The following is a 428,290-nucleotide window of genomic DNA, read 5'->3' on the forward strand; positions in this document are numbered from 1 at the left end:
AAACGTCTTGAGACGAGCTCATGTCACCGACGCCGGCAAACATAAGCCCCGCAGTTCAGCGCGATGTGCCACCAACTGCCAATAATGATCAACTAGCCCAACATCAAATCGCAGGGTTATAGGTTCAAGTCCTATCGGGGGAGCCACCCAGGCCTCTGGCCGGCGGAGACGCCGGTCGGGGGACTTTTTGTTGCCCTGACCGGGCCCGCCCAGGCGCATGGTGTCGGAGCCCGTCCACCGTCGCCGCTGGGCAGCAGCTCATGACGGGCCCCCCGTCCCTGGAACGCCTACGCTCGCGGCATGGCGTCCAACCGCAAGCCGTTGGACGACCTCCGCGAGACCGTCGGTCGGCTGGGCGAGCAGCTCCCGCGGCCCGGTCTCCGCGGCGTGGACGACCTGATGAACGACCTCTTCGGCGGCCGCCCCGGCCCGGCCCGACCCCTGCCGGTGATCCAGGCGGAACTCGACGGGCTCATCGGGCTGGTCGCGGTGAAGGAGCAGGTGCAGGCGCTCGTCGCCTTCCTGCAGGTGCAGGCCCGCCGCAAGGCGCACGGCCTGCCCGAGGCGGCGACGTCCCAGCACCTGGTGTTCCTCGGAAACCCGGGCACAGGCAAGACCACGGTGGCGCGGCTGCTGGCAGAGATGTACCGGGCGGTCGGCTTGCTGCAGAAGGGCCACCTGGTGGAGGTCGACCGGGCCGCTCTGGTCGGGCAGTACGTCGGAGCGACCGCGATCAAGACCGACCGCGTGATCCGCCGGGCACTCGACGGGGTCCTCTTCATCGACGAGGCGTACTCGCTGTCCCCGGAGGGCGACGGCCGGCTGGACTTCGGGCCGGAGGCGATCGAGGTCCTGCTCAAGCGCATGGAGGACCACCGCCACCGCCTGGTGGTGATCGTGGCCGGCTATCCCCGGCTGATGGAGCAGTTCCTGCTCTCGAACCCCGGCCTCCGCTCACGGTTCGCCCGCGAGATCGAGTTCCCCGACTACTCGACGGACGAGCTCGAAGCGATCTTCACCAACGTCCTGGCCCAGCACGAGTACGTGCTGGAGGCTGGCGCCGAGGTGACCCTCCGCCGCACCCTTGGCGGCCTCACCTCGGATCAGGAGTCAGGTAACGCCCGCTTCGCTCGCACGCTGTTCGAGCAGGCGCTCAACCGCCAGGCGCTGCGGCTGACGCGCAACGCGGGCCGGAGTGTGGATGCGCTCGACCGTGCCGACGTGTCGACGCTCACCGCGAGCGACATCACCGAGGCTGCGCACACGCTGGGCGAGTAGTCGACGCGCGAAGCCTGAGCGCATCGGTGCCGGTGCCCCGCGCGCGGCCCCAGCGGGAGCCGGCGTCAGGCTGGTGACCGTGATCGACGAGCCCGGCCCGCCCGCCGCCCTGCCGGTGGACTCCTGCGTCCGGGTCCGCGGCGCACGCGAGCACAACCTGCGCAACGTCGACGTCGAGGTGCCTCGGGACGCGATGGTCGTCTTCACCGGCGTCTCCGGCTCCGGGAAGTCGTCGCTGGCGTTCGGCACGATCTACGCGGAGGCGCAGCGCCGGTACTTCGAGTCCGTCGCCCCGTACGCCCGCCGGCTCATCCAGCAGGTCGGCGCTCCGGCCGTCGACGAGATCACCGGGCTGCCGCCCGCCGTGGCGTTGCAGCAGAGCCGGGGCGCGCCCAGCAGCCGCTCCACCGTCGGCACCGTGACGACGCTGTCCAACTCGCTGCGCATGCTGTTCTCCCGCGCGGGCACGTACCCGCCCGGGACGACCGAGCGGTTGGACTCCGACGCCTTCTCGCCGAACACGTCCGCGGGGGCCTGCCGCGAGTGCTCGGGCCTCGGCCGGGTCCACCTGGTCACCGAGGACTCCCTCGTGCCCGACCCGTCGCTGAGCATCCGGGACGGCGCGATCGCTTCCTGGCCGGGCGCCTGGCACGGCAAGAACCTGCGCGACATCTTGGTCGAGCTCGGGCACGACATCGACCGGCCGTGGCGGGACCTGCCGCAGGCCGAGCGTGACTGGATCCTGTTCACCGACGAGCAGCCCGAGGTCACCGTGCACCCGGTCCGCGGGGTGGGCCAGGTGCAGCGGAACTACCAGGGCAGGTACACCGGTGCGCGGGCCCTGGTGCTGCACACCCTGGCGAACTCCAAGAGCCCCACCTTGCGCCAGCGGGTGCTGCGCTACGTCCGCACCTCGCCCTGCCCCGTGTGCGGCGGCAGCCGGCTCCGGCCCGAGTCGCTGGCCGTCACCTTCGCCGGCAAGAGCATCGCCGAGCTGGCCGGGCTGCCACTGTCCGCGCTGGTCGAGACGTTCCGGGCGGCCGCCCAGGCGCCCGGCACCACCGCTGCATGGGCGGCGGCGGACTCGGGCGAGACCACCGACGTCGCGGTGCGCATCGCCGCCGACCTCGTCGCCCGGATCGAAGTGCTCACCCGTCTGGGCCTGGGCTACCTCAGCCTGGACCGGACCACACCGACGCTCTCCCCGGGCGAGCTGCAGCGGCTGCGTATCGCCACCCAGCTGCGGTCCGGCCTGTTCGGCGTGGTCTACGTGCTGGACGAGCCGTCGGCGGGGCTGCACCCGGCCGACGCCGAACCGCTGCTGGAGGTGCTCGACCAGCTCACCGCGGCCGGCAACTCGTTGTTCGTGATCGAGCACGACATGGGGCTGGCCCGCAGGGCGGACTGGATCGTCGACGTGGGCCCGCATGCCGGTGAGCGGGGCGGCCGGGTGCTGTACGGCGGTCCGGTCGCCGGCCTGGCCGAGGTCGAGGAGTCGGTGACCCGGCGCTTCCTTTTCGATCGGGGACCCGTGCCGAGCCGGCCGCGGCGGCAGCCCTCCGGACAGCTGCGGCTGCGCGGCATCGACCGGCACAACCTGCGCGACGTGGACGCCGACGTCCCGCTGGGCGTCTTCACCGCGGTCACCGGCGTCTCCGGCTCGGGCAAGTCCACCCTCGTCAGCCAGGTGCTCACCGACGTCGTCGCCCGGCGGGTCGGCTCACCTGCGACGTCTCCGGCCGACCCCGACGACCCTGCCGCCGACTCCGACGACGACGTCCAGGACACCGACGGGACGGCGATGCAGGCCGAGGGGCTGGACGCCGTCGACCGGCTGGTACGGGTCGACCAGAAGCCCATCGGGCGCACGCCGCGGTCGAACCTGGCCACCTACACCGGGCTCTTCGACGCGGTGCGCAAGCTGTTCGCCGGCACCGACGAGGCGCGGGCACGCGGCTACAGCGCCGGGCGGTTCTCCTTCAACGTGGCCGAGGGGCGCTGCCCGACCTGCCAGGGCGAGGGGTTCGTCACCGTCGAGCTGCTGTTCCTGCCCAGCACCTACTCGCCCTGCCCGACCTGCTCCGGCGCGCGGTACGACCCGGAGACGCTGCAGGTGACCCACCGCGGCAAGAACATCGCCGAGGTGCTCGACCTGACCGTCGAGGCGGCGGCGGACTTCCTCGCCGACCTGCCCTCGGTGGCCACCAGCCTGCGGGTGCTGCAGGAGGTGGGCCTGGGCTACCTGCGCCTCGGCCAGCCGGCGACGGAGCTGTCCGGTGGTGAGGCGCAGCGGGTGAAGCTGGCCAGCGAGCTGCAGCGGGCCCTCCGCGGGCACACCCTCTACGTCCTGGACGAGCCGACCACCGGGCTGCACCCCGCCGACGTGGAGCTGCTGGTGCGCCACCTGCACCAGCTCGTCGACGCCGGCAACACCGTGGTGGTGGTCGAGCACGACATGGACGTCGTCGCGGGCGCCGACTGGGTCATCGACCTGGGCCCCGGGGCGGGCGACCAGGGCGGTCGCATCGTTGCCGCCGGTCCGCCCGAGCTGGTGGCCGTTGCGGCGGACAGCCGGACGGCCCGCTTCCTGGCTCCCCGGCTGCCGGCGTCCTGACCCCCGCCGTCAGCTCCTCGTCGTGCGGGCCACGACCGTCCTGGCGACTCGCGGGTCAAGATGCTCGCAGCTTGCCCGCACAGGGCCACTCGGATGACGACCAGCGACGCATTGCATCCCCGCGGGCTGCGTGCACTCCATCGTGTCCCGATTAGCATTCACGTGACATGTCGTCAATCCGGCAAATGGCCAATCAGAGCATCTACGCAGGTCACGCGCACGATCGTCATTGTCGAGGCGTGTCGCCGTCGCAGTTCCAAGATTCCCGATAGGGGTCTTTCGGGGCTGATGGGTGCGCTGTTAGCGTCAGCGCACCGGCTGGGTGTTCACCCGCCGATTCCTGGGCACAAAGGAGTGCTGGAATGAAGCGATCAGCTTCCCGGGTTGGCGTACTTCTCACCGGCGCCGTGACCGCCGCCCTGGTCGTCCCGGGCGCCATGGCCTCGCCGCCCGAACCCGAGTCCACCGTGTCGGGTGCCGAAGCGGCTGGTCGAGGCCACCACGGGCCGGGGAGGACGTCGTGGGTGGGCAGTTGGGCCGCCGCGATGACCCCGGCCGGTGCGGCGGACACCGTCTCCGGTCAGGGCTTCACCGACACGACGCTGCGCCAGGTCGCGCACCTGTCCGTGGGTGGCGACAGCGTGCGCATCCGGATCAGCAACGACTACGGCACGACCCCCCTGGTGGTCGGCCAGGTCACCGTCGGTCCCGGTGCGGCGGGCGCTGCGGTCGCCCCGCAGCAGTTGCAGACGGTCACCTTCGAAGGCAGCCCGTCGGTGACCATCCCGGCCGGTGCCGAGTGGGTCTCCGACCCGGTGCCGCTCGACGTGGCCGATGACTCCGATCTGGTGGTCAGCATGTACCTGCCGGGCCCGACCGGGCCGGCGACCGTGCACTCGTTGGGCCAGGCGACGTCCTACCAGGCGAGTGGGGATGCGACGTCCTCGGCCACTGAGGCATTCGCGCCGCTCGACACCTCGCGGTACTTCCTGGAGGGGGTGGACGTCACCACTGTTGCCCGGGGCTCGGTGGTGTTCTTCGGAGACTCCATCACCGACGGTTACGCCTCCAGCATCGATGAGAACCTGCGCTACCCGGACCAGGTCGCCGACCGCCTGCTGGATCGACCGGATCGGCGCGAGTGTGGGGTGCTCAACGCCGGGATCAGCGGCAACCGAGTCCTCACCGATGCCGGTACGGCCGGTGTCTCGGCGTTGGCGAGGTTCGAGGACGACGTGATCGACCAGACGGCGGTCCGCAGCGTGGTGCTGCTGGAGGGCATCAACGACATCGGCAGGACCGCAGGCGCGCTGGAACCCGAGGAGCTCATCGCGGTGTACCAGCAGTTCATCGAGCGGGCGCACGACCACGGGATCCGCGTCATCGGCGCAACCATCACCCCCTACGAAGGTGCTGGTTACTACTCCGAGGACGGGGAGGCCGACCGTCAAGCCGTCAACGAGTGGATCCGCACCTCGGGTGAGTTCGATGACGTCGTGGACTTCGACGCCGCCGTCCGCGACCCCCAGAACCCGAGCCAGATCCGGCCCGACTTCGACCCGGGCGACCACCTGCACCCCAACGACGCGGGTTACGCGGCGATGGCAGCCACCGTCGACCTGAAGGAGATCTGCAGCCGCTGAGCACACACCGGTCCGCTCCCGTCGCGGACCACGGGTCAGCACACCGCCTCATCGCGCCACGGCGCGGTGAGGCGGTGTGCATCCCGCCCCGCACGTCACGGCGGGCGAGGGGCCGGAGTAGTGCCACGGAGACGGGCGTGGCCCCCGGGGCGGACGCAGGAGCCGTACCGGGAGGACGACGGTGCTCGACGGCACATTGTGGTGCGTGACACAGTTCGGCCGAGTCGCTGCGACGAACGACCACGCGGCCGGCTGCCGTCCGCATCAGAGAGGAACTCGATGACCCTGTCGACACCGCAGGCCTCGACCCCTGCTGAGCCCGCCGTCACCACCGACGTCCTGGTCGTCGGCTCCGGCCCGGCCGGGGCGGCCGCGGCGCTGCTCCTCGCGACCTACGGGACGTCGACGCTGCTGGTCACCAAGTACGGCCGGTTGTCCGACACCCCCCGCGCGCACATCACCAACCAGCGCACGATGGAGGTGATGCGGGACATGGGCCTGGAGGAGCGGCTCATGCGCGAGGCGACGCCCTGGGACCACATGGGCAACACGACCTTCTGCACCAGCCTCGCGGGGGAGGAGCTCGGCCGGATCCCCTCCTGGGGCACCGACACGGTGCGGCACGCCGACTACGAGCTGCAGAGCCCGTGCGCGATGGTGGACGCCCCGCAGACGATCACCGAGCCGATCCTGGTCCAGGCCGCGCAGGAGCGCGGGGCGCAGGTCCGGTTCGACACCAGCTACGTCTCGCACGTCCAGGACGACGACGGCGTCACGACGACGCTGCAGGACCGGCTGACCGGCACGCAGTACACGGTCCGCTCCAGGTACCTGATCGGCGCCGACGGTGCGCGCAGCCAGGTGGCCGCGGACCTCGACCTGCCCTTCGAGGGGCCGGGCGCCGTGGGCGGTGCGCTGAGCATCGTCTTCGAGGCGGACCTCTCCCGGTTCGTGGCCCACCGGCCCTCGGTCCTCTACTGGATGCTGCAGCCGGGTGCCGAGCGCGAGGGCGTCGGGCTGGGTGTGCTCCGCATGATCAAGCCCTGGAACGAGTGGATGCTCATGTGGGGCTACGAGGTCGCCGGCGGCCCGCCCGACCTCAGCGACGACGTCGTCCGGGACCTCGCCGTCGCCCTGGTCGGCAGCGACGACTTCGAGATGCGGGTGAAGTCGCGCTCCCCGTGGACGGTGAACCACCACTTCGCCACCACGATCGCCCGCGGGCGGGTCTTCTGCGCCGGCGATGCCATCCACCGGCACCCGCCGACCAACGGCCTGGGCTCCAACACCTCGATCCAGGACGCCTACAACCTGGCGTGGAAGCTCGCCCACGTGGTGGCCGGGGCCGCAGACCCGTCCCTGCTGGACAGCTACGACGCCGAACGGGCGCCGATCGCCCGACAGGTCGTGGAACGGGCCAACCAGAGCATCGCGGACACCGGGAGGATCCTCAGCGCGCTGGACCTGGAGCACACCGAGGCGGAGGCGCTGGAGCGGCAGCTCGCGCTGTGGAAGGCGCCGGGCCCGGAGGGGGAGAAGATCCGCACCGCTCTCCGAGAGGCCATCGCCTACAAGGCACACGAGTTCGACGCCCACGGGGTCGAGCACAACCAGCGCTACGCCAGCTCCGCGGTCGTCGGCGACGGGACGCCGATGCCGGAGTACCGCCGGGACCCGGTGCTCTACGCCCAGTCGACCACCTGGCCCGGCGCCAAGCTCCCGCACACCTGGGTGACGCGGGACGGGCACCGGGTGTCCACCCTCGACCTCGTCGGCCGCGGCCGGTTCAGCGTGGTGACCGGCATCGGCGGGGAGGCGTGGCTGGCGGCGGCCCGGAGCCTCGGCGAGGAGCTCGGCCTGTCGATCACCTCGGTGTCGATCGGACCGGGTCAGCCCGTCGAGGACCCCTACGGCACCTGGGCCGACCTACGGGAGATCGAGGACGGCGGCGTGCTGCTCGTCCGGCCGGACCTGTACGTCGCCGCCCGGCACGCGTCGTCCCCGGCGTCGGAGCAGGACGCGGCCGACTGGCTGTCCGGTGCCCTGCGCGCCGTGCTCGGACGCCAGGAGAGCTGACCGCAGGCACCGGGCCCGCTCGTCCGCAGGTGGAAGAGCCTGCGCACGGCCGGGACCGGTGCACGTGCCGTGTCAGGGTGCGACGGGCACCCGGGCCGGACCCGGGAGTGCGCCGAACAGCGGCGTGCGCCGGAGGTCCGCCGTCCGGGGCGGGAGGTGCACCCCGGCGATCATGCAGCGCACGGACCCGCCCGCCAGCTCGATGGTCGGCACGGCCACCGGCAGGAGCCGGGTCGTCGCCTCGATCCGCCGGCGCTGGTCTGCGGTGAGGCTGGCGGCGGCCCGCGCGGAGAGCGCCAGCACCGGTCCGTCGCGGCCGGTCAGCTCGATGGCGTTGCCGGCGAACTGGCGGACCTGGTGCTCGGAGAGATCGACGACGTCCCGGCCGGTCGCAGCCAGCCGGTCGGTCACCCGGGCTCGATCGGCGGCCGTGCTGATCAGCCCGAGCCCGACCAACGCCACCGCGCTGCCCACCGTCATCAGCACGTTGGTGTGGTAGACCGCCCGGCCCTCGGCGTCGGCCGTGTCGAACAGCACCGCCTCGTAGCCGAACGTCGCGCAGAACCGCTCCAGCGCCTCGGGGTGGGCCCGGTGGGAGCGGGAGACGTAGGCGATCCGCTCCTGGTGGTCGAGCACCATCGCCCCGGTCGACTCGAGGAACAGCCCGTCCCGCTCCATGCTGGAGAAGTCCACGACCTGGTCCACGCGGTACCGCTCCTGGAGCAGCTGGACGACGTCGGCTCGCCGCTCGCTGCGCCGGTTGACGGCGAACATCGGGTAGAGCGCCACCCGGCCGTCGGGGTGGGTCGACAGCCAGTTGTTCGGGAAGACGCTGTCCGGGCGGTCGTGCGCGTGGTCCTCGAAGAGGTGCACGACCACGCCCGCCGACTCCAGCGCCTCGGCCAGCCGGGTCACCTCGTCGCGGGCCTGCGCGGCGACGGCGGCGGGGTCGGGTCCGGTGGGCAGTGACTGGAAGGCGTTGTCGACCCGGGTCAGCTCGTTGGGCCGGAACCGGTGCGGGCGGATGAGCACGACGGCTCCGGGCGCCTGCACGGGCACTGCCATCAGGCTCCGACCGGGTCGACGGTGATCCGACGGGCGGCGGCCCAGCGGTGCGGGACGTCGACGAGCGAGGTCATCCGAGCCTTCCTGTCAGGGTTGATCTCCAGGCTAGGAACGTACGATGTGCACGCGCAACGAACATCCAGTCCGATTCTCGGCGGCCAGCTGAGCAGAAGTTGCGGCCCGATTAGGCTTTCTGCATGACCGCGTTGACCGAGCTCGACCGTCGACTGCTCGCTGTGCTGCGCGAGGACGGCCGTGCACCCGTCGCTGAGATCGCCCGCCGGCTCGGGATCTCCCGGGCGACGGTCACCAGCCGGATGGACCGCCTGGTCGCGCAGGGCGTCATCGTCGGCTTCACCGTGCGGGCGCGGGAGGATGCGGTCGCCGGTGAGGTGCGCGCGGTCACGCTGATCGAGGTGGAGGGTCGCTCGACGGATGCGGTGATCCGCCGGCTGCGGGGCTTCACCGAGATCGACGCGCTGCACTCCACCAACGGGGGCTGGGACCTCGTCGCGGAGGTCCGCACCCGTGACCTGATGGAGTTCGACCGGCTGCTCGGCCGCATCCGCTCGATCGACGGCGTCGTGAACAGCGAGACCAGCCTGCTGCTGTCCTCCGTGCTGCGCTGACCACTGGCCGGCCCCGCCCCGGCGCAGCCGGAACCAGGAGCCGGCTGCGACGGGGCGGGGCCGGTGCATCAGTCCTCGGTGAGCCAGACGGCGGTGTTCGGCGGCAGCGCGATGCTGCCGGCCGAGGCGTGCACCCGCGACGTCGAGGCGAGCAGCACCTCACCGCGGGCACGGACCAGCACCGTGGCCGAGCCCATGTTCACCACGCAGCGCACGGTCTCCTCGTCCCCGACACAGCGGACGGTGAGGACGTCGCCGTCCGTGCGGACCGTGGCGTCCCCGGAGCCCAGGGCCGGGTGCGCCGCGCGGAGGGCGAGTGCCCGCCGGTAGAGGGTCAGCATCGAGCCGCCGTCCCGGGTCTGAGCGGAGACGGCGTAACCGCTCCACTCGGCCGGGATCGGCAGCCACGGCTCGGCCGCGCCGTCCGGGGAGAAGCCGACACCGGCGGAGTCGTTCCACGGCATCGGCACTCGGCAGCCGTCCCGGCCGGCGCGCTCCCCGCCGCTGCGGAAGAAGATCGGGTCGGTCTTCGCCTCGTCCGGCACCACGGCCTGGGGCAGTCCCAGCTCGTCGCCGGCGTACAGGTACGCCGACCCGGGCAGCGCCAGCATCAGCAGGGCGGCGGCCCGGGCGCGGGCGGTGCCGAGGTCGCCGCCGCCGAAGCGGGTGACCTGCCGGTCCTTGTCGTGGTTGCCCAGCACCCAGGACACCGGGGCGCCCACCCGCCCGAAGGCGTCGAGCGCGGTCTGCACGCCGTCGGCGAAGGCGGCGGTGTCCCACGGCGACTTGAGCAGCCGGAAGGAGAAGGACTGGTGCATCTCGTCGGGCCGCGAGTACAGCGCGACCTCCTCGAGGTCGGCCAGGCAGACCTCGCCGACCAGCATGGTGTCGGGGTACTCGTCGCAGACCGACCGCCACCGGCGCCACACGTCGTGCACCTCGGGCTGGTTCCAGGTCATCGCCTGTTCCGGCCCGTGGCCGAAGAGGGTGGGGGAGTAGGCGCCCGGGTTGTCCCGGAGGTCGGCGTCCTTGAACAGGCCGTAGGCGACGTCGACGCGGAAGCCGCTGACCCCGCGGTCCAGCCAGAACCGCAGCGTCTTCTCGAAGTCGGCGGCGACCGCCGGGTCCCGCCAGTTCAGGTCGGGCTGCTCGGGGGCGAACAGGTGCAGGTACCACCGGCCGTCGGGGGTTCGCGACCAGGCCGGGCCGCCGAACAGCGAGCGCCAGTTGTTCGGCGGCTCCTCCGACGGCGGGGCGAAGTGGTAGCGGGCGGCCTCGGGGGAGTCCGGGTCGGCCAGCGCGCCCTGGAACCAGGGGTGCTGGTCGGAGGTGTGGTTGGGGACGACGTCCAGGACGACGCGCAGGCCGAGCTGGCGGGCGTCGGCGACCAGGGCCTCCAGGTCGGCGACGTCGCCGTAGTCCGGGTCGACCGCCCGGTAGTCACAGATGTCGTAGCCGCCGTCGGCCCCGCCGGAGGGGTAGTGCGGGTTGATCCAGAGGGCGTCGACGCCCAGCCAGGACAGGTAGGGCAACCGCGAGCGCAGCCCGGCCAGGTCACCGATCCCGTCGCCGTTGCTGTCGGCGAAGGAGCGCAGGTAGACCTGGTAGACCACGGCTGACCGCCACCAGGGCGACGGGGACCGCTGGGCCGCGACCTGCTGCTCGGTCGAGGTCCGCATCGTTGCGAGCCGACGTGACATGTCGCCATCATCGGCAGCCGACTGGCACGGCATGTGTTGCACGTCTCACGAATGAGTGATTCCGCGTTGGCTGATGTCGCCAAACCGCCCCCGGCGGTGGACGTGAGAAGGCTCGCCCGACGGCCGCCCGGCGGGCATCGCATGATTGGCCGGCTGTGGCGTGGGGCACAGTTGAGGCGTGGACAGCTACGCCGTCGGATTCGCCCGGCCGGATCGCCGATCCTGGGCCCAGCCGGTCGATCAGCCCAAGTCCTGGCACGCCGTCGAGGCGCACCGGCCAGCCGACGAGCTCGACGGGGAGGTGGAGCTCGCCGTGTGCGGGGCGATCGTGCAGATCTGGGGCGCGCAGCGGTGGGGGCGGATGAGCAGTGGCCGCGACACCTGCGCCGAGTGCCGGCGCCGCACCGCGCCCGCTCTCCGCCAGGTGGGCTGAGCCGGCCGGTCAGTCCGCCGGCACCAGGACCACCGCCTCGGCGTCACCGCCACAGTCGGTCTGTCGAGTGCCGACCGGTCGGTACTCCACCAGCAGGCGGTCGTGCAGGAGGACGGCGCCGCCGGTCCGCTCCGTCACCACGACGTCCACCTCGGGTGGGCGGAGCACGGTGGTGATCATCACCGACGAGTCTGCCGAACCCGTCGCCGGACCGTCCAGGAAGCCGCACTCCGCTGTGGCCGGGCAGCTGACGGTGACGAGCATGTCCACGGCGGACGCCGGGACCGGCTGCAGGCTGACGTAGATCGCTGCGGGGAACGTGGTCGAGGGGCACAGCGTCCCGCCGCACCCGCTGCACGCGGCTGCTGTCGCGCAGAGACAGGCAAGGGCGCACGCCCAGCCGGGACGCCGGTGCGCAGTCGTCGGCATGACGCTCTCCGGTCGACGGGGCTCCGAGCATGACGCCGTTGCGGCGTCCGCGGAACCGGGGAGCGCCCCCGGCAGGGGCAGGGCGGGGGCGCTCCCGTGGATCAGCAGGCGCTGACCGGCATCGCACCGGCGCAGGTGTCGTAGAAGTACGGCACGCTCGGCGCCGCCGGGGTGGCGGCGGTCGAGTCGCGGACGACCAGGACGACGGTCAGGACGAGGGCGGCGACGAGGGCCATGGCCACGGCGAGGACCAGCGCGAGGTGGGTGGCTGCCCAGGCGCTGCCCGGGACGTGTGCGATGGCGGACATGGGGGGTCCTTCCGGCCGCCGGGAGCGGCCACGGTGAGTGGGGCGGACGCTCCGGTCCGGAGGGACCGACGCACCACCAGGCTGGCGCCGGCGCCGGCGCAGCGATATGCGTCTTCAGGCGTATGTCGACGGCGCTCTCCCGGGCCTACCGTCGTCCGGACCGGCCCCGGTGCGGCCGCGAGGAGGGCCGATGACGACGAGCGAGCTGTACGCCGCTGATGTCGAGGCGCTGGTGGGCGTGCTGGACGACGCCCGCTCCGACGACCCCGGCCCGGCGATGCCCTGGGCGCTTCTCGAGGACCTGCAGCGGTTGGTCCCCTCCGACCTCGGAGTCAGCTTTCAGCACCACGAGCCGTCGGCGAGCAGGAGCCTGCTCGTCCAGGGCGTGGAGATCGGCGGGCAGCGGGCCGACATCGCGGGGCCGACCCCGGAGGAGCCCGACGACCCGTTCTGGCGCTACTGGTGGCAGGGGCTGTGCTCGTGGCCACAGCGCACCGGCGACCTGCGGCGCGTCATCCAGACCCGGGACTTCCTGCCGACCGAGCGTGACCGGCTGGCCGACCCGGTGTCGGAGCTCCTGCCGGAGCTCCGGGAGACCATGATCATCTCGCTGCCTGCCGCGCCGGGGGAGGCGCGGCGGGTCTGCTTCATGCGGCACGACGGGCCGTCGTTCACCGAGCGGGACCGACAGCTCGCCACGCTCCTCCGGCCACACCTGCAGGAGATCTGGCTCGACGCCGAGCGGCGTCGGGCCGGGGTGCCGAAGCTGACCGCGCGCGAGTGGGAGGTGCTCGCACTCGCTGCGGCCGGGATGCCCTACGCCGTCATCGCCGCCCAGCTGTTCATCTCCGTCGGCACCGTCCGCAAGCACATGGAGCACGTGCGGGAACGGCTGGGCGTGCACAGCATCCCGGCCGCCGCGGCCCGGGCGATGCCGCACGCACCCGGCCGCCTGCGGACTAGATCGACTGCGGGGTGTCCGCCGGCTTCTCCTGGGCGCGGGGGGTCCGGCGGCCGGTGATGGCCGAGATCCCGGTGATGTCCCGGCCCACGATGAGCGCCTGCACGTGGTCGGTGCCCTCGAACGTGTAGATCGCCTCGATGTCGGCGTGGTGACGGGCGATGTGGTGCTCGAGCAGGATGCCGTCACCGCCGAACAGGTCCCGGGCGTCGGCCACGATCGCCCGGGCCTTCTTGCAGTTGTTCATCTTCGCCATGGAGGCCATCGCCGCGGTCATCCGGCCCTCGTCGGCCAGCTTGCTCAACCGCCAGCTCAGCAGCCGCATGCTGGTGATCTCGGCCAGCATCCGGGCCAGCTTCTCCTGCACCAGCTGGTAGCCGGCGATCGGCTGGCCGAACTGCTCCCGCTGCATCGTGTGCTTCAGCGCCAGGTCGTAGGCGGCCTCGGCGATGCCCAGCGCGCGCCAGGCCACGGTGTACCGCGTGCGGTCCAGCACCACCGACACGTCCTTGAACGAGCGGCAGTTGGCCAGCTTGTTCTCTGCCGGCACCCGCACCTCGTCCAGGGTGATCTCGGCCTGCCACACCGCCCGCAGCGCGGTCTTGCCGGTCATCCGGGTCGCGGTCCAGCCGATCGACCCCTTGGGGACGACGTAGCCGCCGACCGCGCCCTCCTCGTCCCGGGCCCAGATGAGCACCAGGTCGGCGATCGTGCCGTTGCCGATCCACTTCTTGGCGCCGTTGAGCACCCACTCGTCGCCGTCCCGGCGGGCGCTGGTCTCCAGGGCGACGGCGTCCGAGCCGTGCGCGGGCTCGGTCAGGCCGAACGCGCCGATCAGCTCCATCTTGGCCATCGCCGGCAGCCAGCGCTCGCGCTGCTCCTCGTCGCCCAGCAGCTCGATCGACTGCATGGCCAGGAAGCTGTGCACCCCGTAGAAGGTGCCCAGGCTGCCGTCGGCGCGGGCCCACTCGGCGGCGACCAGCCCGGCGGCGACGGCGCTCATGCCGGGGGAGCCGTACCCGGCGACGGTGCCGCCGGCGATGCCCAGCTCGGCGATCTTCGGGATCAGCTCGAACGGGAACTCCGCCCGCTCCCAGTAGTCGTTGATGATCGGCGTGACCTCGCGCGTGCAGAAGTCGCGCACCCGGTCGCGCAGCTCGATCTCCTCCGGCTCCAGGAGGTCGTCGAGGGCGTAGAAGTCAGGGGAAGCGTCGTTGCTCACCGTTCCGAAGCTACTCGCGGGTGGCACTCGGTGCCGTGTGCTCAGCGCCGCTCCAGGGAGCCGCGCAGGAGGGCTGCCTGCCCAGCGTGCTGGAGGTCGTCGCCGACGACGCTGAGCAGCCGGACGCCGAGGGTCACCGGCGGGTCCCAGCGCTCGTCGACCACCCGGTCGAGGTCCGCGGCGGAGAGCGTGCGCAGGAACTCGGCGGTCCTGGCGTGTACGTCGGCGTGGTACCCGATCAGCAGCTGCGGGTCGCTGACCTGCGTCCGTCCGACGTCGGTGCTGCTGAAGCCGAAACCGATGGCCGTGGGGTCGAAGGGCAGGCCGAACCGGTCGGCCCAGCCGTTCGCGGTGTAGGCCTGCTCGACCCCGGCGACCTCGGACACGTGGTCGTCCTGCACCCGGGTCAGGTGCCACACCAGCCAGGCGATCGTGTTCGCCTCCGGGTCGACGCGGGCGTTCAGCAGCTCCGGGTCGGTCCCCTCGACCGCCCCGCGGACGGCCTCCTCGACGTTGTCGAACGCGGTCAGCAACAGGTCCCGGCTCTCCATGGTCGCCGGGCTACCCGAGCCCACGCTCGATCACTCGCCGGGCGGCTCGCTGGCCTCTTCGAGCTGTTCGACCTGCTCGGGGGTGGCCTGCTCCAGGGCGATGTCGCGGGGCTCGGGGAGGTCGTCGTCGGTCGGCGTCGTCATGTCGACACCCTGCCTGTCCCGCCCGGGGCCACGCTAGGTTGCCCCGAACACCCGTCCTGGCAGGAGTTCCGTGTTCTTCTTCTTCTCCCGGCTGTCCCGCGTCGTGGGCCCCCGCCTGCGCGGGTGGCGGCTGCCGCTCGTCGTCCTGCTGCTGGTGTTCCTGACCAGCTGGCCGGCGATGGCGCTGGTGGAGGGGACCGAGAGCGACATCGCGGCCCCGGGCAACTACTGGTGGTACTTCGTCGTCACCGCAGCCACCGTCGGCTACGGCGACTTCTTCCCCGCCACCGCTGCCGGCCACGTGGTCGGCAGCTACGTCATCGTCGGTGGCATCGTCACCCTGACGTTGCTGTTCACACGGCTGTCCGACTACCTCGCGTCGGTCCGCAGCAAGCGCCTGAAGGGTGTGGAGGAACTGGAGCTGACCGACCACGTCGTCGTGCTGGGGTACTTCCCGGGCCGAACCGAGCGGATCCTCGCCGAGCTCGCGGCCGAGGGGCGCAACCGGGTCGCGCTGTGCGTCTGGGAGGACGTGCCGGAGGACCCGTTGCCGGAGCGGACCGAGGTCTCCTTCGTCCGCGGCGACCTCAGCCACGTCGACGTCATGACCCGGGCCAACGTGGCGGCCGCCCGCGCGGTGGTGATCGACGGGCGGGACGACAACGAGACGCTGGCCATCGCGGTGGCGGTCCACCACGCCGGCCCGGACGTGCACAAGGTCGCCGCGCTGCGCGACCTGGACCGCCGGGACAACCTGCGCTACGTCGACCCCCGGATCGCCTGCGTGCAGTGGCACATGCCCTTCCTGATCACCGAGGAGGCGTTGGACCCCGGGCTCACCGAGGTCTACGGCGACCTCATGAGCAGCCACGGCCACGGCAACACCTACTCCGTCCAGCTGCCCTCCGGGCACCGGCTGGGCACCTTCGGCGACTGTCAGGTGCGCTTCGGTCAGGCCTTCGGGGCGACGGTGCTGGCGCTGCGCGGGCCCGACGGGCTGACGGTCAGCCCGGCCTGGGACACCCCGGTGGGCGACGGGACGACGCTCTACTACGTCGGTCGCCGACGGATCGAGGCCGGCGAGGTGCTCTCCGCCCGCTGAACCGGCCGTTGCGTCGGCCGACCACCTCGTCGATGCTGGCCGCCGCGGACCCACCACGAGCGAGGAGCGGGCTCGATGCAGCAGTCGGCGACGCAGCGCAGCGGCAGCCGGGCAGGGCAGTGGCAGGCCCGGATGACGGCCGGCGTCGTCGGCTACCTGGTGTTCGTCGAGTTCACCAGCGGGGTCCTGCAGGGGTACTACATCCCGCTGCTCACCGACATCGCCCGGCACCTCGGCATCAACGACGCCGACGTCAACTGGCTCGAGGCCGGCCAGCTGATGCTGTCGGCGATCGCCGTCCCGGTGCTGGCCAAGCTCGGTGACCTGCACGGGCACCGCCGGATGCTGCTCTGGTCGGCGGTCGTCGTCGCGGTGGCCACCATCGTGCTGGCGTTCGCCCAGACCTTCCCGGTCTTCCTGCTCGCCTGGGCCGTGCAGGGCGTCTACGCGGCCTGGCTGCCGCTGCAGGTGGCGCTGATCTACAGCCGGTCCCGCGGGCTGCCGGACACCGCGGCCCGCACCCGGCGGGCCACCGGCCTCATCGTGGCCGCGCTGCAGCTCGGCGCCATCGTGGGCGCGCTCAGTGGCGGGGTGATCGGCGACCTGCTGGGCGACGCGCTCTGGCTGGTGCTGCTGGCCCCCGGCGTGCTGGTCGTCGGGGTGGTCGTCGTCGTCTGGAGGCTCGTGCCCGAGGGGACCGACCGGGTGCAGGGGGTGGTCGACTCCGGCGGTGCCGCGCTGCTGACCGCCGTCCTGCTGGTGGTCACCGGGGGGCTGACGTTCGTCCGGCTCAACGGGGCGGAGCAGGCCTGGCCGTGGCTGGTGGTGGCGGCCGGCCTGCTCCTCGTCTGGCCGTTCGTGCGCTACGAGCTGCGGCAGCCCGACCCGCTGGTCGACTTCCGGGTGCTGCGCAGCTCGGCGATGTGGCCGGTCCAGCTGACCGCGGGGTTGTTCGGGGTCAGCGTGCTGGGCGCACAGGGGCCGCTGTCGACCTTCGCCCGCACCGACCCGGACGTCTACGGCTACGGCCTCGGGCTGTCGACCAGCTCGGTGTCGCTGGTCATCGGGGCCTACGTGGTCTCGATGCTGGTCGGCGCGAGCCAGTTCGCCCGGGTCTCGCGGCTCACCACCCCGCGGCTGACCCTGATCGGGGCCGCGGCCCTGGTCGCCACCGGCTACCTGTTGCTGGTGCCCTTCCACGACCAGCTCGGCCAGGTGCTGGCCGGCATGACGGTCGCCGGGGTCGGTTCCGGTGCGCTGGTCGCGGCCCTGCCCGCCGCGGCGGCCGCCGCCGCTCCGGCCGGCCGCACCGCCGTCGCCACCGGGCTCACCAACACCACCAAGGTCATCGGCGGCATGTTCGCCTCGTCGGTGTTCGCCCTCGCCCTCGCCGCCGGCGCCCCGCTGCTGGCCGGCGGGGTGGAGGGCACGGCCGGATCGCTCACCGGGTACGTGACGGTCTGGACCATCTGCGGCACCACGGCGTTGATCGCCGCCGTCGCGCTGGTGTTCGTCCCGCGGCTGGCCTTCGCCGACCCCGAGCAGACCGAGGACCGCGCCGCCGCGGTCCGGGAGGAGACAGCTGGATGAACCGGACGCTGCTGACCACCGGAGCCGCTGTGGGGGCCGGCGCCGCCCTCACCCGGGTGCGCCGCTTCCGGCCGCCGGCCCGACCGGACGTGCCGCACGCGGACGTCGGGGCGATCGACGCCACCCGGGCAGCCGACCACTTGGCGCAGCTGATCCGCATCCCGACGGTGTCCCGGCGCGACCCCGAGCAGGTCGACCAGTCCGTCTTCAGCGCCTTCCGGGAGCGGCTGGCCGAGCTCTACCCGCGCACGCACCGGGAGCTCGAGCTGGAGCTGCTGGGCACCGGCGCGATGCTGTTCCACTGGCGCAGCGGCAACGGCGCGCAGCCCCTGGTGCTGATGGCGCACTACGACGTCGTGCCGGCCGACGGGCAGGCGTGGACCCGCGACCCGTTCGCGGGCGAGGTCGTCGACGGCGTGGTGCACGGCCGGGGGGCGATCGACGACAAGGGCGCCCTGGTCGCCGTCCTGGAGGCCGTGGAGTCACTGCTGCACGAGGGCTTCCGCCCGGCCCGGGACGTCTACCTCTCCTTCGGCAACGACGAGGAGGTGGCCGGCACCGGGGCGCGGACGGCGGCCCGGACGCTCGCCGCGCGCGGCATCACGCCCTGGGCGGTCGTCGACGAGGGCGGCGCCGTGGTCACCGGCGTCTTCCCCGGCGTCCCCGGGCCGATCGCCGTCGTCGGCATCGCCGAGAAGGGGGTCGTGGACCTGGAGCTGACCACCGAGGACGCCGGCGGGCACGCCTCGTCGCCGGTCCGCGGCGGCGCGACCGCACGGCTGGCCCGCGCGCTGGTCCGGCTGGACGAGCAGCCCTTCCCGCCCCGGGTCAGCGACGTGGTGCTGGCGCTGGTCGACACCGTCGGCCGGCACGCCCCGACCGGGCACCGGGTGCTGTACGCGCACGCCGCGCTGCTGCGGCCGGCGCTCGCCGGCCTGCTGTCCCGCGCCGGCCGGGAGGCCAGCGCCCTGGTGCGGACGACGGTGGCGATCACCCAGCTGGAGGGCAGCCGGGCACCCAACGTGCTCGCGACCCGGGCGCGGGCGATGGCCAACGTGCGGGTGGTGCTCGGGGAGACGGCCGAGTCGGCGATCGAGCGCATCCGCGGGGTGATCGACGACCCGAGCGTGCGGCTGGAGGCGACCCGCGCCGACGACCCGTCGCCGGTGTCCCGGACGGACAACGAGGCCTGGGCGACGCTGACCGCGGCGATCCAGACGGCCCACCCGGCGGCGACGGTGACCCCGTACCTGATGGTGCAGGCCAGCGACGCGCGCCACTTCGCCCAGATCAGCGACAGCGTCTACCGGTTCATGCCCTTCGACCTCAGCTCGGCGCAGCTGGCGTCCCTGCACGCCGCCGACGAGCACCTCACCGTGGCGGCGCTGGCTCGCGGGGTGGCGTTCTACCGGGAGCTGCTGCAGCGGTCGTGAGCTCGGCCGCCACCGCGGCGACCGCGGCAGCGGGGGAGGGCAGCCGGCCCGAGGCCAGCACCGCCCCGTCGACGATCAGCGACTCCACGGCGATCCCGGCCCGCACCGAGCGCCGCAGCGCCGCGCCGCGCAGCCCGCGGCGGCGCCCGTCGGTGACCAGGGCCGGGACCAGCCAGAGCCAGTTCGTCGGCGCGACGACCTCCAGGGCGACGTCGTCGGGGAGTGCTGTGCGCAGCGCCCGATAGACCGCGCCGACCTCGTCGGCCGGGGCGGCGTGCCGGTGGCCGCCGCCCTCGTCGAAGGGGCGGGCGGCCCCGCTGCAGCAGCCGCCCGACCCCGCGGCGGCGCGGGGCCCGCGCACCAGGACGACGCGGTGCCTCACTGCCGGTCGTCGCGGGACGTCTGGCCCAGCTCCGCGTCGTCGGTGGGGGACGTCGGGTTCGCCCGGGCGACCGCCGGGTCGGACGTGCCCCGCGCCTCGGCGCCGGGCTGGGAACGCTCGCGGAACGCCGTCCGCAGCGCCAGGGCGGCCTCCACCATCAGCCAGATCGCCAGGAAGAAGATCAGCGCGTCCAGCGGGGCGAGCACCCAGTTGTCGGCCTCGACGAAGTTCCGCAGGTTGGCGATGAGCGCCCAGGAGGTCATCGCCAGCAGGAACACCAGCGGGATCAGCACGGCCAGCGGGTTGCGGCCCTGGCGGGTCACCCACACCGCGATGACCGAGAGCGCCAGCCCCGCGGTCAGCTGGTTCGTCGTCCCGAACAGCTGCCAGAGGACGCCGAAGGTGTAGCCGGCCTCGCCGCCGCCGGGCAGCAGCGCCATCGCCAGCGGGATGAGCACCGCGACGGTGGTGGCGAGGGTGAGGTTCCGGGCCAGCGCCCGGACCTTGATGATCTCGCCGATCTCCTGCACGACGTAGCGCTGCAGCCGCACGCCGGTGTCCATCGTGGTCGCGGCGAAGCTGATCACCACCACAGCGGCGAAGATGGTGGCGAGGTCCAGCGGGATGCCGATGTTGTTGGCGAACACCGCGACGCCGTCGACGAAGTTGCTGGTGGCGCCCCCGGAGGCGGTGGCGAAGTCGGGGTAGAGCGCCTGCCAGTCCGCCTGCGAGGCGGCCACGCCCGCGGTGGCGGCGAGCACGGCGCCGGTGGCCAGCGAGCCCTCGCCGACCGCGCCCATGTAGCCCACGTAGCGGGCGTCCGGTTCGGTGTCCAGCTGCTTGGACGTCGTCCCCGAGGAGACCAGGGAGTGGAACCCGGAGATGGCGCCGCAGGCGATGGTGATGAACAGGAACGGGAAGAAGCTGGGCGACCCCTCCGGGACGTCGTTGACCACCGGGGCCTGGATGGTGTTCATCCCGACGATGACGCCGACCGCGATGACGGCCAGGGCGATGAACAGCTGGTGGCTGTTGATGTAGTCGCGGGGCTGCAGCAGCACCCACACCGGGATGCGGGAGGCGATCCAGGTGTAGGCGAACAGCAGCACGACCCAGACGTTGCGGGTCTGCTCGACGCCGAGGGCCTCGGCCAGGCCGTCAAGCTCGATCGGGAAGGCGTTGCCGACCAGGATCAGCGCGTACAGCACGATGACGCCGGCGATCGAGGGGATCAGCGCCGAGGAGCGGGTCCGGTAGATGTACTGGCCGATGAGCATGGCCAGCGGGATCTCGACCACGATCGGGATGACCGCGCCCGGGTTGGCCACGAACAGGTTGCCGATGACCACCGCGAAGACGGCGTTCACCAGGGTCAGCAGAAAGAAGATGATCGCCAGGAACAGCATCCGGGCCCGGCCGTTGACCACCTCGCCGGCCAGCGTCCCGATGCTCTTGGCCTTGTGCCGCACCGACACCACCAGCGACCCGAGGTCGTGCACGCCGGCGGCGAAGATGGTGCCGAGCACGATCCAGGCCAGCGCCGGGCCCCAGCCCCAGAACACCGCGATGGCCGGGCCGACGATCGGGGCGGCCCCGGCCACGGAGGTGAAGTGGTGGCCGAACAGCACGTGCTTGTTCGTCGGCACGTAGTCGACGCCGTCGTTGAACTCGTGCGCGGGCGTGCGGAACGCCGGGTCCAGGACGTACACCTTGCGGGCCAGGTAGCTCGAGTAGTACCGGTAGCCGAGGAAGAACAGCACCCCGACCACGGCGGCCACGGCGAATGCGGGCACGGACAACCCCCCACGTCCCGGGCGGCCGAGCGGCCACCGCAGGGCGAAGAGTAGACAGTTGCTGTGACCGGCACCACGACCCTGGGCGCGGCGGTCCGCTCCGCCGGCGTCGCCGAGCTGGTGTGGCGGCGCAACGGCCAGCCACCCGGCGCACTGGGCGTGGTGCCGCTGTGGCTGGGGGACCGGGCGGCGGTGGCCCTGCCCTGGGCCCAGGTCGAGGCGGCGCGCGCGGCCGCTGCGGGTGGTGAGGCGGCGCTGGTGCTCTCCGACCCGCGGCTGACCGGCCCGGGCTGGGAGCCGCTGGTGGCCACCGGAGGGCTCACCCTGGTCGAGGACGGCGACGGCAGCCTGTTCACCGAGCAGCTGCTGGACCAGGAGCTGCGCAAGCACCCGCCGTCCCGGGCGCTGGCGGACTCACCGATGCTGCGCCGGGAGCACTGGTGGTACCTGCCGCGGCTGGTCCTGCTCCTGGACTCGGTCGACATCGTCCCGGGCGGGCGCCGGGACGGCCCGGCCGACGCGGTGCTCGCGGTCGACGACGACGGGCTGCACGTGCGCACCGTCCGGGTCATCGACTGGGACGCCGACCCGCTGTCGTTGACCGGGGCACCGCCCGACGTCCGCGGACCGGCCGTGCTCGTCGGTCAGGAGCTGTCGGTGCCCGACGTCGAGCGGTGGACCGTGCACGTGACCAGCGGCCACGCCGCCGACGGCCGGCTCACCGAGGTGCAGCCGGCCGAGGACCGGGCCCTGGAGCCGGTGCCGGGCCTGCGCGCGCGGGTGCGGCGACAACGGGCGCTGGAACGTGGGTGCGTCCAGGCACTGCGGGCAGCCGGCCACCGCTGAACGGCCCCGGGGTCAGTCGGGCGGGCCCTCGGCTGTGGGGTCGGGCAGCAGGCTGCTGAGCATCCGGGCGGTCATCTCGACCAGGGGCAGGTGCCGGGTCAGCGTGCGGGGCTGGGCGCGGGAGGCCACGCCGCAGAGGGTGCCGAACACCGCGCCCTCGCGGGTGACCAGCGGGACGCCGATGTAGGCGGCCACCCGTTCAGCGTGCCCGGTCATCAGGTCGCGGTAGGCCGGGGTCGCGGCCGCGACCGTGGCGACCCGGGGCCCGACCCCGCTGACCATCGAGTGGCAGAAGCTCTGCTGCCAGGGCACGACCGTGCCCTGCGGGATGACCTCCTGCGGGTGGGCGTACAGCACCACCTGCGAGGGCTCCTGGAGGTGGGTGACCATCCAGACGTCCAGGCCGACGGTGCGGTGCAGGAACGCGAGCGAGGCCCGTGCGGCCGCCCTCCAGTCCTCGAAGGGGACGACGTCGTCCACGACGAGCGGGACCATGCTCCCGATGATCCGCCTCCTCCGGCAGTCGTCAACGTCCGCGGACGGGGTCGATCCGGTACCGGCGGGAACTCACCGTACCGTGGTCTTCCGCTCACCCTCGGCGACGGCTGGGGTGGCCGACCGTCGGTACCGTGCAGGGCATGGCCACGAGCAGGTCCGCGGGACAGGGGCCCACCGGTGAACCGGTCCGGCCCGGCGTCCTGCGCTGGCTCTGGTACGCGATGGGCGGCGGTCTGCCCGAGCGGCACGCCAGCTGGGTGCTGCACGACACCACGACCGCCACGTGGGGCTGGCGGCACGTGCTCCGGGCGGTGGTGCAGATGGCGGTGCCGATCGCGCTGGTCCTGCTGCTCGTCCCGGGCCCGTTCTGGATCCGCGGGATGACCGCGCTCGGCGGCCTGCTGCTCGGGCTGATCTTCTCCTTCGCCTACATGACCGAGACGACCGAGAACCGGGTGAAGAAGGCCGGCTACCCGGTCGGCACCGCCCAGACGGTCCGCGACCGGGCGCAGGCCGGCCGGGACGCCGAGCAGACCGCGAGGCGGCGGGCGGCAGCGGACAAGCGAGCCGCCCGCTACCGGGAGCGTCAGGGGCGCTGAGCCCCCGGGGCGTCGAACCAGGTGACCTGGTCGGGCGCGGCGGTGAACGGGTTGGCCCACTCCGACGGGGCGCCGGTGATCGGCTGGGCGTCGGTGACGACGACGAACGGCGTCCCCGGGTAGACGGCGAGCACCCGGGTGGGGGAGGAGAGCTCCTCGGTGCGCTCGATCAGCTCACCGCGGCGCAGCTGCTGGGTCGTGCGGCGGCCGGACAGCTGCTGGCCCACCTCGGCGACCCACTGGGCGCCGTCCTGCCCGAAGGCGATCGAGTGCACCCGCTGCCCGGGCGCTGCGGGCTCGCAGCCGGCGAACTCGGCCAGGGCCTCGTAGAGCCGTTCGGCCTGCTCGTCGTCGCTGGCTCGCGGGAGGAAGAAGGCCACCATGGCCGCCATCCTCGCCGAGGCGACCGACACTCCTGCCGGAGAGCGGGCTCGGTCAGCTGCCGCCGCTGCCCCGGAGGACGTCGAGGTCCCCGGCCCGGGCCGCTTCGAGCCGCAGCCGCTCGATCTCGGCCTGCACCGCCGACAGGTCCCCGGACGAGCGCAGCAGGTGCGCGAGCGCGCCTGCGCTGTCGGCTCGCGCGGCGCGGGCGAGGGAGTCGATGAGCTCCCGCAGCGAGCCGCTCTGTTCGCCGTGGCTCACCAGGCGCGCGACGCCGTTGACCGTGCTGCGCACGTCCTGGATCAGGAACGGGAGCTGGCGCACCGTGTAGCCGATCAGGACGAGCAGGTCGAAGGGCAGGCGCACCAGCGCGACAACGGCCGGGACCAGGCCGAACGTCGGGGGAGGAGGCGGGCTGGCCGGGCCGAGGTCGTCGCTGGACGTCATGGGCTCACTCTCGCTCTAGAGGTCGTGGTCTGCACCTCTCCGCCGTGCGGGCTACCCCAGTCGGCGGCGGAGCAGCTCGTCCTCCTTGCGCAGCACCACCGCGACCAGCTCCCGCACCGCGCCCTCCGCCTGCCGGCCGATCAGCGGGGCGTCGACGGTGGCGTCGCCGGTGACCGTCGACCGGGTGCCCGTGGGGTCCGGGACCAGCCGCCGCTCACCGGTGACCTGGACGACCCGGCCGAACACCTCGGCCCGCACGTCGAGCTCGCTGCGGTGGCCGCCGGCGCCGTCCGGGCTCCAGTCGCTGCGTTCCACGACCGCCACCGACGAGCCGACGAAGCGGGCGAACACCGGCGGGATGCCGGCGGTGGGGGCGGCGAGCCGGGTGGTGGTGCTGGTGCCGGCCACGGTCACCTCCTGGACCTGCGCGCCCAGCGCCGCGGCGCGGTCGCGCAGGAACTGCTCGTCGGTCAGGAGCGCGAGGACGGCGTCCGGGGTGGCGGGGTAGCTGCTGGTGGAGTCGATGGGCACCACCACATCGTCGGCGGTGCGCGCCGTCCGCGCCGGGTCGACCGCACTGTGACCAGCTCGTGATCGACAACTGGGCAAGCGCACCCTAAGTTGCGTTAGGCAAACCTCAGTTGCTCGTCCCGCCGGCCACGCGTCGTGCCGCACGGGCGCTGTACCACCACCCGGAAGGACCCCATGCGTCGCGCCCCGAGACTGGTCACGGTCTCCACAGCAGCACTGCTCGTCGGCGGCCTCGCCGCCTGCTCGTCGGACTCGTCGGCCGTCGAGACCGACGCCGCCGCGGACTTCACCCCGATCACCGTCGAGCACGCCTTCGGGACGACGACCATCGAGTCCGAGCCCGAGCGGGTGGCCACGGTGAACTGGGCGAACCACGAGGTGCCGCTGGCCCTCGGCGTCGTCCCGGTCGGCATGGCCGCCGCCAACTTCGGTGACGACGACGGCGACGGCATGCTGCCGTGGGTCTCCGAGCGGCTCGAGGAGCTGGGTGGCGAGACCCCGGTGCTGTTCGACGAGACCGACGGCATCGACTTCGAGGCGGTCGCCGACACCGACCCCGACGTCATCCTCGCCGCCTACTCGGGGCTGACCCAGGAGGACTACGACACGCTGAGCGAGATCGCGCCGGTCGTGGCCTACCCGGAGGCGCCGTGGGCGACGCCGTGGCGGGAGATGATCGAGGTCAACGCCGCGGGCATGGGCATGGCAGGGGAGGGCGACGAACTCATCGCCGACATCGAGCAGGACATCGCCGACACCGTCGCCGAGCACCCCGAGCTCGAGGGCAAGTCGACGATGTTCCTCACCCACGTGGACACCAGCGACCTCAGCGAGGTCAGCTACTACACGCCCTACGACACCCGCAGCGCCTTCTTCACCGACCTCGGGCTGTCCACCCCGTCCAGCGTGGCCGCGGCCTCCACCGACAGTGAGCAGTTCTCCGGGACGGTCAGCGCCGAGCAGGTCGACGTGTTCGACGACGTCGACATCATCGTGACGTACGGCGGCCAGGAGCTGGTCGACGCACTGAACGCCGACCCGCTGCTGTCGCAGATCCCGGCGGTCGCCAACGGGTCGATCGTGCTGCTCCCGGACACCCCGCTGGGCACGGCGGCGAACCCGACGCCGCTGGCCATCTCCTGGGTGCTCGACGACTACGTCGACCTGCTCGCCGAGGCCGCCGACAAGGCAGCATGACCTCGGTCCTGGCCACCCCGGCCCCGGACGCCGCCGTCGTGCGGCGCCCGGGGCCTGTCCGGTTCCTCTGGCTGCTGGTCGTGGTCGGGCTGCTGGTCGCCCTGATGGCCCTCTCGGTCGCCGTGGGCTCCCGCGGGGTCGGCTGGTCCGACATCGTCGCCGCGCTCGGTGGGTCGACGGAGAACATCGGGCAGGCGGCGGTGACCAAGCGGATCCCGCGCACGGTCCTGGCGGTCGTCGTCGGCGCTGCGCTGGGCCTGTCCGGTGCGGTCATGCAGGGCGTCACCCGCAACCCGCTGGCCGACCCCGGGGTGCTCGGGATCAACATGGGCGCCTCGCTCGCGGTGGTCGCCGGGATCGCCTGGTTCGGCCTGTTCTCGGCGACCAGCATCGTCTGGACGGCGATCGTCGGCGCCGGTGTCGCGGCGGTCTTCGTCTACGCCGTCGGCTCGCTGGGCCGGGGTGGGGCGACCCCGCTCAAGCTCGCCCTGGCCGGCGCGGCCACCTCGGCCGCGCTCACCTCGTTCATCACCGCGGTGGCCCTGCCCCGCGGCGACATCGTGGAGAACGTCGTGTCCTGGGAGATCGGCGGTGTCGGCGGTGCCACCTTCTCCGGCATCGGCACCGTGGCTCCGTTCCTCCTCCTGGGGCTGGTCATCAGCCTGCTGTGCGCGCGCAGCCTGAACTCCCTGGCGCTGGGCGACGAGCTCGCCGCCGGCCTCGGGGAGCGGGTCGCCCTCGCCCGGGGCGTGGCCGCGCTCGGGTCGGTCCTGCTGTGCGGTGCCGCCACCGCGGTCGCCGGGCCGATCGGGTTCGTGGGGCTCGTCGTCCCGCACCTGTGCCGGCTGCTGGTGGGCATCGACCACCGCTGGCTGCTGCCCTTCTCCGCGATCGCCGGCGCGTGCCTGCTGACCGGCGCCGACGTGCTCGGCCGGATCGTGGCCCGCCCGACCGAACTGGACGTCGGCATCCTCACCGCGATCATCGGCGCCCCGTTCTTCATCGCGATCGTCCGCCGGCAGAAGGTGCGCGAGCTGTGACCGCCGTCGTCACCCCAGCGCCCTCGACCGTCGACACCGTCGCCCGCGGGCGCGTCCGCCGTGCTGCGCGCCGGCGGCTGGTGATCACCCTGCTCGCGCTCGCCGTCCTGGTCGCCTTCGCGGTGACGCTGATGGTGGGGCGCACCTTCTACCCGCCCGGCGACGTGCTCCGCGTCGTCCTGGGCTCCGACGTCCCCGGGGCGTCCTTCACGGTCGGCACGCTGCGGCTGCCGCGCGCCGTCCTCGCGGTCGTGGCCGGCCTCAGCTTCGGCCTGGCCGGCGTCACGTTCCAGACGATGCTGCGCAACCCGCTGGCCAGCCCTGACGTCATCGGCATCACCTCGGGGGCCAGCGCCGCGGCGGCCTTCGCGATCGTGATCCTTGGCTGGTCCGGCACGGCGGTGTCGGTCACCGCGATCGTGTCGGCGCTCGGGGTGGCCCTGCTGATCTACACGCTGGCGTTCAAGGACGGCGTGGCCGGCACCCGGCTGATCCTGATCGGCATCGGCGTCGCCGCCATGGGCAAGAGCGTCACCTCCTACGTGCTGTCGAAGGCCGGGGCGTGGGACTTCGCGGAGGCGCTGCGCTGGCTGACCGGCAGCCTCAACGGCAGTACCTGGGAGGCCACCGTGCCGGCGCTGGTGGCGCTGCTGGTGTTCGGGCCGGTCCTGCTCGGGCAGACGCGGAACCTCTCCGCGCTGCAGCTGGGCGACGACACCGCCTCCGCGCTGGGGGTCCGGGTGGAGCGCACCCGGGTCATCGCGATCGTCGCCGCGGTCGCCCTGCTGGCCTTCGCGACCGCCGCGTGTGGTCCGATCGCGTTCGTGTCGTTCCTGGCAGGCCCCATCGCGGCGCGGCTCGTCGGGCCGAACGGCTCGCTGCTGGTGCCCGCCGCGCTGGTCGGGGCGCTGCTCGTGCTCGTGGCCGACCTGTGCGGCCAGTACGCCTTCGGCACCCGCTACCCGGTTGGCGTGATCACCGGGGTGCTCGGGGCGCCGTACCTCATCTACCTGATCGTCCGCAGCAACCGCACCGGAGGCTCCCTGTGACCGCCACCCACTCGCTGGCAGCCGAGGACCTCACGCTGGCCTACGGCGAGCGCACCGTCATCGAGGGCCTGGACCTGCTGGTGCCGTCGGGGCGGATCACCGCGGTCGTCGGGGCGAACGCGTGCGGGAAGTCGACGCTGCTGCGGTCGATGTCGCGGCTGCTGGTCCCGCGCAGCGGGCGGGTGCTGCTCGACGGCAAGGCGGTGCACCGGCTGCCGGCCAAGGAGCTGGCCCGCACGCTCGGTCTGCTGCCGCAGTCGCCGATCGCGCCGGAGGGGATCACGGTCGCCGACCTCGTCGGCCGGGGGCGGCACCCGCACCAGCGGGTGTTCTCCCGGTGGAGCAAGGAGGACGACGCCGCGGTGGCGGCCGCCCTCGACGCGACCGAGACGACACCGCTGGCCGACCGGGCCGTCGACGAGCTCTCCGGCGGGCAGCGCCAGCGGGTGTGGATCGCGATGGCGCTGGCCCAGCAGACCGACCTGCTGCTGCTGGACGAGCCGACGACGTTCCTGGACGTCGCCCACCAGATCGAGGTTCTCGACCTGCTGACCGACCTGAACCGGACCCGCGGGACGACGATCGTGATGGTGCTGCACGACCTGAACCTGGCCGCCCGCTACTCCGACCACCTGGTCGCGCTGTCCGGCGGACGGATCCACGCCGCCGGCACCCCGGAGGACGTGCTCACCGAGGAGTGCGTGCGCGCAGTCTTCGGCCTGGACAGCCAGGTGATCGTCGACCCGACCTCGGGCAAGCCGCTGATGCTGCCGATGGGCCGCCACCACACCGCCCCGCGCGCCGACGTCCTGCAGGGCACGTCCGGCAGCTGACCGGGCTGGCGCCTGTCCGGGCGGGACGAGATGTGGCGCCGGGGGAGGAGCTAGGCGACGTCGTCGCCATCGCGCAGGGAACGGACCATCTTCTGCAGGACCCGGAACGCGTCGGACTGCTCGCGATCGGTCAGGCCGGTGAGCATCCGGACCTCGACGGACCGGACCGCTGCGGTCGCCTCCTCGAGGCTCCGTCGGCCGCGAGGCGTGAGCCGGGTGGGCAGGGCCTTCCCGACGGGGGGTTCCGCGGGTCTGGTCACGTAGCCCTCTCGTTCCAGGGCTTGGAGCAGCACGTTCATCGACTGCCGGGTCACGAACGCGCCGCGCGCGAGCTCGGAGTTCGACGAGCCCGGTCGTTGGGCCAGCAGTTCGAGGCAGGCGTAGCGCGTCACGTTCATCCCGAGCGGCCGGAGCACGTCCTCCATGGCCACACGGAGAGCACTGGATGCCTCTTTGAGCAGGTAGCCCAGCGACGTCTCCAGGTCGACGCCGACACCGTCTTGACTCATGTCAGCATCCTGACATACGTTGCTCCATGTCAGGAACCTGACATATACGGAGGAGCGACACCATGCCCGTCACCGGCCCCGACTTCATCTCGCTCCAAGCCCGCGACCTCGAGGCGTCGCAGGCGTTCTACGAGCAGTACCTCGGCCTCGTCCGCTCACCGGCCGGACCTCCGCACGCCGTCGTCTTCGAGACGAAGCCGATCGCGTTCGCGCTCCGCGACGTCGTGCCCGGCACCGATCTCGCCGCCGTGGCCCAGCCCGGGATCGGTGCCGCGATCTGGCTGCACGCCACCGACGTCCAGGCCATCCACGACGCGCTCGTCGTCGACGGCCACCCCATCGTCTCCGCGCCGATCGACGGGCCCTTCGGCCGGACGTTCACCTTCGCCGACCCCGACGGCTATCAGGTCACTCTCCACGACCGCGCCTGACCGATGAGTGCTCACCTCGCTCGGCAGCTGCGCTGACCAGCGCCTCACGTACGGCGATGGTCAGCGGTTGGTGGAGAGGACGACGTCGTCGACGTAGGTGATCCCGGTGGCCGCCTGCGGGTCGCGGTACTGGCCGATCTTCAGGTAGGACCCGGAGTCCATCATCGTGCGGCCGTACTGCCAGCCGGCCCGCTGCACTCCGTCGACCCAGGCCTCGGCCCCGCCCGTGGCCGGGTCGTTGGACATCACGAAGTGCACGTTCACGTCGAACCACTCGCCGAGCACGAACTCACCGGCGGGCACCAGGACCTGGCTCTTGCCCTCCATGCCGACGCGGAGCAGCAGGTCGTTGTCGTCGGACAGGCCCAGGGTGATGGCGGGGGAGGAGATCCCGGTGTGCCACTGGGTCAGGATGTAGAACCGGTCGTTCTGCTCCTGCTGCATGGACGGGTCGACCATGAGCCGCTGCTGGAACCAGCCCTCGAAGCCCTCGGTGAGGGCGGTGGCCGACCTGTCGGCGGAGGAGGGGGACAGCTCGGAGCGCTCTCCGCCGGCGGACCGGTCGCCCTGGCGCAGCTCGAAGCGGGCGACCCGGCTCCCGTCGATGGTGGGGAACGTCGTGCGGGTGGGCGAACCCTCCGCCGCCCACCCGGGGCACAGGCTGGACGACGCGGCGGTCTCGTGGTTCTGGACGTGCACCCACACGCTGCAGTCCAGGCCGCTCTCGAAGTCGTCGGACCACAGCACGGTGTTCCCGGCCGGCCCACGGCCGGCGGCGACCGGCTCCGGTTCCGCGGTCGGCTCGGGTGTCGGCTCGGGTGTCGGCTCGGGCGTCGGTGTCGGTGTCGATGTCGGCTCCGGTGCCGCGGTCGGTGCGGCGGTGGGCGCCGGGGCCGTCGTGGCGGGAGGCGGCTCCTCCACGGGTGCGCTGGTGGTGGGGGCGGGCGACTCGGTGGCCTTGGGCTTCTTGTTGGCTTGGCCGCGCGAGGCCGCGGTGGTGACCTGGACGTCGGACTCAGCGCTGGTGACGGCGGTCGAGCGGTCCTCGCGGGCGGCGTTCGCGACGGTGGAGCCGGTGAGGAGGGTGGCCAGTGCGAGCGCGCCGACGGCGGCAGCTCGGCGGGTGGGGGAGAGCAGCATCGGGGTCCTGTTCAGGCATGGGGGTGAGCCACGCCCGGACGGGTGGCGATGTAGGTATCGGCTGGGTCCGGGAGGAAGCGGAGCGCCCGTCAGCCGTCCGGGGGAGACCTCCGGCAACCCGTCCGACGAGTGGGCAGTCGCCGAGTGCACGGGGTGTGCCACGTCGTCCGCGGCTTCTGCAGCGTCGGAGCGCTCGCGGAGGACGGCGAAGCCAGGCCGTCGCGCGTTCGACGGTTCAGCTGGGCGGGCCCCCGACACCACGGACGCGAGGCAAGATGTCAGACCTGTCTTGTATGAGTGGCGACCGGGATCTCAGACCTCTCCGTCGAGGAGGCAGGACGAGTGGCACGAACGGCATGTCGTCCCACACCGGAGGAGCACGCGCCATGAAGCACATCAACTCGATCGAAATCGCCCTGCCGCGGGAGGGCGTGGCCCAGCTGCTCGCCGACCCGGCACATTTCCCGAAGTGGCTGCGGGGCCTGGTGCTGCACGAGCCGCTGAGTGGGACACACGGGCAGCTCGGAACCAGGTCGCGGGTCGTGATGCAGTCGGGGCAGCGGGAGATGGAAGTCACCGAGACGATCACACGCCGGGAGCCGGCAGACCTGCAGAGGATCCCCGAGGGGATCGTCGTCCACTTCGACCGCGAGATCGTCGGCGCGGGCATGTGGAGCGTCGTGCGCGATCGGCTGACCGAAGCCGGTCCAGAGACGACGCTCTGGGAGAGCGAGAGCGAATACCGGTTCAGCGGTCTGCTGATGCGACTGATGGGGCTTCTCATGCCCGGCGTCTTCCGCAAGCAGTCGCAACAGCACATGCAGGACTTCAAGGAGTTCGCCGAACAGGGGAAGGACGTCCGCGAAGGGCAGAGCTGATCTGCCGCGATCAGCACCGACGATCTCTGACGGAGATCGGCAGCTGCTCGGCGCGCCCGGTCACGGGATCCAGTACCTGCGTAATGCCTGGTGGTGGGGCGGGTGGGGCTCGAACCCACGACCCAGGGATTATGAGGGCGCTCAAGCGGCTTGACGACTCATGCCGCTCACCTGCGGACTCGGCCATTCGCGCAGCTCAGGCGGCCAGCTTGACGTTCGGCCAGAGACGGGCTGATCACCCGTGATCGCCGTGGCTCGTTGGCCCAACCGTTGGCTCAGAGCCGTGGGCGACTGCCGTCGGCACCAGGCGCCTTGGCTACGCCTGCTTCCCTGTGGTGGGAGACTGCCGGGGCTCGCCTCGACCCGAAGGAAGGTTCGGCTTGGCTGATTCGGGGGCTCCCAAGCGAGGGCGCCACATTAAAGAGGGCCTCCGCTGGCTCGCGTGGAGCGCTGCCATCAGCCTGCTGCCCTTCGGGTTGACCTATGCCTTCCGCTTCTACGACGCGCAGCGGTTTCCGTCGATCAGCGACGTATTTGGATCGGGCCAGGGGCTCCTGACAGCGCTCGCCATGTTCGCCGTGGCCCTCAAGGAACTACAGGGCCCGCGCCTCCAGCGCACCGGCTGGGCTGACGGGATGGCCCTGCTCTCGGTGCTGAACCTGCTGGCGCTTGCGGCCGGGTATGGCTTCCTGACCAACGACGCGATCAATGGGGTCGCTCAGACGGCAGACCAACGACGTCTGATCGCTGTGGTCACCTTGGTCGTGCTGGTCATCGGCGCGGCGACAGCCTGCGCAGCGACGACGACGGCTTCTAAGCTGAAGGAACAAGTCACCGGAAGGGAGGCTGGTCTTGGAGCTTGACCTCCTCCTCGGTGTGCTGCTTGGCACAGCGGGGTCCACGCTAGCGGCGACGGTAGTGGGCGCTGTTGCGGCTCTCAGGAAGCGTCGAGAGGCGCGCCCGACGCCTGCCGAAACGGGGCCCGCTGCCTTACGAGAGCCTGAGAGCGAGGCCCTCAAGGATGCGCTAAGCCGTGTCCTCGCGGGGACCGTCGGTGACGAGGGAGAGCGGGCGGCACGGCCTCTTCGCACGACGGAGGACTATCAAGGCGTTGCGGACTTGCTAACGGCTCTGGCCGACGAAGTGCGGGCCACTGCTCCCACGAAACGCGAGAGAAATCCTGCGGAAGAGGCGCCCTCAGCCTAGGGATATTCTGTGTCAAGGGCTCACAGCGTCGAGTCGCCGACGCGGATGACTGCCCGCTGCGCCGGAGGGCGGCGTCCTCGATCTCTCGTAGCGAGCTTCCGAAGACTAGGGAGTGAGTCATGGCAATGCTGATACAGAACAGCGATGCGGCCACTTCGCTGCGCCTCCACGTCAGCCTCGGCTTCCCGGGCGACCAAACTCTCGACCTGCGCGTAAGCCCCGGTGCGGCCCGAGAAATCCGAGACATGATGGAGGCCGAAGACGTCTTCGGCGGGGAGATTATTGAGCATTCCGCGGGGACTGACTTGGTTGTCTACGCCGGGTCCCTCGCAGGCGGATTGACTGGCCTTGCTGCCGTGCTTCGCGCCTTCTTTCAGCGAAACCGCGACAAATCGGTCACCTTCTCCTACGGCGACACGTCGCTTGAGATCAGGGGGATGGGAGAAGCGGCATCCAGGAGGCTTGCTGACCAAGCGCTCGCAGAGATGAAGCAGCAACAGCTCGAAAGAGACGCGCAGTGGCGACGGCTCATCGAGGGGAACGACCAGGAACCCGGATGATCTTGTCTTGGTCGGGCCGCCGTGCCGCACAGAGGCGCCACCCGCTCCCGAGTGGTCAGGCCATCCCACATGCCCCAGGGCTCGTCGCAGGCCAGGGCGTGTGCCAGGCAGGCCGCGCGCACCGGGCAGCCCGCACAGACGGCCCTGGCGGCAGCGGTCGGCCGACCAGGTGCGTCGTCCATCCAATTTTCAGCGTCGTAGCCCCGGCAGGCGGCATCGACAGTCCACTTGCCCGGGGCTGGTCGCTTGGGTCGGACGTTGCCGCGCAACCGCTGTAGCGCGGCTGTCACCGCGTCCCGCTTCTGTGGCATCAGAGACCCCGAAGTGCCCGGTGCACAGGCGGCTCAGTCATGTGGATGCCCTGCTGGTCGACCAGGGCCTGCGCGTACCGGCGTCGTGCCTCGGGCGTGGGCGCGCCCGGATCGGCGGCACGGAGTGGTTGTCCGTTCTCGTCCAGCACGGCGCGGACCCACCCACCGCGCGGCCCACGGCGCATTCCCGGTGGCGGGCTCGCCGTCTCGACGGGAGAGGCGGGCCGCCCGCGTCGCGCGCCAGGTGGGCGAGCGAATCCGCGATAGCCACTCATCAGGGCACGACCGGCTCAGGGGTGGGCAGTGCGGCGTTCCAGGTCCCGGGCTGACCGGGTTCGCCGGCTCGGACGCGTCGCACGATCTTCACGGAGTTCGGCATGAAGACGTGCAGCGCCACCGTGTCGTCACCCAGGTCTTCGGTGATGACGGCGACGCGTACGGGCTCCCGCAGTGCACCGAAGTGGAGGAGGTCGGCGTCGGAGAACGTGTAGAAGACGATCTGGCCCAGCATGGCGGGTTCCTTCCGGTCGGCGGCTACTGACCACCGTGCAGAAGGACGCCGCTGATCTGGTGGCGAACTCTGTTCGCGGACAAGCTGTCCCTTATCGGATCCGACCTACGCTCAACGGCATGAGCTTCTGGACCGCCCAGACCGGTCCTCACTGGGATGGGGATGCCAAGGGCGACGGCACCGATCGGTGCATCGGCGAGGTCGTCTGTCCCGACTGCCAGAACGTCATGGCCCGGTTCCTGGAGGGTGCCAACGGTGTCGGGCTGCGGGCGTGGATTCCAGCGCGGGCCGTGGGCGACCCCGGCGGTCGAGATGCGGGGTGGGAGTGCTTTACGCCGATCGCAGACGACCAACCGGCCGACCAAGATGGTTCGGTCCTGAGCTGCTGGCGGGGGCACGGTGGCCTGTGGATCGATGGTGCGGCTTGCCGCGAAGTGGTGCGGCTCTACCGAGAGCGCGGCAAGAAGGTGCGGCACGCGGCCGGGCGAGCGCCTGGCGACGCGGTATGATCATCGGCATCTGATCGCCTGAGGCGGGGCCGCTCGCCAACGTCGGACTTTAGGCAGCCGACACGAATCCTCGCTGGGGGAACCGTGTCCGCTGTCCTTCTCCTTCTCGCACTGCTGCCGGTCGCGCGTTTCGTGCTGGTACTCATCGTGGTGCTGGTCGCGCTAGTGACCAAGGATGACTCTCGGCGGGACGCCGCCGTCTCAATCCTTCCGATGGTGCGTTCGGTGCGTGCCTGTGCCGCGGCAGCCCAGCAGAGCATCGACGGTGGCGCTTCCTCGTCGAAGAGCTAATCGCGACCGCCGAGAGATGGCGCGGATCAAGAGCTGCCCACTTGGCCCGCGCCACCTTCAGTCAATCTCGATAAACCGAGGGAAGCGAAGACCGCATGTGGTCCTGGAATAGCTGATATTGCTGGTTCTGCTGCGCCCTAGCCGCGAGGGTCTCGGCTGAGACCCCTGACCGCAGAAGCAGAAGGCCCATCAGCACCCACCGCAGGGACTGGCTCACTGCATAGAACTCGTCGATCAAGTTCTCTTCCAGGAAGCCTTGCGTCCGATGTGCGAAGGAGTTGCGGGCGTTGTAGACGCTGCTGACCCAGCGATTGTCCTTTCCGCAGACGCCGGGTAGCGCTTCAGTGGTTTCGGAGACCAAGCGCTTAAGCCGTTGCTTGTAGTTGGCTTCCTCAAGGCGACTCACGGACCCATTGACTATCTGCTGTAGGCGGTCGTCCTCTTGGGCGATCGCGGCGGCCACGAGTGCGTGCAGCCGTTCCGCGTCCTCTTCGCCCATGCGGACGTCCTCCGGGAACAGTGTCCGGTGGACGCCTTCGGCAACTGTCGTCAGCTCCGCGACCTGGGTCTCGATGTTGGGATTGCTTCCACGAGGTAATAGACCCGCGACGACGGCGGCAGCGGGGCCGACCTGCTCATAGGTGTCGAGGAACCCACTGAGAACTTCCAGCCCGGCCTCGTGGAGAGGGAGCAAGACGTCGCCCACCTGTACCCGTGGGCCCGGATCGGGACGTAGTCCGCCATGCCGAACCTCAAGCCAATCTTCCCCGGACTGGACCTCAAGGGCCGTCAGGGGCGAGCTCGAACCGAGGGCGAAACTTAGGTAGGTAACGATGGGTGAGGCGAAGGATGTATCGATCCGTCGGAGGGTTAGATCGCCGAGGTTCTCAGCCTGAATCCAGACCGACCTTGTGATGCGGCCTTCGACCAGAGAGCCCCACGAGGCCCCTAGCTGCTCCTTTAGAGAGAGTTTGACCCCTTTGCTCGTCTCTACGGGCGGCAGATTGAGCCGCGCAAGCCGGACGGCGACGCCTTCCTCTTCGGGGTTCTCGCGCTGCACGCGTGGAAGGCTGGCCCAGGCGTCGATGTCGGCTGCCCGCACCCGGACCCCATTGAAGGTTTCTTCGCCGCTCGCGAGATGTGCGCCTCGGACCATCACGCGAGCCTGCAACTTGTGTCGATCCAATGGCGCTCCGATGAAGTGGACCTCGTTCCTCCCGGTGGTCATGCAGTCGATGAGCGTCACGCGGCGCGGAGTGCTCTCCAGGAGGCCATGCACCAACAAATCTGTCGGTTCGTCAGCTGGCCCCATCATCGTCGCGCCGGTTTCTTCGTTATGGCTGATGACCTGCATGGAGGGCGTCAACTGCCCATGAACTTCGAGTATGGGAGTCCCGGTGTCCGAGAAGGTCAGGTGACCCGGCAATGTCTTATCCGGATCGCTCGACAACCAGAACACGCCAGTTTCGGAGGTCATGATCGGACGGTACCGGGCAGGTGAGACGGTCAACACTTCGCGGTGGTGTACGGATGGCGGCACGATCGACTCGGGGTCGAAATCAACCCATCGACGTCGGAGCCGGCGACTACGGGGCGTGGACGTCGATGACGGGCGGTTCGTTGGTCGGCTTCTCAGCTGGAGCGTCGGCTTGCTTTCGCACCGCGCGGGCCAAGGAGACTGCGTGCTCCAAGCTGGCTGGGTCTCCGGTCTGAGTGACGAGCCACCGAGCGAAGCGGAGATAGGCGAGCCACGCAAGCAGAAGACAGATCGGACCGACGACCGGGGCCAGCCACAGCCACTCGCTCATGGATGCTTGCGCTGCCCTTCGGTCGTCGTGGTGGGTGCGCTCAGTCGGTCGGGACGTCGAAGGCAAGCGTCTTGATGAACGCGGCCACACGATCCGCCTCAGCAGGCGTTAGGTCTTCCGGCAGACGCAACTTCGCTCGAAGCCCCGGACGAACGGGGAAGGGGTACTCGATCAGGCCGTCGGCCTCGGCGGTCGACTGCAAGGGCGGGGCCGCCTGGGTCGGAGGCTGTTCAGAGGGCGAGGGCGTCTCGGGCGTCGGATCAGGCGTTTCTGATACAGCCGAGGAGCGCTTACGCGTGCCGTTGCGTGTCGTTCCCGTGCGAGACGCACTCGGGGTACGTCCGTTGCGGGGCCGCCAATCGCCGCCATCCAGCTTGCTTAGATACATCTGAACTGACTTCAAGAAGCGTTGGCCGTATACGGCAAGGCTCTGCTCGCTGTAGTCCGAAGCCGAGCGGATGTTGAACCGGCGAATCAGCTCATCCGTGTCGACGCTCCGCAGGTCCAAGTCCTCCCAGCCATCCTCAACAGACAGAACCTTCGTCGAGGCGGTCCTCATCGCCGAAGCCGTTGCGCGGGGCAGCTCGCTCCGTTCGATCGTCCAGTTCAAGAACGCGACCAGCCCCGCGCCTGTCCCGCTCGACATATCAGCAGCCACGTACAGCCTCCGTAGATGTGGGGCCTAAAGTTCGTCATCTCCGATGATGAGGTCCCGAACGTCATACGTCAAGGCGAAACACGCTGTATGCGTGTCAGCGACCCGTCTTGGCTCCCATACGCCTCGCGCTCGCCGCGTTCGCTCGATTGCCGCGGTGTAGTCTGGGGCCTGGGCGACGTGGGCGTACACCGCGTCCGTGAAGGCGATGGAGCTGTGCCCTAGCCACCGGCTCACGCTGAACATGTCGTGCCCGTCTGCGAGCCACTGGCTGCCGCAGGTGTGCCGCAGGTGTGCCGCAGGTGGTGGGATCGGACTCCAGTGTGTGCGTCGGCGGGCAGGCCCACGGCGGCCACGGCCGGGCGGTAGACGTTGCGTAGAACGCCTGTGCGTTCCACAGGTGGTCAGCGCCTGCCGTGCCGTAGTCGCAGCCGCTACGAGCCCGACCGGGCCACAAGGGCGCGTCCAGTTCATCGCGGCGCGGGTAGGTGGCGAGGTACTGGCCCAGGTCGTGCAGCAGCTCGTCATAAAATATTGGAACCCGTCGCCGGCTCCTGGCGCTCTTGGTTCCTCGAAGGCCCAGCCGGTGCCGGGCACGTTCTTGGCGGTGCGCTCGACCGCCGCGTCTCGGCGGGCCAGTCGCAGATCCCGCAGGCGCAGGCCTGCCAGCTCACTCGTCCGCAGTCCGACCCCAGCCGCGAAACGGACCAGCAGCCCGTAGACCGGGTCCGTTTCTGCCACCTTCGCGGCCAGGGCGTCGACCTGCGCCCGGCTGAGGAAGTGGCCCTCGACCTTCTCACGGCCGGTGGGCAGCGCCTTCGGCACCGCTACTGCCTCGCAGGGGTTGCTCGGGGATGACGTTGTGCCGCCGCGCGTAGCGGAAGGTCGCTTGCAACGGGAAGAACGCCCATCGAACGGTCGCAGGCATCAGCGGTTCGCCGTGGGTGGTGCGCAGGCCGCGCAGCGAAAGCTCGATATCCCGACTCGTGATGCTGTTCAGCTTCCGGGCTCCGAACGCGGGCAGCGCATAGTTCGCGAGGTTCCGCCGGTACTTCTCCACTGTCTGGGATCGGATGCCGCTGGTGGCAGCGCTCGCGAGCCACTGGTCCGCCACGTCGGAGAAGGTCACCCGTCCGGCCTGCGGGTCGACGTAGGGGCCGGTCGCCCGGGCGTGCGTGACGCTGGCTCGGAACTGCCGGGCGGCAGTCTCGGTCGTGAACGTCTTGCTGCGGACGCGGGCCTTGCCGGTGGTCGCGTGCACCTCGCGCCAGCGGGCCACGTAGACGGTGCCCTTGCCCCGCTGGACCTTGTAGACGCCCGGCGTGCGGGTGGGAATGCGCGTGACCATCTCAGGCGACCTCTGCAGCCGTGGGGGAAGGGACGGGGTCAAGGGCAGCGGAAGTGAGAAGGCCGCCGATGCTGCTGGGGTTCCATTTCGCGCGCCCGGTCGGCGTCGGCACGCCTTCGTCAGTCAGAGCGGCAGCGATCTTGCGGTAGCTCGACCCGGCCGCGTTCATCGCGACGATGTGAGCCAGCAGTGCGGGGTCGATTTGGCGTGGGCGGCGCATGCGGATGCCTCTGGCCTTGGCGGCTCCGAGAGAGGTCTTCGTGCGGGCGCTGATCGCGTTCCAGCTCGGCGAAGACGGCGAGCATCTGCGCCATCGCCTTACCGTGCGGAGTGGTCAGGTCCATGCCCAGGTCCAGCACGACTAGGTCCCACTTCTGGCGGCGGGCGGTCTCGAGGACGTCGCTGGCCTGGATGACGCTGCGGCCGAGGCGGTCCATCTTTGCGACGACGAGCGCCTCCGCTTCGCCGGCTTCGAGGCGGGCCAGCGCGCAGTCGAGAGCCGGGCGGTTGCGGAGCTTGCCGCTCACGCCTTCATCGACCTGGTATTGCACCTGCCAGCCACGGCGGGCGGCCTCCTGCTCGACGGCCGCGCGCTGGGCGTCGAGGCCGAGGCCGCTCTGGATCTGCTCGTCAGTGCTGACCCGCAGGTAGGCGACGACCGGCCGTCGGTTTCTGTGCGTCGGCCCGAGCGGCGTTGCCGAGCCGGGCACCGGCCGGGCCTTTCTGGTCGGTCTGGGTCGGGATGGTGCCGCGCGCGTCGGCACGGGTGGGCGTGGGGTGGCGGTGCACGTGGCCTCCTGAGGCTCCTGATGTGCGGACCGACTCAGCCAACAGAAGTCGACGCCGAAGGTTCAGCGTTCGACGCTGCGGGCGGGTGACGCCGAAGTGCTCCGGCGTCGATACGTCCCGTTCGGCGTCAGCGGCGCCGGGGGTTCCGCCGCGAACGCGGTCCGGAGGCCGTGGGCCCGTAGCGCGGTGGGGGAGGGGCGTCGTCCCCGCGCAACACCGGCCGGGCGGGTGCTTGTCGCGCCCGGTGCGGCTCCACCGGGGGCGCGTGCCAGGGCTCGGGGAGACCGGAGCCAACCGCCTCCGAGTGTGCGGGCGGCCCCGCGCACGTACACGGTCGGCAGCTCTTTGGCGGAACGCATCCGCCGGACCGTCACGCGAGAGACGCCGAGGTAGGCGGCCGTTTGTTCGTCGCACCAGAGCGGGCCGTGGTCGCGGGGCTTCGTGGGGGTGCTGGGCATGGGGGAGATTCCTCCGTGAGTGGAGGTTCCTGTCCGAGAACGCAAAGAGCGCCGGGCGAGGAACCCAGGTGTCTGGGATCCGCCCGACGCTCACGCCAGCCGATCAGCGTTTGTCGCATCAGCCCTGGCTCGACAGCGGTGCCTTGTCGCTCAGCAAGGAGATGACGGCGGTAGTGCGACGTCCCGCTTTCAGCGGGCACCCGTACGCGGTGGTGCGCCTGTTGCCTGACCATCCTGACCCACGGAGGAGCGGAGCGGCAAGCACCCGGCGGGGATGGACAGAGCGCGCCTGAGCGGGCTATCCACAGGCCTCGTTGGCCCAGACGTTGGCCTAACGGGTCGAAGCGCCGACGGCGACCTGAGCCGGCGAGCCACTGGCCTGGTGATTCGCGGTGGGGCGGGTGGGGCTCGAACCCACGACCCAGGGATTATGAGTCCCATGCTCTGACCGGCTGAGCTACCGCCCCAGGGCGTTCACGCTAGCGGTCGCCCTCAGGCGATCGGCATGGTGCTGCCCAGCACGCGCCCCTCGGAGTCCAGCGCCTCGACGGCCAGGTACGCCGGGTCGCCGTCCACCGGCAGCCGGGTCTCGAACCCGGACCGGGCGACCGGCTCCCCGGCCTCAGCTGCCACCTCGTCCTCCCCGGCGACCAGTCGCCAGGAGGCGACCTCGGTCGCACCGTTCCAGCTGACGTACACGGCGCCGTCCTCCAGTACCGCGTCCGGCGGGTCCGCCGGCGTCGCGCTCCACTCGGCTCGGTACGCGCGGTAGTTGTCGCCGCTGCCCAGCGCGGCGTCCCAGAGCAGCGTGCCGTCGGCGGCGAACTCCGAGTAGTACGGCCGCGACCCCCACCCGATGAACACGTTGCCGTTCGGCAGCACCTCCAGGCTGCCCTGGCTGCCGGCCAACCGGTCGGGGTCGGGCGGCAGGTACTCGGTCACCAGCGTCGCGGTCCGGGCCTGCTCGTCCACGTCGAGCCGGAGACCCCGCGAGGTGGGGCCGATGTCCGGCTCGGACTGGTTGTCGAACAGCGTCAGCGTGCCGTCGGTCTGCCGCTCCGCGTCGTGCTGCCAGGCGAACTCGACCCCGTCACCGAGCTCGAAGTCGCTCTCCTCACCGCCCAGGGTCCACAGCACCTCGCCGGACTCCCGGTCGACGTCGTAGACCCCCCAGGTGTTCCGCGCCGAGACCAGCAGCGACCCGTCGGCGTCCTCGGCGACCGAGTTGACGTGGAAGTAGTCGAACGGCTGGTCCTCGGTGCCGCCGTCGTCGGAGAACTCGCTCTTGGTCGCCTCCAGCGGCACGTGGTCCAGCGACCGCCAGGAGAACAGCACCTCACCGGTGTCGACGTCGACCTCCTGGACGACGTTGTCCCACACCCAGCCGTCCTCGGGGCCGCCGACCGGGGTGAGGTCGATCTGCTCCTTGACGTAGGCGGCGATCAGCGCGGTGCCGTCGGAGGTGAGCCGCCCCTCGTGGATGTCGGCCTGCCCCGGCTCGACCTCGCCGCCGGTGGTGATCGTGGCGATCTCCCGGTAGGAGTCGTCGACGACGACGAACTCCCCGAGCCCCATCCCGACCACCGGGCTGGTGCCCTGCCACCAGGTCAGCACCGGCTCGCCGTCGAGCTCCTGCACCCGGACGTCGTAGCTGCGGCTCTCGGTCGGGTGGATCCAGATCGGCTCGCCCGTCTCGTCGACGATCAGCACCCCGTTGAGCGGCGCGCCGTCGCTCTTCGGTCCGAGCAGGACGACCGACCCGTCCGCCTCCGGTGCGGCGGCCGCCGGGGTGATCTCGATGTCGGGGGCGGTCAGGTCGGGGCGGCTGACGTACGCCGGCACCGCGGGCCCGACCGTGGCCTCGGCCTCTTCCTCCGCCGCGCCGCCGTCCGTGCCGCAGCCGGCGACGAGCGCCAGTGATGAGATGCTGGCGCACAGCGCGAGGGGCAGGGACCGGGTTCGCGGCATGCGGGGATCCTCGCAGGGGCCAGGGATCTTCGCAGGGGCCGGAGATCCGCGCAGGCGCCGCCGACACCATGGACATTTTCCGTCCAGATCGTCCACGTGTCGCGCCGATCGACCCCCTGACCTGCTGGATCATCCGCCTCGTTGGACCACTCCAGTCCCAGACGTCTCATCTGCGCCGCTCCGCACTGGCGCAGCAAGGTCACGATCAGGCAAACTGTCGACCGGTTGCTCCTGGAGCCGCCGAGGTACGAATGCAGTCATCGCGCGACAGGTCCGTTGGGGAAGACGAACCAGTCGAGTCGATGGAGGTGCGCCGTGCAGCGACGGTCAACCCAGGGTGTCGTCTTCGTGCACGCGTGCCCGAAGGCGCTCTGCCAGCACGTCGGATGGGCGCTCGAGAGCGTTCTGGGCGCGCCGGTGTCTTTGTCATGGGCTGACCAGCCCGTGGCGCACGGGGCCTACCGTGCCGAGATCGCCTGGACAGGCGCACCCGGCACTGGGGCCAAGCTCGTCGCTGCCCTCAAGCAGTGGCCGATGCTGCGCTTCGAGGTCACCGAAGAGGCCAGCCACGGCAACGACGGCGAGCGCATGTCCTACGTGCCCGGGCACGGCGTGCACCGGTCGCCGGTCAGCGCCAACGGCGACCTGGTCATCAGCGAGCAGCAGCTGCGGCACCTGGCCGCGACCGCCACCTCGGTGGAGGCCTTCCGGCACGGCGTCGACGCGCTGCTCGGTTCGGCGTGGGACGCCGACCTGGAGGCCTACCGGTACGCCGGCGACGCCACCCCGGCCACCTGGCTGCACCAGGTCGTCTAGGGCCGCCTTCCGGGCCCCGCCGCGAGCCTGCGAGTGGTGGGGAGAAGGTGGTCCTTCCACTGCTCCTCGGAGCAGGTCGCATGATCGCCGCACTCGCGGTACCGCCGCCGTCCTCACGCTGCAGAGGAGGGTCGGCGACTGCGCGGTGAGGCCGGCGGTCGGCCCGCACACGCACAACGGCCCGGCACCCTCCACGGAGGGTGCCGGGCCGTTGTGCGTCAGGCCCCGTCCGGAGGCTCGCCCCGAGCGCGCGAGGGGTGAGTGGGACGGGGTCCTTCGTCAGAGTGGGATGTTGCCGTGCGCTCCCCGGCCGGAAGGGGCCTCCGCCAGCGCGGCGACCAGCCGGCGCTTGGTCTGCGTCGGCTCCACGACCTCGTCGACGACGCCGATCTCCCGGGCGCGGTTGACCCCGCCGGCGATCCGCTCGTGCTCGGCGGCCAGCTGGGCGTGCAGCGCCTCCCGCTCGCCGGGCGGGGCAGCGGCCAGCTTCTTGCGGTGCAGGATGCCGACGGCGGCCTTCGCGCCCATCACGGCGACCTCGGCGCCCGGCCAGGCGAACACGGCGGTGGCGCCCAGCGAGCGGGCGTTCATGGCGATGTAGGCGCCGCCGTAGGATTTGCGGGTCACCAGCGTCACCCGCGGCACCACGGCCTCGGCGAAGGCGTGCAGCAGCTTCGCGCCGCGGCGCACCACGCCGTCCCACTCCTGGCCGACGCCGGGCAGGTAGCCGGGGACGTCGACCAGCACGACCAACGGCACCCCGAAGGCGTCGCACATCCGCACGAACCGGGCCGCCTTCTCCGCCGACGCGGAGTCCAGGCAGCCACCCAGCCGCAGCGGGTTGTTGGCGATCACGCCCACCGTCCGGCCGGCCAGCCGGCCCAACGTCGTCACCACGTTGGGCGCGAAGCGCGGGTGCAGCTCCAGCCCGGGGGAGTCCAGCAGCGAGGCGACCAGCGGCTTGACGTCGTAGGCCCGGTTGCGCTGCTCGGGGAGGAGGGTCATCAGGTCGACGGCGGGCTCCTCGGCGGCCGGGGCGAAGGTGCCCTGGGCGGCGAGCAGGTCGACGGCCTGGCGCGCGGTCTCCAGCGCCTCGGCCTCGGTGTCGGTGACCACGTGCACGACACCGGAGCGCCGGCCGTGGGTGTCCGGGCCGCCCAGCTGCTCCTGGTCGACGACCTCACCGGTGACCGAGCGGACGACGTCCGGGCCGGTCACGAAGACCCGCCCGGCCGGGCCCATGATCACCAGGTCGGTCAGCGCCGGCCCGTACGCCGCCCCACCCGCGGCCGGGCCGAGGACGACGGAGACCTGCGGCACCCGCCCCGAGGCGCGCACCATCGCGGCGAACACCTCACCGACCGCGTGCAGGGCGGTGACGCCCTCGGCCAGCCGCGCCCCACCCGAGTGCCAGATCCCGACGACCGGCACCCGCTCCCGCAGGGCGGTGTCGATCGCGTCGACGATGTGCCGGCAGCCGTCCAGGCCCATGGCACCGCCCATGATCGTGGCGTCGGTGCAGTAGGCGACGGCGGGGGAGCCGGCCACCGTGCCCCGGGCGGCGAGCGCCCCCGAGGTGTCCCGGGCCGACAGCAACTGCATCGAGCCGGGGTCGAAGAACCGGGCGAGCCGGTCCTCGGGGTCCCGCGGGTCGACGGTGGGAGTGGTCGGCGGTGCGGCGGAGACGGTGGTCATGAGCAACTCCTCGAAGCGCGGGTCGGGAGGGTGCGGCCGCGCTGCAGGGTCCCGCTGCGAGGTCGCGCCTGCTGGAGGGCAGCGGGGTCCTGCGTCACGCCGTCGTGAACACCAGGGCCATGTTGTGGCCGCCGAAGCCGAACGAGTCGTTCAGTGCGGCGGAGAAGGTCGCCTTCCGCGGTTCGCGGCGGACGATGTCGAGGGCCTGGACGGCGGCGTTGTCGTCGGGGTCGTCGAGGTTGGCGGTCGCCGGCACGATCTGTTCGCGCAGCGCCAGGATCGAGAACACCGACTCCAGCGCACCGGCCGCGCCGAGCAGGTGCCCGGTCTGGCTCTTGGTGGCGGTGACCAGCGTGTGGTCACCGATGGCGTCGTGGATCGCGGAGGCCTCGGCGGTGTCGCCGATCGGGGTGGAGGTGGCGTGGGCGTTGACGTGGCCGATGTCGGCCGGGGTCAGCCCGGCGTCCCGGATGGCGGCGGCGATCGCCCGCCCGGCACCCTCACCCTCGGGGTGCGGGGCGACGAGGTCGTAGCCGTCGGCGGTGCCGCCGGCACCGGCCAGCCGGGCGTGGATCCTGGCGCCGCGCGCCTTGGCCGCGTCGGCGCGCTCGAGGACGAGGGCGGCAGCGCCCTCGCCGAGCACGAACCCGTCCCGGCCCTTGTCGAACGGCCGGGAGGCACGCTCGGGCTCATCGTTGCGGGTGCTCATCGCGCGCATGGCGGAGAAGCCGGCCATCGGCAGCGGGTGCACGCAGGCCTCGGTGCCGCCGACGACGACCATGTCGGCGCGGCCCAGGCGGAGCAGGTCCAGCCCCCAGCGGATGGCCTCGGCGCCGGATGCGCAGGCGCTGACCGGGGCGTGCACCCCGGCCTTGGCGCCGACCGCGAGCCCGACCGCAGCGGCGGGGCCGTTGGGCATGAGCATCGGGATGGTGAAGGGGGAGACCCGCTTGGGGCCCTTGGCCTCGAGGATGTCGTCCTGGTCGAGCAGGGTGACCGCGCCGCCGATGCCGGTGCCGAAGACGACGGCGATCCGTTCGGGGGCGACACCGGAGTCGGCGCCGGCAGCGTCGCGCCAAGCCTCCTCGGCGGCGATCACGGCGACCTGCTGGCTGCGGTCCAGCCGCCGGATACGCACGCGGTCGAGCACCTCGGCCGGCTCGGTGGACAGCCGGGCGACGAGCTGGGCCGAGAAGTCCTTGGCCCAGTCGTCGGTGATCCGGCTGACCCCGGACCGGCCGGCCAGCAGCGCCTCCCAGGTGGAGGCCACGTCGCCACCGAGGGGCGTGGTGGCGCCGAGCCCGGTGACGACGACGTCAGCGGTGGGGGTGCTCATGGACGTTCCTCCTGGGAGTAGCTGGGTCTGGCCGGACGGCCGGGTGGTGGAGCTGGTCGGCCACCCTTCAGGCGCCCGCGTGGGGGGAAGGGTGGTCCTTCCTCAGCCCTGGTTCTTCTCGATGAAGGAGATCGCGTCGCCGACGGTCTTGATGTTGGCGAGCTCGTCGTCCGGGATCGCGACGCCGAACTTGTCCTCGACGGCGGTGGCGATCTCCACCATCGACAGCGAGTCGACGTCGAGGTCGTCGGTGAAGGACTTCTCGGGGGTGGCGTCGGCGGGGGCGACCCCGGCCACCTCCTCCAGGATCTCGGCGAGACCGGCCTGGATGTCTGCGGTGCTGGGCACGCGGGGTCCTCTCTCTGGCGTCGGTGGCGGGAGCCCGGAAGGGTCCCCACCTCGTCCGGGACGGGTGTCCCGGGGGTCTGTGGTCGGTCGGGCGGGCGCCTCAGGGGAGGCGCAGCACCTGGCCGGCGAAGGTGAGCCCGGCGCCGTACCCGAGCACCAGGGCCAGGTCGCCGGACTTGGCCTCGCCGGACTCCATCAGCGCGGTGAGCGCCAGCGGGACGGAGGCGGCCGAGGTGTTGCCCGACTGGACGACGTCGCGGGCGATCACGGTGTCCTCGCTGAAGCCGAGCTTCTTGGCCATCGACTCGATGATCCGCAGGTTCGCCTGGTGCGGGGCGAAGACGTCGATGTCGGCGGCGGTGACGCCGGCCTTCTCCATCGCCTCGATCAGCGTCTGGGTCAGCTTCGTGGTGGCCCAGCGGTAGACGGTCTGACCGGCCATCGTCATGGTCGAGCGGCCGGCGGCGATCTCGATGGCGGTGTACTGGTCGCCGTCGCTGCCCCAGGCGACCGGGCCGATGCCGGGCTCGTCGGTCGGGCCCAGGACGGCGGCCCCGGCCCCGTCGGCGAAGATCACCGCGGTGCTGCGGTCGGTCTGGTCGGTGACGTCGCTGAGCCGCTCGACCCCGACCACCAACACGTTGGTGGCCTCGCCGGTGCGGATGGCGTCGGCGGCCACGCTGAGCGCATAGCAGAACCCGGCGCAGCCGGCGTTGAGGTCGAACGCGCCGGGGCGGGGGATGCCCAGCCGGTGCGCGACCTGCGGGCCGATGCCCGGGATCGGGGCGGTCAGGCTGGCGCTGGCCACGATGACCAGGTCGATCTGGTCCGGCGCCAGCCCGCTCGCCGCCAGCGCCTTACCGCCGGCGGCGATGGACATGTCGACCAGCGTCTCGTCCTCGGAGGCCCAGCGGCGCTCGGCGATGCCGACGCGGGACTGGATCCACTCGTCGTTGGTGTCCATCACCTGGGCGAGTTCGTCGTTGGTCACCCGGCGGCGGGGGCGGTAGGAGCCCAGGCCGAGGATGCTCGCGCCGGGGGCTCCTTCCCGCAGCTTGATGGTGGTCACGCGGACACCTCCGGGTAGAGACGGGCGATCGGGTCACCGGCGTCGACGAGGTCGCCGTCGTGCACGAGCCACTCGGCGAGGACGCCGTCGTAGCCGGTGGAGACGTTGACCTCCTCGCGCCGGCTCTGCACGGAGCCCAGCGGGCTCCCGGCAGGGAGGCGGGTGCCCTCGGGGACCTCGGCCGGGCGCACTGTGCCCCGGACGGGGGAGACCACGACGCGCCAGTCGGGGGAGTGCTCGGCCTCGGCCCGACCGCGCTCGGCGTCGATCAGCTCACGGGCGCGGTCCAGGTCGGCGGGGCTGGTCAGCGCCAGCACCTCGATGTCCGAGCCCTTCCACTCGCGCTTGGCCAGGCCGGCCAGTGCGCCGGCGGGCGGCAGCTCCAGCACGGCGGTGACGCCGAGGTCGCGCAGGGTGGCCAGGCAGGCGTCGAAGCGGACCGGGCTGGTGACCTGGCTGACCAGCCGGGAGAGCACCTCGGCGCCGTTGTCGACCGCGGCGCCGTCGGCGTTGGAGAGCAGCAGCCGGCTCGGGTCGGCCGGGCGGAGGCCACCGATCAGCGCCTCGAGCTCCGCGCGGGCGGAGGCCATGTGGTGGGTGTGGAACGCCCCGGCCACCGACAGCGGCATGATCCGCGCCTTGGCCGGCGGGTCGGCCTTGAGCGCGGCCAGCCCGTCGAGCGGGCCGGCGGCGACGATCTGCCCACCACCGTTGCGGTTGGCCGGCACCAGGCCGTGCTGCTCGAGGGCGGCGAGCACCTCGTCGGGGTCACCACCGAGGACGGCGGACATCCCGGTGGGGGTCTGCGCACAGGAGCGGGCCATGGCCCGGCCGCGGACGGCGGTCAGCGCGATCGCCGCCTCGACGGAGAGGACACCGGCCAGTGCAGCGGCGGTCAGCTCGCCGACGCTGTGCCCAGTGATCACGACGTCCCGCCCGGCGTGCGGGGAGTGCACCACCGGACCGGGCATCCCGCCGAGCTCGCGGGCGATGAACAGGCTCATCGCGACGACCAGCGGCTGGGTGACCGCGGTGTCCTTGATGGCCTCGGCGTCACCGGTGGTGCCGAGCTCCAGGAGGTCGGCGTCGGCGATCGCACCGGCCCAGCGGAAGAAGGACTCGGCGCCGGGGAGCTCGAGCCAGTCGGTGAGCATCCCGGGCTTCTGTGCACCCTGTCCGGGGGCGAGAACGGCCAACACGTGTACACCGTGCCAGCCGGGCAGCCTCCGCGGGCTGGCATCGCCCACGAAGATCTGCAGCCTCTTCTTGGAGGATCCCTCCAAACGAGGGCCCGGCAACCCGACTCCGACGCCGCGTGTCGGGCCGAGAGACCACAACGGGCGGCCGCTCAGTGCCAGAGGGAGCGGCCACCCTCGAGCTGCGCGAGGGCCAGTGCCAGCTGCAGCGTCCAGGCTCCCCGGGGGTCGGTGGCCGAGTAACCGGTGAGCTCGGCAGCCCGCTTGAGCCGGTACCGCACGGTGTTGGTGTGCACGAACAGCGCGCGGGCGGTGGCCTCCAGGTTGCCCCCGTTGCCCAGCACGGTGCGCACGGTCTCCAGCACCTCGGTGCCGGCCGCCTGCAACGGCGCCACCACCCGGTCGGCCAGCGCGGAGCGTGCCAGCGGGTCGCCGTCCAGCGCCCGCTCGGGCAGCAGGTCCTCGGCCTCGACCGGCCGGGGCGCGCCGGGCCACGCCGCGGCGGCGCGCAGCCCGGCCAGGGCCACGGTCGCGGACTCCCCGGCGTGGGCCAGCGAGTCGACCCGCGGGCCGAGCACCACCGGGCCGGGCCCGAACTCGCGGCACACCCGGGAGGTGATCTGGGCCAGGTCGGCGGCACCGCCGAGGACGACGACCAGCTCGTCGGCGTGCACCCCGACGAGCACCTCGCAGCCCAGCGACCGGGCCGCCCGGCGGACGGCGGCGCGGGCGTCGTCCTCACCCGGCGGGGCCGAACCGACCAGGACGACGACCGGCTCGGTCTCCGTCCAGCCCAGGGCCGCGGCCCGGCCGGGCAGCTCGTCGGCGCGGTCACCGCGGACCAGGGCGTCGACGACCAGTGCCTCCAGCCGGGCGTCCCAGGCGCCGCGGTTCTCGGCGAAGCTCGCGTAGACGTGGGCCGCGGCGAAGGCGATCTCCCGGCTGAACTGCAGCACGGTCAGCCGCAGCCGGTCGGCGTCGCCGGGCTCGGCCACCTGCTCGACCCGGTCCTCGACCACCTCGACGGTCACCTTGATCAGGTCGACCGAACGCTTCAGCGGCACGGCCTGCATCAGCTCGCGGGGGGCTGCGCCGAAGACCTCTCCGGTCAGCCGCGGCGGCCGGCCGGGGTTGCGGCACCACTCGACCAGTGAGGCGATGCCGGCCTGGGCGACGAGCGTGACCCAGGACCGCTGGCTGGCGGGCATCGCCCGGAACCAGGACAGCTCCTCGTCCATCCGGGCCACCGCCTGGGTGGCCAGGGCGCCCGAGGAGCGCTCGAGCCGGCGCAACGTCGCCTCCGAGGGCTGCGTGCGCACCGGACCTGCTCCCATCCCACCAGCGTGTCACGGCGCACCCAGCATCAGGGATCGTGGAGCGGTGCACACCGCTCCTCCGGGTCATCCCGTCCCCGCCGCCCGTCCGGGGGCCCGCCGATGAGCGGGCTGGAGTCCCGGGTGCTGCTGGCCCCCCAGGACGGGTCGCTGGGCCCGCTGCTGCGGATGGCCGACGACCGGCTCGGCGCCGCCACCGGGTACGGGCGGCACGCCCACGCCGACGTCGACGTGGTGGCGGTCGTGCTCGCCGGCCGGCTGCGGCACGCCTGGGGACGCGAGGCCGTGCTGGGGGCCGGCGACGTCGCCGTCCTGCGCGCGGGCCGGGGGCTGGAGCACGACGAGGTCGCCGGCGTCGGGGGAGCGCACGTCGTCCAGACGTACCTGCGGGCCGCCGACCCCGGGGCGCAGCCGGCGCACGACGTCCTGCTCCGGCCGACCGGGTGGGTCGACCTCGGCCGGGCCGACGCCCGGCTCTGGGTGGGCGAGGCCGGCGCCGAGGTGCCACCCGGGCTGCGGGTGGTCGCCCGCGACGGCGAGGTGACCGTGGAACCGGGGGACGGGCCGGTCGAGGGCCCGGCGACCGTCCTGGTCTGGGAGCTGGACGCCGCCCGGCCGGCCTGGGCCGACTGACCTGGTGCAGGTGCTGAGCCCTGCTACAGACTGGCCGCATGCCTGCCGACGCATCCCTCGCCGCTGACCTGCTCGCCGCCGCCCGCGCCGACGCCGACCGCACCGTGGACCTGCGCCGCCGGCTGCACCGTCAGCCCGAGGTCGGCCTGCAGCTCCCGGCGACCCAGGCGATGGTGCTGGCCGCGCTCGGCGACCTGCCCATCGAGCTGACCACCGGCACCAGCACGACCTCGGTGGTCGGGGTGCTGCGCGGCGGTCGCCCCGGCCCCACGTACCTGCTGCGCGGGGACATGGACGCGCTCCCGCTGACCGAGACCACCGGCCTGCCGTTCGCCTCCGAGGTGCCCGGGGCGATGCACGCCTGCGGGCACGACACCCACGTGGCCATGCTGGCCGGCGCCGCGCGGCTGCTCGCCGAGCGGCGGGACAGCCTGGCCGGGCAGGTGGTGTTCATGTTCCAGCCGGGCGAGGAGGGCCACCACGGCGCCCGCTTCATGCTGGAGGAGGGGCTGCTCGACGTCGTCCCCGATGCCCCGGTCAGCGGCGCGTTCGCGCTGCACATCTCCACGGTGTTCCCGACCGGCACGATCAACGTGCGGGCCGGCGCCATGATGGCCTCGGCCGACCAGTTCCGGATCACCGTGCACGGTCGCGGCGGGCACGCCTCCACCCCGCACCTGGCCGCCGACCCGGTGCCGGTCGCCGCCGAGATCGTGCTGGCGCTGCAGGCGATGGTCACCCGCCGGGTCGACGTCTTCGACCCGGCCGTGGTCACCGTCGGGCACCTGGAGGCGGGCACCAAGGACAACATCATCCCGCCGTTCGCGGTCATGGACGGCACGATCCGCACCCTCTCGCCGGAGCGGCGGGCCGACGTCCTGGCCTCGGTGCAGCGGGTCGCCGAGCACGTCGCCGCCGCCCACGACCTGCGCGCGGAGTTCGTCCGGGTCGAGGGCTACCCGGTGACCGTCAACGACGCCGAGGTGGCCGCCCAGGTGACCGCGGCGGCTGCGCAGCTGCTGGGTGAGCAGGCCAGCGCCGTCATGGCGGCGCCGCTGATGGGCGCCGAGGACTTCTCCTACGTGCTGGAGCAGGTGCCCGGCGCGATGGCCTTCCTGGGCGCCTGCCCGCCGGACCTCGACCCGGCGACCGCACCGGGCAACCACTCCGACCTGGTCGTCTTCGACGAGGACGCCCTCCCGGCCGGGGTGGCCATGTACGCCCTGATGGCGGCCCGGGCCCTCGCCGGCTGACCGGTCACCTCGGGTCCCCGAGCTCCGCCGCGGCCCGGAGTGCCCGGGCCGCGGCGGCCGGGTCGTCGGCGGCGAACCGCACGACCCCCACCGTGGCGGAGCCCCGGCCGAGACCGGTCGTGGTGGGCCCGGTGAGCCGCACCTCCACCCCCGTCGAGCCCGAGATCCCGAGCACCAGTTCCGCGTCGGCCACCGAGATCGTCCGGTCCGGTGCCGGTCGGCGGCGGACGGCGACCGAGGCCACCCGGTCCAGTGGCACCCGGACGTCGGCGAACGTGGCCGAGCGCAGCCGCAGCACCTCCCCGGTCACCACGTGCGGGCGGACGACGTTGGCGGCGGCCACCCCGGCCACGAACAGCAGGGTCCAGACGCCGGCGACCAGGAGCACCCACCGCACGGTGGCCCAGGGCACGGCCAGCTCGACGACGGCCAGCTCGACCACCGCGAGCCCCAGGAACGCGACGGCCATCGGGCGCAGGTCGCGGTCGTAGGGGATCGCGACCGCGCCCGGCGGCACCCCGTGCCGGCGGCGGCGTGCCAGCAGCACCAGCGACGACCACAGCCGCAGCTCGTGGTGCACCGCGGTGGCGATCGGGCCGGGCAGCACCGTGCGGAGGGCCTCGTCGAGCGCCTCCTCCGCCTCGGCTCCGGCCGTCCGGGCCTGCCGGTACCGCCGACGGGCGGCGACCAGCTGCCCGGCCACGGTGAGCGCGAGGAGCGCCTCCACCAGGACGAACAGCAGGGCGGCCCGACCGAGGGAGAGCCGGCCCCCGGCGACCAGCACCACCTCGACCAGCAGCACCGCCGGTGCGGCCCATCTCAGGACGCGCACGTCGGCCACCCCCGACCTGCCAGCTCGACGCACCGGCGCTGGGCCGGGGCGAGCGAGGCGAGGAAGGCCTCCCACGCCGTCCCGTCGTCCTCGGCCGGCGGGCCGGTGGGGCCCGGGAAGAGCTCCGGGCCCAGCGCGTGAAGCTCAGCGGCCACCTCGGCGACCGCCGGGTCGGCCGGTGCCGCACCGGCCAGTGCCTCGAACCGCTCCGACCAGGCACTGATCCGGTCGACCGTGGTGGGGTCGGCGAGGACGGCCCGGTAGCGGTCGGCGATGCCGCTGAACTGCTCCGCGCCCCCGGCGGTCTCCAGCAGTTCGAGCAGGTCCCGTTCCCGGGCGAGCCGGTCGGGCGCCGTGCCGGGCGCTGCGGCGGTCAGGTCACGCAGCAGGGCGGCCACCTGCTCGGAGGTCGTCAGGTCCTCCCGGGCGAGGAGGTCGGCGAGCTGCCGGCGACGGACGTCGATGGCCGCGGCCTGCTGGGCCAGGTCGGCGTCCAGGGCGAGCAGGGCGTCGCGGACGCCGGTCGGCCCGGCCACCGGCTCGCCGGCCAGTGCGGCGGCGACCTCCGGCAACGGCAGGCCGAGCCCGACCAGTCGACGCACACGCAGGAGCCGCGCCGCGTCGTGCGCGTCGTAGTCGCGGTAGCCGTTGGCCCGGCGGCGGGGCTCGGGGAGCAGGCCGACGGAGTGGTAGTGCCGGATCGTCCGCGTCGTCGTCCCCGCCAGCCTGGCCAGCGCACCGATGCTCACCACGGCGTCAGGATGGACCTTGTCGCTACGTCAAGGTCAACACGACGAACGGCCCGCCTCCCCGGATCGGGGAGGCGGGCCGTCCGGTCGGACCGGAGCTCGTCGGCGACTACGCCTCGGGCTGCTGCTCCGGGGCGGTGCTGGTGTCAGCGGGAGCCGCCTGCACCTCGCCGATCTGGTACTTCTCGACCGCCTGCCGGACGACGTCGCGCTCGACCTCACCGCGCTGGGCGAGCGAGGCCAGCGTGCGCACGACGATCGACTCGGCGTCGACCCGGAAGTGCCGGCGCAGCGCCGGGCGGGTGTCGGACAGGCCGAACCCGTCGGTGCCCAGCGACGTCATGCCGCCCGGGACGAACGGGGCGAGCAGGTCCGGCACCGCCTTCATCCAGTCCGACACCGCGACGACCGGGCCGGGGACGTCGGTGAGCTGCTGGGTGACGTAGGGCACCTTGGGCTCCTCCGCCGGGTTCAGCAGGTTCCACTCCTCGGCCTGCACCGCCTCGCGGCGCAGCTCGTTCCAGGAGGTCACCGACCAGACGTCGGCCGAGACGTCCCAGTCCTGCGCCAGCAGCTCCTGCGCCCGCAGCGCCCACGGCACGGCCACGCCGGAGGCGAGCACCTGCGCCTTGGGGCCGTCGACCTGCGGGCCCTCGGCGTAGCGGTACATCCCGGCCAGCAGCCCGGTGACGTCCAGGCCCTCCGGCTCGGCCGGCTGGACGTACGGCTCGTTGTAGACCGTCAGGTAGTACATGACGTCGGGGCTGCGGTGCCCGCCCAGCGGGGCGCCCGGGTCCTCGCCGTACATGCGCCGCAGGGCGTCCTTGATGATGTGCCCGAGCTCGTAGCCGAACGCCGGGTCGTAGGAGACGACCGCCGGGTTCGTCTCCGCGAGCAGCAGCGAGTGCCCGTCCTCGTGCTGCAGGCCCTCCCCGTTCAGCGTGGTGCGCCCGGCGGTGGCGCCCAGCAGGAACCCGCGGGTCATCTGGTCACCGGCGGCCCAGAACGAGTCACCGGTGCGCTGGAACCCGAACATCGAGTAGAAGATGTAGATCGGGATCATCGGCTCGCCGTGCGTGGAGTACGACGTCCCGGCGGCGATGAACGAGGCCGTGGAGCCGGCCTCGTTGATCCCCTCGTGCAGGATCTGCCCGGTCACGGACTCCTTGTAGGCCAGCATCAGCTCGCGGTCGACCGAGGTGTAGTTCTGGCCGTGCGGGTTGTAGATCTTCTTCGTCGGGAACAGCGAGTCCAGCCCGAAGGTGCGGGCCTCGTCGGGGATCACCGGGACGAAGCGGGGGCCGAGCTCCGGGTCCTTGATGAGCTCCTTGAGCAGCCGGACGAACGCCATCGTGGTGGCGACCTCCTGCTTGCCCGAGCCCCGACGGACGACCTCGAAGGCCTTGTCGTCGGGCGCCTTGAGGGGCTTGGCCGCGTAGCTGCGCCGGGGGATCGAGCCGCCCAGCTGGCGACGCCGCTCCATCATGTACTGCATCTCGTCGGAGTCGGCTGCCGGCTTGTAGTAGGGCGGCAGCGTCTTGTCCAGCTCCTCGTCCGGGATCGGCAGGTACAGCCGGTCCCGGAAGTTCGCCAGGTCCTCCGCGGTCAGCTTCTTCATCTGGTGCGTGGAGTTGCGGCCCTCGAAGTGGTTGCCGAGCGTCCAGCCCTTGATGGTCTTGGCCAGGATGACCGTCGGCTGGCCCTTGTGGTCCTGCGCCGCCTTGAACGCCGCGTAGACCTTGCGGTAGTCGTGCCCGCCGCGCTGGAGGTCCCAGACCTCCTTGTCGCTCATGCCCTCGACGAGCTTGCGGGTGCGCGGGTCGCGGCCGAAGAAGTGCTCGCGGACGTAGGCGCCGTCCTCGGCCTTGTAGGTCTGGTAGTCGCCGTCCGGCGTCTGGTTCATCAGGTTGACCAGGGCGCCGTCGCGGTCGGCGGCCAGCAGCTTGTCCCAGCCGCGGCCCCACACCACCTTGATGACGTTCCAGCCGGCGCCGCGGAAGAAGGACTCCAGCTCCTGGATGACCTTGCCGTTGCCGCGGACCGGACCGTCGAGCCGCTGCAGGTTGCAGTTGACGACGAAGGTGAGGTTGTCCAGCTCCTCACGGGCGGCCAGGCCGATCGGGCCCAGCGACTCGGGCTCGTCCATCTCCCCGTCGCCGAGGAACGCCCACACGTGCTGGTCGGAGGTGTCGGCGATGCCGCGGTCGCGCAGGTAGCGGTTGAACCGCGCCTGGTAGATCGCGTTCATCGGGCCGAGGCCCATCGAGACGGTGGGGAACTCCCAGAAGTCGGGCATCAGCCGCGGGTGCGGGTAGGACGACAGCCCGCCGCCGGGGTGGCTGACCTCCTGCCGGAAGCCGTCGAGCTGGTGCTCGTCGAGCCGGCCCTCGAGGTAGGCGCGGGCGTAGATGCCGGGGGAGGCGTGCCCCTGGAAGTAGATCTGGTCGCCGCCGCCGGGGTGGTCCTTGCCGCGGAAGAAGTGGTTGAAGCCGACCTCGTACAGCGACGCGGACGACGCGTAGGAGGAGATGTGGCCGCCCACGGCGACGCCCGGGCGCTGCGCCCGGTGGACCATGATCGCGGCGTTCCAGCGGATGTAGGCGCGGATCCGGCGCTCGGCGTCCTCGTCGCCGGGGAACCAAGGCTCCTGCTCCGGCCCGATCGTGTTGATGTAGTCGGTGCTGCGCAACGCGGGGACGCCGACCTGCTGCTCCCGGCTGCGCTCCAGCATGCGGAGCATCAGGTAGCGGGCTCGGCCGCGGCCGGCATGGTCGACGACCGCGTCGAGGGACTCCAGCCACTCCTGGGTCTCGTCCGGGTCGGTGTCGGGGAGTTGGCTGGCCCGCCCGTCGGTGATGACCGCACGAGGGCTGCCGATGGTGCGGGCGGGGTCTCCGTCCGACTGCTGCGTTGCGCTCATGCCCCCATCGTCTCCTGCCGGGGCGGCGCGCGTCACGTCTGCCCCGTGTCGCGTCCCGAGGGGCGGGACACGGGGCGCGGCCGTGCAGCCCGGTCGAGGCCTTGCGCCTGCCCCCCGATGCCCTACGCTCCGCTGCAACGGTGGCCCGGACAGCGTGGGCCCGCACCCCGGCGACGTCGGGGGACGGGGGCACGCCAGGGGCCGCCCTCCACCCGGGCGGAGGGGGTCGGGTCGAGCTGTTCAGAGGTCCCGACCAGGCAGCGCGGGCCGGGACAGGGCACGATCCCTCCAGGACCACCGCACCGGCGCACCACGCGACGGGGCGCGCCAGACCGCACAGCAGCACACCGCACACGAGACAGCCCGGGAGACCGGGCGGCCGAGCACACGGAGGAACAGCAGGGATGAGCGTCGACTCGGGCAGCACCAGCATGGCTGCCCGGCTGGGGATCAAGCCGGGCATGGTCGTGCAGGAGCTCGGCTGGGACGAGGACGCCGACGAGGACCTGCGCGACTCCGTCGTCGAGCTCTCGGGCGGCGAGATGGTCGACGAGGACTCCGACGAGGTGGCCGACGTCGTCCTGCTGTGGTGGCGCGACGAGGACGGCGACCTGATCGACGCCCTCGTCGACTCGATCGCCTCGCTCGCCGAGGACGGCGTCGTGTGGCTGCTGGTCCCGAAGTCCGGGCGCCCCGGCCACGTCGAGCCCGGTGACGTCACCGAGGCCGCCCCCACCGCCGGGCTCGCACAGACCTCCAGCATCTCCGCGGCCAAGGACTGGTCGGGCATCCGGCTGGTCACCCCGAAGGCAGCCCGCTCCCGCCGTTGAAGAAGGACCCCCTCGCCCCCCACCGCTCGCGGGCTCACGGCGGGCCCCTGCGAGGGGGCCGACGAGCCGGGGGATGACGACCTCAGCCGGGCGCCCGCGCCGGAGGTGGGGCACGATCGCGGGATGACCCTCTCCGTCGGCGACGCCGCCCCCGAGTTCAGCCTGCCCGACCAGGACAAGCAGGTGGTCTCTCTGGCCGGGCTCCGGGGGGCACCGGTGCTCGTCGTCTTCTACCCGTTCGCCTTCTCCGGCATCTGCACCGGCGAGCTGTGCCAGTTGCGCGACGAGCTGGGCACCTACACCGACGCCGGGGTCCAGGTGGTCGCCATCTCCACCGACCCCACCTTCAGCCTCAAGGCGTTCCGGGCCGAGCAGCAGCTGCCCTTCCCGCTGCTCTCGGACTTCTGGCCCCACGGCGCGGCCGCCCAGGCCTACGGGGTGTTCAACGAGCGGGCCGGGATGGCGCTGCGCGGCACGTTCCTGGTGGACGGGGAGGGCACGCTCGTCTTCGCCGAGGTCAACCAGCCCGGTGACGCGCGGGCGCAGTCGGGCTGGAAGGACGCAGTCGGGCAGCTCGTCGCGGCCTGAGCCGCCGTCCCACCGCAGTCCGTCGGGCGGCCAGGGCGCGGGCGACCTCCCGCTACCCTGGCCGCACGGGCGCGTAGCTCAGCGGGAGAGCTCTCGCCTTACAAGCGAGCGGTCGCAGGTTCGATCCCTGCCGCGCCCACTCCTCCCCGCGCCGCCCGGGTGCGGCTGCGGTGCCGCCTCACCCGGACGGGTGCCCGTGGCTCGTCCGCCGTCGGCCGTGGACCGATGCCCATCTGGTGCAACGGAGATCCCGGCCTTCGGGCAGACAGCGACGCCGCGGCGTTCCCTTGTGGGCGTACCTCGTGGCCATCGTGCTGCTGCCCCTGATGGGGGTGGTCGCGCTGACGGCGGCGATCGTGCGATCGGCTGTGTCCGAGGCGGCCACCGCCGAGCGCGCCGAGGCAGCGGTGCAGGCGGTGGCGCAGCTGGACGCGGCCCGCAGCGGGGTGGAGCACGAGATCGTCCCGGTGCTGTCCGCGACGGTCCTGCTCGACCCGGCCCTGAGCGCCATGGCCGGGCTCTCCCCGGAGATGGTGCAGGCCCAGCTGGCGCAGGCCGAGCAGGCCATCGCCCAGGCGCAGCAGGTCACCGACCGGGCGCTGGCCTCGGTGCCCGCCGCCTCCGTGGGCGCCTGGGCCGCCGTACGGGCCACCGCCCGGCTCGTCGACGTCCGGGCCGGCGCGCACTACCGGACGAGCTCGCTGCAGGACACCTACCGGGACTACCTGGACGTCTCCGCTCAGCTCATGGCGGCTCAGCAGGAGGCGGCTACGGAGGCCAGTGCCCAGGAGGTGACGATCGGGACCTATCGGGCCACCCGCGACGTCGAGCTGGTCGCCGAGCTGACCCAGGCCTCCAGTCGCGTGGTCCCGCTGTTCCTCGGCTCCCAGTTCCGTCTCTCCGGCACCCGCGGCAGCGACCTGGACTGGCGCGCCGCCTGGACCGCCTACACCGACGCCCAGCGCCAGCTGGACGACCTGTCCCAGCCGGCTCTGGCCGCCGCCTGGGACGGTGTCCGCGCGTCCGAAGCGGTGACCGCGGTGGACGACGTGCTCGCCGCACAGGCCGATCAGGACACCGCTGCCTCCCTCCCCATCGAGGAGGTCGCGGCCCTGGTCAACGGGAGCACCACGCGTGATGCCACCTTCACCGAGCTGCTGGACATCGCGGTCGCCGGCGCCCAGGCGAGCTCAGCCGCCGACCGGGACGCGGCGGACGGCCGCCGGACGACCACGCTGCTGGCCGGCCTCGGTCTGTTGCTGACCGCGGCGGTCGGTGGCGTCGTCCTGGGCCGCAGCGTGTCCCGCTCGCTCGGCGTGCTGGCCGGGCAGGCCGACCAGGTCAGTCGCGGCGAGCTCGTGGAGGTCGAGGGCGGGGGCCCGCGCGAGGTGCGCACCGTCTCCACCGCGTTGGGCGCCGCGGTCGCCAGTCTCCGCCGCATCCAGGACCAGGCCCAGGCCGTGGCCCGCGGGGACCTCGCCGACAGCGTGCTGGCCGAGCCGCTGCCCGGTCCGCTCGGTGCGGTCGTGCACGCCTCGGTGCGGCAGATCGTCAGCTCGGTGCGCCAGCGCGAGGAGCTGCAGTCCGCGCTCGCCCACCAGGCCGCGCACGACCCGCTGACCGAGCTGCCCAACCGGGCGCAGGCGCTGCTGCTTACCGCGGCGGCCCTGTCCCGCGGCCGACGCGCGGGGACCATGACCGGCCTGCTGTTCGTCGACCTGGACGGCTTCAAGTCGGTCAACGACACCCATGGCCACGCTGCCGGGGACGACGTGCTGCGCGAGGTCGCCGGCCGGCTGTCGGCGGCGGTCCGGGCGGGGGACGTCGTGTGCCGGCTCGGCGGCGACGAGTTCGTCGTGCTGGTCGAGGCGGTGGAGGACGAGCGCGCGCTGGTCGAGCTCGCCGAGCGGCTGATCGCGGCGACCAGCGAGCCGATCCGGCTGGCCCGCCACACGGTGCGGGTCGGTGCCAGTGTGGGCGTGGCGGTCAGCCGGGACGCCGACACCGACGCCGACGTCCTCTTCGTCTCGGCGGACACCGCCGCCTACCGGGCCAAGCGGCACGGGCGGGGCCGGGCCGAGGTCTTCGACGAGGTGCTGCGGGGTCAGCTCGCCGAGCGGGCTGAGCTGGAGGCGGCGATCCGGGTCGGCCTGGCCGGCGGGGAGATGCAGCTGTACTACCAGCCCGTGGTCGACGTGACGTCGGACCGGGTGACCGGTTACGAGGCCCTGGTGCGCTGGCAGCGGCCCGGGCACGGCCTCGTCCCGCCGGACGAGTTCATCCCGGCGGCCGAGGAGTCCCAGCTGATCTGCGAGCTGGACCGCTGGGTGCTGCACGAGGCCACCCGGCAGCTCGCCGAGTGGCGCCGTGACGCCGGCCTGGCCGATGAGGTGCCGGAGCCGACCATCGCGGTCAACGTCTCCGGGCGGCACCTCGCCGACCGCCGCGTCGTGCAGGACGTCACCGACGCGCTGGCCGCCTCAGGGCTCCCGGCCCACCTGCTCGTGCTCGAGGTGACCGAGACGGTGCTGGTGGCCGATCCCTCGGCGATGGAGAACCTGGTCACCCTGCGGGCGCTGGGCGCCGCCGTCGCCATCGACGACTTCGGCACCGGCTACACCTCCATCGGTCAGCTGGGGCACATGCCGGTGGACACGCTGAAGATCGACCGCAGCTTCATCGGCTCCAACGAGCCCGGGCACGGCGAGCTGGTGTCGCTGATGATCCGGGCGGCACACACCTTCGGGCTGACCGTGGTCGCCGAGGGCGTCGAGGAGCCCGCCCAGCTGGCGAGGCTGCGGACCGAGGCATGCGACCAGGCGCAGGGCTACCTGCTCCATCGGCCGCTGCCCGCCGCCGAGGCCGGCGCCCTGCTCCGGTCGGGGGCCTGCGCCTTCCGGTGAGGCGTGCGCGACATCAGTCGTCGGTGCCGCGGACACCGGACCGCCGGCCCGGGGTGGTCGCCCGGATCAGCCGCCGGGCGGCGTCGATCTCCCGGGCGACCGGGGCCAGCACGCCCTCGGCGTGGATCTCGGCGTCGTCGGGGGCGCGGTGCTCGCGCAGGTCCTGCTCCAGCTGCCGGATCGCCTTGCACAGCACCCCGACCTGCGCGGAGTCGGGGGCCGGCTCGCCTGCCCGCATCGCGATGACCGCCTCGGTGACCGCGTCCGACGTCCGCTCCAGCTGCACGATCACCGGCCACCAGGCCGCCGCCCGGGTGCTGATCGGCGGCGGCTCGGCCAGCCGGCGCTGCAGCTGCGTCTGCAGCTCGGTCAGCGCCCGGTAGCTGCCCCGCCGGGCCCGCCGGGTGGCCTCGGGTCCCTGGGTGAACGCGGCGTCGACGAAGCGGTCCAGCGCCAGGGCCGCGCTGCGCAGCGCGTCGTCCAGCGGGGCCCGCCAGGTCTGCGGCCACAGCAGGTAGCCGAACACCAGCACGATCCCGCAGCCGATCAGGGTGTCGACCAGCCGGGCGCCGACCAGCTCGGCGCCACTGGGCGTGGCCAGGTCGAGCAGCAGGATGATCAGCGGGGTCTGGAAGACCGAGAACAGCCCGAAGTTGCCGCTGCGGGCCCACGGCAGCGCACCGGCGGCCAGCGCCAGGGGTAGCAGCACCCAGGCGTCCCGGTGCAGGAAGGTCAGCAGCAGCGAGCCGATCAGGACGCCGAGCAGCGTGCCCGCGCCGCGCTGCACGGCCCGGGTGAACACCGACCCGTAGTCGGGCTTGAGCACGATCGCCACGGTCAGCAGCACCCAGTAGGGCCGCTCGATCGGCAGCAGCTGGCGGGCGATCTCGGCGACCGTCATGCACAGCGTGAGCCGGACGACGAAGGCCCGGGAGTCGGCGTTGCCCACGGTCCGGTCGAACAGGTCGTGCAGCCGCACCCGCCACTCCGGCACGGGCCGCACGACCGCCGCCGAGGCCCGCTCCTCCGGGTCGCCGACGACGTTCCACACCAGCCGCAGACCGTGCCGGACCGCCCGGCGCGGTGCCGGTGCGTCCTCCACCGGTGGCGGCCGTTCGCCGAGCACCGGACGACGGCTGGTGACGGCGGTGGCCAGGGCGTGCGCCGCGCCGATGTCCCGGGAGTCGGCCGGCACCCCGCCCCGGGCGCTGGCCACGGCGCCCTCCACCAGCGGCGCCGCCGCGTTGAGCACCCCGGCCAGCTCGGCGAGCTCCCGGCTGCGGCCGGCCGAGCGGCTGCGCGCGTGGATGACCCGGTCGTAGCCGGCGTTCAGCGCCAGGGTGAGCTCGCGGCGGGCCTCCTCGGTGCGGTCGGTGCCGATCGCCTCGAGCAGCTCGGCGACCCGGGTGAACACCACCCCCACGGCGGACCGGTCGGGGTCCAGCTGCTCGGTGCGCGCCTGCACCAGGACGGCGAGGGCCCCCCACGCCGCCCCGGCCAGGAAGAACCCGAGCTCGACGCCGGCGGACAGCGGGGTCTCCAGCCCGGAGGAGATCGCGGTGTAGATGAGCAGCTGCAGGGCGCCCAGGGAGAAGGCGCCGCTGATCGAGCTCAGCAGGGCGGCGATCGCCGAGACAACGACCATCAGCAGCACCGGCTGCCAGCCGCCGCCGGTGAGGCCGTGCCCGACCAGCAGGCCGACGCCGCCCAGCAGCGAGGCCGCGGCGACCCGGCGCAGCCGCACGCGCAAGGGGCCCGACTGCGGCGCCAGCGTCGCGGCCAGCGAGCCCATGGTGGCGAACACCCCGGCACCCAGCGCCGGGCCCTCGACGCCGCCGACCGCCAGGGCGACGGCCAGCGGAGCCGGGATGACCAGGGCGAAACGGGTTACGTCGCGCCACGGCACGCTCGCCGGGCTGGTGCGCACCAGCTCCTCGAGCCAGGCCGGCGCCCGCAACCCCCGCTCCGCCACGGGGGCAGCCTCCCACCCGGGCGCGGCACGCCGGGCCAGGACGTCGCACACTGGACGCCGTGCCGTGCCCGGGAGCCCACCGCTGTACCGGCCCGGCCCGGCAGTGACGGCCACCGTCCAGGAGACCGCCGCGCCGTCCGCCGACCGGACCGACCCGGTGCCCGAGGGCGGCTGGTTCCGCCGGCTGGTCGGCTACTGCCTGCGCCACCGGGCCGACCTGATCGGCGCGTTCGGCGCGGCCCTGTTCGGCTCGGTGATCGCCGCCGGGGTGCCGCTGCTGACCCGCGAGGTGGTCGACCGGGTCGTGGCCGGCGCGGAGTCCGGGCTCCCGGTCGACGTCACGCCGTTCCTCGTCGCGCTCGTGCTGGCCGGGGTGCTCCGGTTCGCGGCCGGCTTCGTCCGCCGCTACCTGGCCGGGCGGCTGTCGCTGGACGTGCAGCTGGACCTGCGCGACGACGTCGCCGTGGCGCTGTCCCGGCTGGACGGCCCGGCTCAGGACCGGCTGCAGACCGGCCAGACGGTCAGCCGCTCGATCAGCGACATCACCCTCGTGCAGGGGCTGCTGGCGTTCCTGCCCAACCTCACCGGCAGCGCGCTGCTGTTCGTCGTCTCCCTCGGCGTCATGGCCTGGCTCTCCCCGCTGCTCACGCTGGTCGCGCTCGCGGTCGGCCCGGCGCTGTGGTGGCTGGCGCTGCGCTCCCGCCGGGACCTCTTCCCGGCCAACTGGGCCGCCCAGCAGCAGGCCGGGGTGGTGGCCGGGGACGTCGAGGCCGCGGTCACCGGGGTGCGGGTGGTGAAGGGGTTCGGGCAGGAGGACCGCGAGCTCGACCGGCTCGACGGCGGTGCCCGCCGGCTGTTCGGTGCCCGGATGCGGGTGGTCCGGTTCACCGCCCGGTACAACCCGCTGCTGCAGGCGGTCCCGGCGCTGGGCCAGGTGGGGGTGCTGGCGTTCGGTGGGTGGCTGGCGCTGCGCGGCTCCATCACGCTGGGGACCTTCCTGGCGTTCGCCACCTACCTGGCCGTGCTCGTCTCCCCGGTGCGCCAGCTCGCCGCCGTCCTGACCCTCGGGCAGCAGGCCCGGGCCGGGGTGGAGCGGGTGCTGGAGATCATCGACGCCCGGCCGACGCTGGTGTCCGGCACCGCCCCGCTGCCCGCCGGCCCGCTGCCGGTCGAGCTGGCCGGGGTGACCTTCGGGTACGAACCGGGCCGCCCGGTGCTCTCCGGGGTATCACTGCGGGTCGAGCCGGGGGAGACGCTGGCCCTGATCGGCACGTCGGGGTCGGGCAAGTCCAGCGTGGTGAGCCTGCTGCCGCGCTTCTACGACGTCTCCGTCGGGGCGGTGCGGATCGGCGGCCGGGACGTCCGCGACCTGGACCTCGGTGCGCTGCGCGGCGCGCTCGGCGTCGTCTTCGAGGACAGCTTCCTGTTCTCCGACTCGGTGCGCGCCAACATCGCCTTCGGCCGCCCGGACGCCAGCGACGCCGAGGTCCGCGCCGCCGCCCGCGCCGCCCAGGCCGACGGGTTCATCAGCGAGCTGCCCGACGGCTACGACACCGTCGTCGGCGAGCAGGGGCTGACCCTCTCCGGCGGGCAGCGGCAGCGGGTCGCCCTGGCCCGCGCCCTGCTCACCGACCCGCGGGTGCTGGTGCTCGACGACGCCACGTCCGCGGTCGACGCCGCGGTCGAGGCCCGGATCCACGCCGCGCTGCGCACCGCCGTCCAGGGCCGGACGACGCTGCTGGTCGCGCACCGCCGTTCCACCCTGGCGCTGGCCGACCGGGTCGCCGTGCTGGACGCCGGGCGGGTGGTCGACGTCGGCACCGCGGCGGAGCTGGAGGCGCGCTCCCCGCTGTACCGGCTGCTGCTGTCCGGCACCGGCGGCGAGCCGGCCGCGGACGACGCCCCGCCGGTCGGTGCGGTGAGCCGGGCCGCCTGGCCGGAGCCCGAGCCGGTCGCCGACGACGACGGCCCGGCGAAGCCCGCGGCCCCCTCCATCGGCGGGCGGGGCTCGGCGATGGAGGCGGCGGCGCCCACGCCGATGCTGCGGCAGCTGGTCGCCCGGCTGCCCCCGACCGTCGACGACCCCGAGGTGCCGGCCGACCGCGCCCGCGCCGGCGACCAGGAGTTCTCGCTGTGGCGGCTGATCCGGCCGTTCCGGTGGCCACTGGCGGGCGCGCTGGTCCTGGTGGCGCTGGACACCGCGGCGCAGCTGGCGATCCCGGCGCTGGTGCGCAAGGGCGTCGACGACGGGATCACCGCCGGGTCGACGTCCCTGCTGTTCGGTGTCGCCGGCATCGCGTTGGTCGTCGTCGCCCTCGGTCTGCTGGTCGGGCGGGGCGCGGCGTGGCTCACCGGGCGCACCGGCGAGCGGTTGCTCTACACGCTGCGGGTGAAGACCTTCGCCCAGCTCCAGCGGCTCGGGCTGGACTACTACGAGCGCGAGCTCGGCGGCCGGATCATGACCCGGATGACCACCGACGTCGACGCGCTGTCGGCGTTCCTGCAGACCGGGCTGACCACGGCGGTGATCAGCGTGCTGACCCTGGTCGGGGTGCTGGTCGTGGTCTTCCTCTACGACGTGGTGCTGGCACTGGTGCTCGTCGCGTCGCTGCCGGTGCTGGCGGTCACCACCGTGTGGTTCCGGTCCCGGTCGGTGCCGGCCTACACCGAGGCCCGGGAACGGGTCAGCGCGGTCAACGCCCGGTTGCAGGAGGACGTCGCCGGCATCCGGGTGACCCAGGCCTTCGACCGGGCCGAGCACTCGACCGCCACCTTCCGCGGGTACGCACAGGCCTACCGCGACGTGCGGCTGCAGGCCCAGCGGTACATCGCCACCTACTTCCCGTTCGTCGAGTTCCTCTCCGAGGTGGCCGCCGCCGCGGTGCTGGCGGTGGGCGCCGCACGGCTGGCTGCCGGCGACATCACCGCCGGCGTCCTGCTGGCCTTCGTGCTGTACGTGAACACGTTCTTCTCCCCGGTGCAGCAGCTGTCCCAGGTGTTCGACAGCTACCAGCAGGCCGCGGTGGGGCTGCGCCGGCTGCGCGGCCTGCTGCGGACGCCGACCTCCACCCCGGCCGCGGCCGACCCGGCGCCGGTGGGCCGACTGCGGGGGGAGGTGCGGCTGGTCGACGTCACGTTCAGCTACCGCGGCGCCCCGGCCCCGGCGCTGCGGGACGTCTCACTCACCGTCGCGCCGGGGGAGACCCTGGCGCTGGTGGGCGAGACCGGGGCCGGCAAGTCGACGGTGGTGAAGCTGGTCGCCCGCTTCTACGACCCGACGTCCGGGGCGGTCTGCGTCGACGGCGCCGACCTGCGTTCGCTGGACCTGCTCCAGTACCGGGCCCGGCTCGGTGTCGTCCCGCAGGAGGCGTACCTGTTCGCCGGCACGGTGCGCGACGCGATCGCCTACGGCCGGCCGGACGCCTCGGACGCGGAGGTGGAGGCCGCGGCCCGTGCGGTGGGCGCGCACGAGATGGTCGCCGGGCTGCCGCAGGGCTACCGGACGCGGGTGGGGGAGCGCGGGCGGTCGCTGTCGGCCGGGCAGCGGCAGCTGCTGGCGCTGGCCCGCGCCCAGCTGGTCGACCCCGACGTCCTGCTGCTGGACGAGGCGACGGCGTCGCTGGACCTGGCCACCGAGGCGGCGGTCACCCGGGCGGCCGACGTCGTCGCCCGGCGGCGGACCACGCTGGTCGTGGCGCACCGGCTCACCACCGCGGCCCGCGCCGACCGGGTGGCGGTGCTCGACGGCGGGCGGGTCGTCGAGGTCGGCCCGCACGCCGAGCTGCTGGCCGCCGGCGGTGCCTACGCCGCACTGTGGGCGGCCTACACCGCTGACGAGGACGCCGACCCGCTGATGGACTGAGCCCAGTCCTCAGTCCAGTCGCCACGACATGAGCGCTACGCCCATGGGGGAGAAGTAGAACGCCAGCGCGGCGAGGCAGGTCAGGGCCACCAGCGCCAGGCCGGCCGTCACCACCGGGGCGCTCCGCCGACGGCGCGGGGCCAGGCCGGTCAGTGCGGCGATGAGCACGGCCAGCAGGCCGAGCGGAGTCAGGCTGATGGCGAGCAGGCCGGCGAGCTGCGTGGGGCCGGCGAGGGGACCCTGCGGCCAGAGGTCCATGGGGTCGTACGCGCCACTGGACACCTCGGCCAGCGGCAGGGCGTCGAGGTCGTTGACGTAGTAGGGCACCAGCAAGCCGGCCAGGTAGGGCGCCACCGCGAGCACGGTCAGCCCGGCGAGCAGGGCGACCCGGCGGCCACCCACCGGGCGGGGCGGGGCGCTGACCGTCTCCGGCACCACGGTGCTCATGCCGCCGAGGCTGGCAGACGCGGCCACCCCTGGCCAGGGGCGGCCGGCATCCGCCGAGTGAGCAGTTGGTGCTGCCCGCCCCGGCGCGCCCGCGCGTGTCGTCGACCAGTTCTGCGCACTCGGGTCCGACGAGCGGGGCCGCCGCGGTCGACACGTCGACCGGTCGACGTGTCAGGGTGCCGACATGTCGACAGGAGGACCGTCGGTGCGGGTGGCCGACGACGCCGACCTGCCGCAGCTCCCAGCCGTCGAGGCCGCCGCTGACGAGCTGTTCGTCCCGCTGGGCGTCACCGACCTCCCGCTGCCGGCGACCGCCGAGGAGCGCGCCCGGGCCTGGCGGGTACTGGTGGTGGGGCGTCCGGTCACCGGGTTCGCCGTCCTGGAGCTGGTGGACGGCGCCGTCCACCTCGAGCAGCTGTCGGTGCACCCGGCGCACGGCCGGCGGGGGATCGGCACCGCCCTGCTGGCGGCCACCCTGGAGACGGCCCGGCAGCACGGCGCCGACCGGGTCACGCTGCTCACCTACGCCGACGTCCCGTGGAACGCCCCGTTCTACGCCCGGCGCGGCTGGGTGGCGACCACCGAGCTGACCCCTGGGCTGCAGGCGCTGCGCCGTCGGGAGACCGAGCTGGGACTGGACCGGCACGGGCCGCGGGTCGCGATGGTGCAGCTGGTCACCTGACGTTGCAGCGGACGGTGCCCGGGGCACAACGGGGCCATGACCGAGAACGCCGCGGACCTGCAGACCGATCGCCCCACCGGTGAGCTGGAGGTGGTGCATGCCTTCACCGAGGGACCGATGCCCACCGGCGTCTCGGTGTCGCACACCGGCCGGGTCTTCGTGAACTTCCCGAAGTGGGGCGACGACGTGCGCGCCACCGTCGCCGAGATCCGGGACGGGGAGGTCGTCGCCTTCCCCGACGAGGCGTGGAACTCACCCGGAGGGGACGACGACCGCGAGGCGTTCGTCAGCGTGCAGAGCATCGTCGTCGACCCGGCCGACCGGCTCTGGGTGCTCGACACCGGCTCCCCGCTCTTCCAGCCCACCCAGGTCGGTGGCCCGAAGCTGGTCTGCGTCGACCTGAGCACCGACACCGTCGTGCAGACGATCGTCTTCCCGCGGGAGACCGCACTGGAGACGACGTACCTCAACGACGTCCGGTTCGACCTGCGCCGGGGTGAGGCGGGGGTCGCCTACATCACCGACTCCGCCGACTCCGGCCCGAACGGGATCATCGTGGTCGACCTGGCCACCGGTGAGTCCTGGCGCCGGCTGCACGACCACCCCTCGACCAAGGCCGTCACGCCCCCCGAGCTGCTGCTCATGGTGGAGGGCCGGCCGTTCCTGGAGCAGCCCGAGCCCGACGCCGAGCCACAGCCGGTGGCGATGGGCTCCGACGGGATCGCGATCTCCGCCGACGGTGCGCGCCTCTGGTACTGCCCGCTGGCCGCCCGGCACTGGTACAGCGTGGCCACCGACGCGCTGGTCGACCGCGGCCTGGACGACGACGCGGTCGCGGCCACCGTCGTCGACGAGGGCGACAAGGGCAGCGCCGGGGACGGCCTGGAGACCGACGACGCCGGCAACCTCTACGCGACCGCGGGGGAGCAGAACGCGATCGTGCGCCGCCGCCCCGACGGCGCGATCGAGACCGTCGTGCACGACCCCCGGCTGCTGTGGCCGGACACCATGTCGGTGGCCGCCGACGGCCACCTCTACGTCACCGCCAACCAGCTGCACCGGCAGGCCCGGTACGCCGGCGGCGTCGACCAGCGCCGGTACCCCTACCTGCTGCTGCGCACCCCGATCGGGGCCGGGCCGGTCCGCCTCCGGTGACGGCGGTGGCCGGGGAGGGCGCTGCCCTACAGTCCCCTCCCGTGGCAGCCGCGGTGCGAGGTCGGCGATGAGCGGTCCGGTGGCGGGGGAGCGGAGCGGCTCCGGCCGCCCCCTCGGTGCGGTGACCGCCGCGCTGGAGGCCCGTTACGACCCGGCGCTCGCCGAGCCGTGGGACGCCGTCGGGCTGGTGTGCGGCGACCCGGCGGAGGTGGTCCGTTCGGTGCTCTTCGCCGTCGACCCGACCTCCGCCGTGGTGGACGAGGCGATCGATCTGGGCGCCGACCTGGTGGTCACCCACCACCCACTGCTGCTCACCCCGGTGCACGGCGTGCCCGCCGACGACCCCAAGGGCCGCCTGGTGCACCGGCTGGTCCGCGCCGGCATCGGGCTGTTCGTCGCGCACACCAACGCCGACCGGGCCGCCGGCCACGGCGTCAACGACGCGCTGGCCGCGGCCGTGGGGCTGCTCGAAGCGGTGCCGTTGGAGCCGGCGGCCACCCCCGGGGCCGGGCTCGGCCGGGTCGGGGTGCTCCGGGAGACGACCAGCCTGCAGCGGTTCGCCGAGCAGGTGGCCGCTGCGCTGCCGTCCACACCCGGGGGCGTGCGGGTCGTCGGTGACCCCGGGCGGCCCGTGCGCACCGTCGCCGTCTGCGGCGGCAGCGGCGGTTCCCTGCTGGCCGCGGCCACCGACGCCGGCGCCGACGTGTTCCTGACCAGCGACGTCAAGCACCACCCGGCGGTCGACGCGGCCGAGGTCCCCGGTCCGGCCCTCTGCGACGTGGCGCACTACGCGTCGGAGTGGCCGTGGCTGTCGGTCGCCGCCGACCTGCTGCACCGGGACCTGGGCGGGCAGGTGCAGGTCACCGTGTCCGGCCGGCGCACCGACCCGTGGACGTTCCGCGTCGACGGCCCTCCCCACCGCTGACCGCACCGGGCCCGGGCCGCTGCCGAGCGGGCCGGGCCGGGTGGTCCGGCGGCCCCCGCGGCGCGGGTAGGTTGAGCCCGTGCAGGCTGACCACTTCGACCAGCAGAAGCTGCTGGCTCTCGCTGCGGAGGACGTCGCCCTCGCGCAACTCGCCCACCGCAAGCGCACCCTTCCCGAGCTCGCCGCCGTCGAGGCCGCCCAGGAGGCGCAGCGGGCCCTCATGGACGACGTCGTCCGGGCCGAGACCGAGGTGCGGGACCTCGACCGCGAGCAGAAGCGGCTGGAGGGCGACGTCGACACCGTCCGGCAGCGGGCCGCGCGCGACCAGTCGCGGATCGACTCCGGCGGCGCCACCCCCAAGGAGATCACCGGCCTGCAGCACGAGCTCGAGTCGCTGAACCGCCGGCAGGCCGACCTGGAGGACCAGGTGCTCGAGCTGATGGAGCGCCGCGAGGCCGCCGACGCCGCCCTCGCCACGGCGCAGGGCGGACTGGCCGGGGCACAGGCCGACCAGGAGCAGGCCGAACAGCGGCGGGACGCCGCCCTCGCCGACATCGCCGAGGCCACCGGCCAGCACCAGGCCAAGCGCGACGAGATCGCGGGCACCGTCCCGGCCGACCTGCTCAAGGTCTACGACCGGGTCGCCACGCAGACCGGCAGCACCGGCGCCGCCGAGCTGAAGGCCCGCCGCTGCCAGGGCTGCCGGATCGAGTTCTACGGGACCGAGCTGGCCTCCTACCGCAACGCCGACCCGCACACCGTGCTGCGCTGCGAGAACTGCAACCGGGTCCTGGTGCGCACCGCCGAGTCCGGGCTGTGAGCCGCCGACTCATCGTCGAGGCCGACGGCGGGTCGCGGGGCAACCCCGGGCCGGCCGGGTACGGCGCGCTGGTGAAGGACGCCGAGACCGGCCGGCTGCTCGCCGAGCGGGCCGAGTCCGTCGGCCGGGCCACCAACAACGTCGCCGAGTACGGCGGTCTCGTCGCCGGGCTGCAGGCCGCCCTCGACCTCGACCCCAGCTCGAGCGTCGAGGTGCGGATGGACTCCAAGCTCGTCGTGGAGCAGATGTCCGGCCGCTGGCAGATCAAGCACCCGGACATGAAGAAGCTCGCCGTGCAGGCCCGGGACATCGCCCGGCAGCTCGGCTCGGTCCGCTACACCTGGATCCCGCGGGCGCAGAACGGCGCCGCCGACGCGCTGGCCAACAGCGCGATGGACGGCAAGCCGGTGCGCCGCGACCTGGCCACCGAACCGGTGGTGGTCGAGGACGACACCCAGCCGACCACGGAGCCCGCCCCCGTCGTCGTGACCGTGACCCACCTGCTGCGGCACGGGCGCACCGAGCACACCCCGGAGCGTCGGTTCAGTGGCAGCAGCGACCTGCCGCTGTCCGAGCTCGGGCGCGCGGACGCCGAGGCCGCGGCCCGGCACCTGGCCGGGCGGGGCATCGACGTGATCGTCAGCTCCCCGCTGCAGCGCACCCGGCAGACCGCCGAGGCGGCCGCGCAGGTGCTCGGCGTCCCGGTCGAGGTCGACACGGACCTGCGGGAGCTGGACTTCGGCGCCTGGGAGGGGCTGACCGCGGCGGAGGCCCAGGCGAAGAGCCCGCTGGCGTTCCGGCGCTGGTCGGGCGCGGTCGACGTCCGCCCGCCCGGCGGGGAGTCGGTGGCCGACGTCGCCACCCGGGTGGGCCGGGCCCGCAACCGCATCCTGGACCGGCACGCCGGGGAGACCGTGCTGCTGGTCAGCCACATGATGCCGATCAAGCTGCTGCTCGCCGCCGGGCTCGGCGTGGGCGAGGACGTCGTGCACCGGGTGTTCCTGGAGGCGGCATCGCTGTCGTCGGTCACCTGGTCCTCCGACGGCCGCACCTCGGTGCGGCTGGTGAACGACACCTCCCACCTCGGCTGACCGCCCGGGGAAGCCGTGGGCGTCCCCGGCTGTTGGACCTTGGAGTACCGAAGCCCGGCCTGCTGAGGAGTTCTGTGACCGCGACCGTCGCCGCTGATGACCGCACCATGTCCGCCGCCGAGTACGAGACGTGGGCGGCCGAGATCCGCCGGCTGGCCGACGAGCGCGGGGCCGTCGTCCTGGCGCACAACTACCAGGTGCCCGAGATCCAGGACGTCGCCCACTTCACCGGCGACTCGCTGTACCTCTCCCGGGTGGCCGCCGAGACCGACGCCCGCGAGATCGTCTTCTGCGGCGTCCACTTCATGGCCGAGACGGCGAAGATCCTGTCGCCGGACAAGACGGTGCTGCTGCCCGACCACGCCGCCGGCTGCTCACTGGCCGACAGCATCACCGCCGAGCAGCTGCGCGAGTGGAAGGCCGACCACCCCGGCGCCGTCGTGGTCAGCTACGTCAACACCACGGCCGCGGTGAAGGCCGAGACCGACATCTGCTGCACGTCGTCCAACGCCGCCGACGTCGTGCGCTCGATCCCGGCCGACCAGGAGATCCTCTTCTGCCCGGACCAGTTCCTCGGCGCCCACGTCAAGCGGGTCACCGGCCGGGAGAACATCTCGATCTGGGCGGGGGAGTGCCACGTGCACGCCGGCATCAGCCCGGCCGACGTCCGGTCGCAGATCGCCGCCCACCCCGACGCCGAGATCCTGGTGCACCCCGAGTGCGGGTGCACGACCTCGGTGCTGGACCTGGTCAGCCACGGCGACCTGCCGGCCGACCGCACCCGGGTGCTGTCGACCGGGGGCATGGCCGACGCTGCGGCCGCGACCACGGCGGGCCAGGTGCTGGTGGCCACCGAGATCGGCATCCTGCACCAGCTGCGCGCGCTGAACTCGAACACCGAGTTCATCCCGATGAACGCCAAGGCCGCCTGCCGCTACATGAAGATGATCACCCCGGCCAAGCTGCTGCACACGCTGCGCACCGGCGAGGGCGCGATCGACGTCGACCCGGACACCGCCGCCCGCGCCCGCCGCGCGGTCGAGGCGATGATCGCGATCGGCGAGCCCGGCCGCGGCGGCGAGTAGCAGAAGGACCCCCGTGCCCCCCACCCCTCGCAAGCTCGCGGCGGGACCCTGCACGTAGGGCGTCGCTCAGCCGCGGAGGAACAGGTAGATCGACACCCCGACGCCGAAGGCCACGATGAACACGCGCAGCGGGGTGGTCGGGATGCGGGTCGCCACCCTCGCCCCGAGGTACCCGCCGAGCAGGGCGGCCGGCGCGCAGACGGCGACGTAGGCCCACTCCACCGGGCCCCAGATGCCGAAGACCACGACGGTGACCGACGCGGTGACCAGCGAGATCGCGCTCTTCATCGCGTTGGCCAGCTTGAGCCGGCCCAGGCCCAGCCCGAGGACGCCGACCAGGATCACGCCCAGCGCGCCGCCGAAGTAGCCGCCGTAGACGGTGGCCAGGAACAGCGCCACGTACAACCACGCCGGGTCGGCGTGGGCGACGCCCTCCTCCTGCTTCTTGAGCCGCTTGGTGATCATCGTCTGGAAGGCCAGCAGGATGCTGGCGAGGAACACCAGCAGCGGGACGACGGTGTCGAAGGCCTCGGTCGGCGTCGTCAGCAGCAGCACCGATCCCACCGTGCCGCCCAGCACCGCGACCACCGAGAACCGGATCATCCGGGCCCGCTGGCCGCCGTACTCCTTGCGGAAGCCGAGCACCCCGCCGATGTACCCGGGCCACTGGGCCACCGAGTTGGTGACGTTGGCCGCGACCGTCCCCAGCCCCAGGCCGACCAGCACGGGGAAGAGGATCAGCGACCCGCCGCCGGCGATCGAGTTGATGCCGCCGGCCAGGAGGGCGACCCCTGCGGCGATGAGGAGGTCGACAGGGGACACGGCCGCGGAGCCTACTGTCCGGCCCATGAGGGACGACGTGCGCGCACTGGGCATGGCGGCGGGGATGACCGCGAGCGGGGTCTTCCACCTGGTCCGCCCGCAGGCCTACGACTGGATGATCCCGCCGGAGCTGGGCGCGCCGCGTCCGTGGGTGCTCGGCAGCGGGGTGGTCGAGCTGGTCACCGCCGGGTTGCTGGCCGTGCCGGCCACGCGGCGGGCCGGTGGCTGGGCGGCGGTGGGGCTGCTGGTCGGTGTCCTGCCCGCACACGCGCAGACGCTGCGCGCGTTCCGGCGCCAGCCGGGGAAGCTGGCCGTCGCGGTGGGGCGGATCCCCTTCCAGGTCCCGATGCTCACCGCCGCGCTGAAGGTCGCCCGCGGCCGCCGCTGAGCAACGCCGGGATGGCCTCGTGGCCCCGACCCGAGCTGGGGGGCCCCGTCAGCGGCCGCGGACCGGCGGCGGCTCGGGGTCGGTGAGCCGCGGCCCGTCCATCAGGCTGCCGGCCTGCTTGACCCGGCGCAGCACCGTGGAGGTCTCCAGGGTGCGCACCGGCAGCGCGCCGACCCGGTCGGTGAGGAACCGGTAGAGGTGGGCGGTGTCCCGGCAGGTCACCGACACCATCAGGTTCGCCGGGCCGGTGACGACCGCGGTGAAGCCGGTCTCCGGTGCCCGGGCCAGGGACTCGCCGACGTGCGCGAGGTCCTTCGGGGCGACCCCGAGCCACAGCAGCGCGCTGACCGGGTGGCCGAGCAGCTCGGTGGCGATCTCCAGGTCGAAGTAGAGGGCGCCGGCCGACCGCAGGGCCTCCACCCGCCGGGCCACCCGGCTCTCCGACCAGCCGGTGACCCCGGCGAGCTCGGCGTAGCTGAGCCGGCCGTCCGTGGCCAGCGCGGCCAACAGCAGCTCGTCCTCCGGGTCGAGGGCGACGGGGGTCGGGGTGGTCCGGGCCGAGTCGGAGCCGAGCGCGGCGATCTGCTCCTCGCTGAGCGGGTCGTCGAAGTCCGTCCACTCGTAGGCGCCGCCGACGTAGGAGTGCAGCACCGAGAACGCGGCCAGGTCGATGACCTGGACGGTGCGGGGCAGCCGGTCCAGCAGCAGGGCGTCGCGCTGGCGGGTCGTGCGGGGCCGGGTGGAGCAGGTGATCTCGGCGCCGCCGGCGGTCAGGCTCACCCACGAGACGTCGGGACGGCGGGCCAGGGCGTCGGCGACGGCGCCCGCGGCGGCCGGCTGCACCCGCATCCGGATGTGCCAGCTGGGCTCGCTGGCCTCGGGGGTGGTCAGCCCGAGCACCCGCACCACGCCATCGGCCCGCAGCCGCCGCCACCGGCGGGCCACGGTCTGCTCGGAGACGCCCAGGACGGCGCTGATGCGACTGAACGGCGCCCGGCCGTCGACCTGCATGGCGTGCACGATCTGGCGGTCCACGGCGTCGAGCACGGTCGCCATCCTGCACCACGGACCTGTGGATGGAGGATCCCGTCACCGGCGGGCTCCTGGCGTGGGTCCCGTCGGTGGACCGTTGCACAGTGGGAGCATGCGCAAGTGGCTGCCGCTGGTCGCGATCTGCACCGGCACGTTCATGCTCCTCATCGACGTCACGATCGTGAACGTCGCCCTGCCCGACATGGCCACCGACCTGGACACCAGCTTCGGCCAGCTGCAGTGGGTGGTCGACGTCTACGCGCTCGCGTTGGCCGCCCTGGTGCTGGGCGCCGGGTCGCTCGCCGACCTGTACGGCCGGCGCCGGGTCTACCTGGTCGGCCTGGTGCTCTTCGCCGTGGCGTCGCTGGCCTGCGGGCTCGCCCCCAGCGCTGAGCTGCTGATCGGGGCGCGGGCGGTGCAGGGCATCGGGGCGGCGGCCATGCTGGCCACCACCATCGCGCTGATCAACACCAGCTACGAGGGGCGCGACCGCGGGACCGCCTTCGGCATCTGGGGGGCCGTGGTCGGGGCGGCCGCGGCCCTGGGCCCGATCCTGGGCGGCGCGCTCACCGAGCTGGACTGGCGGTGGATCTTCTTCGTCAACCTGCCGATCAGCGTGTTCGGTGTCGTGCTGACCCTCGTCGCGGTACAGGAGACGCGCCAGCCGAACGCCCCGCGGCCCGACGTCCCCGGCATCGTGCTGTTCACCCTCGGCGCCTCGGGGATCGTCTTCGGTCTGGTGCGCGCCGCCGCCGACGGGTGGAGCGCCCCGGTCGCCTGGGGCCCGCTGGCCGCCGGCGTCGTCGTGCTGGCCGCCTGGGTGCGCGTCGAGCGCGGTCGCCCGGCGCCGATGCTCGACGTCCGGCTGTTCGGCAACCGCTCCTTCACCGGGATCATGCTCGGCGCGCTGCTGCTGAACGCCGCGGCGTTCAGCGGCAGCCTCTACATCTCGCTGTGGCTGCAGTCGGTGCTCGGGCTCTCGCCGTTGCAGGCCGGGCTGGTGTTCATCCCGCTCTCGGCGTTCAGCTTCGTCGTGGCCGCCTTCTCCGGTCGCTGGCTCCAGACGCTGCCCCCGCGGTTCGTGGTCGGTGGCGGGCTGGTCGTCATCGGCGTCGCCGCGCTGCTGATGGCGTTCGTGCAGGCCGACTCCTCGTGGCGGGTCCTGGTCCCGGGGCTGGCCGTGCTGGGCATCGGGGTCGGGGTGGCCAACCCGACGCTGGCGTCCTCGGCGCTGGCCGCGGTGCCGCGCGAGCGCAGCGGGATGGCCTCCGGTGCGGTGAACACCGCACGGCAGCTCGGTTTCGCCCTCGGCGTGGCGGTGCTCGGCAGCGTCTTCACCGCGCAGGCGGCCGGCGTGCTGCGGGAGGCCGGTGCAGCCGACCCCGCGGACACCGCCTCGGCGCTGACCGCCGGCCAGGCCGGTCAGCTCGTCGACGCTGCGCCCGCCGCGGACCGGGCCGGGCTCGCCGACCTGCTGGGCAGCGCCTACGCCAGCGGGCTGCGGGAGGTCTTCCTGGTCAGTGGCGGCGCCGGCATCGTGGGCGGGCTGTTGGTGCTGTGGCTGGTGCGCGCCCCGGCCCCGAGCCAGGGCGGGCCGCGGCCGGCGGAGTCGGAGACCGCCCCGGCGCGTTGAGCGGGCAGACTCCGGGCATGGCCACCGCTCCCGCCCCGTTCCCCGACGACTGGCAGCGTGCCCTCGTCGTCGCCGCCCACCCCGACGACATCGAGTACGGCCCGGCGGCGGCGGTCGCGGTGTGGACGGCGGCGGGCAAGGAGGTGCACTACCTGCTGGCCACCCGCGGGGAGGCGGGCATCGCCGGGTTGTCCCCGGCCGAGGCCGGCCCGCTGCGCGAGGAGGAGGAGCGCCGGTCGGCCGCCGTCGTCGGCGTCTCGGAGGTGGAGTTCCTCGACCACTCCGACGGCGTGCTCGTCGCCGACCTGCAGCTGCGCCAGGACCTCGCCGGGGCGCTGCGCAGGCACCGGCCCGACCTGGTCGTGGTCATGCACGGTGGGGACACCTGGACCCCGCCGGAGGTCACCCCCGGCGCGCTGAACTCCGCCGACCACCGGGCGCTGACCCGGTCGCTGCTGGACGCCGTCGCCGACGCGGGCAACGAGTGGATCTTCCCCGACCTGACCGAGACGCCGTGGTCGGGCGTGCAGTACGTCGCCGTGCACGCGGTCGGGTACCCGCCGCCGCACGTGGTCGACGTCAGCGCCGGCGTCGAGACCGCCGTCGCCTCCCTCGTCGAGCACCGCCGCTACCTGGAGGCGCTGTCCGACGACCCGGTCGAGGAGCAGGCCCGCCGCCAGGTCGACATGGCGACCCTGACCGAGGACGGCGGCCGGCAGGTCGGCTTCCGCCTCTACTGGGGCTGAACCGCCGGGGTAGGCTGCCGGCACGACGGACGAGTCGGCTGGGCGGTCGCGTCGGTGGGGGAGACCCTGCCGCCGAGGAACGTCCGGGCTCCACAGGGCAGGGTGGTCGCCAACAGCGACCCGGGGTGACCCGCGGGACAGTGCCACAGAGAACAGACCGCCAGTGCGTGCACTGGTAAGGGTGAAACGGCGGTGTAAGAGACCACCGCACACCGGGTGACCGGTGTGGCTCGGTAAACCCCACCCGGAGCAAGGTCGAAAAGGGACGGCGGTCCGCCGCCGTCCTGCGCAGGCGTTCGAGGGCTGCCCGCCCGAGCCTGCGGGTGGACCGCTCGAGCCTGTCGGCAACGGCAGGCCTAGATGGATGGCCGCTCATCGGGACGCCGTGAGGCGCCCGGGGACAGAACCCGGCGTACAGGTCGACTCGTCCGTCGCCTCACCGCTCGGCGGTACCGCCGACCTCGGCGACGATCGCCCGGAACGTGGTGGTGTCGACCTCGTCGTCCACGGTGACCCGCACGATGTCGGTGATCTGCTGGCTGGACGCCGTCCGGCAGGCGCTCACCCGGGCCGCGGCGATCAACTTCAGCTGCTGGAGGCGGGCGGTGGGCTGGGGGACCGGGGGAAGTCGGTTCGGGCGCATGGACGGACGGTAGGCAGACCGTCCAGCCGATCCCGGCAGGTTGCGGCACCGTGTCGTCTCGCGGCAGTCCCGGGCGTCCCACCGGCCCGCACGACCACCACCAGCACCACGCCGACGGCGTCAGCCGAGCAGCTCGAGGATGCTCTGCGGCGTCTGGTTGGCCTGTGCCAGCATCGCCGTCCCGGCTTGGCTGAGCACCTGGTTGCGGGCGAGCACGGTCATCTCCGCGGCTACCCGAAGGGCGTCCTCAGGCCTGGACGACGGTGGGCAGCTCGCCCCGCACGGCCAGCCAGCGCTCCAGCTCGGCGGCCGGCAGCGGCGGCGAGTGGAGGTACCCCTGGCTCTCGTCGCAGTCCAGTGCGCGCAGGTGGAGCAACGTCGCCGGGTCCTCGACGCCCTCGGCGACCACCCGCAGCCCCAGCTGGTGGGCCAGCCGGACCGTGCTGGCCACGATGGCGGCGGCCCGGGTGTCGGTGAGCAGGTCGGCGGTGAAGGAACGGTCCAGCTTGAGCTCGCCCACCGGGAGCTGGTGCAGGTAGGTGAGCGAGGCGTACCCGGTGCCGAAGTCGTCGATGCTCACCGTGGTGCCCAGGTCGGCGAGCGCACCCACCACCGCCAGGCTGCGGTCGGGGTCGCTGAGCAGCACCGTCTCGGTCACCTCGAGCACCAGCCTCGACGGCGGCAGGTCGTGCATCGCGAGCAGGTCGGCCACCCGCTGCGGGAGCCCGGTGTCGAGCAGGTTGCTCGCGGACAGGTTCACCGAGACCCGCAGGTCCCGGCCCTGCCGTCGCCAGAGGGCGGCCTGCGCCACCGCCTGGCTGAGCACCTCGTCGGTGATCGCGCCCATCAGCCCGTGCACCTCCGCCAGCGGGAGGAACTCCGCCGGCCCCAGCAGACCCCGGACCGGGTGCGCCCAGCGCAGCAGTGCCTCCACCCCGATGGTGCGCCGGGCGGCGATGTCGACCTGCGGCTGGTGGTACAGCACCAGCTCCCCGGCGACCAGCGCCTGGCGCAGCTCCTCCACCATGGCGAGTCGCCCGCTGCTGTCGACGTGTCGGACCGGGTCGTAGAGGACGACGGTCGCGCCCGAACGCTTGGCGTCGTACATCGCAGCGTCGGCCTGCCGGAGCAACGACGCCCGGGTCGCGCTCCCGGTGCCCCGGGTGGGACTGCCTGCGTCCCGGTGGGTGACCCCGATGCTGGCCCCCACGTGCAGGGTCAACCCGCCGACCTCGAAGGGCTCAGCGAACTGGGCGTCCATGTCGGTGCCGAGCCGGACGGCCCGGTCGGCGGGAGAACGGTGGCCGTCGGCCCGCACCACGACGGCGAACTCGTCGCCACCCAGCCGGCCGAGCAGCTCACCGGCGCCCAGGGCCGTCCGCAGCCGCTCGGCCACGAGCCGGAGCAGGTCGTCGCCGGCCGAGTGGCCGAGGCCGTCGTTGACCTCCTTGAACTTGTCCAGGTCCACCAGGGCGAGCACCACCGGCTCGCCGTTGCCGCACAGCTCCTCCACCCGGCGGAGCACCGCCCGGCGGTTCGCCAGCCCGGTCAGCTCGTCGGTGAGCGCCTCGCGGCGGCTCACCGCCAGCTGGGCCAGCTCGCGGACGTTCACCAGCAGCCGGATGCTGGCCCCGGTGGCGGCCGCCGCCGCACACCAGGTGGCGACGGCGGACGAGTCGCTGACCGCACCGGTCACCAGGATCGCGGTGGAGGCGGCGATCACGACGAACGCCCCGACGGTGGAGGCGGCCGGGTCGGTCGGCTGCGGATCCGAGGGGGCCGGTCGCAGGACCGCCGCCAGGACCAGGCACAGCAGGCCGACCACGGGAGCCAGGGCGGGCCAGGCGGTGCTCGAGCTCCCGGCGGTCGTCATGGCCACCCCGGACAACGGCGCGATGAACGCGGCCAGGACCAGCCAGGTCCGGGGATCGCGGCCCATCGCCCCGAGGAAGACCATCGACAGCGCGGTCCCCGCGAGCACGAACAGCGCGGCGTCCTGGGCCAGCAGCGACTGCAGCTGCCACCACGGCAGGGTGCTCAGCCGGCTGCCGGTTCGGTCCAGGACGACGTCCAGCAGCGCGACCACCGCCAGCACCGCCGCCGAGCCGTTGAGCACGTCGTTCGGGTCGGCCAGGCTGGTGCTGTACCGGTTCCAGCGGACCAGTCCCGCATAGGCGACGGGGAAGGCCGCGACGGGCGCCCACGCCGCGGGGAGAGCAGCGACGGCGGCCGGGGACCCGAGCAGGCCGAGCACCCCGGAGGTGATGACCCCCAGGGCCGTAAGCAGGGTCGCCAGCGCCAGCCGGGTCCACAGCTCGCGTTCGTGCCGGACCCGATGGGCACGCCAGACCACGGCCGCACAGACGCCGACGTGCAGCGCGACCGAGCCGACCAGAGCTGGTCCTGCGCTCGCCAGGGACGGTGCGCCGGGGGAGACCATGCCGACGGCCGTCACGGGGCTGGCGGTGGCCACGACGGCCAGGGCCCAGCGCGGGGCTCCCGGCAGGAGCCACGGACGCGGACCGGCGGGCATGTACGGGTGATCGGGTCCGGAGGCCGTGCGGTGAAGCCCTCCGGTGGTAGTTCACCCGTTGGAGCACGGTCCGCAGGACGGGTGCGCCACCATGGGCGCCGTGGACGGGTTCGTGCACGGGGCCGCGATCGCAGTCGGCGGCGTGCTGCTCAGCTGGGTGCTGCTCATCGTGCTGGCCCGCACGCTCCCGCCGGGCACCGCCCGAGAGCTCGCCCGGTTCCTCCCCGCGTGTGCCACCGCTCTCCGGCGACTCCGCAGTCACCCCGCGGTGCCTCGCCGGGCGAAGGTGGCGCTGGTGCTGGCCGGGCTGTGGGTGCTCTCACCGATCGACCTGATCCCGGAGTTCCTGCCGGTGATCGGTCCCCTGGACGACGTCGTGGTGGTGGCGCTGGCCTTGCGCTATGCCGCCCGCCGCGTGCCCCGGCACGTGCTGCTGGAGGCCTGGCCGGGTGACCGCCGCATCATCGAGCGGCTGCTGGGTCCGGCCGCTGCGGCGGACCCGGCCTGATCCCGGGTCGGGCGCTCCTGCGGTCAGGGGAGCGCCCGACCCCTCGGGTCAGCGGGGCTGGGCGGGGTTCGTCGGGACGCCCTGGGACGGCGGGTTGACCGGCGGCCCGGTGGTCGCCTCGGACACCGGTGACCCAGCGGACGGCGCCGGGGCCTGCTCGGGCTGGACGGCGCCCGGGTCGCCCCCGGAGGGCTGGTCGCCGGACTGCAGCTCGCTGAGCCGGTGGTTCATCGCGGAGACGACCTGCACCCGGTTGGCGTGCGACTTCTCGTAGGCCAGCACGGTCTGCAGGCCGTCGGCGTCCAGGGTGCGGATGCGGGAGGTGAGGCTCCCCACGGGCAGGTGGTCGTAGTCGGGCAACGGGAGGCTGTCGCGCTCGGACATCCCGGCTCCTTCCTGTTGTGCTTCTGGGCCCTCCTGCAGGTTCCCGCCGCGAGCCGGCGAGTGGTGGGGGGCAGGAGGGTCCTTCTGCTACCCGGGCGGCGTGGGCTGACACACCGCGTGTGAGACGGCGGGAGCGGTGGGTAGGCCGCGACGACGAACGCATCGGGGTCGAGAGCAGGCCCCGTCGCACACGTCGACCACACGAAGGAGCCCCCGTCCCATGGACGTGACCTTCCTGGAACAGGTGTTCAGCGCGCCCGGCCCGTACGCCACGGTCTGCGCCGATGTCACCCACACCACCGAGAACGCCGACGCCGAGGTCGAACTGCGAGTCCGCGCGGTCTGCGAGGAACTGGCCGCCGACGGCGCACCCGAGGGGGTGGTCGAGTCGGTGCGCAGCCAGCTCCTGCAGGCCAACGACGGTGGTGAGATCGCCACCCTGCGCGGCCGCGCCCTGATCGTGGCCGCCGACGGCTCCGTGGTGCTGGACGAGGCGCTGGCCGACGTCCCGCGCGACCCGGTCGCCCACTGGTCGCCCCACCCGGACCTGCTGCCGGTGCTGCGCCAGCTCGCCGGCCGGGTGCCACACGTCGTCGTGGTCGCCGACCGCGTCGGTGCCGACGTCTCCGTGGCCACCGTCCCCGGTCGCCCCACCGACGAGGACACCATCGAGGGCGACACCTTCCACATGCGCAAGGTGAAGGTGGGCGGCTGGGCGCACAACACCTACATGCACACCGCGGAGAACCAGTGGGAGGAGAACGCCGGCCAGGTGGCCGACCACCTCCACCAGCTGGTCACCCGGACCGGCGCCCGCTTCGTGCTCGTCGCCGGCGACGTGCGGGCGCGTCAGCTGCTCGCCGACAAGGCCAGCAAGGAGGTCGGCGACGTGCTGGTCTCGATGGAGGAGGGTGGCCGCGCCGCCGGGGCCGACCGTGCGCCGGTCCAGCTCCGAGCGCTGGAGCTCGTCGCCGAGCACGAGGCCCACGGGCAGGCGCAGGCGGTCGAGCAGGTCCAGGCGGCGTCGGCCCACGGGCTGGCCGTCACCGGCACCGCGCAGGTCGTCGAGGCCCTGCGGAAGGCCCAGGTCGAGACCCTGGTCATCGCCGACCAGGTCGACGACGAGCAGCTGCTGGTCGGCACCGACCCGTTGCAGATCGGCGTGGACGACGCGGACATGACCGCCCTCGGGGTCTCCGGCGCCGAGCGCATCCCGGCCGACCAGGCGCTGCTGCGTGCCGCCGTCGCCAGCGACGCGGCGGTCGTCGTCGTCCCGCGGACGGCGATGCCCGAGGGCGTCCCGGTGGCCGCCGTCCTCCGCTACACCGACGCCTCCACCCCCAGCTGACCCCAGGGTCACCCGCATCCCCGGCCGCACCGCGGCCGATCGAACACCAGGAGGACCCCATGACCGATCCCCACCAGCCCGGCACCGCCCCCGGCACCGACCCGGCCGACCTCGAGCAGCGGGCCGCGATCGCCGAGGCGCTCGGCAAGGAGGTCTGGCCGGCCGACAAGGACGCGCTCGTGGCCAAGGCCCGGGAGTCCCAGGCCCCCGACAGGGTGCTCGCCTCGCTGAACCGGCTGCCGGCCGGCAAGGAGTTCGGCAACGTCCAGGAGGTCGCTGAGGCCCTCGGGATTCACACCGAGCAACAGCGCTTCTGATCGGCAGGCATCGGCTCGGGGGACGTGGGTAGGGCAGCACCATGCCCTCCATGAAGGACCCGTCCCCCGAGGCGATCGCCAACGTCACCGAGCACAACGTCGAGACCCGGGCGCAGTTGCTGCCCGAGGAGCAGGCCGTCGAGGGCGACACCGACCCCACCAACGAGGGCCTGGACCCCAAGGTGCAGGCCGCAGTCATCCTCGCCGAGTCCGAGGAGCGCACCGTGCACGCCGACCCCGACGACGCACAGGGCGGGCACCGGCAGTCCGCCGAGACCGCCGACCTGCCCTAGGCGGGGGGCCGCTCAGCCCGCGGAACGGGGCGGGGCGGTGCTCTCCCGGACGACGAGCCGGGTCGACAGCTCCAGCCGCGGGGTCTCCAGGTGCTCGCCCCGCACCAACCGCAGGACGGTGCGGGCGGCGAGCGCCCCCATCTCCGACAGCGGCTGGTGCACGGTGGTCAGGGGCGGTGAGGACCACTGCGCCACGGGCAGGTCGTCGAAGCCGATCACGCTGACGTCCTCGGGCACCCGCAGACCCGCGCGACGGACCGCCTCGAACACCCCGAAGGCCATCTGGTCGTTCGCGGCCACGATGGCGGTGGGGGGCTCGGGCAGCTGCAGCAGCTCGGTGGCCGCCCGGAAACCGGCCTCGTGGCTGAAGTCGCCGACGAGGAGCAGGGCGGGATCGACGGTGAGACCGGCCGCCTCGAGCGCGGCGCGGTGACCGTCCTGGCGCGCCCGGCTGCACAGCAGGGTGGGTGTGCCGGCCACGACGCCGATCCGGCGGTGGCCCAGGCCGATCAGGTGCTCGGTGGCGGTGAGCCCGCCGGCCCAGTTGGTCGCACCGATCGTCGGCACGTCCAGTTCCGGGACCCCGGCCGGGTCGATCACCACGGCCGGCACGTGCAGCCGGCGCAGCTCCGCGTGCAGCGACGGGTCGACGTCGCTGGTCACCAGGATCGCGCCGTCGCTGTTGCGCCCGGCGAGGTTGTCCAGCCACGAGCGGGTGTCGCTGGCCCGCCGGTGGATCGCGGTGACGACCGTGCCCACGCCCTCGGCGTGGGCAGCGTCCTCGACGCCACGGATGATCTCGACCGCCCAGGGGCTGTCGAGGTCGTTGAAGACCAGGTCGATCAGCCGGGCGGCGGTGGTGGGCCGGCTCCCGCGACGTCGGTAACCGTGGTCGCGCAGCAGTCGCTCGACCCGCTCCCGGGTGTGCGGGGCGACGTCCGAACGGCCGTTGAGGACGCGGGAGACCGTGGGCACGGACACCCCCGCCTCGGCCGCGATGGCCGCGATGGTGACCGTGCGCGTCTCGGTGTCGGACACGGACCCCTCCTCCTCGTCGAAGGGCTCACCCTACGGCGCCCCGGTGCGCCCGCCGGGCCCGACCGGCTGACGACGGGACACGCCGAGGACCTGTTGTCACGACGCCCGGTCGTTCGTAACGTGCCGCGCAGCAGTTCCGGAAGTTCCCGGTATGGCAATGACGCCGACGAGAGGTTGCGCCATGCGCTCCCAGCAGTCCCTGTCCCGAACGTTCGTCCGGTGCGCGGTGGGGGTGGGCATGCTGCCCGTCCTCCTCGGCGCCACCCTCGCCCCGGCAGCAGCCGGGGAGCGTGGTCGAGCCCCCGACCACGCGGTGGAGCAACGGGTCCACAAGGCCCTGGACCGGCTCGGCCTGCGCGACGTGGCGCCGCCGGACCTGGAGATCGGCACCGCCGTCGCCGGGGGCGGGCACCACCTCGAGCAGGACTACCCCGACCCGTTCACCTACGACGAGGAGTACCGCGAGGCGCTGGCGCGCGAGTTCAGCTCGCTGTCGCCGGAGAACCAGATGAAGTGGGAGTTCATCCACCCCGAGCAGGGCCAGTACAACTTCGGCCCCATGGACGCGATCGTCGAGTTCGCCGAGCGTCACGGGCAGGTCGTGCGCGGCCACACCCTGCTGTGGCACAGCCAGAACCCGGCGTGGCTGCAGGAGGGTGACTTCACCCCCGAGGAGCTGCGCGCGATCCTCAAGGACCACATCCAGACCGTGGTCGGCCGCTACGCGGGCAAGATCCAGCAGTGGGACGTCGCCAACGAGATCTTCACCGACGGCGAGGACCCGACCTTCCGGCCGGAGAACATCTGGATCAGCGAGCTCGGCCCGGGCATCGTCGCCGACGCCTTCCGCTGGGCGCACGAGGCCGACCCGACGGCGGAGCTGTTCCTCAACGACTACGCCGTCGACGACATCGGGCCCAAGAGCGACGCCTACTACGCCCTGTCGCAGGAGCTCCTCGCCCAGGGCGTGCCGCTGCACGGCTTCGCCACCCAGGCGCACCTGAGCTTCGAGTACCCGTTCCCGGCCACCCTGGAGCAGAACCTGCAGCGCTTCGACGACCTCGGGCTGGAGACGGCGATCACCGAGCTCGACGTCCGCATGCCGCTCGGGGAGGACGGCCGACCCACGAAGGAGCAGCTGAGCCAGCAGGCGGACTGGTACCGCTGGGCGCTGGAGGCCTGTGTCGGTGTCGAGGGCTGCAACTCCTTCACCATCTGGGGCTTCAACGACAAGTACTCCTGGGTGCCGGTCTTCTTCGAGGGCACCGGCGCGGCCAACGTGATGTTCGAGGACTACACGCGCAAGCCCGCCTACTGGGCGCTGGCCGTGACCCTCGCCAAGGCCCGCTGGCTGGGCGTGCGGTGACCGACGGGATCGCCTGACCCCGGTGGGGAGCCCGGTGACTGGCCGGGCTCCCCACCGGGTAGCCGTCCGAGGTCGACCGTCCCGACGACCGAGGAGAACGGCCATGCCGAAGACCACGAAGAGCGGCGACGCGAAGCAGGACGAGATCCCCAGCACCCTGCAGCGCTCGGACGAGAAGGCGCAGCGGACCTTCGCCAAGGCGCACGACTCCGCCGCCGACTCCTACGGCGACGAGCAGCGGGCCAACCAGGTCGCCTGGAGCGCGGTGAAGCACACGCACGAGAAGGTGGGCGACCACTGGGAGCCCAAGGACCACAAGGGGCCGAGTGACCCCCAGGCCGAGGGCGGCCGGGACACCGACCGGGAGACCAAGGGCGGGGTGGACGCGAACGCCTCCAAGTCCCACCTCTACGACGTCGCCAAGGAGCTGGACGTGGAGGGCCGGTCGACGATGGACAAGGACGAGCTGGTCGACGCGATCCAGAAGGCGAACGACCGGAAGACCGCCGAGGCACGCCGGAAGTGACCCAGCGACACTGACCGGGTGCACCGGGAGGAGATCAGGGCCCGCTACGAGCGGGCCAGCCAGTGGCCGCTGGTCGTGGTGGCCGTGCTGTTCGTCGTGGCCTACGCCTGGCGGGTGCTGCAACCCGGCTTCCCGGGCTGGGTGCAGACGGTCCTGCTGGTGGTGACCGTCGGGGTCTGGCCGGTGTTCCTGGCCGACTACGTCATCCGGCTGGTGCTGGCCGAGCACCGGTGGCGGTTCGTCCGGCAGAACTGGCTGGACGGCCTGGCGGTGCTCCTGCCGCTGCTGCGCCCACTGCGGATCATCAGCCTCGTCCGCGTCGCCCGGGTGCTCGACCGCTCGCTCACCGTCTCGCTGCACGGACGGGTCGCCTACTACGTCACCTCGATCTCCGCCCTCGTCGTCTTCATGGCCTCCCTGGCCGTCTACGACGCCGAGCGGGACGCCCCCGACGCCGTCATCACCGACTACGGGGACGCCGTCTGGTGGGGGCTGACCACGATCACCACCGTCGGCTACGGCGACGAGTACCCGGTCACCGGTGAGGGGCGGCTGGTGGCGGCCCTGCTGATGGTCGGCGGCATCGCCCTGCTCGGTGTGGTCACCGCCGCGGTCGCCTCCTGGTTCGTCGGCCGGGTCGCCGACGCCGCCCAGGCCCAGGACGAGGCGGACGACGCCGTGTTGCGTGCGCAGCTGGCCGACCTGACCGAGGAGGTCCGCCGGCTGCGCAGCGACCTCGCCGGGCAGCCCCTCGGTGAGCTCAGGCCGACGGGATCAGGATCAGCTCGGTCTGCCGCTGGTCCAGGTACTCCACGCCCGCAGCCGTGAGCGCGATGCCCTGCTCCAGGGCCATCCGCACCAGCTGACCGCCCCACTCCGCGACCGGCACGCGCACACACAGCTCCAGCGCGTAGACGGTGTCCGGGTGCACCGGCGCCGAACCCGCGCCGGGGACGCCGTCCTGCTGGTCCCACATCCCGATGGCCGGGCCGGCGCCGTGACCGTGCACCCCGACCGGGTGGGAGTAGACGTCGCCGTCGATGCCGGCCGCGGCCGCGGCGGCGCGGGCGGCGGCGAGCACCTCGTCGCCGGTCCGGCCCGGCTGCAGTGCGGCGGTCGTCAGGTCCTGCATCCGGTTGCCGACGCCCAGCGCAGCGACCAGCCCGGCCGGGGCGGCGCCCTCCCCGGGGCGCAGCACGTAGGCGTTGCGCTGGGTGTCGGTCATCAGGCCCAGGCTGGAGAGCCCGACGTCGCAGTGCACCAGGTCACCGGGTTCGATGACCGCGTCGTAGCGGACGCCGGGCAGCACGGTGCCGCGCTCGTCGGCGAGCGGGCTGCCGGCCCGCTGCAGCCCCACGGTGGGCTGGAACCAGGCGTCCACCCCGAGGTCGGCGAAGCGCTGGCGGATCCACCAGGCGACGTCGAGCGCCGTCGTCTCGCCCACGGTGATGACGGCCGGTGAGAACGCCTCGTCGATGACCTCGTGGGCCAGCCGGTTCAGGGCGTGCAGCGCGGCGATCTCCTCGGGCAGCCGGGTCTCCAGCCAGCCCACCGCGAGCTGCTCGGCCGAGACCAGCTTCTCCGCGTGCGGGCCCAGCGCCTGCACCAGGAGGTCGTGCTCGGTGTGGGCCAGGCCGTCGGCGTGGGCGAAGGTGGCCGAGACGTCCACGCCGATCGTGCGCGGCGCTGCCTGGTCCACGAAGCGGCGGACGGCGGTCCACTGCGACTCCTCCGCCGTCAGCCCCGGTTGCTCGTCGGCGTCCCAGGAGCTGAGGAACTGACCGACCGGGTACCGGGAGACCGCCGCGGCCGTGACGCCGTCGTCGCTGCGGTGGAACAGCAGGATCGTGCGCCGCCGGGCCGACAGCCAGGTCGCCGGCAGCAGGGTCGGGAGCACCGGGTCCTCGTTGTACTCGCGGCCGACGACCACCCACAGGTCGATCTCCGCGCGGTCCATCAGCCCGGGCAGCACGTCGAGCAGCCGCTGGGTCAGCCAGCGGTCCCGGACGTCGGCCTGCTCGCGCAGCGACAGCGGCACGGTGCGGGTGGGGTCCGGGACGCCCCGGTCTGCGGTCGCGATCATGCTGGCAGGAAAGCAGACCGCCGCCCGGGCCGCCCGGGGACGCTGGGGCGCTGCTCCTGCTCAGGCCATCCCGCCGCCGCCCGGAGCACGCCGTGCGCCACCGGCGACCGGGGGGCGGTGGACGGGCAGGCTGCCGGCCACGACCACCCGGTCCCGGCCGCCCTGCTTGGCCAGGTACATGGCCGCGTCGGCGCGGTCGACCAGCCGCCACAGCGCGTCGGTGGGGTCCTCGCCGTCGACCGGGCCGGCCAGCGCGACCCCGATCGAGGCGGTCACCCCTCGCTGCCGTCCGCACTCGCTGTCCACGACGGCCAACCGGAGCCGCTGCGCCAGCCGCCAGGCCACGTCGGGGTCGGACACCAGCCCGAGCACGACGAGCTCCTCCCCGCCGGTGCGCGCCAACACGTCGGCCGGGCGCACGCTGGCGGCCAGGGCGCCGGACACCTCGCGGAGGACGGCGTCGCCGACCGCGTGGCCGTAGGTGTCGTTCAGCCGCTTGAAGTGGTCCAGGTCCAGGACCAGGGCCGCCACCCGCTGGCCGTCGCGCCGGGCCTGCCGCCAGATGCGTGGCGCCTGGTCGACCAGGGACCGCCGGTTGGCCAGGCCGGTCAGCGGGTCGGTGGAGGACAGCGCCTGGGTCGCCGTCAGGAGGCGCTGCACCCGCCGGCGCAGCACGAAGACGCCGAAGGTGGCGGCGTTGAGCAGCCCGGCGCTGGCCGTCACGGCGACGACGAGGCCGGCGGTGCCCGGGTAGCTGTCGGCCAGGGCGAGCCAGCAGGCCACGACGACGGCGACCATGTGCACCGCGAGCGCGCGGATGCCGAGGAACCAGGCGGCGACGAGGCAGGTGAACAGCAGCATCAGGGGAGGGGCGTAGCGCAGCGGGTCGCCGGTCGCCCAGGCGAACACCACGTAGACCAGGTCCCCGAACAGCACGAGGGCGACGGTCGCGGCCTCACCGGCGCGCCGGTGCACCCCGAGGGCAGCGGCGAGCAGGAGGCAGGCGCCCAGCGTGACGGCGTAGACCGGACGGCTGGCGCCCTCGCGCACCGCTCCGTCGATGAAGAGGTTGATCGAGCCCAGGACCGCGCTCACCGCGAGCAGCACCGCCAGCGCCCCGGCGACCAGGGCGCTCTCCGGCCCCCGGCCGGGACGCAGGGGGTCGAGCGCCGCACGGGTCGACTCCCCGTCGCGCCGTGTGCTGGGCGTGTGGGCCCCCGTCATGGGCAGGAGCATGCCGCAGGTGGCGGCTCAGCAGAACGGGATGGGGCGTGTCATTTCCGGAACCGGTTCTGTTGCTGGGTACAACGACTGACCGACGGCGAGGACGACCAGCGGATGCGAGGCTGGACATGACGAGCCGGACACCACGAGAGGAGCCGACGATGGCGCAGGGACCGTGGTTCTACTGCCTGAAGCACCACGCCGTCGAGACGCGGGACGGCTGTGCCGAGCGGCACCGCCTGGGCCCGTACGACGACCGCGCGGAGGCCGAGGCCGCCCTGGAGAAGGTCGCCGAGCGGAACGAGGCGGCCGACGCCGCCGACCGCGCCTGGGAGGAGGGCCGGGGCTGAGCCGACCCGCGCGGCCGTCCGCGGCCGCGCGGGGCATGATCGTCGGCAGGGGGCGTCCGGAAGGGCGCCCGGAGGATCAGGAGGAGCCGTGACGGACGGACGCGCGATGGAGGACCTCGTCGTCGGCGTGCTCGGTGGCACCGGGCCGCAGGGGCGGGGTCTGGCGGTGCGGCTGGCCGCGGCCGGGCAGCGGGTGCTGCTGGGTTCCCGGGACGCCGCACGCGCCGAGGAGGTCGCCGGCGAGGTGGCCACCCGGGCCGGTGCGGCCGCCGGTGGCGTCGGGGTGTCGGTCCGGGGTGGCTCCAACGCCGACGTCGCGGGGGCCGCGGACCTGGTCATCGTCGCGGTGCCGTACGCCGGGCACGCCGACACCCTCGCCGAGCTGGCGACCCCGCTGGCCGGCAAGGTCGTCGTCGACTGCGTCGTCCCCATGGGCTGGGACGAGCTCGGCGCCTACGTGCTGGACGTGGCGGAGGGCAGCGTGTGCCAGCAGGCCGCCGCCCTGCTGCCGGACAGCTCCGTCGTCGGCGCCTTCCACCACCTCTCGGCCGTGACGCTGGAGGACCTCTCCCAGCCGACGCTCGAGGGCGACGTGATGGTGGTCGGTGATGTCCGGGAGGCCACTGACCTGGTGCAGGCCCTCGCCGGCCGGCTGCCGGGGATGCGCGGGGTCTACGCCGGCCGGCTGCGCAACGCCCGCCAGGTCGAGGCGCTGACGATCAACCTGGTGTCGGTCAACCGCCGCTACAAGGCCCACGCCGGCGTCCGCATCACCGACGTGTGAGGTCGCGCCCCCCGGTGGGGGGCGTGATGTGCAGCGAGGGCGTGTTCCCGGCCGGGAACACGCCCTCGCTGCACATCACCGCTACTCGAAGGAGTGTTCCGGGGCCGGGAACGAGCCGTCGCGGACCTCTTCTGCGTACTCCTGGGCGGCTCGGAGCAGTTCGCCGCGCAGGTCGGCGTACTTCTTCACGAACTTCGGCACCCGCCCGGAGGTCATCCCGGCCATGTCCGGCCAGACGAGCACCTGGGCGTCGCAGTCCGGCCCGGCGCCGATCCCGATCGTCGGGATGGTGAGCTCCTTGGTGACCTGCCCGGCGATCTCGGCCGGCACCATCTCCATGACGACGGCGAACGCGCCGGCGTCCTGCACGGCGTGCGCGTCGGCGAGCAGCTGCTCGGCCCCCGCACCTCGGCCCTGCACCCGGAATCCGCCGAGGGCGTGCTCGCTCTGCGGGGTGAAGCCGATGTGCGCCATCACCGGGATGCCGGCCTCGGTGAGCAGCCGGATCTGCGGCGCCACCCGGACGCCGCCCTCCAGCTTGACCGCCTGCGCCCCGCCCTCCTTCATCATCCGCACCGCGGTGTCGAAGGCCTGCTGCGGGCCGGACTCGTAGCTGCCGAACGGCAGGTCGGCGACGATGAGCGAGCGCTTCGTGGAGCGGGTGACCGCCTTGGTCATCAGCAGCAGGTCATCCACCGTCACCGGCACGGTCGAGGTGTGCCCGAGGACGACGTTGCCCGCGGAGTCACCGACCAGCAGCACCGGGATGCCGGCCTCCTCGAAGACGGCGGCCGCGTAGGTGTCGTAGGCGGTGAGCATCGCCCACTTCTCGCCGCGCTCCTTGGCCTGCTGCAGGTGGTGGACGCGCACCCGGGCGGTGGCGGTGCCGCCGTAGAGGGGGGACTCGGTCATCGGGCCGCTCCTTCGCGGACGCTGGGCAGGCTCTCCCGCCAGCGGTTGGTGATCGGCAGCCGGCGGTCCCGGCCGAACGCCTTGAGCGAGATCTTGGTGCCCGGCGCGGACTGGCGGCGCTTGAACTCGGCCAGGTCGACCAGCCGCAGCACCCGGGCCACCACCTCGGGGTCGTGGCCGCGCTCGAGCAGCTGGGCCAGCCCCAGGTCTCGGTCGACGTAGTCGGCGATGACGGCGTCCAGCTCCTCGTAGGAGGGGAGCGAGTCGCTGTCCTGCTGCCCGGGGGCCAGCTCGGCCGACGGCGGCTTGTCGATGGAGTTCTGCGGGATCGGCTCCACCTGGCCGCGGTCCCGGGCGTGGGCGTTGCGCCACCGCGCGAGGTCCCAGACGAGGGTCTTGGGCACGTCCTTGATCGGGGCGAAGCCACCGGCGGCGTCGCCGTAGAGCGTGGAGTAGCCGACGGCGACCTCGCTCTTGTTGCTGGTGGCCAGGAGCAGGTGGCCGTGCTGGTTGGACAGCCCCATCAGCAGCGTCCCGCGCACCCGGGCCTGGACGTTCTCCGCGGCGACGCCGGACAGCTCCACCGCCTCCTCGAACGCCGTCACGACCGGGGCGATCGGGACGACGGAGTAGTGCATGCCCAGGCGCTCCGCCGAGTCCGCGGCGTCGGCCAGGGAGTGCTCGCTGGACCACCGCGAGGGCAGCCCGACGCCGACCACCCGGTCGGCGCCCAGGGCGTCGACGGCCAGCGCGGCCACCACCGCCGAGTCGATGCCGCCGGACATGCCGAGCACCACCGAGGGCATGCCGTTCTTGTCGATGAAGTCGCGCAGCCCCAGCACCAGGGCCCGCCAGACCTCCTCGCAGTCGCTCAGCGGCTCGGCCACCGTCCCCGGCTGCGCCGGGTAGGCGGCCACCGGCTGCTCGGACACCAGGTGCCGGGTGACCGTCATCGGGCCGATCCGGCCCTCCCGTCGCACCGGGACGGCCGCCGGGTCCACCGTCAGGTCGACGGTGAGCAGGTGCTCGACGAACTGCGGGGCGCGGGCGAGCAGCTCGCCGGCGGCGGAGACGGCCAGCGAGTCGCCGTCGAAGACCAGCTCGTCCTGCCCGCCCACCTGGTTGCAGTAGACGATCGGGGCGTTCGCCTCCGCGGCGCGGCGCTGCACCAGCGGCAGCCGCAGGTCGTCCTTGGCGCGCTCGTAGGGGGAGGCGTTGGGGGAGACGACGAGGTCGACCCCGGCCTGCCCGGCCACCCCGCACGGGCCGCCCTCGACCCAGAGGTCCTCGCAGATCGTCAGCGCGACGTCGACGCCGTGCAGCCGCACGATCGGCAGCTCGGTGCCGGGCACGAAGTAGCGGGCCTCGTCGAAGACGCCGTAGTTGGGCAGGTGGCGCTTGTGGTACCGCGCCACGACCTCCCCGCCGTGCAGCAGCGCCGCGGCGTTGCGCGGGGCACCGCGGCGGGGGTTGGCGTCGCCGGGGGTGTCGTCCGCGTCGGTCGGCATCTCGTCCACCGGGGCGGGGCCGGCTCCCTCGGTGTGCGCCAGGTAGCCGACGACGACGGCGGTGCCGCCCAGGCCCTGCTCGGCCAGCGTGCCGGCCAGCTCGACCAGCGTCTGCTCGCTGGCCCGGGCGAAGGACTCCCGGAGCACCAGGTCCTCGGCCGGGTAGCCGGTCAGCGTCATCTCCGGGAACACCACGAGGTGGGCATCGCGGCCGGCGGCCCGCCGGGTCCACTCGACGACCAGCTCCGCGTTGCCCGCGAGGTCGCCGACCCGGGTGTCGACCTGGGCCAGGGCCACCCGCAACTGCCGCGCCGACTCCGCCGTCCGCTGCTGATCACTCACACCGGAGAGTGTGGTCGCCGCCCCGCCCGGTCGCCCAGGTGGGGACTCCCCGGGTGGCTGTGGTTCACGTCACGTGCGCGGTGGCGTGCGACCGGTCCGGGGCGCCTGTTCCGCCCGGCCCCTCCGAGGGGGCAGGCTGGGGACCACGTAACACCGTTGTCACGACGGGAGTGGAGCATGGCCAGCATGGACCGCCAGCAGGAGTTCGTCCTGCGCACCCTGGAGGAGCGCGACATCCGCTTCGTGCGGCTGTGGTTCACCGACGTCTCCGGCTATCTCAAGGCCGTCGCGGTGGCCCCGGCCGAGATCGAGGCCGCGTTCGCAGAGGGCATCGGCTTCGACGGTTCGGCGATCGAGGGCTTCGCCCGGGTCTACGAGTCCGACATGCTGGCCAAGCCGGACCCGGCCACGTTCCAGGTCATGCCGGGTTCGCGCGGGCAGGCCAGCGAGACCGCGCGGATGTTCTGCGACATCACGCTGCCCGACGGCTCGCCGGCCTGGGCCGACCCGCGGCACGTGCTGCGGCGGGCGCTGGGCAAGGCCGCCGACATGGGGTTCACCTTCTACACCCACCCCGAGATCGAGTTCTTCCTGCTCAAGGACCTGCCCAGCGACGGCACGCCCCCCGAGCCGGCCGACGTCGGCGGCTACTTCGACCTCTCCACGCACAACGTGGCCCACGACTTCCGCCGGGAGGCGGTCTTCGCGCTGGAGGCGATGGGCATCTCGGTGGAGTTCAGCCACCACGAGGTCGCCCCGGGCCAGCAGGAGATCGACCTGCGGTACGCCGACGCGCTGTCGATGGCCGACAACATCATGACGCTGCGGCACGTCGTCCGGGAGGTGGCGCTGGCCCAGGGCGTGCACGCGACCTTCATGCCCAAGCCCTTCACCGAGCTGGCCGGCTCGGCGATGCACACCCACCTGTCGCTGTTCGAGGGCGACCGCAACGCCTTCCACGACCCGGCCGACCCGATGCGGCTGTCGACCACCGGCAAGCAGTTCATCGCCGGGCTGCTCACCCACGCCCGGGAGATGACCGCGGTCACCAACCAGACGGTCAACTCCTACCGGCGGCTGCTGGCCGGCACCGAGGCGCCCACGGCGGCGACCTGGGGCCGGGCGAACCGGTCGGCGCTGGTGCGGCTGCCCTCCTACAAGCCGAACAAGGGCAACTCCGCCCGGGTCGAGGTCCGCTCGCCGGACTCGGCGTGCAACCCGTACCTCACCTTCGCGGTGCTGCTGGCCGCCGGCCTGCGCGGCATCGAGAAGGGCTACGAGCTGCCGCCCGAGGCCGAGGACGACGTCTGGTCGCTGACCGACACCGAGCGGCGGGCGGCCGGGTACGAGGACCTGCCGGTCTCCCTCGGCGAGGCGCTCACCGCGATGCAGGGCAGCGAGCTCGTCGCCGAGACCCTGGGGGAGCACGTCTTCGACTTCTTCCTGCGAAACAAGTGGGAGGAGTTCAACTCCTACCGGCAGAACGTCACCCCCTTCGAGCTCAAGCGCTACCTCCCCGGCCTGTAGAAGGACCCCCTCGCCCCCCAGGCCTCGCGAGCTCGGCCCGGGCCCCTGCGAGGGGGCCGTTCCAGTCCAGACCTGACGGCGCTCACTACGCTGCGAACATGGCCCGTCTGCTCGTCGTCGTCCCCTCCGACACCGACCCGCCGACCCGGCTGGGGGAGTGGTTGCGCGAGGCCGGGCTGGAGCTCGACGAGCGGCGGCTGTCCCGCGGTGAGCCGCTGCCGGCTGACCTGACCGGGTTCGACGGGCTGCTGGTGATGGGCGGCCCGCAGTCGTCGCTGGACGACGAGCAGACCTCACCGGAGCTGGTCGGCGTGCGGCACCTGCTGGCTCAAGCGGTCGCGGCCGACGTCCCGACCCTGGCGATCTGCCTGGGCGCCCAGCTGCTGGCCCAGGTCGGCGGCGGCAGCACCCGGGTCGGCGCCGACGGTCCGGAGGTGGGGGCGACGCTGGTGGCCAAGCGGGACCTCGCCGACGCCGACCCGCTGTTCGCGCCGCTGCCGCTGTCGCCGGACGTGCTCCAGTGGCACCACGACGAGGTCGACCGGCTGCCGGCCGGCGCGACCCTGCTGGCCAGCAACCCGCGGTACCAGCACCAGGCCTACCGGGTCGGGGAGCACGTCTACGGCCTGCAGTTCCACATCGAGACCGACCCGGCGCTGGTGCGGCAGTGGGCCGACGGCGATGCGGTCGGGGTGGCCAGCAGCGGCCTGGACGTCGAGACGATCTGTGCGCGCGCGACCGCCGTGCACCCGGACCTCGCCGAGGTCTGGGCGCCCTTCGCGGCGCGGTTCGCCGACCTGGTGCGCGCTCGCGCCACCACCGGGGGCTGACGGTGGCGGCCGCTCCGCAGCTCGACGACGAGGTGCCCCGCCGCGCCGTCGTCCGGCTGGTGCGCTTCGGCTTCGACGACGGCGCCCGGGTGGCCCGGCTGCTGGCCTCCTCGGCGCTGGGCCTGTGGGACCTGGAGCGCAACGAGCCGGCCGACCCCGAGGCCGCGCCGGTGGTCTCCGCGCTGGCCCGCGCCGGCGACCCGGATCTCGCCGTCCGCTCGCTGGCCCGGCTGGTCGAGGCCCTGGACGCCGCCGACGCCGACGGCGAGCTCGCGGCCGCCCTGCTGGCCCGGCTGCGGGGCTCGTCGACGGTCCGCTCCCGGCTGCTCGCCGTGCTGGGTGCCTCTGCCGGTCTCGCCGACCACCTGGCCGCCCACCCGACGGACTGGGTGGTGCTGGACACCGAGGACCGCACCGCCCGCCCCAGCCCGCAGGAGCTCGAGCAGCAGCTGTTGTTCGCCGTCGGGGCCGACCCGCACGACCCGCCGTGGGGCGTGCGGCTGGGCACCGCCGCGCCCGACGCCGAACCCGCCCGGGTCCGCGACCTCCGGCACGCCCACCTGCGCGCCGTCCTCTCGCTGGCCGGCCGTGACCTCGGCGACGGGCTGCCCGCCGACGAGGTGGCCGCGGAGCTGTCCGACATCGCCGGGGCCGTGCTCACCGCCGGCCTCGCCGTGGCCCTCGCCGAGCAGCCGGCCGACGCCACGCCGTGCCGGCTGGCCGTCATCGCGCTGGGCAAGTGCGGTGGGCGGGAGCTCAACTACGTGAGCGACGTCGACGTGGTCTTCGTGGCCGAGCCCGTCGACGGGGAGGACGACGCCGCGGCGACGGCCAGCGCGGCGCGCGTGGCCAGTGCGCTGATGCGGATCTGCGGGGAGGCCGCCTGGGAGGTGGACGCAGCGCTGCGCCCGGACGGCAAGGCCGGTGCACTGGTGCGCACCGTCGCCGGGCACCGCGCGTACTACGACCAGTGGGCCAGCACCTGGGAGTTCCAGGCCCTGCTCAAGATGCGGCCGGTGGCCGGGGACCCCGGGCTGGGCCGGGAGTACGTGGACGAGATCTGGCCGCTGGTCTGGAAGGCCGGGGACCGCCCCGGCTTCGTCGCGGAGATCCAGGCGATGCGCCGCCGGGTGGAGCAGAACATCCCGGCCGCCCAGGCCGAGCGGCAGCTCAAGCTCGGCCGTGGTGGCCTCCGCGACGTCGAGTTCAGCGTCCAGCTGCTCCAGCTGGTGCACGGGCGGGCCGACGTCTCGCTGCGCGCCGGCGGCACGATCCCCGCGCTGACCGTGCTCGGTGCCGGCGGGTACATCGGGCGGGAGGACGCCGCCACGCTCATCGCCTCCTACCGCTTCCTGCGCACCGTCGAGCACCGGCTGCAGCTGCTGCGGCTGCGGCGCACCCACCTGCTCCCGGTCGCCGGTGACCAGCTGCGCTGGCTGGCCCGCTCGCTGGGCTACAAGCCCGACGACCGCGGTGACTCGGTCGCCGTCCTGCAGGCGGAGCTGGCCCTGCACACCCGGGTGGTGCGCCGGCTGCACGAGAAGCTCTTCTACCGGCCGCTGCTGTCCTCGGTCGCCCGGGTGCCGGGTGAGCAGCTGCAGCTGGGCCCGAAGGCAGCGGGGGAGTGGCTGCGGGCGCTCGGCTTCGCTGACCCCGATGGCGCGCTGCGGCACCTCACCGTGCTCACCGGTGGGCTGAGCCGGTCGGCGTCGATGCAGCGCTACCTGCTGCCGGTGCTGCTGCAGAGCTTCGCCTCCTGCGCCGACCCCGACGCCGGGCTGCTCGCCTACCGCAAGGTCAGCGAGGCGCTGGGCAACGACCAGTGGTTCCTGCGGCTGCTGCGGGACGAGGGGCAGGCCGCCGAGCGGCTGGCCGTGCTGCTGGGCTCCAGCCAGTACGTCGCCGGGCTGCTGACCCGGACGCCGGAGGCGATGCGGATCCTCGCCGACGACGCCCAGCTGGAGCCCCGCAGCGCCGACGCGCTCACCTCGGCGTGGCGGCAGGCGGTGGCCCGGGCCGACAACCCGAGCGCCGGCGTGCAGGTGCTGCGGTCGCTGCGCCGGCAGGAGCTGCTGCGGATCGCCTGCGCCGACCTGCTCGGCCGGCTGGACGTGCTCCGGGTCGGCCAGGCCCTGTATGACGTCGCGGTGGCCACGCTGCGTGCCGGCCTGGACGCCGCTGTGCGCAGCTGGGCGGCCGAGACCGGGCTAGCGGTCGCCGACGTCCCGGTCGACGTCGCGGTCATCGGGATGGGCCGGCTGGGCGGTGCGGAGCTGGGGTACGGCTCGGACGCCGACGTCCTCTTCGTGCACCGGGTCCGCCCGGGTGCGGACGAGGGCCGGGCCACGTCGGCGGCCACCGCCATCGCGCACGCCCTGCGCCGGCTGCTGAGCGAACCCGCCCCCGACCCGGCCTTCGAGGTGGACGCCAACCTGCGTCCCGAGGGCCGGCAGGGCGCGATGTCGCGGAGCCTGAGCGCGTTCGCCGAGTACTACGAGCGCTGGGTCTCCACCTGGGAGGTGCAGGCACTGCTGCGCGCCGAGCCGGTGGCCGGGGACGAGGCGCTGGGCCGGGAGTTCGTGGCGCTGATCGACCGGCTGCGCTACCCGGCCGCCGGGCTCTCGGCCGAGCAGGTGGCCGAGATCCGCCGGGTCAAGGCCCGGGTGGACAGCGAACGGCTGCCCCGCGGCGCCGACCCGGCCACGCACACCAAGCTCGGCCGGGGTGGGCTGGCCGACGTCGAGTGGACCGCGCAGCTGCTCCAGCTCCAGCACGCCGCGACGCACCCGGCGCTGCGGGTCACCGGCACGGTGGCGGCCCTGGAGGCGCTGGGGGAGGCCGGCCTGCTCGACGACGAGCAGCGGGACGCGCTGCGGGCGGCCTGGGAGCTGGCCAGCCGGGCGCGCAACGCGGTCTTCCTGGTCCGCGGCCGGCCGGGTGACCAGCTGCCCCGGCAGGGGCTGGAGCTGAGCGGGGTGGCCCGGGCGTGCGGGTACGGGCCGGAGACCGACGCCGGGCAGTTCCTGGACGAGTACCGGCGGGTCACCCGGCACGCGCGCACGGTCGTGGAGCGCGTCTTCTACGGCCGGACCGAGGACGGCTGAGTCGGTGGACGGCCGCCCGTGCCCGGTCGACGGGGTGGTCGGTTGAGCACGACCGGTCCCGGGCACCATCGACCGGTGCCCACCGATGAGAGCCCGGACCCCGTGTCCGACGACCCCGCCGACGTGACCGACGCCCGGGTGCGCGACGAACCCCCGGTCGACGAGCCGACGGCGACCATCACGCCCTACCGGGACGGTCCGCTGATCGTGCGCGGCAACTTCCAGCTGGTGGACACCGACGGCCAGGAGATCGACCCGGGCCGCAGGACGGTGGCGCTGTGCCGCTGCGGGAAGTCCGGGATCAAGCCGTTCTGCGACGGCACCCACAAGCGCGCCGGGTTCCACTCCGGCAGCGCCCCGTCGCGTCCTCGGCCGGCGGCCCGGCTGTTCCAGGAGGCCGGCCGCGAGGCCGACGACGGGCAGCGTCCGCCGACCTGAGCGGACGTCGGCCCCGGTCCACCGCGTGTTCGCCGGTGGGCCACCTGCCGGCCGTGCGGGCGTACCAGGGTCGGCGACGACCCTGACCCGAACTCCCGAGGTGGCCCGTGCTCCGTCGTCCGCTCCGTCCCGTCACCGCCGTGCTCTCGCTCAGCGCGCTCGCCCTGCTGGCCGCCGCCGGCCCGGCCGCAGCCGCACCGGCACGCACCTTCACGCCCCTGGCCACGTTCCCCGTGGAGGGGGAGGTCGCCGAGATCATCTCGGCCACCCCGGACGGGCGGACGGTCGTCTACACCGACTCCGAGCTCGGCCGGATCGGGCTGGTCGATCTGAGCGACCCGAGCGCGCCGCGGGACCGGGGGGCCATCGACGTGGGTGGCTCGCCGACCTCGGTCACGATCACCTCCAGCGCCCGATATGCCCTGGTCGCGGTCGGCACGACCACCGACCTGGCCTCCCCCTCGGGCCACCTGGCGGTCGTCGACCTGCCGCGGCGCGCGATCGTGCGGACCATCGACCTGGGCGGTCAGCCCGACTCGATCGACATCGGCCCCAGTGGCGTCTTCGCGGCCATCGCCATCGAGAACCAGCGCGACGAGGACATCGAGGTCGGGGACGTGGAGGGTGGCCTCCCGCAGCTGCCGGCCGGCTTCCTCTCGGTGGTCGACCTGCGCGGCCCGGTGAGCGCGTGGACGGTCGGCCGGGTCGAGCTGACCGGGCTGCCGGGCGCCGTGTTCGCCGACGACCCGGAGCCGGAGTTCGTCGACGTCGACGGCCGGGACATCGCCGCCGTCACCCTGCAGGAGAACAACGCGATCGCGCTGGTCGACCTGGCCCGCCGCACGGTGGTCAGCTCCTTCTCGGCCGGCACGGTCACCCGCACCGACGCCGACACCGTCGACGACGACGTCGTCGCCTTCGACGACCTGCTGGTCGCCCCGCGCGAGCCGGACACGGTGCAGTGGACGCTGCGCGGCAACCTGGTCACCGCCGACGAGGGCGACCTGGCCGAGGAGCCGGCCGGCGGCCGCGGCTGGACGGTGTTCAGCCAGACGGGGGAGGTGCTCTACGGCAGCGGCGGCTCCGCCGAGCGGGCGCTGGCCGCCGTCGGTGCGTACCCGGACGGGCGCAGCGACGACAAGGGCGCGGAGTTCGAGGGCGCCGAGGTGGCCCGGATGCGCGGGGTCGACTACACGTTCATCGGCGCCGAGCGCGGGGACGCCGTGCTGGTCTACGACACCGACCGCGACGCCGCGCCGGAGCTGCTCCAGGTGCTGCGGGTCGGCGACGCACCGGAGGGGCTGCTCGCCATCCCGTCCCGCGGCCTGTTCGTCGCCAGCAACGAGGACGACGGCACCCTGTCCGTCTTCGGCCTCCGCTGAGGCCGGGCAGCCGGTCGCCTCAGGCGGCGACCGGCTGCTCCTGCCGCAGGCCGGAACGCCCGGCCTCCCAGGCGCCGAGCAGGTGCTCGGCGGTCAGGCCGTCCAGGGCCAGCGAGCACTGGGCGCCGAACAGGACGTCGGCGGCGAGCGACGGGTCCTCGGCCACCAGCGACCCGCACATGTCGACCGAGGCGATCTGCTCGTGGACGGCGTCGGCTTCCACGTGCTCGTCGTAGAAGACGCTGGTCTGCTCGCCGAACCCCAGGCGGCGAAGCCCGGAGGAGTAGCGGCGGCTGGGCTCCGAGGAGGTCATCTCCACCGCCGTCAGGTGGCCCAGGCACGCGCCCCGGAACCGGCGGTGCAGCCCGAACAGCGACATGGTGTTGACCGACGTGAACGCCACCGCGGGGGCGGCGTCCCAGAGCGCGCCGTAACCGGTGTCCAGGTCGAGGTCGGCCATCATCCCGGCGAACAGCTGGCTGTGCATGCGCTCGGCCGATCCGCCGCCGTACTCGTCGGCCTGGATCTCCACCATCGCCGCCTTGGCCCGCCCGCTGATCCGCGGGATGGCCCAGGTGTGCGGGTCGCCCTCCTTGAGGTGGTAGACCGACCGCAACGTGAGGTACTCCTGCCACTGCTCGCGGGTGCCGTGCTTGGCCAGGTACCTCGACAGCGACGGGCCGTCGTCGGCGGCGATCACGGCGGTGAGCTGCTGGTCGACCGGCTCGTCGGTGACCTGCACCGGGGTGACCAGGGCCCGCAGCGCCGCGAGGTGGCGCTGCTCGAGCAGCGCGCGCAGCCGCAGCAGCTCCGGGTCCCACTCCCAGGCGTCGTCCACCCCGTCGAAGCCCCGGTAGTGCAGCTCGTAGCAGATGGCCAGGGTCAGCTGCAGGTCGTCGTCGGTCAGCGGGTCGGTCGCCGAGGCGGCCAGCCCCTCGGCGGCGGCGAGCGTGCGAGAGCTGAGGGTCGACCCGGCGGTGAGGTCCGCGCTCAGCGCTGCGCTGACGGGGCCCCGTGACTTCGGAAGGCGCATGGGTCCGATCATGCCCAGCCCGCCGCCGTCCGGAACCTCCGCGGGCCGATCGGTCGTGCACCACTCGCTGCTGGACCCCGCACCTCGGGGGAGGGGCGGGGTCCGGCGCGTCGTGGGGTCAGACGTCCCGGTCGAAGGCCGAGGCCATCCGGGCCTGCTCCTCCAGCACCTCACCGATCCGGGCCTGGACGGCGTCCAGCTGGCCGATGATCTCCCCGGTGGTGTGGATGCCGTCGGCCACCGCCTTGCTGCTGGCCTGGATCCCGGCGATCTGGTCGGACACCTTCTGCGTGGCGTTGGCGGTCTCCCGGGCGAGGTCCTTGACCTCGCTGGCCACGACCGCGAAGCCCTTGCCCAGCTCACCGGCGCGCGCCGCCTCGATCGTGGCGTTGAGCGCGAGCAGGTTGGTCTGGTCGGCGATGCCGGAGATGATCCGGATGACCTCGCCGACCGCGGCCGACGCCTCGTCCAGCGCCTCGACCTCGGTGGTCATCGTGGACGCCTGGCTGACCGCGCTCTCCGCCACCCGGCCGGCGTCCCCGGCGGCCTCGCGGAGCCGGGAGACGGTGTCCAGCAGCTCGCGGGCGTTGTCCGCCGACTCCTCCGTGCGGCGCAGCACGTCCAGCCGCTGGGAGACCAGCTGCTGCACGTTGCGCAGCGCCGAGCGGCGGGAGTCCGACAGCTCGATGGTCGCGGTGACGAAGAAGTCCATCGTGCCGACGACCCGACCACCGACCATCAGCGGGAAGCACACACCGGACTTGACCCCGGCGCGCTGGGCCGCGGGGGCACGGACGCAGTCGGTCATCTCGCCGATGTCGCGGACGAAGAACAGGTCCCGGGACCGCCAGGTGCGCCCGGACAGGCCGACCCCCTCGGCGAAGCTCGCCGCCAGGGTGACCTTGCGGAACTCCTCACCGGCCGAACCCGACTCCTGCTGGAAGCGCAGCACGTTCGCGCTCTCGTCGAGTGCCCAGTAGGAGCCGTACGCCCAGCCGAACGCCTCCCGCACGGTGTCCAGCGCGATCCGCAGGGCGGACTGCTGGTCACGGGCCGCGCTCAGCTCGGTGACGACCGTGGTGACGGCGACCCGGTCGTCGAGGGTCTCCTGCAGCTCGGCCCTGCCCAGGGCGGACCGGCGGGCATGGGTGAGCAGGCGGCTCAGGGAGTCCCACTTGCCCTGGCGGGCACCGTAGAAGGGCAGCTCGCCGGCGTTGTAGTACTCGTAGAGCGCGATGACCCGGCCGTTCTCCACCAGCGGCACGACGCACCCGGCGGTGGCGCCGGCGGCGAGGGCCGCCGCCCAGCGCAGGCACTTCCGGGGGTCGCTGCTGGCGTCGGTCACCAGCGTCTTCTTGTTCCGGATCGCCTCACCGCCGTAGCCGTCGGAGGCGGTCATCTGCAGCGCCTGGTTCCCGAAGCCCGCGGCGATGGTCGGTGTCAGGGGGCCGGACTCGTGGGTCAGGTGGAAGGTGCCGCCGTCACCGGCCAGCCACACGGCGCCGTAGGCGATGCCGAGCTCCTGGACGAGCGTCTCGATGATCAGCTGATGGGCGTGGGGCTCGTCGGTGACGCCCTGTTCGAGCCGGGCGATCACGGCCTCCACGGCCTCGACGTCCCGGGGCATCTGCCCCCCCTCGATCGTGTTCGTGGCCGGGGTGCTGGTGCGCCGCCTCATCCGTGTCCTCCATCGCAGGCCGTCGCCGGCCTGCGGGGATCGCAGCCGGCGTGCTGTGCTGCCCGGCCCCCGGCAGCGGTCGGCGCAGTCCACCCAGGTCATCGGCAGGTCGGGGCGCGAGTTGAACCGGGGACGACTCGGTCGTGCGCCGTCGAGTCGGCCGACCGTTCGGCAGCCCGCAGGACCTGCCCGCAGGTGTTTGGGGCCGGTTCCGGTGGCAAGGGTCACAGCGTCAGGAAGACACAACGCGACCGAATCGGGGTCTCCGTGAACACCTTCCTCGCACTCTCCTCGTCCCTGCTGCTGGCGACCACCGGACTGGTGGGCGGTGCCAGCGCCGCGCCGTCGGCCGGGCCACCCGCCCCCGTGCCACTGGCCGGGCCACTGGCTCCGGCGACCGAACCCGTGGGCACGCCGGGCACCGGCCCGGTGCAGGCGGGCGACTTCCCCGCCGTGACCGGGCCGACGGCCCACCTGACCGACGTGCGGACCGCCCGGCACGACGGCTTCGACCGCGTGGTCCTGGAGTTCGCGGGCACGGCGGCGCCCGGGTACCGGGTGGCCTACGTCGAGCCGCCGATCACCGAGGACGGATCCGGCGCCGAGGTCCCGGTGCCCGGTGCGGCGTTCCTCGAGGTGCGGGCTGCGCCGGCCAGCGGCGTGGACCTCTCCGGCGACGAGCCGCGGGAGACCTACACCGGCCCTGACCGGGTCGCCCCGACCGACGGCGGCGTCGTCACCGAGGTCGTCCGGACCGGCGACTTCGAGGGGCAGCTGGCCTGGACGATCGGGCTGCAGCAGCGCGTGCCCTTCGGCGTCGCGGTGCTCGAGGAGCCGACCCGCCTGGTCGTGGACGTGCACCACGAGCCGGCACAGCCGATCGGGGCCGGGGACACCGCTGACTCCGAGGTCGCCGGCGCCGGGGCCCCCGTGGTGGTCACCGACGTCCGGCTGGGTGCCCACCCCGGCTTCGACCGGATCGTCTTCGAGGTCGCCGGCGAGGGGGAGGCCGGCTGGCGGATCGGGTACACCGACGACCCCCGGGCCCAGGGCTCCGGTGCCCCCATCGAGGTGCCGGGGGACGCCGTCCTCGGCATGACGCTGACCAACGTCGCCCTGCCCGGCGACGCCCCGGACGGGGTGCAGCCCTGGGACGGTCCCGACCAGCAGCAGCTGCCCGGGGCCTCCACGCTGCAGGCGCTGGTGGAGGACACCGTGTTCGAGGGGCACCACACGTTCTTCGCCGGGCTCGACGCCGAACGGCCGTTCGCGGTGTCCCGGCTCTCCTCGCCGCAGCGGATCGTGGTCGACGTGCTGGCCCAGGACGGGCGCCCGCCGGTCGACCTGGGCAGCCGGTGCGAGCACCCCGACGGCTTCGCGCTCAGCTACCCCGGGTCGTGGTCGACCAACACCGGTGACGTGCTGCCGCCCTGCTCGCGGTTCGCGCCCGAGCCGTTCACGCTGACCGCGGGGACCGACGTGCGGACGGCCCCGATCGCCGCCTCGGTGGAGCCGGTGCCGTACGACCGGGTGAGCGCACCCCAGGAGGGCGTCGAGGAGAGCCGCAGCGGCACCGTCGTCGACGGGCGGCAGGGCGTCCGCATCCAGCGCACCTGGGACGGCGAGGGCCTGTGGCCGGAGGGCACCCGGACCACCACCTACGCCATCGACCTCGGTGCGGACGGGCCGGACGGCCCGGCCACGCTGGTGGTGAACACGGTGGGGCTGCCGGAGTTCGACTACGAGCGGAACGTCCGGGTCCTCGACCACATGGTGCACACGCTGGACATCACGGCCGGCTGACCGGTCGCGACACGGCCCGCCTCCGCCGGAGGCGGGCCGTGCGCGTGCCCGTGCGCCCCGGGGCCGACCGGAGGTCAGGCCCGCTCGACCAGCCGGAGCACCGCCTCGGCGACCACGTCGGGGCGGTCGGCGGGGACGAAGTGGCTGGCGTCGTCGACCCAGGTGAGCCGCGCACCGGGCAGGTCGTCGGCCAGTCGCTGACCGTGCTCGGGCTGCATCTGGTGGTCCTGCCGCCCCCAGACCACCTCGGCAGGGACGCTGAGCCGCGGGAGGAACGGGGCGACCGTCTGGGTGTAGACGGAGTCGAGCGAGCGGAGGTGCCGGCTCAGCAGGCGGGGGCCGTCCGGCCGTTCCCAGGGCTCGACGAACCGGTCCAGGAAGGGCTTCGCGCGCTCCTGGTGGGCGAACAGCGTGCGCAGCGCCGGCCGCAGCGCCGTGCCGAGGGCCGCGGGGGGCAGGTGCCGGACCAGCGGCCAGCCGGCCTTCATCGCGCGCACCAGCGGCACCGGCCATGCGTCGTAGCAGACGCCGTCGACGACCCCCAGGCCGGCGACCCGTTCGCTCGCCGTCGTCGCGAGGATCTGCGCCACCCCGCCACCGAGGTCGTGCCCCACCACGATGACCCGCTCCAGGTCGAGGGCGTCGAGCAGCCCGAGCAGGCGGGCGGCCTGGGCGGCGAGGTCCACCGGTTGGCCGTCGGGTGCGGGGGAGTCGCCGTAGCCGGCCATGTCCACGGCCAGCACCCGGGCCCGCTCGGCCACGGGCGGGACGACGTCCCACCACAGCCGGTGGTTGGTCGGGATGCCGTGGACGAGCAGGACGGTGGGGCCGTCGTCCCCGGCCGTCCAGACGTTCATCGGGCTGTCGCCCACGGGGACGAGCTGGGTCTCTCCGATCGGCAGGTCCATGGCAGCACCAGTGCCCCCGATAGCCGGGTCGACATGCACGGTGCGACGAATTCGGGTGAGCCGCTTCAGCTCGGGCCGGGACCAGTCGATGGGACCAGCACGGCCACGAGGAGGGAACGTGAAGAAGAGACGGTCGGACGCCGACCAGAAGGTCGCTGAGCTGCTGCGCACCGCGAAGGAGTCGCTGCAGCTGTCCGTGGCGTTCCTCTCCCGGCTGGACGGGACCACCCAGCACCTGGAGGTCGTCGAATCATCGGTGCCGTTCCTCTTCCAGGAGGGGAACCAGCAGCGACAGGAGACGTCCCTCTGCCAGGCGATCCTCGACGGCGAGCTGCCTGCGGTGATCCCCGACCTCCGCCGGCACCCGGCGGCCATGGCGTTGCCGGCCGCCCGTCTGCCGAGGATCCGCAGCTACGTCTCGGTGCCCGTCGTGCTCAGCGACGGCGAGCTCTACGGCACCTTCTGCGCTGCCGGCCTCACCACGGACAAGGGGCTGACCAAGCGGGACCAGTCCTTGATGACCGTCCTCGCCTCGGCCGCGGCCGTGCTCATCGAACCCTCGGTACGCGAGCGGGAGCGCCGAGGGGAACTGCTGGGCCGACTGGTGCCGGTGGTCTCCGCCGGTGGCCCGGTCGTCGTCCTGCAGCCCATCGTCGACCTGGCCACCGGGCTCCGGGTCGGGTACGAGGCGCTCAGCCGGTTCCCGGCTGCGTGGGGCAAGGCGCCGGACGTGTGCTTCGAGGAGGCGCACAGCGTGGGGCTGGGGCACGAGCTGGAACTGCTGGCGCTCCGTCGCGCGGCCGACCACCTGGCGGTCGTCGAGGGGTACGTCGCCATGAACATCTCCCCGGCGACGCTGGTGCAGCCGGAGTTCGCGGCACTGATGGAGACGTTGCCGCTGGACCGGGTGCTGCTCGAGCTCTCCGAACACGACCAGGTTGCCGACTACGCCGCCCTGGCTGCCGTGCTGAGCCCGCTGCGGGCCCGCGGGATGCGGCTGGCCATCGACGACGTCGGCGCCGGGTTCTCCTCGTTGCGGCACATCGTGATCACCGCACCGGACGTCATCAAGCTGGACCGCAGCATCGTCTCCGGGGTCGACGTCGACCCGGTTCTGACCCGGCTGGTCTCGTCCCTGGTCGAGTTCGGACACGGCTGCGGCGCGAGTGTCGTGGCCGAGGGCGTGGAGACGGCCGCGGAGGCGTCGGCGCTGCGCGGCCTCGGGGTGGACCTCGGGCAGGGATGGCACTTCGGCCGACCGGAGCTGCCCAGCGCGACGGTCGCCCCGCCGACCGTGCAGGTGCCTACCGCCCGGACCCCGGTGGCGGCCCCGCCCGTGCCAGCGGTCGCGGGCTGAGCGGTGCCCGCAGCGCGGGCCGACCACGACAGCGCAGCCCCCGCCGGGAGACCGGCGGGGGCTGCGCTGTCGAACGGATCAGGGCCGGTGCGGGCCCCGCCGATCAGATGTCGTAGTACATGGCGAACTCGTGCGGGTGCGGGCGGAGCCGGATCGGGTCGATCTCGTTCTCCCGCTTGTACTCGATCCACGTCTCGATCAGGTCGGAGGTGAACACGCCACCGTCGAGCAGGTAGTCGTGGTCGACCTCGAGCCGGTCGAGCACCGCGTCGAGCGACGCCGGCACCTTCTCGATGCCGAGGGCCTCCTCGGGCGGCAGCTCGTAGAGGTCCTTGTCGATCGGTGCCGGGGGCTCGATCTTGTTCTTGACGCCGTCGAGGCCGGCCATCAGCATCGCCGAGAAGGCGAGGTAGGGGTTGGCCGACGGGTCGGGCACCCGGAACTCGATGCGCTTGGCCTTCGGGCTGTCGCCGGAGATCGGGATGCGCGTGCACGCCGACCGGTTGCGGGCCGAGTAGACCAGGTTGATCGGCGCCTCGTAGCCGGGCACCAGGCGGTGGTAGCTGTTCACCGTCGGGTTGGTGAAGGCCAGCAGCGACGGCGCGTGGGCGAGCAGGCCGCCAATGTAGTGCCGGGCCATGTCGGACAGCCCCGCGTAGCCGGTCTCGGCGTGGAAGAGCGGCTCGCCGTCCTTCCAGAGGCTCTGGTGGCAGTGCATGCCCGAGCCGTTGTCGCCGAACAGCGGCTTCGGCATGAAGGTGGCGCTCTTGCCGTGCGCCCACGCGGTGTTCTTCACGATGTACTTGAAGAGCATCAGGCTGTCGGCCGAGCGCAGCAGGGTGTCGAACTTGTAGTTGATCTCCGCCTGGCCGCCGGTGCCGACCTCGTGGTGACCGCGCTCGAGCTCGAGCCCGGCGTTGGCGAGGTTGACCATCATCGTGGCCCGCAGGTCGCTCTGGTGGTCGTACGGCTCGACCGGGAAGTACCCGCCCTTGGGCCGGGTCTTGTAGCCCAGGTTGGGGCCGCCGTTCTCACCGGTGAGCGACCCGGTGTTCCAGGAGCCCTCGACCGCGTCGATGTGGTAGTAGCCCTCGTTGATCGAGGTGTTGTGCCGCACCGAGTCGAACACGTAGAACTCGGCCTCGGGGCCGAAGTACGCGGTGTCGGCGATGCCGCTGGCCGCGAGGTAGGCCTCGGCCTTCTTCGCCACGTTGCGCGGGTCGCGGCTGTAGGCCTCGCGCGTGATCGGGTCGTGGATGAAGAAGTTGATGTTCAGCGTCTTGTGGATGCGGAACGGGTCGACGTAGGCGCTGCTCGCGTCGGGCAGCAGCAGCATGTCGGACTCGTTGATCGCCTGGAACCCGCGGATGGACGAGCCGTCGAAGCCCAGGCCGTCGGCGAAGGTGTCAGGCCCGAACGTCTCCGCGGGGATGGTGAAGTGCTGCATGACGCCAGGCAGGTCGCAGAACCGGACGTCGACGAACTTCACGTCGTTGTCGCGGATGTAGGCGGTGACCTCGTCGGGACTGTTGAACATCGATCCTCCGGGAGTGGACGGAAAGCCACCCGCAAGTTACGAGCGCGGGGTTGCTCCGGGGTGTCTCTGGTGTTTCGTCGCTGTAACACCGTCCTCCGGCGTGTCGCGGAGGGGGCGGCCGAGCCGCTGTTCACCCCACCGGACTGCTCCCGACCGGAACGGCGTCGGGCAGGACATACGCTGGTGGAGTGGCCAGGGACGACGCTCAACCCTCTCAGGAGCGCGCCCGTGGCGCCGCACTGGGGCTGCCCGGCACCGGACCCGGCTCACTGGCGTCCTTCGGGCAGCGGGTCGTCGCCTTCCTCGTCGACGCGCTGGCCGCGGCGTTCGTCGCCGGCCTGTTCACCGCGCCGGAGCTGCCCCGCAACTGGAGCCTGCTGGCCTTCGTGCTGATCACCGTGGCCTTCCTGGTGCTGGCCGGTCAGACACCCGGCATGCGGCTGCTCGGGCTGCGGCTGGCCCACCCGGAGCCGGAGCAGCGGCTCGCCCTCTGGCGTGCACTCGTGCGCACCGGGCTGCTCGTCCTGCTGGTGCCGGCGCTGGTCGTCGACATCGACGGCCGTGGCCTGCACGACCGGTGGACCAGCACGGCGGTCGTCCGCGACCGCTGAGGCGCCTCACGCCCGGGCAGCCGCCTCGGCGAACCACCGCCGGGTGGTCTCGTCCGCCGGGAGGAACGTCTCGATGGCGAGCTCGCTGGCGGCGACGTCCAGCGGGGTGCCGAAGGTGGCGACGGTGCTGTACGTGCGCAGCACGACGCCCTCCACCTGCAGCTCCAGGGGCAGGGCGAACGTCGGGCCGGGCGGCACCGGGACGGCCGAGGGCCGGCAGGGGTACCCCTCCACCTCGCTCAGCAGGGCCTGCAGGTCCGCCGACGGTGCGGCGGCAGCGTGCCGGCGGACCTGCCGGAGCAGGTGCGCGCGCCAGGCGGCGTGGTCCACGATCCGGTCGGCGAGTCCGCGTGGGTGCAGCATCACCCGGACGACGTTGACCGGCGGGTCGAGCAGCTCCGGGTCGACCAGGGCCATCAGCCGGTCGACGGCGGGGTTGGTGGCGACGACGTCGAAGTGGGCGTCGATGACCAGCGCCGGCCACGGGTCGTGGGCGGCGAGGGCCAGCTCGAGCACCTCGAGCAGGTACCGGGTGGCCCTGGCGTCGCGCCGGGCGTCCGGGAACTCCGGCGCGTGCCCGGCGGCGAGCAGGACCTGGTTCTGGTCGGCCAGTGGCATCTGCAGCGCCTCGCCGAGCTTGAGCACCAACTGGCGGCTCGGCCGGGACCTCCCCGTCTCGACGTAGGACAGGTGCCTGGTGGAGGTCTGCGCCAGGTCGGCCAGGTCGAGCTGGCTCAGCCGCCGGCGCTCGCGCCAGTCCTTCAGCAGGGCGCCGGCGACCGGGGGCCGGAGGGCCGCCGTCACGGCACGACGCCCGCCGCGGTCGTGACCTGCCGGCCAGGAGAGGACGACGTGCGCCCGGGTGCCGGGATCCCGCTGCTGCTCACCGCCGGCCGGCCCGCAGCTGGACGAGGGCGAGCGCGCCGACGGCCAGTCCCTGAGCGGCGACGAGGACCCGACCCGCGGTGCTGAGGTCGGCGAACGCGGCGACCGCCAGGCTCGCCACCTCCCAGCCGAGGTTCCCGATGGCGGCCGCCCGCAGCGCCGCCCGGGCCCAGCGGGTGAGGGAGCTGACGACCAGGCCGACGGCGTAGACCACCAGCGCGATCCCGACGGCGCGGACGACACCGGTCGCGTCGGTGCCGAGGAGCTCGGCGACCGGACCGGCGGCGACTGCCATGACCAGCCCCATCGCGGCGCAGAGCACGCCGTCGAGCTGGAGCAACCGGGCCGGTGCGGTGCGGGCCGGGGGGAGGGTGAGCGCGGTCATCGTGGGGTCCTCTCGACGGAGCCGACGTGGCCGGTCGTCCGGCCAGGACCACCGTCGCCGGTCCGGGGCGCGCCGTCCATGACCTCGCAGGTCATGGCCGGACCGAGGGGCCGACCGACCCGCCTGCCGGGCGACCGGCCCCGACGCACGACGCCCCGGCCGCTGGGCAGCGGCCGGGGCGTCGTGGTGCGGAGCTCGCGAGGTCAGCGGCGGCGGACCTGGCGCTGGCTGACCGACATCTGCCGGCCGCCGGGGAGCGGCCCACCGGGCACCGGCGGGCGTGGGCCGCCCAGCGCCGACATCCGCTTGCCCAGCGCGTTGACCTCGCCGCCGGAGAGGTTGCGCGGCAGCTTCATCACATGGGCGCTGAGCTTCTTCAGCGGCACCTGGCCCTCCCCGTCGCCGACGGTGACGTCGTAGATCGGGGTCTCGCCGACGACCTTGGCGATCCGGCGCTTCTCGGCCGCGATCAGGCTGCGGACCCGCTGCGGGTCGCCCTCGCCCACCAGCACGATGCCCGGCCGCCCGAGCACCCGGTGGACGGAGTCCAGCTCGCGGTTGCCCGCGACGCCGGAGCTGACCCGCCAGTCGCCGCGCATGCCCTCCAGGACCCAGGACGCCGCACCCGGCCGGCCCTCGACCTGCCGGTACGCCGAACCCTGCGCCCGGCGCCCGAAGACGATCAGCGCCGCCAGCAGACCGAGCAGGAGGGCGAAGGGCAGGAAGAGGAACGGTGAGCTGAGCAGGATGCCGACCAGCTCGACCACGCCCGCCACCGCCACGAAGGCGATGAGCATCACCCAGGGCAGCTTCGGGTCGTTCTTGTAGGTCATCGAGTAGGCCTGCCGGATCATCCCGGCCTGGCGCTTCAGCTTGGTCAGCCGCGAGACCTTCGGCTGGCCGTCCTTGCCCAGCTTGGGTGCCTTCGGGGCCTTGTTGCGCCGGCCCTTGCCCGTTGCGGCGGGCGCGCCGACCGCGGTCGAGCCCTTGCTGCCGCGCCCGGGCGGGGCGCCGGCCGGGCCGCGGCCCGCGGCGCCGGCGGGGGCGGAGGTGTCGGTGGACCTGCTGCGTGCCATGCGCCCACGATAGTCGCCAGGACCGGCCGCCCTCCCGCCACACGCGAGCTCGCGGCGGGCCGCCTGCAGCGGGCCGGGGGAGGAGCTCAGCGGGTGACGGTGAGCCCGCGGGCCTCGGCGGCCTGCTGGTAGAGCCGGCCGGCGCGGTAGGAGCTGCGCACCAGCGGACCGGCCAGGACGCCCGGGAACCCGATCCGCTCGGCCTCGGCGGCGAAGCCGACGAACTCGTCGGGCTTGACCCACCGGACCACCGGGTGGTGCCGGACGCTGGGCCGCAGGTACTGGGTGATGGTGAGCAGGTCGCAGCCGGCGTCGTGCAGCGCCTGCATGGTCTCCACGACCTCGTGCGGCTCCTCGCCCATGCCCAGGATCAGGTTGGACTTGGTGACCAGTCCGGCCTCGCGGGCGGCGGTGATCACCGACAGCGAGCGCTCGAACCGGAAGCCGGGGCGGATCCGCTTGAAGATGCGCGGCACCGTCTCGACGTTGTGCGCCAGCACCTCCGGCCGGGAGGAGAACACCTCGGCCAGCTGGTCGGGCTCGGCGTTGAAGTCCGGGATGAGCAGCTCGACGCCGCAGCCGGGGATCTGCTCGTGGATCTGGCGCACCGTCTCGGCGTACAGCCATGCGCCGCCGTCGGGCAGGTCGTCGCGGGCGACGCCGGTGATGGTGGCGTAGCGCAGGCCCATCGTGGCCACGCTCTCGGCGACCCGGCGGGGCTCGTCGGCGTCGAAGTCGGCGGGCTTGCCGGTGTCGATCTGGCAGAAGTCGCAGCGCCGGGTGCACTGGTCGCCGCCGATGAGGAAGGTGGCCTCGCGGTCCTCCCAGCACTCGTAGATGTTGGGACAGCCGGCCTCCTCGCACACCGTGTGCAGGCCCTCGCGCTTCACCAGCGACTTGAGCTCGGTGTACTCCGGCCCCGTCTTGAGCTTGGTCTTGATCCACTCGGGCTTGCGCTCGATCGGCGTCTGGCTGTTGCGGACCTCCAGGCGCAGCAACTTGCGGCCGGCCGGCTCGATCGGCGAGGACGTCGTGGACGTCTCCGGCGCTGCAGTCGTGGCTGCCTCCTCCATGCCCAGGCTCATGTCCAGCACGGTACTCCCGCCGATCGCCGTCGCTCGGGGCCCGGAGACGGCTCGAGGGCCCAGCCGGATCGGCTGGGCCCTCGAGTCGGGGTGGTGCGGGGAGGTCAGTCCTCGCTGGGCATCTTGCCCAGGCTGGACGGCGTGTCGGACGGCCCGGCCGTCTTGGACGGGGTGTCGCCGGCGTCCTTCGTGCCGGTGGCGGAGTCCGGGCGCTCCTGGTTGCTGGACTCGCCGGGACCCGACGCAGGCTGGGCGGTCTGCGCGCCGAGGTCGCTGTCGGGCGGGGTCGCGTCGCCCACGGCGTTCTCGGCCGTGGAGACGGTCTTGCCCTGGGCCTCGGGGCTCTCGGTTCCGCCTGCGGGGGTGCTCGGGGACGTGGGCACGGGGTCCTCTCGGTAACTGGGCACGGGGCCGTCGCCGGTCGGCGCCGGGGTCCAGGGGTCGCTCGCGTTCTTCTTGCGCAACACCACGGCGACCGCGGCCAGGACGGCGAGGACGCCGACCACCCACGGCCAGCGACGGGGCTCCGGCTCCACGCCGACGCGCCGCTTGACCGTCGTGACGGTCTTCGCCGTGCGCTTGCCGGCCTCCTTGCGGGCCCGGCCGGCGGCCTTCTCCAGCTCGACCCGGCGCTTGGCCGCCTTCTTGGACAGCTTGTCGGCCCTCTTGCCGAGCTTGTCGGCCTTCTTGCCGGCGGCCTTGCGGTTGGTCTCCGCCGCAGCACGCACCGCGGCGACCCGCAGCGCAGCCTGCGCACGGGCGGCGTCGGCGGCAGCCGCGGCGTCCTGACGGACCTTGTCGCCCTGCTTCGCGGTGGCCGCACCGAGGGTGGCCGCGGTGGCGGCGAACTCCGCGCTGCGGGCGTCCAGCTGGGCCCGCGCCGCCTCGATGTTGGTGGCCAGTCCGGCGCGGGCGTCGGCCAGCGCGGGGCCGGCTGCGCCGCGAGCGGCCTCGATCCGGGGCGCCGTGGCAGCGATCGCCGCCTCCAGGTTGGCCCGGGCGGACTTGGCGGCGGCGTCGAACGCCGGGCCGCTGGCCTCACGGGCGGCCTCGAGCCGCGGGACGGCGGAGGCCACCGCCAGCTCCAGGTTGGCCCGCGCGGACCGGGTGGCGGCGTCGAGACGCGGGACCAGGTCCTTCTCGTAGGCCTTCTGTGCCGCGTCGATGCGCGGTCCGAGGTTCTTCTGCGCCGCCTCCAGCCGCGGGACCAGCACCTCACGGGCGGCGTCCAGCTGGGGGGCGAGTGCGGCCACGGCCGCCCCGACCCGGGGGGCCACGTCAGCGGCGTAGGCGGTCTGGGCCGCCTTCGTCGCGGCCGCCACCTGAGGGGCGAGCTGCTCCGCCGTCGCCCGACGGGCCTCGGTGACCGCCGCGCCGATGTGGGCGAACCCCTCTTGCAACTCGGTCCCGATGACCTCTGTCGAGCTCTTCTTGCGGAACACTCCAGCACCTCCGAGTTGATCGCTTCAGCGATCATCCTGCCCGCTGGCGTCCCCGGGTACACCCCGAACCCCCACCGCAGTCGGTGAGAGGCCCCAACCGAGCGGCCGCGCCGCTGGCAGACTCGGCCGGGTGCAGCTACGGATCTTCACCGAACCCCAGATGGGCGCCACCTACGACGACCTGCTCGCGGTGGCCCGGCGCACCGAGGAGACCGGCTTCGACGCCTTCTTCCGCTCCGACCACTACCTGACCATGGGCGGTGACGGCCTGCCCGGCCCGACCGACGCCTGGGTGACCCTGGCCGGCCTTGCCCGGGAGACCTCCCGGATCCGGCTCGGCACCCTGATGACGGCGGCGACCTTCCGGCTGCCCGGGCCACTGGCCATCGCGGTGGCGCAGGTCGACCAGATGAGCGGCGGGCGGGTGGAGCTGGGCATCGGCTCGGGGTGGTTCGCCGCGGAGCACCGCGCCTACGGCATCCCGTTCCCCGAGATCGGTGAGCGGTTCGACCGCTACGAGGAGCAGCTCGCGGTCATCAGCGGGTTGTGGGCCACGCCGCTGGGAGAGACCTTCGACTTCGCCGGTGACCACCACCAGCTCACCGGCTCCCCGGCGCTGCCCAAGCCGGTGCAGCCCGGCGGCGTCCCGATCCTGATCGGCGGGACCGGCAAGAAGCGCACCCCGCGGCTGGCGGCGCGGTACGCGGCCGAGTTCAACGTGCCGTTCGCCTCGGCCGAGGACAACGCCCGGCTGTTCGCCGGCGTCCGGGACGCGTGCACCGAGGCCGGCCGCGACCCCGGTGAGCTGGTCTACAGCTCGGCGCTGGTGCTGTGCGTCGGCCGGGACGAGTCCGAGCTGGCCCGCCGGGCCGCCGCCATCGGCCGGGACGTCGACGAGCTGCGCGCCAACGGAGTGGCCGGCACGCCCGCCGAGGCCGTGGACATCCTGGGCCGGTACGCCGAGGCCGGCGCGAGCCGGGTCTACCTGCAGGTCCTCGACCTGGCCGATCTGGACCACCTGGACCTGGTGGCCGCCGAGGTCGCCCCCCAGCTGGGCTGAGCAGCACGGCGCCCCGCCCGCCGGTGGCGGACGGGGCGCAGTGACCTCAGCTCAGTGACCTCAGCTCAGTGACGTCAGCGCAGCTCGGAGGCGAGTGGCTCCAGCGCGGCCCGGGAGCCCAGCCAGGTGTTCGCCCGCTGCAGGTCGTCGTCGAAGTCGATCTCCACCGCGGAGAACCGGGAGATGTCCAGCGGCCGGAAGCGGACGCCCGCCCGCTGGATCGACAGCTCCATGCCGCGCTCGAAGTAGTCCGAGGCACTGCAGGCGCTGAGGTGCTCGATGAGGGCGCCCTTGTCCGCGCCCGAGACGTAGTTGATCCCGACCGCCTCGCCGAGGCCACCGGAGACGGTCTTGGACAGCTCCCGCACGAACCCGTCGGCGTCGAGGGTGTACTTGACCTCCTCGTCGGCGACGGTGGAGGTGTCCACGCAGACGAAGCTCTCGTCGGCCTGCACCAGCGGCGCGGCGTGGTCGAGCACCGCCGGGTCGAACACCACGTCGCCGTTCAGCCAGAGCACGCCGCCGGGCTGCGAGGTGCGCAGCGCGCGGAGGAGGCTCTGCGAGGTGTTGGTGACGGCGAAGTCGGGGTTGAACGCGAACAGCAGGTCGGGCTGGGCGCGCATGACCGCCTTGGCCCGGTAGCCCACCACCGCGGTGATCGGGGTGGCGTCGCCGAAGACGGTGCGGATGCCGTCCAGCTGCTGCTGCATGATGCTGCGGCCGTCCATCAGCGGGGTGAGCGGCTTGGGCAGCTTGCGGCCCAGGCGGGTGCCCATGCCGGCGGCCAGCACGACCACCTGGGGGGCGGTGGTGGCCGCAGCGGGGCGGACGGCGACCCGGGGACGCGACCGCTGATCGCGGCCCCCGGTCAAGATCGGGTCAGCAGTGCGCATGCTCATCTCCTCGGTTCGTCGTTCGTGGGCACGGGGGTGTGGCCCGGCCGGCCGGGGTGGCCGTCCGGAGGGAAGAGCAACTGGAGGACCCGTTCGGTGGCGTGGCCGTCCTCCAGCGAGCAGAAGCGTTCCTGGAACCGGTTGTACCGCGCTGTGGGCACCCATGGACGGTCGCCCAGTCCGGCGATCGCCGTCAACACCTGCTCGCTGGTGGTCAGCAGGGGGCCGGGTGCGATCTCGGCGAGGTCGAAGTAGAAGCCCCGCAGGTCGTCGCGGTAGTGCTCGAGGTCGTAGGTGAAGTGGACGATCGGCTTCCCGGTGACGGCGAAGTCGAACATCGTCGAGGAGTAGTCGGTGACCAGGACGTCGGCGGCCAGGTACAGCTCGCTGATGTCGGGGTACCGGGACACGTCCACGAGCGGCGCCGGGCCCTGGACCACCAGCCGGTCGGACACCATCGCGTGCAGCCGGACCAGGAGCACGGCGTCCGGGCCGAGGCCGCGTGCCAGGTCGCCCAGGTCGACCGGGAAGGAGTGGTGCGGGCCGTCGTCGCCGAGCACCAGGTCGTCGCGCCAGGTGGGGGCGTAGAGCACGGCCCGCACGTGCTCGGGGATCCCCAGCGCGGCGCGCACCCGGGCGCGGCGGTGGTCCCGGTCGGGAGCGCTCAGCACGTCGTTGCGCGGGTAGCCGGTCTCGTGGACCGGCCCGTCGAAACCGAAGGCGCTGCGCAGGTGGGGCGTGCTCGCCGCGTTGGGGGAGAGCAGGTGGTCCCAGCGGGAGATGTCCCGCATCACCAGCTCCAGGCGGCCCTCCGGAGCCCACACCGCGTCCCGGTGCAGTCGCTTGAGCGGCGTCCCGTGCCAGGTCTGCAGGTAGGTCGTCGTCGGCTGCTTGTCCCACTCCCGGGAGATCCCGTCGTTGGAGACGATGACGTCGGCGGACTCCAGCGCTGCCCGGGCGCCCGGGCCCCAGTGCTCCTCGGTGTGCACGCCGGCCGGGAAGTCGCCGCGCAGGTCGGGGCGGGCCAGCCAGACGGCGTCGATCTCGGCGCCACGCGCGACGAGGGCCTCGTAGACGGCCCGCGGGTTGTCGTTGTACCGGCCGCCGAAGCTGTTGAAGACGACCTTCACCGTCGTCGGCCCCGGCCGGAGGAGGGGGCGGTCACCCGGCATCGGGTGCGCCTCGTGGCCCGCTGCGGGCCTGGGCGTTCTGTCATGCACTCACTCCTCTTCCGTCGGTCCGGCTCGACCAGTGCATGTGCGCGGCGACCGGCCGGCCACGGGTGCGATCTCTGCTGGCCGCCAGCGGGGCAGTGCGGTCCGTCCAGGTGCGGTTGCGTCCAGGTGCCTTGCCTCCAGGTGCGCCGCTGCACCGGGTCGGGGCGGCGGTGCACCCGGCCGGCACCGGGGCTGGTCCTCCGGTCGCGCTGCCGCGTGCCGAGCGGCGCTGCTGAGTTCCGGTGGACCTCGACGTCCCGGTGCGTGCGGGCTGCGGTCGTCCCGCTGGGGCCGTCCCCGCTGGAGTTCCTCGCCCGTCCGCAGTCGAGCCAGTGCAGGCTACGGCCTGGAGGGCCCCGCCGTCGAGCCGGGGGGCTGTGGCGGCGCGCTAGGATCGGCTGCGTGACCGGCGGACTCCTGCTTCCCCAGCCGTGCTGATCTGACCTGACGCAGACCAGCACGGCGACCCCTCCTGCGTGAGGGGTCTTTTCATGTCCGCCCCTCGTACCCGGGAGCACCGACCATGAGCCAGACGGCCAGCCAGCACACCGAGCCCTCCGCCGACGGGGTGCCGCCGCACCGGTACACCCCGGCACTGGCGCAGCAGATCGAGCTCGCCTGGCAGGACCGGTGGGAGGCCGAGGGCACGTTCCACACGCCCAACCCGGTCGGCCGGCTGAGCGAGGGCTTCGACCGGGTGGCCGACCGGCCCAAGGCCTTCCTGATGGACATGTTCCCGTACCCCTCCGGGGCCGGGCTGCACGTCGGGCACCCGCTGGGCTACCTGGGCACCGACGTCACCAGCCGCTTCCTGCGGATGGACGGGCACAACGTCCTGCACCCGATGGGGTACGACGCCTTCGGCCTGCCCGCCGAGCAGTTCGCCGTGCAGACCGGCCAGCACCCGCGGGTCACCACCGAGGCCAACATCGCCGCGATCAGTGCCCAGCTGCGCCGGCTGGGCGTCGACCACGACACCCGCCGCACCTTCGCCACGATCGACCCGGGCTACTACAGGTGGACCCAGTGGATCTTCCGGCAGATCTTCGAGGCCTGGTTCGACGAGTCCGCCGACGGCGGCCGGGGCCGGGCCCGGCCGATCCCCGAGCTGGTCGCCGAGCTGGACGCCGGCACCCGGCAGCCCGCTGCGGGCACGCTGCCCGAGGGGCGCGACTGGGCCGAGCTGTCCGACGTGGAGCGCCGGCGGGTCGTCGACGCGCACCGGCTGGCCTACCGGCACCAGGCGCCGGTGAACTGGTGTCCCGGGCTGGGCACGGTGCTGTCCAACGAGGAGGTCACCCCGGACGGCAGGTCCGAGCGGGGCAACTTCCCGGTGTTCCGCCGTCCGCTGACCCAGTGGATGATGCGGATCACCTCCTACGCCGAGCGGCTGCTGACCGACCTGGACCGGCTGGACTGGTCGGACTCCCTGAAGCAGATGCAGCGCAACTGGATCGGTCGGTCGACCGGCGCCCGGGTGCGGTTCGGGGTGGGTGGGGGCGGAGCCACGGGATCCGAGGCAGCCGAGTCCATCGAGGTGTTCACCACCCGGCCGGACACCTTGTTCGGCGCCACCTACCTGGTGCTGGCGCCCGAGCACCCGCTGGTCGGCACGCTGACCGCAGGGCAGTGGCCCGAGGGCACCGACCCCCGGTGGACCGCCGGCGCGGCCACCCCGGCCGAGGCCGTCGCCGCCTACCAGCGGCAGGCCTCCCGCCGCTCGGAGCTGGACCGGCAGGCCGAGGGCCGGGAGAAGACCGGGGTCTGGCTGGGCGCCACCGCCCGCAACCCGCTGACCGGGGCCGACCTGCCGGTGTTCATCGCCGACTACGTGCTCACCGGCTACGGCACCGGCGCGATCATGGCGGTGCCCGGCGAGGACGCCCGGGACTGGGACTTCGCTCAGGAGTTCGGGCTGCCCGTCGTCCGCACCGTGCAGCCGCCGGCTGACTTCGACGGCGGTGCGTACACCGGCACCGGCTCGATGATCAACAGCTCGAACCAGCACCTGTCGCTGGACGGCCTGGACAAGGTCGCCGCGATCGCCCGGGTGACCGAGTGGCTGGTGGCGAACGGCTCCGGCGAGGCGACCACGACCTACAAGCTGCGCGACTGGCTGTTCAGCCGGCAGCGCTACTGGGGCGAGCCGTTCCCGGTCGTCTACGCCGTCGACGGGGACGACGCCGACCTGCCGGTCGCCGTCCCGGAGTCGATGCTGCCGGTGCTGCTGCCCGAGGTCGACGACTACTCGCCCAAGACGTTCGCCGACGACGACGCCGACTCCAAGCCCGAGCCCCCACTGTCCCGGGCCACCGAGTGGACGACGGTCACCCTGGACCTGGGCGACGGCCCTCGCCAGTACCGCCGCGAGACCAACACGATGCCGAACTGGGCCGGCTCGTGCTGGTACTACCTGCGCTACCTGGACCCGGGCAACGACGAGCGCTTCGTCGACCCGGAGCTGGAGGCCTACTGGATGGGCCCGCGGGAGCCCGGCGACGTCGGTGGCGTCGACCTGTACGTCGGTGGGGTCGAGCACGCCGTGCTGCACCTGCTGTACGCCCGGTTCTGGCACAAGGTGCTGTTCGACCTGGGGCACGTCTCCAGCGAGGAGCCGTTCCGCCGGCTGGTCAACCAGGGCTACATCTCTGCCTTCGCCTACACCGACGCCCGCGGGTTCTACGTGCCCGCTGCCGAGGTGGTGGAGAAGGACGGCCAGTTCCTCTACCAGGGGGAGCCGGTCAGCCGGGAGTACGGGAAGATCGGCAAGAGCCTGAAGAACATGGTCACGCCGGACGAGATGATCGGGCAGTACGGGGCCGACACGTTCCGGGTCTACGAGATGTCGACCGGGCCGCTGGACCAGTCCCGGCCGTGGGAGACGAAGGCCGTGGTCGGCTCGCAGCGGCTGCTGCAGCGGGTCTGGCGGGTCGTGGTCGATGAGGAGTCCGGCGCGGTGCGCGCCGGCGACGTCGAGCCGGATGACGACACCTCGCGCGCCCTGCACCGGGCGATCGAGGCCGTGCGCGACGGCATGACGACGCTGCGGTTCAACATCGCCATCGCCCGGATCACCGAGCTGACCAACCACCTGACGTCGGCCTGCCCGCCGGGGACGCCGGTGCCCCGTTCGGTCGCCGAGTCGCTGGTGCTGCTGGTCGCGCCACTGGCCCCGCACCTGGCCGAGGAGCTGTGGGCCCGGCTGGGGCACTCCGGCTCCGTGGCCTGGGCGTTCTTCCCGGTGGCCGACCCGCAGTGGCTGGTCGACGAGACGGTGCAGGTCGCCGTCCAGGTCAACGGCAAGGTGCGGGCCCAGGTGGCCGTGCCGGCCGACGCGGACGCCGCGGCGCTGGAGGCGGCGGCCCGGGCGGACGAGCGGATCGCCGGCTACCTGGACGGCGCGACCGTGCGCCGGGTGGTCGCGGTCCCGGGCCGGCTGGTCAACTTCGTCCTGGGCTGATCGCTGCGGGAGGGGTCAGGCGGCGGGGGTGATGCGGATCATCGTCTGGCGTTCCCGCCCGCGGTGGGTGATCCGCGCCGCGATGCGGGAGGTGCCGTAGGTGATCCGCCACTGCCAGCCGTAGCGCCGGGCGAGGGCAGCTCGCGCGCGGGGCCACTCGGACGGCTCGGGGAACTCGGCGACACCGTCGACCGCCGGACCCTCGAGCCGGCCCCGCATGTCGCAGGGGGCGACGGTGACCCGGCTGGTGTGCCGCAGCCGCTTCACCTTGCCGGAGTCCGCCCGGGTCCAGACCAGCAGGGCCTCGCCGTCCGGCGCCGCCCAGACCGGGGTGGGCACGGGCTCGCCGGTGCGCCGGAAGGTGGTCAGGCTGACGTACCGGGTGGTGGGGAGCCTGGTCATCCGACGGCGGTGCGGGTCAGCGCGCGGCGCATCGCGGCCTCGACCGGGTCGATGACCTCGGCGACGGTCACGTCCCGGTCGAGCTCGACGCTCAGTGAGGTGGCCCCGGCGTCGGGGATCCCGCACGGGACCATGTTCGTGAAGGCGGCCATGTCCGGGTCGCAGTTGAGCGCGAAGCCGTGCATCGTCACGCCCCGGGCGACCCGGACGCCGATCGCGGCGATCTTCCGGTCGGGGCCGCGCTCGTCTGCCCGGACCCACACGCCGCTGCGCCCCTCGACCTGTTCGGTGGCCAGGCCGAAGCTGCCGCAGACCTCCATCAGCGCCCGCTCCAGCCGGCGCACGTGGGCCACCACGTCGACGGGGTCGGGGAGCGCGATGATCGGGTACCCGACCAGCTGGCCGGGCCCGTGCCAGGTGATCTTGCCGCCGCGGTCGACGTCGATGACCGGGGTGCCGTCGAACGGTCGCTCGTGCGGCTCGGTGCGCTTGCCCGCGGTGTAGACCGGCGGGTGCTCGAGCAGCAGCATCGTGTCCGGACCGGTGCCGGCGACGCGCTGCTCGTGCAGGTCGCGCTGCTGCGCCCAGGCCTGCTCGTAGGGGACCAGACCCGCCCGGACGACCACCAGCTCGCTCATGCCGCCGAGCCTATGCCGCCGACGTGCGGAGGCGCTGCTGACCGCCGATCAGGACGGCGGCGCCCCGAGCCACCGGAGCACGGCGCGGGCGGTGCGGGCCCCGCTGGCCATCGCACCCTGGATGGACGGGGTGTCCCGGTGGTCTCCGCAGACGAAGAGCCCACCGCCCAGGTCGACCGGGCGACGGTGCTGCAGCGGGGGAGTGGCCGCCGGCTGCGCTCCGGTCACGGTGACGGTGGTGAGGTGGGTCAGGTCGGTGCTGGGGACACCGTGCAGGCGCGCCACCTCCTCCCGGACGTCGGGCTCCCGGGTCGGCGCCAGGGTCGAGCTGGCGACCAGCGCCCGGCCGTCGGGGCTGTAGGCCGGTTGCGCGTCCGAGACCACCGCGCTGTTCACCAGCCGCCCACCGGGCTGCCCCAGCACGATCAGCGGAGCGGACCAGGGCGACTCCGGCAGCACGTGCAGGTGCGTGGTCACCTGCCGGGGCGCCGCCGCCCCCAGCCCGGGGAGCAGGACCGCAGCGGTGTCGGGGTCGGTCGCCACCACGACGGCGTCGGCGGTCGTGGTCCCGGCGTCGGTGTGCACGGCCCCGCCCTCCACCCCGGTGGCGCGGACGCCGAGGTGTACGCGGTCGGCGGGCAGCCGGCCGGCGAGCTGTTCGCCGATGGCCTGCATCCCGCCGGCGGGGAGGCCCACCCGGCCCCGCACGAAGCTGCGCCAGACCAGGTCGAGGTAGCGGCTGGAGGTCTCCAGGCGGTCCTCCAGCAGGACGCCGGCGAGGAACGGCCGCAGGAAGACCTCGAGCGCCTGCTCGCCGAGCCCCGCGGCGCGGAGGGCCTCGGCGGCGGTGCGTTCGCGCGCCGCCAGCAATCGCGACACCGGTGCGTAGCCGGCCCGCGCCGAGAAGGCGGCGAGCGCAGCCTGCCGGACCGGCCCGCCCAGCGGTGCCCGCAGCGTGTGCACGACGGTGCCCGGGTGCTGGCGGGGGTCGACGACCCGGTGGGCGCGCCCGTCCACACGGACCACCGCGCCGGTCCAGAACCAGCCCAGGTCGAGCGCCGGCAGGTCGAGGTCGGCGGCTCGGGGGTAGCCGGTGTTGAACACCTGGAAGCCGCGGTCGACCAGGAAGCCGTCGATCCGGGCCGTCGACAGCCGGCCACCCGGGTGCTGGGCGGCGTCGAGCAGGTGGACGTCGCGGCCGGCCGCCGCCAGCCGGGTGGCGGCGCTGAGCCCGGCCAGCCCTGCACCCACCACGACGACCTCGGCGCGTGGTGGCGGTGGCATGGTCCGAACCTAGGCGGTCCGAGGTGGCCCGTCCTGCCCACTGCCGCAGCTGTGGACGGACCAGGGGCCTGTGGACGGGCGCAGCGGGGGACCGGCCGTCGGCCCTACCGTCCCGGCATGCCTGCGCAGCCCTCCCCGTCGGCGGCCCCGGTCGTGCCCGGTTACGTGCTCGAAGAGCTCCTGGGCCGGGGTGGCTCCGGGCAGGTGTGGCGAGCCCGGCCACGGTCGGGTGGGTCGCCGGTGGCGGTCAAGGTTTTGCTGCGGGGTGACCCGGAACGGCAGGAGCGCGAGGCGGGGCTGCTCGGTGAGCTCGACCACCCGCACCTGGTGCGGCTGCACCACGTCGTCCGTCGCGAGGTGCGCGACGGCCCGGCCCAGGTGGCGCTGGTGCTCGACCTGCTCGCCGGCGGCAGTCTGGCGGCCCTGCTCGCCCGGCGGGGGCGGTTGCGCCCCGGAGAGGTGGTCACCACGGTGGCCCCGGTGGCGGCTGCACTGGCCCACGCCCACGAACGGGGCGTCGTGCACGGCGACCTGTCGCCGGGCAACGTCGTGTTCACGGAGGAGGGCCGCCCGGTGCTCACCGACCTGGGCACCGCCCGGTTGGTCGGCGACGTCGCGCGGGCCGAGGTGACCCCGGCGTACGTCGACCCGGTGGTGGCCCGCGGCGGTGCGCCGGGACCGGCGTCGGACGTCTTCGGTGTCGCTGCGGCGGCCTTCCACGCGCTGACCGGGGTCGCTCCCTGGAACGCCGCCGACCCCGGGGGCACGTTCGCGGTCGCAGCCGGCGGTGACCTGCCCGATCTGGCCCTCCTCGCCCCCGATGCGCCCGACGAGCTGGTGCGCGTGGTCCTCCGCGGGCTGTCGGCCGAGCCGCACCTGCGCGGGTCCGCCGCGGCGTTCGCCCTCGACCTCCGTCACTCCTGCCGACCGGAGCCGGTCCGGCTCCCGGTGGCTGGCGTGCCCGACGACGAGCTCGGGGCCACCGGGCGGGGCCCACGGACCGAGCTGACCCACCAGGTGCCGGGCCGGCGACCCCGCGCCGCCCATGCCGTGCCCGTCCCGGAGGGGCGGTGGGCGCAGCTCCGGGTGCGACTCGGTGACCGGGTCGCCGCCGCGGGAGGAGGCAGCGAGGTGGGCGTGCGTCCCCTGGTCCGTGGTGCGGTCCGGCGGACGGCGACGGCCGCCGTCGTGCTCGCCGCCCTCGCTGCGGCACTGGCCGGTGCGACCTGGCTCGGAGCGAGCTGGGGTGGGTCCGGTGGTGACCCGGTGCCCGCCGCGGGCCGGACCGCGGCGAGCAGCGTCCCCCCGCCGGCGGCGACACCGACGACCCCGGACGATCCAGTGGACGGCGGGGAGGCATCGCCGGCCGACCGCTCGGCGACGCCGGTGGCGGACGCCGAGTGGGCTGCGGTGCTCACCGACCTCTACGGACGCCGGAGCGCGGCCTTCACCGACGCGGACCCGACGGCGCTGGCGGAGGTGCACGCACCGGGCAGTGCGTCGCTGTCCCGCGACACCGATCAGGTGCAGCAGCTGGTCGCGGCCGGTCAGCGGCTCGACGGCTTCGCGCCCCGGCTGGTCCGCCTCGTCGAGGTGACGGCCTCGGGGCCGGCCCGGTTCGACGTGGCGCTGGTCGACGAGCTGCCGGCCTACCGGGTGGTGCGCGCCGGCGGGCCCGATGCGGCGGTGGTCGCCGAGGTGCCCGCCCGCGGTGCGGCGCCCGTGCAGATGGCCGTGGAGCGCACGGCGTCCGGGTGGCGGATCGCCGATGCCCGACTGGGCCGATGAGGGGTCAGCGGGCGGCGACGGCAGCCCGCAGCGCCGCCCGGAGGTCCTCGTGCGTGAACCGGAACCCGGCCGACCGCAGGACGTCGGGGACGGCACGCTGCCCGGCCAGCACACCCACGTCGGCGAACTCGCCGAGGGCCAGCCGCAGCGCGAACTTCGGCACGGTGAACACGGCGGGCCGGTGCACGACCTCGGCGAGCGCGGCGGTGAACTCCGCGTTGGTGGCCGGACTGGGGGCAGTGAGGTTGACCGGGCCGGACACCGGAGCGGTGAGCAGGAACCGGATCGCGTCGACCTCGTCCTGCAGGCTGATCCAGGGCATGTACTGCTGCCCCGAGGCCAGTTTGCCGCCCAGGCCGAGGCGGAACAGGGGGAGCAGCCGACCCAGCAACCCGCCGTGGCCGAGCACCAGCCCGGTGCGCAGGGTCGCCACCCGGACCCCGGCGGCGGCAGCCGGTGCGGTCGCCGCCTCCCAGGCGACGCAGACCCGGGCCAGGAAGTCCTCGCCGGCCGGCACGGTCTCGTCGACCACCCGCTCGCCGGTGTCGCCGTACCAGCCGACCGCGGACGCCGAGAGCAGCACCCGGTCACGACCGGGCTCGGCTTCGGCTGCCTCGACGAGGGCCTGGCTCACCGTGGTCGTGCTGTCCACCCGGCTGGCCAGCACCTCCTGCTTGTGCTTCTCCGTCCAGCGCCGGTCACCGACCCCGACGCCGGCGAGGTTGACCACGGCGTCCACGTCGTGCAGGAGACCGTCGGGGAGCCTGTGGTGTGCCGGCTCCCAGCGGTGCTCGTCCGCGGTGCGCGGGGTGCGGCGCACCAGGCGCAGCACCTCGTGCCCGTCGGCCACCAGCGACCGGACGAGCGCAGATCCGATCAGCCCGGAGGACCCGGTGACCGCCACCTTCATCGAGTGCTCCTTCGGATCAGTGCGCGGACGTGCACCAGGGAGACGGCGAAGGGCCCCGGCCGAAGCCGGGGCCCTTCATCGGTGGATCAGGAGATGCCCAGGTCGCCCTGGAACTGCCCGCCCTCGAGCCGCTCCCGCACCGTGGTGAGGAACCGGGCGGCGTCGGCGCCGTCGACGATCCGGTGGTCGTAGCTCAGCGCCAGGTAGACCATCGACCGGACGGCGATCACCTCGCCGAGCTCCGGGTCCTGCACCACCACGGGGCGCTTGACCACCGAGCCGACGCCCAGGATGGCGACCTGGGGCTGGTTGATGATCGGGGTGTCGAACAGCGCGCCCCGGCTGCCGGTGTTGGTCAGCGTGAACGTGCCGCCACCCAGCTCGTCCGGCGTGACCTTGTTGGTGCGGGTCCGCTCGGCCAGGTCGGCGATCTTCCGGGCGATGCCGGGCACGTTCAGGTCGCCGGCACCGTGGATGACCGGCACCAGCAGGCCGCGCTCGGTGTCCACGGCGATGCCCAGGTTCTCGGCGTCGTGGTAGGTGACCGTCCCGGCCTCCAGGTCGACCGAGGAGTTGACCACCGGGTGGGCCTTGAGGGCCTCGACCGCCGCCTTGGCGAAGAACGGCAGGAACGACAGCTTGACGCCCTCCCGGGCGGCGAAGTCGTTCTTCACCTGGTTGCGCAGGTTCGCGATCCGGGTGACGTCCGCCTCGACCACGGTGGTGAGCTGCGCACTGATCTGCAGCGACTCGAGCATCCGCTTGGCGATGACGGTGCGCAGCCGGGACAGCTTCTCCGTGTTGCCACGCAGCGAGGAGTCCGGGGTCGCGGCCGGCGAGGGGGTGCGGGCACCGCCCGACGAGGCACCGCCGGAGGAGGCGGAGGCCGGGGCCGCGGCCGGCTTCTTGGACTCCTCGGCGGCGGCGAGGACGTCCTGCTTGCGGATCCGCCCGCCGACGCCGGTGCCGGTGACCGAGGACAGGTCGACGCCCTGCTCGGCAGCCAGCCGGCGCACCAGCGGGGTGACGTAGGCGCCGCCGCCGTCGGGTGCCGGGGCCGACGCGGGCTTCGAGGCCGGCGCGACCGCCTCGGCGGGAGACGGCTGGTCGGTGGGCGACTGGGTCGGCATGGTCCCGCCCGAGCCATAGTCCGCGCCCGGCTGGCCGCTGTCGGTGTTGGCCTCGGCCGGGGTCGGCTGCTCGGCCTTCGGAGCCGCCTTGGCCTTCGGCTCCTCCTTCGGAGCCTGTTCCGGCTCCGGGGCGGGCTCGGCCTTCGGCGCCTCCGCCTCCGGCGCGGCCTTCGCGGCACCGCCACCGGAGCCACCGATGACGGCCAGCTCGGCGCCGACCTCCACGGTCTCGTCCTCGGAGACGACGATCTTGGTGAGCACGCCCGCGACGGGGGAGGGGATCTCGGTGTCGACCTTGTCGGTGGAGACCTCCAGGAGGGGCTCGTCGACCTCGACCTGGTCACCCTCCTGCTTCAGCCAGCGGGTGACGGTGCCCTCGGTGACGCTCTCACCCAGTGCGGGCATGGTCACCGAGGTGCCCTCGCCGTCACCGGAACCGCCGGAGTCGCCGCCCTGCTCGGCTGCTGCGGGGGCTGGCTCCTCGGCGGGCTCCTCCTGAGCGGGCTCCTCCTGGGCGGGCTCTTCCTGAGCGGGCTCCTCGTCGGCCGAGGACTCCTGGGCCGGGGCGTCCTCCGCCGGGGCGCCGGCGTCGCCGCCGTCCTCGCCACCGATGACGGCCAGCTCGGCGCCGACCTCCACGGTCTCGTCCTCGGCGACGACGATCTTGGTGAGCACGCCCGCAGCGGGGGAGGGGATCTCGGTGTCCACCTTGTCGGTGGAGACCTCCAGGAGGGGCTCGTCGACCTCGACCTGGTCACCCTCCTGCTTCAGCCAGCGGGTGACCGTGCCCTCGGTGACGCTCTCGCCCAGGGCGGGCATGGTGACGGACGTCGGCATCGAAGGCAGGTCTCCTCAGGTCGTGGGGTGGTGCTGAGCGGGGGTGCTGATCAGGCGGTCGTGCTGAGCAGGTGGTGCGTCAGTCGTGCGCGTGCAGCGGCTTGCCGGCCAGGACCAGCGCCGCCTCGCCGAGGGCCTCGCTCAGCGTCGGGTGCGGGTGGATCAGCTGGGCGACCTCCTCCGGCAGGGCCTCCCAGTTGTAGACCAGCTGGGCCTCGGCGATCATGTCGCCGACCCGGCTGCCGACCATGTGCACGCCGACGACAGGCCCGTTGCCGGCGACGCGGATCAGCTTGACCGCACCCGCCGTCTTCAGGATCGCGGCCCGGCCGTTGCCGGCCAGGTCGTAGGTGGCGACCTCGACCTCGCCGTGCTTCTCCTTGGCCTGGGCCTCGGTCAGGCCGACGGAGGCGACCTCGGGCTCGGAGTAGGTGACCCGCGGGACACCCGCGTAGTCGATCGGCACGACCGGCAGCCCGGCGAGGCGCTCGGCCACCAGGATCCCTTCGCCGAAGCCCACGTGCGCGAGCTGCAGGGTCGGGATCAGGTCGCCGACGGCGGAGATGGTCGGCACGTTGGTCTGGCAGTACTCGTCGACCAGGACGTAGCCACGGTCCATGGCGACGCCGGCCTCCTCGTAGCCGAGGCCCTCGCTGACCGGCCCACGGCCCACGGCGACGAGCACGAGCTCGGCCTCGTAGTCCTTGCCGTTCTCCAGGGAGACCTTCACGCCGTCGGCGGTGGTCTCGACCTTGGCCACCCGGCTGCCCAGGGAGAAGTCGATCTTGCGGCGGCGGAAGGCGCGCTCCAGCAGCTTGGAGGACGACTCGTCCTCCAGCGGGACGAGGTGGGGCAGGCCCTCGACGATGGTCACGTCGACGCCGAAGGACTTCCAGGCGCTGGCGAACTCGCAGCCGATCACGCCGCCGCCGAGGACGATCGCCGACGTCGGCACCCGGTCGAGCTTCAGCGCGTGGTCGCTGGTGATGACCTTGGTGCCGTCGATCTCGATGCCGGGCAGGGAGCGGGCGTAGGACCCGGTGGCCAGCAGCACGTGCTTGCCCTCGAAGGTCTCGTCGCCGACCTGGACCGCGGTCGGGGAGACCAGCCGGCCCTCGCCGCTCACGTACTTGATGCCGCGGCTCTTGATCAGGCCCTGCAGGCCCTTGTGGTTCTTGGCGATGACGCCGTCCTTGTAGGCGTTCACCCCGTCCATGTCGATGCCCGAGAGGGTCGACTTGACGCCGAACTGCTCGCCCTCGCGGGCGTTGTCGGCGACCTCGGCGGTGTGCAGCAGGGCCTTGGTGGGGATGCAGCCGCGGTGCAGGCAGGTGCCGCCCACCTTGTCCCGCTCGATCAGGACGACGGACATGCCCAGTTCGGCGGCCCGCAGTGCGGCGGCGTAGCCACCCGAGCCACCACCGAGGATGACCAGGTCAGCGGGGGTGGACGGTGCGCTCACGGCTGCTCCTCAGTGCTGGGTGGCCCGGAGCTGCTCCGGGCACGGCGATCCTGCGCGTGCCCATCCTGCCACTCCCGGGAACGGCGCGTTCGGATGCTCCGTTGCTCTCTGCAAGAGCGTCGCGGTGCAGTCCGCGGCCGGCGAGGACGGGGGCAGTGCGATGGGGCTGATCGACCGGCTGCGGAGCCGCGGGACGAGGGGCGCTGCAGGGGGCGGTCGGAGCCGGCGCGGCACGCTCGACCGCGCGTCGGGGTCGGCGGACCTGAGCCATCTGGAGCAGTTCGTCGCCACCCGGCGCGGCGTCGAGGGGTACGTCGAGCCCCGTACCGCGGTGACCGAGACGACGATCCTGCTGGTCGCCGCCGACGGGGAGTGGACGCGGCGACGGATCGACGGACCGGACACCGCCCGCAAGCTGTCCCGCGACCTCGCCGTCCCGGTGTACGACGCGCAGATCACCGGCTACCCGCAGCGGATGCGCGACTGGAGCGCCCGCCAGAAGGCGGACGACAAGCTGTGACGGGCGGCCCCCCACCTCGTCGGAGGCGGGGGGCCGTCGGCTCACTGTGCGGCGATGAGGCCCTCGATCGTGGCGAGCAGCGTGCGGACCGGCACGCCGGTGCCGCCCCTGGGCGTGTAGCCCCAGGGGGCGCCGGTGTTGTAGGCCGGGCCGGCGACGTCGATGTGCGCCCAGGGCAGGCCGGCGGGCACGAACTCGGACAGGAAGTGCCCACCCACGAGCATCCCGCCCATCCGGTCGGCGTTGGCGTTCACCAGGTCCGCGATCGGGGAGTCCAGCCCGCGTCGCAGCTCCGGCGGCAGCGGCATCGCCCACATCGGCTCCCCGCTGCGCCGGCTGGCGGCGACGACGGCGTCCCGCAGGTCGTCACTGCCCATCACGCCGGAGGTGCGGGTGCCCAGCGCGACCAGCTGCGCGCCGGTCAGCGTCGAGGTCTCCAGCAGGTGGGCGGGGGAGTCCTCGACGGCGCGGCAGATGGCGTCGGCGAGCACGACCCGGCCCTCGGCGTCGGTGTTGGTGATCTCCGCCTTCTTGCCGTTGCGGAAGGTGACCACGTCGGCCGGGCGGTAGGCGGTGCCGCTGGGCATGTTCTCGGCGATCGGCACGGTGGCGGTCACGTCGACCGGGAGGCCGAGCTCGGCGACCAGGCAGACGGTGGCGATCACGGCCGCGGCGCCGGCCATGTCGCTCTTCATGTCCTCCATCTTCGCCGCGGGCTTGATCGAGATGCCGCCGCTGTCGAAGGTGATGCCCTTGCCGACCAGCGCGACGCTCGTCTTGGCCTTCTTGCCCTTGTACTCCAGACGCAGCAGCCGCGGGCCGCGGCTCGAGCCGCCGCCGACGGCGAGGATGCCGCCGTACCCGCCGGCCGCCAGGGCCTTCTCGTCGAGCACCTCGACCGACAGCCCGGCCTTCTTGCCCGCGGCGGCCCCCCGGGCGGCGAGCTCCGCCGGGTACAGGTCGTTGGGCGGGCTGTTGACCAGGTCGCGGACCAGGGCGACGGCGGCGGCGACCGCGCGCACGCGGGCCAGCGGCGCCTTCGCAGCGCCGGCGTCGGGGACGACGAGCTCCACCGAGGACGGCGGGGTGGGACGGTCGGCCGGGAGGTCGGACTTGTAGGCGGTGAACTCGTACGCGCCGAGCAGCGACCCCTCGCCGACGGCGTGCAGCCGGTCGGCGTCCGGTGCGCCACCCACGGCGGCGAGGAGGGTGACCAGGGAGCTGCGCCCGGTCAGCGCGCGGCTGGCGGCCCCGGCGGCCCGGCGGACCGCCTCCGCCGAGTAGGAGCCGTCGGCCTGCGGGGCGCCCAGCCCGGCCACGGCCACGACCGGGAACGGACCCTGGCCGAAGGTGGGCAGCTTGGTGACCTCGTCCTCGGCCCCGCGGGCGCCGAGATCGGCCAGAGCGGCGAGGAGCCGACCGCCGAGGAGCCGGTCGATCGCGTCGGCCCCGGGCGTGGACAGCAGGCCTGCCGGTCCCTGGCCGACGCCGACGACGAGGGCGTCGGCGGTCAGCTTCTCGAGCGGGCGGTCGGTGGCGGAGATGGTAGGCGGCACCCGACGATCGTAAGGAGGTGGTGAGGACGGCGTACGACCGGCAGGCCGCCGACCACTAGCGTGCTGGCGGTGAGCCCGCTGACCTCCCCTCTGCACGATCGTCACGTCGCCGCCGGCGCCAAGTTCGCCGACTTCGGTGGCTGGTCCATGCCGATCGAGTACGCCGGTGGTGGCGTGCTGGCCGAGCACACCGCGGTCCGGGAGGGCGTCGGGCTCTTCGACGTCTCGCACCTGGGCACCGCGACGGTGCGTGGCCCGGGGGCCGCCGACTTCGTCAACTCCTGCCTGACCAACGACCTGGGCAAGATCGGGCCCGGCCAGGCCCAGTACACGCTGTGCTGCGTCCCCGACGGTGACCCGCAGGCGGGAGGCGTGGTCGACGACCTGATCGTCTACCTGCACGGCCCGGACGACGTCCTGCTCGTGCCCAACGCGGCCAACGCGGCCGACGTGCTGGCCCGGCTCGCGGCCGAGGCGCCGGCGGGGGTCACGGTCACCGACCGGCACACCGAGGTCGCCGTCCTGGCGCTGCAGGGGCCGCGCTCACCCGAGGTGCTGGCGGCCGTCGGCCTGCCCGGCGAGCTGCCCTACATGTCCTTCGCCGAGACACCCGGCTCCGGCGGGGACGAGGTCACCGTCTGCCGGACCGGCTACACCGGCGAGCACGGCTACGAGCTGCTGGTCGCCGCCGAGCGTGCCGGGCAGCTGTGGGACGCGCTGCTGGCTGCCGGCGAGCCCGAGCAGATCCGGCCGTGCGGCCTGGGGGCCCGGGACACCCTGCGCACGGAGATGGGGTACCCGTTGCACGGCCACGAGCTGTCGCGGGAAATCACCCCCAACCAGGCGCGGTCGGGGTGGGCCGTTGGGTGGGGCAAGGACGCGTTCTGGGGGCGCGAGGCGCTGGTCGCGGAGAAGGCGGCCGGCGCGCCGCGTCAGCTGTGGGGTCTGCAGGCGCCCGGTCGTGGGATCCCCCGGCCCGGCATGCTCGTGCTCGGCGCCGACGGCTCGCGGATCGGCGAGGTCAGCAGCGGCACGTTCTCCCCGACCCTTCGGACCGGGATCGCCCTGGCACTGCTGGACAGCTCCGCCGGTGTCGCCGAGGGGACGGAGGTCGCCGTCGACGTTCGGGGACGGCCCCAGGCGGTCGTCGTCCGGCGTCCGCCGTTCGTGGAGTCCCACGTCCGCTGAGGGCCGGGGCACCGCTCTCGGTGACTACTTGCTCGGCACCGGCGGGTCGGGCACCTCGTCGGCGACGACGGCGTCCCGCTTCCCCATCGGCTCGGGGTCGCCCTGGGTGGTGTCCTGCGCGGTCTGGTGTTCGGTCTCGGCGTTGATCTCCGCGCCCAGCAGCACCAGGTAGCAGGTCAGGTACAGCCACAGCATCAACACGATGACGCCGGCGATCGCGCCGTACGTCTCGTTGTAGGAACCGAAGTTGTTCACGTAGAAGCTGAAGGCGACGCTGACGACCGCCCAGATGACGGTGACCACCAGGGAGCCGAGGCTCACCCAGCGGATCTTCGGCGCATCCCGGTCCGGGGCGACCCGGTAGAGGACGGCCAGCGAGCCGATCACCACGCCCAGCAGGAGCACCCAGCGCAGGACCTGGGCCAGGACCGTGCCGACACCGCCCAGCGGGAGCGCGTCGAGCACCACCGGGACCACGGCGATGAGGGCGAAGGTGAAGAGGATGAACACGATCGCGCCCAGGGTGAGCACCAGGGAGAGCGCGCGCAGCTTCAGGAAGTTGCGGGTCTCGACCTCGTCGTAGGCGATGTTCACCGCCTTCACCATGTTGTTGACACCGCCGGACGCCGTCCACAGCGCACCGAGCACCGAGGCGATCAGACCGAAGGTGAGCGCCCCGCCGGCGTTGCTGGTGATGTCGGTCAGCTGCTCGGTGAGGATGTCCTGGGCGCTCTCCGGGAGCTGGTCGGACAGCGATGCGATCTGCTGGGTGACCTGCTCGGGGGAGGCGACCAGGCCGTAGATCGAGATGGTCGCGATCAGCGCCGGGAAGATCGAGAGGAAGGCGAAGAAGGCCACCCCACCGGCGATGATCGGCATGTTGTCGGCGTTGTTCTCCGCCCAGGACCGCTTGACGATCTGCAGCCAGCCGCGCGCTGGGATGTCCGTGGGCCGGTCGGCGTGGATGCCCGGCATCTCCTCGGGCTCGGGCACGTCCGGAGCCGGGCGGGCGGCTTCCCGCTGCTCACCGCGGACGACGGCCGTGGAGGAGGCTCCGCTGGCCCCGTCGTCGCGTCCGGCAGCACGGGCTTCTGCAGCCCGCATCGCGGCCCGTCGCTCGGCCTTCTCCTGGACCCGCACGCGGATGTTCTCCACGGCGCTGCCCGGCCGCCCGTTGTCGACCATCGGTCTCGTCCCCTTGTCTCGGGTCTGCAGGTGGATCGGTGGAACGGCGGCGTCCGCCGACTCCCGGCCGGCCCCACGCGGGGGCCGGCCGACAGGCGGACCGTGCAGCTCAGGCCGGTGTCACCGGCGAGAGCTCAGCGGCTCAGCCGAGCCAGCGTGCGCCGCCAGCCGGAGCGACGGCGCGGCAGGCGCCGGGCGGCGGCCCGCTGGGTCGCGGCGACCTGCTGCACCGCGACGCGCTCGCCGGCCCGCACGCGGGCAGTGGCAGCCCGCTGCGCGGCCGACAGCTGCTTCGAGGCGGCCCGCTGCTTGGCGGTCAGCTGCCCGGTGGCGGTGCGCTTGTGCGCGCTGAGGCTCGTGACGGCGGCCTTCCGGCGAGCGGCCGCGGCCTTCCGGCGGACCTCGGCGCGCTCGGCCGCCTTCTTCCGTGCCGCCACTCGCTCCTTGCCGGCGCGCTTCGCCCGCTGCTGCGCCGCCTTCCGGGCCGCTGCCTGGCGGCGGGCGGCCTGCTTGGCGGCCGCCCGCTCCTCCGCGGTCCGCCGACGCCTGCGACGCCAGGAGAGCAGCCCGATGACCGCGGTGAGGGCGGCCACGCCGCCACCGATGACGGCCGGCGGGTTCTCCCGGTACGTCTCGACCGCGGTGTCCTTGGTCCGGTTGGCGCTCTCCAGTGCCGAGCTCTTGGCCTGGTCGACGCGCTCCTGGGCCCGGGCCGGGACGTCGAGCCGGTGGCTGAGCTCGTCGACCGTGCGGCCGAGCTGCTCCCGGGTCTGCTCGATGTCGGCGCGGATCGCGTCGGGGTCGTTCGGGCCGGCAGCGTCGTCCGGCCGGGTGTCGTCGGCTCCGGTCATCGGGACGCACTCTCCTTCACGGTCGCGACATCGGTCTTGACGCTCGCGATGGCCTCGGTCGGCACGGGCGGGGCGGCCTGCTGGACGTCCTTCTTGCCGATCAGGGCGAGCACGGCGGCGACCACGAAGAGCACGACGGCGACGATGACGGCGGCCAGCCAGCCGGGGAGGACGAGCGCGAGGGCGAGGACGGCGGCCGCGACGAGCACCTGGAGACCGAGGAAGGCGAACAGCCCCGCGCCGCCGAAGAGGCCGGCCCCCAACCCGAACTTCTTGGCCTTGGTGCTGACCTCGGCCTGGGCCAGGCGCATCTCGTCCCGGACCAGTCGCGTCAACTGGTCGGAGAGCTGCCCGATCAGCTGACCGGTGGAGGCGTTCTCGGGGGCGGGCGGGGGTGTCTCCACCCGGCTGGCACCGGCGCCCGTGGTGGGCTGGCTCATCTGTACTCCGCGTTGTCGGGCGTGGGTGATCCCTGCACCATGCCCGGGTGCTTACCGCGTAAACCAAGATCGCCACTGCGTGCCCGGTCGGCCGGCCACGTTCCGGGGCTGCCCCGAGGGCGGGAGATCGCTAGCCTGCCGCCATGAGCTGGACCTGGCAGCTGGAAGACCCTTCGGGTGCGCCGATCGACCCTGCCACGCTCGGGGTGGAGGTGCCCGAGTGCGACAACCAGGGCGACGCCGAGTCCTGGCTGGGGGAGTCCTGGCGCGACCTGCTGGAACGCGGGGTCGCCACGGTGACGCTGCAGGAGGACGGCGAGCGGGTGTACGGCCCGATGGGCCTGGCGGCGAACTGAGGCGGCCCGCCCTGTCCCACGGCTCGTCGGCCGGCGGCGGGCCTCTGCGGGAGGGGCCCGCCGCCGGCCTGCGGGCGAGGGGTGGAGGGCGGTGCCCTCCTCAGCCGCGCGAGGTCTTGGCGGGGTCGCGCTCCACGACGTCGCCCAGCACCTGGTCGATGCGGGTCAGTACCTCGGCCGGCAGCTGGACCCCGGCGGCCTGCACGTTGTCGTGCACCTGCTCGGGCCGGCTGGCGCCGATGATGGCGGCCGCCACGTTCCGGTTCTGCAGCACCCAGGCGATCGCCAGCTGCGCCATCGACAGGCCGAGCTCGTCGGCGATGGGCCGGAGCTCCTGGACGCGGGTGAGCACGTCGTCGGTCAGGTAGCCCTTCATCGAGCCGCCCACCGTGGCGTGCCCGCCGCGGCTGTCGGCCGGCGGCTGCTGACCGGGCAGGTACTTGCCGGTGAGCACGCCCTGCGCCAGCGGGGACCAGACGATCTGGGAGAGGCCCTCCTGCTCGCTGGTGGGCACCACCTCGGCCTCGATGACCCGCCACAGCATCGAGTACTGCGGCTGGTTGCTGATCAGCTGGACCTTGAGCTCGCGAGCCAGCTCGGCGGCGGCGGCGATCTCCTCGGCGCGCCACTCGGAGACGCCGAGGTAGAGCACCTTGCCCTGGCGCACCAGGTCGGCGAAGGCGGTCATCGTCTCCTCCAGCGGCACCGAGGAGTCGTACCGGTGTGCCTGGTACAGGTCGACGTAGTCGGTCTGCAGCCGCTGCAGTGACGCGTTGCAGCTCTCGGTGATGTGCTTGCGGGACAGGCCGCGGTCGTTGGCCCCCGGGCCGGTGGGCCAGTAGACCTTGGTGAAGATCTCCAGACCCTCCCGGCGCTGGCCGGCCAGCGCTCGGCCCAGGACGGACTCGGCCTTCGTGCCGGCGTAGACGTCGGCGGTGTCGAAGGTGGTGATCCCGACGTCGAGGGCGGCCCGCACGCAGGCGTGGGCGGCGTCCTCCTCGACCTGGCTGCCGTGGGTCAGCCAGTTGCCGTAGGCGATCTCGGAGATGGTCAGGCCAGAGCGGCCGAGGCGTCGTGTCTGCACGGATCAGACGGTACTTAGATCGGGTAATGACCACCGCGGCCCCCTCGCAGGGGCCCGCCACGAGCCTGCGAGTGGTGGGGGGCGAGGGGGTCCTTCGACTTCGTCAGACCTCGGCGCCCAGCGGCACCTGCGGCTTGGGGAAACGCCAACGGCGGATCATCGTGGCCCGGCTGACGCCGTACCAGACCAGGCTGCGCATCTTCTGGTCGGTGTCCGGGAAGCGCTCGGTGACCTTCGCCTTGATCTTGCGGCCGAGGAGGAACGAGTCGCCGATGATCACCAGGAAGAAGGCGAACCACACGAACACGGTGTAGCTCTGCACCGCCGGCACCGGGATGAAGTAGCCGATCAGCACCAGCGCGGCCACCGCCAGGAAGAAGCTGCCGGCGTTGCGGCGGGCGTCGACGACGTCGCGGACCAGTCGGCGCACCGGGCCGCGGTCGCGGGCGGGCAGTGCGCTGTCGTCGCCGCGGGCCCCGGCGGCACGGGTGTTGCCACGGCCCGCGGCCTGCTGCTCGCGCATCCGCTTGTAGGCCTCCTTGCGCGTGGTCGGCGGCGGCGGCACCGGCCCACTGCGCCGTCCCTGCGCCTCGTTGCGGCGCGGGGTGGGGCGGCCCTTGCCCGTCGTGCCGACCGCCGTCGACCCGTGCGGGGTGACGGTGGTGACGGCGTCCGACGCCGTGTCGGAGTCGGGACGGCGGCCGGGCAGGCGGAGCTTCACGTCGGCGAGTCTACGTGGACAGCGCCTCCTGTCAGGGGTGCCACGACAGCGGGGCACCCAGGGCGAGCGGTGCGGGCACCGCCCCGTGCGGCGTTCGCGCCGTACAGTGGGAAGCAGCTCCGCCACGGCGGTGTTGGCCGTTCTGAGAGCCCGCCCTCCGTGGCGGGCCGAGCAGGACACCCTCGAGTCTGGGAGGACCACGACATGACCGTGCAGGACACGCAGGCCCCCGGCGCCACCGGCGTCATCCTCAGCGACCCCGCCGCCCTCAAGGTGAAGACGCTGCTGGAGCAGGAGGGTCGCGACGACCTGCGGCTGCGGATCGCGGTGCAGCCGGGTGGTTGCTCGGGTCTCCGTTACCAGCTGTTCTTCGACGAGCGCTTCCTCGACGGCGACGCGACCTTCGAGTTCGGTGGCGTCGAGGTCATCGTCGACCGGATGAGCATCCCGTACCTCAGCGGCGCGACGATCGACTTCGTCGACACCATCGAGAAGCAGGGCTTCACCATCGACAACCCGAACGCGGGCGGCTCCTGCGCCTGCGGCGACTCGTTCCACTGATCGCCAGCTAGCCCGAACGCACCGAGGCCCGGCACCCCGCAAGGGGGGCCGGGCCTCGGTGCGTCCCGGGGAGGCAGGGCGGCCTCAGTCGGCCGGCTGCGAGGGGATCGGCATCGGGACGCCGGCCGAGGGGGACGGCACCCTCGGGAGAACTGGGCCGGGGTCCGGTGCCGGCGCCGGCTGGGCCGTCGGTGCGGGCGATGTCGTCCCGGGTCGGGGCGTGTCGGCGGACGGGTCCGGGCGGGGGGCGATCGGCGGCGGGGTCCGCGGCGAGGGTGCCGCGGACGTGGGTGCCGTGGTCGTGGGTGCCGTGGTCGTGGGGACCGGATCGCCCGGCTCCTCGCCGTCCGTGCCGGAGCAGCCGGCCAGCAGCAGGCCGGTCAGCAGCAGGCCACCGGCCGCGGCGACCCTCCGGCGTCCGGTCACATCCGGACGGGGTAGACCGGCTCGGGGATCTCCGGGGTGATCCGCTCCTCGACGAAGATCCCGTGCCAGAGCATGAAGACCAGCACCCCCCAGACCTGCCGGGCGATCCGCTTGCTGGGCACCTCGGCCTCGCGAAGTCGGTCGAGCAGCCGGAGCACGTGGTCGCGGTCGAGCCACTCGTCGGTCTGGCTGGCGGTCACGATGTCCCGGGCCCACCCGTGCAACGGGCCGGCCAGGAACTCCGCCGTCGGTACCGGGAAGCCCAGCTTGCGGCGGTTCATGATCTTCGGCGGGACGATCTGCCGCATCGCCTGCCGCAGGGCGTACTTGGTCGCATCGCCGCGGCGGGGCACCCGCATCTCCAGCGGCAGGGTGCTGGCCAGGGCGAAGACCTCGGGGTCCAGGAACGGGACCCGCAGCTCGAGGGAGTTGGCCATCGTCATCTTGTCGGCCTTGACCAGGATGTCGCCACGGAGCCAGGTGAAGAGGTCGACGTACTGCATCGCCGTCACGTCGTCGTAGCCGGCCTCGCGGGTCTGCCGGTAGAGGGACTCGGTGACGGTGACGTGGGAGAGGTCGGGGTCGCGGCCGGGGAGCAGCTGGGCGAGCTCGATGGCGTTGAGGTTCCGGGCGTTCCCGTAGTACCGCTCCGCCAGCGGCTGCGATGCGCGCTCCAGCAGGCTCTGCCCGCGGACGCCCTCCGGCACCAGCCTCGACAGCCGGCCGAGCGCCTGCCGCCCGACCGCCGGCAGCTTCGTGGCCCAGGCCAGGCTCAGCGGCTCCCGGTAGATCGTGTACCCGCCGAACAGCTCGTCGGCGCCCTCACCGGAGAGCACCACCTTGACGTGCTTACGGGCCTCGCGGGCCACGAAGTAGAGCGGTACGAGCGCCGGGTCGGCGACCGGGTCGTCCAGGTACCAGACGACAGCGGGGATCGCGTCGGCGAACTCCTGCGCGGTGATCTCCACCGGTATGTGCCTCACACCCAGGATCGCCGCGGACTCGGCGGCGATGTCGACCTCCGAGGTGGCCTCCCGCTGGAAGCCGACGGTGAAGGTGACCAGGTCGTCGTTGTACTTGTGGGCCAGTGCGGCGATCGCCGTGGAGTCGATGCCGCTGGAGAGGAACGACCCGACCGTGACGTCGGCGCGCATGTGCTTGGCGACCGAGTCGTCGAGCACCTCGGCGATCCGGTCGAACAGTGCCTGCTCGCCACCCGGGGCGACCGGCTGCGACCGGAACGACGGGTGGAACCAGCGCTTCGTCTGCAGCTCGCCGTCCACCACGGTGAAGCTGGTGCCGCTCTCGATCCGCCGGATCCCCCGGTGCAGGGTGGCGGGCTCGGGCACGTACTGCAGGGTCAGGTAGTGCTGCAGGGACGCCGGGTCGACGCCGCCGGCGCCGGGGGTGCCGCCCAGCAGCTCCAGCAGGGCCTTCTTCTCCGAGCTGAAGACCAGGCCACCGTCGGCCAGTCGAGCGGTGAACAGCGGCTTGATGCCGAAGGCGTCCCGGGCGCCGAACGCCGTCCCGGTCCGGGTGTCCCAGATGACGAACGCGAACATGCCGCGCAGTCGCGGGACGATCGCCTCGCCCCACAGGTGGTAGCCCGCGACGATCGCCTCGGTGTCGCCCTCGGTGGCGAAGGTGGCGCCGGCCGCCTTCAGCTCCTCGCGCAGCTCCAGGTAGTTGTAGATCTCACCGTTGAAGACGATCCGGTACCGGCCCTCGGCGTAGGGCATCGGCTGGGGGCTGCCCTCGATGTCGATGAACGCCAGCCGGTTGAAGCCGAGCACCGCGTGCCCGTCCGACCAGACCTCCCGGTCGTCGGGACCCCGGTGCCGCAGGCAGCGCAGCGCGTGTTGCACCCCGGAGACGGTCTGCTCGTCGACCCGCTCGGCGTCGGTGGACAGGTAGGCCAGCAGGCCGCACATGCGGGAGGTCTCCAGGAGGTGGGGGAGGGGGGCGGGAGGCCCCGTGGTCAGACGCGCTCGCCGGCGCGGGTCTTGCGGGTGGCGATCCGCTCGGCGACGAAGGACAGGATCGGGACGGTGCCCGCCAGGAGCACGAGCACCGAGCCCTTGACCGACCACCGGGCGCGCAGCGCGAGGTCGCAGGCGGTCACGAAGAAGATCGCGTAGAGCCAGCCGTGTGCGGTGCCGATGACCTCGACCGGGCCCTCGACACCGGCGGTGTACTTCAACGGCACGGCGACGAGGATCAGGGCGATCAGCAGGACGCCGACGACCCAGGCCATCACCCGGTAGCGGGTCAGCGCGGCCGGCACGTCCTGCCCGACCCGGCGGGCCAGCGCGCGCGGCAGCCGCGACGACGTCGCGGTGCGGTCAGCGGTCACTGTCGCTCCGCGGCCTGAGGGCCTTCTCGTTGAGCTCGGCGAGGTAGGCGTTGTACGCAGCCAGCTCCGGGTCGCCGGTCGTGTCGATCCGCGGCCGCTGGTACAGCACCAGGGAGGCGCCGGGCTCGTCGTCCGCGGGGTCCCGGGCCAGCTCGTCCTTGGCCATCTTGAGGTAGAAGCCCAGGCCCATGAACCCGTAGAGCGGCCACTGCAGCGCATAGCTCCAGTTGACGGCGCCGCCACCGGCCTCGGCCTTGGTCAACTGCCAGTAGCCGAGGAAGAACGTCATCACGAAGAGCGCCACGACCACCAGGTGCATGAAGAGCCACCCGGGGCTGAGCAGGCGTCGGTACACGCCCGCGACTGTAACCGCCGGGGCCGACCGTGGGCCGTCGCCCACGGCGTGGCCCCGAGCACGTCAGCGCCCCTGCTGCGGGCCGGCAGCGGGCTCGCCGGCCCGCCGGTGGTCGGCGCCGGCTGTGTCCGACCAGTGGGCCCGGGGCGACCCGCCGGGGCGGTGCTCCCGCCCCCGGGACGACGGGCGGGGTCGGCTAGTCTCGGCGAGACTGTGGTCGGGGTGGGCAGAGCCTGTCGGGCAACCGAGGAGCACCCGCCGGTGAGACCGCGTGGCGCCGCCACGCGGGGGATGAGGAGGCAGCGGGCAGTGGCTCGACGCAGCAAGCTGGCGAAGGTCGCCGGGCTCGGTCTCCTGGGAGCGCTGACGCTCAGCGGGTGCGACGTCACGGGCAGTTGGCTCAGTTGGGGATGGCCCGAGGGCATCACCGACCAGGCCGAGCGCATGCACGACCTGTGGATCGGTTCGACGATCGCCGCCCTGGTGGTCGGCATCGCGGTGTGGGTGCTCATCGCCTACGCGACCATCCGGTACCGGAAGCGCGGGGACGAGCTGCCCCGGCAGACCGCCTACAACCTCCCGCTCGAGGTCGTCTACACGATCATCCCGTTCCTGATCATCGCGGTGCTCTTCTTCTTCACCGTGAACACCCAGAACGAGGTCCGCGACGTCAGCGACGACCCGGACGTCACGGTGGAGGTCAACGCCTTCAAGTGGAACTGGCAGTTCGTCTACCCCGAGACGGAGACCGCGGGCGGTGAGGCCGTGTCGACGGTCGGCACCAGCACCGAGATCCCGATCCTGGTGGTCCCCACCGACCAGACGATCCGGTTCGAGCTGGCCTCGGCGGACGTCATCCACTCCTTCTGGGTGCCGGAGTTCCTCTTCAAGCTCGACATCCTCCCGGGCAACGAGAACGGGCGGGACAACGTCTTCGAGGTCACCGTCCGCGAGGAGGGTGCCTTCGTCGGCCGCTGCGCCGAGCTGTGCGGCACCTACCACGCGTTCATGAACTTCGAGCTCCGTTCGGTGTCACCTGATGCGTACGAGGACTACCTCGCGGCACGCGAGGAGGGCCTGTCGGTCTACGACGCGCTGGTGCTCATCGGCGAGCCGGGCGAGGCGGTCTCCACGGAGCCGTTCCTGCTCCAGCGCGAACAGGCGGTGGCCTCGGATGACTGACCCGATCACCTCGCACCACCTGGAGGAGCGGCCGTGAAGGTCGAAGCGCTCATCTTCAACTTGATCACGGTGTTCTGCCTCGTGACCGCAGTCGTCTACGGCTTCTGGGCCCGTGAGCCGATCGGGACGACGGCGCTCGCGCTGTCCGGCGGCCTCACCGCCCTGATCGGTGGCTTCTTCTGGTTCGTGAGCCGGCGCATCGACGCCCGTCCCGAGGACCGCAAGGACGCGGAGATCGCCGACGGTGCCGGCGAGCTGGGCTTCTTCAGCCCGGCGAGCTACTGGCCGTTCGGGCTGGCGTTCTCGGCCGGGATCATGGGCCTCGCGCTGGCCTTCTGGTACCCGTGGCTGGTCATCATCGGTGTCGTCGCGCTCATCGTGACCATCGGTGGGCTGCTCTTCGAGTACTACGTCGGGCAGAACGCGCACAGCTGAGCGACACCTGCACGGCACGCTTCAGCGGGGCCCCTTCCCAGTCGGGAAGGGGCCCCGCTCAGCATGTTGTGCCTTTGGGGCAGCGGAGACACGGGGACAGGCGGGCTGGGGCCGTGGTGACGGGGCTGCCGTGCCGTCGAAGGAGCCACACACTGGCTGAGTCGATGCCGGGTGGACACCGGGTGACCACCTGGCCGGGTTCCACCCGGGGAGCACGTCCGGCCTCCTGACGCCTCGTTCGGCATGCGGAGGCTGCACTCCCGTGCCCCCTGCGGCCGCTGGCTGGGCGGGCGGGCTTCAGGACGCTCGTGCAGCGGTCGCGGCGTACCTCGGATCTGGACCCGTTCCGGCGCCTGGCGCTGCAGTCGCTGCACCTCGTTGAGCCTGCCTCCATCAGGCGCTGGGAGGAGGTGGCGACGGGCCCGCGGCGGGCGGTGACGACCTCGTGGTCGAACGGGGGCCGAGATGAGTCGGCTGCGCGTGCGCGACGAACTCGGAGACCATGGCGACGTCCGTCATCTGGCGCCAGAGGAGTGCAGAAGAGCGGTCCAGTGACCGGGCCCGCTACCGAGGTCGAGCACTGCTCCGACGAGCCCGGTCAGCTGCCGCCGCACGGGAGCGGTGTCGTCCTCGGGCTCCTGCCGGCCGCAGCCGAACAGGTCGATGTACCGACCTGACATGGGCGAGGACGTGTCACGCACCGGCTGGCGGCCGCCGCCGGAGGACGGCGGCTGCGCCGCGCGGTCACGAGAGACGCCGGTGATCCGCCGTCTCAGCGTGCGGACGGATCGAGCCCGGGCAGAGCAGCCGAAGATGCAGCAGAGCAGCCGGAGATGCAGCAGGGCCCCGACGAAGGTGTCCGTCGGGGCCCTGCTGCTGGTGCCTTGCGTCAGTCGCGCGGAGCCTGCGGCCGACCACCTTCGGAGGGACGGCCCCCCTCGGAGGGGCGGCCAGAGGTGATGGACTGCCGGTCGGCCTGCTCCGACTCCAGCCCGCGGGCCTCGAGCTCTGCCTGCCGCTGCACCTCGGCCGGCTCTTCGACCGGCTTGAAGAAGCCCTTGATCGCACGGCGTGCGCCGCCGACCTGGTTCATCTTCTTGGGCACCGAGGCGCCGCCGTAGGCCAGCTGGCCGTGGCCGTGCTCGTCCACCGGGCCGAGGGGCTGGTGGACCTCGATGAACTCACCGCTGGGCAGCCGCCGGATGACCCCGGTCTCGATGCCGTGCTCGAGCACCTCGCGGTCGTGCCGCTGGAGCCCGATGCACAGCCGGTAGGTCATCCAGTAGGCGAACGGCGGGAGCACCAGGCACCCGATCCGCCCGAACCAGGTCATCGCGTTGAGGCTGATGTCGAACTTGTCGGCGATCAGGTCGTTGCCACCGGAGATCCACAGGATCACGTAGAACGTGAGGGCCATGGCGCCCACCGACGTCCGGACAGGGACGTCGCGGGGGCGCTGCAGCAGGTGGTGGGATGCGGTGTCCCCGGTCAGCTTGCGCTCGATCATCGGGTAGAGCGCGAGCACGGTGAACATCATGCCGGCGCCGACCACGGTGGGCCAGAACAGCGCCGGGATCGTGTAGTCGCCGGGCAGGTTGATGTCCCAGGCCGGGAAGAGGCGGGTCGACCCGTCGAGGAAGCCGATGTACCAGTCCGGCTGCGAACCGGCCGACACCTGCGCCGGGTTGTACGGACCCCACAGCCAGATCGGGTTGATCTGCACCAGACCGCCCAGGGCGGCACACAGCCCGAAGACGATGAACAACAGCGCAGTCGCCTTCACGGCGAACGCGGGGAAGAGCCGGTTCCCGACGACGTTGTGCTCGGTGCGACCGGCACCGGGGAACTGCGTGTGCTTCTGCTTGACCAGGATCAGCAGGTGCGCCGCGATCAGGGCCAGGATGATCGCCGGGAGGATCAGCACGTGGACGATGTAGAACCGTCCGATGATCTCCGTGCCGACGTAGTCGCCGTTGAAGACCGCCCAGTGCGCCCAGGTGCCGATGACCGGCAGCGACAGGATGATCGCGCTGATGATCCGCAGGCCCGTGCCCGACAGCAGGTCGTCGGGGAGGGAGTAGCCGGTGACGCCCATGAGCAGCGCCAGGACCAGCAGCACGACGCCGATCAGCCAGTTGGTCTCGCGGGGGCGGCGGAACGCACCGGTGAAGAAGATCCGCAGCAGGTGGATCACGATCGAGGCCACGAACAGCAGGGCGGCCCAGTGGTGGATCTGCCGGATCAGCAGACCGCCGCGGACGTCGAAGGAGAGCCCGAGCGTCGACTCGTAGGCCGCCGACATCTCCACGCCCCGCAACGGCGCGTAGGTCCCCTCGTAGACGACCTCCTGCATCGTGGCGTCGTAGAAGAACGTCAGGTACGTGCCGGAGAGCAGCAGGATGACGAAGGAGTAGAGCGCGATCTCCCCGAGCAGGAACGACCAGTGGTCAGGGAAGACCTTGTTCAGGGTCCGGCGCAGCGGGCCGGCGACGATCAGCCGGTCGTCGACCTCGAGGGCCGCTTTCCCGATCTTGCTCGTCGGCGCACCAGGCGCCGCCGTGGTGGTGGCCATCAGATCCGTTCCCGGTTCCAGTAGGTGGGGCCGACTGCCTCAATGTAGTCGCTCCGTGCCACGAAGTAGCCCTCGTCGTCGACCGTGATGGGCAGCTGGGGGAGTGCGCGGGTCGCCGGACCGAAGACCGGCTTTGCCCCTTCGGTCACCTGGAACTGTGACTGGTGGCAAGGGCAGAGGATGCGCCCCGTCTCCTGCTCGTAGAGCGACACCGGGCAGCCGGCGTGCGTGCAGATCTTCGAGTACGCCACGTAGTCGCCGTAGGAGAAGTCGGCCTGGCCCTCCCGAGGCTCATCGCTGAGCTGCTGCTCCGGCCGGAGCCGGATCAGCATGGTGGCTGCGTCGGCCTGCCGGTTGCCACCCTCGACGGCCGGGAAGACCGTCTCGAGCGAACCGGGCTGCTGGTCACCCGGACGGATCGGGGTGCCGTCGTCGCGGAGGAGGCGGACCCCCTCGGCCCACGACGTGGTCCCGAGCGGGTTGCCCGTGTTGGGGTTCTTGATCAGACCGCCCAGCGGGGCGATCAGCATGGCGCCGAAGGCGGCGCCCATCACGCCGAGCGTGCCCAGGAGCAGCTTGCGGCGAGGGAGCCCGGACTTGTCCAGGCCGCTCATCAAGGACGCACCGGTGGTGACCCGGTCGAAGTGCGAGCCGTCGTGCTTGTCCTGTACCGCGGTCTCGTGCGGCAGCAGCTTCTTGACGTACTGGACCAGGCCGATGCCGATGCACAGCAGCGACAGGCCCATCGCCAGCCCGAGGAGCGGGGTGAACAGCGCGCTCCAGGAGTCGGCGCCCACCTCCCACTCCCAGTCGGGGAGGAACCAGCCGGAGCCGGCGTAGACGACCAGGAAGGCGACGGCGAAGAACGCGCCGAGGGCGAACCACATGGTCACCTGGCGGGTGGCCTGCTTCTCCAGTGCCGACCCCGGCACGGGACCGGGCTCGACGTGCAGGATCTCCACGCCGTCGTAGCGGGCGCCGAGCCGGTCCAGCTGCGTGCGGTCCATCGCCGCCAGCTGCGCCGGGGTGTACTCGTCGTCCGGCCCGCCGTGGGTGGGGCCGTCGACGTCGCTGCCGGTCGAACCAGGGTGCTTGTCCGTCGTGCTCACGCCTTCGTCCCCATCCAGAAGATCCCGAACAGCAGGGCACCGACGCCGGCGACCCAGAGCACCAGGCCCTCGGCGACCGGACCGGCGCGACCGATCGGGGCGCCACCGGGGTCGGCCTGGTCCTGGATCGTCTGCACGTAGTCGATGACCGAGCGCTTCTCCTCGGGCGTCAGCTGGTTGTCGCCGAACACCGGCATGTTCTCCGGGCCGGTCAGCATGGCCGCATAGATCTGCGCGTCGGTGAGGCCGTCCAACGAGGGTGCCCGCTTCCCGGAGGAGAGCGCGCCGCCCTCGCCGACGAAGTTGTGGCAGGAGGCGCAGTTCAGGCGGAACAGCTCGCCGCCCTCGGCCAGCTCGCCGTCGCGCAGGTCGCCCGAGGGAACGGTCGGACCGCCACCGTTGGCCTGCACGTAGGCCATCAGCTGCGCGATCTCCGCCTCCGTGAAGATCACCGGGTGCTCCGGCGCCTGGGCCTCCTGGCGGACCAGCGGCATGCGGCCGGTGGAGACCTGGAAGTAGACCGACGCCGAGCCGACCCCGATGAGCGACGGGCCACGGTCCTCCACGCCCTGCAGGTTGGAACCGTGGCAGGTGATGCAGCTCAGGACGTAGAGCTCGCGGCCGGCCTCGACGGCGATGGACTCGCTGTCGGACCGTTCGTCCGCGGCGATGGCCCCGGGGGCGAAGGCCGAGTAGCCCACCCCGGTCAGGACCAGGGCGGCCATCAGCCCGGCCACGTTGGCCAGGCGGCGGCGCTGCTTGGAGCGGCGCCGGTCACGGGCGGCGGCGGCCGGCGTGCCAGCGACCAGCCGGCGACGCAGCAGCCCGCGACGGCCGCCCTCGAGAGGGGCTTCGGACGAGGCCTTCGTGGTGGACACCCGGTTCCCTACTTGATCAGGTAGATCGTGATGAAGAGGCCCACCCACACGACGTCGACGAAGTGCCAGTAGTAGGACACCACGATCGCGGACGTCGCCTGGGCAGGTGTGAAACGGCCCATGGTGGACCGTATGAGCACGAAGACGAAGGCGACGAGGCCGCCGATCACGTGCAGGGCGTGGAAGCCCGTGGTCAGGTAGAAGACCGACCCGTAGGCCGACGACGCGATGGTCGTGCCGTGGTCGACCACGAGGGTGCGGTACTCGAACATCTGGCCCAGCACGAAGACCAGGCCCATCACGAAGGTGATGGTGAACCAGCGCCGCAGGCCGTAGACGTTGCCGATCTCCGCGGCGAAGACGCCGAACTGACAGGTCACCGACGAGGCGACCAGGATCAGTGTGAAGAACAACGCGTACGGCACGTTGAGCTCGGTCGGCTCCGGCGGCCAGCCGTCCTCTGCGCGGGCGCGGGCGGTGAAGTACATGGCGAACAGGCCGGCGAAGAACATCAGCTCACTGGCGAGCCAGACGATCGTGCCGACGCTGACCATGTTCGGTCGGGTCAGGGAGTGCACCCGCGAGGTGTCGAAGGTGCTGCTCGCCACGGGGGCCGTTGTCACGGGTTCATCATGGCATCGGGACAGCCGCCCCACGACGTGGGGTACGTGGGCGTGGCGCGCTCGGTCCGGCCACCTGCGGCGAGCCCGGCACGTCGCCTCCCCACCCCTCGCACCGGGGGCACTAGGCTCGCGCGGGTGAGCCCTGACGCCGCACCGGCCACCGTCCTGGTCTTCAGCCAGCGGGCCGAGGTCCGCACCGCCGTCCGGACGGCCCTGGGCAACGCTCCGGCTGCCGATGTGGGGCCGGTCACGTACCTGGAGTGTGCGACCGCCGACGAGGTGGTCGCCGCCGTCGACCGCGGTGGCGTCGACCTCTGCGTGCTGGACGGTGAGGCGCAGCCGACCGGTGGCATGGGGATCAGCCGCCAGCTGAAGCACGAGATCGCCGACTGTCCGCAGCTGGTGGTGCTCATCGCCCGGCAGGCGGACCGCTGGCTGGCGCACTGGTCGATGGCCGACGCCACGTTGGCCTACCCGGTCGACCCGCTGACCGCGCCCGAGGTCGTCGCCGGACTGCTCCGCGACCGGGCAGCACAGCGCCCGGCCGTCCGTCGCTGACCCGATGACGTCAGCCAGCCCGACCTGGCCCGGCCTCCTCACCCGACTCACCAGGGGTGAGCACCTCGCGGCCGAGGACACCCGCTGGGCGATGCGCCAGGTGATGACCGGGGAGGCGACCCCGGCCCAGGTCGCCGGGTTCGTCGTGGCCCTGCGGGCCAAGGGCGAGTCCCCGGAGGAGGTGGCCGGGCTCGCCGCGACGATGCTGGAACAGGCGACCCCGGTGCAGCTGCCGGTGGACTGCGTCGACATCGTCGGCACCGGGGGCGACGGCGCGCAGACGGTGAACATCTCCACCATGGCCGCGATCGTCACCGCGGCGGCCGGCGTCCCGGTGGCCAAGCACGGCAACCGGGCCGCGTCGTCGGCCTCGGGCACCGCCGACGTCCTCGAGGCGCTCGGGGTGGTCATCGACCTGCCTGCCCCGGCGGTGGCGCACTGCGTGCGGGAGGCGGGGATCGGCTTCTTCTTCGCCCCTGTCTTCCACCCCGGGATGCGGCACGCGGCGGCTCCCCGACGGGAGCTGGGGATCGGCACGGTCTTCAACTTCCTCGGCCCGCTGACCAACCCGGCCCGCCCGGTGGCCGCCGCGATCGGCTGCGCGGACACCCGGATGGCCCCGGTGCTGGCCCAGGTGCTCGCCGACCGGGGTACCCGCGCGCTGGTCTTCCGTGGGGACGACGGCCTCGACGAGCTCACCACCAGCACGACCTCGGCCGTGTGGGTGGTGCGCGACGGTGAGGTGGTGGCCGAGCGGCTGGACCCCACGGCCCTGGGCATCCCGGTGTCCGGGCCAGGGGCCCTGCGCGGTGGCGGCCCCGATGTCAACGCCGAGGTGGTCCGTCGGCTGGTGGCCGGTGAGCCGGGACCGGTCCGGGACGCGGTGCTGCTCAACGCGGCCGGGGCCCTCGCCGCGTTCGACACGCGTGGGGCCCGGCTGCACGACGCGCTGGGCGCCGGGCTGGAGCGCGCAGCGGCCGCTGTGGACGACGGCAGGGCAGCCGCGAAGCTGGCCGACTGGGTGCGGGTCAGCCGCGCCGCCCGCGGGTGACGACCCGGTCGCACTCAGGCCGCGCAGACGTCGGCTGAGCCGGCTACGGGTCGACCCGACGTCCGGGTCGAGCTACTGGTCCGTCGACTCGAAGCCGATCGAGAACGCGGCCTCCAGGTCGTGCCGGGAGTGGGCACGGAAGGCGATGTGCGTGGCGGTGTCGACGACGCCGGGCACCTTGTTGATCCGACCGGCGATGACCTCGGCGATCTCGTCGAACTCGTGCACCCGGACGAGCGCGACCAGGTCGACGTCGCCGGCGACGGAGTAGACCTCGCTGACCCCGGGCAGCGCGGCGACCGCCTCGGCCACCTCGCCGATCGAGTCGGTGGCGGCATCGATCATCACGATGGCGGTGATCACGTCCGGGATGCTAGCCCGGTCGCGACCCGGCCGCGCCGTCCGGCGGTGCGCCCACCGGCTGCCGGGGCACCCGGGGCGACCCGGTCCGGCTGGCTGCGGGTGCTGAGCGACCGGGTGTCGGCGAAGGGGTCCCGCTCGGCGCGGCCGGCCTCCACCTGGGCGAGGAAGCCGCTGTAGTCGCCCGTGCCGGGGGTGCGGCTGGCCAGCGTGCCGGTCAGGTCGACCAGGCGGGTGCCGGGCTTCTCCATCCAGCGCAGCACCAGCTCCGTCTCGTCGACCGAGGCGGCCAGCTCGTCGTCCGGGCCGGTCGGGGTCTCGGCGGTGGTGCGCAGGTCGGCCAGGTGGCCACGGACGGACCGCCCCCGTTCGGCGACGCCGGCAGCGACCAGTCGGCCGCGACGGACCACCGCCAGCTGCCAGCCCCCGGCGCCGTCGGGCCGGGCGAGGACCAGTTCGGGCACGGTGGCCAGCGACTCCAGGCGCTGCCGACGCCGCACCGCCCGGACCAGCACGGCCACCCGGTCGCGCAGCACGGCCGCCTCCTCGTACCGGCCCTCCTCGGCCAGCCGTTCGACCCGGTGCAGCAACGGTGCGACCAGGTCACGGGGGTCGGACTCGACGGCCGCCCGGAACACCGCTGCGATCGAGGCGTACTCCTCGCGGGTCTGGTCGCCCGTGCAGGGCGCCCCGCACCGGCCCATCCCGGCCAGGGCGCAGGCACTGCCCAGCACGGTCAGCGACAGCCGGGAGGTGCACTGCCGCAGCGGCAGGGACTCGTGCACGGCGGCGACGGCGGTGTCGGCTGCGCGCCGGTCCGGGAAGGGGCCGAGGAACGCGCCGCCCCCCGGGCGCACCCGGCGCACCACCGACAGCCGGGGGAACGGCTCGTCGGTCAGCCGGACCCACAGCGCGCGCTCGGGGAACCGGGACCGCCGGTTGTACCGGGGCTTGTGCTCGGCGATCAGCCGGAGCTCCCGGACGGCGGCCTCGAGGTCGTGCGCGCACGGCAGCGCCTCGATCCGTTCGGCGAGGGTGATCATCTCGGTCATCCGGCTGCGCTGCTCCCCGGCGGAGAAGTAGCTGCGCACCCGGCTGCGGAGATCGCCCGACGTGCCGACGTAGAGCGGTTCGTCACGAGGGCCGCGGAAGACGTACACCCCGGGACCGGAGGGGACGTGCTCGGCGAGGTGGCGCTTGCGGCGACGCTGCGGGTCGACCTGGCGGGTCAGCCCGGTCAGCTCCTCCAGGGAGGTGATGCCCAGCGGCCCGAGGCGCTCGAAGAGCCCGTGCAGGACGTCGACGGTCGCGCGGGCGTCGTCCAGCGCGCGGTGACAGGGCTGGGTGGAGGTGGAGAAGTAGGGCGCGAGGGTGGCCAGCTTGCAGTTGGGCACCTCGTCGCGGCTGAGCAGCCGGCGGGCCAGGACCGCGGTGTCGACCGAGGCGGACACCGGCCAGAGCAGCCCGCTCGCCTCGCAGGCCGCCCGCAGGAACCCCAGGTCGAAGGGGGCGTTGTGCGCCACGAGGACGGCGCCGCGGGCGAACTCCAGGAAGGCCGGCAGCACCGCGTCGATCCGCGGTGCCGCGGCCACCATCATCGAGGTGATCCCGGTCAGCACGCTGATGTAGGGCGGGATCTCGTGACCGGGGTCGACCAGGGTCTGGAACTCGCCAAGCACCTGACCGCCGCGGACCTTGACCGCCCCGATCTCGGTGATCGCGCTGTCCTTGGGTGAGCCCCCGGTGGTCTCCAGGTCGACGACCACGAAGGTGACCCCGGCCAGTGGGGTGCCCAGGTCGTCGATCGTCGCCTGCTGGAAGCGTGGCTCGGCCTGCGCCTGGTGGCCGCTCGGCAGCGCCACCTGCCGCCATCGGGAGGGGGTGGGGCCCGTGCTGGGCGGGGGGACCGGAGGGGGTGCTGGTGGCTGCGCGGACGGCGCGGCAGGTACGGACGGCACGGCGCGGACGCTAGGTCGCGGGTCCGACAGTCCCCGGGAAGCCACGCCGCGCGAGCCGTCGGCCCGGGGCCGCGGGGCCGGCTCCTCGACGCGTCGACCGGGCTCCCCGGCCGGGAGCCCGGCAGAACTGTCGGTGGTCGCTCCTACGGTCCGCGGTGTCTGGACCACAGGAGACAAGGAGAGCCGCCGTGCTCATCGACTGCGACACCTGCACCGTCCGCGGTCACGGCTGCGACGACTGCGTCGTGACCGTCCTGCTGGGCGCCCCACCCGACTGGCGGGGGAGCGCCCCCACCGTCGTGCCGCTCACGCGACGCCGGCCAGGGGTGCCCGCCGGCGTCCCGGCCGGTGAGGGCGTGCGGGTGGCCGGCGCCGCACCGGGGGAGGCGTCGGCCGACGGCGCGGGCGGGCCCGACCAGGGTGCGGCCGAGGGGGCGCGCCCGGTCGTCGAGTGGGACGACGTGGAGGAGCAGGCCGTCCGGGCCTTGGCAGACTTCGGGCTGGTTCCGCCCTTGCGTCATCAGGATGCGTCGTCGCACGGGGACCGCCACGTGAGCTGACAAATTGCACCCCTGTGATTTGTCAGGTCCTGGGGTCACTTCGAGGTTTGACGGGGCTAGGTCTCGATCCGGTCACGGACATACGTTCGTCGTGTCCGAACGAGACGAAGTCGCCACAGAGGGTGACCTCGCTCGGGCACCGCCGGACCGCCGCCCCGTTCCTCGGGTGGTGCGCCGCGGTCCGAGTGCGAGAAGTGGAGTCCGGCGCCCGTGGCGAGCCCCCAGTCCCGCGCCCTGCCAGCATGGTCGGCCCCCGCTGCCGACACCCCGGTGCACGCGCGCCCCGGCCGTCTCGCCGGTCGACTGGGCGTCGGGATCGTGGCAGTCGTCGCCGCGAGCCTGACGCTGGCGGTCCTGCCGGGCGATGCCGCCGCGGCCCCGGGCGACCAGGCCACCGAGGCGACCAGCCCGGAGCAGGCCACCCAGCTGGCGGCCGACGCGACCCACGAGCTGGAGGTCGTCACCGAGCAGTTCAACGAGGCGCAGGAGACGCTGGAGCAGCAGCAGGCAGGCGCAGCCGCCGCGGCCCAGACGGTCGCCGAGGCCCAGGCCCGACTGGCCGCCATGGACGAGCAGGTGCGCCGGGTCGCCCGCAGCGCCTTCACCGGGGAGCACCTGTCCCGCTTCAACGCCCTGATGACCAGTGGGTCGCCGGACGAGTTCGTCTCCCAGGTGACCACCCTGGACAGCATCGCCGGGCACACGAACGACGTCCTCGCCCAGGTCACCGCGGCGGCGACTGCCGCTGCGCAGGCACAGGCGGAGGCGGAGGCGGCCGCCGCGGCCGCGGAGCAGACGCTGCAGGACGTCGCCACGCGGCAGCGTGAACTCACCTCCCGGATCGGCGAGTACCAGGAGCAGCACGACGCCCTGACCGTCGTCCAGCAGGAGGAGGTGGCCGAGGAGCACGCCGGGCCGGTGCTCGAGGCGCCGGTCGAGGTGGTGGCCACCAGCTCCTCCGCGCAGGTCGCCGTGGACACCGCCATGGCCCAGCTCGGCGACCCGTACGTGTGGGCCGCCGGTGGCCCGGACGCCTTCGACTGCTCGGGCCTGACGCAGTACGCCTACGCGGCGGCAGGGGTCACCCTGCCGCACTCCAGCCGCCTCCAGTCCACGATGGGGACGGCGGTCTCACGGAGCGAGCTGCAGCCCGGCGACCTGGTCTTCTTCCGCAGCCCGGTGAGCCACGTGGGCATGTACATCGGCGGCGGCCAGATGGTGCACGCCGCCACGTTCGGCGTCCCGGTGCAGGTCACCAGCGTCGACATGGCCGGCTACGCCGGGGCGCGCCGCTTCCTCGGCTGAGCCGTCCGGTCCGGCTGTCCAGCCGGGCCACAGGCAGCCTGCCTAAGCTCGGCGCCGTGCCCCTCCCGCCCGGTCCGCGAGCCCACGGATGAGCCGGGGAGGAGCCGCCGGGTCCCGGCGCGCGGCGCTGCTGGTGGCGGCGGTGCTCGGTGCCGCGCTGGTCGCCGTGATCGCCCTGGCCACGCCGTGGGACGTGCTGCCCGTGCCGCCCGGCGGCCGCACCCCGGTCGATCCGGGCGCCGCGTTCGGTCCGGAGCAGGTGGCCCGGGCGGAGGCCTTCACCGCGGCGCTACGCCCGGCCTCGCTGACCTCGCTGGTGCTGAGCCTGCTCGTCTCGGCGGTCTTCGGGCTCACCCGGGCCGGAGCGGCGGCCGCCCGGGCCGTCGCCCGGCCGCTGGGCGGTGGCTGGGGCTGGCAGGTGCTGCTCGGCTCGCTCGCGATCCTGCTCGTCGGCCGCTTGGTGACCTTGCCGCTGTCGGCATACGGCGAGGTGGTGCGGCGTCGCTACGGCCTGTCCACGCGCGGCTGGGACCTGTGGGCGCGCGACGTCGCGACCTCCTACGGCATCTCCGCCGGGTTGACCGCGCTGGGGCTGCTGGCCCTGGTCGCGCTCGCCCGGCGGGCCCCGCGCACCTGGTGGGCGTGGGCGGGCACGGCGGCCGCGGCCCTCGTCGTCATCGGGTCGTTCCTCTACCCCCTGGTGATCGAGCCGGCCTTCAACCGCTTCGAGTCCATGCCGGCCGGTCCGCTGCGCACGGAGCTGATCGCGCTGGCCGAACGCAGCGGCACACCGGTCGACGACGTGCTGGTCGCCGACGCCAGCCGGCGCACCACCACACTGAACGCCTACGTCTCCGGCTTCGGCTCCACCCGGCGGATCGTCGTCTACGACACGCTGCTGGACCAACGGCCCGACGAGGAGATCGTCTCGATCACCGCCCACGAGCTGGGGCACGTGGCGAACGACGACGTCCTGACCGGCACGCTGATCGGGGCGCTCGGCGCCGGGGCGGGCGTCGCGCTGCTGGGCTGGCTCCTCGGGTCGACCCCACTGCTGCGCCGGGCCGGCGCAGCGGGGCCGGGGGACGGGGCCGTGGTCGGCTTGCTCCTGCTGCTGCTCTCGCTGGGCACGTTGCTGTCCACGCCGGTGCAGAACCTGGTCTCCCGGCACATCGAGGCGCGGGCGGACCTGCACGCGCTCGACCTGACCGAGGACCCGGACTCCTTCGTGGCGGTGCAGCAGGCACTGGGGGGCGCCAACCTCAGCGACCCCGATCCGCCCGCGATCTGGCAGTGGGCCTTCGGGTCGCACCCCACGGTGCCGCAGCGGATCGCCTTCGCCGCCGACTGGGTGGCGGTGCGCGACCGGTGAGCGAGGACCGCACCCTGGTCGTCACCAACGACTTCCCGCCCCGGCAGGGGGGCATCCAGACCTTCGTCGCCGCCCTGCTGGCCACCCGGCCGCCGGAGTCGCTGGTCGTGCTGGCCTCGGACCACCCCGGCTCCGCCGCACACGACGCCGCACTGCCCTATCCGGTGGTGCGTGCTCCCACCGGCATGCTGCTGCCGACGCCGCGCGTCGCCCGGACCGCTGCGCGGCTGGCCCGCGAGCACGGCTGCCGGACGGCGTTCTTCGGCGCGGCGGCACCGCTGGGACTGCTCGCGCCGGCGCTGCGGCGGGCCGGGGTCGAGCGCCTGGTGGGGGCCACGCACGGCCACGAGACCGGCTGGGTGGCGCTGCCGGCGGCCCGGCAGCTCCTGCAGCGCATCGCCGGCGGGCTGGACGTGCTCACGTACATCAGTGAGTACACGCACGGGCGGCTGGCCCCGGCCCTCGGCGACCGCACGGAACTGGCACAGCTCTCGCCCGGGGTCGACGTCGACCGGTTCACCCCGGACGCCGAGGGGGCCCTGGTCCGGGAGCGGTACGGGCTCGGGGACGACCCGGTCGTGGTCTGCGTGTCCCGGCTCGTACCGCGCAAGGGGCAGGACCTGCTGGTCGAGGGCTGGGCGCAGGTGCTGGCCCGGCACCCGCGCGCGAAGCTGCTGCTGGTGGGCGGCGGCCCGCTGGAGCCGGCGCTGCGGCGCGCCGTCTCCGACCGGGGGCTGACCGGCTCCGTCGTCCTGACCGGGGGAGTGGCACCGGCGGACCTGCCGGCGCACTACGCGGCCGGGGACGTGTTCGCCATGCCCTGTCGCACCCGCCGCGGTGGGCTGGACGTCGAGGGGCTGGGCATGGTGTTCCTGGAGGCGGCCGCCTGTGGCCGACCGGTCGTCGCCGGCACCTCGGGCGGGGCGCCGGAGACCGTCCGGGACGGGGTGACGGGGCACGTGGTGGACCCGCGGTCGCCCGCCGCGGTCGCGGGCGTGCTCGCCGACCTGCTGGACGACCCGGCGCGCGCCCGGGCGATGGGCGCGGCCGGCCGGGCGTGGGTCGAGCAGCGGTGGTCCTGGACGACGATCGCGTCGACCTTCGCCGACCTGCTCGACCCCGCGCGCTGAGCGCGGGGCCGAGCAGCTCAGCCGTCTGGCGCTACCGGCTCGACCCCTCAGGCGCTACCGCGCGTAGAGCGCCTCGACCTCGGTGCCGAACTGCTTCATCACCACGGCCCGCTTGAGCTTCAGGCTCGGGGTGAGGGTGCCGTTGTCCTCGGTGAAGTCGTCGCCCAGCACCCGGAACTTCTTGATCGCCTCGGCCTGTGAGACGGCCTTGTTCGCCTCGGCGACGGCGGTGTCCAGCTCGGCCAGCAGCTCCGGGTCGTCGCGCAACTGCTCGGGGGTGAGCGAGGTGTCCTTGCCCTGGGCCTTCAGCCACGTCGGGAGCGCCTCGACGTCCAGGGTGACCAGCGCGGCGATGAAGGGCCGCTGGTCGCCCACGACGAGGCACTGGCTGACCAGCTTGTGCGCCCGCAGCCGGTCCTCGAGCACGGCGGGGGCCACGTTCTTGCCGCCCGCGGTCACCAGGATCTCCTTCTTCCGCCCGGTGATGCGCAGGAAGCCCTGGGCGTCGAGCTCACCGATGTCGCCGCTGTGGAACCAGCCGTCGGCGTCGATGGCCTCGGTGGTCGCCTGCTCGTTCTTCCAGTACCCGCGCATGACGATCCCGCCGCGCAGCAGCACCTCGCCGTCGTCGGCGATCGCCGCGTCCACGCCGGGCAGCGGGCGCCCGACGGTGCCGATGCGCAGCGCCGCGTCGTGGTTGACGGCGGCGGCAGCAGTGGTCTCGGTCAGGCCGTAGCCCTCGAAGATCGTCACGCCGATGCCCCGGAAGAAGTGGCCGAGCCGCTCGCCCAGGGGGGCGCCGCCGGAGATGGCGCCGGCACAGCGCCCGCCGAGGGCGGCGCGCAGCTTGCCGTAGACCAGCTTGTCGAACAGGGCGTGCTGCACCCGCAGCGCCAGCCCGGGACCGCCGGTGTCCTGTGCGCGCGACCAGTCGACGGCCACCTCGGCGGCCCGGCCGAAGATCTTGCCCTTGCCGTCGGCCTCCGCCTTGGCCTTGGCGCCGTTGAACACCTTCTCGAAGACCCGGGGCACGGCCAGCACGAAGGTGGGCTGGAACCGGCCCAGGTCTCCCACCAGGTCCTTGATGTCGGGGGTGTGGCCGATGACCGTGCGGGTGTTGAGCGCCCCCACCTGCAGGACCCGGGCCAGCACGTGGGCCAGCGGGATGAACAGCAGCAGCGAGCCGTCGGGGTTCATGAACCGGCTCAGCAACGTCATGCCGTTGCGGATCTCGAACAGGAAGTTGGCGTGGGTGAGCTCGCAGCCCTTGGGTCGGCCGGTGGTGCCGCTGGTGTAGATCAGCGTGGCCAGGCTGTCGGCGGAGAGGCTGGCCCGCCGGGCGGTCAGCTCGCTGTCGGGCACGTCGGCGCCGGCGGTGGTCAGGGTGTCCAGCCCGCCGTCGTCGATCACCCAGACCGGGCCCAGCTCGGGGGCCTCGGCGCGTACGGACTCCACGGACGCGGCGTGGTCGGCGTTCTCCACCACGACCGCCCGCGCGCCGGAGTCGGAGAGGATCCAGGCCACCTGGTCCACGCTGGAGGTCTCGTACATCGGGACGACGACGGCGCCGGCGGTCCAGATGGCGTAGTCGAGCACCGTCCACTCGTAGCGGGTCCGGGCCATCAGCCCCACCCGGTCGCCGGCCTGCACACCACCGGCGATCAGCCCCTTGGCGACACCGGCGACCTCGGCGGCGAACTCCGCGTAGGTGACGTCGACCCACTGACCGGCCTGTTGGCGCCGCAGCCCGACCTCGTCGGGGTGCTCGGCCGCGTTCCTGGCGACCATGTCCGGCAGGGCGTCTTCTGGCCCCACGCTGGCGGTGGGGGGAACGCTCAGTTCGCGCACGCCGTCCTCTCTGTCCTGCCCGGCCGGGGGCTCCGTCGCCCCGCCGCTCCGGACCAGGGTCCAGGGGCCAATCTAGTCCGCGCGGCCACCGGGCAGTAGCCGAGCGGCCCCCTGCGGGGGAGGAGGCCCGGGAGGAGGCCAGGTCGGGGGTGGGCAGCGACTACCCTCCGCCCCATGGCTGACCAGTCCACCCAGTCGATCGTCATCGACGCGCCTGCGGCCGAGGTCATGGCCGTGATCGCCGACTTCCCGGCCTACCCGTCGTGGGTGTCGGCGGCCAAGCAGGTGGAGGTCCAGGAGACCGGGGCGGACGGGCGGGCCCGCCGGGTGCACTTCGTGCTCGACGCCGGCGCGGTCCAGGACGACTACGTCCTGGCCTACACCTGGGACGACGACCGTCGGGTCGACTGGACGCTGGTGCAGGGCCAGATGCAGAAGCAGCAGGACGGCTCCTACTCCCTGACCGAGTCCGGTGGCCGCACCACCGTCACGTACTCGATCACGATCGACCTGTCGATCCCGATGCTCGGGATGATCAAGCGCAAGGCCGAGAAGGTCATCCTCGACACCGCGCTCAAGGAGCTCAAGAAGCGCGTCGAGGGCTGATGCGCGCCGTGCAGGTCCTCCTCGTGACCGGCCCCGGTGGCGCCGGCAGCTCCACCGTCGCCGCAGCCACCGCCGCGCGGCTGGCCGAAGCCGGTTCCCGGTGCGTGCTGCTCACCGGCCAGCCGGCCGGGATCACCGACCTGACCGACCGGGTGACCGTCGACGTCGTCGCTCCGCAGCCCGCGCTGGAGGAGCTGTGGGACCGGCACGTCGGTCAGCTGGCCGACGCGCTGCCGTTGCTCACCGTGCCGCCGGCCTCCTCGGTCGTCCCGCTGCCCGGCGTCGCCGAGTTCGCGCTGCTCACCGCCCTGGCCGGACACCTCCGCGATCGGGACACCGACGTCGTCGTACTGGACCCCGGTCCGACGGCGACGGCGACGGCGCTGCTCGGCCTCCCCGGGGCGCTGCGGTGGTGGCTGGCGCAGGCCGCGCCGACCCGGCTCCGGGTGCTCGCCACGCTGCGTGCGGCCGCCCCCCCGGGCCGCGGCGGGGTCACCGCCGGGCTGCTCGCCGGCGCCGCGGCGACGGAGGAACTGCTGGACGCGGTGGCGCTGGCCGACCCCGCCCGCACCGCCGTCCACCTGGTGCTGCGCCCCGACGCAGCGGCGGAGCACCTGCGGCACGCGGCCACCGCACTGGGCGTCCACGGTCAGCGGATCGCCTCGGTCACCGTCTCCCGGCTGCTCCCGGGCGGCTCGGGGGAGTGGTGGCAGCAGCGGGCCGCGGTGCAGGAGCAGGCGGTGCGCTCGGTGCGCGCGCTCCTGGACCCGGTACGGGAGGTGGCCGAGGCCGCGGTCCCGCCCGCCAGCGTGGCCGACCTCCTCGCGCTGGGCGCCGCCGTGCCGGAGACGGCGGTGCAGCCGCTCACCCGGGCCATGCCCCGCCGGGTGGGCGGCGAGTGGCTGCTCGACGTGCCGCTGCCCTTCACCCGCCGCGGAGAGGTCGAGCTGACCCGCTGGGCCGACGACCTCGTGGTCACCGCGGGCGGGGTGCGCCGGTCCCTCGCGCTGGACGCACTGCTCCGCCGGTGCACGGTCTCCGGCGGGGCGCTGACCGATCCGGGCACCGCCCGGGCGGTGCTGGAGGTGCGCTTCGTCCCCGACCCGGACCAGTGGCCGGCCGGGCTGCTGGCCGCCGGCGCCACGGCGGGTGCGCCGGCCGCGGGAGGCGGGGCATGACCGGACCCGGCCCCGACTGGGTCGAGCAGGCCCGTCGGCTGGCGGCGGGACTGGCCGCCGAGCACGCGGCGGGAACGCGGCTGACCGACGTCCTGGGCGACCTGCTGGGCGCGCCCGCCGCACGGCCCGACGCCGCCTCCCCGCCCGAGGACGACGGTGCGGCGACGGGGCCGCAGCCGGCGGACGACTGCCGCTGGTGCCCGGTGTGCGTGGGCCTGGCGGCGCTGCGCGGACGCCGTCCGGACCTGGTCGAGGCGCTGGCCGACGTGCTGGCCAGCGCCGCCACCGCACTCCGCGCCCCGGCCGGCGCCCCGGACGGCAACCCGGACGGCGGCACGCAGCCGGCCGACTCGCCCCGCACCGACCCGGACGGCAGCGTCGCCGCGCCCGAGACCCCTGCCCCCGACGTCCGCACCGCGGACGCGCCAGCCCCTCCCGAGGAGACCGTGACCCACCCGGCCCCCGCCCCCGTCCAGCGGATCGACGTGGCATGACCGCCCCCGACCTGCAGGGCCTCGACTCCCAGGGCCACAGCCCGACCGCTACCGGCCGGGCCGCCCAGTTGCCTGCGCTGGGCATCGACATCGGCGGCACCAAGGTCGCCGGCGGCGTCGTCGCCCCCGACGGCACCATCCTGGACACCGCCCGTCGGGCCACCCCGGGCAAGTCGGTCTCCGCCACCGAGGACGCCATCTCGGCCGTGGTCGACGAGCTCGCCCAGCGGCACGGCGGCCCGCTGGTCGGCGTCGGCGTCGGCGCGGCCGGCTGGTTCGACCGCACCGGGGACACCGTGCTCTTCAGCCCGCACCTGGCCTGGCGCCACCAGGCGCTGCGCAAGGACCTCGCCGGCCGGCTGCAGCGTCCGCTCTGGGTGGGCAACGACGCCGACGCGGCCGCCTGGGCGGAGTACCGCTACGGCGCGGCCCGCGGCAGCAGCCTGATGCTGATGATCACCCTGGGCACCGGGATCGGCGGCGGCATCGTCATCGACGGCCGGCTGCAACGGGGCTCGCACGGCGTAGCCGGCGAGTGGGGGCACATGCGCGTGGTGCCCGACGGCCGGCTGTGTGCCTGTGGCAACCGCGGGTGCTGGGAGCAGTACGCCAGCGGGAACGCGCTGGGCCACACCGCCCGCGAGGTCGCCGACCACTCCCCGGCGGCCGCGGCCGACCTGCTCGACCGGGTGGACGGCAACGCCGCGCGGCTCACCGGCGAGGTCGTGGCCCGGGCCGCGGCCGACGGCGACCCGCTGGCCATCGAGCTGCTGTGCGAGGTCGGCACCTGGCTGGGGCAGGGGATCGCCGACCTCTCGGCGATCCTCGACCCGGACGTGGTGGTGATCGGCGGCGGGGTGAGCGTGCTCGGCGAGACGGTGCTGGCGCCGGCCCGGGAACGCCTGGAGCGGGCGCTGCCCGGTCGTGGGTTCCGGCCCGGACCGCGCGTGGTCGCCGCCGAGCTGGGTGCGCAGGCCGGGCTGGTCGGCGCCGCCGACCTGGTGCGCCGTGCGGTGGCCGACGGCGACGGCTGACGAAGGACCTCCCTGCCCCCCACCGCTCGCAGGCTCGCGTCGGGCCCCTGCAGGGAGGCCAGGTGCCTCACTCCGGGGCGAGCTCGCGGGCCAGCTGCTCGAGGAACAGGCCGATGTCGGTGACGATGCCCATCGCCTGGGCGCTGCCCCGGTCGGCCAGCTTGGTCACCGTCGCCGGGTTGATGTCCACGCAGACGAGCGGCACCGAGGCCGGGAGGATGTTCCCGGTGGCGATCGAGTGCAGCATCGTGGCCACCATGATCGCGAAGCCGACGTCGGGCAGCTCGGCGCGCATCGCCCGCTGACCGTCGATCACGTCGGTGATCACGTCGGGCAGCGGACCGTCGTCGCGCACCGAGCCGACCAGCACGAACGGCTTGCCGGCCTGCACCATCGCGTGCATGACCCCGCCGGTGAGGACGCCGGTCTCCACTGCCGCGGCGATCGACCCGGCTGCCCGGATGGTGTTGATCGCCCGGATGTGGTGCTCGTGGCCGTGCGGCACACCCGAGCCCTTGGCCAGGTCGACCCCGAGGGAGGTGCCGAAGAGCGAGGACTCGATGTCGTGGGTCGCGAGGGCGTTCCCGGCGAAGAGCACGTCGACGTAGCCGGCCTGGACCAGCCGGACCATCGCCGGCGCGGCACCGGTGTGGACCACGGCCGGGCCGCCGACCCACAGCACCCGCTTCCCGGTGGCCTTGACCTCCCGCATCCGCTCGGCGATCTGGCGCACCAGGAGCGCCTGGGGCTTCTCGCTGGAGACCGAGGAGGACATGAAGCCGAAGTCGTCCTCGTCGCCGCGAGGTGCCTGCGGGGGGAGCTCCACCCGCACGCCGTGGGCGCCGCAGACCACGGCGTCCCCGGCCCGCACGTCGCTGACCGGGACGGTGCGCACGACCGGACCATCGGTCACCACCAGGCCGCAGTCCATCTCCGGGCGCTGGACCCGCAGCCACTCCCGGTCCAGCCGGACCAGGGTCTCCAGGTTGGTGGTCGAGTAGAAGTCCTCCGGGAAGACGCCGTCGGAGGGCGCGGGCCGGGTCGTCGCCGTCCCGGGGTCGACGGCGTTGGCCCCGTGCACCTGCACCCGCATCAGGATCCGGTCCAGCAGTTCGGGCTCGGTCGCGCTGACCTCGACCAGCGCCCGGGACTCGTCCTGGTGCTGACGGCCCAGGTCCAGGCTGTCGATCCGGTAGTCACCGCCGTACTCGAGGACGTCGTCGAGCACTCGGGCGAGGATGCCGGTGTCCATCAGGTGACCGGTCAGGGTGACGACGGCGGAGTGCGGCGAGGAGCTCATCCTGCGGAGGCTAGCCGCCCCCGTGCGCCACTCGGCCCCGTGCAGGGTCCCGCCCCGAGCCTGCGAGGGGTGGGGGGCACGGGGTGTTTCTTCAGACGACGGCGCCGTTGTCACCGTCGTCCGAGTCGCGGTCCCGCATCCGGGACACCAGCACGCTGACGCCGCCCACCACCGCGGCCACCCCGAGCACCAGGCCGAGGTCGATGGACAGGCCGACCCGGGTCGGGGCGATGAGCAGCACGGCGCCGAGGCCGATGAGCAGCAGCGCGTAGAGGGAGGCCGGGGCCAGCACCGGCAGCGGCGGGGGAGGGGGCGGCTCGTAGTGGTCGTCGAAGGCGTCCAGCACCGTTCGCTCGGCCGGCGGCGGGGGCGGGTCGTCCCGCGGTTCGGCGGCCACCACGTTGCGGCCGTGCTCGGCCTCGAAGGCTGCGACGATCCGGGCGAACTCGGCGTCCTCGTCGGTGACCCGGTCCGACCGCGGCGGCACGGGCCGGGAAGTGGTCGGCTCGTCGGTGTGCCGTTCCACGACGGCGGCGGCCTCGGCGCGCTGGGCGCGGTCGACGAACAACCGGTCCGACGGCGGACTGGGGAAGGAGACGCTGCGGGTGTAGGGCTGCACGTCGGTGGCCGGCTCGAGGTAGGCGGCGATCCCGGCGGTGGCCAGCAGGTCGAGCAGGTGCTCGCCCACCCGCGGGTCGACGTCGCGCAACGGGTGCCACAGCGTGGCGTCCAGCCCGTTGTCGCGGCGGCCGCGGCCGCGGCCCGGACCGCGGGGGAGCGTCACGAGCTGCTCGCCCGGGCCGCGGGGACGCGCTCCTGGATCCACTCCACCGACCGGGCGAAGACCATCGGTGCGTCGTTGTCCAGGGTGGCCACGTGGTAGCTCTCGTGCAGCAGCACCTCGGTGGTGTCGGTGCTGCCGACGCCGGCCAGCAGCACCCGGGTCGAGGCGGGCTCCACGACGTGGTCGGTGACGCTGCGGAAGACCAGCAGCGGGGCCCGTACGGAGCCGAGGTCGGCGCGGACGGCGGCCCACAGCCGGCGGAGGGCCAGCGCGGCCCGGGTGGGCAGCCGCGGGTAGGCCAGCTCCACCGGCCCCGGCTTCTTGATGTCGTTGGCGACCGGCGCCCAGGCCGGGGTGAGCCGCGCCAGCACCGGCAGCAGCCGGGCATCGCGCCGTTCGGTGAGCAGCGAGGGGTTGACCAGCACCAGGGCGGCCACGTCGTCCGGACGTCGCTGGGCCAGCCGCAGTGCCAGGGTGCCGCCCATCGACAGCCCGGCCACCACCACCGAGCTGCACCGGCCACGCAGGTCGTCCAGCGCCGCGGACAGCTCGCGGTACCAGTCCTCCTCGGTGCTGACGTTCGCGTCCTGCCAGCGGGTGCCGTGGCCGGGCAGCAGCGGGCAGCGCACGGTGAGGCCGGCGGCGGCCAGGTGCTCGCCCCAGTCCCGCAGGCTCTGCGGGGTGCTGGTGAACCCGTGGCACAGCAGCACCCCGACCGGCCCGCCCGGCAGGTCGAACGGGGCGGCGCCGGGCATCAGCGACCCGGCCTGCGGTGCGGCCTGCGGCATCGGTCCTCCGGAGCTGTCTGGCCGTGCGGCGTCGGCTGCGATTGTCGGGTTGTTGTGCGCCTCCTTAGTCTGACAGTCGCTGAGGGAGGCGCGTTGTTCTACTGGTTCCTCAAGTTCGTGGCCCTGGGGCCGATCGTCAGGCTCGTGTTCCGGCCCCGAGCCGAGGGCATGGAGCACGTCCCGTCGACCGGTGCGGCGATCATCGCCAGCAACCACCTGTCGGCGGCGGACTGGATCTTCATGCCACTGTCGCTGCGTCGGCGGGTCACCTTCCTGGCCAAGGCGGAGTACTTCACCGGCAGCGGGCCCAAGGGGGCCGCCCAGCGTCTCTTCTTCGGCGGCAGCGGGCAGGTGCCGATCGACCGCACCAACGCCTCCGCGGCCGAGGACGCGATCCGCACCGGCATCCGCATCCTCACCCAGGGCAGGCTGCTGGGCATCTACCCCGAGGGCACCCGGTCGCCCGACGGTCGGCTGTTCCGCGGGAAGACCGGCATCGCCCGGATGACCCTGGAGACCGGCGCGCCCGTCGTCCCGGTCGCGATGGTGTACGAGCCGCGCAAGGTGCCGTTGCCCGGCAAGCTCGGCCGCCGGCTCAGCAAGCACCTGCTGCGGGTGGTCGTCCGGTTCGGGGAGCCGCTGGACTTCGCCCGCTACGACGGGCTCTCCGGCGACCGCTTCGTCGAACGGTCGATCACCGACGAGATCATGTACGAGATCATGGAGCTCTCCGGCCAGGAGTACGTCGACCTCTACGGCGCGAAGGTGAAGAAGTCGATGGACACCACCGGCGTCACCGCGACCGAGGCCGTGTCCCGGCTGCAGCCACCGCCGCACGAGGCCGCCGACCGGTTGCCGAGCTCACTGGCCGGCTGAGCACCTCCGCCCGACGCTCGGGCGAGAGGCGCGCCTGTGGAGCAGTGCTCCGCAGCGCCGGTGGTGTCGCCGCACGTCGACCTGGGCACCCCCGAGAGATGCACTCCCGGAACGGCGCCCCGGCGCGACGGCGCCCGGCCGCCCGCTGATCGGGGATGGACCCCACCGGTCTGGCCTACCTCGTCGCCGGCGCCGCGGCCCTGCTGACCGCTCTGCTGCCCCGGCTGCTCCGTCGGCTGCCCATCTCGATGCCGATGGTGGTGGTGACCATCGGCATCGCCGCCTTCGCCACCGTCGACGGACTGCCCACCCCTGACCCGCTGGCGCACGAGACCATCGCCGTCCACCTGACCGAGGCCTGCGTCATCGTCTCGCTGCTGGGCGCCGGGCTGGCACTGGACCGACCCCTGGGCTGGAAGCGCTGGTCGACCACCTGGCGGCTGCTCGGCATCACCATGCCGCTGACCGTCGTGGCCACGGCACTGCTCGGCGGCTGGCTGCTCGGGTTGGGGGCGGCCGCTGCGGTGCTGTTGGCCGCTGCCCTGGCCCCCACCGACCCGGTGCTGGCCACGGAGGTCCAGGTGGACGAGCCGACCGGTGAGGCGGAGAGCGAGGACGAGGCGCGCTTCGCGCTGACGTCGGAAGCCGGCCTCAACGACGGGCTGGCCTTCCCGTTCACCTACGCCGCGGTCGCCATGGCCACCCTGGGGGCGGCGCCGTCGAACTGGCTGGGGGAGTGGCTCCTGCTCGACGTCGGCTGGCGGATCGCCGCAGGTGTCGCCGTGGGCATCGGAGTGGGCCGGGCACTGTGCGCGCTGTTCTTCTCGGAGCGGCCGCAGCGGGCCGGCCTCGCCGAGCGGGCCGAGGGCTTCGTCGCGCTCGCCACCGTCTTCCTCGCCTACGGGGTCGCCGAGCTCATCGAGGGCTACGGCTTCGTCGCCGTGTTCGTCTGCGCCTGCACGATCCGGTCCGCGGAGCGGGCACACGGGCGGCACCAGGTGCTGCACACCTACGTCGAGCAGCTCGAACGGCTGCTGACCGTCGTCGTCCTCGTGCTCCTGGGCGGCGCGGTCGCCCGGGGTGCGCTGGCCGACCTGAGCGGAGCCGAGGTGGGGCTGGCCGTCGTCCTGGTGCTGCTGGTGCGGCCGCTGGCGGGCTGGGTGGGGCTGCTCCGCGGGCACACCGGCCGGTGGGAGCGCAGCGCCATCTCCTTCTTCGGGGTCCGTGGCATCGGGTCGCTCTACTACCTCGCCTACGGCCTGAGCCAGGCCGAGTTCGCCGGTGCCGAGCAGCTGTGGCGGGTGACCGTCCTCGTCGTCCTGGTGTCGGTGGTCGTGCACGGGGTGGCCGCGACGCCGGTCATGACCTGGCTGGACCGCCGCCGGCAGCGCGCTGCCGTGGCGGTGCGCGGGGACGAGGCCGCGGCCCCGGTCACCCCGGTCTGAGCCGACGCCGTCGCGGCGGCGGGCGGTGAGAATGGCCGGGTGTCCGATGCCATCGAGTTCATCCGACCGGCCGGCCTGACGGCCTCGGCGCCCTACGCCTACGCGGCGGTGGTCGGGCCCGGCCGAACGGTCTTCACCGCCGGCGCCTGCCCGCTCGACGGCGACGGGCGCATCGTCGCAGTCGGCGATGTGGCAGGTCAGGCCGCTCAGGTGGTGCACAACCTGGTCGTCGCGCTCGAAGCCGCCGGTGCCGGCCTCTCCGACGTGGTCAAGACGACGGTCTACGTGGCTGCTGCCGACCAGCGTGACCTGGTCACCGCCTGGGATGTCGTCCGGGCGGGCTTCGGCGCGCACGACGCGCCGAGCACCCTGCTCGGGGTGGCCGTCCTGGGGTACCCCGACCAACTGGTCGAGGTGGAGGCGATCGCGGTGGTGGCCGGCTGATCAGCGGGGGCCGAGCGGGCACACCGGCCCCTCCGCCACGAGGGCGAGGTGTCCGTGATCGGCACCGCCTACGGTGTGCCGGTGAGCGTGCGGCGGTACTTCTACGACACCGAGTTCATCGAGGACGGCACCACCATCGACCTGGTGTCGATCGGCGTGGTCGACGAGACCGGCCGGGAGTTCTACGCCGTCAGCACCGAGTTCGACCCGGACAGGGCGATCCCGTGGGTGCGCCGCAACGTCCTGGACCAGCTGCCCTCGCCGGCGGACAGGGCCTGGCGCAGCCGGGAACGGATCCGGGCGGACCTGCTGTCCTTCCTCACCGCACCCGGGGAGGAGATCGAGCTGTGGGCCTGGTTCGCCGCCTACGACCACGTGGCCCTGGCCCAGCTGTGGGGTGCCATGCCGGCGCTGCCGAGGCCGATCCCGCGCTTCACCCGTGAGCTGCGCCAGCGCTGGGACGACGCCGGGCGGCCCGACCTGCCGCCCAAGCCCGCGGGGACGCACGACGCGCTGGTCGACGCGCGCTACAACCTGACCCGCTGGCAGGTGATCGAGGCGGCCGGAGGTCGTCCGACGCCCCGCTGACCTGCGCGGGGCACGACACTGACCGGGTGGACGCAGCTGCGACGCCGGAGGAGGCGCTGACCCGGATCGCGCGGGCGGCGGCCGGTGAGCACGGTGCACCGGTGGGGCTGCTGGACGGCTATCTGCCGGCGGTGCTGGCCGTGGCGCGCACCGGGCGCCGCCTCGGCCTCGCCGAGGAGGAGTCCTGCCGTCGGCTGGGTGGGGAGGCCGCGCGGGCCGGGGTGTCGTTGCCGGCGCTGGTCGACCTCTACATGACGGCGTCCCGGCGACTGTGGCCCGAACTGCCCGATCTGCTGGGCCGGGTGCGGTCCCGGCCGGTCCGGCCCGCGGAGCTGGTGGGCATCGGCGAGGTCGTCTGGCGGGCTGCGGACACCGCGCTGGCCGCCCTGGCCACCGGCCACCTGGACGCCCAGCACGAGGTGGTGCGCCGAGAGGAGGCCTACCGGCGGGAGTTCGTCGACGACCTGTTCAGCGGCCGGTCCGACGTCGGGTCACTGGTCGAGCGGGCCGAGCCGTTCGGCCTGTCGCTCACCGCGACGCACGTGGTCACCGTGGCCGGGATCGACCGGCCGATCGACTCGGGCATGCACGTGGCCGGTGCGGTCGAGGCGGCGGTCCGCGCCCGCACGGACGGCCGGGGCCTGCTGGTCGCCGCCAAGGACGGGCGGCTGCTGTGCATGCTCTCCTCGCCCGCCGCCGACGGCGGCGGCGGTGGCGGGATCGGCCCGCAGGAGCTGGCCGAGGTGGTGGGGCGGGCCGTCGCCCGGCTGACCCACCGCTCGTCGTGGCGGGTGGGGGTCGGGCGCCCGCACGCCGGGCCGCGCGGGGTGCTCCACTCCTACCGGGAGGCCCTCGACGCCCTGGACCTGGCGGCTCGGCTGGAGCTGCCGCAGCCCGTCGTCCACGCCCGTGACCTGCTGGTCTACCGGGTGCTGCTGCGCGACGAGACGGCGATGGCCGACCTGGTGCAGACCGTGCTCGGCCCGCTGGTGGACGCCCGGGGCGGGGCCGAGCCGCTGGTGCGCACGCTGGCCGCCTACTTCGCCACCGGCGGGAACACCGCGGCGACCGCCCGCGCCCTCCATCTGAGCGTGCGGGCGGTCAGCTACCGGATCGAACGCGTGCACGCCCTCACCGGACACGACGCCACCGACCCGGCCGACCACCTGCCGCTGCTGGTCGCCGTGACCGGGGCCCGGATGCTCGGCTGGCCCCGGTGCCGGCTGGTCGTCGACTGAGGCCCCGCCGGTTGCCGGGACCCGGCAACCGGCGGCGGCGTGACGGTGCCCGGTCATGGCGGTGCGGCCCCCCGCGGGACGGGCCACCGTCAGCGGACGGCGAGTGTCCATGGTCGGCCCCGCCCGTGGCCCCGAGGAGGCGGCCGTGTCCACGTCCACCGGAGGCAACGGCGCCAGCTCGACCGGGGGAATCCGGGCCTTGCGACTGGTGCTCGTCGTCCTGTACGTGGGGATCGCGCTGCCCGGGGCACTGGTGACCCCGGTGCCGCGGATGCTGCTGCTGGCGCCGCTGGTCGGCGCCTTCGCCGCCGTCGTCGCCGGCCTGGCCAATCCCGGCTTCCCGGCGCAGCCGCGCGCGCGGCGGGTCGTGCTGGCGGCCTTCGCCGGCGCGGTGCTGACCGTGCCGTTCGCCAGCGGTGTCGGCCTCCTGGGGCCGTCGGGCGCCTGGCTGGTGATCGGCATGGTCCTGATGGCGGCGACCGTGGTCGCGTCCTGGATCGCCGAGTGCGACTCGGCGCCGCTTCCGCTGTCGGACCCGCGGCGGGTGGCGGCGTTGCGCGACTTCGTCAGCGTGCTGCCCACCGAGGCGCTGATCCGCGAGTGGCGGGCCACCGTGACACCGCTGCAGGTGGCGACCGACCCGCAGGAGCGGGCAGCCCTGGTGCGGGTCCGCGGGCTCATCCTGGACGAGCTGGTCCGCCGGGACCCCGAGGCCGTGGCCCGGTGGCTGGAGGACGGCGGACCGGCCGACCCCGGGACGGACGTGCGCCGGCAGCGGGGCCCGGCCAGCTGAGGTCCGCCGGCAGCAGGTCGCTGCCGGCGGCCCTCCGACTCAGACCGTGAAGACGTTGATCAACCGGGTCAGCTCCCCGGAGAGCTGGTCCAGCTCCCGGGCGGCGCTCCGGGCGGAGTCGACGTCGGCCGCGGTGCGGTCGGCGTCGGTGGTCACGTCGTTCATCGTGTCGGTCACCGACGTGGCTCCGTCGGCCACCGAGCTGACGCTGCGGGAAAGCTCGTTGGTGACCGCCGTCTGCTCCTCCACCGCGCTGGCGATGGTGGTCTGGTGGTCGTTCATCTCCCGGATGACCGCGACGATCTGACTGATCGAACCGACCGCGGCGCTGGTGTCGGCCTGGATCGACTGCACCCGCTTGTGGATCTCCTCGCTGGCCCGCGAGGACTCCTGGGCCAGCTCCTTGACCTCGGTGGCGACGACGGCGAAGCCCTTGCCGGCCTCGCCCGCGCGGGCCGCCTCGATCGTGGCGTTGAGCGCCAGCAGGTTGGTCTGCTCGGCGACCGCCGAGATGACCTTGACCACGTCGCTGATCTCCCGCGAGCTGGTGCCCAGCGCCGCGATCGCCGTCTCGGTACGGGCGGCCAGCTCGACCGCACCCTGCCCGACGTTGCTGGCGTCGCTGGCGCTGCGGGCGATCTCCCGGATCGCCGACCCCATCTGCTCGGCGCCGGCCGCTGCGGAGGTGACCCCGGAGCTGATGTCGGACGCCGCCTGGTGGGCGTGCCGTGCCTGGTCCCGGCTGCGGGCGGCCCGCTCGCTCAGCCCGTCGGCCACCCGGGCCACGCCGGAGGCCGAGGCCGCCAGCGAACCGGCGGCGGAGCCGATGTCGCGGATCGTGCCGGCCACCTTGTCGACGAACCGGTTGAAGGCGCCGGCGAGCTCGCCCACCTCGTCCTGTGCGGAGTCGTCGACCCGCTGGGTCAGGTCGCCCTCGCCGTCGGCGATCTCGGCCATCCGCTGCCGCAGTGCCTCCAACGGTGCGGTCAGCCGCCGGCCCAGCCACCAGGCGAGCGCCAGACCGGCGAGCCCGACCAGCACGGCGGAGACGACCAGCGCACTGAGCATGGACGAGCGGCCGTCCTCCAGGCCCTGGACGGCGGCTGCGAAGTCGCTGTCCTGCGCGTCGACCACCAGCACCCAGTCCCAGGGCGCGTAGTAGCCGACCTGCACCGTGTGCGTCCCGGTCGCGGCGTCGCGGTACCGGACGGTCGCCTGCTCACCCGGCTCCAGGCCGACGGCGGCCGCCACCACCTCCTGGATCCAGGGCTTGCCGTCGGCGTCCTGCGCCTCCAGCAGGGAGGTGCCCTCGGCCTGCCCGTCCTTGCTGATCAGCACCGTGCCGGCCCGGTCGCCGGTGCCACCGAGGGCCCAGACCGTGCCGTTCTCGCCGGCAGCGGTGGTCTGCAGGCTCTCCCGCAGCGCGGGCAGGTTCTCCTGCTTCACACCCACGTAGAGCATGCCGATGACCTGGCCGCCTGCGTCGAACAGCGGCTCGTAGGCGGTGACGTACCAGGAGTCGACGACGAACGCCGTCCCGCGGTAGGTCTGGCCGTTCAGCACGGTAGAGACGACGGGGCTGGGCGCGCCGCCCGCGCCGGTCGCGGGGATGTAGGTGCCGATCGCCCGGGAGCCGGTGGCGCTGACCACGTTCGTCGCGACGCGGAGCATGTCCCCGGCGGGGTTCATCCGCTGGAAGACCGTCGCGGTGCCGCCGACCAGTTCCTGCACCTGGTCCACGACGGGGGTGGGCGCCGCGACGTCGGCGTTCTTGCCCAGCCACGTGCCGCCGACCTCGACGCGGGGAAGCGCGACGGGGACGACCTCGCCGGTCACCTGGTTCTTGGCGTCCCAGGCGACGGTGTTGCGGGTGGCCGAACCGAGCCCGAAGCCGCCGGCCTGCTCCAGCACGTAGCCGGCCACCTCCAGGTCGTTGTCGACGGCCGCGGCGATCGAGTCGCCCTGGCTGGAGACGACGTCGTACACGCCGTCGGCGGTCTGCTCGATGCTGTGCTGGACCATCTGTTGGACGTCGGCCGTGGCGTCGTCGGCGAACTCGCCGCTCTGCCAGGCGCTCACCCCCAGCATGGCCGCTGCGGTCACGGTGACGCTGGCCACAGCCAGTGCCACCACCTTCGTCCTGATTCCCCTGCGCACGTGTGCTCCCTGGCCCGCTTCCCCGGACGGGAGAGATCCCCGCCTCGAACAAGGTCATCGGCAGCCGAGTGGATCTTCGGTACCGGCGGCGTCCGCGGGCGTCCCACCAGCCGGACAGGAGTTCTCGGCAGGGCCGCGGTGCGCCGTACGCTCAAGGGGTGAGCCTCCCTGAACCCGCCGAGCTCCTGCCGGACCTGGACCGGTGGCGGGGGCTGCCCGCCGCCCAGCAGCCGGAGTGGCCCGACCGGGCCGCCGTCGACGCCGTGCTGTCGACCCTGTCCAGCGTGCCGCCCATCGTGGCGCCGGCCGAGGTCGACACCCTGCGCGAGCAGCTTGCCGACGTCGCCCAGGGCAAGGCGTTCCTGCTGCAGGGCGGCGACTGTGCCGAGACCTTCGACCTGAACACCGAGCCGCACCTGCAGGCGACCACCCGCACGCTGCTGCAGATGGCCGTCGTCCTCACCTACGGGGCGAGCGTGCCGGTGGTCAAGGTCGGCCGGGTGGCCGGCCAGTACGCCAAGCCGCGCTCGTCCAACACCGACGCCCTCGGGCTGCCGTCCTACCGCGGCGACATGGTCAACTCGCTGAACCCGGTGCTGGAGGAGCGGATTCCCGACCCCGGCCGGCTGGTGCGCGCCTACGCGAACTCGGCGGCGGCGATGAACATGATCCGCGCCTACGCCCGGGGCGGGCTGGCCGACCTGCACGCCGTGCACGACTGGAACAAGGACTTCGTCGCCAGCTCGCCGGCCGGGGTGCGCTACGAGGTCGTCGCCCAGGAGATCGACCGGGCGCTGGCGTTCATGAAGGCCTGTGGCATCGACGACGCGGCGCTGCGCGGGGTGGAGCTGTACAGCAGCCACGAGGCGCTGATCCTGGACTACGAGCGCGCGCTGACCCGGATGTACGAGGGCCGCCCGTACGCGCTGAGCGCGCACTTCGTCTGGGTGGGGGAGCGCACCCGGCAGATGGACGGCGCGCACATCGAGTTCGTCTCCAAGCTGGCCAACCCGATCGGCGTGAAGATCGGTCCGGGCACCACCCCGGAGCAGGCGACCGAACTGGTCGAGCGGCTGGACCCCGACGGCGTCCCCGGCCGGCTCACGCTGATCAGCCGGATGGGCAACGGCAAGATCCGCGACGTCCTGCCCGGCATCGTGGAGAAGGTCACTGCCAGCGGCCACCAGGTGGTGTGGCAGTGCGACCCGATGCACGGCAACACCCACGAGTCGCCCAGCGGCTACAAGACCCGGCACTTCGACCGGGTGGTCGACGAGGTGCTCGGCTTCTTCGACGTGCACCGCGGGCTGGGCACCTGGCCCGGCGGCATCCACGTCGAGCTCACCGGTGAGGACGTCACCGAGTGCCTGGGCGGGGCCATGGAGATCAGCGACGCCGACCTGAACAGCCGGTACGAGACGGCGTGCGACCCCCGGCTGAACACCGGCCAGTCGCTGGAACTCGCCTTCCTCGTCACCGAGATGCTGCGCGGCTGATGTACGGCATCGACACCGACGGCCCGGCCACCCGCGGCGACGCCGTCGACCTGCGTTCGGACACGCTCACCCGGCCCACCCCGGCGATGCGCCGGGCCATGGCCGAGGCCGAGGTCGGCGACGACGTCTACCGCGAGGACCCCACGGTCAACGCGCTGGAGGAGCGGGTCGCCGCGCTGTTCGGCCACGAGGCCGCGCTCTTCGTGCCGTCCGGGACGATGGGCAACCAGATCGGGCTGCGGCTGGTCTGCGAGCCCGGCCAGGAGGTGCTCGGGGACGCCGACGCGCACGTGCTCACCTATGAGATGGGTGCGGCCGCGGCCCTCTTCGGGCTCTCCTCCCGCACGGTGGTCTCCGCGGGGGGCCGACTGTCGGCCGACCAGCTGATCGCCCAGGTACGGCCGCACGGCGACTGGCACCTCACCGCGACCGCGGCGATCGCCGTGGAGAACACGCACAACCGCGGTGGCGGGCTGGTGCAGCCCCTCGCCGAGCTGGAGCGGCTGTTCGAGTGGTCACGCACCGCCGGGGTGAACGTGCACCTGGACGGCGCCCGCGTGTTCAACGCGTCCGTGGCCTCCGGCGTCCCGCTGGCCACCTACGGGCGGCTGGCCGACACCGCGTCGGTGTGCCTGTCCAAGGGGCTCGGTGCGCCGATCGGTTCGGTGCTCGTCGCGAACGCGGAGCGGATCGCGGCAGCCCGGCTGTGGCGCAAGCGGCTCGGTGGCGGCATGCGCCAGGTCGGGGTGCTCGCCGCCGCCGCCCAGTACGCGCTGGACCACCACCTCGACCGGCTGGCCACCGACCACGAGCACGCGCGGCTGCTCGCCGAGCGCCTCGGCGTCGACCCCGCGACGGTGGAGACGAACATGGTGGTCGTCGACGACGTGCCGGCCCCGGCCGTCGCCGAGGCGGCCAAGGCCCAGGGGGTGCTGGTCGGCCAGGTCAGCGCCCGGCGGGTCCGGCTGGTCACCCACCTGGACGTCGACCGGGACGGCGTGGAGCGGGCGGCCAAGGTGCTCACCCAGGTGATCGGCGACCTCACGGGCCACTGAGGCGGCCACCTCCGGGCGAGACCTGATCGTCACCTGGGGACCTCTCGCGCGCGGGTGATCACCACTGCGAGAGTGGTGCCCTCGTCCGCGCCCGCGGTCGAGACCGCGTCGCCGTCGACTCGAAGAGGTCTCCCGTGCCAGAAGTCGAACCAGCCCTGGGCACCACACCGCTGTTGCTGATCGCAGTGGGCGCCGTCGCCGTGCTGCTCGTCCTGATCATGAAGTTCAAGGTCCACGCCTTCGTGGCGCTGGTGCTGGTCAGCCTGCTGACCGCGCTGGCGACCGGGATCGCCATCGGGGACGTCATCGACACCATGCTGGCCGGGTTCGGCTCGACCCTGGCCGCCGTCGCGCTGCTGGTCGGGCTGGGCGCGATGATCGGCAAGCTGCTGGAGGTCACCGGCGGCGCCACCGTGCTGGCGGACTCGCTGATCAACCGGTTCGGGGAGAAGCGGGCGCCGCTGGCCCTGGGCGTGGCGTCGTTGCTGTTCGGCTTCCCGATCTTCTTCGACGCCGGCTTCGTGGTCTTCCTGCCGATCATCTTCAGCGTCGCCCGCCGATTCGGTGGCTCCGTGCTGCTCTACGCGCTGCCCTCGGCGGGTGCCTTCGCGGTCATGCACGCCTTCGTGCCGCCGCACCCGGGGCCGGTCGGCGCCGGCGACATCCTGGGCGCCGACATCGGGCTCCTCGTCGTCGTCGGCCTGGTCATCGGCCTGCCCACCTGGTTCATCGCCTGCTACCTGTTCAGCCAGTTCACCGGCCGGCGGATCGAGGTCGCGATCCCGGCCACCCTGGCCGGTCGCAAGTCCGAGGCCGACGACCCCCGGGTCGACACCGACGTCGACGACCCGGACGGCCCGGGCGGCGGCGGCACGGGGGCCGGCGCCACCGCGGCGACCGGGACGGCGACCGAGACGGCGACGGGGACGGCCACCCGGACCGGCCCGCCCAAGTTCAGCACCGTGCTGGCCCTGCTGCTCCTGCCGCTGGTGCTCATCCTGCTCAACACCGGCTTCAACACGCTGGTCACGGCCGGAGCGGTCGACGGGGACGCCGGCTGGCTGGACTGGGTGACCCTGCTCGGCCAGACGCCGGTGGCGCTGCTGATCACCTTGCTGGTGGCGGCCGTGGTGCTCAGCCGCGAGCGGTTCTCCCGCTCGGAGACCGAGGACCTGCTGAACTCCTCGATCGGTCCGGTCGCGGCGATCATCCTGATCACGGGCGCCGGCGGCATGTTCGGTGGGGTGCTGCGGTCCAGCGGCATCGGCACCGCGCTGGCCGACAGCCTGGAGTCGATCGGCCTGCCGGTGATCGTCGCGGCCTTCGTGATCGCGACCTGCCTGCGGGTGGCCCAGGGCTCGGCGACGGTCGCGCTGTTGACCACCGCCGCGCTGATCGCCCCGGCGGCGGCAGAGAACGACCTGTCCCGGATGGACACCGCGCTGGTGGTCATCGCGATCGCCTGTGGTGCCACCGTGCTCTCGCACGTCAACGACTCCGGGTTCTGGCTGGTCGGCCGGTTCCTGGAGATGGACGTGAAGACGACCCTGCGCACCTGGACGGTGATGGAGACCCTGATCGGGGTGGTCGGTTTCGCCATCGCCTGGGCGCTGAGCCTGGTCTTCTAGCGGCCGGTCGCGACCGGGGCCGGGCCGTCCGCGCGAGCGGACGACCCGGCCCCGGGTGCGGCGTGCGGACTCACCAGGTGCTGAACAGCAGGTCGTTGTCCGCGGTGCTGGTCGTGGGGACCGCGTCCTTGGTGGTCGCGGCGGTGATCGCGCCGGCCACCGTGGCGGGTGAGGCGGCCGGGTCGCCCTGCAGGTAGAGCGCTGCGACGCCGGCCACGTGCGGGGTGGCCATCGACGTCCCGCTGATCGTCCTGGTGGCCGTGTTCGACGTGTGCCAGGCGCTGGTGATGCCCACGCCGGGTGCGAACAGGTCGACACAGGCGCCGTAGTTGCTGAACGACGCCGGTGCGTCGGCCCGGTCGGTGGCGCCGACGGTGAGGGCGGCGTCCACCCGGGACGGCGAGCCGGCGCACGCGTCCTGCGGGACGCCGGCGGCGTCACCGTTCCCGGCCGCGACGGCGTAGCTGACCCCGTCGGCGATCGAGCGCTGCACGGCCCGGTCCAGCGCGCTGCTGGCGCCGCCGCCTAGGCTCATGTTGGCCACCGCGGGGGCGCCGGCCGGGTGGTGGGCGGTGACCCAGTCGATGCCGGCGATGACCCCGGCGTTGGTGCCACTCCCGGCGCAGTCCAGCACGCGGACGGCGACCAGCCGCACCCCCTTGGCGACCCCGTACCGCGAGCCGCCGACGGTGCCCGCCACGTGCGTGCCGTGCCCGTTGCAGTCGTCGGCCCGTCCGCCGTCCACCGCGTCGTACCCGGAGACCGCGCGGCCGCCGAGGTCACCGTGTCCGAGCCGGATGCCGGTGTCGATGACGTAGGCGGTGACGCCCGCGCCGGTGGCGGTCCAGCTGTAGGAGCCGCTGAGCGGCAGCGCCCGCTGGTCGGTGCGGTCCAGGCCCCAGGGGGCACTGGACTGGGTGGCCTGCAGCTGGACCGGGGCGTCCCGCTCGACGGCCGCGACACCGGGCAACGTGGCGAGCCGGTCGGCCACCTCGGGGCGCAGCGTGACGGCGAACCCGTTCAGCGCCGCGGTGTAGACGTGGTCGACGTGGCCACCCAGCCGGGCGCTGGCCAGGGCGGCGACGGAGGACGGCACCGAGCCGGGGGTGAGGCTCACGATGTAGGTGGCCGGAGCGCTCGGCGCAGCGGCGGCGGTCCCGGTGGTGAGGCCGAGGCCGCTGACGGTGAGGGCGGCCACGGCGGCGGTGGCCAGGGTCCTGCGGATCTGCACGGTGGTTCTCCTCGGTCCAGGGACATCGCAGTCAGCTGCGAGTCCGACACGGAGAGTGAAACCACTGGGTGTCGATTCGGGAAGCTCCCGGGCCGTGGGATCGATTGCGGTCGGCGTTTCCCGCCGCCCGGGCGCGTCGCGGTCAGCTGGAGACGAGGCCGCCGTCGCGCAGTGCGCACAGCAGTGCGATGTCCTTGGCGTGGCCGTCGTCCTCGCTCGGGGTCTCCACGACCACCGGCACCCCGGCCATCGCCGGGTGGGTGAGCAGCTCGGCGAAGGGTGCTGCGCCGATCGAGCCGGCCCCGATGGTGGTGTGCCGGTCGCGGGTGGAGCCGCAGCCGTCCAGCGAGTCGTTGGCGTGGACGAGCCCCAGCCGGCCCGGGCCCACGGTGGCCTCCAGCGCGTCCAGGGTGGCCGCCATGCCGCCCGGGGTGGCCAGGTCGTGCCCGGCGGCCCAGGCGTGGCAGGTGTCGAAGCAGACGCCGACGGCGGGGTGGTGGTCCAGGGCGGCCAGGTAGGGACCCAGGTCCTCGACGGTGGCCGCCAGCGACCTGCCGCCGCCGGCGGTGGGCTCGATCAGCAGCCGGGGTGCGCCCGCGGGCAGCTCGTCGAGCACCGGCAGCAGCCGCTCGTGCAGCTGGGCCAGCGCAGCGTCGTACCGGTCGGCGCTCACCGCCGAACCGGCGTGCACCACCACACCGGCGCACCCGAGCTGGGCACCCCGGGCGAGGTTGTGCCGGATGGTGGCGACCGACTGCTCGACGGTGGCCTCGTTCGGCGACCCGACGTTCACCAGGAACGGCGTGTGGATGAACGACGGGACCCCACGCTCGCTGCACCCGGCGGTGAACGCGGCGTCCTGCGCCGGGTCACCGGCACTGGGTCGCCACCCGCGTGGGTTGCCGACGAACACCTGGACGGCGCGGGCGCCCACGGCGTCGGTGTAGGCCAGCCCGCCCTTGGCGAGGCCGCCCTTGATCTGGATGTGCGCCCCGATCGCGGGCAGCACGGCGGACGAGGAGGTCACGGAGCGCAGGTCACCCCGACGTCGCTCACCCGAACGTGACCAGGATGGTGACCGACGAGCCCAGGTCGACGACCTCGCCGGCCCCGGGGGTCTGCCGCAGCACCTGGTTGCCGAAGAACTGGGTGACCTCGGCCTCCAGGCCGGCCTCCTCGAGGGTGGCGATGGCCTCCTCGCGGTTCTTGCCGGTCACGTCGGGGACCGCCACCTGCGGCAGCCCCTCGGACACGGTGATCGTCACCCGGCTGCCGTAGGGCTGCTCGCCCGCACCGGGGCCGGGGCTGACCGCCATGACCGCGCCGGTGGCGACGTCGGCGCTGCGGCCGGTGGCCCGCTCGACGGTGAAGCCCAGCTGCTCCAGGTTGCTCTCGGCGGCATCCGGGCTCTGGCCGACGACGTTGGGCACCGCGACCGGCGCCCGGCCGGAGGAGACCACGAGGGTGACGGTGTCACCGCGCTTGAGCTCCGTCCCCGGCACGGGGTCGAAGCGGATCACGTCGCCCTCGCCCACCTCGTCGCTGTAGTCCTCCACGGTGCTGAAGGCCAGGTCGGGGAACTGGGTCTGCAGCTGGGTCAGGACGGCGTCGGCGGGCTGGCCGGCCAGCGCCGGGTCGACCGCGAACCGCTCCGGGCCCTTGGAGACGACCAGCTCCACGTCCGAGCCACGGATCGCCTCACCCGCGGCCGGCTCGGCGGTGATCACCGCGCCGAGCGGCACCGTCTCGCTGAACTGCTCCTCGGTGAGGACCGGGTCCAGGCCGGCCTCCTGGAGCAGCCCGACCGCGGTGTCCTGGTCCTTGCTGAGCAGGTCGGGGACCTCGGTCCAGCGCCCGACGCCCAGCCACCAGCCGATCGCACCGATGGTCACCGCGAGCAGCAGCACCACCGCGATGCCCAGCTGGGCGCGGCGACGGCGGATGTGCGGCGGGACCCCGGGGCGGACGACGGGCGGGCGCGGGCCGATGCCCGGGCGGGCGCCGCCCACACCGGTGGTCGGCCCGGCCCCCATGCCCGGCAGCACCGTGGTGCCCCGGCCGCGGTCCACCGGGCCGCCGAGGACCTCGGTGTGCGGCTCACCGCTGCGCCTGCCCGGCGCGCTGGGCTGCCGGGGGCGTGGTGCGGTCGGGCGGTTGGTCGGGCGCAGCGTGGCGGGGTTGTCGGCCGGCAGGCCGGTGGGCACCGGGACGCGGGCCAGGCCCAGGTCGGCGCGCAGGTCGGCCAGCTCGGCCAGGAAGGCGCCGGCGTCCAGCGGCCGGGCGGCCGGGTCGCGCCGGGTGGTGCGGGTGACCAGCTCGTCGACCTGCCAGGGCACCGTCGGCACCTCGACCGACGGAACGGGCACGTCGTGGTGCACGTGCTGGTAGGCGACCGCCAGCGGGGTGTCACCGGCGTACGGCGGGTGACCGGTGAGCAGCTCGTAGAGCATCACGCCGGCGGCGTAGACGTCGCTGCGGGCATCGCTGCGGCCGCGCTCGAGCTGCTCGGGGGAGAGGTAGGCGACCGTGCCGATGAGCACGCCGCCGGTGTGGCTGGTCTGCCCGGTGCCGGCCACCGCGCGGGCCAGCCCGAAGTCGGCGACCTTCACCTGGCCGTCGGTGGAGATGAGCACGTTCTCCGGCTTGATGTCGCGGTGGACGATCCCGGCCCGGTGCGCGGCGGTCAGCCCGGCCAGCACCGGCTCCAGGACGGCGAACGCCTCGGCGACGGTGAGCCGGCCGCGGGCCTGCAGCAGGTCGCGCAGCGTGCGGCCGCGCACCAGTTCCATGACCAGGTAGACCAGGCCCTGGTCGCTGCCCTGGTCGCTGACCGACACCACGTTGACGTGGCTGAGCATCGCGGTGGCCCGGGCCTCCCGGGTGAACCGGTCGACGAAGGCGGGGTCGTGCGCCAGGTGCTCGGCCATCACCTTGACCGCCACGGTGCGGTGCAGGCGGAGGTCGGTGGCGGCGTAGACGGTGGACATGCCGCCACGCGCCAGACGCTCCTCGAGGCGGTAACGCCCCTCGAGGAGGAGGCCGACCACGGGGTCGGTCACGACGGTCTCCACGCCGGCGAGTCTAGGAGCGGATCCGGGCGCACGGCCCGAACGACGCGTGCTGCCAGGTCACGGTCTGGACTACAGGGACCTGGAGTGACCAGGTGGACGCGTGGGGTCGCCGGACCTGGTCGGTCGGGGGCGTCAGTGGCCAGCGGGGTGGGTGGGGCCGGACGGCGCGCCGGCCCGCTGTTCAGCGGCCGGGCCACGGCCGGACGACGGTGTCGCGCGGCACCGCCCGGACGTCGTCGACTCCACACAGGGCCATGGTGTGCGCCAGCTCCTCGCTCAGCCCGTCGATCACCCGGGCCACGCCGTCGGCACCGCCGGTGGCCAGCCCCCACACCGTGGGCCGGCCCAGGAAGACCGCCCGCGCGCCCAGTGCGAGGGCGGTGAGCACGTCGGAGCCGTTGCGGATGCCCCCGTCGACGTAGACCTCGACCTCGTCCCCGACCGCATCGACCACCTCCGGCAGCGCCTCGGCGCTGGCGATCGCCGGGTCGGCCTGCCGCCCGCCGTGGGTGGAGACCCACACCGCGGCCGCACCGGCGGCCACGCAGCGGGCCGCGTCGTCCCCGCGCAGCACGCCCTTGACCACCACCGGCAGCCCGGAGACGTCGGCGAACCGGCCGATGTCGGCGAAGGTCCAGGTGGGCGTCTCGGCGGCGGCCAGCGGCGGCTGCGGCCCGGTCACCGGCGGGTGGTTGGCGAGCCGGAGCCCCGCGGGCAGCGCGAAGTCGTGCCGCAGGTCGCGGTGCCGGCGACCGAGCACCGGCAGGTCGACGGTGAGCACGAGCGCGCCGTACCCGGCCCGACCGGCGCGGCGGGCCAGCTCGTCGGTGTGACCGGGGGAGTGCAGCCGGTAGAGCTGGAACCAGCGGGGCCCGGCCGGCCGGGCTGCGGCGACCTCCTCCAGCGAGGTGGTCGCGCTGGTCGACACGGTCATCAGTGCGCCGGTCGCGGCCGCGCCGCGGGCCGTGGCCAGCTCGCCGTCCGGGTGCGCCATCGCCTGGTACGCCCACGGCGCGACCCCGATCGGGGTGGCCACCTCCGCGCCCAGCAGCGTGGTGCCCAGCTGTGCGGTCGCGATCCCGCGCAGCACCCGGGGGCGCAGTCGCCACGACCGCCAGGCGGCCGGCGCCTCGGCCAGGGTGGTCTCGGTGCCGGCGCCACCGGCGTAGTAGTCGGCGACGTCGGCCGGCAGCAGCTCCCGGGCCTGCGCGGCGAGCGCGTCGAGGTCCAGGTACGGCGGCTCGCGGCCGGGGTCGTCCGGGGTGGCCGCTGCCTCCGTGCCCCGCTGGGGCTGACTCAGCCGGGGACCGTTCGCCGGGGCTCCACTGTGCGCCATAGGCTCGCAGCCTATGGACACGTTCACCCCCGCGGAGGTCGCCGAGCAGCTCGGCGTCTCGACCAACAAGGTCCGTCAGCTGATCGCCGAGCGGAAGCTCATGGCCGTGCCCGGCAGCGGCAACAGCAAGATCCCGGTGGACTTCGTCCAGGACGGGGTGATCCTCAAGCACCTGCCCGGTCTGCTCACCGTGCTCTACGACGGTCGGTTCACCGACGAGGAGGCCTTCGAGTGGCTGTTCCGCGAGGACGACTCGCTGCCGGGCACGCCGGTGCAGGCACTGCGCGACGACCGGCACACCGAGGTCACCCGCCGGGCGCAGGCGCTGGCGCTGTAGCCGGCTGATCGGGCGCCTGCCCTACGGCGTGCTGGTGGTCGCCGTCCGGGGGCTGCCGACCCTGGCCAGCTGGGCGGCGGTCAACCGGCGGGCGAACACGGCCAGCCGCCGCGGCCGGGACACCCGGACCCGGCGGTCCAGCACCCGGTGGTCGGCGCGCTCGATCTCGGTGAGGATGCCGCCGTAGAGGGCGGTGGCCGCGCGCACGCAGTCCCGGGACTCCCGCGCCAGCATCGGGGTGCCGGGTGCCGCGTCGTCGTAGCGGCGGCGGGTGACCGCGACCATCTCCCGCATCAGCGCGGTGAAGCCGGGGGAGTGCCGCTTGGCGGCCAGTTGCTCGCGGGTCACCCCGTGGGCGGCCATCAGGTCCGCCGGCAGGTAGACCCGGCCGCGGTCGACGTCCTCGGCGACGTCCCGCAGGAAGTTGGTCAGCTGGAAGGCCTCGCCCAGGGCGATGGCGTGCGGCGCGGCCTCCTCCCGGGTGACGCCCGGCGCGGTGCCGAGCACCGGGAGCACCTGCAACCCGATGACCGAGGCCGAGCCCCACATGTAGCGGTCCAGGGCCGCGAGGTCGGCGTAGCCGGTGACGTCCAGGTCGCTGGTCATGGCGGCGAGGAAGTCGACCAGGTGCTCCATCGGGATGCCGTACCGGCGGTAGGTGTGCACCAGGGCGAGCCGGACCGGGTCGTCGGACCAGCCGGTCCGGACCTCCTCCAGCGCTGCCGTCGACCAGGCCAGCAGCTCGCCCTCCGGGTCCCGACCGGGCTGGTCGGCGCCGACGTCGACGATGTCGTCGGCGACCCGGGCGGCGGCGTAGAGCGCGTGGATCGCGGCCCGGCGGTCCGGGGTGAGCAGCCGGGTCGCCAGGAAGTAGGACTTGCCGTGCTCGGCGGCGATCCCGCGGCACACCGCGTAGGCCGCGTCCAGCGTCGCCTGCTGCTCCGCGCGGCCGGGCGGTGGGACGGCGGTCACGCCGGCACCGGACCGGTGATCCGCTCGGCGGCGAGCCGGCCGCTGATCACCACCATGGGGACGCCGACGCCCGGCTGGACCGACGAACCGGCCAGGACGACGTTCTCCGGACCACCGCGGGGCAGGGTCGAGGGGCGGAAGGGCCCGGTCTGCCCGAAGGTGTGCGCCAGCGCGAACGGGGTGCCCGCGGCCATGCCCTGGGCAGCCCAGTCGACCGGGGTGAGCAGCTCCTCGACCTCGATCGCGTCGCCGACCCCGGTCCAGCCCCGCGCCTCCAGGGTGGCCAGCAGTTCCTCGCGGTAACGGGGGGCCAGCGCCGGCCAGTCCAGGTCGGGGTTGCCGCCGCTGCGCGGGTCGAGGTTCGGGGTGGGCGCGACCACGCTGATCACCTGGCCCCCCTCGGGGGCGAGCGAGCGGTCGGTCACCGACGGCATGCTGATCAGGAGGCTGGGGTCGCTCATCGGCCGGCCGTCGCGGGTGAGCTCGGCGAACACCTGCTCCCAGGCCGCGCCGAAGCTGATCGTGTGGTGCGCCTGGCCGGGCAGCTCGGCCCGCACGCCCAGGTGCAGCGCGACGCAGGACGGCGAGTAGACCGGGCGCCGCGGCCCACGCAGGCCGGGCACCAGCCGGTGCGGGGCGTCGGCGGTGACCACGACGGCGTCGGCGGGCAGCAGGTCGCCGTCCTCGAGCGCCACCCCGGTGACCCGGCCGCCGGCCAGCTCCAGCTCGGCCACCTCCGTGCCGTAGCGGAACTGCACCCCGGCGTCGGCGGCGGCGGCGGCCATCGCCCGGGGGACGGCGCCGATCCCGCCCTGCGGGTGCCAGACGCCGGCCCCGATGTCGAGCTGGGCGATGACCGCGTAGGCGGCGATCGCCCGGAACGGGGAGACCCCGGCGTAGAGCGCCTGGAAGCTGAACAGCCGGCGCAGCCGGTCGTCGGTGAAGGCGGCCCCGACGTGCTTCGACAGCCGGCGGAACCCGCCGCGGCGGGCCAGGGCGAGCAGCTCGGGGCCCACCAGGTCCAGCGGGGAGTCCAGGTTGCGGTCGATGAAGGTGCGCAGCTGCAGCTCGTAGAGCTCGGCGAGGTCGTCGAGGTAGCGGAGCAGCGCGGCGGCCTCGCCGGCACCGCACAGCCGCTCCACCTCGGCGGCGAAGGCGGTGCGGTCGGCGTGCACGTCCAGGTGCGACCCGTCGGCGAACTGGGCGCGGTAGGTGGTGTCCAGGGGGGTGAGGGTCAGCCGGTCGGCCATCGTCTCGCCGACCGCGGCGAAGGCGTCGGCGATCAGGTCGGGGGCGGTGAACACCGAGGGCCCGGTGTCCAGCGCGTACCCGGCCCGCTCGACCCGGCCGGCCCGCCCGCCCGGGCCGGGGCAGCGGTCGACGACGGTGACCTCCCGCCCGGCACCGCGCAGCCGCAGCGCCGCGGACAACCCGGCCAGGCCCGCCCCGATCACCACGACCCGGTCGGTCCGCCCCGGCACGGTGCGCAACGGACGGTTCAGCAGGGCCCTCGTCATCGCTTCTTCCCCACCGGAATGGCCATCGTGGTGGCTCGTGCGGCGGTCACGCGGTGCGGGTGGTGGCGGCGACGGCGAGCGCGTCGAGCGCGGCGCGGGCCTCGTCGCTGATCGGCGCCGCGGCGATGGCCGCCCGGGCCACCGCGGTGCGGTCGGCGATCCGGTCCTCCACCCGGGCGCGGGCGCCGGTGTCCTCGAGCAGGGTGCGCAGCGCGGCGAACTGCTCCGGGCCGGCGTCCGGGTGGCCGAGGGCATCGGTCAGCAGCCGGCGGCCGGCCTCGTCGGCCCGCTCCTCGGCCAGCGCGATGAGCAGCGTCTGCTTGCCCTCGCGGAGGTCGTCGTCCACGGACTTGCCGGTGACGGCCGGATCACCGAAGACGCCCAGCACGTCGTCGCGGAGCTGGAACGCCTCGCCGAGCGGCAGGCCGATCGCGGTGTAGGCGTCGCCGACGTCGGGGCCAGCGCCGGCGATCGCGGCACCGAGCTGCAGTGGCCGCTGCACGGTGTAGCCGGCGCTCTTGTACCGGGCCACGGTCAGTGCGCCACCGGGACCGGGCAGCCCACCGTCGGCGCGCAGCAGGTCCAGGTACTGCCCGGCGGTCACCTCGGTGCGCATGGTGTCCCAGACCCCGCGGGCGCGGGCCAGGGAGGGCGCGGAGATGCCCGACCGGCGGAGCAGCTCGTCGGACCAGACCAGCGCCAGGTCGCCGACGAGGATCGCGGCGCCGACGCCGAAACCGGCGGCGTCGCCGTGCAGGCCCGCGTCGCCGTGCCGGGTCGCGAAGCCGATGTGGGTCGCCGGGCGGTTGCGGCGGGTCAGCGCGCCGTCCATCACGTCGTCGTGGACGAGCGCGCTGGCGTGCACGAACTCCAGGGCGGCGACGGCGCGCAGCACGTCGGCGTCGGCCTCGGCGACACCGGCCGCGCCGGCCGCGGCCCCGCGCCAGCCCCAGTAGGCGAACAGCGGCCGCAGCCGCTTCCCGCCCTCGGCGAGGGCACAGACCTCGTCGACGACCGGGACCAGGGAGTCGTCCATCGCGGCCAGCGTCTGCCGCTGCTCGGCCAGGAACCCGGCCAGCGCGGCGGCGACGGCCGCCCGGACCCGCTCGACGTCCGCGGCTCCCGGCGGAGCCGGGACCCGGGCGGGTGGCTGGCGGTGCTGCGTCCCGGCGGTCACCGGGCAAGTATCGCCCGCGGTGATCGGACGCTGCCCGTTCACCCTGGCTGGTGCGGCCGTGGTCTCCATGGGGCCTCCTTCTCCACCGGCCGCGCCGGTCCGCCGTCTCGCGGGCCGTCCGCCGGCCGTCCGTTTTCCTTCGTCCGCGACCCCGCGGGTGGATGCACCGCGGCCGGAGGGCTTGTGGCGGTCGCTGCACGGCCCGGGAGCCGCCCGCCCGTAGGCTCGCCAGTCATGACCGGCACCGTGCGCGAGCTGCTCCAGACCGAGCGGCCCACCTGGTCCTTCGAGTTCTTCCCCCCGCGCGACGCCGCGGCCGAGACGCAGCTGTGGACGGCGCTGCGCCAGCTGGAGCAGCTGCGGCCCTCGTTCGTCTCGGTCACCTATGGCGCCGGCGGGTCGACCCGCGAGGGCACCGTGTCGGTGACCGAGCGCATCGCCACCGACACCACGATGCTGCCGATGGCCCACCTGACCGCGGTCGACCACAGCGTCACCGAGCTCCGGCACATGGTGAGCCGGCTCGCGGCAGCGGGGGTGCGGAACCTCCTTGCGCTGCGCGGGGACCCGCCGGGCGCCGACCCGCAGGCGGAGTGGGTGTCCCACCCGCAGGGCCTGCGCTACGCCGCGGAGCTGGTCGAGCTGATCAAGGGCATCGGTGACTTCTCCGTCGGCGTGGCCGCCTTCCCCGAGCGGCACCCGCGCTCGGCGGACTTCGACTCCGACACCGACATGTTCGTCGCCAAGTGCCGGGTCGGTGCCGACTTCGCGATCACCCAGATGTTCTTCCGGGTCGAGGACTACCTGCGGCTGCGGGACCGGGTCACGGCCCGCGGCTGCGACGTGCCGGTCATCGCCGGGGTGATGCCGGTGACCAACGCCCGGCAGATCAGCCGGATCGTGCAGCTGTCCGGGCAGGCGTTCCCGGTCGAGCTGGCCGAGCGGTTCGCCGCCCTGGACGGCGACCGCCCCGAGGACAAGCGCGCGGTGCGGGCGCTCGGCGTCGAGGTGGCCACCCAGATGTGCCGGCAGCTGCTGGACGAGGGCGTCCCCGGCATCCACTTCATCACCATGAACCGGTCCACGGCGACGCGTGAGGTCTACACCAACCTGGCCGGCGCGGACCTGGTCAGCTGAGCAGCTCCTCGGCCTCCAGCGCGGCCCGCCGCAGTCCCTCCCGCTCGGCGGCGTAGCCACCGGCGACCCCGACGACCGGGAACTGGGCCAGCGCCCGGTGCCGCAGCTTCCCCTTCGGTCGGGCGTCCAGGGCGTCGTCGATCCGGCTGAGCAGCCGGGCGGCCCGCCACAGGCTGCGGGCCGCGCCCCGCGCCCCGGACCGGTCCTCGCCCAGCGCCTCGTCGACGTAGAGCCCACGGGTCCGGTCCAGCAGCGGCTGGACCCGGTCGGCGGGCAGGTCCCGGTCCAGCAGCACCCGGGCCAGCAGCGACACCCGGGCGGCCGGCTCTGCTACGCCGTGCTCGCCGGCCACCCCGAGGACGACGAGGGCCTGGACGGCGGAGCCGACGGTGTTCTGCAGCGGCAGCAGGTCGGCCAGCTTGCCGGCGAAGCGCGGCGCGGCCGAGACGCCGGCGGCCACCCGGCTGACCTGTTCAGCCCACCAGGCGGCCCGCTCGGCCGGCGGCAGCTGCGGAGGCCGCCCCAGTCGCCGGGCCAGGGGGCTGAGCCCACGGTCGACGCGGCGGAGCACGTCGACGACGACGGCGTCGCTGATCGGGGCGGCCATGCCAGCGACCCTAGGGGGCCGCCGATCGCCGAGCCGGTCGGGCGGTGTCCAGGCGTGCCCCCGACCCGGGGTGGGGAGGCCGCCGCCCGTACCTCCCCGGATCGTCGCGGGCCCCGATCAGAAGGTGAAGCGGCTGACGCCGGCGCGCAGGCCGGCGGCCATCCGGGCCAGCTCGTCGACCGCGGCCCGGGTCTGGCCGAGTGCCTCGGTCGTCGACTGGGCGGCCGCCGAGACGCCGCTGATGTTGCCGGCGATCTCCGTGGTCCCGCCGGCGGCCTCCTGGACCGACCGGGACATCTCGCTCGTCGTCGCGGTCTGCTCCTCCACCGCACTGGCGATGGTCAGCTGGAAGTCGTTGATCGAGGTGATCACCGCGCTGATCCGGCCGATCGCTGCCACTGCTCCCGCGGTGTCGCCCTGGATCGCCTCCACGCGCCGGGCGATGTCCTCCGTGGCGCGGGCGGTCTCCTGGGCGAGCTCCTTCACCTCGGTGGCCACGACGGCGAAGCCCCGGCCGGCCTCGCCGGCCCGGGCGGCCTCGATCGTGGCGTTGAGGGCCAGCAGGTTGGTCTGCTCGGCGATCGAGGTGATGGTCTTGACCACCGCGCCGATCTCCCGGCTCGAGGTGCCCAGCGCCTCGATCGTCCCGGTGGTCGCCCGGGCCTCGGCCACGGCGCTCGCGGCGACCCGCGCGGCCTCGGCGGCGTTGGAGCTGATCTCCCGGATGGAGGCGCCCATCTGCTCGGCGCCGGCCGCGACGGTCTCGACGTTGCGGGACACCTCGCCGGCCGAGGTGGAGACGACCCCGGACTGGGCGGCCGTCTCCTCGGCGGCGGCGGAGATCTGGGCTGCCGAGGCGCTGAGCTCCTCCGAGGAGGCGGCGACCGCGTCGGCCGACCCCACCACCGACCCCATCACGGTCCGCAGCTCGGCCAGGGCGCCGTCCAGGGCGGCGGCGGTCTGGCCCACCTCGTCGCGGGAGGAGACGTCGGCCGTGCGGGTCAGGTCACCAGCTGCCAGGGCCTGGGCGGTGGCCTGCACCCGGCGCAGGCCGCGGGTGATCGCCCGGGCGACGAGGACACCGGCGGTGAGCGCGGCCAGCGAGCCGAGGACGACGACGACCGCCAGGACCGTCCGGGTGTGCTCGTACTCGTCGGCCGCGGAGGCGGCGGTCGCGGCGGCGTTCGTGGCGCGCTGTTCGGCGAGCTGGCCGAGCTCGCCGATGACCTCCGTGGCGATCGGGGTGACCGTCGACTCGCGAGCCGCGGACCAGCCGGGGAGGTCGCCCCGGTCGGCCAGCGCGTCGAGGCCGACCATCGCCTGCTGGTAGTCACTGATCCCGGCCCGCACGCGCTGGACCAGGGCGCTGCCCTCGGCCGACGGGTGGGTGTCGAGGTACCGGTCGGCTGCGCCGTCGAGCGCGTCGTACGCATCCTGCCGGGCCTGCAGGTACCGGGCGCGGTCGGCCGCGGTGGTGGCCACCGCGTAGTTGGTCCCGGCGAGCCGGACGGCGAAGAACGCCGAGCGCATCTCCTCGACCTGCGCGGTGCCCACCAGCTCCTGCTCGTACATGGACGTGGTCGCGTCCGCGGTGTCGCCGAGGCTGCGCAGGCCCAGGAGGCCGACGAGCACGGCGACGAGCACCGCGGTCCCGACCGCCGCGACGATCTTGGTGGTGATGCCCCAGCGGGGGCGGGACGGGGTGGAGGTGGCGGGCACGTGGAGCCTCCGTGGCTGCGGGTCGAGGGCGGCGCCGTCCTGGCGCCTCGCTCTGGGTAATGACCCCGGCACGAAACGTGATGCCCAATCCGGTTGCGCCTCACCCGATGTGGGTGCGCCGCGCAACCATCATCCGGTGCGGAGCCGGTCGCAGTCGGCCGGGTCCAGCTCCACCGGCGGGCCGGCGGCCAGCTGGGCGAGCACGATCGCCTGCACCAGCGCGTCGGAGGGCAGCTGGCCGTGCGACACCTCGGCGTCGGCGCAGACCGACTGCACGGGCAGGTTCAGCGCCCCGTCCAGCTCGGCCGACTCCGGCGGCGTGACGGTCCCGTCGAGGGTCGTCCACACCGACACCCAGGTCGGCCCGGCAGGCGTCTCGTCCCCGGCGTTCAGCTCGGCGAGCAGCGGGCTGCCGGTGGTCATCTGCTGGCAGGCGTCCGGACACTCCGCCGCCAGGAAGCGCGCGGCCAGGTCGGCGACGGTGGTGCCGTGGTGCGGGGAACCCAGGGTGAGCACCCGCCGGGCCTGGTCGGCGCCGCCGTCCGCCGCCCACAGCCGGGCGACCACCCCGCCGGCGGAGTAGCCGACGACGTCCACGCTCTCGGCGCCGGTGCGCGCGAGCGCCTCGTCGACCGCGGTGCCCAGGACCGCTGCGGAGGCGGCCAGGTCGCCGGTGCCGTCGTCCGGCACCGGGACGACGGTGGCGTCCCGCCCGCTGGCGGCGAGCCGGTCGGCGAGGGGCTGCAGGGAGCTGACCGAGCCGCCGTAGCCGGGCACCAGCAGGACCGGGCCCGGGGTCAGCTCGTCGACGGCGGCCGGCCGGGCTGCGTCGTCCGGGCCGGTCAGCCGGAGGACGGCGACGGCCGCGACGGTCACGACCGCGACCAGGGCCAGCAGCACGAGGGCGAGGCGGCGGCGGGCGGGGGAGAGGCCGGCGAGCACCAGCCCACTGTCCCTGCTCAGGCCGACGGCGCCACCGGCTGCGGCGCATCGTGGTGGACTGCACATCGTGCTGAGCCGCGACGAGTACCTGGAGGCCTGGTCGCGGTGGCACGGGGGCACCGCCCCGGCCGACAGCCGGCTGGTGCGCGGCTGGCTGTCGCTGGCCTACGCCCTGGCAGTGCCGCTGGTCCGGCTCTCCCCGCTGGTGGCCACCGCGCTGGGCCTGCTGGTCGCCGCTGCCGCGATCGCCCCGGCCGCCGCCGGCGGGGCCTGGCTGATCGTGGCCGGGGTGCTCATCGGGCTCTCCGGGCTGCTGGACTCCCTGGACGGCGCCCTGGCCATCGCCGGCGGGCGCGCCTCCCGGCGCGGGTTCGTGCTGGACTCCGCCGTCGACCGGCTGACCGAGGTCGGCTACGCGGTCGCCTTCTGGGTCGCCGGCGCCCCGGGCTGGCTGGCCGCGGCCTTCGGTGCGTTGTGCTGGCTGCCGGACTACCTGCGGGCCCGCGCCGGGCAGGCCGGCGTGCACGAGACCGGGGCCGTGTCGGTGTGGGAGCGGCCCACCCGGGTGGTCATGGCGGCGCTCGGGCTGGTCGGTGCCGGGGTCGTCTCGCTGCTCGACGTGGAGCTGGGCGGTGTCGACGCCGTCGTCCTGGCCGTGACCTGCGCGGCGGCGGTGGGCTGCCTGCTGGGGGCGGTCGGGACGGCGCAGCTCGGCGTCCAGCTGCGCCGGGCGCTCGGCGACTGACGGCGGCTCACCCCCACGGGGGCCACCGCGGGCGGGGACGTGTCGCGGCTCCTACGCTTGTCCCCGCCCCGGTGACCGTTCCCGGTCGGGGTCCGCTGGCCGATGACGGCCGCATCCTCCGGAGAGAGTCGCCCTCATGCCCGTCGTCGTGACCGGTTCGATCGCCACCGACCACCTGATGACCTTCCCCGGCAAGTTCACCGACCAGTTCGTCGAGGGGAAGATGGAGAACGTCTCCCTCTCCTTCCTGGTCGACGACCTGGTGCAGCACCGCGGTGGCGCCGGCGCGAACATGGCCTACGGGCTCGGGCTGCTGGGACAGGGGCCGGTGCTGGTCGGCGCGGTGGGCAACGACTTCGCCGACTACGACGCCTGGCTGAGCCGGCACGGCGTGGACACCGGCAGCGTGCGCTGGTCGGAGCTGAAGCACACGGCCCGCTTCGTCTGCACCACCGACGCGGCGAACAACCAGATCGCGTCCTTCTACTCCGGCGCGATGTCCGAGGCCTCGCTGATCGAGCTGGCCCCGGTGGCGAAGCGCGTCGGTGACCTGGACCTGGTCATCATCGGGCCGAACGACCCGACGGCGATGGTGCAGCACACGCAGGAGTGCCGGCAGCGGGGCTACCCGTTCCTCGCCGACCCCTCGCAGCAGCTGGCCTGGGCCGACGGGGAGATGATCCGCGGGCTCGTCGACGGCGCCGACCTGTTGTTCACCAACGAGTACGAGCACGCCCTGCTGCTGCAGAAGACCGGCTGGGACGACGCCGAGGTGCTCGCCCGGGTGGGCACCTGGGTCACCACCCAGGCCGCCAAGGGGGTGCGGGTCGAGCGGGCCGGCGAGCCGACGATCGAGGTGATCGCCGTCCCGGAGACCAAGCCGGTGGAGCCGACCGGCGGTGGGGACGCGCTGCGCGCCGGCTTCGTGGCGGCCCGCCAGTGGGGGCTCGGCATCGAGCGCGCCACGCAGGTCGGGTCCGCGGTCGCCACCGCCGCGGTCGAGGTGATCGGCACGCAGGAGTACACGCTGCCGCGCGCGCCGTTCCTGGAGCGGTTCGCCGAGGCCTTCGGCGCCGACGCCGCCGACGAGGTCGCCCCGCACCTGCCGCGCTGACGAAGGGCCCCGCTGCCCCCCGCACTCGCGAGCTCGCGCTGGGACCCTGCAGCGGGGCCACCGTCCTGGGCGGACGTCACCCTCCGCGGAGGCGGTCGCCGATGGCCGGGTCCTCGGTCCAGCTGCGGTAGGGGATCCGGCGGATCTCCTTCACCTCGCCGATCGTCGACCACTCGTTGCCGCCGAGCCGGGCCAGCGGCTGGAGCTCCTCGATCCGTGGTCGGCCGTCGCGGACGGCGCTCTCCCACGCCGAGACGTGCACGACCCGGCCGAACACCACCGTGCTGTCGCCCAGCCGCAGCGTCGCGTGCAGCACGCACTCCAGGGTCACCGGCGACTGGGCGACCCGCATCGTCGCGACCCGGTCGCTGGGCTCCAGGGTGACCCCGGTGTGCTCGGCCTCGTTCTGGTCCGGCGGGAAGTCGGTCGCGGTGGCGTTGACCTGCTCGAACAGCGCCTCCGGGGTGAGGCTGATGGTGAACTCGCCGCTGTCCTCCACGTTGCGCAGCGAGTCCTTGCGGCCCACCGAGGTGAACTGGACGACCGGCGGGTCGACGCAGGCCACCGTGTAGAAGGAGTGCGGCGCGAGGTTGTGCACGCCCTCGGCCGAGCGGCTGCACACCCAGGCGATCGGCCGGGGCACCACCACCGAGTTCAGCACCCGGTAGAAGGCGCCCGTCTCCATCTCCGCCGGGTCGAAGGAGACGCGCGGTGGACTGCTCTGCTCGGTCACCGGCCCATCGTCGCCGACCCGGTCGCCGGGCTCAGCCCCGGGCCTGACCGTCCGGCGGGTGCTCGGCGCGCCACGCGTCGAAGGTGCTGAGGAAGGACTCGGCCATCCGCTGCTCGGTGACCAGCAGGTCGCGGTCCCGGTCGTCGACCATCCGCTGGCTCAGCGCCATGGTGTTGAACCGGATGGCGCGGAAGTAGGGGATGAAGGAGCTGGGCTTGAACGCACGCTTCGAGGCCTGGGGGACCACGCCCTCCGGCGCCCAGGGGGTGGGCTCGGGGAGTGCGGGGAGCCCGAGGGCCTCGATCGCGGTGAGCACCGGCTCGTCGTCGGTGCGGTCGGTGAAGTCCCGGGACAGCTCCCGGAACACCTCTCGGCCGTCCGGGGCCACGGCGAGGACGATCGGCCGGAAGATCGACGCCTCGGTGTCCCAGGCGTCCAGCGGCTGGGCGAGCCGGGTGCCGTCGGGGTCGCTGGCCCACCGGAAGGGCAGGTGCCAGGTGTGGTCCATGGCGAGCTGGACCTCGGGCGGGTCGACCGAGGCGAGCACCACCTCGGCGCCGGCTGCGGAGATGCGGGGCAGGGACTGGGCCAGACGGACCGCCTGGGCGCAGCAGTAGGGCTACCAGTCGCCGCGCAAGCCGACGAGGAGGAGCGCGGCGCGCTCGTCGGTGCGCAGGGCGAGGAGGTCGCTGGTGGTCATCACCCCACGCTAGGTGCGCGGGAGGTGGGCCGCCGGTCGACCGCGGCCGAGGGCAGGGTGCGCCCGCGCCACCGGAGCGAGCCCTTCCGGTGACCGGCCACCGAGCGGGCGACCAGCACGTCGAGCAGGACGATCGACACCGGGTGGGCCAGGGCGTCCGGCCAGACCCGGCCACCGGTGCGCGTCGCGACCACGGCCCGGTTCGCCACTCCTGCGGCGTAGCCGACCAGCCCGGCGCGGGAGCCGGTCAGGGCGGCCAGCGGCGGCAGCAGCCAGACGGCGCTGAGCCCGGCCGCCACCCCGGCGGCCGCCGCCGGGTGACCGCCCACCGCCGACCACAGCGACTTCGTGTAGCCGTCCCGGACACCGGTCCAGCCGTCGTACATCCGGCAGGCGGCCAGCGTCGAACCGTCGACGACGACGCCACGGCCCCCGGCGGCCTTGACCGCACGCAGCAGCGCGACGTCCTCGATCACCTCACCGCGCACGGCCGCGTGCCCGCCGGCCCGGTCGTAGGCGGCCCGGCGGACCACCAGGAACTGGCCGTTGGCCGCCGCCAGCGACGGCCGCGGTGACCGCTCGGCCAGCCGCAGCGGCAGCAGGGTGGCCCACAGCCACTGCTGCAGCGGCTGGACCAGGCGCTCGGCCGCGCTGCCGGTGAGCTGCCGCGGCCAAGGGGAGACCAGGTCGAGTGCGGACTCGTCGAGCACGGCGACCGCCGAGGCGATCGCGTCGGGCATCAGCCGGACGTCGGCGTCCAGGAACACCAGCACGTCGTCGGGGGCGGCCCGGTCGAGGGCGTCAGCGCCCTGGGCGCAGGCGTTCGGCTTGCCGAGCCAGCCGGGCCCGGGCGGCGTCGCGGGCAGCACCGTGACCCGGGCGTCGGGCACCCCCGCCACCCGCTCGGCGGTGCCGTCGGTGGAGCCGTCGTCGACGACCACGACCCGCAGGTCGGGCACCCCACGCTGGTCGAGCACGGCGGCCAGGCAGCCCTCGATCTGGTCGGCCTCGTCCCGGGCCGGGACCACCACGGTCACCCGGCGGGGGACCGGTCCAGGCACGGCCGGCGGCCGGCGGAGGAGCCGGCTGTTCAGCGCCGCGTGGAGCGCGGCGACCACCGAGACCCCGGCGCACACCTGCAGGAGCCGGCGCCAGGCCGCAGTCACCGACGGCTCCGCCGCGCCTGGGCGGCGAGGACGGCGAGGACCGGCAGCGCCAGGACCACGCCCCAGACCGCGGACCCCGGGAGGTCGAGCCAGACGGCGTGCGCCAGCGCACCGCCCAGCACCATCCAGCCCACCGTCAGCAGCGGCGCGGTGTCCCCGATCCGTGGGAGCCGGCTGGTGCGCTCGACGAGCACGTCGAGCAGGGTCATCAGCACCAGCCCGGCCAGCAGCCAGCCGGCGAGGTTGGTGAGCGGCACGGTGGGGATGCCCGGCAGGCCCGGTTCGGGGTGCGCCCAGCGCCAGTAGCCGGCCTGCACCAGCTGCGGGTCGAGCACGACGTCCCAGGCGGCGAAGACGTAGGCCGCCACCGCCACCCGGGCGGCCCGGCGTCGGGTGGGGCGCACCCGCGAGGTCAGCCGGGCGGCGAGCACCCAGCTCGGCCACGCCATCATCAGCCAGGCCAGCGGCACCAGGAAGGGCACCCCGAGCAGGGTCGGCCCCAGCGTGTCGCTGTAGAGGTACTCGCCGTAGGGGAAGCCGGTGCTCAGCCCGAGGGCCTCGAACAGCACGGCGACGACGCCGACGAGGACGAGCAGCGCGGCACCGGTGCGGGCGCCGCGGCTGACCGTGGCGTGGCTGACCGAGACCGCCGACCCCAGCAGGACGATCGCCCAGCTGACCGTGTCGCGGGCGGCCCCGCTGCTGAGCGGGTAGGCGATCGCGGTGCTCAGCAGCGCGACGGTGAGCGCGAGGGGCAGCCAGGGGAGCGGGGCCGGGTCGGTGCCCGGCCGGCGCGTGGTGAGCGCACCGGTCACCCTGCCGTCCTCCGGGGCAGCCGGCGGGTGACCTCCGCCCGCAGCCGGGCACGCAGCCGGGCCGCCGGCCGGCGGTCGGCGAGCACCACCCGGGCGGCGGTGCGCCCGGAGTTGCCCGAGACCCCACCGCCGGGGTGCGTGGAGGCGCCGGTGAGGTACAGCCCGCCCAGCCCCGGCACCCGGTGGCCGGACAGCGCCGGTGTCGGCCGGAAACCGAACATGCTGGCCAGGCTCATCTCCACGTGCATGACGTTGCCACGGAGGAGGGACAGTTCCTGCTCCAGCTTCAACGGGGTCTGGACGTACAGCCGCTGTACCGAGTCGGCGAAGCCGGGTGCGTAGCGGTCGACCGCGGCGATCAGCTGCTGGGCGGCCCGGTCGGCGATCTCGTCCCAGTCCGATCCGTCGGCGAGCTCGTACGGGTACCACTGGCCCCAGATTGTGACCACGTGCTGGCCGGCCGGGGCCAGGGTCGGGTCGCTCGCGGAGAACGACATGGCCAGCGGCACCGGCTCCCGGGGCAGCTCCCCGGCCAGCCAGTCGCCGTGCGCCCGGGCCAGCTGGGCCCGGTCGGTGCAGAGCAGCTGCAGCCCCTGCAGCGCCTCCTCACCTGCGCCCGGGTAGTTCGGCAGGGCGTCGGTCTGCGCGCGCAGCACCAGACCGAAGCCGTTGCCCAGCGGCGGGTCGGCCTCGGCCAGCGCGGGCGGAGCGTCGTCGCCGGCCAGCGCCTTGGTCGCCAGCACGTGGCAGGCGGCGACGACCACCGGTGCGGTGATCCGCCGTCCGGAGACCGTCTGCACGCCGGTGACCCGCCGGTCGTCGGGCGGCCCGTCGACGAGCAGCCGGGCCGCGCCGTCCCCGAGGGTGACCCGGCCGCCGTCACTGGCCAGCCGCGCCGCCAGCGCCTGGGTGAGCCCGCCCGACCCGCCGACCGGGTGACCGGGCGGGACGTCGTGCAGCAGCGCCACCCAGCCGACCATCGCCGCCGTGCCGGGCTCGGACATGGGCGGGCCGGACTGGGCGCCGAACCATGCCAGCGCCGCCTTGAGCCGTTCGCTGGTGAACCAGCGGTCGAGCAGGGCATCGCCGGAGCCGAGGAAGTCGGTGGCGATCTCCCCGCCCGGGGTCCGGGGCTGGCCCCGCCGCGGGGCGCCGACCGGCCACAGGTGTCGGACCAGCCGGGTCATCGCCGGCCGGTCGCCGAACGCCTTGACGACGGCGGCGCTGCGCGGGCCCCACACCTCGACGAACCGGCGGTAGGCCGCGGCGTCGGCGTCCCCGCAGGCGGCGGCGATGGAGGCGCAGGTGGCGTCGAGGTCGACGGAGAAGACCAGTGGCCGACCGTCGGGACCGGGGTCGCCGGGCACCGGTGCGGGGGCGAAGCCCCAGGGGTCGCAGTCGACGTAGCGCAGGCCGAAGCGGTCGAGCTCCAGCTCCTCGACCACCCCGCTGTGCCGGATGATCACGTGGGCGCTGGACCCGCGGTCGACCCGGACACCGGGCCAGCGCTCCACGGTGGAGACCGCGCCGCCGAGGACCTCGTCGGACTCCACCACCTCCACCCGCAGCCCTTCCCGGGCCAGGTGGCAGGCGGCGACCAGGCCGTTGTGCCCGGAGCCGATGACGACGACGTCGGCAGTCGTGTCGGCAGTGCGGGTGCCGGAGGTGTGGGTGTCTGAGCTGCGGGTGTCGGGGGCGCTGGCGACGGGGATCAGCTCTTCTCGGCCGGCGGGGCCAGCGGCAGGCGCGCGCCCAGGATGGCGAAGGGGCGGGCGTCGCCGGGGAAGTGGTAGCCGCGGGCCAGGTCGACGAACCCGTCGGCGTGGTACAGCCGGAAGGCCTTGGTGTCGGTGTCCGGGGTGCTCAGCAGGGCGGCCGGCTGGGGGAGGTCGGCCAGCAGCGCGTGCAGCAGCTGCCGGCCCAGGCCCTGGCTCTGCCGGTCGGGGTGCACGTGCAGCTCGCAGACCTCGAACGCACCGGGCAGCCACTGCTTCGCCGTCCGCCGGTCCAGGGCGTTGCGGACCTGGTCGTGCCACCACTGGCCGGGGGCGACGACGTAGCCGTAGCCGAAGCCGACCAGCTGCTCGCCGGCCGTGCCGTCGCCCCGGGGGGCCTCGACGAAGGCGCCCACCGCGCGGAAGCCCTCTCGCTCGGTGTGCTGGACGGCGTAGCCGTAACGCCCGGCGACGACGGAGTCGCCGTAGCCCATCGCCGCTCCGTAGATCGCCAGCGCCTCGTGCAGGTGCTCGCGCATCCAGCCGGCGGGCAGCTCGGTGATCCGGGTGGCGGGGGTGGTGCCGGTCATCAGGGGGTCTCCTCGTCGGCGGCGGCCGGGGAGGGCCCGGGGCCGACCTCCGCGGGGGTGCCGGCGGTGAGCTGCAGCAGCTCGTCGTAAGTGGTGGGGAAGACGGTGTGCGGGTGCCCGGCGGCCGCCCACACCCGGGCGTACCGGGCGAGCTCCACGTCGACGAGGGTGCCGATCGGCTCCGGGTGGCCGACCGGGGCCACCCCGCCGATGGCCTGACCGGTGTGCCGGCGGACGAACTCGGGGGTGGCCCGGGTGATCCGCGGGACGCCGAGCAGGTCGGCGACCAGCGCCTCGTCGACCCGGTGTGCGCCGCTGGTGAGGACGAGCAGCGGGACGCCTCCGGCATCGAACACCAGGCTGCTGGCGATCGCGCCGACCTCGACGCCGAGCTGCGCGGCCGCGGCGGCGGCCGTGCGGGCGCTGTCGGGCAGTACTCGCACCTCACCGGCGACGCCGGCGGCGCGCAGCACCTGCTCGACCTCGGCGACCCGGGGGTGGTGCGGGGTCTCCGCAGCGGTCATGACCGCGATCCTCCCACCGGCCCCGGGGCCGCGCGCCACCCGGGACCTGCGGTCGGCGCCGACCGCAGGCCGCCGTCGCCCGGGCCTCGCGGCGACCCTCGAGTCGGACTCGAGGGTGTGTTGCGGCCCTGGGTGCAGTCGCTGTAACGACACGGATGCCGACACGCCTGTTCGGCTTGACCGCCCCCGGCCGGTCCGGTCTACTCATCGGTGTTCGAACACCTGTTCGAACACCGGCGACCCGTTCGCCGGCCCGGGCCGTCACGTCCTCCCCGACGTGCGCTTCCCCGCCGGGCCGGAGGGCGGGGCAGTCGGGAGGGGCGGAGAGTTGCGGAGTCTGACATGAGCCGAGTGCTCGCCGGGGCCGGTGGCCGGGTCGGTGAAGAGGTGCAGGTCGAGCAGGGGCCGTCGGGGCCGGCCGAGTTCTGGCGAGGGCAGACCCGGTACGTGGTGGGGGAGCTGCTCGACTCGTGGGTGGAGACCGCGCCGTGGTGGCAGACCGATGCCGCCGGCCGGGGTGGGGCGTCGGCCGAGCTGGTCGCCACCCGGCAGGTCTGGCGGGTCGAGGCGGTCCGCGCAGGCCGGTCCCGGATGAGCTTCGCCGGGGTCTTCGACCTGTCCTGGGAGCCGACGGGCAACCAGTGGCTGCTCGTCCGGGTGCACGACTGATGGGCGCCGCCCGGGCCCTCCCGGCCGCCGCCGACGGGCAGCTCCCGTTGCTCCCGCCGCTGCCCGCGGCCGCCGCCCAGCTGCTCGGTCAGGCCCATCGTGGGCTGGCCGAGGCCGCCAGCAGCCCCGACGCGGCCTGGCGGTACGCGACCGCACACCTGGCCGCCCTGCGCGCCGCGGCGGCCGTGCTGGCCGCCCGCACCCAGCCCGAGGCCGGGCGTCGCCGGCCGCGCAGCGCCTGGGTGCTGATCGGCCAGGTCGCCCCCGAGCTGGGGGAGTGGGCGGCGTTCTTCGCCGCCGGGGCGGCCAAGCGCGCCGCCGCCGAGGCGGGGCTCTCGCACGCGGTCACCGAACGGGAGGCCGACGACCTCGTCCGGGACGTCGGCACGTTCCTCGGCGTCGTCGAGACCACGATCAGCCGCCCGGTACCGCCGCCGCCCGCGCGCCTGCGGGCGGTCGACCCCGGCTCGCGCCGGCGTGGCCCGGGCCACCCCGGCTCCGGCTCCGACCGCGTCTCCGACACCGCCTCGTGAGCGACCCCTTCGTCCACCTGCACGTCGCGTCGGGGTACTCGATGCGGCACGGCGCCAACCACCCGGCCGACCTGGTCGCCCGCGCGGCCGAGCACGGCATGGGGGCCCTGGCCCTGACCGACCGCGACGGCCTGTACGGCGCGGTCAAGTTCGCGCTGGCCTGCCGGTCGGCGGGCATCCGGCCGCTGTTCGGCGTCGACCTCGCCGTCGACCCGGTCGCCGGCGGCGAGCCGGGTGACCAGACCCCCGGGCGGATCACCGCCGCGGCCCGGCACCGGGCCGCCCACCCCGCCGGCCGCCGGGCCCCGGCACGCGGCGGGGCCAGCGTCGACCCGCGGCTGCCCCGGGTCACCTTCCTCGCCCGCGACGGCGCGGGCTGGCGCTCGCTGTGCCGGCTGACCAGCGCCACCCACCTCGGCGGCACCCGCGGCGAGCCGGTCAGCTCCCTGACGCTGGCCGGTGCGCACTCGGCCGGGCTGCTGGCGGTGCTGGGGCCGGGGTCCTCGGTCGGCCGGGCGCTGGCCGCCGGCCGGGCCGACCTGGCGCACGCCCGGCTGGCCACCTGGCGATCGGTGTTCGGGCCCGGCCAGCTCGTGCTCGAGATCGTGCACCACCGCGGCCAGGGCGACCGGTCCCGCGCCCAGGCGATGCTGCGGCTGGCCGCCGAGGCCGGGGTGCCAGCGGTGCTGACCAACGCGGTCCGTCACGTCGACGCCCTCGACGCCCCGACCGCCGACGTGCTGGACGCCGCCCGCCGGCTGGTGCCGCTGGGCGAGCGGCACGTCGACCGGCGCACCGCCGAGGGGTACTTGAAGTCGGGCAAGGAGATGGCGCTGCTCGCCGAGGAGCTGGCCGGACCCGACCGGGACGCGGCACTGCACCTGCTGGAGACCACCGCCCGGGTCGCCGAGCAGTGCGCGGTCGACGTCCGGGCCGACCTGGGCATCGGCACCGTGCGCTACCCCGAGCTCGACGTGGTCACCAGCGCGGCCGAGCGCGGGATGGGCCCGTCGGCGGTGCTGCGGGCCCGCTGCGAGGCCGGGTTCGGCCGGCGCGGGATGACGCCGTCGGCCGTGGTGCGCGAGCGGCTGGAGGAGGAGCTGGCGGTCATCGACTCCCTCGGCTACCCCTCCTACTTCCTCACCGTCGCCGACGTGGTCACCCTGATCAAGGAGCTGCGGGTCCGGGCCGCGGCCCGCGGCTCGGGCGCCGGCAGCCTGGTCACCTACCTGCTGGGCATCTCCGACGTCGACCCGATCCGGTACGGGCTGCTGATGGAGCGGTTCCTCTCCCCGTTGCGGCACCAGCTGCCCGACATTGACATCGACGTGGAGTCCGCCCGCCGGATGGAGGTCTACGACGCGGTGATCGAGCGCTTCGGCGCCTCCCGGGTCAGCTGCATCTCGATGATGGACACCTACCGGGTGCGGCACGCGGTCCGTGACGTCGGCGCCGCTCTCGGGCTGCCGCCGGCGGAGATCGACGCGGTGGCCAAGGCGTTCCCGCACATCCGGGCCAACCAGGTGCACGCGGCGCTGCGCGACCTCCCGGAGCTGCGGGCCAGCCGGCTGGGGTCGCGACGGAGCGGTGGCTCGGGCGATCTGGACCTGCTCTTCGACCTGGTCGCCCGGCTCGACGGGCTGCCCCGGCACATCGCACTGCACCCGTGCGGCGTGCTGCTCTCCGACGCCACCCTGCTCGACCGCACGCCGGTGGAGAGCAGCTACCTGGGCTACCCGATGAGCCAGTTCGACAAGGACGACGTCGAGGAGCTGGGGCTGCTCAAGCTGGACCTGCTCGGCATCCGGATGCAGTCGGCGATCGCGCACGCGATGGACGAGGTGGCCCGGGTCGACGGGCAGCAGGTCGAGATCGACGCCGTCCCGCGCGACGACCCGACGACGTTCGAGCTGATCCGCAGCACCCGCACCCTGGGCATGTTCCAGATCGAGTCACCGGGTCAGCGCGAGCTGGTCGGCAAGTTCGGTCCGCAGACGTTCGAGGACCTCATCGTCGACATCTCGCTGTTCCGTCCGGGGCCGGTGAAGAGCGACATGGTCACCCCGTTCCTGATGGCCCGGAACGGCTGGCGCGACCCGGTCTACCTGCACCCGGCGCTGGTCCCGGCGCTGGAGCAGACCGCCGGGGTGGTGGTCTTCCACGAGCAGGTGCTGCAGATCGTGTCGGTGATGACCGGCTGCGACCTGGCCGAGGCCGACGAGGTGCGCCGGGCGCTGGGGGAGAAGGACGCCCACCCGGAGGTGAAGGCCTGGTTCGCGCCGCGGGCACTGGCGGAGGGCTTCGACGTCGCGGTGGTCGAGCAGGTGTGGGAGGTGCTGGTCGCCTTCGGCTCCTTCGGCTTCTGCAAGGCCCACGCCGCGGCGTTCGCGTTGCCGACCTACCAGTCGGCCTGGCTGAAGACCCACCACACCGCGGCCTTCCTGGCCGGGGTGCTCACCCACGACCCCGGGATGTACCCCAAGCGGCTGATCCTCGACGACGCCCGCAACTTCGGGGTGCAGGTGCTCGGCCTGGACGTCAACGCCTCGGCCGGCACCTACCGGGTCGAGCGGGTCGACGGGGGAGCGGATGACGGGGCGGACGACGGTGACCGGCTGCGTCCCCGGCCGGCGTGGATGCCGGCGGCGATGCCCGACCCGGGGCGGTACGGCATCCGGCTGTCGCTGGCCGACGTCAAGGGGATCGACGCCGAGGAGGTCGCCCGGATCCAGGCCGGGCAGCCCTACCGGTCGCTGACCGACTTCTGGAACCGGGCCCGGGTGTCCCGGCCGGTGGTGGAGCGGCTGGTGCTGGCCGGCGGCTTCGACTCCGTCTACGGGTTCGGGGTGCGCGACAGCGAGGGCGGCCGGCCGGCGCGGCGGCGCCAGCAGCTGACCCGCCGCGACCTGCTGCTGCAGATCGGGGAGCTGGACCGTTGGAGCCGCAGCGGCGCGAAGGCGGCCGGCACCGGCCAGCTGGGGCTGGACCTGTTCGGCGCCGAGGCGTCCGGCGAGACCGAGCCCGGGCTGTTCGACGTCGAGACCCCCGCGGAGGACGCCGGCGGTCAGCCGGAGTTCGTCGCCTCCGGGCTGCCGGAGTTCACCGACGCCGAGCGGGTGCGGGCCGAGCTGGAGGTGCTGGGGCTGGACGCCAGCCGGCACGTCATCGAGTTCTACCGGCCGTTCCTGGCTGCCCTCGGTGCAGTGCCCGCGGCGGAGCTGCTGCAGTGCCGTAGTGGGGCGGAGGTGCTGGTGGCCGGGGTGAAGGTGGCCACCCAGACCCCGCCGATCCGGTCCGGCCGCCGGGTGGTGTTCGTGACCCTGGACGACGGCACCGGCTGCGCGGACGCGACCTTCTTCGAGGACGTGCAGGGGCCCTACGCCGCCACGGTCTTCCACTCCTGGCTGCTGGTGGTCCGCGGGGTGATGCGGCGCACCGGGCCGCGCGGGGTCTCGATGCGGGCCACCGGGGCCTGGGAGCTGCCCGCGCTGCACGAGGCCTGGGAGACCGGCGGGCTGGAGGCGGTCGCCGAGCTGATGGCCGCGCCGGGGGAGTACACCGAGCAGGCGATCGCCGGGGCGGCGGCGTCGCGGGCGTCCCGGCCGGTGGTGGTGCGGCCGGTGCTGGTGCACCCGACCGGGTTCCGGATGTCGCCCTACGCCGACATCAAGCCGGCCGGCGAGGACGCCGCGACCGCAGCCCGCCGCGCGGCCGCAGCACCGCCGCGCAAGCTCTGGCACTCCAGCCCCGGCAGCTCGGGCCACTGAGCGGGCCGCGGTCGGACTCGTCGGCGTGCGACCCGTGGTCCCGGGCTGTTCGTCCGATGGACCTCGCCGTGGCGCGTGGCGGCTGCCCGGCCGGGTAGCACAGTCCTCAGGTCGGGTGCAGTGCCCGGCAGGCTCCACCGTCGAGAGGCAGTCCCATGCCCGAGGTCCCGCAGCCCGTCACCGACAACACCATCAAGGTCCGCCAGCTGAGCCACTACCAGTTCAGCTGGACGGCCGGGGAGCCGGGGAAGCCCGGCACGTACACGTTGCAGCTCGTGCTCGACCAGGGCGCCTGGGAAGAGGTCCTCACCCTCGACCCGGACGACGCGGACAACCTGCAGGACCTGCTGACCAACACCGAGACGGTCCACTACGACGTCGAACGGCGCGTGCTCCTGTTCGGCGTCACCGAGACCGGCAGCTGATCTCCGAGGGCGCCCACCCGCGATCCAGCGGGGTGGGCGCCCTCCCCCCGGAGCCAGGCTGCGTCCAGCGGCTGCGCTGATCTGTGCGGGCGCACGGCAGGGGGCGGCGCACCGTGCGCGCTGCGGCGGCACCGGTCCGAGCCGGGTGGTCCGCCACTAGGCTCGGCTGGGTGACGACCTCCCCGGCCACTGCCGCGCAGGCCCCGGCCCGAACCGCGGCGATCTGGGCCGCGCTCGACCCGCTGGTCGCGGCCGGCTCCCCGCTGCAGGTGCTCGACCTCGGCGGCGGCAGCGGGATGTTCGCCGTCCCGCTCGCCGCCCTCGGCCACCAGGTCACCGTCGTCGACCCCAGCGCGGACGCACTGGCCACCCTGCACCGCCGGGCCGCCACCGTCGGTGCGGGCGACCGGGTCCGTGGTGTCCAGGGCGACGGCGACCGGATGCTCACCGCCCTCCCGTCCGGGGCCCTCTTCGACCTGGTGCTGTGCCACTTCGTGCTCGAGGTCGTCGACGAGCCGGCCAGCACGCTGCAGCAGCTCGCCAGTGCGCTCCGCCCCGGCGGGCAGCTCTCCCTCGCCGTGGCCAACCGGGCCGGCGCCGTCCTCGGGCGGGCGATCAGCGGGCACCCGGTCGAGGCGCGCGCCCTGCTCGCCGACCGCGACCCGGCCCCCGCCCGCAGTGCCCCCGCCCACCGGCGGTTCGACCCCGCGGAGCTGCTCGCGCTGCTCACCGGCGCCGGGCTGGAGCCGGGGGAGTGGCACGGCGTCGCCGTCGTCGCCGACCTGCTGGGCGCCTCCTCCGGGGCCGACCCCGATGCGCTGCGCGCCCTGGAGCTGGCGCTGGCCGGCGTCTCGCCCTACCGGGACGTCGCCACCGGCCTGCACGTCCTCGCCACCCGCCCGACCGCCGGCTGACCCGCGGGATGAGCCTGCCCGAGGGCCTCCAGCTCCCGCCCTACGGCAGCGCCACCCTCGCCGACGTGCTGCCCGGCGTCGCCAGCGCCCTCGGGCTCCCGGCCCGCCGCGATGGACCGACCGGACGTCCGCTCGACCTGACCCCCGCCGTGGCCGGCGCCCGCCGGGTCGCCGTCCTGCTGGTCGACGGCCTGGGTGCCGAGCTGGTCGCCGCCCACCCGCGCCAGGCGCCGGTGCTCAACGCACTCGGCACCCCCGTCGGCACGCTGTCCGCACCCTGCCCGAGCACCACCCCGGTCAGCCTCGTCAGCCTGGGCACCGGCCTGCCGCCGGGCAGCCACGGGGTGCTCGGCTTCGTCACCGAGGTGCCCGGCGAGGGCCGCACCCTCAACCACGTCCACTGGGCCGACGACCCCGACCCGCTGCAGTGGCAGGCCCAGCCCACCGTCTTCGAGCAGGCCACCGCCGCCGGCGTCTCGTGCACCGTCGTCGCCCCGCACGCCTTCGCCGGCTCCGGCCTCACCCGCGCCGCCTACCGCGGAGCCGACTACGCCAGCTCCGTCAGCCACGGCGACCTGGTCGCCGAGATGCACGCGGCGCTGCGCACCGGCGAGCGCAGCCTGGTCTACGGCTACACCGCCGAGCTCGACCTCACCGGGCACGTCCGCGGCGTCGACTCGCCCAGCTGGCGCGCCCAGCTCGGCATCGTCGACCGGCTGGTCGAGCAGCTGGTCGAGGGGCTGCCCGAGGACGCCGTGCTGCTGGTGACCGCCGACCACGGCATGGTCGACGTCCCCGGCTCCACCCGGCTCGACATCGGGGCGGAGCCCGCGCTCACCGACGGCGTGCGGCTGCTCGCCGGCGAGCCGCGGGCCCGCTACGTGCACGCCGAGCCCGGGGCCGCCGACGACGTGCTCGCCGCCTGGCGCACGGTGCTCGGGGACCGTGCCTGGGTGGTCAGCCGAGCGGAGGCGGTCGACAGCGGGGTCTTCGGAGAGGTCCAGGAGCAGTTGGCCGACCGGATCGGCGACGTCGTCGCGCTGGCCCGGGGCAGCTGGGCGTTCACCGACGTCCAGCAGGACCCGTTCGGGTCGAGGCTGGCCGCCTACCACGGCTCGCTCACCCCGGCGGAGTTGGCGATCCCGCTGCTGGCCGCCCGCGGCCGCGCGCTGGGCTGAGCGCCGTGGGCTGGGCTGAGCGCTGTGGGCCTCAGGCCGGGTGCAGGGCCAGCGGGTGCCAGGTGCGCCAGTGGCCCGGCTGCGGGGCGGCGCAGGTCAGCCGGTGCGACTCCGCGGACAGCCGGCTCTCCACGCTGACCACGACGTCGCCGTCCGGCCCGGCCAGGGTCACCTCGAACCGCTCGATCCCGGGCGCCGGCGACGGCAGCCCGCGCACCCGCCGCGGCGGCAGGTCGCCCACCCCGAGCAGACCGAGCTCCCCGCGGGCGTGGTGCTGCGCGGCCTGGGCGGCCGGCGCCAGTCCGGCCCGCCCGCGGAGGAAGGGCAGCGCCACCTGGCCGGCGGCGTGCGCGTCGAGCAGCACCCGGCCGTCCCCGGGCACCTGCCCGTAGACCAGGCCCCAGGGCAGGACGACGACGTTGGCGGCGAACCGGTCACCGCCGAGGTGGCTGGTCTCCCAGACGTCGGCGGCCGCCCCGGCGGCGGGCAGCGCCCGGGCCAGCGGGCGGCCGCGGACGGCACAGCAGACGTCGTGCGCGCCGTGCGTGCAGACCAGGTAGGTCGGCACCTGCGTCGGTTCGCCGACCGAGCCGTCCCAGGGCAGCTGGAGCAGCTCGGCGTCGTCCTCCCGGGTCGACCAGCGGACGGTCTCCCGGCCGGGGGTCGTGTCCGCGACCGCCCAGCGGCGACCGCCCTCCGTCGACCTCTCCCCGGGCCGGCGGACCAGTTGGATCCGCATGCCCAGTTCACGGGCCCGGGCCGCCAGCCGGGAGGCGACCCGCCGGTCGAAGCGGGACTCCAGCAGGGCGTCCCGCCCCCACGGGCCGGGCTGTTCGACCAGCAGCCAGCGTCGGGCCGGTGGTGCGGTGGCGACGGGGGAGTCCCCGCGCAGCAGGGCCTGCACCGAGCAGCGGGCCGGGTCCAGCCGGCCGGCCGGGGTCGACCGGGGTGCGGGGGACCCCGGGTCGGGGTGGACCGGGCCGGTCGGCTCAGGCCCCACCGGTGTCGCCACGGCCCCCATCGTGCCCGGCGTCGGCTGCCGGTGCCCCGGCGCGGGCGTCCGGGACGATCGCGATCGCCTCGGTGACCAGCCGGCGGGCCAGGGTGAGCTGGTCGGCAGCGTCGAGCCCGGGCAGGTCACCGACCTTTAGCTCGCCCGCGGCGAGCAGCGCGGCCAGGGCCGGGTGGGTGTCGGCCGGCAGGTCGTGGGTGTGGCGGCCGGCGACCAGCGCCACCCGTCCGCCGTCCGGGTCGCGCAGCTGCAGGCGCAGCAGCGGTCGCACCTGGAGCACGGTGTCGACCGACAGCGCGGCGACCGCACCGGACTGGGCCAGCGGGGACACCGGGGCCGGCCGCACCTGCGCCCAGGTGCGGGCCCGCAGCGCGTCGGCCACGGCCGCGGGGTCGACCTCGCCGAGCCAGCGCTGCAGCCCGGAGAGCACCGCGGCGACGTCCTCGGTGGTGGCCGAGGGGTCGGCCAGGTCGACGCCGAGCGGCAGCGAGCCGCGCAGCGCGGGGTCCTCGGCGGCGAGGGTGCGCACCAGGTCCAGGGCGGACTCCACGGCGCCCCAGCGGGTCACCGAGTGCACGCCGACGGTCAGGTGCGCGCTGATCTCCCCGAGCGCGACCGCCGAGTGCAGGTAGCCGCGGGGGAGGTAGAGGGCATCGCCGGGACGCAGCACCGCGTCGATCACCGGGGGACGCTGCGCGGCGGCGGCGACCTCGGCGGCGCGGTCGGTCCAGGGGTGGGTGCGCAGCGGGTCGGTGAGCACCGGCTCGTGGATCGTCCAGTGCTTCTCGCCGGCGACCTGCAGCACGAACACGTCGTGCACGTCGTAGTGCGGGGAGAACCCGCGCGAGGACGGCGGGGTGATGTAGGCGTTGACCTGCGTGGGGTGCCCGAGGTCGGCGGCGAGCTGACCGGCGAACTCGATCAGCGGCGGCCACAGCCGGTGCAGGCCCTGCAGGACGACGGTGCTGCCGTCGGCGAACAGCCGCAGCACCGCGTCGGAGGAGACCTGGTCGGCCACCTCCGCGCCGGCGCCCTGGGGGCTGGTGAAGCGCTTGGTGTCCACGACGGCGCCGTCCTTGGCGATGCGCAGGAACGGCGTGCGCAGGCCGCGGGTGCTCAGCAGCTCGTCGACGGCTGGCAGGTCGAGCAGGTCGGTGAACGTGCCGCCGAGTTCTGCGGCGGTGGAGAGCAGGGGCCGGCGGGACCAGTGCTCGGCGGCGAACACCTCCGGCTCGACCCGGATGCAGCGGCGCAGTGCGGGGCGGGTGGTGCCCCCGGCCCGGCAGTTCAGGGTCGGACACGGTCAGGCCGAGCCGTCCGCGCCGCCGTCGTGCTGGCCGGGCGTGCCGCCGCCGGCACCCGAGTCGGCCGGGCCCTCGGCGCCACCGTCGGCACCGCCGTCGGCACCACCGTCGGCACCGCCGTCGGCACCACCATCGGCACCGCCGTCAGCACCGCCGTCAGCACCGCCGTCAGCGCCACCATCGGCACCGCCGTCAGCACCACCGTCGTGCTGGCCCGGCGTGCCCTCGGCGCCGCCGTCGGCCGGTCCCTCTGTGCTGGTCATGTCGTCGTCGTCGAGCGCCATGGCTCCTCCGATCGTCGAGGTCGTGGCCACCGGTCGGGGACCACCTGGACCAGTTCTACCGCGATGATCGACTGCCCACACCTGCCCGGACCGGGGTGCCGTCCCGGCTCCCGCATCACCGGATGACGATCCGGTCACGATCCGACGTGCCTGGTGCGGGTGATCGTGAGTGGGCATGTCAGAGCGTGCACGCCACAAGAGACGACGCACGAGAGGACAAAGGCCATGACAGAGAGTCGTGCACGTACGGATGCCACCACCTCCGGGGCCACCACCCCGGGCAGCGACGCGACGCGGGAGACGACCGTCGGCGCGACCCGCGAGGTGCACGCCGAGCCGGTGGTCCGCGAGCCGGCGGTCCGCGAGGTCGATCGGCGCGAGGAGCCGACGCACGTGTCGGTGGCCCCGCCGCGGCGTGACCGGGTCCGCTGGGGCCCGGTGTGGGCGGGCCTGCTCGTGACCATCTCCTCGTTCGTCCTGTTCAACCTGATCACCTTCGCCCTCGGCTGGTGGGACATCGAGGGTGCCGGCGGCTCCAACGCCGACTGGATCAGCACGGCGATCCTGTGGGGCGCCTTCTTCCTCGGTGGGCTGACCGCGGCGGCCTCGGCGATCTGGCGCGGGGTGAGCGACGGCATCCTGCACGGCATCCTGGTGTGGGCGCTCGGCATGGCGACGTTCCTCGTCCTCAGCCTGCTCGGCGGCGGTGCGGTCCTGGGCGCGGTCGGTGACGCCATCGGCCAGCTCGGTGTGCTGCAGCAGAACAGCAACGCCCCCGCAGCACAGCTCGCCCCGGTCGTGGACAACGCCCAGTCGGTCGCGAGCTGGGCCGTCCTGGTGATGGGCGTGGCCATCATCCTGTCGGCGCTCGGTGGCGTCCTCGGGGCCAAGATGTGGCCGGCCAAGAAGGACACCGAGGACGACCGGGTGACCACCACCCGCTGATCCGTCGCGACAGGCGCCGGGACCGACCACGGTCCCGGCGCCTGACCCGCTATCGTCCCCGTGGGTCGAACACCTGTTCGACCCACGGGGACGCAGGGGGCGCAGTGACCAGGGACCGGGCTGCCGGCTGCACGGTGCTGCACGTCGACATGGACGCCTTCTTCGCCAGCGTCGAGGTGCGCCGGCACCCCGAGCTGGCCGGCACGCCGGTCATCGTCGGCGGGGTGGGCAACCGTGGGGTCGTCACCTCGGCCACCTACGAGGCCCGCCGGTACGGGGTGCACAGCGCCATGCCGACCTCCCGGGCGCTGCGCCTGTGCCCGACGGCCACCGTGCTCCCCGGCGACCTCGACCTCTACGCCGAGGTGTCCCGGTCGGTGATGGCGCTTTTCCGCTCCGTCACCCCGCTGGTCGAGCCGCTGAGCCTGGACGAGGCCTTCCTCGACGTCTCCGGCAGCGGGCGCCGGCTGGGCGACCCGGTCGCGATCGGGGAGTACATCCGCGCCCGGGTCTACGACGAGCAGGGGATCACCTGCTCGGTCGGGGTGGCCGGCAGCAAGTTCGTCGCCAAGCTGGCCTCCACCCGGGCCAAGCCCGACGGGCTGCTGGTGGTGCCACCGGCCGAGGTCATGGACTTCCTGCACCCGCTGCCGGTGGGCGCCCTGTGGGGCGTCGGTCCCAAGACCGAGGAGGTGCTGCTCCGGCTGGGCCTGCGGACCGTCGGCGACCTGGCGCACGTGCCGGCCCGGACCCTGCAGCGGGCGGTGGGCCAGGCGGCCGGCAGCCACCTGCACGAGCTCGCCTGGGGGCGGGACCCCCGGCGGGTGGTCCCCGACGAGCCCGACCGGTCCACCGGCGCCGAGGAGACCTTCGGCACCGACGTCGACGACCCGCAGGTGATCCACCGGGAGCTGCTGCACCTGGCCGAGCGGACGGCGGGGCGGCTGCGCTCGACCGGTCACCTGGCCCGCACGGTGACCGTGAAGATCCGCTTCGCCGACTTCACCACGATCACCCGCTCCCGCACGCTGAAGGTCCCCACCGACGTGGGCCAGGAGCTGTACGACACCGCCCGCACGCTCTTCGACGCCCTGGGGCTGGACCGGGCCCGCATCCGGCTGGTCGGGGTGCGGGCCGAGGGGCTGGTGGAGGCCGAGGCGACCGCCCGCCAGCTCGAGCTGGGGGCTCGCGAGCACGGCCGGCGGGACGCCGAGCTGGCCGCCGACCGGGCCGCCCGGCGCTTCGGGGCCGGTGCCGTCCGGCCGGCCACCCTGCTCGGTCGCCGGCAGGTCCCGGGCACCGGTCCGGTTGCGCGCGACCCGTCTCCGAGAACGCCCCGCTGAGCTGGCCGTCTGCCCGTCAGGGGTGCCGCGGGGTGCCGACCGGGGCATCGCCGGGAGTGTCGACGGCGACTCGCCTTTCGCAGGCCGCAAACGGCTCGTATCCTCGGTGTCACCGCGGGCGGACTGCCGCCGGTGGTTTCTTGCACTTGTACCTGGAGGTCGACGTGCCGCTCTCCGAGCACGAGCAGCGTCTGCTGGAGCAGATCGAGCGCGCCCTCGTCGATGACGATCCGAAGTTCGCCTCGACGGTCCGTACCGGCGACCGGCGACAGAAGGCCCGCCGCAAGCTCCAACTGGGCGCCGTCCTGGTGGTCATCGGCCTGGCCGTGGTGGTCGGCGGGGTGGCCCTGCCCAACGTCATCGTCGGCGTGCTGGGCTTCCTGGTGGCCTTCGGGGGTGCCGTCCTCGGGGTCCTGAACTACAAGGCCGCGACCGGCGTCGTGCCGGCCGACTCCGGCTCGGGTCCCGCCGGGCGTCCGGCGGGGGGCGGCCGCGGTGGCAGCAGCAGCGCGAAGCCGCGCCGCCAGCCGCTGAAGGGCCGCCTCGAAGAGCGTTTCCGCCGCCGCTACGACCAGTAGCGCGCGTCGGCCCACCCGCTGAGCCAGCAGCCGCCGTCCCGTCCGGGGACGGCGGCTGCTGGCCTCTCCGGGCGGCTCAGGCGTCGGTGGTCGCCGCGGTGTCGAACAGTGCGCTGACCGACTCCCCGTCGTGGATCCGCTGCACGGCCTGGGCGAGCGCGGGGGCCACCGACAGCACGGTCAGCTTCTCCGACGCCCCGGCCGGCACCGGCACGGTGTTGGTGCAGACGATCTCCACGACGTCGGCCTGGGCGCCGATCCGCTCCAGTGCACCGGCGGTGAACAGGCCGTGCGTGCAGGCCACCCGGATCGTGCGGGCGCCGGCGTCCCGCAGCCGGTCGATGAGCTCCAGCACGGTGCTGCCCTTGGCGATCTCGTCGTCCAGCACGATGACGTCGCGATCGGCGACGTCCCCGATGACGGCGCTGATGCTGACCCGGTCGTCGGCGTACCGCTGCTTGGCGCCCGCCGCGACCGGCACCCCGAGCCGGCGGGCGAAGGCCGCTGCCTCCTTGGCGTTGCCCAGGTCGGGGGAGACGACGGTGGTGCGGGAGAGGTCCAGGGCCCGGAAGTGGTCGGCCAGCTCCCGCAGCGCGTGCAGGTGGTCGACCGGCACGCTGAAGAAGCCGTGCACCTGCGGTGAGTGCAGCGTCATGGCCAGCACCCGGCTGGCCCCGGCGGCCACCATGAGGTCGGCGATCAGCCGGCCGCCGATGGAGATCCGGGGCGCGTCCTTCTTGTCCGACCGCGCGTAGGCGTAGTGCGGCATCACGACGGTGATCCGGGCCGCCGAGGCGCCGCGGGCCGCGTCGATCATCAGCAGCAGCTCGACCAGGTTCTCCTGCACCGGGGTGACCAGCGGTTGCACGAGGAAGACGTCACGCTCGCGACAGTTGGCCTGCAGCTGCACCTCGAGGCAGTCGTTGGCGAACCGGGTCTTCCGGACCGGCTGCAGCGGCACGCCCAGCTGGGCGCACATCTCCGCGGCGAGTTCGGGGTGGGCACTGCCGGCGAAGACGGCGATCTCACGCAAGGGGCACTCCGCAGGTGGGGGGAGCGGTGACGACGCCACCGACTCCGGCCACCGTAACCAGCTCCGGCTCCGCGGTCAGGCCGGGCGGGGTCGGCGGGGGGCCCGGGCGGCCGCCCACCGTGCGGCCGTCGCGAGCGTGGAGGCCGGCCACACCGCCGCCCGGACCCGCTGACCGCGGGAGGAGGACCGCAGCAACGCCCGCCGCACCGTCGTCAGCGCCTGGGTCAGCGTCGGGTCCGGTCCGGGCCGGGCCGCCGGCGGGCCGTACACCGAACGCTCCTGGGCCAGCGCCAGGGTCCGCACCGCCGGGACCGCGGCGGGGTCGGTGGCGGCGAGCCGCTGGGCCAGCTCGAGGGCCAGCTGGCGTGCCGTCGACGTGTCGGGCAGCTCGGTGCCCAGGTCGGCGGTGGTCGCCAGCAGCTCGTCCCACAGGGCGCCCGGCCGTCCGTCGGCCAGCCGGGCGGCGCGCTGACTGCGGCGGACGGCGAACGGCACCGCGGCCAGGGCGAGGACGACCAGGCTGCCCGCTGCCCCGAGCAGCCACGGCGTGAGCTGCTGCTGAGGTGCGGCCTGGGGCGCCAGCGGGGGCACGTACTGGTCGTCGCGGTCCAGCTCGGCGCTCGGCGCTGCCGGCAGCGGGGCGCCGGCGTCCGGCGTGGCCGGGTCCGGGGCGTCGTCGACCCCGTCCGTGCGGGGCGCCCAGGGGAGCTCCACGGCGCGGTCGGCGGCGATCGGGGTCGGGTCGAAGGGGATCCAGCCGATGCCGGCGAACCAGGCCTCGACCCAGGCGTGCGCGTCGTCGGTGGTGACCACCCGGTCGCCGTCCTCGCCGACCTGGCCGGGCGTGTAGCCCAGCACCACCCGGGCCGGCACCCCGGCTGCCCGGACCAGCACGGCCATGGCGCCGGCGTACTGCTCGCAGTAGCCCCGCTTGAGCCGGAGGAAGTCGGCGAGGTCGTCGCCGGTGGTGCCCTGGCTGGTGGACAGGCTGTAGGCGAAGCCGTTGGCCGGGTCGGTGAACAGGCCGAGCACGGCCCGGACCCGCTCGTAGGGCGACTGCGCCGGGTCGGTGAGCTGGTCGGCCAGGGCGGTGACGGTGGGGTCGAGCTCCGGCAGCGCCGTGTAGCGCTCCACCAGGGGGTCGCCCGGGACCAGCGGCGCGGCGGTCAGCTCGGCCGTGCTCGGCTGCGGCTGCTGGGCGGTGAACCGGTAGGCGAGCCCCCCGGTGGTCACGTCCCGGCCGAAGACGGTCCGGGCGGCGGGGTCGAAGCGCCAGTCCTCGTCCTCGGAGCCCAGCACCTGCACCGACAGCGGGGAGTCCAGCAGCGGGAGGAAGCGGTCGTCGTGCTGCAGCACGGTGACCCGAGCCGTCACCGCACGGCTGGACCGCGGGTCGGGGAGCGGCGCCAGGGGTCCGTCGGTCGCGATCGACTCCTGGCCGTCGAGGTTGCTCATCCGCCAGCCGACGTCGCCGCTGTACTCGTCCAGCGACACCGAGCGCAGGTACCCGGGGTCGGCCACCGAGGCGTCGACCTGCAGCAGGTCGATCGGCTCGGGCAGGGTCAGCTGGCCGGCCATCTCCGCCACCGGGTCCAGCGATGTGCCCACCCCGTTGCCGGTGCCCGCCCCGCCCAGCCCCGCCGCGAGCGAGCCCTCGGCCAGCATGGGGACGAACGCCGGCACCAGCAGGCCGGCGACCAGGGCGACCACGCCGGTGCGCAGGGCCGGCAGGGTGCCGGTGCCCATCGGCGACCCACTGCCACCCCGCGCGTCCCCGACCAGCCGCGCCCGCTGGTCGGCCCACAGCAGGACCGCGAACCCGGCCGCCGGGGCGGCGAAGGAGATCAGCGCGACCTCCCCGATCACGGTGCTCACCGGGACGCAGTAGAGGACCAGCAGACCGAGCCCACCCAGCGCCGGCTGGCGGGCGGGGACGGCGAGCAGGTCGACGGCCAGCGCGATCAGGGCGACGAAGACGGTGGTCAGCGCCACCAGCCCGGTCAACGGCAACGCCGGCGTGGCCTGCTCCTGGATCTCCGCGGTGCCGTCCCCGAGCAATCCGGCCAGGTCGGCCAGGCTGCCCAGCGTCGGCAGCACGCCCGCCCAGGCGCGCTCGGGTGTGAAGACGATCGTCAGGACGACGAGCACCAGGGCCACCTGGCCCAGCGGCACCGCCAGTCGGGCCGGGCCGGACCACCACGGGGAGTCGTCCGCGGCGGAGTCGACCAGCCGGTCCAGCAGCGCCCGCAGCGCCACCCCGCCCAGGCCGACGGCGGCCACCACCATCGTCACCGGCAGCAGCCACGTGCGGGCGGCGAAGACCGGGTCCAGCGCCAGCGCGCCCAGTCCGACGGCGACCGCGACCGCGATCCCGGTGCCCGGCCCGCCGCGGGTCGCCCGGGGCAGCTCGTCGACCTGACCGCTCACGCCGGCACCGGCCCTGCGACGCCGGCCCGGCTGCCGACCTGGCTCCACAGCTGCGCCACGCTCTGGTCCGGGCCGATCACGGCCACCTGCCAGCCGGCCGCGCGGAACAGGTCGCCGGCCTGCTGCTGCCGGGTGCACAGCTCCACCCGGGCGGCGGGGCCGAGCGCACGCCGGCCCCGGGTGGCCCCGCCGTCCAGCCAGCCCGCCGCGTCCACCAGCACCGCGACGTCCCGGCCCGGGCCCGACCGGGCACGGACCAGCGCCGCGACGTCCTCGGGGTCGACGAGGCCCAGCAGGCAGATTGCCGGACCGTCGGCCCCCGACCGGCGCAGCGCCTCCACCCCCAGCTGCAGCCCGGGCTGGGGCGCACCGCCCAGTCCGGCGAGTCGCTCGAGCAGCTCGTCCGGGCCCAGCTGCCCGCGGCCGAGGGCCGGGGTGAGCTCCCCGCCGTCGGTCACCACGCGCAGGGCTGCGCCCCGGCGCAGCAGGTGGGTGCCGATGCTGGCCGCGGCCTCCACCACCCACTCCAGGGTGTCCTGCGGCGGGGCCGGGTCACCGGCTGCACCGTCGACGCTTCCCCCCAGCAGGTGGACGGTCGACCGGGTGTCGACGAACACGGTCGCCGCGGCTCGCCACGGGCGCTCCTCCAGCCGGACCATCAGCTCGCCGGTGCGGGCGGTGGCGCGCCAGTGGACCAGGCGCAGGTCGTCGCCGTAGCGGTACTCCCGGGTGCTGACGTCGTCCTCGCCGTGCACGGCGATCGAACGGCGGGCGCCCTCGCCGCCGTCGCCGCCGGCGCCGGTCAGCGCCCCGCCACCGGACAGCGGCACGACCCGGGGGAGCACCAGCAGGGCGGCCGTGTCAGTGCCGGTCGCGGTGCGCAGCACCAGGCCGAAGGGGTCGACCAGCCGCAGGCTCAGCGGCCCGAGTGTGTACCGGCCCCGCCGGGAGCCGTGCAGCCGGTACCGGAGCGGGGCGGTGCTGCCGCTGAGCAGCCGCTCCACGACGAAGCGCGGCCGGGGGCCCAGGTCGACCGGCAGGTGCTCGGTGAGCAACCACAGGCCGCCCGGGCGCCGGTCGGTGTTGGCCACCTCCAGCAGCACGTCGGCGGACCCGCCGCGCGGCAACCGGGCCGGGGTGACGGTGCGCCGGGTGGCGACCCGGAAGCGCTGGCGGGCGACCCCGACGGCCGACACCACCGGCAGGGCGAGCACGAACACGGCCAGCTGCACCAGCGCCCGCTCGCCGAGCAGGGCGCCCAGCGCGGCCAGGGTCAGCCCGGCGGCGACCAGGCAGCGGCCGCGCAGGGTGAGGGAGGACGCGGCGTCGGCGATCCGGGTACGGGCCATGGGCGGGGTGTCCGTCTCTGGGGTGGGCCGGCTCAGCGGCCGCCGTGGACGGGCACGGTGGCGAGCAGGTCGGTGACCACCCGCTGTGCGTCCCGGCGCGCCAGCGCCGCGTCCGGGGTCAGCAGCAGCCGGTGCGCCAGCACCGGCACCGCCATGGCCTGCACGTCGTCGGGGAGCACGTGGTCGCGACCGGCCAGCGCTGCGGTGGCGCGGGCGGCGCGCAGCAGCTGCAGCCCCGCCCGGGGTGAGGCACCCAGTCGCAGGTCGGGGGAGCGGCGGGTGGCCTCGACCAGCGAGACGACGTACTGGCGCAGCGGCTCGGCGACGTGCAGCCGGCCCACCGCAGCCACCAGGGTCCGCACGTGCGCGGCGTCGACGACCGGGGTGAGCGCGGTGAGCGGGTCGACGGTGGCCCGTTCGCCGAGCATCGCCAGCTCGGCGTCGCGGTCCGGGTAGCCCATCGAGACCCGGGCGGTGAACCGGTCGCGCTGCGCCTCCGGGAGGGGATAGGTGCCCTCCATCTCCAGCGGGTTCTGCGTCGCGACCACCATGAACGGCCGGGCCAGCTCGTAGGTGACGCCGTCGACGGTGACCTGCCGCTCCTCCATGCACTCCAGCAGGGCCGACTGGGTCTTCGGCGAGGCCCGGTTGATCTCGTCGGCCACGACCACGTTGGCGAAGACGGCGCCGGGCTTGAACTCGAACGCCCGGGACTCCTGGTCGTAGACGGCCACCCCGGTCACGTCGCTGGGCAGCAGGTCGGGGGTGAACTGGATCCGGCGCACCGTGCCGTCGATGGTGCGGGCCAGCGCCTTGGCCAGGGTGGTCTTCCCGACCCCGGGGACGTCCTCGATCAGCAGGTGGCCCTCGGCCAGCAGCACGACCAGCGCCAGCCGGACGACGTCGGGCTTGCCCTCCACCACGCGGCCGATCGCCTCGGCGAGCTGCGCCCCCTCGGCCGCCACGTCGACGTCGGTCTCCGGCTGCGTCGCTGCGGCGTCCTGGCCGGTGTCGTGCCGGGGTGCGGAGCGCAGCTCCGTCGTCCCCCGGTCCGACCGCAGCTCTGCCGTGCCCTCGGTCACCCCGCTCACGGTACGTGCTGATCAGCGGCGTGCACGGGCGATGCCGTCCCGATGCCGTTCCGCTGCCGCACCGCGCCCCGGAGGTGGCCGGTGGGGCGCGGTGGAGGAGAGGGGGCGACACGGCGAGGAGTGGTGTCCAGTGGGGGCCAGTGGGTTACTGTGTCGCGCAATGGGGAGGCTGGGGCCACGGACGGTGCCCGGCACGACCACAGGAGGACTGATGCAGGGGGTGATCCGGTGTTCGTCGGCAGCTACCCCCTGCGTCTGGACGAGAAGGGCCGGCTCGCCCTCCCGGTCCGGTACCGCGAGCTGGTGGCCGACGGCATGGTGATCAAGAAGGGCCAGGAGCGCTGCGTCTACGGCCTGACCATGGCCCGGGTCGCCGAGCAGAGCGCCGCGCTGAAGTCCATGGCGCCGGCCGACACCAACGCAGGCCGCATGCACGCCCGGATGAGCTTCGGCTCGATGGTCGAGGTCGAGGCGGACAAGACCGGCCGGATCACCATCCCCGCCACCCTGCGGGAGTACGCCGGCCTGGACCGCGACGTCGTCGTCGTCGGGGTCGACACCCGCTTCGAGATCTGGGACTCCGGCACCTGGGACGCCTACGTGGCCGAGCAGGAGGCGGTCTTCGCCGCGATGGAGAGCGAGGGGATGCCGACCCTGTCCTGAGTCGACCTCCACCCACCCCACCACCGACCGCACCACCCCGAACGCCCCACCCCGCCCCACCCCTGGACGAGCCGACTTCCCCGCGGCTCGACCGGACCCGGACCGCGAGCCGACTTCCCCCCGGCTCGACGTCCACCGCACCGACCGCCCCACCCGCCCAGCTGCCCCAGCTCGGCTCCACCTGGTACCGCTTCCCCGGCGCCAGGCGAGCCGGGCGGGGCAGCGGGCCGGGGCAGGGCGCTCCTCCCGCCCCACCGGCACTCCACTGCCCACCACCCACCCCACTGGGCCCCACCCCTCGCCCAGCCCACCCCTGCGCCCGGAGAGGAACTCGTCGATGAGCAGCCCCGAGGCCGCCGGGCCCGCGCTGCACGTCCCCGTCCTCCTCGACCGGGTCACCGAGCTGCTCGCCCCCGCGCTGAGCGCACCGGGCGCCGTCCTGGTCGACTGCACGCTCGGTCTGGCCGGCCACTCCCTGGCCCTGCTGGGGGCCCATCCGGGGCTCCGGCTGATCGGCCTGGACCGGGACCCCGACGCCCGCGCCGAGGCCGCTGCCCGGATCACCGCCGCCGGCCACGCCGAGCGCGCCACCCTGGTGCCCGCCGTCTTCGACGAGCTGCCCGACGTGCTGGCCGAGCTCGGCGTCGACGAGGTGCAGGGCGTGCTGTTCGACCTCGGCGTCTCCTCCCTGCAGCTGGACCGCCCCACCCGCGGGTTCAGCTACTCCACCGACGCGCCGCTGGACATGCGGATGGACCCCACCGGGCCCCGCACCGCGGCCGACGTGGTCAACACCTACTCCCGGGGCGAGCTGACCCGGGTGCTCAAGGTCTACGGCGAGGAGCGCTTCGCCGGCCGGATCGCCGCCGCCATCGAGCGCGAGCGCGCCCGGGAGCCGTTCACCGGCACCGCCCGGCTGGCCGAGCTGGTGCGCTCCTCGATCCCCGCCGCCACCCGCCGCACCGGTGGACACCCGGCCAAGCGGACCTTCCAGGCCCTCCGGATCGAGGTCAACGACGAACTCGGGGTGCTCTCCCGCGCCCTGCCCGCCGCCATCGACGCGCTCGCGATCGGTGGCCGACTGGTCGTGATCAGCTTCCACTCCCTCGAGGACCGCATCGTGAAGCAGACGCTCGCCGCAGAGGCCACCGACCGCACGCCGCCCGGCATGCCGGTCCCGATGCCCGAGCACGCTCCGGTGCTGAAGCTGGTCACCCGGGGCGGTGAGGCGCCCGGTGACGCCGAGCTCGCCGTCAACCCACGGGCCGCCTCGGCGCGGGTCCGGGCCGCCGAACGCCTCCGGCGGGCAGCATGAGCCAGCCGGCGCGCTCCGCCCCGCGGAGCAGCAGCCCCCGCACCTCCACCCCGCGCACCCCGACGCCGCGCACCCCGCACGGCAGCACCGCCCGCACCGGGGCGACCCGCGCGGGCACGGCCCGGACGACGACCGCCCGCACCACGACCGCCCGGACCACGACGGCCCGGACCACCGGCCGCGCGACCACCGGCCCGGTGCACGTGCCCCGGGTCGCCCCGCCCCGGCGCAGCGGACCGGTCCCGAGTGGTCCGCAGCTGCGGCTGGTGCCGCCCAGCCGGCCGACCCCGGCCCGCGCGCCCCGCGGCAGCCGGCGGGCGCTGCTGCGCGGTCGCCGGGCGCCGTTCGTCGTGGTGCTCGTCGCCCTGCTGGTCGGGACGACGCTGGGCCTGCTCCTGCTCAACACCGCGATCGCCGTGGACTCCCTGCGCGCCACCGAGCAGCGGGTCGCGATGGCCGAGCAGGCCAAGGAGGTGGCTCGACTGGAACAGCAGGTGATCGCTGCCGACACTGCTGCCGAACTGGCCCGCGCCGCTGCCGCGGTCGGGCTGGTCCCGCCGGGGGACGCGGCGCACCTGGTGCTGCAGCCCGACGGCAGCTCCGTCCTGCTGGGCAGCGCCACGCCGGCGACGCCCCCCGTCGAGCCGGAGGCCGCCGACCAGGAGGCCACCGACCCGGAGGCCACCGCCACGGAGTCCGGCTCCACCACCGATCCCGCGCCGACCGACCCCCTGCCCGCCGACGCCGCGTCGCCGACCCCCGGGAACTGATCCGTGCCCCCTGCAGGTCCACTGCCGCCGAACCGTCCGGTCGGGGCCCGTCGCACCCCGGCGCGACCCAGCGGCCCGGCCGGGCGCGGTGCGCCGCTGTCCCGTCGCGAGCCCGGGGCGCGGCGGCTCCACCCGCTGGGGCTGGCGGAGCGGGACCAGCGCAACCGCTGGGGGCTGGCGTTCCTGATCACCCTGCTGGTGGTGGTCGTCGGCAAGCTCGTGGTGCTCCAGGGGGTCGACGGGGCCGCCTACGCGCAGGCCGCCGCGAACGACCGGATGCGCACGTACCCGATCGAGGCCGTCCGCGGGGAGATCACCGACCGCAACGGCAAGGTGCTCGCCTACTCGGTGGACGCCAAGCGGGTGACGGCCGACCCGACCCTGGTCTCCGACCCCACCCGCACGGCGCTGGCGCTGACCACGCTGCTCGGTGTCCCGGTCGACGAGCTCGTCGAGAAGCTCTCCCGGGAGGGGCGCTACGTCGTCCTGGCCGATGAGGTCAGCACCGACGTCACCGACCAGATCCGGGAGCTCCCGGCCTCGACGCAGGCCGGCCTGGTCTTCCAGGACGACCCCGTGCGGCTGTACCCGGCGGGCGCGGTCGGCGGGCAGCTGGTCGGCTTCGTCGGCAAGGAGGGCAACGGCCTCGCCGGGATCGAGCAGACCTTCGAGGACGTGCTGGCCGGGATCGACGGTGAGGAGCGGATCGAGGTCGACGGCGTCGGCAACCCGATCCCCTCGGGCATCGACGACACCCAGCCGGCCACCGACGGCAGCACCGTGCAGCTGACGCTGGACCAGGACCTGCAGTTCGTCGTGCAGCAGACGCTGGACGCCGCCTGCGCCGACGAGGCGACGACCACGGCGTCGGCCGTCGTCCAGCACGTGCAGACCGGCGAGGTGGTGGCGATGGCCTCCTGCCCCGGCTACGACCCGGGCAGCTACAACACCACCGACCCGGACCTGCTCGGCAACCCGGTCCTCTCCGAGGTCTACGAGCCCGGCTCGGTGCTGAAGGCGGTGACCCTGGCCGCCGCGATCGAGGAGGGCAAGGCCACCAAGGACACGGTGCTGAACGTCGACGGGCACATCCAGGCCGGGGACGTCGTGGTCACCGACGCCCACGACCACGAGCCGATCGACTTCACCGTCACCGGGATCCTCGCCAAGTCCAGCAACGTCGGGTCGATCATGCTGGCCCGGGAGGTCGGCGACAGCACGTTCGAGGAGTACCTGCGCCGCTTCGGGCTCGGGTCGACCACCGGCATCGAGCTCCCCGGGGAGAGCGCCGGCATCCTGGAGGACTCGGCGGACTGGACCGAGAGCCGCGCGGCCAACGTGCCGATCGGTCAGGGCGTGTCGGTGACCACCCTGCAGATGGCGTCGGTGTACCAGACCCTCGCCAACGACGGGGTGCGGATCGAGCCGCGGGTGGTCTCCTCGGTGACCGCCGAGGACGGCACCGTCACCGACGTGCCGCAGCCCGAGGGCGTGCGGGTGGTCAGCGAGTCCACCGCCGACCAGCTGACCTACATGCTGGAGGCGGTGGTCGGGCCCGGGGGCACTGCGCCACTGGGCGAGATCGACGGCTTCCGGGTCGCCGGGAAGACCGGCACCGCCCAGCGGGCCAACCCGGAGACGGGCAGCTACGCCGGCGGTGGCTACTTCACCACCTTCGTCGGCTACGCCCCGGCCGACGACCCGCAGTACGTGGTCGCCGTCGACCTCGAGCGGCCCACCAGCGACGCCGAGGGCGGCCAGGTCGCCGCCCCCGTCTTCGCCGACGTCATGCGGTACGCGCTGATCTCCGGCGGCGTCGTCCCCTCCGGTGCGCCGCGCCCGGACTTCACCCTCACCGCCCCCTGAACCCGTCGGCGCAGGGAGCTGCCCACCCACCGGCGCGACACGGGGTCAGGAGGTGATCGGGCCGTCGTCCTCCGCGCCGGTAGATTGGACCGTCGTGACCCCGACCGCCCCCGGGGCGGCGTCCCGGCCAGCCGGGAACCGCCCGCTCTCCCTCGCCGATCTCGCCGACCTCATCGGCGACCCGGTGACCGGCGCGACCGCCGTGGCCGTCACCGGCGTCACCCACGCGTCCGGCGACGTCCGCCCCGGTGACCTCTACGCCGCCCTCCCCGGCGCCCGCACCCACGGCGCCCGCTACACCGCCGACGCCGCCGCGCGCGGCGCCCGCGCGGTGCTGACCGACCCGGCGGGGGAGGAGCAGGCCCGGGCCGCAGGCCTGCCGGTCTGCGTGGCCGACGACCCGCGGGCCGTGCTCGGCGCGGTCGCCTCCCGGGTCTACGGGCGCCCCAGCGAGCAGCTGACCGTGCTCGGCATCACCGGCACCAACGGCAAGACGACGACGGCCTACCTGATCGAGGCCGGCCTGGCCGCCGCCGGCTGGGCCAGCGGCCTGATCGGCACCGTGCAGACCCGCACCCGGGGCCGGGACGCCGACGGTGCACCGGTCACCACGGAGCTGCCCAGCGTCCGCACCACCCCGGAGGCGGCCGACCTGCACGCGCTGCTGGCCACCATGGTCGACTCGGGGGTGCGCGCGGTGGTCATGGAGGTGTCCAGCCACGCGCTGGTCCTGGGCCGGGTCGGTGGGGTGCGCTTCGCCGCCGCCGGCTTCACCAACCTCTCCCGCGACCACCTGGACTTCCACGGCGACCCGGAGAGCTACTTCCAGGCCAAGGCGCTGCTGTTCGACGGCCGCGCCGCGGTCGAGGTGGTCGACGTCGACGACCCCGCCGGTCGGCGGCTGGTCCGCCCCGGCACGGTCACCGTCTCCAGCTCCGGGGCCGGTGGGGCGGACTGGTCGGCCACCGACGTGGCCGCCGTCCCCGCCGGTGGCTCGACCTTCACGCTGCACGGTCCCGGCGGCCGCAGCTGGCTGGCGCGGCTGCGGCTGCCGGGCAGCTTCAACGTGGCCAACGCGGTGCTCGCCGTCGCCCTGCTGGACGCCGTCGGGGTGCCGCCGGAGACGTCGCTGACCGGGATCGCCGAGACCGTCGTCCCCGGCCGGATGGAGCCGGTGGACGCCGGCCAGCCGTTCGTCGCCGTCGTCGACTACGCGCACACCCCCGACGCGGTGCAGACCGCGCTGGCCGCGCTCCGTCCGGCGACCCCCGGGCGGCTGCTCACCGTCCTCGGCTGCGGCGGTGACCGCGACCCGGGCAAGCGGCCGGGGATGGGCGCCGCCGCGGCGGCCGGCAGCGACGTCCTGGTGATCACCGACGACAACCCGCGCTCGGAGGACCCCGCGGTCATCCGCGCGGCGATGCGTGCCGGTGCCGACGACGTCCCCGCCGACCGGCGGGCCGAGGTGCTGGAGATCGGTGACCGGCGGGCCGCGCTCGCGGCCGCCGTCGGGCTCGCCGGGCCGGGTGACACGCTGCTCGTGGCCGGCAAGGGCCATGAGACGGGTCAGGAGGTGGGGGGCGAGGTGCTGCCCTTCGACGACCGCGTGGTGCTGCACGAGCTGCTGGCCGCCCACGCCGAGGTGGACGCGTGATCGCTTTGACCCTGGCCGAGGTGGCCGCGGCCGTCGACGGCGAGCTCGTCGGCGACGGCTCGACCGAGGTGACCGGTGCGGTGCTGGTCGACTCCCGTGCCGTGGCCCCCGGTGACCTCTTCGTCGCCCTCCCCGGGGAGCGGGTCGACGGCGCCGACTTCCTCCCCGCCGCTGCGGCGGCCGGCGCGGCCGGTGCGCTCACCGCCCGGGCCGACCCGGCGCTGCCCTGCGTGGTCGTGGCCGACCCGGTGGCGGCCCTGGGCCGGCTGGCCGCGGCCGTGCACGGCCGGCTGGTCGAGGCGGGGCTGGTGACCATCGGCGTCACCGGGTCCTCCGGCAAGACCTCGACCAAGGACCTGCTGGGCCAGGTGCTGGCCGCCGCCGGCCCGACCGTCAGCCCGCAGGGCTCGTTCAACAACGACATCGGCCTGCCGCTGACCGTGCTCTCCGCTGACGCGGACACCCGCTTCCTGGTGTTGGAGATGGGCTCCCGCGGCCCCGGTCACATCGCCCGGCTGTGCGGGATCGCCCGGCCGGCGATCGGCGTCGTGCTCAACGTCGGGTCCGCCCACCTGGGGGAGTTCGGCAGCGCCGAGGTGATCGCCACCAGCAAGGGCGAGCTGGTCGCCGCGCTGCCGGCCACCGGCACCGCCGTGCTCAACGCCGACGACGCGCGGGTGGCCGGCATGGCACCCCGCACGGAGGCCGCCGTGCTGACCACCGGGCTGGCCGAGCACGCCGACGTGCGGGCCACCGGGGTCGAGCTCGACGACGCCGCCCGCGCCCGGTTCACCCTCGTCGCCCGCGGCGAGCAGCACCCGGTCGCCCTGCAGGTCGTCGGGGTGCACCAGGTCGCCAACGCGCTCTCCGCCGCCGGCGCGGCCCTGGCCGCCGGGATGACGCCCGCCGCCGTCGCGCAGGCGCTGTCGGCCGCCGCCCCGCGCAGCCGCTGGCGGATGGAGGTCACCACCCGCGCCGACGGCGTGACCGTCGTCAACGACGCCTACAACGCCAACCCCGAGTCGATGCGGGCTGCGCTGGCCGCGCTCCGCCGGCTGCGCGGCCGCCGCCGGATCGCCGTGCTCGGCGCGATGGGCGAGCTCGGCCCCACCGCCGGGGTGGCGCACGAGGAGCTGGGCCGGGACGCCGTGCGCGCCGGGGTCGACCTCGTCGTCTCCGTCGGGCCCGACGCGGCGGGTGTGCACGCGGGTGCCCGTGCGGAACTGGACGCCCGTGGTCGCGCAGGCGACCGCGGGGGAGAGCAGGAGGAGTCCGTGCACCTGCCGGACCGGGCAGCAGCCCGGCGGTTGCTGAGCGAGGTGGTCGGGCCCGGGGACGTCGTGCTGGTCAAGGCCTCGCGCAGCTACGGCCTCGAGGAGCTCGCCGCCGACCTGATCGCCGACGGCGGCCCGGAGGTGACCGCGTGAGGTCGGTCCTCGTCGCCGCCGCCGTCGGGCTGATCGTCTCGATCCTGCTGACCCCGTTGGCGATCAAGGCCTTCCGGAAGCACGGCTTCGGTCAGGAGATCCGGGACGACGGCCCGGAGAGCCACCTGTCGAAGAAGGGCACGCCCACGATGGGCGGCACCGTGATGGTGCTGGCCACGGTGGTCGGCTACCTGGTGGCGCACCTGTTCGTGATCAACCAGGAGGGCCGTGGCGTCACCGCCACCGGTCTGCTGCTGCTGTTCCTGCTCATCGGCCTGGGCACGGTCGGGTTCCTCGACGACTACCTCAAGATCCGGTACCGGCGCAGCCTCGGCCTGAACAAGACCGCCAAGCTGGTCGGCCAGCTGGTCATCGGGGTCACCTTCGCCGTGCTCGCGCTGATGGCCGACGGCGAGGACGGGACCGCGGTGGCCACCACGACGGTCTCCTTCGTCCGGGACATCGCCCCGCTCACCCTGCCGACGGTCGCGTTCGTCGCGCTGGCCTACCTCTTCATCGCCGGCTTCTCCAACGCGGTCAATCTCACCGACGGCCTCGACGGGCTGGCCGCCGGCGCCTCGGCGATGGTGTTCGGCTCCTACGTGGTCATCTCGTTCTGGCAGTTCGGCAACGACTGCGCCGGCGGCGTCGTCGACGGCTGCTACACCGTCCGCGACCCGCTCGACGTGACCCTGGTGGCCGCCGCGGCGATGGGCGCCTGCCTGGGCTTCCTGTGGTGGAACACCTCACCGGCCCGGATCTTCATGGGCGACACCGGTTCCCTGGCCCTGGGCGGGCTGATGGCCGGGCTGGCCATCGTCACCCGCACCGAGCTGCTGCTGGTCGTGCTCGGTGGGCTGTTCGTGGCGGTCACCCTGTCGGTGGTGATCCAGGTCGGCTTCTTCCGGGCGACCCGGCGGCGGGTCTTCCGGATGGCACCGCTGCACCACCACTTCGAGCTCGCCGGCTGGGCGGAGAACACCGTGATCGTCCGGTTCTGGCTGGTCACCGGGATGGCCGTCGCCTTCGGGCTGGGGCTGTTCTACGCCGACTGGCTCTCCGTCACGGGGCTCTGAGATGGCGCACACGGACGGGACGGCGGAACGCCCGCTGGGCACCGTGCTGGTCGCCGGGCTGGGGGTCTCCGGCGCCGCGGCCGCCCGGGTGCTGCTGGCCCGCGGGGACGACGTCCTGCTCACCGACGCCACCGAGCCCGCCGTGCTGGCCGAGCTGGTCGCAGCGGGGGCCCGCTGGCTCGGCGCGCTCAGCGAACCGCCGGAGGACGTCGACCTGGTCGTCACCTCCCCGGGCTGGCGCCCGGACTCCCCGCTGCTGCGGACCGCCGCCGCCCGCGGGGTGGAGGTCATCGGCGAGCCGGAGCTGGCCTGGCGGCTGCGGATCGCGGCCCCGGGCGCGGAGCCCGCCCCCTGGTTCGCGGTCACCGGCACGAACGGCAAGACGACGACGGTCACGATGCTCGAGGCGGTCCTGCTGGCCGCCGGGCGGCGGGCGGTCGCTGCGGGCAACGTCGGCCGGCCGCTCATCGAGGTGGTCACCGCCCGCGACGCCGACGGCACCCCCGCCCACGACGCGATCGCCGTGGAGCTCTCCAGCTTCCAGCTGCACTGGTCCTCGTCGATCGCCCCCGCCGGCGCCTGCGTGCTCAACGTCGCCGACGACCACGTCGACTGGCACGGCTCGTTCGACGCCTACCGGGACGCCAAGGCCCTGCTGCTGCGGCTGGCACCGGTCGCGGTCGCCGACGCCGGTGACCCGGTGGCGTCCGGGCTCGTCGGCGGCCACCGGCACCCGGTCACCGTGACCCTCGGGGAGCCCGAGCGCGGCCAGCTCGGCGTCCGGGCCGGTGCCCTCGTGGACCGCGCGTTCAGCGCCGAGCCGGCCGGTGAGGTGCTGGTCGAGCTGGACGCCCTGCAGGTGCGGGGGCCGCACAACACGGTGAACGCCCTGGCCGCCGCGGCGCTGGCCCGGGTCGCGGGGGTCGACGCCGCCGCGGTCGGGCGTGGCCTGGCCGGCTTCCGCGGGGGCGCGCACCGCAACGTGCTGGTCGGCACCGTCGACGGCATCGACTTCGTCGACGACAGCAAGGCCACCAACCCGCACGCGGCCGGCGCCTCGCTGGCCGCCTACCCACGGGTGGTGTGGATCGCCGGCGGCCTGCTCAAGGGCGCCGACGTCGATCCGCTGGTCGCCGCGGTCGCCCCGCGGCTGGCCGGGGTGGTGCTGCTGGGCCGGGACCGGGAGGTGCTGGCCCGGTCACTGGCGCGACACGCCCCGTCGGTCCCACGCACGGTCGTCCCCAGCGGCGACGATGGCGGTGTGGTGACCGATGGGGACAGTGTGATGCGTGAGGTGGTCGCGGCCGCCGTCCAGCTGGCCCGCCCCGGGGACACCGTGCTGCTCGCCCCGGCGGCGGCCTCGATGGACGTGTTCACCGACTACGCGCACCGCGGCCGGGCCTTCGCCGACGCGGTCCGCGCGCTGGGATGACCGGCCGGTGACGGCGACCACCGGGCAGCGCTCCTCCCGCCGCGCCGGCCGCGAGGAGCAACCACCGGCCGCACCCCGCGCCGAGGGCCCACGCTTCCGCGCCCCGGCCTGGCTCGACGGTCCAATGACCAGCTCCCACCTGGTGCTGGGCGCGGCCGGCATGCTGCTGGCGATCGGCCTGGTCATGGTCTTCTCCGCCTCCTCGATCGAGGCGGCCAAGGCCGGTCAGCCGGCCTGGCTGCCCGGCGTCCGGCAGATCGCCTTCGCCGTCATCGGGCTGCTCGCCATGCTGGTGGCGATGCACCTGCCGGTCGGCCGCATCCGCCAGTTCTCCGGCTGGGGGCTGCTCGGCGTCGCCGGGCTGCTGCTGCTGGTCCTGGTGCCGGGCATCGGGCTCAAGCTGAACGGCTCCCGGGCCTGGTTCGACCTGGGCTTCACCAACTTCCAGCCCTCCGAGCTGGGCAAGCTGGTCTTCGCCCTCTGGGGCGCCCACGTCATCGCCCTGCGGGAGAAGTACCTGACCGTCCGGTCGCTGCTCGTGCCGGTGCTGCCGGTGTTCGGCGTGCTGTCGGTGCTCCTGCTGCTCGAGCCGGACATGGGCGCGGTGGTGAGCCTGGGGCTGGTGCTGGCCGGGCTGATGTGGGCCGGCGGGCTGTCCCGCCGCTACATCGCCGGTGCCGTCGCGCTCGCCGCCGTGGCCGTCGTCCTGATGGTCACGTTCGCGAGCTACCGGATGGCCCGGATCACCTCGTTCCTGGACCCCTTCGCCGATCCGGAGAACGGCGGCTACCAGGCGATCCGCGGGCTGTACGCGCTGGCCACCGGTGGGGTGTGGGGCGTCGGGCTGGGCAACAGCGCGATGAAGTGGAACATCCTGCCGCACGCGGAGTCCGACTACATCTTCGCGATCATCGGCGAGGAGCTGGGCTTCCTGGGCTGCCTCGTGGTGGTCACCCTGTACGGCATCCTCGCCTGGGCCGGCTTCCGGATCTCCCGCCGGTCCACCGACCGCTTCGTCCAGCTGGCCAGCGTCGCCATCACCGTGTGGCTGGTCGGGCAGGCCGCGATCAACATGGGCTACGTGGTGGGCCTGCTGCCGGTCACCGGCGTGACGCTGCCGCTGATCTCCGCCGGCGGCACCTCGCTGGTCCTCACCCTCTTCGTCGTCGGGCTGCTGGTCCGCTTCGCCCGGGCCGAACCGGCCGCGATCGCCTTCCAGCGGGGCCAGCGCCGCGGTCGGCTGGCCCGGCTGCTGGCGCCGGTCCCCGCGGTGGCCGTCGACCCGGTGCCCTCCCGTCGGCGCCGGGAGACCCGGTCCGCCGGCCGCGCCGGCCCGCCGCCCGCGGCGCCCCGGCGTGGGAACGGCCGGACGGTCGCCCGGGTGACGGGTCACCCGTCGTCGTCCGCCCCGGCCCGGGGACGTCGTCCCGAGGAGCCGGCGCCCACCCCGGACGCGCGCCGCGGCGGCGCGGAACGGCAGACTGTCGACCGCCGGCAGAACCCCGGTGACCGCCCGACGGTCCGCAGCCGGCCCTCGTCTGCTGCGGGGCCCGCCCTGCGCGAGGGGCTCCGCGACCGTCCCTGGTCCGGTGAGCCGCCCGCTGCCCGGCTCCGGCCCGTCCAGCGGTCCCGCCCCCCGAGAACCGAACGGCCAGGACGCCCGCAGTGACCTCTCCCCAGCCCGACCCCGGCGACGACGTCCCGGGCGTGCCCCCGTCCGGTGCCGCACCGGTGCGCGTCGTCCTCGCCGGTGGCGGCACCGGCGGCCACATCGAGCCGATGCTCGCCCTCGCCGACGCCCTCACCCGCCGCACCGGTGCCGGGGAGGCGGCGCGGGTCACCTGCCTGGGCACCGCCCGCGGCATGGAGACCCGGCTGGTGCCGGCCCGCGGCTACGACCTGCGGCTCATCCCGCCGGTGCCGCTGCCGCGCAAGCCGACGCCGGACCTGCTGCGCGTCCCCGGCCGGCTCCGGCGGGCCGTCGCCGAGACGCGGGAGCTGCTCACCGAGCTCGACGCCGACGTGGTCGTCGGCTTCGGCGGGTACGTGGCCCTGCCCGCGTACCTGGCCGCCCGCCGGGCCGGCGTCCCGATCGTGGTGCACGAGCAGAACGCACTGCCGGGGCTGGCCAACCGGATCGGCGCCCGGCTCGCCGCCCGGGTCGCGGTCACCGTGCCGAGCACACGGCTGCGCGGTGCCGAGCACGTCGGGATGCCGCTGCGGACGGCGATCAGCGGACTGGACCGGGCCGCCCGGCGCGCCGAGGCGCGGGCCGAGTTCGGGCTGGACCCCGACCGCCCGACCCTGCTGGTGTTCGGGGGCTCGCAGGGCGCCGCGTCGCTGAACCGGGCCGCGGTCGCCGCGGCCGATGCGCTGACCGCCGCCGGGGTGCAGGTGCTGCACGCCCGGGGGCCGAAGAACACCGAGGTGTCGGTGCCCGCGCGGCCGGCCGGGTCGGCTCCCTACGTCGTCGTCGACTACCTGGAGCGGATGGACCTGGCCTACGCCGCGGCTGACCTGGCGCTGTGCCGCTCCGGTGCGGTCACCGTCGCCGAGCTCTCCGCGGTCGGGTTGCCGGCCGCGTTCGTGCCCCTGCCGATCGGCAACGGCGAGCAGCGGCTCAACGCGCTGCCCGTGGTCGAGGCCGGTGGCGCGGTGCTGGTCGCCGACGCCGACCTGTCGCCGTCCTGGATCGAGAGCGAGCTGGTCCCGTTGCTCACCGACCCGCAGGCGCTGTCGGCGCTCGCCGAGCACGCGGCCGCCGCGGGCACCCCCGACGCCGACGAGCGGCTGGCCGACCTCGTGCTGCAGGTCGCCGGCCGGGAGGTGGGCGACCGATGAGCGCCGACGACGTCGCTGCCTGGCGCGGCCCCATCCCGTCGCTGGCCGAGCTCGGGCCGGTGCACTTCATCGGCATCGGCGGCGCCGGGATGAGCGGCATCGCCCGGATCATGCTCGCCCGCGGCGTGCCGGTGTCCGGCAGTGACCGGCGGGACTCACCGGCGCTGCGTGCGCTGGACGCCCTCGGTGCGCGGATCGAGGTCGGGCACGCCGCCGAGCACCTGGGCGAGGCCGCGACCGTGGTCGTCTCCACCGCGATCCGCGACGAGAACGCCGAGCTGGTGGCCGCGCGGGACCGCGGGCTGCGCGTGCTGCCGCGGGCCGTGGCGCTGGCGGCGGTGATGGCCGGCCGGCGCAGCGTCGCGGTGGCGGGCACCCACGGGAAGACCTCGACGACCTCGATGCTGACCGTCGCCGTCCAGGCCTGTGGCGTCGACCCCTCCTTCGCCATCGGCGGCACGTTGAACGAGTCCGGCTCCAACGCCCACGCCGGTCAGGGCGACGTCTTCCTCGCCGAGGCCGACGAGAGCGACCGGTCCTTCCTGCTGCTGGCCCCGCGCGGGGGCATCGTCACCAACGTCGAGGCCGACCACCTGGACAACTACGGCGACCTGGCCGCCGTCGAGGCGGCGTTCGACACCTTCGCCCGCACCGTGCCCGCCGACGGCTTCCTGGTGCTGTGCGCCGACGACCCGGGGGCCGCCCGGCTGGCCACGGTCGGCGCCGCCGCCCGGGTGCGCACCTACGGCGAGTCGGCCGGTGCGGACCTGCAGCTGCTCGACCTGGAGGTGGGTCCGGACGGCACCCGGTACACCGCCGTCCTCGACGGCCAGGAGCTCGGCGCGGTGCACATCCGGCTGCCCGGCGTGCACATGGCGCTCAACAGCGCGGCCGCGCTGCTCGCCGGCATCGAGCTGGAGCTCCCGGTCGCCGGGCTGGTCAACGGGCTGGGCCGGTTCGGCGGGGTGCACCGGCGCTTCGAGCTCAAGGGCACCGCCGCCGGGGTCCGCGTGTACGACGACTACGCCCACCACCCCACCGAGGTGGCCGCCCAGCTCCGTGCCGCCCGCGCGGTGGTGGGGGAGGGGCGCCTGCTGGTGCTCTTCCAGCCGCACCTCTACAGCCGGACGGCGGAGTTCGCCACCGGCTTCGGCGAGGCCCTGGGCCTGGCCGACGAGGTCGTGGTCATGGAGGTCTACGGCGCCCGAGAGGACCCGGTGCCCGGGGTCACCGGTGCCCTGGTCGCCGACGCGGTGCCGCTGCCCGCCGGGCAGGTCGCCTTCGAGCCGTCCTGGTCGGCGGCCGCCGGTGCGATGGCCGCCCGGGCACGCCCGGGTGACCTGGTGGTGACCATGGGCGCCGGGGACGTGTCGATGGTCGGACCCGAGGTGCTGGTGGCGCTGGCGCCGCCGCCGGAGCTGTCGGACGCGGTGGAGGACGGGTCGGAGCCACCCCGGTGAGCCGTACGGGGTCGACGACCCGCGACCGGTCCCGCAGGCCGCGCCGCGGCGCCACCCCGGCGGCAGCTGCCGCACCGGTCACCTCGCTGCGTGCCCGGCGCGGGCGGTCCCGGCGCACCGGCACGCCCCGCCGCCGGCTGGTCGTGCTGGCGGTCGGGCTGGCCCTCGTGGTGGCGCTGGCGGTCTGGGTGCTGCTGGCCAGCCCGTTGCTGGCGGTGCGCACCGTGCGGGTCGACGGGGCCGTCGCGTTGTCGGACGCCCAGGTCGTCTCCGTCGCCGGGATCGAGGAGGGCACCCCGTTGGTGCGGGTGGACACCGAGGCGGCGACCGCACGGGTGGCGCAGCTGCCGCAGGTCGACTCGGTGGAGGTGACCCGCGGCTGGCCGGGGACGGTCGTGGTCACGCTGGCGGAGCGGGTGCCGGTCGCCGTCGTGCAGCAGGAGGGCACCCGGGGACTGGTCGATGCCGGGGGCGTCGTGTTCGACACGATCACCGGGGACGCCCCGTCCGGGGTCGTCCCGCTCGACGTGCGCGAGCCCGGCCCGGACGACGCGGCCACCACCGCCGCGCTGGGTGCGCTGACCGCGCTGCCGGACACCGTGCGCAGCCAGGTGACCGGGGTGTCCGCGCGCACCGCCGACGACGTCACGCTGACCCTGACCGACGGCCGGTCGGTGCGGTGGGGGAGTGCTGAGCGCACCGACCGCAAGGCCGAGGTGCTGGGTGCGCTGCTGGACCAGATCGACGACGGCACCCTCGACCCGGCCGACACCCTCGACGTCAGCACCCCCGACGCGGTCGTCCTGCGCTGAGGACCGGTGCCGAGGGGTGCCGCGGGGCGCACGACACGCCCGGCCGGGAAAAAGGTCCGCGAGTCCTACGTCTCGGGCGTGCCTACGGGGTCGGGAGATGTCTTGAGGTGAACTGGAGACGCTGACCAGGCGGGTCGTCACGTCTGGTGAGTGCAAAGTGACGGATGGGTCGAGAGATCCTCGTGAGAATCCGCCCGATGGACACGCCGAGCCGAGGAGGGTGCTTGCTGCCCCGGATGGGCACACCTAACTTCGTCCTCACAACGACTCAGTTGACATAACTATAAGGCTTAACCTAAGGATGAGGGTCCAGTTGGGGAGCGCGGCATGACACCTCCGCACAACTACCTAGCGGTCATCAAGGTCGTCGGCATCGGCGGCGGCGGGGTGAACGCGGTCAATCGCATGATCGAGGTCGGCCTCAAGGGGGTCGAGTTCATCGCGATCAACACCGACGCGCAGGCGCTGCTGATGAGCGACGCCGACGTCAAGCTCGACGTCGGTCGTGAGCTCACCCGAGGTCTGGGTGCCGGCGCGCAGCCCGACGTCGGCCGGCAGGCCGCCGAGGACCACCGCGAGGAGATCGAAGAGGTGCTCAAGGGCGCCGACATGGTCTTCGTGACGGCCGGCGAGGGCGGCGGCACCGGCACCGGCGGTGCGCCGGTCGTCGCCTCGATCTCCCGCAAGCTCGGCGCCCTGACGATCGGCGTGGTCACCCGCCCGTTCTCCTTCGAGGGGAAGCGGCGGGCGGTCCAGGCCGAGACGGGCATCGAGGAGCTGCGCAACGAGTGCGACACGCTGATCGTGATCCCGAACGACCGGCTGCTGCAGCTGGGCGACCGGAACGTCAGCGTGATGGACGCCTTCCGGACCGCCGACCAGGTGCTGCTCTCCGGTGTGCAGGGCATCACCGACCTGATCACCACCCCCGGTCTGATCAACCTGGACTTCGCCGACGTCAAGTCGGTCATGTCCGGGGCAGGGTCGGCGCTGATGGGGATCGGCAGCGCCCGCGGCGACAACCGCGCGCTGCTGGCCGCCGAGCAGGCGATCGCCTCACCCCTGCTGGAGGCCTCGATGGAGGGCGCCCACGGCGTCCTGCTGTCGATCTCCGGTGGGTCGGACCTCGGTCTGTTCGAGATCAACGAGGCCGCCTCGCTGGTCTCCGACGCCGCGCACCCCGACGCCAACATCATCTTCGGTGCCGTCATCGACGACGCCCTCGGTGACGAGGTGCGGGTCACCGTGATCGCGGCCGGGTTCGACGGTGGCAAGCCCAGCACCCGCAAGGACGCCGGCAGCACGCCGCTGGCGACCTCGCCCCCGAGCGCCCCGGCTGCTCCGGCCGCACCGGTCAGTGCTCCGCCGGCGGCCCGTCCGTCGGTGCCGGCGCAGACCGGCGAGCGGCCGGCCAGCTCGGCTCCGGCCCAGGCTGCACCGCCGCAGGCCCCGGCGGCACCCGTGACCTCCTCGCCGTCGGCGCCGCGACCGGGTCAGCCCGGCAGTGCGCCGCAGGGCGGCGGGATCACCGTGCCCCCGCTGCCGCCGATCGCCGGGCAGTCCGGCGGCAACCGCCGGCCGCTCGCGACCGACGACTTCGAGGAAGAGCTCGACATCCCCGAGTTCCTGCGCAGCCAGTGACAGACAGTGCGGCCGCTCTGTCGGCGGTGCGGCCCCGACGGGTCGTCACCGACCGGCGGGGCGGCCGTTCTGCTGCGCCGTACGACTCCTTCAACCTGGGTGTCCACGTCGGCGACGACCCCGAGGCCGTGGCCGCCAACCGGGCCCGGCTGGCCGGCGAGCTCGGCGTGCCCGGCGACCGGCTGCTCTGGATGACCCAGGTGCACGGCACCGGCGTCGCGATCGTCGAGGACGCCGAGGAGAACCCGGTGGCCGACGTCGACGCACTGGTGACCGCCACCCCCGGGCTGGTGCTCTGCGTGCTGGTCGCCGACTGCGTGCCGGTGCTGCTGGCCGACCCCGTCGCCGGGGTGGTCGCCGCGGTGCACGCCGGCCGGGAGGGCGTGCGCACCGGTGTCGTCCCGGCCACGCTCGCGGCGATGACCCGGCTGGGCTCCCGCCCCGGCGACGTGGAGGCGCTGCTGGGCCCGGCCGTCTGCGGCCTTGACTACGAGGTCCCGGCGCAGATGCAGGCCGACGTCGCCCGGGTCGCCCCGGCCAGTGCGGTCCGCACCCGGCGCGGCACGCCGGGGCTGGACCTGCGGGCCGGGCTGGCTGAGGTGCTCCGCCGAGCCGGGGTCGGGCAGGTCGTGCACGACCCGCGCTGCACCGTCGAGGACCCCCGGCTGTTCAGCCACCGCCGCGACGGCGTGACCGGTCGCCAGGCGGGCGTCGTCTGGCTCGGCTGAGGCCGACGGACCCCGCTCTCCCGGCAGGCGGGCCGGTCCCTGGACCGGGCCGGACGGCGGGCCCCGGCAGCGGGCCCGGGTCCCGGGGGAGGATCAGGACATGACGTCCCTCGCCGACAACCTGCGGGCCGTCCGCGCCCGGATCGACGCCGCTGCCCGGGCGGCCGGCCGCGACCCGGCGGAGGTGCACCTGCTGGCGGTCAGCAAGACGTGGTCGGCCGAGGACGTCCGGGCCCTCGCCGCACTGGGGCAACGGCACTTCGCCGAGAACCGCGTGCAGGAGCTGGTCGGCAAGGCGGCGGCGCTGGCCGCCGACCCTGCCGTCCCCGAGCTGCACTGGCACCTGGTCGGGCAGCTGCAACGGAACAAGGTCGGCCCGGTGGCCCGGCTCGGTGCCACGGTGCACTCGGTCGACCGGGCCCCGCTCGTGACGGCGCTGGCCCGCGCCGCCGAACGCGAGCAGCGGGTCCTGGACGTCTACGTCCAGGTCGACCTGGGTGGCCCGGAGGGCGAGCTCGGGAGCCGGGGCGGCGCCGCGCCGGCCGACGTCCCCGGCCTCGCCGATGCGATCGCCGCGGCGCCGGAGCTGCGCCTGCGCGGCCTGATGGCGGTGGCCCCGCGGGACGAGGAGCCCGGCCCGGCGTTCGAGCGGTTGGCCGTGTTGTCCAACCGGGTGCGCTCCGATCATCCTGGTGCCACGGAGACATCGGCAGGCATGAGCGGCGACCTGGAGGCTGCTGTGACAGCTGGGGCCACCGTGGTGCGTGTCGGTACCGCGTTGTTCGGCACGCGCCCCCTAACCTCCGACGCAGGGCAGTGACGCACCACCCGTGCGCCCTGCCGAGTCACACCAGCACCACCTGAACCACCCAGCAACCTGTTGCAGCGCGGGGCGTCCAGCGCCGACGAGACCAGAGGGAGACGTCCGATGGCCGGAGCGATGCGGAGGATGGGGGTCTACCTCGGCCTCGTCGAGGACGACGACACCCGCGGTGGGTACGACCGCTACGCCGCACGTCAGAGCGACTACGACCGGGACGACCGGGGCTACGACCACGGGTACGACCGCTACGCCGCCGACGACGCCGACCCCGTGGCCGAGGAGTCCCGCTACGGCTACGGCAGCGGCTACGGCGGTGGCTACGACACCGAGTACGCCGGCGTCCGCCTCGCCGACGAGCCGGTCGAGGAGCGCGCCCCCGAGCCCGAGGTCTCGCTGGGACGGCGTCCGGCCACCCCCCGGACGATCGGACTGGCGGGCACCCCGTCGAGCGGCAGCACTGCAGCACGCCTCGCCGGTGGCGGGCTGTCCGCCGCCGGGAGCATGGGCGCCGGCTCCTCGGGCCGCAGCCGGATCTCCTCCGGCGGCTCCGGAGCCGCAGCCGGCCTGGCCATGAGCGAGCCCGTGGCGTCGGTCCCCGAGCCCGTCCCGGCCCCTGCCCCCGCGCCGGCGCCGTCCCCGCAGAACTACCGCATCACCACGGTGCACCCGGCCTCCTACAACGAGGCCCGCACCATCGGGGAGCGCTTCCGGGACGGCATGCCGGTGATCATGAACCTGACCGACATGGAGCACGCCGACGCGAAGCGGCTCGTCGACTTCGCCATCGGCCTCACGTTCGGGCTGCACGGTAGTATCGAGCGCGTCACGGCCAAGGTCTTCCTGCTCAGTCCGCAGGACGTCGACGTGACGGCTGAGGACAAGGCCCGCATCCGTGAGGGCGGGTTCTTCAGCCAGTCCTGACCCCGCGCACCTCACGCCCCGGCGCGAGCTGCTCCCGAACGAGCGAGGACCGTGGCTCTCCTTCTGCAGATCGTCTCGTCGATCCTGCTCGTCTTCCTGATCCTCCTGTTCGCCCGGTTCGTCGTGGACTGGGTGATGGTGCTCGCCCGCAGCTGGCGCCCGCAGGGTCTGGTCGCCGCGGGGCTCGAGGTCGTCTACGCCGCGACCGACCCGCCGCTCAAGGCGGTCCGCAAGGTCATCCCGCCGTTGAACCTCGGGTCCATCCGGCTGGACCTGGGGTTTATGGTGCTGCTGATCGGCGTGATCCTCCTGCGCAGCATCTTGAGCAGCATGGCCTACTCCATCGCATGATCCGTCGTACCGTGCCCGAGCGGGGTGTGGACCCGATGCGGTTCGCCGCCGATCCGGACCCGTTCCCGTTCCTCCCGCCCGACCTGAGGTGAGCCGCATGCCACTGACTCCCGCCGACGTGCACAACGTCGTCTTCAAGAAGCCGCCGATCGGCAAGCGCGGCTACGACGAGGACGAGGTCGATGCGTTCCTCGACGTGGTCGAGGCCGAGCTGGCCCGGCTCATCGAGGAGAACAACGACCTGCGCGGCTCCGGTGCCGGTGGCTCCGGTGCGCGGGAGGAGCGGCCCGAGCCGGCGCCGATGACCGTCGCGGCCCCGCCGCCCCCGCCGACCCAGGCGCCCGCGGCGCAGGTGCGCGAGGACGACGCGATCCGTGCCTCCCGGATGCTGGCGCTCGCCACGGAGACGGCCGAGCGGCACGTCAACGAGGCCAAGGCCCAGGCCGACCAGATGGTGGGCACCGCCAAGAGCAGCAGCGACCGGATGATGTCCGAGGCGCGGGCGAAGAGCGAGCAGATGGTCGGTGAGGCCAAGAGCCGCGCCGACGCCATGCTGGGCGACGCCCGCACCCGTGCGGACACGATGGAGCGGGAGGCCCGCGCCAAGGCCACCGCCCTCGCCCAGGACGCCGAGCGCAAGCACGTGGAGGCGATGGGCTCCCTGGAGGAGAAGCGGGCCAGCCTCGAGCGCAAGGTCGACGAGCTGCGCACCTTCGAGCGGGAGTACCGCACCCGGCTGCGCTCCTACCTGGAGTCGCACCTGCGCGACCTGGACAGCCGCGGCTCGGCCGAGCCGGCGTTCAACAGCCGGCAGAGCCAGCACGTCAGCGCCTGAGGCGCCGCTCCACAGCACGGCCCCTCAGCACGACCCCTCAGCACGACAGAGCCCCGCCGGACCTGGTCCGGCGGGGCTCTGTGCTGTCCGAGCCGGCCGGGCCCCGGGTCGTGGGGCCCGGCCGGGCGTCAGCTCGCCGGGGTGATCCAGACCCGGGCGCCCGCCGGACCCTCGAGGCCGTCGCCGTCCCCGGTCTGCTGGGCGTGCACGGCGGTGGCCAGCACCTCCGCGGACAGCTGGGCGGAGTGCTCGGTGAGCGCCTGGGCGATCGCACCCTCGCCGGTCCACCGGACCTCGATCCGGTCGCTGACCGCCAGCCCGCTGGACTTGCGGGCGTCCTGCACCAGCCGCACGACCTCGCGCACCAGGCCGGCCCGCTCCAGCTCTGGGGTGAGGGTCAGGTCGAGCGCGACGGTGAGCCCACCGCCCGAGGCCACCGTCCACCCCTCGCGCGGGGTCTCGGTGATCACCAGGTCGCCCTCGACGAGCGGCACCTCCGCACCGTCGACCGGCACGGTGGCCGTCCCGGCCCGGTAGGCGGCGACCAGCTCGGCGGCGTCCGCGGCGGCGACCGCCGCGGCGACGGCCTGCACCTGCTTGCCCATCCGGCGTCCCACCGCACGGAAGTCGACCTTGACCGAGACGTCGACCAGTGAGCCGTCGACGCCGGCGAGCTCGGTCAGCTCTGCGACGTTCAGCTCCTCGGCCACCTCGGCGACCAGGTCACGGGGCAGCTGTGCCCAGCCGGGTGCGGCGACGAGCGCCCGGGCCAGTGGCTGGCGGGTGCGGGCCTTGCCCGCCGTGCGGGCGGACCGGCCGAGCTCGACCAGGCGACGGACCAGCGCCACCTGGGCCACCAGGGCGTCGTCCCGGGCGTCGGTGTCCACGGCCGGCCAGCTCGCCAGGTGCACCGAGTCCACGGCGTCCGCCGCCCCGGGCACCACGGCGCCACGCCACACCCGCTCGGTCACGAAGGGCGTGAACGGGGCCATCAGCCGGGTCAGGCCGTCGAGCACCTCGTGCAGGGTGCCCAGCGCGGCCGGGTCGCCGTCCCAGAACCGGCGCCGGCTGCGCCGGACGTACCAGTTGGACAGGTCGTCGACGAACTCGGCGATCAGCCGCCCGGCGGTCTGCGTGTCGAACTGCTCCAGCGCGTCGGTGACGCCGGCGGTGACCGACGCCAGCTCGGCGAGCGCCCAGCGGTCCAGCAGCGGACGCTCGGCGCGCGGGGGAGCGGGGGCGACCGCCGGGTCCCAGCCGTTGGTCTCGGCGTAGAGGGTGAAGAAGCTGGCGGTGTTCCAGTAGGTCAGCAGGACCTTGCGGACCACCTCGGACAGCGTCTCGTGGCCGACCCGGCGGGCCGACCAGGGCGAGCCACCGGCCAGCATGAACCAGCGGACGGCGTCGGCGCCGTGCCGGTCCATCAGCGGCATGGGCTCGAGGATGTTGCCCAGGTGCTTGCTCATCTTCCGGCCGTCCTCGGCCAGGATGTGGCCCAGGCACAGCACGTTTTCGTACGAGCTCTGCTCGAACACCAGCGTGCCGACCGCCATCAGCGTGTAGAACCAGCCGCGGGTCTGGTCGATCGCCTCGGCGATGAACTGCGCCGGGTAGGCGGCCTCGAACTCCGCCTTGTTCCGGTGCGGCGCACCCCACTGGGCGAACGGCATCGACCCGGAGTCGTACCAGGCGTCGATCACCTGACGCACCCGGCGGTAGGTGCCCTCCTCGCCCGGCACCGTGAAGGTCACCTCGTCGATGAACGGCCGGTGCGGGTCGAGGTCGGACAGGTCGCGGCCGGTCAGCTCCGACAGCTCGGCCAGCGAGCCGACGACGACCATCCGGGACGGGTCGGCGTCGTTGCGCCAGATCGGCAGCGGCGTGCCCCAGTACCGGTCGCGGGACAGCGCCCAGTCGACGTTGTTGTTTAGCCAGTCGCCGAAACGACCCTCCTTGATGTTCTCCGGGTACCAGTTCGTCCGCTCGTTCTGTGCCAGCAGCTGGTCCTTGACCTGGCTGGTGCGGATGTACCAGGACGGCTGGGCGTAGTACATCAGCGGCGTGTGGCAGCGCCAGCAGTGCGGGTAGCTGTGCTCGTACCGCATCTCCCGGTACAGCACGCCCCGGTCCTGCAGGTCCTGCACCAGGGTCGGGTCGGCGGCCTTGAAGAAGTGGCCACCGACCAGCGGCACGTCGGCGGTGAAGTGGCCGGTGGCGTCGATCGGGTTGACCACCGGCAGGCCGTAGGACCGGCAGACGGTGAAGTCATCGGCGCCGAAGGCGGGGGACTGGTGCACCAGCCCGGTGCCGTCCTCGGTGGTGACGTACTCGGCCAGGACGACGAAGTGCGCGTCCCCCTCGGGGAAGTCGACCAGCTCGAACGGCCGCTGGTAGTGCACCCGCTCCCAGTCCCGGCCGGTGGTGCGGGCCAGCACCTTCGCGTTCTCGCCGAGCGCGGCGGTCAGCAGCGGTTCGGCGACGACGAAGGTCCCGTCGTCGGTGCGGGCCACCACGTAGGTGACGTCGGGGTGCACGGCGACCGCGGTGTTGGACGGGAGCGTCCACGGCGTCGTCGTCCAGATGAGCAGGTCGGCCTTCCCCGCCCACTCGCCGCTGGTGACCGGGAGCCGGACGTAGACCGAGGGGTCGGTCAGCGTCTCGTAGCCCTGGGCCACCTCGTGGTCGCTGAGCCCGGTGCCGCAGCGCGGGCAGTACGGGGCGACCCGGTGGTCCTCCACCAGCAGTCCCTTGTCGAACACCTGCTGCAGCGACCACCAGACGCTCTCGATGTAGCTGGCGTCCATGGTCCGGTAGGCGGTCGACATGTCGACCCAGTAGCCCATCCGCTGGGTCAGCTCGGCGAAGGCGCCGACGTGCCGCTCCACCGACTCCCGGCAGCGGGCGTTGAACTCGGCGATGCCGTAGCGCTCGATGTCCGGCTTGCCGGCGAAGCCGAGCTCCTGCTCCACCGCGATCTCCACCGGCAGGCCGTGGCAGTCCCAGCCCGCCCGCCGGGGGACGGAGTACCCCTGCATCGTCTTGAACCGGGGGAAGACGTCCTTGAACGCCCGCGCCTCGATGTGGTGGGTGCCGGGGCGGCCGTTGGCCGTGGGCGGGCCTTCGTAGAAGACCCACTGGGGCCGGTCGGCGGAGCCTTCCAGCGATCGGGCAAAGACCTTGTCGGCCTCCCACTGCTCGAGGACCTCGTGTTCGAGGGCCGGCAGGTCGACCTGCGGGGGGAGGGCCTGGAACGGGCCGGAGGGAGCACTCACGCCGCCCATCATCCCCGACCCCGCCACCCCCTTCGCGCAGCCGCCGGTCCACGGCGCGCAGACCCCCGGGACGGCGGTACGGGAGACTGCCCCCATGGGGGCCCGCGGATGAACACGACGGTCACCATCGCGCTGGCCGTCGGCGCCCTCGTCGTCCTCCTCGCCGCCGTCGCGCTGCGGCTCGCCGACCGGATCGGGCTCCCCTCGCTGCTGCTCTACCTGGCGTTCGGGGTGGCACTGGGGGAGAGCGGCCTCGGCATCGAGTTCTCCGACGTCGGCCTCACCCAGACCCTCGGCGTCGCCGCGCTCGTGGTGATCCTGGCCGAGGGTGGGCTGACGACCCGCTGGTCCGACGTCCGCCGGGCGGTGGGCCCGGGCATCGCGCTCGCCACCGTCGGCGTGGTGGTGAGCATCGCCGTCGTCTCCTCGATCGCCGTCTGGCTGCTGGACTTCGAATGGCTCTTCGCCCTGCTGCTGGGGGCGGTGGTCACCTCCACCGACGCGGCCGCGGTCTTCTCCACCCTGCGCCGGATCCCGCTGCCCCGGCGGATGGTCGCCGCGCTGGAGCTGGAGTCCGGGCTGAACGACGCGCCGGTCATCCTGCTCGTCCTGGTGCTCAGCGAGCAGCTCACCGGCGGGACCGCCGCCGTCTGGTACCTGGTCCTGGCCGAGGTGCTCGGTGAGCTGGCCGGCGGGACGGCGATCGGCCTCGCGATCGGGTTCGGCGGGGCCTGGCTGCTGCGGCGGGCCGCCCTGCCGCTGGTCGGCTTCTACCCGCTGGCCACCGTGGCGCTGTGCGTGCTGGCGTTCGCCACCGCCGACCTGGTGCACACCTCGGGCTTCGTCGCCGTCTACCTCTGCGGCCTGGTGCTGGGCAACGCCGCGCTGCCGCACCGGGCCGGCACCATCGGCTTCGCGGAGGGGCTGGCCAGCCTCGCCCAGATCGGCCTGTTCGTCCTGCTCGGGCTGCTGGTGTCCCCGGCCCGGCTGCCCGACGCCCTGCTGCCGGCGCTGCTCGTGGGCGGCGCGCTGCTGCTGGTCGCCCGCCCGGTCTCGGTCCTGCTGAGCGTCGTCTGGTTCCGCATCCCGATCGCCCAACAGCTGTTCATCTCCTGGGCCGGGCTGCGCGGCGCGGTGCCGATCGTGCTCGCGACGTTCCCCATCGCCGCCCAGGTGCCCGGTGCGACCCGGGTGTTCGACACGGTGTTCGTGCTCGTCGTCGTCTTCACCGTGGTGCAGGGCTGGTCACTGCCTGCCGTCGCCCGGCTGCTGCGGCTGGCCACCCCGGTCACCCCGCAGGACATCGACGTCGAGTCCGCCCCGCTCGACGAGCTGGGCGCGGAGCTGATGCAGCTGCGGGTGCCGGAGACGTCCCGGCTGCACGGCGTCTACCTGCCCGAGCTCCGGCTGCCCGAGGACGCCGCGGTGGTCCTCGTCGTCCGCGACGGCAAGCCGTTCGTCCCCGACCGGTCCACCCGGCTGATGCACGGCGACCAGGCGCTCCTGGTGTCCGCGCGCGGCTCCCGCCAGGAGGCCGAGCGACGGCTGCGCGCCGTCAGCCGGGCCGGCCGGCTCGCCACCTGGCGCGGCGAGAGCGGCCAGCCCAGCGAGACTGATTAGACGGCGACCCTCCGGGCCGCACCGCGGCCAGGTGCCGTGCCCCGGTCACGTTGAGCCGTTGGGAGCGGTGCCGTCGGGAGCCTCCGGCCCCGCGACGGCACAGCTCAGCGGCCCTTCGGGCCGCAGGTACCCGCTTCGGCTTGCGGGTGAGCGCCCCGATCGGGAGCCCTCCGGGCTCCGCGATCGGGGCGCTCAGCCCTGTAGTTCGAGGGTCTTGGTGGTGTCGGCGCGGACCTCGGCCATCAGGGCCGGCTCCTGGGACAGCTTGTGGCCGTAGGAGGGGATGGCCTCCTGCAGCAGCGGACGCCAGGTGTCCATCCGCTCCGGGAAGCAGCGCTCCAGCAGCGTGAGCATCGCCGACGTCGCGGTGGAGGCGCCGGGGGAGGCGCCCAGCAGACCGGCGATCGACCCCTCGGCCCCCACGATCAGCTCGGTGCCGAACTGCAGCACCCCGCGGCCGGTCGTCGGGTCCTGCTTGATGACCTGCACCCGCTGGCCGGCGGTGATGAGCTCCCAGTCGTCCTGCTTGGCGGTCGGCACGAACTCCTCCAGCGCGCGGAACCGGGCGCTGGTCGACTGCAGGACCTGACCGACCAGGTACTTGGTGAGCGGGATGTTGGCGATCCCGGCGCCGAGCATGGAGCCCAGGTTGCCGCTGCGCACCGACTTCGGCAGGTCCCACATCGACCCGGCCTTGAGGAACTTGGGGGAGAAGCCGGCGTAGGGCCCGAACAGCAGCGCCTGCTCGCCGTCGATCAGCCGCAGGTCCAGGTGCGGCACCGACATCGGCGGTGCGCCGACCTTCGCCTGGCCGTAGACCTTGGCCTGGTGCTGACCGACCAGCTCCGGGGAGCGGGTGCGCAGGAACTGGCCGCTGACCGGGAACCCGCCGAAGCCACGGATCTCCGGGATGTCGGAGCCCTGCAGGAGCGGGAGCGCGCCGCCGCCGGCCCCGACGAAGAGGAAACGGGTGCGCACGGTGCGGCTGCGGCCGGAGCCGGAGCGGACGGTGACCGCCCAGCGCCCGTCGGACTCCCGCCGCACCTTGCGGACCCGGGTGGACGTGTGCAGCTCGACGCCGCGGCTGACCGCCGCGTCCAGCAGCAGCCGGGTCAGCGCCCCGAAGTTGACGTCGGTGCCGGCCAGCGACCGGGTCGCGGCGGCGACCTCCCCGGCCGGTCGGCCGGCCATCATCAGCGGCACCCACGAGGCGAGCGCGTCGCGGTCGTCGGTGTACTCCATCTCGGCGAACAGCGGCTCGGCGGCCAGCGCGTCGTACCGGGTGCGCATGTACTGCCGCCCGGCCTCGCCGCTGACGAAGCTGATGTGCGGCACCGAGGTGATGAACCGCTTCGGGGAGTCGGTCAGGCCGGCGCGCACCAGGTGCGACCAGAACTGCCGGGACACCTGGAACTGCTCGTTGATGCCGACGGCCTTGGCGGTGTCGACGTGCCCGTCGGGTGCGGCGGGGGTGTAGTTCAGCTCGCACAGGGCCGAGTGGCCGGTGCCGGCGTTGTTCCACGCGTCGGAGCTCTCGCCGGCGACCTGGTCGGCGGACTCGAAGACCGCGACGGTCCAGTCCGGCGCCACGACGCCCAGGAGCGCGGAGAGCGTCGCGCTCATGATGCCGCCGCCGACGAGGACTACGTCGGGGTTCGAGGAACCATCCGTGGTCAAGATCTGCCTCCGTGACTGAGTGCGTACCGGCCCATCGTCGTCCGCGTCGGCGGGCGACACGTCCGGAACCCGGGCGTCCCCCCGAAGTGAGGGGATGAGATGCATCACAGGCGCATCGCCCCAGGGTCCTCCGCGTCGCCTCCGCGCGCAGCGCCAGCCCCGATGACGCGTCGGGCCGACGGGCACCGATCCTGCCCCTCGGCGCGGGCGTCCGGGACCGGGGGCACCGCCGCGGACTGCCGGAGCGGGCACAGCCGGCCGCTATCGTCGTCGCTGACGTGGTCACCGGGGCCGCCAGCGGGGAGGACGGCGATGTCCGAGCAGCCCGACTCCTCGACCGGCGCGACCCCGGCGGCCGCCACCGGGTCGCGTGGGCGTTCCCGGGCCCGTCTGCTCCTCGCCCTGGCCGCCGCGGTCCTGGCGCTGGACCTGGCCACCAAGCTCGTCGTCGTGGCCACCCTGTCCGACCGGGAGCCGCTGCGGTTGCTCGGTGGGGCGCTGTACCTCACCGAGGCGCGCAACACCGGTGCGGCCTTCTCTTTCGCCGAGGGCGCCACCGTGGTGTTCAGCCTGATCGCGCTGGCCGTGGTCGTGGTGATCGTGCGCAGCGCGCGGCGGATGTACTCGACCGCGTGGGCGGTGACCCTGGGCCTGGTGCTGGGCGGTGCCCTGGGCAACCTGATCGACCGGGTGTTCCGTGACCCGGGTTTCCTGCAGGGCGGCGTCGTCGACTTCATCTCGGTGTTCGACCCCTACGGCCAGGTGTTTCCGATCTTCAACATCGCCGACTCCGCGATCGTCTGCGGCGGCGTGCTCGGTGTGCTGCTCGCCTTCCGGGGCATCGAGTTCGACGGCAGTCGCAGCAGCGACCGGCCGGACGCTGTCGCCGGCTGAGCGCAGGTCGGCCCGGCGGCGGCCGGGCAGGGTGCCCCACCCGTCACAATGGTGCGGTGACCAGCAGTCCCGGCCAGGCCTCCTCCTCCGGCGGGCGACCCGGTGAACACCGGTCGCTGCCCGTGCCCGACGGGCTCGAGGGTCAGCGGGTCGACCAGGCCCTGGTGCGCCTCTTCGGGGTCACCCGCGCCGTGGCCGCCGAGCTGGCCGACGGTGGCGCCGTGGTCGTCGACGGGCGTTCCCAGGGCAAGGGCGACCGGCTGACCGCGGGCAGCTGGCTGGAGGTGGAGCTGCCGCCGCCGCCGGGTGAGCCGGCCGCGCCGGCGCCGGTCTCCGGCCTCCGGGTCGTCCACGACGACGACGACGTCGTGGTCATCGACAAGCCGGTCGGGGTGGCGGCGCACGGCAGCCCCGGCTGGACCGGGCCCACGGTCACCGGCGGACTGGCCGCGGCGGGCTACCGGATCTCCACCAGCGGCGCGGCCGAGCGGCAGGGCATCGTGCACCGGCTGGACGCCGCGACCACCGGCCTCATGGTCGTGGCCAAGAGCGAGCGGGCGTACACCCTGCTCAAGGCGGCGTTCAAGGAGCGGACCGTCGACAAGGGCTACCAGGCCCTGGTGCAGGGGCACCCCGATCCGTCGAAGGGCACGATCGACGCCCCGATCGACCGGCACCCCAAGCACGACTGGCGGTTCGCGGTGGTGACCGGCGGCCGCCCGTCGGTCACCCACTACGAGGTGGCGGAGGCGTTCCCGGCGGCCAGCCTCGTCGACGTCCACCTGGAGACCGGGCGCACCCACCAGATCCGCGTCCACTTCTCCGCCCTCCGCCACCCGTGCGTCGGGGACATGACCTACGGCGCCGACCCGACCCTGGCCGCCCGGCTCGGCGTGGAGCGGCAGTGGCTGCACGCGGTGCGGCTCGGGTTCGCCCACCCGGCCGACGGGCGCTGGGTCGAGTTCAGCAGCGACCACCCGGCCGACCTGGCCGGCGCCCTGGCGATCCTGCGCGCCGAGAACTGAGGCGTTCGACTGGTGTCCGGAGCCCCCGACCTCCCTGCTGCTCTCGCCGACTTCGGCGCCGCGCAGCTGGCGGCGGTGATCATCGCCGTCTACCTGGTCGTGGGGGAGCCGTTCGTCGGGTACGTGCTGCACCGCCGGTTCGAGGGCCGGCTGCGCACCGACCCGGCCGCGCGCCGCTCCTTCTACCGCCGGCTGCTGGTGCTCGAGTGGGGCCTGGCGCTGGTCGCCCTCGTGGTCTGGCTCGCCGCCCCGGAGGTGAGCGCGGCCGAGGTGGGCCTGCGCTGGCCGACGGGCTGGCCCGGGGTGGGCACCTGGCTGGCCGTCGTCGTGCTCGGGCTGCTCGTCCTGCTGACCACCCGGGCACTGCGCAGCGGCGCCGTGGCCGGGCCGCCGCCGGAGACGCTGCGCCGCACCCGCCCCGGCGAGGCCCGGCACGCCGAGCCCCCCGGGCACTCGACGCTGGCGCTGCTGCCCCGCAGCCGCTCCGAGCGCCGGCTGTTCGCCCTGGTCGGCGTCACCGCGGGCATGTGCGAGGAGTGGCTCTACCGCGGCTTCTTCCTCGCCGTGGTGGCCGCGCTGGCCCCCGGGCTGCCAGCGCTGGTGTTGGTCCTGGTGGCCGCGCTCGCGTTCGGGGTGGCGCACGCGTACCAGGGGCTGGCCGGGGTGGTGACCACCGGCGTCCTCGGGGGCGTGCTGGCCGGGGTCTACCTGGACACCGGGTCGCTGCTGGTGCCGGTGCTGCTGCACGCCGCCATCGACCTGCGGTTCCTGTTCGTGCCCTCCTCCGCGTTGCCGTCCGCCGAGACCCCGGAGCGGGCGTGACGGAGTGGTCCGGATCGCCGAGACACGTTCTGTCGGACCCTCGGCGTAGGACTCCGGAGGTGCGAGGATCGACAGCACCGGTCCCCGTTCGACAGCACCACCGAGCGACACCGCTGAACGGCCTTCCCCGCCGGTCATGAGAACGACCACGTCGGTCCTTGCCGCCCCGCCTGGCAGGGCCGACGCGACCCGTGAGGAGCACCCCGCACCGTGAGCAGCACCCCGTCCTCAGAGAACTTCGTGCACCTGCACGTGCACACCGAGTACTCGATGCTCGACGGGGCGGCCAAGCTCGGTGAGGTCACCAAGGCCGCGGCCGACGAGGGCATGCCGGCGCTGGCGATGACCGACCACGGCAACGTCTTCGGCGCCTACGACTTCTACAAGACCGCCAAGGCCGCCGGCGTGAAGCCGATCATCGGCATGGAGGGCTACTACACCCCCGGTTCGCGCTTCGACCGCGCCCCGTTCGACTTCGGCGACAAGCTGATCGACGAGGAGGGCGACGGCGGGAACAACCGCGGTAAGGCCGCCTACACGCACATGACCCTGCTGGCGAAGACCACCGAGGGCATGCACAACCTCTTCCGGATCTCCTCGCTGGCCAGCCTGGAGGGCCAGTACCGCAAGCCGCGCTTCGACCGCGACCTGCTGGAGAAGTACGGCAAGGGCCTGATCGCGACCACCGGGTGCCCCTCCGGCGAGGTCAACATGTGGCTGCGCGCGGGCAAGGTGGACCGGGCTCGGCAGGCGGCGGCGGACTTCCAGGACATCTTCGGCAAGGAGAACTTCTACGCCGAGATCATGGACCACGGGCTGTCCATCGAGAAGAGGACCAAGCCGGCCCTGCTGGAGATCGCCAAGGAGCTCGGCATCCCGCTGCTGGGCACCAACGACCTGCACTACACCCACCGTGAGGACGCCCAGGCGCACGACGCCCTGCTGTGCATCCAGACCGGCTCCCGGCTCAACGAGCCCAACCGCTTCAAGTTCAACGGCGACGGCTACTACCTGAAGTCCGCCGCGGAGATGCGCGCGCTGTTCCGCGAGCACCCCGAGGCCTGCGACAACACCCTGCTGATCGCCGAGCAGTGCGAGGTGCAGTTCACCGAGGGCGCCGACCTGATGCCGCGCTTCCCGCTGCCCGAGGGCGAGGACGAGACCTCCTGGTTCGTCAAGGAGGTCGAGGCCGGGCTGCACAAGCGCTACCCGGCCGGGATCCCCGACCACGTCCGCAAGCAGGCCGACTACGAGGTCGGGATCATCACCCAGATGGGCTTCCCGGGGTACTTCCTCGTGGTCGCCGACTTCATCAACTGGGCCAAGGACAACGGCATCCGGGTCGGCCCGGGCCGCGGCTCGGCCGCCGGCTCGATGGCCGCCTTCGCCATGGGCATCACCGACCTCGACCCGCTGCAGCACGGGCTGATCTTCGAGCGGTTCCTCAACCCCGAGCGCGTCTCCATGCCCGACGTCGACATCGACTTCGACGACCGCCGCCGCGGTGAGGTGATCCGCTACGTCTCGGAGAAGTACGGCGAGGAGCGGGTCAGCCAGATCGTCACCTACGGCACGATCAAGGCCAAGGCCGCGATCAAGGACGCCGCCCGGGTGCTCGACCGGCCGTACTCGGTGGGCGACGAGCTGACCAAGCTGATGCCCCCCGGCGTCATGGGCAAGGACATCCCGCTGTCGGGGATCTTCGACCCCAAGCACGAGCGCTACCGGGAGGCCGGGGAGTTCCGGGCCCGCTACGAGTCCGACCCGGGTGCGGCCGAGGTCGTCGACCAGGCGCGCAAGCTCGAGGGGCTGAAGCGGCAGTGGGGCGTGCACGCCGCCGGGGTCATCATCGGCCGGTACCCGCTGATCGACAGCGTGCCGATCATGCGCCGCGAGGCCGACGGCGCGGTGATCACGCAGTTCGACTACCCGACCTGCGAGACCCTCGGCCTGCTCAAGATGGACTTCCTGGGCCTGCGCAACCTGACCGTCATCGACGACGCGTTGCGCAACATCGTGATCAACGGCAAGGACCCGGTCGACCTCGACGAGATCAGCAAGGACCTCACCGACAAGAAGACCTACGAGCTGCTCGGGCGCGGCGACACCCTCGGGGTCTTCCAGTTCGACGGCGGCCCCATGCGGTCGCTGCTGCGGCTGATGCGCCCGGACAACTTCGAGGACATCTCCGCCGTCGGCGCGCTCTACCGGCCCGGCCCGATGGGCGCGAACTCGCACACCAACTACGCGCTGCGCAAGAACGGCCAGCAGGAGATCACCCCGATCCACCCGGAGCTGGCCGAACCGCTCGAGGAGATCCTCGGTCAGACCTACGGCCTGATCGTGTACCAGGAGCAGGTCATGGCGATCGCGCAGAAGGTCGCCGGGTACTCCCTCGGCAAGGCCGACCTGCTGCGCCGCGCGATGGGCAAGAAGAAGAAGTCGGTGCTGGACGCCGAGTACGTCGGCTTCGAGGCCGGGATGAAGGCCAACGGCTACTCCGCCGCCGCGGTCAAGACGCTCTGGGACATCCTGGTCCCCTTCGCCGACTACGCCTTCAACAAGGCGCACTCGGCGGCCTACGGCCTGGTCTCCTACTGGACCGCCTACCTCAAGGCCAACTACCCGGCCGAGTACATGGCCGGGCTGCTCACCAGCGTCGGCGACGACAAGGACCGCCGGCCGGTGTACCTGGCCGAGTGCCGCCGGATGGGCATCAAGGTCCTCCCGCCGGACGTCAACGAGTCCTCCTGGGACTTCACCGCCGTCGGCAACGACATCCGCTTCGGCATGGCCTCGGTGCGCAACGTCGGGACCAACGTCGTCGACTCGATCGTCCGGGCGCGGGAGGAGAAGGGGGCGTTCAAGGACTTCGCCGACTTCATGCGCAAGATCGACACGGTGGCCTGCAACAAGAAGGTCATCGAGTCCCTGGCCAAGGCCGGGGCCTTCGACTCCATGGGCCACTCCCGGCAGGGCATCGCCGCGATCCACGCCAACGCCGTCGACCAGGCGATGGGCGTGAAGCGCAAGGAGGCCGAGGGGCAGTTCGACCTCTTCGGCAGCTTCGGCGAGACCGCCGACGACCCGTTCGGCTCCTCGCTGGACATCGCGATCCCCACCGCCGACTGGTCCAAGTCGGAGAAGCTCGTGTTCGAGCGGGACATGCTCGGCCTCTACGTCTCCGACCACCCGCTGCACGGCGTGGAGCACGTGCTCACCTCGCACGCCGACACCGCGCTGGCCGAGATCCTCTCCGGCGGGGTCGAGGACGGCGCGAACGTCACGATCGCCGGCATCCTCACCGCCGTCGGGCCGCGCACCAACAAGCAGGGTGCGCCGTGGGCCATGGCCACCATCGAGGACCTCGAGGCCGGGCTGGAGGTGCTGTTCTTCCCCAAGACGTGGGAGCAGGTGCAGGACAAGGTGGTCCGCGACCAGATCGTGGTGGTCAAGGGCCGGATCAGCCGTCGGGACGACACCCCCTCGCTGTTCGCCTCCGAGGTGTACATCCCCGAGGTCACCGACGGTCCCCGAGGGCCGGTGCTGGTCTCGATGCCGGCGGCCCGCTGCACCCCGCCGGTGGTGGAGCGGCTCCGCGAGGTCCTGGGCAGCCACCCGGGCACCACCGAGGTACAGCTCAAGCTGCTCAACGGCGGCCGCGAGACGGTCCTGCGGCTGGACCAGGGGCTGCGGGTCCAGCCCAGCACCGCGCTGATGGGCGACATCAAGGCACTGCTGGGCCCCACCAGCGTCGCCCTCCTGTGACGGAGGACCCCGTCCTCCTCGGGACGGGGCCGGCGGTGGGCCCCCGCAGGGGTGCGCTGGGTCGGGCCGCGGGTGCGCGCACGGCCGGGCCAGCGACACTGGACCGGTGACCGATCCCCGCACCGCCGGGCCGGCGCCGGGTGGACCGGCCGGTCCCGGCGCCCCGCCGGCGTCCCGGCTCGCGCCACCCCCACCGGGCTGGGCGCCCCAGCAGCCGGCGAGCCGGGCCGGGTGGGGGCCCGGCCTGCGCGGCAGTCGCGCCGACCTGCGGGCCGGGCTGGTCACCGTCCTGGCGTTGACGGTCGCCGGCCTGGGCGCCGGTGCCCTGTGGGCCTGGCTCGCCCCGCGGGTCGACTACCGGGTCACCGAGAGCCAGCTCGTGCCGGTGGTCGGGGTGCCGAGCGCTGAGGTGTTCATGGCCGACGACGGCGTGTACGTCCTCCTGCTCGCCGGACTGGGGCTCGTGGCCGGCGTCCTGGTGTGGCTGGTGCGCAGCCGTCGCGGGGTGCCTGCGCTGGTCGGCCTGGCCACCGGGATGGTCGGTGCCGGGGCCGTCGCCTGGCAGCTGGGGGAGTGGCTGGGGGCCGGGCCCACCGAGGCGGAGCTGACCGAGGTCGGGGCGACGGTCACCACCGGCGTCGACCTGGGCGCGACCGCGGCGCTGGCCGTCGGCCCCTTCGTCGCCGTCCTCACCTACCTGGTGGCCACCGCGGTCACGCCGGACGACGACCTCGGCCGCCCCGACGACGGTGCCCCGCGGCCCGAGCACCAGCTGCCGCTCCGCCCGCCGCTCCCGCCGGTGCCACCGGCAGCTCCCCGCCGGCCGTAGCAGGAGGACCCCGTCCCCCTCACCCCTCGCACGCTCGGGGCGAGCCTCCGGACAGGGCCGACGCGCAGTCGCCCTTCCCCTAGTTCGGGGTCAGTGGGGTGGCGAACTGGCGCAGCGGCACCGGGACCGCCCCGAGGGTCCGCAGCAGGGTGAGCTCCCGGCGCAGCATCCGGGACTCCATGCCCAGACGGCGGCGGGTCGCGGACTCGGCCAGCAGCGCCTGCCGGTCCTCGGTGGTCAGCAGGGCCACCGAGGCCACCAGGTAGGACAGCCCCCGGGCGTCGTCGCTGACCTCGCGCAGCAGGGCCGCGGTGTCGGCGATCCCGGCCGGGGCGGCGTCGTCCTCGGGCATCAGGTCGTCGGAGGTCAGTGCGTCCAGCACCTCGTCCGGGAGCCCGTCGCCGCCGCCCTGGCGGATGGCGACGTCGGCCACGTACCGGGCGAACAGGTCGCGGACGTTCCCGGCCAACAGCTCCAGCGAGCCGCGGGCCACCTCGGTCACGACGTCGTCGGGCTCGAGCCCGGGGGCGGTGTCCACGCCGATCAGCCCCTCGGCGTCCCCAGCGGCCTCCTCGGCCGCCTCCTCCTCGTGGAGCCACTCGACGACCGCGCGCAGGTACGTCGGCGGGGCGCCGGCGCCGATGTCGGTCTCCCCGCCGCCGGCGGGCACCGCGTGCTCGTCCAGGTCGGCGGGCGCCAGGACCTCGAGGAGCCGGAATCGCTCATCGCCGACGGCCACCACCTGGTACCCGCCGTCGGACTGGGGTGCGACCACGCGCAGCATCGCGGTGCAGCCCACGTCGAACAGGGCCTCGGCCGGCGCGACGCGCTCCACCTCCCAGCCCTGGCGGATCGCCACGACCCCGAATCGGCGCGGTGTCCCCTCCGGGAGCGCGGAGAGGTCGGCGACGAGCTGGCGGTACCGGGGCTCGAAGATCTGCAGCGGCAGGACGACGCCGGGGAAGAGCGGGGTCTCCAGGGGGAACAGCGGGATGACCTCCCGGTCTCCGGTCCCGTCCTCGCCCACGCCCACGCCGGGAGCCTACGGGCAGCGGGGCCGGTGCACCCGCCGTCTACCGTGGGGTGTTCTCCCGTCGTACCCGGAGGTGCTCCGTGCTGTCCCGCATCGACCTGCGTGGTCCTGCTCTGCCCGGGCCGCGTGAGCTCGCCCAGTTGCTGCCGCGCGCCGGCGTCGACATCGACTCGGTGCTGGACGTCGTCCGGCCCATCTGCGAGGACGTGCGGGCGCGCGGCGCCGAGGCGGTCCGTGAGATCACCGCGCGGCTGGACGGCGTCGACGTCCCGGACATGGCCGTGCCGCAGGCCGCGCTGGACGACGCGCTGGCCACCGTCGACCCCGCGGTGCGCGCTGCCCTGGAGGAGTCGATCCGCCGGGTGCGGATCGTGCACGCCGACCAGCGCCGGACCGACGTCACCACCGACGTGGTGCGCGGGGGCACCGTCACCGAGCGCTGGGTACCGGTGCGCCGGGTCGGGCTGTACGTGCCCGGCGGGCTGGCCCCGCTGCTGAGCTCGGTGGTCATGAACGTCGTCCCGGCGCAGCTGGCCGGGGTCACCTCCATCGCGGTGGCCAGCCCGCCGCAGCGGGACAACGGCGGTCTGCCCGACCCCGGGGTGCTCGCGGCGTGCGCCCTGCTGGGCGTCACCGAGGTGTACGCGGTCGGCGGGGCGCAGGCGATCGCCGTCTTCGGCTACGGCGCCGGCTCCTGCGCGCCGGTCGACCTGGTCACCGGGCCGGGCAACGTCTACACGACCGCGGCCAAGCGGCTGCTGCGTGGCCTCATCGGCATCGACTCCGAGGCCGGCCCGACCGAGGTCGCCGTCCTGGCCGACGACACCGCCGACCCGGTGCACGTCGCCGCCGACCTGATCAGCCAGGCCGAGCACGACCCGCTGGCCGGTGCGGTGCTGGTCACCACCAGCGAGGAGCTCGCCGACGCCGTCGGTGAGCTGCTGCCCGGACAGGTGGCGGCCACCAAGCACAGCGACCGGATCACCACCGCGCTCGGGGGCACCCAGTCGGGCATCGTGCTGGTCGACGACCTGGACGCCGGGCTGGCCGTGGTCGACGCCTACGCCGCCGAGCACCTGGAGATCCAGACCCGCGATGCCCGTGAGGTGGCGATGCGGGTGCGCAACGCCGGCGCCGTCTTCGTCGGCCCGTGGGCCCCGGTCTCCCTCGGTGACTACGCGGCCGGCTCCAACCACGTGCTGCCCACCGGCGGCTGCGCCCGGCACTCCAGCGGGCTCAGCGTCCAGACGTTCCTCCGTGGCATCCACGTGGTCGAGTACGACGAGCAGGCCCTCGCCGAGGTCGCCGGGCACATCGACGCCCTGGCAGGAGCCGAGGACCTGCCGGCGCACGCCGCCGCGGTACGGGCCCGGCAGCAGTCGCCGTCCCGGTCGTGACCGCGATGGAGGCGCTCCCGCTGCGGCCGGAGCTGCGTGGCCGGTCGCCGTACGGCGCGCCGCAGCCACCGGCCGAGCACCGGCTCAACACCAACGAAAACCCACACCCGCTGCCCCCGGCGCTGCTGGCGGACCTCCAGGTGGCCCTGGCCGAGGCGGCCACCGGCCTCAACCGCTACCCCGACCGGGACGCCACGGCGTTGCGGGCCGACCTGGCCGCCTACCTGACCCGGACCAGCGGTGAGCAGGTCGACCCGGCGCAGGTGTGGGCGGCCAACGGCTCCAACGAGGTGCTGCAGCAGGTGCTGCAGACCTTCGGCGGCGCGGGCCGGACGGCGCTGGGCTTCACCCCGTCCTACTCGATGCACCCCATCCTCAGCGCGGGCACCGGCACCGCCTGGGTCGACGGGCACCGCCGCGCCGACTTCACCATCGACCCGGCGGCCGCCGCCGCCCAGGTGCGCGAGGTACGGCCGGACGTCGTCTTCGTGACCAGCCCGAACAACCCGACCGGCACCGCGGTGGAGCTGGACACCATCGCCGCGCTCTACGAGGCCACCAGCTACGACGACGGCGCCGGCGTCCTGGTCGTGGACGAGGCCTACACCGAGTTCGCCCGCACCGGCACGGTCTCCGCGCTCTCGCTGCTGCCCGGGCGCCCACGGCTGATCGTCAGCCGCACGATGAGCAAGGCGTTCGGCATGGCGGGGCTGCGGCTGGGCTACCTGGCCGCCGACCCCACCGTGGTCGACGCGCTGCAGCTCGTCCGGCTGCCGTACCACCTCAGCTCGCTGACCCAGGCCGCGGCGCGGGCCGCGCTGGCGCACACCGAGCAGCTGCTGGCCACGGTCGCCCTGGTCAAGGCCGAGCGCGACCGGATCGTCGCCGCACTGCCCGGCATGGGGCTGACCAGCGTGCCCAGCGACGCCAACTTCGTGCTGTTCGGGCACTTCACCGACTCCGCTGCGGCCTGGCAGGCGCTGCTGGACCGCGGGGTGCTCGTGCGCGACGTCGGCCTGCCCGGCTGGCTGCGGGTCACCGCCGGCACGACCGAGGAGACCGACGCGTTCCTCACCGCGCTGGGTGAGGTCGCACCGGCGCACCGCAGCTCTCTGGGAGGATCGCCGGCATGAACCGCACTGCACGGGTCGAGCGCACGACCAAGGAGACCAAGCTCGTGGTCGAGGTCGACCTCGACGGCACGGGGGCGGCCGACGTCGCCACCGGGGTCGGCTTCTACGACCACATGCTCACCGCGCTGTCCAAGCACAGCGGCATCGACCTGACCGTGCACGCCGACGGCGACCTGCACATCGACGCCCACCACACGGTCGAGGACGTCGCCATCGCACTCGGCCAGGCCTTCGCCGAGGCGCTCGGTGACAAGCGCGGCATCACCCGCTACGGCGACGCCACCATCCCGATGGACGAGGTGCTGGTGCAGGCCGCCGTCGACCTCTCCGGCCGGCCGTACTTCGTGCACGCCGAACCCGAGAACATGACGCCGATGATCGGGCCCGACTACCCGACCAGCCTCACCAAGCACGTGCTGGAGTCCTTCGCGTTCAACGCGCGGATCAGCCTGCACGTGCGGGTGCTCTACGCCGGCCGGGACGCCCACCACATCGTCGAGGGGCAGTTCAAGGCCCTGGCCCGTGCGCTGCGCACCGCCGTCGCCCTCGACCCGCGGGTCACCGACGTGCCCTCGACCAAGGGCGCTCTGTGAGCTCGTGAGCTTCGGCGTCGCGCTCATGGTCGTCGGCGGTTTCCTGCTCGGCGGCGCCTACAGCATCTTCAAGGCCGACTCCGACACCGACGGGCGCACCGGCGTGCAGGTGGCCTTCGCCGTCATCCTGCTGGTCGCCGCCCTGCTGGCGACGGCGGCCGGCGTCCTGCGCCTGGTCTAGGGGCGGTCGCCCCGCAGCCCGGGAATGCCGGCGGGCCGCGGACGGCTGGTGGGTAGCGTGGCAGCTGTGAAGAAGGTCGTCGTCCTCGACTACGGGTCGGGCAACCTGCGCTCGGCAGAGCGCGCACTGACCCGGGTGGGCGCCGACGTGACCGTGTCCGCCGACCCGGAGGTCGCGCTGGAGGCCGACGGTCTCGTCGTCCCCGGGGTGGGCGCCTACGCCGCCTGCATGGACGGGCTGCGGGCCGTCGACGGGCCCAAGGTCATCGGGCGCCGTCTCGCCGGTGGGCGTCCGGTGCTCGGCATCTGCGTGGGCATGCAGATCCTGTTCGAGCGGGGCGTCGAGCACGGCCAGGACACCGAGGGCTGCGGGGAGTGGCCCGGCGTCGTCGAGCAGCTGCACGCGCCGGTGCTCCCGCACATGGGCTGGAACACCGTCTCCTCGCCGGAGGGCTCGAAGCTGTTCGCCGGCCTGGAGGGGCAGCGCTTCTACTTCGTGCACTCCTACGGGGTCCGGGAGTTCCCGCTCGCCGAGCCCGGCGTCACCGGCCGGCTGACCCCGCCGGCGGTCACCTGGGCCGAGCACGGCGACCGGTTCGTCGCCGGGGTGGAGAACGGGCCGCTGTCAGCGACCCAGTTCCACCCGGAGAAGAGCGGTGACGCCGGCGCCGCACTGCTCACCAACTGGCTCGACAGCATCTGACCGCGATCCTCCGGACCGCACCACGGTCAGGTGCGGTGCCCGTCGTGCGCTGAGTCGTTTCGTCGGTCGGCGTCGGGAGCCTCCGGCTCCGGCGACGACGACCGACAGCGGCCTCGCGGCCGCGACCCCTAACTCCGCAGGTAGCTGGCGCCGTTGACGTCGATGATCGTGCCGGTGGAGAACCGGGCGCCGGGGGAGGCCAGCCACAGCACCGCGGAGGCGACCTCGGCGGGGTCGGCGACCCGGCCGTAGGGCGACTGGGCCCGGACGGCGTCCCCACCCGGACCGTCGAGGACCTCGCGGGCCATCTCGGTCTGCACGAACCCGGGGGCCACGGTGCCCACGGAGATGCCGTGCGGGGCCAGCGCGAGCGCCATCGACTGGCCGAAGGCGTTCAGCCCGGCCTTGGACGCGCCGTAGGCGGGGTTGTTCGGCTCGCCCCGGAACGCGCCCCGGCTGGAGACGTTGACCACCGCGCCCCCGCCGGCGGCGATCAGGTGCGGCAGCGCCCGGAACGTCGCGTTGGCCGGGCCGACCAGGTTCACCGCCAGGGTGTGCTGCCAGGCCGCCTGCCACTCGTCGTAGCTGGTCTCCAGCGGCGGGTGCGCGGTGAAGACACCGGCGTTGTTGACCAGCACGTGCAGCCCGCCCAGCGCCTCGGCGGCCTCGTCGACCATCCGGCCCACGGCGTCGGGGTCGGTGAGGTCGGCCTGCACCAGCACGTGCCCGTCGCCGGGCAGCTCGGCGAGCACCTGCTCGGCCCGCTCCCGGGAGCCGCCCCAGTGCACCGCCACCCGGTCGCCCTGGGCGGCGAACGCGAGTGCGATCGCGCGGCCGATGCCGCGGGAGGCGCCGGTCACCAGGACGGCGCGCGAGGTCGGGGTCTGCGGGTCCACGAGGGGAGTCAACCAGTCACCAGCTGCCGCGGTGGACGACCTCGTCCACCCCCCGCCGACCGCGGTCGAGCGACGGCGACCGCTTGTCCTCGGTGCCGGGGTAGCCGACGGAGACGCAGCCGATCGGCGTGTACGCGGCCGGCACCCCGAAGGCCTCGCGGAAGGCGGCGATGCGCTCCGGCGGGACGCCGAAGAAGCACGCGCCCAGCCCCTCGTCGACCGCGGTGAGCAGCATCAGCAGCGACGCCATCCCGGTGTCGACGTCCCAGTAGGGCACCGGCCAGCGGGCCTCGTCGCGGTCGGTCCAGCCCTTGTCGGACTCCGCGTAGCGCTCCAGGTAGGCGGCCTTGTGCGACAGCGGCACGACCAGCAGCGGCGCGCGGCGCATCCGGGTCAACCAGCCGTCGGGCGCACCGGGACCGGTGGTCGCGGCCCAGAAGCGGTCGCGTTCCGCCGGCGTCTCCAACACCAGGAACGCCCAGCCCTGGCTGAACCCGGCCGACGGCGCCCGGATCGCGTGCTCGAGCAGCCGCTCGCGGACCTCGGCGGGCACCGGCCGGTCGGGGTCGTAGTCACGCACCATGCGGCGCCGGCGGACGACGTCCCTGAACTCCATGGGCCCCACCCTGCCGCAGCGGTCCGACAGGTCAGGCCACCCGGCCGAGCCGGGCCAGCAGGCGGGCCTCCCGGTCGGCGTCCGCGGGCACGTCCAGGGCCGGGCGGCAGATGCCCTCCATGTGGAGGGCATCTCCGAAGCCGTCCGCGCCGGCCTCGACCCGGTCCAGCTCCTCGTCGGTGAGGTCGTCGTCGGCGCCGACGGCGCGGGCGACGTCCCAGCGGTGCACGACCATGTCCCACACGTAGAACTGCTCGAAGGCGGCGCCGACCGTGGTGCGCCCGAAGAAGCCGTCGAACTCCCGGGAGGCCACGGCGTCGTCGGACACGGCCTCGGTGACCCGCTCCGCGTGCGCGCGCCACGCGGCGGCCGGGGCGGCGGCCACGTCGGGTGCCTCACCCAGGTCCACGCCGTGCGTGGTGAGGAACTCCCGCTGCGTCCCGATCACGTGCCCGACGACGTCGGCGGCGGTCCAGCCCTCGCACGGGGACGGGCGCGACCAGCCGGTCGGGGGCACGGTGTCCAGCAGCGCGGTGAGGGGACGGTCGGCTGCCGCGTAGCTCGTGGCGGTGGAGGTCATGCCCGGGAACCTAGGAGCGTGCGGCAGGCTCGGTCTTGATGAAAGCCGACAGCGGGCCCCCGGGCAGCGGGACGACCCCGCGGGACGCCGTCGAGCGCGCCCACCTCAAGGAGCCGGACGACGTCTCGCACGTCATGTACCGGTACCCGGTGGAGCCCGGGTTCGACGGGCTGCTGCAGCGGTTCTGGATCCCGGTCTGGTCGGTGCCCGCGGGGCGCGAGGCGCCGCAGCGGGTCCTGCAGTACCCGGTGTCGCTGGTCGTCGTGGCCGCCGACTACGCCCGCTTCTACGGCGTGGTCTCCGGGCTGTCCACCACGACGCTGACCGGCAGCGGGTGGGCGGTCGGGGTGATGTGCGCACCCGCCGCCGGCTCGCTCATCGCCGGCGGGCCGATGAGCGACCACACCGACCGGCACGTCGACGTGGCCGACGTCCTCGGTCCGGCGGGGGAGACCCTGACCGCCCGGGTCCGCGCCGCGATGGCCCCCGACCCGCATGCCCCGGCCGCGCACTCCGCCGCCATGACGGCCTTCGGCGCCGCACTGCGACCGCTGCTGCCGGTCGACGCCGACGGGGAGCTGGTCAACCGCGTGGTGGCGTACGTGGAGGGCGACCGCGAGGTCCTCCGCGTCGGCCAGGTCTGCGCGCAGTTCGGCCTCTCCGAGCGGGCCCTGCAGCGGCTGGTCCACCGCCGACTCGGGCTGACCCCGAAGTGGCTGATCCAGCGACGCCGGCTGCAGGAGGCCGCGGAGCGGCTGCGCGCGGGCCCGGCCGACCTCGCGGGGGTGGCCGCGGCGCTCGGCTACGCCGACCAGGCGCACTTCACCCGCGACTTCGCCCGCGTCACCGGCGTCCCACCGGGGCAGTTCGCCGCCCGCTACGGGCCCGGCGGCTCACGCGGGCCCGGGAGCGGCGTCTCCTAGGCTGTGCCCGTGCCGAAGCTCCAGCTGCTCCCTGCCGTCGACGTCGCCGACGGCCTCGCCGTCCGCCTGGTCCAGGGGGAGGCCGGCAGCGAGACCTCCTACGGCGACCCGCTCGAGGCGGCGCTGGCCTGGCAGCGCGACGGCGCCGAGTGGGTGCACCTGGTCGACCTGGACGCTGCCTTCGGGCGTGGCTCCAACCGCGAGCTGCTGGCCCGCGTGGTCGGTGAGCTGGACGTCGACGTGGAGCTCTCCGGTGGCATCCGGGACGACGAGTCGTTGACGGCCGCGCTGGCCACCGGCTGCCGGCGGGTCAACCTGGGCACCGCCGCGCTGGAGTCCCCGGAGTGGTGCGCGCGGGCGATCGCCGAGCACGGCGACCGGGTCGCCGTCGGCCTGGACGTGCGCGGCACCCGGCTGGCCGCCCGCGGCTGGACCAAGGAGGGCGGCGAGCTGTACGAGACCCTCGCCCGGCTGGACGCCGAGGGGTGCGCCCGCTACGTCGTCACCGACATCACCAAGGACGGCACGCTGCGCGGCCCGAACCTGGACCTGCTGCGCGAGGTCTGCGCGGCCACGCCGCGTCCGGTGGTCGCCTCCGGCGGCGTCAGCTCGCTGGAGGACATCCGCGCGCTGGCCGCACTGACCGAGGTCGGCGTCGAGGGCTCGATCGTCGGCAAGGCGCTCTACGCCGGCCAGTTCACCCTGCCCGAGGCGCTGGCGCTGACCGAAGAACTGGCATGACCGCGCTCCGGCTGGGCTCGGGGGCTCCCTGGGAGGCGGTCGTCGGCTACAGCCGCGTCGTCGTCGCCGGCGACACCGCGTACGTCAGCGGCACCACCGCGACCGTCGACGGGCAGGTGGTGCACCCGGGCGACGCCGGTGCCCAGACCCGGGTGGCGCTGGAGACGATCATGCGCTCGCTGGCCGACGCCGGGTTCGCCCCGGGCGACGTCGTCCGCACCCGGCTGTACGTCACCGACATCAGCCGCTGGGAGGAGGTCGGGCGGGTGCACGGGGAGTTCTTCCGTGACGTCCGGCCGGCCACCGCGATGGTGCAGGTGGCCGCCCTGATCGACCCGGCGATGCTGGTGGAGATCGAGGCCGACGCGGTGCGGGGTGCGGCATGAGCCTGGCCGTGCGGGTGATCCCCTGCCTGGACGTCGACGCCGGCCGGGTGGTGAAGGGCGTCAACTTCGTCGACCTGGTCGACGCCGGTGACCCGGTGGAGATGGCCCGGGTCTACGACGCCGAGGGTGCCGACGAGCTGACCTTCCTGGACATCACCGCCAGTTCCAGTGACCGGGAGACCACCTACGACGTCGTCCGGCGCACGGCGGAGAGCGTGTTCATCCCGCTCACCGTCGGCGGTGGGGTGCGCAGCGTCGCCGACGTCGACCGGCTGCTGCGCAACGGGGCGGACAAGATCGCGGTGAACACCGCGGCGGTCACCCGGCCGGAGCTGATCGCCGAGATCGCCGACCGGTTCGGCAACCAGGTGCTCGTGCTGTCGCTGGACGCGCGCCGCGTCCGGGACGGGGTGCAGACCGACTCCGGCTTCGAGGTCACCACCCACGGTGGCCGGCGCGGCACCGGCCGGGACGCCGTGGAGTGGGTGGTGCAGGCCGCGCAGCTGGGCGTCGGTGAGGTGCTGCTGAACTCGATGGACGCCGACGGCACCCGCGCCGGCTTCGACACCGACCTGATCTCCGCCGTCCGCCGCGAGGTGACCGTGCCGCTGATCGCCAGCGGGGGAGCGGGCGCGGTCGACCACTTCCCGCCGGCGGTGGCCGCCGGCGCCGACGCGGTCCTGGCCGCCAGCGTCTTCCACTTCGGGCAGCTGCGGGTCGGCGACGTCAAGCAGGGGCTCGCCGCCGCCGGGGTGCCGATCCGGCAGGAGGCCGACCGCCCGCTGCGGTGAGTGGGGGGTCAGTCGACGGTGAGGTCCACGCAGGCGACCTCGCGGCGGCCGCTCACCCAGAGCAGCACCTCCAGCGGGGCGCCGGTCACCGTCGTCGTCGGCTCACCGTCGTGCAGCCGGCGCTCGCTGCCCGCCGAGCCGTCGGGCACGTCGCTGCGCCGCACCAGCAGGCCGGCCGTCGGCCGCTGCGACGCCTGGCCGCGGGCCAGGACCGGCACGCTCTTCCACAGCTGGTCCTGCACCTGCCGGGGCAGCTCCCGCGGTGCCCACCCGGGCTGTGCCCGCCGCACGTCCTCGTGGTGGATCACCATCTCGGCGGTGTTCACCAGCCGGTCCACCGCCGGCCAGGAGGTGGGCACCCAGGTCGGCGGGCCCGACCGGACCTCGGCGACCAGCCGGCCGTAGTCCTGCCGCTCCCGGGCCCGGCCGTGGACCTTGTCCGTCCACCGCGCGAACGGCCCGCCCAGCACGAACCCCGGCATGGCATCGGGGCGACGGTCGCGTACGACCAGGTGGGCGGCCATGTCCTGGGTCGCCCAGCCCTCGCAGCAGGTGGGCCGATCGGGCCCCAGCTGCTCCAGCAGGTCGGCCAGCGCGGCCCGCTCCGACTGGGACACGGGCACGGCGGAGGTCGGCACCAGCCGAGGTTATCGCCGTTCCGGCACCGACGGCCCGCCGACGAGACCGGCTCGTGACCGACGCCCCGGGCCCCGGCCTCCGGGCCGCCGCGAGGCTCCCGGCAATTCCGTTAGGGGTCCTAAGGAACGCGAGTACGCTGACCGCACCGACCGCTCGACCCCCTGGAGGACCCCTGTGCCGCGCCGCAGAGACGCCGTCGTCCGGCGCGGGCTCCGTCACGTGCGCCGCGCCGTGCGCGAGCAACCGGGCATCTTCGCGCTGGCGTTCCTGGGCAGCAGCCTCTACGGCGGGATGACCGTCGCCAGCGCCTACGTCATCGGTGGGATCACCACCCGGGTGCTGCTGCCGGCCTTCGACGAGGGGGCGACCACCACGGCCGCGCTGACCCTCGCCGCGCTGGCGATCCTCGTCGTCGCCGTCCTGAAGATCGTCGGGATCATCGGCCGGCGGCTGTTCGCCGGGATGATGGCCTACCGGCTGCAGGCCGACTACCGCCGCCGGGTCACCGGCCAGTACCTCCGGCTGCCGCTGTCCTGGCACCAGCGGCACCCCACCGGGCAGCTGCTGTCCAACGCCAACTCCGACGTCGAGTCGGCCTGGTTCTTCGTCCAGCCGCTGCCCTTCGCCTGTGGCGCGCTGGTCATGGTGGCCATCACCAGCGTCGCGCTGGTGCTCACCGACCCCCTGCTCGCGCTGGTCGGGCTGGTCGTCTTCCCCCTGGTGTTCGTGATGAACGCCGTCTACAGCCAGGTCATGTCGCCCCGGATGGCGCGTGCCCAGCAGCTCCGCGCCGAGGTCAGCGAGATCGCCCACGAGAGCTTCGACGCCGCACTCGTCGTCAAGACGCTGGGCCGGGAGACCACCGAGACCGACCGGTTCGCGGTGAAGGCCGACGAGCTGCGCGACGGGCTGATCTCCGTCGGCCGGGTCCGGGGCCTGTTCGACCCGCTGATGGAGGCGCTGCCGAACCTGGGCACGCTGGCGGTGCTGTTCATCGGGGCCCAGCGGGTCGTCGCCGGTGCCGCCGACGCCGGCGACCTGGTCTCCATCGCCTACCTGTTCACCCTGCTGGCCCTGCCGATCCGCGCCATCGGCTGGGTGCTGGCCGACCTGCCCCGGGCGATGGCCGGGTTCGACCGGGTGACCCCCGTGCTCGAGGCCACCGGGGAGATCCCGCACGGGCCCGACTCGGCGCCCGCCGGCGACCAGGGCGCCGTGCTCGAACTGCAGGACGTCTCCTTCCGCTACGGCGGTGCCGCGCGCCCGACCCTGGACGGCGTCACCTTCGACGTCGCCGCGGGGCGCACGCTCGCCGTCGTCGGCCCGACCGGCGCCGGCAAGTCCACCCTCGCCGGGCTGCTGGTGCGGCTGACCGACCCGGACTCCGGGGCGGTGCTGCTCGACGGGGTCGACCTGCGCACCCTCCGCGAGGGCCAGGTCAGCGACCAGGTGGCGTTCGTCGCCCAGACGACCTTCCTGTTCGACGACACCGTCCGCGACAACGTGACCCTCGGCGGGCCGTACACCGACGAGCAGGTGCACGAGGCGCTGCGCGTCGCGGCCGCCGACGACTTCATCGGCCGGCTCCCCGACGGCCTGGACACCCGGGTCGGCGAGCGCGGCGCCAGCCTCTCCGGCGGCCAGCGGCAGCGGCTTGCGCTGGCCCGTGCCATCGTCCGCCGTCCCCGGCTGCTGGTGATGGACGACGCGACCAGTGCGGTCGACCCGTCGGTGGAGGCCCGGATCCTGGACGCGCTGCGCGCGACCGACCGGCCGGCCACTGTCGTCGTGGTCGCCTACCGGCAGGCCACCATCGCGCTGGCCGACGAGGTGCTCTGGCTGGAGGCCGGCCGGCTCGTCGCCCGCGGCACGCACGCCGAGCTGCTCGCCCAGGTGCCCGGCTACGCCCGCCTGGTGCACGCCTACCAGCCGCCCGAGCCCGGCCCGGCCGAGCGCGCCCCCGCGGAGGTGTCGGCGTGAGCGACCAGCCGATGCTGGCCACCGACCGCCGGTCGGAGAGCGCCACGGCGACCCTGCGCCGGGGTCTGCGGATGATGCCGGAGTTCCGCCAGGGGCTGCCCGCCACGTTCGCGCTGGCCCTGATCGCCACCGCCGGCCGGGTGGTCGTCCCGATCGCGGTGCAGCAGACCCTGGACCGAGGGCTCGGCGCACCCGGCGGCCCGGACATCGACCTGGTCCGCGACCTGGTCGCGGTCTGCGCGGTCGTCGTGCTGATCACCAGCTTCGCCGTCTACCGGATGAACGTCCGGCTGTTCCGCACGACCGAGACGGCGCTGGCCGGGCTCCGGGTGCGGGCGTTCCGGCACGTGCACGACCTGTCGGTGCTGCACCAGCAGGGCCAGCGGCGGGGCTCGCTGGTCTCCCGGGTGACCAGCGACGTCGACCAGCTGTCGGTGTTCATGCAGTGGGGCGGGGTGCTCGGGCTGGTCAGCCTCGGCCAGCTCGTGGTGGCCACCGTCGTCATGGCGGTCTACTCCTGGCAGCTCACCCTGCTGGTGCTGGTCTGCTTCATCCCGCTGGCCGTGGCGATCAAGTTCTTCGCCCGCCGCCTCGCCGAGGTCTACGGCGTCGTGCGCGAACGGGTCGGCGACGTGCTGGCCGCGGTGGGGGAGTCGGTCGTCGGTGCGCCGACCGTGCGGGCCTACGGCGTCCGTGCCCGGACGGCGGCCCGCCTCGACGGCGCCATCGACCGGCACTACCGCGCCTCGGTGCACGCGCAGAAGGTGACCGCCGGCGTCTACGTCAGCGGCGAGTTCATCGCCGCCGTCGCCAACGCGGCGGTCGTCGTGGTCGGCGTGCTGCTCGGCATCGCCGGGGACATCAGCGCCGGCACTCTGGTCGCCTTCCTCTTCCTGGTCACGCTGTTCGTCGCGCCGGTGCAGACCGCCAGTGAGGTGCTGAACGAGGCGCAGAACGCCGTCGCCGGGTTCCGCCGGGTGCTCGACGTGCTGGACACCGAGCCCGACGTCCAGGACCCCGCCGACGGCCGGCCGCTGCCCGACGGGCCGCTGGACGTGCGCTTCGACGCCGTCTCCTTCGCCTACGGGGCGGGGGCCGCCAAGGCCCTGGACGGCGTCGACCTGACCATCGCCGCCCGGACCCGCATCGCGATCGTCGGGGAGACCGGGTCGGGCAAGACGACGTTCGCCAAGCTCGTCACCCGGCTGATGGACCCCACCGGGGGCCGGGTGCTGGTCGGTGGCGTGCCGCTGGACGAGGTGGCCTTCGCCTCGTTGCGCGAACGGGTCGTGATGGTGCCGCAGGACGGGTTCCTGTTCGACGCCTCGGTGGCCGACAACGTGCGCTACGGCCGGCCGGACCTGACCGACGCGGCGATCGTCGCCGCCTTCGACGAGCTGGGCCTGCGGGACTGGCTCGACGGGCTGCCCGACGGCGTCGGCACCCCGGTCGGCCAGCGCGGGGAGTCGCTGTCGGCGGGGGAGCGGCAGCTAGTCGCGGTGGCCCGCGCCTACGTCGCCGACCCGGACCTGCTGGTGCTGGACGAGGCGACCAGTGCGGTCGACCCGGCCACCGAGATGCGGCTGACCCGGGCGCTGGACGCGCTGACGAGCGGGCGCACCACGCTGACCATCGCGCACCGGCTGTCCACCGCGGAGCGGGCCGACGAGGTGTTGGTCGTGGACGCCGGCCGGGTCGTCCAGCGCGGCACGCACGCCCAGCTCGTGGACGCCGACGGGCCCTACGCGCGGCTGCACGCCTCGTGGCGCCGCAGCTCCGGCCGGCAGCCCGAACCCGCCGCCTGACCCGCCCGTCCGGTGCCGGTGGGGCGGGTGGGACGACGATCCCGCCCGCCCGCCGCCCGAGCGGCCCGGGGACCCGCGCCGAGGCCCTACCGTCCGGCCGTGTCCTCCGAGTCCGCCAGCCGCCGTCCGCCGCTGCTCGCCCTGGTCGCCGTGCTGGGGGCGGTGCTCACCGCGTTGCTGACCGGCTTCTTCAGCGTCATCGCCCTGGCCTTCTCCAACGGGCAGTACGACGGCGGCACCTGGCTGGTGATCGCCACGCCCGTGCTGCTCGCGGCCTGGCTGCTGACCGGCGCACTGCTGCTGCTGATCGGCCGCTCCTGGCTGGCGCTGCTCGTGCCGGCCGCCGTCCTGTTCGGCCTGGTCGTCTGGGGGACCATCGCCGCCGGGCTCGGGGCGGACACCGACGGGTTCGTGGTGCTGATGTGGCTGCTGCCGGCCGGCACCGCGGTGCTCGCCGGGCTCCCCGGCGTCCGCCGATGGGTCGCCGCCCGGCGGGGCGCCCGACTGTCCACAGATCGCGGCTGACCACCCCGTGCGCCGGCGGGCGCCCCTAGCGTCCGGAGGGTGCCTGAGACGGACGACGACCCCCCGATGACCGCGCTCCTCGCCGGCCTGGCGGGCGGGGTGAGCGCGGTCCCCCTCCTGTTCATGGCGCTGATCACCTACAGCTACGCACCGGACCTCGACCCGGTCGAGCGGTGGTCCTGGCCGTTGCTGCTCGCGCTCGCGGTCGGGCACCTGGTCGGTGCTGCACGGCTCACCCGGCAGCGGGGCCACCGGCTGCTGGTCGGGGTCGCGGTGGCCACCCTGGTCAGCTACCCGCTGCTGGTGGTCGTGAGCTCGGCGGGACAGCCGGAGCCGGTGGGCGACGTGGTCGCCGCGCTGGCCGTCGTGCTGGCCGGTCCGCTGCTGGCCGCGCTGCTCGGGTCGTCGTCCGGCGCGCGGCGCTGGGCCGACCGGCCCGCCGGGGTCCCTCCCAGCTGACCACGCCCAGCAGGCCCGGCCGGGCTGCGCGCACCCGACCCGCCCGGACGACTCGCACACGCCGGACCGCCCGGCCGGCGCCCCGGGCCAGCTAGCGTCCCCGGGGTGGGCAACGACGCTGACGTGATCGTGGTGGGGGCGGGGCTGGCCGGGCTGGTCGCCACCGCCGAGCTGGCCGATGCCGGGAAGCGGGTGCTGCTGCTGGACCAGGAGCCGGCCGCCTCCCTCGGCGGGCAGGCGCACTGGTCCTTCGGCGGGCTCTTCCTCGTCGACAGCCCCGAGCAGCGCCGGCTGCGGGTGAAGGACTCCCTGGAGCTGGCCCGGCAGGACTGGCTGGGCACCGCCGGCTTCGACCGCGCCGAGGACCACTGGCCCCGCCAGTGGGCCGAGGCCTACCTGCAGTTCGCCGCGGGGGAGAAGCGCGCCTGGCTGCGAGCCCAGGGCGTCCGGTTCTTCCCCGTCGTCGGCTGGGCCGAGCGCGGCGGGTACACCGCGACCGGACACGGCAACTCCGTCCCCCGGTTCCACATCACCTGGGGCACCGGACCCGGCGTGCTGGCCCCGTTCCTGCGCCGGGTCGCCGACGCCGCCGCCCGCGGGCTGGTCGACGTCCGGCACCGGCACCGGGTCGACGGGCTGGTGGTCACCGGTGGCGCGGTCACCGGGGTGCGCGGCGCGGTCCTGGAGCCCAGCGACGTCGAGCGCGGCGTGGCCAGCTCCCGCACCGAGGTCGGCGAGTTCGAGTACTCGGCGCAGGCCGTCGTCGTCACCTCCGGCGGCATCGGCGGCAACCACGAGCTGGTGCGGAAGAACTGGCCGGCGCGGCTGGGCCCGGTGCCGAAGCGACTGCTCTCCGGCGTCCCGGCGCACGTCGACGGCCGGATGTTGGAGATCGCCCAGGGCGCCGGCGGCCGGGTGGTCAACCCCGACCGGATGTGGCACTACACCGAGGGCATCGCCAACCACTCACCGATCTGGGCCCACCACGGCATCCGGATCCTCCCCGGCCCCTCCTCGCTGTGGCTCGACGCCACCGGCACCCGCTTGCCGGTCCCGCTGTTCCCCGGCTTCGACACCCTCGGCACGCTCGCGCACATCGGCACCACCGGGTTCGAGCACACCTGGTTCCTGCTCACCCAGAAGATCGTGGAGAAGGAGTTCACCCTCTCCGGCTCCGAGCAGAACCCCGACCTCACGGACAAGGACCTCAAGCTGCTGCTCACCCGGGTGCGCGCGGGTGCGGCGGCCCCGGTGCAGAAGTTCCTGGACGACGGCGAGGACTTCGTCGTCGAGCGCACCCTGCCGGAGCTGGTGGCCGGGATGAACCGGCTCACCGGCGACTCCCCGCACGTCGACCTGGCCACCGTGGAGCGCGAGGTCGTCGCCCGCGACCGGGAGATCGCCAACACCTTCACCAAGGACCTCCAGGTGACGGCGATGCGTCAGGCCCGCACCTTCCTGGGCGACAAGCTGATCCGGGTCGCCGCACCGCACCGGCTGCTGGACCCCGATGCGGGGCCGCTGATCGCCGTCCGGCTCACCGTGCTCACGCGCAAGTCCCTCGGCGGCCTGGAGACCGACCTGTCCGGCCGCGTGCTGCGGGCCGACGGGGGACCGTTCCCCGGGCTGTACGCGGCCGGGGAGGTCGCCGGCTTCGGCGGCGGGGGGATGCACGGCTACCGCTCGCTGGAGGGCACCTTCCTCGGCGGCTGCCTGTTCTCCGGCCGGGTGACCGGCCGCGCGCTGGCGGCGGCGCTGTGACCACACCCGACTGGGACGCCGTCCCCTACACCGGCCCGCCGTCCTACGGCCCGCCCCCGCAGGAACCGGGTCATGGCGACCCGTCCGGCTACGGGCCGCCGCCGCAGGGATGGGTGGCTCCGCAGGGATGGGCGGCTCCGCAGGAATGGGTGGCTCCGCAGGGATGGGCGGCTCCGCAGGGCTGGCCCCCGCCACCGGGCTGGGTGCCGGCCGGGTGGGGTCCGCCGGGGTGGGGTGCACCGGGAGGGTGGGGCGCTCCGCAGCGCCCGGCCCGGCCCGGGTCGGTCGTCGCCGCCGCCGTGCTGGCCTTCGTCTCCGCGCTGCTGGTGGTGCTCGGCACCATCTACGGCCTGGCGTTCAGCGCGCTGCTCAGCCTCGCCCAGGGGCCCTCGGCCGGGGTCGGCACCGGGACGGCGCTGGCCCAGCTCGCACTGGTGGCCCTGCTGGTCGTGGGCGGGCTGCGGCAGCTGAACGGCGACCGCCGGTTCCTGCTCGCCGCCTGCGGGCTCCAGCTGGCCCTGAGCCTGTACTGGGTGACGGTGCTCGGCGACCTCTCCGCGCGCAGCATCGGTGACGCCCTGGGCTTCGTCCCGGTCCTCTACGTGGTCCTCGCCGGGACGGCGGCCGGCCTGACCTTCCTGCCCGACGCCCGGGCGTGGGCCCGGCAGGCCACACCACCGGCACCGGCGGGGGAGCAGCCGCCCTCAGGGGCGCCCCGGCCCGGGCCCTGACCGGCGCTGCGTCCGGGGCCTGACCGGCCGCAGCGCGCCGGGTGGGACGATCAGCGCATGTCCGCCCCTGCCCCCGACACCGCCCTGGACCCCGCCGTCGCCACGCTGCTGAGCCGCGACCCCGCCGGCCTCGTCGCCGCCGTCGTGCAGCAGCACGACACCGGCGAGGTGCTGATGGTCGCCTGGATGGACGACGAGGCGCTGCACCGCACGCTCACCACCGGCCGGGCCACCTACTGGTCGCGCAGCCGCGGCGAGTACTGGGTGAAGGGGGAGACCTCCGGTCACCGGCAGTGGGTGCGCGACGTACGACTGGACTGCGACGGCGACGCCCTGCTGCTGCTCGTCGACCAGGAGGGCCCGGCCTGCCACACCGGCGAGCGCAGCTGCTTCCACCGCCCGCTGCCGGCCACGCCCGGGGCGCCGGCATGAGCCTGCAGCTGGGGCGCACCAGCCCGACCCGCGCCGAGTTCGCGCACCTGGACGCGCCCGTCGTCCCGGTCACCCGCCGGCTGCTGGCCGACAGCGAGACCGCCGTGGGCATCTACCGCAAGCTGGCCGGCAACCGGCCGGGCACCGTGCTCCTGGAGTCCGCCGAACAGGGCAAGCAGTGGTCCCGGTTCAGCTTCGTCGGCGTGCGCAGCGCCGGGGTGCTCACCGAGGCCGACGGGACGACGGCCTGGCTCGGTGACCCGCTGCCCGGGCTCACCGACGACCTGCCCGCCGACCCGCTGGCCGCCGTCCGCACCCTGGCCCGCCGGCTCCGCTCGCCGCGCACACCCGGCCTGCCGCCGCTGACCGGCGGGCTGGTGGGCTACCTGGGCTACGACGTCGTCCGGCGGCTCGAGCGGCTGCCGCAGACCGCCGTCGACGACCTGGGCATGCCCGAGCTGGCGCTCATGCTCGTCACCGACCTGGCGGTGCTGGACCACACCGACGGCACGGTGCTGCTCATCGCCAACGTGCTGGGCGGTGCGCCGGGTGGCTACGACGACGCGGTCGCCCGGCTGGACGCGATGGCCGCCGACCTGGCCGAGGCGGCGCCCCCCGGCGTGGCGATGGTCGAGACCGCCGACGCGCCGCCGGTGACCAGCAACATGGGGCCGGGGGAGTACGAGGCCGGCGTCGAGCGGGTGCGCGAGCACGTCCGCGCCGGCGACGTCTTCCAGACCGTGCTCGCCCAGCGCTTCGAGCTGGCCACCGACGTCGACGCCCTGGACCTCTACCGGGTGCTGCGGGCCACCAACCCCTCGCCGTACATGTACCTGCTCCGCTTCGCCGGGCGGCAGTCGCCGTTCGACGTGGTCGGCTCCTCCCCGGAGGCGCTGGTCACCGTGACCGGGAGCCGGGCCGTGGTGCACCCGCCGGCCGGCACCCGTCCGCGCGGCGCCACCCCGGAGGACGACGTCCGGCTCACCGAGGAGCTGCTGGCCGACCCCAAGGAACGCGCCGAGCACGTGATGCTGGTCGACCTGGCCCGTAACGACCTGGGCCGGGTGAGTGAGCCGGGCACCGTCGAGGTCGCCGACTTCATGCGGGTCGAGCGGTACAGCCACGTCATGCACCTGGTCTCCACCGTGGCCGGTCAGGTGACCGCGGACCGGGACGCGCTGGACGTGTTCGACGCGACCTTCCCCGCCGGCACCGTCTCCGGGGCGCCCAAGCCGCGGGCGATGGAGGTCATCGAGTCCCTGGAGCCCACCCGCCGGGCGCTCTACGCCGGCACGGTCGGCTATGTCGACGCCAGCGGTGACATGGACATGGCCATCGCCATCCGCACCGCGGTGCTGCACGACGGCCGCGCCTACGTGCAGGCCGGCGCCGGCGTGGTGGCCGACAGCGACCCGGCCACCGAGGAGGCGGAGACCCGGCACAAGGCCCGCGCCGTGCTGTCGGCGATCGCCACCGCGGAGGGGCTGCGGGAGCTCCGGTGAGCCACACCGCGCCCCCGGTCCCGCCTCCGGCCGCCACCCGGGGCCGGCGGGAGCTCACCGTCGCGGTCCTGTTGTCCGCGCTCTCCGGTGGGCTGGCGCTGTCGGCGTCCGGCGAGCCGTGGGCCGACGTCACGGTCGTGCGCGAACCGCCGCTGCCGCCGACGTCGGAGGTGCTGACCGGCAGCCAGGCCGCACCGCTGGTCGCCGCGTGCGGGCTGCTGCTGCTCGCCGCCGCGGTCGCGGTCATCGCCGTCCGCGGCGTCGGCCGGGTGGTGGTCGGCCTGCTGGTCGCGGTGGCCGGTGGCGTGCTCGGCTGGTCGGGGCTGCGTGCGCTCACCGGTTCGCTCGACCTCGGCGGCACCGACGTGACGTCGGGGGTCGGGCTGGGGCAGGCCCAGGTGACCACCGACCCCATGGCCACCTGGCCCGCGGTGGCCCTGGTCGCCGGTGTGCTCGGCGTGCTGGCCGGGGCCCTGGTGGTGCTGCGCGGCCGGGACTGGCCGGGCATGGGCCGTCGCTACGAGCGCACCGGGCAGCCGGCGGGGGCGACGGCAGCACCTGCCCGGCCGGCTCGTCCCGCTCGCCCGGAGACCGACGAGGACCGGCACCAGGCGGCCTGGAAGGCCCTGGACCGCGGCGACGACCCGACCGCATGAGGACGAGGTCCTCCTCCTCGCCGTGCGGCCCTGCGCCGGGCCCGCCCAGCGGGGCGCCCGCTCTTGTACCCGGGCCGTCCGGGCGGCGTGCACCGGCCCCCGGAGGGAACCGGACCTGGGCCGTCTCTAGAGTGATCCGCGCGGTCCGAGTGGTGGGGGCCGGTCCGGTGCCACATCCTGAGAGGTCCGAGGAGGGGTCATGAGCGTCCTCGACGAGATCGTCGCCGGTGTCCGGGAGGACGTCGCTGCCCGTCAGGCCACCACCCCGCTGACCGAGGTGCAGGCCGCGGCCCGCGACGCCCGGCCCGCCCTGGACGCCCTCGCCGCCCTCCGGGCCCCGGGCGTCGGTGTGATCGCCGAGGTCAAGCGGCGCAGCCCGAGCAAGGGTGACCTTGCTGCCATCGCCGACCCGGCCGCGCTCGCCGCGCAGTACGCCGCCGGCGGTGCCCGGGTGATCAGCGTGCTGACCGAGGGCCGCCGGTTCGGCGGGTCGCACGCCGACCTGGCCGCCGTCCGGGCCGCCGTCGACGTCCCGGTGCTGAACAAGGACTTCGTGATCAGCAGCTACCAGGTGCACGAGGCCCGGGCACACGGGGCCGACCTGGTCCTGCTCATCGTGGCCGCGCTCGACCAGCCGGTGCTCATCGGCCTGCTCGAGCGGATCGAGTCCCTCGGCATGACCGCCCTGGTCGAGGTGCACAGCGAGGCCGAGGCCGACCGTGCGCTCGCCGCAGGCGCCTCGGTGATCGGCGTCAACGCCCGCGACCTGACCACGCTGTCGGTCGACCGCTCCACCTTCGAGCGGATCGCCCCGGGGCTGCCCAGCGAGGTCGTCAAGATCGCCGAGTCCGGGGTGCGCGGCCCGCACGACCTGATCAGCTACGCCGGCGCGGGCGCCGACGCGGTGCTGGTGGGGGAGGGCCTGGTCACCGCCGGCGACCCGCGGCAGGCGGTCGCCGACCTGGTCACCGCCGGTTCCCACCCGGCGACCCCGCGCACCACCCGTTAGCCTCCACGCGCCACACTGAGGGCATGACCCTCTCCGCGCACGCCCCGGCCCCTGACGTCCCCGACGCCACGGCGTCGGGGGAGTGGCCGGATGCCACGGGGCACTTCGGTGTCTTCGGCGGCCGGTTCGTCCCGGAGGCGCTGATCGCCGCGCTGGACGAGCTGACCGCGGCCTACGAGGCGATGCGGGTCGACCCCGCCTTCCTCGACGAGTTCGCCCGCCTGCAGCGCGACTACACCGGCCGCCCCAGCCCGATCACCGAGGTGCCGAAGTTCGCCGAGCACTGCGGCGGGGCGCGGGTGCTGCTCAAGCGCGAGGACCTCAACCACACCGGTTCACACAAGATCAACAACGTGCTCGGCCAGGCGCTGCTGACCAAGCGGATCGGCAAGACCCGGGTCATCGCCGAGACCGGCGCCGGCCAGCACGGGGTCGCCACCGCCACCGCCGCGGCCCTGATGGGGCTGTCCTGCACCGTCTACATGGGCGAGGAGGACACCCGCCGCCAGGCGCTGAACGTCGCCCGGATGCGGCTGCTGGGTGCCGAGGTGATCCCGGTGACCACCGGCTCCCGCACGCTGAAGGACGCGATCAACGAGGCGTTCCGCGACTGGGTGACCAACGTCGAGACGACGAACTACGTCTTCGGCACCGTCGCCGGCCCGCACCCGTTCCCGATGATGGTGCGCGACTTCCAGCGGGTCATCGGCGACGAGGCGCGCGCGCAGCTGCTCGAGCGGGAGCAGCGGCTGCCCGACGTCGTCCTGGCCTGTGTCGGTGGCGGGTCCAACGCGATCGGCATCTTCACTGCCTTCGTGCCCGACGAGGCCGTCCGGCTGGTCGGCCTGGAGGCCGGTGGGGACGGCGTGGACACCGGCCGACACGCGGCCACCATCACCGGGGGAGACCCCGGTGTGCTGCACGGCGCGCGCTCCTACCTGCTGCAGGACGACAACGGGCAGACCGTCGAGTCGCACTCCATCTCCGCCGGCCTGGACTACCCGGGCGTCGGCCCCGAGCACGCCTTCCTGCACGACATCGGGCGGGCCGAGTACCGGCCGGTCACCGACGCCGAGGCGATGGAGGCCTTCGCCCTGCTGTGTCGCACCGAGGGGATCATCCCGGCGATCGAGTCGGCGCACGCGCTGGCCGGCGCGATGGTGGTCGGCCGCGAGCTCGGCCCGGACGCGCTGCTGCTGGTGAACCTCTCCGGCCGCGGGGACAAGGACGTCGAGACCGCCAGCGCCTGGTTCGACCTCGCCGACCGGACGGCGCCGACCGACTCCGACGAGCGGGCCGTCGAGGCCGGCCGGGGTGCGGAACCGGGGCCGGGCCTGGACACCGAGCAGCACGCCACCGAGGGCGCGGTCAGCAACGACCGGGCCGTGGCCGGGCAGGACGCGGGGGAGGACTCGTGAGCGCACTGCAGGAGCGCATCGCCGCGGCGCGGTCCGAGGGGCGGGCGGCGCTGATCGCCTACCTCCCGGTCGGCTACCCCGACGTCGACGCCTCGATCGCGGCGATGGTCGCGGCGGTCGAGGGCGGGGCCGACATCGTGGAGATCGGCGTGCCCTACTCCGACCCGGGGATGGACGGGCCGGTGATCCAGGAGGCCGTCGACGTCGCCGTCCGGGCCGGGGTCGGCATGGCCGACGTGCTGCGCGCCGTGACCGCGGTCGCCGCCGCCGGTGCCGTGCCGGTGGTGATGAGCTACTGGAACCCGATCGAGCGCTACGGGGTCGACCGCTTCGCCGACGACCTGGCCGCGGCCGGTGGCGCCGGCGCCATCACCCCCGATCTCATCCCCGACGAGGCCGGCGCATGGCTGGCCGCCAGCGACCGGGTGGGCCTGGACCGGGTCTTCCTGGTCGCGCCGTCGTCCACCGACGCCCGGCTGGCCGCCACCGTCGCCGCCTGCCGCGGCTTCGTCTACGCCGCCTCCACGATGGGCGTCACCGGCAGCCGGGCCACCGTCGGGGACGCCGCGGAACGACTGGTCGCCCGCACCCGTGCCGCCGCCGGCGAGCCGCCGGTGTGCGTCGGCCTGGGGGTCTCCACCGGCGACCAGGCGGCCGAGGTCGCCGGGTTCGCCGACGGGGTGATCGTCGGGTCGGCCTACGTCCGGCGGCTGCTCGACGGGCACGGCGCCGACGGCGTGCGTTCACTGTCCGCCGAGCTCGCCGAGGGCGTCCGGCGTGCGAAGGTGCAGGCATGACCCTGCTGGCGGACGCCTCCGTCCTCGCCGCGATCCCCAGCCCCACCCAGGGGGTGTGGGAGATCGGGCCGTTCCCCCTGCGCGCCTACGCACTGTGCATCATCGCCGGCATCGTGCTGGCCTGCTGGCTGGGTGAGCGCCGCTGGGTGGCCCGCGGCGGCGCCCCCGGCGACGTGCTGGACATCGCCGTCTGGGCGGTGCCCTTCGGCATCGTCGGCGGTCGCATCTACCACGTGATCACCACCCCGCAGCCCTACTTCGGGGAGGGTGGCGACCCGATCCGGGCCTTCGCCATCTGGGAGGGCGGCCTCGGCATCTGGGGCGCGATCGCGCTCGGCGGGGTCGGCGCCTGGATCGGGTGCCGGCGGCGGGGGATCCCGCTGCCCGCCTGGGCCGACGCGATCGCCCCCGGCATCGTGCTCGCCCAGGCGGTGGGGCGACTGGGCAACTGGTTCAACAACGAGCTCTACGGCAGCGCCACCGACCTCCCGTGGGCGCTGACGATCTACCGCTGGAACGCCTCCGCCGGTCAGGCGCTCACCGGTCCCGACGGCGAACCGCAGGTGCTGGGCACCTTCCACCCCACGTTCCTGTACGAGCTGCTGTGGAACCTCGGCGTCGCGGCGTTGGTGATCTGGGCCGACCGCCGCTTCCGGCTCTCCCACGGGCGGGCCTTCGCGCTGTACGTCGCCGCCTACTGCGCCGGCCGGGTGTGGATCGAGATGCTCCGCATCGACACGGCCGAGCAGTTCCTCGGGCTGCGGCTCAACGTCTTCACCTCGATCATCGTCGGCCTGCTGGCCGTCGCGTACATGGTCGTCAACCGTGGCCGGCCGCGGGAGGTCATCACCCGCGGCGCGGAGAAGGCCGGTGACGGCGTCCCCGCTGCGGCGTCGTCTCCCGCCGCGACCACCGGCGCCACGGCCACGGGCGCCGCGGGGGCCACGGCCGGCGGTGGGCCGGCCGGCGGTGGGCCGGTCGGGGGGGAGACGGTCACCGACGAGGCCGGCGACGGCCGGACCGGAGCCCGGACCGACGAGGGCGGTTCGCCCCGGGCCGGCTGACCCGGCACGCTGCCGCGACGGCCGCCTTTCCGCAGCTGGAGGAGACTTTCCCGACACCTGTTCGACATGTCGCGCACGTGTCCCCGCTGTGTACGCTCAACTCTGGCCGACCAGTGATCCTGGGCCGGCCGGCGACGTCGGACCGGGCCAGCGCTGCCCCGCGCACGACCATCCCGCGGCCACCCGCCCCCGCGGGAGCGCGGGTCCCTGAGGCCGGCTCGACGTACCGTGTCCGCCGGCCTCTGATGCCCCACTCGTCGGACCCCCCGGGGTCCTCCGCGCACCACCCCACCCGCTCTGACCACCCGGCGGGGTCTGCGACCCCCCGCACCAGCGCCACCCGCCGACCCGGACCCCCGGGCGGTGGAGCCGGCGCCGCGGCCAGCCGACGACGGGAGTGACATGTCTGACCTCGCCGCCCCCTCCGCGGGATCGCCGTCCCCGGCCGCAGCCCTGCCGGCCGCGCCTTCCTCAGCCGTGCCGGCCGTGCCCTTCTCCGCGCTGCCGGCCGCCTCCGGGCTCTACGACCCGGCCCACGAGCACGACGCCTGTGGCGTCGCCTTCGTCGCCGACGCCCGGGGCCGCCGCTCCCGGACGATCGTCGCCGCCGGGCTCACCGCGCTGCACAACCTCGACCACCGGGGCGCCGCGGGGTCCGAGCCGAACTCCGGTGACGGGGCCGGGATCCTGACCCAGGTCCCCGACGGACTGCTGCGGGAGAGCGTCGACTTCGACCTGCCGCCGTTGGGCGAGTACGCCGTCGGCATCGCCTTCCTGCCCGCCGACGAGACCGAGCGGGCCTCCGTCGTCGACGCCGTCGCCGGGCTCGCCGCCGAGGAGGGCCTGACCGTCCTGGGCTGGCGGGTGCTGCCGGTCGACCCGGACGCCGCCGACCTCGGGCCCACCGCCCGGCGGGTCATGCCGCACTTCGCCCAGCTCTTCGTCGCCGAGACCATCGGTGCCCGGGCCGACGCGCGCGCCTTCGGTGGCACCGCGGCCCCGCACGGGGTCACCCGGCTGGAGCGGCGGGCCTTCGTGCTCCGCAAGCGAGTCGAGCGCGCGGCCCGGGACGCCGGCACCAGCTGCTACATCGCCTCGCTGTCCTCCCGGACGATCACCTACAAGGGCATGCTGACCACCGACCAGCTGCCGGCGTTCTTCCCCGACCTGACCGACGAGCGGTACGAGTCGGCGATCGCGCTGGTGCACAGCCGGTTCTCCACCAACACCTTCCCCAGCTGGCCGCTGGCCCACCCCTTCCGGTTCATCGCCCACAACGGCGAGATCAACACCATCAAGGGCAACCGGAACCGGATGCGGGCCCGCGAGGCCAAGCTGGACACCGGGCTGTTCGACGGTCCGGCCGGCCCGGCCAGCGAGCTCGGGCTGGAGCGCATCTTCCCGGTCACCGCCAGCGACTTCAGCGACTCGGCGACCTTCGACGAGGTGCTCGAGCTGCTGCACCTGTCCGGCCGGTCACTGCCGCACGCGGTGCTGATGATGATCCCGGAGGCGTGGGAGAACCACGACGAGATGGACGCGGCCCGCCGCGCCTTCTACCGGTTCCACTCCTCGATCATGGAGCCCTGGGACGGGCCCGCCTGTGTCGCGTTCACCGACGGCAGCCTGATCGGCGCGGTCCTGGACCGCAACGGCCTGCGCCCGGGCCGCTGGTGGCGCACCAAGGACGACCTGGTCGTGCTGGCCAGCGAGGCCGGCGTGCTCGACATCCCGGCCGGCGACGTGGTGGCCAAGGGCCGGCTGCAGCCGGGCCGGATGTTCCTCGTCGACACCGCCGCCGGGCGGATCGTCTCCGACGAGGAGGTCAAGGGCGCGCTGGCCACCGCCGAGCCCTACGACGACTGGCTGCACGCGGGGCAGGTGCACCTCCCGCAGCTGCCCGAGCGGCGTCGTTCCCGGCCCAGCCACGAGTCCGTCGTCCGTCGGCAGCAGCTCTTCGGCTACACCGAGGAGGAGCTGCGCATCCTGGTGCAGCCGATGGCCGCCAGCGGCGCCGAGCCGATCGGCTCGATGGGCACCGACACCCCGATCGCGTCGCTGTCGGACCGCTCCCGCCAGCTCTACGACTACTTCACCCAGCTCTTCGCCCAGGTCACCAACCCGCCGTTGGACGCCATCCGCGAGGAGCTGGTCACCAGCCTGGGGCGGACCTTCGGCCCCGAGCAGAACCTGCTCGACGCCACCCCGGCCTCCTGCCGGCAGCTGTTCCTGCCCTACCCGGTCATCGACAACGACGAGCTGGCCAAGATCCTGCACATCGACGACGACGGCGACCTGCCCGGTTTCGCCGCCGTCCGGATCACCGGCCACTTCGACGTCGCCGGCGGGGGCGAGGCGCTGGCCCAGGCGGTCAAGGACCTGCGCACCAAGGTCAGCAAGGCGATCGCGGCCGGCGCCCGGGTCATCGTGCTCTCCGACCGGGACTGCGACGAGAAGCGCGCCCCGATCCCGTCGCTGCTGATGACCGCCGCCGTCCACCACCACCTGGTGCGCGAGCGCACCCGCATGCAGGTCGGCCTGGTCGTCGAGTCCGGCGACTGCCGCGAGGTGCACCACGTCGCGCTGCTGTTGGGCTACGGCGCGGCCGCGGTGAACCCCTACCTGGCGTTCGAGAGCGTCGAGGACCTGATCCGCACCGGCACGCTCACCGGCGTCCAGCCCGCGCAGGCCGTCCGCAACGTGGTCAAGGCCATGGGCAAGGGCGTGCTGAAGGTGATGAGCAAGATGGGCATCAGCACCGTCGGCTCCTACACGATGGCCCAGATCTTCGAGACGGTCGGCCTGTCCAAGGCCGTCGTCGACGAGTACTTCACCGGGACGTCGGCCACGCTGGACGGCGTCGGGCTCGACGTGCTCGCCGAAGAGGTGGTGATGCGGCACCGCCGCGCCTACCCGAGCAACCCGACCGAGACGGCGCACCGGCGGCTGGAGACCGGCGGGGAGTACCAGTGGCGCCGCGAGGGCGAGGTGCACCTGTTCAACCCCGAGACGGTGTTCCTGCTCCAGCACGCCACCCGGTCCCGGCAGTACGACGTCTTCCAGCGCTACACCGACACCGTCGACGGGCTGTCCGCCGAGGCGGCGACGCTGCGCGGCCTGTTCACCCTCAAGACCGGTGACCGGCCCGCCGTCCCGCTGGAGGAGGTGGAGCCGATCAGCGAGATCGTCAAGCGGTTCCAGACCGGCGCGATGAGCTACGGCTCCATCTCCGCCGAGGCGCACGAGACCCTGGCGATCGCGATGAACCGGCTGGGGGGCAGGTCCAACACCGGCGAGGGTGGCGAGGACCCCGACCGCTTCACCGCCGACCCCAACGGTGACCTGCGCCGCTCCTCGATCAAGCAGGTCGCCAGCGGACGGTTCGGCGTCACCAGCGAGTACCTGGTCAACGCCGACGACATCCAGATCAAGATGGCCCAGGGCGCCAAGCCCGGTGAGGGCGGTCAGCTGCCGGGCAGCAAGGTCTACCCGTGGGTGGCCCGTACCCGGCACTCCACGCCCGGCGTCGGCCTGATCAGCCCGCCGCCGCACCACGACATCTACTCGATCGAGGACCTCAAGCAGCTCATCCACGACCTCAAGAACGCGAACAACGAGGCGCGGGTGCACGTCAAGCTGGTCGCGGAGTCCGGGATCGGCACGGTCGCGGCCGGGGTCAGCAAGGCCAAGGCCGACGTCGTCCTGGTCTCCGGCTTCGACGGCGGCACCGGTGCGGCGCCGCTGACCTCGCTCAAGCACGCCGGCATCCCCTGGGAGATCGGCCTGGCCGAGACCCAGCAGACGCTGTTGGCCAACGGGCTGCGCGACCGGATCGTGGTGCAGGTCGACGGGCAGATGAAGACCGGCCGGGACGTCATCGTCGCGGCCCTGCTCGGCGCCGAGGAGTTCGGCTTCGCCACCGCACCGCTGGTGGTCGAGGGCTGCGTGATGATGCGGGTCTGCCACCTGGACACCTGCCCGGTCGGCATCGCCACGCAGAACCCGGAGCTGCGCAAGCGGTTCACCGGCAAGCCCGAGTTCGTGGTGACCTACTTCGAGTTCCTGGCCGAGCAGGTGCGCGGGTACCTCGCCGAGCTGGGCTTCCGCTCCATCGACGAGGCCGTCGGCCACGCCGAGCTGCTCGACGTCGCGCCGGCGATCGACCACTGGAAGGCCTCGGGGCTGGACCTGCGGCCGATCCTGGCCGTGCCGGAGCTGCCCGAGGGCACGCCGCGGCGCAAGGTCCGCGACCAGGACCACGGGCTGGACGTCGCGCTGGACCAGACGCTGATCCAGCTGTGCGAGGGCGCGCTGCTCGACGCCCGACCGGTGCACCTCGAGCTGCCGGTGCGCAACGTCAACCGCACCGTCGGCACCATGCTGGGCTCGATGGTCACCCGGCGGTTCGGCGGCGAGGGCCTGCCCGACGGCACGATCGACCTGACCTTCACCGGGTCCGCGGGTCAGTCCTTCGGGGCGTTCCTGCCGCGCGGGATCACCATGACCCTGGTCGGCGACGCCAACGACTACGTCGGCAAGGGGCTGTCCGGTGGTCGGATCGTCGTCCGCCCGGCGCCGGAGGCGAGCTTCCCCGCCGAGGACAACGTCATTGCCGGCAACGTGATCGGCTACGGCGCCACGGCCGGCGAGGTCTTCCTCCGCGGCCGGGTGGGGGAGCGGTTCTGCGTCCGCAACTCCGGGGCGCTGGCCGTCGTCGAGGGCGTCGGTGACCACGCCCTGGAGTACATGACCGGCGGCACCGCGATCATCCTCGGGCCGACCGGGCGCAACATCGCCGCGGGCATGTCCGGCGGGATCGGGTACGTGCTCGACCTGGCCCGGCACCGGGTCAACACCGAGATGGTGGACGTCGAGGCGCTGGACGGGCAGGGCTCCGCCTGGCTGCGCGACGTCCTCGAGCGCTACCGCGAGGCCACCGACTCGGCCGTCGCGACCAGCCTGCTGGCCGACTGGGGTCGTTGGTCGGGGCGTTTCAGCGTGATCATGCCGCGTGACTACCGGCGTGCCATGGAGGCCCGGCGGGCCGCCGAGGCCGCGGGGTACGACGTGGACCGAGCCGTGATGGAGGCAGCTCGTGGTTGACAGCACCGGGTTCCTGAGGTTCGACCGCGAACTGCCGCCGAGGCGGCCGGTCGACCTGCGCCTGCTGGACTGGAAGGAGGTGTACCTGACCCGGGACACGGGTGAGGACGCCGTCTTCCCGGTGCGGGCGGTCCGTGAGCAGGCGGCGCGCTGCATGGACTGCGGCATCCCCTTCTGCCACCACGGCTGCCCGCTGGGCAACCTGATCCCGGAGTGGAACGACCTCGCTCGCCGGGACGACTGGCAGGAGGCGATCGAGCGGCTGCACGCGACGAACAACTTCCCCGAGTTCACCGGGAAGCTGTGCCCCGCGCCGTGCGAGTCGGCCTGCGTGCTCAACCTGGAGAACGCGCCGGTCACGATCAAGCAGATCGAGTGGGAGATCATCGACCAGGCGTTCGTCAACGGCTGGGTCACCCCGCAGCCGCCGGCGGAGCTCAGCGGCAGGAAGGTCGCCGTCATCGGGTCCGGGCCGGCCGGGCTGGCCGCCGCCCAGCAGCTCACCCGCGCCGGGCACCAGGTGACCGTCTACGAGCGGGACGACCGGATCGGCGGGCTGATCCGCTACGGCATCCCCGAGTTCAAGATGGAGAAGCGCCACCTGGACCGGCGGCTGGACCAGATGCGCGCCGAGGGCACCCGGTTCGTCACCGACGTCACCGTCGGCGGCAGTGCGGGCAGCCTGACCACCGAGCAGCTGCGCGCCGAGCACGACGCCGTCGTGCTGGCGATCGGCACCCCGGTGGCGCGTGACCTGCCGCTGCCGGGCCGGGAGCTCGACGGCGTGCACTTCGCCATGGAGTACCTGCCGCACGGCAACCGCCAGGCGCTCGGTGAGCTCGACGACCCGCCGCTGTCGGCCAAGGGCAAGCACGTGGTCATCATCGGCGGCGGCGACACCGGCGCGGACTGCCTGGGTACCGCGCACCGTCAGGGCGCGGCCTCGGTGGCCCAGCTGGACTACAAGCCGGCGCCGTCGGGCACCCGGCCCGAGGACAACCCCTGGCCGACCTACGAGATGATCCTGCGCGTCTCCCCGGCGCACGAGGAGGGCGGCGAGCGGCTGTTCGCCGTCAACACCGAGGCGTTCCTCGGTGACGAGCAGGGCCGGGTCCGGGCGATCGAGGTCGTGGAGATCGAGGTCGTCGACGGCCAGCGCCGGCCCAAGCCCGGAAGCACCCAGGAGCTGCCGGCCGACCTGGTCCTGCTGGCGCTGGGCTACACCGGCCCGGAGACCACGGGCCTGGTCGAGGAGCTGGGCTGCGGCGTCGACGAGCGGGGCCGGGTCGCCCGGGACGACGAGTACATGTCCAGCGTCCCCGGGGTGTTCGTGGCCGGGGACATGGGCCGCGGGCAGTCGCTGATCGTCTGGGCCATCGCCGAGGGGCGCGCCGCGGCCGCCGCCGTCGACACCTGGCTGACCGGCAACTCGATGCTGCCCCGACCGGTCACCCCGGACGCCGTCCCACTGCGCTGAACCGCTGGTCGTCGGCGGGATGAGACGTCCCTGACGACTGCTGCCCCTCGGGGGGACACGACGGACCCGGTCCGCTGTGTCCGCCCGAGGGGCGACTAGTTTTGCCTCATGTCTCGTCGCGCGAAGATCGTCTGCACGCTGGGCCCGGCGACCGGTTCCCTGGACCAGATCACCGCCCTCGTCGAGGCCGGCATGGACGTCGCCCGCCTCAACTTCAGCCACGGGAAGCACGCCGACCACGAGACGGCCTACCGGCTCGTGCGCGAGGCCTCCGACAAGGTCGGTCGCGCCGTCGCCATCCTGGCCGACCTGCAGGGTCCCAAGATCCGCCTCGGCACCTTCGCCGACGGCCCGGTCACCTGGGCGACCGGCAGCCGGGTCTGCGTGACCGTCGAGGACGTGGCGGGCACCGCCGAGCGGGTCTCCACCACCTACAAGGACCTCGCCAACGACGTGCGGGTCGGTGACCGGCTCCTGGTCGACGACGGCAAGCTCGCGCTGACCGTGGTCGAGGTCGACGGCCCCGACGTGTGGTGCCTGGTGCTCGAGGGCGGCCAGGTCTCCAACAACAAGGGCCTGTCCCTGCCCGGCGTCGCCGTCAGCGTCCCGGCGCTGTCGGAGAAGGACGCCGAGGACCTGCGCTTCGCGCTCTCCCTCGGCGTCGACTTCATCGCGCTGTCCTTCGTGCGGCACGCCCGGGACGTCGAGCTGGTGCGCGAGATCATGCGCCAGGAGGACATCGAGGTGCCGGTGATCGCCAAGCTGGAGAAGCCGGAGGCGGTCGAGAACCTCGAGGCGATCGTCGAGGCCTTCGACGGCGTCATGGTGGCCCGCGGCGACCTGGGCGTGGAGCTGCCGCTGGAGCAGGTGCCGCTGGTGCAGAAGCGCGCGGTGCAGGTCGCCCGCGAGCGGAACAAGCCGGTCATCGTCGCCACCCAGATGCTCGAGTCGATGATCAGCGCCTCCCGGCCCACCCGGGCCGAGGCCTCCGACGTCGCCAACGCCGTCCTGGACGGCGCGGACGCGGTCATGCTGTCGGGGGAGACCTCGGTGGGGAAGTTCCCCGTCGTCGCGGTCAAGACGATGGAGCGGATCATCGACGCGGTCGAGTCCGACGCCGTGCGGGTGCCCGAGCTCCTCGTCCCGCCGCGCCAGCGCTCCGGGGCGATCGTGCGGGCCGCCAAGGACATCGGTGAGGCGCTCGACGTCGCCGCGCTGGCCGCCTTCACGCTGACCGGGAAGACCGCACACATCCTCGCCGCGCTGCACACCCGGCTGCCGATCCTCGCCTTCACCACCGACCCGGCGGTGCGCAGCCGGCTGGCGCTGTCCTGGGGCGTGGAGACCTTCCTCGTGCCCGAGGTCACCCACACCGACGACATGGTCGGTCAGGTCGACTTCTCGCTGCTGTCCATCGGCCGGCTGAAGGAGGGCGACAAGGTCGTCATCGTCGCCGGCAGCCCGCCGAACACCGCCGGCTCCACGAACCTGGTGCGGGTGCACGAGGTGGGGACCGAGGCGTGACGGCCGGGGTCGCGCAGCCGGGGGAGACCCCGGCCGCGGAGCTGATGGTCGTCCTGGACCTGGAGGAACGGGGCCCGGACGTCTACGTCGGCCAGACCCCCAGCACCCCGTTGCAGCGGATCTTCGGTGGTCAGGTCGCCGCGCAGGCCCTGACCGCCGCGAACGCGACGGTGGGGCCGGGGCGGGTGGTGCACTCGCTGCACTCGTACTTCCTCCGCCCCGGTGACCCGCACGAGGAGATCCGCTACGAGGTCGACCGCATCCGCGAGGGTCGCTCGTTCAGCACCCGGCGGGTGGTGGCCCGGCAGACGCGCAAGGGCGAGGACGTCGCGATCTTCGCGCTGACCGCGGACTTCACCGCCGGGGAGCGGGCCGTGGTCGAGCACTCCCTGCCGATGCCGGAGGTGCCCGGTCCGGAGGGGCTGCCCGGGCTCGCCGAGGTCACCGCGGCGCACCCCGGGCAGGGGGCGGCGTCCGCGGCGATCGGGCGGGCGGTGGAGCAGCGGTACCTCGCCGACCCGTTCGACCCGCAGCCGCGGCTGCCACCGGACACCGCCTTCCGGGTCTGGTTCCGGGTGGCCGGCCGGCTCCCCGACGACGACGCCGTGCACGCGGCCGCGCTGACCTTCGTCAGCGACCTGACCCTGCTCTCGGCCGGGTTGGCCCGCACCGGTGGTGGCTGGGGCGGGTCGATCGTGGGGGCCAGCCTCGACCACGCCGTCTGGTTCCACCGGCCGGTGCGCGCCGACGAGTGGTTCCTCTACGAGACCGACAGCCCGGCGGCCGCGAGTGGCCGCGCCCTGTGCTTCGGGCAGATCTGGGCCGCCGACGGCACGCACGTGGCCACCGTCGCCCAGGAGGGCCTGATCCGCTCCCTGGGCTGACCCCGCGACCGCAGGCGCGCGGTCGTGCGCTCAGCGGGGTGACCGGTCTCCGATCACCCCGCTGAGCGCACGACGGCTGCCGGGTCAGCGGGCGGGGTGCTCCGGATCCGCCGGGGCCGGGACGTCCAGGCCGGCCTGTGCGCCCGCCTGGGTGGCCGTCTCGTCGCCTGCCGCGGGGGTCTCCACGGTGGGCGTCCCGGCGTCCGGGGTCCCCGCCGTCTCGATCTCCGCGGTCTCCGCGGTCGCGGGCTCGGCGTCCGGGGTGCCGGGCGCGCCCTGTGCCGCGCGCTCGGTGCTCGGCTCGGTCGCCGGGGCCGCCGGGTCTGCTCCGGCAGCCGCGTCCGCCTGCTCAGCTGCGGCCTGCTCAGCCGCGGCCGCCTCCGCTGCCGCGGCTGCCTCGGCTGCTGCCTGCTCCGCCGCGGCCGCCTCGGCGGCGGCGTGCTCGGCGGCGGCCTGGCGCTCGGCCACCTCACGGGCCCGCTGCTCGGCCTGCTGTTCGGCGAAGTCGTTGGCCAGCCAGTCGTGGCCCTCCTGCAGCAGCGTCCACAGCCGCTCGACGTGCGCCCGCGTGGTCGCCGGAGCGCCGATGGCCACCCGCAGCACTGCTCGGCCGGCCACGGTGGTGTGCGTCAGGAAGACCTCACCGCCGTCGTTGAGCCGGTCCAGCAGGGTCATGGTGGCGACGTCGGCGTCCACGCCGCGCGCCCAGCGCGGCTGCAGGCAGACCAGGGACAGCGGGTGGGGGGCGACGACGTCGAACCGGTCGTCGGCCCGGGCCCAGCCGGCCAGCTCCTGCGCCAGCGCGACGTGGTCGCGGATGTGCTCCCGCAGCCCCTCGGCGCCGTACCAGCGGACCACGAACCACAGCTTCATCGCCCGGAAGCGGCGGCCCAGCTCGATCTGCCAATCCCGGTAGTCGACCACGGCACCGGTGTCGGTGGCGGCGTTGCGCAGGTACTCGGGCAGGATCGACAGGGCGCCGGTGAGCGCGGCCCGGTCGGCCACCCAGAACAGCGTCGCGTCGAACCCGGTGAGCAGCCACTTGTGTGCGTCGGTCGTGTAGCTGTCGGCCCACTCGACGCCGGCCTGCAGCGCACGCAGCTCCGGGACGACGGCGCTGACCCCGGCGTAGGCGGCGTCCACGTGCAGCCACACCCCGAAGCGCTGGCAGATCGGGCCCAGCGCGGCCAGCGGGTCGATCGCGGTGGTCGACGTCGTCCCGACCGTGGCGCAGACCAGCACCGGGACGAACCCGCGGGCCACGTCACGCTCCAGCCGCTGCTCGAGCGCCCGAGGGCTCATCGCCAGCTCGGCGTCGACCTCGACCACCCGGATCGAGTCGGTGCCCAGCCCGGCGATCCGGGCGGCCTTCTCCATCGAGCTGTGCGTCTCGGCGGAGACGTAGACGGTGTACTCGTCCGGGCGGACCCCCTGGCGCAGCGTCGCGCCCTTGCTCGCCCGGTGCAGCGCCGCCAGCAGCGCGACCAGGTTGGCGCCGGAGCTGGAGTCCTGCACCACGCCGCCACCGGTGCCGGTGGACAGGAAGGACCCCGGCAGGCCCAGCAGGTCGGCGAACCAGTCCATGACGTGCTGCTCGAGCTCGGTCGCGGCCGGGCTGGTCACCCAGGACATGCCCTGCACGCCGAGGCCGGCGGAGAGCAGGTCGCCGAGCACCGAGGGACCGGAGGTGTTGGCCGGGAAGTAGCCGAAGAAGCCGGGGTGCTGCCAGTGCGTCACCCCGGGCAGCACGACGCGCTCCAGGTCGGCCAGCACGGCGGAGACCGGCTCGCCCTGCTCGGGCGCGCTCGCCGGCAGCATGGCCCGGACGTCGCCGGGGGAGACCCGCGACCGGACCGGGTGCTCGGCGATGCCCGCCCAGTAGTCGGCGATCCAGTCGACGACCTCGTGGCCGTGCTGGCGGAACTCCTCAGGGGTCATGTGGCCGGTCACGGGGCCAACATAGGCGGCGCGACCGAGGACGATCCGGCGGCCTCACCGGTGTTGGTGTCCCGGGCCCGTGCTGCCACCTCGTGGGGTGCCCGTTCGTACTGGTCCTTCGGTGCCCCCGGTGCGACTCGAACGCACACTGCGCGGGTTGTGACTCGCTGCAGTTCGTACTGGTCCTTCGGTGCCCCCGGTGCGACTCGAACGCACACTGCGCGGGTTTTGAATCCGCTCCCTCTGCCGATTGGGGTACGGGGGCCAGCTCAACCGGGTGACCAGCAGCGTATCGGGCGAGGTGTGACCCGCTGCGGCCGATAGGATCACCGGGTGACCAACGCACCGACCCGGGTCCTCATCGCTGAGGACGAGGCCCTCATCCGCCTCGACCTCAAGGAGATGCTGGAGGAGGAGGGCTACGTCGTCGTCGCTGAAGTCGGCGACGGCCAGGCTGCCGTCGAGCAGGCGAAGCTGCTGCGCCCCGACCTCGTCGTCCTCGACGTCCAGATGCCCGTCCTCGACGGCCTGGCCGCGGCCGAGCAGATCGCTGCTGCGCGCATCGCGCCGGTGATCGTGCTGACCGCGTTCAGCCAGCGGGAGCTCGTCGAGCGCGCCCGCGACGCCGGTGCGATGGCCTACCTGGTCAAGCCGTTCTCCAAGAACGACCTGGTGCCCGCGATCGAGGTGGCGGTGGGCCGCTTCCAGGAGATGCACGCGCTGGACGCCGAGGTGAGTGACCTCAAGGAGCGCCTGGAGGCCCGCAAGGTCGTCGAGCAGGCGAAGGGGCGGCTCATGTCCGAACGGGGCATGACCGAGGCCGAGGCGTTCCGCTGGATCCAGCGCACGGCGATGAACGAGCGCACCTCGATGAAGGCCCTGGCCCAGGTGATCCTGGAGACCGACGCCCAGCCGACCGGGGACAGCAGCCCGACCTCTCCCGCCGGCTCCTGACCGGCGGCGCCGGGGCACCCCGTCCCCGGCGCGTTGCGGCGGTGTGTCGCGCCCGCCGAGCGCGTGGCGACTGCGCAACGTGCAGGTCACGACCTCATCACGGTGCAGTCGAGGGTGGTCCGGCGCGTCCGACCGGCAGTTAGGTTCTCCGCACTGATCGGCTCCCCGACAGGCGATGAGGCCTGTCGGGGAGCGTGGAGAACACACCTCACTGGGAGTTCCTTGATGCGCACAGGCACGTTTGCCCGCGCGACCGCCCTCTCCGGTGCTGCCCTCCTCGCGCTGACCGCCTGTGGCGGCAGCGACGAGGGCGGCGGCACCACCGATGACGGCGCGAGCGGCGAGAAGCAGGTCAACGTCTACGGCACCGACGGCAACATGGGCAACGCCCTCGGTGAGGACTTCTCCGACGAGGGTGCGCTCGCCGGGATGCGCGGCACGACGCCGCTGACCGAGCTGTCCGGCGACTTCACGGACCGGCTGCTGGCGGTCGACCCGGACCTGCAGGACTACAACTACGCCGGTGAGACCTATGACGCCGTCATCCTGACCGCGCTCGCGGCCCAGGCCGCCGGCAGCAGCGACGCCACGGTGTTCGCGCCCTACCTCAACGGGCTCACCTTCGGTGGCGAGGCCTGCGACAGCTTCTCCGCCTGCGTGGAGATCATCAACGCCGGCGGCAACGTCGACTACGACGGCGTCAGCGGCCCGCTGAGCTTCGCCGAGGCAGGGGAGCCGGCCCAGGCCAGCTTCGGGATCCTGCAGTTCGGCGAGGACAACGCCCTCGACGACGCGGCGACCGACTTCGTCATCGCCGGCGACGAGGCCAACGCCGCCACCGACGAGGGCCCGGCCTACGCGCCGGCGGGCGCCACGGGTGACCCGCTGGTGATCGGCACCCTGCTGCCGCTGACCGGGAACCTGGCCTTCCTCGGCCCGCCCGAGGTCGCCGGCGCCCAGCTGGCGATCAACGAGGTCAACGAGGCCGGTGGCGTGCTCGGCCAGCCGGTGCAGCTCGTCGAGGGTGACTCCGGTGACGCCTCGACCGACACCGCGACCCAGACCGTCGACCGGCTGCTGCAGTCCAACGTCGACGCCATCGTCGGTGCCGCTTCGTCCGGCGTGAGCCTCACGGTCATCGACACCATCACCGGTGCCGGTGTCCTGCAGATCTCGCCGGCGAACACCTCCGACCAGTTCACCGAGTACGACGACAACGGGCTGTACTTCCGCACCGCACCCCCGGACACGCTGCAGGCCCGCGCGCTGGCCGACCTGATCGCCGAGGACGGCAACAACACCGTCGGCATCCTGGCGATCAACGACCCGTACGGCACCGGTCTGGCCGAGAACACCCGGGACAACCTGATCGCCGGCGGTCTGTCCGAGGACAGCATCAACTACGTCACCTACGACCCGCAGGCTGCGAACTTCGACTCCGAGGTGCAGCAGATGGTCGACTTCAACCCCGACGCCGTCGTCGTCATCGGGTTCGAGGAGTCCTCGCGGATCATCCAGGGCCTCAACGCCCAGGGCATCGGGCCCCAGCGCTGAGCTGAGGCCCCAGGCGCTGTGATCGTGCAGCGCTGATCGGTTCCACCATTCCAGGCTGCGGCCCGGCACCCCCCAGGTGCCGGGCCGCAGTGCTGTGTGCGGGCCGGTGGGGTGTGCCTCAACCGACGAGGAGCGCGGCCACACCGACAGCTGCGGTCGCCAGGCCCGCCCGTAGGGAGTCCACCCGGAGCAGCCGACGGTGCACGACGGCGTCCCAGCCGGCGTCCAGGCGGCGGTGCAGCGGGACGGCCCCCACGGCGGTCACCAGCAGGACGAGGGCGACGAGCGCGGCCGCGGCGAGGGCCAGGCCCAGGGGCGTGCCGTCCGGCCGGTCGACGACCAGCCAGCTGCTGGTCAGCAGCTGTGCGGCGAAGAGGGGGCCGACCACCCTGCTGGCCCGGCGCTGGTGCGCGCGCTCGTAGCCCGGGAAGGCTGCCGCGGGCACCTGGTCGAACTGCGGGTAGACCAGCACCCGGACGGTCCACTGGAAGCCGGCGTACGCGCTGACCGCGATCAGGTGGGCGAGGAGGAGCACCCGGTGAGTCTGCCCGGACCGGCTGCGCCGGGGACGACGACGGCCGGCCTCCCAGGGGAGACCGGCCGTCGTCGTGGTGTCACCGTCGCCGTGGCGTCACTGGGCCTTGGCGAGGGTCCCCAGGTAGAGCTCGATGACCTTCGGGTCGTTCATCAGCGACTTACCCGTGTCGGTGTAGGCGTTGCGGCCCTGGTCGAGCACGTAGCCACGGTGGCAGATCTGCAGGCACCGCCGGGCGTTCTGCTCGACCATGATGATCGAGACGCCGGTGGCGTTGATCCGCCGGCAGCGGATGAACACCTCGTCCTGCAGCACCGGGGAGAGGCCCGCGGAGGGCTCGTCCAGCAGCAGCACGGAGGGGTCCATCATGAGTGCGCGGCCCATGGCCACCATCTGTCGCTCGCCACCGGAGAGGGCGCCGGCCTTGCCCTTCCGCCGGTCACCGAGGAGCGGGAACAGGTCGGCGACGTAGTCGAAGCGCTCCTTGAACGACTTCGGACGCAGGTAGACGCCCATCTGCATGTTCTCCTCGATGGTGAGCGAGGGGAACACGTTGTTGTTCTGCGGTACGTAGCCGACGCCCAGGGAGACCAGCCGGTGGGCCGGGGCCGACGTGATGTCCTCCCCGCGGAGCGTCACCGCGCCGGACCGGACCGGGATCAGCCCGAACAACGCCTTGAGCAGCGTGGACTTGCCGGCGCCGTTGGGGCCGATGATCCCGACGAGCTCGCCGTCGGCGAGGTAGAAGTCGCAGCCGTTGAGGATGTTGACCCCGGGCACGTAGCCCGCCACCAGGTCGTCGGCGCGGACCAGTGCACCCTCGGCGAGCCGCAGGTGCTCCTCCCGGGTGGCTGCCTTCTCCGCGGGCGACATGGCCGCCGCGGTGGCGGGGCCCGGGTCCTCGGCGACCGGCCGGTCCTGCTCGGACTCCGGGACCGAGAACCTGCGGTCCTCCGGCGGACCTGGTACGTCGGCGGTGCTCATCGTCCTGTCCTCCTCTTGCGGCCCCGGTCGGAGCTGATGACGTCCTCGCGCCGGGCACGTTCGGCCGCCTGGTCCTCGGCGAGGAAGCGGTCCTCCTCCTCCTCGGACAGCGGGGCGTCGTGGTGCGCGCCGAGGTAGGCGTCGACGACGGCCTTGTTCTGGCTGATGGAGTCCGGTGCGCCCTCGGCGATGACCTTGCCGGCGGCCATGACGACGACCCAGTCGCTGATGTCCCGCACGACGTCCATGTCGTGCTCGACGAAGATGACCGTCATGCCCTCCTCGCGGAGGTCCTTGACGTGGCCGAGCAGGCTCTGGGTCAGCGCCGGGTTCACCCCGGCCATCGGCTCGTCGAGCATCACCACCTGCGGCTCGCTCATGAGCGCGCGGGCCATCTCCAGCAGCTTGCGCTGGCCGCCGGACAGGCTGCCGGCGAAGTCGTCCTTCTTGGCGTCGAGCTTGAACCGCCGGAGGAGGTCCATCGCCCGCTCGGTGTTGGCCTTCTCCTGCGCCTTCCAGGTGCCGGGCACCAGGGCACGGAGGAAGCTCTCCCCGCGCTGCCCCTGGGCGCCGAGCAGCATGTTCTGCAGCACGGTGAGCCGGGACAGCGCCTTGGTCAGCTGGAAGGTGCGGACGACGCCGAGCCGGGCGACCTGGTGCGGGCTGAGCTTGCCCAGGTCGCGGCCGTTGAACGACCAGGTGCCGGTGTTGGGCTGGTCGAACCCGGTGAGCAGGTTGAACAGCGTCGTCTTCCCGGCACCGTTGGGGCCGATCAGCCCGGTGATCCCGCCGCGCTGGATCTCCAGGTGGTCGACCGACACCGCGGTCAGGCCACCGAACGTGCGGGTGACGTGGTCGACGACGATCGCCGGGTCGGGCTTGGCGACGCCGACCTCCCAGGGGACGTCCCGGAGGGCTGCCTGGGCCACCCGCTGGGGCTGGGCGCGCGTGGCGCCGGCCGGGGCGGCGCCGCTGGCCGGGACCGTGGCCTCCTCGGACCGTGCGGCGTGCGCGCCGTGGGGAGCGGGGTCAGCGGGCATCGAGCATCACCTCTCGTCGGTCACCGAAGATGCCCTGGGGCCGGAACACCAACAACAGCATGAGCCCGACCCCGACCAGCACGTAGCGCAGCTGCGCGACGTCGGTGGAGGAGAGCAGCTCCGCGGGGATGATCCCGTTGGCGATCAGGGAGCGCAGCCCGGTGTCGGCGAACTGCAGGATGAACAGCAGCAGCATGGACCCGATGACAGGGCCGAGCACCCGTGCGGCGCCACCGAGGATCAGCGCCGCGTAGGCCAGGAACGTGTTGGCGTTCTGGTACTGGTCGGGGATGGCCGAACCGGTGCCGACGGCGTAGACCATGCCGCCGAAGGCGCCGAAGATCCCGCCCAGGACCAGGGCCTGCATCTTGTAGGCGTAGACGTTCTTGCCCAGGGAGCGGACGGCGTCCTCGTCCTCCCGGATGGCCTTGACCACGCGGCCCCACGGAGAGCGCATGAGCGCCCAGACCAGCAGCGAGCACAGTGCGACCAGGATCCACCCGATGGTGACGACCCAGAGCTCGCTGCCGCTCCAGGTGGTGCCGATCAGGTCGTACCGGCGGCCGGTGTCCCAGGGGGCCAGCGCGATGAAGTCGCGGTTGAACGCCGACAGGCCCCGGGTGCCACCGGTGACCGGGGTGGCGGAGACCGATCGGAAGACCAGCCTCAGCCCCTCGGCCGTGGCGATGGTGACGATCGCGAGGTAGTCGGCGCGCAGCCGCAGCGTGGGCAGGCCCAGCAGCAGGGCGAGCACGACGGCGGCGAGCACCCCGACGAGGACGCCGACCCAGAAGGGCAGCCCCCACTGGCTCACCGAGATGGCGATGCCGAAACCGCCGAGCATGGCGAAGGCGATCTGACCGAAGTTGAGCAGCCCCGTGTACCCGAAGTGCACGTTGATGCCGATGGCGAGCAGGGCGAAGAAGATCGCCTGGAACCCGAAGAACGCCTTGCCCGCGATCGCGAACGCGTTGAGGAGGTCGGCCATCGGTCAGCCGATCCTGGCGCGGCTGCCCAGGATGCCCTGGGGACGGACGACGAGGATGACGATCAAGAGGAGCAGCCCTCCGACGTACTTCATGTCATTCGGGATGACGAGGGTGGACATCTGCACGAAGACACCGACGATGAGGCTGCCGAGCAGGGCGCCGTAGGCGGTCCCGAGCCCACCGAGGGTGACCCCGGCGAACATCAGCAGCAGCAGTCGGAAGCCCATGTCCCACTGGACCTGGTCGGAGAGGCCGAGGAGCACCCCGCCGAGTGCGGCGAGCGCGCCGCCGAGCACCCACACGAACAGGACCACCCGGTTGACGTCGATCCCGGAGGACGCCGCCAGGTCCCGGTTGTCCGACACCGCCCGCATCGCCTTGCCGATCTTGGTGCGCTGCAGCATGAGCGCCACCAGCACCAGCACGACGACCGCGATGACGATCGAGGCGACGTCCCGGTCCTGCAGGGTGAACGGGCCGTAGCTCTTCGCCCGCTGGCCCTGGTAGTCGGCGTAGGGGTTGGAGAACCCGCCGTAGAAGATCTGGTAGCTGTAGCGCAGCGCCAGGGACAGGCCGATCGAGACGACCAGCGCCGCGATGAGCCCGGTGCCGCGGCGTCGCAGGGGCCGCCAGATGGCCAGCTCGTTGAGAGCGCCGACGACCCCGCCGACCACCATCGCCAGCAACGCGGCGGGGATCAGCGGCACCCCGCCCTGCACGTTGATGTACCAGGCCGCGACGGCGCCGATGGTGACCAGCTCGCCGTGCGCGAAGTTGGTCAGCCCGGTGGTGCCGTAGATCAGCGACAGGCCGACCGCTGCCATGGCGATCAGGAGCCCGAACCGCAGGCCGTCGACGAACAGCTGGACGGCGCGGATGGTGCCGCCCCCGTCGTTGCGACTGCCGTCGTTCAGGCCGATGTTGACCGGCTGGGCGCGCCCGGAGTCGACGGTGACGGTGCGGCTGGGCTCGCCGTTGACCTCCACGCCCTCCGGCAGGTCGTCGGCGTCGACGCTCACGACGTACTGGCCGGGACCCGGCAGGTCGACCTCCCAGCGGCCGTCCTCGCCGGTCTGGACCGTGTCCACGGTCTCGCCGTCCGGCGTGGCCACCTCGACGGTGACGCCCTCGATCGGGCCGCTCAGGCTGGTCTGCAGGGTGCCGCGCACCTGCTCGCCCGCCTCCACCGCGGAGGCGACGCCGGGCACCAGGGTGGCGAAGGCCATCCCGAAGGCGGCGACGAGCAGGGCAAGGACCAGCGGACGGCGGGCGCTGCGCCACCGGCGCGTGCTCCGCCGGGATGCTGACCGGTCCTCCCGGGTGGAGCTGCGTTCCCCGTACCTCGCGGCACGGTGGGGCGCGTGCGTCACTCGACCTCCCAGCCGTTGGATGTGAGGCGGGACAGTAACCCACCCCCGTTACGGGGATCGACCTGCTGGGACACACTGTGACCCTTCTGCGACACGCCGATGTGCTACTCGCCGGTAGTCCGGGGGCGACGTGTCGCCCGTGCGCGCGGCCCAGCGCCGGCTGGACCGGGGGCGGGGCAGGCCCGCTCCGGGTTCACCGCGCGGGGCGGATCAGGCAGGTGAGCCGTGCGCTGGCCGTCGGCCGGCCGGCCTCGTCGCTCACCGAGATCAGGAAGGTGGCCAGCGTGCGGCCACGCCGGACCGGCGTGCAGACCGCGGTGACCAGGCCGGAGGTGGCCGCCCGCAGGTAGCTGGCGTTCAGCTCGATGCCGACCACCGTGCCGCCCGGTCCGGCGTGCAGCATCGCCGCCCACGACCCGATGCTCTCGGCCAGAGCGCAGGTGGCTCCTCCGTGCAGCAGGCCGAAGGGCTGTTCGTTGCCGGCGACCGGCATGGTCGCCACCAGCCGGTCGGGGGTGTAGTCGGTGATCTGGATCCCGAGCTTGTCGTCCAGGGGTCCCTGGGTGTCGGACGGCAGCCAGTCCGGACGCGCGGTGGTCATCCGCGCACCGTAGCCACCGGGAGGTGCCTGGTCGGCTCGTGCACCGGTCCGGACCGTCGGTGGACGCCCCTAGGATCGTCGGCGATGTCCGCACCGGTGAGCACCCCAGCCAGCAGCACAGTGTCCGCCTCCGACCCGGCCCCCGTGGCCCGTCCGCGGCTGCTGCTGCTCGACGGCCACTCGTTGGCGTACCGGGCCTTCTTCGCCCTCCCGGTGGAGAACTTCTCGACCACCACCGGGCAGCCGACGAACGCCGTCTACGGCTTCACGTCGATGCTGATCAACGTGCTGCGCGACGAGCAGCCCAGCCACCTCGCGGTGGCCTTCGACGTGAGCCGGAAGACCTTCCGCAGCGAGATCTACGCCGAGTACAAGGCGAACCGCGCCGAGAGCCCGACCGACTTCCGCGGCCAGGTGAGCCTGGTGCAGGAGGTCCTCGGTGCGCTGCACGTGCCGGTGATCACCGCGGAGAACTACGAGGCCGACGACGTCATCGCCACCCTCACCGTGCAGGCGGTCGAGCAGGGCATGGACGTGCTGATCTGCACCGGCGACCGGGACGCACTGCAGCTGGTCAACGAGCACGTGACGGTGCTGTACCCGCGCAAGGGCGTGTCGGACCTGACCCGGTTCACGCCGGAGGAGGTGGAGGCCAAGTACGGCCTCACGCCCACCCAGTACCCCGACTTCGCCGCACTGCGGGGCGACCCGAGCGACAACCTGCCCAACATCCCGAGCGTGGGGGAGAAGACCGCCGCGAAGTGGGTGCGTGAGTACGGCTCGCTGGACGCACTGGTCGACCAGGTCGACACGGTCAAGGGCAAGGTCGGGGAGAAGCTGCGGGAGCACCTCTCCTCGGTGCTGCAGAACCGCCGGCTCACCGAGCTCGACCGCGCCGTGCCGCTCGAGGTCGGGCCGCAGGACCTGGCCGTCCAGCCCTGGGACCGAAACGAGGTGCACACCCTCTTCGACAACCTGCAGTTCCGGGTGCTGCGCGACCGGCTCTTCGCCACTCTCGCCACCCCGGAGCCGGAGGTCGACGGCGGTTTCGAGGTGACCGCCGACCGGCTGGCCCCGGGTGAGCTGGCCGGGTGGCTGGCCGCGCACGCGCGCACCGGGCACACCGGGGTCGTCTTCCGGGGCACCTGGGGCCGCGGTGTCGGCGAGCTCACCGGCCTCGCGCTGGCCGCCGCCGACGACCACGCCACCTTCGTCGACCTGGGTCCCGACCTCGACACCGCCGACGAGCAGGCACTGGCCGGCTGGCTGGCCGACCCGGCGACCCCCAAGGTCGTGCACGAGGTCAAGGGCCCGCTGCTGGCGATCTGGAGCCGTGGCTGGGACCTGCAGGGCATGGTCAGCGACACCGCGCTCGCGGCCTACCTGGTCAACCCCGGGCAGCGGTCGTTCGACCTCGGCGACCTGGCGGTGCGCTACCTGCGTCGCGAGCTCAAGGACGCCGCGGAGCCGGAGGGCCAGCTGACCCTCGACGGGCTCGGGCCCTCGGAGGAGGACGTCGCCGCGGCCGCCGCACACGCCGACGTCCTCAAGGCGGTGGCGGTCAACGACCTGTCCGACGCCCTGGAGCAGGTGCTCGGGCAGAAGGGCGGTGACCAGCTGCTCGGGGACATCGAGCTGCCGCTGACCCGGGTGCTCGCCGCCATGGAGCACCGGGGCATCGCCGCGGACCTGGACTCCCTGCGCGAACTGCAGCGCGAGTTCGCCGCCGCGGTCACCGAGGCGGCGGACGAGGCCTACGCGGTCATCGGCAAGGAGATCAACCTCGGCTCGCCCAAGCAGCTGCAGGCGGTCCTCTTCGACGAGCTCGGCCTGCCCAAGACGAAGAAGAACAAGACCGGCTACACCACCGACGCCGAGGCCCTGACCTCGCTGCTGGCCTCCACCGGTCACCCGTTCCTCGAGCACCTGCTGCGGCACCGGGACGTCACCCGGCTGCGCACCGTCATCGACGGGTTGATCCCGATGGTCGACGAGGTGGGGCGGGTGCACACCACCTACCAGCAGACGATCGCGGCGACCGGCCGGCTCTCCTCGACCGACCCGAACCTGCAGAACATCCCCATCCGCAGCGCCGAGGGGCGCCGGATCCGGCAGGCCTTCGTCGTCGGCGCCGGCTACGAGTCGCTGATGACCGCCGACTACAGCCAGATCGAGATGCGGATCATGGCCCACCTGTCCGAGGACGCCGGCCTGATCGAGGCGTTCACCTCCGGGGAGGACCTGCACTCCTTCGTCGCCTCGCGGGCGTTCGACATCCCGATCGAGCAGGTCGACCCGGAGATGCGCCGGCGGATCAAGGCGATGAGCTACGGCCTGGCCTACGGGTTGAGCGCCTACGGGCTGTCCCAGCAGCTGCGGATCACCCCGGAGGAGGCACGCGGGCAGATGCACGCCTACTTCGAGCGCTTCGGCGGCATCCGGGACTACCTCGACGGGGTCGTGGACGACGCCCGGCAGACCGGCTACACCGAGACGACCCTGGGCCGCCGCCGCTACCTGCCCGACCTGACCAGCGACAACCGGCAGCGCCGGGAGATGGCCGAGCGGATGGCGCTCAACGCCCCGATCCAGGGGTCGGCCGCCGACGTCATCAAGGTGGCGATGCTGAACGTGGAGCGGGCCATCGCGGCCGAGGGCCTGAGCTCACGGATGTTGCTGCAGGTCCATGACGAGCTCGTGCTCGAGGTGGCGCCGGGGGAGCGGGAGACCCTCGAGGCCCTGGTGCGCCGGGAGATGGCCGGCGCGGCGCAGCTGTCGGTGCCGCTGGAGGTCTCCGTCGGCTTCGGCACCAGCTGGGACGACGCCGCCCACTGACGGAGGACCCCACGTCTCGCAGGCTCGGTGCGGCCCCCCGCATCGGGGCCACGGGCGGGGCCGGTCAGCTGGTGGGGCGGCCCAGGGGGAAGGTGGCGACCTGGTGCCAGGAGCCCGGCTCCCGGGTGCCGGCGTAGAAGGCGGCGGTGTCGATGCGGGTCCGCAGCGGCATCGCCTCGCACAGCACCTTCTGGGCCTGCTCGAGGCCGGCCAGGTCGCCCTGGCGACGTTGCCCGATGCTCAGGTGCGGCACCGGCTCGCCGTGCGCCCCTCGGAACGGCGGGTGGTCGGGGTAGGCCTCGGCCACCCGCCGGGTCAGCCGGCGGAAGGGCTCCTCGGGCTCGGGGACCAGGTAGAGCATCTCCTCGCCGAACCACGCGGTCCTGGTGAACGTGCAGTCGAAGGCGGGCTCGGTGGCGAGGAGCTCGGCCAGACCGGTCAGCAGGGCGTCGTCCACCTGGCGGGGTGTGACGAAGGGGTAGATGACCGCCAGGTGCGCCGGGATCCCCCACGACGCGGAGACGTCGAACTGCTGGCGGTGTGCGTCGACCAGCGGCTCGGCGTCCGGGACGAGCAGCACCACGGCGCTCTCGGTCGCATCGCCCAGGACGGTATGTGCTGTCTGGTCCACCGCGCGGCTCCCTCGTTCCGGTCCGGTGCCCCGGGCGGACCCGGCGTCGCCGGACAGCCTTGCAGGTCCGGACGCCGTCCGGCAGGTCGGCGGCCGGTCCAGCCGCTCAGCCGGGCAGGTCGCAGACCAGGACGAGCGTCCCCGGCATCAGCGCGCCCCGTTCCGGGGACCACTGCCCCCAGGTCTCGGTGCGGCCGGGCGTCCACTCCGGCTCGATGAGGTCGCTGAGCACGAACTCGGCACCGACGACCGCCCGTACCCAGTCGCCGATCGTGCGGTGGTGCTCCACGTAGACGGTGGCCCCGGCCTCATCGGTCTCCACGTACGGCGCGCGGTCGAAGTAGGAGGAGACGACGCGCAGGTCGGCCGGGTCGGGGGAGTCCGGCATCGGCCACCGCATCGGGTGGTTCACCGAGGCGACCAGTCGCCCGCCCGGCCGCAGCACGCGGGCGACCTCGCGCAGCACCGCCGTGGCATCGGCGACGAACGGGAGACCGCCGAAGGCCGAGCAGGCCAGGTCCACGCTCGCGTCGGCGAGGGGGAGCGCCCCGGCGTCGGCCTGCAGCAGGGGGACGGGGATGCCGGTGGACCGGTTCAGCTCCGCCGCGCGGGCGAGCATGCCCCCGGAGACGTCCAGTGCCACCGGTGCGGCACCGGCCGTGCGCAGCCAGCGGGAGCAGGGAGCCGAGCCGCAGCCGATCTCCAGCACCCGTCGCCCGGCGACATCGCCGAGCAGGTGCGCGTCGGCCTCCCGCAGCCCCTCGGGGCACCAGAGGAAGTCGGCGTCGCCGAGATCGCTGCCGTGCTCGGCGAGGTAGGCCGGCGCGGCGGCGTCCCACCAGCCCCGGTTCGCCCTGGCGGACTCGGCCGGTCCGGCCGGCCGGCGCGTCACGCCTCCTGCTGCCGGGTAGCCGTCCTCGGCCAGCGGCAGGAGCGCAGCAGGGGGTCGTGCCGGGGTGCTGTCCATGACGCGCCGATGGTGACACGCCGTCCGGCCGGTGGCCCCGCCGGCCGGGCTCGCCCCCTGGTGGACCGGGCTCTCGCCAGGTCCGTACGATGGGGAGTACGCCAGAGGTCTGTGGTGTTGACCCTCCTGTACGGGGGTCGGCATGGCCGCCTCCCGTGAACCTCCCCGTGGTCCGCCTGGGCCGCGGGTGATCCTGTCCCTACGCATCCCCCGTCCGGAGCACTCGACCACATGACCTCCACCCAGGTCCGTCCCGACAGCACCCCCCAGATCGCGGTCAACGACATCGGCACCGCCGAGGACTTCCTCGCTGCGATCGACCAGACCATCAAGTACTTCAACGACGGCGACATCGTCGAAGGCGTGATCGTCAAGGTCGACCGGGACGAGGTGCTGCTGGACATCGGCTACAAGACCGAGGGCGTCATCCCCTCGCGTGAGCTGTCCATCAAGCACGACGTCGACCCGACCGAGGTCGTCAAGGTCGGCGACGAGGTGGAAGCCCTCGTCCTCCAGAAGGAGGACAAGGAAGGCCGGCTCATCCTGTCCAAGAAGCGGGCTCAGTACGAGCGCGCCTGGGGCACGATCGAGGCCAAGAAGGAAGCCGACGAGGTCGTCACCGGCACCGTCATCGAGGTCGTCAAGGGCGGCCTGATCCTCGACATCGGCCTGCGCGGCTTCCTCCCCGCCTCGCTCGTCGAGATGCGCCGTGTGCGCGACCTGCAGCCCTACGTGGGCCGCGAGCTCGAGGCCAAGATCATCGAGCTCGACAAGAACCGCAACAACGTCGTCCTCTCCCGTCGTCAGTGGCTGGAGCAGACCCAGTCCGAGGTCCGCAGCGAGTTCCTCAACAAGCTCGCCAAGGGCCAGGTCCGCACGGGCGTCGTCTCCTCGATCGTCAACTTCGGTGCGTTCGTCGACCTGGGCGGCGTCGACGGTCTGGTGCACGTCTCCGAGCTGTCCTGGAAGCACATCGACCACCCGTCCGAGGTCGTCGAGGTCGGCCAGGAGGTCACCGTCGAGGTCCTCGACGTCGACCTGGACCGTGAGCGGGTCTCCCTGTCGCTGAAGGCGACGCAGGAGGACCCGTGGCGTCAGTTCGCCCGCACGCACCAGATCGGTCAGGTCGTGCCGGGCAAGGTCACCAAGCTCGTCCCCTTCGGTGCGTTCGTGCGCGTCGACGAGGGCATCGAGGGCCTGGTGCACATCTCCGAGCTGGCCGAGCGTCACGTGGAGATCCCGGAGCAGGTCGTGCAGGTCGGCGACGAGATCCTGGTCAAGGTCATCGACATCGACCTCGACCGTCGGCGCATCTCGCTGTCCCTCAAGCAGGCCAACGAGGGCGTCGTCGGCGACGAGGAGCAGTTCGACCCGGCCGCTTACGGCATGTCGGCCTCGTACGACGAGCAGGGCAACTACGTCTACCCCGAGGGCTTCGACTCCGACACCGGCGAGTGGCTCGAGGGCTACGACGAGGCCCGCGAGACGTGGGAGCGGCAGTACGCCGAGGCCCAGGCCCGCTTCGAGGCGCACCGCAAGCAGATCGCGGCGGCCAAGGAGGCCGACGCCGAGGCTGCGGCCGGTGGCAGCTACTCCAGCGAGCCGGTCGACACGCCGGACGCCCCCTCCACCGGTGGCACCCTGGCCTCCGACGAGGCGCTGGCGGCCCTGCGGGCCAAGCTCGCCGGCGGCGAGTGACCCAGCAGCTCGTCTGAGCAGCACCTGACCGTGCGCCGTCCACCTCCGGGTGGGCGGCGCACGGTCGTCTCTGCACCCGGGTCGCCGCGAGAACCCGGCCGTCGTGGACCCCGGCCATCTCGAGCCCGCTGTCCTCAGCGCGGCCGTCTCCACCCCCGGACGGCGACGACCCCGCCGACCGTAGGGGTCGACGGGGTCGTCGGGTCCTGGGGCTCAGCCGTGAGCCGTCGGACCGTGGGTGCGTGCCGGCTCGTCCATGAGCCGTCGGCGGGCGGCAGCGGGGGTGCGGCGCCGGCGACCTCGCTCGAGCCCTCCTGCTGAGGTCCGGCGCGAGCTCGCGGGCGGTGGGGCCAGGAGGGCCCGCGTCAGAGGCTGAGGATGATCGCGAACGCGGTCCGCGGACGACCGCCGGCGTTGGCCAGGAAGTCCCAGGTGTGTCGACCGGAGCGGACGCTCGGCATCAGGGCGCGGAAGAACGCGGCCCCGCGGCGGCCCTGCGGCAGGCGCTCGCGCACGCCGGGGAGGTCGGAGCACCGCACGCCGGCGGGGTTGTCGATCCGGTGCCGACCACGGCGGGGAGTGCCAGCGGCCGACAGTGCGCCATCGAACGTGGAACGGGACATGGTCGGTTCTGCCTCTCTGCTGTGGCGGGGGAAGTCCACCGGGACGAAAGGTAGGTCCTGTGACTGGTGTGACTGGTGCGACGCGCCGAGGGCACCGGCGCCGTGACCTCGCCGAGACCTGCAGCGCCCCTTCCGGCCGCGCGCGGGTAGTCGACGGGACCTGCAGGACGGCCTGGGGCCTCTAAGGTCGGACCGTGCTGAAGATCGGGCTGACCGGGGGCATCGGTTCGGGCAAGAGCACCGTCGCGGCCCTGCTGGCCGAACGTGGTGCCGTCGTGGTGGACGCCGACCGTCTCGCCCGCGAGGTGGTGGAACCCGGTACGCCGGGGCTGACCGCGATCGCCGAGGAGTTCGGGCCCGGGGTGCTGACCGAGGACGGCGCCCTGGACCGGGCTGCGCTCGCCTCGGTCGTCTTCGCCGATCCCGCGGCCCGGGCCCGGCTGGACGCGATCGTCCACCCCCGGGTGCGCACGCGTGCCGCTGAGCTGGCTGCTGCGGCACCGCCGGGGTCGGTCGTCGTGCAGGACGTGCCCCTGCTGGTGGAGACCGGCCAGGCGGGCTCCTTCGACCTCGTGCTGGTCGTCGAGACCGAGCCGGAGACCCGGGTCGGCCGGCTGGTGGACCGGGGGCTGTCCGCCGCCGACGCGCGCGCCCGGATCGCCAGCCAGGCCACGGACGAGCAGCGGCGGGCGGTCGCCGACGTCGTGCTGCGCAACGACGGTCCCCCCGAGGAGCTGGCGGCGCAGGTGCAGCGCTTCTGGTCCGAGCGCGTGGAGCCCGCAACGCGCTGACGGCGGCGATGAGTTCCGCCGGCCGGTCCGGTCCTGGGTGCAGACCCCGGCGTGGGGTCCCCGCCGTGGAGAGGAACCGAGATGGCGCAGCAGAAGATCGTCCCGAACCTGTGGTTCGACAGCCAGGCCGAGGAGGCGGCGCACTACTACATCGACGTCTTCGGTGAGGGGCGGGTGCTCAGCGTGGCCCGCTACCCGGAGGGCGCACCCGGCCCGGCCGGGTCGGTGATGAGCGTGGAGTTCGAGCTGGCCGGCCAGCGCTTCGTCGGGATCAACGGTGGGCCGCATTTCCCCTTCACCGAGGCCGTCTCGTTCCAGATCGACTGCGCCGACCAGCCAGAGGTCGACCGGTACTGGGACCGGCTCGTCGGCGACGGGGGAGAGGAGGGCGAGTGCGGCTGGCTCAAGGACCGCTACGGGCTGTCCTGGCAGGTCGTCCCGGCCGGCATGGACGAGCTCTTCGCCGACCCGGACCCATCGCGGGCCCAGCGTGCGGTGCAGGCCATGCTCGGGATGCGCAAGCTGGACCTGGCCGCGCTGCGCGCCGCGGCTGACGGGGTGCCGGTCGGCTGAGTGGGGATCATCACAGTTCGCCCAGGCCGCCGATGGGTCTTCCGCTGAGACGACGAAGGCCCCAGGTCCGTGGACCTGGGGCCTTCGCGGCTGGTGGGCGATACTGGGATCGAACCAGTGACCTCTTCCGTGTCAGGGAAGCGCGCTACCGCTGCGCCAATCGCCCCTACCGGTCTGCCGACCGGCCTGCCTCCACACCCGCGCTCCGTGGAGGAGACGAGGTGGAGACGGGATTTGAACCCGTGTAGACGGCTTTGCAGGCCGTTGCCTCGCCTCTCGGCCACTCCACCGCACGCCAGGCGCCGGTCTCGCGACCAGCGCCCGGGGTTCCGAGCGGACGACGGGATTCGAACCCGCGACCCTCACCTTGGCAAGGTGATGCTCTACCACTGAGCCACGTCCGCGCTGCGGATCAAGTCCGCGTTACGTGGAGAACTCTAACCGACCCGATTCGGGGGTCCAAACCCGGGGGGTCCAGGGGGTGTCCGCAGGGGGCTCCCTGCAGGTCAGCGCCGCGTGGGGGTCAGTGCGAGGTCGGGTTGTCGGTGCCACCGCGCAGCAGCGCGGTGAGCTCCTCGTCGACCCGCAGCAGCTCGCTCTCCGTGCCGACCGGCACCAGGGCGTCGGTCTCGCGCAGGAAGTGGCCGACCGCGGCGCCCGACACCTCGAACAGCGCCTCGCCCGAGGGTGCCCGCAGCTGCAGGAAGAGCACGTCCAGCCCGTTGCGCGCCGGCCACAGCCGGACGTCCCCCTCGCCGACCGGCCCGATCAGGCCCGCACGGAGGAGGTCGCGGCTGAGCAGCCACTCCACGCCGCCGTCCTCGTCCGGTGTCGTGTCGTAGGCGTCGTCGTCGGCGCCGGCCGCCTGTACGGCCGTCTCGAACGCGGACCCGCCGTCGTGGGCACGGTCGTCCTCGCCGTCGTCGCCGAACCGGACGCGCACGGCGAACGGGTCGCTGGAGTCGTAGACCAGGGCGGCCGGGACCGCCGTCCAGGACTGGGGGCCGATGAGGTGGAACGTCGTCCGCGCGGTGCAGCCGGACATCGAGTGGCGAGCCATGCCTCCTTAACGACCCAGAACTGCCCTCGGTCACGCATGGTCTCGGCGTGTCGCGCCACACGAGTCACATGCGTCCCAGGAGTCGCCAGGCGGCACGGCTCGCCGCGGTCGCAGTGTCCGTGATCACGGGTCGAACCGATCAGGGCCGACGAGCCGAACGCCGCGTGTGACCATGGGCCTCGTGAGCCGACCAGTGCGCAGTCCCGAGGACGGCGCCGCCGACCTCGAGCTGGTCCGCCGGATGGCGGCCGGTGACCGCACGGCGGTCGATGACCTGTACCTGCGCTTCCGGCGCCCGGCGTTCGCCCTGGCCCGCCGGGTGCTGGCCGACGACACGCTGGCCGAGGACGTGCTCCAGGACGTCTTCCTCGGCATCTGGCGCAACCCGGGCGCCTTCGACGGCAGCCGGGGCAGCGTCGCCTCCTGGGTGCTGACGATGGTCCACCACAAGGCGGTGGACGCCGTCCGGCGCGAGGAGTCGCAGCGCCGCCGCACCGCGCGGGCCGAGGAGGACATGGCGCTCGCGGCACCGACCGAGAACCACGACGTCGAGGACCAGGCCTGGGAGCGGGTGGAGGCCGGCCGCGTGCGGACGGCGCTGCGCTCCCTGCCCGATCCGCAACGGGAGGCGCTGACCTTGGCCTACTACGGCGGGTACACCCAGCGAGAGGTGGCCGCCCTGACCGGCACCCCCCTGGGGACCGTCAAGACGCGGATGCTCGCCGGCATGCGCCGGCTCAAGGACACACTGGGCACCGGGCTGCCCGGGGTCACCCCGGCCGACGGAGCCCCGCGATGACCGCGCCCATGGGCAACCGGGACGACGAGCACCGCAGCTGGGAGGAGCTCGCCGTCGGCTGGGCGCTGCACGCGCTCGAGCCCGAGGACGAGGACCTCTTCGCCGCGCACCTCGCCGGCTGCGACCGCTGTGCCGACACGGTCGCCGAGACGGCCGAGGTGATGGCGGCGATGTCCAGCGACCTGCCACCGGCCGAGCCGTCGGACGCACTGCGGGACCGGCTGCGCGCAGCGGTCGAGGAGACCGAGCAGCTCCCGCAGACGGCCCCACCCGCGCGCCGCCGTGAGCAGCCACCGGCTGCGCCGGCCCGCCCCGTGGGCCCGGCTGCCCCGTGGGGGGCCGGCACGGGCAGCACCTCCGCGCGAGACCTCCAGTTGCCACTCCCCACCCGGGTCGCCGACCCTCGCCCGGCCTGGCGGCGGGTGCTCCCGACCGCGTTGGTCGCGGCTGCGGTGGCGGCGGTGCTGGCGCTGGGTGCCTGGAACGTCGCCCTCACCAGCGCCCGCGACGAGGCCGTGGCCGCGGCGGCCGAGCAGGCCCGGATGCTGGACACGCTGCTGGAGCCGGGGCAGGCCACCATCGCCCCGCTGACCGAGGTGGACGAGGAGGGCGGGGAGGACGTCGCGACCGTCGTCGCCCGGGACGGTCGACTGCAGGTGCTGGCCGACGGCCTGCCGGTCAACGACCCCGGCGACCGCACCTACGTCGTCTGGGGGTTGCCGAACGGTTCCCCCGTGGCCATCGGGACGTTCGACGTGGTGACTTCTGAGATGGACCTGCGGACCGTAGGCTCGTCGGAGACCGGTCTGGACGAGTACCCCGCGTACGCCATCAGCATCGAGCCCGGTCGGCAGGCTCCGTCGGAACCGACGGACATCGTCGCGACCGGGCAGGTGACCAGCTGAGCGGACAGGACACGATGGCAGCGCGGGGTGAGCACGTGCCGGTCCCGCCGGAGCCGGACGTGCCGGAGACCGCCGAGGAACGCCGCGCCCGGTACGACGCCGACGACGTGCACAGCCTGCGCGAGCGGGTCGCCGAGGTGCGCTGGCGGCGCTGGATCGCCACCCGGCGCAGCCTGGACGCGCCCTACCGGTGCGGGGTCGGGCTGGTGGGTGGCCTGGTCGTGGCCTTCGGCATCGTCACGATCCCGCTGCCGGGGCCCGGGTGGCTGACCGTGATCGCCGGGTTGTTCCTGCTCGCCACCGAGTTCACCTGGGCCGAACGGGTGCTGGACTTCACCCGGCGGCACGTCGCCCGGTGGACGGCCTGGCTGAACCGCCAGCCGCTGGTGGTGCGCCTGGCCGTCGCGGCCCTGACCGCGGCTTTCGTCTGCGCTGTGCTCCTCGTGACGCTGCACGTGATGGGCGTGCCGGACTGGGTGCCGGGGTGGGTGCCGCTCTGGCGGTGAGCATCTGGCAAGATGTTCGACGCACCCGGGCGATTGGCTCAGCGGTAGAGCGCTTCGTTCACACCGAAGAGGTCACTGGTTCGATCCCAGTATCGCCCACCGGATGCAGGGCCAGGTGAACCCGGAGACGGGGGAGCCTGGCCCTTCGTCGTCCCGGGGGCACGGATCCGGCGATCGGCGCACCATGGACGCGATGGCACTGGACCGGGCGGCCCGACTGCTGGTCGCCGTCGAGCGGGACGGGCCCACCTGCGTCTGGTGCGGCCGGACCTTCGGCGCGCAGGTGGTGCCGACCACCGAGCACGTGGTGCCGCGGGTCAAGGGCGGGCCGTCCTGGCTGGAGAACGAGGTGGCCGCCTGCCGCCGCTGCAACTCCGAACGGGGGCACACCGCGCCGGTCCCGTGGCTGGAGGAGTGCCAGCGGCGCGGCTGGCTCCCCGACGAGGAACGCCTGGAACGGGTGCTGACCGCCCTGGACGGCGCCATCACCGATCGCGGCGGCCAGCGGCGGGCCCGGCCCTACCTGGAGGCCCAGTTGCGCCGGCTGCGGCGCCGGGGGAGCCCGTCGGCCGACCGGTCCCGGCCCGCGTAGCGTCCCGGTGGTGAGCGACACGGTGGGGCAGGTCGGTCAGATCTCGGTGTACCCGGTGAAGTCCCTGGCCGGGCAGGTGGTCCCCGCCGTGGACGTCCAGGACGCCGGCCTGCGCGGTGACCGGGCGTGGTCGGTGGTCGAGGCCGACACCGGCGAGCGGGTCACCGTGAAGACCACCCCCCGGCTGCGCGAGGTCGTCCCGACCGGGGACACCGAGGCCGACGGCCGCACCCTGACCGAGGTGCTCGGCCGGCCGGTCCGCCTGGCCGCCTCGACCGGGGGCCCGCAGGTCGACGCCGCCGCCGTCCACCTGGTGTCCCGCGGGGCGATCGACCGGGCCGCGGACGGCGACGTCCCCGAGGGCTGCTCGGCCGACGACCCGCGCGCCAACCTGCTGCTCCACCTGGCCGGCGGTGCCGACGAGCGGTCCTGGGTCGGCCGGCGGCTGCGGATCGGGACCGCGGAGCTCGACGTGGTCCGCACCCCCAAGCACTGCCTCGGCGTGTACGCCGAGGTCCGCACCCCGGGCACGGTCGCCGAGGGCGACGAGGTCCACCTGCTCGACTGAGGTGTCCGGATCGGCCTCGGTGCCGGCGGTCGCTAGCCTCGCGACCGTGACCAGGAGAGCTGCGCCGGCCCTGCTCGCGGCGCTGCTCGTGGTCCTGCTGGCCGGCTGCGGCACCGACGAGCCGACCCGTACCCCGGTCGCCGAGCCCGGCACCCCGGCGCCGTCGTCGGCAGCGACGTCCGAGGCTCCACCGGCCCCCGACTCGTTCACCCTGGTCGCCACCGGTGACGTGCTGGTGCACCAGGGCCGCGCGCTCACCTCGGGTGCCCGGCAGCCCGACGGCAGCTGGGACTTCTCGGCGGTCTTCGCCCCCATCGCCCCGGTGCTGCAGGCCGCCGACCTGGCGATCTGCCACCTGGAGACGCCGGTCGCCCCGGTGGGTGGGCCCTACTCGGGCTACCCGTCCTTCGCCGCCCAGCCCGAGATCGTCGACGCCCTCGCCGACGCCGGGTACGACCTGTGCTCCACCGCCTCCAACCACTCGCTGGACGACGGCTTCGACGGGCTGGTCCGCACCCTGGACGCCCTGGACGCCGCCGGGATCGCGCACACCGGCACCTACCGCAGCGCAGCGGAGAGCGAACAGCCGGTGGTCGTCGACGTCGGGGGAGTGCGCGTCGGGCACGTGGCCACGACGTTCTCGCTCAACGGGGTCCCGCTCCCGTCCGACGCACCCTTCGCCGTGGACACCTTCGCGGTCCCCGACGTCAGCGCCGTGCTGGCCGATGCGGCCGCTGCCCGGGCCGCCGGCGCGGAGGTGGTGGTGGCCAGCGTGCACTGCTGCGCCGAGTACGACCACGAGCCGACGGCGGCGCAGGAGCAGGCGGTGCGCACGCTGCTCGCCTCCCCGGACGTCGACCTGGTCCTCGGCCACCACGCCCACGTCGTCCAGCCGTTCGAGCAGGTCGACGGGGAGTGGGCGGCCTACGGCCTGGGCAACCACCTCGCCGAGCACGCCACCCGCGGGTACGACACCGAGGACTCGGTGATCGCCCGGTTCACCTTCACCCGGGGCGAGGACGGCCGGTTCGCCGTGTCGGAGGCCGAGGCGGTGCCGGTCCGGATCGAGGTCGGGGACGACGCCGTCCGGCTGGTGCCCGCCGACCCGGAGAGCGCCGCGCGGATCGGTGCGGTGCTCGATGCGCGGGGCGCGGTCGCCGCGGGGCTCGCGATCGTCCCCGGCTGACCCGGGGCGTCGTCCCGGCGCACTAGTCTCGACAGGCCCGGCCGACCGGCCGGGACCGTGCCTGACCCCCGGGAGCTCTCGTGTCCAGCCCGCCCTCGCCCACCGCCGCCGCTGCGATCCGGGTGCCGGCCGGGACGACGGCCCTGCAGGCGCTCAAGGACGCCGGGGTGCCGCTGAAGGGCCCGGACGGCGCGGTCGTCGTCCGCGAGCTGGCCTCCGGCGACCTCAAGGACCTCGGCTGGGTCCCGGATGCCGAGGCCGAGGTGGAGCCGGTGACCGCCGCCAGCGCCGACGGTCGGGCGGTGATCCGGCACTCGACCGCCCACGTACTGGCCCAGGCCGTGCAGGACCTGTTCCCGGGCACCCGGCTGGGCATCGGCCCGCCGGTGGAGAACGGGTTCTACTACGACTTCGACCCCGAGCGCCCGTTCACCCCCGAGGACCTGCAGGCGCTGGAGAAGCGCATGCAGGCGATCGTGAAGCAGGGGCAGAACTTCAGCCGCCGGGAGATCGGCGACGACGAGGCCCGGGCCGAGCTGGCGCACGAGCCGTACAAGCTCGAGCTCATCGGGCTCAAGGGCGGTGCCGGCCAGGACGGGGCCGGCGAGGAGGTCGCCGAGGGTGCCGACGTCGAGGTGGGCGGCGCGCAGCTGACCATGTACGACAACCTCGACCCGCGCACCGGCGACCGGCTGTGGACCGACCTGTGCCGCGGCCCGCACCTGCCCCGCACCTCGACCATCCCGGCGTTCTCCCTCACCCGCAGCGCCGCCGCGTACTGGCGGGGGAGTGAGAAGAACCCGCAGCTGCAGCGGGTCTACGGCACCGCGTGGGAGAGCAAGGACGCGCACAAGGCGTACCTGGAGCAGGTCGCCGAGGCCGAGCGCCGCGACCACCGCCGGCTGGGCTCGGAGCTGGACCTGTTCAGCTTCCCGGACGAGGTCGGCTCCGGTCTGGCGGTCTTCCACCCCAAGGGCGGGATCATCCGGCGGGAGCTGGAGAAGTACAGCCAGCGTCGCCACGAGGAGGCCGGCTACTCCTTCGTCAACACCCCGCACATCACCAAGGGGCAGCTGTTCGAGACCTCCGGCCACCTGGACTGGTACGCCGAGGGCATGTACCCGGCGATGCAGCTGGACGAGGAGCGGGACAGCGACGGCAACGTCCGGCGGCAGGGGCAGGACTACTACCTCAAGCCGATGAACTGCCCGATGCACAACCTGGTGTTCGACTCGCGCGGCCGCTCCTACCGCGAGCTCCCGCTCCGGCTGTTCGAGTTCGGCACCGTCTACCGCTACGAGAAGTCCGGCGTCGTCCACGGGCTCACCCGCGCCCGCGGGTTCACCCAGGACGACGCGCACATCTACTGCACCCCCGAGCAGATGGCCGGGGAGCTCCGTGGGCTGCTCGACTTCGTGCTGGGGCTGCTGTCGGACTACGGGTTGAGCGACTTCTACCTGGAGCTGTCCACCCGGAACCCGGAGAAGTCGGTGGGCACCGACGAGGGCTGGGAGCGCGCCACCGAGGCGCTCCGGCAGGCCGCGGTGGACTCCGGGCTGGAGCTGTTCCCCGACCCGGGTGGCGCCGCGTTCTACGGCCCGAAGATCTCCGTCCAGGCCAGGGACGCGATCGGGCGCACCTGGCAGATGTCGACCATCCAGGTGGACTTCAACCTGCCGGAGCGCTTCGGCCTGGAGTACACCGCCGCCGACGGGTCCCGGCAGCGGCCGGTGATGCTGCACCGGGCGCTGTTCGGGTCCATCGAGCGGTTCTTCGGCGTGCTGACCGAGCACTACGCCGGCGCCTTCCCGGCCTGGCTGTCCCCGGTCCAGGTGGTCGGCATCCCGATCACCGACGAGCAGGTGCCGTACCTGACCGACGTCGCCCTGCAGCTGCGTCAGCGCGGCATCCGGGTGGAGGTCGACGACTCCGACGACCGGATGCAGAAGAAGATCCGCACCGCCAGCAAGCAGAAGGTGCCCTTCGTGCTGATCGCCGGGGCCACCGACGCCGAGGCCGGGGCGGTCTCCTTCCGCTACCGGGACGGCTCGCAGCGCAACGGCGTCCCGGTCGCCGAGGCGGTGGCCCAGGTCGCCGCCTGGGTCGAGGGGCGGCACAACACCGACCCGACCGCGGAGACCCCGATGGTGGCCGGATGAGCGAGGACATGGGCCCGGACGTGAGCGAGGGGGCGGCTGCCTACCGGGTCCCGGTGCGCAACGACGACGACGGACCGACGTCCGGCTTCGAGCACCTGTGGACGCCCTACCGGATGGCCTACATCCGCGGGGAGAACAAGCCGAGCGGCGACCACGACTGCCCGTTCTGCCTGATCCCGGCGATGTCGGACGAGGACGGGCTGATCGTGGCCCGGGGCGAGACGGTGTTCGCCGTCCTCAACCTCTACCCGTACAACGCCGGCCACCTGATGGTCGTGCCGTACCGGCACGTCCCCGACTACACCGACCTGACCATCGCCGAGGTCGCCGAGCTCGGCGCCTTCACCCAGACGGCGATGCGCGTGGTGCGGTCGGTCAGCGGCGCGCACGGCTTCAACGTCGGCATGAACCAGGGGTCGGTGGCCGGCGCCGGGATCGCCGACCACCTGCACCAGCACGCCGTGCCGCGCTGGGGTGGGGACACCAACTTCATGCCGGTGATCGGGCTGACCCGGGTGCTGCCGCAGGTGCTGGCCGAGACGCGCGCCCTGCTGGCCGGTGCCTGGCCGGACGCGGGTCAGCCGACCGATCCCGCGCCGCACCCGACGGTGGCCTGAGTGCTCGGCGTCAACCTGCGGCCGGCCGTCGCCCGGTTCTGGGCGCCGGTGGTGCGCGGCCTGGTCCGGGCCGGGGTCACCGCCGACGCGGTCACCCTCACCGGCACCCTCGGCGCGGTGGTCTCCGCGGTCTTCCTGATCGGGAACGGCCAGCTCTTCTGGGGCGCGCTGGCCGTCACCGTCTTCGTGCTGCTGGACATGCTCGACGGCGCCCTGGCCCGGGCCCGCGGCGGCGGTTCGGTGTTCGGCGCGGTGCTGGACTCCACCGGCGACCGGGCCGCCGACGCCGCCATCTTCGGCGGGCTGGTCTGGTGGTACTCCGGGGCGGGGGACAACCGGCTGCTGGTGCTGCTCGCCCTGCTGTGCCTGGTGCTCGGGGTGCTCACCTCCTACGTCAAGGCCCGCGCCGAGGGCGTCGGGCTGTCGGCCGACGTCGGCGTCGTCGAGCGCACCGAGCGGCTGATCCTGGTGCTGGTCGGCACCGGGTTCACCGGCCTGGGCATCCCGTACGCGGTCCACGTCGCCCTCTGGGTGCTGCTGGCCGGCAGCGCGGTGACGGTCGCGCAGCGCTTCGCGGCGGTCCGCCGGGAGTCCCGCGGCCTGCAGCTGCCGGCGTCCTCGCCCGACGAGGCGTCCGGGCGCCCCACGCCGTGAGCCGCCGCGCCGACCTGCTCGCCCGGCTCACCGACGCCGGGTACGCAGCCGGCTGGCGGGTCGTCCGGCTGCTGCCCGAGCCGGTGGCCCGGGCCGGCTCCGCCGCGGGGGGTGCGCTCGCGGTGCGCCGCGGCGGGCGGAGCGCACGGCAGCTGCGGGCGAACCTGGACGCCGTCACCGGCGGCAGCCTCGACGACGCCGCGCTCGACGCCCTCACCCGGCGGGCGATGCAGTCCTACGCCCGGTACTGGCAGGAGGCCTTCCGCCTGCCGACGCTCGCCACCGAGCGGATCCTCGCCGGCTCGGCGATGCGCGGCCGGGAGCACCTGGAGCGGGCCCGCGCGGAGGGCCGCGGCATCGTCCTGGCCCTGCCGCACAGCGGGAACTGGGACGCCGCCGGGGTGTGGCTCATCGCCTGGCTCGGCGGCCCCTTCCTGACCGTCGCCGAGCGGCTGCGGCCGGAGTCGCTGTACCGCCGGTTCGTCGCGTTCCGGGAACGGCTGGGCATGCGGGTCGTGCCGCTGACCGGCGGCGAGCGCCCCAGCTCGACGGTGCTGCGGGAGTGGCTGGCCGACGGCGGGACCGCGTGCCTGCTGATGGACCGCGACCTCTCCGGCAGCGGTGTGCCGGTCACCTTCTTCGGCCGCCGGACGACGATGCCCGGGGGCCCGGCGCTGGTCGCGGCCCAGACCGGGGCCACTCTGCTGCCCGCCGTCTGCCAGTTCGACGGCACGGGGTGGCAGTTCGTCGTCCACCCGCCGGTCCCGCTGGACGGGCCGGGTCGGCTGCGGGACCGGGTGACCTGGGCGACCCAGCAGGTCGCCGACGCCTTCGCCACGACCATCGCCGAGCGCCCCGAGGACTGGCACGTGCTCGGCCGGGTCTGGCCCGAGGTGGGCCCCGAGGGGCGCGCGCCCGCCCTCCCGGCCGTGTCCGCGCCGTCGGCGGAGGTGGGGTGATGCGGATCGGGCTGGTCTGCCCCTACTCGTGGGACGTCCCCGGCGGCGTCCAGTACCACGTGCGCGACCTGGCCGAGACGCTGCGCGCCCTCGGCCACTACGTGGAGGTCCTCACCCCCGCCGAGCACGAGGAGAACCTGCCGGCCGAGCACGTCACCTGGGCCGGCCGGGCGGTGCCGGTCCCGTACAACGGCTCGATGGCGAGCGTCTCCTTCGGCCCGGTCGCGGCGTCCCGGGCCCGGCGCTGGTTGCGGGAGGGGGACTTCGACGTCGTCCACGTGCACGAGCCGGCGTCGGTCTCGCTCTCCCTGCTCGTCTGCGTGATCGCCGACGGCCCGATCGTGGCCACCTTCCACGCGGCGACCACCCGGTCCAAGGTGCTGGCCGCGCTGGGCCCGGTGGCCCGCCCGTGGCTGGAGCGGATCAGCGGGCGGATCGCGGTCTCCGACTTCGCCCGTCGCGTCCAGGTGGAGCACCTGGGCGGGGACGCGGTGGTCATCCCGAACGGGGTGCACGTGGCGGCCTTCGCCGACGGGCCGACGCTGCCCGGCCACGCGCGGGGCACCGAGGCCCCGACGATCGGCTTCCTCGGCCGCTACGACGAGCCGCGCAAGGGCCTGCCCGTGTTGCTGGAGGCGATGCGGACGGTGGTCGCCGAGCACCCGCGGGCCCGCCTGCTCATCGCCGGCCGCGGCGATCCCGACGAGCTGGACGAGCTGGTGGCCGACGACCTGCGTCCGCACGTCACGGTGCTCGGGGAGCTGGACGAGTCGGCCAAGGCGGCCTTCCTCCGCTCGGTCGACGTCTACTGCGCCCCGAACCTGCTGGGGGAGTCCTTCGGCGTGATCCTGCTGGAGGCGATGGGGGCCGGCGCACCGGTGGTCGCCAGCGACCTGGACGCCTTCGCCCGGGTCCTGGAGGACGGCACCGCCGGTGTGCTGGTCAAGCGCGGGGACGCCGCCGCGCTGGCCACGGCGCTCGGTGGCCTGCTGGCCGACCCGGCCCGACGGGCCGAGCTGCAGGCGGCCGGCCGGCGGGCCGTGGCCGACTATGACTGGGCAGTGGTCGCCCAGCGGATCCTCGCCGTCTACGAGACCGTCGCCCCGCCGGGTGGCACCGGGGTCACCGCCTCCGCCGCCGACGACGACGCGCTGCTGGGGAACGTGCCGGACGCCACCGGCGGACTCGGGCCGTCGGGGCCCTTCCGCAGGCGGGCGCGCCGCTAGCCTCGGACCCCATGACCACCGCGACCTGGCTGCTCCTCGCCGCCGGTCTCCTGGTGGTCCTGGTGCTCGGCTGGGCCGGCTGGACGCTCACCCGGTTGCGCCGGCTGGCCGGGCGGGTCCGCCGCGCGCGGGAGGTGCTCGACGCCGGTCTGCTGCGGCGGGCCGAGCTGGCCGCGGCGCTGGCCCGGGAGCACGCCGAGGACCTCGGTCCCGAGCTCGCCGCCGCCCTGGCCACCGCAGCCGCCGGGGCCCGGGCGCCGTCGGCCGGGGACCGGGAGGCCGCCGAGAACCTGCTGGGCCGGCGGCTCCGCCGGGTCCCCGCCGGGGTGCTGACCCCGGAGCTGCAGGACGCCGGCATGCGGGTGGGGCTGGCCCGGCGGTTCTACAACGACGCCGTCCGGGACACCCGGACGTTGCGCCGGGGGCGGCTGGCCCGGGTGCTGCGGCTGCACGCCGACCGGCCGCTGCCCCGGTACTTCGACATCGACGACGGCCTGGACGCGGTGCTCACCGGCCCGGGTCCCGGCGCCGCGCGGTCCGCGGGCTGACCCGCCGTACGCTGGGACGTCCCCTCCCGCCGGTCCCCGGCCCGACGACCTGCGAGGCAGCAGCATGTCCCTGAACCCCAGCGAGCCCACCGGCACCGGCACCGAGCGCGTCAAGCGCGGGATGGCCGAGCAGCTGAAGGGCGGCGTCATCATGGACGTCGTCACCCCCGAGCAGGCCAAGATCGCCGAGGACGCCGGCGCGGTCGCGGTGATGGCGCTGGAGCGGGTGCCCGCCGACATCCGCGTCGAGGGCGGCATCGCCCGGATGAGCGACCCAGACATGATCGAGGGGATCATCGGCGCGGTCTCCATCCCGGTGATGGCCAAGGCCCGGATCGGCCACTTCGTCGAGGCCCAGGTGCTGCAGGCGCTCGGCGTCGACTACGTCGACGAGTCCGAGGTGCTCACCCCGGCCGACGAGGCCCACCACATCGTCAAGAGCGCGTTCACCGTGCCCTTCGTCTGCGGCGCCACCGACCTGGGGGAGGCGCTGCGCCGGATCTCCGAGGGCGCGGCGATGATCCGCTCCAAGGGCGAGGCCGGCACCGGCAACGTGGTCGAGGCCACCCGGCACATGCGGGCGATCCGGGCCGGCATCAAGCGGCTGGGCACCCTGGACGAGACCGAGCTGTTCGTCGCCGCGAAGGAGCTGCGGGCCCCGTACGACCTGGTGGTCGAGGTCGCCCGCACCGGCGCGCTGCCCGTCGTCCTGTTCACCGCCGGCGGCATCGCCACCCCGGCGGACGCGGCGATGATGATGCAGCTGGGCGCCCAGGGCGTCTTCGTCGGCTCGGGCATCTTCAAGTCCGGCGACCCGGCCCAGCGCGCAGCCGCGATCGTGCAGGCCACCACCTTCTTCGACGACCCGTCCGTGATCGCCAAGGTCTCCCGCGGGCTCGGTGAGGCCATGGTCGGCATCAACGTGAGCACGCTGCCGGAGAGCGAGCAGTACGCCAAGCGCGGCTGGTGACCCCGCCGACGATCGGGGTGCTCGCGCTGCAGGGTGACGTGCGCGAGCACCTGGCCGCGCTCCGGGCCGCCGGTGCCGAGGCCCGGCCGGTCCGCCGGCCCGCCGAGCTGGCCGAGGTCGACGGGCTGGTCGTGCCCGGCGGGGAGTCGACCACGATGGGCAAGCTCGCCGAGCGGTTCGGGATGCTCCAGCCGCTGCGGGACGCCGTCCGCGCCGGGTTGCCCGCCTACGGGTCGTGCGCCGGGATGATCATGCTGGCCGACACGGTGCTCGACGCCCCGGCCGACCAGCTGACCATCGGCGGGCTGGACGTGACGGTGCGCCGCAACGCCTTCGGCCGGCAGGTCGACTCCTTCGAGACCGCGGTGCGCCTCGCTGGGGTCCCGGGGCCGCCGGTGCACGCCGTGTTCATCCGCGCGCCGTGGGTCGAGGCGGCCGGGCCGGACGTCGAGGTGCTCGGCCGCGTGGAGGGCGGACCGGCCGACGGTAAGATCGTCGCCGTCCGTCAGGGCCGGCTGGTGGCCACCAGCTTCCACCCCGAGCTGACCGGCGACAGCCGGGTGCACGCGCTGTTCGTGGAGCTGGTGCGGGAGGCGACGGCGATGAGGGCACGAGACCATGCGAGCAGTGCCAGCGCCGGAGCGGACGCGGGCAGTGAGGGGAGAACGTCGTGAGCGGGCATTCCAAGTGGGCGACGACCAAGCACAAGAAGGCCGGCATCGATGCCAAGCGCGGCAAGCTCTTCGCCAAGCTGATCAAGAACATCGAGGTCGCCGCGCGCACCGGTGGCGCTGACCTGTCGGGCAACCCGACGCTCTACGACGCCGTCCAGAAGGCGAAGAAGAGCTCGGTGCCCAACGACAACATCGACCGCGCGGTCAAGCGCGGCGGTGGCCTCGAGGCCGGTGGGGTCGACTACCAGGGGATCACCTACGAGGGCTATGCCGCCGGCGGCGTCGCCGTGCTGATCGAGTGCCTCACCGACAACAAGAACCGGTCGGCGATGGAGGTGCGCACCGCGATGACCCGCAACGGGGGGAACATGGCCGACCCTGGCTCGGTCTCCTACCTCTTCTCCCGCAAGGGCGTCGTCGTCGTCCCCGCGACCGGCACCACCGAGGACGACGTGCTGATGGCCGTGCTGGACGCCGGCGCGGAGGAGGTCCGCGACCTGGGCGACACCTTCGAGGTGGTCTGCGAGCCCACCGACCTGATCGCCGTGCGCACCGCCCTGCAGGACGCCGGCATCGACTACGACTCCGCCGACATGGGCTTCCTGCCCAGCGTGCAGGTCGAGCTGGACGCCGACGGCGCGGGCAAGGTCTTCCGGCTCATCGACGCCCTCGAGGACCTCGACGACGTGCAGAACGTGTACGCGAACTACGACGTCTCCGACGAGGTCATGGAGTCCATCGACGCTTAGCAGAAGGACCCCGCTGCCCCCCACGCTTCGCGAGCTCAGCGCGGGACCCTGCAGCGGGGCCGCTCCGTGACGTCGCGTGGCGTGTCGGTGGGGGACCAGTGGACCTCGGCGGTTAGCGTGGTTCGAACACGTGTTCGCGTCGGCTGGTGGAGGTCCTCATGCGGGTGCTCGGCATCGACCCGGGGCTCACCCGGTGCGGGTGGGGCGTGGTCGAGGGGCGCCCCGGTGCCCGACCGGTGGCCCTGGGGGTCGGCGTCGTCCGCACCTCGCCCGACCTCGACCTGGAACTGCGTCTGCTGGAGGTGCACACCGCCGTGACCGCACTGCTCCGTGAGCACCGGCCGACCGCGGTCGCGATCGAGCGGGTGTTCACCCAGAACAACAAGGGGACGGCGACCGGCACCGCGCAGGCCGCGGGTGTCGCCGCGCTGGCCGCGGCGCAGGCCGACGTGCCGGTGGCCTGGCACACGCCGAGCGAGGTCAAGGCCGCCATCTCCGGCAACGGCCGGGCGGACAAGGACCAGGTCACCCTGATGGTCACCCGTGTCCTGGGGCTCGCCACCGCCCCCAAGCCCGCCGACGCCGCCGACGCCCTGGCCCTGGCCGTCTGCCACGTGTGGCGCGGGCCGGCGCAGCAGCGACTGCGGGTCGCGGCGCTGGCCGGCGGCATCGGCGCGCCGGTCCGCCCGGCGACCCTGCCCCGCTGGACGGGGGTGTCGGCGCGATGATCGCCTCGGTGAACGGCCGGGTCGCCGCGGTCTCGCCCGATGGCGCCGTCGTCGAGGTCGGCGGCGTGGGCCTGTCCGTGCAGTGCACCCCCGGCACGATCGCCCGGCTGGCGGTGGGGGAGCAGGCCCGGCTGTCGACCAGCCTGGTGGTCCGCGAGGACTCGCTGACCCTCTACGGCTTCGCCGACGACGACGAGCGGCAGCTGTTCGAACTGCTCCAGACCGCCAACGGCGTGGGCCCGCGGCTCGCCCAGGCGGTGCTGGCGATCCACCCACCCCGCGAGGTGCGCCGCGCGGTGTCCATGGGCGACCTCAAGGCGCTGATGCAGGTGCCCGGGATCGGCAAGAAGGGCGCCGAGCGGCTGGTGCTGGAGCTCCGCGACCGGCTGGGCACGACGGCCTCGGACACCTCGCTGGACGGCCCGCCGGCGGCCGGTCTCGGCGCGGTCACCCCGGTGGCCCCCTGGCGCGACCAGCTCACCGCGGCCCTGGTCGGGCTCGGCTGGACGAGCCGGGAGGCGGAGACGGCGCTCACCGCCCTCGAGCCGGTGGCCGAGGAGCAGCAGCTGGCCGGCGGCGTCCAGGTCGCGATCCTCCTCCGCCAGGCGCTGCAGATCCTGGGGCGGTCGTGAGCAGCCCGTTCGACCGCGGGCTGTCCGCCGCCGACGCCGGGCCGGGGCGGTTCCCCGACGACCCCGTCGACCCCAGGGCCGGCGACGAGGAGCGGGTCGTCGAGACCGCGCTGCGCCCGCACTCGCTGACCGACTTCATCGGCCAGCCGAAGGTCGCCCGCCAGCTGGACCTGGTGCTGGAGGGCGCGAAGCGCCGTGGCCGGCCGCCGGACCACGTGCTGCTCTCCGGCCCGCCCGGACTGGGCAAGACCAGCCTGGCCCTGATCATCGGCTCCGAGCTCGGCACCGCGGTGAAGATCACCAGTGGGCCGGCGATCGAACGCTCCGGTGACCTGGCCGCGATGCTGTCCAACCTCGGCCCCGGTGACGTGCTGTTCATCGACGAGATCCACCGCATCGCCCGGCCGGCCGAGGAACTGCTCTACATGGCGATGGAGGACTTCCGGGTCGACGTCGTCGTCGGCAAGGGGCCGGGCGCCACGGCCATCCCGCTGGAGATCCACCCGTTCACCCTGGTCGGGGCCACCACCCGGGCCGGGCTGCTCACCGGCCCGCTGCGCGACCGGTTCGGCTTCGTCGGGCAGATGGAGTTCTACGAGGTCGCCGACCTGCAGCGGGTGCTGGCCCGCAGTGCCGACCTGCTCGGGGTCGAGCTGTCCCCGGATGGGTCGCTGGAGATCGCCGGGCGGTCCCGCGGCACCCCGCGGATCGCCAACCGGTTGCTGCGCCGGGTGCGCGACTTCGCCGAGGTGCGCGCCGACGGGCGGGTCACGCTCGAGGTGGCCCGGGCCGCGCTGGCGCTCTACGACGTCGACGACCTGGGTCTGGACCGGCTGGACCGGTCGGTGCTCGACGCGCTGGTGACCAAGTTCGGTGGCGGCCCGGTCGGGGTGGCCACCCTCGCGGTCGCCGTGGGGGAGGAGCCGCACACCGTCGAGGAGGTCTGCGAGCCCTTCCTGGTGCGCGCCGGGCTGCTCGCGCGCACGCCCCGCGGCCGGGTCGCCACCGAGGCGGCCTTCCGGCACCTGGGCCACCCGGTGCCCCGCGGTGGCGTCTCACTCGGCGGGGGCGCAGCCGACCCGCCGTCGGACGGGGCGTCGTCACAGACCCTGTTCGACGCCTAGACTCCTCCGCGCTGGCGCGCAACCCGGCTGCGGCCGGGGCGCCCCGCCCCGGAGCCACTCCCTGCGCAGGTGGGCGTGCGCCGGCGCCGATGTACCCGAGCGGCCCGATCCCGGGCCGCACCCACCGCGCGACTCGCTGCGGTAGAGAGGCTCACCCGTCGTGGAACAGTTCTTCCCCTTGATCCTGCTCGTCCTGGCGTTCGCCCTGCTGATCGTGCTGCCCGCCCGGCAGCGCAAGAAGATGCAGGCGAAGGCGGAGGCGCTGCAGGCCTCGCTGACCGTGGGCACCCCGGTCATGCTGACCAGCGGGATCCACGGCACCGTCGCCTCGCTCGGTGAGGGCACCGTCGGCCTGGAGGTCGCCCCGGGCGTCGTCATCACCGTGGCCCGCCCAGCGGTCATGGAGGTCCGCCAGCCGGCGTCCGGCGCCGTCCCGCCCCAGGGGGCGACCGGCACCATCGACGGCGACGGCGACCCCACCGACCGCACCCGCTGAGCCGGGTCGACGCATGGCCGCCCGCCAGCTCCCCGCCCGCCGCTACTTCGCGGCGTTCCTCGCGATCGTCGCGGGGCTGTACGCCCTGGTCTTCCTGACCGGCGACCAGCGCACCCCCCAGCTCGGACTCGACCTGCAGGGCGGGACGACGGTGACCCTCGCCGCCCGCACGCCGGACGGCCAGGCCCCGGACCAGGAGGACCTCGAGCTCGCCCGCCAGATCATCGAGCAGCGGGTCAACGGCCTGGGCGTGGCCGAGGCCGAGGTCGTCACCGAGGGCGACAGCAACATCGTCATCTCCGTGCCGGGCGACGACGGCGAGCGGGCCCGGGAGCTGGGCGCCACCGCGCAGCTGCGCTTCCGGCCGGTCCTCGGCGGTCCCGAGCCGGCGGCCGCTGCCGACCCCGAGGCGACCGACCCGGCGGCCACGGACCCCGCGGCCACCGACCCGGCGGCGACCGACCCGGCGACCGACCCCGAGTCGACCGACCCCGAGTCGACCGACCCGGCAGCGACGGACCCGGCGGCCGACCCGGCAGCCACGGACCCCGCCGCCACCGAGCCGGCCGTCGCCGACCCGGACGCACCGGCCGTCACCCAGGAGGAGGCGATCGCCGAGTACGCGACGCTCACCTGTGACACCACGACCACCGAGATCGACCAGCCCGACTCCTTCATCGCCGCCTGTTCCGACGACGGGACCGCCAAGTTCCTGCTCGGTCCGGCCGTCATCGAGGGCACCGACGTCGCCGACGCCACGTCCGGTACCGAGGTGGGCACCGGCGAGTGGGTCGTCAACCTGGACTTCACGTCGGCGGGCTCCGCCGCGTGGGCGGAGTACACGACCGCCAACGTCGGCAACAACGTGGCGATCACGCTGGACGGACGGGTCGTGTCGGCGCCGACGATCAACTCGGCCATCGCCGGGGGCACCACCCAGATCACCGGCAGCTTCGACCAGGCTGCCGCCACCGAGCTGGCCAACCAGCTGCGGTACGGCGCCCTGCCGCTGACGTTCAGCGAGGCGACCGCGCAGTCCATCACCACCGAGCTGGGCAGCGAGCAGTTGCGCGCCGGGCTCATCGCCGGTGCGATCGGCGTCGCGCTGGTGTTCGTCTACGCGCTGCTCTACTACCGACTGCTCGGCCTGGTCATGATCGCCAGCCTGGTGCTGTCGGCCGTCGTGATCTACGCCTGCCTGGTGCTGCTCAGCCGGGAGATCGGCTTGGCGCTGAGCCTCGCCGGGATCGCCGGGTTCATCGTGTCCATCGGCATCACCGCCGACTCGTTCGTCGTCTACTTCGAACGGCTCAAGGACGAGGTGCGCGAGGGGCGCAGCCTGCGCAGTGCCACGCCACGTGCCTGGGTGCGGGCCCGCCGGACGATCCTGTCCGCCGACGCGGTGAGCTTCCTCGCCGCCGCCATCCTCTACTGGCTGGCCATCGGCGACGTGAAGGGCTTCGCGTTCACCCTCGGCCTGTCCACGGTGCTCGACCTGATCGTCGTCTTCCTCTTCACCCATCCGCTCATGGCGGTGCTCAGCCGGGTCAAGGGCTTCGGGAGCAACCGCTTCTCCGGGCTCGGCCAGGTCGACCACAGCCGGCGCCCCGCCGGGCCGCCGCTGGGCGACCGCGAGCTGGTCGGCGCCGCCACCGGCAGCAGCACGAACGGGAGCAACCGATGACCCCCCGCGACCGGGCCGGCGCCGACGGCGCCGTCCCCGACGGTCTCACCCCGGAGGAGGCGCCGATGCCGGCGCACACCGGCGCGACCGCCGCCGGCGTCCCGGCGCAGGGCGCCGACGAGGCGCCGGCCGTCCCGGCCGACGAGCGGGTGGCCGTCCCGGCCGACGAGCGGGTGGGCGTCCCGGCCGACGAGCGGGTGGACGCGACGGCGGACGAGGAGGTCGACGACGCCGAGGTGCGCGACGAGGCGGCCGGGGACAGCACCGGCGACCAGGCGCTCGCCGACGCCGGGCTCCCGGCCGAGGGGACGGCCCCGGTCGCGACCCCGGGACGGTCGCGGGCGTCGCTGGCCCACCGCCTCTACAACGGCGAGGCCGGCCTGGACGTGGTCGGCCGGCGGCGCTTCTGGTTCCGGGTGACCGCCGTCGTGATGCTGCTGTGCGTCGCGGCCATGGTCTTCCGCGGGTTCAACTTCGGCATCGAGTTCGCCGGCGGCAACAGCGTGCGGGTGGCGGCCACCAGCGCGGAGCTCGGTGACGTCCGGCAGGCCGCCGAGGACGCCGGGGCCCAGGTGTCCAGCGCCCAGGTGGTCGGCGGTGACTCCGTGCTGCTGCGCACCAGCGCCCTGGACGAGGAGACCGAGACCGCCGTCGTGGCCGCGGTCGCCGACGCCGCCGGCGTCGACCAGTCCCAGGTCAGCCAGCAGTCGGTGAGCGCGGACTGGGGCGGCGACGTCACCAACCAGGCGCTCATCGCGCTCGCCGTCTTCCTGGTCGCGGTGGTCGCCTTCCTCGCCGTGCGGTTCCGGCCGACGATGGCGATCGCCGCCATCGTCGCGCTGCTGCACGACATCGTCGTCACCGCCGGCATCTACGCGCTGGTCGGGTTCGAGGTCTCGCCGTCGACGGTCATCGGATTGCTCACCATCCTGGGCTTCTCGCTGTACGACACCGTCGTGGTGTTCGACAAGGTCGACGAGAACACCAAGGACCTGGAGAAGAACGCCCGGTCGACCTACGGCGAGGCCGCGAACCTGGCGGTCAACCAGACGCTGATGCGCTCGATCAACACCTCGGTCATCGCGCTGCTGCCGGTGGCCGGGCTGCTGTTCGTCGGCGCCGGGCTGCTCGGGGCGGGCACGCTGAAGGACCTCGCCCTGGTGCTCTTCGTCGGCCTGGCCGCCGGCACGTACAGCTCGATCTTCCTGGCCACCCCGGTCCTCGCCGAGCTGGAGGAGCGCCGGCCCGAGCAGCAGGCGCTGCGCCGGCGGGTGCTCGCCCGCCGATCGGCCGAGGCCCGCCAGGGCGGCGCCCTGGTCGATGCCCCCGTGGCGACGGCCCGGCGGGGGAGCGGGGCCACCCGGCGGTCCGCGGTGGCGCTCGCCGAGCGGGACGAGGCCCTACCCGAACAGCCGACGGCGGACGTGCCGATCGAGTCGCCGGCGTCGGTGCGGCCCGGCGTCCGGGGCGGGACGACCACGCCCCGGCCCGGTCAGCGGCCGACCCGGCCGGGACAGCGTCCGGCCGGCCGGAAGCGGCGATGAGCACCCTCCGGGACGGCGAGCTGCCGATCGAGGAGCTGATCGCCACCTTCTCGGTGGACGTGCCCGACTTCCCCGCGCCCGGGGTGCTGTTCCGCGACCTGACCCCGGTCTTCGCCGATGCCGGGGCGTTCCGGCGGGTCGTCGACGCGCTCACCGAGCCCGCCGACGTCGACCCGCGGGCGGCTGCGCTGGGCCGGGCCGACGGTGGGCCGGGCTTCGACGTCGTCGCCGGCGTCGAGGCGCGCGGGTTCCTGCTCGCGGCGGCCGTCGCTCTGGACGCCGGGACCGGCGTCCTCCCGGTGCGCAAGGCCGGCAAACTGCCCCGCGAGGTCGTCTCGGCCGAGTACGCGCTGGAGTACGGGACGGCGACCCTGGAGCTGCACACCGACTCGATCACGCCCGGTCAGCGGGTGCTGCTCGTCGACGACGTGCTGGCCACCGGGGGCACGCTGCAGGCCGCGATCGCCCTGGTCGAGCAGCTCGGCGGGGTGGTGACCGCGGTCGCCGTCGTCGTGGAGCTCATGGCGCTCGGCGGGCGGGAGCGCATCGCGCCGCACCCGGTGCACGCGCTCTGGCGGGTCTGAGCCCGACAGCACCCCACCCCCGGGTGAGCGCAGGGCGCGAGACCCGGCGGGGCGCGGCTAGCATGGGAGGGGTCCACCTCCTCAACAGTGCAGGAGCACCCGTGGCCTCTGACGTCGTCGCACCGCAGACGTCCGGCGCGCCTGCCGTCGAGGAGGCGCCGCCCCGGGTGGCGCTGCCCGAGCGGCCCGCCGTCCGTCGTCCCGACGACGTGGCCCCCGAGCCGGGCGGGGAGGCCGAGACCGCGCCCCGCCGCCGGGTCCGCGACCGGCTGGCCCGGCGGATCGTCGCCGGGCAGCGCTCCACCGGCATCCGCCCGGTGCTCGAGCCGCTGTCGGTGCTGCACCGCCAGAGCCACCCGAAGGCCGACCTCGCCCTGCTGCAGCGGGCCTACGACGTCGCCGAGGAGGCGCACGCCGAGCAGAAGCGCAAGAGTGGCGACCCCTACATCACCCATCCGCTCGCCGTCGCCACCGTGCTGGCCGGGCTGGGGATGGACACCACGACGCTGGTCGCCGCGCTGCTGCACGACACGGTCGAGGACACCGGCACCACGCTGGAGTCGATCACCGCCGACTTCGGCCCCCAGGTGGCGCACCTGGTCGACGGCGTCACCAAGATCGACAAGGTCAAGTTCGGCGACGGCGCCCAGGCCGAGACGATCCGCAAGATGATCGTGGCGATGTCCCGCGACCCGCGGGTGCTGGTCATCAAGCTCGCCGACCGGCTGCACAACATGCGCACGCTGCGCTTCCTCCCGCCGGAGAAGCAGGAGAAGAAGGCGCGCGAGACGCTGGAGATCCTCGCCCCGCTGGCCCACCGGCTGGGCATGAACACGATCAAGTGGGAGCTCGAGGACCTCGCGTTCGCCACGCTGTACCCCAAGCGGTACGACGAGATCGTGCGCCTGGTGGCCGAGCGTGCGCCGTCCCGGGACACCTACCTGGCCGAGGTCACCTCGGCGGTCACCGAGCAGCTGAAGGCGGCCAAGATCGAGGCCGCCGTCACCGGCCGGCCCAAGCACTACTACTCGATCTACCAGAAGATGATCGTCCGCGGCCGGGACTTCACCGACATCTGGGACCTGGTCGGCATCCGGATCCTGGTCGAGTCCGTCCGCGACGTGTACGCGGCGCTGGGCATCATGCACGCGCACTGGCAGCCGGTGCCGGGCCGCTTCAAGGACTTCGTGGCGATGCCGAAGTTCAACATGTACCAGTCGCTGCACACGACGGTCATCGGTCCGCAGGGCAAGCCGGTCGAGCTGCAGATCCGCACGCACGACATGCACCGCACCGCGGAGTACGGGATCGCGGCGCACTGGAAGTACAAGGACAAGGCCCGCGCCGCCGGCGGCAAGGCCGACCTGGCGCCGGCGCCGGGTGCGCCGGGCGACGACATGCTCTGGCTCCGCCAGTTGCTCGACTGGCAGCGCGAGGCGCAGGAGCCCGGCGAGTTCCTGGAGACACTGCGCTACGACCTCGGTCCGCAGGAGGTCTTCGTCTTCACGCCCAAGGGCGACGTGATCAGCCTGCCGGGGGAGTCGACGCCGGTCGACTTCGCCTACGCGGTGCACACCGAGGTAGGGCACCGGTGCATCGGCGCCCGGGTCAACGGCAACCTGGTCTCCCTGGACAGCCGGCTGTCGAACGGCGACGTCGTGGAGGTCTTCACCTCCCGCTCGCCGAGCGCCGCTCCCTCACAGGACTGGCTGTCCTTCGTCGGCAGCTCGCGGGCCCGCACCAAGATCCGCCAGTGGTTCACCAAGGAGCGTCGCGAGGACGCCGTCGAGGCCGGCAAGGACGCGCTGACCAAGGCGATGCGCAAGGCCGGCCTGCCGCTGCAGCGCCTGCTGGGTGGGGAGTCGCTGGCCACCCTCGCCGCCGACCTGCACTACCCCGACGTCAGCGCGCTGTACGCCGCCGTGGGGGAGAACCAGGTCTCCGCGCACTCGCTGGTCGAGAAGCTGCTCACCGCACTCGGCGGCTCCGAGGGCGCGGCCGAGGACATCGCCGAGACCGCGATCCCGACCAAGCGCACCGTCGCCCGCACCGCCAGCGGCGACCCGGGGATCGTCGTGCACGGCATGACCGACGTGTGGGCCAAGCTCGCCAAGTGCTGCACCCCGGTGCCCGGCGACGACATCCTGGGCTTCGTGACCCGGGGTGGCGGGGTGAGCGTGCACCGCACCGACTGCACCAACGCCGCGGACCTGCAGGCCAAGCCCGAGCGGCTGGTCGAGGTCGACTGGGCCTCCCAGCCCGGGGCGGTGTTCCTGGTCGCGATCCAGGTCGAGGCGCTGGACCGGCACCGGCTGCTCTCCGACGTCACTCGGGCGCTGGCCGACGAGCGGGTCAACATCCTCTCCGCCTCGGTGCAGACCAGCCGGGACCGGGTGGCGATCAGCCGGTTCACCTTCGAGCTGGCCGACCCGGCGCACCTGGGCTCGGTGCTGCAGACGGTCCGCAACGTCGACGGCGTCTTCGACGTGGAGCGCGTCACCGCCTGATGGACGTCCGGGGGGTCGACCCGCGGGACGTGCGCTGGGAGGTCGACCAACCGCGGTACCGCGTCCACTTCTGGACCGACTCGGCCGACCCGATGGGCATGCGGGTCTGCGACGAGTACGAGCTCGCCGGCCCCGACATGGCCGCGGTGTCGGTGTTCGCCTGGGCCGCCGAGCAGGCAGGAGAACGCCGCGCCGACTGGTTCGAGGTGTTCGTCGTCGTCGACCACGTGCCCGGCGACCGCGGGCTCGTGCGGCTCACGCCGTCCCGCTGACGGCCGGGCCGACGGTCGGTCAGCCGCGGCGGGTGGCGACGACGGCGTAGAGGGGGTCGCCGACGCCCAGGGCGGTCCGCAGCTGGATGGTCGGCTCGGTGAAGCGGCCGCTCCGGCGCACCAGCTCGGAGATGACGGCGCCGTGCTGGTCGTCGTCGGTGGCCAGCCACCCGCGGACGGCCTTGGTGGGGAAGCACCGGTTGGAGAAGGTCACCGCCAGCACCCCGCCCGGGCGCAGCACCCGGCCCAGCTCGGCCAGCACCTCGACCGGCCGGGTGAGGTAGTCGATCGACACGCAGCACACCGCCGCGTCGACATCGTCGTCGGGCAGCGGGACGGTCGGGTCGGCGTTCAGGTCGTGCACCAGGCGCGTGGTGGCCGCGGGGTTCGCCGCGAGCTCGTCGGCGTTCATGCCCAGCACGACCAGGTCGGCTGGCGGGGTGCGGAAGTGCGACACCCAGGAGGACATCAGGTCCAGCACGCGGGTCGGCCGGGGCGCCGACCCGTCGATGCCCAGCTCGGCGTAGAGGTCCCCGACCGCGGCGACCGCCGCCTCGTCGATGTGGGTCACCAGCCGGGGCCGGTCGTAGAAGCGCGCGTCCGGGCCGTCGTCGCTGCGGTCGAAGAAGCCCGGGGGGAAGCCCGCGTACGGGTCGGCGTCCATGGCCCCAGTGTGGCCGCGGACGCAGGAGGGCCCGGCCTCCAGGTGGAGACCGGGCCCTCCCGCCGCGTGCGCTACTGCTGGACGGTGGCCGACTCGATCGTCACCGGCTGGGCCGGGGCGCCGTCGGTGGCGCCGCCCTCGATGCCGGCGGCCGCGATCGCGTCCAGCGTCGCCAGCCCGGCCTCGTCGACGGTGCCGACGACGGTGTAGTCCGGCTGCAGCTGGCTGTCGGCGTAGACCAGGAAGAACTGGCTGGCGTCGGTGCCCTGCCCGGCGTTGGCCATCGCGAGCGTGCCGCGCGGGTAGGTCTCCTCGCCGGTCACCTGGGTCGGGAAGTCGTAGGTCGGGCCGCCGGTACCGGTGCCGCTGGGGTCACCGCACTGCAGCACGCTCAGCCCGCCGCTGGTCAGCCGGTGGCAGGGCGACCCCTCGAAGAAGCCCTGCTGCGCCAGGTAGACCATGCTCGCCGCGGCGCAGGGCGCGTTCTCCTGGTCCAGGGTCAGCCCGATGTCCCCGGCGGAGGTGGCCAGCGTCAGGCCCGTGGTACCGGTCGTCGGCACCTCGGCCGGCGGGACGCCGACGTCGGTGAGGGTGTCGCTGCCGGAGGTGTCCGGGACGAAGTCGCAGGTCCCGTCGCTGCCGTCGACCACCGGGGCAGCGGTGGTGGTCTCGGGGGCGGCCGCGGTGTCGGGCTCCTCGTCGTCGCCCAGGCCGGTGATGAGGAACAGCGCGGCGACCACGGCGACGACGGCGAGGACGGTCACCCCGATCAGCGTGTTGCGCCGGCGCTTCTGGGCGAGCTCCTCGCGCCGCTCGAGCTGGCGCTGCAGCCGTCGCTGCGCAGCCTCACGACGCTGCTTGTTGGTCGGCACTCTTCTCGGCTCCTCGGGCTCTGCGCTGCGCCGGGGGCGGCCGCGACCTGGGCCGCGCGCCCACACCACGGCGTGTGTCGAGTGCGGAGTGTAGGTGGGTTCCCTGTCCGGACCCTGGCAGCGCCAGCTGGGCGGATGTCGCCCGCGTAACCTGCACGGGTGCTCATCCGCTCCTTTCCCGCCGGCGCGTTCGGCACCAACTGCTACGCCGTCGCCCCCGGGGCCGGGCAGGAGTGCATCGTCGTCGACCCGGGGATGGACGCCGTCGAGCCGCTGGCCCGGATGCTGGCCGACGACGGGCTCAAGCCGGTCGCGGTCGTGCTCACCCACGGCCACCTCGACCACACCTTCTCCGTGCTGCCGGTCTGCTCCGGCTACGACATCCCCGCCTACCTGCACCCCGAGGACGCCGGCATGCTGTCGGACCCGGCGCGCTGGCACGGCCCGCAGCTCGCCCCGCTGATCACCGGCGTCCGGCTGCCCGATCCCGCCGACGTCCTGCCACTCGCCGACGGGGCGACGATCTCGCTGGCCGGCGTCGACCTCACCGTGCGGCACGCCCCGGGCCACACCCGCGGCTCGGTGGTCTTCTCCCTGGACCTGGGCGAGGCCCCCGGACTGCTCGCCGGTGACGTGCTGTTCGCCGGCTCGGTGGGCCGGGTCGACCTGCCCGGCGGGTCCTGGGAGGACATGCTCGGCTCGCTGCGCGACGTCGTCCTGCCGCTGGACGACGAGACCGTCGTCCTCCCCGGGCACGGGCCGGCCACCACGATCGGGCGCGAGCGCGCCACCAACCCGTACCTCGCGGAAGCCGCGAGTGCACCGAAGGGACGAGGACTCTGATGACCGAGCCCATGCGGGCTCCCAAGGGCACGTTCGACACGCTGCCCCCGGACTCGGCGCAGTTCCTCGCCGTCCGCGACACCCTCACCGCGCCGCTGCGGCGCGCGGGTTACGGCTACATCGAGACGCCGACGTTCGAGGACACCGCCGTCTTCTCCCGCGGGGTCGGGGAGTCCACCGACGTCGTCTCGAAGGAGATGTACACGTTCACCGACCGCGGTGGCCGGTCGCTGACGCTGCGACCCGAGCTCACCGCCGGGCTGATGCGGTCGTTCATCGAGCACCGGCTCTACTCCGGTGCGCTGCCGGTGAAGCTGTGGGCGGTCGGGTCGGCGTTCCGCTACGAGCGCCCCCAGGCCGGCCGCTACCGGCACTTCACCCAGGTCGACTGCGAGGCCCTCGGCGTCGACGACCCGGCGCTGGACGCCGAGGTCGTGGCGCTGGCGGTGCAGGGGTTCCGCGACCTGGGCCTGCGCGACTTCGAGCTGCAGCTGACCTCGCTGGGTGACGCCACCTGCCGCCCGCAGTACCGCGAGCTGCTGGTCGAGTTCCTGGCGAAGCTGGACCTGGACTCCGACACCCGGCGCCGGGCGGAGATCAACCCGCTGCGGGTGCTGGACGACAAGCGCCGCGAGGTGCAGGCCCAGCTGGATGACGCCCCGCTGATGGTCGACCACCTCTCGGACTCCACCAAGGCGCACTACGACGCCGTCCGCGAGCACCTCACCGACCTCGGGGTGGCCTGGACCGAGGCCCCGCGGCTGGTGCGCGGGCTGGACTACTACACGAAGACGACGTTCGAGCTGGTCCACTCCGGGCTCGGCTCGCAGTCGGCGATCGGCGGCGGCGGCCGCTACGACGGGCTGTCGGCCTCCCTCGGCGGGCCGGACCTCTCCGGCATCGGCTACGCCGTCGGGGTGGACCGCACGCTGCTGGCGGTGCAGGCCGAGGGGCTGGACGTCGCCACGTCGGCCGGCGTGCAGGCGTTCGTCGTCCCGCTCGGCGCGGAGGCCAAGCGGCTCGCCGTGAAGCTGGTCGGCCAGCTGCGGGAGGCCGGGGTGTCGGCCGACACCGTCTACGGCGACCGCGGGCTCAAGGGCGCGATGAAGGCCGCCGACCGGTCGGGTGCCTCGCACGCGGTGGTGCTCGGCGACCGGGACCTCGCCGAGGGGGTCGCGCAGCTGCGCGACCTGCGATCGCACGAGCAGGTCGCCGTCCCCCTGGGCGAGCTGTTCGAGCGGGTGCGTGCGACGGTGGGTGCGTGACAGTCACCGACGGCATCGCCGAGTCCGCCAACACCCCGCTCGAGACCCGCCCCCTGGGCCGGACCGGCGCCGACGTCTCCGTCGTCGGCCTCGGCACCTGGCAGCTGGGCGGTGACTGGGGGAACGTGTCCGAGGACGACGCCGCCGCGGTCCTCGACGCCGCGCTGGACGCCGGTGTCACCCTGCTGGACACCGCCGACGTCTACGGCGACGGCCGCTCCGAGGAGCGCATCCGCAAGGCGCTGGCCGCCCGCGGCGAGCGCCCCTTCGTGGCCACCAAGGCCGGCCGTCGCGCCGACCCGTTCGCGGCCGAGACCTACACCCCGGAGAACCTGCGGGCCTGGATCGACCGGAGCCGGCGCAACCTCGGCGTCGACACCCTGGACCTGGTGCAGCTGCACTGCCCGCCCCCGGCCGTCTACTCCGACGAGCGGGTCTACGAGACCCTCGACGCGCTCGTCGAGGAGCAGGCGATCGCCGCCTACGGCGTCTCGGTCGAGACCGTCGCCGAGGGCCTCACCGCCCTGCAGCACCCCGGCGTGCAGTCGATCCAGGTGATCCTCAACGTCTTCCGGCGCAAGCCGCTGGAGCAGCTGCTGCCCGCCGCCCAGCGCGCCGAGGTCGGCATCCTCGCCCGGGTGCCGCTGGCCAGCGGCCTGCTGTCGGGCAAGTACTCCACTGACACCACCTTCGCCGCCGACGACCACCGGAACTTCAACCGCAACGGTGAGGCCTTCGACGTCGGCGAGACCTTCGCCGGGGTGCCCTTCGAGGTCGGTGTCGCCGCTGCCCGCGAGGTCGCCGAGATCGCCGGCCCGGACGTCACCACCGCCGCCTTCGCGCTGCGCTGGGTGATCGACCAGCCCGGTGTCACCACCGTCATCCCGGGCGCGCGCAACGTGCAGCAGGCGCTGGGCAACGTCGCCGCCGCCTCGCTGCCGTCGCTCAGCGCCGGCCAGCTCGCCGACGTCGAGCGCGTGTACGACGAGCGCATCCGCTCCCACGTGCACGACCGCTGGTGACCGCCGCCCCGTCCCGCACCTGTTGAGAGTCCGCACCCCCTGAGAGAGGCACTACCTTGCTCCGCACCCACGACGCCGGCACGCTCCGCGCGACCGACGCCGGTTCCACGGTCACCCTCGCCGGCTGGGTCGCCCGCCGGCGCGACCACGGCGGGGTCGTCTTCCTCGACCTGCGCGACGCCTCGGGTTACGCCCAGGTCGTCGTCCGCGAGGAGGAGGCGCACGCGCTGCGCAACGAGTACTGCGTGCTCGTGACCGGCGACGTCCAGCGGCGTCCGGCCGGCAACGAGAACGCCGACCTGCCCACCGGGGAGATCGAGGTCGTCGCCAGCACGCTGCAGGTGCTCTCGGCGTCCGCGCCGCTGCCGTTCCCGATCGAGACGGCCCAGGCCGCCGGCGACGACGTCCGGTACGCCCACCGCTACCTGGACCTGCGCCGCCAGGGGCCGGCCTCGGTGCTGCGGCTGCGCAGCGAGGTCAACCGGATCGCCCGCGGCGTGATGGCCGGCCACGGGTTCACCGAGGTGGAGACGCCGTCGCTGACCCGGTCCACGCCCGAGGGGGCCCGGGACTTCGTCGTCCCGGTGCGGTTGCAGCCGGGCCACTGGTACGCCCTGCCGCAGTCGCCGCAGCTGTTCAAGCAGCTGCTGATGATCGGTGGGCTGGAGCGGTACTACCAGATCGCGCGCTGCTTCCGGGACGAGGACTTCCGCGCCGACCGGCAGCCGGAGTTCACCCAGCTGGACTTCGAGATGAGCTTCGTCGACCGGGACGACGTGCTCGCCATCGCCGAGGACGTCATCCGGGCGCTGTGGCAGGAGCTGGCCTCCTACACCGTGCCGGAGATCCCGCGGATGACCTACCGCGAGGCGATGGACCGGTTCGGCTCCGACAAGCCCGACCTGCGCTTCGGCATCGAGCTCACCGAGCTGACGTCGTACTTCGCGGAGACGCCGTTCCGGGTGTTCCAGGCGCCCTACGTCGGCGCGATCGTGATGCCCGGCGGCGGCTCGCAGCCGCGGCGGGCGTTCGACGCCTGGCAGGACTGGGCCCGCTCGCGTGGCCACAAGGGCCTGGCCTACGTGACCATCGCCGAGGACGGCACCCTCGGTGGCCCGGTCTCGAAGAACATCTCCGAGTCCGAGCGGGCCGGGCTGGTCGAGGCCGTCGGGGCTGAGCCGGGGGACTGCGTCTTCTTCGCCGCCGGGCCCCGTCGCGGTGCCCAGGAGCTGCTCGGGGCCGCGCGCAACGAGATCGCCAAGCGGCTGGAGCTCATCGAGCCCGGGTCGTGGTCGTTCCTGTTCGTCGTCGACTTCCCGATGTTCGAGGAGACCGAGGACGGCGACTGGACCTTCATGCACCACCCGTTCACCTCGCCCACCCCGGAGTGGCGGGAGCGGTTCGCCGAGGACAAGGGCGCGGCGCTGTCCGACGCCTACGACCTGGTCTGCAACGGCAACGAGCTGATGAGCGGTTCGGTCCGCATCGCCGACGCCGCGCTGCAGGAGCGGGTGTTCCAGACCCTGGGCATGACCCAGGAGGAGGCCCGGGCGCAGTTCGGCTGGTTCCTGGAGGCCTTCGACTACGGCCCGCCGCCGCACGCCGGCGCGGCGATCGGCTGGGACCGCACCGTGGCGCTGCTGGCCGGCGTCGACTCGATCCGTGAGGTCATCGCCTTCCCGAAGACCGGCGCCGGCTACGACCCGCTGACCGGTGCCCCCACCCCGATCACCGCCGCCCAGCGCACCGAGGCCGGCATCGACGTCGACCCCGACGCCGAGCCCGCACCGGGCGAGCCCGGCGCCCCCGGCCCGACCGACCCGACGAAGCCGGCCTGAGCCCCCGGGCTGGCGTTGATCATCGGCGAATGGCTGCCCGTGCCGGCGTGTCGGGCAGCCACTCGCCGATGATCAACACGGCTCGGGGCGCCAGCCGCGGCTGAGCAGGGCTCGGCGGGTCCGGTCGACGACGACGTGCGGCCGGAGCAGGTGTGACCGTGCGAACCGGAGCACCAGCCAGCCGTCCGCGGCCATCAGCGAGTACCGGTCCACGTCCCGACCGAACTGCTCGGTGTCGGCGTGCTGCCGGCCCTCGTACTCCATCAGCAGTCTCCACTTGCGGTAGCCCAGGTCGCCGTGGGCCACCTCCCGGCCCCATTGGTCGGTCACCGGCACCTGGGGTTCGGGATCGGGCAGCTCACTGACGAGCAGCCAGTACCGCATCACGCTCTCCGGTCGGGACTGGGCCAGCGGGCTCAACAGCGGCGCACAGGCCCGTGCCCGCACCACGCCCCGCACCCGGTCGGCGCGGCAGAGCCGGGCCTGGAGTCGGGCTGTGTCCAGGTGGCCGGCGCGGAGCAGGGCATCTCCCACGGCGACCAGCTCCTGCGGTGGGAGCACGGCAGCCAGGTCGAGGAACGTCTGCGCTCCCGAGGTGACCCGGAGGCCCTGGTCCAGGACCACGTCCTCGGCCGCCAGGCGTCGACCGTGGACCACAAGGCCGGCGTGCTGGGGGAGCACCCGGCGCGGGGTCAGCGCGACGTGCGGGTGGGGCGGCGGCGAGAGCTGTGCCCCCAGGAGGGCAGCGGCCGTCTGGTGGCTGACCGCGGCATCCGGCGGCAGCACGGTGGCCAGCAGCCCGAGACGCTCGCGCTCGTCGATGGCGTCGTCGAGGCGCACCACCACCCCGTGCGCCAACCGGACGTACGACGACCCACGCAGCGCCGCCCGGGTCAGACCGGCGGATCGTGCAGTGGCTGTAGTGAAGAGCTGCGGCGCCATGGACCACACCGTCCGGCCGCCCAGGCCGCCGGGGGAGGCCCGAAGCCGATCTGTGGACCCGCCAGGGCGCTGTGGACGACGTCGTCCCGACACCCCTTGGGGGAGTTGATCATCGGCATCTGGCTGGTCGACACGCCGAGTGCGGCAGCCAGACGCCGATGATCAACAGCGGCTCACCGTGAGGTCGAGGGTCAGGCGGCGTTCAGGCGGGCGAGGTGTTCCGGGGCCAGGTGCAGGGCGGCGCCGGCTGCGGAGTCGGTGATCGACTCCTGCCGTGAGGCCCCGGGGATGGGCACGACGACGTCGGCCTGGGCCAGGTGCCAGGCCAGCGTCACCCGGTACACCGAGACGCCCAGCTCGTCGGCGACGGCGCCGAACTCCGCGGCCGTCGATCCCAGCGACTTGGCGGCCGACACCCCGCCGAACGGGCTCCACGGTAGGAAGGCCAGCCCGTGCTGCGCGCAGTGCGCGAGCTCCCCGGCCGAGGACCGCCAGCCGGGGGAGAACTGGTTCTGCACGCTGAACAGCGCATCGCCCACGATCTCCCGGGCCGCGTCGATCTGGCCGACGTCGGCGTTGGAGATCCCGGCCAGCTGCACCAGCCCGTCGTCCACCAGCCCGCGGAGCGCCCCCATCGACTCCTCCCACGGCGTCTCCGGGTCGGGCCGGTGGAACTGGTACAGCCCGATCGCCTCGACGCCCAGCCGGCGCAACGAGGCCTCGCAGGCCCGGCGGAGGTAGGCGGGCGAGCCGTCGAGGCCCCACTCGGCGCCGCTCCGGGTGTGCCCGCCCTTGGTGGCCACCAGCACGTCGTCCACGGAGCCGTAGGAGGCCAGCGCGCGGGCGACCAGCTCCTCGTTGTGGCCGAAGTCCGCGTCGGTGTGCGAGTAGGCGTCGGCGGTGTCGATCAGCGTGACGCCGGCGTCCAGCGCGGCGTGCACCACGGCCGCGGCCTCGTCCGATGACGGGCGAGGGTCCTTCGTGGACAGGGGCATCGCCCCGAGCCCCACTGCGCTGACTGTCCGGTTCCCGATGCGTCGCTGCTCCATGGGACGGTCGTGCCCCCCAGGTAGCTTCGCAACCGTGACCTCCCTGTTCGACCCCGAGCCCGCCGACGGCCCGCCGCCGGTCGACCCGGGGGCTCCGCTGGCGGTCCGGATGCGGCCGCAGTCGCTGGACGAGGTGGTCGGCCAGCAGCACCTGCTCGGCCCGCGCGCCCCGCTGCGCCGGCTGGTCGAGGCCGACGAGCCGATGTCCCTGGTGCTCTACGGCCCACCGGGCACCGGGAAGACGACGCTGGCGCACGTCATCTCGTTGGCCACCCAGCGCTCCTTCGTCCAGCTGTCCGCGCTGGACTCCGGGGTCAAGGAGGTCCGCGCGGTCATCGCGAACGCCAAGCGCGAGCTGACCCACGCCGGCCGGCGCACCGTGCTGTTCATCGACGAGGTGCACCGCTTCTCCAAGACCCAGCAGGACTCGCTGCTGTCCGCGGTCGAGGACCGGATCGTGAGCCTGATCGCCGCGACCACCGAGAACCCGTTCTTCTCCGTCGTCAGCCCGCTGCTGTCGCGCAGCCTGGTGCTGGCGCTGCAGTCGCTGGACGACGAGGACGTGCGCACGGTGCTGCGCCGGGCGCTGACCAGCGAACGCGGGCTGGACGGCGCCGTGACGCTGACCGCCGAGGCCGAGGAGCACCTGCTGCGGGTGGCCGGCGGCGACGCCCGCAAGGCGCTGACCGCGCTGGAGAGCGGCGCCGGCGCGGCCCGAGCGGCCGGCTCCGACGTCCTGGACCTGGCCACCCTGGAGACGGCGGTCGCCCAGGCCGCAGTGCGCTACGACCGCTCCGGCGACCAGCACTACGACATCGCCAGTGCGCTGATCAAGAGCATCCGGGGCAGCGACGTCGACGCGGCGCTGCACTACCTGGCGCGGATGGTGGAGGCGGGTGAGGACCCCCGCTTCATCGCCCGCCGGCTGGTGATCTCCGCGAGCGAGGACATCGGGATGGCCGACCCGACCGCGCTGCTCACCGCGGTCGCCGCCGCCGATGCGGTCGCCTTCATCGGCATGCCGGAGGGGCACTTCCCGCTGGCACAGGCCGTCGTCCACCTGGCCACCGCACCGAAGTCCAACGCGATCACCACGGCGATGGGGGAGTCGGTCGCCGACGTGCGCGCCGGGCTGGCCGGTCCGGTGCCGGCCGGGCTGCGCGACGCGCACTACGCGGGGGCGAAGAAGCTCGGGCACGGGAAGACCTACGTCTACCCGCACGCCCACCCCGACGGCGTCGTCCCGCAGCAGTACCCGCCCGACGCGCTGGTCGGCCGCGACTACTACCGCCCGACCGGGCGCGGGGTGGAGGCGCAGATCGGTGCGCGGCTGGCCAAGCTCCGCGCGATCGTCCGCCGCCGCAGCTGAGCCGCACGAGCGGGCGTCGTCGGTGGCGGCGGATAGGGTGACCCGACCGGTGGGCTGCCACCGCGAACGTGCACGAGACGACGAAGGGGACCCTCGAGTGTCTGCAGGAGAGTGGGCCGGGCTGATCGCAGCCGGTGCCTTGGTGCTGCTGGTGGTGCTGGTGGCGGTGCCGCTGCTCAAGCTCGGGCGCACCCTGGACGAGACCACGCTGACCATCCGCCAGGTCCGGGAGCAGAGCCAGCCGATCCTGAGCCAGGCGTCGACGACGGTCACCCACGTCAACGCCAACCTCGAGCGGGTCGACGACATCACCGGCAACGCCGCGAACGTCTCCAGCAACGTCGCCGCCCTCACCAGCGTGTTCGCCGCCACCCTCGGCAGCCCGCTGATCAAGGTCGCCGCCTTCAGCTACGGGGTCCGCAGCGCCGCCCGCAAGAAGCGGGAGGGCCAGGCCGTCGCCGACGCCCAGCGCTCCGCCCGTGAGGACCGTCGCAACCGGCGCGCAGCCCGGCGGGCCGCCTGATGCGCCGGCTGTTCTGGCTGGCCATGGGGATCACCATCGGTGCCCTCGTCGTCCGCAAGCTGACCAAGACCGCGGAGAAGCTCACCCCGCAGGGCATCGCCGGCCAGCTCGCCGAGGGCTTGCGGGAGCTGGCCGACGCGATCGGTGACTTCGGCGCCGACGTCCGCGCCGCCGCCGCGCTGCGGGAGGACGAGCTGCGTGCCGGCACGGGGCTCGACGCCCCGCTGCCCGACAGCGGCCAGGTCTCCCTGCCCGACGCGCTGCCCCGCCGCGGCGCCCACGCCGCGGACAGCTGAACCACCTCCTCTCCGGGCGCCGCCCCTGCGCCCACCCCGCGCTGAAGGACCGAGACCACCCGCATGCAGACCGCCGAGATCCGCCGCCGCTTCCTGGAGCACTTCGAGAGGCGGGGGCACACCGTCGTCCCGAGCGCCTCGCTGGTGTCGCCCGACCCCTCGCTGCTGTTCACGGTGGCCGGGATGGTGCCCTTCATCCCGTACCTGACCGGCCGTGAGCCGGCGCCGTACCCACGCGCGACCAGCGTGCAGAAGTGCGTCCGCACCCTCGACATCGAGGAGGTGGGCAAGACCACCCGGCACGGCACGTTCTTCCAGATGAACGGCAACTTCTCCTTCGGCGACTACTTCAAGGCCGAGGCGATCCAGTTCGCCTGGGAGCTGGTGACGGGCCGGGTCGACGACGGCGGCCTGGGGCTGGACGCCGAGCGGATCTGGCCGACGGTCTACCTGGACGACGACGAGGCCTTCGACGCCTGGCGGGCCTACGTCCCGGCCGAGCGCATCCAGCGCCGCGGCAAGGACGACAACTACTGGTCCACCGGTGCGGCCGGCCCGGCCGGGCCCTGCTCGGAGATCCACTACGACCGCGGGCCGGAGTACGGCCCCGACGGCGGGCCTGAGGCCGATCCCACCGGCGACCGGTTCCTGGAGATCTGGAACCTGGTCTTCATGCAGTTCGAGCGGGGCCCGGGGGAGGGCAAGGAGTTCCCGATCCTCGGTGACCTGCCGAAGAAGAACATCGACACCGGCATGGGTCTGGAGCGGGTGGCGTTCCTGCTCCAGGGCGTCGACAACATGTACGAGATCGACCAGGTCGCCCCGGTGCTGCACCGGGCCGCGGCCCTCGCCGGGGTGCGCTACGGCGCCGACCACGAGGCGGACGTGCGACTGCGGGTGGTCGCCGACCACGTGCGCAGCGGCCTGATGCTCATCGGCGACGGTGTGACCCCGGGCAACGAGGGGCGGGGCTACATCCTGCGCCGGCTGCTGCGCCGCGCGGTCCGCTCGATGAAGCTGCTCGGGGTCGAGGAGGCGTCGCTGCCGGAGCTGCTGCCGGTCTCCCGCGACGCGATGGGCCCCAGCTACCCCGAGCTGGCCACCGACTTCGCCCGCATCTCCGGGATCGCCTATGCCGAGGAGGAGGCGTTCCGGCGCACCCTCACCGCCGGCACGGCGCTGTTCGACACCGCCGTCGGCCAGGCCAGGAAGGCGGGCACCCCGGCCCTGTCGGGGGAGCAGGCCTTCTCGTTGCACGACACCTACGGCTTCCCGATCGACGTGACCCTGGAGATGGCCGCCGAGCAGGGCGTCCGGGTCGACGAGGAGGGCTTCCGCGCCCTGATGAGGGAGCAGCGGGACCGGGCTCGCGCCGACGCCCGTGCCAAGCGCACCGGCGCGGTCGACGTGCTGGCCTACCGGCGGCTGCTGGGCGAGCACGGGCCCACCGACTGGCGGGCCTACGACACCCTGCGCACCGACTCCCGGGTGCTCGGCGTGGTCGACGAGTCCGACACCGACGGTGAACCGGTCGTCGGCGCGGGCGCGGTCACCCGGGTCGTGCTGGACCGGACGCCCTTCTACGCGGAATCCGGCGGTCAGGTCGCCGACGCCGGCGAGCTGACCTGGGACGGCGGCCGGGCCGAGGTCATCGACGTCCAGCGCCCGGTCAAGGGCCTGGTCGCCCACCAGGTGCGGGTGCTCGAGGGAGAGCTGCGGGCCGGCACCGAGCTCACCGCCCAGGTCGACCGCGAGTGGCGGCTCTCGGCCTGCCAGGCGCACTCCGGCACGCACGTGGTGCACGCGGCCCTGCGCCAGGTGCTGGGCCCGCAGGCACTGCAGTCCGGGTCGTACAACCGGCCGGGCTACCTGCGACTGGACTTCGCCTGGCAGGGGGCACTGTCCGCCCAGCAGCGGATCGACGTCGAGGACGTCGCCAACGCCGCCGTCCGCGCCGACCACGGGGTCCGCGCGCTCTACATGACGCTGCCGGAGGCGCGGGAGTTCGGTGCGCTGGCGCTGTTCGGGGAGACCTACGGCGAGCAGGTCCGCGTCGTGGAGATCGGCGGCGAGTGGTCCCGCGAGCTCTGCGGTGGCACCCACGTCCACGGCAGCGCCCAGATCGGCACCCTCGCGCTGACCGGCGAGAGCTCGGTCGGCTCCGGGGCCCGCCGGGTGGAGGCCGCCGTGGGCCTGGAGGGCTTCCGGTACCTGGCGCGCGAACGCGACCTGGTCCGCCAGCTGGCCGACCTGCTCAAGACCCCGCAGGACGGGATCGCCGACCGGGTGAGCGGCATGCTCGAGCGGCTGCGGGAGGCCGACAAGGAGCTGGCGGACCTGCGCGCCCGGCAGACCCTGGCCGCCGCCGGTGACCTGGCCGCCGGCGCCCGCGACCTCGGTGGGGTGGCCGTCGTGACCGGCGCACCGGCCGGGCTGTCCGGTGGCGACCTGCGCAGCCTCGCCCTGGACGTGCGCGGCCGGCTCGGTGAGCGGCCGTCGGCCGTGTTGCTGGCCTCCGCCGCGGACGGCAAGGTGGCCCTGGTGGCCACCGTGAACCCGGCGGCCCAGCAGCAGGGCCTGTCGGCGAACGACCTGCTGCGGGCGGCAGCGCCGGCCGTGGGTGGTCGCGGTGGTGGCAAGGCCGACGTGGCGCAGGGTGGCGGTACCGATCCCTCCGGCATCCCTGCGGCCCTCGCGGCCGTCGAGCAGACGATCGGAGCGGCCACGACGTGAGCGAGGCGTCCGACGGGCCCGGCACCGGGCCGGTGGAGGGGCAGACCAGACGGTCCGGTCGCCCGCCGGTGCCGCCCGCCGCGCCGCCGGAGGACGCCGCGCCCGCGCGGGACGGCACCGGGAACGACGGCACCGAGCACGACGGCCAGCACCGCACCGAGCGGGTGACGTTCCCGGTCCCCGGGCCCGGTGGGCGAGCCGCCGCACCGCCGGCCACCGTCGAGCAGCCTGCCGCTCGGCCGCCGGAGACCGGCCGGCTGCACCTCGGTGGCTACCCGCCCCGGGTGCCCGGGGCCGCCCGCCGCGAGGCCGCGCCGCCGCACGACGGTGCCCGCGATGACGACTGAGGGGAGCGGGCCCGCCTGGGTGCCCGGCCGCAGACTCGGCGTCGACGTCGGGACCGTCCGCGTCGGGCTCGCGCTCTCCGACGCCACCGGCATGCTGGCCAGCCCGTTGGAGACGGTCCGGCGCGCCAAGGACCAGCGCGACCTGGACCACCTCGCTGAGCTGGTTGTGACACACGAGGTGGTCGAGGTAGTTGTGGGATTGCCAAAGCATTTGTCCGGAGCGTCGGGCGCGTCGGCAAGAGATGCCAGTGCATACGCTGAAGCCCTGGCCAGTCGCATCGGGAACGTCCCGGTGCACCTCGTCGACGAGAGGCTCTCCACAGTGACCGCAGCGAGTCACCTGCGCGCCGGCGGCATCGATGCCCGCCACCAGCGCTCGGTGATCGACCAGGCGGCTGCCGTGGTGATCCTGCAGAGCCATCTCGACGAGCGACGACGCACTGGCCCCGACCTCAGGGGGCGCCACTCGTGACGGACCCGACCCAGCCGCACGCGAGCGGCCGCCACTCCGACGCCGACGCCGGCTCCGGACGCCCTGCAGCCGAGTTCCTGGCCGCCTGGGCGGGCGCCGCGACCCTGCAGCTCCCCGACGACCCGGCCGACGCCACCCTGCGACCGCGCCGACGCCGCCGGCACGCCCCGGACACCGGTGCCCAGGTCAGCGCGGCAGGCGGTGGCGTCGACGTGGCCGACGTGGAGATCACCGGGCTGGCCGCCTCCGGCATCGCCGATGCCGGCCTCGCGGCCGCCGGCCTCGACATGAGCGCCTTCGACCTCGGTCGGCGGAACTCGACCGCAGCGGCCCCCAGGGGTCTGGGTCCGGGTGGGTTCGTCCCCGGCGCACGGGCCCGCGAGGTCACCGTGCCGCAGACCGCCGAGATGCCCGCCGTACCGCCGGCCGTCCCGACCATCGGGGGAGCCGCGCGCGGCGCCGGTCCGGCCGCCGCCCGGCGCCTCCCGGCCCCTCGGCCGTCCACCGAGCCCACCACCGCCGACCACGTCCGGGCGGACCGGTTCGCCGACGCCGGGACCGACCCTGGTTGGCTGTCGGCAGCCAACCGTCCCGTCCCCGGGCCGGTTGGACCGTCGTCGGTCCCGACGAGCGGGCCCTCCGGTGCGCTGGCCGGGCTCGTGACCGGGCAGGGCGGCGCCGAGGTGCACACCGCACCTCGGGACACGCCTGTCGACGAGCCGGCGACGGTGGTGCACGCTGCACTGACCGTCGACGGCGCCGACCCGGACGAGGAGCGCTGGCGGATGGTCTCCGAACGGCACGGGAGCGATGAGGGCGACCTCGACCCCGCCCATCACGACCCGCACGACGACGGTGCCTTCGCGTCGGCGTCCCCGCAGACCGGCGGCCTCGACGTCGTCGGCGGCGGTGACCACGACGAGCACCACGACGAGTACTACGACGGACACGACGACGGCGGTGTCGGCGGCGGTCGTCGCGGGCGCGGTGGACGCGGCCGTCGCCGGGGCCCGATGGTCGTCGGCCTCTCCCTGGTCGTCCTGGCCGCGCTGATGGCCGGGATCTTCGTCGGCGGCAAGGCCCTCTGGGACCGGGTCAACCCGGTGGCGGAGGACTACCCGGGGGCCGGCACCGGCGAGGTCGACGTCCGGGTGGAGCCGGGCGACTCGCTGCGCGCCATCGGCACCACGCTCGTGGAGGCCGACGTCATCGCCTCGGTGGCGCCGTTCACCGAGGCGGCCGAGGCCAACCCGGCCGCGACCGGCATCCAGCCCGGCGTCTACCGGCTGCGCCAGCAGATGTCCGGGCAGGCCGCGCTGGACCTGCTGCTGGACCCGGCGTCCCGCCAGGTCACCCGGGTCACCCTGCCCGAGGGCCTGCGGGTCACCCAGGTGCTGCAGCGACTGGCCGACGAGAGCGGTCTGCCGCTCGCGGAGCTGGAGGCCGCCGCCGCCGACCCGGCCCAGCTGGGGCTGCCCGCCTACGCCAACGGCCTGCTGGAGGGCTTCCTCTTCCCGGCCACCTACGACATAGAGCCCGGCGAGACCGCGGTCGAGGTGCTCAGCGAGATGGTGGCGCGCACCGATCAGGTGCTCACCGACCTGCAGATCCCGGTGGAGCAGCGGCTCACGGCGCTGACCAAGGCGAGCCTGGTCCAGGCTGAGGCCGGCTCGGTCGAGGACATGGGCAAGGTCGCCCGGGTGCTGGAGAACCGGCTGGCCGACGGCATGCCGCTGCAGCTGGACACCACGGTGAACTACGCCAACGACAAGGCCGGGATCACCACCAGCGCCGAGGACCGCGCCAACCCCTCCCTCTACAACACCTACGTCCACCCGGGCCTGCCGCCCGGCGCCATCAACAACCCGGGGGAGGAGGCGCTGCGCGCGGTGCTCGCCCCGACCCCTGGTGACTGGCGCTTCTTCGTGGTGGTCGACCCCGACACCGGGGAGACCCGGTTCGCCGCGACCGGCGCCGAGCACCAGCAGAACGTGCTGCTGTTCCAGCAGTGGCTGCGGGACAACCCGGGCAATTGACGCACCGTCGCGCCCCGGTCCGGCCGGCATGAGGGCAGCTGTCCTCGGCCGGCCGGTCGGGCACTCGTTGTCGCCCCTGCTCCACCGGGCGGCCTACGCCGCGCTCGGGCTGGACGACTGGAGCTACGACGCCCTGGACGTCGGGGCCGAGGACCTGCCGGTGCTGCTGGCCGGGCTGGGCCCGGAGTGGCGGGGCTTCTCGGTGACCATGCCGTGCAAGCAGGCGGCGGTGGCGGTGGCCGACGAGGTCGACCAGCTGCCGCGCCTGCTGGGCGCGGCGAACACCCTGCTGCGCACCGACGCCGGCTGGCGCGCGGAGAACACCGACGTCACCGGCGTGGGCATGGCCCTCCAGCTGGGCGGTGTCGAGCGGGTCGAGCACGCCGCCGTCCTCGGGGCCGGGGGGACGGCGGCCGCAGCGGCCACCGCGCTCGCCTCCCTCGGTGCCCAGCAGGTGGACGTCGTGGTCCGGGAGCCTGCGCGGGCCGGTGACCTGCTGCGGGTGCTCGGCGCCCTCGGGGTGAGCGCCGACGTCCAGCGGCTGGACCGCACCGGCACGCTCACCGCACCGGTGGTGGTGAGCACGGTCCCGGCCTCCGGTCAGGCGGCCGTCGCCGACCTCACCTGGTGGCGCGGGCAGACGGTGCTGGACGTGCTCTACGCCGGTTGGCCGACGCCGCTCGCCCAGCGCGTACAGGCGGCGGGGGGCCGGACCATCAGCGGCTTGGAGGTGCTGTTCTGGCAGGCGACCGCCCAGGTCGAGCTGATGACCGGTCATCCGGCGCCGATCGAGGCCATGCGCGCCGCGCTGGACGCCTGACCGCACCCCGGTGACCGGGCTGCTCACCGTTGCCGCCGCCGTCCTCGGCCTGCTGCTCGGCCCGTGGCTGGCCACCACCACGGTGCGGCTGGCCGAGCGTGACCGTGCGGCGCGTCCGTCGTCCCGGCGGGTGGTGGGCACGGCGGTCGTCACGGCGGCGGCGCTCGCCGCCGCGCCCGCCCTCGCCGGACCGCGGCCGGCCACCGTCGCCCTCGCCTGGTTCGGCGCGGCCGCCGTGGTGCTGGCCGGGGTGGACCTCGCCCGGCACCGGCTGCCCGACCGGGTCGTCTTCCCGGCGGCCGCGGTCGGCGTCCTCGCGTTGGCCGTGGACGCCGCCGTGCTGGGCACCTGGCCCGCGCTGGGCCGGGCCGTCACAGCCGCCGCGGTGGCCTGGGGGCTGGGCACCGTCGCCCGGCTGGTGCAGCCCGGCGGGTTCGGCGGCGGCGACGTGAAGCTGCTCGGCCTGCTCGGTCTGCTGCTGGGCTGGGTGGGCTGGGGCGTGCTGCTGGCCGGGGTGCTGGCCGGCTTCGTGCTCGGTGCGCTGGGCGCGCTGCTGCTCATCGCGCTGGGGCGGGCCGGCTGGCGCACGGCCGTGGCGTTCGGCCCGCCGCTGCTGGGCGGCGCCTACGTCGCCCTGGCGCTGGCCGCGCCGCTGCCGTGAGGCCCCCGCCCCGGGGCCCGTCCCCGGCCCGCGGCGGACGGCGGGAGAGGGGGTCCTTCTAGAATCGCCGGCATGTTGCGCTGGTTGACCGCAGGTGAGTCGCACGGTCAACAGCTCACCGCCATCCTGGAGGGGCTGCCCGCCGGGGTGCGGGTGCAGACCGCCGACCTCGACGCCCAGCTCTCCCGCCGCCGGCTCGGCCACGGCCGGAGTGCACGGATGAGCTTCGAGGAGGACGTCGTCACCCTCACCGGCGGCGTCCGGCACGGGGTGACCCAGGGCGGACCGATCGCCGTCCAGGTCGGCAACACCGAGTGGCCGAAGTGGCAGAGCGTCATGGCCGCCGACCCGGTCGACGCGGAGGTGCTGGAGGGGCAGGCGCGCAACGCCCCGCTCACCCGCCCCCGGCCCGGCCACGCCGACCTCGCCGGCATGCAGAAGTACGGCTTCGACGACGTCCGCCCGGTGCTGGAGCGGGCCAGCGCGCGGGAGACCGCCGCCCGCGTGGCGCTGGGCACCGTGGCGCAGGCGTTCCTGCACCAGGTGCTCGGCGTGCGGGTGGTCAGCCACGTGGTGGGGATCGGGCCGGTCACCGTCCCCGACGGGGTGCTGCCCGGCCCGGAGGACAACCCGCGGCTGGACGAGGACCCGGTGCGCTGCGCCGACCCGGCCACCAGCGCGCGGATGACCGCCGAGATCGACGACGCCCGCAAGGCCGGCGACACCCTGGGCGGCGTGATCGAGGTCGTCGTCCACGGCCTGCCGCCGGGCCTGGGCAGCCACGTCCACTGGGACCGCCGGCTGGACTCCCGGCTGGCCGGGGCGCTGATGGGCGTGCAGTCGGTCAAGGCGGTCGAGGTCGGTGACGGGCTGGAGACCGCCCGCCGGCGCGGCTCGGTCGCCCACGACGAGATCGAGCTGGACGGGGGCGAGCTCCGCCGGCTCACCGACCGGGCCGGCGGTGTCGAGGGCGGCATGACCAACGGCGAGGTGCTGCGGGTGCGCGCCGCGATGAAGCCGATCAGCACCGTGCCGCGCGCGCTGGCCACGATCGACACCGCCACCGGCGAGGCCGCGGTCGCGATCAACCAGCGCAGCGACGCCTGCGCGGTGCCGCGCGGCAGCGTGGTGATGGAGGCGATGGTCGCCCTGGTGCTCGCCGACGCGGTGCTGGAGAAGTTCGGTGGTGACTCCGTGCCGGAGACCCGCCGCAACGTCCAGGGGTACCTCGACGCCCTCACCTACCGATGAGCGGGACCGGCCCCGCGCTGGTCGTGGTCGGCCCGCCGGCGTCGGGCAAGTCGACGGTGGGCGCGGCGGTCGCCCAGGCCCTGGGCCTGCCGTTCCGGGACACCGACGCCGACGTGGAGGCCCAGGCCGGGACGACGGTGGCCGACCTCTTCGTCCAGCAGGGCGAGCCGCACTTCCGGGCGCTGGAGGAGCAGGCCGTGGCCCGGGCGATGGCCGAGCACGACGGGGTGCTGGCCCTCGGCGGCGGTGCGGTCACCAGCGCGGCCACCCGGGAGCGGCTGGTCGCCCACGGCCGGGCCGGCCGGGCGGTCGTCTGGCTGGACGTCGACGTCACCTCGGCGGCCAAGCGGGTGGGGCTGTCCCGGGACCGGCCGCTGCTGGCGGTCAACCCACGCGCCATGCTGCGGACCATGCTGGAGACCCGCGCCCCGCTCTACGCCGAGGTCGCCACCGCGACCGTCGTCACCTCGGCCCGTCCGGTGGAGGACGTGGTGGCCGACGTGCTCACCGCCGTCGGGGCGGGCACCCCGTGACCGCCCAGCGGATCACCGTCGGCGGTGACCGGCCCTACGACGTGCTCATCGGCGCGGGCGTGCAGGCGCAGCTCGGTCTGGTGCTCGACGGCACCGCCCGCGCGGCCGTGGTGCACAGCCGGGCGCTGGCGGCCGCGGCCGGTGCCGCGGTCGAGACGCTGCAGCAGGCGGGGGTCGCCGCCGAGGCGGTCGTCGTCCCCGACGGCGAGGCCGCGAAGACCGCCGAGGTCGCCGCCGGCGCCTGGGAGGAGTTCGGCCGGCTGGGGCTCACCCGGTCCGACGCTGTGGTGGGCATCGGTGGGGGAGCGGTCACCGACCTGGCCGGCTTCCTGGCCGCCACCTGGACCCGCGGGATCCGGGTGGTGCAGGTGCCGACCAGCCTGCTGGCGATGGTGGACGCCGCGGTCGGCGGCAAGACCGGCATCAACACCGCCGCCGGCAAGAACCTGGTCGGCGCCTTCCACCCACCGGCCGCCGTGCTGGCCGACACCGATGCGCTGGCCGACCTGCCCGCGGCGGAGTTCCGGTCCGGGCTGGCCGAGGTGGTCAAGTGCGGGTTCATCGCCGACGGGCGCATCCTCGAGCTGCTGGCGGCCGATCCCACCGGCCGGGCCGACACCGCCGAGCTGATCGCCCGCGCCGTGCAGGTCAAGGCCGATGCCGTGGCCGACGACCTCTACGACACCGGACGCCGGGAGTTCCTCAACTACGGCCACACCCTGGGGCACGCGATCGAGCGGGTCGAGGACTTTGGCTGGCGGCACGGGGAGGCCGTGGCGGTGGGGCTGCTGTTCGACGCCGAGCTGGCCTGCCAGGCCGGGCGGCTGTCCCGCGCCGACGCCGACCGGCACCGTGAGCTGGTCGCCGCCCTGGGGCTGCCGACCACCTACCGGGGCGACTGGGCGCAGCTGCAGTCGGTGATGCGGGTGGACAAGAAGGCCCGCGGTGCCTCGCTGCGCTTCGTCGTCCTCGACGGGCTGGGCGCCCCGGCCATCCTGACCGATCCCGACCAGGCCTGGCTGGACGCCGCCTGGGCAGCCGTGAACGGAGACCGTGCATGACGATCCAGGTGCTCAACGGCGCCAACCTCGGCCGGCTCGGCACCCGCGAGCCCGAGGTCTACGGCACGACCACGCATGCCGAACTGGTGCAGCTGATCGAGGCCGCCGCCGCCGAGCTGGGGCTGGACGTCGTCGTCCGGCAGACCGACTCCGAGGGCGAGCTGCTCGGCTGGGTGCACGACGCCACCGACGCCGGCGACCCGGTGGTGATCAACCCCGGCGGGTGGTCGCACACCTCCGTCGTCCTGCGCGACGCGCTGGCCGCCGTCCCCGCCCCGGTGGTGGAGGTGCACATCAGCAACGTGCACACCCGCGAGCCGTTCCGGCACCATTCGTACGTCTCCGCCGTCGCCGACGGGGTGATCGTCGGGCTCGGCGTGCAGGGCTACGAGCTGGCGCTGCGCCACCTGGCCGCGCGGGGTGCACGATGACCCGGCCCGAGGCCGGGCGCCGGGACCGGCTGCGCGCCACCGCCGCCTCGGCCGGGCTGGACGCCGTCCTGGTCACCGACCTGCTCAACGTCCGGTACCTGACCGGCTTCACCGGCTCCAACGGGGCGCTGCTGCTGCGCGTGGACGGGGCCGACGTGTTCGGCACCGACGGCCGGTACACCACCCAGGCCGGCACCCAGGTGCCCGACGTGGAGCTGCTGGTCGACCGCGCCACGATGCCCGCCCTGGCCCGGGCCGCGCGCACCGGCGGGGCGACCCGGCTGGGCTTCGAGTCCCACGTGGTCACCGTCGACGAGCTGCGCGGCCTCGAGCGGCTGCTCGGTGAGGACGGCGCGGCCGTGGAGCTGGTGAGCGTCCGGCGGGCGGTCGAGGCGCTGCGGGCGATCAAGGACGAGGATGAGGTGGAGGCGCTCCGCCGGGCCTGCGCGGTCGCCGACGCCGCACTCGCCGAGCTGGCCGCCGAGGGTGCGCTGCGGCCCGGGCGCACCGAGCTGCAGGTGGGCCGGGAGCTGGACGCCCGGATGCTCGCCCTGGGTGCCGAGGCGCCGAGCTTCGAGACGATCGTGGCGACCGGGGCGAACTCGGCCATCCCGCACCACCGGCCCGACTCCACCGAGCTGGTTGCGGGCGACTTCCTCAAGCTCGACTTCGGGGCCACCGTCGACGGCTACCACTCCGACATGACCCGCACCCTCGTGCTGGGCCACGCCGCCGACTGGCAGCGCGAGGTGTACGAGCTGGTGGCGGCCTCGCAGGCGGCCGGCCGTGCGGCCCTCGCGGTGGGTGCCGAGGTGACTGCGGTGGACGCCGCGGCCCGCGACGTCATCGTCGCCGCCGGGCACGGTGAGCACTTCACCCACGGCCTCGGGCACGGTGTCGGCCTGGAGATCCACGAGGCTCCGGGCATCTCGGCGCTGGGCGCAGGTACCCTGGCCGCTGGCATGGCCGTCACCGTGGAACCAGGCGTGTACCTGCCCGGCCACGGCGGTGTCCGGATCGAGGACACCTTGATCGTCACGGACGACGAGCCCGAGTTGTTGACCCTCACGAGCAAGGAACTGCTGGTCCTCTAGATGGCTACCACCAACGACCTCAAGAACGGCACCGTCCTCAACCTGGACGGCCAGCTGTGGACCGTCACCGACTTCCAGCACGTGAAGCCGGGCAAGGGCGGCGCCTTCGTCCGCACGACCTTGAAGAACGTGCTCTCCGGCAAGGTCGTCGACCGGACGTTCAACGCCGGCACGAAGGTCGAGACGGCGAACGTCGACAAGCGGTCGATGACGTACCTCTACCAGGACGGCGCCGACTACGTCTTCATGGACGGCGACACCTTCGACCAGATCCCGGTCTCGGCCGCGACGCTGGGGAGCGGGGCCGACTACCTGCTGGAGAACACCGAGGTCACCGTGGCGGTGCACGACGGCACCCCGCTGTACGTCGAGCTGCCGGTGACCCTGGAGCTGGTCGTGCAGCACACCGACCCGGGCCTGCAGGGCGACCGCTCCACCGGTGGCACCAAGCCGGCGACCCTGGAGACGGGGGCGGAGATCCAGGTGCCGCTGTTCATCACCACCGGCGAGAAGCTGAAGGTCGACACCCGCGACGGTCGCTACCTCGGCCGGGTCAGCTGACCTCGTGGCAGCCCGTTCCAAGGCGCGCAAGCGCGCGGTCGACGTCCTCTACGAGGCCGACCTGCGTTCCAGTGACCCGCTGGAGGTCCTGCGCGACCGCGTCGCCGACGGCAACCCGCCGGTGCCCGAGCACGCCGTCCGGCTGGTCGAGGGCGTCGTCGGGCAGCAGGCCCGGATCGACGAGCTGATCGAGGAGCACGCCTCCGGCTGGTCGCTCGACCGGTTGCCCGACGTCGACCGGGCCATCCTGCGGATGGCGGTCTACGAACTGCTGTGGGTCGACGACGTCCCCGACGCGGTGGTGATCGACGAGGCGGTGGAGCTGGCCAAGGCGCTGTCCACGGACGACTCGCCGGCCTACGTGAACGGAGTGCTCGGCGGCATCGTCCGCGCCGAGATCCCCACCTGACATCCGAACCAGAGGAGGCCCGCTCCGGCTCCGGAGCGGGCCTTTCGCGCTCCTGACGCTGCCCTCGTCTGCGACCGGCGAACTGTCGGGTGGATCTGACAGCCTCCGAGGGTGAACACCTTCCAGGCACTGGCGGTGTCGATCTTGGCCGTTCTGCCGGGAGCGTCGTACACCTTCGCTTACGAGCGGCTCGCGGGCGCCTATGGCGTAAGCCTCGCCGACCGCTTGATCCGGTTTCTCGCGGCATCCGCCATCTTCCATGCCTTCCTCATCGGGCCCGAGCTGCAGCTGTATCGGGTGTGGATCGACTCCGGGAGACTCGGGCGAGGCGAAGTCAACGCATGGCAACTCGAGGGCGTCGCTGTTGTCTACGTCGTCCTGCCGACGTTGGTGGGCAGCCTGGTGGGGTACGGCCGGAAGAAGCGGTGGCGCTGGGTAAGGGTCTTGACCGGGTCTTCGCCCGAGCCGCGTGCGTGGGACCACGTCTGGACGCAGCCAGAACGCACAAGCGTGGTCCGGCTCAAGCTCAAGTCTGGGCCCTGGTTGGCGGGCTTCTTCGGGAACGTCGAGGGAGCGCCGCAGTCCTATGCCGCCGGCTACCCGGAGGCGGCGGACCTCTTCCTCAGCCTCCAGGTGCAAGTCGACCGCGACACCGGCGAGTTCATCACCGACGACAACGGTTCGTTCCAGCCTGTTGAAGGACGAAGCTCCTTGCTCATACGCTGGGAAGAAGTCGAGTACGCCGACATCGTGGAGGTCTGATGGCAGGGCCAGGGAAGGCTCCCTCGCGGGAGACGAAAGAGCTCAAGCACTCAGGCTTTGACAAGAAGGGCGGGTACCCCAGCACAGGGCGCGTCATCTCGGCAATGCCCAAGGCGCCCAAGGGCCCCGCGCCTGGCGCACCCACTTCGAGCACTCAGGCCAAGAAGTGACGTGATGGCTGGGTTCCACCTATAGAGCGCGCCTGCCTCGTGAGGGCGTCGCGGCCCGCCCGGACCGTCGGTCCTCCATGAGCGCTGACATACGCAGAGGCCCCGCCCGCTGAGCGGGTGGGGCCTCTTTGCGTTGGTCGGGTCAGCGCGGAGCGCGGCGGCGGTCGCCCCAGTTCGCCTCGTCGTCGTCCTCGGTGGCGTAGCCGACGCCGTCGGCGCCCGGGGAGAGCACACCCCACTCGATGAGCCGGGTGGTCAGCTCGTCGGGGCTCATGTCGTAGATGATCGCCAGCGACTTGAGGTCCTCGGCGCGGATCGAGAGCACCTTGCCGTTGTAGTCGTGTCGCTGCGCCTGGATGGTCGAGGCGTAGCGGGCCAGCGGGCCGGCCTCGTCGGCGGGCAGCGAGCCCAGCGACTCCAGGTTGAGCACGATCTTGGTGCTCTTGGTGACCGCGGAGCTCGGCCGCGGGTCGGGCAGCAGCTCGGAGACGGGGACGCCGTAGAAGACGGCCAGCTCGGACAGCCGCTGCACGGTGACCGCACGGTCGCCGCGCTCGTAGGAGCCGACGACGACGGCCTTCCACCGGCCGTGGGACTTGTCCTCCACGCCCTGCAACGACAGCCCTTGCTGGTTGCGGATGGCCCGCAGGCGGGCGCCCAGCGCCCTGGAGTAGTCGGTGCTCATGACCTCTGCTCACTGACTGTCGTCGGTAGGGAACGGTTCTGGTGACGCAGAGTACTGGTACAGCCCGCGCGGCGACAGTCCGGGCGCCCCCAACGAGTCAGATCCCGTTCACATGGCCGCCTCCCGGGCGCGATGCGGGTCACCTGCGCCGGTGCAGTACCGTCGTCGCCGGTCCCACTCGCCGTCGGCCGATCCGGCCGGCGGCGCAGATCTCCTTTAACGACCCGTCCCGTGAGGCGGGGAAGGAGGCTTGATGACCATGTCATCAGAGCTGCCCGCACCACCGCCCACCGAGCCTTCCGCCGGTGGCCCCCCGCCGTTGCTGGGCGCGGACGACGTCGCCCGGGTGGTCGACCGGATCGCCCACCAGCTGATCGAGCGGGCCGCGAGCGCCTCGGCCGCCGGTGCCTCCGACGGTGGCCTCGCCGACCTGGTGCTCGTCGGCATCCCCACCCGCGGCGCCCCGCTGGCCCGCCGGCTGGCCGCCCGGATCGAGGCGTTCAGCGGCACGGCGGTCGACGTCGGCACCGTCGACATCACCCTCTACCGCGACGACCTGCGGCTGCGCGGGGTCCGTGCGCTGGAGGACACCCGGCTGCCGGGGGCCGGGGTCGACGGCCGGCTGGTGGTGCTCGTCGACGACGTCCTGTTCTCCGGCCGGTCGGTGCGCGCCGCCCTGGACGCACTGCGTGACCTCGGCCGCCCCCGCGCGGTGCAGCTGGCGGTGCTGGTCGACCGCGGCCACCGAGAGCTGCCGATCCGGGCCGACTACGTGGGCAAGAACGTGCCGACCTCCCGCACCCAGTCGGTGAAGGTGCACCTGGCCGAGGTCGACGGGCTCGACGAGGTCCTGCTGACCGAGGGGGCGGACGCGTGAAGCGGCACCTGCTGGAGGCCGGGGACCTGGACCGGGCCGACGCGACCCTCGTCCTGGACACCGCCGGCCAGATCGAGTCGGCGCTCGCCGGCCGGGAGGTCAAGAAGCTCCCCACCCTGCGTGGGCGCACCGTGGTCAACCTCTTCTACGAGGACTCCACCCGCACCCGGATCTCCTTCGAGCTGGCGGCCAAGCGGCTCTCCGCCGACGTCATCAACTTCTCCGCCAAGGGCAGCAGCGTCTCCAAGGGCGAGAGCCTCAAGGACACCGCGCTGACCTTGGAGGCGATGGGCAGCGACGCGATCGTCATCCGGCACCAGGCCTCCGGCGCCCCGCACCGGCTGGCGCAGTGGGTGAAGGGCAGCGTCGTGAACGCCGGCGACGGCACCCACGAGCACCCGACCCAGGCGCTGCTGGACGCCTACACGATCCGGCAGCGGCTGGGCCGGCTCGACGGGGTGCGGGTGGTCCTCGTCGGCGACGTGCTGCACAGCCGGGTGGCCCGCTCCAACGTCTGGCTGCTGTCCACGCTGGGCGCCGAGGTCACCCTGGTCGCGCCGCCGACGCTGCTCCCCGTGGGGGTGGGCAGCTGGCCGGTGCAGGTCAGCTACGACCTGGACGCCGTCCTGTCCAAGGCCGACGTGGTGATGATGCTGCGGGTGCAGGCCGAGCGGATGAACGCCTCGTTCTTCCCCAGCGCCCGCGAGTACAGCCGCCGCTACGGCCTGGACGCCCGCCGGATGGCGGTGCTGCCGGACGACGCGATCGTCATGCACCCCGGCCCGATGAACCGCGGCATGGAGATCGCCGCCGAGGTGGCCGACTCGCCCCGCTCCACGATCGTCGACCAGGTCGGCAACGGCGTGAGCGTCCGCATGGCCGTCCTGTACCTGCTGTTGGGAGGGGCTCCCGAATGAGTCTGCTGATCACGAACGCCCGCCCGTACGGCGAGGACGCCGTCGACATCCGCATCGAGGACGGCCGGATCGCCGCGATCGGCCCGGGTCTGGAGGCCGACGGCGCCCAGGTGGTCGACGCGGCCGGGCTGGTCGCGCTCCCCGGCCTGGTCGACCTGCACACCCACCTGCGCGAGCCGGGCCGGGAGGACGCCGAGACGGTCGAGACCGGCAGCCGGGCGGCGGCGCTCGGCGGGTTCACCGCGGTGCACGCGATGGCCAACACCGACCCGGTCGCCGACACCGCCGGCGTGGTCGAGCAGGTCTGGCGGCTGGGCCAGGAGGCCGGGCTGGTCGACGTCGTCCCGGTCGGGGCGGTCACCGTCGGCCTGCGCGGGGAGCGGCTGGCCGAGCTCGGCGCGATGGCCGACTCCGCCGCCCGCGTGCGGGTGTTCTCCGACGACGGGCACTGTGTCGCCGACCCGGCGCTGATGCGCCGCGCCCTGGAGTACGTCAAGGCGCTGGACGGCGTCGTCGCCCAGCACGCCGAGGAGCCCCGGCTCACCGTGGGCGCCCAGATGAACGAGGGCGACCGCTCGGCCCGGCTCGGGCTGGTCGGCTGGCCGGCCGCGGCCGAGGAGGCGGTGATCGCCCGCGACGTGCTGCTGGCCGGGCACGTCGGCGCCCGGCTGCACGTCTGCCACGTCTCGACGGCGGGTTCGGTGGACATCCTGCGCTGGGCGAAGTCACGGGGGGTCCAGGTGACCGCCGAGGTCACCCCGCACCACCTGCTGCTCACCGACCAGTGCGCGGAGACCTACGACCCGGTGTTCAAGGTGAACCCGCCGCTGCGCAGCGACACCGACGTCCAGGCGCTCCGGACGGGGCTGGCCGACGGCACGATCGACGCCGTCGCCACCGACCACGCGCCGCACGCGGTGGAGGACAAGGAGAGCGAGTGGGCCTCGGCCCGCCCGGGGATGCTCGGCCTGGAGCAGGCGCTCTCGATCGTCGTGCAGACCATGGTCGAGCCCGGGCTGCTCGACTGGCGCGGCGTCGCCGACCGCATGTCGGTCCGACCGGCGGCCATCGGCCGTCTGGACGGGCACGGCCGCCCGCTCGCCGTCGGCGAGCCGGCCAACCTGCTGCTGCTGGACCCCACGCACCGGGCCACCGTCGACCCGGCCGCGCTGGCCAGCCGCAGCCGCAACAGCCCCTATGCCGGCCGGGAGCTCCCCGGCCGGGTGGTCGCCACGTTCCTGCGGGGCGCGGCGACCGTGCTCGACGGAAAGGCACAGAAGTGAGCGAGCTGGCGAGCTCACCCAGGTACACAGCAGTGGTCGCGAACGCGGCCGACGAGCGCAGCGAGGAGAACAAGTGAGTGACGCGATCCTCGTGCTCGAGGACGGCAGGACCTTCCACGGCGACGCCTACGGCGCGACCGGCACGACGGTCGGCGAGGCGGTGTTCTCCACCGGGATGACCGGCTACCAGGAGACGCTGACCGACCCCAGCTACGCCGGCCAGATCATCACCATGACGGCGCCGCACGTCGGCAACACCGGCGTCAACGGCGAGGACGACGAGAGCCGCCGGATGTGGGTCGCCGGCTTCGTCGTCCGTGACCCCGCCCGCCGCCCGGCGAACTGGCGGGCCACCGGCAGCCTGGACGACGAGCTGGTCGCCCAGGGCGTGGTGGGGATCAGCGGCATCGACACCCGCGCACTGACCCGCCACCTGCGCGACCGCGGGGCGATGCGCGCCGGGATCAGCACGGAGCTGGGCGCGGACGAACTGCTGGCCCGGGTGACCGAGAGCCCGAGCATGACCGGCGCGGACCTGGCGCCGAGCGTCAGCGCCAGCGAGCCCTACGTCGTCCCGGCGGTGGGGGAGAAGCGGTTCACCATCGCCGCCCTCGACCTGGGCATCAAGACCGCCACCCCGCGGTACCTGGCCGAGCTCGGTGTCGAGACGCACGTGCTGCCCGCGACCGCGACCGCCGAGCAGCTGCTCGAGCACGGGGTGGACGGCGTGTTCGTCTCCAACGGCCCCGGCGACCCGGCGGCCGCCGACTACGCGGTCGCTGCGGTGCGCGGGGTGCTCGAGGCCCGCCGTCCGCTGTTCGGCATCTGCTTCGGCAACCAGATCCTCGGCCGCGCGCTGGGCCTGGGCACCTACAAGCTGCGCTTCGGGCACCGCGGGCTGAACCAGCCGGTGCTGGACCGGGTCAGCGGCACGGTGCGGGTCACCAGCCACAACCACGGCTTCGCCGTCGACGCCCCGCTGGACCGGCCGACCGACACCCCGTTCGGGCCGGTCGAGGTCAGCCACGTCGGGCTCAACGACCAGGTGGTCGAGGGCCTGCGGCTGCTGGAGACCCCGGCGTTCAGCGTGCAGTTCCACCCGGAGGCCGCGGCCGGGCCGCACGACGCCAACCCGCTGTTCGGCCGCTTCGTCGACCTGATGGCCGCGTCCAAGGAAGGCAGCGCTGTGACGCCTGCGCCCATCGTCGAGACGAGCACGGGGGAGAAGGCCTGATGCCCAAGCGGACAGACCTCCAGCACGTGCTGGTGATCGGCTCGGGGCCGATCGTCATCGGTCAGGCCAGCGAGTTCGACTACTCGGGCACCCAGGCCTGCCGGGTGCTCAAGGCCGAGGGGCTGCGGGTCAGCCTGGTCAACAGCAACCCAGCGACGATCATGACCGACCCCGAGGTCGCCGACGCCACCTACGTGGAGCCGCTGACCCCGGAGTTCGTCGAGCGGGTGATCGCCAAGGAGCGCCCCGACGCGCTGCTGGCCACCCTGGGCGGCCAGACGGCGCTGAACCTCGCCATCGGGCTGTACGAGAACGGGGTGCTGGAGAAGTACGGCGTCCAGCTCATCGGCGCCGACGTCGACGCGATCAACCGCGGCGAGGACCGGCAGAAGTTCAAGGACATCGTGCGGTCCGTCGGCGCCGACGCCCCGCGCTCCACGGTCTGCGGGACCGTCGAGGAGGCGCTGGCCACCGCCGCCGAGGTCGGCTACCCGGTGGTCATCCGGCCCAGCTTCACCATGGGCGGGCTGGGCTCGGGGATCGCCACCGACGAGCCGATGCTGCGCCGGATGGCCGGCCACGGGCTCGCCGACTCACCCGTGCACACCGTGCTGATCGAGGAGTCGGTGCTGGGCTGGAAGGAGTTCGAGCTCGAGCTGATGCGCGACCGCAGCGACAACGTGGTGGTCATCTGCTCGATCGAGAACATCGACGCGATGGGCGTGCACACCGGTGACTCGGTGACCGTCGCCCCGGCGATGACGCTCACCGACCGCGAGTACCAGCAGATGCGCGACGTCGGCATCGCCGTCCTGCGCGAGGTCGGCGTGGACACCGGCGGCTGCAACATCCAGTTCGCCGTGCACCCGGAGACCGGGCGCCTGGTCGTGATCGAGATGAACCCGCGGGTGTCGCGGTCCAGTGCCCTGGCGTCGAAGGCCACCGGCTTCCCGATCGCCAAGATCGCCGCGAAGCTGGCCATCGGCTACACCCTCGACGAGATCACCAACGACATCACCGGGGTCACCCCGGCGTCGTTCGAGCCGTCGCTGGACTACGTCGTGGTGAAGATCCCGCGCTTCGCCTTCGAGAAGTTCCCCGGGGCCGACCCGCGGCTGACCACGACGATGAAGAGCGTCGGCGAGGTCATGGCGATGGGCCGCAACTTCACCGAGGCCCTCGGCAAGGCGATGCGCTCGACCGAGACCTCGGCGGCCGGGTTCTGGACCGACGCCGCCCAGCCCGCGGACGCCGCGGCACTGGTGGAGCAGCTGCGCACCCCGGTCGACGGCCGGCTGTACACCGCCCAGCGGGCCCTGGCCGCGGGCGCCACCGTCGAGCAGGTGTCCGAGGCCAGCGGCTTCGACACCTGGTTCGTCGACCAGATCGCCCTGGTCAACGAGATCGGCGAGGAGGTCCGGGAGGCGCCGTCGCTGACCCCGGAGCTGCTGCGCCGGGCCAAGCGGCACGGTCTGTCCGACCGCCAGGTGGCCGTGCTGCGGCCGGAGCTGGCGGGGGAGGACGGCGTCCGCACGCTGCGCTGGCGGCTGGGCATCCGGCCGGTCTACAAGACCGTGGACACCTGCGCCGCCGAGTTCGCCGCCCGGACGCCGTACCACTACTCCTCCTACGACTCCGAGACCGAGGTGGAGCCGCGGGAGAGGCCGGCGGTGCTGATCCTCGGGTCGGGGCCGAACCGGATCGGGCAGGGCGTGGAGTTCGACTACTCCTGCGTGCACGCGGTGATGGCCCTGCAGGACGCCGGCTACGAGGCGGTGATGGTCAACTGCAACCCGGAGACCGTCTCCACCGACTACGACACCGCCGACCGGCTGTACTTCGAGCCGCTCACCTTCGAGGACGTCCTGGAGGTCGTGGAGGCCGAGCGCGCCGCCGGCCCGGTCGCCGGGGTCATCTGCACCCTCGGCGGGCAGACCCCGCTGGGCCTGGCGCAGCGGCTCAAGGACGCCGGCGTCCCGGTGCTGGGCACGTCCCCGGAGTCGATCGACGCGGCCGAGGACCGCGGCGAGTTCTCCCGGGTGCTGTCCGACACCGGCCTGCTCGCGCCCAAGCACGGCATGGCGACGACGTCGGCCGAGGCGGTGGCGATCGCGGCCTCCATCGGCTACCCGGTGCTGGTGCGGCCCTCCTACGTGCTCGGCGGGCGCGGGATGGAGATCGTCTACGAGGACGCCATGCTGGAGGCCTACATCACCAAGGCCACCGACGTGAGCGCCGACCACCCGGTGCTGGTCGACCGGTTCCTCGAGGACGCCGTGGAGATCGACGTCGATGCGCTCTACGACGGCACCGACCTGTACCTGGGCGGGGTCATGGAGCACATCGAGGAGGCCGGGATCCACTCCGGCGACTCGGCGTGCGCCCTGCCGCCGATCACCCTGGGCGGGGAGGACCTGCACACCATCCGGCGGGCCACCGAGGCGCTGGCCGCCCGGATCGGTGTGCGCGGGCTGATGAACGTGCAGTACGCGCTGAAGGACGACGTCCTCTACGTGCTGGAGGCCAACCCGCGCGCCAGCCGGACCGTGCCGTTCGTGTCGAAGGTGACCGCGGTGCAGCTGGCCAAGGCCGCGGCCCGGATCGCGGTCGGCCAGACGATCGCCCAGCTGCGCACCGAGGGCGTGCTGCCGGCCACCGGGGACGGCACCGACCTGCCGGTCGACGGCCCGATCGCGGTGAAGGAGGCGGTGCTGCCCTTCCACCGGTTCCGCACCATCGAGGGCCACGGGGTGGACACCGTGCTCGGGCCGGAGATGAAGTCGACCGGTGAGGTGATGGGCATCGACGCGGAGTTCGGAACCGCGTTCGCCAAGTCCCAGGCGGCCGCCTACGGCGACCTGCCGACCGGGGGGACGGTGTTCGTGTCGCTGGCCAACCGGGACAAGCGCTCGGCGGTCTTCCCGGTGAAGCGGCTGGCCGACCTCGGGTTCCGGGTGCTGGCCACCGTCGGCACCGCCCAGGTGCTCCGCCGCAACGGCGTCTCCTGCGAGGTGGTGGGGAAGTTCTCGCAGGGGCCGGGCAACATCGTCGAGCGGATCCTGGCGGGCGAGATCGACCTGGTGGTCAACACCCCGTTCGGCACGCCGGGCAACAGCGGCCCGCGGCTGGACGGGTACGAGATCCGCGCCGCCGCGGTGAGCGCCGGCATCCCGTGCATCACCACCGTGCAGGGCATGGCGGCCACCGTGCAGGGCGTCGAGTCGCTCCGCCGGGGCGACATCGGGGTGCGCAGCCTGCAGGACCTGCACGAGTCGCTGGCCGCCGCCCAGGCGGCAGCCGGGACCACGGCGTGAGGGGGGGCGGGGGCGCGACCACTGCGGCCGAGCTGGGCCGGGAGGCGCGCGCGGCCGGGCTGACCGGCCCGGTGCTCCGGGCCCTGCACACCGCCGCCGTCGCCCGCCTGGACGGTGCCCCCGCCCCCGAACCGGTCTGGCTCACCGAGCTGACGACCGCACTCGACCGGGACGGGCTGGACGCCGGCGACCTGCCCGCGCTGGTCCGGCTGCTGGCCACCACGGGGCAACACCGGCTGCTGGCCCGCTCGGGGGTGCAGTTCCCGGCGTACGCCCTCACCGACGACGTGGCGGCTGCGCGCGTCGGGCCGCCGGGGCCACGGCTGCCGGTCCGGCCGCGGGCCGCCGGCAGCTGGCAGGTGCTCGGCCGGCGGACCGGGTTCCCGATCGGCGTGCCCGCCTGCCCGATGACCGGCACCGCCGCCTGGGTGCAGTACCTGGCCGGCAACGGCTTCAACCTGCTCACCTACAAGACCGTCCGCAGCCGGGCGCACGCGGCCAACGAGTTCCCGAACTGGGCGTTCGTCCCCGCGGTGCGGGAGCCGTTCGCGCTGGACGGACCGCCGCCGGTGGTCACCGCCGAGCCGTCCGACTGGGTGCCGCCCGGCGACCCGGCGGTGACCAGTGCGAACTCCTTCGGGGTGCCGTCGCCGGACCCGGCGGTCTGGACCGAGGACGTCGCCGCCGCTGTCCGCTGCCTGGCCGACGACCAGCTGCTGCTGGTCAGCGTGCTGGGTGAGGACGACGGCGAGGGCCCGCCGCAGCTGCAGGCGATCGCCGAGGACTTCGCTCGCACCGCACGACTGGCCGAGTCCGCCGGCGCCCCGGTGGTCGAGCTCAACCTGTCCTGCCCCAACGCGCTGGACGCAGCCCGGGGCGGGGTGCGCCCGCCGATCTGCCTGGACGCCGAGCTGACCACCGCGATCGTCGAGACCACCCGGCGCGCGCTGTCCAGCAGCACCGGGCTGGTCGCCAAGCTCTCCTGGCTGGACGCACCCGCCCTGGCCGGGCTGCTGCCGCGGATCGCGCCGCACCTGGACGGGGTGGCCGCGATCAACACGGTGCAGTGCACGGTGCAGCGCGCCGACGGCCGGCCCACCTTCCCGGGCCGGCCACTGGCCGGTGTCTCCGGCCGGGCGGTGCGCGATCTGGCCCTGGACTTCACCGCCCGGCTGCTGGACCTGCGGGCGGCCGGCGGCTTCGACTTCGACGTCCTGGCGATGGGCGGGGTGACCGACCCGGCGAGCTGCGCGGCGCTGTTGGAGCTCGGCGCGGCCGGCGTGCAGACCGCCACCGGCGCCTTCGCCGACCCGTTCCTCGCCCGGGCGTGCGTCACCGAGTTCGCCGGGGCAGCGGCGTGAGCGGCACCTTCGGCGAGCGGCTGGCCGACGCCGTCGCCGCGCGCGGCCCGCTGTGCGTCGGCATCGACCCGCACGTGCCGCTGCTCGAGCGTTGGGGGCTGCCGGACAGCCCCGACGGGCTGGCCCGGTTCACCGACGCCGTCGTGGACGCGCTGGCCGGGCACGTTGCGGTGCTCAAACCGCAGCTGGCCTTCTACGAGCGGCACGGCTCCCGCGGGCTGGCCGTGCTCGAGGATGCCGTCGCCCGGGCCCGGGCGGAGGGGGCGCTGGTGCTGCTGGACGCCAAGCGCGGCGACATCGGCTCCACGATGGACGCCTACGCCGACTACCTGCGCCCCGAGCACCCGCTCGCCGTCGACGCCCTGACCGTCAGCCCGTTCCTGGGCCCGGGTTCCCTGCAGCCGGCCGTGGACACCGCCCGCCTGCACGGCGGCGGGCTGTTCGTGCTGGCCCGCACCTCGAACCCGGACGCCGGCACGCTGCAACACGCGCTGGTGGGGGAGCGGACCGCCGCCCAGGTCGTCATCGACACCGTGCGCGGCTGGAACACCCCGGGGTGGGTGGTGGGCGACCCGCTGCCCGACATGGCCGCGGTGCGCGACCTGGCGGGCCGGTGGGGCCCGACCACGGGCTCGTTCGGCGTCGTCGTGGGCGCCACCCTGGCCGACCTGGACGTCGACCTCGACGGGCTCGGTGGGCCGGTGCTCGCCCCGGGCCTGGGCGCCCAGGGCGGGTCGGTCGCCGACCTGCGCCGGTTGTTCGGGACCGGGCGCGCCGTCGTCCCCACCGTCTCCCGCGACGTGCTGCAGGCCGGGCCGGACGCCGCCGCGCTGCGGGCCGCCGCCGACCGCTGGACGGCAGAGCTCACCGCGTGAGGCGCGCGGCGCCCCGGCTGGTGCTGGCCCTCGGGGCGGTGCTGTGCGCGCTGGGCGTCGCGCCTGTTCTGGCGGGCCAACCGGCCGGGGCCACCGGCCGACGGCGGCTGGGCCGCCTACACGCCCCTGCCGGTGGAGACGGCGTACCAGAGTCGGCTGACCCTCTCCTTCGACGACGACCGCTGGGCGGTGCTCTGGACCGCCGGCCACGTCGTCGGTGCCGTGCTGGTCGTGGCCGGGCTGCTGGTGCTGTCCGGCCTGGCCGGGTGGCTGCTGGGGCGGCGGCGGGCCGGCCGACGACGCGCCGCCTGACCAGCGGTGACGGCACGGTTACTGCACCGTCCGGTCCGATCGCGTGTCCGTGCAGCACACCGGCCCGGCGCAGATGACACGGGGTCCAGGATGACCAGCGGGTTCGAGGTGACTAGGTTGGCGCCCAGGCTCATACCGAGGGCCGCCGTCCAGGCACACTCCACACCGAACGACACCGCCGGTCGCAGCGCCGGCACGAACACGATTGGGTTGCTCCGTGCCCCTTCCCGAACTGACCCCCGAACAGCGCGCCGCTGCCCTGGAGAAGGCCGCCGCGGCCCGCAAGGCCCGTGCCGAACTGCGTGAGCGGCTGAAGACCAAGGGCGCGACGGTCGGCGACGTCCTCAAGCAGGGCGAGACCGACGAGGTCATCGGCAAGATGCGCGTCTCCGCGGTGCTCGAGTCCCTCCCCGGGGTCGGCAAGGCGCGTGCTGCCAAGATCATGGAGCGCCTCGAGATCTCCCCGACCCGTCGCGTCCGTGGTCTCGGCGCCAACCAGCGCAAGGCGCTGGAGGCCGAGTTCGCCGGCGAGGTCGTCGAGCCCTGAGCACGTCCCTGTCCCGACCGACGCAGACCCCCAGCCCGAGGACGCCGAGCGTGGCCCGCACCCCTGCCCGCCTGACGGTCCTCTCGGGTCCCTCCGGGGTGGGGAAGGGCACGGTCGTCGCCGAGGTCCGGCGCCGGCACCCGGAGGTCTGGGTGTCGGTGTCGGTCACCACGCGTGCCCCGCGCCCCGGCGAGGTGGACGGCGAGCACTACTGGTTCGTCGACCCCGAGTACTTCGACTGGCTGATCGAGCACGACGGCCTGCTGGAATGGGCCGAGTACGCGGGCAACCGCTACGGCACCCCGGTCGCGCCGGTACAGGAGCAGCTGGCCTCCGGGGCCCCGGCGCTGCTGGAGATCGAACTGCAGGGCGCCCGGCAGGTGCGCGAGCGCGCGCCCGAGGCGCAACTGGTCTTCCTGGCCCCGCCGTCCTGGGCGGAACTGGTCAGCCGGCTGGCCGGCCGGGGCACCGAGCAGCCCGAGGTGCAGTCCCGCCGGCTGGCGCTCGCCCAGGCCGAACTGGACGCCTCGGGGGAGTTCGACGTGGTCGTCGTGAACGACGACGTGGCCAGAGCCGCGGACGAGTTGGTAGGCTTGCTGACTGCGTCTCCGCCCGCTGGTCCCTGACCGCGGCCGAGGGCGCACCCGAGGCGACCGAGCGGAGTCATCCGCCGCCCGCCCGCACACCGAGTTGAGGAGCACGCCCGCCCGTGTCCGGAGTCGCACCTGCCCCTGAGGGCATCACCAACCCGCCGATCGACGAGCTGCTCGAGCGGACCACCAGCAAGTACGGGCTGGTCATCTACGCCGCCAAGCGCGCGCGTCAGATCAACGCCTACTACAGCCAGCTCTCCGAGGGCCTGCTGGAGTACGTCGGCCCGCTGGTCGACACCGCGCCCCAGGAGAAGCCGCTCTCCATCGCGCTCCGCGAGATCAACGACGGCCTGCTGGCCCACACCGCCGGCGAGAACTAGGAGGACCCCCGCCGCTCGCACGCTCGCGGCGGGAGCCTGCGAGGGGGCCGAACGGCCCCCGAACTGATGAGGGAGCCCCCGGCTGGTGCCGGGGGCTTCGTCGTGTGTGGAGGATGGACCTCATGAGCCAGATCGTCCTGGGCGTGGGTGGCGGCGTCGCGGCCTACAAGTCCGCGCTGCTGCTGCGCGCCCTCACCGAGTCCGGCCACGACGTCCGGGTGGTGCCCACCGCGTCGGCGCTGCGCTTCGTCGGTGCCGCGACGTTCGAGGCGCTCAGCGGGAACCCGGTGTCCACCGAGGTCTGGGACGACGTGCCGGAGGTCGCCCACGTCCGGATCGGGCAGACCGCCGACCTGGTCCTGGTCAACCCGGCCACCGCAGACCTGCTGGCTCGGGCAGCGGCCGGCCGGGCCGACGACCTGCTCACCGCGACGCTGCTCACCGCGCACTGCCCGGTCGTCTTCGTGCCGGCCATGCACACCGAGATGTGGTTGCACCCGGCCACCCAGGACAACGTCGCGACGCTGCGCCGCCGCGGAGCCGTCGTGCTGCCCCCCGCGGTGGGGCGGCTCACCGGCCCGGACTCCGGCCCCGGACGGCTGCCCGAGCCGGCCGACGTCGCGGCGCTGGCCGAGCTGGTGCTGTCCGCCGGTGCCGGCGCGCTCGCCCCGGACCTCAGCGGCCGCCGGGTCGTGATCAGCGCCGGTGGCACCCGGGAGCCGCTGGACCCGGTGCGGTTCCTGGGCAACCGCTCGTCCGGGCTGCAGGGCTGGGCGCTGGCCCGGGTCGCCGCCGCCCGGGGCGCCGAGGTGGTGCTGGTCGCGGCCAACGTCGAGCTGCCGGCCCCCTTCGGGGTGCGGGTGGTCCCGGTCGAGACCGCCGAGGAGCTGCGGCTCGCGATGCACGCCGAGTCGTCCGGTGGGGAGATGGGGCGCCCGGCCGACGTCGTCGTCATGGCCGCCGCCGTCGCCGACTTCCGGCCCACCACGGTGGCCGGCAGCAAGCTGAAGAAGGGCGGGACCACCGAGCCCAGCTCGCTGGAGCTGGTCCGCAACCCCGACGTCCTGGTCGAGCTCGTGGGCGCCCGGCCGGCCGGTCAGCTCGTCGTCGGTTTCGCCGCGGAGACCGGCGACGCCGAGGGCGACGTGCTGACCCACGCCCGCGCCAAGCTGGCCCGCAAGGGCGTCGACCTGCTGGTGGTCAACGACGTCTCCGCCGGCCGGGTCTTCGGCCGGTCGGAGAACGAGGTGACGGTGCTGGCCGCCGACGGGACGGCGACCGCCGTGCCGGCCGGTCGCAAGGACGCGGTCGCCGCCGCGATCTGGGACGTGGTGGCCGGCCGGGTCGCCCCGCAGCCGTGAACCCACCGCCTCACCGAACGGGCGTCAGCTCCCGCCGGTAGCCTCAGCCGTCGGGCCGACCACTGCCGTGGTGCAGCCCCGCCGACCGCGAACAACGCGCTCGGCAGCCGACTGCAGGGAGAACCGAGTGCCACGCCGTCTCTTCACGTCCGAGTCGGTGACCGAGGGCCACCCCGACAAGATCGCCGACCAGATCAGCGACTCGATCCTGGACGCGATGCTCGCGCAGGACCCGCGCAGCCGCGTCGCCGTCGAGACCCTCATCACCACCGGCCAGGTGCACATCGCCGGTGAGGTCACCACCTCCGGCTACGTCGACATCGCCGACATCGTGCGCAAGACGATCCTCGGCATCGGCTACGACTCCTCCCGCAAGGGCTTCGACGGCGCCTCCTGCGGCGTCAGCGTCTCCATCGGCGCCCAGTCCCCGGACATCGCCCAGGGCGTGGACACCGGCTACGAGGCGCGCAAGGCCGAGCTGAGCGCGGCCGAGCACCGGGCCGCGGTGGCCGACGACCTGATCGAGCGGCAGGGGGCCGGCGACCAGGGGCTGATGTTCGGGTTCGCCACCGACGAGACGCCCGAGCTGATGCCGCTGCCGATCGCGCTGGCGCACCGGCTGTCCCGGCGGCTGTCGGCCGTCCGCAAGGACGGGTCGGTGCCCTACCTGCGTCCCGACGGCAAGACCCAGGTCACCGTGGTCTACGAGGACGACCGCCCGGTCGCCGTGGACACCGTGGTGGTCTCCTCCCAGCACGCCGAGGACATCTCCATCGACACGCTGCTGGCCCCCGACGTCCAGGAGCTGGTGGTCGAGCCCGCGCTGCGCGAGCTGGGCCTGCCGACCACCGGCTACCGGCTGCTGGTGAACCCGACCGGCAAGTTCGTCATCGGTGGCCCGATGGGCGACGCCGGGCTGACCGGCCGCAAGATCATCGTCGACACCTACGGCGGCATGGCCCGGCACGGCGGCGGCGCCTTCTCCGGTAAGGACCCCTCGAAGGTCGACCGGTCCGGCGCCTACGCGATGCGCTGGGTGGCCAAGAACGTCGTCGCCGCCGGGCTGGCCCGCCGCTGCGAGGTGCAGGTCGCCTACGCGATCGGTGCCGCGCACCCGGTCGGCCTCTTCGTCGAGACCTTCGGCACCAACACGGTGCCGGAGGAGGCGCTGGAGAAGGCGATCACCTCGGTGTTCGACCTGCGGCCCGGTGCGATCGTGCGGGACCTGGACCTGCTGCGGCCGATCTACGCCCCGACGGCGGCCTACGGCCACTTCGGGCGCACCGACGTCGAGCTGCCCTGGGAGCGACTGGACCGCGTCGACGCGCTGAAGTCGGCGGTGGGCGTCTCCTGAGCACGGCACGGCCGTTCGACGACGACCCGGGCACCCGCACACAGCGGGTCGCCCGGGTCGTCGTCGATGTGCCGTTGGCACACCTGGACCGGCCCTTCGACTACGCCGTCCCCGACGAGCTCGCCGAGCAGGTGGTGGCCGGCTGCCGGGTCCGGGTGCGGTTCGCCGGCAAGCTGGTGGACGGCGTCGTCCTGGAGCTGGCCGGCGACACCGACCACACCGGCAAGCTGGCCCCGCTGGCCAAGGTGGTCTCCGCCGAGCCGGTGCTCACCCCCGAGGTCGCCGAGCTGGCCCGCTCGGTCGCCGACCGCTACGCCGGGTCGCTCACCGACGTGCTGCGGCTGGCCCTGCCACCGCGCCGCGGCGCTCCGGAGAAGCGGCCCCGGCTCGACCCGCCGCCCCCGCCGGAGGCCCCCGATCCGGCGGGCTTCGCCCGCTATCCGACCGGGCCGCAGCTGCTGACCGCGGTGGCCGAGGGGCGGGCGGCCCGCGCGGTGTGGACGGCGCTGCCCGGGGAGGACTGGCCGACCCGGCTGGCCGAGCTGGCGCAGGCCGCGCTGTCGGGCGGACGCGGCGCGCTCGTCGTCGTCCCCGACGGCAAGGACCTCGACCGGCTGGCCGCCGCGGCCGAGCGGCTGCTGCCGGCCGGTTCGGTCGCGGTGCTGCGCGCCGACTCCTCGCCGGACACCCGCTACGGGCGCTTCCTCGCCGCCTCCCGCGGCACCGCCCAGGTGGTGCTCGGCACCCGCGGCTCGGTGTTCGCGCCGGTGCGTGAGCTGGGCCTCGTGGCGATCTGGGACGACGGCGACGACCTGCACGCCGAGCCGCGGGCGCCCTACCCGCACGCCCGCGACGTGCTGGTGCACCGGGCGCACCTGGCCTCCTGCGCGGCCGTGGTCGCCGGTACGGCGCGCACCGCGGAGGCGGCGCTGCTGGTGGAGTCCGGGTGGGCGCACGAGCTGATCGCCGACCGGGCCACCCTGAGGGCCGCCGCGCCGCGGGTGGAGGCCCTCGGCAGCGACTTCGAGCTGGCCCGGGACCCGGCCGCGCGCTCGGCCCGGTTGCCCACGCTCGGCTTCACCGTGGCCCGGCGCGCGCTGGCCGACGGCGCCCCCGTGCTGATCCAGGTGCCGCGCTCCGGGTACGTGCCCTCGCTGGTCTGCGACCGCTGCCGGGCGCCGGCCCGCTGCGCGCACTGCGCCGGCCCGCTGGGGATCGCACCGGCGCCCGGGCCGAACGGGGTGCGGATCGCGGCCTGCCGGTGGTGCGCCCGCCCGGCGGCGACCTTCGACTGCCCGCACTGTCACGGCACCAAGCTGCGGGCCGCCGTCATCGGCGCCTCCCGCACGGCGGAGGAGCTGGGCCGGGCGTTCCCCGGCGCGGCCGTGCGGGTCTCCGGCCGCAGCTCCGGCGTGCTGGCGGAGGTCTCCGGTGACCCGGCGATCGTGGTGGCCACGCCGGGGGCGGAGCCGGTGGCCGAGGGCGGCTACGGCGCGGCGCTGCTGCTGGACTCCTGGGCGCTGCTGGGCCGGGCGGACCTGCGGGCGGGGGAGGAGACGCTGCGCCGCTGGATGAACGCCGCGGGGCTGGTGCGGGCCGGCGGCCAGGTGGTGGTCGCCGCCGACGCCGCGCACCCGGTCGTGCAGGCGCTGGTGCGCTGGGACCCGGCCGGGCTGGCCACCCGGGAGCTGGCCGACCGCCGCGAGCTCGGCTTCCCGCCGGTCACCCGGATGGCCTCGCTGTCGGCGTCCCCGGCGGCGCTGGCGGACTTCCTGGCGGCCCTGCGGCTGCCCGAGGGCGCCGACGTCCTGGGACCGGTCCCCGAGCCCCCACGGCCGGGGCAGGAGGGCGAACGGGAGCGCTACCTGGTCCGGGTGCGGCGCAGCGACGGGGCGGCCCTGGCGCGGGCGCTGCACGACGTCCAGGGGGTGCGCAGCGCCAAGAAGGTCGCCGAACACGTCCGCGTGCAACTGGACCCGCTCGAACTGGCCTAGGTGCACGCGGCCGTCCCGTCGGCGGCAGGCGGTGTGGAGCTCGCCGAGAGCCTTGACAGTTTTTCCTGTCAGGAGCACGGTGACGTTGTGCAGGACGTCGAGGTCATCGAGGACGCGGAGGCGGCGGCCGCCGCGCTCGACCCGGTCCGGGCCCAGCTGCTCGGCGAGCTGGTCGTCCCGGCCTCCGCCGCCGGGCTCGCCGCCCGGGTCGGCATCGCGCGCCAGAAGGTCAACTACCACCTCAGGGCGCTGGAGGCGCACGGCCTGGTGAGGCTGGCCGAGGAGCGCCGGCACGGGGGCATCACCGAACGGGTGCTGCAGGCGTCGGCGGCGTCGTACGTCGTGTCGCCGGCGGCCGTCAGCGCGTCCGCGGCCGATCCGGACGCCAACGCCGACCACCTGTCGGCGGGCTACCTCGTCGCGCTGGCCGGCCGGCTGGTGCGCGAGGTCGGCGCCCTGGCGCGCCGGGCCGGTGCGTCCGGCACGCGCCTGCCGACGCTGACCATCGACACGCCGATCGGCTTCCGGTCGGCCGCCGACCGGGCTGCCTTCGCCGACGACCTGACCGCGGCGGTGCTCGACCTGGCCGCTCGGTACCACCACGACGACGGGCGCCCGCACCGGCTCGTCGTCGCCGCCCACCCCGTTCCCGAGGAGAGAACATGAGCACGACCACGGACGTCCTGTACCGCCTGGAGTTCAGCGTCGAGGTCCCGGGCACCCCGGAACAGGTCTGGCAGGCCATCGCGACCGCCCGGGGCATGAGCTCCTGGTTCCTGCCGACCGAGCTGGAGGAGCGCGAGGGCGGGTCCCTGCACTTCTCCATGGGCCCCGAGATGGGCTCGGACGGCCGGGTCACCGGCTGGGACCCGCCGCGCCGCATCGCCTACGAAGAGGACTGGGCCGCCCTCATGGGCAAGGACCCGGATGCGCTGAGCCCGCTGACGTCGGAGTTCCTCGTCGAGGCGCAGTCCGGCGGCACCTGCGTCGTGCGGGTCACCAGCAGCGGCTTCGGGACCGGCGCCGCCTGGGAGTCGGAGTGGTGGGACGACATGGGCTCGAGCTGGCGGCCCTTCTTCGACAACCTGCGCCTCTACCTGGCGCACTTCCCCGGCCAGGAGGCCACACAGCTGGAGGCCACCGCCTCCCACCCCGGCGACGCGGGAGCGCTCTGGTCGACCGTGCGCGACGCGCTCGGCCTGGGTGAGGAAGGCGCGACGGTCGAGGTGCGCGGCACCACCGGCACGGTCGAGCGGGTCGGCGAGCGGCAGGCGCTGGTCCGGCTCACCGCACCGGTTCCCGGGATGCTCAGCGTCTTCACGTACGGCGAGGGCGACGGCACGGCGATGGCGGGCGTGCGGGCATACCTGTTCTCCGCCGACGCCGCGGACCACGTGCGGCGTGAGCAACCGGCCTGGCAGGCCTGGCTGCAGGAGCTCGCCGTCCCGGCCTGATCTCCTGCACCTGCTGCCCGGGCCACCGGTGGTCAGTCGATCGGCTGGTCCAGCAGCTGCGCCAGCTCGGCGTCCAGCTGGGCGGCGGCCATGTCCTCGATGGCGCGCTCGGTGGCCCGGCGCCAGCGCACCGGGAGCGTCGTGGCGGCGGCGCCCACGCCGACCACGATCCCGACCAGCAGGTGCGGGCGCGGGTGGCCGCGCCCGCGCAGCGCCCGGACGGCCGGGCGGTGCACGGCCGTCGCCGCCAGCCCCCAGCCGGCCGTCGCGAGCGCCTGGTGGCGGGTCACCGCCTGATCGGCGGGGGACGCCGACTCGACCGGCATGCCCTGGAAGGTGCGCCGCAGCGAGGGCAGGTCGTGGGCCACCGTGTCGGCGGCGACCGCGGCCAGCAGCGCCAGGTACACCCGTGCCCGGGCCGCGGACCGAGGCGGCAGGTCGAGGGCCGCCTCGGCACCGCCGACCGTCAGGCCGTCGACGAGGGTGCTGATCACGGCGTGGACGCGGTGCGAGGCGAGTGAGGCCATTGCAGCACCGTAACCAGATCACCCTGCGGGCGCCGCTGCGCACGGCACCTAGGATCGTCGGGTGAGCGTCACCCCGATCCGGATCATGGGCGACCCGGTGCTCCGCACCCCGGCCGCCCCCGTCGTCGACTTCGACGCCGAACTGCGTCAGCTCGTCGCCGACCTGACCGACACCATGCACGCGGCCGGCGGCGCCGGCATCGCGGCGCCGCAGATCGGCGTCGGCCTGCGCGTGTTCACTTGGTACGTCGACGGCGAGGTCGGCCACCTGGTCAACCCCGACGTGACGCCGGTGGGCGAGGAGACCGAGGAGGACGCCGAGGGCTGCCTGTCCATCCCCGGCTTCCGGTTCGACTGCCGCCGGCACCTCTACGTCGCCGCCACGGGCTGGGACATGCACGGCGAGCCGATCCGGGTGGAGGGCTCGCACAAGCTGGCGCGGGCCATCCAGCACGAGACCGACCACCTCGACGGCGTGCTCTTCGTCGACCGGCTCGACGCCGAGGCCCGCGCCGCCGCCCTGGACGTGCTGCAGGGCGCGGAGTGGCAGGGTGCGCAGGCCTGGCTGCCCGACGGGTCGCCGGTGCCGGCACCCGTGGTGAAGGTGAGCCCCCACTGAGGCTCCTGTTCGCCGGTACCCCGGCGCCGGCCGTCGTCGCCCTCGACGCGCTGCTGGACTCCGCCCACGAGGTCGTCGCCGTCCTCACCCGGCCCGACGCGCCGTCCGGCCGCGGCCGGCGCACCAGCCGGTCGCCGGTCGCCGAGCGCGCCGACGCCGCCGGCATCCCGGTGCTGCAGCCCCGCTCGCCGCGGGAACCGGAGTTCCTCTCCCAGCTCGCCGACCTCGCCGTCGACTGCGCCCCGGTCGTCGCCTACGGCGCCCTGGTGCCGCCGGCGGCCCTGCAGGTCCCGCGGCACGGCTGGGTGAACCTGCACTTCTCGCTGCTGCCCGCCTGGCGCGGTGCGGCACCGGTGCAGCACGCGATCATGGCCGGCGACGAGGTCACCGGCGCGGCCACCTTCCAGCTGGAGGCCGGCCTGGACACCGGCCCGGTCCTCGGCGTCGTCACCGAGCCGATCGGGGCCACCGACACCGCCGGTGACCTGCTGGACCGGCTGGCGGTCAGCGGTGCCCGGCTGCTGGTCGCGACGCTGGACGGCATCGCCGACGGCTCGCTGCGGCCCGAGCCCCAGCCGGCCGAGGGGGTCAGCCTGGCGCCGCGGATCGAGACCGCGGACGCCCAGGTCGACTGGACCCTGCCGGCCCACGTCGTCGACCGGCGGGTGCGCGGCGTGACACCGGCCCCGGGCGCCTGGACGACGTGGCGGGGGAACCGGCTGCGGCTGGCGCCGGTCGAGCCGCTCTCGTCGTCGCTGGCGCTCGAACCCGGGGAGCTGTCGATCGGGTCGACCGGTGTGCTGGTGGGCGCCGGGCGCGGCGCCGTCCGGCTGTCGTCGGTGCAACCGGCCGGCAAGAAGATGCTCCCGGCGGCCGACTGGGCGCGCGGTGCGCGCCTGGAACCGGGCGAGCGACTCGGTGAGCAGGTGGGCGCATGACCGGCCCGGAGAAGCGGGCCGGCCACAAGCGGCGCAACGACCCCGGCACCGGCAACCAGCGGCCCCAGTCCCGGCGGCACCGGCCGACGCTGGACGGGGCCCGGCTGACCGCCTACGACGTGCTCGACGGCGTCTCCAGCCGGGCGGCCTACGCCAACCTGCTGCTGCCCCAGCTGCTGCGCGAGCGGCAGCTGGAGCCCCGGGACGCCGCCTTCGCCACCCAGCTGGCCTACGGCACGCTGCGCGCCACCGGCACCCTGGACGCCGTCCTGACCACGCTGGTGTCCCGGCCGCTGGCCGAGCTCGACCCCAAGGTGCTGGACCTGCTGCGGCTGGGCGCCTACCAGCTGATCGACCTGCGGGTGCCGGCGCACGCCGCGGTCGACACCACCGTCGCCCTCACCCGGGCGATCGTCGGCACCGGCGCCTCCGGGCTGGTCAACGCCGTGCTGCGCAAGGTCGCCGCCGGCGGCGACCGGGCCGCCTGGGTCGCCACCCTCGCCCCGGCCGACGACGACGAACGGCTGACCCTCACCACCGACCACCCGCGCTGGATCGTCGAGGCGTGGCGTGCGGCGCTGGCCGACGACGCCGAGGTGGAGGCCGCGCTGCTCGCCGACGACGCCGCACCCGAGGTGCACCTGGTCGCCCGGCACGTCGACCGGGACGAGCTGGCCGCCGACTCCGGTGGGGAGCCCGGGCCGTGGTCGCCGCACGCCGTCCGGCTGCACGGCGGTGACCCCGGCAAGCTGGCCGCGATCCGCTCCGGCGCCGCCGCGGTGCAGGACGAGGGCAGCCAGCTGGCCGCGCTCGCCCTTGTCCGGGCGCCGCTGGAGGGCCCGGACGCGCGCTGGCTGGACATGTGCGCCGGCCCGGGCGGCAAGGCGGGCCTGCTGGCCGCCGTCCGGCCGGCCGGGGTGCACCTGACCGCCGCCGACCGCAGCGAGCACCGCGCCGAGCTGGTGCGCGGCGCCCTGGCCGGCGCCGACGACGTCGAGGTGCTCGTCAGTGATGCGACGGCGCCGAGCTGGCCGGCCGCGTCCTTCGACCGGGTGCTGCTGGACGCACCCTGCACGGGTCTGGGCGCGTTGCGCCGTCGGCCGGAGGTGCGCTGGCGCCGGACGGCTGCAGACGTCGAGCCGCTGGCCGAGCTGCAGCGGCAGCTGCTGGACAGCGCGCTGGCCTCGGTGCGGCCCGGGGGAGTGGTCGCCTACGTGACCTGCTCCCCGCACGCCGCCGAGACCGTCGCCGTGGTCGACGCGGTCGCCGGCCGGGACGACGTCGAGGTGCTCCCCGTGGCCCCGCTGTTCCCCGAGGTGCCCGGCATCGAGCGCGGCGAGCACGCCCAGCTGTGGCCGCACCGGCACGGCACCGACGCGATGTTCATGGCGCTGCTCCGCCGCACCCGCTGACGGTCAGGCCGGCGGGTCGGCGAGCCAGCGGCGTGCCTCGGTCAGGCTCCGCTCGTGCAGCCGGAGCTGGACGCCGGAGGCCACCAGCGCCACGCCGGCGACCACCGCCAGCTGCGGCCTGGGCGGGTCGGCGACCAGCGGTACGACGACGCAGGCGGCGAGCACCACCGACACGGTGACCCAGACGGCGCGGACCAGGCCGGCCCGGTGCAGCCGCTGCTGGGCCCGGGCCCGGACCGCGTCGGCGCGGGTCCAGCCGACCAGCCGGTGGTGGCGCAGCGCGAAGTCGACCCGGGCGCCGTCGATGCGGGCTGCCCGGTCGCCCCAGTGCCAGCTGGCGGTGCGGATCAGCACCGCCAGCACGAGGAACCCCCAGGAGACGACGGCCGGAGCCTCTCCGCCGCCGAGCACGAGGAAGGCGTAGAGCGCGGCGAACGCCAGGACGACGGCCTCGACGACGAGCCGGCGCCGGTGGTCCCAGCTGTGCAGGTCGGCCTCGCCCTGCCGGATCGCGGCGTCGTCCGCTGCGCTGCGCTCCCTGGCCACCGGCGCACGGTAGCGGGTGGCCGGCGCTGCCCGACCTGCGCCGAGCCCGAGGTTCAGTAGACGACCCGGAAGCCGCCGATCAGCGTCACCACGTTGTCGTCCGGGTCGGTGACCGACGCCAGCTGCACGCCCTTGCTCGCCGTCTGCACCTCACCCGGCGAGAGCCCCCGGCTCCGCAGCTGGTCGAGGTGGACAGCCAGGTCGTCGACCGCGAGGTTGAGCAGCGCCCGGCCGGCACGGTCGGCGTCCACGTGCACCTGGACCCAGCCGGTGTCGGTGACCCGCCACTCCGCGAGGGTCGGCATCGGCCGGTTGTCGGCAGCGCGGCCGGGGACGCGGGAACGGCTCAGAAGGGGAACTGGCGCTTCGTGTGCTGGACGCTCACCCAGTGGTCGGTGGTGAACTCCTCGATCGCCCAGTCGCCACCGAACCGGCCCAACCCCGAGTCCTTCTCCCCGCCGAACGCGGTGTTGTTCTCGTCGTTGAGGGGGGAGTCGTTGACGTGGGTCATCCCGGCCTCCACCCGCAGCGCGAACTGCACCCCGCGCAGGGTGTCCTCGGTGAACACGGCGCTGGACAGGCCGTACTCGGTGTCGTTGGCGATCGCCAGGGCGTCGTCCTCGTCCCGGGCCCGGATGATGGTCGCGACCGGCCCGAACATCTCGGTGCGGGCGCTGGTCACCGCGTTGCTGCCGAGCAGCACGTGCGGGGGCAGCACCGACCCGATGGGGCCGGTCGGGTCGCCGCCGAGCAGCTGCTGGGCGCCGTCGGCGATCGACTGGGCGACCTTCTCCTGGATGCCCTCGAGCTGCTTGGCGTTGATGATCGGGCCGATCACCGTGTCCTCCTCGGCCGGGTCGCCGGCCTTGAGCCCGCGCACCCGCTCGACGTAGCGCTCCACGAACTCGTCGTGCACGGCGTCGTCCACGATGATCCGGTTGGTGATCATGCAGACCTGACCCTGGTGGAAGAACTTGCCGAACACGGCGGCGTCCACCGCGTAGCCGACGTCGGCGTCGTCCAGCACCACCAGCGGGCCGTTGCCGCCGAGCTCCAGCGAGAGCTTCTTCAGCCCGGCCTTCTCCGCGATCCCCTTGCCCACCGGGGTCGAGCCGGTGAAGGAGACCACCCGCGGCGTCGGGTGGGCGACGATCGCGTCGCCGATGTCGCTGCCCGAGCCGATCAGCACCGACAGCAGCCCCTCGGGCAGCCCGGCTTCCTCGTAGACCTTGGCCAGCAGCAGCCCACCGGTCACCGGGGTGTCGCCGGCGGGCTTGAGGACGACGGCGTTGCCGGTCGCCAGCGCAGGTGCCACCGAGCGGTTGGACAGGTGCATCGGCACGTTCCACGGGCTGATGACCGCGACCACGCCGACCGGACGCCGGTAGACGCGGCTCTCCTTGCCCTCGATGTCGGCGGGCAGGATCCGGCCCTCGACGCGGTAGGGATAGGACGACGCCTCGTGGAAGTCCCGCAGCGTGATGGCGTACTCGAACGCGGCGGCGGGGGCGGCAGCACCGCTCTCCTTGATGTGCCAGTCGACGATCTCGTCCTTGCGGTCCTCCATGATCCGGGCGGCGCGGCGCATCACGTCGGCGCGCTCGCTGGGCAGTCGGGCGGCCCAGTCCCGCTGGGCCTCCTTCGCCCGGGCGTAGGCCTCGTCGAGGTCGTCGGCGTTGGCGAGCGGGATCTCGGTCAGGGTCTCGCCGGTGTAGGGGTTGGTGTCGGTCGCGGTCTTCCCGGCCCGGCCGGCGCGCCAGGTGCCGGCGATCGGCATCCGGTCGAAGCCGTCGTAGCGGGCAGGTGCTGAGTTGTCCGATGCCATGCCAGAACGCCTACCCGGACGTGCACAACGGACACGTCGGCGGCTGGCCTGTCGAGTGCTGGGCTGTCGACGTCTCCGGCCCGGGCCAGACGTCGAGGAGTCGGCGGTCGACGCGCTGCTGGTCCGGCGAGGCCGACGAGCACCCGGGTCCGTCGGCGGCTGCCTCAGCTGGGCACACCGCCGGTCGGACGGTCGTCCGAGTTGCCGGTCCGCTGATCACGGGGAGACTGCCCAGTAGCCGCAGCGTCGCGGTCGTCGGCGGCAGTACGTCCTCCGGCGGACACCGGCGTCGGCGGCTCCGCAGCTCCCGAGGAGAAGAGGACGTCGTGCGCAGTCGCAGGTCCCGGATGACCACGGTCGCTCTCAGCCTGGCGCTGGGAGCCTTCCTCGGCGGCGCACCCGTGGCCGTGGCCGCCCCGGCCGTGACCGTCGCCGCCCCGGCCGTGACCGTGACCGGCGTCCTCGACGTGCCGCCCCCCGGGGCGAACGACTGGTCGTGCCGCCCCTCAGCGGCGCACCCGTACCCGGTCGTCCTGGTCCCGGGCACCTTCGAGAGCATGGCGAAGAACTGGTCGACGCTGTCCCCGGTGCTGAAGGCCGCCGGCTACTGCGTCTACTCCCTGAACTACGGCGTGACCAACGGCGTCCCTGCCACCGGGCCCATCGCCGAGTCGGCGGAGGAGCTCGCGGTCTTCGTCGACCGCGTGCTGAAGGCCACCAAGGCCAAGCAGGTCGACCTGGTCGGACACAGCCAGGGCGGGATGATGCCGCGGCACTACCTGGCCTTCCTCAAGGGCGCGAGACACGTGCACGCCCTGGTCGGCATCGCTCCTTCCAACCACGGCACCCAGGGGCTGGTGTTCCCGGAGTCGGGCCTCGGCAGCAGCGGCGACAACGTGCTCTGCGCGGCCTGCACCGACCAGCAGGCCGGCTCGCCGTTCCTCACCACGCTCAACTCCGGTGGTGACACCGTCGCCGGGCCGTACTACACGGTCATCTCCACCGTCTACGACGAGGTGGTCACCCCGTACACCAGTCAGGCGTTGGACGGAGCGCCGCAGCAGGTCACCAACATCGTGCTCCAGGACAAGTGCCCGCTGGACCCGATCGAGCACGACCAGGCACCCAACGACCCGGTCGTCCACCAGTGGGTGCTGGAGGCGCTGTCCCAGCGCACCGGCCCCGCCGACCCGGACTTCGAGCCGGCCTGCGCCTGAGCGGCCTCTCGACGTCCTGGCTGCTCGACACGGCGGCAGCCTGGGGGAGGCCCGGCCGATCCCGGGACGCCGGCGCACTCCGGTCGCCGGTCCGGCCGGGCGGGGGTGGCCCCTACGATCACCGGGTGCCACGGGAACCCATGATCGCGCCCAGTCTGCTGTCCGCGGACTTCGCCCGGCTCGCCGACGAGGTGCAGCGGATCGCCGACGCCGACTGGGTGCACGTCGACGTCATGGACGCCCACTTCGTGCCCAACCTGACCCTGGGCCTGCCGGTGGTCCAGGCGATCCAGGCGGTCAGCCCGGTCCCGCTGGACTGCCACCTGATGATCGACGACCCGGAGCGCTGGGCGCCGGGCTACGCCGAGGCCGGCGCCCGCAACGTCACCGTGCACGCCGAGGCCTGCACCGACCCGCGGGCCGTCGCGCGTGACCTCAAGGCCGCCGGGGCGCTCGCCGGCCTGGCGCTCAAGCCGGGCACGCCGTTGGAGGCCTACCTCGACGTGCTGCCCGAGTTCGACACCCTGCTGGTGATGACGGTGGAGCCCGGCTTCGGCGGGCAGTCGTTCATGCCGGAGGTGCTGCCGAAGGTCCGGGAGGCCCGGCGGCTGGTCGAGGCCGGCCACCTCCAGCTGTTCCTGGAGGTCGACGGCGGCATCAACGCCGACACCATCGAGCAGGCTGCCGAGGCCGGCGCCGACGTCTTCGTCGCGGGCTCGGCCGTCTACGGCGCCGACGACCCCGCCCGGGCGATCGCCGCCCTGCGGGCCCAGGCCGCACGCCCCCGGTGAACGCCGCCGAGCAGGCGGCGATGGCCCGGGCCCGGGAGCTGGGGCTGCGGGTGCTGGGCACCACCAGCCCGAACCCGCCGGTCGGTGCCGTGGTGCTCGACGCCGCCGGTGCCGTCGTGGGGGAGGGGGCGACCTCCCCGCCGGGTGGACCGCACGCGGAGGTGCACGCCCTCGCCTCTGCGGGGGAGCGCGCTCGCGGGGGCACCGCCGTCGTGACCCTCGAACCGTGCGCGCACACCGGTCGCACCGGCCCCTGCGCCGACGCGCTGATCGCCGCCGGGGTCGCCCGGGTCGTCGTCGCCGTCCCCGAGCCGACCCGGCTGGCCACCGGCGGCGCCGGCCGGCTGCGCGCGGCCGGCATCGACGTCGAGCTGGGCGCCGAGCAGGCCGCGGCCGCCGAGGGCGCCCTGGCCGGCTGGCTGACCGGGGTGCACGCGCACCGCCCGCAGGTCATCTGGAAGGTCGCCACCACCCTGGACGGGCGGGTCGCGGCCGCCGACGGCACCAGCCGCTGGATCACCGGGCCCGAGGCGCGGGCCGCCGTGCACCAGCTGCGGGCCACCTGTGACGCGGTGCTCGTCGGCTCCGGGACGGCGCTCGCCGACGACCCCCAGCTCACCGTCCGTGACGCCGACGGCCGCACCGCCGACCGGCAGCCGCTGCGGGTGGTGCTGGACCGCCGCGACCGGGTGCCGGCCACCGCCCGGGTGCACGACGCCGCCGCGCCCACGCTGGTCAGCCGGGCCGCCACCCCGGCCGCGCTGCTGGCCGAGCTGTTCGACTCCGACGTCCGCCGGGTGCTGCTGGAGGGCGGCCCCACGCTGGCCGCCGCCTTCCTCGCCGCCGGCCTGGTCGACGAGGCCGTGGTGCACGTCGCGCCCACGCTGCTCGGGGCCGGCGCCGCCATGGTGGGCGGGCTGGGAATCAGCACGATCACCGAGGCGCTGCACCTGCAGGTCACCGACGTCACCCGCATGGGCGGGGACGTGCAGATCCGGTTGCGGCCCACCCGGCACACTGGGTGGACAGCGTCGACCGGCGGAGGGAGCTGAGGTGTTCACCGGCATCGTGGAAGAGCTCGGCACCCTGATCGTGCGCGAGGACGGCGCGGACAGCGCGGTGCTGCGCATCCGGGCCCGCAAGGCACTGGAGGACGTCGCACTGGGCGACTCGATCGCGGTCAACGGCGTCTGCCTGACCGTCACCGGCGTCGAGCCCGGGCCCGACGGCACCGGCGTGTGGAGCACCGACGTGATGGCCGAGACGCTGCGCCGCAGCAGCCTCGGCGCCACCGGCTCCGGCGACCGGGTGAACCTGGAGCGCGCCGTCACCCCGCAGACCCGGCTGGGCGGCCACATCGTGCAGGGTCACGTCGACGGCGTGGGCACCGTGGTCTCCCGCACCCCCGGCGACGACTGGGAGGTCGTGCGGATCGCCGTCCCGCCCGAGCTGGCCCGCTACGTCGTGGAGAAGGGCTCGATCACCGTCGACGGCGTCTCGCTGACCGTGAGCGCGCTCGCCGACTCACCCGAGCCCTGGTTCGAGGTCAGCCTCATCCCGACCACCCTGCGCGAGACCACCCTGGGCGACCGAGCCCCCGGTGACCCGGTCAACCTGGAGGTGGACGTCATCGCCAAGTACGTCGAACGACTGTTGGGAGCACGACGATGACCGCCTTCCGGCTGGACTCGGTGGAGAGCGCGATCGCGGCGGTCAAGAGCGGCCGGCCCGTCGTCGTCATCGACGACGAGGACCGCGAGAACGAGGGCGACCTGATCTTCGCCTCGGAGCTCGCCACCCCCGAGCTGGTGGCCTTCATGGTCCGGTACACCTCGGGCTACATCTGCGTGGCGGTCACCGAGGAGGACGCCGACCGGCTCGACCTGCCCCCGATGTTCCGGGTGAACCAGGACCGCCGCGGCACCGCCTACACCGTCACCGTCGACGCCCGCGAGGGCGTCACCACCGGCATCTCCGCCGCCGACCGGGCGCACACCATCCGCACCCTGGCCGCCGCGGACACCGGCTCCGCCGACCTGGCCCGCCCCGGGCACGTGGTGCCGCTGCGCGCCAAGGACGGCGGCGTGCTGCGCCGCCCCGGCCACACCGAGGCCGCCGTCGACCTCGCCGTCCTGGCCGGCCTGCGCCCCTCGGGGACGCTGTGCGAGGTGGTCAGCGAGAAGGACCCGATCGGGATGGCCCGCGGTGACGAGCTGCGCGTCTTCGCCGACGAGCACGACCTGGTGATGGTCTCGATCGCCGACCTGATCGCCTACCGCAAGCGCTTCGACAAGCTGGTCGAGCGGGTCGCCGAGGCCCGGGTGCCGCTGCGCGCCGGGGAGTTCACCGCGGTCGGCTACCGCAGCTCCTACGACGAGCGCGAGCACGTGGCCTTCGTCTACGGCGACATCAACGCGAACGACGGTGAGGACGTGCTGGTGCGGGTGCACTCCGAGTGCCTGACCGGCGACGTGTTCGGCTCGCTGCGCTGCGACTGCGGCCCGCAGCTGGACGCCGCGCTGGCCGCCGTCGCCCAGGAGGGCCGCGGCGTCGTCCTCTACATCCGCGGGCACGAGGGCCGGGGCATCGGCCTGCTGCACAAGCTGCAGGCCTACCAGCTCCAGGACACCGGCGTGGACACCGTCGACGCCAACCTCGACCTGGGGCTCCCCGCCGACGCCCGCGACTACGGCACCGGTGCGCAGATCCTGGTCGACCTGGGCATCCACACCATGCGGCTGCTCACCAACAACCCGGCCAAGCGCGCCGGGCTGGAGGGCTACGGCCTCAAGATCACCGGCCGGGTCGCGCTGCCCAGCAACGTCACCGTCGACAACGTCGGCTACCTGCGCACCAAGCGGGACCGGATGGGACACCTGCTGGAGATCATCGAGCCCGACGGCCCCGTCGCCGGCGGCCAGCCGCCCGCGCCGGAGCGGCGCGCCGACGAGCAGCCGTTGTGACCGGGTCGCGACCCGTCCCACGGCACACTGCACCGTCCCACCTGACGACGAACAGCACCGAGGAGAACTCATGAGCGGGTCCGGAGCACCGGGGCAGGAGCCGATCGACGCCGCGGGGCTGACCCTGGGCATCGTGGCGACCACCTGGCACGGCGACATCACCGAGTCGCTGCTGCAGCGGTCGATCGCCTGCGCGAAGGCCGCCGGCATCGCGGAGCCGACCGTCGTCCGGGTGCCCGGCGCCATCGAGCTGCCCGTCGTCGCCCAGGCCCTGGCCGCCACCCACGACGCAGTCGTGGCGCTGGGGGTCGTCGTCCGCGGCGGCACGCCGCACTTCGAGTACGTCTGCGACTCCTTCACCGCCGGCCTCACCCGGGTGTCGCTGGACTCCGGCAAGCCGGTCGGCAACGGCGTCCTCACCACCGAGGGCGAGCAGCAGGCGCGCGACCGCGCCGGCATGGACGACTCCGGCGAGGACAAGGGCTGGGAGGCCACCGCCGCGGCGCTGCAGACCGCCCTGGTGCTGCGCGAGCTGCGCAGCCCGAAGCAGAGCACCGGCTTCGTGGTCGGCCCGGCATGAAGACGTTCGACCAGCTGTTCGCCGAGCTGAGCGAGAAGGTCGAGGCCGGCGACCCGGCCTCGGGCACGGTCACCGCCGTGCGGGACGGCGTGCACGCCGCCGGCAAGAAGGTCGTGGAAGAGGCTGCCGAGTCCTGGATGGCCGCCGAGCACGAGGGCGCCGAGCGGACGGCGGAGGAGATCAGCCAGCTCCTCTACCGCGTGCAGGTGCTCATGCTGGCCCGCGGGCTCGGCCTGGACGACGTCTACGCTCACCTCTGAGGAAGGACCCCGTCCTCCTCACCCCTCGCACGCTCGGGGCGAGCCTCGGGACGGGGCCTGACCGTCCGACCGTTCTCATCGAAGGAGCTCCACCGTGCTGCGCGTCGCCGTGCCCAACAAGGGTGTCCTCAGCGAGCCGGCGGCCGCGATGCTCGCCGAGAGCGGGTACCGGCAGCGGCGCACCACCAGTGAGCTGGCGGTCTACGACCCCGAGAACGACACCGAGTTCTTCTACCTGCGTCCGCGGGACATCGCGATCTACGTCGCGGCCGGCACGCTGGACGTCGGCATCACCGGCCGGGACATGCTGCTGGAGACGACGCCGCCCGAGGGTGGCGACGTGGCGGCCGAGGTGATGCCGCTGGGCTTCGGCCGGTCGTCGTTCCGCTTCGCCAGCCCGGCGGAGTCCCCGGTCGACGAGGTGGCGAAGCTGGAGGGCAAGCGGATCGCCACCGCCTACCCGGGGCTGCTGCAGCGCTTCCTGGACGAGACGGGCATGAAGGCCGCCGTGGTCAAGCTCGACGGTGCCGTGGAGACCGCCTGCCGGCTCGGCGTCGCCGACGCCGTCTGCGACGTGGTGGAGACCGGGACGACGTTGCGTGCGGCCGGCCTGCGGATCATCGGCGACCCGGTGCTGGCCAGCGAGGCCGTCCTGGTCGGCCGGGCCGGGGCCGACGAGGTGCCGGCCGTGGCCCAGTTGCGCCGCCGGCTGCAGGGCGTCCTGGTCGCCCGGCGCTACGTGATGCTCGACTACGACTGCCCCAACGACCTGCTGGCCCGGGCCACCGCCCGCACCCCGGGGCTCGAGGGCCCCACGGTCAGCCCGCTGCAGACGCCGGGCTGGTCGGCCGTGCGGGCGATGGTCCTCAAGGACGACACCAACCGGGTGATGGACGAGCTCTGGGAGCTCGGCGCGCGGGCGATCCTGGTCACCAGCATCGCCGCCTCCCGCATCTGACCCGGGCACACTGGCGGGCATGCGCCGCGTCGTCCTCTCCTCCCTGGTCGTCCCGCTGATGCTGCTCGCCGCCTGTGGCACCGGGGACGACACCGGCACGGCGGCGGGCTCCTCGACGCCACCCCCGACGAGTTCCGCGGCCGGCCCGACCGCGTCGGACCCGGCGGCCGATCCCGGCTCCGGGGGCATCAGCCGCGCCGACAACGACCTGGTGATCGAGTACGACCCCGGCGACGGGGCACCGGTGGAGCGCTACACCCTCACCTGCGTCGGCTCCGTCGAGGGCGACCTGCCCGACGCCGAGGCCGCCTGTCAGCACCTGGAGGGCCTCGAGGAGCCCTTCGCCCCGGTGCCGGACGACGCGATCTGCACCCAGCAGTTCGGCGGACCCCAGACGGCACGCGTCACCGGCGTCTGGCGCGGCGACCCGGTCGACCTCCAGCTCTCCCGGACCGACGGCTGCCGGATCTCGCAGTGGGACCGGCTCGGGCCGCTCCTCCCGGGCCCGGCCCGCTGATCGGTCGGACCCCGACCGGGCTCAGCGCGGGCGGCTGGTCCGGTCGACGAGGTCGATCGCGGTGCACAGCCCCAGTGCCATCGCCCGCCCACTGGTCGAGCCGGTGGCCAGCAGCGTGGCGATCGCCGGTGCGAGCGCACCGTGCCCGACCAGGCCCCGCAGCACGGCGGCGAACTCGCCGCTGACCCGCCCGGCGGCCGCGTGCCGCAGCAGCGCCCGGGACAGCTCGGTGGTGCGCCCGGCGGCCAGCCCGGTCACCCCGGCGCCGAACCGTTCGGCGGCGGGGTGCCCCAGCAGCACCAGCCCGGCGGTGACGCCGGCGAGGACGTCGTCCCCGGCGGGGGTCAGGCCGGGGCCCAGGCCGATCAGCCGGGTGGCGGTGCGCAGCGCTGCGTCGACGTCGGCCCGGCGGACGGCGCCGCGCAGCGCGGCGAGCGGACCGCTGGGCCCGCTGGGCAGGCCGGGGAGGACGAACGCGCTGTGCGGCACGCCCTCGCCGTAGAGCGCCGAACGCAGCTGGCGGACCCCTTCGGGGAGCAGCGCCGGGCGCGCGGTGGGCAGCTTGGGGCGGGGGTCCCACCACGCGGCGGCGCTGACGGTCAGGTCCCCGACGGTCAGCCGGCCGCCGCCCAGCCGGGCGGGGGCGCCGCTGGGGACCGAGACCAGCGGCCGGCCGTTCGAGGGCCGGAAGAGCACACAGCCCAGCGGGAGCCGGGCCGCGTCGGAGGTGAGCACGCCGACCACGTCGGGGCCGTGCGGGGTCTGCACCGTCAGGTACACCGCGGCAGGGACCGACAGCAGGACCCGCGCCGACCGGACCGGCCCGCGCAGCAGGTCGGCGATCCCCGTGCTGGCCTGGGCGGGCACCGAGGTGCCGGGAGTCCGGGCGCCGCCTGCGGCGGACTCGCGTGGCAGGGGGATGGTCGGGACGCCGGCCCGGGCGGCCTGCCCGGTGTGGGGGTCGTCGTGGGTCGTGTCCCGGCCGTGGCCGCCAGTGCTCTCGTCGATGGTGCGCATGTGCCCTCCACCCGTGCGGTCGGCGGGCGACGCCGGCAGCGGGCCCGTCCCGATCTGGATCTCCTGGCCGGGACACCGAGCCGCCCGTCGATCGACCAAGCCGCCTACCATCCGAGCCGGGACACAGGACCGGGGCCCGAACCCACGTGGCGCGTCCCCCGTGCCTGTATGGCGATTGTCGCCAAGCGTGCCTTCTGCCGTCCAGAGACGTCTGACAGAATCTTGCGCAGCAGGCTCGTGCACGGTGTTTTGGGGGTACGTACAGTGACTGAACGTGATGCATCTGTGACATACGCTGCACCCAGCGACCGGATGGCTACCTTCAGTGCCATCCCGGCGTCCTCCGAGCCGGTGCTCTCCCAGCTCCCGCCGTCGGATCGGACCGCGCTCCAGGACAGCATGGGCCTGACCGTCGACCAGCTCCTGCAGCTGCCGGGGCTGGCCGGCACGCTCGTCGTCGGCGGGGCCACCGGCACCCGCCGGATCGTCCGGCACGTGGCCGTCGACGGCCCGGCCGACCCGCTCGCCGGTGCTGGCCCCGACCTGCTGGTCGTGCTGGGCGCCCGGCTGCCCAGCGGCGACCCGGCACAGAGCCGTGCGCTGATCGAGCGGCTGCACCGGGCCGGCAGTGGCGCGCTCGCGTACCGCTCGGAGGCCGGCTCGGGCAACCCGGCCGGCGACGTCCCCGCCGAGCTGCTGGCCGAGGCCGACCGCCGGGGCTTCCCGGTGCTCGCGCTGCCCGCGCGCGCGCGGCTGGACGAGGTGGTCGCCGAGGTGCTCGGCGCCATCATCGACAAGCAGACCCAGGCCCTCAGCCTCGCCAACCGGATGCACAACCAGTTCATCGACGTGGCGCTGTCCGGCGGTGGACTGTCGGAGGTCACCACGCAGGTGTCGACCTTCCTCGCCGGGGCTGCCGTGCTCGGCCTGGGCCCCGACCGCGAGGTGGCCACCCATGCCGGCCCGGCGGAGGAGGTCGCCGAGATCCGCGACTGGCTGTGGCTGCTCGACGCCGCGGCCGACGACGCGTTCGCCGACCTCACCCCCTCCCGCCGGCTGTCGGGCAACCGCGCCGACCAGGGCGTGGTCACCCCGGCCGACGTGCTCGCCGACGCCGACCTCTCACCGGCCGACGGCATCCTGCTGGTGCCGGGGCACCACGAGCTGCCCGGCGGGCTGGGGGAGTACGCGGTCGCGCCGATCATGGCCGGTGACCAGCGGCACGGCTGGCTGGTCGCGGTGAACCGGCACGGCCCGATGCTGCTGGGCGCCGGCGCGGTGCTCGAGCAGGCCGCCGTCATCGCCGCGCTGTCGGAGATCCGTTCGCAGGCGGTCCACTCGGTGGAGCTGCGGTTCCAGGGCGACATGGTGCGCCGGCTGGTCGGCGGGACGTTCGCGCACACCGAGCGGGCGCTGGCCTACGCCCGTTCCTTCGGCTGGCGGCTCGACGGCCCGGTCGTCGTCCTGGTGACCGCCACGGAGACGGTGGCCGACGCCGGGGCCGACCCGACCCGGGCACTGGACGTGCTGGACCGGCTGGCCGACGGCTGGCGGGCGGCGGTGGACAGCGAGGTCGCCGGTGCGGCGGTCGCCGGGCTAGCCACGGAGATCGTCACCGTGCTGCCGCTGGACGGGCGCACCCCCGAGGAGCTCTCCAGCCTGGTCGCCTCGGTGACCGCCCGGGTCAACGCCCGGCTGCGCCGGGTGGGCCGGCTGCTGGGCACCGGGATCGGCCGCCCCGCCGAGTCGCTGTCGGCACTGGGGGAGGCCTACCAGCAGTCGCAGCGGGCCCTGGTGGTCGGTCAGGAGATCCACGGCGGCCACGCGGTCACGCACTTCGACCAGCTCGGCGTCTTCCGGCTGTTGTCGCTGATCCCGGACAGCAACGAGCTGCGCTCCTACGTCGACGAGGTGCTCGGCACGCTGGCCGACTCCTCCGACCCGGACTCGGTCGACCTGCGGGAGACGCTGCGGGTGCTGCTGGAGACCAACCTCAACGTCGCGGAGTCCGCCCGCCGGCTGCACTTCCACTACAACACGATGCGCTACCGGATCGGCAAGCTGGAGCGGCTTCTCGGCCCCTTCACCAGCGACCCCACGCTGCGGCTGAACCTGCTGCTCGCGCTGCACGCCTCGCGCATCCGCGGACTGGACCAGCCGCACCGGCCGCCGGTGGAGAGCGTGGTCGCCGCGGTCCTGGACGACGGGCTCGAGTCCCTGGTCTGAGGCGGTCGCGCGTCCGGAGTGTTACGGCCGTGTTCACCCGGTGCTCCGTGATGGGAACGTGTCCACGACCCCCTGGTGTGATCCGCAGACTTCTGCCACTGTCCGGTACCTCAGCGCTGAGCTACTTGCTCGGCGGAGCTGCGAGGAGGACTGATGGCGCTCGGCTGGAAGCTCTACGGGGACGGGAAGACCCCGCCGCTGGGTGAGGCGGTGGCCCCCGACGAACGACTGTCGTGGCCGCTGACGGTCGGCATCGGCGCGCAGCACGTCGTCGCCATGTTCGGGGCGACCTTCGTCTTCCCGCTGATCATGGGGTTGGACGCCAACCTGGCGATCATGATGAGCGGGATCGCGACGATCATCTTCCTGCTCATCGTGCAGGGGAAGGTGCCCTCCTACCTGGGCACCAGCGCCGCCTTCGTCGGCGGCGTGACCGCCGTCCGGGCACAGGGCGGGGACAGCAGCGACGTCGTCGGTGCGATCCTGGTCGCCGGCATCGTGCTCGCGCTCGTCGGCCTGCTCATCCAGGCAGCCGGCCCGCGGATGGTCAACAAGGTGCTGCCCCCGGCAGTCACCGGCGCCGTCGTGCTGCTGATCGGCTTCAACCTGGCCCCGGTCGCCGCGCAGACGTACTGGCCGCAGGACCAGTGGGTCGCGGTGGCCACCATGGCCTTCGTCATCGTCGCCTCGCTGGCGCTGCGCGGCTTCTGGGCCCGCATCTCCATCCTGCTGGGCCTGGTGTTCGGCTACCTGCTCTCGCTGCTGCTGGACGCCACCACCGGTCAGATCACCTCGTTCGACGCCGGGGTCGGTGAGGTCACCACCCACGACCGGGTCAACCTGGACGGCGTCGGTGCGGCCGACTGGTTCGGGTTGCCCACGTTCACCGGGCCGTCGTTCTCGCTCAACTTCACGTTGCTGGTGCTGCCCGCGGTGATCGCCCTGGTCGCGGAGAACGCCGGGCACGTCAAGGCGGTCGGTGAGATGACCAAGCGCGACCTCGACCCGGTGCTCGGCCGGGCCGTGTTCGCCGACGGCATCGGCACCGTGGTGGCCACCTCGGTCGGTGGGTCGCCGACGACCACGTACGCCGAGAACATCGGCGTCATGGCCGCGACCCGGGTCTACTCGACCGCGGCCTACTACGTCGCCGCCCTGGTGGCGATCCTGTTGGGGCTGGTGCCCAAGTTCGGCGCGATCGTCAACGCCACCCCCGGTGCGGTGCTCGGCGGGATCACCGTCGTCCTCTACGGGATGATCGGCCTGCTCGGCGCCAAGATCTGGAAGGAGAACCGGGTCGACTTCGCCAACCCGATCAACCTGGTGCCGCTGGCCGCCGGGATCATCATCGGGATCGGCAACGTCGACCTGTCCTTCACCGACGACTTCTCCCTGGGTGGCATCGCGCTCGGCACGATCGTCGCCGTCGTCGGTTGGCATGTCGCCCGGATGCTGGCCCCGGCGGAGATGAAGGCGGCGCTGTACCAGGAGGGTGGCTTCGCCGCCGGCACCGGTCCGGCGCTGGGGGCCGCCGGCAGTCACAACACCGACCCGGGTGGGCCCGACCCCTCCGACGTCGACCGGGTCAACCGGACCCGCTGACCCGTCCGTCCACCGGCCCGGCTCCTCGCGAGGAGCCGGGCCGGTGGCACGTCCGGGACCGTGCCGCGACGGCGTGCCTGTACGGATCCTGCCGGGGCACGTGATGATGGCCGCCGACACCAGCCGGACGCGTGATCAGCACGGCCAGCCAGGAGGCCACGTGGACTTCCGACTCCAGCTCGTCACGGTCCCCGTCACGGACGTGGACCGGGCGAAGGCGTTCTACGTCGACCAGATCGGCTTCCGGGTCGAGCAGGACATCGAGGTCGACGCGGCCCACCGGTTCGTGGAGCTCGTGCCACCGGGCTCGGCCTGCTCGATCGCCCTGACCGCCGGCTACGTCGACGCCGAACCTGGCTCGTTGCGCGGCGTGCAGCTCGACGTCGACGACGTCCACGCGGCACACGCCACCCTGCGCGCCAGCGGTGTCGCGGTCACCGACGTCGAGGAGCACCCCTGGGGGAGCTTCTGCTTCTTCTCCGACCCGGACGGCAACGGCTGGTCGGTGCACCAGCCACCAGGCCTCGGCTGAGCATCCGTTCCGGGGAGGCGTGAGGGCGTGAGGCACCCCGTCCCGGGGCACTGGGGCTCCGGGGCCGCACCGGTCGGCCCGGGAGAGAGGGACGCATGACCGAGAACAGCCGGCCGCTGCAGGGGAAGGTCGCCCTGGTCACCGGGGCGTCGTCGGGGATCGGGGAGGCCACCGCGATCGCGCTGGCCGAGGCGGGGGCGGCGGTCGCCATCGGCGCCCGGCGCAAGGACCGGCTCGACGCGCTGGCCACGAAGCTGCGGAACGACGGTGCCCGGGTGCTGCAGCTGGACCTCGACGTCACCGACGAGCAGGCCTGCACCGCGGCGGTCACCCGCACCCGCGAGGAGCTCGGCGGGCTCGACGTCCTGGTCAACAACGCCGGGGTGATGCTGCTGGGCACCATCGTCGGCGCCGATCCGGAGGACTGGCGCCGCATGATCGACACCAACGTGCTGGGCGTGCTGTACATGACCCACGCCGCGATCGAGGGCATGGTCGAGCAGGGGTCGGGCGACGTCGTGAACATGTCCAGCGTCGCCGGCCGGACCGCCCGCAAGGGCGCCGGGGTCTACAACGCCAGCAAGTGGGCGGTGAACGCCTTCAGCGAGTCGCTGCGCCAGGAGGTCACCGGCCGCGGCGTGCGGATCAGCCTGGTCGAGCCGGGTGCGGTGGCCACCGAGCTGACCGACCACATCACCCAGCCCGACGCCAAGCGGGCGTCGCAGGAGATGGCGGCGGGGATGACCCGGCTGCAGGCCGAGGACATCGCCCGGGCGGTGCTCTACGTGGTCAGCCAGCCGGCCCACGTGGCGGTCAACGAGGTGCTGGTGCGCCCCACCGACCAGGAGCGCTGAGACTCGCAGCGCAGGCCGACCAGCAGTCGGGGTCAGCCGGCCTCGAGCACCCGCTTCAGGGTCTCGAGGTCGGCGGCCACCGCCGCGGTGTCGGCGTCGAACTCCTCCGCCGTGGCGCCCGCCGCTTGGCGGAGGGTGAAGACCACCTCGCTGCCGGCGCCGTCGGCGAGCACCCGCACCGGGTTGGTGGTGGTCGTGCCGTCGGGCAGGACGACGTCGTGGTCGAGCACCCCGTACTCGTTGACCGGCACGAACCGCACGAGCACGCGGCCCATCGGGGAGTCCGCCACCCACTCGCCCCGTTCCCGCCGGATGCCGCTGGCCAGGCCGGCGGCCCACAGCGGCAGGTGGGCCGGGTCGCGGACCCAGGCGTAGACGTCGGCGGCGGGCCGGTCGATGGAGACGGTGAGGTGCCGGGACTCGCTCATGCCGGCATCGTGCCAGCCACGGGCTGGCGTCGGCGGGGTCCCCTGCGACACCCTGCCCACCGTGGACCCCACCTCGGCGCGCACCGGACCTGCGGAGACGGACGACGATCCCCGCTGGGCCCAGGCGCTGGCCAGGGCCGGACGGGCGCCGGGCACCAGAGCACGCCCACGGCTGCTCACCTGGTCGTGGGTGCTGGCCCTCACGGTGCTGGCGCTGGCCGGCGCGCTGCTCGTGGCGGTGCTGTCCACGGACGCACTGGTGCCCGACCCCGGACCGTCCGGTGGCTGGGAGGCGGCCGGCCTCGTCGTCCAGGGCGCCGGCCTGGCGGTGATGGTCGGCTACGGGTTCGTCGCGTGGCTGACCGGGCTGTTCCAGGCCGCGTGGTGGCAGCCGACCGCGGTGCTCAGCTGGGCACAGCGACGCAGCCTGCTCGCCCAAGTCCACGGGCGGTCGGCGGTCGACCCGGCGCGGCTGCCGCTGGCCAGGGCCCAGGCCCGACGGCTGGTGCTGCAGCGCGACCAGCTCCTGCTGCTCGTCGGCGTCCTCGTGCAGCAACTGGGGCGCGCGATCGGTGAACCGACACAGTGGACCGTGGCCTTCACGGCGCTGGCGACGGTGGTGCTGCTCGCCGTGGCCGGCCTGCTGTGGCGGCAGGCCCGGCGGGCGGAGCGGTTCCTCGCCGACCACCCCGACCCCGGGTCCCGGGTCTGACCGCATCGATCCGGCCATCGTCCGGGACGGGACGGCCAATGCGGGTGCGACGACCGGAAACCGCCGGATCCCGTCGTCGGCGCCGCCTAGCGTCCGGTGCGTGTCCAGCCCCGCTCCGCGCGACCCGCTCACCCTCCTCGCCGTCAGCGTCACCGTCCTGGCCTGGGCGTCGGCGTTCATCGGCATCCGGGCGGTGGGCGAGGACCTCTCACCGGGGGCCCTGGCGCTCGGCCGGCTGGCCGTCGGCACCGCCGTCCTCGGTGCGCTGCTCGCCCGGCGCGGCTGGGTGGCGCCGACCGCGGGGGAGTGGCGGCTGCTCGCCGTCTGCGGGATCGGCTGGTTCGGCATCTACAACGTGGCGCTCAACGCCGCCGAGCAGCACCTGGACGCCGGCACCACGGCGATGCTGGTCAACATCGGCCCGGTGCTGATCGCCGTCTTCGCCGGCCTGCTGCTGGGCGAGGGCTTCCCGCGCTGGCTGGTCATCGGCCTGGGCGTGGCCTTCTGCGGGGTGCTGCTGATCGGCTTCGCCACCCGCAGCGCCGGTGCCGACCTGCTGGGCGTCGCGCTGTGCGTGGTCGCGGCGGTCACCTACGCCGCCGGCGTCGTGGCGCAGAAGCCGTTGCTGCGCCGGCTGCCCGCCCTGCAGGTGACCTTCACCGCCTGCGCCATGGGGGCGGTCTGCACCCTGCCCTGGGCCGGGGTGCTCGTCGACGAGCTGGGCACCGCGCCCGCGTCCTCGATCGCCGGCACCGTCTACCTCGGCGCGGTGCCGACCGCACTGGCCTTCAGCACCTGGGCCTACGCGCTGCGCCGGATGGACGCCGGCCGGCTGGGAGCGACCACCTACCTGGTGCCGCCGATCGTCGTGCTGCTGGGCTGGGGGCTGCTGGACGAGGTGCCGCCGGCGCTGGCCGTCGTCGGGGGCGGCGTCTGCCTGCTGGGCGTGGCCCTCTCCCGCCGGCGCACCCGGGTGCGCCGGCCGGTGCCGGTGCCGCAGGAGGCCGGGACCTCGACGGTCTGAACGGCTCCCCGCGGCGGGTGAGCCGCGGTCGGCGGCGGGGAGTTGCCGAGCTCTCACGCGTCGTCGCACGGACCAACGGTGGGCGGGACGCAGACTCTCGGTGAGCGGCCGTGCCGTCCCGTTCCGTCGACGGGGAGACGACCGGGCCGAGGAGAGGAGTCCGTGGCCGGGATGACGCACGTGTTCCCGGGTGAACTGCTCCCCGAGGGGCTGACCCCCGAGGTGCTCGCGCTCGTGCTGGTCGCCGCACTGGCAGCCGGGTGGATCGACGCCGTCGTCGGTGGCGGCGGCCTCCTGCAGCTGCCCGCGTTGTTGCTGGTCCCGGGGATGAGCCCGGTCCAGGCCCTCGCGACCAACAAACTGGCCTCCATCTTCGGCACCACGACGAGCGCCGTCACCTACTACCGCCGCGTGCACCCCGACCTGCGGACCGCCCTCCCGATGGCGGGGGTCGCTCTGGTGTGCAGCTTCGCGGGGGCCTCGGTGGCCGCAGCGCTGCCGGCCAGCGTGTTCAAACCGGTCATCGTGGTCGCGCTCATCGCGATCGCGGCGTTCACCGTGCTGCGTCCCTCCCTCGGGGAGGTGACCGCGTTGCGCCACAGCGGGCGTCGCCACCACGGCGTCGCCGCGGCGACGGGCGCCGGGATCGGCTTCTACGACGGCATCCTCGGTCCGGGCACCGGGTCGTTCCTCGTGTTCGCCATGGTCTCGCTGCTGGGGTACGACTTCCTCCATGCCAGCGCCAAGGCCAAGATCGTCAACGTCGCCACCAACCTGGGGGCCCTGCTCTTCTTCGCCCCCTACGGCGCCGTCTTCTGGGGTCTGGGTCTCCTCCTCGGTGCGGCCAACACGTTCGGGGCGTACCTGGGTGCGCGGACGGCGACCGCCCGGGGCAGCCGCTTCATCCGGGTCGTCTTCCTGGTCGTCGTCACTGCGTTGATCGGCCGGGTCGGCTGGGACGTCTGGACGGAGAACCTGCGGCCTCTCCTCAGGTGAGACCGCTGCGTCCACGGACGCCGGGCAGCGCGGTCACCACCGCGTCCAGCGCCCCGGGCACCAGGGAGAAGTAGGCCCAGACCCCGCGCTTGTCGCGGGCGAGGAAGCCGGCGTCCACCAGCACCTTGAGGTGGTGGGACACGGTCGGCTGGGACAGGCCCAGCGGTTCGGTGAGGTCGCAGACGCAGACCTCGCGGCCCTCGTTGCCGGCCACCAGGGCGAGCACCCGGAGCCGCGCCGGGTCCGCCAGCGCCTTGAGGGTGCGGGCCAGGTCGGCGGCCTGCTCGGCGCTCATCGCGCCGGCGAGCTCGGCCGGGGAGCATCCGGGCGCACCCACGTCGACCAGCTCGAGGTCCAGCCCCGCCGTTCGGCTGCTGTTCACCCGGCCAGTATCGGCCGGGCATTGACGGCTGTCGATACCCCCGGCATCCTCTGGGACAGATAGACCGACGTCGATGCACAGCCTCCCTCGCCGGGGGGCAGAGGAGCAGCCCACCCCATGAGCGATCTCGCCGCGGAGACCCCCCGCTCCGGCACCGACCTCGAGACCCCGGTGCTGGCCCGGTTGTCCACCCTGGACCGCTTCCTGCCGGTGTGGATCGTCGCCGCGATGGTCCTCGGCCTGCTGCTCGGCCGGTTCGTCCCCGGGCTGGACGACGCGCTGGACGCCGTCCGGGTCGGTGAGGTGAGCCTGCCGATCGCCATCGGGTTGCTGCTGATGATGTACCCGGTGCTGGCCAAGGTCCGGTACTCCGAGCTGGACCGGGTCACCGGCGACCGCACGCTGCTCGTCGCCTCGCTGGTGCTCAACTGGCTGGTCGGGCCGGCGCTGATGTTCGCGCTGGCCTGGCTGCTGCTCCCGGACCTGCCGGAGTACCGCACCGGGCTGATCATCGTCGGCCTGGCCCGGTGCATCGCCATGGTGCTGATCTGGAACGACCTGTCCTGCGGTGACCGGGAGGCCGGGGCGGTGCTGGTGGCGATCAACTCGGTCTTCCAGATCCTCGCCTTCGCCGTCCTCGGCTGGTTCTACCTGCAGGTGCTGCCCGGCTGGCTGGGCCTGTCGACGACGTCGGCGGACTTCAGCTTCTGGGCGATCGTCGTCTCGGTGCTGGTCTTCCTCGGCATCCCGCTGGTCGCCGGCTTCCTGACCCGCACGATCGGCGAGCGCGCCAAGGGCCGGGACTGGTACGAGGGGAGCTTCCTGCCGAAGATCGGCCCGGTCGCCCTCTACGGCCTGCTGTTCACCATCGTCATGCTCTTCGCCCTCCAGGGCGATGCGATCACCTCGAACCCGTGGGACGTCGTCCGCATCGCGCTGCCGCTGCTGGCGTACTTCTTCCTCATGTTCGGCGGGTCGTTCCTGCTCGGCATGCGGCTGCGGCTGGGCTACGCCAAGACCGCCACGCTGGCCTTCACCGCCGCCGGCAACAACTTCGAGCTCGCGATCGCGGTGGCGATCGGCACCTTCGGCGTCACCTCCGGGCAGGCGCTGGCCGGGGTCGTCGGCCCGCTGATCGAGGTGCCGGTGCTGGTCGCGCTGGTCTACGTCTCGCTCTGGGCCGCCCGCCGCTGGTTCCCGGGCGACCCCACCGTCCCCGCCACCGCACCCGAGGGAGTCCGCTGATGACCAGCGCGGAACCCACCATGGTCGGACTGCTGGCCGAGCTCGGCGCGTGAGCCGCCGCCTGGTGGTCATCGGCGGCAGCGACGCAGGCATCTCCGCCGGCCTGCGTGCCCGGGAGGTCGACCCGACCGCCGAGGTCACCGTGGTGGTGGCCGACGCCTACCCCAACTTCTCCATCTGCGGGATCCCCTACCACGTGTCCGGCGACGTGCCGGCCTGGCAGTCGCTGGCGCACCGCACGTACGCCGAGCTGGAGGACGCCGGGCTGACCCTCCGGGTCGAGACCCGGGCGACCGGGATCGACGTGGTGGGGCAGCGCGTCGCGGTGACCACCGCGGACGGGGCGACGGACACGCTGGCCTACGACGGGTTGGTCGTGGGGACCGGCGCCCACCCGGCGGTCCCGGCCATGACCGGGGTCGGGGGTCCGGACGGCCTGTCAGCGGCCGATGGCGTGCACCTGCTGCACACCATCGACGACACGCACGCCCTGATGGCAGGCCTCGAGGCGCGCACGGTGCGCAACGCGCTGATCGTGGGCGCCGGCTACATCGGCGTGGAGATGTCCGAGGCGCTGGTCGCCCGCGGCATCGCCACCACCGTCGCCCAGCGCCCGAGCGAGGTGCTGGCGACCGTGGACGCCGAGCTGGGCGCCCTCGTCCGCGCGGAGATGGAGGGCCACGGGGTCGAGGTGCTCACCGGCACCAGCGTCACCGGGCTGGCCCGTACCGACGACGCTCGGATCGCGGTCTCCGCCGCGGGCGGCCGCCTGGAGCGTGCGTTCGACCTGGTGGTCCTGGTCGCCGGGGTCCGCCCCGACGTGCAGCTGCTGGTCGACGCGGGCGCCAGCACCGGTGCCGGCGGCGCAGTGGTGGTGGACGAGACGATGGCCACCGGGCTGCCGCACGTGTGGGCGGCAGGGGACTGCGTGGTCACCCACCACCGGCTGCTGGACGTGACCTACCTGCCGCTGGGCACCACGGCGCACAAGCAGGGCCGGGTCGCCGGTGCCAACGCCGTCGGCGGGCATGCCCGCTTCGCCGGCAGTGTCGGCACCCAGGTGGTCAAGGTCTTCGACCTGGTCGTCGCCCGTACCGGCCTGCTCGAGCACGAGGCGCGGGCCGCCGGCTTCCGCCCGGTCACCACCCAGGCCACCCCCGATGACCACAAGGCCTACTACCCGGGGGCCCGGCCCATCACGATCCGGGTCACCGCCGACGCCGACACGGGCCGGCTGCTCGGTGCCCAGCTCGTCGGCCGACTGGGCAGCGAGGTGGCCAGGCGCGCCGACGTCGTGGCCACCGCCCTGTTCCACGGCATGGCGGTCGAGGACCTGGCGGACCTGGACCTGGCGTACACCCCGCCCCTGGGCTCACCCTGGGACGCGGTCCAGCTGGCCGGCCAGGCGTGGACCAGGGAACACCGACCCCCCGCCCGCGCCGCACGATCCGCGGCCCTGGCGTGACCCGCCCCATGAACGAGGAGACCCCCGTGAACGACCGCCCCAGCGTCCTGTTCGTCTGCGTGCACAACGCCGGCCGTTCCCAGATGGCCGCCGGCTGGCTGCGGCACCTGGCCGGCGGCGCCGTCGAGGTGCGTTCGGCCGGTTCGGTGCCCGGCGACCAGGTGAACCCGTCCGCGGTCGCGGCCATGGCCGAGGTCGGCATCGACATCTCCGACCAGCGGCCCAAGGTGCTCACCACCGACGCCGTCGAGGCCTCCGACGTCGTCATCACCATGGGCTGCGGGGACGCCTGCCCGGTGTTCCCGGGCAAGCGGTACCTCGACTGGGCGCTGGAGGACCCGGCCGGCAAGGGCGTGGACTCCGTGCGCCCGATCCGGGACGAGATCGAGACGCGCATCCGCGGGCTGCTCACCGAGCTCCAGGTGCCCGTCACCCCGTGACCGGCCGGCCGAGCGTGCTGTTCGTCTGCGCGCGGAACTCCGGGAAGTCGCAGCTGGCCGCGGCGCTGATGGCGGACCTCGCCGGGGACGCCGTCGAGGTGGCCTCCGCCGGGACGGCGCCCGGCGACGCGCTGAACGAGCAGTCGGTCCGGTCCCTGGCCGAGCTGGGCATCGACATCAGCGGCGAGCGCCCGAAGCCGGTCTCCGAGCGGCTGGTGCGGGACGCCGACGTCGTGGTGACCCTCGGCCGGGAGGCCCGGGTCGAGCCGGTGCCCGGCACCCGTCTCCTCACCTGGGACGTCGACGAGCCCTCCGCGCGCGGCGTCGAGGGCATGGACCGGATGCGGCTGGTCCGGGACGACATCGCCCGGCAGGTGCGGTCGCTGGCCGCCGAGCTCGGCGTCGACCCGCGCCCGCGGTGAGCCCGGGGCGCGACCGCGGGTGCGGCCTCCGGTCAGGTGCGGGCGTCGGCGTCCTGGTCGGCCGTGAGCTGGGTGACCGGGACGTCCGTGGCCTTGCGCAGCCGGGCCGGGAGGTCGCGGCGCAACCACTTCGACAGCCCGTGCGGCAGGGTGGAGACGACGATCTCGTCGGCCGCGACGTGCTGGAGGGCCCCGCGGACCGCCTCCAGCACGTCCGGGTCACCGACCTCGCCGTCGACCGTGGCACCCAGCGTCCGGAGGTGTTCGAGCGCCTGCTCCAGGCGCTGGGCGGCCACGGCATAGGCGCGGTCGGCAGGCGAGGGGCCCAGGCTCGCGTAGGCGCCGGGGCCGTCCAGCTGGTCGTCCAGCGGCGTGGCCGGGGCCACGATGTGGAACTCGTGCGGTTCGGCGGCGATGCGTTGTTCCACGGCGGCACTGAGCGTGTCGGTGGTGAGGGTCTGGTTGGCGACGATCAGGCAGTGGCGCATGCTCGTGCTCCGGTTCGGTCGGTGACCCGCAGACGCCGTCATCGTGGCGCGGATCACGGTGGTGCGCCAGGGGTGCCGGGGGACGATGTCGGCGGCCGGACCCGACTCGACCTGGGGGCGGGGGCCGGAGCCGAGCTGCAGACCGGGAACGAGGAGTCGCTGTGACCGTCGGACCAGGCCTGTCCCGCCGGCTCGGCACCGGCGACGCCGTCGTCATCGGCCTGGGGTCGATGATCGGCGCCGGCGTGTTCGCCGCGTTCGCCCCGGCCGCCCAGGCCGCCGGCGCCGGGCTGCTCATCGGGTTGGCGATCGCGGCCGTGGTCGCGTGGTGCAACGCGACCGCCTCGGCCCAGCTGGCCGCGCAGTATCCCGCCTCCGGTGGCACCTACGTCTACGGGCGCGAGCGGCTCGGGCACTGGTGGGGCTTCCTCGCCGGCTGGGGCTTCGTGATCGGCAAGACGGCCAGCTGTGCGGCGATGGCGCTCACCTTCGCCGCGTACGCCGCGCCGGCCGGCTGGCAGCGCCCGGTGGCCGTGGCCGCCGTGCTGGCGCTCACCGCGACGAACTACCGCGGCGTGACCCGCACCGCCGGGCTCACCCGGGTCATCGTCACCGTCGTCCTGGCTGCACTGACCGTCGCGGTCGCCGCGATGCTGCTCGGCGGCGGGGCGGGCGGGACGGCGCCGGGGAACTGGGCGGTCGAGGGCGGCGTCCTCGGGGTGCTGCAGTCGGCCGGCCTGCTGTTCTTCGCCTTCGCCGGCTACGCGCGCATCGCGACCATGGGCGAGGAGGTCCGGGACCCGGCGCGGACCATCCCGCGCGCGGTGCTGCTGGCACTGGGCCTCACCGTCGTGGTGTACCTGGTGGTCGCGGTGTCCCTGTTGACGACGCTGGGCGCCGACGGCGTCGCCGCCACCGCCGAGCCGCTGGCCGCCGCCGTGGCCGCCGGGAGCTGGGACTGGGCCGGCCCGGTCGTGCGGATCGGCGCGGCCACCGCCGCGCTCGGCGCACTGCTCGCGCTGATCGCCGGCGTCGGCCGGACCAGCCTGGCGATGGGCCGGCAGGGCGACCTGCCGCGGTACCTGGCCGCGGTGCACCCCCGGTTCGCCGTCCCGCACCGCGCCGAGGTCACCGTCGGGCTCGTCGTCTGCCTGCTGGTGCTGACCGTCGACCTGCGCGGCGCGATCGGCTTCTCCTCCTTCGGGGTGCTGCTCTACTACGCCGTCGCCAACGCCGCGGCGTTCACCCAGGACGGCCCGCATCGGCGGTTCCCCCGTGCGCTGCAGGTCCTCGGCCTGGTGGGCTGCCTGGTCCTGGTGGCGACCCTGCCGTGGCAGGCCGTCGTCGGCGGCACCGCGGTCTTCGCCGTGGGGATCGCCTACCGGGCCACCCGGCTGCGGCTGGCGAGCCGGTGACCCCGTGACGGGCCGCCGCCCGGCTCCAGCCGGGCGCTGAACGCCGCGGCACCGGCCGCGACGGCCACCAGCACCGCCAGCCCGGCGAAGGTCGCCGGGTAGCTGCCCACGGACTCCGCCAGTGCGGTGCCCGCCCACGGGGCGAGCGCAGCGGCTGCGGTGATCGGGGCGGCGAACCAGCCGGACAGGGCGCCGTACCGGGCGCTGCCCCACCGGTCGGCGACGACGGTCGCCTGCAGCAGCGTGGCGGCGCCGCGCGCCGCCCCCGCGAACACGGCCAGCCCGACGAGCAGCGGGACCGGCCCCGGGACCGCGGCCAGCAGGCCGATCGCCAGTGCGGAGGCGGCCAGGATGACGACCGTCCGCGTGCCGGGGGTGGTCCGGGCGGTGAGCGGGGCGTAGCCGATCCGGCCGAGCAGCTGGCCGGCGCCCAGCAGACCGAGCGTGGTGGCCGCCAGGGACGCCGACATCCCCCGCCCGGTGAGCAGCGGGATCAGCGTCAGGCTGGCCGCGTACATGCCGAAGGCGGTGAGCGTGAGCGCCCCGGACAGCAGCAGGAAGCCGGAGCTGGACACGATCGAGCGCACCGACGCCGGCGCGGCGTCCGGGGAGCCGCGCTCGGGCGCCGGGGTCCACGGGGGTGTGAGCGCCAGGGCGTGCAGCGGGACCGTCACCACGGCCAGCACCCCGGCCAGGACGACGTAGGTGGCCCGCCAACTGAGGTGCGCCAGCAGCAGGCTGGTCAGTGGCGCGAAGACCGTGCTCGCGAGCCCCGCCACCAGCGTCAGCGTGGTCAGCGCCCGCACCCGGCCCGGCCCGTACCAGCGGGTGAGCGCGGCGAAGCCGGCCTGGTAGAAGACCGCGGCCATGGCGACCCCGGCCACCAGCCAGGCCACGACGAACCACGCCAGGCTGGGTGCCAGCCCGATCCCCGCTGTCGCGGGCACGGCGAGCAGCGAGCCGGTGGTCATCACCCGCCGGGGGCCGGCCCGGTCCAGCCACCGCCCGACCGGGATCCCGGCCAGCGCAGAGACCACCAGCCCCGCGGAGAACGCCGCCGTGGTCGCCGACGCCGACCAGCCGGTGTCGGCGGTGATCGAGGCCAGCGCGACCGGGAAGGCGTAGTAGAGAACCCCCCAGCTGACCACCTCGGTTGCACACAGCGCCGGCAGCACGTGCCGGGGCGGACGCCGCTGGACGTCCGCGGAGCCGCTCATCAGTCCAGGGCGGAGGCCCCGGTGGTCACCGGCTGCGGCGCCGGGCCGCAACAGCTCGCCGGCTCCGCCTCCTCCGCCGACCGGCCGTGCGCGCTGCCGGTGGGGAAGCCGACGCCCGCGGTCTCGGCGGCCTCCCGGGCGCCCAGGTCGGTGCTGCACACCCCGGTCGAGGGCAGCCGCAGCTGCACTCGACCGGCTGCCTCGAGGTCCCCGGCGAGCGCGGCGGCGATCGAGCGCACCTGCTCGTAGCCGGTGGCCAGCAGGAACGTGGGGGCGCGGCCGTAGGACTTCATGCCGACCAGGTAGAAGCCCTCGTCGGGGTGGGCGAGCTCGCGGTGCCCGTGCGGGGGCACGGTGCCGCAGGAGTGGAAGTCGGGGTCGATCAGCGGGGCCAGCCGGGCCGGCGCCTCCACGCCCGGGTCCAGGTCCAGCCGCACCTCGCGCAGCACGTCCAGGTCCGGGCGGAAGCCGGTGGCGGCGGCCACCGCGTCGACCTGCAGGTCGACCGGGGCGCCGTCCCGGCCGGTCCCGGTCACCCGGAGCCGGCCGTCGCCGGTCGGTGCCAGCTCGGTCAGCGTGACCTCGCGGTGCAGCTCGACGTGCCCGGCCCGGACGGCGGCCTTCAGGGTCGAGCCGAGCAGCCCGCGGGCGGGCAGCCCGTCGGAGTCGCCGCCGCCGTAGAGCCGGGCGGGGGAGCGGCCCCGGATGGCCCAGCTGATCTGCATGCCGGGCGCGCTGCCCTGCAGCTCGACCAGCGCCAGCAGGGTGTTCGCCGCCGAGTGCCCCATGCCGACCACCAGGGTGTGCTTCCCGGCGAACCGGGCCCGGTCCCGGCCGAGCACGTCGGGCAGCGGACCGACCAGCCAGTCACCGGCCTGCTCCTCACCGATCGCGGGGAGACCGGCAGCGCCCAGGGGGTTGCGCTGGCCCCAGGTGCCGGAGGCGTCGACGACCGCGCGCGCGGTCAGGTCCTGCACCCGGCCGTCGACGACGGTGCGCACCACGAACGCCCGGCCCTCCCGGCCGACGGAGCGGGTCTTGTCCACGCCGGCCCGGCTCACCGCGACCACCCGGGTGCCGGTGCGGATCCGGCCGGCCAGCTGCGGCGTCGCGGCGAGCGGCGCCAGGTACCGCTCGGCGAGCTCGGCGCCGGTGGGCAGCGCGTCACGGTCGGGGGACTCCCAGCCGGTCTGCTCGAGCAGCCGGACGGCGGCGTCGTCGACGTCGTACTCCCAGGGGGAGAACAGCCGCACGTGCCCCCAGGCCCGCACCGCGGACGCGGGCTGGTCGCCGGCCTCCAGCACCAGGGGCTCCAGGCCGCGCTCCAGTAGGTGGGCCGCGGCGGCCAGCCCGACCGGGCCGGCACCGATCACCACGACCGGCAGGTCGTCCGTCGTGTACGCGCTCATGCGATCCGCACTCCTCGCTCGTCGACCAACGCGGGGTGACGTTAACAGCGAACACTGTTGACAACAACCGCCGTGTGGCAAACTCTCCGGCATGCGCCAGGACCTGGACGTGCGACTGCTCGACGTCGACGAGCTGACCTCTCCCGCCGATCGTGCCCGCCTGCTCGCCCCGCAGCTGAAGGCGCTCGGCGACCCCAACCGGCTGCACCTGCTCCTGCTGCTGGCCGAGGGGCCGCGCACCGTCCGGGAGCTGACCGACGCCGCGGGCATGAGCCAGACCCTGGTCAGCCACCACCTGGCGCCGCTGCGCGACCAGGGGCTGGTCACGAGCACGCCGAAGGGGCGCAGCAACGTCTACGCGCTCTGCTGCGAGGCCCTCGCCGGGCCGGTCAAGGCGCTGGCCACGCTCGCGGCGCTGACCCCCGAGGGTGCCGACGCCTGCTGCTCCTGACCGGCGGTGCGCCCCGGCCTCAGCGCCGCCGGGGGGCCCAGGGGTCGTCGGGGTCGAAGTCGTCGGCCTCGTCCACGGCGTCCGTGCTCGGGCGCGCCGGGCCTGGGGCCGGGTGGCGGGTCGCTGCCTCCAGGGCGGCGTCCCGCTCGGCGGCCCGCTGTGCGCGCTCCAGTCTGGCGTCCTCCCGCAGCTGCCGGCGGCTCGGCGTCCCGTCGGGGTTGGTGAGCGCCAGCCAGTCGTCCTTCTGCCGCCAGAGCAGGGCACCGGCCAGGGGGAGGCCCAGCGGCACGACGTACCCGGCCACCCGCTCCATGCCGCCCTCGCCGAGCCCGATGAACACCGCAGAGGCGAAGAAGATCGTGCCGATCACCCCGACGAGGCCCAGCACGGCCAGCGTGGTGCCCACCGCCTCCGAGCGGGGCCGCACGCCGTAGGCCAGGGCGATCAGCCCGATCGCCCCGGCGACGAAGTGCACCCCCGCCGCAACCGTGTGGACCGTGGTGTCGCCATCGGAGGGGAAGAGCCCGACCAGCAGCACCCCGAGCCCGGACAGGGCCAGCAGTGGGCCGGCCAGGCGGCCGCCGGTGCCGGACAGCCCGGGTCGCACCAGCACCGCCCCGGCGATGATCAGCACCCCCTGCAGGACGAAGGAGGCGTTCATCAGCAACCGGGCCGGGGAGGTCGCCGTCCCGAGGTCGCTGATCACGTCCGCCGAGTACGAGTAGCCGTCGTACTGCAGCGCGGCGATCGCCTCGACGACGAAGAACTGCAGGGTCAGCACCCACGCGAGCCCGCCCCAGCGGTACCGGCTGTCCGTCACGGTGAGCCATGGTCCCAGCCCCGGCTGTGCGACCGGGAGACTGGCCGGTGTGACGATCCGCTCCATCGCCCTGTTCGTGCTCGCCGCTCTGCTGGAGATCGGCGGGGCCTGGCTGGTCTGGCAGGGCCTGCGGGAGCACCGCGGCTGGCTCTGGGTGGGCATCGGGATGGTGTCGCTGGCGCTCTACGGCATGGTCGCCACACTGCAGCCGGAGGCCGCCTTCGGCCGGGTGCTCGCCGCCTACGGCGGGGTCTTCGTCGCCGGGTCGCTGCTGTGGGGGATGGCCGCCGACGGCTTCCGGCCGGACCGCTGGGACGTCGCCGGTGCGCTGGTCTGCCTGCTCGGCGTCGCGCTGATCATGTACGCGCCCCGGGGCGCCTGAGCGGCTCGGTCAGGCGGTGGCCCCGGCGTGGGTGAGCACGGCCGCGTACTGGTCGGGCGACAGCCACGACGGGTTGCTCCCCGCGGGCATCCGCAGCACCTCGGCCGCACGGGTCGCCGGATCGGCCAGCAGCTCGGCCCGGTCGACCGGGTGGGCCAGCCGGGTCCACCGGACGGCGACCGCCGGCCCGCCCGGAGCAGCGTCGTCCACCGGCCCGGCCAGCTCGCCCAGGGCGTGCACCCCGGGCCGGTCGCGGCCGCTGACCCACAACAGACACGGCTGGCCCGGCGCCATCAGGCTCAGCCGGTAGGAGGGCCGCACGCACCGGTCCAGCACCACAGCGTCACCCGGCCGCCACCGGGGGGCCAGCGCCTCGGGCGGCCGGTTGCTCTTGAGCACCCAGCAGGCGACGTCGACGGCGGTCAGCTGCGGCACGGCCCGAGCCAACCAGCCGCGCGGCGCGTCGGCGACAGGACGGTCGTGCGCCACCGGATCTCGCACTGCCGGGTGCGCGCCGCTGGCCTACCGTCGACCGGGTGTCGCTCCCCGCGGTCCCCTGGGCTGCCGTCGAGTCCCGTGCCCGCAGCGTGGCCGCCGGTCCCGTCGTCCGCTCCGGTGGCGCCGACGACCTGCTGGTGCGGGACCTGGTCACCGACTCGCGGGCGGTGACCCCCGGCTGCCTGTTCGCCTGCGTCCGCGGGGCGAGCAGCGACGGCCACCGGTTCGCCGAGGCCGCCCTGGCCGCCGGGGCTGCGGCGCTCCTCGTCGACCGGCTGCTGCCGCTGGACGCACCGCAGCTGCTGGTGCCGTCGGTCCGCGCGCTGCTCGGGCCGCTGGGCGCCCTGCTGACCGGCGACCCCGCCGAGCACCTGCGGCTGGTCGGCGTGACCGGGAGCAACGGCAAGACGACGACCAGCACGCTGGTGCGCGGCGTGCTCGAGGCCGCCGGTGAGTGCGCCGGAGTGGTCACCACACTCGGCGCACGGGTGGCCGGTCAGACCCGCGGCACCCGGCTGACCACCCCCGAGGCGCCGGAGCTGCACGGGCTGCTGCGCTGGATGCTCGACGCGGGCGCCACCAGCGCGGTGGTGGAGGCCTCCTCCATCGCCCTGGACGTCGGCCGGGTCGACGCCGTGCACGTCGAGGTGGCGGTCTTCACCGGCTTCGAGGAGGACCACCTCGACCACCACGGCACGATCGAGCAGTACTGGGCGAGCAAGGCGCTGCTGTTCACCCCCGAGCGCACCGACAGCGCCGTCATCGTGGTGGACGACCCGTGGGGCCGCCGGCTGGCCGACCAGGCGCGGGTGCCGGTGACCCGGGTGAGCACCCGGCCGGAGGTGCCCGCCGACGTCCGGGTGGTGGGCTGGCGCACCGGCCTGGACGGCACCAGCCTGGTCGTCGAGGACGACGGCGGGCGGCACTGGATCTGCTCGCCGCTCGTCGGCCGGGTGCACGTGGGCAACATCGCCGCCGCCTGGGCGACCGGCCGCTCGCTCGGGCTGGCGCCGGAGACCATCGCCGCGGGCCTGGCCACGACCGCGGCACCGGCGGGGCGCAACACCCTGCTGCGCGAGCCGGGTGGGCCGCTCGTCGTCGTCGACTACGCCCACACCCCTCGGGCGCTGGCCGCCGCCGTGCAGACCGCCCGCGACCTCACCGGTCCCGGCGGGGAGGTGCACCTGGTGCTGGGCGCCCGCGGCCGCCGCGACCGGTACAAGCGCCAGGGGCTCGGTGTCTCCGCCCGCGCCGCCGACACCGTGTGGCTGACCAACGAGGGCAGCCACGGCGAGCGGCCCGAGGCGATCGTCGAGGAGCTGCGGGTCGGGCTGATCGGCAGCAGCGCGGTCGTGCACACCGTGCTCGACCGCCGGGAGGCGATCACCGCTGCGGTGGCGGCCGCCGGGAGCCGGGACGTGGTGCTCGTCGTCGGGCGCGGCCACGAGACGACGCTGACCGACGACGGCGCCGCGGTGCCCTTCGACGACGCCGAGGTGGCGCAGGAGGCACTGGACTCCCGGGCCGACGAGTTGGTGGCCGGGCAGGCCTCCTGACCCCGCCGCGGGTGCCGCGGCTCACACGGGCAGGCTCCCGGGCGTGACGACGGGGGAGTGGCCGGGCCACCGGGCCGGTGAGCCGGGCTTCCGGCGGGCCGCGACCGCCGTCTTCCTCGCCGGGATCGCCGTGTTCGTCAGCCTGTACGCCCCGCAGGCCCTGCTGCCGGAGTTCAGCCGCTCCTTCGAGGTGACCCCGGCGGCCTCGACGCTGGTCATCTCGGTGAGCACCGCCGCGCTCGCCGTGGGGCTGCTGGTGCTCGGTCCGCTGTCGGACCGCCGCGGCCGCACCGGCATCCTGCACGCCAGCCTGGCCGCCGCCGCGCTGCTCGCGGTGCTGATCGCGCTGGCGCCGGGGTGGGAGGCGCTGCTGGTGCTCCGCGGGCTGCAGGGCTTCGCCCTGGCCGGGCTGCCCGCCGTCGCGGTCGCCTACCTGCGCGAGGAGCTGCACCCGGCGATGAGCTCGCGGGCGATCGGGCTCTACGTCAGCGGCACCGCGATCGGTGGCCTGTCCGGCCGGCTGCTCACCGGTGTGCTGACCGAGCTGGGCGGCTGGCGGACGGCGCTGGGCGGGGCGGCGGTGGTCGCCGTCGCCTGTGCGGTCGCCGTCCGGCTGCTGCTGCCCCCGGCCCGCCGGTTCAGCCCGCTCTCCGGGCAGGGGAGGTTGCTGCGCCAGCTGGGCTCGGCGTTCACCGACCCGGCGCTGCTGGCGCTGTACGGGCTGGCTGCGCTGCTGATGGGCGGGTTCGTCGCCGTCTACAACGCCGGCACCTTCCGGCTGGAGTCCGCGCCCTACTCGCTGACGCCCGCGGTGGCCGGGCTGGTGTTCCTGGCGTACCTGCTGGGTTCGGCGAGCTCGCCGACCGCCGGCTGGCTGGCCGACCGGATGGGCCGGCGGGTGGTGGTGCCGGGGGCGGTGGCGCTGATGGCGGTGGGCATCGCGCTGACCCTGCCGACGCCGCTGTGGTGCGTCGTCCTGGGGCTGTGCGTGCTGACCGTCGGGTTCTTCGCCGCCCACGGTGTGGCCAGTGGCTGGGTGGCGGCGCGGGCCCAGCTGGGCGGCCGGCCGGTCGGGCAGGCGGCCTCGCTCTACTCGTTCTGGTACTACGTCGGCTCGTCGGTGGGCGGCACGCTGGCCGGCCGGGCCTGGCAGGACGCCGGCTGGCCCGGGGTGGCGCTGCTCGCCGGTGGGTGTGCGCTCGCGGCCCTGGTGCTCACCGGCGCGCTCGGCCGCACCCGCTCCCTGCAGCCCTGACCGGACGCGACGAGGGCGGCGCCCCGGGGTCCAGGGGCGCCGCCCTCGTCGGAGCCGGTCGGCTCAGCCCTCGGTGGCGTCGTGCTCGTAGGCGCCAGCCGGGTCGGCGTCGTCGGACTGCACCGCCTGGCGCTCCAGCTCGGTGCGGTGCTCGAGCGCCTCGTCGGACAGGTGCGGGTCCTTGGCGTGCTCGCTGCGGTCCCGGGGGGCCGGCTCCTGCGGGGTCATCACGTCGTCGAGCGTCGGCTCGTCGTGCGGGCTAGTCATCGCGTCCTCCGCTCTCATGGCCCGGCGGTTCCGGGCGGGATCCCCTCCTCGGTATCCCGCGATGGGCCACCCGCAAACCGGGGTGGCCCCGTCAGCCCTGGGCCAGCTGCTCAGCGGGGAGCCAGGCCTCGACCAGCACCGGGCCGTGCGCACCGACGACGGTGTAGGCGACCCGGCCGTGCCAGCCGTCCTCCCGCTGTCGCCACTCCACCAGCAGGCCCGGCCAGGTGCCCGGCGCATCGGGTGGGTCGTGCACCCAGCAGTGCCGTCCGTGGCCGCCGGCCGGCCGGCGGACCGCATCGGCCGGGGTCGGTGGCCCGGACGGCGGTGGCCCGGACGGCGGTGGCCCGGACGGCGGTGGCCCGGACGGCGGTGGCCCGGGGAACCCGGACCGGGCCGCGCGGTCGGCCAACGAGCCGGCGTGCCGCCCCCGCTGCATCCCCCCGGCCACCCGAACATCCTCGCACGCGGATCGAACACACGTTCGAAGCAGGCCGGACCACCGTCGAGTGACAGCTGAGCGGGCTTCCCGGCCCCGGGATCCCTGCTCAGCTGTCACTCGACGCCGGCGCCGGCGCCGGCGCCGACGCCGGCGCCGACGCGGGCGCCGACGCGGGCGCGGGCGCTGGCGCTGGCGACGGCGCCGGGGGGCGGGGGCGTCACCGGGGGTGGTCGCTGGTCGCGCCACTCCCGGGGCGTCGTCCCGAAGGCCGCTCGGAACCGGCGGGTGAAGTGCGACGGGTCGCTGAACCCCCATGACCGGGCGACCGCGGCGATCGGCCGGCCGCCGGGCCGCGCCAGCTCGGCCCGGGCGCCTTCCAGGCGCTGGTCGATGACCCACTGCTCCAGGCTGAACCCGGCTGCCGAGCACAGCCGGTAGAGCTGGCGGACGCTGATCGCGTGCTCGGCCGCGACCCGGGCGGCGTCGAGGTCGGGGTCGGTCAGGTGCTGGTCGACCCAGGTGCGGATCCGGGTCAGCAGGGTCTCGCCCGGCACGGCGGAGGTCGTGCCGTGCGCATCCGCCGCGGAGACGACCAGGGCCCGCGCCAGCTCCACGGTGGCCACGGACAGCGCCGGCCACCCCTGGTCTGCGGTCAGCCTCTCGGCGTCGCGGGTCACCTGGGCGACGTGCGCCCGGACCAGCTCGTACAGCGGGCTGTCCGCCACGTGCGGTGCCGCCCGGCGCACGACGTCCACCGACAGCCCGAGCCGGGCGACCGGGATCTGCAGGGCCCGGCCCGCGCCCTCGGTGTCCCCCCAGGCGAAGGAGTAGGGGGAGGTCACGTCGGTGACCGCGAGGGTGCCAGGGGTCAGGGCACGTTGCCGGCCGCCCTGCTCGTGCCGGCCGGTGCCGTGCTCCTGGACGTAGAGCGACACCACCGGCGGGGCGTCCGGCGGCGGCCGGCGGCGGCCGACGGCCAGGGGACCCACGACGTCGGCGCGCAGCACCGGCAGCCCGCCGAGCTCCCAGGCGTCCAGGCGCACCTGCACCGGTGCCGCCGGCTCGCGCAGCCACACCCGGGAGCCCATCCCGGCCTGTAGCCGCGCGACGACGGCGGCCGGACGGCGGTCGGCACCGGTGAGCTGCCGGCTGTCCAGGACCGTGACCATCGCGCCTCCCCGTGCGGGTGGTCGGCGACGCTGCCGCGAGCACCGACATCCTGTCGCCCCGACCGACTGTGCGGAAGGGCGTCCGTCCCGGGTGGTCGGCACGCAGGGGCCAGCACCGGGCACCGAGGGCACAGTCCCGCGGCGGCGTCGTCCCTAGCGTGCTCAGCGCCATCACCCACAGCACCCACGGAGGAGACGCCATGCCCGTCCTGGCCCACGACGGCATCGAGACCTACTACAAGGACTGGGGGACCGGTCAGCCGATCGTGTTCAGCCACGGCTGGCCGCTGTCGTCGGACGACTGGGACGCCCAGCTGATGTTCTTCGTGCAGCACGGCTACCGGGTCATCGCCCATGACCGCCGGGGCCACGGCCGCTCCACCCAGACCGACGACGGCCACGACATGGACCACTACGCCGACGACCTGGCGGCGCTCACCGCCCACCTGGACCTGCGCGACGCGGTGCACGTGGGCCACTCGACCGGTGGCGGCGAGGTGGCCCACTACATCGCCCGGCACGGCGAGGACCGGGTCGCCAAGGCGGTGCTGATCAGCGCGGTACCGCCGATCATGGTACAGACCGACGCCAACCCGGGCGGGCTGCCCAAGAGCGTCTTCGACGGCATCCAGGAGCAGGTGGCCACCAACCGGGCGCAGTTCTACCGCGACCTGCCGGCCACCGCGTTCTACGGCTTCAACCGGCCGGGCGTGGAGCCGGTCGAGGGGCTGATCCAGAACTGGTGGCGCCAGGGGATGATGGGCGGCGCCAAGGCCCACTACGACGGCGTCGTCGCCTTCTCCCAGACCGACTTCACCGACGACCTGAAGAAGATCACGGTGCCGGTGCTGGTCATGCACGGTGACGACGACCAGGTCGTGCCCTACGCGGACTCGGCGCCGCTGTCGGTCGAGCTGCTGCCGAACGGGACGCTGAAGCCCTACGCGGGCTTCCCGCACGGCATGCCGACCACCGAGGCGGCCACGATCAACGCCGACCTGCTGGAGTTCATCCGAAGCTGACGGCGGCCGGGGTGCTGACCGGCACCCCGGCGGTGATCACCACGGGCTGGTGGCTGCCTCGCGACGGCGCAGGCAGCCACCAGCCCGGTCTCGCCCCACGACGGGGGGCGCGGTGCTCACCTGCTCCTGGTCCGGGTGCTCTTGCCGGTGCTCTTGCTCCGCTTGCCGCTCTTGACCTTGCCCTTGGTGGTGACCGGGTGCAGCCCCGCGCCCAGCACCCCCGCGACGGCCTGGACGCCGGGGTGCGCGGCCAGCTCCTCGGTGGGCACCGGCAACGGTAGGCACCAGTTGGGCCGGTCGTTCGCCCCGGGCATGTTGGGCCGGCGCTCCTCGGCGAGCGCGTCGTCCAGCGTCGCCGACAGCAGGGTCGAGGGCGCGGTGGCCAGCTGCCGGTGGGCAGCCTCGACCGCCTCGGCCGGGTCGGCGCCCTCCGGGACGAAGTCCAGGTGCCCGAGCAGCGAGGTGCGGCCGCGCAGCAGCTCCTCCTCGGTGCCCAGCCCGCGTTCCCGCTGCTCGGCCAGGTCGGAGCCGGTCCACAGCCCGGCGACCGTCGGCAGGTCGTGGGTGGTGATCGCGGCCATCGCCTCGGCGGGCCACTGCGCGGGCTCGTCGTCCTCGAACCACAGCAGCCGGTAGGACAGGATCCCGTGCTCGGCCATCGCCTCGCGGACGCCGTCCTCGACGGTGCCCAGGTCCTCGCCGACGACGATGGCCTGCGCCCGGTGGCTCTCCAGGGCGACGATGTCCAGCAGGTCCTCGTGCGGGTAGCGGACGTACGCGCCCTCGGCCGCGCTGCCGTCCGAGGGCACCCACCACAGCCGGAACAGCCCCATCACGTGGTCGACCCGCAGGCCGCCCGCACCGGCCATCGTGGCCCGGATCGACTGGATGAACGGCTCGTAGTCGGCGGCCTGCAGCCGCCAGGGCACCAGCGGCGGGGAGCCCCAGTCCTGGCCCTGGCTGTTGAAGGCGTCCGGCGGGGCGCCGACGCTCACGCCCTGGGCCAGCACGTCCTGCCAGGCCCAGGCGTCCGCGCCGCCGCCGGCCACCCCGATCGGCAGGTCCTGGATCACGGTGGTGCCCTCGGTGGCCGCCCGCAGCTGGACGTCCAGCAGCCACTGCAGCCAGGCGTGGAAGGCGATCTCCCGGTCGTGGCCGGCCACGAAGTCGGCCACGGCACCGCCGCGGGGGTCGCGGAGCGGCTCGGGCCAGGTGTGCCAGTCCGGGCCGTGCTCGTCGGCGATCGCGCACCAGGTCGCCCAGTCCATCAGCGGCTGACCCTGGTGCCACCACCAGTCGCGGAAGGGCCCCTCGTCGACCCCGGCGTCGAAGACCCGCTGGAGCACCCGGCGCTTGAGCGCCCAGATGGCGTCGCGGTCGATGAGCTCGCCGTCGTTGAGCGCCCGGCCGGCGTCGGCCTCGATGTCGACGGCGTCGGCGCCGGGCACCTCGGCGATCCGCAGGTAGACCGGGTTGCGGAAGCGGCGGGTGGCCGGCAGGTAGGGGCTGTCCTCCTGGCCCGGGGTCGGGGCGACCGCGTGCAGCGGGTTGACCAGCACGAAGCCCGCGCCCTGCGCCTGGGCGAACTCGCGCACGGTGCGCAGGTCGCCGAGGTCGCCGATGCCCCAGCTCTCACGCCCGCGGGTGGCGTACAGCTGCACCGCCCAGCCCCAGGCGCGCCAGCCCTCGGGCAGCCAGCAGCGGCCGGGGGAGACGATCAGCCGCCGCTCCCGGCCGTCGGGAGTGCGCAGCCGGTGGTAGCCGAGCGGGAAGTCCTCGGGGAGCTCGCCGTCGACCTGCCGGGTCTGCCCGTCCTCGCACTCGACGTCGGCGCGGTCGACCTCCAGGGCGTCCCCGGGCCGCGCCACGATCGGCGCCCGGTCGAGGAGGTCCTCGGGCGGGGTGCCGATCACCTCCCGCAGCCGGTCGATGGTGGCCTGCGCGATCGTGTGTTCCTCGTCGAGGGCGTCGAGCCAGCTGGCGTCGATGCCCCATGCGTCCGTCGTCGGGGCGCCGGTCACGGGGTTCGGGGCGGAGCTCGTCACCCCCCGATCCTCACCGGTCGGGGCCGGCTCTGCCGAGTGGGGTGGCTGCGGAGGTGGTCACACCCGGTCCGCCGGTGTCCGGACCGGCGGGCGCAGCGACCCGGCGACCAGCACGGCCACGCCCAGCAGGACGGCGACGACGGTCAGCGCACGCAGCACGGTCACCTGCTGCCCGAGCAGCCCGATCAGCGGCGGCCCGGCCAGGAAGGCGCAGTAGCCGATGGAGGCGACGACGCTGACCCTGGCGGCTGCCCCCGCCGGGTCGTCGGCCGCGGCGCTCATCCCGGTCGGGAAGCCGAGCGAGGCGCCGGCACCCCAGAGCAGGGCGCCGAGGAAGGCGACCGGCGGGGACCCGAACACGAACAGCAGCAGGCCGACGACGGCCAGCCCGGCCAGCAGCCGGATCACCGGGACCCGGCCGTACCGGTCCAGCAGCGAGCCGCCGAACCAGCGGGCCAGGGTCATGGCGGTGAGGAACAGCGCGAAGCCCAGCGTGCCGGTCGTCTCCGACGTGCCGTGGTCGTCGATCAGCGCCACCGCCAGCCAGTCGTTGGCGGTGCCCTCGGCGAAGGAGAAGGCCAGCACGACCACCCCGATCACCAGCGTGCGCGGCTCCCGCCAGGCGGCCAGCGCGCTGAACCGCTCGGCCGGGACCCCGTCGGGGTCGGTGTCGACGTCGGGGACGAACCCCCGCGTGGTGAGCGGCACGACCACCGCGACCAGCACGGCGACCCCGGCCAGGTGGACCGGCACGGGTACGTCGAGGGCGACCATCGCCGTCCCCAGGAGCGCCCCGATGACCGTGCCCAGGCTGAAGCCGGCGTGGAAGCGGGACATGACGACCCGGCCCAGGTGCCGCTCGACGACGGCGCCCTGGACGTTCATCCCGACGTCCCAGGCGCCGTTGGACAGGCCCATGACGAACAGCCCGGCCGTCAGCACGGCCACCGAGGTGACCGAGCCGATGGCGATGACGCCCGTCGCCGCGGCGAGCACGAGCGCCATCACGATCACCGTCGCGCGAGAGCCGATCCGCCCGATCAGGGTGCCGGCCAGCGGCAGGGCGATCACCGACCCGGCGGCGATGGCCAGCAGCACCAGGCCCAGCGCGGCCGGGTCGAGGTCGAGCCGGTCGCGGACCTGCGGGATCCGGCTGGCCCAGCTGGCGAAGGCGAACCCCGCGCCGATGAAGGCCACGTAGACCGCCCGCATGGCCGTGGTCACCTGGGCCGGGTCGGGCGACCGGCGGACGTCGGTGCTGGTCAACGCGGGAGCTCCTGGGAGTCGGTGGGCCGAACGGCCCGGGCGATGATCTCGTGGGTCTCGGCACGGGAGACCGGCCGGGTGGAGAGGACCTTGTGCATGACCAGGCCCTCGACCAGCGCGTCGAGCCCCCGTGAGGTGGTCGGGTCGACGAACCGCTCGAGCACCCCGCGGCTGCGGCGCATCCACGACTCGGTGACCGACCGCAGCGCCGGGTCGCGCAGCGCAGCGAGGAAGAGCTCGTAGGCCACCGCCCAGTCGCGGTCGTCGGCATCGGCGTCGGCGTGCACCAGCTCGGTGACGGCGTCCACGACGTCTGCGGTGCTGGCGACCTCGGCGAAGTGCGCCTCGTACTTGACCGCCATCCGCTCGGCGTGCAGGGCGAAGGCCTGCGCGCGCAGGTCCTCCAGGCCGGTGAAGTGGTAGGTCAGCGAGCCCAGCGGGACGTCGGCGGCCGCGGCGATCAGCCGGTGGGTGGTGCCGGCGACGCCGTGCTCGGCGATGACGTCGACGGTCGCCTCGACGATCCGCGCCGCCCGGTCGGGGTCGTGCCGCCGCACCGGCCGGTCGCCCATCTCGGAGTCGGGGGCCTGGCTCACGGGAGCGGTCGGACGACGCGGGCCGGGCTGCCGACCGCGACGACGTCGGCGGGCAGGTCCCGGGTGACCACCGAGCCGGCGCCGACCACCGTGTTGGCGCCGATCGTGACGCCGGGGCAGACGATCACACCGCCGCCGAGCCAGACGTTGTCCTCGACGACGATCGGTTCGGCGGACTCCCACTTGTCCCGGCGCGGGCCAGGCTCCAGCGGGTGGGTCGCGGTGAGCAGTTGGACGTTCGGGCCCATCTGCACGTCGTCGCCGATGGTGATCCGGGCGACGTCGAGGCAGACCAGCCCGAAGTTCGCGAAGGTGCGCGCGCCGACCGTGGTCTGGGAGCCGTAGTCGCAGTGGAACGGTGCGCGGATCTCACTGCCCGGGCCGAAGGCGCCGAGCAGCTCCTCGAGCACGGCACGCCGGGCGGTCCCGTCGGTGGGGTCCATCGTGTTGTAGCGGTGGGTGAGCGACTGCGCCCGGGTGCTCTCCGCCGCCAGCTGCGGGTCGTCGGCGATGTACGGGTCGCCGGCGAGCATCCGGTCGCGCATCGAGCGCGGGTCGTCCGTCATGTGTACGAGCGTACACATCACTGTGTACGCGCGTACACATCCGGGTGTGGGCGGCGGGTCACTCGCGGACCGGGTCGGCCGACAGGTCCGCCGCGATCCCGGCGAGCAGGCCGTCCAGCCCGGGCAGCTGGTAGCTCCAGAACCCGGTGACCAGTGCGCGCGCGTGCTCGTCGTCCGTGGCGGTCGACAGGATCCGCGCCACCGCACGCCGGGTGTTGTCGAAGACGAGGTGGAGCAGGTCCCGGTGCACGGGCCGGGGGGTGCCCGGCAGCGCGCGCACGGTGTGGTCGACCAGGCGCTGCACGAAGGCGGTGGGGTACCCGGCCACGGGCGTGCCGTCGGCACGGTCCAGCAGCACGCTGACGGCCAGCCGGTGCGCGAGCCAGAAGTCCAGCAGCTCCGCGGCGGCGGCGCGGTTGCCGCTCCCCTCGGCGAGGGCTGCGATCCGGCCGTCCAGCAGCTCGTCGTGGCGGGCGGCGAGCTCGGGGGGCACCACCTCGGCGAACAGCGCCTCCTTGGACGGGAAGTACCGGTAGACGTTCCCCGGGGCCGTGCCGGCGACGGTGGCGATGCCGGCCATCGAGGTCCCCGCGTAACCCTGGTCGGCGAAGCACCGCAGCGCGGCGGCCCGGATGCGGGCGCGCACCGCCTCCTTGAGGACCTGCGCCATCAGCTGCGCCCCGCCAGCCAGGCGACGTCGGGCTGCACGTCGGCCCACGGTGCGGCGGCCTCGAGCTCGTGGGCCAGGGCCAGCAGGAGCCGGTCCGCCCCCGGCCGGGCGGCGAAGTGGACGCCCACCGGCAACCCGCCCGAGCGACCCAGCGGCACCGACATCGCCGGGCACCCGGCGATGTTGTCCATCGGCGTGTAGCCGACGGCCTCCTCGGTGCGGCGGATCAGCGTCTCCCGGCCGGCTGCCGGCGACAGGTGGCCCAGTGGCCAGCAGACCCGGGCCAGGGTGGGGCTGAGGACCACGTCGCAGTGCTCGAACAGGGCGAGCCGGGCCCGGGTCGCGTCGGTGAACGCCCGCTCGCCGTCGGCCCGGGCCGTGGGGCCCAGCCCCGCTGCCCAGTCGATCAGCTCGAGCGTGAACGGCTCCAGCTCCGCGGGCCCCGGCGGGCGGCCGAGCAGGGGCGTCACCATCGCCGCGACGTCGGTCATGGTCCGGGCCGCCGCGGAGAAGAAGGCGCGGCTGAGCGCGTCGCCGTCCACGTCCTGCGCCGGAGCCGCCTCGACGTGGTGCCCCAGCGCCGCGCACAGCTCGGCGGCGCGGGCGACCTCCCGGGCCACGGCGTCTTCCGGTTCGCGCCCGGTGAGGGTCTGCGTGAGCACGGCGATCCGGAGCCGCGCGCCGTCCGGTCCGGTGACCAGCCCGACCGGCGGGTGGACCGCGTCGGGGCCGGTGCGCTCGGTCGCGGCCAGGAGGTGGGCGCTGTCCCGCACGCTGCGGCTGATGCAGTGCTCGACCACCAGGGCCGGCAGTCCGGGCAGCTCCGGTCCGGACGGGACGGTCCGCAGGTTCGAGGGCTTGAAGCCGAACAGGCCGGTGAGGCTGGCCGGCACCCGCAGCGAGCCCCCGGCGTCGTTGCCGTGGGCCAGCGGCACGAAGCCGGCGGCCACCAGGGCGGCCGAGCCGCCCGAGGAGCCGCCGGCCGACAGTCCCTCACCCCACGGGTTCAGCGTCGGTCCGCGGAGCGCGGACTCGGTGCTGCCCAGCAGCCCGAACTCCGAGCTGGTGGTCGAGCAGAGGACGGCGAGTCCGGCTTCCTGGAGCCGGGCGGCGTAAGGGGAGACGCCGGGTGCCGGGTTCGTGGACATCAGCCGTGAGCCCATCGTCCACGGCAGCCCGGGCCAGGCCAGCAGCTCCTTGACGGCGAACGGGACGCCGGCCAGCGGACCCTCCACGGTGGGCTCGGCGGGTGCCTCCGCGACGGTGTCGGCGACCGCGTTCAGGGCGGGGAGGTCGGCGATCAGGCCGCGGGCGGTCTCGGCCAGGTCGGCGGGGGACACCTCTCCCGCGCGGACCAGGCGGGCCATCTCCACCCCGTCCCACCTGCGGTACTCCTGCGCAGCGATGAGCATGGGCGAACAGTGAACGCCTCATTCGCGCTTGGCAAGGGGATCCTGCGCGGTCCCGGTCAGCTGCGGGGCTTGGCCCGTCGGGTCGGGACGGCGGTGGCCGGGTCCTCCGGCCACGGGTGCCGGGGGTAGCGGCCGCGCAGCTCGCTGCGGACCGCCGGGTACCCGGTGACCCAGAAGCCGGCCAGGTCCGCGGTCGTCGCGACCACCCGGGACGCGGGGGAGAGCAGCTGCAGGCGCAGCGGCCGGCCGGCCACCACCGGTGCTGTCGCCCAGCCGAACACCTCCTGCACCCGCACCGACAGGGTCGGCACCGTGGGATCGGCGTAGTCGACCCGCAGGTTCGAGCCGGTGGGCACCTCGACCCGTTCGGGCACCAGCTCGTCCAGCCGCCCGGCCAGCTGCCAGGGCAGCAGTCCGCGCACCGCGGCGACCAGGTCGATCCGGGCAAGATCCCGGCGGCTGCGGGCGCCGAACAGCGCCGCGCCGTCGGCCAGCGCGGCGAGCAGCGCCTCGTCGTCCACCGCCGGCCACGGCTCGCCCAGCCCGGCGTGCGCGGCGGCCAGCCGTTCGCGCAGCGCCCGGGCGGCCGGCGTCCAGGTCAGCAGGGTCAGCCCGTCCCGGCGGAGGCCCTCGGCGAGCGCCGCGGTCACCGCCGCCGGGTCTGGGTCGGGCAGCGGGCGCTCGGTGAGCACGATGGCGCCCAGCCGCTCGACCCGGGCCGCCCGGACGTCGCCGTCCCGCCAGGTCACCTCCGGCCCGTCGGTGTGCGCGGCCGCACCGGCCGCCAGGGCGGTCGCCTCGTCCACCGCGACCGCGGCGCGCACCCGGGCGTCGCGCCGCCCCGGCGCGCGGTCGGCGGCGGCCACAGCCAGCCAGCCGGCGCCGGACAGCGCGGTGCCGGGCGCCAGCTCCGCACCCGTGCCGGCGGCCAACAGGTAAGTGCGTTCGGTGCCGGGACGGCGGCGGGCCAGCCACTCCGGGTGCGCCAGCCCGACGAGCAGCCCCGCGGCGGTGTCGTCCGGCAGGCCCGTGTCCGGAGCCGCCGGCGCCGCCCGGGACAGCCGCGCTACCTCCTCCCGCCAGCGGGCGGCCGGTCCGCCGGACTGACCGCGCAGCGCCCGCCACTCGGCGACCAGGTCGTCGGAGCGCGGCGCGACGTCGGCCGACAGCAGCGCCACGACCTCCGCCGCGCGTCGCCGGCCCACCTGCGCGGCGCCGTCGAGCAGCGCCCGGGCCAGCCGCGGGTGTGCCCCGACCGCCGTCAGCGCCCGGCCGCGCGGGGTGACCCGGCCGTCGTCGTCCACCGCGCCCAGCTGGCGCAGCGTCGACCGGGCGACGGTGAACGCGGCCTCCGGCGGTGCGTCCGGCAGCGCGAGGCCGGCGCCCTCCGGGGCGCCCCAGACCGCCAGCTCCAACGCCAGCCCGGTCAGGTCGGCCAGGGCGATCTCCGGTTCGCCCGAGGCGGGCAGCCGGTCGTGCTCGGCGGCCGACCACAGCCGGTACACCCGCCCGGGCGCCTCCCGCCCGGCCCGGCCGGCCCGCTGCACCGCCGAGGCGCGGGAGACCCGGACGGTGACCAGTGCGCCCATCCCGCGGGCCACGTCGAACCGCGGCACCCGCGCCAGGCCTGCGTCGACCACGGTGCGCACCCCGGGCACGGTCAGGCTGGTCTCGGCGACGTCGGTCGACAGCACCACCCGGCGCCGGGGGCCCGGGGTGAGCGCGGCGTCCTGCTGGTCGGGCGGCAACCGGCCGTGCAGCGGCCGGACGTCGGCGTCCACCCCGCTCAGCAGCCCGGCGACCCGGCCGATCTCGGCGGCGCCCGGGAGGAAGACCAGCACGTCACCGGTCTGCTCGGCCAGCGCCCGGCGCACGGTGTCGGCGACCGCGGCCAGCAGCCGCGGGTCCACGGACGGACCGTGCGGCGGGGCGACCGGTGGGCTCGGCGGGCACCACACCGGCTCGACGTCGTGCAGCGAGCCGGTCGCCTCGATGACCGGCGCGCCGCCCATCAGCTCGGCCAGCCGGTCGGCTGCGGCGGTCGCCGACATGGCCAGCAGCTCCAGCTCCGGGCGCAGCGCGGCCCGGACGTCGAGGGTGAAGGCCAGTGCGAGGTCGGTGTCCAGCTGCCGTTCGTGGCACTCGTCGAGCACCACGGCCGACACCCCGGGCAGCTCCGGGTCGGCCTGCAGCCGGCGGACGAGCAGTCCGGTGGTGACCACCTCGACGCGGGTGGCGTCGCTGCGCCGGCTGTCACCGCGCACGCTGTAGCCCACCGAACGGCCCACCGGCTCGCCCAGCAGCGACGCCATCCGGCGGGCCGCGGCCCGGGCGGCCACCCGCCGCGGCTCGGCCACCAGCACCCGACCGGGCAGCCGGCCGGCCAGCGCGAGCGGGACGAGCGTCGTCTTGCCCGTACCGGGCGGGGCGACCAGGACGGCGCCGCCGCCGCCGTCGAGGGCGGCGGCGAGAGCGGGGAGGACCGAGCGGACGGGGAGCTCGGTCCCCGGCGTCCCGGTCGGCGGCAGCACGGGGTCAGTCTGGCCGACCCCGTGAGCGTGTCGGCGAGCCGCAGCAGCCACCCGGCCGAGCGAGCGGCGGCTGCGTACCGAGGCGGTCCACCTGGCAGCGGACCTCGGCGCGGTGACGCCCCGATCCCACCGCTTCCGACGCCACGTTGCCGGCGCCCGGGGCTCGTTGGCCCTGGCCGTCGGCAACGTGGTGGCGACCAGTCAGCGGCGCTCGTCGAGTGCCTCGACCAGCCCGCGCGCCGCCTCGGCGAGCAGCGACAGGTCGTTGGCGACCACCAGGAACCCGGCGCCGGCCCGGGCGGCCGCGGCCGCCTTGTCCGGCACCGAGCCGAAGGCGAGGCCGCACGGCTTGCCGGCGGCCTGGGCGGCGTCCAGGACGTGCTGGGTGAGCGCCGTGACCGCCGGGGCGCCGGCCGGGAGACCCATGGAGAGGGCGAGGTCCGCCGCGCCGACGAAGACCGCGTCCACCTGATCGAGTGCCAGCATCTCCGCGGCCGCGTGCACCGCCTGCTCGCTCTCCAGCTGGACGATGCACAGCACCTGGTCGTTCCCCGTCGTCCGGTAGGCCGCCGTCGGCAACGCGCCCCACAGACCCGCCTTGCTCGTGCCCCCCGATCCGCGGGTCCCGTGCGGCGGGAAGCGGCAGGCGCGGCCGGCCGCGGCGGCCTGCTCGACGGTGTCCACGTGCGGGAAGAGGATCCCGCCGGCTCCGGCGTCGAGCAGCTTCTGGACCAGCGAAGGGTTGATCTCCGGGACCCGGACCAGGGGGACCATCCCCCGCGCGGTCGCCGAGCTGGACAACCGGTAGGCGGTCTCCAGCCCCAGCGGGGCGTGCTCCAGGTCGACCACGACGAAGTCGAAGCCGGCCCAGGCCATGATCTCCACCGGCTCGGCGGCCGCGGCCTTCAGCCACGTCCCGAGGGGCACGGTCCGGTGCTCCTCGGTGAAGAGGCCTCCGGTGCGGCGCTGGGTCTGGGTGCTCATGCCATCGGGTAGTCGTCGGCGTTGAGCACCCACCCCGGCTTGGCCGAGAAGTCGGTCCGCGGCGGGCTGAAGACGTCGATCATGGCGTTGTGGCCCTCTCCCACCGCCTGCGACGTGTGCACGGTCGGCGGCGGGATGATCGTCACCGACGGCGCTCCGATGCGGACGTGGTCGTCCTCGCGCCAGACCGTGGAGTCCTTGAGCCACGGAGTCCGGACGTGGTGCACGTACTCGCCCGCAACCACCACGGAGAGCTGCTCGAAGTCGTCGTGCGTGTGCGGTGAGAGCTTGGCCGGGTCCCGGGGCCCGTCGTACGGGGTCAGGAAGTTGACCATGAACGAGCGGGTGCGGAAGATCCGGCCGAATCGCTGGGGGTCCACCGGTACGTCCGCCAGCGGGTAGACCCGCACCTGGTGACCGCCGGCCGGCTCGGGCCAGGGCTCCAGCAGTGCCACCTGTGGATGGTCGACGGCGTAGTCGGTCGTGTTGACGGCAGCGGTGGCCCAGGCCTCCTCCCCGGCCTCGACGAGGCAGAACAGCCAGCCCGCCGAGCGGGCCACCACCCGGGCGGCACCGGGGGGCACCACGACGAGCCCGGGGGCGCACACCTGCGTCGTGCCCCGGTCGGTCAGCAGGTCGAACGACAGCGCTTCGTCGGTGACGACGATCGCCGCCTCGCTGCACAGCGTGCCCAGGTCGAGCTCGTCACCGGCGGCCAGCCGGCTGAAGATGGTGACGACGTTCTGCGCGCGGACGGCGACGGTGGAGCCCCCGTCCGCCGCGCCGAGCGCACCGACGTCGTGGAAGCCGGGCGCGGCGATGCCCGCAGTGCCACCAGCGGGGCTGGGCTTGGGTGCGGTGGCTGTGGTGCCGAGTGAGGAACGCGGGTCGGTCGTGTCGTACATCGGGCCTCCTGGGTCAGTGGTTCTCGTGGTCGACGGGTGCGCGGCGCGCTGTCCCGCCCGTCGTCGAGGTGCGCGCCGCGGTCATCCGCGCTCCTGGAGCTCGTGCCGGGAGGAGACGGCTCCACCGATCGGCGCGAGGGTCTCGGTCGTGCCGATCCGGGCATAGGTCGGTCCGGCGAGCCGCATCAGCGGGTCGAGGGCCACCGTGTCGATCTTGTTGCCGTGCTGGAGCAGGTCCGTGCGGACGTGGAGGCGGACCACCTCACCGACGGTGAACAGCGCCCCGGCCCGCCCGAACTCGACCTGCTGGCTCAGCCGGCACTCCAGGGCGACCGGAGCGTCGGCCAGCCGTGGAACCGCGACGAGGTCACCTGGGACGGTCGCCAGGCCGAGCTCACCGGCCTCGTCCACCTCGTAGCCGTGGGCACGGGAGCTCTCGTGCACCGTCTCCCGATCGGCCCACACGGCGACGTGCACGACGTACTCGCCGGTCTCGGCGATGTTGCGCGCCGTGTCCTTCGGCACTCCGGCCCGCAGGCCGATGTTCACGCCCACCATCGGGGGGTCGTTGGCGACCATCGTGAAGGCGCTGAACGGCGCCAGGTTGACGTGTCCGGAGCGACCCACGCTGGTGATCCAGGCGATGGGGCGGGGGACCACGATGCCGGTGAGCAGCCGGTAGGCGGCTGCCGCGTCGAGCGTCGCGGGGTCGATGACCGTGTGGGTCGGGACCGGCCCGGCCGTCGCGTGCGGGATGGTCATCCCGTCAGCCCGAGCAGGGTCGCGGGGTTGTGCACGGCCATCTGCCGGAGGTCGGACTCGGGCAGGCCCAGGTCGAGCAGGGCGCCACAGGTGCCCAGCCATGCATCGACCGGGAGCGGGTTGTTGCGCTGCCCCATGTCGGAGGCGAGCACGATGTGCTCCGGCCCGTGCCGGGAGATCCACTCCATCAGGACGTCGGGCTCGAAGTGCCGGTCCTCGCGGTCGGGGTTGTACATGCCGACCTCGTGCTCGACGTGCGCCCCGAGCGCGATGAACTCGTCGCACAGCGCGGGATCGGCGCCGATGACGAAGTTCGGGTGGCTGATGACCATCCGGTCCATCCCCCGGGCGTGCGCCTCGGTGAACAGCGCCCGGATCTGCTCGGGGTACATGTGCCCGGCGTTGAGGACGGCGCCGGCCTCGTGCACCAGGTGGAGCACCTCCCGGGCCGCGGCCACCAGCTCGCCGTCCTCGGCGACCACGTCGATGCGCTCGACCGGGACCGAGATGCTGGCGGTCGGGAACTTCCCACCCTCGGGGTGGCAGTCGATGTGCCTTCCGGAGCTGATGGTGGGGAACCAGACGACCCTGCCGCCCATGTTGAGCGACATCCGGACGGCGAAGGGGTTCACCCCGCCCACCGTGCTGTTCAGCGCTATGCCGCCGAAGACCTCGGTCGGGATGGCAGCGAGGTGGTGTGCTTGGGCCAGGACGTCCATGACGGTGTTGTGGTGGTGGGACTTGACCACCATGGCCCGCATCCGGAGCCGGTCCCAGCCGTCCTGGGCCGCCTCGTAGTGCAGGACTCGGCGCGGGAACGGGCTGGGCCCGGAGTGCACGTGCATGTCGATGAGGCCGTCGAGGGCCTTGACGATGGCGTCGGACATCGGGGTGTCGATCCTCTCGAGACGGAGCCGGGCGGTGGCGGTCGGCGGACCGCAACCGCCGGGGTGGCGGGCGCTGCTAGCTGGTCGGCTCCAGCTCGGTCGGCTCGAAGTCGCCGATCTGGTCGGCGAGGGAGTTGGTGAGCACCGCGTCCACCGAGGGCTCCTCGGTGATCAACTCGCTGTCGGCGGCCCAGCTGATGAACCGGGACATCGACTCCTCGTCCATGGTGGTCCAGTCGGTGGACTCCGGGTCCGGGATGAGGAAGTTCAGCCGGTTGTTGATGTAGGTGACCTGGGTGGCGAGGACGGTGGCCTCGTCCTGGCCGGTCCCCGGCCGCAACTCCGGCAACGCCTCCCACTCCTCGCGAACGGCCTCCTCCGGGTGCAGCCGTGCCCACGCCAGCCCCTTGGCGACGGCCCTGCCGAAGCGGGCGTACAGGTCCGGGTCGTCCTCCAGGTCCTCGGCGAGCGCCGCGAGGCCGCCGCCGAAGAGGCCCTCGATCTCGGGCACCGGGATCACCGAGGTCTCGATGCCCTGGCTCTCCAGGGTCAGGTAGAGCGTGTCGAAGAGGGCCAGCGCGTCGACGTCGCCGTTCTGCACAGCCGTGACCAGTTGCGCGCCGACGCCGATCGGGACCAACGTGACGTCGCTCTCCTGCAGGCCGGCGTTGCGCAGCGCGGTGCGCACGATCGTGGCGCCGGTGCTGTTGGTGTTCGTGAGGCCGATGCGCTTGCCCACCAGGTCCTCCACCGTCTCGATCCCCGAGCCGTCCAGCGCCCGGAGCTCGTAGATGAAGTGCCCGTAGTTGGGCATGAAGTACTGCACCTCGGTCTGCTGCTGGGCCGCGATGACGATCGGTTCCCCGGTCGCCACCGCGACGTCGGCGTTGCCGCCGATCAGCTGCTGGACCGCCTCGGTGCCGGACTTGGCCAGGTTGAACTCGACGGACAGCCCCTCCTGCTCGAAGTACCCGAGCCGGTCCGCGAGCAGGAAGACGGCGGTCTCCGTCGACCAGGACGGGGCGGTCAGCGCGACGGTGACGTCGTCCGTGCCGCCGGCCGCGTCGTCGTCGGAGCTCCCGCATCCGGTGAGGCCGACGACGACCCCGAGGATCGCGGCGGTGACGCCGAAGCGTCGACCGAGAGGACCACGCAACATCTGGTACCTGCCTTCGTGGGAGGGGGACGACTCCCCGCGAGGGGGTCGGTCGGGTGATCGCACTCGGACGTGAGCCGCTTCGACGAGCTCGCTTCGACTAGTCCGCTTGGCGATCTATGTGATCGCGATACGGACTATGGGGTGGATCACGTTCAGTGTCAACACACCAAATTGTCGGCAGCGTCCTGGGCTGAACCCGCACTAGACCGTGATGGCTGTGAGGTGCAACACTGCCGGACACAGTCAGCAGCGACGCTCTGATCGTCATGTGAACAACAGGAGTGGTGCATGGATGCCGAGATGATGTCGTTGCCAGGGGCCGGGGCCGGCTCGTCGGGTGACATCCAGGCCGTGGCGCGGACTGCTCAGGTCCTCGCCCTCTTCGGTCCGCGTCGTCCGACCGTCACGGTCGCGCAGGCAGCGGCGTTGCTGGGCCTCAACCGCACCACGACGAATCGCTACTTCATGTCCATGGAGAGCGTCGGGCTCCTGGAGCGGAGCCCCGAGCACGCTGCGGCGTTCCAGCCTTCCCGCCTGATCTACCAGCTGGGCGCCTTCGCGCTGGGCAGGCAGCACGTGCTGGAGGTCGGCCCACCGCTCATGCGGGACCTGGCGGCCGAGGCGCGACTCACCGTCTCCATGGCGTTGTGGGGGGCGTCCGGGCCCGTGGTGGTGCACGTCGAGCAGTACGTGACGTGGGGTGCCACGGTGACCGTGCGGGTCGGCCACCAGCTCGGCATCGATGCTGCGCAGACCCAGGTCTTCCTGGCCTTCCACCCCGACCGCTTCGCCGTCGAACGCCTGGCCGGCACCGTGCCCGGGCAGCAGCGCGACGGCGTCGACGAACGGATGCGCGCGACCGAGGCGACCGGGTTGGGCCTGGCGACCACCCCGGAGGGCGTGCGGATCATCGCCGCACCGGTCTTCGGTGCGCAGGGGCTCGCGGCGACCCTCGCCGTGGTCGGGACGTCGACCGTCCTGCCGGCGGGCCGCTCCACGCTGGCCGAGGAACTGCTGCTCCGCACCGCCCACGCCTTCACCGACCGGATGGGTGGCGCCTGGCCGCTCCCTCGCCCGCAGTCGGACCCCGAGTACGACACCGCCTGACCGGACCGATCCCGAGCCACGAGGAACCGACGATGACGATGACCACGACCGCTGCCCTCCACCTGGACGGCGTGCACAAGACCTACTCCAGCCGGCGGAGCGGCGAGGTCACGGCCCTGGACGACATCCACCTCACGGTGGGGCAGGGAGAGTTCGTGTCCCTCGTGGGCCCCAGCGGGTGCGGCAAGAGCTCGCTGCTGAAGATCGTCCTGGGGCAGAGTCGCCCGACGCGGGGCACCGTCACCTTCGGGGGCGAGCTCCCGGCCGGCCGGCACCGGCTCGGCATGGTCTTCCAACAGGCGTTGCTGCTGCCCTGGCGCACGGTGCGGCAGAACCTGCTGCTGTCCCACGACCTGAACGGCGCACCGGCCGGGGGGTCCGACGCGACCGCCGACGCGATGCTGACCACGCTGGGGCTGGCGGACTTCGCCGACAAGTACCCGAACGAGCTGTCCGGTGGCATGCAGCAGCGGGTCGGCATCGGCCGCGCGCTGGTGCACGACCCGCAGATCCTGATGATGGACGAGCCCTTCGGGGCGCTGGACGCGCTCACCCGCGACCAGCTCGGCATGGAGCTGCTCGACATCTGGGAGCGCGACCGCAAGACGGTCCTGTTCGTCACCCACAGCGTCCCCGAGTCGGTGCTGCTCTCCGACCGGGTCGTCGTGATGACCCCGCGACCGGGTCGCATCGCCGAGATCATCGACATCGACATCCCGCGGCCCCGACGACTCGAGTCGGTCAACACCCCCGAGTTCGGCGAGTACGTCCTGCGGATCCGGCGGCTGCTGAACATCACGACCAGCGCTCACTGACCGTGGCTGCCCGCCGGCCACACCCGAACCGACCAGACGCGAGGGATCGACCATGACGACGACGTCACAACCCGGAGCGCGCCCCGCCGGGGCTGCCACGCCCGACCAGGCTGCGCCGAAGACCGCCGAGCGGGCGGCGCGACGGCGCCTGTCCGACCTACCCGGCTGGGCGCTGTCGCTGATGCTCGCCGTGTTCGCCGTGGCCGTCTGGCAGGCGGTCGTCGTGGCCTTCGACGTGTCACCGATCATCTTCCCGGCGCCCACCGCGGTGGCCGAGTCGCTCTACTCGGGACTGGCCGACGGCAGCCTGGTCCGCAACGGCTGGGTCACCCTCAAGGAGATCTTCCTCGGCTTCGGGGTCGCCGTCGTGACTGCGCTCGGCGTGGCCTTCCTGGTCACCCAGTCCCGGCTGGTGGACAAGGCGGTCTACCCGCTCGTCGTGGCCACCCAGACCATCCCCAAGGTGGCCATCGCCCCGGTCTTGATCATCTGGTTCGGCACCGGGCTGACCTCCAAGGTGGTCACGACAGCCCTGCTGGCGTTCTTCCCGCTCCTGGTCAACGCCATCCACGGACTGCGGTCCACCGACCCCGACCAGATCGCCATGTTCCGGGCGTTCGGGGCGACGCGTTCCCAGGTGTTCCGGCGGCTGCAGTTCCCCAGCGCGCTGCCGAGCATCTTCGCCGGTCTCGACGTCGCCGCGGTCTTCGCGGTCACCGGTGCCATCGTCGCCGAGTTCGTGGGTTCGACGGAGGGGCTGGGTTACGTCATCCAGGCCACGAACTTCACCCTCGACGTCTCCCGCACCTTCGCCGTCCTGGTGATGCTCTCGGTCATCGGGCTCACGCTCCACTTCGTGGTCGTGCTCGTGGGCCGGCGCGTCGTCTTCTGGTCCCACGACGTCAACCGCCTCGACCACTGACCTCGGCCGTCCGGTCGGGTCCGGCCCGTCACCACGGCGTCCGTCGAGTGACGATCAGCGGCGGGAGGGGTGCGTGACGTGTCCGGGCGTGCGTTGGTAGCGGGTCGTTCGGTGACCTCCCGGGCGCTCGACGTGCTGGGCGCCTTCGACACCGGGCACCCGCGACTGTCCTTGTCGGAGGTGGCGGCGCGCTCCGGTACTCCGGTGACCACCGCTCACCGACTGCTCGCCGAGCTGGTCGCCTGGGGCGCGCTCGCCCGCCGTGACGACGGCCGCTACGAGATCGGCCAGCGGCTCTGGGAACTCGGCCTGCTCGCGCCGGTGCACCTGGAGCTGCGCCAGGTCGCCGCTCCCTTCCTGCTCGACGTGCACACCGCCACCCGGGACGCCGTCCACCTGGCGGTGCGGGAGGACACCACGGCGCTCTATGTGGAACGCATCTCCGGGAAGCGCGCCGTGCCGACCGTCAGCCAGGTCGGCAGCCGGCTGCCGCTGCACGCCACCGCGGTCGGGAAGGTGCTGCTGGCCTCGGCCCCGGACGACGTCGTGCACCGGGTGCTGCGCGCACCCACCCGGGAGACGCCCTACACCGTGGTCGACCCCCGGCGGCTGACCCGCGACTTGGTCGACGTCCGGCGTAGCGGCTGGGCTCGGACCGCGGAGCAGATGTCGCTGGGTGCGGCGGCGGTGGCGGTCCCGGTCACCGTCGAGCGCGCCGGTGGGCTGGTGGTGGTGGCGGCGCTGGGCATCGTCGTCCCCGCGCACCGCCGGGACCTCGGTCGCCTCGCACCGTTGCTCCAGGTCGCCGCACGTGGCATCGGCCGGGCGGTGGGTGCCGCGGAGCAGGCCCGCTGACCACGTCGGTCCTGCGGAAGGACCGGCTGGGCGGTGTCGCGGCGGCGGCACGCTCCGGCGATGCACACCTGGGTGAGGATGGCGCACCGCTGCTCCGGCGGCCCGCCCGGCGTCCGGTCGAGCTCGGGGCGGGCCTGCGGGACGGCGGCGGGCGGACGACACCCGCATCGGAGAAGTGGGATGGATTTCCGGTGGGTGGGACGGTTGCCTTGGTCCGGCACGTCCGCGCTGACACGGTGGCCCGGTGGACGACGTCGTCATATGCAGCCCGGTACGCACCCCCATCGGCCGGATGGGCGGCGTCTTCGCCGGGCTGTCCGCCAACGAGCTCGCCGCCACCGCGATCCGCGCCCTGGCCGAGCGTGCCGGCCTGGGCGAGGGGCAGGTCGACGACGTGGTGCTCGGGCACTGCAGCCCCAGCGGAGAGAACCCGGCGATCGGCCGGATCGCGGCCTTGGACGCCGGGCTGGGTGTGCAGGTGCCTGGCCTGCAGGTCGACCGGCGGTGCGGCTCGGGCCTGCAAGCGGTGCTGTACGCCGCGATGACCGTCGGATCGGGCGCGGCGACCACCGTGGTGGCCGGCGGCGTGGAGTCGATGAGCTCGGTGGAGCACTACGCGCTGGGCCTGCGCACCGGGGTGCGCGGCGACGGGGTGATGCTGCACGACCGCCTGGCCCGAGCCCGGGAGACCGCCGGTGGCGTCGACCACCCGGTTCCCGGCGGGATGCTGGAGACGGCGGAGAACGTGCGCCGCGAGCACTCGGTCGACCGGCTGGCGCAGGACGCGTGGGCGCTGCGCTCGCAGCAGGCCGCCGGCGCGGCCATCCGCGAGGGCCGGTTCGCCGAGGAGATCATCGGCGTCGAGGTGCCCGGCACCCGGAAGGTCCCCGCCCACGTGGTCACCACCGACGAGCACCCCCGCCCGGACACCACGATGGCGGACCTGGCCCGATTGCGGCCGGTGATGGGCGCGGTCGACCCGCACGCCACGGTGACCGCGGGAAACGCCTCCGGGCAGAACGACGGCGCGGCGGTGTGCCTGGTCACCACCCGGGCCGAGGCCGACCGCCGCGGCTGGGACCCGTTCCTGCGGATCGCCGGTTGGGCGGTGGCCGGCGTGCCACCGGAGACGATGGGCATCGGGCCGGTCCCGGCCACCGCTGCGGTGCTGGCCCGGACCGGGCTCACCTTCGCCGACCTGGACCTGATCGAGCTCAACGAGGCCTTCGCCAGCCAGGTGCTGGCGTGCCTGGACCTGTGGGGCCTGGGCGTGGACGACCGGGAACGGGTCAACGTGAACGGCTCGGGCATCTCCCTGGGCCACCCCGTGGGCGCGACCGGCGCGCGCATCCTGGCGACCCTGGCCCACGAGATGCGCCGCCGGGAGGCCCGCTACGGCCTGGAGACGATGTGCATCGGCGGTGGGCAGGGGCTGGCCGCCGTGTTCGAGCGGGTGCGCTGACCGCGCCGGTCGCCGCGACGAGAGACCTCCCCGCCGATGGCGCGGGGGAGAGGACTGCCTGAGATCGGGAGGTGCGATGGACAAGGTCGTCCGTTCCGCTGCTGATGCGGTGGCCGACGTCAGCGACGGGACGACCTTGGCCGTGGGTGGCTTCGGGTTGTGCGGGGTGCCCGTGTGCCTGATCGACGCGTTGCTGGCCCAGGGGGCGTCCGGGCTCACCACGATCACCAACAACTGCGGGGCCGCCGATCAGGCGCTGGGGGTGCTGCTCTACGCCGGGCGGATCGCCAAGACGATCAGCTCCTTCGTGGGTGGCAACAAGGAGCTGGCCCGGCTGTACCTCTCCGGGGAGCTGGAGGTCGAGCTGACCCCGCAGGGGTCGCTGGCCGAGCGGCTGCGCGCCGGGGGCACCGGGATCCCCGCCTTCTACACCCCGACCGGGGTGGGCACCCTGGTGGCCGACGGCGGCATCCCGGTGCGCTACGACGCCGAGGGCAACGTGGTGGCCACCAGCGAGCCCAAGGAGGTCCGTCGGTTCGGCGACCAGGACTTCGTGCTGGAGACGGCACTGACCGCCGACTTCGGCCTGGTCCGCGCGGCGGTCGGTGACCGGCACGGCAACCTGGTCTTCCGCGAGTCGGCCCGCAACTTCAACCCGTTGTGCGGCATGGCCGCGGCGATCACCATCGCCGAGGTCGAGCGGCTGGTGGAGCCCGGGCAGATCCCGCCCGAGGCC

Annotated in this window: 401 protein-coding genes, 7 tRNA genes, 1 other RNA gene and 2 pseudogenes; 250 read left to right on the top strand and 161 right to left on the bottom strand. The window is 74.0% G+C overall.

Annotated features, from left to right (window positions below; translation table 11 throughout):
- Positions 1 to 300: 300 nt before the first annotated feature.
- From O2W53_RS05475 to O2W53_RS05490, 4 genes are all read left to right on the top strand, one after another.
- Positions 301 to 1,278 (top strand): AAA family ATPase, encoded by a 978-nt coding sequence (locus O2W53_RS05475; protein WP_269162006.1) that lies wholly within the window; start codon positions 301 to 303, stop codon positions 1,276 to 1,278.
- A gap of 79 nt (positions 1,279 to 1,357) precedes the next feature.
- Positions 1,358 to 3,892, top strand: a complete 2,535-nt coding sequence (locus O2W53_RS05480; protein ID WP_269162007.1) for an excinuclease ABC subunit UvrA — start codon at positions 1,358 to 1,360, stop codon at positions 3,890 to 3,892.
- Positions 3,893 to 4,416: 524 nt separating this feature from the next.
- Positions 4,417 to 5,535, top strand: a complete 1,119-nt coding sequence (locus tag O2W53_RS05485) for an SGNH/GDSL hydrolase family protein (RefSeq protein ID WP_269162008.1) — start codon at positions 4,417 to 4,419, stop codon at positions 5,533 to 5,535.
- A 279-nt stretch (positions 5,536 to 5,814) separates the two neighbouring features.
- A complete protein-coding gene (locus O2W53_RS05490) occupies positions 5,815 to 7,611 on the top strand; it encodes an FAD-dependent oxidoreductase (protein WP_269162009.1) in 1,797 nt (598 codons plus the stop codon).
- A gap of 72 nt (positions 7,612 to 7,683) precedes the next feature.
- Here O2W53_RS05490 and ctlX read toward each other — a convergent pair whose 3' ends face one another.
- Positions 7,684 to 8,676 (bottom strand): citrulline utilization hydrolase CtlX, encoded by a 993-nt coding sequence (gene ctlX / locus O2W53_RS05495; protein ID WP_269162010.1) that lies wholly within the window; start codon positions 8,674 to 8,676, stop codon positions 7,684 to 7,686.
- Positions 8,677 to 8,873: 197 nt separating this feature from the next.
- Between ctlX and O2W53_RS05500 the strand changes: the two genes are divergently transcribed.
- On the top strand, positions 8,874 to 9,305 hold the full coding sequence (locus O2W53_RS05500; RefSeq protein ID WP_036341527.1) for an Lrp/AsnC family transcriptional regulator: 432 nt from the start codon (positions 8,874 to 8,876) through the stop codon (positions 9,303 to 9,305).
- Positions 9,306 to 9,373: 68 nt separating this feature from the next.
- Here O2W53_RS05500 and O2W53_RS05505 read toward each other — a convergent pair whose 3' ends face one another.
- Positions 9,374 to 10,984, bottom strand: coding sequence for a glycoside hydrolase family 13 protein (locus O2W53_RS05505; RefSeq protein ID WP_269162011.1), 1,611 nt, complete (start codon positions 10,982 to 10,984; stop codon positions 9,374 to 9,376).
- A gap of 199 nt (positions 10,985 to 11,183) precedes the next feature.
- On the opposite strand from O2W53_RS05505, the gene O2W53_RS05510 reads away from it, so the two are divergent.
- The gene (locus O2W53_RS05510) at positions 11,184 to 11,438 is read left to right on the top strand and encodes a hypothetical protein (RefSeq protein WP_036341512.1); all 255 of its coding nucleotides are present in this window, start codon (positions 11,184 to 11,186) and stop codon (positions 11,436 to 11,438) included.
- Positions 11,439 to 11,447: 9 nt separating this feature from the next.
- On the opposite strand, the gene O2W53_RS05515 is transcribed toward O2W53_RS05510, so the two are convergent.
- On the bottom strand, positions 11,448 to 11,618 hold the full coding sequence (locus O2W53_RS05515; protein WP_269162012.1) for a hypothetical protein: 171 nt from the start codon (positions 11,616 to 11,618) through the stop codon (positions 11,448 to 11,450).
- A gap of 350 nt (positions 11,619 to 11,968) precedes the next feature.
- Positions 11,969 to 12,175, bottom strand: coding sequence for a hypothetical protein (locus O2W53_RS05520; RefSeq protein WP_269162013.1), 207 nt, complete (start codon positions 12,173 to 12,175; stop codon positions 11,969 to 11,971).
- Between the two features lie 190 nt (positions 12,176 to 12,365).
- Here O2W53_RS05520 and O2W53_RS05525 point away from each other — a divergent pair, with 190 nt between their 5' ends.
- Positions 12,366 to 13,196 carry a helix-turn-helix transcriptional regulator gene (locus tag O2W53_RS05525; RefSeq protein WP_269162014.1) on the top strand — a complete coding sequence of 277 codons (831 nt, stop codon included), beginning with the start codon at positions 12,366 to 12,368 and terminating at the stop codon, positions 13,194 to 13,196.
- On the opposite strand, the gene O2W53_RS05530 is transcribed toward O2W53_RS05525, so the two are convergent.
- Together O2W53_RS05530 and O2W53_RS05535 are read right to left on the bottom strand one after the other, a co-directional pair.
- Positions 13,135 to 14,358 carry an acyl-CoA dehydrogenase family protein gene (locus O2W53_RS05530; RefSeq protein WP_269162015.1) on the bottom strand — a complete coding sequence of 408 codons (1,224 nt, stop codon included), beginning with the start codon at positions 14,356 to 14,358 and terminating at the stop codon, positions 13,135 to 13,137. The two genes, O2W53_RS05525 and O2W53_RS05530, sit on opposite strands and share 62 nt — an antisense overlap.
- Positions 14,359 to 14,399: 41 nt before the next feature.
- A complete protein-coding gene (locus tag O2W53_RS05535) occupies positions 14,400 to 14,909 on the bottom strand; it encodes a mycothiol transferase (protein WP_269162016.1) in 510 nt (169 codons plus the stop codon).
- A gap of 214 nt (positions 14,910 to 15,123) precedes the next feature.
- Between O2W53_RS05535 and O2W53_RS05540 the strand changes: the two genes are divergently transcribed.
- The 3 genes from O2W53_RS05540 (at position 15,124) to O2W53_RS05550 (ending at position 19,178) form a co-directional block, all read left to right on the top strand.
- Positions 15,124 to 16,155: a potassium channel family protein gene (locus O2W53_RS05540; protein WP_269162017.1), complete on the top strand. Its 1,032-nt coding sequence runs from the start codon at positions 15,124 to 15,126 to the stop codon at positions 16,153 to 16,155.
- Between the two features lie 75 nt (positions 16,156 to 16,230).
- A complete protein-coding gene (locus tag O2W53_RS05545; protein WP_269162018.1) occupies positions 16,231 to 17,745 on the top strand; it encodes an MFS transporter in 1,515 nt (504 codons plus the stop codon).
- The gene (locus tag O2W53_RS05550) at positions 17,742 to 19,178 is read left to right on the top strand and encodes a M20/M25/M40 family metallo-hydrolase (protein WP_269162019.1); all 1,437 of its coding nucleotides are present in this window, start codon (positions 17,742 to 17,744) and stop codon (positions 19,176 to 19,178) included. Before O2W53_RS05545 ends, O2W53_RS05550 begins: the two co-directional genes overlap by 4 nt.
- Here the strand turns inward: O2W53_RS05550 and O2W53_RS05555 are convergent.
- Together O2W53_RS05555 and O2W53_RS05560 are read right to left on the bottom strand one after the other, a co-directional pair.
- Positions 19,117 to 19,560 (bottom strand): hypothetical protein, encoded by a 444-nt coding sequence (locus tag O2W53_RS05555; protein ID WP_269162020.1) that lies wholly within the window; start codon positions 19,558 to 19,560, stop codon positions 19,117 to 19,119. The two genes, O2W53_RS05550 and O2W53_RS05555, sit on opposite strands and share 62 nt — an antisense overlap.
- The gene (locus O2W53_RS05560) at positions 19,557 to 21,353 is read right to left on the bottom strand and encodes a carbon starvation CstA family protein (RefSeq protein WP_269162375.1); all 1,797 of its coding nucleotides are present in this window, start codon (positions 21,351 to 21,353) and stop codon (positions 19,557 to 19,559) included. The genes O2W53_RS05555 and O2W53_RS05560 overlap by 4 nt, the downstream gene beginning before the upstream one ends.
- A gap of 63 nt (positions 21,354 to 21,416) precedes the next feature.
- Here O2W53_RS05560 and O2W53_RS05565 point away from each other — a divergent pair, with 63 nt between their 5' ends.
- Positions 21,417 to 22,199 (top strand): hypothetical protein, encoded by a 783-nt coding sequence (locus tag O2W53_RS05565; RefSeq protein ID WP_269162021.1) that lies wholly within the window; start codon positions 21,417 to 21,419, stop codon positions 22,197 to 22,199.
- Positions 22,200 to 22,211: 12 nt separating this feature from the next.
- Here O2W53_RS05565 and O2W53_RS05570 read toward each other — a convergent pair whose 3' ends face one another.
- The gene (locus O2W53_RS05570; protein ID WP_269162022.1) at positions 22,212 to 22,694 is read right to left on the bottom strand and encodes a histidine kinase; all 483 of its coding nucleotides are present in this window, start codon (positions 22,692 to 22,694) and stop codon (positions 22,212 to 22,214) included.
- Positions 22,695 to 22,837: 143 nt separating this feature from the next.
- Between O2W53_RS05570 and O2W53_RS05575 the strand changes: the two genes are divergently transcribed.
- Positions 22,838 to 23,296, top strand: a complete 459-nt coding sequence (locus tag O2W53_RS05575) for a DUF5313 family protein (RefSeq protein WP_269162023.1) — start codon at positions 22,838 to 22,840, stop codon at positions 23,294 to 23,296.
- Here O2W53_RS05575 and O2W53_RS05580 read toward each other — a convergent pair.
- From O2W53_RS05580 to O2W53_RS05590, 3 genes are read right to left on the bottom strand one after another with little or no spacing between them, the layout of a single operon-like run.
- Positions 23,284 to 23,679, bottom strand: a complete 396-nt coding sequence (locus tag O2W53_RS05580) for a hypothetical protein (protein WP_269162024.1) — start codon at positions 23,677 to 23,679, stop codon at positions 23,284 to 23,286. The genes O2W53_RS05575 and O2W53_RS05580 overlap by 13 nt on opposite strands.
- A gap of 52 nt (positions 23,680 to 23,731) precedes the next feature.
- Positions 23,732 to 24,124: a hypothetical protein gene (locus tag O2W53_RS05585; protein WP_269162025.1), complete on the bottom strand. Its 393-nt coding sequence runs from the start codon at positions 24,122 to 24,124 to the stop codon at positions 23,732 to 23,734.
- A 51-nt stretch (positions 24,125 to 24,175) separates the two neighbouring features.
- Positions 24,176 to 24,655: a DUF2505 domain-containing protein gene (locus tag O2W53_RS05590; protein WP_269162026.1), complete on the bottom strand. Its 480-nt coding sequence runs from the start codon at positions 24,653 to 24,655 to the stop codon at positions 24,176 to 24,178.
- 174 nt (positions 24,656 to 24,829) lie between these two features.
- Between O2W53_RS05590 and O2W53_RS05595 the strand changes: the two genes are divergently transcribed.
- Genes O2W53_RS05595 through O2W53_RS05610 form a run of 4 tightly spaced genes read left to right on the top strand, consistent with a single transcriptional unit; the run spans position 24,830 to position 28,774 of the window.
- The gene (locus O2W53_RS05595; RefSeq protein WP_269162027.1) at positions 24,830 to 25,852 is read left to right on the top strand and encodes an iron-siderophore ABC transporter substrate-binding protein; all 1,023 of its coding nucleotides are present in this window, start codon (positions 24,830 to 24,832) and stop codon (positions 25,850 to 25,852) included.
- Positions 25,849 to 26,892 carry a FecCD family ABC transporter permease gene (locus tag O2W53_RS05600; protein WP_269162028.1) on the top strand — a complete coding sequence of 348 codons (1,044 nt, stop codon included), beginning with the start codon at positions 25,849 to 25,851 and terminating at the stop codon, positions 26,890 to 26,892. The genes O2W53_RS05595 and O2W53_RS05600 overlap by 4 nt, the downstream gene beginning before the upstream one ends.
- Entirely contained in the window at positions 26,889 to 27,941 is a 1,053-nt protein-coding gene (locus O2W53_RS05605) for a FecCD family ABC transporter permease (protein WP_269162029.1), read from the top strand. Before O2W53_RS05600 ends, O2W53_RS05605 begins: the two co-directional genes overlap by 4 nt.
- Positions 27,938 to 28,774, top strand: a complete 837-nt coding sequence (locus tag O2W53_RS05610; RefSeq protein WP_269162030.1) for an ABC transporter ATP-binding protein — start codon at positions 27,938 to 27,940, stop codon at positions 28,772 to 28,774. The genes O2W53_RS05605 and O2W53_RS05610 overlap by 4 nt, the downstream gene beginning before the upstream one ends.
- A gap of 50 nt (positions 28,775 to 28,824) precedes the next feature.
- Here the strand turns inward: O2W53_RS05610 and O2W53_RS05615 are convergent, their stop codons facing one another.
- Complete coding sequence (locus tag O2W53_RS05615; protein ID WP_269162031.1) at positions 28,825 to 29,283, bottom strand: MarR family winged helix-turn-helix transcriptional regulator; 459 nt, start codon at positions 29,281 to 29,283, stop codon at positions 28,825 to 28,827.
- A gap of 62 nt (positions 29,284 to 29,345) precedes the next feature.
- Between O2W53_RS05615 and O2W53_RS05620 the strand changes: the two genes are divergently transcribed.
- The gene (locus O2W53_RS05620; protein ID WP_269162032.1) at positions 29,346 to 29,714 is read left to right on the top strand and encodes a VOC family protein; all 369 of its coding nucleotides are present in this window, start codon (positions 29,346 to 29,348) and stop codon (positions 29,712 to 29,714) included.
- Between the two features lie 60 nt (positions 29,715 to 29,774).
- Here O2W53_RS05620 and O2W53_RS05625 read toward each other — a convergent pair whose 3' ends face one another.
- Positions 29,775 to 30,854, bottom strand: coding sequence for a heparin lyase I family protein (locus O2W53_RS05625; RefSeq protein ID WP_269162033.1), 1,080 nt, complete (start codon positions 30,852 to 30,854; stop codon positions 29,775 to 29,777).
- Positions 30,855 to 31,240: 386 nt separating this feature from the next.
- On the opposite strand from O2W53_RS05625, the gene O2W53_RS05630 reads away from it, so the two are divergent.
- The 3 genes from O2W53_RS05630 (at position 31,241) to O2W53_RS05640 (ending at position 33,498) form a co-directional block, all read left to right on the top strand.
- A complete protein-coding gene (locus tag O2W53_RS05630; protein WP_269162034.1) occupies positions 31,241 to 31,732 on the top strand; it encodes an SRPBCC family protein in 492 nt (163 codons plus the stop codon).
- Between the two features lie 380 nt (positions 31,733 to 32,112).
- Positions 32,113 to 32,595 (top strand): hypothetical protein, encoded by a 483-nt coding sequence (locus tag O2W53_RS05635; RefSeq protein WP_269162035.1) that lies wholly within the window; start codon positions 32,113 to 32,115, stop codon positions 32,593 to 32,595.
- A 462-nt stretch (positions 32,596 to 33,057) separates the two neighbouring features.
- Complete coding sequence (locus O2W53_RS05640; protein WP_269162386.1) at positions 33,058 to 33,498, top strand: hypothetical protein; 441 nt, start codon at positions 33,058 to 33,060, stop codon at positions 33,496 to 33,498.
- A 50-nt stretch (positions 33,499 to 33,548) separates the two neighbouring features.
- Here the strand turns inward: O2W53_RS05640 and O2W53_RS05645 are convergent.
- Together O2W53_RS05645 and O2W53_RS05650 are read right to left on the bottom strand one after the other, a co-directional pair.
- Positions 33,549 to 33,809 (bottom strand): annotated as a pseudogene (locus tag O2W53_RS05645) (WhiB family transcriptional regulator); the annotation flags it as partial.
- Between the two features lie 274 nt (positions 33,810 to 34,083).
- Entirely contained in the window at positions 34,084 to 34,320 is a 237-nt protein-coding gene (locus O2W53_RS05650) for a hypothetical protein (protein WP_269162036.1), read from the bottom strand.
- 119 nt (positions 34,321 to 34,439) lie between these two features.
- On the opposite strand from O2W53_RS05650, the gene O2W53_RS05655 reads away from it, so the two are divergent.
- Positions 34,440 to 34,829 (top strand): hypothetical protein, encoded by a 390-nt coding sequence (locus O2W53_RS05655; RefSeq protein WP_269162037.1) that lies wholly within the window; start codon positions 34,440 to 34,442, stop codon positions 34,827 to 34,829.
- 352 nt (positions 34,830 to 35,181) lie between these two features.
- Here the strand turns inward: O2W53_RS05655 and O2W53_RS05660 are convergent, their stop codons facing one another.
- From O2W53_RS05660 to O2W53_RS05685, 8 genes are all read right to left on the bottom strand, one after another.
- A complete protein-coding gene (locus tag O2W53_RS05660) occupies positions 35,182 to 36,597 on the bottom strand; it encodes a HEPN domain-containing protein (RefSeq protein ID WP_269162038.1) in 1,416 nt (471 codons plus the stop codon).
- Positions 36,598 to 36,968: 371 nt separating this feature from the next.
- Entirely contained in the window at positions 36,969 to 37,586 is a 618-nt protein-coding gene (locus O2W53_RS05665; protein ID WP_269162039.1) for a hypothetical protein, read from the bottom strand.
- Positions 37,587 to 38,379: 793 nt separating this feature from the next.
- A complete protein-coding gene (locus O2W53_RS05670; protein ID WP_269162040.1) occupies positions 38,380 to 38,931 on the bottom strand; it encodes a phage integrase central domain-containing protein in 552 nt (183 codons plus the stop codon).
- Position 38,932: 1 nt separating this feature from the next.
- On the bottom strand, positions 38,933 to 39,151 hold the full coding sequence (locus O2W53_RS23885; protein WP_442929271.1) for a recombinase family protein: 219 nt from the start codon (positions 39,149 to 39,151) through the stop codon (positions 38,933 to 38,935).
- A complete protein-coding gene (locus O2W53_RS05675; protein ID WP_269162041.1) occupies positions 39,051 to 39,641 on the bottom strand; it encodes a recombinase family protein in 591 nt (196 codons plus the stop codon). Before O2W53_RS05675 ends, O2W53_RS23885 begins: the two co-directional genes overlap by 101 nt.
- 141 nt (positions 39,642 to 39,782) lie before the next feature.
- Positions 39,783 to 40,178: a helix-turn-helix domain-containing protein gene (locus O2W53_RS23890; RefSeq protein ID WP_442929272.1), complete on the bottom strand. Its 396-nt coding sequence runs from the start codon at positions 40,176 to 40,178 to the stop codon at positions 39,783 to 39,785.
- Positions 40,179 to 40,571: 393 nt separating this feature from the next.
- A tRNA-Ile gene (locus O2W53_RS05680) sits at positions 40,572 to 40,645 on the bottom strand.
- 25 nt (positions 40,646 to 40,670) lie between these two features.
- Positions 40,671 to 42,146 carry an arylsulfotransferase family protein gene (locus tag O2W53_RS05685; RefSeq protein WP_269162042.1) on the bottom strand — a complete coding sequence of 492 codons (1,476 nt, stop codon included), beginning with the start codon at positions 42,144 to 42,146 and terminating at the stop codon, positions 40,671 to 40,673.
- A 348-nt stretch (positions 42,147 to 42,494) separates the two neighbouring features.
- On the opposite strand from O2W53_RS05685, the gene O2W53_RS05690 reads away from it, so the two are divergent.
- The gene (locus O2W53_RS05690; RefSeq protein WP_269162376.1) at positions 42,495 to 42,962 is read left to right on the top strand and encodes a DUF3145 domain-containing protein; all 468 of its coding nucleotides are present in this window, start codon (positions 42,495 to 42,497) and stop codon (positions 42,960 to 42,962) included.
- Between the two features lie 279 nt (positions 42,963 to 43,241).
- Here O2W53_RS05690 and O2W53_RS05695 read toward each other — a convergent pair whose 3' ends face one another.
- The 6 genes from O2W53_RS05695 to O2W53_RS05720 form a co-directional block, all read right to left on the bottom strand.
- A complete protein-coding gene (locus O2W53_RS05695; protein ID WP_269162043.1) occupies positions 43,242 to 44,657 on the bottom strand; it encodes an acyl-CoA carboxylase subunit beta in 1,416 nt (471 codons plus the stop codon).
- Positions 44,658 to 44,751: 94 nt separating this feature from the next.
- Positions 44,752 to 45,993 carry a beta-ketoacyl-[acyl-carrier-protein] synthase family protein gene (locus O2W53_RS05700; protein WP_269162044.1) on the bottom strand — a complete coding sequence of 414 codons (1,242 nt, stop codon included), beginning with the start codon at positions 45,991 to 45,993 and terminating at the stop codon, positions 44,752 to 44,754.
- Positions 45,994 to 46,095: 102 nt separating this feature from the next.
- Complete coding sequence (locus tag O2W53_RS05705) at positions 46,096 to 46,341, bottom strand: acyl carrier protein (protein WP_166757665.1); 246 nt, start codon at positions 46,339 to 46,341, stop codon at positions 46,096 to 46,098.
- A 100-nt stretch (positions 46,342 to 46,441) separates the two neighbouring features.
- The gene (locus O2W53_RS05710; protein ID WP_269162045.1) at positions 46,442 to 47,410 is read right to left on the bottom strand and encodes a beta-ketoacyl-ACP synthase III; all 969 of its coding nucleotides are present in this window, start codon (positions 47,408 to 47,410) and stop codon (positions 46,442 to 46,444) included.
- Positions 47,407 to 48,609, bottom strand: a complete 1,203-nt coding sequence (locus tag O2W53_RS05715) for an acyltransferase domain-containing protein (RefSeq protein WP_269162046.1) — start codon at positions 48,607 to 48,609, stop codon at positions 47,407 to 47,409. Before O2W53_RS05715 ends, O2W53_RS05710 begins: the two co-directional genes overlap by 4 nt.
- 149 nt (positions 48,610 to 48,758) lie before the next feature.
- Positions 48,759 to 49,925 carry a PucR family transcriptional regulator gene (locus O2W53_RS05720; RefSeq protein ID WP_269162047.1) on the bottom strand — a complete coding sequence of 389 codons (1,167 nt, stop codon included), beginning with the start codon at positions 49,923 to 49,925 and terminating at the stop codon, positions 48,759 to 48,761.
- Between the two features lie 117 nt (positions 49,926 to 50,042).
- Between O2W53_RS05720 and O2W53_RS05725 the strand changes: the two genes are divergently transcribed.
- Positions 50,043 to 50,573 (top strand): pirin family protein, encoded by a 531-nt coding sequence (locus tag O2W53_RS05725; RefSeq protein WP_269162048.1) that lies wholly within the window; start codon positions 50,043 to 50,045, stop codon positions 50,571 to 50,573.
- Positions 50,574 to 50,611: 38 nt separating this feature from the next.
- Entirely contained in the window at positions 50,612 to 51,826 is a 1,215-nt protein-coding gene (locus O2W53_RS05730; protein ID WP_269162049.1) for a M20 metallopeptidase family protein, read from the top strand.
- Positions 51,827 to 51,830: 4 nt separating this feature from the next.
- On the opposite strand, the gene O2W53_RS05735 is transcribed toward O2W53_RS05730, so the two are convergent.
- The 3 genes from O2W53_RS05735 to aceE all read right to left on the bottom strand — a co-directional run bounded on the left by O2W53_RS05735 (position 51,831) and on the right by aceE (position 56,327).
- Positions 51,831 to 52,658: a hypothetical protein gene (locus O2W53_RS05735; protein ID WP_269162050.1), complete on the bottom strand. Its 828-nt coding sequence runs from the start codon at positions 52,656 to 52,658 to the stop codon at positions 51,831 to 51,833.
- Entirely contained in the window at positions 52,646 to 53,410 is a 765-nt protein-coding gene (locus tag O2W53_RS05740; protein ID WP_269162051.1) for a MerR family transcriptional regulator, read from the bottom strand. Before O2W53_RS05740 ends, O2W53_RS05735 begins: the two co-directional genes overlap by 13 nt.
- A gap of 106 nt (positions 53,411 to 53,516) precedes the next feature.
- Positions 53,517 to 56,327, bottom strand: a complete 2,811-nt coding sequence (gene aceE, locus O2W53_RS05745; protein WP_269162052.1) for a pyruvate dehydrogenase (acetyl-transferring), homodimeric type — start codon at positions 56,325 to 56,327, stop codon at positions 53,517 to 53,519.
- Between the two features lie 404 nt (positions 56,328 to 56,731).
- Between aceE and O2W53_RS05750 the strand changes: the two genes are divergently transcribed.
- From O2W53_RS05750 to O2W53_RS05765, 4 genes are all read left to right on the top strand, one after another.
- Positions 56,732 to 57,157: a DUF3052 domain-containing protein gene (locus O2W53_RS05750; protein ID WP_164699990.1), complete on the top strand. Its 426-nt coding sequence runs from the start codon at positions 56,732 to 56,734 to the stop codon at positions 57,155 to 57,157.
- Positions 57,158 to 57,280: 123 nt separating this feature from the next.
- Positions 57,281 to 57,745, top strand: a complete 465-nt coding sequence (locus O2W53_RS05755) for a peroxiredoxin (protein WP_269162053.1) — start codon at positions 57,281 to 57,283, stop codon at positions 57,743 to 57,745.
- Positions 57,746 to 57,812: 67 nt separating this feature from the next.
- Positions 57,813 to 57,884: transfer RNA gene (locus tag O2W53_RS05760), tRNA-Val, on the top strand.
- A 172-nt stretch (positions 57,885 to 58,056) separates the two neighbouring features.
- Positions 58,057 to 60,648 carry a putative bifunctional diguanylate cyclase/phosphodiesterase gene (locus O2W53_RS05765; RefSeq protein WP_269162054.1) on the top strand — a complete coding sequence of 864 codons (2,592 nt, stop codon included), beginning with the start codon at positions 58,057 to 58,059 and terminating at the stop codon, positions 60,646 to 60,648.
- A 13-nt stretch (positions 60,649 to 60,661) separates the two neighbouring features.
- On the opposite strand, the gene O2W53_RS05770 is transcribed toward O2W53_RS05765, so the two are convergent.
- On the bottom strand, positions 60,662 to 62,620 hold the full coding sequence (locus O2W53_RS05770) for an FUSC family protein (protein WP_269162055.1): 1,959 nt from the start codon (positions 62,618 to 62,620) through the stop codon (positions 60,662 to 60,664).
- Positions 62,621 to 62,684: 64 nt separating this feature from the next.
- Here O2W53_RS05770 and O2W53_RS05775 point away from each other — a divergent pair, with 64 nt between their 5' ends.
- Positions 62,685 to 66,482: an ABC transporter ATP-binding protein gene (locus O2W53_RS05775; protein ID WP_269162056.1), complete on the top strand. Its 3,798-nt coding sequence runs from the start codon at positions 62,685 to 62,687 to the stop codon at positions 66,480 to 66,482.
- Between the two features lie 9 nt (positions 66,483 to 66,491).
- Here O2W53_RS05775 and O2W53_RS05780 read toward each other — a convergent pair whose 3' ends face one another.
- On the bottom strand, positions 66,492 to 66,929 hold the full coding sequence (locus tag O2W53_RS05780; protein ID WP_269162057.1) for a hypothetical protein: 438 nt from the start codon (positions 66,927 to 66,929) through the stop codon (positions 66,492 to 66,494).
- Between the two features lie 184 nt (positions 66,930 to 67,113).
- On the opposite strand from O2W53_RS05780, the gene O2W53_RS05785 reads away from it, so the two are divergent.
- The 6 genes from O2W53_RS05785 to nadA all read left to right on the top strand — a co-directional run bounded on the left by O2W53_RS05785 (position 67,114) and on the right by nadA (position 72,687).
- Positions 67,114 to 67,611: a GNAT family N-acetyltransferase gene (locus tag O2W53_RS05785; protein ID WP_269162058.1), complete on the top strand. Its 498-nt coding sequence runs from the start codon at positions 67,114 to 67,116 to the stop codon at positions 67,609 to 67,611.
- Between the two features lie 36 nt (positions 67,612 to 67,647).
- Positions 67,648 to 68,766 (top strand): L-dopachrome tautomerase-related protein, encoded by a 1,119-nt coding sequence (locus tag O2W53_RS05790; protein WP_269162059.1) that lies wholly within the window; start codon positions 67,648 to 67,650, stop codon positions 68,764 to 68,766.
- 67 nt (positions 68,767 to 68,833) lie between these two features.
- Positions 68,834 to 69,691: a Nif3-like dinuclear metal center hexameric protein gene (locus tag O2W53_RS05795; protein WP_269162060.1), complete on the top strand. Its 858-nt coding sequence runs from the start codon at positions 68,834 to 68,836 to the stop codon at positions 69,689 to 69,691.
- A 79-nt stretch (positions 69,692 to 69,770) separates the two neighbouring features.
- Entirely contained in the window at positions 69,771 to 70,511 is a 741-nt protein-coding gene (locus O2W53_RS05800; RefSeq protein WP_269162061.1) for a zinc ribbon domain-containing protein, read from the top strand.
- Positions 70,508 to 71,602 (top strand): bifunctional RNase H/acid phosphatase, encoded by a 1,095-nt coding sequence (locus O2W53_RS05805; protein WP_269162062.1) that lies wholly within the window; start codon positions 70,508 to 70,510, stop codon positions 71,600 to 71,602. The genes O2W53_RS05800 and O2W53_RS05805 overlap by 4 nt, the downstream gene beginning before the upstream one ends.
- Positions 71,603 to 71,676: 74 nt before the next feature.
- Complete coding sequence (nadA, locus tag O2W53_RS05810) at positions 71,677 to 72,687, top strand: quinolinate synthase NadA (RefSeq protein WP_269162063.1); 1,011 nt, start codon at positions 71,677 to 71,679, stop codon at positions 72,685 to 72,687.
- Between the two features lie 66 nt (positions 72,688 to 72,753).
- Here nadA and O2W53_RS05815 read toward each other — a convergent pair whose 3' ends face one another.
- On the bottom strand, positions 72,754 to 73,509 hold the full coding sequence (locus O2W53_RS05815; protein WP_269162064.1) for a sulfite exporter TauE/SafE family protein: 756 nt from the start codon (positions 73,507 to 73,509) through the stop codon (positions 72,754 to 72,756).
- Positions 73,510 to 73,534: 25 nt separating this feature from the next.
- On the opposite strand from O2W53_RS05815, the gene O2W53_RS05820 reads away from it, so the two are divergent.
- Complete coding sequence (locus O2W53_RS05820; RefSeq protein WP_269162065.1) at positions 73,535 to 73,897, top strand: DoxX family protein; 363 nt, start codon at positions 73,535 to 73,537, stop codon at positions 73,895 to 73,897.
- Positions 73,898 to 73,945: 48 nt separating this feature from the next.
- Here the strand turns inward: O2W53_RS05820 and O2W53_RS05825 are convergent, their stop codons facing one another.
- Positions 73,946 to 74,944: an Lrp/AsnC family transcriptional regulator gene (locus O2W53_RS05825; protein WP_269162066.1), complete on the bottom strand. Its 999-nt coding sequence runs from the start codon at positions 74,942 to 74,944 to the stop codon at positions 73,946 to 73,948.
- Between the two features lie 97 nt (positions 74,945 to 75,041).
- Between O2W53_RS05825 and O2W53_RS05830 the strand changes: the two genes are divergently transcribed.
- From O2W53_RS05830 to rnpB, 3 genes are all read left to right on the top strand, one after another.
- Positions 75,042 to 76,562, top strand: coding sequence for an MFS transporter (locus O2W53_RS05830; RefSeq protein ID WP_269162067.1), 1,521 nt, complete (start codon positions 75,042 to 75,044; stop codon positions 76,560 to 76,562).
- Between the two features lie 17 nt (positions 76,563 to 76,579).
- Positions 76,580 to 77,308, top strand: a complete 729-nt coding sequence (locus O2W53_RS05835) for a PIG-L deacetylase family protein (RefSeq protein ID WP_269162068.1) — start codon at positions 76,580 to 76,582, stop codon at positions 77,306 to 77,308.
- A 30-nt stretch (positions 77,309 to 77,338) separates the two neighbouring features.
- An RNA gene (gene rnpB, locus O2W53_RS05840) (RNase P RNA component class A) lies at positions 77,339 to 77,739 on the top strand.
- A gap of 5 nt (positions 77,740 to 77,744) precedes the next feature.
- Here rnpB and O2W53_RS05845 read toward each other — a convergent pair.
- The 3 genes from O2W53_RS05845 to O2W53_RS05855 form a co-directional block, all read right to left on the bottom strand.
- Positions 77,745 to 77,951 (bottom strand): hypothetical protein, encoded by a 207-nt coding sequence (locus tag O2W53_RS05845; protein ID WP_269162069.1) that lies wholly within the window; start codon positions 77,949 to 77,951, stop codon positions 77,745 to 77,747.
- A 120-nt stretch (positions 77,952 to 78,071) separates the two neighbouring features.
- Entirely contained in the window at positions 78,072 to 78,173 is a 102-nt protein-coding gene (locus O2W53_RS05850) for a flagellin (RefSeq protein WP_269162070.1), read from the bottom strand.
- Between the two features lie 25 nt (positions 78,174 to 78,198).
- Positions 78,199 to 80,484 carry a putative bifunctional diguanylate cyclase/phosphodiesterase gene (locus O2W53_RS05855; protein ID WP_269162071.1) on the bottom strand — a complete coding sequence of 762 codons (2,286 nt, stop codon included), beginning with the start codon at positions 80,482 to 80,484 and terminating at the stop codon, positions 78,199 to 78,201.
- 100 nt (positions 80,485 to 80,584) lie between these two features.
- Here O2W53_RS05855 and O2W53_RS23895 point away from each other — a divergent pair, with 100 nt between their 5' ends.
- Positions 80,585 to 80,992, top strand: a complete 408-nt coding sequence (locus O2W53_RS23895; RefSeq protein ID WP_442928865.1) for a YkvA family protein — start codon at positions 80,585 to 80,587, stop codon at positions 80,990 to 80,992.
- Positions 80,993 to 81,040: 48 nt separating this feature from the next.
- Here O2W53_RS23895 and O2W53_RS05865 read toward each other — a convergent pair whose 3' ends face one another.
- A complete protein-coding gene (locus O2W53_RS05865; RefSeq protein ID WP_269162072.1) occupies positions 81,041 to 81,376 on the bottom strand; it encodes a hypothetical protein in 336 nt (111 codons plus the stop codon).
- Positions 81,377 to 81,596: 220 nt separating this feature from the next.
- Between O2W53_RS05865 and O2W53_RS05870 the strand changes: the two genes are divergently transcribed.
- From O2W53_RS05870 to O2W53_RS05880, 3 genes are read left to right on the top strand one after another with little or no spacing between them, the layout of a single operon-like run.
- Positions 81,597 to 82,724, top strand: coding sequence for a baeRF2 domain-containing protein (locus O2W53_RS05870; RefSeq protein WP_269162073.1), 1,128 nt, complete (start codon positions 81,597 to 81,599; stop codon positions 82,722 to 82,724).
- A gap of 59 nt (positions 82,725 to 82,783) precedes the next feature.
- Complete coding sequence (locus O2W53_RS05875; protein ID WP_269162074.1) at positions 82,784 to 83,041, top strand: DUF2795 domain-containing protein; 258 nt, start codon at positions 82,784 to 82,786, stop codon at positions 83,039 to 83,041.
- 50 nt (positions 83,042 to 83,091) lie between these two features.
- Complete coding sequence (locus O2W53_RS05880; RefSeq protein WP_269162075.1) at positions 83,092 to 83,334, top strand: hypothetical protein; 243 nt, start codon at positions 83,092 to 83,094, stop codon at positions 83,332 to 83,334.
- Between the two features lie 12 nt (positions 83,335 to 83,346).
- Here O2W53_RS05880 and O2W53_RS05885 read toward each other — a convergent pair whose 3' ends face one another.
- Positions 83,347 to 84,372, bottom strand: coding sequence for a LacI family DNA-binding transcriptional regulator (locus O2W53_RS05885; protein WP_269162076.1), 1,026 nt, complete (start codon positions 84,370 to 84,372; stop codon positions 83,347 to 83,349).
- 181 nt (positions 84,373 to 84,553) lie between these two features.
- Between O2W53_RS05885 and O2W53_RS05890 the strand changes: the two genes are divergently transcribed.
- The 3 genes from O2W53_RS05890 to O2W53_RS05900 all read left to right on the top strand — a co-directional run bounded on the left by O2W53_RS05890 (position 84,554) and on the right by O2W53_RS05900 (position 87,092).
- Positions 84,554 to 85,738 carry an endo-1,4-beta-xylanase gene (locus tag O2W53_RS05890; protein ID WP_269162077.1) on the top strand — a complete coding sequence of 395 codons (1,185 nt, stop codon included), beginning with the start codon at positions 84,554 to 84,556 and terminating at the stop codon, positions 85,736 to 85,738.
- A 103-nt stretch (positions 85,739 to 85,841) separates the two neighbouring features.
- Positions 85,842 to 86,264 carry a ChaB family protein gene (locus O2W53_RS05895; protein WP_269162078.1) on the top strand — a complete coding sequence of 141 codons (423 nt, stop codon included), beginning with the start codon at positions 85,842 to 85,844 and terminating at the stop codon, positions 86,262 to 86,264.
- 18 nt (positions 86,265 to 86,282) lie between these two features.
- Complete coding sequence (locus O2W53_RS05900) at positions 86,283 to 87,092, top strand: potassium channel family protein (protein WP_269162079.1); 810 nt, start codon at positions 86,283 to 86,285, stop codon at positions 87,090 to 87,092.
- Here the strand turns inward: O2W53_RS05900 and O2W53_RS05905 are convergent.
- Both O2W53_RS05905 and O2W53_RS05910 read right to left on the bottom strand, forming a co-directional pair.
- Positions 87,025 to 88,347, bottom strand: a complete 1,323-nt coding sequence (locus O2W53_RS05905) for a M24 family metallopeptidase (protein ID WP_269162080.1) — start codon at positions 88,345 to 88,347, stop codon at positions 87,025 to 87,027. The genes O2W53_RS05900 and O2W53_RS05905 overlap by 68 nt on opposite strands.
- 60 nt (positions 88,348 to 88,407) lie before the next feature.
- Entirely contained in the window at positions 88,408 to 89,571 is a 1,164-nt protein-coding gene (locus O2W53_RS05910) for a GGDEF domain-containing protein (protein WP_269162081.1), read from the bottom strand.
- Positions 89,572 to 89,732: 161 nt separating this feature from the next.
- Here O2W53_RS05910 and O2W53_RS05915 point away from each other — a divergent pair, with 161 nt between their 5' ends.
- Positions 89,733 to 89,921, top strand: a complete 189-nt coding sequence (locus tag O2W53_RS05915; protein WP_036334802.1) for a hypothetical protein — start codon at positions 89,733 to 89,735, stop codon at positions 89,919 to 89,921.
- 88 nt (positions 89,922 to 90,009) lie between these two features.
- A complete protein-coding gene (gene npdG / locus O2W53_RS05920; protein ID WP_269162082.1) occupies positions 90,010 to 90,705 on the top strand; it encodes an NADPH-dependent F420 reductase in 696 nt (231 codons plus the stop codon).
- An 81-nt stretch (positions 90,706 to 90,786) separates the two neighbouring features.
- On the opposite strand, the gene panB is transcribed toward npdG, so the two are convergent.
- Together panB and O2W53_RS05930 are read right to left on the bottom strand one after the other, a co-directional pair.
- Positions 90,787 to 91,617 (bottom strand): 3-methyl-2-oxobutanoate hydroxymethyltransferase, encoded by an 831-nt coding sequence (gene panB / locus O2W53_RS05925; protein ID WP_269162083.1) that lies wholly within the window; start codon positions 91,615 to 91,617, stop codon positions 90,787 to 90,789.
- On the bottom strand, positions 91,614 to 93,467 hold the full coding sequence (locus O2W53_RS05930; RefSeq protein ID WP_269162084.1) for an NAD+ synthase: 1,854 nt from the start codon (positions 93,465 to 93,467) through the stop codon (positions 91,614 to 91,616). Before O2W53_RS05930 ends, panB begins: the two co-directional genes overlap by 4 nt.
- A gap of 177 nt (positions 93,468 to 93,644) precedes the next feature.
- Here O2W53_RS05930 and O2W53_RS05935 point away from each other — a divergent pair, with 177 nt between their 5' ends.
- From O2W53_RS05935 to O2W53_RS05955, 5 genes are all read left to right on the top strand, one after another.
- The gene (locus O2W53_RS05935) at positions 93,645 to 94,994 is read left to right on the top strand and encodes a glutamine synthetase family protein (RefSeq protein WP_231558041.1); all 1,350 of its coding nucleotides are present in this window, start codon (positions 93,645 to 93,647) and stop codon (positions 94,992 to 94,994) included.
- Between the two features lie 98 nt (positions 94,995 to 95,092).
- A complete protein-coding gene (locus O2W53_RS05940) occupies positions 95,093 to 95,824 on the top strand; it encodes a type 1 glutamine amidotransferase (protein WP_269162085.1) in 732 nt (243 codons plus the stop codon).
- 2 nt (positions 95,825 to 95,826) lie between these two features.
- Entirely contained in the window at positions 95,827 to 98,928 is a 3,102-nt protein-coding gene (locus tag O2W53_RS05945; protein ID WP_269162086.1) for a bifunctional [glutamine synthetase] adenylyltransferase/[glutamine synthetase]-adenylyl-L-tyrosine phosphorylase, read from the top strand.
- A 75-nt stretch (positions 98,929 to 99,003) separates the two neighbouring features.
- On the top strand, positions 99,004 to 99,366 hold the full coding sequence (locus O2W53_RS05950) for a CDGSH iron-sulfur domain-containing protein (RefSeq protein ID WP_269162087.1): 363 nt from the start codon (positions 99,004 to 99,006) through the stop codon (positions 99,364 to 99,366).
- A 107-nt stretch (positions 99,367 to 99,473) separates the two neighbouring features.
- Positions 99,474 to 100,748 carry a hypothetical protein gene (locus O2W53_RS05955; RefSeq protein ID WP_269162088.1) on the top strand — a complete coding sequence of 425 codons (1,275 nt, stop codon included), beginning with the start codon at positions 99,474 to 99,476 and terminating at the stop codon, positions 100,746 to 100,748.
- Positions 100,749 to 100,767: 19 nt separating this feature from the next.
- Here O2W53_RS05955 and O2W53_RS05960 read toward each other — a convergent pair whose 3' ends face one another.
- Together O2W53_RS05960 and O2W53_RS05965 are read right to left on the bottom strand one after the other, a co-directional pair.
- Entirely contained in the window at positions 100,768 to 101,781 is a 1,014-nt protein-coding gene (locus O2W53_RS05960) for an iron-containing redox enzyme family protein (RefSeq protein ID WP_269162089.1), read from the bottom strand.
- A gap of 118 nt (positions 101,782 to 101,899) precedes the next feature.
- Complete coding sequence (locus tag O2W53_RS05965) at positions 101,900 to 103,459, bottom strand: methyl-accepting chemotaxis protein (RefSeq protein ID WP_269162090.1); 1,560 nt, start codon at positions 103,457 to 103,459, stop codon at positions 101,900 to 101,902.
- A gap of 267 nt (positions 103,460 to 103,726) precedes the next feature.
- Between O2W53_RS05965 and O2W53_RS05970 the strand changes: the two genes are divergently transcribed.
- Positions 103,727 to 105,262 (top strand): AMIN-like domain-containing (lipo)protein, encoded by a 1,536-nt coding sequence (locus tag O2W53_RS05970; protein ID WP_269162091.1) that lies wholly within the window; start codon positions 103,727 to 103,729, stop codon positions 105,260 to 105,262.
- A 74-nt stretch (positions 105,263 to 105,336) separates the two neighbouring features.
- On the opposite strand, the gene O2W53_RS05975 is transcribed toward O2W53_RS05970, so the two are convergent.
- A complete protein-coding gene (locus tag O2W53_RS05975; RefSeq protein WP_269162092.1) occupies positions 105,337 to 106,170 on the bottom strand; it encodes an alpha/beta fold hydrolase in 834 nt (277 codons plus the stop codon).
- Between the two features lie 118 nt (positions 106,171 to 106,288).
- Between O2W53_RS05975 and O2W53_RS05980 the strand changes: the two genes are divergently transcribed.
- The gene (locus tag O2W53_RS05980) at positions 106,289 to 107,527 is read left to right on the top strand and encodes an EAL domain-containing protein (RefSeq protein ID WP_269162093.1); all 1,239 of its coding nucleotides are present in this window, start codon (positions 106,289 to 106,291) and stop codon (positions 107,525 to 107,527) included.
- 103 nt (positions 107,528 to 107,630) lie between these two features.
- Here O2W53_RS05980 and glnA read toward each other — a convergent pair whose 3' ends face one another.
- Positions 107,631 to 109,064 carry a type I glutamate--ammonia ligase gene (glnA, locus tag O2W53_RS05985; protein WP_269162094.1) on the bottom strand — a complete coding sequence of 478 codons (1,434 nt, stop codon included), beginning with the start codon at positions 109,062 to 109,064 and terminating at the stop codon, positions 107,631 to 107,633.
- A gap of 188 nt (positions 109,065 to 109,252) precedes the next feature.
- Here glnA and O2W53_RS05990 point away from each other — a divergent pair, with 188 nt between their 5' ends.
- Complete coding sequence (locus O2W53_RS05990; RefSeq protein ID WP_269162095.1) at positions 109,253 to 109,675, top strand: RDD family protein; 423 nt, start codon at positions 109,253 to 109,255, stop codon at positions 109,673 to 109,675.
- A gap of 6 nt (positions 109,676 to 109,681) precedes the next feature.
- Here O2W53_RS05990 and O2W53_RS05995 read toward each other — a convergent pair whose 3' ends face one another.
- The 5 genes from O2W53_RS05995 to O2W53_RS06015 form a co-directional block, all read right to left on the bottom strand.
- The gene (locus O2W53_RS05995; protein WP_269162096.1) at positions 109,682 to 110,479 is read right to left on the bottom strand and encodes a helix-turn-helix transcriptional regulator; all 798 of its coding nucleotides are present in this window, start codon (positions 110,477 to 110,479) and stop codon (positions 109,682 to 109,684) included.
- Between the two features lie 79 nt (positions 110,480 to 110,558).
- On the bottom strand, positions 110,559 to 110,945 hold the full coding sequence (locus tag O2W53_RS06000; RefSeq protein WP_269162097.1) for a hypothetical protein: 387 nt from the start codon (positions 110,943 to 110,945) through the stop codon (positions 110,559 to 110,561).
- A gap of 203 nt (positions 110,946 to 111,148) precedes the next feature.
- Positions 111,149 to 112,021, bottom strand: a complete 873-nt coding sequence (locus O2W53_RS06005) for a DUF4191 domain-containing protein (protein ID WP_269162098.1) — start codon at positions 112,019 to 112,021, stop codon at positions 111,149 to 111,151.
- Between the two features lie 86 nt (positions 112,022 to 112,107).
- Entirely contained in the window at positions 112,108 to 113,106 is a 999-nt protein-coding gene (lipA, locus tag O2W53_RS06010; RefSeq protein ID WP_269162099.1) for a lipoyl synthase, read from the bottom strand.
- A 104-nt stretch (positions 113,107 to 113,210) separates the two neighbouring features.
- Positions 113,211 to 114,548: a hypothetical protein gene (locus O2W53_RS06015; RefSeq protein WP_269162100.1), complete on the bottom strand. Its 1,338-nt coding sequence runs from the start codon at positions 114,546 to 114,548 to the stop codon at positions 113,211 to 113,213.
- 130 nt (positions 114,549 to 114,678) lie between these two features.
- Here O2W53_RS06015 and O2W53_RS06020 point away from each other — a divergent pair, with 130 nt between their 5' ends.
- Complete coding sequence (locus tag O2W53_RS06020) at positions 114,679 to 115,608, top strand: LLM class F420-dependent oxidoreductase (RefSeq protein ID WP_269162101.1); 930 nt, start codon at positions 114,679 to 114,681, stop codon at positions 115,606 to 115,608.
- A 74-nt stretch (positions 115,609 to 115,682) separates the two neighbouring features.
- Here the strand turns inward: O2W53_RS06020 and O2W53_RS06025 are convergent, their stop codons facing one another.
- Together O2W53_RS06025 and O2W53_RS06030 are read right to left on the bottom strand one after the other, a co-directional pair.
- On the bottom strand, positions 115,683 to 116,501 hold the full coding sequence (locus O2W53_RS06025; RefSeq protein ID WP_269162102.1) for a phosphocholine cytidylyltransferase family protein: 819 nt from the start codon (positions 116,499 to 116,501) through the stop codon (positions 115,683 to 115,685).
- A gap of 2 nt (positions 116,502 to 116,503) precedes the next feature.
- Positions 116,504 to 117,673 carry a CDP-glycerol glycerophosphotransferase family protein gene (locus O2W53_RS06030; RefSeq protein WP_269162103.1) on the bottom strand — a complete coding sequence of 390 codons (1,170 nt, stop codon included), beginning with the start codon at positions 117,671 to 117,673 and terminating at the stop codon, positions 116,504 to 116,506.
- 568 nt (positions 117,674 to 118,241) lie between these two features.
- Between O2W53_RS06030 and leuS the strand changes: the two genes are divergently transcribed.
- A complete protein-coding gene (leuS, locus tag O2W53_RS06035) occupies positions 118,242 to 121,178 on the top strand; it encodes a leucine--tRNA ligase (RefSeq protein WP_269162104.1) in 2,937 nt (978 codons plus the stop codon).
- A gap of 15 nt (positions 121,179 to 121,193) precedes the next feature.
- Here the strand turns inward: leuS and O2W53_RS06040 are convergent, their stop codons facing one another.
- The 3 genes from O2W53_RS06040 to O2W53_RS06050 are packed head-to-tail and all read right to left on the bottom strand — an operon-like array spanning position 121,194 to position 123,502.
- The gene (locus O2W53_RS06040; protein WP_269162105.1) at positions 121,194 to 121,580 is read right to left on the bottom strand and encodes a PPOX class F420-dependent oxidoreductase; all 387 of its coding nucleotides are present in this window, start codon (positions 121,578 to 121,580) and stop codon (positions 121,194 to 121,196) included.
- Positions 121,577 to 122,218, bottom strand: coding sequence for a lipoyl(octanoyl) transferase LipB (gene lipB / locus O2W53_RS06045; RefSeq protein WP_269162106.1), 642 nt, complete (start codon positions 122,216 to 122,218; stop codon positions 121,577 to 121,579). The genes O2W53_RS06040 and lipB overlap by 4 nt, the downstream gene beginning before the upstream one ends.
- A 48-nt stretch (positions 122,219 to 122,266) precedes the next feature.
- The gene (locus tag O2W53_RS06050; RefSeq protein WP_269162107.1) at positions 122,267 to 123,502 is read right to left on the bottom strand and encodes an NAD(P)/FAD-dependent oxidoreductase; all 1,236 of its coding nucleotides are present in this window, start codon (positions 123,500 to 123,502) and stop codon (positions 122,267 to 122,269) included.
- 117 nt (positions 123,503 to 123,619) lie between these two features.
- Here O2W53_RS06050 and O2W53_RS06055 point away from each other — a divergent pair, with 117 nt between their 5' ends.
- Positions 123,620 to 125,290, top strand: a complete 1,671-nt coding sequence (locus O2W53_RS06055; protein ID WP_269162108.1) for a serine/threonine-protein kinase — start codon at positions 123,620 to 123,622, stop codon at positions 125,288 to 125,290.
- Between the two features lie 4 nt (positions 125,291 to 125,294).
- Here the strand turns inward: O2W53_RS06055 and O2W53_RS06060 are convergent, their stop codons facing one another.
- The 3 genes from O2W53_RS06060 to lpdA form a co-directional block, all read right to left on the bottom strand.
- A complete protein-coding gene (locus O2W53_RS06060; RefSeq protein WP_269162109.1) occupies positions 125,295 to 126,200 on the bottom strand; it encodes a TIGR01777 family oxidoreductase in 906 nt (301 codons plus the stop codon).
- Positions 126,201 to 126,286: 86 nt separating this feature from the next.
- Positions 126,287 to 128,167, bottom strand: coding sequence for a 2-oxoglutarate dehydrogenase, E2 component, dihydrolipoamide succinyltransferase (gene sucB / locus O2W53_RS06065; RefSeq protein ID WP_269162110.1), 1,881 nt, complete (start codon positions 128,165 to 128,167; stop codon positions 126,287 to 126,289).
- A 79-nt stretch (positions 128,168 to 128,246) separates the two neighbouring features.
- Positions 128,247 to 129,629, bottom strand: coding sequence for a dihydrolipoyl dehydrogenase (lpdA, locus tag O2W53_RS06070; RefSeq protein ID WP_269162111.1), 1,383 nt, complete (start codon positions 129,627 to 129,629; stop codon positions 128,247 to 128,249).
- A 124-nt stretch (positions 129,630 to 129,753) separates the two neighbouring features.
- Here lpdA and O2W53_RS06075 point away from each other — a divergent pair, with 124 nt between their 5' ends.
- Positions 129,754 to 130,149 carry an oxidoreductase gene (locus tag O2W53_RS06075; RefSeq protein ID WP_269162112.1) on the top strand — a complete coding sequence of 132 codons (396 nt, stop codon included), beginning with the start codon at positions 129,754 to 129,756 and terminating at the stop codon, positions 130,147 to 130,149.
- A gap of 41 nt (positions 130,150 to 130,190) precedes the next feature.
- Here the strand turns inward: O2W53_RS06075 and O2W53_RS06080 are convergent, their stop codons facing one another.
- Positions 130,191 to 131,705: a leucyl aminopeptidase gene (locus tag O2W53_RS06080; protein WP_269162113.1), complete on the bottom strand. Its 1,515-nt coding sequence runs from the start codon at positions 131,703 to 131,705 to the stop codon at positions 130,191 to 130,193.
- A gap of 69 nt (positions 131,706 to 131,774) precedes the next feature.
- Between O2W53_RS06080 and gcvT the strand changes: the two genes are divergently transcribed.
- A complete protein-coding gene (gene gcvT, locus O2W53_RS06085) occupies positions 131,775 to 132,893 on the top strand; it encodes a glycine cleavage system aminomethyltransferase GcvT (RefSeq protein ID WP_269162114.1) in 1,119 nt (372 codons plus the stop codon).
- Positions 132,894 to 132,917: 24 nt separating this feature from the next.
- Here gcvT and O2W53_RS06090 read toward each other — a convergent pair whose 3' ends face one another.
- The 3 genes from O2W53_RS06090 to O2W53_RS06100 all read right to left on the bottom strand — a co-directional run bounded on the left by O2W53_RS06090 (position 132,918) and on the right by O2W53_RS06100 (position 135,369).
- Positions 132,918 to 134,078 (bottom strand): YihY/virulence factor BrkB family protein, encoded by a 1,161-nt coding sequence (locus tag O2W53_RS06090; RefSeq protein WP_269162115.1) that lies wholly within the window; start codon positions 134,076 to 134,078, stop codon positions 132,918 to 132,920.
- Between the two features lie 134 nt (positions 134,079 to 134,212).
- Positions 134,213 to 134,929: a DUF3618 domain-containing protein gene (locus tag O2W53_RS06095; protein WP_269162116.1), complete on the bottom strand. Its 717-nt coding sequence runs from the start codon at positions 134,927 to 134,929 to the stop codon at positions 134,213 to 134,215.
- Positions 134,926 to 135,369: a phage holin family protein gene (locus tag O2W53_RS06100; RefSeq protein ID WP_269162117.1), complete on the bottom strand. Its 444-nt coding sequence runs from the start codon at positions 135,367 to 135,369 to the stop codon at positions 134,926 to 134,928. The genes O2W53_RS06095 and O2W53_RS06100 overlap by 4 nt, the downstream gene beginning before the upstream one ends.
- A gap of 143 nt (positions 135,370 to 135,512) precedes the next feature.
- Here O2W53_RS06100 and O2W53_RS06105 point away from each other — a divergent pair, with 143 nt between their 5' ends.
- Entirely contained in the window at positions 135,513 to 135,725 is a 213-nt protein-coding gene (locus O2W53_RS06105; protein ID WP_036334846.1) for a hypothetical protein, read from the top strand.
- Between the two features lie 100 nt (positions 135,726 to 135,825).
- Here O2W53_RS06105 and O2W53_RS06110 read toward each other — a convergent pair whose 3' ends face one another.
- Both O2W53_RS06110 and O2W53_RS06115 read right to left on the bottom strand, forming a co-directional pair.
- Complete coding sequence (locus O2W53_RS06110) at positions 135,826 to 136,809, bottom strand: aldo/keto reductase family protein (protein ID WP_269162118.1); 984 nt, start codon at positions 136,807 to 136,809, stop codon at positions 135,826 to 135,828.
- Between the two features lie 103 nt (positions 136,810 to 136,912).
- A complete protein-coding gene (locus O2W53_RS06115; protein ID WP_269162119.1) occupies positions 136,913 to 137,530 on the bottom strand; it encodes a DUF3043 domain-containing protein in 618 nt (205 codons plus the stop codon).
- A gap of 204 nt (positions 137,531 to 137,734) precedes the next feature.
- On the opposite strand from O2W53_RS06115, the gene O2W53_RS06120 reads away from it, so the two are divergent.
- Entirely contained in the window at positions 137,735 to 138,091 is a 357-nt protein-coding gene (locus O2W53_RS06120) for a HesB/IscA family protein (protein WP_269162120.1), read from the top strand.
- 422 nt (positions 138,092 to 138,513) lie between these two features.
- Here O2W53_RS06120 and asnB read toward each other — a convergent pair whose 3' ends face one another.
- The 3 genes from asnB to O2W53_RS06135 are packed head-to-tail and all read right to left on the bottom strand — an operon-like array spanning position 138,514 to position 141,225.
- Positions 138,514 to 140,448 carry an asparagine synthase (glutamine-hydrolyzing) gene (gene asnB / locus O2W53_RS06125; RefSeq protein WP_269162121.1) on the bottom strand — a complete coding sequence of 645 codons (1,935 nt, stop codon included), beginning with the start codon at positions 140,446 to 140,448 and terminating at the stop codon, positions 138,514 to 138,516.
- Between the two features lie 47 nt (positions 140,449 to 140,495).
- Positions 140,496 to 140,870 carry a DUF3817 domain-containing protein gene (locus O2W53_RS06130; RefSeq protein ID WP_269162122.1) on the bottom strand — a complete coding sequence of 125 codons (375 nt, stop codon included), beginning with the start codon at positions 140,868 to 140,870 and terminating at the stop codon, positions 140,496 to 140,498.
- On the bottom strand, positions 140,860 to 141,225 hold the full coding sequence (locus O2W53_RS06135; protein ID WP_036334854.1) for a metalloprotease: 366 nt from the start codon (positions 141,223 to 141,225) through the stop codon (positions 140,860 to 140,862). Before O2W53_RS06135 ends, O2W53_RS06130 begins: the two co-directional genes overlap by 11 nt.
- Before the next feature lie 309 nt (positions 141,226 to 141,534).
- On the opposite strand from O2W53_RS06135, the gene ctaC reads away from it, so the two are divergent.
- Both ctaC and O2W53_RS06145 read left to right on the top strand, forming a co-directional pair.
- Complete coding sequence (ctaC, locus tag O2W53_RS06140) at positions 141,535 to 142,407, top strand: aa3-type cytochrome oxidase subunit II (RefSeq protein ID WP_269162123.1); 873 nt, start codon at positions 141,535 to 141,537, stop codon at positions 142,405 to 142,407.
- Positions 142,408 to 142,440: 33 nt separating this feature from the next.
- Positions 142,441 to 142,842: a cytochrome c oxidase subunit 4 gene (locus tag O2W53_RS06145; protein WP_269162124.1), complete on the top strand. Its 402-nt coding sequence runs from the start codon at positions 142,441 to 142,443 to the stop codon at positions 142,840 to 142,842.
- Between the two features lie 889 nt (positions 142,843 to 143,731).
- On the opposite strand, the gene qcrB is transcribed toward O2W53_RS06145, so the two are convergent.
- Genes qcrB through ctaE form a run of 4 tightly spaced genes read right to left on the bottom strand, consistent with a single transcriptional unit; the run spans position 143,732 to position 148,024 of the window.
- Positions 143,732 to 145,414, bottom strand: coding sequence for a cytochrome bc1 complex cytochrome b subunit (gene qcrB / locus O2W53_RS06150; RefSeq protein ID WP_269162125.1), 1,683 nt, complete (start codon positions 145,412 to 145,414; stop codon positions 143,732 to 143,734).
- Complete coding sequence (qcrA, locus tag O2W53_RS06155) at positions 145,414 to 146,523, bottom strand: cytochrome bc1 complex Rieske iron-sulfur subunit (protein ID WP_269162126.1); 1,110 nt, start codon at positions 146,521 to 146,523, stop codon at positions 145,414 to 145,416. Before qcrA ends, qcrB begins: the two co-directional genes overlap by 1 nt.
- Positions 146,520 to 147,401, bottom strand: coding sequence for a cytochrome bc1 complex diheme cytochrome c subunit (gene qcrC / locus O2W53_RS06160; protein ID WP_269162127.1), 882 nt, complete (start codon positions 147,399 to 147,401; stop codon positions 146,520 to 146,522). Before qcrC ends, qcrA begins: the two co-directional genes overlap by 4 nt.
- Before the next feature lie 8 nt (positions 147,402 to 147,409).
- The gene (ctaE, locus tag O2W53_RS06165) at positions 147,410 to 148,024 is read right to left on the bottom strand and encodes an aa3-type cytochrome oxidase subunit III (RefSeq protein ID WP_036334859.1); all 615 of its coding nucleotides are present in this window, start codon (positions 148,022 to 148,024) and stop codon (positions 147,410 to 147,412) included.
- 135 nt (positions 148,025 to 148,159) lie between these two features.
- Between ctaE and O2W53_RS06170 the strand changes: the two genes are divergently transcribed.
- Together O2W53_RS06170 and trpD are read left to right on the top strand one after the other, a co-directional pair.
- Positions 148,160 to 148,582 carry a hypothetical protein gene (locus O2W53_RS06170; RefSeq protein WP_269162128.1) on the top strand — a complete coding sequence of 141 codons (423 nt, stop codon included), beginning with the start codon at positions 148,160 to 148,162 and terminating at the stop codon, positions 148,580 to 148,582.
- 4 nt (positions 148,583 to 148,586) lie between these two features.
- Positions 148,587 to 149,633: an anthranilate phosphoribosyltransferase gene (gene trpD, locus O2W53_RS06175; RefSeq protein WP_269162129.1), complete on the top strand. Its 1,047-nt coding sequence runs from the start codon at positions 148,587 to 148,589 to the stop codon at positions 149,631 to 149,633.
- A 72-nt stretch (positions 149,634 to 149,705) separates the two neighbouring features.
- Here the strand turns inward: trpD and O2W53_RS06180 are convergent, their stop codons facing one another.
- Positions 149,706 to 149,996: an Lrp/AsnC family transcriptional regulator gene (locus O2W53_RS06180; protein ID WP_269162130.1), complete on the bottom strand. Its 291-nt coding sequence runs from the start codon at positions 149,994 to 149,996 to the stop codon at positions 149,706 to 149,708.
- Complete coding sequence (locus tag O2W53_RS06185; protein WP_269162131.1) at positions 149,993 to 151,855, bottom strand: DEDD exonuclease domain-containing protein; 1,863 nt, start codon at positions 151,853 to 151,855, stop codon at positions 149,993 to 149,995. Before O2W53_RS06185 ends, O2W53_RS06180 begins: the two co-directional genes overlap by 4 nt.
- Positions 151,856 to 152,139: 284 nt before the next feature.
- On the opposite strand from O2W53_RS06185, the gene O2W53_RS06190 reads away from it, so the two are divergent.
- The 4 genes from O2W53_RS06190 (at position 152,140) to O2W53_RS06205 (ending at position 156,318) form a co-directional block, all read left to right on the top strand.
- Positions 152,140 to 152,511 carry a hypothetical protein gene (locus O2W53_RS06190; protein WP_331253782.1) on the top strand — a complete coding sequence of 124 codons (372 nt, stop codon included), beginning with the start codon at positions 152,140 to 152,142 and terminating at the stop codon, positions 152,509 to 152,511.
- A gap of 318 nt (positions 152,512 to 152,829) precedes the next feature.
- Positions 152,830 to 153,816 carry a C40 family peptidase gene (locus O2W53_RS06195; RefSeq protein WP_269162132.1) on the top strand — a complete coding sequence of 329 codons (987 nt, stop codon included), beginning with the start codon at positions 152,830 to 152,832 and terminating at the stop codon, positions 153,814 to 153,816.
- 88 nt (positions 153,817 to 153,904) lie between these two features.
- Entirely contained in the window at positions 153,905 to 155,188 is a 1,284-nt protein-coding gene (locus O2W53_RS06200) for a M48 family metalloprotease (RefSeq protein WP_269162133.1), read from the top strand.
- Positions 155,185 to 156,318: a glycosyltransferase family 4 protein gene (locus O2W53_RS06205; RefSeq protein WP_269162134.1), complete on the top strand. Its 1,134-nt coding sequence runs from the start codon at positions 155,185 to 155,187 to the stop codon at positions 156,316 to 156,318. Before O2W53_RS06200 ends, O2W53_RS06205 begins: the two co-directional genes overlap by 4 nt.
- Before the next feature lie 54 nt (positions 156,319 to 156,372).
- On the opposite strand, the gene O2W53_RS06210 is transcribed toward O2W53_RS06205, so the two are convergent.
- Positions 156,373 to 158,106: an AMP-dependent synthetase/ligase gene (locus O2W53_RS06210; RefSeq protein WP_269162135.1), complete on the bottom strand. Its 1,734-nt coding sequence runs from the start codon at positions 158,104 to 158,106 to the stop codon at positions 156,373 to 156,375.
- Positions 158,107 to 158,340: 234 nt separating this feature from the next.
- Here O2W53_RS06210 and O2W53_RS06215 point away from each other — a divergent pair, with 234 nt between their 5' ends.
- Genes O2W53_RS06215 through O2W53_RS06230 form a run of 4 tightly spaced genes read left to right on the top strand, consistent with a single transcriptional unit; the run spans position 158,341 to position 161,478 of the window.
- On the top strand, positions 158,341 to 158,772 hold the full coding sequence (locus O2W53_RS06215; RefSeq protein WP_269162136.1) for an SRPBCC family protein: 432 nt from the start codon (positions 158,341 to 158,343) through the stop codon (positions 158,770 to 158,772).
- A complete protein-coding gene (locus O2W53_RS06220; protein WP_269162137.1) occupies positions 158,772 to 159,950 on the top strand; it encodes an ArsA family ATPase in 1,179 nt (392 codons plus the stop codon). Before O2W53_RS06215 ends, O2W53_RS06220 begins: the two co-directional genes overlap by 1 nt.
- Positions 159,947 to 160,444: a hypothetical protein gene (locus O2W53_RS06225; RefSeq protein WP_269162138.1), complete on the top strand. Its 498-nt coding sequence runs from the start codon at positions 159,947 to 159,949 to the stop codon at positions 160,442 to 160,444. Before O2W53_RS06220 ends, O2W53_RS06225 begins: the two co-directional genes overlap by 4 nt.
- The gene (locus O2W53_RS06230; protein ID WP_269162139.1) at positions 160,441 to 161,478 is read left to right on the top strand and encodes an ROK family protein; all 1,038 of its coding nucleotides are present in this window, start codon (positions 160,441 to 160,443) and stop codon (positions 161,476 to 161,478) included. The genes O2W53_RS06225 and O2W53_RS06230 overlap by 4 nt, the downstream gene beginning before the upstream one ends.
- A gap of 67 nt (positions 161,479 to 161,545) precedes the next feature.
- On the opposite strand, the gene O2W53_RS06235 is transcribed toward O2W53_RS06230, so the two are convergent.
- The 3 genes from O2W53_RS06235 to O2W53_RS06245 all read right to left on the bottom strand — a co-directional run bounded on the left by O2W53_RS06235 (position 161,546) and on the right by O2W53_RS06245 (position 164,350).
- On the bottom strand, positions 161,546 to 162,778 hold the full coding sequence (locus O2W53_RS06235; protein WP_269162140.1) for an ornithine cyclodeaminase: 1,233 nt from the start codon (positions 162,776 to 162,778) through the stop codon (positions 161,546 to 161,548).
- 91 nt (positions 162,779 to 162,869) lie between these two features.
- A complete protein-coding gene (locus O2W53_RS06240) occupies positions 162,870 to 163,562 on the bottom strand; it encodes a hypothetical protein (protein WP_269162141.1) in 693 nt (230 codons plus the stop codon).
- The gene (locus O2W53_RS06245; RefSeq protein ID WP_269162142.1) at positions 163,559 to 164,350 is read right to left on the bottom strand and encodes an alpha/beta hydrolase; all 792 of its coding nucleotides are present in this window, start codon (positions 164,348 to 164,350) and stop codon (positions 163,559 to 163,561) included. The genes O2W53_RS06240 and O2W53_RS06245 overlap by 4 nt, the downstream gene beginning before the upstream one ends.
- A 93-nt stretch (positions 164,351 to 164,443) precedes the next feature.
- On the opposite strand from O2W53_RS06245, the gene O2W53_RS06250 reads away from it, so the two are divergent.
- From O2W53_RS06250 to O2W53_RS06275, 6 genes are all read left to right on the top strand, one after another.
- The gene (locus tag O2W53_RS06250; RefSeq protein ID WP_269162143.1) at positions 164,444 to 165,226 is read left to right on the top strand and encodes a lysophospholipid acyltransferase family protein; all 783 of its coding nucleotides are present in this window, start codon (positions 164,444 to 164,446) and stop codon (positions 165,224 to 165,226) included.
- 155 nt (positions 165,227 to 165,381) lie between these two features.
- Positions 165,382 to 166,671 (top strand): cation:proton antiporter domain-containing protein, encoded by a 1,290-nt coding sequence (locus O2W53_RS06255; RefSeq protein ID WP_269162144.1) that lies wholly within the window; start codon positions 165,382 to 165,384, stop codon positions 166,669 to 166,671.
- A 39-nt stretch (positions 166,672 to 166,710) separates the two neighbouring features.
- Positions 166,711 to 167,115, top strand: a complete 405-nt coding sequence (locus O2W53_RS06260; RefSeq protein ID WP_269162145.1) for a RidA family protein — start codon at positions 166,711 to 166,713, stop codon at positions 167,113 to 167,115.
- Between the two features lie 81 nt (positions 167,116 to 167,196).
- Positions 167,197 to 167,703, top strand: a complete 507-nt coding sequence (locus tag O2W53_RS06265; RefSeq protein WP_269162146.1) for a polyadenylate-specific 3'-exoribonuclease AS — start codon at positions 167,197 to 167,199, stop codon at positions 167,701 to 167,703.
- Positions 167,704 to 167,729: 26 nt separating this feature from the next.
- A complete protein-coding gene (locus O2W53_RS06270) occupies positions 167,730 to 168,941 on the top strand; it encodes a PucR family transcriptional regulator (RefSeq protein ID WP_269162147.1) in 1,212 nt (403 codons plus the stop codon).
- 145 nt (positions 168,942 to 169,086) lie between these two features.
- The gene (locus O2W53_RS06275) at positions 169,087 to 169,734 is read left to right on the top strand and encodes a hypothetical protein (protein ID WP_269162148.1); all 648 of its coding nucleotides are present in this window, start codon (positions 169,087 to 169,089) and stop codon (positions 169,732 to 169,734) included.
- Positions 169,735 to 169,773: 39 nt separating this feature from the next.
- On the opposite strand, the gene O2W53_RS06280 is transcribed toward O2W53_RS06275, so the two are convergent.
- Entirely contained in the window at positions 169,774 to 171,864 is a 2,091-nt protein-coding gene (locus O2W53_RS06280) for a methyl-accepting chemotaxis protein (RefSeq protein ID WP_269162149.1), read from the bottom strand.
- A 185-nt stretch (positions 171,865 to 172,049) separates the two neighbouring features.
- On the opposite strand from O2W53_RS06280, the gene O2W53_RS06285 reads away from it, so the two are divergent.
- From O2W53_RS06285 to O2W53_RS06295, 3 genes are all read left to right on the top strand, one after another.
- Positions 172,050 to 173,387: a class II 3-deoxy-7-phosphoheptulonate synthase gene (locus tag O2W53_RS06285; RefSeq protein ID WP_269162150.1), complete on the top strand. Its 1,338-nt coding sequence runs from the start codon at positions 172,050 to 172,052 to the stop codon at positions 173,385 to 173,387.
- Positions 173,387 to 174,442 (top strand): threonine aldolase family protein, encoded by a 1,056-nt coding sequence (locus O2W53_RS06290; protein ID WP_269162151.1) that lies wholly within the window; start codon positions 173,387 to 173,389, stop codon positions 174,440 to 174,442. The genes O2W53_RS06285 and O2W53_RS06290 overlap by 1 nt, the downstream gene beginning before the upstream one ends.
- Positions 174,443 to 174,576: 134 nt before the next feature.
- Positions 174,577 to 176,070 carry a GntP family permease gene (locus O2W53_RS06295; protein WP_269162152.1) on the top strand — a complete coding sequence of 498 codons (1,494 nt, stop codon included), beginning with the start codon at positions 174,577 to 174,579 and terminating at the stop codon, positions 176,068 to 176,070.
- 70 nt (positions 176,071 to 176,140) lie between these two features.
- Here the strand turns inward: O2W53_RS06295 and O2W53_RS06300 are convergent, their stop codons facing one another.
- The 4 genes from O2W53_RS06300 to O2W53_RS06315 all read right to left on the bottom strand — a co-directional run bounded on the left by O2W53_RS06300 (position 176,141) and on the right by O2W53_RS06315 (position 181,708).
- Positions 176,141 to 177,301 carry a S8 family peptidase gene (locus tag O2W53_RS06300; RefSeq protein WP_269162153.1) on the bottom strand — a complete coding sequence of 387 codons (1,161 nt, stop codon included), beginning with the start codon at positions 177,299 to 177,301 and terminating at the stop codon, positions 176,141 to 176,143.
- A gap of 142 nt (positions 177,302 to 177,443) precedes the next feature.
- The gene (locus O2W53_RS06305; protein WP_269162154.1) at positions 177,444 to 178,328 is read right to left on the bottom strand and encodes a deoxyribonuclease IV; all 885 of its coding nucleotides are present in this window, start codon (positions 178,326 to 178,328) and stop codon (positions 177,444 to 177,446) included.
- A 25-nt stretch (positions 178,329 to 178,353) separates the two neighbouring features.
- Entirely contained in the window at positions 178,354 to 180,372 is a 2,019-nt protein-coding gene (locus O2W53_RS06310; RefSeq protein WP_269162155.1) for a Stk1 family PASTA domain-containing Ser/Thr kinase, read from the bottom strand.
- Positions 180,373 to 180,553: 181 nt separating this feature from the next.
- The gene (locus O2W53_RS06315; protein ID WP_269162156.1) at positions 180,554 to 181,708 is read right to left on the bottom strand and encodes an alpha-hydroxy acid oxidase; all 1,155 of its coding nucleotides are present in this window, start codon (positions 181,706 to 181,708) and stop codon (positions 180,554 to 180,556) included.
- A gap of 13 nt (positions 181,709 to 181,721) precedes the next feature.
- Between O2W53_RS06315 and O2W53_RS06320 the strand changes: the two genes are divergently transcribed.
- Positions 181,722 to 182,045 (top strand): Rv2175c family DNA-binding protein, encoded by a 324-nt coding sequence (locus O2W53_RS06320; protein ID WP_036336920.1) that lies wholly within the window; start codon positions 181,722 to 181,724, stop codon positions 182,043 to 182,045.
- A gap of 21 nt (positions 182,046 to 182,066) precedes the next feature.
- Here O2W53_RS06320 and O2W53_RS06325 read toward each other — a convergent pair whose 3' ends face one another.
- The 3 genes from O2W53_RS06325 to O2W53_RS06335 are packed head-to-tail and all read right to left on the bottom strand — an operon-like array spanning position 182,067 to position 185,711.
- Positions 182,067 to 183,017: a phytoene/squalene synthase family protein gene (locus O2W53_RS06325; RefSeq protein ID WP_269162157.1), complete on the bottom strand. Its 951-nt coding sequence runs from the start codon at positions 183,015 to 183,017 to the stop codon at positions 182,067 to 182,069.
- Entirely contained in the window at positions 183,014 to 184,534 is a 1,521-nt protein-coding gene (gene crtI / locus O2W53_RS06330) for a phytoene desaturase family protein (RefSeq protein ID WP_269162158.1), read from the bottom strand. Before crtI ends, O2W53_RS06325 begins: the two co-directional genes overlap by 4 nt.
- Positions 184,535 to 184,580: 46 nt before the next feature.
- The gene (locus O2W53_RS06335) at positions 184,581 to 185,711 is read right to left on the bottom strand and encodes a polyprenyl synthetase family protein (RefSeq protein ID WP_269162159.1); all 1,131 of its coding nucleotides are present in this window, start codon (positions 185,709 to 185,711) and stop codon (positions 184,581 to 184,583) included.
- A 234-nt stretch (positions 185,712 to 185,945) separates the two neighbouring features.
- On the opposite strand from O2W53_RS06335, the gene metF reads away from it, so the two are divergent.
- The gene (metF, locus tag O2W53_RS06340; protein ID WP_269162160.1) at positions 185,946 to 186,848 is read left to right on the top strand and encodes a methylenetetrahydrofolate reductase [NAD(P)H]; all 903 of its coding nucleotides are present in this window, start codon (positions 185,946 to 185,948) and stop codon (positions 186,846 to 186,848) included.
- On the opposite strand, the gene O2W53_RS06345 is transcribed toward metF, so the two are convergent.
- From O2W53_RS06345 to O2W53_RS06355, 3 genes are all read right to left on the bottom strand, one after another.
- Complete coding sequence (locus tag O2W53_RS06345; protein WP_269162161.1) at positions 186,841 to 187,455, bottom strand: hypothetical protein; 615 nt, start codon at positions 187,453 to 187,455, stop codon at positions 186,841 to 186,843. The two genes, metF and O2W53_RS06345, sit on opposite strands and share 8 nt — an antisense overlap.
- A gap of 117 nt (positions 187,456 to 187,572) precedes the next feature.
- A complete protein-coding gene (locus O2W53_RS06350; RefSeq protein WP_269162162.1) occupies positions 187,573 to 189,174 on the bottom strand; it encodes a methyl-accepting chemotaxis protein in 1,602 nt (533 codons plus the stop codon).
- A gap of 129 nt (positions 189,175 to 189,303) precedes the next feature.
- Positions 189,304 to 190,116, bottom strand: coding sequence for a lipase family alpha/beta hydrolase (locus tag O2W53_RS06355; RefSeq protein ID WP_269162163.1), 813 nt, complete (start codon positions 190,114 to 190,116; stop codon positions 189,304 to 189,306).
- 67 nt (positions 190,117 to 190,183) lie between these two features.
- On the opposite strand from O2W53_RS06355, the gene O2W53_RS06360 reads away from it, so the two are divergent.
- Positions 190,184 to 190,861, top strand: a complete 678-nt coding sequence (locus O2W53_RS06360) for a CDP-alcohol phosphatidyltransferase family protein (protein WP_269162164.1) — start codon at positions 190,184 to 190,186, stop codon at positions 190,859 to 190,861.
- A 136-nt stretch (positions 190,862 to 190,997) separates the two neighbouring features.
- On the top strand, positions 190,998 to 191,975 hold the full coding sequence (locus O2W53_RS06365) for a carbohydrate kinase family protein (protein WP_269162165.1): 978 nt from the start codon (positions 190,998 to 191,000) through the stop codon (positions 191,973 to 191,975).
- Positions 191,976 to 192,051: 76 nt separating this feature from the next.
- Here O2W53_RS06365 and O2W53_RS06370 read toward each other — a convergent pair whose 3' ends face one another.
- The 7 genes and pseudogenes from O2W53_RS06370 to O2W53_RS06400 all read right to left on the bottom strand — a co-directional run bounded on the left by O2W53_RS06370 (position 192,052) and on the right by O2W53_RS06400 (position 198,218).
- A complete protein-coding gene (locus tag O2W53_RS06370; RefSeq protein ID WP_269162166.1) occupies positions 192,052 to 192,708 on the bottom strand; it encodes a flavin reductase family protein in 657 nt (218 codons plus the stop codon).
- 31 nt (positions 192,709 to 192,739) lie between these two features.
- Positions 192,740 to 193,315: pseudogene (locus tag O2W53_RS06375) on the bottom strand (peroxiredoxin family protein); the annotation flags it as partial.
- 92 nt (positions 193,316 to 193,407) lie between these two features.
- Positions 193,408 to 194,574 carry a glycosyltransferase gene (locus tag O2W53_RS06380; protein ID WP_269162167.1) on the bottom strand — a complete coding sequence of 389 codons (1,167 nt, stop codon included), beginning with the start codon at positions 194,572 to 194,574 and terminating at the stop codon, positions 193,408 to 193,410.
- Positions 194,571 to 195,389 carry a carotenoid biosynthesis protein gene (locus O2W53_RS06385; RefSeq protein WP_269162168.1) on the bottom strand — a complete coding sequence of 273 codons (819 nt, stop codon included), beginning with the start codon at positions 195,387 to 195,389 and terminating at the stop codon, positions 194,571 to 194,573. Before O2W53_RS06385 ends, O2W53_RS06380 begins: the two co-directional genes overlap by 4 nt.
- Complete coding sequence (locus O2W53_RS06390; protein WP_269162379.1) at positions 195,386 to 197,011, bottom strand: phytoene desaturase family protein; 1,626 nt, start codon at positions 197,009 to 197,011, stop codon at positions 195,386 to 195,388. Before O2W53_RS06390 ends, O2W53_RS06385 begins: the two co-directional genes overlap by 4 nt.
- Before the next feature lie 89 nt (positions 197,012 to 197,100).
- Positions 197,101 to 197,694: a GNAT family N-acetyltransferase gene (locus O2W53_RS06395; RefSeq protein ID WP_269162169.1), complete on the bottom strand. Its 594-nt coding sequence runs from the start codon at positions 197,692 to 197,694 to the stop codon at positions 197,101 to 197,103.
- Complete coding sequence (locus tag O2W53_RS06400) at positions 197,694 to 198,218, bottom strand: YbaK/EbsC family protein (RefSeq protein WP_269162170.1); 525 nt, start codon at positions 198,216 to 198,218, stop codon at positions 197,694 to 197,696. The genes O2W53_RS06395 and O2W53_RS06400 overlap by 1 nt, the downstream gene beginning before the upstream one ends.
- Before the next feature lie 342 nt (positions 198,219 to 198,560).
- On the opposite strand from O2W53_RS06400, the gene O2W53_RS06405 reads away from it, so the two are divergent.
- The 6 genes from O2W53_RS06405 (at position 198,561) to O2W53_RS06430 (ending at position 205,704) form a co-directional block, all read left to right on the top strand.
- The gene (locus O2W53_RS06405; protein ID WP_036336939.1) at positions 198,561 to 198,887 is read left to right on the top strand and encodes a DUF6504 family protein; all 327 of its coding nucleotides are present in this window, start codon (positions 198,561 to 198,563) and stop codon (positions 198,885 to 198,887) included.
- Positions 198,887 to 199,420, top strand: coding sequence for an SAV_6107 family HEPN domain-containing protein (locus O2W53_RS06410; RefSeq protein ID WP_269162171.1), 534 nt, complete (start codon positions 198,887 to 198,889; stop codon positions 199,418 to 199,420). The genes O2W53_RS06405 and O2W53_RS06410 overlap by 1 nt, the downstream gene beginning before the upstream one ends.
- A complete protein-coding gene (locus tag O2W53_RS06415) occupies positions 199,417 to 203,187 on the top strand; it encodes a DNA polymerase III subunit alpha (RefSeq protein WP_269162172.1) in 3,771 nt (1,256 codons plus the stop codon). Before O2W53_RS06410 ends, O2W53_RS06415 begins: the two co-directional genes overlap by 4 nt.
- Before the next feature lie 155 nt (positions 203,188 to 203,342).
- A complete protein-coding gene (locus O2W53_RS06420) occupies positions 203,343 to 203,612 on the top strand; it encodes a hypothetical protein (protein WP_164700432.1) in 270 nt (89 codons plus the stop codon).
- Positions 203,613 to 203,782: 170 nt separating this feature from the next.
- Positions 203,783 to 204,526, top strand: coding sequence for a class I SAM-dependent methyltransferase (locus O2W53_RS06425; RefSeq protein ID WP_269162173.1), 744 nt, complete (start codon positions 203,783 to 203,785; stop codon positions 204,524 to 204,526).
- An 8-nt stretch (positions 204,527 to 204,534) separates the two neighbouring features.
- Entirely contained in the window at positions 204,535 to 205,704 is a 1,170-nt protein-coding gene (locus O2W53_RS06430) for an alkaline phosphatase family protein (protein ID WP_269162174.1), read from the top strand.
- A gap of 31 nt (positions 205,705 to 205,735) precedes the next feature.
- Here O2W53_RS06430 and O2W53_RS06435 read toward each other — a convergent pair whose 3' ends face one another.
- The 3 genes from O2W53_RS06435 to O2W53_RS06445 all read right to left on the bottom strand — a co-directional run bounded on the left by O2W53_RS06435 (position 205,736) and on the right by O2W53_RS06445 (position 208,304).
- Positions 205,736 to 206,725: a sucrase ferredoxin gene (locus O2W53_RS06435; RefSeq protein ID WP_442929273.1), complete on the bottom strand. Its 990-nt coding sequence runs from the start codon at positions 206,723 to 206,725 to the stop codon at positions 205,736 to 205,738.
- Positions 206,694 to 207,941: a cupin domain-containing protein gene (locus O2W53_RS06440; protein WP_269162176.1), complete on the bottom strand. Its 1,248-nt coding sequence runs from the start codon at positions 207,939 to 207,941 to the stop codon at positions 206,694 to 206,696. Before O2W53_RS06440 ends, O2W53_RS06435 begins: the two co-directional genes overlap by 32 nt.
- 78 nt (positions 207,942 to 208,019) lie before the next feature.
- Positions 208,020 to 208,304 carry a hypothetical protein gene (locus tag O2W53_RS06445; RefSeq protein WP_164700447.1) on the bottom strand — a complete coding sequence of 95 codons (285 nt, stop codon included), beginning with the start codon at positions 208,302 to 208,304 and terminating at the stop codon, positions 208,020 to 208,022.
- A gap of 225 nt (positions 208,305 to 208,529) precedes the next feature.
- Between O2W53_RS06445 and O2W53_RS06450 the strand changes: the two genes are divergently transcribed.
- The 3 genes from O2W53_RS06450 to O2W53_RS06460 all read left to right on the top strand — a co-directional run bounded on the left by O2W53_RS06450 (position 208,530) and on the right by O2W53_RS06460 (position 211,170).
- The gene (locus tag O2W53_RS06450; RefSeq protein WP_269162177.1) at positions 208,530 to 209,249 is read left to right on the top strand and encodes a permease; all 720 of its coding nucleotides are present in this window, start codon (positions 208,530 to 208,532) and stop codon (positions 209,247 to 209,249) included.
- Between the two features lie 104 nt (positions 209,250 to 209,353).
- Complete coding sequence (locus O2W53_RS06455) at positions 209,354 to 210,592, top strand: DNA polymerase IV (RefSeq protein WP_269162178.1); 1,239 nt, start codon at positions 209,354 to 209,356, stop codon at positions 210,590 to 210,592.
- Positions 210,593 to 210,732: 140 nt separating this feature from the next.
- Positions 210,733 to 211,170 carry a DUF3040 domain-containing protein gene (locus tag O2W53_RS06460; protein ID WP_269162179.1) on the top strand — a complete coding sequence of 146 codons (438 nt, stop codon included), beginning with the start codon at positions 210,733 to 210,735 and terminating at the stop codon, positions 211,168 to 211,170.
- 76 nt (positions 211,171 to 211,246) lie between these two features.
- On the opposite strand, the gene O2W53_RS06465 is transcribed toward O2W53_RS06460, so the two are convergent.
- The 4 genes from O2W53_RS06465 to O2W53_RS06480 form a co-directional block, all read right to left on the bottom strand.
- Positions 211,247 to 212,203, bottom strand: a complete 957-nt coding sequence (locus tag O2W53_RS06465) for a ribose-phosphate diphosphokinase (protein WP_269162180.1) — start codon at positions 212,201 to 212,203, stop codon at positions 211,247 to 211,249.
- A gap of 75 nt (positions 212,204 to 212,278) precedes the next feature.
- Positions 212,279 to 214,630 carry a transglutaminase family protein gene (locus O2W53_RS06470; RefSeq protein WP_269162181.1) on the bottom strand — a complete coding sequence of 784 codons (2,352 nt, stop codon included), beginning with the start codon at positions 214,628 to 214,630 and terminating at the stop codon, positions 212,279 to 212,281.
- Positions 214,627 to 215,979, bottom strand: a complete 1,353-nt coding sequence (locus O2W53_RS06475) for a DUF58 domain-containing protein (protein WP_269162182.1) — start codon at positions 215,977 to 215,979, stop codon at positions 214,627 to 214,629. The genes O2W53_RS06470 and O2W53_RS06475 overlap by 4 nt, the downstream gene beginning before the upstream one ends.
- Positions 215,980 to 216,011: 32 nt before the next feature.
- On the bottom strand, positions 216,012 to 217,061 hold the full coding sequence (locus O2W53_RS06480) for an AAA family ATPase (protein ID WP_269162183.1): 1,050 nt from the start codon (positions 217,059 to 217,061) through the stop codon (positions 216,012 to 216,014).
- A gap of 237 nt (positions 217,062 to 217,298) precedes the next feature.
- Here O2W53_RS06480 and mraZ point away from each other — a divergent pair, with 237 nt between their 5' ends.
- The 18 genes from mraZ (at position 217,299) to wag31 (ending at position 237,685) form a co-directional block, all read left to right on the top strand.
- Positions 217,299 to 217,733, top strand: a complete 435-nt coding sequence (gene mraZ, locus O2W53_RS06485; protein WP_036340702.1) for a division/cell wall cluster transcriptional repressor MraZ — start codon at positions 217,299 to 217,301, stop codon at positions 217,731 to 217,733.
- 337 nt (positions 217,734 to 218,070) lie between these two features.
- The gene (gene rsmH, locus O2W53_RS06490) at positions 218,071 to 219,048 is read left to right on the top strand and encodes a 16S rRNA (cytosine(1402)-N(4))-methyltransferase RsmH (protein ID WP_036340705.1); all 978 of its coding nucleotides are present in this window, start codon (positions 218,071 to 218,073) and stop codon (positions 219,046 to 219,048) included.
- A complete protein-coding gene (locus O2W53_RS06495; RefSeq protein WP_269162184.1) occupies positions 219,045 to 219,818 on the top strand; it encodes a hypothetical protein in 774 nt (257 codons plus the stop codon). The genes rsmH and O2W53_RS06495 overlap by 4 nt, the downstream gene beginning before the upstream one ends.
- A gap of 3 nt (positions 219,819 to 219,821) precedes the next feature.
- Entirely contained in the window at positions 219,822 to 221,684 is a 1,863-nt protein-coding gene (locus O2W53_RS06500) for a peptidoglycan D,D-transpeptidase FtsI family protein (RefSeq protein ID WP_269162185.1), read from the top strand.
- Positions 221,685 to 221,778: 94 nt separating this feature from the next.
- Positions 221,779 to 223,338: a UDP-N-acetylmuramoyl-L-alanyl-D-glutamate--2,6-diaminopimelate ligase gene (locus tag O2W53_RS06505; protein ID WP_269162186.1), complete on the top strand. Its 1,560-nt coding sequence runs from the start codon at positions 221,779 to 221,781 to the stop codon at positions 223,336 to 223,338.
- Positions 223,335 to 224,765 carry a UDP-N-acetylmuramoyl-tripeptide--D-alanyl-D-alanine ligase gene (locus O2W53_RS06510; RefSeq protein ID WP_269162187.1) on the top strand — a complete coding sequence of 477 codons (1,431 nt, stop codon included), beginning with the start codon at positions 223,335 to 223,337 and terminating at the stop codon, positions 224,763 to 224,765. The genes O2W53_RS06505 and O2W53_RS06510 overlap by 4 nt, the downstream gene beginning before the upstream one ends.
- Positions 224,762 to 225,841: a phospho-N-acetylmuramoyl-pentapeptide-transferase gene (gene mraY / locus O2W53_RS06515; RefSeq protein WP_269162188.1), complete on the top strand. Its 1,080-nt coding sequence runs from the start codon at positions 224,762 to 224,764 to the stop codon at positions 225,839 to 225,841. The genes O2W53_RS06510 and mraY overlap by 4 nt, the downstream gene beginning before the upstream one ends.
- A gap of 1 nt (position 225,842) precedes the next feature.
- Entirely contained in the window at positions 225,843 to 227,273 is a 1,431-nt protein-coding gene (gene murD, locus O2W53_RS06520; protein WP_269162189.1) for a UDP-N-acetylmuramoyl-L-alanine--D-glutamate ligase, read from the top strand.
- A gap of 7 nt (positions 227,274 to 227,280) precedes the next feature.
- Positions 227,281 to 228,942, top strand: coding sequence for a putative lipid II flippase FtsW (gene ftsW / locus O2W53_RS06525; RefSeq protein WP_269162190.1), 1,662 nt, complete (start codon positions 227,281 to 227,283; stop codon positions 228,940 to 228,942).
- Positions 228,939 to 230,114 carry an undecaprenyldiphospho-muramoylpentapeptide beta-N-acetylglucosaminyltransferase gene (gene murG / locus O2W53_RS06530; protein ID WP_269162191.1) on the top strand — a complete coding sequence of 392 codons (1,176 nt, stop codon included), beginning with the start codon at positions 228,939 to 228,941 and terminating at the stop codon, positions 230,112 to 230,114. Before ftsW ends, murG begins: the two co-directional genes overlap by 4 nt.
- Entirely contained in the window at positions 230,111 to 231,574 is a 1,464-nt protein-coding gene (gene murC, locus O2W53_RS06535; protein ID WP_269162192.1) for a UDP-N-acetylmuramate--L-alanine ligase, read from the top strand. Before murG ends, murC begins: the two co-directional genes overlap by 4 nt.
- Complete coding sequence (locus O2W53_RS06540; RefSeq protein WP_269162193.1) at positions 231,571 to 232,386, top strand: cell division protein FtsQ/DivIB; 816 nt, start codon at positions 231,571 to 231,573, stop codon at positions 232,384 to 232,386. Before murC ends, O2W53_RS06540 begins: the two co-directional genes overlap by 4 nt.
- Before the next feature lie 327 nt (positions 232,387 to 232,713).
- Entirely contained in the window at positions 232,714 to 234,027 is a 1,314-nt protein-coding gene (ftsZ, locus tag O2W53_RS06545) for a cell division protein FtsZ (protein ID WP_269162194.1), read from the top strand.
- A gap of 26 nt (positions 234,028 to 234,053) precedes the next feature.
- Complete coding sequence (gene pgeF, locus O2W53_RS06550; RefSeq protein ID WP_269162195.1) at positions 234,054 to 234,755, top strand: peptidoglycan editing factor PgeF; 702 nt, start codon at positions 234,054 to 234,056, stop codon at positions 234,753 to 234,755.
- Between the two features lie 100 nt (positions 234,756 to 234,855).
- Positions 234,856 to 235,575: a YggS family pyridoxal phosphate-dependent enzyme gene (locus tag O2W53_RS06555; protein ID WP_269162196.1), complete on the top strand. Its 720-nt coding sequence runs from the start codon at positions 234,856 to 234,858 to the stop codon at positions 235,573 to 235,575.
- Positions 235,576 to 235,683: 108 nt separating this feature from the next.
- A complete protein-coding gene (locus tag O2W53_RS06560; protein WP_269162197.1) occupies positions 235,684 to 236,499 on the top strand; it encodes a cell division protein SepF in 816 nt (271 codons plus the stop codon).
- Positions 236,500 to 236,550: 51 nt separating this feature from the next.
- Positions 236,551 to 236,850 carry a YggT family protein gene (locus tag O2W53_RS06565; protein ID WP_269162198.1) on the top strand — a complete coding sequence of 100 codons (300 nt, stop codon included), beginning with the start codon at positions 236,551 to 236,553 and terminating at the stop codon, positions 236,848 to 236,850.
- 97 nt (positions 236,851 to 236,947) lie between these two features.
- Complete coding sequence (wag31, locus tag O2W53_RS06570; protein WP_269162199.1) at positions 236,948 to 237,685, top strand: DivIVA-like cell division protein Wag31; 738 nt, start codon at positions 236,948 to 236,950, stop codon at positions 237,683 to 237,685.
- Between the two features lie 128 nt (positions 237,686 to 237,813).
- Here wag31 and ileS read toward each other — a convergent pair whose 3' ends face one another.
- Positions 237,814 to 240,957, bottom strand: coding sequence for an isoleucine--tRNA ligase (ileS, locus tag O2W53_RS06575; protein ID WP_269162200.1), 3,144 nt, complete (start codon positions 240,955 to 240,957; stop codon positions 237,814 to 237,816).
- A gap of 108 nt (positions 240,958 to 241,065) precedes the next feature.
- On the opposite strand from ileS, the gene O2W53_RS06580 reads away from it, so the two are divergent.
- Positions 241,066 to 242,577 (top strand): potassium/proton antiporter, encoded by a 1,512-nt coding sequence (locus O2W53_RS06580; RefSeq protein ID WP_269162201.1) that lies wholly within the window; start codon positions 241,066 to 241,068, stop codon positions 242,575 to 242,577.
- A gap of 192 nt (positions 242,578 to 242,769) precedes the next feature.
- On the opposite strand, the gene mqo is transcribed toward O2W53_RS06580, so the two are convergent.
- Complete coding sequence (gene mqo / locus O2W53_RS06585; RefSeq protein WP_269162202.1) at positions 242,770 to 244,254, bottom strand: malate dehydrogenase (quinone); 1,485 nt, start codon at positions 244,252 to 244,254, stop codon at positions 242,770 to 242,772.
- A 312-nt stretch (positions 244,255 to 244,566) separates the two neighbouring features.
- Here mqo and lspA point away from each other — a divergent pair, with 312 nt between their 5' ends.
- From lspA to O2W53_RS06610, 5 genes are all read left to right on the top strand, one after another.
- Positions 244,567 to 245,148: a signal peptidase II gene (gene lspA / locus O2W53_RS06590; RefSeq protein WP_269162203.1), complete on the top strand. Its 582-nt coding sequence runs from the start codon at positions 244,567 to 244,569 to the stop codon at positions 245,146 to 245,148.
- 56 nt (positions 245,149 to 245,204) lie between these two features.
- Positions 245,205 to 246,173, top strand: a complete 969-nt coding sequence (locus tag O2W53_RS06595) for an RluA family pseudouridine synthase (protein ID WP_269162204.1) — start codon at positions 245,205 to 245,207, stop codon at positions 246,171 to 246,173.
- A 12-nt stretch (positions 246,174 to 246,185) separates the two neighbouring features.
- Entirely contained in the window at positions 246,186 to 246,995 is an 810-nt protein-coding gene (locus tag O2W53_RS06600) for a CPBP family intramembrane glutamic endopeptidase (protein ID WP_269162205.1), read from the top strand.
- Between the two features lie 210 nt (positions 246,996 to 247,205).
- Entirely contained in the window at positions 247,206 to 250,763 is a 3,558-nt protein-coding gene (gene dnaE, locus O2W53_RS06605) for a DNA polymerase III subunit alpha (RefSeq protein ID WP_269162206.1), read from the top strand.
- Positions 250,764 to 250,869: 106 nt separating this feature from the next.
- Entirely contained in the window at positions 250,870 to 251,592 is a 723-nt protein-coding gene (locus O2W53_RS06610) for a DUF2567 domain-containing protein (protein WP_269162207.1), read from the top strand.
- A gap of 79 nt (positions 251,593 to 251,671) precedes the next feature.
- Here the strand turns inward: O2W53_RS06610 and O2W53_RS06615 are convergent, their stop codons facing one another.
- Positions 251,672 to 252,625, bottom strand: a complete 954-nt coding sequence (locus O2W53_RS06615; protein ID WP_269162208.1) for an LON peptidase substrate-binding domain-containing protein — start codon at positions 252,623 to 252,625, stop codon at positions 251,672 to 251,674.
- An 80-nt stretch (positions 252,626 to 252,705) separates the two neighbouring features.
- Between O2W53_RS06615 and hisD the strand changes: the two genes are divergently transcribed.
- From hisD to hisH, 5 genes are all read left to right on the top strand, one after another.
- Positions 252,706 to 254,022 (top strand): histidinol dehydrogenase, encoded by a 1,317-nt coding sequence (gene hisD / locus O2W53_RS06620; RefSeq protein WP_269162209.1) that lies wholly within the window; start codon positions 252,706 to 252,708, stop codon positions 254,020 to 254,022.
- A 5-nt stretch (positions 254,023 to 254,027) separates the two neighbouring features.
- Positions 254,028 to 255,155 carry a histidinol-phosphate transaminase gene (locus O2W53_RS06625; protein ID WP_269162380.1) on the top strand — a complete coding sequence of 376 codons (1,128 nt, stop codon included), beginning with the start codon at positions 254,028 to 254,030 and terminating at the stop codon, positions 255,153 to 255,155.
- On the top strand, positions 255,152 to 255,748 hold the full coding sequence (hisB, locus tag O2W53_RS06630; protein WP_269162210.1) for an imidazoleglycerol-phosphate dehydratase HisB: 597 nt from the start codon (positions 255,152 to 255,154) through the stop codon (positions 255,746 to 255,748). The genes O2W53_RS06625 and hisB overlap by 4 nt, the downstream gene beginning before the upstream one ends.
- 4 nt (positions 255,749 to 255,752) lie before the next feature.
- Positions 255,753 to 255,929 (top strand): hypothetical protein, encoded by a 177-nt coding sequence (locus O2W53_RS06635; RefSeq protein WP_269162211.1) that lies wholly within the window; start codon positions 255,753 to 255,755, stop codon positions 255,927 to 255,929.
- 66 nt (positions 255,930 to 255,995) lie between these two features.
- Complete coding sequence (hisH, locus tag O2W53_RS06640) at positions 255,996 to 256,631, top strand: imidazole glycerol phosphate synthase subunit HisH (protein ID WP_269162212.1); 636 nt, start codon at positions 255,996 to 255,998, stop codon at positions 256,629 to 256,631.
- 128 nt (positions 256,632 to 256,759) lie between these two features.
- Here hisH and O2W53_RS06645 read toward each other — a convergent pair whose 3' ends face one another.
- The 3 genes from O2W53_RS06645 to O2W53_RS06655 are packed head-to-tail and all read right to left on the bottom strand — an operon-like array spanning position 256,760 to position 258,723.
- The gene (locus tag O2W53_RS06645) at positions 256,760 to 257,527 is read right to left on the bottom strand and encodes an SDR family NAD(P)-dependent oxidoreductase (RefSeq protein WP_269162213.1); all 768 of its coding nucleotides are present in this window, start codon (positions 257,525 to 257,527) and stop codon (positions 256,760 to 256,762) included.
- A gap of 16 nt (positions 257,528 to 257,543) precedes the next feature.
- A complete protein-coding gene (locus O2W53_RS06650) occupies positions 257,544 to 258,143 on the bottom strand; it encodes a nitroreductase family protein (protein ID WP_269162214.1) in 600 nt (199 codons plus the stop codon).
- A gap of 31 nt (positions 258,144 to 258,174) precedes the next feature.
- Positions 258,175 to 258,723 carry a TIGR03086 family metal-binding protein gene (locus tag O2W53_RS06655; RefSeq protein WP_269162215.1) on the bottom strand — a complete coding sequence of 183 codons (549 nt, stop codon included), beginning with the start codon at positions 258,721 to 258,723 and terminating at the stop codon, positions 258,175 to 258,177.
- 38 nt (positions 258,724 to 258,761) lie between these two features.
- Here O2W53_RS06655 and O2W53_RS06660 point away from each other — a divergent pair, with 38 nt between their 5' ends.
- From O2W53_RS06660 to hisF, 4 genes are read left to right on the top strand one after another with little or no spacing between them, the layout of a single operon-like run.
- On the top strand, positions 258,762 to 259,646 hold the full coding sequence (locus O2W53_RS06660) for a helix-turn-helix domain-containing protein (RefSeq protein WP_269162217.1): 885 nt from the start codon (positions 258,762 to 258,764) through the stop codon (positions 259,644 to 259,646).
- A gap of 9 nt (positions 259,647 to 259,655) precedes the next feature.
- Complete coding sequence (priA, locus tag O2W53_RS06665) at positions 259,656 to 260,387, top strand: bifunctional 1-(5-phosphoribosyl)-5-((5-phosphoribosylamino)methylideneamino)imidazole-4-carboxamide isomerase/phosphoribosylanthranilate isomerase PriA (protein WP_269162218.1); 732 nt, start codon at positions 259,656 to 259,658, stop codon at positions 260,385 to 260,387.
- Complete coding sequence (locus O2W53_RS06670) at positions 260,384 to 260,773, top strand: RidA family protein (RefSeq protein WP_269162219.1); 390 nt, start codon at positions 260,384 to 260,386, stop codon at positions 260,771 to 260,773. Before priA ends, O2W53_RS06670 begins: the two co-directional genes overlap by 4 nt.
- Positions 260,770 to 261,564 carry an imidazole glycerol phosphate synthase subunit HisF gene (gene hisF / locus O2W53_RS06675; RefSeq protein WP_269162220.1) on the top strand — a complete coding sequence of 265 codons (795 nt, stop codon included), beginning with the start codon at positions 260,770 to 260,772 and terminating at the stop codon, positions 261,562 to 261,564. Before O2W53_RS06670 ends, hisF begins: the two co-directional genes overlap by 4 nt.
- Positions 261,565 to 261,572: 8 nt before the next feature.
- On the opposite strand, the gene O2W53_RS06680 is transcribed toward hisF, so the two are convergent.
- Complete coding sequence (locus tag O2W53_RS06680; protein ID WP_269162221.1) at positions 261,573 to 262,202, bottom strand: TIGR03085 family metal-binding protein; 630 nt, start codon at positions 262,200 to 262,202, stop codon at positions 261,573 to 261,575.
- 232 nt (positions 262,203 to 262,434) lie between these two features.
- Between O2W53_RS06680 and O2W53_RS06685 the strand changes: the two genes are divergently transcribed.
- The 17 genes from O2W53_RS06685 (at position 262,435) to O2W53_RS06765 (ending at position 285,330) form a co-directional block, all read left to right on the top strand.
- Positions 262,435 to 264,183 carry an ABC transporter ATP-binding protein gene (locus O2W53_RS06685; RefSeq protein ID WP_269162222.1) on the top strand — a complete coding sequence of 583 codons (1,749 nt, stop codon included), beginning with the start codon at positions 262,435 to 262,437 and terminating at the stop codon, positions 264,181 to 264,183.
- Positions 264,180 to 265,988, top strand: coding sequence for an ABC transporter ATP-binding protein (locus O2W53_RS06690; RefSeq protein WP_269162223.1), 1,809 nt, complete (start codon positions 264,180 to 264,182; stop codon positions 265,986 to 265,988). The genes O2W53_RS06685 and O2W53_RS06690 overlap by 4 nt, the downstream gene beginning before the upstream one ends.
- A 99-nt stretch (positions 265,989 to 266,087) precedes the next feature.
- Complete coding sequence (locus tag O2W53_RS06695; RefSeq protein WP_269162224.1) at positions 266,088 to 266,513, top strand: hypothetical protein; 426 nt, start codon at positions 266,088 to 266,090, stop codon at positions 266,511 to 266,513.
- A gap of 39 nt (positions 266,514 to 266,552) precedes the next feature.
- Complete coding sequence (locus O2W53_RS06700; RefSeq protein ID WP_269162225.1) at positions 266,553 to 266,972, top strand: hypothetical protein; 420 nt, start codon at positions 266,553 to 266,555, stop codon at positions 266,970 to 266,972.
- A 105-nt stretch (positions 266,973 to 267,077) separates the two neighbouring features.
- A complete protein-coding gene (locus tag O2W53_RS06705) occupies positions 267,078 to 268,733 on the top strand; it encodes an FAD-binding dehydrogenase (protein WP_269162226.1) in 1,656 nt (551 codons plus the stop codon).
- Positions 268,730 to 269,464: a hypothetical protein gene (locus tag O2W53_RS06710; RefSeq protein ID WP_269162227.1), complete on the top strand. Its 735-nt coding sequence runs from the start codon at positions 268,730 to 268,732 to the stop codon at positions 269,462 to 269,464. Before O2W53_RS06705 ends, O2W53_RS06710 begins: the two co-directional genes overlap by 4 nt.
- A 57-nt stretch (positions 269,465 to 269,521) precedes the next feature.
- A complete protein-coding gene (hisI, locus tag O2W53_RS06715) occupies positions 269,522 to 269,896 on the top strand; it encodes a phosphoribosyl-AMP cyclohydrolase (protein WP_269162228.1) in 375 nt (124 codons plus the stop codon).
- Positions 269,893 to 271,398: an anthranilate synthase component I gene (locus O2W53_RS06720; RefSeq protein WP_269162229.1), complete on the top strand. Its 1,506-nt coding sequence runs from the start codon at positions 269,893 to 269,895 to the stop codon at positions 271,396 to 271,398. The genes hisI and O2W53_RS06720 overlap by 4 nt, the downstream gene beginning before the upstream one ends.
- On the top strand, positions 271,395 to 272,054 hold the full coding sequence (locus O2W53_RS06725; protein ID WP_269162230.1) for a TIGR02234 family membrane protein: 660 nt from the start codon (positions 271,395 to 271,397) through the stop codon (positions 272,052 to 272,054). Before O2W53_RS06720 ends, O2W53_RS06725 begins: the two co-directional genes overlap by 4 nt.
- 199 nt (positions 272,055 to 272,253) lie before the next feature.
- Positions 272,254 to 273,063 carry an indole-3-glycerol phosphate synthase TrpC gene (trpC, locus tag O2W53_RS06730; RefSeq protein WP_269162231.1) on the top strand — a complete coding sequence of 270 codons (810 nt, stop codon included), beginning with the start codon at positions 272,254 to 272,256 and terminating at the stop codon, positions 273,061 to 273,063.
- Between the two features lie 23 nt (positions 273,064 to 273,086).
- On the top strand, positions 273,087 to 274,481 hold the full coding sequence (gene trpB / locus O2W53_RS06735) for a tryptophan synthase subunit beta (RefSeq protein ID WP_269162232.1): 1,395 nt from the start codon (positions 273,087 to 273,089) through the stop codon (positions 274,479 to 274,481).
- A complete protein-coding gene (gene trpA / locus O2W53_RS06740) occupies positions 274,478 to 275,278 on the top strand; it encodes a tryptophan synthase subunit alpha (RefSeq protein WP_269162233.1) in 801 nt (266 codons plus the stop codon). The genes trpB and trpA overlap by 4 nt, the downstream gene beginning before the upstream one ends.
- A complete protein-coding gene (lgt, locus tag O2W53_RS06745; RefSeq protein ID WP_269162234.1) occupies positions 275,275 to 276,342 on the top strand; it encodes a prolipoprotein diacylglyceryl transferase in 1,068 nt (355 codons plus the stop codon). The genes trpA and lgt overlap by 4 nt, the downstream gene beginning before the upstream one ends.
- A gap of 402 nt (positions 276,343 to 276,744) precedes the next feature.
- Positions 276,745 to 281,445: a glutamate synthase large subunit gene (gltB, locus tag O2W53_RS06750; protein ID WP_269162235.1), complete on the top strand. Its 4,701-nt coding sequence runs from the start codon at positions 276,745 to 276,747 to the stop codon at positions 281,443 to 281,445.
- Positions 281,438 to 282,922, top strand: a complete 1,485-nt coding sequence (locus O2W53_RS06755; RefSeq protein WP_269162236.1) for a glutamate synthase subunit beta — start codon at positions 281,438 to 281,440, stop codon at positions 282,920 to 282,922. The genes gltB and O2W53_RS06755 overlap by 8 nt, the downstream gene beginning before the upstream one ends.
- Positions 282,923 to 283,030: 108 nt before the next feature.
- A complete protein-coding gene (gene pyk / locus O2W53_RS06760; RefSeq protein WP_269162237.1) occupies positions 283,031 to 284,446 on the top strand; it encodes a pyruvate kinase in 1,416 nt (471 codons plus the stop codon).
- Entirely contained in the window at positions 284,443 to 285,330 is an 888-nt protein-coding gene (locus tag O2W53_RS06765; RefSeq protein ID WP_269162238.1) for an acyl-CoA thioesterase, read from the top strand. Before pyk ends, O2W53_RS06765 begins: the two co-directional genes overlap by 4 nt.
- A gap of 84 nt (positions 285,331 to 285,414) precedes the next feature.
- Here the strand turns inward: O2W53_RS06765 and O2W53_RS06770 are convergent, their stop codons facing one another.
- Positions 285,415 to 287,280 carry a pyridoxal-dependent decarboxylase gene (locus O2W53_RS06770; RefSeq protein WP_269162239.1) on the bottom strand — a complete coding sequence of 622 codons (1,866 nt, stop codon included), beginning with the start codon at positions 287,278 to 287,280 and terminating at the stop codon, positions 285,415 to 285,417.
- 179 nt (positions 287,281 to 287,459) lie between these two features.
- Positions 287,460 to 287,533: transfer RNA gene (locus O2W53_RS06775), tRNA-Leu, on the bottom strand.
- 68 nt (positions 287,534 to 287,601) lie between these two features.
- On the opposite strand from O2W53_RS06775, the gene O2W53_RS06780 reads away from it, so the two are divergent.
- On the top strand, positions 287,602 to 288,222 hold the full coding sequence (locus tag O2W53_RS06780; protein ID WP_269162240.1) for an ANTAR domain-containing response regulator: 621 nt from the start codon (positions 287,602 to 287,604) through the stop codon (positions 288,220 to 288,222).
- Positions 288,223 to 288,447: 225 nt separating this feature from the next.
- Positions 288,448 to 289,776, top strand: coding sequence for an ABC transporter substrate-binding protein (locus O2W53_RS06785; RefSeq protein WP_269162241.1), 1,329 nt, complete (start codon positions 288,448 to 288,450; stop codon positions 289,774 to 289,776).
- Between the two features lie 118 nt (positions 289,777 to 289,894).
- Here O2W53_RS06785 and O2W53_RS06790 read toward each other — a convergent pair whose 3' ends face one another.
- The 6 genes from O2W53_RS06790 to O2W53_RS06815 form a co-directional block, all read right to left on the bottom strand.
- Complete coding sequence (locus tag O2W53_RS06790) at positions 289,895 to 290,311, bottom strand: DUF1772 domain-containing protein (RefSeq protein ID WP_269162242.1); 417 nt, start codon at positions 290,309 to 290,311, stop codon at positions 289,895 to 289,897.
- A 96-nt stretch (positions 290,312 to 290,407) separates the two neighbouring features.
- Entirely contained in the window at positions 290,408 to 291,295 is an 888-nt protein-coding gene (locus O2W53_RS06795; protein ID WP_269162243.1) for an ABC transporter ATP-binding protein, read from the bottom strand.
- Positions 291,292 to 292,335: an ABC transporter ATP-binding protein gene (locus O2W53_RS06800; RefSeq protein WP_269162244.1), complete on the bottom strand. Its 1,044-nt coding sequence runs from the start codon at positions 292,333 to 292,335 to the stop codon at positions 291,292 to 291,294. The genes O2W53_RS06795 and O2W53_RS06800 overlap by 4 nt, the downstream gene beginning before the upstream one ends.
- Complete coding sequence (locus O2W53_RS06805) at positions 292,325 to 293,323, bottom strand: branched-chain amino acid ABC transporter permease (RefSeq protein WP_269162245.1); 999 nt, start codon at positions 293,321 to 293,323, stop codon at positions 292,325 to 292,327. The genes O2W53_RS06800 and O2W53_RS06805 overlap by 11 nt, the downstream gene beginning before the upstream one ends.
- Positions 293,324 to 293,326: 3 nt before the next feature.
- Positions 293,327 to 294,694, bottom strand: coding sequence for a branched-chain amino acid ABC transporter permease (locus O2W53_RS06810; RefSeq protein ID WP_269162246.1), 1,368 nt, complete (start codon positions 294,692 to 294,694; stop codon positions 293,327 to 293,329).
- A 193-nt stretch (positions 294,695 to 294,887) separates the two neighbouring features.
- Positions 294,888 to 295,295 carry a PaaI family thioesterase gene (locus tag O2W53_RS06815; protein ID WP_036340824.1) on the bottom strand — a complete coding sequence of 136 codons (408 nt, stop codon included), beginning with the start codon at positions 295,293 to 295,295 and terminating at the stop codon, positions 294,888 to 294,890.
- Between the two features lie 84 nt (positions 295,296 to 295,379).
- Here O2W53_RS06815 and polA point away from each other — a divergent pair, with 84 nt between their 5' ends.
- Entirely contained in the window at positions 295,380 to 298,130 is a 2,751-nt protein-coding gene (gene polA, locus O2W53_RS06820; RefSeq protein WP_269162247.1) for a DNA polymerase I, read from the top strand.
- 64 nt (positions 298,131 to 298,194) lie between these two features.
- Here the strand turns inward: polA and O2W53_RS06825 are convergent, their stop codons facing one another.
- Together O2W53_RS06825 and O2W53_RS06830 are read right to left on the bottom strand one after the other, a co-directional pair.
- Entirely contained in the window at positions 298,195 to 298,761 is a 567-nt protein-coding gene (locus tag O2W53_RS06825) for a 2'-5' RNA ligase family protein (protein WP_269162248.1), read from the bottom strand.
- A 106-nt stretch (positions 298,762 to 298,867) separates the two neighbouring features.
- Positions 298,868 to 299,728: a class I SAM-dependent methyltransferase gene (locus tag O2W53_RS06830; protein WP_269162249.1), complete on the bottom strand. Its 861-nt coding sequence runs from the start codon at positions 299,726 to 299,728 to the stop codon at positions 298,868 to 298,870.
- A 231-nt stretch (positions 299,729 to 299,959) separates the two neighbouring features.
- On the opposite strand from O2W53_RS06830, the gene rpsA reads away from it, so the two are divergent.
- Entirely contained in the window at positions 299,960 to 301,426 is a 1,467-nt protein-coding gene (gene rpsA, locus O2W53_RS06835; RefSeq protein ID WP_269162250.1) for a 30S ribosomal protein S1, read from the top strand.
- Between the two features lie 365 nt (positions 301,427 to 301,791).
- On the opposite strand, the gene O2W53_RS06840 is transcribed toward rpsA, so the two are convergent.
- Positions 301,792 to 302,049, bottom strand: a complete 258-nt coding sequence (locus O2W53_RS06840) for a hypothetical protein (RefSeq protein WP_269162251.1) — start codon at positions 302,047 to 302,049, stop codon at positions 301,792 to 301,794.
- Positions 302,050 to 302,243: 194 nt separating this feature from the next.
- Between O2W53_RS06840 and coaE the strand changes: the two genes are divergently transcribed.
- Entirely contained in the window at positions 302,244 to 302,840 is a 597-nt protein-coding gene (coaE, locus tag O2W53_RS06845) for a dephospho-CoA kinase (RefSeq protein WP_269162252.1), read from the top strand.
- A gap of 81 nt (positions 302,841 to 302,921) precedes the next feature.
- Positions 302,922 to 303,413 (top strand): VOC family protein, encoded by a 492-nt coding sequence (locus O2W53_RS06850; RefSeq protein WP_269162253.1) that lies wholly within the window; start codon positions 302,922 to 302,924, stop codon positions 303,411 to 303,413.
- Positions 303,414 to 303,504: 91 nt separating this feature from the next.
- On the opposite strand, the gene O2W53_RS06855 is transcribed toward O2W53_RS06850, so the two are convergent.
- The 4 genes from O2W53_RS06855 to O2W53_RS06870 all read right to left on the bottom strand — a co-directional run bounded on the left by O2W53_RS06855 (position 303,505) and on the right by O2W53_RS06870 (position 304,473).
- A tRNA-Val gene (locus tag O2W53_RS06855) sits at positions 303,505 to 303,579 on the bottom strand.
- A 53-nt stretch (positions 303,580 to 303,632) separates the two neighbouring features.
- Positions 303,633 to 303,703 (bottom strand) — tRNA-Cys (locus O2W53_RS06860).
- A gap of 42 nt (positions 303,704 to 303,745) precedes the next feature.
- Positions 303,746 to 303,817: transfer RNA gene (locus tag O2W53_RS06865), tRNA-Gly, on the bottom strand.
- Positions 303,818 to 303,936: 119 nt separating this feature from the next.
- The gene (locus O2W53_RS06870) at positions 303,937 to 304,473 is read right to left on the bottom strand and encodes an SsgA family sporulation/cell division regulator (protein ID WP_269162254.1); all 537 of its coding nucleotides are present in this window, start codon (positions 304,471 to 304,473) and stop codon (positions 303,937 to 303,939) included.
- A 172-nt stretch (positions 304,474 to 304,645) separates the two neighbouring features.
- Between O2W53_RS06870 and O2W53_RS06875 the strand changes: the two genes are divergently transcribed.
- From O2W53_RS06875 to O2W53_RS06995, 25 genes are all read left to right on the top strand, one after another.
- On the top strand, positions 304,646 to 305,272 hold the full coding sequence (locus O2W53_RS06875; protein WP_269162255.1) for a sigma-70 family RNA polymerase sigma factor: 627 nt from the start codon (positions 304,646 to 304,648) through the stop codon (positions 305,270 to 305,272).
- A complete protein-coding gene (locus O2W53_RS06880; RefSeq protein ID WP_269162256.1) occupies positions 305,269 to 306,177 on the top strand; it encodes an anti-sigma factor domain-containing protein in 909 nt (302 codons plus the stop codon). The genes O2W53_RS06875 and O2W53_RS06880 overlap by 4 nt, the downstream gene beginning before the upstream one ends.
- A 35-nt stretch (positions 306,178 to 306,212) precedes the next feature.
- A complete protein-coding gene (locus O2W53_RS06885; RefSeq protein WP_269162257.1) occupies positions 306,213 to 306,683 on the top strand; it encodes a TIGR02611 family protein in 471 nt (156 codons plus the stop codon).
- Positions 306,684 to 306,710: 27 nt separating this feature from the next.
- Positions 306,711 to 306,782: transfer RNA gene (locus O2W53_RS06890), tRNA-Val, on the top strand.
- Between the two features lie 94 nt (positions 306,783 to 306,876).
- Positions 306,877 to 307,275, top strand: coding sequence for an HNH endonuclease (locus tag O2W53_RS06895; protein ID WP_269162258.1), 399 nt, complete (start codon positions 306,877 to 306,879; stop codon positions 307,273 to 307,275).
- 10 nt (positions 307,276 to 307,285) lie between these two features.
- Positions 307,286 to 307,843, top strand: coding sequence for an MOSC N-terminal beta barrel domain-containing protein (locus tag O2W53_RS06900; protein WP_269162259.1), 558 nt, complete (start codon positions 307,286 to 307,288; stop codon positions 307,841 to 307,843).
- 46 nt (positions 307,844 to 307,889) lie between these two features.
- The gene (locus O2W53_RS06905) at positions 307,890 to 309,029 is read left to right on the top strand and encodes a CapA family protein (protein ID WP_269162260.1); all 1,140 of its coding nucleotides are present in this window, start codon (positions 307,890 to 307,892) and stop codon (positions 309,027 to 309,029) included.
- 80 nt (positions 309,030 to 309,109) lie between these two features.
- A complete protein-coding gene (gene thrS, locus O2W53_RS06910; protein WP_269162261.1) occupies positions 309,110 to 311,188 on the top strand; it encodes a threonine--tRNA ligase in 2,079 nt (692 codons plus the stop codon).
- Entirely contained in the window at positions 311,185 to 311,805 is a 621-nt protein-coding gene (locus O2W53_RS06915) for an HIT family protein (RefSeq protein WP_269162262.1), read from the top strand. Before thrS ends, O2W53_RS06915 begins: the two co-directional genes overlap by 4 nt.
- On the top strand, positions 311,806 to 312,459 hold the full coding sequence (pgsA, locus tag O2W53_RS06920; protein ID WP_269162263.1) for a phosphatidylinositol phosphate synthase: 654 nt from the start codon (positions 311,806 to 311,808) through the stop codon (positions 312,457 to 312,459).
- Complete coding sequence (locus O2W53_RS06925; RefSeq protein ID WP_269162264.1) at positions 312,456 to 313,418, top strand: phosphatidylinositol mannoside acyltransferase; 963 nt, start codon at positions 312,456 to 312,458, stop codon at positions 313,416 to 313,418. Before pgsA ends, O2W53_RS06925 begins: the two co-directional genes overlap by 4 nt.
- Positions 313,418 to 314,644, top strand: coding sequence for a glycosyltransferase family 4 protein (locus O2W53_RS06930; RefSeq protein WP_269162265.1), 1,227 nt, complete (start codon positions 313,418 to 313,420; stop codon positions 314,642 to 314,644). The genes O2W53_RS06925 and O2W53_RS06930 overlap by 1 nt, the downstream gene beginning before the upstream one ends.
- Before the next feature lie 11 nt (positions 314,645 to 314,655).
- Positions 314,656 to 315,192, top strand: a complete 537-nt coding sequence (locus O2W53_RS06935) for a hypothetical protein (protein ID WP_269162266.1) — start codon at positions 314,656 to 314,658, stop codon at positions 315,190 to 315,192.
- 64 nt (positions 315,193 to 315,256) lie between these two features.
- Positions 315,257 to 316,162: a pyridoxal 5'-phosphate synthase lyase subunit PdxS gene (gene pdxS / locus O2W53_RS06940; RefSeq protein WP_269162267.1), complete on the top strand. Its 906-nt coding sequence runs from the start codon at positions 315,257 to 315,259 to the stop codon at positions 316,160 to 316,162.
- The gene (gene pdxT, locus O2W53_RS06945) at positions 316,159 to 316,836 is read left to right on the top strand and encodes a pyridoxal 5'-phosphate synthase glutaminase subunit PdxT (RefSeq protein WP_269162268.1); all 678 of its coding nucleotides are present in this window, start codon (positions 316,159 to 316,161) and stop codon (positions 316,834 to 316,836) included. The genes pdxS and pdxT overlap by 4 nt, the downstream gene beginning before the upstream one ends.
- Positions 316,833 to 317,585: a YebC/PmpR family DNA-binding transcriptional regulator gene (locus tag O2W53_RS06950; RefSeq protein WP_269162269.1), complete on the top strand. Its 753-nt coding sequence runs from the start codon at positions 316,833 to 316,835 to the stop codon at positions 317,583 to 317,585. The genes pdxT and O2W53_RS06950 overlap by 4 nt, the downstream gene beginning before the upstream one ends.
- A 146-nt stretch (positions 317,586 to 317,731) precedes the next feature.
- Entirely contained in the window at positions 317,732 to 318,313 is a 582-nt protein-coding gene (ruvC, locus tag O2W53_RS06955) for a crossover junction endodeoxyribonuclease RuvC (protein WP_231558013.1), read from the top strand.
- The gene (gene ruvA, locus O2W53_RS06960; protein ID WP_269162270.1) at positions 318,310 to 318,945 is read left to right on the top strand and encodes a Holliday junction branch migration protein RuvA; all 636 of its coding nucleotides are present in this window, start codon (positions 318,310 to 318,312) and stop codon (positions 318,943 to 318,945) included. The genes ruvC and ruvA overlap by 4 nt, the downstream gene beginning before the upstream one ends.
- Positions 318,942 to 320,069: a Holliday junction branch migration DNA helicase RuvB gene (gene ruvB / locus O2W53_RS06965; RefSeq protein ID WP_331253784.1), complete on the top strand. Its 1,128-nt coding sequence runs from the start codon at positions 318,942 to 318,944 to the stop codon at positions 320,067 to 320,069. The genes ruvA and ruvB overlap by 4 nt, the downstream gene beginning before the upstream one ends.
- 160 nt (positions 320,070 to 320,229) lie before the next feature.
- Positions 320,230 to 320,565: a preprotein translocase subunit YajC gene (yajC, locus tag O2W53_RS06970; protein ID WP_269162271.1), complete on the top strand. Its 336-nt coding sequence runs from the start codon at positions 320,230 to 320,232 to the stop codon at positions 320,563 to 320,565.
- Positions 320,566 to 320,578: 13 nt separating this feature from the next.
- Positions 320,579 to 322,249, top strand: a complete 1,671-nt coding sequence (secD, locus tag O2W53_RS06975) for a protein translocase subunit SecD (protein ID WP_269162272.1) — start codon at positions 320,579 to 320,581, stop codon at positions 322,247 to 322,249.
- Positions 322,246 to 323,793: a protein translocase subunit SecF gene (gene secF, locus O2W53_RS06980; RefSeq protein ID WP_269162273.1), complete on the top strand. Its 1,548-nt coding sequence runs from the start codon at positions 322,246 to 322,248 to the stop codon at positions 323,791 to 323,793. The genes secD and secF overlap by 4 nt, the downstream gene beginning before the upstream one ends.
- Positions 323,790 to 324,377, top strand: a complete 588-nt coding sequence (locus O2W53_RS06985) for an adenine phosphoribosyltransferase (RefSeq protein WP_331253785.1) — start codon at positions 323,790 to 323,792, stop codon at positions 324,375 to 324,377. The genes secF and O2W53_RS06985 overlap by 4 nt, the downstream gene beginning before the upstream one ends.
- Before the next feature lie 101 nt (positions 324,378 to 324,478).
- Positions 324,479 to 326,884 carry a RelA/SpoT family protein gene (locus O2W53_RS06990; RefSeq protein WP_269162274.1) on the top strand — a complete coding sequence of 802 codons (2,406 nt, stop codon included), beginning with the start codon at positions 324,479 to 324,481 and terminating at the stop codon, positions 326,882 to 326,884.
- On the top strand, positions 326,884 to 327,156 hold the full coding sequence (locus O2W53_RS06995; RefSeq protein ID WP_269162275.1) for a hypothetical protein: 273 nt from the start codon (positions 326,884 to 326,886) through the stop codon (positions 327,154 to 327,156). Before O2W53_RS06990 ends, O2W53_RS06995 begins: the two co-directional genes overlap by 1 nt.
- Before the next feature lie 19 nt (positions 327,157 to 327,175).
- Here O2W53_RS06995 and O2W53_RS07000 read toward each other — a convergent pair whose 3' ends face one another.
- The gene (locus O2W53_RS07000; RefSeq protein WP_269162276.1) at positions 327,176 to 327,820 is read right to left on the bottom strand and encodes a methyltransferase domain-containing protein; all 645 of its coding nucleotides are present in this window, start codon (positions 327,818 to 327,820) and stop codon (positions 327,176 to 327,178) included.
- A gap of 71 nt (positions 327,821 to 327,891) precedes the next feature.
- Positions 327,892 to 328,692 (bottom strand): peptidylprolyl isomerase, encoded by an 801-nt coding sequence (locus tag O2W53_RS07005; RefSeq protein WP_269162277.1) that lies wholly within the window; start codon positions 328,690 to 328,692, stop codon positions 327,892 to 327,894.
- 159 nt (positions 328,693 to 328,851) lie between these two features.
- Between O2W53_RS07005 and O2W53_RS07010 the strand changes: the two genes are divergently transcribed.
- From O2W53_RS07010 to aspS, 4 genes are read left to right on the top strand one after another with little or no spacing between them, the layout of a single operon-like run.
- Positions 328,852 to 329,535, top strand: a complete 684-nt coding sequence (locus O2W53_RS07010) for an MBL fold metallo-hydrolase (protein ID WP_269162278.1) — start codon at positions 328,852 to 328,854, stop codon at positions 329,533 to 329,535.
- The gene (hisS, locus tag O2W53_RS07015) at positions 329,535 to 330,800 is read left to right on the top strand and encodes a histidine--tRNA ligase (RefSeq protein ID WP_269162279.1); all 1,266 of its coding nucleotides are present in this window, start codon (positions 329,535 to 329,537) and stop codon (positions 330,798 to 330,800) included. Before O2W53_RS07010 ends, hisS begins: the two co-directional genes overlap by 1 nt.
- Entirely contained in the window at positions 330,797 to 331,822 is a 1,026-nt protein-coding gene (locus tag O2W53_RS07020; protein ID WP_269162280.1) for an aldo/keto reductase, read from the top strand. Before hisS ends, O2W53_RS07020 begins: the two co-directional genes overlap by 4 nt.
- 56 nt (positions 331,823 to 331,878) lie before the next feature.
- Positions 331,879 to 333,660 (top strand): aspartate--tRNA ligase, encoded by a 1,782-nt coding sequence (aspS, locus tag O2W53_RS07025; RefSeq protein WP_269162281.1) that lies wholly within the window; start codon positions 331,879 to 331,881, stop codon positions 333,658 to 333,660.
- Positions 333,661 to 333,732: 72 nt separating this feature from the next.
- On the opposite strand, the gene O2W53_RS07030 is transcribed toward aspS, so the two are convergent.
- Both O2W53_RS07030 and O2W53_RS07035 read right to left on the bottom strand, forming a co-directional pair.
- Positions 333,733 to 334,602, bottom strand: a complete 870-nt coding sequence (locus tag O2W53_RS07030) for a DUF559 domain-containing protein (protein ID WP_269162282.1) — start codon at positions 334,600 to 334,602, stop codon at positions 333,733 to 333,735.
- Positions 334,603 to 334,793: 191 nt separating this feature from the next.
- A complete protein-coding gene (locus tag O2W53_RS07035; RefSeq protein ID WP_269162283.1) occupies positions 334,794 to 335,651 on the bottom strand; it encodes an aldo/keto reductase in 858 nt (285 codons plus the stop codon).
- Between the two features lie 34 nt (positions 335,652 to 335,685).
- Here O2W53_RS07035 and O2W53_RS07040 point away from each other — a divergent pair, with 34 nt between their 5' ends.
- From O2W53_RS07040 to O2W53_RS07120, 17 genes are all read left to right on the top strand, one after another.
- Positions 335,686 to 337,020, top strand: a complete 1,335-nt coding sequence (locus O2W53_RS07040; protein ID WP_269162284.1) for a replication-associated recombination protein A — start codon at positions 335,686 to 335,688, stop codon at positions 337,018 to 337,020.
- A gap of 97 nt (positions 337,021 to 337,117) precedes the next feature.
- The gene (locus tag O2W53_RS07045; protein ID WP_269162285.1) at positions 337,118 to 337,543 is read left to right on the top strand and encodes a DUF948 domain-containing protein; all 426 of its coding nucleotides are present in this window, start codon (positions 337,118 to 337,120) and stop codon (positions 337,541 to 337,543) included.
- Positions 337,543 to 337,839: a hypothetical protein gene (locus tag O2W53_RS07050; RefSeq protein ID WP_036334195.1), complete on the top strand. Its 297-nt coding sequence runs from the start codon at positions 337,543 to 337,545 to the stop codon at positions 337,837 to 337,839. The genes O2W53_RS07045 and O2W53_RS07050 overlap by 1 nt, the downstream gene beginning before the upstream one ends.
- 63 nt (positions 337,840 to 337,902) lie before the next feature.
- Positions 337,903 to 340,572 (top strand): alanine--tRNA ligase, encoded by a 2,670-nt coding sequence (gene alaS, locus O2W53_RS07055; protein WP_269162286.1) that lies wholly within the window; start codon positions 337,903 to 337,905, stop codon positions 340,570 to 340,572.
- Entirely contained in the window at positions 340,569 to 340,919 is a 351-nt protein-coding gene (locus tag O2W53_RS07060) for a hypothetical protein (protein WP_269162287.1), read from the top strand. The genes alaS and O2W53_RS07060 overlap by 4 nt, the downstream gene beginning before the upstream one ends.
- Complete coding sequence (gene ruvX, locus O2W53_RS07065) at positions 340,909 to 341,391, top strand: Holliday junction resolvase RuvX (protein ID WP_269162288.1); 483 nt, start codon at positions 340,909 to 340,911, stop codon at positions 341,389 to 341,391. The genes O2W53_RS07060 and ruvX overlap by 11 nt, the downstream gene beginning before the upstream one ends.
- Entirely contained in the window at positions 341,388 to 343,427 is a 2,040-nt protein-coding gene (gene mltG, locus O2W53_RS07070) for an endolytic transglycosylase MltG (protein WP_269162289.1), read from the top strand. Before ruvX ends, mltG begins: the two co-directional genes overlap by 4 nt.
- A gap of 28 nt (positions 343,428 to 343,455) precedes the next feature.
- Entirely contained in the window at positions 343,456 to 344,247 is a 792-nt protein-coding gene (locus tag O2W53_RS07075; protein WP_269162290.1) for a shikimate dehydrogenase, read from the top strand.
- A gap of 10 nt (positions 344,248 to 344,257) precedes the next feature.
- Positions 344,258 to 344,908, top strand: a complete 651-nt coding sequence (locus O2W53_RS07080; RefSeq protein ID WP_269162291.1) for a prepilin peptidase — start codon at positions 344,258 to 344,260, stop codon at positions 344,906 to 344,908.
- A 72-nt stretch (positions 344,909 to 344,980) separates the two neighbouring features.
- Positions 344,981 to 346,159: a chorismate synthase gene (gene aroC, locus O2W53_RS07085; protein WP_269162292.1), complete on the top strand. Its 1,179-nt coding sequence runs from the start codon at positions 344,981 to 344,983 to the stop codon at positions 346,157 to 346,159.
- Positions 346,156 to 346,692 (top strand): shikimate kinase, encoded by a 537-nt coding sequence (locus tag O2W53_RS07090; protein ID WP_269162293.1) that lies wholly within the window; start codon positions 346,156 to 346,158, stop codon positions 346,690 to 346,692. Before aroC ends, O2W53_RS07090 begins: the two co-directional genes overlap by 4 nt.
- Entirely contained in the window at positions 346,689 to 347,753 is a 1,065-nt protein-coding gene (gene aroB / locus O2W53_RS07095) for a 3-dehydroquinate synthase (protein WP_269162294.1), read from the top strand. The genes O2W53_RS07090 and aroB overlap by 4 nt, the downstream gene beginning before the upstream one ends.
- A complete protein-coding gene (gene aroQ, locus O2W53_RS07100) occupies positions 347,750 to 348,184 on the top strand; it encodes a type II 3-dehydroquinate dehydratase (RefSeq protein ID WP_036335050.1) in 435 nt (144 codons plus the stop codon). The genes aroB and aroQ overlap by 4 nt, the downstream gene beginning before the upstream one ends.
- On the top strand, positions 348,181 to 349,278 hold the full coding sequence (locus tag O2W53_RS07105; protein WP_269162295.1) for a M24 family metallopeptidase: 1,098 nt from the start codon (positions 348,181 to 348,183) through the stop codon (positions 349,276 to 349,278). The genes aroQ and O2W53_RS07105 overlap by 4 nt, the downstream gene beginning before the upstream one ends.
- Positions 349,279 to 349,839, top strand: a complete 561-nt coding sequence (gene efp / locus O2W53_RS07110; RefSeq protein ID WP_269162296.1) for an elongation factor P — start codon at positions 349,279 to 349,281, stop codon at positions 349,837 to 349,839.
- Between the two features lie 4 nt (positions 349,840 to 349,843).
- Positions 349,844 to 350,248, top strand: coding sequence for a transcription antitermination factor NusB (gene nusB / locus O2W53_RS07115; RefSeq protein ID WP_269162297.1), 405 nt, complete (start codon positions 349,844 to 349,846; stop codon positions 350,246 to 350,248).
- 111 nt (positions 350,249 to 350,359) lie between these two features.
- Entirely contained in the window at positions 350,360 to 351,010 is a 651-nt protein-coding gene (locus tag O2W53_RS07120; protein ID WP_269162298.1) for a DUF6338 family protein, read from the top strand.
- Positions 351,011 to 351,322: 312 nt separating this feature from the next.
- Here the strand turns inward: O2W53_RS07120 and bldD are convergent, their stop codons facing one another.
- A complete protein-coding gene (gene bldD / locus O2W53_RS07125; protein ID WP_052091032.1) occupies positions 351,323 to 351,865 on the bottom strand; it encodes a transcriptional regulator BldD in 543 nt (180 codons plus the stop codon).
- A 253-nt stretch (positions 351,866 to 352,118) separates the two neighbouring features.
- Between bldD and pyrR the strand changes: the two genes are divergently transcribed.
- From pyrR to O2W53_RS07205, 16 genes are all read left to right on the top strand, one after another.
- Positions 352,119 to 352,742 (top strand): bifunctional pyr operon transcriptional regulator/uracil phosphoribosyltransferase PyrR, encoded by a 624-nt coding sequence (pyrR, locus tag O2W53_RS07130; RefSeq protein ID WP_269162299.1) that lies wholly within the window; start codon positions 352,119 to 352,121, stop codon positions 352,740 to 352,742.
- Positions 352,739 to 353,659, top strand: coding sequence for an aspartate carbamoyltransferase catalytic subunit (locus O2W53_RS07135; RefSeq protein ID WP_269162300.1), 921 nt, complete (start codon positions 352,739 to 352,741; stop codon positions 353,657 to 353,659). The genes pyrR and O2W53_RS07135 overlap by 4 nt, the downstream gene beginning before the upstream one ends.
- On the top strand, positions 353,656 to 354,942 hold the full coding sequence (locus O2W53_RS07140; protein ID WP_269162301.1) for a dihydroorotase: 1,287 nt from the start codon (positions 353,656 to 353,658) through the stop codon (positions 354,940 to 354,942). Before O2W53_RS07135 ends, O2W53_RS07140 begins: the two co-directional genes overlap by 4 nt.
- 73 nt (positions 354,943 to 355,015) lie before the next feature.
- A complete protein-coding gene (gene carA / locus O2W53_RS07145) occupies positions 355,016 to 356,176 on the top strand; it encodes a glutamine-hydrolyzing carbamoyl-phosphate synthase small subunit (RefSeq protein ID WP_269162302.1) in 1,161 nt (386 codons plus the stop codon).
- Positions 356,176 to 359,490 (top strand): carbamoyl-phosphate synthase large subunit, encoded by a 3,315-nt coding sequence (gene carB, locus O2W53_RS07150; protein WP_269162303.1) that lies wholly within the window; start codon positions 356,176 to 356,178, stop codon positions 359,488 to 359,490. The genes carA and carB overlap by 1 nt, the downstream gene beginning before the upstream one ends.
- Positions 359,487 to 360,851, top strand: a complete 1,365-nt coding sequence (locus tag O2W53_RS07155; RefSeq protein WP_269162304.1) for a dihydroorotate oxidase — start codon at positions 359,487 to 359,489, stop codon at positions 360,849 to 360,851. Before carB ends, O2W53_RS07155 begins: the two co-directional genes overlap by 4 nt.
- Positions 360,848 to 361,726: an orotidine-5'-phosphate decarboxylase gene (gene pyrF, locus O2W53_RS07160; RefSeq protein WP_269162305.1), complete on the top strand. Its 879-nt coding sequence runs from the start codon at positions 360,848 to 360,850 to the stop codon at positions 361,724 to 361,726. Before O2W53_RS07155 ends, pyrF begins: the two co-directional genes overlap by 4 nt.
- Before the next feature lie 132 nt (positions 361,727 to 361,858).
- A complete protein-coding gene (locus tag O2W53_RS07165; protein ID WP_269162306.1) occupies positions 361,859 to 362,038 on the top strand; it encodes a hypothetical protein in 180 nt (59 codons plus the stop codon).
- 217 nt (positions 362,039 to 362,255) lie between these two features.
- Positions 362,256 to 362,585, top strand: coding sequence for an integration host factor, actinobacterial type (gene mihF / locus O2W53_RS07170; RefSeq protein ID WP_269162307.1), 330 nt, complete (start codon positions 362,256 to 362,258; stop codon positions 362,583 to 362,585).
- Between the two features lie 50 nt (positions 362,586 to 362,635).
- Positions 362,636 to 363,211, top strand: a complete 576-nt coding sequence (gene gmk, locus O2W53_RS07175) for a guanylate kinase (RefSeq protein WP_269162308.1) — start codon at positions 362,636 to 362,638, stop codon at positions 363,209 to 363,211.
- Between the two features lie 83 nt (positions 363,212 to 363,294).
- Complete coding sequence (rpoZ, locus tag O2W53_RS07180) at positions 363,295 to 363,558, top strand: DNA-directed RNA polymerase subunit omega (protein ID WP_269162309.1); 264 nt, start codon at positions 363,295 to 363,297, stop codon at positions 363,556 to 363,558.
- A gap of 122 nt (positions 363,559 to 363,680) precedes the next feature.
- Positions 363,681 to 364,919: a bifunctional phosphopantothenoylcysteine decarboxylase/phosphopantothenate--cysteine ligase CoaBC gene (gene coaBC / locus O2W53_RS07185; protein ID WP_269162310.1), complete on the top strand. Its 1,239-nt coding sequence runs from the start codon at positions 363,681 to 363,683 to the stop codon at positions 364,917 to 364,919.
- Between the two features lie 127 nt (positions 364,920 to 365,046).
- Positions 365,047 to 366,273, top strand: a complete 1,227-nt coding sequence (gene metK, locus O2W53_RS07190) for a methionine adenosyltransferase (protein ID WP_164700409.1) — start codon at positions 365,047 to 365,049, stop codon at positions 366,271 to 366,273.
- The gene (locus O2W53_RS07195) at positions 366,270 to 368,267 is read left to right on the top strand and encodes a primosomal protein N' (protein ID WP_269162383.1); all 1,998 of its coding nucleotides are present in this window, start codon (positions 366,270 to 366,272) and stop codon (positions 368,265 to 368,267) included. Before metK ends, O2W53_RS07195 begins: the two co-directional genes overlap by 4 nt.
- Before the next feature lie 87 nt (positions 368,268 to 368,354).
- On the top strand, positions 368,355 to 368,933 hold the full coding sequence (locus tag O2W53_RS07200) for a winged helix-turn-helix domain-containing protein (RefSeq protein WP_269162311.1): 579 nt from the start codon (positions 368,355 to 368,357) through the stop codon (positions 368,931 to 368,933).
- A complete protein-coding gene (locus tag O2W53_RS07205; RefSeq protein ID WP_269162312.1) occupies positions 368,930 to 369,721 on the top strand; it encodes an SRPBCC family protein in 792 nt (263 codons plus the stop codon). The genes O2W53_RS07200 and O2W53_RS07205 overlap by 4 nt, the downstream gene beginning before the upstream one ends.
- A gap of 32 nt (positions 369,722 to 369,753) precedes the next feature.
- Here the strand turns inward: O2W53_RS07205 and O2W53_RS07210 are convergent, their stop codons facing one another.
- Positions 369,754 to 370,248 carry a hypothetical protein gene (locus O2W53_RS07210; protein ID WP_269162313.1) on the bottom strand — a complete coding sequence of 165 codons (495 nt, stop codon included), beginning with the start codon at positions 370,246 to 370,248 and terminating at the stop codon, positions 369,754 to 369,756.
- Between the two features lie 61 nt (positions 370,249 to 370,309).
- On the opposite strand from O2W53_RS07210, the gene def reads away from it, so the two are divergent.
- The 3 genes from def to O2W53_RS07225 are packed head-to-tail and all read left to right on the top strand — an operon-like array spanning position 370,310 to position 373,217.
- Entirely contained in the window at positions 370,310 to 370,867 is a 558-nt protein-coding gene (def, locus tag O2W53_RS07215) for a peptide deformylase (protein WP_036335020.1), read from the top strand.
- On the top strand, positions 370,792 to 371,805 hold the full coding sequence (gene fmt, locus O2W53_RS07220; protein ID WP_269162314.1) for a methionyl-tRNA formyltransferase: 1,014 nt from the start codon (positions 370,792 to 370,794) through the stop codon (positions 371,803 to 371,805). Before def ends, fmt begins: the two co-directional genes overlap by 76 nt.
- Positions 371,802 to 373,217 carry an RsmB/NOP family class I SAM-dependent RNA methyltransferase gene (locus O2W53_RS07225; RefSeq protein ID WP_269162315.1) on the top strand — a complete coding sequence of 472 codons (1,416 nt, stop codon included), beginning with the start codon at positions 371,802 to 371,804 and terminating at the stop codon, positions 373,215 to 373,217. The genes fmt and O2W53_RS07225 overlap by 4 nt, the downstream gene beginning before the upstream one ends.
- Before the next feature lie 3 nt (positions 373,218 to 373,220).
- On the opposite strand, the gene O2W53_RS07230 is transcribed toward O2W53_RS07225, so the two are convergent.
- From O2W53_RS07230 to O2W53_RS07240, 3 genes are read right to left on the bottom strand one after another with little or no spacing between them, the layout of a single operon-like run.
- On the bottom strand, positions 373,221 to 373,763 hold the full coding sequence (locus tag O2W53_RS07230; protein ID WP_269162316.1) for a hypothetical protein: 543 nt from the start codon (positions 373,761 to 373,763) through the stop codon (positions 373,221 to 373,223).
- A gap of 53 nt (positions 373,764 to 373,816) precedes the next feature.
- The gene (locus O2W53_RS07235; RefSeq protein ID WP_269162317.1) at positions 373,817 to 374,068 is read right to left on the bottom strand and encodes a VOC family protein; all 252 of its coding nucleotides are present in this window, start codon (positions 374,066 to 374,068) and stop codon (positions 373,817 to 373,819) included.
- A gap of 41 nt (positions 374,069 to 374,109) precedes the next feature.
- Positions 374,110 to 375,588: an aldehyde dehydrogenase family protein gene (locus tag O2W53_RS07240; protein WP_269162318.1), complete on the bottom strand. Its 1,479-nt coding sequence runs from the start codon at positions 375,586 to 375,588 to the stop codon at positions 374,110 to 374,112.
- A gap of 347 nt (positions 375,589 to 375,935) precedes the next feature.
- Here O2W53_RS07240 and O2W53_RS07245 point away from each other — a divergent pair, with 347 nt between their 5' ends.
- From O2W53_RS07245 to O2W53_RS07285, 9 genes are all read left to right on the top strand, one after another.
- Positions 375,936 to 376,805, top strand: coding sequence for an esterase/lipase family protein (locus O2W53_RS07245; RefSeq protein WP_269162319.1), 870 nt, complete (start codon positions 375,936 to 375,938; stop codon positions 376,803 to 376,805).
- A gap of 125 nt (positions 376,806 to 376,930) precedes the next feature.
- On the top strand, positions 376,931 to 377,596 hold the full coding sequence (rpe, locus tag O2W53_RS07250; RefSeq protein ID WP_269162320.1) for a ribulose-phosphate 3-epimerase: 666 nt from the start codon (positions 376,931 to 376,933) through the stop codon (positions 377,594 to 377,596).
- Positions 377,593 to 378,648 (top strand): bifunctional diaminohydroxyphosphoribosylaminopyrimidine deaminase/5-amino-6-(5-phosphoribosylamino)uracil reductase RibD, encoded by a 1,056-nt coding sequence (ribD, locus tag O2W53_RS07255; RefSeq protein ID WP_269162321.1) that lies wholly within the window; start codon positions 377,593 to 377,595, stop codon positions 378,646 to 378,648. Before rpe ends, ribD begins: the two co-directional genes overlap by 4 nt.
- 1 nt (position 378,649) lies before the next feature.
- Positions 378,650 to 379,267: a riboflavin synthase gene (locus O2W53_RS07260; protein ID WP_269162322.1), complete on the top strand. Its 618-nt coding sequence runs from the start codon at positions 378,650 to 378,652 to the stop codon at positions 379,265 to 379,267.
- A complete protein-coding gene (locus O2W53_RS07265; RefSeq protein ID WP_269162323.1) occupies positions 379,264 to 380,559 on the top strand; it encodes a bifunctional 3,4-dihydroxy-2-butanone-4-phosphate synthase/GTP cyclohydrolase II in 1,296 nt (431 codons plus the stop codon). The genes O2W53_RS07260 and O2W53_RS07265 overlap by 4 nt, the downstream gene beginning before the upstream one ends.
- Before the next feature lie 70 nt (positions 380,560 to 380,629).
- Positions 380,630 to 381,139 carry a 6,7-dimethyl-8-ribityllumazine synthase gene (gene ribH / locus O2W53_RS07270; RefSeq protein WP_036335008.1) on the top strand — a complete coding sequence of 170 codons (510 nt, stop codon included), beginning with the start codon at positions 380,630 to 380,632 and terminating at the stop codon, positions 381,137 to 381,139.
- Positions 381,136 to 381,399 (top strand): phosphoribosyl-ATP diphosphatase, encoded by a 264-nt coding sequence (locus O2W53_RS07275; RefSeq protein WP_036335005.1) that lies wholly within the window; start codon positions 381,136 to 381,138, stop codon positions 381,397 to 381,399. The genes ribH and O2W53_RS07275 overlap by 4 nt, the downstream gene beginning before the upstream one ends.
- A gap of 94 nt (positions 381,400 to 381,493) precedes the next feature.
- Positions 381,494 to 382,357, top strand: coding sequence for an ATP phosphoribosyltransferase (hisG, locus tag O2W53_RS07280; protein ID WP_269162324.1), 864 nt, complete (start codon positions 381,494 to 381,496; stop codon positions 382,355 to 382,357).
- Between the two features lie 19 nt (positions 382,358 to 382,376).
- Entirely contained in the window at positions 382,377 to 382,874 is a 498-nt protein-coding gene (locus O2W53_RS07285) for an SSI family serine proteinase inhibitor (RefSeq protein WP_269162325.1), read from the top strand.
- A 21-nt stretch (positions 382,875 to 382,895) separates the two neighbouring features.
- Here the strand turns inward: O2W53_RS07285 and O2W53_RS07290 are convergent, their stop codons facing one another.
- Positions 382,896 to 383,891 carry a DUF2877 domain-containing protein gene (locus O2W53_RS07290; protein ID WP_269162326.1) on the bottom strand — a complete coding sequence of 332 codons (996 nt, stop codon included), beginning with the start codon at positions 383,889 to 383,891 and terminating at the stop codon, positions 382,896 to 382,898.
- A 312-nt stretch (positions 383,892 to 384,203) separates the two neighbouring features.
- Between O2W53_RS07290 and O2W53_RS07295 the strand changes: the two genes are divergently transcribed.
- The 4 genes from O2W53_RS07295 to O2W53_RS07310 all read left to right on the top strand — a co-directional run bounded on the left by O2W53_RS07295 (position 384,204) and on the right by O2W53_RS07310 (position 389,105).
- Positions 384,204 to 386,117 (top strand): PucR family transcriptional regulator, encoded by a 1,914-nt coding sequence (locus tag O2W53_RS07295; protein WP_269162327.1) that lies wholly within the window; start codon positions 384,204 to 384,206, stop codon positions 386,115 to 386,117.
- A 153-nt stretch (positions 386,118 to 386,270) separates the two neighbouring features.
- Complete coding sequence (locus O2W53_RS07300) at positions 386,271 to 387,719, top strand: uracil-xanthine permease family protein (protein ID WP_269162328.1); 1,449 nt, start codon at positions 386,271 to 386,273, stop codon at positions 387,717 to 387,719.
- Positions 387,720 to 387,825: 106 nt separating this feature from the next.
- Positions 387,826 to 388,251 carry a glyoxalase superfamily protein gene (locus tag O2W53_RS07305; protein ID WP_269162384.1) on the top strand — a complete coding sequence of 142 codons (426 nt, stop codon included), beginning with the start codon at positions 387,826 to 387,828 and terminating at the stop codon, positions 388,249 to 388,251.
- Between the two features lie 95 nt (positions 388,252 to 388,346).
- On the top strand, positions 388,347 to 389,105 hold the full coding sequence (locus tag O2W53_RS07310) for an SDR family NAD(P)-dependent oxidoreductase (protein ID WP_269162329.1): 759 nt from the start codon (positions 388,347 to 388,349) through the stop codon (positions 389,103 to 389,105).
- A gap of 32 nt (positions 389,106 to 389,137) precedes the next feature.
- On the opposite strand, the gene O2W53_RS07315 is transcribed toward O2W53_RS07310, so the two are convergent.
- Positions 389,138 to 389,533 (bottom strand): SRPBCC family protein, encoded by a 396-nt coding sequence (locus tag O2W53_RS07315; protein WP_269162330.1) that lies wholly within the window; start codon positions 389,531 to 389,533, stop codon positions 389,138 to 389,140.
- A gap of 61 nt (positions 389,534 to 389,594) precedes the next feature.
- Between O2W53_RS07315 and O2W53_RS07320 the strand changes: the two genes are divergently transcribed.
- From O2W53_RS07320 to O2W53_RS07330, 3 genes are all read left to right on the top strand, one after another.
- Complete coding sequence (locus tag O2W53_RS07320) at positions 389,595 to 390,245, top strand: hypothetical protein (RefSeq protein ID WP_269162331.1); 651 nt, start codon at positions 389,595 to 389,597, stop codon at positions 390,243 to 390,245.
- A gap of 100 nt (positions 390,246 to 390,345) precedes the next feature.
- Positions 390,346 to 391,269 carry a DMT family transporter gene (locus O2W53_RS07325; RefSeq protein WP_269162332.1) on the top strand — a complete coding sequence of 308 codons (924 nt, stop codon included), beginning with the start codon at positions 390,346 to 390,348 and terminating at the stop codon, positions 391,267 to 391,269.
- Positions 391,270 to 391,440: 171 nt separating this feature from the next.
- Positions 391,441 to 392,265: a sulfite exporter TauE/SafE family protein gene (locus O2W53_RS07330; protein WP_269162385.1), complete on the top strand. Its 825-nt coding sequence runs from the start codon at positions 391,441 to 391,443 to the stop codon at positions 392,263 to 392,265.
- Here the strand turns inward: O2W53_RS07330 and O2W53_RS07335 are convergent.
- Complete coding sequence (locus O2W53_RS07335; RefSeq protein WP_269162333.1) at positions 392,258 to 392,647, bottom strand: ArsR/SmtB family transcription factor; 390 nt, start codon at positions 392,645 to 392,647, stop codon at positions 392,258 to 392,260. The two genes, O2W53_RS07330 and O2W53_RS07335, sit on opposite strands and share 8 nt — an antisense overlap.
- A gap of 117 nt (positions 392,648 to 392,764) precedes the next feature.
- Here O2W53_RS07335 and arsB point away from each other — a divergent pair, with 117 nt between their 5' ends.
- From arsB to O2W53_RS07355, 4 genes are read left to right on the top strand one after another with little or no spacing between them, the layout of a single operon-like run.
- Positions 392,765 to 393,892 carry an ACR3 family arsenite efflux transporter gene (gene arsB / locus O2W53_RS07340; RefSeq protein WP_269162334.1) on the top strand — a complete coding sequence of 376 codons (1,128 nt, stop codon included), beginning with the start codon at positions 392,765 to 392,767 and terminating at the stop codon, positions 393,890 to 393,892.
- 49 nt (positions 393,893 to 393,941) lie between these two features.
- Entirely contained in the window at positions 393,942 to 395,357 is a 1,416-nt protein-coding gene (locus tag O2W53_RS07345; protein WP_269162335.1) for an FAD-dependent oxidoreductase, read from the top strand.
- A 26-nt stretch (positions 395,358 to 395,383) separates the two neighbouring features.
- Positions 395,384 to 395,797, top strand: a complete 414-nt coding sequence (locus O2W53_RS07350; protein WP_269162336.1) for an arsenate reductase ArsC — start codon at positions 395,384 to 395,386, stop codon at positions 395,795 to 395,797.
- Positions 395,794 to 396,219 carry an arsenate-mycothiol transferase ArsC gene (locus O2W53_RS07355; RefSeq protein ID WP_269162337.1) on the top strand — a complete coding sequence of 142 codons (426 nt, stop codon included), beginning with the start codon at positions 395,794 to 395,796 and terminating at the stop codon, positions 396,217 to 396,219. The genes O2W53_RS07350 and O2W53_RS07355 overlap by 4 nt, the downstream gene beginning before the upstream one ends.
- A gap of 32 nt (positions 396,220 to 396,251) precedes the next feature.
- On the opposite strand, the gene O2W53_RS07360 is transcribed toward O2W53_RS07355, so the two are convergent.
- Positions 396,252 to 396,707 (bottom strand): hypothetical protein, encoded by a 456-nt coding sequence (locus O2W53_RS07360; RefSeq protein WP_269162338.1) that lies wholly within the window; start codon positions 396,705 to 396,707, stop codon positions 396,252 to 396,254.
- 161 nt (positions 396,708 to 396,868) lie between these two features.
- Between O2W53_RS07360 and O2W53_RS07365 the strand changes: the two genes are divergently transcribed.
- Entirely contained in the window at positions 396,869 to 398,122 is a 1,254-nt protein-coding gene (locus O2W53_RS07365) for an APC family permease (RefSeq protein ID WP_269162339.1), read from the top strand.
- Here the strand turns inward: O2W53_RS07365 and O2W53_RS07370 are convergent.
- Positions 398,086 to 399,339, bottom strand: a complete 1,254-nt coding sequence (locus O2W53_RS07370; protein WP_269162340.1) for an MFS transporter — start codon at positions 399,337 to 399,339, stop codon at positions 398,086 to 398,088. The two genes, O2W53_RS07365 and O2W53_RS07370, sit on opposite strands and share 37 nt — an antisense overlap.
- Positions 399,339 to 400,748, bottom strand: coding sequence for an FAD-dependent oxidoreductase (locus O2W53_RS07375; protein WP_269162341.1), 1,410 nt, complete (start codon positions 400,746 to 400,748; stop codon positions 399,339 to 399,341). Before O2W53_RS07375 ends, O2W53_RS07370 begins: the two co-directional genes overlap by 1 nt.
- Positions 400,749 to 400,839: 91 nt before the next feature.
- Here O2W53_RS07375 and O2W53_RS07380 point away from each other — a divergent pair, with 91 nt between their 5' ends.
- Positions 400,840 to 401,199, top strand: a complete 360-nt coding sequence (locus O2W53_RS07380; RefSeq protein ID WP_269162342.1) for an ArsR/SmtB family transcription factor — start codon at positions 400,840 to 400,842, stop codon at positions 401,197 to 401,199.
- A 19-nt stretch (positions 401,200 to 401,218) separates the two neighbouring features.
- On the opposite strand, the gene O2W53_RS07385 is transcribed toward O2W53_RS07380, so the two are convergent.
- Positions 401,219 to 402,019, bottom strand: a complete 801-nt coding sequence (locus tag O2W53_RS07385; protein WP_269162343.1) for a DUF998 domain-containing protein — start codon at positions 402,017 to 402,019, stop codon at positions 401,219 to 401,221.
- A 49-nt stretch (positions 402,020 to 402,068) separates the two neighbouring features.
- On the opposite strand from O2W53_RS07385, the gene O2W53_RS07390 reads away from it, so the two are divergent.
- Positions 402,069 to 402,401 carry a YnfA family protein gene (locus O2W53_RS07390; RefSeq protein WP_269156815.1) on the top strand — a complete coding sequence of 111 codons (333 nt, stop codon included), beginning with the start codon at positions 402,069 to 402,071 and terminating at the stop codon, positions 402,399 to 402,401.
- 9 nt (positions 402,402 to 402,410) lie between these two features.
- Here the strand turns inward: O2W53_RS07390 and O2W53_RS07395 are convergent, their stop codons facing one another.
- Positions 402,411 to 402,836 carry a hypothetical protein gene (locus tag O2W53_RS07395; RefSeq protein WP_269162344.1) on the bottom strand — a complete coding sequence of 142 codons (426 nt, stop codon included), beginning with the start codon at positions 402,834 to 402,836 and terminating at the stop codon, positions 402,411 to 402,413.
- A 101-nt stretch (positions 402,837 to 402,937) separates the two neighbouring features.
- Here O2W53_RS07395 and O2W53_RS07400 point away from each other — a divergent pair, with 101 nt between their 5' ends.
- Both O2W53_RS07400 and O2W53_RS07405 read left to right on the top strand, forming a co-directional pair.
- Positions 402,938 to 404,455, top strand: coding sequence for a Mur ligase family protein (locus O2W53_RS07400; protein WP_269162345.1), 1,518 nt, complete (start codon positions 402,938 to 402,940; stop codon positions 404,453 to 404,455).
- A 43-nt stretch (positions 404,456 to 404,498) separates the two neighbouring features.
- A complete protein-coding gene (locus O2W53_RS07405; RefSeq protein ID WP_269162346.1) occupies positions 404,499 to 405,710 on the top strand; it encodes an MFS transporter in 1,212 nt (403 codons plus the stop codon).
- A gap of 63 nt (positions 405,711 to 405,773) precedes the next feature.
- On the opposite strand, the gene O2W53_RS07410 is transcribed toward O2W53_RS07405, so the two are convergent.
- From O2W53_RS07410 to O2W53_RS07420, 3 genes are all read right to left on the bottom strand, one after another.
- Positions 405,774 to 405,977 (bottom strand): hypothetical protein, encoded by a 204-nt coding sequence (locus tag O2W53_RS07410; protein ID WP_269162347.1) that lies wholly within the window; start codon positions 405,975 to 405,977, stop codon positions 405,774 to 405,776.
- A 91-nt stretch (positions 405,978 to 406,068) separates the two neighbouring features.
- Entirely contained in the window at positions 406,069 to 406,233 is a 165-nt protein-coding gene (locus O2W53_RS07415; RefSeq protein ID WP_269162348.1) for a hypothetical protein, read from the bottom strand.
- Between the two features lie 299 nt (positions 406,234 to 406,532).
- Complete coding sequence (locus O2W53_RS07420) at positions 406,533 to 407,588, bottom strand: helix-turn-helix domain-containing protein (protein ID WP_269162349.1); 1,056 nt, start codon at positions 407,586 to 407,588, stop codon at positions 406,533 to 406,535.
- 200 nt (positions 407,589 to 407,788) lie between these two features.
- On the opposite strand from O2W53_RS07420, the gene O2W53_RS07425 reads away from it, so the two are divergent.
- A complete protein-coding gene (locus O2W53_RS07425; RefSeq protein WP_269162350.1) occupies positions 407,789 to 408,610 on the top strand; it encodes an alpha/beta fold hydrolase in 822 nt (273 codons plus the stop codon).
- A 116-nt stretch (positions 408,611 to 408,726) separates the two neighbouring features.
- On the opposite strand, the gene malQ is transcribed toward O2W53_RS07425, so the two are convergent.
- The 12 genes from malQ to O2W53_RS07485 form a co-directional block, all read right to left on the bottom strand.
- Positions 408,727 to 410,655: a 4-alpha-glucanotransferase gene (gene malQ, locus O2W53_RS07430; protein WP_269162351.1), complete on the bottom strand. Its 1,929-nt coding sequence runs from the start codon at positions 410,653 to 410,655 to the stop codon at positions 408,727 to 408,729.
- A 57-nt stretch (positions 410,656 to 410,712) separates the two neighbouring features.
- Entirely contained in the window at positions 410,713 to 411,921 is a 1,209-nt protein-coding gene (locus tag O2W53_RS07435) for an MFS transporter (RefSeq protein WP_269162352.1), read from the bottom strand.
- On the bottom strand, positions 411,918 to 412,517 hold the full coding sequence (locus O2W53_RS07440; protein WP_269162353.1) for a TetR/AcrR family transcriptional regulator: 600 nt from the start codon (positions 412,515 to 412,517) through the stop codon (positions 411,918 to 411,920). The genes O2W53_RS07435 and O2W53_RS07440 overlap by 4 nt, the downstream gene beginning before the upstream one ends.
- Entirely contained in the window at positions 412,514 to 413,083 is a 570-nt protein-coding gene (locus O2W53_RS07445) for a sugar O-acetyltransferase (RefSeq protein WP_269162354.1), read from the bottom strand. Before O2W53_RS07445 ends, O2W53_RS07440 begins: the two co-directional genes overlap by 4 nt.
- A gap of 58 nt (positions 413,084 to 413,141) precedes the next feature.
- Entirely contained in the window at positions 413,142 to 413,753 is a 612-nt protein-coding gene (locus tag O2W53_RS07450; protein ID WP_269162355.1) for a TetR/AcrR family transcriptional regulator, read from the bottom strand.
- Positions 413,753 to 415,165, bottom strand: a complete 1,413-nt coding sequence (locus tag O2W53_RS07455) for an amidase family protein (RefSeq protein ID WP_269162356.1) — start codon at positions 415,163 to 415,165, stop codon at positions 413,753 to 413,755. Before O2W53_RS07455 ends, O2W53_RS07450 begins: the two co-directional genes overlap by 1 nt.
- A gap of 56 nt (positions 415,166 to 415,221) precedes the next feature.
- Positions 415,222 to 417,696, bottom strand: a complete 2,475-nt coding sequence (gene hrpB, locus O2W53_RS07460) for an ATP-dependent helicase HrpB (RefSeq protein WP_269162357.1) — start codon at positions 417,694 to 417,696, stop codon at positions 415,222 to 415,224.
- A gap of 201 nt (positions 417,697 to 417,897) precedes the next feature.
- The gene (locus O2W53_RS07465) at positions 417,898 to 418,680 is read right to left on the bottom strand and encodes an HpcH/HpaI aldolase family protein (protein ID WP_269162358.1); all 783 of its coding nucleotides are present in this window, start codon (positions 418,678 to 418,680) and stop codon (positions 417,898 to 417,900) included.
- Positions 418,677 to 419,585: a hypothetical protein gene (locus tag O2W53_RS07470; protein WP_269162359.1), complete on the bottom strand. Its 909-nt coding sequence runs from the start codon at positions 419,583 to 419,585 to the stop codon at positions 418,677 to 418,679. Before O2W53_RS07470 ends, O2W53_RS07465 begins: the two co-directional genes overlap by 4 nt.
- 81 nt (positions 419,586 to 419,666) lie before the next feature.
- Positions 419,667 to 420,347: a flavin reductase family protein gene (locus tag O2W53_RS07475; RefSeq protein WP_269162360.1), complete on the bottom strand. Its 681-nt coding sequence runs from the start codon at positions 420,345 to 420,347 to the stop codon at positions 419,667 to 419,669.
- A complete protein-coding gene (locus tag O2W53_RS07480; RefSeq protein ID WP_269162361.1) occupies positions 420,344 to 421,234 on the bottom strand; it encodes a DUF6282 family protein in 891 nt (296 codons plus the stop codon). Before O2W53_RS07480 ends, O2W53_RS07475 begins: the two co-directional genes overlap by 4 nt.
- Before the next feature lie 76 nt (positions 421,235 to 421,310).
- A complete protein-coding gene (locus O2W53_RS07485) occupies positions 421,311 to 422,393 on the bottom strand; it encodes an ABC transporter substrate-binding protein (protein WP_269162362.1) in 1,083 nt (360 codons plus the stop codon).
- 288 nt (positions 422,394 to 422,681) lie between these two features.
- Here O2W53_RS07485 and O2W53_RS07490 point away from each other — a divergent pair, with 288 nt between their 5' ends.
- The 6 genes from O2W53_RS07490 to O2W53_RS07515 form a co-directional block, all read left to right on the top strand.
- The gene (locus tag O2W53_RS07490) at positions 422,682 to 423,500 is read left to right on the top strand and encodes an IclR family transcriptional regulator (protein WP_269162363.1); all 819 of its coding nucleotides are present in this window, start codon (positions 422,682 to 422,684) and stop codon (positions 423,498 to 423,500) included.
- Between the two features lie 32 nt (positions 423,501 to 423,532).
- Positions 423,533 to 424,315 carry an ABC transporter ATP-binding protein gene (locus tag O2W53_RS07495; protein WP_269162364.1) on the top strand — a complete coding sequence of 261 codons (783 nt, stop codon included), beginning with the start codon at positions 423,533 to 423,535 and terminating at the stop codon, positions 424,313 to 424,315.
- Between the two features lie 52 nt (positions 424,316 to 424,367).
- Positions 424,368 to 425,237, top strand: coding sequence for an ABC transporter permease (locus O2W53_RS07500; RefSeq protein ID WP_269162365.1), 870 nt, complete (start codon positions 424,368 to 424,370; stop codon positions 425,235 to 425,237).
- A 111-nt stretch (positions 425,238 to 425,348) separates the two neighbouring features.
- The gene (locus O2W53_RS07505) at positions 425,349 to 426,092 is read left to right on the top strand and encodes an IclR family transcriptional regulator (RefSeq protein WP_269162366.1); all 744 of its coding nucleotides are present in this window, start codon (positions 425,349 to 425,351) and stop codon (positions 426,090 to 426,092) included.
- A gap of 244 nt (positions 426,093 to 426,336) precedes the next feature.
- Complete coding sequence (locus tag O2W53_RS07510; protein ID WP_269162367.1) at positions 426,337 to 427,554, top strand: acetyl-CoA C-acetyltransferase; 1,218 nt, start codon at positions 426,337 to 426,339, stop codon at positions 427,552 to 427,554.
- A gap of 76 nt (positions 427,555 to 427,630) precedes the next feature.
- The coding region (locus tag O2W53_RS07515) for a CoA transferase subunit A (protein WP_269162368.1) at positions 427,631 to 428,290 on the top strand (660 nt) is incomplete at its 3' end.

Origin of the sequence: Modestobacter sp. VKM Ac-2978 (assembly GCF_026968025.1) — a bacterium.
In the GTDB taxonomy this organism is placed as follows: domain Bacteria; phylum Actinomycetota; class Actinomycetes; order Mycobacteriales; family Geodermatophilaceae; genus Modestobacter.

What these genes read in the sequence shown, in the direction of transcription:
- O2W53_RS07000 (WP_269162276.1), bottom strand. Translation starts at nt 327,820, where the DNA reads ATGGACGCCGACCCGTACGCGGGCTTCCCCCCGGGCTTCTTCGACCGC.
- O2W53_RS07490 (WP_269162363.1), top strand. Translation starts at nt 422,682, where the DNA reads ATGGATGCCGAGATGATGTCGTTGCCAGGGGCCGGGGCCGGCTCGTCG.
- O2W53_RS07410 (WP_269162347.1), bottom strand. Translation starts at nt 405,977, where the DNA reads ATGACTAGCCCGCACGACGAGCCGACGCTCGACGACGTGATGACCCCG.
- O2W53_RS06235 (WP_269162140.1), bottom strand. Translation starts at nt 162,778, where the DNA reads ATGAGCTCCTCGCCGCACTCCGCCGTCGTCACCCTGACCGGTCACCTG.
- O2W53_RS06215 (WP_269162136.1), top strand. Translation starts at nt 158,341, where the DNA reads ATGGCTGACCAGTCCACCCAGTCGATCGTCATCGACGCGCCTGCGGCC.
- O2W53_RS05835 (WP_269162068.1), top strand. Translation starts at nt 76,580, where the DNA reads ATGGCCACCGCTCCCGCCCCGTTCCCCGACGACTGGCAGCGTGCCCTC.
- O2W53_RS07030 (WP_269162282.1), bottom strand. Translation starts at nt 334,602, where the DNA reads ATGGCGCCGCAGCTCTTCACTACAGCCACTGCACGATCCGCCGGTCTG.
- O2W53_RS06005 (WP_269162098.1), bottom strand. Translation starts at nt 112,021, where the DNA reads ATGGCACGCAGCAGGTCCACCGACACCTCCGCCCCCGCCGGCGCCGCG.
- O2W53_RS06450 (WP_269162177.1), top strand. Translation starts at nt 208,530, where the DNA reads ATGACAGAGAGTCGTGCACGTACGGATGCCACCACCTCCGGGGCCACC.
- O2W53_RS07495 (WP_269162364.1), top strand. Translation starts at nt 423,533, where the DNA reads ATGACGATGACCACGACCGCTGCCCTCCACCTGGACGGCGTGCACAAG.
- O2W53_RS05870 (WP_269162073.1), top strand. Translation starts at nt 81,597, where the DNA reads ATGGACGTGACCTTCCTGGAACAGGTGTTCAGCGCGCCCGGCCCGTAC.
- O2W53_RS07485 (WP_269162362.1), bottom strand. Translation starts at nt 422,393, where the DNA reads ATGTTGCGTGGTCCTCTCGGTCGACGCTTCGGCGTCACCGCCGCGATC.
- O2W53_RS06850 (WP_269162253.1), top strand. Translation starts at nt 302,922, where the DNA reads ATGGCGCAGCAGAAGATCGTCCCGAACCTGTGGTTCGACAGCCAGGCC.
- O2W53_RS06320 (WP_036336920.1), top strand. Translation starts at nt 181,722, where the DNA reads ATGGACACGTTCACCCCCGCGGAGGTCGCCGAGCAGCTCGGCGTCTCG.
- O2W53_RS06100 (WP_269162117.1), bottom strand. Translation starts at nt 135,369, where the DNA reads ATGAGCCAGCCCACCACGGGCGCCGGTGCCAGCCGGGTGGAGACACCC.
- O2W53_RS05505 (WP_269162011.1), bottom strand. Translation starts at nt 10,984, where the DNA reads ATGCGGACCTCGACCGAGCAGCAGGTCGCGGCCCAGCGGTCCCCGTCG.
- ctlX (WP_269162010.1), bottom strand. Translation starts at nt 8,676, where the DNA reads ATGGCAGTGCCCGTGCAGGCGCCCGGAGCCGTCGTGCTCATCCGCCCG.
- O2W53_RS06660 (WP_269162217.1), top strand. Translation starts at nt 258,762, where the DNA reads ATGAAAGCCGACAGCGGGCCCCCGGGCAGCGGGACGACCCCGCGGGAC.
- hisB (WP_269162210.1), top strand. Translation starts at nt 255,152, where the DNA reads ATGAACCGCACTGCACGGGTCGAGCGCACGACCAAGGAGACCAAGCTC.
- ribH (WP_036335008.1), top strand. Translation starts at nt 380,630, where the DNA reads ATGAGCGGGTCCGGAGCACCGGGGCAGGAGCCGATCGACGCCGCGGGG.
- O2W53_RS06120 (WP_269162120.1), top strand. Translation starts at nt 137,735, where the DNA reads ATGACCGTGCAGGACACGCAGGCCCCCGGCGCCACCGGCGTCATCCTC.
- O2W53_RS06255 (WP_269162144.1), top strand. Translation starts at nt 165,382, where the DNA reads ATGGACCCCACCGGTCTGGCCTACCTCGTCGCCGGCGCCGCGGCCCTG.
- O2W53_RS07500 (WP_269162365.1), top strand. Translation starts at nt 424,368, where the DNA reads ATGACGACGACGTCACAACCCGGAGCGCGCCCCGCCGGGGCTGCCACG.
- alaS (WP_269162286.1), top strand. Translation starts at nt 337,903, where the DNA reads ATGCAGACCGCCGAGATCCGCCGCCGCTTCCTGGAGCACTTCGAGAGG.
- O2W53_RS07290 (WP_269162326.1), bottom strand. Translation starts at nt 383,891, where the DNA reads ATGCGCACCATCGACGAGAGCACTGGCGGCCACGGCCGGGACACGACC.
- O2W53_RS06880 (WP_269162256.1), top strand. Translation starts at nt 305,269, where the DNA reads ATGACCGCGCCCATGGGCAACCGGGACGACGAGCACCGCAGCTGGGAG.
- O2W53_RS07075 (WP_269162290.1), top strand. Translation starts at nt 343,456, where the DNA reads ATGAGGGCAGCTGTCCTCGGCCGGCCGGTCGGGCACTCGTTGTCGCCC.
- O2W53_RS07225 (WP_269162315.1), top strand. Translation starts at nt 371,802, where the DNA reads ATGACCGGCCCGGAGAAGCGGGCCGGCCACAAGCGGCGCAACGACCCC.
- O2W53_RS05785 (WP_269162058.1), top strand. Translation starts at nt 67,114, where the DNA reads ATGTCGACAGGAGGACCGTCGGTGCGGGTGGCCGACGACGCCGACCTG.
- O2W53_RS06435 (WP_442929273.1), bottom strand. Translation starts at nt 206,725, where the DNA reads ATGGGGGCCGTGGCGACACCGGTGGGGCCTGAGCCGACCGGCCCGGTC.
- O2W53_RS07295 (WP_269162327.1), top strand. Translation starts at nt 384,204, where the DNA reads ATGGCTACCTTCAGTGCCATCCCGGCGTCCTCCGAGCCGGTGCTCTCC.
- O2W53_RS05975 (WP_269162092.1), bottom strand. Translation starts at nt 106,170, where the DNA reads ATGGACCTGCCGATCGGAGAGACCCAGCTCGTCCCCGTGGGCGACAGC.
- O2W53_RS05890 (WP_269162077.1), top strand. Translation starts at nt 84,554, where the DNA reads ATGCGCTCCCAGCAGTCCCTGTCCCGAACGTTCGTCCGGTGCGCGGTG.
- O2W53_RS07310 (WP_269162329.1), top strand. Translation starts at nt 388,347, where the DNA reads ATGACCGAGAACAGCCGGCCGCTGCAGGGGAAGGTCGCCCTGGTCACC.
- O2W53_RS06895 (WP_269162258.1), top strand. Translation starts at nt 306,877, where the DNA reads ATGGCACTGGACCGGGCGGCCCGACTGCTGGTCGCCGTCGAGCGGGAC.
- O2W53_RS06315 (WP_269162156.1), bottom strand. Translation starts at nt 181,708, where the DNA reads ATGGCGCACAGTGGAGCCCCGGCGAACGGTCCCCGGCTGAGTCAGCCC.
- trpC (WP_269162231.1), top strand. Translation starts at nt 272,254, where the DNA reads ATGAGCGTCCTCGACGAGATCGTCGCCGGTGTCCGGGAGGACGTCGCT.
- hisI (WP_269162228.1), top strand. Translation starts at nt 269,522, where the DNA reads ATGTCCGCCCCTGCCCCCGACACCGCCCTGGACCCCGCCGTCGCCACG.
- O2W53_RS07210 (WP_269162313.1), bottom strand. Translation starts at nt 370,248, where the DNA reads ATGGCCTCACTCGCCTCGCACCGCGTCCACGCCGTGATCAGCACCCTC.
- sucB (WP_269162110.1), bottom strand. Translation starts at nt 128,167, where the DNA reads ATGCCGACGTCCGTCACCATGCCCGCCCTGGGCGAGAGCGTCACCGAG.
- trpD (WP_269162129.1), top strand. Translation starts at nt 148,587, where the DNA reads ATGACGTCAGCCAGCCCGACCTGGCCCGGCCTCCTCACCCGACTCACC.
- O2W53_RS06210 (WP_269162135.1), bottom strand. Translation starts at nt 158,106, where the DNA reads ATGGTCGCCAGGAACGCGGCCGAGCACCCCGACGAGGTCGGGCTGCGG.
- O2W53_RS07465 (WP_269162358.1), bottom strand. Translation starts at nt 418,680, where the DNA reads ATGAGCACCCAGACCCAGCGCCGCACCGGAGGCCTCTTCACCGAGGAG.
- O2W53_RS07360 (WP_269162338.1), bottom strand. Translation starts at nt 396,707, where the DNA reads ATGCGCCACTGCCTGATCGTCGCCAACCAGACCCTCACCACCGACACG.
- O2W53_RS06915 (WP_269162262.1), top strand. Translation starts at nt 311,185, where the DNA reads ATGAGCGAGGACATGGGCCCGGACGTGAGCGAGGGGGCGGCTGCCTAC.
- asnB (WP_269162121.1), bottom strand. Translation starts at nt 140,448, where the DNA reads ATGTGCGGCCTGCTGGCCTACCTGTCCACCGACGCCGAGCGGGTCGAC.
- O2W53_RS05895 (WP_269162078.1), top strand. Translation starts at nt 85,842, where the DNA reads ATGCCGAAGACCACGAAGAGCGGCGACGCGAAGCAGGACGAGATCCCC.
- O2W53_RS05615 (WP_269162031.1), bottom strand. Translation starts at nt 29,283, where the DNA reads ATGAGTCAAGACGGTGTCGGCGTCGACCTGGAGACGTCGCTGGGCTAC.
- O2W53_RS06655 (WP_269162215.1), bottom strand. Translation starts at nt 258,723, where the DNA reads ATGACCTCCACCGCCACGAGCTACGCGGCAGCCGACCGTCCCCTCACC.
- O2W53_RS05655 (WP_269162037.1), top strand. Translation starts at nt 34,440, where the DNA reads ATGAGCTTCTGGACCGCCCAGACCGGTCCTCACTGGGATGGGGATGCC.
- ftsZ (WP_269162194.1), top strand. Translation starts at nt 232,714, where the DNA reads ATGACACCTCCGCACAACTACCTAGCGGTCATCAAGGTCGTCGGCATC.
- O2W53_RS07035 (WP_269162283.1), bottom strand. Translation starts at nt 335,651, where the DNA reads ATGGAGCAGCGACGCATCGGGAACCGGACAGTCAGCGCAGTGGGGCTC.
- O2W53_RS05600 (WP_269162028.1), top strand. Translation starts at nt 25,849, where the DNA reads ATGACCTCGGTCCTGGCCACCCCGGCCCCGGACGCCGCCGTCGTGCGG.
- O2W53_RS07450 (WP_269162355.1), bottom strand. Translation starts at nt 413,753, where the DNA reads ATGGCGCAGGTCCTCAAGGAGGCGGTGCGCGCCCGCATCCGGGCCGCC.
- O2W53_RS05915 (WP_036334802.1), top strand. Translation starts at nt 89,733, where the DNA reads ATGGCGCAGGGACCGTGGTTCTACTGCCTGAAGCACCACGCCGTCGAG.
- O2W53_RS05650 (WP_269162036.1), bottom strand. Translation starts at nt 34,320, where the DNA reads ATGCTGGGCCAGATCGTCTTCTACACGTTCTCCGACGCCGACCTCCTC.
- O2W53_RS05960 (WP_269162089.1), bottom strand. Translation starts at nt 101,781, where the DNA reads ATGCGCCTTCCGAAGTCACGGGGCCCCGTCAGCGCAGCGCTGAGCGCG.
- O2W53_RS05795 (WP_269162060.1), top strand. Translation starts at nt 68,834, where the DNA reads ATGAGCGGTCCGGTGGCGGGGGAGCGGAGCGGCTCCGGCCGCCCCCTC.
- O2W53_RS07090 (WP_269162293.1), top strand. Translation starts at nt 346,156, where the DNA reads ATGAGCGGGACCGGCCCCGCGCTGGTCGTGGTCGGCCCGCCGGCGTCG.
- O2W53_RS06000 (WP_269162097.1), bottom strand. Translation starts at nt 110,945, where the DNA reads ATGACCGCGCTCACCCTCCCCCCGGCCCGCACCGCACCGGCCCGGTTG.
- lspA (WP_269162203.1), top strand. Translation starts at nt 244,567, where the DNA reads ATGTCCGAGCAGCCCGACTCCTCGACCGGCGCGACCCCGGCGGCCGCC.
- O2W53_RS06720 (WP_269162229.1), top strand. Translation starts at nt 269,893, where the DNA reads ATGAGCCTGCAGCTGGGGCGCACCAGCCCGACCCGCGCCGAGTTCGCG.
- lipA (WP_269162099.1), bottom strand. Translation starts at nt 113,106, where the DNA reads ATGAGCCTGGGCATGGAGGAGGCAGCCACGACTGCAGCGCCGGAGACG.
- O2W53_RS07330 (WP_269162385.1), top strand. Translation starts at nt 391,441, where the DNA reads ATGACGCACGTGTTCCCGGGTGAACTGCTCCCCGAGGGGCTGACCCCC.
- O2W53_RS07305 (WP_269162384.1), top strand. Translation starts at nt 387,826, where the DNA reads ATGGCCGCCGACACCAGCCGGACGCGTGATCAGCACGGCCAGCCAGGA.
- O2W53_RS07470 (WP_269162359.1), bottom strand. Translation starts at nt 419,585, where the DNA reads ATGTACGACACGACCGACCCGCGTTCCTCACTCGGCACCACAGCCACC.
- O2W53_RS06475 (WP_269162182.1), bottom strand. Translation starts at nt 215,979, where the DNA reads ATGGCCCGTACCCGGATCGCCGACGCCGCGTCCTCCCTCACCCTGCGC.
- leuS (WP_269162104.1), top strand. Translation starts at nt 118,242, where the DNA reads ATGAGCCAGACGGCCAGCCAGCACACCGAGCCCTCCGCCGACGGGGTG.
- O2W53_RS06405 (WP_036336939.1), top strand. Translation starts at nt 198,561, where the DNA reads ATGAGCCGAGTGCTCGCCGGGGCCGGTGGCCGGGTCGGTGAAGAGGTG.
- O2W53_RS05855 (WP_269162071.1), bottom strand. Translation starts at nt 80,484, where the DNA reads ATGCCCGCCGGTCCGCGTCCGTGGCTCCTGCCGGGAGCCCCGCGCTGG.
- O2W53_RS05905 (WP_269162080.1), bottom strand. Translation starts at nt 88,347, where the DNA reads ATGATCGCGACCGCAGACCGGGGCGTCCCGGACCCCACCCGCACCGTG.
- O2W53_RS06220 (WP_269162137.1), top strand. Translation starts at nt 158,772, where the DNA reads ATGCGCGCCGTGCAGGTCCTCCTCGTGACCGGCCCCGGTGGCGCCGGC.
- pyk (WP_269162237.1), top strand. Translation starts at nt 283,031, where the DNA reads ATGTCTCGTCGCGCGAAGATCGTCTGCACGCTGGGCCCGGCGACCGGT.
- O2W53_RS05490 (WP_269162009.1), top strand. Translation starts at nt 5,815, where the DNA reads ATGACCCTGTCGACACCGCAGGCCTCGACCCCTGCTGAGCCCGCCGTC.
- O2W53_RS05865 (WP_269162072.1), bottom strand. Translation starts at nt 81,376, where the DNA reads ATGTCCGAGCGCGACAGCCTCCCGTTGCCCGACTACGACCACCTGCCC.
- O2W53_RS07420 (WP_269162349.1), bottom strand. Translation starts at nt 407,588, where the DNA reads ATGGTCACGGTCCTGGACAGCCGGCAGCTCACCGGTGCCGACCGCCGT.
- O2W53_RS05965 (WP_269162090.1), bottom strand. Translation starts at nt 103,459, where the DNA reads ATGAGGCGGCGCACCAGCACCCCGGCCACGAACACGATCGAGGGGGGG.
- O2W53_RS07275 (WP_036335005.1), top strand. Translation starts at nt 381,136, where the DNA reads ATGAAGACGTTCGACCAGCTGTTCGCCGAGCTGAGCGAGAAGGTCGAG.
- gltB (WP_269162235.1), top strand. Translation starts at nt 276,745, where the DNA reads ATGTCTGACCTCGCCGCCCCCTCCGCGGGATCGCCGTCCCCGGCCGCA.
- O2W53_RS05475 (WP_269162006.1), top strand. Translation starts at nt 301, where the DNA reads ATGGCGTCCAACCGCAAGCCGTTGGACGACCTCCGCGAGACCGTCGGT.
- O2W53_RS06580 (WP_269162201.1), top strand. Translation starts at nt 241,066, where the DNA reads ATGAACACGACGGTCACCATCGCGCTGGCCGTCGGCGCCCTCGTCGTC.
- O2W53_RS05755 (WP_269162053.1), top strand. Translation starts at nt 57,281, where the DNA reads ATGACCCTCTCCGTCGGCGACGCCGCCCCCGAGTTCAGCCTGCCCGAC.
- ruvX (WP_269162288.1), top strand. Translation starts at nt 340,909, where the DNA reads ATGACGACTGAGGGGAGCGGGCCCGCCTGGGTGCCCGGCCGCAGACTC.
- O2W53_RS06290 (WP_269162151.1), top strand. Translation starts at nt 173,387, where the DNA reads ATGTACGGCATCGACACCGACGGCCCGGCCACCCGCGGCGACGCCGTC.
- O2W53_RS06050 (WP_269162107.1), bottom strand. Translation starts at nt 123,502, where the DNA reads ATGCCACCGCCACCACGCGCCGAGGTCGTCGTGGTGGGTGCAGGGCTG.
- O2W53_RS06650 (WP_269162214.1), bottom strand. Translation starts at nt 258,143, where the DNA reads ATGGAGTTCAGGGACGTCGTCCGCCGGCGCCGCATGGTGCGTGACTAC.
- O2W53_RS05595 (WP_269162027.1), top strand. Translation starts at nt 24,830, where the DNA reads ATGCGTCGCGCCCCGAGACTGGTCACGGTCTCCACAGCAGCACTGCTC.
- O2W53_RS06105 (WP_036334846.1), top strand. Translation starts at nt 135,513, where the DNA reads ATGAGCTGGACCTGGCAGCTGGAAGACCCTTCGGGTGCGCCGATCGAC.
- coaBC (WP_269162310.1), top strand. Translation starts at nt 363,681, where the DNA reads ATGAGCCAGATCGTCCTGGGCGTGGGTGGCGGCGTCGCGGCCTACAAG.
- wag31 (WP_269162199.1), top strand. Translation starts at nt 236,948, where the DNA reads ATGCCACTGACTCCCGCCGACGTGCACAACGTCGTCTTCAAGAAGCCG.
- O2W53_RS07455 (WP_269162356.1), bottom strand. Translation starts at nt 415,165, where the DNA reads ATGCTCATCGCTGCGCAGGAGTACCGCAGGTGGGACGGGGTGGAGATG.
- polA (WP_269162247.1), top strand. Translation starts at nt 295,380, where the DNA reads ATGTCCGCACCGGTGAGCACCCCAGCCAGCAGCACAGTGTCCGCCTCC.
- O2W53_RS06985 (WP_331253785.1), top strand. Translation starts at nt 323,790, where the DNA reads ATGAGCACCCTCCGGGACGGCGAGCTGCCGATCGAGGAGCTGATCGCC.
- O2W53_RS05525 (WP_269162014.1), top strand. Translation starts at nt 12,366, where the DNA reads ATGACGACGAGCGAGCTGTACGCCGCTGATGTCGAGGCGCTGGTGGGC.
- murD (WP_269162189.1), top strand. Translation starts at nt 225,843, where the DNA reads ATGGCGCACACGGACGGGACGGCGGAACGCCCGCTGGGCACCGTGCTG.
- rpsA (WP_269162250.1), top strand. Translation starts at nt 299,960, where the DNA reads ATGACCTCCACCCAGGTCCGTCCCGACAGCACCCCCCAGATCGCGGTC.
- O2W53_RS07315 (WP_269162330.1), bottom strand. Translation starts at nt 389,533, where the DNA reads ATGAGCGAGTCCCGGCACCTCACCGTCTCCATCGACCGGCCCGCCGCC.
- O2W53_RS05780 (WP_269162057.1), bottom strand. Translation starts at nt 66,929, where the DNA reads ATGAGCACCGTGGTGCCGGAGACGGTCAGCGCCCCGCCCCGCCCGGTG.
- lgt (WP_269162234.1), top strand. Translation starts at nt 275,275, where the DNA reads ATGACCCTGCTGGCGGACGCCTCCGTCCTCGCCGCGATCCCCAGCCCC.
- O2W53_RS06555 (WP_269162196.1), top strand. Translation starts at nt 234,856, where the DNA reads ATGACGTCCCTCGCCGACAACCTGCGGGCCGTCCGCGCCCGGATCGAC.
- metF (WP_269162160.1), top strand. Translation starts at nt 185,946, where the DNA reads ATGACCGGCACCGTGCGCGAGCTGCTCCAGACCGAGCGGCCCACCTGG.
- O2W53_RS06800 (WP_269162244.1), bottom strand. Translation starts at nt 292,335, where the DNA reads ATGCCCGCTGACCCCGCTCCCCACGGCGCGCACGCCGCACGGTCCGAG.
- O2W53_RS07265 (WP_269162323.1), top strand. Translation starts at nt 379,264, where the DNA reads ATGACCGCCTTCCGGCTGGACTCGGTGGAGAGCGCGATCGCGGCGGTC.
- O2W53_RS23890 (WP_442929272.1), bottom strand. Translation starts at nt 40,178, where the DNA reads ATGCCCAGCACCCCCACGAAGCCCCGCGACCACGGCCCGCTCTGGTGC.
- O2W53_RS06040 (WP_269162105.1), bottom strand. Translation starts at nt 121,580, where the DNA reads ATGACCAGGCTCCCCACCACCCGGTACGTCAGCCTGACCACCTTCCGG.
- O2W53_RS06995 (WP_269162275.1), top strand. Translation starts at nt 326,884, where the DNA reads ATGGACGTCCGGGGGGTCGACCCGCGGGACGTGCGCTGGGAGGTCGAC.
- O2W53_RS05845 (WP_269162069.1), bottom strand. Translation starts at nt 77,951, where the DNA reads ATGCGCCCGAACCGACTTCCCCCGGTCCCCCAGCCCACCGCCCGCCTC.
- O2W53_RS05630 (WP_269162034.1), top strand. Translation starts at nt 31,241, where the DNA reads ATGAAGCACATCAACTCGATCGAAATCGCCCTGCCGCGGGAGGGCGTG.
- O2W53_RS06030 (WP_269162103.1), bottom strand. Translation starts at nt 117,673, where the DNA reads ATGCCGGGTGACCGCCCCCTCCTCCGGCCGGGGCCGACGACGGTGAAG.
- O2W53_RS07235 (WP_269162317.1), bottom strand. Translation starts at nt 374,068, where the DNA reads ATGCCGACCCTCGCGGAGTGGCGGGTCACCGACACCGGCTGGGTCCAG.
- carB (WP_269162303.1), top strand. Translation starts at nt 356,176, where the DNA reads ATGCCCAAGCGGACAGACCTCCAGCACGTGCTGGTGATCGGCTCGGGG.
- O2W53_RS05730 (WP_269162049.1), top strand. Translation starts at nt 50,612, where the DNA reads ATGCCTGCCGACGCATCCCTCGCCGCTGACCTGCTCGCCGCCGCCCGC.
- O2W53_RS05500 (WP_036341527.1), top strand. Translation starts at nt 8,874, where the DNA reads ATGACCGCGTTGACCGAGCTCGACCGTCGACTGCTCGCTGTGCTGCGC.
- O2W53_RS07480 (WP_269162361.1), bottom strand. Translation starts at nt 421,234, where the DNA reads ATGTCCGACGCCATCGTCAAGGCCCTCGACGGCCTCATCGACATGCAC.
- aroQ (WP_036335050.1), top strand. Translation starts at nt 347,750, where the DNA reads ATGACGATCCAGGTGCTCAACGGCGCCAACCTCGGCCGGCTCGGCACC.
- O2W53_RS05535 (WP_269162016.1), bottom strand. Translation starts at nt 14,909, where the DNA reads ATGGAGAGCCGGGACCTGTTGCTGACCGCGTTCGACAACGTCGAGGAG.
- O2W53_RS07445 (WP_269162354.1), bottom strand. Translation starts at nt 413,083, where the DNA reads ATGACGGACGACCCGCGCTCGATGCGCGACCGGATGCTCGCCGGCGAC.
- O2W53_RS07285 (WP_269162325.1), top strand. Translation starts at nt 382,377, where the DNA reads ATGCGCCGCGTCGTCCTCTCCTCCCTGGTCGTCCCGCTGATGCTGCTC.
- O2W53_RS07140 (WP_269162301.1), top strand. Translation starts at nt 353,656, where the DNA reads ATGAGTCTGCTGATCACGAACGCCCGCCCGTACGGCGAGGACGCCGTC.
- O2W53_RS05820 (WP_269162065.1), top strand. Translation starts at nt 73,535, where the DNA reads ATGAGGGACGACGTGCGCGCACTGGGCATGGCGGCGGGGATGACCGCG.
- O2W53_RS06795 (WP_269162243.1), bottom strand. Translation starts at nt 291,295, where the DNA reads ATGAGCACCGCCGACGTACCAGGTCCGCCGGAGGACCGCAGGTTCTCG.
- O2W53_RS05910 (WP_269162081.1), bottom strand. Translation starts at nt 89,571, where the DNA reads ATGACGGGGGCCCACACGCCCAGCACACGGCGCGACGGGGAGTCGACC.
- O2W53_RS07240 (WP_269162318.1), bottom strand. Translation starts at nt 375,588, where the DNA reads ATGGCATCGGACAACTCAGCACCTGCCCGCTACGACGGCTTCGACCGG.
- O2W53_RS05850 (WP_269162070.1), bottom strand. Translation starts at nt 78,173, where the DNA reads ATGACCGTGCTCGCCCGCAACCAGGTGCTCAGCCAAGCCGGGACGGCG.
- O2W53_RS06930 (WP_269162265.1), top strand. Translation starts at nt 313,418, where the DNA reads ATGCGGATCGGGCTGGTCTGCCCCTACTCGTGGGACGTCCCCGGCGGC.
- glnA (WP_269162094.1), bottom strand. Translation starts at nt 109,064, where the DNA reads ATGTTCAACAGTCCCGACGAGGTCACCGCCTACATCCGCGACAACGAC.
- O2W53_RS06410 (WP_269162171.1), top strand. Translation starts at nt 198,887, where the DNA reads ATGGGCGCCGCCCGGGCCCTCCCGGCCGCCGCCGACGGGCAGCTCCCG.
- O2W53_RS06225 (WP_269162138.1), top strand. Translation starts at nt 159,947, where the DNA reads ATGACCGGACCCGGCCCCGACTGGGTCGAGCAGGCCCGTCGGCTGGCG.
- O2W53_RS05515 (WP_269162012.1), bottom strand. Translation starts at nt 11,618, where the DNA reads ATGATCACCACCGTGCTCCGCCCACCCGAGGTGGACGTCGTGGTGACG.
- O2W53_RS05625 (WP_269162033.1), bottom strand. Translation starts at nt 30,854, where the DNA reads ATGCTGCTCTCCCCCACCCGCCGAGCTGCCGCCGTCGGCGCGCTCGCA.
- O2W53_RS06445 (WP_164700447.1), bottom strand. Translation starts at nt 208,304, where the DNA reads ATGGCGCTCGACGACGACGACATGACCAGCACAGAGGGACCGGCCGAC.
- O2W53_RS06670 (WP_269162219.1), top strand. Translation starts at nt 260,384, where the DNA reads ATGACCGCGCTCCGGCTGGGCTCGGGGGCTCCCTGGGAGGCGGTCGTC.
- O2W53_RS05550 (WP_269162019.1), top strand. Translation starts at nt 17,742, where the DNA reads ATGAACCGGACGCTGCTGACCACCGGAGCCGCTGTGGGGGCCGGCGCC.
- aroC (WP_269162292.1), top strand. Translation starts at nt 344,981, where the DNA reads ATGTTGCGCTGGTTGACCGCAGGTGAGTCGCACGGTCAACAGCTCACC.
- O2W53_RS06430 (WP_269162174.1), top strand. Translation starts at nt 204,535, where the DNA reads ATGAGCCTGCCCGAGGGCCTCCAGCTCCCGCCCTACGGCAGCGCCACC.
- O2W53_RS05545 (WP_269162018.1), top strand. Translation starts at nt 16,231, where the DNA reads ATGCAGCAGTCGGCGACGCAGCGCAGCGGCAGCCGGGCAGGGCAGTGG.
- O2W53_RS06395 (WP_269162169.1), bottom strand. Translation starts at nt 197,694, where the DNA reads ATGACCGGCACCACCCCCGCCACCCGGATCACCGAGCTGCCCGCCGGC.
- trpB (WP_269162232.1), top strand. Translation starts at nt 273,087, where the DNA reads ATGACCCTCTCCGCGCACGCCCCGGCCCCTGACGTCCCCGACGCCACG.
- O2W53_RS05685 (WP_269162042.1), bottom strand. Translation starts at nt 42,146, where the DNA reads ATGCCGCGAACCCGGTCCCTGCCCCTCGCGCTGTGCGCCAGCATCTCA.
- O2W53_RS06090 (WP_269162115.1), bottom strand. Translation starts at nt 134,078, where the DNA reads ATGGTCGACAACGGGCGGCCGGGCAGCGCCGTGGAGAACATCCGCGTG.
- O2W53_RS05875 (WP_269162074.1), top strand. Translation starts at nt 82,784, where the DNA reads ATGACCGATCCCCACCAGCCCGGCACCGCCCCCGGCACCGACCCGGCC.
- arsB (WP_269162334.1), top strand. Translation starts at nt 392,765, where the DNA reads ATGAGCGATCTCGCCGCGGAGACCCCCCGCTCCGGCACCGACCTCGAG.
- O2W53_RS05725 (WP_269162048.1), top strand. Translation starts at nt 50,043, where the DNA reads ATGAGCGGGCTGGAGTCCCGGGTGCTGCTGGCCCCCCAGGACGGGTCG.
- O2W53_RS06560 (WP_269162197.1), top strand. Translation starts at nt 235,684, where the DNA reads ATGGCCGGAGCGATGCGGAGGATGGGGGTCTACCTCGGCCTCGTCGAG.
- O2W53_RS07300 (WP_269162328.1), top strand. Translation starts at nt 386,271, where the DNA reads ATGGCGCTCGGCTGGAAGCTCTACGGGGACGGGAAGACCCCGCCGCTG.
- O2W53_RS06495 (WP_269162184.1), top strand. Translation starts at nt 219,045, where the DNA reads ATGAGCCAGCCGGCGCGCTCCGCCCCGCGGAGCAGCAGCCCCCGCACC.
- O2W53_RS05695 (WP_269162043.1), bottom strand. Translation starts at nt 44,657, where the DNA reads ATGACCACCGTCTCCGCCGCACCGCCGACCACTCCCACCGTCGACCCG.
- O2W53_RS06805 (WP_269162245.1), bottom strand. Translation starts at nt 293,323, where the DNA reads ATGGCCGACCTCCTCAACGCGTTCGCGATCGCGGGCAAGGCGTTCTTC.
- O2W53_RS07380 (WP_269162342.1), top strand. Translation starts at nt 400,840, where the DNA reads ATGCGCCAGGACCTGGACGTGCGACTGCTCGACGTCGACGAGCTGACC.
- hisF (WP_269162220.1), top strand. Translation starts at nt 260,770, where the DNA reads ATGAGCCTGGCCGTGCGGGTGATCCCCTGCCTGGACGTCGACGCCGGC.
- O2W53_RS06095 (WP_269162116.1), bottom strand. Translation starts at nt 134,929, where the DNA reads ATGACCGGAGCCGACGACACCCGGCCGGACGACGCTGCCGGCCCGAAC.
- O2W53_RS06055 (WP_269162108.1), top strand. Translation starts at nt 123,620, where the DNA reads ATGCCTGCGCAGCCCTCCCCGTCGGCGGCCCCGGTCGTGCCCGGTTAC.
- O2W53_RS07050 (WP_036334195.1), top strand. Translation starts at nt 337,543, where the DNA reads ATGCGCCGGCTGTTCTGGCTGGCCATGGGGATCACCATCGGTGCCCTC.
- O2W53_RS05940 (WP_269162085.1), top strand. Translation starts at nt 95,093, where the DNA reads ATGGCCCGTCTGCTCGTCGTCGTCCCCTCCGACACCGACCCGCCGACC.
- O2W53_RS05660 (WP_269162038.1), bottom strand. Translation starts at nt 36,597, where the DNA reads ATGACCTCCGAAACTGGCGTGTTCTGGTTGTCGAGCGATCCGGATAAG.
- O2W53_RS06830 (WP_269162249.1), bottom strand. Translation starts at nt 299,728, where the DNA reads ATGGACAGCACCCCGGCACGACCCCCTGCTGCGCTCCTGCCGCTGGCC.
- O2W53_RS06815 (WP_036340824.1), bottom strand. Translation starts at nt 295,295, where the DNA reads ATGACCACCGCGCGTCCGGACTGGCTGCCGTCCGACACCCAGGGACCC.
- O2W53_RS05935 (WP_231558041.1), top strand. Translation starts at nt 93,645, where the DNA reads ATGGCCAGCATGGACCGCCAGCAGGAGTTCGTCCTGCGCACCCTGGAG.
- O2W53_RS23885 (WP_442929271.1), bottom strand. Translation starts at nt 39,151, where the DNA reads ATGCGCCGCCCACGCCAAATCGACCCCGCACTGCTGGCTCACATCGTC.
- O2W53_RS07370 (WP_269162340.1), bottom strand. Translation starts at nt 399,339, where the DNA reads ATGAGCGGCTCCGCGGACGTCCAGCGGCGTCCGCCCCGGCACGTGCTG.
- pdxS (WP_269162267.1), top strand. Translation starts at nt 315,257, where the DNA reads ATGTCCCTGAACCCCAGCGAGCCCACCGGCACCGGCACCGAGCGCGTC.
- O2W53_RS05830 (WP_269162067.1), top strand. Translation starts at nt 75,042, where the DNA reads ATGCGCAAGTGGCTGCCGCTGGTCGCGATCTGCACCGGCACGTTCATG.
- O2W53_RS06400 (WP_269162170.1), bottom strand. Translation starts at nt 198,218, where the DNA reads ATGACCGCTGCGGAGACCCCGCACCACCCCCGGGTCGCCGAGGTCGAG.
- secD (WP_269162272.1), top strand. Translation starts at nt 320,579, where the DNA reads ATGGCCGCCCGCCAGCTCCCCGCCCGCCGCTACTTCGCGGCGTTCCTC.
- O2W53_RS06200 (WP_269162133.1), top strand. Translation starts at nt 153,905, where the DNA reads ATGAGCCGGGGAGGAGCCGCCGGGTCCCGGCGCGCGGCGCTGCTGGTG.
- O2W53_RS05570 (WP_269162022.1), bottom strand. Translation starts at nt 22,694, where the DNA reads ATGGTCCCGCTCGTCGTGGACGACGTCGTCCCCTTCGAGGACTGGAGG.
- O2W53_RS05670 (WP_269162040.1), bottom strand. Translation starts at nt 38,931, where the DNA reads ATGGTCACGCGCATTCCCACCCGCACGCCGGGCGTCTACAAGGTCCAG.
- O2W53_RS06420 (WP_164700432.1), top strand. Translation starts at nt 203,343, where the DNA reads ATGCCCGAGGTCCCGCAGCCCGTCACCGACAACACCATCAAGGTCCGC.
- O2W53_RS05700 (WP_269162044.1), bottom strand. Translation starts at nt 45,993, where the DNA reads ATGAGCACCCCCACCGCTGACGTCGTCGTCACCGGGCTCGGCGCCACC.
- O2W53_RS05790 (WP_269162059.1), top strand. Translation starts at nt 67,648, where the DNA reads ATGACCGAGAACGCCGCGGACCTGCAGACCGATCGCCCCACCGGTGAG.
- O2W53_RS06245 (WP_269162142.1), bottom strand. Translation starts at nt 164,350, where the DNA reads ATGCCGCAGGCCGCACCGCAGGCCGGGTCGCTGATGCCCGGCGCCGCC.
- O2W53_RS05575 (WP_269162023.1), top strand. Translation starts at nt 22,838, where the DNA reads ATGGCCACGAGCAGGTCCGCGGGACAGGGGCCCACCGGTGAACCGGTC.
- O2W53_RS06025 (WP_269162102.1), bottom strand. Translation starts at nt 116,501, where the DNA reads ATGCGCACTGCTGACCCGATCTTGACCGGGGGCCGCGATCAGCGGTCG.
- O2W53_RS05620 (WP_269162032.1), top strand. Translation starts at nt 29,346, where the DNA reads ATGCCCGTCACCGGCCCCGACTTCATCTCGCTCCAAGCCCGCGACCTC.
- rsmH (WP_036340705.1), top strand. Translation starts at nt 218,071, where the DNA reads ATGAGCAGCCCCGAGGCCGCCGGGCCCGCGCTGCACGTCCCCGTCCTC.
- efp (WP_269162296.1), top strand. Translation starts at nt 349,279, where the DNA reads ATGGCTACCACCAACGACCTCAAGAACGGCACCGTCCTCAACCTGGAC.
- O2W53_RS07245 (WP_269162319.1), top strand. Translation starts at nt 375,936, where the DNA reads ATGACCACGGTCGCTCTCAGCCTGGCGCTGGGAGCCTTCCTCGGCGGC.
- bldD (WP_052091032.1), bottom strand. Translation starts at nt 351,865, where the DNA reads ATGAGCACCGACTACTCCAGGGCGCTGGGCGCCCGCCTGCGGGCCATC.
- O2W53_RS07375 (WP_269162341.1), bottom strand. Translation starts at nt 400,748, where the DNA reads ATGAGCGCGTACACGACGGACGACCTGCCGGTCGTGGTGATCGGTGCC.
- O2W53_RS06345 (WP_269162161.1), bottom strand. Translation starts at nt 187,455, where the DNA reads ATGGCCGCCCCGATCAGCGACGCCGTCGTCGTCGACGTGCTCCGCCGC.
- secF (WP_269162273.1), top strand. Translation starts at nt 322,246, where the DNA reads ATGACCCCCCGCGACCGGGCCGGCGCCGACGGCGCCGTCCCCGACGGT.
- O2W53_RS05585 (WP_269162025.1), bottom strand. Translation starts at nt 24,124, where the DNA reads ATGACGTCCAGCGACGACCTCGGCCCGGCCAGCCCGCCTCCTCCCCCG.
- O2W53_RS06365 (WP_269162165.1), top strand. Translation starts at nt 190,998, where the DNA reads ATGCCCGTCGTCGTGACCGGTTCGATCGCCACCGACCACCTGATGACC.
- murC (WP_269162192.1), top strand. Translation starts at nt 230,111, where the DNA reads ATGAGCGCCGACGACGTCGCTGCCTGGCGCGGCCCCATCCCGTCGCTG.
- lipB (WP_269162106.1), bottom strand. Translation starts at nt 122,218, where the DNA reads ATGAGCGAGCTGGTGGTCGTCCGGGCGGGTCTGGTCCCCTACGAGCAG.
- ruvA (WP_269162270.1), top strand. Translation starts at nt 318,310, where the DNA reads ATGATCGCCTCGGTGAACGGCCGGGTCGCCGCGGTCTCGCCCGATGGC.
- hisS (WP_269162279.1), top strand. Translation starts at nt 329,535, where the DNA reads ATGACCGAGCCCATGCGGGCTCCCAAGGGCACGTTCGACACGCTGCCC.
- O2W53_RS06060 (WP_269162109.1), bottom strand. Translation starts at nt 126,200, where the DNA reads ATGAAGGTGGCGGTCACCGGGTCCTCCGGGCTGATCGGATCTGCGCTC.
- O2W53_RS05750 (WP_164699990.1), top strand. Translation starts at nt 56,732, where the DNA reads ATGAGCGTCGACTCGGGCAGCACCAGCATGGCTGCCCGGCTGGGGATC.
- O2W53_RS06230 (WP_269162139.1), top strand. Translation starts at nt 160,441, where the DNA reads ATGACCGCCCCCGACCTGCAGGGCCTCGACTCCCAGGGCCACAGCCCG.
- O2W53_RS06785 (WP_269162241.1), top strand. Translation starts at nt 288,448, where the DNA reads ATGCGCACAGGCACGTTTGCCCGCGCGACCGCCCTCTCCGGTGCTGCC.
- O2W53_RS07105 (WP_269162295.1), top strand. Translation starts at nt 348,181, where the DNA reads ATGACCCGGCCCGAGGCCGGGCGCCGGGACCGGCTGCGCGCCACCGCC.
- panB (WP_269162083.1), bottom strand. Translation starts at nt 91,617, where the DNA reads ATGACCGAGTCCCCCCTCTACGGCGGCACCGCCACCGCCCGGGTGCGC.
- O2W53_RS07425 (WP_269162350.1), top strand. Translation starts at nt 407,789, where the DNA reads ATGCCCGTCCTGGCCCACGACGGCATCGAGACCTACTACAAGGACTGG.
- O2W53_RS05880 (WP_269162075.1), top strand. Translation starts at nt 83,092, where the DNA reads ATGAAGGACCCGTCCCCCGAGGCGATCGCCAACGTCACCGAGCACAAC.
- crtI (WP_269162158.1), bottom strand. Translation starts at nt 184,534, where the DNA reads ATGACGAGGGCCCTGCTGAACCGTCCGTTGCGCACCGTGCCGGGGCGG.
- O2W53_RS07205 (WP_269162312.1), top strand. Translation starts at nt 368,930, where the DNA reads ATGAGCACGACCACGGACGTCCTGTACCGCCTGGAGTTCAGCGTCGAG.
- pyrR (WP_269162299.1), top strand. Translation starts at nt 352,119, where the DNA reads ATGACCATGTCATCAGAGCTGCCCGCACCACCGCCCACCGAGCCTTCC.
- O2W53_RS05640 (WP_269162386.1), top strand. Translation starts at nt 33,058, where the DNA reads ATGGCAATGCTGATACAGAACAGCGATGCGGCCACTTCGCTGCGCCTC.
- O2W53_RS06875 (WP_269162255.1), top strand. Translation starts at nt 304,646, where the DNA reads ATGGGCCTCGTGAGCCGACCAGTGCGCAGTCCCGAGGACGGCGCCGCC.
- O2W53_RS06840 (WP_269162251.1), bottom strand. Translation starts at nt 302,049, where the DNA reads ATGTCCCGTTCCACGTTCGATGGCGCACTGTCGGCCGCTGGCACTCCC.
- O2W53_RS07475 (WP_269162360.1), bottom strand. Translation starts at nt 420,347, where the DNA reads ATGACCATCCCGCACGCGACGGCCGGGCCGGTCCCGACCCACACGGTC.
- aceE (WP_269162052.1), bottom strand. Translation starts at nt 56,327, where the DNA reads ATGAGCGCAACGCAGCAGTCGGACGGAGACCCCGCCCGCACCATCGGC.
- O2W53_RS06935 (WP_269162266.1), top strand. Translation starts at nt 314,656, where the DNA reads ATGACCACCGCGACCTGGCTGCTCCTCGCCGCCGGTCTCCTGGTGGTC.
- qcrB (WP_269162125.1), bottom strand. Translation starts at nt 145,414, where the DNA reads ATGGCCACCACCACGGCGGCGCCTGGTGCGCCGACGAGCAAGATCGGG.
- O2W53_RS05580 (WP_269162024.1), bottom strand. Translation starts at nt 23,679, where the DNA reads ATGGTGGCCTTCTTCCTCCCGCGAGCCAGCGACGACGAGCAGGCCGAA.
- O2W53_RS06870 (WP_269162254.1), bottom strand. Translation starts at nt 304,473, where the DNA reads ATGGCTCGCCACTCGATGTCCGGCTGCACCGCGCGGACGACGTTCCAC.
- O2W53_RS05520 (WP_269162013.1), bottom strand. Translation starts at nt 12,175, where the DNA reads ATGTCCGCCATCGCACACGTCCCGGGCAGCGCCTGGGCAGCCACCCAC.
- O2W53_RS06625 (WP_269162380.1), top strand. Translation starts at nt 254,028, where the DNA reads ATGGAGGCGCTCCCGCTGCGGCCGGAGCTGCGTGGCCGGTCGCCGTAC.